We start from the raw sequence: 324,022 nt of genomic DNA on the forward strand, positions 1-324,022 counted from the left end.
CGCTGCGCGGTTTGTTTTGCGTCTTGCAGGTGTTTTTCAACGGCGTTCTGCGCTGCGGCTTCATTGCCTGATAGGATGGCGTTGCAGATGTTGTGCATATGTGCGGTGCCGGGTTTTTGCCGGTTTTTGGTTGACAGTGTGACGGCGCGCAGGCGGCTGATGCGGGCGTTGAGGCGCTGGGTGATTTCCCAGGCGACGTTCTGGGCGGCGCCGTCGAAGATGCTGCGGTAGAATTCGGTTGTGGCGCGCAGCAGGGGGGCGGGGGCGCCTTCGGCGGCAGCGGCCTGCAGGTCCTGCAGGGCGGCCTGCAGGTCTGCTGCCAGCTGCGGCGTCATGTTGCGGGCGCATTGGGCGGCGGCGGCGGTCTCCAGCATCCGGCGGATATCGTAGATCTGGCGGGCGTCGTCCCAGCTGAGCCGGGCCACGATCGGGCCTTTGCCGGGCAGGATCTCGACCAGGCCCTCGGCCTCGAGATAGCGGATGGTCTCGCGCACCACGGTGCGGCTGACGCCGAGCTGGTCGCACAGGGGGCGCTCGACCAGCCGTTCGCCGGGGGCGAACTGGCCTGCGATGATCGCTTCGCGCATGCGCTCCTGGACGATGTCGCGCAGGGTCTGCGGCAGCTGCTCGATCTTGCGCATCACAGGCTGGCTTTGGGGGCGTGTCATGGGATTCGGGATAGCAGCCGGGGCGGGGGGGAACAAGGGATCATTGACATATGGTCGTATGGTATACCATATGATGATCAACGATGGAATCACAAGAAAGACCCGGCCATGCCCGCTGAAATCCGCAAGACGCTGCTGCATGTTGAAGAGACCCTGATCGAGGGCGGCAAGGCGGCGGCGCAGCCGCTCACGATGATTGCCGCGGTGGCGGTGATCAAGAACCCCTGGGCGGGGCAGGGGTTTGTCGAGGATCTGCGGCCTGCGATCCATGATTGCGCGCCGGGGCTGGGCGAGAAGCTGACGGCGATGGTGCTGGAGGCCGCAGGCGGCGGCGAGCGGGTCGAGGGCTACGGCAAATCGGCCATTGTCGGCGTCAACGGCGAGGTGGAGCATGCCTCGGCGCTGATTCACACGCTGCGCTTTGGCAACCATTTCCGCGAGGCGGTGGGGGCGAAATCCTATCTTGCCTTCACCAATACCCGCGGGCCCGCCAATGCCTCGCTGCAGATCCCGCTGATGGACAAGAACGACGGCGGCAAGCGCAGCCACTACCTGACCATCCAGCTGTCGGTCGCAGATGCGCCGGGCCCGGATGAGATCGTGATTGCACTTGGCGCCTCGATCGGCGGCCGCCCGCACCACCGCATCGGCGACCGCTATCAGGACCTGAAGGACCTGGGCCATGACCTCGACAACCCTGCAGCTGTCTGAGGCCTCCGGCCTGGTGGCTGGCCCGGTCACCGGCCTGCGGGCAGGGTCCGGCGCGCCCTTGGTGCTGCTGCACGGGGTCGGCATGCAGGCGGCGGCCTGGGGGCCGCAGATTGAGGCTTTTGCCGCCGCCCATGAGGTGGTTGCGCTGGATATGCCGGGCCATGGCGGCAGCGCTGCGCTGCCGGGCACGCCGGAGCTGGCGGACTATGTGGCCTGGCTGCATGGGGTTTTGCAGGCACTGGGGCTGGGGCCGGTCTATCTGGCGGGCCATTCGATGGGGGCGCTGATTGCCGGCGGCTACGCGGTCAGCCATCCTGAAAACGTGGCCCGGGTGGCGCTCTTGAACGGGGTGTTCCGGCGCGGCGCGGCGGCGCGGGCGGCGGTTGAGGCGCGCGCGGATGAGATCCGCGCGGGCAGCTTTGATCTGGAAACACCTTTGACGCGCTGGTTTGGCGATAGTGCTGCGGACAGGGCGGCGCGGGCGCAGGTGGCGGCGTGGCTCTCGGATGTGAATCTGGACGGTTACGCGGCGGCCTATAGCGCCTTTGCCCGCGGCGACAGCACTTATGCGGATGGGTTTGGCGGCATTGCCTGCCCGCTTTTGGCGCTGACCGGCGACGGCGATCCGAACTCGACGCCGCAGATGGCCGCGGCAATGGCGGCGGCGGCGCCGCGGGGCCAGGCCATTGTCATCGAAGGCCACCGGCATATGGTCAATCTGACCGCCCCTGAGGCGGTCAACGCAGCGCTGCAGGACTGGCTGGCAGCGCCAGTGGAAGGGGAGACGTCATGAGCGAACTGGACCCGCGCGCCCTGCGCAACGCCTTTGGCACCTTCATGACCGGCGTCACCGTGGTGACGGCGCAGAATGCGGACGGCAACCCGATCGGCTTTACTGCCAATTCCTTCACTTCGGTGTCGCTGGACCCGCCCTTGGTGCTGGTGTGCCTGGCCAATTCCTCCAGCAATTACCAGGCCTTCAGCCAGGCGGCAGGCTTTGCCGTCAATGTGCTGGCGGAGGACCAGAAGGATGTCTCCAACACCTTTGCCCGGCCCGTCGAGGACCGCTTTGCCGCGGTCGGCTGGCGGCAGGGCCCGGCAGGCAGCCCGGTGCTGGACGGGGTCTCGGCCTGGTTCGACTGCGCCATGCACAACCGGGTGGAGGCGGGCGACCACCTGATCCTGATCGGCCGCGTTGAGGGTTTTGAGACCTCGCCCGCGCCGGGGCTGGGCTACGTGCGCGGCGCCTATGTGACGCCTGCAGCCGAGGCCGAAGCGCTGCGCCAGGGGGCCAAGCTGATTGTCTCGGCGCTGATTGAGCATGAGGGCAAGGTGCTCTTGCTGGGCAATGAACAGGGCAAGCTGACGCTGCCGGAAGTGCGGGTCGGCAAGGAGGGCGCCTCGGCGGCGCTGGCCAGGCTGATTGCGGAGAGCGGCGTCGAGGCTGAGGCGGGGTTCATTTACTCCGTCTATGAAGATGAAGCGCGCGAACATCAGCACATCTCGTTTTTGTGCCAATCCGCCGGGGGCACGCCGGCGCAGGGGGCCTTCACCGAGCTGACCGAAACCACATTGATGGACATTGCCGACGCGGCGATGTGCACCATGCTGGAGCGGTTCGCCAGTGAGGCCCGGATCGGCAACTTCGGGGTGTATTATGGAAACCAGACCCGCGGAGAGGTGCGCCCTGTTGGCGCCGGGGGCGGGGCAGGGAGCGAGACCTGATGAAATTTTCCCTTTTTGCGCATATGGAGCGGATCTCCGCGGAGGACGACCAGAAGCGGCTGTATGATGAGTTCATCGAGCTGTGCAAAATCGCCGATGCGGGCGGCATGCATGCCATCTGGACCGGCGAGCACCACGGCATAAACTTCACCATTGCGCCGAACCCGCTGCTGAACCTGATCGACGTGGCGCGCCACACCAAGAATGTGCGCCTGGGCACCGGCACGGTGATTGCGCCGTTCTGGCATCCGATCCGGCTGGCGGGCGAGGCGGCGATGGCCGATATCATCACCGAGGGCCGCCTGGATCTGGGCATTGCCCGCGGCGCCTATTCCTTTGAATACGAGCGGATGATGCCGGGCATGGATGCCTGGGAGGCGGGCCAGCGCATGCGCGAGCTGATCCCGGCGGTGAAGGGCCTGTGGCAGGGCGATTATGCCCAGGAGGGCGAATTCCACGCCTTCCCCAAGACCACCTCGTCGCCGAAACCGCTGCAGCAGGACGGCCCGCCGATCTGGGTGGCGGCGCGCGATCCCAACAGCCATGAATTTGCGGTGGCGCAGGGCTGCAACGTGCAGGTGACGCCGCTGTGGCAGGGCGACGGCGAGATCGAAGAGCTGATGGGCAAGTTCAACGCGGCCTGCGCAAAGCACCCGGAGGTGCCGCGGCCCAGGATCATGCTGCTGCAGCACACCTATGTGGCGGACAGCGCGGCGGATGTGCAGCAGGCGGCAGAGGAGCTGAACCGCTTCTACTGCTACTTCGGCGCCTGGTTCATGAACAAGCGCGAGGTCACGCAAGGCCTGATCGCGCCGCTCTCGGACGAGGAAATCGCCGCGCATCCGTTCTACAGCCCCGAGGCCATGGCGCGCGACCTGGTGATCGGCGAGCCTGCGGCGGTGATCGAACGGCTGCGGAAATACCAGGCCCTGGGCTATGACGAATATGCCTTCTGGATCAACTCGAGCATGCCGTTTGAGCGCAAGAAGGCCTCGCTTGAGCGCTTCATCACCGATGTGATGCCCGCCTTCCAGTAACAGGAGCCAGCAGATGCAGTCTTTCCAGCAGTATATCGGCGGCGCCTTTGAGGACGCAGGCGCCAGCTTCGAGAGCCTTGATCCGGCCACCGGCGCACCCTGGGCGCGGATGCCGTCGGCCACGCCTGCGGATGTGGACCGGGCCGTCTGCGCGGCGGAGGCTGCATTCTTCTCGCCCGAATGGGCCGGGATGAGTGCGACCCAGCGCGGCAAGCTCCTCATGCGGCTGGCGGATCTGGTGGCGGAACATGCTCCCAGGCTGGCCGGGCTGGAGACCCGCGACACCGGCAAGATCATCCGCGAGACCTCGGCGCAGATCGCCTATGTGGCGGAATACTACCGCTATTACGCAGGGCTCGCCGACAAGATCGAGGGCGCGCATCTGCCGATCGACAAGCCGGACATGGAGGTCTGGCTGCGCCGCGAGCCGATCGGCGTGGTGGCCGCCGTGGTGCCCTGGAACTCGCAGCTGTTCCTGTCGGCGGTGAAAATCGGCCCGGCGCTGGCGGCGGGCTGCACCGTGGTGCTGAAAGCCTCCGAGGAGGCCCCGGCGCCGATGCTGGAATTTGCCCGGATCTTTGATCAGGCGGGCTTTCCGGCAGGCGTTTTGAACGTGATCACCGGCGGCCCGGAAGCAGGTGCGGCGCTGACCAGCCACCAGGGTGTGGCTCACGTGGCCTTCACCGGCGGGCCGGAGACAGCGCGCCACATCGTGCGCAACTCGGCCGAAAACCTCGCCTCCACCTCGCTGGAGCTGGGCGGCAAGTCGCCCTTCATCGTCTTTGACGACGCCGATCTGGACAGCGCCGTGAACGCGCAGGTCTCCGGCATCTTCGCCGCCACCGGCCAGAGCTGCGTCGCAGGCTCCCGCCTGGTCATTCAGAAGGGCCTCAAAGACGCCTTCCTCGCCCGGCTGAAGGACAAGGCGGAAAGCGTGGTGATCGGCGCCCCGGGTGACATGGCCACCGAAGTCGGCCCGCTCTGCACCCTGAAACAGCGCGATCACGCAGAGGCTTTGATCGAAGCCTCGCTCAAGGCGGGCGCCAGGCTGATCACCGGCGGCACGGCGCCGGCGCGCGGCGGCTTCTACTTCCCGCCCACGGTTCTGGACTGCTCGGATGCCCCGGAGGCCCCCTGCCTGACAACCGAGTTCTTCGGCCCCGTCTTGTCGGTGGTCGGCTTCGAAACCGAAGCGGAAGCGGTAGAGATTGCCAACAGCACCGCCTTTGGCCTGGCCTCCGGCCTGTTCACCCGCGACCTCACCCGCGCCCACCGGATGATCCGCGCCCTGCGCGCGGGCATCGTCTGGGTCAACACCTACCGCGCCGTCAGCCCGATCGCCCCCTTCGGCGGCCACGGCCTCTCCGGACACGGCCGCGAAGGCGGCCTCCAGGCCGCCCTCGACTACACAAAAACAAAAGCCGTCTGGCTGCGCACAACAGACGAACAAATCCCGGACCCCTTCGTTATGCGGTAGAGCGGAACCGTTCCCTGCGGAAGAAATTTGCATCCCGGCTGCGCACTCAGCGCCGCCGGATACCCCGGTCATTGCCTAAGGGAGGAGAAACCATGGCGAGAGACTACAAGCCCGGAGGCGGGGACCATCTGGTTGCCGGCACAGGGCTGTTCAAAGGGCTTCACAACGGTATGAGCATCGCCTCCAAGGCGATGGTCGCGGCCTTTGTGGTGTTCACAATCCTGAACGTGGAATACGCAGGCGAGATCTATGGCGGCATCCGCTCCTGGGTCGAAGGCGCGCTGAGCTGGTACTACATCAGCTCGGTGATCATCATCCTGTTTGCCTGCCTGTTCCTGATGTTCAGCCGGTTCGGCTCGATCCGGCTGGGCGATGACAATGCCAAGCCGGAATTCAGCCGGTTTTCCTGGTTTGCGATGCTGTTTTCGGCCTCGGTGTCGATCGGCATCATGTTCTTTGGCGTTGCTGAACCGCTGTTCTACTTCGACAATTCGGCGGGCTGGGGTTATCCCAACAACCCGTTTGCCGATGCGGCGGGGCACACGGAAATGGACGTGCAGCGCGCGGTTGATGCGGTGCGGGTAACCAATTTCCATTGGGGATTGCATGGTTGGGCGATCTACACGCTGACCGGCCTGGCGCTTGGCTATTTTGCTTTCCGCAAGAAGCTGCCGCTGACCTTCCGTTCGGCGCTCTACCCGATCCTGGGCGAGCGGATCTATGGCCCGGCAGGCCATGCGGTGGATCTGTTGGCGGTATTCGGCACCGTCTTCGGCATTGCCACCTCGATGGGGCTGGGGGTCAATCAGATGGCGCATGGCATGAATGTGCTGTTCGGCATCGATCCGGGCACCGGCACCCAGGTGGCGCTGGTCATCATCATCTCGATCATCGCGACCCTGTCGGCAGTGTCCGGCGTCGGCCGCGGCATCAAGATCCTGTCGGAATGGAACATCGTTCTGACCATCGCGCTGATCCTGTTTTTTGTGATTACAGGGCCGACCCAGTGGCTGGCGGGCTTCTTCCTGAATGCCACCGGCGATTATGTGACCCAGTTCCTGTCGATGGGCTTCTGGACTGCTTCGGCACCGGGCGATGTGGCCTGGCAGGGCGGCTGGACCATTTTCTACTGGGGCTGGTGGCTGAGCTGGGCACCGTTTGTGGGCATGTTTATCGCCCGTATTTCCAAAGGGCGCACCATCCGAGAGTTCATGTTCGGCGCCATGCTGGTGCCCACCACCATGGCCTTCATCTGGATCTCGGTCTTTGGCGGCAACGCGCTGTTCTTTGAGCTGAACGCCGAGGGCGGCGTGGGCACCGCGGGCCTGATCGACATGGTCAACAGCTGGAACCTGGGCGGCACCCTGTTCGGCACCATTGACCGGCTGGCCGACGGCGGAACCCTGGCCTGGGTGATCTCGGCGCTGACCACCTTCCTGCTGGCCACCTGGTTCATCACCAGCTCTGACTCCGGCACCCTGGTGGTGACGACGATCCTGTCGATGGGCAATGCCCATCCGCCGAAAATGCACCGGGTGATCTGGGGCGCGGCGCAGGGCCTGGTGGCAGCGGTGCTGCTGATGGCCGGCGGGTTGTCGGCTCTGCAGACTGCGGCGATTGCGGCCGCGCTGCCGATCTCGGTTCTGGTGGTGATGATGGCCTGGGGCGTGATCAAGTCGCTGATGGAGGACCCGGCTGCGGTCTCCAGCGCGGCTGACAGCGCGCCGGACGGCACCGCGCTGGACGGCGACCTGCACGCCTGAACCGGACCCTCAAAAAATCCGAAACCGGGCGGGGGAGACCCCGCCCTTTTCCTTACTGAATTGGAGTTTTGCACATGCTCTCTCTCTCCCGCCCTGACCTGCTGCTGAGCGACGCTTATCTGAACGGCGAATGGCAGGCCCGCGACGCCCGCTTTGCGGTCAAGAACCCGTCCACCGGCGAGGTGCTGGCTGAAGTAGCCGACTGCACCGTTGATGACGCCAAGGGCGCCATCTCTGCCGCTCAGATTGCGCAAAAAGACTGGGCGCAGCGTACCGGCAAGGAACGCGCGGCGGTGCTGCGCACGTGGTTCGACCTGATGGTCGCCCATGCCGATGACCTGGCGGCGATCCTGACCGCCGAAATGGGCAAGCCGCTGGCTGAGGCCAAAGGCGAGATCATGTATGGTGCCAGCTTTATCGAGTGGTTCGCGGAAGAGGCCAAGCGGATCTATGGCGACACCATCCCCGGCCATCAGCGCGACAAGCGCATTCTGGTGATGAAGCAACCGGTGGGCGTGGTGGGGGCGATCACGCCGTGGAATTTCCCCAACGCGATGATCACCCGCAAGGCCGGCCCGGCACTGGCCGCAGGCTGCGCCATGGTGGTGCGCCCGGCCAGCGAAACCCCGCTGTCGGCGCTGGCGATTGCCAAGCTGGGTGAAGAGGCGGGCATCCCCGCGGGCGTGTTCTCGGTGCTGCCGTCGACCGACAGCCGCGGCGTTGGCCTCGAGTTCTGCGAGAACCCGGCGATGCGCAAGATCAGCTTCACCGGCTCCACCGGAGTGGGCAGCATCCTGATGCGCCAGGGGGCGGACCAGATCAAGAAACTGTCGCTGGAGCTGGGCGGCAATGCGCCCTTCATCGTGTTTGACGATGCCGACCTGGATGCCGCGGTCGAGGGTGCGATGATCTCGAAGTTCCGCAACGCCGGCCAGACCTGTGTCTGCACCAACCGGATCTATGTGCAGGATGCGGTGTACGACGCCTTTGTCGAAAAACTGTCGGCGGCGGTTGCGGCGCTGCCGGTGGGCGACGGGTTTGCCGATGGCACCGCGATCGGGCCGCTGATCAGCGAGGCTGCGGTGGAGAAGGTGCGCGAGCACATCGCCGATGCAGTGGCCAAGGGCGGCCAGATCGCCACCGGCGGCGGGAATCATGAACGCGGCGGCACCTTCTTTCAGCCGACGGTGATTGCCGGCGCCACCCAGGACATGGTGGTGGCGCGGGAAGAGACCTTTGGCCCGCTGGCGCCGGTGTTCCGGTTTTCCGAGGTGGAAGAGGTGCTGGCGGCGGCCAATGACACCGAGTTCGGCCTGGCCTCCTATTTCTACAGCCGCGACCTGAGCCGGATCTATCAGGTGATGGAAGGGCTGGAGTACGGAATGGTCGGAGTCAACACCGGACTGATTTCCACCGAAGTAGCCCCCTTTGGCGGCATCAAGCAGTCCGGTCTGGGCCGCGAAGGTTCCAAATACGGGATCGAGGATTACCTCGAGCTGAAATACTGCTGCCTCAGCGTATGAATTGAAGGTGCAAAAGTTTTGCGGCCAGCCATTTAGGCTGGCCGCAACTTGAGGAATGCCGTCACGGGGGCAACGTCGCAAAGGGCTTCCTGCACCAGAGCCGTCACCGATGGGGGGGCGGCGGGGACCATGTATTGCCTGTTTGCGGTGAACCGCCGCGTGCAAGCCCGCACGGGCTGAAGCCGCGTACTTTGGCTAAGAACGGCAACAGCGCTTGGGCGGGCCTGGCTCAAACTAGTACGAGAGCCAGGTTGCAACGTGTTCATGAAAAAAGAGCGGCCTTACGCAGGCCGCGCAGATTGGTCGTGGCCGAGGTCTTTCATGTCCTGAAAGCGGTCGCCGATCCGGTGGTGCGGCCGCCCGCCGGTAGCGACGCCGATGGCAATCAGCACCTCATCCGGGCCGGGCGCGTCGGGGATGTTGAATTCCACCGTCAGGAAATGCGAGCGGGCGCCGCCTTCGGTGATGTGTTTCAGTGGCATCGTGATCGAATTGCCCGGGCCGCCGCGCTTGTTCGAGAACGGGATGAACTCGCTGCTCTGCACCGCATCGCGCAGGAAGTTGCCAAAGCGCAGGGTGTGGATCAGGGCTGAGGCATGCTCGACCTCGCCGTTGACGCCGACGATGGCGGATTTGCCGAAGGCCTGCACCTTGCAGCCGCCGCCGACCAGCGGCATCAGCCGGTTCACCATCTCCTCGCCCAGCACCGGGGCAAAGGCGTGGATTTCCGGGGTCAGGTCCTCGACGAACCGCCCCGACCAGGGGTTTTTCAGCACCGCCGCCACCGCTGCCATACGCAGGGGCGGGCTGGCGGGCTTGTGGCCCTCGATCAGGATGTCTTCGATCCAGGCAACGTATTTGCGGACTTCTGGGGTCATGTCTTGGTCTTTTCTGCTGGGCCGCCATGGGCGGCAAGGAAAGGGTCAATAAGGGCCGCGACCTGATCCGGCGCTTCCAGCAGCACCGAGTGTTTCAGCCGCGGCAGGATGTGGAGGCGGGCGTCGGGGATCTGCGCCGCCATGAATTCCGACATCCGCGGCGAGGAGCCGATGTCATTTTCGCCGGTCATCACCAGGGCAGGGGCGGTGACTTTGTGCAGCTCGGCACCCAGGTCATTACCCGCGAGCACCCGGTAGGCGGCGACATAACAGTCGGGATCATTCTTCAGCGATTTCTGCCGCCGGGCCTCCAGTACCTCCGGGTGGGCGGTGACAAACTCCGGCGTGAACCAGCGGTCGACGGCGTTGGCCAGATGAGTGAGGGCGCCTTCGCGGGCCAGGGTTTCGGCGCGCTCGTCAACGCGGGCCTGTTCTTCTGGCGTGCGGCCGCCGACGGAAGACACCAGCGTCACGCAGCGCACCCGCTCCGGGCAGCTCAGCGCGATCTGCTGGGCAATCAGCCCGCCGAGGGAAAACCCGATCACTGAGGCAGTTCCGATGCGCAAATGATCCAGTAGCGCCACGGCGTCCTCGGCCAGGCCTGGCAGCGTGTATGGCCCCGGCGTGCGCTGGGATTGCCCGTGCCCGCGCAGATCAAAGCGAATGTAGCGGCGGGAAGACAGATGCGGCAGCACCCCGTCCCAGCTTTCCAGGTCGGAGCCGACGCCGTGGATCAGCAGCACCGGGTCGCCGCTGCCCTCGTCGCGGTAGTTCAGGGCCACATCGGGGGCGCGTTCAAACATCGGCCAGGATCCTTGCGTCCTCGGCCCGGAAACTGAGGGTGGCCTGGCTGCCCATCTCCAGTGCGGTGGCCTCGGCCTGAGCGGCCTGTTCCAGTGCCGCCACTTCGGTGCCGTCCTCCAGCGCTATGATCGCCTTGCGGGACTGACCGAGATAGATCAGTTCCTTCACAGTGCCGGTGAGAGTGTTCGTTCCGCCAGCACCCGCGCCGTTCACCACACGCAGCCGCTCGGGCCGGACCGCCAGCACTGCAGCCGCACCCTCCGCCAGCGGTGCGCCCAGCTGGCCGGTCAGCCCCCGCACAGAGGCCCCTGCCCCGCTGCAGCCCTGGGCCGCTCCGGCAATGAAATTGGTTTCGCCGATGAAATCCGCCACAAATTTGGTCTGCGGCGCCTCATAGAGCTGCCGCGGAGAACCCACCTGCTCGATCCGCCCATTGCTGAAGACGGCAATCCGGTCGGACATCACCAGCGCCTCTTCCTGGTCATGGGTCACATAGAGCACTGTGGTGCCCATGTTCTTGTGCAGATGCATGATCTCCAGTTGCATATGCTCGCGCAGCTTCTTGTCAAGCGCGCCCAGCGGTTCATCCATCAGCAAGAGCCGCGGCTTGAACACCATGGCGCGAGCCAGGGCTACGCGCTGCTGCTGGCCGCCCGACAGCTCCTTGGGCAAGCGGCTGCCGAAACCGGCGAGGCCGACCAACTCCATGGCCTCCTCTGCCCGCTTGCGGCGGTCGCCTTTCGCCACCCCGCGCATTTCCAGTGGAAAGGCGATGTTCTGCGCCACCGTCATATGTGGGAACAGCGCGTAATGCTGGAACACCATGCCGATGTCGCGCTTCCACACCGGTATCGGGTCCAGCGGCTGGCCATTGAGGCTGATGCCGCCGGCAGTGGGCTCAGTAAACCCGGCAACCATCATCAGCGTGGTGGTCTTGCCCGAGCCCGATGGCCCCAGGAAGGTGACGAACTCGCCGTCTGCCACATCCAGGTTGATGTCCTTGGCGGCGTCAATCGGGCCATAGGCTTTGCCGAGACCGGCCAGTTTCAAAAGAGGTTCAGTCATGTCGAAGTATCCTCGGGGGTCTACAGGCCCGGCTCGCGGCCCGAGCGGCGGCGGGCTATGCCGTCCGCCAGCAGCGCAAGCAGGGAGAACAGGAACAGCACGGTGGCAATGGCGGCGATGGTGGGGTCGGTGTCGCCCTTGATGTTGGACCACATCTGCACCGTCACCGGGCGCACCCGCGGGGTGGACAGGAACAGCGACACCACCAGCTCGTCAAAGGAGATCACCATGGCAAACAGCATGCCGGACATCACCGAGGGCGAGATCAGCGGCAGCGTCACCCGGCGGAAGGCGATCCAGGGCGGCGCGCCGCAATTAGCCGCGGCATCCTCCAGCCGCTTGTCGAACACCGCCAGGTTGGCGCTGACTGTCGACAGCACATAAGGAAGGGTCAGGATCACATGGGCCAGGATCAGCCCCCACAGCGAGCCGTAAAGCCCCCAGATCCGGAACACGCCAAAGATTGCGGCGGCAGTGATGATAACCGGCACCACCAGCGGCGCCATCAGCACAGCCCTGACTGCCAGCGCCCATTTGCTCTCTATCCGGCTCAAGGCCAGCGCAGCGGCAGTGCCCAGTATGGTGGCGGCGATGGCGGCCGGCACCATGATTTTCAGCGAGGTCACCAGCGTCCGCGTCCAGGTCGGATTGCTGAACATCTTCTCGTACCACTGCAGCGACAGGCCGGGCGGCGGGAAGGTGAGGTACAGCGCCGAACTGAAGGAGATCACAAAGATGATCACCAGGGGCGCCAGCATATAGACCACCAGCATCACATTGATGACGCCGCGCAGGCCGCCCCAGAATTTTGCAGAATAGAACATCAGATCCGCCCCCGGCGCAGTTTCGACACGCCCTTGATGATTGCGAACAGAAGCCCAGTGCCGATCAGCAGCACGATCGCCAGGGCCGAGGCCAGCGGCCAGTCGCCAAACTCGTCGATGCGCTCAAAGATCAGCTGCGCGATCATGATGTCGCCGCGGCCGCCCAGCAGGGCCGGGGTGATGAAGTACCCAAGCGCGATGATGAAGACGAGCATCGCCCCGGTGCCCAAGCCCGGCAGGCAGAGCGGCAGGTAGACCCGGAAGAATGCTCTGATCGGTGTTGCGCCCAGATTGGTGGCAGCCCGGAAGAAGGAGCCGTCAATCCGCGCCATCACCGAATAAAGCGGGAACACCATGAACGGCAGCAGCACCTGCACCATTCCCAACAGCACGCCAAAGCGGTTGTAAACAATGTCCAAGGGCTCGGCGATCATGCCGATGCCAACCAGGATGTCATTGATGATGCCGCCGCGCTGCAGGATCACCAGCCAGGCAAAGCTGCGCACCAGGATCGAGGTCCAGAACGGGATCAGCACCACAAAGATCAGCAGCTTGCGGATCCAAGGCCGAGCATGGACCATCGAATAGGCCACCGGGAAGCCGATCAGCGCACAAAGGATCGTGGTCGCCCCGGCAATCGCAATCGTGTTCCAAAGCACACCCAGATAGATGCTCTTGGAGAAAATGGTGATGTAGTTCTGCAGCCCCCAGACAGGTTCGGAGACGCTGCGCTGCAACAGCCAGCTGACCGGGTAAAGGAAACAGACCCCGATCAGCAGAACTGCCGGTATCAAGAGCCAGAGAGTACGGTTTCCCGCCGTCATTGCACTGCATCTCCTGTTGTTATTGCCGTTTCAAGATTAGGACTGAATTGCCCGGCGGCACGCCGGGCAGCGCCTGACCTTCCCCCTGGGAAGGCGCTACTCGCCTCCCCAAGGTCAGGCGCTGCCCTCAGTAAATCAAACCGAGAGCCCGCCCAGTGCAGCGCCAAATGGTTTGAAACCAGCGGATCAGCTCAGCTTCCACTCGTTCCAGCGCTCGGTCAGCGGGCCGAGGTTGTCGCGCCAGTAGGCCGCGTCGATCAGGAAGCCCTTTTCGGCGTTCTCCGGCGTGGTGGCGAGCCAGGGCACAACACTGTCTTCCACCTTGTCAAAGGCGGCCGGGTTCACCGGCGCATAGGCCAGCGTATTGGCCATCAGCGCCTGATTGTCCGCATCCACGGTGGCGTTCATGAAATGCTGCGCGACTTCGGCATTCGGCGCGCCCTTGGGGATCACCAGATAGTCGATTGAGCGGATGTTCTGGTTCCAGGTCAGATCAACCGGCGCGCCCTTCTTGTTGACATCAAACGTCCGGCCGTTCAGCAGCACGCCGACGCCGACCTCGCCATCCACAAACAGCTGCTGCGCGGCTGAGTTCGACTTGTACCAGATCACGTGGTCCTTGATGGTATCCAGCTTGCGGTAGGCGCGCTCAATATCCAGCGGATACAGGTCCTCGGGCGCCACACCGTCAGCCATCAGGGCGATTTCCATCATCGGATAGGCCCGGTCGCGCAAGGCCCGCTTGCCGGGGAACTTCTCGACATCAAACACATCGGCCCAGCTCTGCGGGGTGTTCTCGCCCACCACATCGGTGTTGAAGGCGATGTTGTAGGACCAGACGATGCAGCCGATGCCTTTCTGATGCACATAAGCCTGATCCAGCGCGCTGGCATCGACGATACCAAAGTCGAGATCCTCGAACAGTTCCTCATTAGCGAACAAGAAGGTGTCGGTCACATCGACCACATCCCAGATCGGCTGGCCGCCTTCGACCATGGTGCGCAGTTTCGAGCCGCTCATCGGGCCGTCCTGGATCACCACAGCACCGCTCGACGCCATGAACGGGTTGCAATAGGCGGCTTCCTGCGCCGCCTGATAGCTGCCGCCCCAGCTGGCAAAGACCATTTCGCGGCCCTTGAGGTCCGCCGCTGCCATTGCCCGGCCGGTGCCAGCGGCCAATGCGGCAGCGGAAACACCCGCTGCCAGGGATGTTGTCAGGAATGTGCGGCGGCTGAAGCCCGCCGTGGGTTTGCGTTCAGTCATGATTTCCTCCCTAAGGTAGACTGTAGTGTGAGTGACGCGCCGGAACCGTCTTTAAGCGGCTTTCTTGGCGCGGAAATGCGGGATGACGCGGTCGGCGAACAGCTCGACCGTGCGTTGCGCCACCTCATGCGGCAGCCCGAAGGTGGGGCCGATCATGATGTGGTCGATGCCGATCGCTTGATAGCGTTCCAGCTTGGCGATGATCTCGTCCGGCGTGCCGAACAGCAGGTTTTCCTTGAGGTTTTCCGGCTGGTACTCGCCGCGGGCGGCAACGGTGTCAAAGTCCACCGGCTCCGGGAAGCCGTTTTCCACGGTGCCCGCGTTCTTGAACAGGTTCTCGAAGTTGCGGCCGAAGTTCACCACCGAGGAGACGGCGGTATCCAGCACTGAGGGGTCGTCATAAACGCAGCACACCCGCATGGTGGCGTGCGTCAGGCCCGCCGGGTTTCCGGCCACCTTTTTGGCCGCTCGGAACTTGGTCTCCAGATCCTCAACCTCGGCGAAGTCCTTGCGCAGTGCGGTGGACATCACGTTGCAATTGTTCTTCAGCGCGAATTCAAAGGTGTTCTGGTCGCGTGCCGCCACCCACATGCTAGGTGCTTTGCCCAGGGGTTTGGGCACACAGGCCACCGAGGGGAAATTCCAGATCTCGCCCTCATGGGCATAATCGCCCTCCCACAGCCGCTGCACCGCCGGGATGATTTCGCGCAGGTAACGGCCGCCTTCGCCCTGCGGCATGCCGCCGGCCATGCGGTCGAACTCATACTGATAGGCGCCGCGGCCCAGCCCCAGCTCCAGCCGCCCGCCGGTGAGGATGTCGCAAAGTGCCGCCTCGCCCGCCAGCCGGATCGGGTTCCAATAGGGCGCCGCGACGACGCCGGTACCCAGCCGCACGTTCTTGGTGTGGTTGCCCCAGTGGGACAACAGCTGGAACGGGTTCGGCGAGATCGTCAGCTCAATCGTGTGATGCTCGGCGGTCCAGACGATATCAAACCCGCCCTGATCGGCGATCTTGACCAGATCCAGCGCCTCAGAGGCGACCTGATCCATGGCTTTGGAGGTGTCGAACCGCGCCATGTTGACGACAATGGAAAACTTCATGGGAACAATCCTATTTTGTAACGCGCATCACAAAGGCGTCCTGCTGGGCGCCCGAATAGTCGATCACGACTGTCTTGATGCGGCTGAACTCTTCGATGGCGGCAAAGCCGTTGTGTTTGCCGTAGCCGGATGCCTTGTGCCCGCCGGAAGGGGACATGACAGAGGGGCTGCGGTAGGTGTTGATCCAGACCATGCCGGCCTCGATCCTGCGCATGAAGCGCAGCGCGCGTTGGAGATCTCGCGTCCAGATGCCTGAGGCCAGCGCAAAGTCGCTGTCGTTGGCTTGGCTCATTAGGTCATCGTCGTCGCGGAATTTCAGGATGGCGAGCACCGGGCCGAAGATTTCTTCCCGGGCAATGCGCATATCGTTGGTGACATTGGTGAAAATCGTGGGCGCTACATACCAGCCGTCGCCCAGCCCCTCAGGCCGGCTGCCGCCAAAGGCCAGCGTGGCGCCTTCCGACAGGGCGCTTTGGGTGAATTCCTCGACCTTCTCCACCTGGCTCCACAGTGCCAGCGGCCCCAGTTGCACATCATCCCGGCGCGGGTCGCCAATGTTGATGGCGCGGGCCTTGGCCACGATCTTGGCAACCACTTCGTCATAGACGTTTTCCTGGATGAAACAGCGCGAGCCCGCCACGCAGGTCTGCCCGGCGGCGGCAAAGATCCCCGCCACCACACCATTGGCAGCCGCGTCCAGATCAGCGTCGTCGCAGACCACATGGGGCGACTTGCCGCCCAGTTCCAGCGCCGCAGGTGTCAGCTGCTCCGCCGCGCCCTTGGCGATGACCTTGCCGGTGGCAGGCCCGCCGGTGAAGTCGATCTTGTTGACGCCGGGATGGGTGATCAGCGCATTGCCCGCGGTGTGTCCCAACCCGGTCACCACATTGAACACCCCGTCGGGGAAGCCCGCTTCCTTCATCAGCCCGGCAAAGGCAATTGCGCCGGCCGAGGCGTGTTCCGAGGGTTTCACCACCACCGCGTTGCCGCAGGCGAGGCAGGGCGCCAGCGCCCGCATCATCATGAACAACGGCGAGTTCCAGGGGATGATCACCGCCACCACACCCAGCGGTTCGCGCACGGTGAAATTCAGCATGTCGGGCTTGTTGACCGGGATCGTGGTGCCCTCGATCTTGTCGGCCATGCCTGCGAAATAGCGCAGCGCTACTGGCAGTGCCTGACTTAGCGCCCGCATCTCGCGCAAAAGCTTGCCGTTGTCCCTGGTCTCGATTTCCGCCAGCCGCTCCACATGCGCGTCCAGCAGCTCTGCCAGCTTCAGCATCAGCAATCCGCGCTGGCTTTGCGTCATGTCGCGCCACACCGGGTTGTTCATCGCCGCATTGGCGGCTTTGACAGCAGCGTCGACTTCGGCATCAGTGCAATCGGGCACCTGGCACCAAACCCTGCCGGTGGCCGGATCATAGCTGTCTATCGGCGTCCCAGCCGAGGCCATGTATTCGCCGCCGATGTAAACCGGCAGGCAAGTGTCGCTAAGGGTGTCTACGGTGAAAGCTGTCACTTGGCGCTCTCCTGATCGGTGATGAATTTGGTCCAGGGGGTGGCGCTGCGCTCAATCGGGTTGATCTGCCCGGCGCTGGAGGAGCCATCGACATAGAGCCCAAACCGCGCCTGGGCGTACTCACTTTGGAACCGGCGCAGGATTGACCGCACCTGCGGCACCGCGACCTCCTGCAGGGGCAGGCCGTCCACCGGGAAAAGGCGCAGATCGCCCTCCGCGGCGCCGAACTCCAAATCGCCCTGGAAGATCAGCCAGGTGGCATTGCCCGACGGCGCATCAAAGACCGAGTAGAGAAAGCCCAGCTCCGCCGCGATGCCTTGCCCCGCCAGCGATTTCTCCAGCGCCGCCCGCCCCTCCCGGAAACCCGCGCAGACATTGCCCATCGGCAGCGACCAGCCGTCCTGCGTTTTGCGCAGCAGCACCTCGCCACCGCAATCCAGCACACAGCCGACCCGCACACCGCCATGATGCGAGACGGAGTCGGCGGCCTCCTCGGCCAGCCCCAGATCCAGGTAATGTCCGCGCAAGTAGGCCAGCGGCCGCCCGTCGGTCTGGCCGAAATCTGTGATTTGGCCGATCAGGATCACGTGATCACCAGCATCCACCAAGTTGTCAGTGGTGCAGTCGAACCAGGCCACAGCCTCCTCGATCAGCGGTGTGCTTTCAGCACTTTCGCGCCAGGCAGTGTCCGCAAACCGATCCTCTACTTTGGAAGCGAACCGGTTCGACACATCCTTCTGTGCCTCGCCAAGAATATTGACCGCAAAGCGGCTGGCCCGGGAGAAATGGCCGATGTTGGAAGAGGTCTTGGCGAGGCACACCAGGAGCAGGGGGGGCTCCAGGGAAACTGAGGTGAAGGAATTGGCGGTGAAGCCGATTGGATTGCCGTCTGCATCCCGCGCCGTCACCACGGTGACGCCGGTGGCAAAACTGCCAAACGCCTGCCGCAGCTGCCGCCGCCGGTCTTCGCTGTCTGTGGCCTGATTGCTCACGAGTCCGGTCCATTCCTGGTTCTGTTGCACACAGGTTAGGAGTGGAAAGCGCCTGCAGTCCTCCGGTGGTTTGATCTAGGTCAAGAAAAGTTTTTCCTACGGTTCGTAGGAATCTCGAAGTCTTCGCAGCCGGATTGCCAGATCCAGCTCGAAACACTTGTCAGAATCGTCGAAATCCAGCCCATGCTGGTCGCTCAGCTGCTCCAGCCGGTAGCGCAGGGTGGAGACATGGATACCCATGGCATCCGCCGCCTCCTGATAGCGCCGCCCGGTCTTCAGGAAGGTTTCGATGGTCTCTGCCGCCACTTGCGCCTTGCGTCCGGTTTCGCTGAGCACCCTCGGCAGAACGCTGTCCAGGTAGGCCTCCACCTTGGCCATCTCGGCCGAGGCCATCAGCGCCGGGAACTCTCCGACTTTTACTGGCGTCACCCAGCCCGAGGCCTGCATCGACTGCGCCACTTCCAGCGTATTGGCACAGGTCTCCCGCGCCTTCGGCAGGTCTTCGAAACACTCAACCAGTTCCGACATCACCAGCACGGTGCCCTCCGGCATCAGCGAGCGGATGCGGGACAGGAACAGCCCTTGCTGCCGCACCGCCTCGCCCGCGCGGTCGTCTAGCAGCAGTATCAGGTCGCCATCCAGCAGGCAGGAGACCGAGGCACCGAACACCGATTGCGCGCAGCGCAGGATGAAACTGTGGGTGCCGTCGTCGAGGCAGCCGCCAGGCAGCCGCAGCACCACCAGCCGCAGCGGCGCCTGCAGGTCGAAATCAAGCCGGTGCGCCTCGTCCAGCATTTCGTCGCGGTCGCGCCAGTCGCCGCTGAACAGCCGCGACAGCAGCCGCCGCGCGGTCACCCGGCGCGATTTGAACTCGATGAAACTGCGCAGGATGAAGGACGACAGCGCCAGCCGCCCGGCCTGCGCCGCAATGCGCTCGTGATCGCTCAGCGCCTGATTGCGGAAAAAGAATAGCGCCCCCACATGGCTGCCGTCGATCTGCAGGGGGCTCACCTCAGCGCGGATGGTGGAGCCCGCCACCGTTAGATCCATTACGGTGCCGCTGGCCAGCCCGCGTGCTGCCATCGCGGCGGAGATTAGATCCTCCGGCACCCGCCGCGCTGTGGCCAGGGCGACCGGCGGCGGCACCTCTGGGTTGAACAGCCCGCGTCCAGAGGTCAGGTCCACAGCCAGCCAGCCAGCCGGAAACAGGCTGCTGAGACCTGCTGCCAGAGTGCCCGCTGCTTCGGTATCCAGAGTTTTGGTCAGCGATGCGGTCATGTTCTCAAGGATCAGCCGCATCCGCTGAGCTTGCTGGCGTTCTTCCTCCAGCTTTCGCATTTTGCGAATGGCAATAGTCACCAGTTCGGCAACGCATTGCAGAAAGCTGAGATCGGTTTCATCCACATTGGCAAGGGCGCGCGAGGCTACTGAGTATACCATCTGCCGCCGCTCGGCGTCGCGTACCTCCAGCGGGATCATCACCGTAGTGCGGTAGCCGCGCCGCAGTGCATCCTCGCGGAACCCCGGGAACTCTTCCTGCGCGGTTGCGTCTTCTAGGATCAATGGCTTGCCTTCTTCCAGCACCTTGCCCACCGGGCTGAGCCGGGCGTCCCAGCCTGGGAAATTGCTAAGATCGCTTTGATTGAAGGGATCGTGGCGCACAATCGGGATCGCCAGCCCAGCTGCCGGGTCCAGCACCTGAATACTGCTCATGTCCCATTGCGAATGCTGGCAAACCCCGCGAGTCAGCAGCAGATAGGTTTCCTCAGCGTCCTGGCTTTCATCAATGAACCGGGCAAGTTCAGAGATATTGCGGAAGTGATTGGCGCGGCTCAGCTTTTCAGGTTGCGGCATGGCAAGTTCCGGCCCGGCAGCAGGGCGCTTTGTTGAAACTGAGGGCGCCCTGAACAGACCGCCAATCAGAATTTGCAGGTTTCCGGAGCCTATTTTGAATTGCCGGGGCAGTACAATAAGCGGAGTGAGCGTGGCATGCGTTTGCTGAGTTGGATAGCGCTTTCGTTTCGTTGCCTGTATCGAAGGGCTGGTTCTTGTCCGGGCATCAAGGGCGGGCAGGCTGCTGACACAATCCTGCTCCTGCAGGTTGCTGCCGCATTGGCTGGCAGGTTTCAACTGACCACGATCAGGTCGGTATCCGAAGCCTTCAGCATGTCCCTGATCGCCTGCGATGGCTGGGCGTCAGTATAAAAGACGTCAAACTTGGTATCTTTGCCGATCGACACCGGCGCGCGTTTGTTGAATTTGTCGCGGTCGGCGACGACAATCCGCACCTGGGCATTGGCGGCGGCAACACGCGCCAGGTTTGCCTCCTCAAGATCGTGCAGCATGAATCCAAGCTCGGCATTGATCGCCCCGGCCGAGAAAATGGCGAATTGCACATTCAGCCTCTGTACAAGGTCAAGGGCTTCGGCTCCGAATGCGCCGCCATCGTGCGGCCGAAGCTCTCCTCCAGCCAGAAAAACGCGGTTGTTGTTGCGCGAGGCCAGCGCATGGGCCACTAGCACGGAGTTGGTGACCACAAACAGGTTCGACCGCTCCCGCAGCTCCTGCGCCACATAGGCGGTGGTCGAACCCACATCCAGAAATACCGAATCCCCGTCGCTGATGGTCTTGGCGACCTCCCGGGCCAGGCGTTGCTTCTCAGCGGCATGGGTGCCCATCCGGCTTTGCAGCGGCAGTTCGACCACATCCTCCACCAGATGCACTCCGCCATGCACCTTGCGCACCACCTGCGCATCTTCCAGCGTGCGGATATTGCGCCGGATGGTCTCATTGGTCACGCCCAGCCTGCCCGCCAGATAGCTGACCCGGCAGGACCCGCCGGCCTGCTGCAGTTCCCGCAGGATTTCCTCTTCGCGCTGATTGGTGGTTTTGCGGGTTTTGGTCATAGGGCCTCCTGTTGCGTTGCTACGCGAGAAAGCCACAAAAAACAACATTGCCACCCAAAATACTGAAAGCCACCCCGGATACACTTGCGAAAGATCACATTTAATGTGGTTTATTGTGGTTTTTCATTGACTGAAAGCCGCAAGCACCGCAACATCTCAGCACGCGACGCCAAGAATCGCACAAAATGCCACATAACAGGGAATTCCTTATGCTGAGAAACTTCAATGCTTTGGGAGCCGTGGCGCTGACAGCCGCCGTTTCCGCATCCTCCGCCTGGTCCGCAGAATCTGCCGACCCGATCAAACTGACGCTGCACGACTGGTCCGGCCAGTTGATCAACACAAAGATCATGGGCAGCATCCTGCAGGAAGCAGGGTATAACGTTGAATACGTCCAGGCCGATTACATCGCGCAATTTGCGGGGCTTAAGACCGGCGACCTGCATCTGGCCATGGAAATCTGGGAAACCACCGGCCGCGAAGCACTGGATGACGCCACCGCCACCGGCAAGGTGATCAACGCAGGCGAAACCGGCCTGATGGCGATCGAGGAATGGTGGTACCCCTCCTATATGAAGGAAAGCTGCCCCGGCCTGCCCGACTGGCAGGCGCTGAAGGACTGCGCCGAAGAATTTGCCACCGCCGAAACCTCTCCCTATGGCCGCTATGTCGGCGGCCCGGTCACCTGGGGCGGCTTTGACGAAGAACGCGTCGAAGCGTTGGAGATGGATTTTGAAGTGGTCCACGCGGGCACCGATGCAGCGCTGTTTGCGGAACTTGAATCTGCCTACCAGAGGCAGGATCCGATTGTCCTGTGGGTCTATGTACCCCATTGGGCGCCGGCCAAATACGACGGCGAATTTGTCGAGTTCCCGCCCTATTCCGCGGAATGCTATTCCGATCCCTCCGTGGGGGTGAACCCGGACCTGGCCTACGACTGCGGCAAGCCGCGCGGCCCGATCTGGAAAGCTGCCTGGGCGGGGCTGCCGGAGAAATGGCCGGGCGCCTACGAGATCGTGCAGGCCTACAATATCTCCAACGAAGAGATGAGCGCCATGGTCGGCAAGGCAGATCTGGACGGCGTCGGCATCGACACTGTGGTGTCTGATTGGATGGCAGCCAACAAGGACCGCTGGTCCGGCTGGATCGGCAACTGATTTCACTCCCCGGGGCTGCTGCTTGCTCTCAAGGCAGCCCCGGCTTTTTCCCCACCCGATCAGTTTCGCCGGCCGCCCGTGCGGACCGGCTCCGGAGCCGCCTTGATGACCCCCAAGACCAAACTCTCCTGCCGCAATGTCTGGAAACTTTATGGCGCCAATGCGGATACCTTTCTGACCGCCAACCCCTCCCCCAGCGGCGGGGACATCCGCAAGGCAGGCATCATCGGCGCCGTGCGCAACGCCCAAATCGACATCGCCGAAGGCGAGATCTTTATCATCATGGGGCTGTCCGGCTCTGGCAAATCCACCCTGGTGCGCTGCCTGTCGCGGCTGATTGAGCCGACCGGCGGCCAGGTGCTGTTCGACGGTGTCGACCTGCTGACCGCCAGCGAGCAGGAGCTGATCGAAATCCGCCGCCACAAGATGGGCATGGTGTTCCAGCATTTCGCCCTGCTGCCGCATCTGACCGTGCTGCAGAACGTGATGTTCCCGCTGACCGTGCAGGCCGCCCCAAGGGCAGAAGCCGAAGCAAAGGCGCGCGAGGTGGTGGAGCTTGTCGGTCTCAAGGGCCGCGAGGATTATTACCCGCGCGAGCTGTCGGGCGGCCAGCAGCAGCGGGTCGGCATCGCGCGTTCGCTGGTGACGGAACCCGACCTGTGGTTCCTGGATGAGCCGTTTTCGGCGCTGGACCCGCTGATCCGCCGCGAGATGCAGGATGAATTCCTGCGCCTGCAGGCAAGGCTGCACAAGACCATCGTCTTTATTACCCACGATTTTGAGGAGGCCGTGCGCCTGGCCGACCGCATCGCCATCATGAAGGACGGCGAGATCATCCAGGTCGCCACGCCAGAGGAACTGGTACTGAACCCGGCCACCGATTATGTCGCTGAATTCACCCGCCATATCCCCCGCTCCAAAGTTCTGACCGTCGGCGGCATCATGTCCCCTGGCGCGGACGGCGAAGGCACGCCGGTACCGCAAAGCGCGCGGGTGTCGGAAGTCGCCGAACAGATCATCGCCGCCGACGCCCCGCGCCCGGTCTGCGACGGCAGCGGCCAAATCATCGGCTGCATCACCCGCCAGGCGGTTGCCAGGGTCCTGTTCGGCACCGGAGAGCGGGCATGAGCGCCCGCCTCTTTGCCCGCCTGACCGGGCCCGCCGCCGCGGCCTGGGGCCTGGTGCTGGCCACGGTTCTGCTGGGCTGGTTCGGCCGCGACCTGGCCAAGGCGCTGGATGCGCGCTGGCTGGTCAAAGTACCCTCCGGCTGGGTGATCCCGTTCAAGACCCATATCTCCTCCGCCATGACCTGGCTGGTGGAGGATGCGGCCATCGGCCCGCTGCGGTTTACCGATATGACCCGCGCCATCGCCTGGCTGATCGAACAGCCCTATCAGCTGATGCTGAGCCTGCTGGCAGACGGTTTCCTTGTCTCTTCCGCCCCCGGCGCGCAGGCGCTGCTGCCCGCCGCCAGCTGGATCGCCGTGACCGCAGGGGTCATCGCCCTGGGCCACTATTGCCGCAACTGGGGCCTGGCGGTGATGGCCGGCGCCTGCTTTGCCTACCTCGCGGTCTTCGGCCAATGGGACAGCGCCATGGTCACGCTGGCCTCTGTCCTGATCGCGGTGCCGATCGGCGCGGGCGGCGGGCTGCTGGCGGGGATCTGGGCCTACCGCCATCCGCTGGGCGAGCGTATCCTGTCGCCCATTCTGGACTTGATGCAGACCATCCCGATCTTCGCCTATCTGGTGCCGATCCTGTTCATGTTCGGCTTCGGCCCGGTTTCGGCCTTGGTCGCCACCATCATCTATGCCACCCCGCCGATGATCCGCATCACCATCATGGCGCTCAAGTCGGTGGACCCGGAGATCCTCGACTTCGGCAGAATGGCCGGCACCACCCCGCGGCAGCTGATGTGGCGGGTGCTAGTGCCCTCCGCCAGCCAAAGCCTGATGGTCGGTGTGAACCAGGTGATCATGCTGACGCTGAATATGGTGATCATCGCCTCGATGATCGGTGCGGGCGGGCTGGGCTTCGACGTGCTGGCCGCGCTGCGCCGCCTGGACATCGGCGCAGGCTTTGAGGCCGGTATCGCCATCGTTGTGCTGGCCATCGCCGTCGACCGGCTGAGCCAGGCGCTGGCGGAACGCATGGGCCAGGTGCATCACGCGGCACCGGGATCCTGGGCTGCCCGCCACAAGCGCACGGTGCTGGTGCTGACGCTGCTGGCCGTCACCTGGGTGCTGGGGCATTTCTCGCCGCTGCTGCTGGACTATCCGGCCAGCCAGACCATCACCACCGGTGCCTTCTGGAACGATGCCGTCAAATACCTGAACGTGAATTACTTCGATGCGTTTGAGGCGGTTAAGGTCTTCTTTCTCAATTGGTTCATGCTGCCGATCAAGAAAACCCTGCTGGGCATTCCCTGGCCCTGGGCCATCGCCATGCTGACCCTGCTGGGCTGGCGGGCCGGCGGCTGGCAGCTGGCGCTGCTGTGCGGCGGCATGTCCGCGCTGATCGCCTTCAGCGGGCTCTGGGCCAAGGCGATGGTCACCGTCTACCTCTGCGGCGCCTCGGTGATCCTGGCCACCCTGATCGGCGTGCCGCTGGGTGTGCTGGCCGCACTCAGCAAGCGCGCAGGCGTTGCCATCGGCCTGCTGATCGACACGCTGCAGACCCTGCCCAGCTTTGTCTACCTGATCCCGGTGGTGATGCTGTTCCGGGTCGGCGACTTTACCGCGATGATCGCCATCGTGCTTTATGCGCTGGCCCCGGCGGTACGCTATGCGGCCCATGGCGTGCGCAGCGTCAGCGGCGAGCTGATCGAGGCCGGCCAGGTCTCCGGCTGCACCCGCTGGCAGCTGCTGCGGCTGGTACGGCTGCCGATGGCGCTGCCGGAAATCCTGCTGGGCATCAATCAGACCATCATGCTGGCCCTGTCGATGCTCGTGATCACCGCGCTGGTCGGCACCCGCGACCTTGGCCAGGAAGTGTATATTGCCCTGACCAAGGCCGACACCGGCCGCGGCCTGGTTGCCGGGCTTGCCATCGCCTTTATCGCCATCATCGCCGACCGGCTGGTCAACGCCGGAGCCCGCGGCGCCCGTATCCGCTTTGGACTGGAGAGCTGAGCATGAGCCAATCCGATCTGCTTGACCAAATCCGCGCCCTGCCCATCTGGCAGGGGGAGATCACCGCCGAACCGCTGAACGGCGGCATCACCAACGTCAACTATCTGGTCCAGGACAGCGCCGCCAAATACGTGGTGCGGGCCGGCGATGACATCCCGCTGCATCAGGTGATGCGCTTCAACGAACTGGCCGCCAGCCGCGCCGCCCATGCGGCGGGCCTTTCGCCCGCGGTGGTGCATACCCAGGGCGGGCTGACGGTGCTGGAGTTCATCGAAAGCCGCACCCTGACCGAGGAGGACGTGCGCGACCCGGCGATGCTGCCGCGGGTGCTGGAGCTGGTCAAATCCTGCCACCAGGAGGTGCCGCGCCACCTGCGCGGCCCGGCGCTGGTGTTCTGGGTCTTCCACGTGATCCGCGACTATGCCGCGACCCTGCAGGACCAGAACAGCCCCCACGCGGCACTGGCTGCCGAACTGGCCGCCACCGGCAACAGGCTGGAACAGGCCGCCGGCCCCTTTGACATCGTCTTTGGCCACAACGACCTTCTGTGCGGCAACTTCCTGGACGACGGCCACCGGCTCTGGCTGATCGACTATGACTACGCCGGCTTCAACTCGCCGCTGTTCGACCTTGGCGGGCTGGCGTCAAACAACGGGCTGTCGCAGCAGCAGGAGCAATGGCTGCTGGAAACCTACTTCGAGGCGCCGGCCAGCGATGATCTGCTGCACCGCTACAGCGCAATGAAATGCGCCTCGCTCCTGCGTGAGACCATGTGGAGCATGATCTCCGAGATCACCTCCGAAATCGACTTTGACTACGCGGCCTACACCGCCAGCAACCTCGCCCGCTTCCGCGCGGCGCTCGACGACTTTCAAAACACCTGAGGACTGACATGACCGAACTCCCCTCAACTGCCAAGGCAGTCATCATCGGCGGCGGCATCATCGGCTGCTCGACAGCCTACCACCTGGCTAAGCTGGGCTGGACCGACACCGTGCTGCTGGAACGCAAGAAACTGACCTCAGGCACCACCTTCCACGCCGCCGGCCTGGTCGGCCAGCTGCGATCCAATGCTAATATCACCCAGCTCTTGGGCTATTCCGTCGACCTTTATAACAAGATCGAAGAGGAAACCGGCCTGGGAACCGGCTGGAAGATGAACGGCGGGCTGCGCCTGGCCTGCAATGAGGAACGCTGGACCGAGGTCAAACGCCAGGCCACCACCGCCCATTCCTTTGGCCTGGAGATGGAGCTGCTGACCCCCAAGGAGGCCCAGGACCTGTGGCCGCTGATGGATATCTCCGACGTGATCGGCGCCGCCTACATGCCGACCGACGGTCAGGCCAACCCCTCCGACATCACCCAGGCGCTGGCCAAGGGTGCGCGTATGGCCGGGGCGAAGATATTCGAGGACACCAAGGTCACAGATATCGAGATCGAGAACGGCAAGATCCGCGCGGTGATCACCGAACAGGGCCGTATCGAATGCGAAAAGGTGATCTGCTGCGCCGGCCAGTGGACCCGCACCTTTGCCGCCAAGTTCGGCGTCAACGTGCCGCTGGTGCCGATGGAGCACCAGTATATGGTGACCGAACCGTTTGAGGGCGTGCCCCCGGGCCTGCCGACCCTGCGCGACCCGGACCGGCTGACCTACTATAAGGAAGAGGTCGGCGGGCTGGTGATGGGCGGCTATGAGCCGAACCCGATCCCCTGGGCCAAGGACGGCATCCCCCAGGGCTTCCACTACACGCTGCTGGGCAGCAACTTTGACCATTTCGAGCAGCTGATGGAGCTGGCGCTCGGCCGGGTGCCCGCGCTGGAACACGCAGGCATCAAGACCCTGACCAACGGCCCTGAAAGCTTTACCCCCGATGGTAATTTCATCATCGGCGAGGCGCCGGAGCTGCGGAATTTCTACGTCGGTGCAGGCTTTAATGCCTTTGGCATCGCCTCGGGCGGCGGTGCAGGCATGGCGCTGGCGGAATGGGTGAAAAATGGCGAGCCGCCGTTTGACCTCTGGTCCGCTGACATCCGCCGCTTTGGCCGCCCGCATTTCGACACCGACTGGGTCCGCACCCGCACGATCGAGGCCTACGGCAAGCATTACACCATGGCCTGGCCGCATGAGGAGCACTCCTCCGGCCGACCCTGCCGCAAGTCGCCGCTCTATGACACCCTGAAAAGCCAAGGCGCCTGCTTCGGCGAGAAACTCGGCTGGGAGCGCCCGAACTGGTTTGCCGATGCCGCCAAGGGCGAGACTCCCAAGGATGTCTACAGCTTCGGCCGCCAGAACTGGTTTCAGGCAGTGGGCCGCGAACACAAGGCCGCGCGCGAGGCCGCAGTGCTGTTCGATCAGACCTCATTCGCCAAATTCGCCCTGAAAGGGCCGGACGCGCTGGCGGCCATGAATTGGATCTGCGCCAATGACGTGGACAAACCTGTGGGATCGCTGGTCTATACCCAGATGCTGAACCGCAAGGGCGGCATTGAATGCGACCTGACCGTGGGCCGGGTGGCGCATGACGAGTTCTACATCGTGACCGGCACCGGCTATGCCACCCATGATTTCGACTGGATCCGCCGAAACATCCCCGAAGGCATGAACTGCCAGCTGTTCGACATCACCTCCTCCAACGCGGTGCTGTCGCTGATGGGCCCCAAGGCGCGGGAGATCCTCTCTGCCGTCACCCGCGACGATGTCTCCAACGCGGGCTTCAAGTTCGGCACGATCCGCACCATCGGCATCGCCGGCTGCCCGGTGCAGGCGCTGCGGGTGACCTATGTGGGCGAACTGGGCTGGGAGCTGCATCTGCCGGTCGAATATGCCCAGACTGTCTATGCCGCGCTGATGGAGGCTGGCCAGCCGCACGGGCTGACCAACGCGGGCTACCGCGCCATTGAATCCCTGCGCCTGGAAAAGGGCTACCGCGCCTGGGGCTCGGACATCGGCCCGGACCACACCCCGTTCGAATCCGGCCTGGGCTGGGCGGTGAAACTGAAGAGGGACATCCCCTTCAATGGCCGCGAAGCCGCCGAGGCCCAGAAGGCCGGGGGCGTCAAAAAGATGCTCGCCTGCTTCACCACCGATCCCGGCGTGGTGCTGATGGGCCGCGAAACCATCTACCGCAACGGCGAGCGCGCGGGCTGGCTCACCTCCGGCGGCTATGGCTACAGCGTGGAGCAATCCATCGGCTACGGCTACATTCGAAACCCCGAAGGCGTTGATGCCGATTACGTGCTGAGCGGCGAATACGAGCTGGAAGTCGCCACGGAACGGGTGCCCTGCAAGGTGCAGCTCACCCCGCTTTACGACCCGTCGATGAGCCGCGTGAAGATCTGAAACATCCCCTCCCGTGGCGGCGCAATGGTCAAGTCAAAGCGGTTTCATTGATTGTGCGGCTGGCCGGAGGGGCTTAGCCCGCTGATGCACTGCGCCCTCGCACCGTCAGAGCGGGAAAATCAACCCTTTGGTGTGTTTTTGGTTCTTTGAACTGATGCCGCGGGCGCATGGCCTGCGGCATTCTTATTCAAGAGAATTTCTGGGAGCAGACGTTCATGAGACGGAAAACGCCCGTTGCACAAGGGTTTGCGGCCAAAACCAAAACGCAACTGTTGGCCTTCGCGCAGGAGACTTCCGGTGCGGTTCTGGTGGAGTTTGCCTTGGTCCTGCCTATCCTGTTGTTTCTGATCTTTGGTGCAATCACCTGGGGGTACACCCTATCGGTGTCTGATGCGATGTTCGACGCAGCCCGGAAAGGGGCACGGGAGCTGGCTGTGGGCACTTCGAATGCTGTTCAAACCGAAGCGTCGGTGCAGTCGGTGCTGTCGATCTGGCCCACCAGCTTTTCGGTTACGGCTGAGGACAGCGCGGCGACAGGAACGGATGACGTCCGGGTGACCGTGACAACTGCCAATGTCTTTGCCAGCCTGGTGCCCTTTGTACCGCTGCCTGGCCAGATGCGGGCCGAAGTCACCATGCGGAAGGAGTAAGCCATGCGCCGGTTACTCCTCCGGAGCGGGGAATTCCGCCGTGATGAGCGCGGCAGCGTACTTGTTTTCTTTGCCATTTCGCTGCCGGTTCTGCTTTTGACGCTGGCGCTGTCGGTTGATTGGGGGCTGGTGCGGCTAACCGGCAACCGGCTGCAGATTTCCGCAGACGCGGCTGCGCTGGCAGGGGCCAGTCAATTGCCTGAAGACGCCGATGCTGTGACCGAGGCACTGGCCTATGCCGCCAAGAACTTTCCGGAATCAGGCGGGGCGCCGGTTTTGAAGGCGGGCGATGTTTTGACGGGCCATTGGGATGGCGCAGTGTTTGCGGCAGGCGGTACGCCCAAGAATGCGGTTCAAGTAACGACCCGGCGCAGTGACGCCAGCGGCAACCCGCTGGGATCGTTCTTTGCGCGGCTTGCCGGGATTACCCAGTTCGAAATTACCCGCACCGCCGTTGCCCAGGCGGGCGACGCACTGGGGAACTGTCGCAATGGCGGCTTTTTCAGCGATGAGGAGATCCTCTCGGGCAGCAACAACAGCTATGTCTCGGATTTCTGCCTCTACGGCAGGGACGGAGTGAAGATCAGTTCCGACAACTCCTTTGGGCCTGGCACCGTGATCGGGATGAACGACCTGAACGACTTTGAACAGGGCGGCAACAACCAAGGCGCCGAGGAGGCGCTGCAGGAAATGGATGTGGAGCTGCTGATTGCCGGGCTTGCACCGGAAGTGATTTCCAGCATGGAAAGCGGTCTCTTGTCAGAGCTGCCGGATTTCATCACAAGTGGACCGGTATTCCTGGATGAGATCACCGATTTAACCCCGCTGACGGCAGGCACGCTTTATGTGGTGGACGAGGTGGCGGACTTTGGATCGGATGCGGCGCTGGCCAATATCGCCGTTGTGGCAGGCAAGGAAATCAAGGTCGGATCTGACTCGACGGTTGAGAACGTGGTGTTTGCCAGCCCGGACAAGATCCTGTTGGGCTCCAACAATGAGGTGGGCGGCCAGGGCGCTTGCGGCACCGGCTCGTACAATGTCTATCTTTTTTCCGAAAGCAACATCGAGTTTGGCTCCAACAACGATCTGCGCGGCGTGCAGATGGGGGCAGGGGAAGAGTTGAAACTGGGCTCTGATGTAGCTGCGCTGATGAACGTTTACGGCGAAGCCTATGGCAAGATCGACTATGGCAGCGCCGAGGAAATGGGCTCTTGCGCGAATGGGCTTGCAAGTCACTTCGGCAGCCTCAGCCTGACCGAAAGCCCGGCACAGCTGGCCTTGGTCCAATAGCTGGCCGGGCACTGAAGCCACGTATTAATCCACTGAATTACTGATGTTTTGCGCCCTGGGCCTACGGATCTTTCCAAGATGCGGAGGCGTGGGGCAGCGTGAAGCTGTGAAGGTTGCAGACGGTTCTTCAGCAGGGAGCAGGAGGTCTCCGGCGGCCAGAGAAAAATACAATTCAAGGATGAGTTTTTGGTACTTGGCGCCGATGCGCCGGCTGTTGGGCTCCCGGTAAACTGAACCTGTGCTGGCGCTTGCCGGCGTTCAATTGATGGGAGACACGACATGACTGCTTATCTGATGATGATGCTGTCGCGCCTGCGCCGCGACGAACGCGGGGTGACACTGGTGGAATACGGTATTGCCATTGCTCTGGCGGTTGGCTTGGGCACTGCGGGGCTGAACGCTCTTGGTGTGGAGATCGGCGGCGCGCTGACCGCGGCCGGCAACGAGATGCCGGATCCCTAAGATCTGCCTTTTGCCATGGCCTGCAGCGCAGTGCCTGCGGGCGGGCGTCCAAAGATTGCCGCGGCTGCACTGCGGCTGCGGCATCTTTCTTTTCACAACTTCCATGGGCCGGCGAAGCCCGGCAACCGGGCCTTGCCAAGAGTTGAACCGCGGTGCGGAAAGGATGCATGACATGAATATTTCGTCACTCTTGAGCATGATCTCCGGTCTGGCGCTGGCCGGCGGCTCGGCCTATGTCGCCAAGGACTACATTGATGGCCAGAACGTCGCCCGCGTGACCGAAGGGCCGGAGCTGGTCGAGGTCGTGGTGGCCTCGCAGGACATTGCCTTCGGCGCTGCGATCACCGCACAGACGCTGACCACCATCGCCTGGCCTGCCGAAGCGCGGCCGGGGGGCACCTTCACCGCTTATGACACGCTGCTGCCGGAAGCTGGCAAGCCGCCGCGCCGGGCCCGCCGCCCGATTGCACAGGGCGAGCTGATCCGCGCATCGCGGGTTTCCAAGTTCGGCGAGAAGGTGACGATTGTGCAGAACCTGAGCCCGAACCACCGGGCAATGGCGATCAAAGTGAGTGCCGAAACGGCGGTGGGCGGCTTTGTGACACCGGGCGACCGGGTCGACATCCTGCTGACCCAGGGCCGCGGCAATGACCTGAAGACCGTGACCATCCTGCAGAACTCCCGCGTGGTGGGGGTGGACCAGGATGCCAATGAAGAATCCGAAACCCCGGGCGTGGCCCGGACCGTGACTGTCGAGGTGACACCCGAGCAGGGGCAGCGGCTGGCGCTGGCCCAACGGGCCGGCACGCTCAGCCTGACCTTACGGACGCTGGATGCGCCGGAGGAAGAAGTGCCGTTGGAATCCATCGGGCTCGGCGATGTGCTGCGCAATTTGCCGCTGGCGGCGGAAGCGGCGCCGGCTCGCAGAACCGTGCTGATCCGGCGCGGCACCGAGGTCACTGAAACCGAGATCCGCTGATCTTCGGCGCTGTCCGGTGTGGGGCAAGGGGGTGGCCCCGGACTCCCGGAACAGGCAGCGCTGCAGAGGCGGAGCCAAACCCGGCCCGTTGAACCGGGCCGGGTTTGGTCAGCGATGCAGAAAGGACGGGCCGATGCAGGCTGAAACGCAATCCATCGTAGTGATTTCCAAGGACCCGGATGTCAGTACCCTGGTGGCCAGCGTGGCGCAGTTCCGCCCCGGCACCGGGGTGCAGAAATGCGCAGCAGCACTCTCAGAAATCAACGGCACTGCGCTGCAGCTGGCGGACGACAATGATCTGATGATCTTCCGGGTCGAAGGGGATGCGGAACGGGATGCGGCAGCGGTGCGCGCAATCCTGCAGAATACAGGTGGCACCAAACAGATCCTGGCGCTGGCGGATGCAGCCATGCCCTTTGCTGCTCTGCGGCGCCTCACCGAAGCCGGAGTGGCCGATGTACTGCCCGATACAGTTTCGGCGGATGAGTTGTCGGAGGCGATCCGCAGGTGCTTGGAGCCTTCGGAACCTCCTGGCGGGCTTGCAGCGGAGCGCAGCCGGGAGGGAATGGTGATCCCGGTTGCGCAATCCTGCGGTGGCGTCGGGGCCACCACGCTGGCGGTCAATCTGGCCGACTGCCTGACGCAGCGCCGCGGCCTGCGGCGGCAGGATCCGGAGTTCAAGGTGGCTCTGGTGGATCTGGATCTGCAATTCGGCGCGGTAGGCAGCTTTCTCGACCTGCCGCCGAACCGTTGCCTGTATGAGCTGGCCAGCGAAGACCTGGTACCGGATCACGTCTTTGCCCGGCAGTCGCTGACCGAGGCTGCGCCTGGCTTGTGGGTGCTGGCTGCGCCTGCTGAAATCGCACCGCTGCACGCGCTGAAACCTGAACAGCTGCAGGCGCTGATTGCGCATCTGCGCTTGCAATTCGATTTCGTCGTCATCGACTTGCCGCGGGCGCTGGCGGAGTGGCTGGTGCCAATTCTGGAGGCGGCGGCACGGCTGCTGATGGTCACCGGCAGCTCTGTGCCGGCGGTCTGCCAGGCCCGGCGGCTGCTGGATTTCTATAGCGAAACCAGCCCCGCCTTGCAGTCGGATATCGTGATTAGCCGCGAGCGCAAGCCGCTGATCGCGCCGGGCCATCATAAGGAGGCTGCCAAGCTGCTGCAAAGGCCATTCAAGTACTGGCTGCCCAACGATTCCACGGCGGCGGCAGCGGCAGTGGATCATGGGGTGCCGTTGTCTGCGGCGGCCAGGCGGTCGGGCTTGGCCAAGGCCGTCAGGCGGATTGCTCAGGATTTGGCCAGGGCAGGGAATGCCTGCGCTGCGGCTGTGCAGCCCGCGCAGGGAAAGGCGGTTTGAGATGTTCAGGAATTTTGGCAAACGGACTGAAAAGACGGCAACTGCGGATACGGTTGTGCCGCTCTGGCCGCAGAACGGCAACGCGGCGGAGACAGAGCCTCCGGCAGAAGACCGGAAGCTGATCGCGTTCCTCGAATTGAAGAGCCGGATGCATGAAGCGCTGATCGAGCGGCTGAACCTGGCGGTGATCGACAAGGTGGAGCCGGAGGAGCTGCGCCGCGAAGTCGCATCGCTGGTTGGCGACGTTCTGGCGGAAGAGAACAACCCGCTGCGCGCGGATGAATTCCGCCGCCTGGTGGATGAGCTGATCGACGAGGTGCTGGGGCTGGGGCCGCTGGAGCCTTTGCTGGCGGATCCGGGAGTGAACGATATTCTGGTCAACGGCCACAAAACGGTGTTTGTCGAACGCGGAGGGGTGCTGGAGCAGACCGGGGTGCGGTTCCGCGATGAAAAGCACTTGTTGCGGATCATCGACAAGGTGGTGTCGCGTGTCGGCCGCCGGGTTGATGAGAGCAACCCTTGGGTTGATGCGCGGCTGGAGGACGGCAGCCGGGTCAATGCGATCATACGGCCCTGCGCCATTGATGGGCCGTCGCTGTCGATCCGCAAGTTTTCCCGTGATCCATTGACGCTGGAGAAGCTGGTGGCGGGCAATGCGCTGAATGCCCAGGCCGCGGCCTTTCTGCAGGCCCTTGTCGAGGCACGGGTTAATATCCTGATTTCCGGCGGCACCGGCTCGGGCAAGACCACGATACTGAATGCGATTTCGGCCAGCATTGATCCGCGTTCGCGGATTGTCACCATTGAGGATGCCGCGGAGCTGCAATTGCAGCAGGCGCATGTGGTACGGTTGGAGACCCGGCCGCCGAATCCCTCTGGCGGCGGGAGCGTCAGCCAGCGTGACCTGGTGCGCAATGCGCTGCGGATGCGCCCTGACCGGATCATCGTCGGCGAAGTGCGCGGTGCCGAAAGCTTTGACATGCTGCAGGCGATGAACACCGGCCACGACGGCTCGATGACCACGGTGCATGCCAATTCCGCCCGCGACGCGCTTGGGCGGATTGAACAGATGGTCTCGATGATCGGGATGGAGCTGCCCTTGCCCGCAATCCGGGCGCAGATCGCCTCGGGACTGCAGATTATCGTGCAGCTGGCGCGGCTGGCGGATGGTCAGCGCCGGGTGGTGAGCATCTCAGAGCTGACCGGGCTGGAGGGGGAAGTGATCACCATGCAGGACATCTTCGTCTACCGGCGTCTGGGAAAGGCCGCGGATGGCAGCATCGCCGGGGAGTTCATCCCCACGGGCATCCGCCCCCAATGCACCGCGCTGCTGGAGGCCGCGGGGGCCAGGTTCGACCGGGCCATGTTTTTGCCGGAGGAGGCGTGAATGGCACAGGAATTTCTGAATGCACTGCATGGCTGGACGGGTCAGCTGCGCGGATATGCGGTCTATTGCGGGCTCGCCCTGGGGGTGCTTTTGATGGTATCGGGTCTGCGGCAGCTGTTGAGCCGCAAAAGCTTGGCAGCGGCTGCGCGCAGCCGCCGGATGCGGATGGTTGCCCAAGGCCGTTCCGGGACAGAGCGGCTGGCGCTGCTGAAGCCGCCGGCGCGCCGGACGGGCTGGCAGCGGCTGCCGCTGGTGGGCGTGCTGCCGAAGACCCTGCGCCAAGCCGGAGTGCCCCTGAGCGCCGGCGCTTTTTGGTTAGGATGCACGGCTCTGTCGGCACTTCTGTTCATTGCGGCTTCGTCGGTCACAGCCGTGCTGAACGCAGCTGTCCTGGGGGTGGTCTTTGGCTTTGGCGTTCCGTTTGCGCTGCTGCAAGCGCGGCATCGCAAGCAAATGGACAGGCTGATGCACCAGTTGCCGGATGCGCTGGAGATGATGGCGCGGGGCCTGCGGGCGGGGCATCCGCTGAACAATGCGATTGGCATCACTGCGCGCGAAATGGCGGATCCGGCGGGCACCGAACTGGGCATTATTTTTGACCAGGTGACCTATGGCGAGGACCTGCCCGCGGCGGTGCAGGAGTTTGCCGAACGCACCCGGCTGGAGGATGTGCAGTATCTGACAGCGAGCATTGGCATCCAGCACGGCACCGGCAGTGATTTGTCGGGAATGCTGGACACGCTGGCACGGGTGATCCGCGGCAGGATCGCCTTGCGCCGTAAAGTGCGTGCGCTGGCCTCGGAAGGGCGGCTGACCGCCTGGCTGCTGTCGTCGCTGCCACTGGTGATCTTCGGTTCGGTTTCCGTGCTGACGCCCAGCTACTTTTCCGGCGTCGCGGACGACCCGCTGTTCATGCCGATGATCGCGGGTATCGCTGTGCTGACGGTGCTGAACGCCATCGTGCTGAAGAAGCTGGTCAGTTTCCGGATTTGAAAGAGAGGTTTGCGATGGAACAGCTGCTTGCAGAATTCACCAGCTGGACCGGCCTGTCCGCTGCGGCCTTGGCAGCAGCCGGAGCGGCAGCGGCGGTGCTGCTGCTTTATCTCGGGCTGGCTAACATCCTGGCGGGTAAATCCCCGGCCGCAGCGCGGCTGTCGTCGCTGCATGAAACCCGCCGCCGCCAGCGCCGTGACATGACCTTGCTGAAGGCGCCGGCCGGGCAGGCAGGCGGGCTGATGAAAGCCTTTGTGCCCGCAGACCAGCAGCAGCGCTCGGAGCTGGAAAATAAGCTGGCCCAAGCCGGGTTTTCCCAGGCAGGCGCATTGCGCAAGTTTACCCTTATCCGGGTGTTGCTGGGACTGCTGCTGCCGGGGCTTTTGCTGCTTGTCATCGCGGCGGCGCGGCTGCCGGGTCTGCTGCCGCCGAACCCGGTGACCGGCTTTGCCGCGGGCTGGACCAACCTTCAGGTGTTTCAGGCTCTCTGCGGTCTGGTGGGGGCCGGGTTCTTTGGCCCGGTTTATGTTCTGAACGGCCGCGCTGCCGCCCGCCGCCGCCGGATCAAGGAGGCCTTTCCCAACGCATTGGACCTGATGCGAATCTCGGTGGATTCCGGACTGGGGTTCGATGCGGCGATGACCCGGGTGGGCAATGAACTGGCGGAGGTTTCACCCGACTTGGCATTTGAGCTTTTGAGTGTGCAGCGGCAAATCCAGGCAGGCCGCCAGCGCGAGGATGCACTGCTGGACATGGCGCAGCGGACGGGAGTGGAATTTGCCCGCTCCTTTGCCAATGTTGCGCTGCAGTCGATGCAATTCGGCACCAGCATGGCTTCGGCCCTGGCTACATATTCCGAGGATTTGCGTGACCAGCGGGAAATGCGGGCTCAAGAAATGGCCAACAAGCTGCCGGTGAAAATGTCAGCTGTTCTGGCCTCGCTGATGCTGCCTGCACTGATTGCAATCACGATCGGCCCTGTGGTGATCCGTTACATCCGCATGCTGGGCGGTTGATTTGCAAGTGGTTGAACAATCGGCCGAAAACTTTGGAATTGATCCCTTGGCTTTCACCCGGGCAGGGCAATTTTTCGCCTCATGATTGAAAATTTGAACGTAGGAGATCAATTAATGCCAAATTATTGACGCATTTGCGAAATGCCGCCAGCATGAGGAGAGGCAATAGGGGATTATTGTTTTTTGCGCTTGCTACGGCACTAAGAGCGCTAAGTTAATGAGTATACTTTGCTGTGGGGGACGCGCGTTATGGGGACCAATGCGCTTTTTGACACCCGCACCATCCAGGCCGCTGAGGCCGGTATGATTGCGCCTATTGCGCGATGGTGTGAGTGCCTTCATGGCTGCGCGCCATTCCGGGACGCTTTGCGCGCCCTGGCGGCAGCCATTAATGGAGAAGCTGCTGCAGTTTGCAGGGTTTCGACCGGCAAGGGCCGGGCTTCAGGATCAGTGTTTTTCGATGCGGCCGCAGGCGGGGGCAATGGCCCGGCGCTTGACCGTTCCTTCGCGCGGGCGGTGCTGGGGGGCTATCTGGACAAGGCCAAGCCGGGGCTGATCTGGTACAAATCGATGAGCGACCAGGATAGCGATCCGGCACTGGACCGGTTCCATGCGTCGCGCAGGCTGGCAGAGCTGGCGGTCATTCCGCTGTCTTCGGGCCGCCACTACACCGATTTTCTGGAACTGCATTTTTCCTCCCGTCCGGGGGCGGTGCAGCAGGCGCTTTTGAACATCATTTCGGACACGCTGGTGCGGACTTGGACCAACCGGTCGCCAGGGCTGTACACCGAGGCCTGCTTGAACGAGCGGCGGCTGCGCTGCAGGGCAGAGGTGGAAGCGCATCTCTTGAGCATGGAGAACCCGGCGCAGCTGAGCCGCGCCGAATACCGGGTCTGCGTGCTGCTGAGCAAGGGCCAGCCGGCCAAGCGGGTGCAGTCGGATCTGGGGATCTCGAAATCGACCCTCCGCACGCATCTGCGCAACATTTATGCCAAGACCCGCACCCGGAACCTGACCGAGCTGGTCTATCATCTTGTTTCGGTGGATACGTTTGCCGGGCAATCGCCACGGCGGGGAACAGCGGCATGAGCACGCTGACCGGGTTTTTGCCGCTGACGGTGGCAATGCCGTTGCTGGTCTGGGCCGCCATTGGCGACTTTCGGCATTTGCGGATACCGAATTGGCTGGTCTTGAGCATAATTGCCGTGTTTGTGCTGGCCGCTCCGCTGCTGCCGCTGCAGGAGATTGCTCTGAGACTGTTGTCGGCAGCGCTTGTGTTTCTGCTTTGCGCTGCCTTGTTCCACTTGCGGATTTTAGCAGGCGGAGACGTCAAAATGATGGGGGCGGCGATGCTGTTTGTGCCGTCTTGGGCGCTGGTCGGCTTCGGCTGGTGTTTCAGTGCAGCGATGATTGCGGTGGTGATCGCCGTTGCAGCCCTGCGGGTACAGCAGCCTGCCGCGGTTTCGGGCTGGGCCGTTGTCCGCGCCCCGGGCAGCTTGCCGATGGGAGCTGCGATCTCTCTGGCACTGCTGCTTTTGCCGGCAGTTTGGATATGTGCAGGTTGAGTGCCAGATTCATTCAGGCATTGGAAACACTGCAGTGCGTTTCACAGTGCTGTAGACAAAGCTGGTGTCGATCGAGGCGATGCCGCCGATCGGGTGGATACGGTTACGGATGAAATCCTCGTAAGCCTCAAGATCCGGCACCAGCACCCGCAGCTGGTAATCCATGGCGCCGGTCAGCACGTGGCATTCCAGCACTTCCTCGATCATTTGCATCCGGCGCTCGAATTGCTGCACGTCGGTCTCGTTGTGCCGCTCCAGCTTGACGCGGACAAAGACGGTGATCGCAATCCCGTAAGCCTTGGCGTCCACCTCGGCGCTGTAGCCGCGGATCACGCCGTTGGCCTCGAGGTTGCGGACCCGGCGCAGGCAGGGGGAGGGCGACAGGTTCACCGCCTCGGCCAGCTCCTGGTTGGTCATCCGGCCATCGCGCTGCAGGGCGCGGATGATTTGCCTGTCCTTGTCGTCCATTTGAGCTCTCATCTTGGCATAATATGCCAATCAGCATATAGTTTGAGGCAGAATACGCAATCAATAGCCCAGTCATGAGGCGTAATATGGCTGTAAAGAGATTGAGGAGACAGCCATGACCCGCTCAAAAGGCTTTGCCACCCGCGCCATCCACCACGCGTATGATCCGCAGCAGAACGAGGGCGCGCTGACGCCGCCTTTGCATTTGACTTCGACCTTTGCATTCCAGACGGCTGAGGCCGGCGGCGAGATGTTTGCGGGCGAGCGGCGGGGCCATATCTACAGCCGGATTTCCAACCCGACCTGCGATCTGCTGGAGCAGCGGATTGCCACGCTGGAAGGCGCCGAGGCCGGGCTGGCGCTGTCCAGCGGCATGGGCGCGGTGACGGCGGTTCTGTGGACGCTGCTGTCGCCCGGCGATGAGGTGATTGTCGACAAGACGCTTTACGGCTGCACCTTTGCCTTCATGCGCCACGGGCTGTCGAAATGGGGTGTGACCATCACCCATGTGGACATGACCCATATGGAAAATCTGCGCGCAGCGGTGTCGGACAAGACCCGGGTGGTCTATTTCGAGACCCCGGCCAATCCGAACATGCGGCTGGTGGATATTGCCGGTGCGGCGGAGATTGCTCATGCCGCAGGGGCGCAGGTGGTGGTGGATAACACCTATTCCACGCCTTACCTGACCCGGCCGATTGAGCTGGGCGCTGATATCGTGCTGCATTCGGCCACCAAATACCTAGGCGGCCACGGCGATGTGGTGGCAGGCCTTGTCGCCGGCCGCGCCGAACAGATTGCCGAAATCCGCCTGGTCGGCATGAAGGACATGACCGGCGCAGTGATGGCGCCGTTCAATGCAATGCTGATCCTGCGGGGGCTGAAGACGCTGAACCTGCGGATGGACCGCCATTGCGCCTCGGCGCGGGTGGTGGCGGATTTCCTGGCGGCGCATCCGGCGGTGCGGGCGGTGCATTTCCCGGGGCTGGAGAGCTTTGCCCAGCACGCGGTGGCGGAACGCCAGATGGATCAGCCCGGCGCGATGATCGCTTTTGAGGTCGAGGGCGGGCTGCAGGGCGGCATTGCCCTGATGAACGGTTTGCAGATGATCCAGCGGGCAGTGTCGCTGGGCGATGCGGAGACCCTGATCCAGCACCCTGCCTCGATGACCCATTCGACCTATACTCCGGAAGAGCGGGCCGAGCATGGCATCAGTGACGGGCTGATCCGCCTGTCGGTGGGGCTGGAAGAGGTGGAGGACATCCTGGCCGATCTGGAGCAGGCCTTGCCCGCGCCGCTGCAGCACGCCGCCGAATAAGGAGAGAGCCATGCGCCCGGACCTGACCCATCTGAAAACCGTTGAGCAGCGGCTGCTGTGGCTGTCGCACTGGATGATCCACAACGCCAACCACATCCGCCCCAACCCGGACGGGATCAAGGTGGGCGGGCATCAGGCATCCTCGGCCTCGATGGTGTCGATCATGACGGCGCTCTATTTCTCGGCGCTGCGGCCTGAGGACCGGGTGGCGGTGAAACCCCATGCCTCGCCGGTGTTCCATGCGATGCAGTATCTGATGGGCAACCTGAGCCGGGAGAAGATGCAGAACTTCCGCGGCTTTGGCGGGGTGCAGAGCTATCCGAGCCGGACCAAGGATGTGGACGATGTGGATTTCTCCACCGGCTCGGTGGGGCTGGGTGTGGGCATCACCGCTCTGGCTTCGATGGTGCAGGATTTCATTGCCGCCAAGGACTGGGGCGCGGAGACCCGGCTGGGCCGCATGGTGGCGCTGGTGGGCGATGCCGAGCTGGACGAGGGCAATATCTACGAGGTTCTGCAGGAGGGCTGGAAGAACGGCCTGCGCAACACCTGGTGGATCATTGACTATAACCGCCAGTCGCTGGACGGGATCGTGCGCGAAGGCCTGTTTGAGCGGGTCGAGAAAGTGTTCGACGCCTTTGGCTGGGATGTGGTGCGGGTGAAATACGGTGCACTGCAGCGGGCTGCGTTCGAGGAACCGGGCGGGGAGGCTTTGCGCGGCTGGATTGATGCCTGCCCGAACCAGGAGTATTCGGCGCTGACCTTCATGGGCGGCGCGGTCTGGCGGCAGCGGCTGCTGGATGATCTGGGAGATCAGGGCGAGGTCTCGGCGCTGATCGAACGGCGCAGCGATGCGGAACTGGCAGAGCTGATGGAAAACCTTGGCGGCAACTGTGTTGAGACCATGGCAGAGAGTTTTGCCGCCATTGATCATGACCGCCCGGTCTGCTTCCTGGCCTATACGGTCAAGGGCTGGGGCACGCCGATTGCGGGCCACAAGGACAACCACGGCGGCTTGATGACCAAGGCGCAGATGGCGGAGTGGCAGGCCCATATGGGGGTGCCGGAAGGGCAGGAGTGGGAGCCTTTTGCCACCGTCGGCGATGTATCTGCGCTGCAGGCCTTCCTGGGGCAGGTGCCGTTTTTTGCCGAAGGCCCGCGGCGTTACTCCGAAGCGCCCTTGGCGGTGCCTGCGGTGGCGGTGGACACGTCCCGCGAAACCTCGACCCAGATGGCCTTTGGCAAGATCATGGACGCGCTGGCGCGCGGGGACAGCGAATTTGCGGCGCGGATCATGACCACTTCACCCGATGTGACCGGCACCACCGGGCTGGGGCCCTGGGTCAACCGGCGCAAGCTGTTTGCGCGCGAAGCGCAGAAGGATGCGTTTATCGAGCACCGTATCCCCTCGACCGCGAAATGGAACTTTGCCCCCGAGGGCCAGCATCTTGAGCTGGGTATTGCCGAGATGAACCTGTTCCTGCTGCTGGGTGCTGCCGGGCTGGCGCACAGCCTCTGGGGCAAGCGGGTGATTCCGGTGGGCACGGTCTATGACCCGTTTGTCTGCCGCGGCCTCGATGCGCTGAACTATGCCTGCTACCAGGACGCGCGCTTTATGATTGCGGGCACGCCGTCAGGGGTGACGCTGGCGCCGGAGGGCGGCGCGCATCAGTCGATCGGCACGCCTTTGATTGGCATGAGCCAGGACGGGCTGGCGGCTTTTGAGCCTGCCTTTGCCGATGAGCTGGCGGTGATCATGGAATGGGCCTTTGGCTATCTGCAACGCGATGGCGAGGGCGACCCGGATGAGCGCACCTGGCTGCGCGATGAGACCGGCGGATCAGTTTATTTGCGCCTTTCCACCAAGCCGCTGGAGCAGCCGGGCGAACGCGTTGATGATGCGTTCCGGCAAGGCGCGATTGATGGCGCCTACTGGCTGCGCAAGCCCGGGCCCAACTGCTCGGTTGTGATTGCCTATCAGGGTGCGGTTGCCGATGAGGCGATTGCCGCGGCCGGCATGATCGGCGAGGTGCGCCGCGATGTGGGGGTTTTGGCCGTCACCTCAGCCGACCGGCTGAACGCGGGCTGGACCGCTGCCCAGCGGGAGCGCGCCCGCGGCAATCCGGCGGCGCTGTCGCATATCGAGCGGCTGCTGGGGGACCTGCCTGACCACTGCACGCTGGTCACCGTGATCGACGGCCATCCGGCGACACTGGCCTGGCTGGGCGCGGTTGCCGGCCACAAGACGGTCCCGCATGGGGTGGAGCATTTCGGCCAGACCGGCACCATTGGCGACCTGTCGCGGCATTTCCGGATCGACCGGGAGGCGATTGTGAAATCCGTGGGCGGTCTGACTGCAGGGCGCACGGCGGCGCTGATGCCGGTGAGCCACGGCTGATGAGTTTGGCCGGAGCGGAGAGCTGCGCTCCGGCCTTGCCACGGTCAGCCTTGGGTGCGGGTCTTTTGCGGGTCGTAGACGGGGCTGTTCACAACGGTGGCGGTGGTTTCCAGCGCCTCGCTTTTGACCTGCAGGACAGCTCCGGCTGCGATCCCCGGGCGGACATGGGCCAATGCCAGGGATTTGCCCATCCGGTGCGAATAGCAGGGGCTGTTGACCACCCCGATTTCCTCACCGTCCAGCAGCAGGGTCTCGCCGCCCTCAACCATGTCCGAGTGGTTGATGTCGAGGCAGACATTGCTGATCTTCTCCCGGCCTTTCGCCGCCATCACCGCGTCCTTGCCGCGGAAATCTCCCTTGGAGGAGCTGACGGTAAAGCCGAGGCCGACCTCCCAGGGCGTGTGCTCCTCGGTCATGTCGTAGCCGTAGAACAAGAGCCCGGCCTCGATCCGCACCTTGTCGAGGGCAGTGAAAGAGCAGGGCATGACGCCAGCCTCAGCCAGCTTGTCCCAGATATCCGTGATCACTGCGGCGCTGGCAAAGATCTCGTAGCCGCGCTCGCCGGAGTAGCCAGTGCGTGAGATCCGGCAGGTATGGCCGAACAGGGCAGCAGGCGCGTGTTCGAAGTAGCCGAGGGTGGCCAGGTCGGTATCGCAATGGGCGTTCAGGATCTCCAGCGCGGCGGGGCCCTGGACCGAAACGTCGTGCAGGTCGTCGGTGAATTCCAGCCAGACGTCGCGGCCTTGGGCAGAGGCTGCGAGCAGCGCCATGGTGCCGCCGGAGCCATGCACGATCATCCACTCATCGCCGCCGTTGTTTGAGACAATGGCGTCATCGGCAATGCCGCCCGCATCGGTCAGCACGCAGAGGTAGGCGGCTTTGCCCGGCGCAAGTTTGGACAGGTCGCGGGTGGTCAGGTGATCCAGCACGGCCTGTGCATCCTTGCCGCGGACAAAGACCTTTTTCAGCGGCGACATGTCGAACATGCCGGCCTGCTCGCGCACCGCGTCGTGTTCGTCATTCGGGTCGGTACTGTAGGTCCAGGCGGTGCCCATGCCGTTCCAGTCTTCCAGCCCCGATCCCAGGGCAATGTGGCGGGAGGCAAGCGCGGAGGTGCGGCTCAGTTCTTCGGTCATGTCTAGAGGTCCTTTCTCAATACCATTCGTCGGGCATGGCGGCTTTGCGCTCCGCCACGAAATCGTTCAGGGCTGTGCGAGTGCGTTCCGGCATCTCTGGCGGCTGATACTCCGCCAGCATCTGCCGCCATCGGGCCGCGGCACGCTGATCTGCGGTCTGGCGGCCGCTCTCGTCCCAGGTCTCATAAGGGCCTGCCTCAGGCACCTGCGGTTCGAAGTTGGCGGTGGTGTAGTGGCGCAGGGTGTGGCCGGTTGAGAGGAAGTTCTCGCCCGGCCCCGCCTCGCCGTAGGCATCGCGGCCAAAGGCCTCGTCATCGGTGGTGAACCCCTGCAGCATCTTCAGCATGGCGCCGCAGTGGTCGAGGTCCATCACGAATTTTTCGTAAGACATCACCAACCCGCCTTCGAGCCAGCCGGCCGCGTGCCAGACCTGATGGCTGCCAGACAAAAGCGTTGCCCACATGGCGCCGGTGCTGTCCTGCATCGCCTGCCCGTCGGCGGCGTTGGAGGCGGTGACCTGACCGCCGCCCGAGCGCACTGGCACCCCCAGCCTGCGGCCCAATTGCGACATCGCCATGGTGGTGAGGTTTGCCTCGGGCGAGCCAAAGGTCAGCGCGCCGCTGCGCAGGTTCATCGAAGAATGGAAGCTGCCGAAGACCACCGGGCAGCCAGGGCGCACCAGCTGGGTGAGGGCAATGCCCGCCATCGCCTCGGCCAGGGTCTGGGCGGCGGTGGCGGCAGGAGAGAGCGGCCCCATGGCGCCGGCGAATATCGCGGGGGAGATGCAGACGCATTGGTTCGCCGCTGCGTAAAGGCGCAGGGAGCCTGACATAACCGCGTCATAGACCAGCGGCGAATTGACGTTGATATTGGCCTGCATCACCGCGTTCCGGTCGAGAAACTCTGCGCCAAAGGCCAGCCGGGCCATGCTGATACTGTCTTCTGCAGCCTGCGCCGAGGTGACGCCGCCCATGAAGGGTTTGTCCGACAAGGTGAGATGGCCCAGCATCATGTCCAGATGCCGCTTGTTCACTGGTACATCGGTCGGCTCCACTATGGTGCCGCCGGAGTGGTGCAGGGCGGGTGACATATGGGCAAGCTTTGCGAAGCTTTCAAAGTCCTGCAGCGTGGCGTAGCGTCGGCCCTGCTCCACGTCGGTGACAAAGGGCGAGCCGTAGCCGGGCATCAGCACCACATTGTTGCCGCCGAGCGTCACGGTGCGGCCAGGGCCGCGGCCGTGGAGCTGGAATTCGGCAGGCGCGGTCTGGCAGAGCTGCCGCACATGGCCCGGCGCAAAGCGGGCACGGGTGCCTTCAATGCGGGCTCCGGCGCCGGCGAACAGCGTAAGCGCCGTGCTGTCGCCGCAGAACTCGACGCCGATGTGTTCAAGTATCCAATCCGCCTGGGCTTCGATGCGGGTGAGGGCGGTTTCATCCAGCAGGCCATAGGCCGGGATCGAGCGGCGCCGGTACACGGGTGTGGTCTGCGGCGCATTGTGCCGGGTCAGCCGCCCGCGGCGGGATTTGCCGCGTTGAGTGATATGGGTATCAACGTTCACATTTTTCAACGTTTGGCCTCCCGAAATACAGTGCAACGTCCATAATCGTGGGAACAATGCGGCTAGCAATCGAATTTATTTGCTCAATGTGTTCAGGAAATTTATACGCATGAACCATGCCCGTAGAGTTCCGCCACCACGACAGCCTGCGCCTGTTTGCGGAGATTGCCCGCTACCGCAGCTTTTCCGATGCGGCAGCGGCGCTGAACATGACTAAGGGTGCGGTGAGTTATCAGGTTAAAACGCTGGAGACGGATCTTGGGTTTGCGCTGTTCCAGCGCAACGTGCGCGGGGTGGAGCTGACGGCGGGCGGGCAGAAGCTGCTGACAGCCTGCCAGAGCCATTACGAGGCGATCGAGGCAGATATACTGGCGCTGAAGGGGAGTTCCTCCAGCACGCTGACAGTGGGTGTTTCCACTTATTTCGCCGCCCGCTGGCTGTCACCGCGGCTGATGTCTTTTATGCAGGAGCATCCGGAAATCCAACTGAGGTTGCAGCCGATGATCCGGTTGTTCGATCTGGAGGCACAGGGTGTGGATATCGCGATCCGCTGGGGCAACGGGCAGTGGGACGACGAGGACGTAGCCTCCTTTTTGCCGTGCCCGGCCTTTCCCGTCGGTAATGCCGATGCATTGCAGCGTGTGCAGGCTGCGGGCTGGGAGCAGGCGGTCTCCGGTTTCACCTTGCTGCGTGATCATGACGACAGCAACGCCTGGACCGACTGGCTGATTGCCGCAGGTCTGCCGCACCAGACGCGGCGCGATACGCTGATCATCCCTGATCCTAATGTGCGGGTGCAGGCGGTGATCGACGGGCAGGGGGTTGCCTTGATGGATTCGCTGATCGAGCGCGAGATGGACGAAGGCAAGCTGTTTCGCCTGTCGCCCTATGCGCTGCAGGACTATGGTTATTTCCTGGCCCGGCCGCGCCGCGGCGGCGCGCAAAAGAGCGTGCAGGCGTTTGCCGACTGGCTGCAGGGGCAGCAGGCCCCGGGCTGAGGCCTAGCGGGGCAGAACTGCTGCAGAGACGAAATCCTGCAGCCCTTTCAGAACTTTGCGCATGGAAACATTGCTCAGCACACAGCGGTAGGCGCTGCCTTCAGCGAGTTCGATGATCAGCTGTGCCGTTTCATTCGGGTCGGGCAGGGTGCGCAGGCTGCCCTCGGCAATGCCGCGTTTCAGAACCGCGGTGACGGCGTTCGCCAGTTGGGCGCGGTTGGCCATGAACATGGCGGCGATGTCGGGCTTGCGGATGGCCTCGCCGGAGATTTCCAGAGTCAGAATCACAGTGTCCGGGTCGGCAAGATACTTGGCATAAGACGCGAGGAAAGTCTCAAGGACCTTCGGCGCGGGCGAAGATCTGCCGAGGATCCTGAGGAATGGCGCCAGCTCGAGGTGCTCCAGTGCCGCAATTTCCGCCAGCACGTCGTGCTTGCCCGGGAAGTGGTTGTAGAGATTGCCCAGGCTCATCCCGGCCTTCTTTGCAATATCCCGCACCCCGGTCTGGTGATAGCCGTTCTCCAGAAAGCACTCCAGGGCGGCGTCCAGGATCTGTGCACGGCGCTGCGCAATTGCCTTTTCGCGCTTCGATGCGGTCTTGTCTTCTGCGGTGGGCATTCTTTGCTTCGCCTCTTGAGCGAACGATCGTTCATCACATATGCCAGATAAGCGCGGCCTGCAAGGGCTGGATGGTTCTGATGACGAAGGAAAGTGTTGCCCATGATGGATGCAAGGACTAAGGTTCCGGCCCCCCGCGGGCGGCAATGGCTGTGGCTGATATTGTCGGTAGCTGTGCTGGCTGTGGTGGTACTGCTGCTGTTTGAAACCGAAGACACCGCGGATGTAGAGCGCGCGGCAACTCAGCCGCCGGCACCCTTGGTCTCGGTGGTTGCAGCCGTGCCTGGCCCGGCGCGGGCGGTTGTCTCGGTTTACGCTGAGTTGCGTCCGCGCTGGGAGGCGGAGTTGCGTTCCGCCGTGTCGGGGCGGATTCTGGCGGTGCATGAAGAGGCGCTTGCCGGGGCGCGGGTGGCCAAGGGCACACCGTTGTTTTCCATCGAAAAGACACAGTATGAAACCGCAGTGGCCGCGGCGGAGCTTTCGCTGGCGCAAGCCAGGCTCAATCTGCTGCAGGCCCAGAACAAAGTGACCGTTGCCGAGCGTCAGTTTGCCCGCGACGGGTCCAGCCCACCCAACGACCTGGCGCTGCACCTGCCGCAATTGCGGATCGCCGGGCGCAACGTTGCATCGGCCGAGGCCCAGTTGCAGGCCGCGTTGCGCGAGCTGGAGGATACCGCGGTCACCGCGCCGTTCGCGGGCTTTGTCACCCGGCGGCTGGCCAGCCTGGGCCAGACGGTCAGCGCGGGCGATCCGCTGCTGCAGCTATCCGGCGATAGGCAGTTTGAGCTCACGGCCGAGTTGAGCCAGGAGAACTGGAACCTGCTGGAGCAGCCCCTTAGCGGACAGATAGCGGATCTCTACCACCGGAACGGTCGGCTGCTGGGGCAGGCCCGGATCCGTCAGGGCGGGGGTTTTCTCGACCCGAAGACCCGCCAGGTGCGGATTTTTCTGGAAGTGACGGACCCGCATGACGGTGTTCTGGCGGGCGACTTCTTGCGGGTGGACTTTCGCGGGCGGGAGCTTGCGGACACTCTGACCTTGCCCGAAGGCACATTGACCCGGGCCGGGCATATCTGGCTGGTCGGCAGCACTGGTCTCCTGCAGCGCATCACTCCCAGGGTACTGTTCCGGCACGGCGGGAATATCACCATCGCCGCGCCCGACGGCACCGGTCCCTGGCAGGTGGCCAGAACGCCGCTTGCATCATTCCTGCCTGGCCAGCGCGTCAGCCCCAAGCCGGCGGAGGGCTGATCCATGCGTGCTCTGACCGCATGGTTCATCCGCAACCCCGTTGCTGCCAATCTGATGATGGCACTGATCCTGTTCCTCGGCGTGCAGACACTGATGTCGATCCGCATCGAGGGTTTCCCGCGTATCCCGCCGGAAAGCGTCGAGGTTTCCATCGAATACCCCGGTGCCACCGCGGGCCAGGTGAATGAGCTGGTGACGCAAAAGGTTGAGCAGGCGCTCGAAGGCCTTGAGGGCGTGCGCAGCATCACTTCGCTGTCGGTCAACGGCCTCAGCACCATCTCGGTCCGCCGCGCGGGCGGCGAGAAACTGCAGGCGGTGCTGGACCGGGTCCGCATCCGCATCGACGGGCTGGCCGATCTGCCGGACAAGGCCCGCCGCCCGGTGATCGAGGCGTCCGGCTTCGACTTCCCGGCGCTGTACGTGAACCTGCACGGCCAAGCCGACCCCGCCACCCTGCAAACCCTGGCCCAACGGCTGAAGGAGGAGCTGCTGGGCCAGCCGGAGCTGTCGCGGCTCAAGATCTGGGGCCTGATCCCGCGCGAGCTGCGGATCGAGGCGGACCCGGAACGGCTGCGCCAGTACGGGCTCACCGCAGGCGATGTGGCTGCCGCGATCCAGTCAAACTCGCTGACCTACCAGGCGGGCCAGCTGCGCACCCAGGATGGCACCATCCACCTGCGCGCCGACAACCGTGCCCGCTACGCGCCGGAATACGGCGCCCTGCCGGTGATCGAACGCGAAGACGGCTCGCATGTGCCGCTGCGCGACATCGCCACAATCGAGGACGGCCACCTGGAGGGCGACTTCCTGTTCCGCCTCAACGGCAGCCCCACTGTCGGCATGGAGGTGCTGGTCGGGCAAAAAGAAAACCTGCTGGAAATCAGCCGTGTTGTCCGCAGCGTGGCGGCGGACTTCGAACGCCAGCTGCCGCCCTCGGTCCAAATTGAGGTCTGGGGCGACAGTGCCGGCTACATCGCCGACCGGCTGGCCCTGCTCAAATCCAACGGGGTGCAGGGGCTGATCCTGGTGGCGCTGATGCTGTCGGTGTTCCTGAACGTGCGGCTGGCGTTCTGGGTGGCCATGGGCATTCCCATCTCGGTCATGGGCGCCATTGCAGTGGCCGGGTCCAAATGGGTGGACTACTCGCTGAACGACGTGACCACCTTCGGCCTGATCCTCGCCCTTGGGATCCTGGTCGATGACGCGGTGGTGGTCGGCGAAAGCGTGTTCAAGGAACGCCGGAAGGTGAACGACCCGGTAGAAGGCACCGAAAAAGGCGTGCACAAGGTCGCCGTGGCAACTGTCTTTGGCGTGCTGACCACCATCGCCGCCTTCTTCCCGATGCTGCTGATCGACAACCCGCTGGGTAAGGCGCTGGCCGGTTTCTCCGGCATCGTGATCCTGGCCCTGATCTTCTCCCTGATCGAAAGCAAGTTCATCCTGCCCGCGCATCTGGCCCGTGTGCCGCTGCAGCCGCGCCGCCGCTATCTGCGGAGCCGCCTGTGGGGCCGCGTCCAGGACGGCGCGCGGGGCGGGCTCTGCTGGGTCCGCGACATGGTTTACCAACCGGTTCTAGTGGTCTCCGTGGCCTACCGTTACGCCGTGCTCGTGCTGTTCATCGCCGCGGCCTGTCTGGGGCTGGGGCTGATGGTCAAGGGCAAGGTCCGCACCGTTTTCTTCCCTGAGGTCCCGGGCCAAGTGATCACCGTGAACCTGGAAATGGACGCCCGCGCGCCCTTTGCTCTCACCCGCGCCAATGCCGACCGGATTGAGGCCGCAGGCCATGCTCTGAATCAGGAGCTGGCCGAACAGGCCGGCATGGAGACCCCGCCGGTCAAAACCTTCTTCACCATCATCAACAGCGCGGGCAGTGCCCAGATCTATGCCGAGATGCTGCCGGTGGCGGACCGCCCGGATGTGCCAATCCTGGACGTGGTCCGGCTGTGGCGGGAGCGTACCGGCGCGGTGGAGGGCGCAACTGAGCTGGAGTTCACCGGCTCTGAGGAGCTGGCGGGCGGGTTCCGCATCCGGCTGATGTCCAAAGATGAGGACCTGCTGCGCCAGGCCAGCAACGAGATGCGCGGCTTCCTTGAGGGCATCGAAGGGGTTGCCAACATCCGCGACGGGATGGCCGGCGGGCAGCCGGAGCTGAAGCTGCGCCTGCGCCCCGACGCCCGCAGCCTGGGTTTCACAGCCGAAACCCTGGCGAGCCAGATCGGCAACGGATATGGCGGTGCCGAAGTTGCCCGGATCCGCCGCGACGGCGCTGAGGTCCGGGTGCTGGTGCAAAACACCCGCGCGGCGCGCGACACCATCAGTGATCTGATGCAGCTGCGCTTGCGCAGCAATACCGGCGCCTGGGTGCCGCTGGGCATCGTGGCGGATATCGAGGGCAGCTATGTCTCCGGCGTGATCCACCGCCGCGACGGGCGGCGGGTCAATACCGTGGCGGCCTCCATCGACCGTTCGGTGGTGGCGCCCGGGGAAGTCGGCCAGGCTGTGTTCGAACAGCTGGTGCCGCAGCTGGCGGCCAAATACCCCAGCGTCAAAGTGGCCGCCGGGGGCGAGCTGGAGGAGATGGGCGAGATCCGCGGCGGCCTGCTCCGCGCGCTGCTGCTGGCGGCAGTGCTGATCTACGTGCTGATGGCGGTGCCGCTCAAAAGCTACTGGCAGCCCATCGTGATCCTGGCCATCGTGCCCTTTGGCTTTGTTGCCGCCGCCGTAGGCCATTTGATTATGGATGTGCCGCTGTCGCTGCTGTCCTTCTTCGGCATGCTGGCCCTCACCGGCGTCATTGTGAATGACAGCCTGGTGATGATCACCCGCTACAATCAGGCGCGGGAGGAGGAGGAACCTGTTGCCGGCGCCTTGCACCAGGCTGGTACCGCCCGCTTCCAGGCGATCTTTCTGACCACTGCCACCACGGTGACCGGCCTGCTGCCGCTCTTGTCGGAAACCTCGGAGCAGGCGCAGTACCTGATCCCCGCCGCGGTCTCGCTGGCCTTTGGCGAGTTGTTCGGCACCGCACTGATGCTGATTTTGGTGCCGGTGCTGATCGCCATTGCCGAGGATGTGATTGGCCTGTTCCGCGTTGCCCCCAGGCAGGAAGATGCGGTGTGAACTGGCGTGCCGGACCAGGCCGGCAGCTTCAGACCGGGCGGGCCTGCGGCAGCAGGAACGGCATGCCGGTCGGCGGTGCGGTGTTGACCGGCACCGGGCAGCCGTAGACATGCTGCAGTGTCTTGTTGGTCAGCACATTCTGAGGCGTGCCCGCTGCCGCAACATGTCCTGCATGGATCAGGGTGATCCGGTCAGCAAACATCGCCGTCAGGTTCAGATCATGCATCACTGCCACCACGCCGCCGCCGCGAGCCGCAAAACTGCGCGCCAGGTCCATGACGGTGAATTGGTGGCCGATGTCGAGACTGGCGACCGGCTCATCCAGAATCAGCCAGCGCGGGGTGCCGTCCGCGACCGGTTCCCAGACTTGGGTTATCACCCGTGCGAGCTGGACACGCTGCTGCTCGCCGCCGGACAGGTCCTGATAGCAGCGGTTTGCAAAGCCGTCCAGATCGACCTGTTCCAGCGCCTTCAGCGGCAGATCGGTATCGGCGGCTGCCAGCCCGGCGGACAGTCCCAGCCGCACGATTTCGATCACTGTGAACGGAAAGGCGATCACGGCGGACTGCGGCTGCACCGCGCGGATGGCGGCCAACTGCCAGGGTTTCATGGCGGCGGTGTCCTGTCCGTTCAGCAGCACCCGGCCGGTAAAGGGCACCTCGCCGGTCATTGCCCGCAACAGCGTCGTCTTGCCGGAACCGTTGGGGCCCGCGATGGCGGTGACCTGGCCCGGCCTGGCCTCGAAATCCACGCTCTTCAGGATGGTGCGGCGGCCGAGGGTTACGGTGATATCAAAAGCTTGCATGATGTTTCCTCAAATCCCCATGTGACCGAAGCGGCGTAGCAGGATCCACAGAAAGAAAGGCGCGCCAAGTACCGCGGTGATGATGCCGATAGGCAGTTCGGCCGGCGCCACGATCACCCGGGAAATCATGTCGGCACCGATCAGCAGGGCGGCGCCTAGCAGCGCGGCATTGGGCAACAGGCTGTGGTGGTCGGGGCCGGTGGCCAGGCGCAAAAGATGCGGCACCACGATTCCGATGAATCCAATCCCGCCCGAGACGGCAACGGCGGCGCCGGTGGCGGCGGCAACCGTCAGGACGGCAATGTTCTTGACCCGCTGCACCGGGATGCCGATGTGGCCTGCCGCGGCTTCTCCCAGGGCCAGGCCGTTTAGGCCCCGGGCCAGGAAAGGGGCAGCCAGCAGCGCCGCGCAGATCACCGGCCCGGCAGCCAGGACTTTGGTCCAGGTGGCGCCGGCCAGCGAGCCCATGTTCCAGAACGTTAAGTCGCGCAGCTGCGCGTCATCGGCCAAATAGGTGATCATGCCGGTGCCGGCATTGGCCAGCGCGCTGATGGCGATGCCCGCCAGAAGCATGGTGGCGACCGAAGTTTGGCCGCCGCGGGTGGAGATCCGGTAGAGGACCATGATTGCAGCCCAGCTGCCGCAGAAGGCGGCGATGGACACCAGGTAACTGCCGGCCGCCTGCTGCACCGCCATTGGCAGCGCCGTGCCCAGCACGATTGCGGCCACTGCCGCCAGGCTGGCGCCGGCGCTGATGCCGACGATTGCGGGGTCGGCCAGCGGGTTTCGGAACAGCCCCTGCAACAGCGCGCCTGACACCGCCAGCGCCGCCCCCACCAAGAGCCCCATGAACAGGCGCGGCAGCCGGATATCAAACAGAATGATCCGGTCCAGCCGACTGAGCTCGTGGCCTGCCACCAGATCCGACAGCGCGCTCCAGAGCGAGGTCCCTGAGGCCCCCCAGCCGAGCGAGAAGACCGACATGACAGACAGCAGCGCCGCCAGCACCAGGGTCAGCCGCCGGGCTTGGACCCGGCGGTCCGCCACGCCGCCTGCGGCGGGCGCGTCAATGGCCAGCGTCATCTTGGCTGCCTCCGCCGTAGAATTTCTGGCTCAGCTCCACGATGGCCGAGGCGGTGCGCGGGCCGAAACCGATCAGATGCAGCCCGTTCATCCGAACAATGGCACCATTCTGTGCCGCCGGGGTTGGCTGGATCGCCGGGATCGCCAGCAGCTCTTCGGTGCTGACACCATGGTCGCCGCCCCGGGCCATCACCAGGATCACGTCGGGGGCGGCTTGAGCGATGGCCTCGTCGGTCATCGGCTTGTAGCCCTCGAAGCCGGCGGCGGCGTTGATGCCGCCGGCCAGCCGGATGATGCTGCCGGCAGCGGAATTGGCGCCGCCGGCCATCACCCGCCCGCCGCGGGTGGAGAGCACAAACAGTACCTTTTTGGGGGAGCCGTTTGCTGCTTGCGCCGCCTGGGCTTGCGCCGCAGTGACCTCGGTGAACACCTCTTGTGCCAAGGCCTCCGCTGCTGCGTCCTGGCCTAGAGCCGCGCCGACGATGCGGATTTTCTCGGCGATCCCGTCTGCAGTGTAGATCTCAGGCACGCTGACAAACGCAACCTGTGCTTCTTTCAGCACGTCCAGGGTTTCTGGCGGGCCGGCCCCTTCGGTGGCCAGAATGAGGTCCGGTGTCACCGACAAGACCCCCTCGGGCGCCAGTGCGCGCTGATAGCCGATATCGGGCAGTCCAGCTGCGGCTGCGGGGTAGGTGGAGGTGGTGTCGCGGGCGATCAGCCGGTGCTGCTGGCCCAGGGCATAGACGATTTCGGTCACCGCGCCGCCGACAGAGACGATACGGCCGGGCGTCTCCGCCAGGGCCATATGGCCGGCAAAGACCGCGGCGATGAGCAGGTTCAGGCCCAGATACAGACGGGAAAACAGGGACATCACACGGCCTCCTTTACGGGCAGGGAGGCCAGGCTTTCGACGATGGCGTTCCATTCGGGGCGGTGGTCCTTCGCTTCGGTGCGGCGGCCGAAGACCTGGAAGATGGTGCCGCCATCAGCGTCAAAGGCCTCAACCGAGACCGCATCGCCGCGCTGGGTGGGTTTGCTGACCGCCCAGACCTCGGCAATATGATCGAGCCGCAGGTGCATGTGACAGCCCGGGTCCATGATGTTCTGCCAAGGCCCCATCCTGCGCAGGGTCTTCACGGGGCCGCCGTGGATTTCAATGCAGCCCATGTTGCCGACAAAGATCATCACCTCGACACCTTGGTCGCGCACTGCAAACAGCATCTTGTTGACCTCGCCGGGGTCCAGTTCCCACGCCAACGGCGCGCCGGCAATTCGGTAAGCGCCCAGCCGGTTCATCTTCAGCTTGGAAGTGAGCCGCAGGAACTGATGGGTGTCGGTCATCTTGGCCCATTCGCGGCGCAGGGCCTCGGCCTTGTCCGGATTGGCCTTGGGTGCCTCGGCGGGTTTGCGCGGTTCCACCGTCAGGTCCCGGCTTTGGTCCGGCAGTTTCAGCTCGTCAATCAGCTTTGCCCAGGCCTGCAGATCCGAGGCCTCGCGCAGATGCACCTTGTGGACCGCATCACCCGCCGCGTCAAAGATCTGGATCGAGCTTTTGGTGCCCTTGTCCGTCTGCCGCTCCACCGCAAAGGCCGAGACGAAATGCTTGGGGAACAGCCGCAGGTCGATGGCCTCGTTCAGGATCATCGAAGCGTGCTGGCCGGAGTGGTAGTTTTCGTAGACCCCCACCTTCTCAAGCACGCAAGAGGCGTTGCGGGTTAGTGCCATGACCTCGCCCAAGGCGGCCAGCCGCGGCATGATATCGTCCGGATGCGCGGAGATGCGGGTTACGCCTTCGCTGGTGTAGGCCGCCACCAGCTGGCCTTCGGAGATGCCGAACTTGTCCGCAAAGTCGCGGTCGCGCAGGTTGGAGTGCTCAGCACGGGCCGCGCGGATCGCCGCCGGCGCCATCGGAGAATCTGTCATGTCAGCCCTTTCAGCTGTGATCTCGGGGAAAGGGCTGGCAGCGGCAGAAAGAGCGCAGCGGCTGGCCACCGTGGTTAACGGTGTGTTAATTTATGTTGACTGTTTTTATCACCTTTATTAACAGGCTCAAGCGGAATTTGTGATTCCGCGGAAATCAACAGACAAACGACCACGCCAGCCCCGACGCAAGCATCCGGTTCGAAGAACGAATGAGATGCGAAGGGACGCGAGATGGGGACTTACCAAAAGGGGTGGCGGCTGCTGAGCACCGTGTCAGTGCTGGGCCTGATGGCCAGCGCAGGCAGCCTGGCAGCGCAGGATATTGTTGCAGACGAGGACTTCCTGGGCACGGTTGAGCTGGGGGCAGGCAAACGCGAGGTGCAGACCGGCACCGCAGTGCCGCTGACGGTGATCAACCAGGAGGAAATCGACGACCGGCAGGCCGGCACGATTGGCGAGCTGATTGACTCGGTGCCGGGGGTGAATCTGGTCAACGGCAACACGCCGCGCGGCGCCGGCATCAACATCCGCGGCTTCGGCGCTACCAGCAGCTTTGGCACCGACCAGAAGGTTCAAGTGATCATTGACGGCGCTACTACCGGCTCCGAGGAGCTGTACCGGATCGGCACTCAGCTGTTCACCGACCCGGAGCTGTACAAGGAAGTCTCGGTCATCCGGGGCACCGTCGGCAGTTTCGAATACGGTTCCGGCATCATTGGCGGCCTTGTCAAACTGGACACCAAAGACGCCTCCGATTTCACCGGCGGCGAAATCGGCATGCGGTTCCGCCAGACCTTGCAGGCCACCAGCAATGGAGAAGGCTTTGCCACATCCTCGATCCTGGCCTGGCAGCCTACCGAAAACTTTGAGCTGCTGCTGAACTACACGCTGCGCGATACCGCAGAGTATGACGATGGCGACGGCAATTTCACGGCCAACACCCAGTCGCGCACGCCGTCCTACCTGATCAAGGGCAAATACACCTTTGGCGACGCGGGTGAACACTCGATCACCGCTTCGCTGAATGACAGCGTGAATGATGAGAAAGACGTGCCCTATGACGGGTTCGGCACCACCGACACCAGTTTTGGCAATGTCGACCGGCGGATTGATAACCGTGTCGCGGGTATCCGCTATCAGTGGAACCCGGCCGGCAATGATCTGGTCAATCTGGATGTGAACCTGACCTATTCGGATCAGAAAATCGACCAGACCTATATCGCGGGCAGCGCGTTCTGCGATGATGGCGGCGTGATACGCGCAGACCCGGCCTGTGCCCGCAGCGGCACCGCGGGTGATCCGTTCAGCAGCGCGACCCAGGACGCCGACCACCGCTATGAAACGACCAAGCTGACGGTGAAGAACGGCAGCTATTTCACCACTGGTGCCCTGACCCATGATCTGCGCACCGGGGTTGAGTTCAGCCGGCGTGAACGTCTTGATGCCTCCGCGGCACCGGGCGGCACGGCTAAGCGCTATGCGGTCTTTGCAGTCGACGAAATCTCCATCGGCCGTTGGAGCGCCACCCCTGCGCTGCGCTATGAAAGCCAGGAGATCGAGGCCCACGACGGCTCGCAGAACCACGATGCTTCGGCGCTGATGGGCGGGCTGTCGCTGCGCTATGAATTCGACTCGGGCTTTGCCCTGTTCGGCAGCGCTGCCTACACTGAAAACCTGCCGATCATCGACGATCTGGACAACGCGGCCCGGATCGGCGTGTCGGAGCGCTCAGACACTTATGAAATCGGCGCGGCCTATGCGGCGGCGGATGTGTTCACCGCAAACGACAGCCTTGCGGTCAAGGTGAACTATTACGACAGCCGCCTGCGCGACATCACCTCTTATGTGGACACCGTTACCCTCACCACGCCTCCGTTCTTTGCCTTTGTGCCGCTGGACAAGGTGGAGACCAGCGGCATTGAGCTCGAAGCGAGCTATGCACTGGACTCGGGCTTCTATGCCGATCTGAACGCCAACCTGCCGGAGGGCGAGGAGCTCCTGAACGGCACCGCGTCGCGCTGGCGCAACCTGGCGGCCGACGACCTGCGTCTGACTCTGGGCAAGCGGTTTGGCGAGACGCTGGACCTGAGCTGGGAGCTGGTGGCTGCAAAATCCGGCTTTGATGCCGCGGGTGATGCGGTTGCCGGCTACGGGGTGCATAACCTGCGCGCCACCTACAAGCCGCAGTCGGGCGTTCTGGAAGGGGCAGAGGTCCGCTTTGGCATCGAGAACGCCTTTGACCGTGACTACCGGCCCAGCCTGTATTCGCGCGATGCGGCGGGCCGGAACTTCAAGCTGACCCTGGCCAAAACCTTCTGATCCCAATGGTAAAACCCGAGAGGTGTGACATGGCACTTGGACTGAAATACGTGAACCCCCTGCTGCTGGCCGCTGTGCTGGCAGCAACAAACACTGCGGCAGCCGGCGAGGCCGCCAATCCCGGGGTTTCCATCGAACTGAGTGCCGCCGAACCGGCAGGCGAGGCCTGCAAGCTGTCCTTTGTGGTGCAGAACGCCCACGCGGCGGACATTGGCAAGGCGGTCTATGAAACCGTCCTGTTTGATGCTCAGGGGCAGGTGGCGCGGCTCACGCTCCTCGACTTTCAGGATCTTCCTGCCGGGCGCCTGCGCGTGCGGCAGTTCCAGTTCCCGCAAGCCTGTGAAGGCATAAGCCGGGTTTTGATCAACGGGGCAGCTACCTGCGTGGGCGAGGGCCTGCCGGACGGCGCCTGCAGCCGCGGCCTCTTCCTCAGCAGCAAGGTGATGGAGCTGGCAGGATGACATTTGTGCAAGATGCCTTGGCGCGGGTGCTGGAGCTGGGCGGCCCGGTGGTTCTGCTGCTGCTGGTGGTCTCGGTGCTGACGGCGGCTTTGGTACTTTACAAAATCTGGCAGTATCAGGCGGCGCGGGTCGGGCGGCACAAGGCGCTGGCCGGGGCGGTTGAGGCCTGGGACCGCGGCGACGGCGAAGGCGCGAAGGCGATGCTGGCACAGAGCAAATCCTACCTCGTGCCGGTGATGCAGCTGGCGCTGAAAGGCCCGGGTGATCAGATGCTGGCGGAACGGGCGGATGCCGAGGCGGAAGAGCGGTTTTCGAAACTGGAGCGTGGTCTGGGCGCGCTCGACATGGTTGCGCAACTGGCGCCGCTGCTGGGGCTGTTCGGCACCGTGCTCGGCATGATCGAGGCTTTCCAGAAATTGCAGTCGGCGGGGTCTTCGGTGGATCCCTCGCTGCTGGCGGGCGGAATCTGGGTGGCGCTCCTGACCACAGCAGCGGGGCTGGCGGTGGCGATGCCGACCTCGCTGGTGCTCAGCTGGCTGACCGCGCGGATGCAGCGCGAGCGGGTCTTTGCCAACCGGGCTTTGCGGATTGTCTTTGCGCCTTCCGCCGGGCACGCGGAGCAGCAGACACTGCAGGTGGCGCATGGCGGTTAAGCTGCAGGGGGTCAAGCGCGGGCGGCTGTCTATGACCTCGCTGATCGACGTGATTTTCCTGCTACTGCTGTTCTTCATGCTGACTTCGACGTTTTCGAAATTCGGCGAGGTGGAGCTGATGGCGGCGGGGCAGGGCGGCAGCGCCGGCGAGCGGCAGATGCTGTTTGTTACCTTAGGCGAGGACCGGCTGACCCTGAACGGCCAGCCTGCCGACTTGGAGCGGCTTGCCGATCTGATCCGGCTGCAGCCCAAGACAAGCGCGGGCCATCTGGTGCTGGTCAGTCCGGGTGAGGACGCGTCCTCGCAGCGGCTGGTGGATCTGCTGACGGCACTGCGCAGCGTCGATGGGCTGCAAACCATGGTGCTGGGCTGATGCGTGTCAAACCGCTGGCGGCAGCGCCGAATGAGCCAACGATCGCGCTGATCAATATCGTATTCCTGATGCTGATCTTCTTCATGATCGCAGGCACCCTCGCGGTGCCGCTCGACAAGGATGTGACCCTGATCGAGGCCAAGGGCCTGGAAGGCCGCGAGCCGCCGGATGCGCTGGTGGTGCATGCGGACGGGCGGTTGACCCTGCGCGGTGAGGAACTGGCGGAAGCTGCGGCCTATGCCGCGATGCTGTCTGACGAGGAACGCGAAACGGTGCGGATCGTTCCGGACCGGGACCTGCTGGCGCGTGAGCTGGTGAAACTGGGCAACGCGCTGCGCGCGGCGGGCGCCAAACGGGTGCTGCTGGTCTCGGAAAGGGCGCTGCAATGAGGGTGCCGCAATCCCGTCTGATGGGCTTGGCCGCGGTTTTCATTGCCGCCGCCGGACACGCTGGTTTTGCCTATATGGCCAGCGGGGAGCAGGCAGAGCACGCGGGCGGCAATACGGGGCTGGCTGCCGAAGGGTTTGCTTTTGCGGATTTGGTACAGGGGGCCGATGTGCCCCAGACAACCGACGAGCTTCTGGAAGCGGAAACGGCAGAAGTTGCGGAGAAGCCCGCTCTTCAAGCGCAGCCGCCGGTGGCCGAAGCAGTGCGAACGGAGGCCGTGGCCGTTCAGGCCCCGGTGGCCAATGCGGAACCGGTTCTGCCCTTTGCACAAACCGGGCCGGTGGAGGTGCAGCAGGCTGCTGCACCGGTGCAGCCTCAGGCCCAGGCGGAACCTGTCGAGCAGCAACAGCCTGAAGAGGCTGAGACCGCGCCGGAGCCGGACGTTGTGGAACCTTTGCCGGAGCCTAAACCCGAAACCAAGCCTGAGCCGAAACCGGAGCCCAAGCCCCGCCAAGCGCAAAGGCGCGGCAACAATACCGAGCAGGATGCCGCCGCGGGCACGGCTTCTGGTACCGCTGCACAGTCTACGGGGCAAGCGGTATCTGTTCCGGGCACCGCCAAGCAGCAGGGCAATGCGGCGGCGGATAACTACCGCGGGCAGGTGCTGCGGCGGGTAATGCGGGCGAAGCGGCAGAAGGTAAACATCCGCGGCGCGGCGCTGGTGCGGTTCACAATCACCGGCAGCGGGGCATTGGGGGCGGCACGGATCGCCAAAAGCTCGGGCTCGGCCAAGCTGGACAGTATCGCGCTGGCGCAGGTGCGGCGGGCGGCGCCGTTTCCGCCGCCGCCCGCCGGTGCCAAGACCACCTATTCGGTGCGGATCAAGGGCAAGTGATCCGCACCGGCTTTCAGGGCTGAGGCAGGGTCTAGAAGTGGTGCTCCAGCGAGACCGACAGGAAGTCATCCTCGCGCAGCGCGTCCAGCGGGTTGGCGGCATCGGTGTGGCCAAAGCTCTGGCCGGTGACCTTGAGCAGCAAGCCGTTTTCCAGCCGCCGCTCGAACTCGGCGCGGAAGCTGGTGGAGCCGTCTTCAAGGTCATAGAAACCGCCCGCCAGCAGGCTGGTGTCATTGCTGTCATTGGCGGTCCAGCGAGCGCCCAGGAACACATCGTCCTGAAAGGCGGTGACCGGCGTATTGGCGCCGCGGCCGTCATAGAGGTATTCGGCAATCAGTCCCAGGTCGCCGTCGCCGCCGCCGATCTGGTAGACGGTGTATTCGATGCCGCCGACGGCTGCTTCGAAGGTCTCGAACTCCTCGCTGCCGCGGCGGATCGCTTCCAGCTTCCACAGGGCATTGTCGCCGGTCCATTGCACGTCGATCCCCGCCTGCCAGATGCGGGCGTAATGGGGCCGCAGCGCCGTGCCGCCTGCGGCGGGCAGCAGCAGCGCCTCGCGCGAGGTGCCCTGGAAGGCGGAGAGGCCCAGGTCGACGCTGCCGAAAGTGTTGGAGTAGCGCAGCGCGGTGTCCGGTGCCCATTCCTCGGAGCTATGGCCATAGGTGGCGGCGCTTTCATCGACCACCAAGGGCGTCCGCAGGCGGCCGTCCACACCCGGGAATTCCTGCTCGCGGAAACCGGTCATGAAGAAGGCCGAGACGGTGCCCCAGTTCTTGCTCAGCGACAGCTCCAGCATCGGCTGGCCCAGGCGGGCGTCGTCGTCGGTGTATTCCAGCAGGTCGAGCTGGTTGATCACATCCACCAGATGGCGGCTTTCGGTGACGCCCCAGAATACCTTGTTGGCGCCAAAGAGCACCGAGAAATCACCCATCTGGCGGCGGATGTAGGCCTCGCGCACGTCCCAATGGGTGCGGTTGCTATCCTCGCTGTCCCAGCGGGCAAAGCCGCTGAACCGGATCTGGGTGTCTCGGTCCTCCGAGCGCCAGCGCAGCTCAGGCGCAAAGACAAAGCTGCCCTGGAAGTCCTCCAGCTGGCCCGGATAGAGACCTTCGCTGGTGAAATAGGTGGCCTCAGCTCCGATATAGCCCGAAAATCGTGGCGCCTCAGCCTGCGCCGCTGATCCAATCAGCAGCGCAGAGAGTGCGGTAAATGCAATCCGCATGGCTTAGTCCAGGCTTTCCAGCGCGTTGGAGCGGAAGTCGCCGTCGCGCAGACCGGTGGCAAAGCGCCAGTTGGCAAAGCTCAGCGTGGTGGATTTGCCGTTGCGGTGGTTCACCATGTGCAGTTTGGCCTGGCGCCAGAAGCCGCCGCGCTTCTTGATGCCGGTGGCGGTCATGGTCTTGGCGTGGTTGCCTGCGCGGTCGTAGTATTCGATCTTTTCCGCCTGCCAGTGCTTGGTGCTGAACCAGACCACCTGTTTGGAGTAACCTGAGTTCTTGTAGGCCGGCGCCCGCTCAACCACCTCGCATTTGCCGCCGCCGGGGCAGTTCTCGGTGCCGATCCATTTGTAGGTGAACTTGCCCAGCTCCTGCGCGGTGATGTCCTCATAGGCAAATTCCGACCCGACAAAGGGGCCGGATTTGTTGGACGAGGAAATCCGCTTCACCCGCTGCGCCGCGGGCAGGTAGATCCATTGGTCGTCATTGGCGGTGAGTTTGGCGTGGCTCAGCACAGCGGTGCCGTCGATGTCGGCAGGGGTCGAGAAGATCGAGATCGACTTGTCGCCCACCTTGGCGCTGGCGCGCTCCAGGGTCAGGATGCGCAGCTGGCGGCTGCTGGACTGGCCTGCGGCGTTTTTCAGCTCCATGGTCACGTCGACCGCGCTGTCGCGGAAGCCGTTATCGCTGACATCAGAGCGGGCGGCGATCTCATAACCCTTTTGGGCGGCGTCCTGGGCCAGCAGCGGCAGCGGCGACAGGGCCAGTGCGGCGCCGGCGATCAGGGCCAGGGCGGAACGTTTACTGAGCAGGGGTTGCAGCGGCATCAAAGCCTCCATTGTTGGATTGAACGTCGGATTTGCGGCGGCCTGCCAGCAGGATTGCCGGCAGCACCAGGAAGTCGAACACCATGGCCACGGCAACGGTGATTGCGGTCAGAAGGCCCAGCTGGGCGTTCACTTGGAAGGTGGAGAAGGCGATCAGCGCAAAGCCCGCGCCCACGATGATCGAGGTGAAGACAATTGCGTCGCCCACCTCGGCAAAGGCATAGCGGATCGCATCTTCGCGGTTCAGCGCCTTTTCACGGCGGCCGCGCAGGTACTTGGTCAGGAAGTGGACGCTGTCATCCACCACGATGCCCAGCGACGCTGCACCGATCACCGCAGCTGCCATGCCGATATGGCCGACAAACACCGCCCAGAGGCCAAAGGTGATCATCGCAGGCACCGCGTTGGTGATGATCGAGACCAGACCAATGCCAAAGCTGCGCAGGGTGACCATCATCATCAGGCTGATGGTGACCACGGCGATCACGTTGCCGGTAATCATCTCGACGATATTGCGCAGGGTGAGCGAGGCAAAGATCAGCGAGATGCCTGTGGGCGGCTCGATCATGCCTTCGGGGGAGTTTGTGTCCACCCAATCAGCGACCCTTGCGTGAAAGGCGTTCTGGCCTTCCAGGTTGATATCGGTGATCACCACGGACAGGCGGGTGGCCGATTTGTCGATATTGATCTGGTTGTTCAGGTCCAGGCCAAAGGGCAGCGACAGTTCATACAGCAGCAGATACTGCGCCGCCAGCTTGGCGTCCTGCGGCACCGCATAGAAGCCCTGGTCGCCACCGTTCATGTCCCGGTTCAGCCGCTTGATCACGTCGGTGAAGGCAGTGACCTGGTCAACCTCAGGCTGGTCCCGCAGCCACAAGGCAAAATTGTCCAAAATCGCAAGATACTGCGGGTCGCTGATGCCGCCCGGGCCCTCGGCGCGGATCTCGTATTCAAAGATGTCCTGGCCGCGCAGGTTTTCGGCGGCAAAGTCGATGTCCTGGCGCACGGTCAGGCTCTCGTCGAAATAGCGCGAGAACCGGTCGTCCAGGCTGTTGGTCAGCGCGAGGCCGATCAGCGCAGCCGCACCGACGGTGCCCGCAACCAGGATGGCGCGCGAGCGGCGGATGGTGAAATCCGCCAGCGCAGCCATCGCCTGCTGCATCCGGCTTTCGCGCGGTGCGGCGGCCGGTTTCAGCGGCATGTAGGACAGGAAGGCCGGCACAAAGGTGATCGCCAGGATCCAGGCGGCCAGCACGCCAAATGCAGTGATATTGCCCAGCCACTGGAACGGCGGCGCGTCGGAGTAGTTCAGCGCCAGGAAGCCCGCCGCGGTGGTGGCCGAGGTGACAAAGACCGCGGTGAAGTTCTTGCGCAGCGCTTCCTTGATCGCAGCCTGTTTCTCCATCCCTGCGCGCAGATGCTTCTGCACCGAGCTGATGATATGGATACAGTCGGCAACCGCCAGGGTCAGGATGATGTTCGGCGCGATGATGGTGACCGGCGCCAGCCGCATCCCCAGAAGGCCCGCAATCCCCAGTGCCACAGTGGTCGACAGGATGATGGTGATCAGCGTGGCAATCATGCCGGAAACCGAGCGCAGCATCACCAGCGTCAGCACCAGCATCAGCCCGTACATGCCGGGGATCAGGCTGGTGGCATCGGCTTCGCCCGATTGCACAAAGCCGTAGTTCATGATCATCGAGCCGGTCAGCGCGATCTTCAAGTCCGGATACTTGCTGCGCATCTCATCAGCCATGGCGTGGGCTTCAACCGCGGTGCGGCGGCCCTCGGCGTCAGCATCGCCCTGCAGCTCGATCGAGACGTTGATGCCATTGGTGCGCAGGTCCTCGGACAGCAGCGCGCGGTAAAGTGCCGGCTCACCCACGGCAAAATCGGAACGCTCGCGCAGGTCCTCTGCACTGAGGTCCCCGGCGCCCAGCACCAGATCCTCGACCTCCAGGAAGTCGCCATCCACCCAGGTGCGCTGGAAGTTGCTGAGCGAATCCACCCGGGTGGCATTGGGCAGCGCCCAGGCCCGTTCGGTCAGATCCTCAATCACTACCGCCATCTGGCGGTCAAAGGCCTCGCCCTCCGGGTATTGCAGGATGAAGAACACGTTGTCGTTTTTCGAGAATGTTGCCTGGAAATTGTCCCAGCGCTTCAGGTCCGGGTTATCGGCCCCGAAAAACACCCGGTAGTCGCTGGCCATCGTCAGCCGCGACATGCCGGCCGACGCTGCAAAGCTGACGGCCAGAATGCCGATCAGCACCCATAAGCGCCACGCCAGCACAAAGTCGATGTACCGCAATAGGAGTTCTCGTCATGTTGCACCGCCCTCTTGTTTGATTGCCGCTTGTGCGCGCGGCGGAATCGCTTCACTTTTTGAAGCGATATGAACTTCACTTCTCAAAGTAAAGCTAAATATCGAAGCGTCTGTGATCCGGATCACATTGCGGTGAGGCCATGCCGACGGGCTGCTAGCCGCCGCGCGGCAATTGCCTTGGCCGCGGATTCATGGCATCACTGCCAGGCTGCCGGGTGTGGTTCCGGCCTGTGACATCTATGCAAATGACTGACCCGCAACCAGAAATCTGCCGCTCCGAATGCCTGCTGAATGGCGCGCTGGAGTTTTTCGGCGACTGCTGGTCGCTGCTGATCGTGCGTGACCTGCTGCAAGGGCCGAAAAAATTCAGCCAGATTCTGCGGATGGAGGAAGGTATTTCCACCGGCACCCTGACCAACCGGCTGACCCGGCTGGTGTCGCTGGGGGTGCTGGACCGGCATGTCTGCGAAAACGACCGCCGCGCTGTCAGCTATGAGCTGACGGACAAGGGGCGGGCGCTGGAGCCGGTGCTTCTGGAGATGGCGCTGTGGATGGCCGAGCACACCGACACGCCGTTTCCGCCTGAAGACCTGGAGATGCTGCACAACCGCGCCCGCGAGATCTGTCAGACCCGGGGTGGCGGCTGATCCTGGCAGCAGTTGCTATGGTGTTTCAGGCGCCGGATGAATGGCTCATTCCAGGCCTTCGATCAATGCAATATCCGCCTCGCATGCACCCGCGCGTTCAGCCCGGGCCGCTTGATAGGCCTTGGACTCATAGCAGGCACGCGCCTGTTCCAGGCTGTCGAACTCAATGACCACCCGGCGCTGCCAGGCCCGGCCTTCCAGGGTTTCCGCCTCGCCGCGGGCCAGAAAGCGCGCGCCGAATTCCGCAAAGGCCGCTGGGGCCACCGCCTGATATCCTTGATAGCGGCCGGGGTCGGTGACGGTCACATTGGCGATCCAATAGCCTTTAGGCATTGTCTTTGTGCTTCTCTTCATCTGCGAGCCGCCGCTGCGCGGTTTGTTTTGCGTCTTGCAGGTGTTTTTCAACGGCGTTCTGCGCTGCGGCTTCATTGCCTGATAGGATGGCGTTGCAGATGTCGTGCATATGTGCGGTGCCGGGTTTTTGCCGGTTTTTGGTTGACAGTGTGACGGCGCGCAGGCGGCTGATGCGGGCGTTGAGGCGCTGGGTGATTTCCCAGGCGACGTTCTGGGCGGCGCCGTCGAAGATGCTGCGGTAGAATTCGGTTGTGGCGCGCAGCAGGGGGGCGGGGGCGCCTTCGGCGGCAGCGGCCTGCAGGTCCTGCAGGGCGGCCTGCAGGTCTGCTGCCAGCTGCGGCGTCATGTTGCGGGCGCATTGGGCGGCGGCGGCGGTCTCCAGCATCCGGCGGATATCGTAGATCTGGCGGGCGTCGTCCCAGCTGAGCCGGGCCACGATCGGGCCTTTGCCGGGCAGGATCTCGACCAGGCCCTCGGCCTCGAGATAGCGGATGGTCTCGCGCACCACGGTGCGGCTGACGCCGAGCTGGTCGCACAGGGGGCGCTCGACCAGCCGTTCGCCGGGGGCGAACTGGCCTGCGATGATCGCTTCGCGCATGCGCTCCTGGACGATGTCGCGCAGGGTCTGCGGCAGCTGCTCGATCTTGCGCATCACAGGCTGGCTTTGGGGGCGTGTCATGGGATTCGGGATAGCAGCCGGGGCGGGGGGGAACAAGGGATCATTGACATATGGTCGTATGGTATACCATATGATGATCAACGATGGAATCACAAGAAAGACCCGGCCATGCCCGCTGAAATCCGCAAGACGCTGCTGCATGTTGAAGAGACCCTGATCGAGGGCGGCAAGGCGGCGGCGCAGCCGCTCACGATGATTGCCGCGGTGGCGGTGATCAAGAACCCCTGGGCGGGGCAGGGGTTTGTCGAGGATCTGCGGCCTGCGATCCATGATTGCGCGCCGGGGCTGGGCGAGAAGCTGACGGCGATGGTGCTGGAGGCCGCAGGCGGCGGCGAGCGGGTCGAGGGCTACGGCAAATCGGCCATTGTCGGCGTCAACGGCGAGGTGGAGCATGCCTCGGCGCTGATTCACACGCTGCGCTTTGGCAACCATTTCCGCGAGGCGGTGGGGGCGAAATCCTATCTTGCCTTCACCAATACCCGCGGGCCCGCCAATGCCTCGCTGCAGATCCCGCTGATGGACAAGAACGACGGCGGCAAGCGCAGCCACTACCTGACCATCCAGCTGTCGGTCGCAGATGCGCCGGGCCCGGATGAGATCGTGATTGCACTTGGCGCCTCGATCGGCGGCCGCCCGCACCACCGCATCGGCGACCGCTATCAGGACCTGAAGGACCTGGGCCATGACCTCGACAACCCTGCAGCTGTCTGAGGCCTCCGGCCTGGTGGCTGGCCCGGTCACCGGCCTGCGGGCAGGGTCCGGCGCGCCCTTGGTGCTGCTGCACGGGGTCGGCATGCAGGCGGCGGCCTGGGGGCCGCAGATTGAGGCTTTTGCCGCCGCCCATGAGGTGGTTGCGCTGGATATGCCGGGCCATGGCGGCAGCGCTGCGCTGCCGGGCACGCCGGAGCTGGCGGACTATGTGGCCTGGCTGCATGGGGTTTTGCAGGCACTGGGGCTGGGGCCGGTCTATCTGGCGGGCCATTCGATGGGGGCGCTGATTGCCGGCGGCTACGCGGTCAGCCATCCTGAAAACGTGGCCCGGGTGGCGCTCTTGAACGGGGTGTTCCGGCGCGGCGCGGCGGCGCGGGCGGCGGTTGAGGCGCGCGCGGATGAGATCCGCGCGGGCAGCTTTGATCTGGAAACACCTTTGACGCGCTGGTTTGGCGATAGTGCTGCGGACAGGGCGGCGCGGGCGCAGGTGGCGGCGTGGCTCTCGGATGTGAATCTGGACGGTTACGCGGCGGCCTATAGCGCCTTTGCCCGCGGCGACAGCACTTATGCGGATGGGTTTGGCGGCATTGCCTGCCCGCTTTTGGCGCTGACCGGCGACGGCGATCCGAACTCGACGCCGCAGATGGCCGCGGCAATGGCGGCGGCGGCGCCGCGGGGCCAGGCCATTGTCATCGAAGGCCACCGGCATATGGTCAATCTGACCGCCCCTGAGGCGGTCAACGCAGCGCTGCAGGACTGGCTGGCAGCGCCAGTGGAAGGGGAGACGTCATGAGCGAACTGGACCCGCGCGCCCTGCGCAACGCCTTTGGCACCTTCATGACCGGCGTCACCGTGGTGACGGCGCAGAATGCGGACGGCAACCCGATCGGCTTTACTGCCAATTCCTTCACTTCGGTGTCGCTGGACCCGCCCTTGGTGCTGGTGTGCCTGGCCAATTCCTCCAGCAATTACCAGGCCTTCAGCCAGGCGGCAGGCTTTGCCGTCAATGTGCTGGCGGAGGACCAGAAGGATGTCTCCAACACCTTTGCCCGGCCCGTCGAGGACCGCTTTGCCGCGGTCGGCTGGCGGCAGGGCCCGGCAGGCAGCCCGGTGCTGGACGGGGTCTCGGCCTGGTTCGACTGCGCCATGCACAACCGGGTGGAGGCGGGCGACCACCTGATCCTGATCGGCCGCGTTGAGGGTTTTGAGACCTCGCCCGCGCCGGGGCTGGGCTACGTGCGCGGCGCCTATGTGACGCCTGCAGCCGAGGCCGAAGCGCTGCGCCAGGGGGCCAAGCTGATTGTCTCGGCGCTGATTGAGCATGAGGGCAAGGTGCTCTTGCTGGGCAATGAACAGGGCAAGCTGACGCTGCCGGAAGTGCGGGTCGGCAAGGAGGGCGCCTCGGCGGCGCTGGCCAGGCTGATTGCGGAGAGCGGCGTCGAGGCTGAGGCGGGGTTCATTTACTCCGTCTATGAAGATGAAGCGCGCGAACATCAGCACATCTCGTTTTTGTGCCAATCCGCCGGGGGCACGCCGGCGCAGGGGGCCTTCACCGAGCTGACCGAAACCACATTGATGGACATTGCCGACGCGGCGATGTGCACCATGCTGGAGCGGTTCGCCAGTGAGGCCCGGATCGGCAACTTCGGGGTGTATTATGGAAACCAGACCCGCGGAGAGGTGCGCCCTGTTGGCGCCGGGGGCGGGGCAGGGAGCGAGACCTGATGAAATTTTCCCTTTTTGCGCATATGGAGCGGATCTCCGCGGAGGACGACCAGAAGCGGCTGTATGATGAGTTCATCGAGCTGTGCAAAATCGCCGATGCGGGCGGCATGCATGCCATCTGGACCGGCGAGCACCACGGCATAAACTTCACCATTGCGCCGAACCCGCTGCTGAACCTGATCGACGTGGCGCGCCACACCAAGAATGTGCGCCTGGGCACCGGCACGGTGATTGCGCCGTTCTGGCATCCGATCCGGCTGGCGGGCGAGGCGGCGATGGCCGATATCATCACCGAGGGCCGCCTGGATCTGGGCATTGCCCGCGGCGCCTATTCCTTTGAATACGAGCGGATGATGCCGGGCATGGATGCCTGGGAGGCGGGCCAGCGCATGCGCGAGCTGATCCCGGCGGTGAAGGGCCTGTGGCAGGGCGATTATGCCCAGGAGGGCGAATTCCACGCCTTCCCCAAGACCACCTCGTCGCCGAAACCGCTGCAGCAGGACGGCCCGCCGATCTGGGTGGCGGCGCGCGATCCCAACAGCCATGAATTTGCGGTGGCGCAGGGCTGCAACGTGCAGGTGACGCCGCTGTGGCAGGGCGACGGCGAGATCGAAGAGCTGATGGGCAAGTTCAACGCGGCCTGCGCAAAGCACCCGGAGGTGCCGCGGCCCAGGATCATGCTGCTGCAGCACACCTATGTGGCGGACAGCGCGGCGGATGTGCAGCAGGCGGCAGAGGAGCTGAACCGCTTCTACTGCTACTTCGGCGCCTGGTTCATGAACAAGCGCGAGGTCACGCAAGGCCTGATCGCGCCGCTCTCGGACGAGGAAATCGCCGCGCATCCGTTCTACAGCCCCGAGGCCATGGCGCGCGACCTGGTGATCGGCGAGCCTGCGGCGGTGATCGAACGGCTGCGGAAATACCAGGCCCTGGGCTATGACGAATATGCCTTCTGGATCAACTCGAGCATGCCGTTTGAGCGCAAGAAGGCCTCGCTTGAGCGCTTCATCACCGATGTGATGCCCGCCTTCCAGTAACAGGAGCCAGCAGATGCAGTCTTTCCAGCAGTATATCGGCGGCGCCTTTGAGGACGCAGGCGCCAGCTTCGAGAGCCTTGATCCGGCCACCGGCGCACCCTGGGCGCGGATGCCGTCGGCCACGCCTGCGGATGTGGACCGGGCCGTCTGCGCGGCGGAGGCTGCATTCTTCTCGCCCGAATGGGCCGGGATGAGTGCGACCCAGCGCGGCAAGCTCCTCATGCGGCTGGCGGATCTGGTGGCGGAACATGCTCCCAGGCTGGCCGGGCTGGAGACCCGCGACACCGGCAAGATCATCCGCGAGACCTCGGCGCAGATCGCCTATGTGGCGGAATACTACCGCTATTACGCAGGGCTCGCCGACAAGATCGAGGGCGCGCATCTGCCGATCGACAAGCCGGACATGGAGGTCTGGCTGCGCCGCGAGCCGATCGGCGTGGTGGCCGCCGTGGTGCCCTGGAACTCGCAGCTGTTCCTGTCGGCGGTGAAAATCGGCCCGGCGCTGGCGGCGGGCTGCACCGTGGTGCTGAAAGCCTCCGAGGAGGCCCCGGCGCCGATGCTGGAATTTGCCCGGATCTTTGATCAGGCGGGCTTTCCGGCAGGCGTTTTGAACGTGATCACCGGCGGCCCGGAAGCAGGTGCGGCGCTGACCAGCCACCAGGGTGTGGCTCACGTGGCCTTCACCGGCGGGCCGGAGACAGCGCGCCACATCGTGCGCAACTCGGCCGAAAACCTCGCCTCCACCTCGCTGGAGCTGGGCGGCAAGTCGCCCTTCATCGTCTTTGACGACGCCGATCTGGACAGCGCCGTGAACGCGCAGGTCTCCGGCATCTTCGCCGCCACCGGCCAGAGCTGCGTCGCAGGCTCCCGCCTGGTCATTCAGAAGGGCCTCAAAGACGCCTTCCTCGCCCGGCTGAAGGACAAGGCGGAAAGCGTGGTGATCGGCGCCCCGGGTGACATGGCCACCGAAGTCGGCCCGCTCTGCACCCTGAAACAGCGCGATCACGCAGAGGCTTTGATCGAAGCCTCGCTCAAGGCGGGCGCCAGGCTGATCACCGGCGGCACGGCGCCGGCGCGCGGCGGCTTCTACTTCCCGCCCACGGTTCTGGACTGCTCGGATGCCCCGGAGGCCCCCTGCCTGACAACCGAGTTCTTCGGCCCCGTCTTGTCGGTGGTCGGCTTCGAAACCGAAGCGGAAGCGGTAGAGATTGCCAACAGCACCGCCTTTGGCCTGGCCTCCGGCCTGTTCACCCGCGACCTCACCCGCGCCCACCGGATGATCCGCGCCCTGCGCGCGGGCATCGTCTGGGTCAACACCTACCGCGCCGTCAGCCCGATCGCCCCCTTCGGCGGCCACGGCCTCTCCGGACACGGCCGCGAAGGCGGCCTCCAGGCCGCCCTCGACTACACAAAAACAAAAGCCGTCTGGCTGCGCACAACAGACGAAACAATCCCGGACCCCTTCGTTATGCGCTGATCTGCCGCCTCGCCAGCGGCAAACACCGGATCCGTTCTTCATCTGGCTGAAAATATCCTCGGGGGCGCTCGAGGGGGCAGACGGCCCCCTCGTTTAACCATTGCATAACTTCCGGAACCGCCCTGCTTAGTTCCACGCGAACCAGAGGTAAGCCATAGATTTCTTTTTCATGCTCCGGCGATGTGGAATTCCTGATTAGGAAGACCGGCGCGGTGCAGCCCGCGCCGAAGTGTCAGGAGAGGGTTTGGAAATGGCGATTGAAAAGGTAGACACGCTGGTTGTTGGTGCGGGCCAGGCTGGCGTGGCCATGAGCGAGCATCTGACCAGCCATGGTGTGCCGCATCTGGTGCTGGAGAAGAACCGGATTGCCGAAGCCTGGCGCACCGGACGGTGGGATTCGCTGGTGGCAAACGGACCAGCCTGGCATGACCGGTTTCCGAACCTGGAGTTCACCGGCACCGACCCTGAATCTTTTCCGGCCAAGGAGCGGGTTGCCGACTACATGGTCGAATATGCCGGGCGCTTCAATGCGCCGATCCGCACCGGTGTCGAGGTGAAGAAGGCCGAGCGCATCAACGGCACCGGCGGTTTCCGGGTCGAGACCTCGGACGGGGTGATCGAGGCGCAGCGGATCGTGGCCGCCACCGGCGCCTTCCAGCATCCGGTGATCCCGCCTGTGGTGCCGGAAGGGGCGGCAGTGAACCAGCTGCATTCCTTCCACTACCGCAATCCCGAACAGCTGCCGGAGGGCGCAGTGCTGGTTGTGGGCGCAGGTTCTTCGGGTGCGCAAATTGCCGATGAGCTGAACCGGGCGGGCCGCAAGGTGTACCTGTCGGTCGGCCCGCATGACCGGCCGCCGCGCATGTACCGCGGCCGTGATTTCGTTTGGTGGCTGGGCGTTTTGGGCCTGTGGGACCAGGCGGCGCTGGAGCCGGGCAAGGAGCATGTGACGATCTCGGTCAGCGGCGCCTACGGCGGCCAGACCATGGATTTCCGCCGCTTGGCCGGTGAGGGCGTGACCCTGCTGGGCCTGACGGAAAGCTATGACAGCGGCACCATCACGTTTGCAGGCGACTTGCAGGAAAACATTGCCAACGGCGACGCAGATTACCTGAAAATGCTGGATCTGGCAGACGAGTATGTGGCACGCACCGGCATCAATCTGCCGGAAGAGCCGCAGGCGCGGGAGGCCTTTGCCGACCCGGACAGCCTGACCAATCCGATCCGCGAACTGGATCTGGCAGCGGAAGGAATTACCACCATCCTCTGGGCCACCGGCTTCCGCCAGGACTTTGGCTGGATGAATGTCGATGCCTTTGACGGCAAGGGCCGTCCGCAGCATCAGCGCGGTGTGTCGGTGGAGCCGGGGATCTATTTCCTGGGCCTGCCCTGGCAGTCGCGCCGCGGTTCGACCTTTATCTGGGGAGTCTGGCACGACGCCAAACATGTGGCTGACCAGATTGCAATCCAGCGCCATTATGAGACCTACCGCGGTCCCGGCGAAAGCCGGGCGGACGAGGCCTGAGCGCTTCCGTCCCCGCGCAGCCTGCACTGCCCCGTCCCCCGGGGTGGGTGCAGACCTTGTTAGCCAGAACCGAAGCAAGGCGTAGCCAGAAGGTAATTTGGCCCGCCCGCGGTTCATGAAATCTTTGGCGGTAAACGCGCCCTTTGGCCGGATTGCCGCACCGGCATGCCAGGAGGACATCATGGCCCATACCCGTATCCGCAAGTTCAACACCGGCGTCACCTATCCGGAGCAGAACCTGGACAATGACCTGTGCCAGGCGGTTGTGACCCAGGGCGGCAAAACTGTCTACCTGCGCGGCCAGTGCCCGCAGAACCTGGACGACGCAGTCAATATCGACAGCCATGACCCGGTGGAGCAGACCCACAAGGTGATGCAGAACATCAAGCAGCTGATCGAAGAGGCCGGCGGCTCGATGGAGCACCTGGTGAAAGTCGTTGTCTACATCACTGACGTGCGCCACCGCGAGGCGGTCTACCGCACCATGGGCGAATACATCAAAGGCGTGCATCCGGTCTCGACCGGGCTGGTTGTGCAGGCACTTGCGCGGCCGGAGTGGCTGGTGGAGATCGACGGCACCGCCGTCATTCCGGACTGAGCCCGGGATTGAGTGCGGGAACGAGGGGGCTGTCTGCCCCCTCGTGCTCCCCCGAGGATATTTTAAGCCAGATGAAGAGCGGATCTGGTCTGGCGGCAGCTGAGGAGACAGGGCAATGACCTTTTCGCTTGTGGCGCGATGCGCGGAGACGGGCATGTTCGGGGTGGCGATTTCCTCGTCCTCGCCGGCGGTGGCGGCGCGCTGTTCTTTTGCCCGTGCAGGTGTTGGTGCGGTGGCAAGCCAGAATGTGACCGATCCGAGCCTGGGGCCGCTGGCTTTGGATCTGATGGAGCAGGGCATGACCGCTGCCGCGGCCGTCGCGAAGGTTCGTGAGATCGGCCGTTTCATCGAATACCGCCAGGTGCTGGCGGTGGACAGCATTGGCGGCACCGCCATTCATTCGGGTCCGAATTCCTTGGGCATCTGGACCCAGGCGGAAGGCAAGGATGTGGCCTCGGGCGGCAACCTCCTGGCCAATGACGGTGTGTGCCAGGCTATCGTGGACGGGTTTTCAACGTCTTCGGGCCATCTGGGCGACCGGCTGATTGCTGCGATGCGGGCTGGTCTGGCGGTGGGCGGCGAGGCCGGGCCGGTGCATTCGGCGGGCATGAAGATCGTCGACAAGGTGAGCTGGCCGGTGGCGGATTTGCGCTGCGACTGGACCAGGGACTGCCCGATCGAAAACATCGCAACCGCCTGGGAGATCTACAAGCCGCAGCTGGACGCCTATGTCCAGCGCGCGCTCGACCCGCGCGAGGCGCCGTCTTACGGCGTGCCGGGTGACGAATAATCGGGAGAGAGACTATGCTGGACTATACATACGACGATTGGAAGACACGTGCGGCGGCTCTCTCGTTCCGGGGGCAGGCCTTCATTGACGGCAAGTTCACGGATGCAGCCTCGGGCAAGACTTTTGCAAGCGTGAACCCGGCGACGGGTGCAGAGCTGGCGCAGGTTGCCGAATGCGATGAAGAAGACGTGAACCGCGCCGTGGCGGCGGGCCGCCGGGCGTTTGAGGACGGGCGCTGGTCGCGGATGGCGCCGGGGGACCGCAAGGCGGTGATGCTGAAGCTGGCGGATCTGATCCGGGACAATTTGGAAGAGATGGCTCTGCTGGACAGCCTGGACATGGGCAAGCTGGTCACCGATGCGGTGACTGTTGACGCGCCTGGTTCAGCGCATTTCTTCCAGTGGTATGCGGAAGCCATTGACAAGGTCTACGACGAGGTGGCGCCGACCGGGCCGGGTGACCTGGCGCTGGTGTCCCGTGTCCCGTTGGGCGTGGTCGGGGCGGTGACGCCCTGGAACTTCCCGCTGGACATGGCGACCTGGAAAGCGGCGGCAGCGTTGGCGGCCGGCAACTCGGTTGTCCTGAAGCCGGCCGAGCAGTCTCCTTTGTCGGCCCTGCGGCTGGCCGAGCTGGCTGCCGAAGCCGGGGTGCCCAATGGAGTTTTCAACGTGGTGCCCGGCTATGGTGTCACTGCGGGCAAGGCGTTGGGGCTGCATATGGATGTGGATTGCCTCGCCTTCACCGGCTCCACCGGCATCGGCAAGATGTTCATGCAGTACTCGGGGCAGTCGAACTTGAAACAGGTCTGGCCTGAAACCGGCGGCAAGAGCCCCAATCTGGTGTTTGCAGACTGCGAGGATCTGGATGCGGCTGCGGACATGGCGGCCTTCGGGATTTTCTTCAATCAGGGCGAAGTTTGCTCGGCCAATTCGCGGCTGTATGTGGAGCGCTCGGTCAAGGATGCCTTTGTCGAGAAGCTGATTGCGCGTGCGCAAGCCACCCAGCCGGGTGATCCGCTGGATCCGGCCTCGAAAATGGGTGCCATTGTCGACGAGAAGCAGACCGAAGGCATCATGCGCTTTGTCGAGGCAGGCAAGGGCACGGCCAATCTGGTGGCGGGCGGTGAGCGGGTGACCGTTGATGGCAAAGGATGCTTTGTGCAGCCGACGATCTTTGATGACGTGAGCCACGACAACCCGCTGGCGCGGGATGAGATCTTTGGCCCCGTCCTGTCGGTGATCCCCTTCGACAGCGAGGATGAAGCCGTCGCGATGGCCAATGACTCGATTTACGGGCTGGCGGCTTCGGTCTGGACTGACAACCTGTCCCGCGCGTGCCGGGTGTCGGACAAACTGCAGGTGGGTACTGTTTCGGTCAACACTGTGGACGCGCTGTCAGCGCAGACCCCGTTCGGTGGCATGAAACAGTCCGGTTTCGGGCGTGATTTGTCTTTGCACTCGCTTGAGAAGTACACTGCGTTGAAAACAACCTGGATCAAGTACAAGGCTTGATCTGCTAAACCCCGGGAGAGCCTGCCGTTGCCAGTCAGATACACGCTGCGCCAGCTTGAGTATTTTGTGGCAGTCGGGGAGGCGGGCTCAATCGCACTGGCCTCGGAAAAGGTGAATGTGTCGTCGCCGTCGATCTCGGCGGCGATTGCACAGCTCGAACAGGAGTTCGGGCTGCCGTTGTTTGTGCGCCAGCATGCGCAAGGGCTGGCGCTGACCCAGGCCGGGCGTGTGATGCTGGAGCAGGCCCGCACCGTCTTGCGCGAAGCCGACCGGATGATGGATATTGCGGGCGACATCTCCGGCCAGGTGCGCGGGCCATTGGCGGTGGGATGCCTCTTGACCTTTGCCCAGGTGGTGCTGCCCTCGGTGCGCCGCGGGTTCGAGGACCGGTATCCGGATGTGAACGTGCGCCAGATCGAGCTGGACCAGGCGGCAATCTTCAGCGGTATCCGGCGGGCCGAGATCGATATCGCGCTGACCTATAACCTGGATATTCCGGCAGATTTGAGGTTCATCACCCTGGCCGAGCTGCCGCCTTATGCGCTGGTTGGCGAGGACCACCCGCTGGCGGACCGTAAGGACGTGACGGTCAAGGAATTGCGCGAGCATCCGATGGTGCTGCTGGACCTGCCGTTCAGCGCCGAATATTTCCTGTCGTTCTTTCACGAGGCCGGCATCAAACCCAATGTTGCAGAACGCACCCGCGACATGGCGGTGATGCGCAGCCTGGTGGCCAATGGCTATGGCTATTCCATTGCCAATATCCGCCCGATCAATGACCAGTCGCCGGACGGCAAGCCGTTGAAGTTCATCCCGATCCAGGGCGATCTCAGGCCGATGCGGATGGGGCTGTTGATGGCGCCGGATTCCAAGAACTCGATCACCATCCGCTCCTTTGTCGAGCATTGCTCGGAACTGGTGGAAGAAGCCGCGCTGCCGGGTTTGAAGACAGCGCCGGAAGCGGGCTGAGCCGCGGCTTAGCTGCAGGCTAACCAACGCTTCCGCAAGCTGAACTTTAGCAACGCGCCCAGTCCTGTACCCTTTTGGCACTCTTGCACGAAGGAGATGGAAATTGCGCGATCCCCGCTATGATATTCTGTTCGAGCCGATGACCATTGGCCCGCTGACAGCCAAGAATTGCTTTTATCAAGTGCCCCACTGCAACGGCGGCGGCTATCGCGACCCGTCGGCAGCCGCGGCGATGCGCGGCATCAAGGCCGAAGGCGGCTGGGGCGTGATTTTCACCGAACAGTGCGAGATGCATCACACCAGCGAGATCACGCCGTTCATCGAGCTGCGCCTGTGGGAAGACAAGGATATCCCGCAGCTGCGCAAAATGTCGGAGCGGATGAAAACCCACGGCGCGCTGGCCGGCATCCAGCTGGCCTATTCCGGGATCAATGGCCCGAACCTCTATACCAAGGAGGTGCCGCTGGCGCCCTCGGCGCTGCCAATCCGTACCTTCACCAACGACCCCGTGCAGGCCCGCGCGCTGGACAAGCAGGACATCAAGGATCTGCGCCGCTGGTTTGTGAATGCGGCGAAACGGTCCAAGGATGCGGGCTTTGACCTGATCTGCCTTTATGGCGCGCATGGGTTCGGCATCTTCCAGCACTTCCTGAGCCGCGCCACCAACCAGCGCTCGGACGAATACGGCGGCTCCTTGGAGAACCGCGCGCGGTTCAGTCAGGAGGTGATCGCGGATATGCGCGATGCGGTGGGTGACACTATGGCAATCACACTGCGTGTCAGCCTGGACGAAACTATCGGCGAACTGGGTTTCTCCAACGCAGAGGTGCGCGACTATATCGAGATGAACAAGGACCTGCCGGACCTTTGGGACCTGGCGCAGGGGACGTGGGAGGACTGCTCCGGCCCGTCCCGGTTCAAGGAGGAAGCCGCCCAGGAACAGCTCGTGCGCGGCATTCATGAGCTGACGGAGAAGCCCATCGTCGGCGTCGGCCGCTTCACCAGCCCGGATGTGATGGCCAAGATGGTGAAATCCGGCACCCTCGATTTCATCGGCTGTGCGCGTCCGTCGATTGCCGATCCCTTTCTGCCCAAGAAGATCGAGGAAGGCCGCATCGAGGACATCCGCGAATGCATCGGCTGCAACATCTGCATCACCGGCGACATGACCATGTCGATCAGCCGCTGCACCCAGAACCCGACCTTTATGGAGGAATGGCGCAAGGGCTGGCATCCGGAGAAGATGAACACCAAGGGCAAAAGCTCCAACGTGCTTGTGGTGGGTTCCGGCCCTGCGGGCCTGGAAGCCGCTTGGGCGCTCTGCCGCCGCGGCTATGAAGTGGCGGTGGCCGAGGCCAAGGATGTGATCGGCGGCCGGGTGACCCGCGAGCGCACTCTGCCGGGGCTCAATGCCTGGGGCCGTGTGGTCGACTACCGCGACTACCAGCTGAGCCAGCGCCCGAACGTGGAGATCTACCGCGAAAGCCCTCTGGATGCGGACAGCATCCTTGAGTTCGGGTTTGAAAACGTCTGCATCGCCACCGGCTCCACCTGGCGCCGCGACGGGGTCTCGCGCCAGCACGTAGTGCCAATGCCGATTGCAGAAGGCGCCAAGGTCTACACCCCCGACGATCTGATGGATGGCACCATTCCCGAAGGCCGTGTGGTGGTCTATGACGACGACCACTATTACATGGGCGGGGTTCTAGCCGAACTGCTGGCCTCCAAAGGCGCGCAGGTAACACTGGTCGCACCGTCGGCCTTTGTCAGCGACTGGACCAACAACACGCTGGAGCAGGTTGCCATTCACCCGCGCCTGGTTGAGGCCGGGGTGGAGATCGTGCTGAACCGCGGGGTGACGGAAATCCATGCGGGCCATGTGGTCAGCAACTGCACCTACACCGACCGCACCTGGAACATCGAGGCGGACGCGGTGGTCATGGTGGCCTCGCGCATTGGCAACGACAGTATCTATGAGGACCTGCGCGCACGCACGGCGGATTGGGGAGATGCCGGTATCAAGTCGGTCAAGATCATCGGCGACGCCAGCGCGCCGGGGCCGATTGCCTGGGCGACCTACGCGGGCCACCGCTATGCCCGGGAACTGGACGGCGCGGACATCGGCGACGCGCTGCCCTTCCGCCGCGAGATCACCGAACTGGCCGTGGACTGACGATGACAGCAACGCTGGACATACTGGAGCAGCTGATTGCGTTTGATACGGTCAGCTGCAATTCCAATCTGGAGCTGGCCGCCTATGTGGAGGGCTTCCTGACCGAACGCGGTTTTGCCGTGACCCGGCTGCTGTCGCCGGATGGCTCCAAGACCGGGCTCTACGCCGAGAAAGGCCCGGCGGGGCAGGGGATACTATTGTCCGCCCACACCGATGTGGTGCCGGTGGATGGGCAGGGCTGGGCCAGAGACCCATTCCGGCTGACCCGGGACGGAGACCGCATCTTTGGCCGCGGCACCACCGACATGAAGGGCTATGTTGCCAGTGCGCTGGCGCTGGCAGACCGGGCGGCGAAGGCGGATCTGAAGGAGCCGGTGAAAATCGCGCTGTCCTATGACGAGGAGGTCGGCTGCGTCGGCATTCAGGAGATGCTCGAGCGCCTGGCGCCGCTGATCGGCCAGCCGCGCGCTTGTTTTGTCGGTGAGCCGACCGAAATGGAAGTCGCCATTGGCCACAAAGGCAAGGCGGCCCTGCGCGCCGTGTGCCACGGTCAAAGCGGCCATTCGGCGCTGGCGCCGAATTTCACCAACGCGTTGCACTTGGCCGGGGATTTCCTGGCGGAGCTGCGCGCGCTGCAGGACGATTTCGCCGCCAACGGCGCCCGGGATGCGGCGTATGCGGTGCCCTATTCCACGGTGCATGTGGGCAAGATGAGCGGCGGCACCGCGCTCAACATCGTGCCGGACCGCGCCGAGCTGACCTTTGAGTACCGCCACCTGGCCGCCGACCGCGGCGCGGACATTCTGGCCCGCATTCAGGCCGCCGCCGAGCGGGTCGGCAGCCGCTATCCGGCCGAAGCCCGTATCGAGGTGGAGCAGTACAATGCCTATCCCGGCCTTGACGTAGCCGCTGACAGTGCGGTTGTCCCCTTTGCCCAGAAGCTCGCCCAAAGCAACAGCACCACCAAAGTCGCCTTTGGCACCGAGGCCGGGTTCTTTGACCAGCTGGGCGTGCCCACCGTGGTTTGCGGCCCGGGCTCGATGGAAGGGCAGGGGCACAAGCCCGACGAATATCTGGAACTGAGCCAGCTCGCCGCTTGCGACGCGATGATGGACCGGATCCTGAACGATCTGACAAATTGAGGAACACGGCATGACAATGACAGCCTATCTGCAAACGATGGAGCGCGAAGAGCTGGACGCCTGGGGCACACCCGAGGATATCGGCTCTGAAACCGTGGAAGGCGCGCCCAAATGCGCGGGCAGCTTTGACCTGGGCAGCCCGGATGATCCGGTGTTCGGCGGTTTGTATGCGGTCACCAAGGGCAAGTACCGGGTCACCTATGGTTTCCACGAGCACGCAACCCTGCTGGACGGCGAGGTGGCGCTGACCAATGAGGCTACCGGCGACACCGTCGTCTATGGCCCCGGCGACAGCTGGATCATTGCCAAGGGCACTCCGGTGTTGTGGGACGTCCGCAGCGATGCAGCGCGCAAGTCGTACCTGGCGGTGGCCACGGACCTGCCTGCGTGATTGCAGAGCTCGCTTGGTATGATGCGGTTGGGCTGACCGGATCGGTGATCATTGTGGCGGCCTATTACCTGGCCACGCGCGGGTTGCTTCCTGCGGACAAGATTCCGTTCAATGCGGCAAACATCGCGGGCGGGAGCCTGGTGATGCTGTCGCTGGCCTACCGCCCCAACCCCGGCGCCATCGTGATCGAGGTGATGTTCCTGCTGATCGCGCTGCTTGCCATCTGGCGGAATCTGCGGGCCGGAGCTTAACGCTCCGGTCCGTTCAGCATGGCAGCATTACTTAGAATTTTATCGGATTTGTCAGCTGACAAACTTCCGGTTTCCGCCAGCACCGTGCGGATGCTGCGGCCGGTGGCCAGCGCTTCTTTGGCGATCCTGGCGGCGGCGTCATAACCCAGATGCGGGGCAAGGGCTGTGGCCAGCACCAGGCTGTTATCCAGGAGCGCTGCGCAGCGGTCCGCGTTGGCGGTGATGCCGGCCACGCATTTTTCGGTCAACACCTCAATGGCGTTTTTCAGAATGCGGATCGATTCCAGCAGGTTATAGGCGACCACCGGCTCCATCGCATTGAGTTGCAGCTGCCCGGCCTCGGCGGCCATTGTGATGGTAAGGTCATTGCCGATCACCTGGAAGCAGACCTGGTTGACCACCTCGGGGATCACCGGGTTGACCTTGCCTGGCATGATCGAGGATCCCGCCTGCACTGCGGGCAGGGTGATCTCGCCAAAGCCGGCCCGCGGGCCGGAGGACAGCAGCCGCAGGTCGTTGCAGATTTTCGAGAGCTTCACAGCCACCCTCTTCAGAATACCGGAATAGGCGACAAGGGCGCCGAGGTCTGAGGAGGCTTCGATCAGGTTGCCGGCCTGTTTCAGGTCAAAGCCTGACAGCTCGGACAAGTATTGCAGCGCCAGCGGCGCATAGCCGGACCCGGCATTCACCCCGGTGCCGATGGCTGTGCCGCCGAGGTTCACCTCGGTCAAAAGCTGGCTGATGTCGCGCAGCCGGTCGATGTCCTCGCCCACCGTGACCGCAAAGGAGGTGAACTCCATCCCCAGCGACATCGGCACCGCGTCCTGCAGCTGGGTGCGGCCAACCTTGGCAATACCGTCAAAGGCCTGGGCGCGCTCCTCAAAGGCCTGCTGCAGCCCGTGCAGCGCCTCGCACAGCGGTGCGGTGCTGGCCAGCACCGCCAGCCGGATTGCGGTCGGGTAGACGTCATTGGTGGATTGGCCGTGGTTCACATCGTCATTGGGGTGCAGATGCGCGTACTCTCCAGGCGCGCGCTCCATCCACAGGAGGGCGAGATTGGCGATCACCTCGTTGGCGTTCATGTTGGTGGAGGTGCCGGCCCCGCCCTGGATCATATCGACGCTGAAATGGTCATGGTACTGGCCCGCGATGATGCTGGCGCAGGCGGTTGTGATCGCGGCGGCCTTGCCCGACTCCAGCCTGCCGGTTTCCGCATTGGCGCGGGCGGCGGAGGATTTCACCATTGCCAAGCCGCGCACCAGCGCCGGGAAATGCGAGAGCGGCACGCCGGTGATCGGAAAGTTCTGCCGGGCGCGCTCGGTCTGGATGCCGTGCAGGCAATCTGCCGGCAGTTCGACCGGGCCGATCAAGTCCTGTTCTTGGCGGGTGGTGTGCATGTCTCTAATCCTGGCCGCTGTGAATTTGCGCCCTTGCCTAAGCGGCGTCCGCCCAGCCGGTAAAGACGCAGTTTCCTTGCCGGCGGTTAGGATTCCGCAAAGCCGCGCCGGGGCATTTTCAGAACCCTGCGCAGCGCGGACGGCGGGTTGCTCAATCCCGGGTAAGGCGCTGAAAAGAATTGATATTCAAAGGTTAGGCAGAGACTAACATTTGCTGAGGGAGTCAATTCTTAATGCGGGCCCCCGCGCTTCCTATGCTGGGTCAAACGTCAAGCGGCAGATGGGAGGCGCAAGTGTCGGAGAGGATGTCAAACGCGATTGATGTGCGCAATGCGGTCAAGCGCTACGGGGACTTCACGGCCCTCAAGCGGATATCGCTGACCATCAAGGATAATGAATTCTTTACCCTGCTGGGGCCCTCGGGCTGCGGCAAGACAACCCTGCTGCGGATGATCGCCGGGTTCGAGGATGTGACCGAGGGTGAGATCCTCCTTTACGGGGATGAGATTGAGAGACTGCCCCCGCATCAGCGGCCGGTGAACACCGTGTTCCAGAATTATGCGCTGTTCCCGCATATGAGCATTCTGGAAAACGTTGCCTTTGGCCTGGAGATGCGCGGCAAATCGAAATCCGAAGCCCGCGCCAAGGCCGGCGAAATGCTGGAGCTGGTGCAACTGTCGCAATTCGCTGCACGCAAACCGTCCCAGCTCTCAGGCGGCCAGCAGCAGCGTGTGGCGCTGGCGCGTGCGCTGGCGCCACAGCCTAAAGTCCTGCTGCTGGACGAGCCGCTGTCGGCGCTCGACCTGAAGCTTCGCAAGGCGATGCAGCTGGAGCTGAAGCACCTGCAGCGGGAAACCGGGATCACCTTCATTTTTGTGACCCATGACCAGGAAGAGGCGCTGACCATGTCTGACCGCATCGCGGTGATGTCGGCAGGCGAGATGCAGCAGCTGGGCAGCCCGACCGAGATCTATGAACAGCCGCGCAATATGTTCGTGGCGGATTTCATCGGTGAGACAAACCTCTTGGAGGTGTCGGTTGATCAGGTGATGAACGGCCGGGCGGTTTGCCATCTGGGCGGCGGCCACGCGCTGACCTGCAACTCGGTGGAAGGCATCGATGCTGGCGCCAAAGTGCATATGTCGGTGCGGCCTGAGCGGCTGTTCACCACCGATGTGCCGGTGGAAGGCGAAGCGCTGAGGGGCCGGGTGGTCGAGAACATCTTTGTCGGCACCGACATCAGCACAATTGTCGATCTGGCCGAGGGGCCGCAGTTCATCGTGCGCACCTCGAACTCCGAGCGCGGCAACAAGCGCATCTTTGAGCCGGGCAGCGAAATCTTTGTCAATATGGAGCTGGGGGCCGGGCGCCTCCTGGTGGACTGATGGCAGCAGGTGCAGCAAGCGGCGGCAGCGCAACAACAGACACATACAAGGAAGCGCGCAACTGGCTGCTGCTTCCGTCCTGGGCGGTTCTGGGGATCTTTGTCCTCGCCCCCGTATGCATGATGCTGATCTACTCCTTCCTTACCAAGGAGTTCCGCGGCGGGGTGATCTGGGAGCCTTCACTGGCGGCCTATGACCAATTCTTCTTTGACCGCGGGCTGTTCGGTGATGAGCCGCCGAAGATCGAATGGACCTATGTCACCATCTTCTGGCGTTCGATCTGGCAGGCCGGTGCGGCCACGCTGCTCAGCCTGGTGATCGGTTTCCCGACGGCCTACTTCATTGCCACGCGGGCTGAAAGCGTACGCCCCTTCTGGGTGTTCCTGATCACCATCCCCTATTGGGTGAACCTGCTGATCCGCACTGTTTCGATGAAATTCCTGTTGCGCGATCAGGGCCCGCTGAATGACTTCCTGATCGGCACCGGCCTGATCGACAGCCCCATTCATATCGTCAACACCAACTTTGCGGTGCAGCTGGGGCTGTTCTACTCCTACCTGCCGTTCATGGTGCTGCCGATCTATGCGGCGGTGGAGCGTTACAACTTCTCGCTCAGCGAAGCGGCGGCGGATCTCTATGCGCCGAAATGGGTCACCCTGCGCCGCATCGTGCTGCCCGCGATCAAGCCGGGCGTCATTGCGGGCTGCATTCTGGTGTTTGTGCCCTCGATGGGCTCCTTCCTGGCCCCCGACCTTCTGGGCGGCGCCAAGAACTTCATGATCGGCTCGCTGATCGAGGAGCAGTTCAAGGGCAACGCGGGCAACTGGCCCTTTGGGGCGGCGGCGTCGATGATCCTGCTGACCATGGTGCTGATCATCCTGCTGATCTTTGCCCGCCAGCAATCCAAAGCCGAAAACGGAGGGGGCTGAGCCATGGCAACCGTCAATAACGACATCAAGACCTACAAGGGCTTTCGTGCCATCACCCTCCTGTGCCTGGTGGTTCTTTATGCGCCGTTGGTGATCGTCACGGTCTACAGCTTCAATGCTTCGGCTTCGATCACCGTATGGGAAGGGCTGTCGTTCCGCTGGTACGCCGATGTCTTCACCGGCCCGGAGAGCGGCAAGTTCAAGGTGGCAGCCTTCAACAGCTTCACCATCGCGATCATGGCGGCCACGGCTTCGACCACGATAGCCACCCTGGCGGCCACCGCCATGGTGCGCGGCGGCAAGTTCAAACTGCGCACCGTGTCCTTCGGCCTGATCTCGCTGCCCTTGATGGTGCCTGAGATCGTGACCGCGGTGGCAACGCTGATCTTCTTCAACTCGATCGGCTTCACCCGAGGTTACCTGACCATCCTGGTGGCCCATATCGCCTTCTGCATCCCCTTTGCCTACCTGCCGATTTCGGCCCGGATGCAGGGTATCGAGGACAGCTTTGAGCAGGCGGCGATGGACCTTTACGCCACCAAGCGGCAAGCCTTCACCAAGGTGCTGATGCCGCTGATGGCGCCGGGGATTATCTCAGGCTTTCTCTTGGCCTTCATCGTCAGCCTGGACGACTTCATCATCACCAATTTCGTCAAAGGGGCCGGCGTCGAGACCCTGCCCACGGCGATTTTCGGCTCCGTCAAACAAGGCATCAAACCCAACATCATGGCGATCTCTACCATGCTGCTGAGCTTTTCCATCGTGATGGTCACCATCAGCTATTTCGTCAGCAAATCAGACAACACAAAATAAATCTCAACACGGAGGAAACGTAAATGAAAACCATGCTAAAAACCACCGCAGCCGCTCTGGCGCTGACGGTTGGCGCAAGCGCCGCAGCCGCGGAAGAGAAGCTGGTTCTCTATCACTGGTTCGAATACATGCCGCAGGAAGTACTGAACAAGTTCAGCACTGAAACCGGGATCAAGGTCACCATGGATACCTATGATTTAAACGAGGCGATGCTGGCATCGCTGAAAGCCGGTGGCATGGGCACTTATGATTTGGCGGTGCCGGGTGATTATATGGTCAGCATCATGGCCGGCGAAGGTTTGCTGGACACCATTTCGGACGGCGAACTGGCAAACAAGGGCAACATTGCCTCGGAATGGGCTGATCCCAGTTTTGACCCGGGCCGGGCCTCTTCCATTCCGTATCAGTGGGGATCCACCTCCTTTGCAGTGAACCGCGACACTTACGCCGGCGACATTCAAACGACCGACATCCTGTTCAACCCGCCGCCGGAGCTGTCGGGCAAGATCAACATGCTGGACAGCCAGGGCGAAGTAATCGCAATGGCCTCGCTGCATCTGGGCATCCCTCAGTGCTCCACCGACCGGGAGCAGCTGAAGGCGCTGAATGCGCTGCTGCAGGAGGCCAAGCAGCATTGGGCGTCCTTCAATTCGGACACCGCCAAAGAGGTGCTGGTGTCGGGTGACGCGGCTGTCGGGCAGATTTATGACGGGTTTGCCGCCAAGGCGCGCGAGGAAGGCGCCAATGTTGAATACGCTTATCCGACCCAGGGATACGTTGCCTGGATGGACAATGTCGTCCTGCTGAAAGACGCACCGAACCGTTCCAATGCTCTGAAGTTCATGGACTTCCTGCTGGAGCCGGAAAACATCGCCCTGGTCACCAACTATGCGCAGTATAATGCGGGGGTAAGCGGGGTTGCAGAGTATCTGGATCCGGTGCTGGCTGCACAGCCGGAAAAGAACCCCCATGCCGGCGCTGGCGAAGGTGTGTTCATCGAGGTTTGCGACCAGCAAACGCAAGCGGTCTATGACCAGATCTGGACCAACCTCAAGAAGTGAAGACAGAAACGAGGGGGCTGTCTGCCCCCTCGCGCTCCCCCGAGGATATTTTTGGCCAGATGAAGACCGGATCCTGTGCTTGCGGAGAGGTCAGAGGCTGGCAAAGGCGCGGTCGAGGCCGTCGTGGACATGATCCACATCCGCCAGCGACAGGCACATCGGCGGCACCATGCGCAGGCAGGACTGGTAGGCGCCTGATTTTGACAGGATAATGCCGCTTTCCCGCGTGGCCTCGAATACGGCGGCGGTGGTTTGCGGGTCCGGCTCCTTGGTCTTGCGGTCCTTGACCATCTCGATTGCCAGCATCAGCCCGCGGCCGCGGACGTCGCCGATCGCCGGGTATTTTTTCTTGAGCGCGTGCAAGCGTTCCAAAAGTGCGGCGCCGACGGTGCGGGCGTTTTCCTGCACCTTGTCTTCTTTCAGCACCTGCAGCACCGCGCGGCCCGCTGCGCAGGAGGTCGGGTTGGCGCCATAGGTGTGGAACATGAACTTTTCCGCCATGGGGGCTGCGATTTCCTTGCGGGCGACTACCGCGCCCAAGGGGAAGCCGTTGCCGATGCCCTTGGCCATCACCACGATGTCGGGGATGACGCCGTCGGCCTCGAACCCCCACATGTGATCGCCGGTGCGCCCGAAACCGGCCTGCACCTCATCGGCGATCAGCAAACCGCCCGCCGCGCGCACCCGCTCGGCGGCGCCGGTCATGTAGCCCTTGGGCATCTCGACAATGCCGCCATAGCCCTGCACGCTTTCGATGAACATGCCGGCCACCCGGCCGGAGGTGGCGGTGTGGATGGTGCGCTCGATCTCGTCGAGATAGGGCTGAGCGCCGGCGTTTTCGCCAAAGATGCCGCGGTACTGGTGCGGCTCTGCAACAAAGGCGACGTTGCCGGGCATGCCGGGATGGCGCCAGCCGGAGATGCCGGTGATCGATTGCGCCGCCGCCGTGGGCCCGTGATAGGCCGAACGCAGCGCCAGCAGGTCCAGATTGCCAGTGTAGCTGCGGGCCATGGTCATGGCGAGGTCCACTGCCTCGGAGCCGGAGTTGGTGAAATGCACCACCCATTCGATATCCCCATTGGGGTTCGGCATGGTGGCGGCCAGTTCCTCGGCAAAATGTGCAGGGACAGGATGGTAGAACATCGTCGTGCAATGGGTCAGCTCCTGCGCCTGTTCCATCGCGGCGGCGACCACCTTGGGGTGGCTGTGGCCGACCGAGATGCAGACGTTCATGCCCAAAAGGTCAGTGTATTTGCGCCCTTCAACGTCCCACAGGTATTGCATCGAACCCTTCTTGAAGACCATCGGGTCCTTGAAGGGGATGAATTTGCGCTGGCTTGCGGCGTAGTAATTGTCGCGCCGTTCGGCGGTCTCATTCAGGGTCCAATCCGTGTGCAGGGTCATGTCTTTCCTCCCTCGATCTCCTTGGTGCGGCGGGCGACAAAATCGTCCAGCGCCGCGCGTGTTCCGCTGTCCATTGATGGTTGTTCGTAGTCGGTGAGCAGCTGCTTCACCCGAGCGCTGGCACGCTCGTGCTGCCATTCGGCGCCTTCGGCGGCCCATTGCTCGTAAGTGCCGTTGTCGGACATGTCACCCATCCAGAAGGCGGTCTGATAGTTGTCCTGGGTGTGCTGGGCGCCGAGGAAATGGCCGCCCGGCTCCACCTCGAAAAACGCATCCATCGCCTGTGCGGCTTCGGAGAAATCAACACCCTTGATAAAGCGCTGCATGGCCGAGCAGCGGTCGGCGTCCATCACGATTTTCTCGTAGCCGGTTGTCAACAGCCCCTCCAGGCAGCCGGTGGCGTGGATGATGAAGTTGACGCCGGCCAGCGCCGCGCCCATCAGCTGGGCTTGGCTTTCGTAGCCGGCCTGCGCGTCCGGCACCTTGGCTGCGGTCAGCCCGCCGACCGAGTGGAAGGGCAGGCCGAGCCGGTCGGCCAGTGTCTTGGCGCACATCTGGAACTGGGTGCCTTCGGGGGTGCCGAATGTGGGTGCGCCGGTTTTCAGGCTGATGGGGGAAAAGAAGGTGCCAAAGGCCGCAGGCGCGCCGGGGCGGATCAGCTGAATCAAGGCGACGGAGGCCATCACTTCGGCCAGTACCTGCGCCAGGGTGGCGGCGACCGAGACAGGCGACATCGCGCCGCCCAGCACGAAAGGCGAGACGACAGTGCATTGCCCGGCCTGCGCGTATTCCTTCAGCGCCCACAGCATGGTTTCATCCATCACCAAGGGCGCGTTGGTGTTGACCACCGAATAAAGCACGCAGTTGTTGTCCACAAACTCCCGCCCCATGGCGATGCGGCACATCTCGACGGTGTCGCGGGCGCGTTCCGGGGCGGTGACGGCGCCCATGAAGGGCTTGTCGTTCATGGTGAGATGCGTATGCGCCATATGCAGGTGGCGCAGTTCAACGGCCACGTCCACCGGCTCTGCCACCACTCCGCCGGAGTGGTTTACCGCGCCCAATTGGTGGTGCAGCTTGGTGATGTTCTTGAAGTCGTCCAGCGTGGCGTAACGGCGGCCCTGCTCCATGTCGTGCACAAAGGGAGGGCCGAAACTGGGGGCATAGACCTGGGCATCACCGCCGATCTGCACCGAGCGGGCCGGATTGCGGGCGTGCTGGGTAAAGACGCGCGGTGCGGTCTTGATCTTGCTGCGGCACCAGCCTGGGTCGAACCGGACCCGCTCGCCGTCGACCCTGGCGCCATGTTTTTTGAACAATTCCAGCGTTTCCGGGTCGCCGCGGAAATCCATGCCGATCTCATCCAGGATGCGGTCGGCGTTGCGTTCGATGATCGCCACCGCCTCGCCGCTGATCAGGCTGACCAGGCCGGTTTTGCGGATCGTATAGGGCGCCGCCAGCGTGTTTTGCGCGGAGCGGGCGGCCATGCGCTCTTGCCGTCCGGCGCGGCGGGTGGGTGTGCGGGCCATGCGAGGGGCCTCCGTTGCGGTCATGTCTGGCACTAGACATGGCAAGGAAGCCGTGGCCTGCACAGCAAAACCACGCAGCATTAGTTTCATTAATGATGCGGATTAGGCGGGGTAGATAACATGGTCCGCTGCGGCGGGCAGCAGCCGTTTGATGCTGTGCTGCAGCAGGCGGCGGCTTTCCTGAGCGACCTGGGTTGGGATAGCGCCCAGCTCGCCGGTGCGGTGGATCGCCACGATAGAGCGTTTGAAGCCGGCAAAGGGCAGGGGTTCGATCCGCAGTGCCATGCCCTCTGCGATTGCGTCGATCAGCAGCGAGGGCGTCAGGATGGCAAAGCATTTGCCGGTGATGACGCCGGCCACCACCATCGAGGCGCGGTCCGCCTCCATTGAGCGCGGCAGGTCCAGGCGGCAGCGCTGCAAATGCTGGTCGGTGCGTCGGCCAACCGGGGCATCGGCGCTGAAACGGACCAGGGACAGACGTTCGGACAGTGCGTGAATGTCATCCGTAGGGCCGTCATAATCCGTTGGCAAAACGAGGAAAAATGGTTCATCAAGAACAGGCGTGCAGGTGTAGTCCGTCAGGTCGAACTGCGGGTCGGAGGTGATGGCAATGTCGATGCTGCGGGCGTTCAGCGCGGCCTGGTGATCGGTGGCCAGCCCCGCCGACAGGCTAAGCTCCGGAATGCCCAGCCCGCCCCGCACCATGTCCAGCAGGCCGGGTGTCAGCGTGGTGGCAACCGAAGCCAGCAAGGCCACCCGCAGGATCGGGATCGAGCTGGACTGCACATGGCGCAGCTCGGAGCGCAGGTCCTCCACCTCGCTTAAGATTCGGAAAGCGCGGCGGCGCAGGATGTCGCCTGCGTGGGTCAGTTCCAGCGGGCGGCGGGCGCGGTTGAACAGCGGCGCATCCAATGCCCATTCCAGCTTTTTCAGTTGCTGGGACACCGCAGACTGGGTCATCCCCAGGGCCGCCGCCGCCGCTGTCACATGGCGGGAATTGGCGACAGCCATAAAGACCTCCAGCGCGCGCAGCAGGTTAACGTCCAATTCCGCCTGCGTTTTCTTCATTTTTTCTGACTTTCATTAGTCTTTCTAATTGTCGGAGCAAATTCTTGTGCTGCGCCTGCGCCCAAGTCAATCCTGCGTCAAACATCGGAGGGTGCCGGTTATGGCGCGGGTTATCATCATTGGCGGCGGCGCGATCGGGCTGGGGCTGGCCTATCACCTGGCCGGGCGGGCTGAGGTCACGGTGCTGGAGCGCAACCAGCTGACCAGCGGCACCAGCTGGCACGCCGCGGGCATCGTCGGGCCGTTGCGGGCGACACCGAACATGACCAGGCTGGCGATGTATGCGGGTGAATTGTTCCCCAGGCTGGAGGAGGAAGCGGGGCTCTCCACCGGTTACCGCCAGACCGGCGGTTACTGGATTGCCCGCGAAGAGGCGCGGATGGATGAGCTGCACCGGATTGCGGCCTTGGGGCGGCATTTCGGGCTGACGCCGTCTATTGTCGGGGCGGAGCGGATTGATGTGCCGGGGCTTGATTTGCAGGGGGTCGTTGGCGCCTTGCGGGTTGAGGAAGACGCCAATGTGAACCCGGTGGACCTGTGCATGGCCTACGCCAAGGCAGCGCGCGCCAAGGGCGCGGTGATCCGCGAGGGCGTGCAGGTGGAGGCGCTGCTGGTGGAGAACGGCACCTGCAAAGGTGTGCGTCTGGCCGATGGCTCGGAACTGCTGGCGGATCAGGTGGCTCTCTGCGCCGGGGCCTGGTCGAAACGGCTGGCCGATGCGGCCGGGGTGGCGCTGCCCTTGCAGGCGGTCGAGCACATGTATGTGGTGACGGAGCCGATGCCGGGTCTGCCCAATCCCTATCCGGTGCTGCGCGATCTGGACCGCGGGATTTACGTGAAGGGTGACGCGGGCAAGTTGGTCTTTGGCGGCTTTGAGCCGCGGGCCAAGGTTTGGGATGCCTTCGGGCCGGAGGGCGACCGCCCGTTCCTGGAGATGCCTGAGGATTGGGATCAGTTCATGCCTTTCATGGAGGCGGCTTTGGCCTTGGTGCCGGTGCTGGAGAGCGCTGGCATACAGCATTTCATGAACGGGCCTGAGAGCTTCACTGCCGACACCAGGCCCTTGATCGGCCAGACGCCTGAGGTGGACGGGCTCTATGTGGCGGCCGGGATGAACTCGGTCGGCGTCATGTCCTCAGCCGGGGTCGGCCGGGTGCTGGCGGATTGGATGCTGGCGGATGAGCCGCCGATGGACCTGTGGGAAGTGGACATCGCCCGGGTGGATCCTCTGGCCGCCGGGCAGCAGCATATTGAAATCCGGATGGAAGAGGCGGTCAGCGATGCTTTTGCGCTGCATTGGCCCTTCAAGCAGCCAAAGGCGGGCAGGGGCCTGCGCAAGTCCGCTCTGCATGACCGCTGGGCAGCGGCGGGGGCGCATTTCGGTCTGACTGCGGGCTGGGAACGCGGGCTGTGGTACGCGCAAGACGAGGCTGAACGCAACCTGCCCTACTCGGCAGGCGATCAGCCTTGGTATCCGATTGCAGCCCGCGAGGCGGCGGTGATGGAGGAGGGCGCGGTGATGCTGGACCTCTCCCCATTCGGCAAGTTCGACGTGCAGGGGCCGGAGGCGCTGGCGCTGATGCAGTACTTGGCAGCGGGTGATCTGGATGTGGAACCAGACCGCGCGGTCTATACGCCGATGCTGAATGCAAAGGGCGGGATCGAGGCTGATGTCACCGTCACCCGCCTTGCGGCGGATCATTTCCGGGTGACGTCCGGCGCGGCCACCCGGCGCAAGGATCTGGCCTGGCTGCGCCGCCACGCCAAGGGCCGGGATGTGCAGGTCGCGGATGTGACCGAACAGGAAACTGTGATCGGCGTCATGGGCGCCGGCGCGCGGGCGGTGCTGGAGGGCTTGGGCCGTGATGATTGGTGGGCCTTTCCCTTCTCCACCGCCCGCGATGTGACTGTGGCGGGGCAGCGGGTACGGGCGACCCGTGTGAGCTTCGTTGGCGAGCTGGGCTGGGAGCTTTCAATACCGGTTGCTGTTGCAGGGCAAGTCTTTAACGCGCTCAAAACCTCTGGAGTGCAGCCCATGGGCCATTTCGCGCTGGAGGCTTGCCGGATCGAGAAAGGCTTCCGCGCCTGGGGCCATGATCTGGGTCCGGAGATCACGCCGCTGGAGGCCGGACTGGGCTTTACGCTCGACTGGTCCAAGGATTTTCTCGGCAAACCTGTTCTGGCTGCGCAGCGGGAAACGGGCCTCAGCCGCCGTATGGTTCTGTTCAGTCTGCCCGGCCACCCGCTGGTGCTGCATGACGAGCCGGTTCTGGAAAATGGCCGCACCGTGGGTTTCACCACCTCCGGCGGACGCGGTGCGCGCACCGGGCTGACGCTGGCGCTGGCACTGGTCGAGGTGCAACCAGGCGAGACCCTGGCCCAGACCTGCGCGCGGGCCTTTGAAATCGAAATCGCGGGGCAGCGCTACACCGCCGAGGCGCTGCGGCGCCCGCCCTTTGACTCCTCAGGCGAACGGATGAAAGCATGACCACCACAAACGCAAATGTCCTGATCATCGGCGGCGGCGCCATGGGGGTGTCGCTGATGTACCACCTGGCCAAGGCAGGCTGGCGCGATGTGGTGCTGACCGAGAAGAACGATCTCACCCACGGCTCAACCTGGCATGCGGCCGGCCTCTGCACCCATTTCGCCCATAACCCTACTATTCAGGAGCTGCGCGCGACCTCTGTCAGGCTCTACCGGGATGTCCTGCCTGAGGAGACCGGCGACACCTGCGGCTTCCACCGTTCCGGCGCGATGCGGATCACCTCGAACCCGGATCGGATGGATGAGTTTGCTCACGTCGCGGGCCTCAGCCGCTTTACCGGTTATGACCTGCAGATGCTGACGCCGGAGGACGTCGAACGGCTGCACCCGCTGGCCCGGACCGAGGGGATCCTGGGCGGCATTTATGAGCCGGACGACGGCCATGTGGACCCCTCGCTGGCGACCAATGCGATGGCCAAGGCGGCACGGGCCAATGGCGCCACCATCCTACGCTACAACCCGGTGTCCTCGATCCGGCGCGAAGACGGCGTTTGGGTGGTGGAGACAGAGAAAACCACCATCCGCGCCAAGCACTTGGTCAATGCGGCCGGGACCTGGGGCTGGGAAGTGGGGCATATGATGGGGCTCAACATCCCCTCTGTCCCGGTGCTGCATCAGTACCTGGTGACCGACACGGTGCCTGCCGTGGCCGAACGCATTGCCAAGGGCCTGCCCGAACTGCCGATGATCCGCGATCCGGAGGAAAGCTGGTATGTGCGCCAGGAGCGCGACGGGCTGATCCTTGGGCCATACGAGAAAGACGCCCAGCCCTGGGCTATCGACGGCTGCCCGCCGGACTTTGGCGCCGACCTGATGCCGCCGGACCTGGACCGGGTGGAGCATATCATCATGGCCGCGATGGAACGCATTCCGGCGCTGGAGACCGGCGGGGTGAAATCGGTGGTCAACGGCCCGATCACCTTTACCCCTGATGCCAATCCGTTGATCGGCCCGGCGCACGGGCTGGAAAACGCCTGGCTGCTCACCGGCTCCTCGATGGGGGTGATGGAGGGCGGCGGTGCAGGCTGGTTCCTGGCCCATTGGATGACCCATGGAGCGCCGCCGATGGATGCGCTGGCGGTGGACAGCCGCCGGTTCGGGTCGTGGGCCGACCGCGACTACCGGGTGGAAAAAGCCATTGAATGCTTCGGCTTGCAGTTCGGCGTGCACTACCCGCATGAGGAACGCCCTGCCGCCCGCGGCAAACGCCTGTCTCCGGTCCATGACGTGATGGTGGAACGCGGCGCGGTGATGGGGGCGGCCTATGGCTGGGAGCGCCCCAACTGGTTCTCGGATAAGGCTGGAGATGAAACAGTGCCCAGTTTCCGCCGCTCCAATTGGTTTGCGCCTGTTGCGGAGGAATGCCGGACAGTGACGGAGGCCGTAGGCCTGGCGGATATGTCGGTGTTTTCCAAGTTCGACATAACAGGCCCGGATGCCCGCGCCTTTGTCGACACGATCGGTGCCAACCGCACTCCCAAGTCAGGGCGCATCGGCCTGACCCATGCGCTGACACCCGCAGGCGGGACCCAGTCCGAATTCACCGTCTCGGTGCTGGCCGAGGATCACATCTACCTGACGTGTGCGGCTGCGGCCGAGGAGATGGATGAGGATCTGCTGCGGGCGCGGTCCGGCGGGTTTGATGTCACCATCACGCAGGTGACGGATCAATTCGGTGTCTTGGGTCTGATGGGGCCGAAATCCCGCGATGTGCTGACCGCGCTGACAGATGCGGACCTTGGCGAAGGTTTCCCCTGGCTCTCGGTGCGGGAGATCACCGTGGCCGGCATCCCGGTGCGCGCTTTGCGGGTGTCCTATGTTGGTGAACTGGGCTGGGAGCTGCATGTGGCGGCGGGCCGGATGCGGGAATTGTTCTTGGCGCTGGAGGCCGCGGGAAAGCCGCATGGGCTGGGCTTCTTCGGCGCCTATGCGATGAATGCGATGCGGCTGGAGAAGGGCTACTGCGCCTGGGGAGCCGACTTCTCGACGGAACGCACCCCGGCGGAAACCGGCGCGGGCTTCATGATCAAAATGGACCACACCTTCACCGGCAGGGAAGCGCTGGCGCAGCGGATGGAGGCGGAGGACCGCTGGGACATGGTGCTGCTGGAAGTCGAGACCAAGGACGTGGATCCATTCTATGCCCACGGCGTGGTGCAAGGGGAGCGGGTCGTGGGCATCGTCACCTCCGCTGCCCATGGCCATCGCACCGGCAAGACGCTGGCGCTGGCCTATCTGCGTGACCGCAGCGCGCGCGACGGGCTGACGGTGCAGCTGCTGGGGGAACGCCTGCCCGCGCGGGTGCTCGAGAAACCGCCATTCGACCCGGAAAACAGCCGGTTGAAAGGATAATGCCGGGCATGCTCTGGCGGAAGGGGCTTGGGCGGGGTAAAGATGGAGCTGGCTGATATATGAACTGATCGGAGCCCCGTTTGACCGACACGGAAAAGGCCTATGAGGCGCTGGAAGCCATGGTTGTCATTGGACAGTTGGCGCCCGGCAGCCTGCATACAGAACGCGAACTGGGAGAGATGCTGCAGCTTGGGCGCACACCGGTGCGCGAGGCTTTGCAGAAGCTGGCGCATGAAGGGCTGGTGGAGATCCAGTCGCGCCGTGGCATCTTTGTGCCGCCGGTCAGCGCCGGGGACCAGCAAAAACTGTTGCGGGTGCGCCGGGCGGTCGAGGCGCTGTGTGTCGAGGCGGCCTGCGAGAATGCATCGGGGGCTCAAAGACAGGCAATGGCAACTCTGGCGGCGGCCCTGCCCGAGGCCGCGCAGAACGTCGGCAACCGCACCGATTTCCTGGCCAGCTTGCGCGCCGCCCATGTGGCTCTGACCGAAGCGGCGGAAAACCCCTTTCTGGTGCGTGCTATGCGCCCGGTTCAGGGGCTTTCGCGGCGGTTCTGGTTCTTTCACGCCACTTTTGAGGACTACCAGAAGGCGGCGGCCCTCCATGCCGCGGTGCTGGAGGCAGTTAGCCACGGAGACAAGGCCGCAGCGGGTGCGGCCTCGCATGCGCTGATCGACTATCTTGAGGATTTCACCCTAGCCACCCGGGACCTTCGCCCGGCGGCAGGCTAGGGGTCAGGGCCGGAAGGCTTCGATCCGCTCCCAATCTATCCGAATGCCCAGGCCGGGCGCTTCGGGCACCGGCAGGCAGCCGTCCGCGTCGAATTGGATGTCCTCGCGGGTGACCGCCCACCGCAGCGGCGAATTAGAAGTGGAGAATTCGGCCATCTCCAACGGATCGCGGTTGGCTAGAACGTGCAAGTTGGCCGCCAGCGTCAGGTTGGAATTCCAACCATGCGGTGCAATGCGGGTACAGCCGTGGCGCGCGGCCATCACCTGCAATTTGACCAGCCCGGTCAGCCCGCCGATATGCGACAGGTCGGGCTGGGCGATATCGACGATGCCTGCCTCGAAGAAAGGGCGCCATTCCAGCGGCGCGGTGAGGCCTAGGTCGCCCACCCCAACCGGCAGACCGCAGCCTTTGAGCAGCGCGTGGCCGTCGATGTCGTCCAGCGGCAAGGGCGCCTCCAGCCAGTGAATACCGCAGTCATGCAGTACCGGCAGCATCCGGTTCACGTCCTCCACCGTGTCAAAGGCGGTGATGGCGTCGACCATCAGCGGGAAATCCTTGCCCAGATGCTCCCGCGTGCTGCGGATCAGCATCTCGGCCAGAGCTGGGTCCTCATGCCAGAACCGGTCGGCGGCGATCTTGATCCCCACCGGGTTATAGGCAGCGATTGCGCGGTCCAGCTTGCGCCGGGCCTCGTCCGGGCAGCGGCCCAGTGGATAGATGGTGACATAGCCCGGCACACGATCATGTTTGCGCCCGCCCAGCAGTTCGGAGACGGATTTGCCCTCGGCCTTGCCCTTCAAGTCCCACAGCGCAATGTCGATGCCCGAGATGGCATGCATCACCAGCCCGCGGCGGCCGATGAAACTGGTCTGTTCCAGCATGTCCTGCCAGCGGGCCTCGATATCCGAGGCATCCTTGCCGATCAGGATCTCGCGCAGCCCCCGCTGCAGCGGCGAGCGGGTCGGGGCCGAGATGATGGCATTGGCGATCGAAGGGATCGTGTCGATCTCGGCAATTCCCATCAGCCCGTCATCGGTGCTGATCCGGATCAGGCAGGTGGAATAGGCCGTGTCATGCGCGTCCTGGCCGGCGGGCTTGGGCGCGTAAAGTTCGATGACGCCAATATCGGTGATGCGCATTGGGGTTACTTTCTAAAAGGGTCGCGGGCGGCCCGAAGGCCGCCCGGTTATCTGAGCTCATTCGGCCGGCTGGACGGCTTTCTGGCTTGCGGGCTGACCCTCAGGTGCCGAGCCCCTAAGGTCGCGGATGAAGCTCAACACCATCACCAAGAGCAGCACAATCATCGGCAGCGCGGTGATGACGGACGCGCTTTGCACCGATTTCAGCCCGCCGACGAACATCAGCGCCATCGGCAAGAGCGCCACCGCAAAGGCCCAGAACAGGCGGTTCCAGCGCGCCGGGTGCTGATCCTCTTCCAGGTTTTCGCTGGTTACCGCAGCCAGGGTATAGGATGCCGAGTCAAAGGTGGTGGCCAGGTAGACCAGCGCCACGATGCAGAAGACTGCAACCATCAGCCCGGACATCGGCAGGGTTGCGATCACGTTGATGATGGTCGCCGGGCCGCCGTTGTCGCTGAGCGATTTGGTGACGTCATAGGCGCCGGTCAGCTCCAGATCCATGGCGTAGTTGCCAAGGATGGCAAAATAAACCGCGCAGCCCGCGGTGCCGAAGAACAGCATGCCGCCGATCAGCCCGCGGATCGTGCGCCCGCGCGAGATTTTGGCTACGAACAGCCCCATGAACGGCGCATAGACGATCCACCAGGCCCAGTAGAAGATGGTCCAGCCTTCAGGGAAGCCCGACTGGGTGACCGGGTCGGTCCAGGTGTTGAGGCGGACAAAGTTCTGCAGCATCAGGCCGATGGCATTGGTGCCGGTCTTGATCATGAAGGCGGTGGGGCCGGCGATCAGGACGAAAGCCAGCAGTGCCAGCGCCAGGCCGGTGTTGACGTTGGACAGAAGCTTGATGCCCTTCTCCAGGCCGGACCAGACGCTGACCGCAAAGATCGCGGTGCAGGCCAGAAGCACTGCCAGTTTCAGGCCGAAACTGTCCTCGATGCCGGTCAGATGGGTGACGCCGGCCGCGATTAGCGGGGTGCCGAGGCCCAGCGAGGTGCCCGCCGCGCCCAAGAGGCCGAACATGAAGATGATGTCGATCAGCTTGCCCAGCGGGCCGTCGACCAATCCGCCCAGGAAGCCGCGGCACACCTCGGAAATCTTCAGCACATGGATGCCGCGCACATAATAGCTGTAGGCGATGATCACGGTAGGCACCGCATAGAAGGCCCAGGCGGTCACACCCCAGTGGAAAATGCCGTACATCGCCGCCCATTCGGCGGCCCGCTCGCTGCGGGCCTCAATGCCCAAGGGGGGCGAGTTGTAGTAGTAGTTCCACTCGATCACCGACCAGTAGAGGATGCCAGAGGCGATGCCTGCGCAGAACAGCATCGCTGCCCAGCTGAAGGTCGAGAAATCTGGAGCGTGCTCGCCCAGCCGGGTGCGGCCATGCTGGCCGAACGCCAGCCAGCTGAGGAAGACCAGCGAACCAAGGCCTGCCCACAGGTAGGTCACACCAAAGGTCTTGGTCATGAAGTTGAACAGATCGCCCAGCACGGCGCTGCTGGCGTCCGGCCACAGGATCAGCGGAACGCAGATTGCGAACAGGGCTATGAAAGTCGCCGCAAATGTAGTGCGGTCGAGCTTGGGGGTCGGCATAAGGTTTCTCCTCCCTAATGCGCGTTTCGGGGATGGGTTGGAAGGCGCCGTTACAGGCGCGCGCCCTCCTGGTTCAGCAGGGTGCGGATGTCGGCGCCCTGAATGTCGCGGATGGCAAGGCCTTCGCTGATCGACAGATCCGCCGCTAGCGCTGCGGCATGGCCGTAGCCAAAGCACTGCGCTGTGACCCGGGCCGAGGCCAGCGCCTCATGCTCCGCCGACAGGCAGCGGCCCGCCACGATGATGTTCTCGCCCTTGACCGGCACTAGGGTGCCAAAGGGGATCTCATAGGTGTCATCGAACAGCCATTCGACCTTGGGCTTGGTGCCCGCGTGCAACTCGATCGGCCAGGGCGAGCGGGCGATGGCATCGGGGGACTTGGCCCGGCCCAGCACGTCGTCATTGGTCAGCGTCGCAATGCCAGTGACGGTGCGGGTCTGGCGGATGCCGATCTCGACGCCGGTGTCGTTCACGTATCCCTCTTCGCATCCGGGGATATGGCGGCGCAGGAAATCGGCGTATTCGCGCACCTGCAGGCGTGCCACCAGCTCACCCTCGGAATGATCCACCGGATTGGTCACATCCAGGTCGCGGCCGTCAAAGCCCAGAATGCGGGTGGCGTTCACCATCAGCTCGCCAGGCCGGGTGGTCGGGAAGATCCAGATCTTCTTGCGCGGCAGCCTGCCGCCCTCGGGATCCGCCGCGATCAGCTGGTCGATCACCTTCTGCGGGCTGATGGTGTCCTCGCCCCAGTAATCACAAAAGCGCTCCACATCGATGCCGCCCATGCGGAAGATCATCGTCGGGTTCTGGATCGCGCCATCGTTGCCCTTGGCGGTCTTGAAGCCCGCGCGGTGGATCACATCGCCGTCGCCCGAGGCATCAATGATCCGCTTGGCGCGCACCTGCGCCAGGCCGGACTTCGAGTTGACGATGACGCCGCCAAAGGCATCGCCCTCCATCAGCACGCCCACAACTTGAGAATGGTAGAGGATCTGCACCCCCGCTTCGCGCAGGAAGCCGTCGGCCACTTCGCGCCAGACCAGCGGGTCATGGGTCACGGTGAAGGTCTTGCCATAACGCTGCGGGCCGCTGACGCCATTGCGGCTTTCCAAAGCGGCGCGGAACTTCTCGGCCCAGCCAAATATCACCTGCTCGGGCGCGGCCCTTTCGTTTTCTGTCGACAGGAACATGCCGCAGATGGTGCCCGAGAGACCCGCCACCGCGCCGCCGCCGCAGAAGCCGTAGCGCTCGATCAGCAGCACCGAGCGGTCCTTGCGGCCGAGGGTTTCCGCCGCCGCCACACCGGCCGCGCCGCCGCCGACCACCACAACGTCGACATCGGCAAACAGCGGCAGGCCGCTTTCCGCGCCTTCCACATAGGTGCGCTGCCACTGGCTCTCAAACTCACTCATCGGGCTCTCCCTGGCTTGCATCCGGGGACCGCTGGGCCGCGCCGGACAGGTTGGATTGTTTGGCGCATTAACTGATATATCTATTGATGGGCAAGATGTTTTGTCATAATTGGAAAGCGCGCCCCAGCGGCGCATCAGGTTCACCATGCCGCATGTGAGGGCGCGTAAATGACTGAAATGACGGAAGATCGTTTTGGCAGGATCGAGAGAATCCAGGTTTATGTCGTGAAGACCGGGATCCCGAAATTCTCCTGGTCGCCGACCATGCCGGCACTGCTGACCACCAATACCATCGCCCAAATCACCACCTCTGACGGCTACGAGGGGGCGGGCGGCGTGTTCTCCTGCACCGAGCATGATTTCGACCGCGCCGTGGCCGAAGGGATGCGGCCGCTGCTGAAGGGACTGCTGGGTCGCCAGGCACTGCGCCGCGAGGACATCTGGAAGTGGATGCAGCTGCGCCGCCTGTCGATCCCGAACACCTCGATCGCCGGGCTGGATATTGCAATGTGGGATCTGGCCGCCAAACGCGCCGACATGCCGCTCTACATGTTCCTTGGCGGCGCCCGTGACCGGATCAAGGCCTATGCATCAACCCAGGTGTTCGAGGGGCCGGAGCCCTATGTCGGCCTCATCGGCGAGCTGCGCGAACAGGGTTTTGCCGCCTTCAAATTCCACTACAAATGTGAACCGGGTGCGGACATCGACATGATGAGCACCGTCCACAAGGCGCATGGCGGCAAGGGGCTCGACTTCATGTTCGACGCCGACGCCTACTACAGCCATAAGGGGGCGCTGAAAGTGGCCCGGGCAATGAGCGAGATGGACTATGTCTGGCTCGAGGCGCCGTTCCCGGACCACGATCTGGACGGCTACCGTGAGCTGCGCCGCCGCACCGAGCTGCCGATCCTGCCGGGCGGCAACACCATTGTCGACTTGCCCAATATCGCTCATGCCATGCGGCACAACTGCTGGGACGGGGTGCGCATCGACGCCACCACCGCAGGCGGCATCACGCCTTCGCGCAAGGTGATGGCACTGGCGGAGGCCAACAACTTCAATGTCGAGTTCCAAAGCTGGGGCTGTGCTTTGTCGATGGCAGCCAACCTGCATCTGATGCTGGCGCATGATAACTGCGACTACTTCGAGATGCCGGTGCCATATGCCGACTTCCAGGTCGACGCTTTGGGGCGGATCGAAGTAGACAGCGAGGGCTACGTGAACGCCTCGTCACTGCCCGGGCTGGGATTGGAAATTGACTGGGACGAGGTCGAGGAAATGTCGATCTTCAAGATCGACGTGCACAGCTGACCAGCGCGGAATCTGGGAAGGCAGAACGGCCGCTGCTGATTGCTTTCCCTCTATCGCCTGCGCAAGGGGCTGGCCTACGGCACCCAGGTTCTGCTGACAGTGGAAATAAAGGGCGGCAGCACTACCTGACCGGGGCGATGGGCCGGGAATGTTCCGGAACGCTACCTGGACCGTCAGGGGGTGGCGTTAAAGGAGCATTACGGCGTACTTTTTGGTGGTTCGGCCGGAGCTGACAGGACCCATGCATGATCCCGGCATGGCGGGCCGCGTCCGCGCGCAGATGCAATGCGCGCCTGCCAGCGTTTAGCCGCCGGTCCGGGGACGGCTCCTGTTGGGCTTGATGAGGAGCAGGGCTTCATGAAGAGCAATGCCCGCAATGTAATTGTGCTAGGCGGCACTGGTTTCCTTGGGCGGCGGCTGGTGCAAAGGCTGGTGGAGCGGGGCTGCCGTGTCAGCGCCGGAACCCGGTCGCCTGAAGCAGCGGCAGCCTGCAGCCGCCGCTGGGGCGGCAGCGTGCGCTTGGTGCGGACCGATCTGAAGGACAGCCGCGCGCTGGCGCGGGTTCTGGCCGGGGGCAGCGCGGTGGTCAATTGCATCGGCTATTACAGCGAAAAGGGAGGTGAAACCTTTCAGGACGTGCATGCCGCTGCTGCCCGCAGGATTGCCCGGCTGGTGCGCGAGAACGGTGACCAGCGCCTCATTCATATCTCCGGCATTGGTGCCAGCCTGAATTCGCCCTCGGCCTATGTGAGGGCGCGGGCAGAAGGCGAGGCCGCAGTGCGCAGCGCTTGCCCCGGCGCCGTCATCCTGCGGCCCAGCGTCATGTTCAGCCGCAGCGGTGCCTTCTTTGGCGACTTGCACAGGATTGCGGTGCGGCTGCCGGTCATCCCGCTGTTCGGTACCGGCCGGACCCGGTTGCAGCCGGTCTGGGCCGGAGATGTCGCCGAAGCGGTTTGCCGTGTTCTGGATGGGGGCAGGGCGGGGCGCAAGGTGATCGAATTGGGCGGCCCCGATGTCTTTACCTACCGCGAAATCCTGCAGCGGCTGATTGCCCGCAGTGGCCGCCGCCGCCTGCTGCTGCCCGTGCCCTTCACGCTGTGGCGGATCGGCGCGGCGCTGCTGTCTCCTTTGCCGCGGCCGCCGCTGACCCAGGCGCAAATTGCCCTGATGCAGAAGGACAATACCGCAAGCCTGGGCATTGCGGGATTTGACGGCCTCGGGATCAAACCGAAGTCCGCCATCGATATGGGGCTCGTCTGACGGGGCCGGTCTGGCGGGGCAGGTTCCGCGGTGCGGGCCCGCCGCGCAGCGCCCGCACCAGGTGTCAGCCCCGGTGCGGGCGGAAGGTCAGGCGAAGCTGACCCCGCTGTTGATCATCGGCAGTTCGGTCACCCGCGGGCCATTGACGGCAATCGCGTTGGCCAGCGCCGGCGCAGAGGGCGGCGTGCCGGGCTCACCAACGCCAGAGGGCGCCTCGGCGGAGGGCACGATATGCACCTCAATTGCGTTGATGTCGCCAATCCGCAGCGGTTCGTAGTCCGGGAAGTTAAACTGGTCCACCACGCCTTCGGTCAGGGTGATCTCGTCCCGCATCACATGGCCGATGCCATAGCCGATGCCGCCCTCCATCTGTGCCTTGACCACATCCGGGTTGACGGCAAGACCGCAGTCCACGGCGCAGGTGACCTGCTCGACCTGCACCCCGTCGTCCGCGTTGCCCGAAATCTCAACGACTTCGGCCACATAGCTGCCAAAGCTCTTGTGGACGGCAATGCCCTGGCTGCGGCCTTCAGGCGCGTTGCCCCAGCTGCCTTTTTCGGCAGCCAGTTTCAGCACGCCCGCCAGACGCTGCTGGTCCTTGCCGCCGCCTTCCAGCAGCGCCAGGCGGAACTCAACCGGGTCGCGTCCGGCAGCGCGGGCAGCCTCGTCCATCATGCTCTCCATCACATAGGCCGTATGGGTATGGCCGACAGAACGCCACCACAGAACGGTGGTCGCCTTGGCCACATCGCTGAGGCCGATGAACTGGCCAGGGATCTGATAGGGGTTCTGGGTCACGCCCTCGACTGAGCTGTGATCGACGCCATTGTGAACCAACATGCTTTCAAAGGCGGTGCCCTTCATGATCGACTGCGCCGCGATGCGGTGATCCCATCCGGTGATATTGCCATCCGCGTCCAGACCCACGCGCACCTTATGCGCCACTGCCGGGCGGTAGTAGCCGCCGGTGATGTCATCCTCTCGCGACCAGACCAGTTTCACGGGGCGGCTGCGGTCGGTCAGGGCAAAGGCCAGTGCCGCCTCCACCTGGTAATCCGCGGTTGGCGTGGCGCGGCGGCCAAAGGAGCCGCCGGCCAGCATCGTGTTGATGCGGATCTTTTCCATCGGCAGCTGAAAGATCTCGGCCATTGCGAAATGCGGGCCGGTTGGCATTTGGGCGCCGTCATGCAGAGTGATGCCACCATCCTCATCGGCCTCGATGGTGCAGGTGAGCGGCTCCATCGGCGCATGGGCCAGCAGCGGGAAATAGAAGGCCTGCTCGACCACCTTCTCCGCCTCGTCGATCAGGGCGGCGGTAGCGGCGGGGTCGGCGCCATTGACATTGTATTCCGGGTCTGCGTTCACCGCGGCCAGCAGTTGCTCGCGGATCTGGTCCGAGCTGCGATTTTCGGCGGCAGAGAAATCCCAGTCCACGCTGATCGCCTCGCGCGCCTGGAACGCGGCCCATGTGTTTTCGGCATAGACCGCAACGCCCGCCTTGTTGGGCAGCACGGCGGCGCGGATGTAGCCTTTGACCTCCTTGGCGTCCGTATCGTCGAACCCAGTAGCCAGCCCGCCCATGCGCGGGCTGCGAGCAATGACTGCCACCATCTGATCCGGCAGATGCAGGTCCATGGCGTATTGCGCAGTGCCGTTGGTTTTGGGCAGGGAATCCTTGCGCCTGACCTTGGCGTTGCCGATCAGCCGGAATGCGCTGGGATCTTTCAGCCGCGGCTCTGCCGGGGCCTCCATCTGCGCGGCGGCCCCTACGAAGTCCGCAATTGGCGCCTGCTGGCCCGCACCCTTGATGATGCCGTCCTCGATGCTGAGTGCGCCGGTGTCTGCGCCCCAGGTCTCAGCCGCGGCCTTGATCAGCATCTCACGGGCGGCAGCGCCGGCCTGGCGGTACTGCAGATAGGAGTTGGCCATCGCGGTGGAGCCGCCGGTGCCCTGGAACTGGCCAAACGCCAGGTTGGCATAGCGCGAGGGGTCGGAGGGCGCGAATTCGTATCGGATGTCCTCCATCGAAATTCCCAGCTCCTCAGCGATCAGGGTGGTGAGGCCGGTGGCCGGGCCCTGGCCCTTCTCGAAGTGCTTGATGATAGCAGTGACGGTGCCGTCGGCATCGATTTTCACAAAGGGATTCAGCTGAGCCGGTGCAGAACCGGCCGCCAAAGCGCCATCCGGGCGGGCACCAACGTAGAGAACGGCAGCGGCAGCAGCGGCGGACTTCAGAAACCCGCGGCGGGAGGTGTTCAGGGTCATATCAGGCCTCCATCATGTCGGATGCGCGCAGGATCGCGGCGCGGATGCGCTGGTAGGTGGCGCAGCGGCAGGCGTTGCCGTTCATGTAATCGTCAATTTCCTCGACAGTCGGTTTGGGGTTCTCGCTGAGCAGCCCTACCGCGGACATGATCTGCCCCGACTGGCAGTAGCCGCATTGCACCACATCCAGCTCAACCCAGGCGGCCTGCACTGCCTCGGACACTTTGGAGTTCAGCCCTTCGATGGTGGTGATCTCGGATCCTTCCGCGTCCTCGACATAAGTCTGGCAGGAGCGCACCGGCTCGCCGTCCAGATGCACGGTGCAGGCGCCGCAAGCGGCGACGCCGCAGCCGAACTTGGTGCCGGTGAGTTTCAGTTCATCCCGGATCACCCACAACAGCGGGGTTCCGGGTTCGGCTTCGACCTCATGCGTCTGGCCGTTGAGTTTCAGTGAGATTGCCATGGCTGTGGGGCCTCCCCTTGGCTGGAAGTTCTGGTTCAGGATTGTTCGAATTTGGCGAAGGCACCGGCGTGATCGGGATGCCAGCGCGACAGGGCCGGGCGGTTTTCCAGAACGTCGCCCAGGGCCCAGGCCACCCGGCGCCTGTCGCGTTCGGGTGTCACGTCGTTGTCCGGGCAGAGAATGTAGAAATCACCCGCCTCCATGCGGGTTATCAGATGCTCCACGGTCTGATCCGAGGTCCAGGCCGCAGCAGGTTTTTCGGTCAGGTGGCGGGCCACCATGCCGGTATAGGTAAAGCCCGGCACAAACAGATGCGCAGAGATTGGCGCCTCTGCCTGCCGTAGGTCATGGGCCAGCATCTCGGTCAGAACCTTCACGCCGGCCTTGGAGACATTGTAGCCGGGGTTGCCCGGCGGCGTGGTGATGCCCTGTTTGGATCCGGTGTTGATCACAACGGCGGGCCGCGCCGCAGCGATCATCCGCGGCACAAAGGCCTGCACGCCGTTCAGCACGCCAAAGAGATTCACCTCGATCATGGCGCGCCAGGCACTGGGGTCTTCCCAGCTGCCGGAGGGGCAGGCAATGCCTGCATTGTTCATCAGCACCGCCACCTCGCCCGCGTCAAATGCCGTATCGGCCAATGCCTGAACCGCCTCTGCGTTGCTGACATCGGTGGGGACGGCCAGCACCGGGGCGCCAGGCTGTACCAGAGTGCGCAAGTTCTCTGCGGCCTGCTCAAAGGCCTCGCCCGGAAGATCGGCCAGCACGATACCCAGGCCAGCTTGTGCAAACCGTTCTGCGGCAGCATAGCCGACACCGCTGGCACCGCCGGTCACAATCGCCAGCCCGCCTGCTGCAAGTGCTTGTCCATACATGGCTTTTCCTCCCGGGTTTGAAAGGTGAACAGGGACCTTACAGTCCCATGCCCGCCTTGATGCCGCCGATGAACGTCTCGTCATCCTGCGCCTTGCGGGCAGACAGCAGCGCCTCGGCATCCGCCCCCGCGCGGTAGCGCAGCTGCGATGTGCCATCCGTCACCGCGGTGCGGATCACCTCTGCCACCAGCTCCGGCTCCGAGGCCTGCGCGCCGAATGCACCCATGGCGGCCTGCATGCCCGCCACCACCGGCATGTATTCGGGCATGCCCTCATCCACCGCAAAGTCGAATGACCGGCCGCCGAAATCGGTGTTGATCATGCCCGGCTCGACGATCTTGACCTGAATACCGCAGGCCTCCAGCTCAAAGTGCAGGGCTTCGGACAGGCCTTCGACAGCAAACTTGGTGCCATGATACAGCGTGCCCAGCGGAAAAGTCATCTGCCCGCCGATTGAGGAGATATTGACGATCATCCCGGACTTCTGCGCCCGCATATGCGGCAGCACCGCCTTGGTCACCGCCAGAAGGCCGATCACATTGGTGTCGAACTGGCGCGTGACCCGCTCCATCGGGAAGGCCTCCAGCGGGCCATAGGCGCCGTAGCCTGCGTTGTTCAGCAGCACGTCAATCTGGCCATAAGCGCTGAGCGCCTGATCCACAGCCTTTGCGATGGTTTCGGGCTTGGTCACATCCAGCGCCGTGACCAGAACATTTGCCCGCTCCGCCAGATCGCCGGCATCCGCAGGGTTGCGCATGGTGGCAACAACATTCCAGCCGTCATCGGCAAACAGGCGGGCGGTGGCCCTGCCGATCCCTGACGAGGCCCCGGTGATGAGAATGGTCTGCGGCATTTTCTGGCTCCAGCAATTCGGTTGCCACCAAAGTAGAGCGCAGGCCACCGATCCCCGTGCCCGATCCTCCGGATGATCTGCCTGATCCTCCGAAGCTACGGGATTTGAGGTTCAGTGCCGCCGCCGCAGCGCTTATAAATCAAGGGCAACAGGAGGAATGCCCATGGTACCCCAGGACCTGATTTCCGAAGTCGCTGAGTTTGTCCGCGCCAGCGGCGGGCTGGACACCGGCTGCGAAACCGCGATCGACGGGCTGTTTGCCTTTTGCAGCGAAAAGCGGAGCGAGTTTCAGGCGATGTTCTATGAACCGGTCATGTGCCTGGTTCTGCAAGGCGCCAAGGAGGCGCATCTGGAAGACCGGGTGGTCCGCTACGGCGCCGGCAAGTCGCTGATCGTCAGCCATGCCCTGCCTGTGACGGCCGGGGTGATTGATGCCTCACCGGAAACCCCTTATGTTTCGCTGGCGCTGCAACTGGACCTCGCCACCGTGCGCAGCCTCTATGACGAGATCGGTGCGGCGGAGGGGCTGGAACCGGCTTCGCATTCGATGAGCGTGGCGGATGGTGATGCGGAACTGTTTGATGCGGTAGCGCGGCTGTTCCGCTTGGCCAAAGATCCGGTGGAGGTGCAGGCGCTGGCGCCGCTGGTGCTGAAGGAGATCCATTTCCGTCTGCTGCGCGCCCAGCACGGCGGCATGCTGCGCCAGCTCTTGCTGCACGAAAGCCCGGCCAGCCGGATTTCCAAGGCGATTGCGCTGATCCGCACCGGTTACAAGGCGCCGATTGCGGTGGCAGAACTGGCCGCTGCAGCGGGGATGAGCCAATCGACCTTCCATGAGCATTTCAAGGCGCTCACTTCCACCACACCGCTGCAGTACCAGAAGGAGCTGCGCTTGCTGGAGGCGCGGCGTTTGCTGATGAGCGGTGGCAAATCCGTGGCCTCGGCGGCTTATGACGTGGGCTATGAAAGTCCGACCCAGTTCAGCCGGGAATACGCCCGCAAGTTTGGCATCCCGCCGCGGGACGAGAAGCCGGCCCCGGCAGCGGCGTCTTAGGCGCGGGATGAATGGGTCCTGACCCTATCCCTTGCCGGCATCGCGGCTGGTCTTCATCCAGGGTTTTTCCTGCACCCGGGCCTCGCGGATCGTCCGGCCATAATGCCCGGTAAATGACCGCCCCAGCGAAGACGCTGAGGAAAACCCGCAGCGCATCGCAATCTGCTCCAGGCTCAAATGGGTTTCCTCCGACAAGTAACGGGCGTGCTGAAGCCGCAGCATCTTGTAGTATTTTCCCGGCGTCATCCCCAGTTCGCGCTGAAACGCCCGCGTCAGGGTGCGTTCGGACAGCGACACCCGCTTGGCCAGTGCGGCAGTGGTCATCGGGGTTTCGATGGTCTCTGCCATCAGGTTCGCTGCTTTCAGAACCTTGGGGGAGCCCTTCTGCTCTAGCCGCGCGGCCCCGCGGTTAAGCTCCGATTGCCGCGACGGGTCATAGACAAACATCGTCGAGGCGCCGAAAGCAGCCGCCGAGCCGTAAAGATCCTGTATCAGGCCCAGCATCATATCGAGGGCGGTGCTGGCGCCGCCGCAAGTCAGAAACGCGCCGGAGCGCACATATCGCGCGGTGGAGACTTCGGTCTTGGGGAAAGCCTCGGCAAAGGCGTCCAGCTCCTGCCAGTGGATCGTCGCAGTATGGCCGTCCAGCACCCCGGCGGCGGCCAGCAGCCAGGCAGCGGTGTCCAGCGCCAGAACCAGCCGGGCAGCCCGTGTGGCGGTCCTGAGTTTTGCCAGCAAATCCGGGCTCAGCTGTTCGCGCACGCGGTAGCCTGCAACCAGCACCAGGGTACGGTTGCCCGCGCCTGCGTCAAAGGCACCGTCCGGGGTGATCTGCAGCCCGCTGGAGCTGCTGACCGGCTCCCCGTCCAGGGTGCTGACCCGCCAGCCCGCCGTTGTCTGGCCTGCATTCATGCGCACATCGCGCAAGGGTTCCATGGCGCTGGCCAGCACCATGTTCGAAAACCCTTGGAACAGTAGAAATTCAAAGATTGGCGGCGTATTTGACGGCATCTGTATGTTATTTGACCAAAACTGTATAAGTACTGCGTCATTTCCTGCGCTAATGACGCGGGAAGTCAAGTCTCTTGACGATCCGCCGCCGCTGAACCGACGCCCGCTCTCTAATCACTGATAGTCCCATGACAACTGCTCCTCTTCTTTGGCAGCCGGATCTTTCGGCGCGCCGCAAACCTCTGCTGTGCGATTTCATGGCGCAGGCCTCTGCCGCGACCGGAACCGCTCTGGACAGCTTTGCCGGTCTGCACATCTGGTCAGTCGCACAGCCGCAGGACTTTTGGCCGCTGGCCTGGGAGTTTTGCGGGTTGGAAGGGGAACAGGGCGCGGTGCCGTTGCTGGCGGATACCGACCCGATGCAAGTGCGGTTCTTCCCCGAGGCGCAGCTGAACATCGTGGACACCTTCCTGAAGAACGCCGACGGGCGCCAAGCCATTGTCTTCATTGGCGAAGACGGCCGCCGCATGGCCTGGACCCGGGCAGAGCTGAAGCGCGAGGTGGAACAGCTGGCCGCCGCCCTGCGTGCCGCCGGGATCAAGCCAGGCGATCACATTGCGGGCTACGTGCCAAACATGCCGCAGACCGTGGCGGCGATGCTGGCGACCGCCTCGCTGGGGGCGGTCTGGTCCTCCTGCGCGCCGGAAAGCGGGCCGGATGTGGTGGTGGACCGGTTCGGCCAGATCGAACCCAAGCTGATGTTCGCGGCGGACGGCTATTTCTACAACGGGAAGACCTTTGAGACCCGTGCCGCCATTGCCGAGGTCGCCGCCCGGGTGCCGTCAATCCAGCAGATCGTGGTCTGGCCCTATGCGCGCGATACTGCGGACCTGCCGGCGGGCATGACCGCCTATGATGCCTTCAAGCAGGCGGATGCCCCGGCGCTGGACTGCCGTCCCATGGGCTTCCGCGACCCGCTCTATGTGATGTTCTCTTCCGGCACCACCGGCAAGCCGAAATGCATTGAGCATTCCGGCGGCGGCACCCTCTTGCGGATGCTGGTGGAGCAGCAGTTGCACTGCGATCTGCATCCGGGCGACCGGATGTTCTATTACACCACCTGCAACTGGATGATGTGGAACTGGCAGGTGGCGGCGCTGGCGTCGGAGGCCGCGATTGTGCTGTTCGACGGCAACCCGATGTATCCCGGCATCCGCCGCCTGTTCGATCTTGTTGAGGCCGAGAAAGTCACTCATTTTGGTATTTCCGCCAAATACATAGATGCCTCGCAAAAGCGCCGCAACCGGCCTGCGGACAGTTATGACCTGGCTGCGTTGCGGGTGGTTCTGTCCACCGGATCGCCGCTGTCGCCCGAGGGGTTCGCCCATGTCTATGCCGACTGGAAGGCGGATGTGCAGCTGGCCTCGATCTGCGGCGGCACCGATATTCTGGGCTGTTTCATCGGCGGCTGCCCGCTGCTGCCGGTGCATCAGGGTGAAATCCAGGCGCCGATGCTGGGACTGGATGTGGCAACCCTGAACGATCAAGGCGAAGCGGTCGAAGGTGCCGCGGGCGAACTGGTCTGCCGCAACGCGCATCCGTCAATGCCAACCCGGTTCCTGAACGATCCGGGCAATGCCCGCTACCGGGCCAGTTATTATGAGACCTATCCCAATATCTGGCGGCAGGGTGATTTCACCATCCGCACGGAGCATGGCGGCTACGTGGTGCTGGGGCGTTCGGACGCGACGCTGAACCCCGGCGGCGTGCGGATCGGCACCGCGGAGATCTACCGGCAGCTCGACAAAATTGATGAGGTCTCCGACGCGGTGGTCGTCGGCCAGAGTTTCGACAACGACGTGCGGGTGGTTCTGTTTGTGGTTCCAGAGGAGGGCGCCGTGCTGGACGATGCGCTAACTGACCGTGTCAAAACGGAAATCCGCAAGAACGCATCGCCGCGCCATGTGCCCGCCAAGATCATCTCTGTCGCTGACATCCCGCGCACCAAGTCCGGCAAGACCGCCGAGCTGGCGGTGCGGGATGTGGTGAACAAACAACCCGTCCGCAACCTATCCGGCCTCGCGAACCCGCAGGCGCTGGCGCTGTTTGCGGATCACCCTGAATTGCAAGTTTAACCCCAAAGGAGCGAGACCATGCCCCTGACCATGAACCGAGACGTCTTCATCACTGCCGCCGTGACCGGCTCTGGCGGCACCCAGGACAAATCCCCCCATGTGCCGCGTTCGCCCAAAGAGATTGCCGAGTCGGCGATTGAGGCCGCCAAGGCCGGCGCCGCCGTCGTTCACTGCCACGTGCGCGATCCCGAGACCGGCGCGCCGTCCCGGAAACTTGAGTATTACCGGGAGCTTACCGACCGCATCCGCGATTCCGAGGTGGATGTTGTGCTGAACCTGACCGCCGGCATGGGCGGTGACATCGTGTTCGGCGGCGTTGAGAGTCCGTTCCCGGTGAACGAAGCCGCCACCGACATGATCGGTGCCACCGAGCGGATGGCCCATATCGCGGAATGCCTGCCGGAAATCTGCACCCTGGACTGCGGCACCATGAACTTTGCCGAGGCCGATTACGTCATGACCAACTTCCCGGGCATGCTGCGGGCGATGGGGCAGATGATGACCGATCTGGGCGTCAAACCGGAGATCGAGGCGTTCGATACCGGGCACCTGTGGTTTGCCAAGCAATTGGTAAAAGAGGGAATTTTGGAGCCGAACGCGCTGGTGCAACTGTGCATGGGGGTGCCGTGGGGCGCGCCGAACGATCTCAACACATTCATGGCGATGGTCAACAATGTGCCGTCGGATTGGACCTGGTCGGCGTTCAGCCTAGGCCGTGACCAGATGCCCTATGCGGCGCAGTCGGTGCTGGCGGGCGGCAATGTGCGGGTCGGCCTTGAGGACAACCTGTTCCTGGAGAAAGGCGTTCTGGCCACCAACGCCCAGCTGGTGGAGCGCGCGGTCGGTGTGATCGAGGGCATGGGCGCCAGGATCATCGGCCCCGATGCGGTGCGCGAGAAGCTGGGTCTGACCAAGCGCGCGCCGGTTGCGAAGTAAGCGGCGGTATTGGGGGTGCCATGCGTGCACCCCCTGTGCACCGCTTGTGCACCGCCGCGCTGCGGCAGGAGGGCGGATTGGGGGCTTGCCCCCAAACCCCCAGGATATTTTCGGCCAGAAGAAGAGCCGGGCGTTTTTGAAAAGGAAGTCTCATGAAAACAGCAGCAATCATCGGCGGCGGGGTGATCGGCGGCGGCTGGGCCGCGCGGTTCCTTTTGAATGGCTGGAACGTGCGGGTGTTCGACCCGGACCCGGAAGCGGAGCGCAAGATCGGCGAAGTGCTGGCCAACGCCCGCCGCGCGTTGCCGTCGCTGTATGACAAGGCGCTGCCTGCCGAGGGGGTGCTGACCTTCCACGCGGATATGGCCGAGGCCGTGGCGGAGGCATCCTGGATCCAGGAAAGCGTGCCGGAGCGGCTGGAGCTGAAACACAAGATTCATGCGCAGATCCAGGAGCACGCGCCCGCAAGCGCGGTGATAGGCTCCTCCACCTCGGGCTTCAAGCCTTCGGAGCTGAACGAGCAGGGCGCCCGTGCGGTAGTGGCGCATCCGTTCAACCCGGTTTACCTGCTGCCCCTGGTGGAGCTGGTGGGGGATGCGGACACTTGTGTGCAGGCCTCGGACCTGCTGCGCGAGGTGGGGATGTACCCGCTGACCGTGCGCAAGGAAATCGACGCCCATATTGCCGACCGGCTGCTGGAAGCGGTCTGGCGCGAGGGGCTGTGGCTGATCAAGGACGGGATCTGCACCACCGAGGAGCTGGATGAATCGATCCGCATGGGCTTTGGCCTGCGGTGGGCGCAGATGGGCCTGTTTGAGACCTACCGGATTGCCGGCGGCGAAGCGGGCATGAAGCATTTCATGGCGCAGTTCGGCCCGGCGCTGGAATGGCCCTGGACCAAGCTGATGGATGTGCCGGAGTTCACAGAGGAGCTGGTTGACCTGATTGCGGGCCAGTCGGATGCCCAGTCCGGGCATCAGTCGATCCGCGATTTGGAGCGTCTGCGGGATGACAATCTGGTTGGCATGATGCGGGCGCTGAAGAAATCCGGCAGCGGTGCTGGCGGGGTCATCAACACCCATGAGGCAACGCTGCCCGTACCGGAGGCGGTGGATCTGCCGGTCACCGTCAGCCGTCCGGTGCCGCAGAGCTGGACCGACTACAATGGCCACATGAACGAGGCGCATTACACCGAGGCCTCGGCCCAGGCGACCGACCGGTTCATGGAGATGATCGGCTGCGACGCGGACTACATCGCGGCGGGCGGCAGCTATTTCACCGTCGAGAACCATGTGCGCTTCCTGGATGAGCTGCACGAGGGCGATGCGTTGACCGTCACCACTCAGGTGCTGCAGGGCGAAGGCAAGAAGATGCATCTGTTCCACCGCCTGATTGGCCCCGAAGGGCAACTGGCGGCGACCGTGGAAACGCTGCTCTTGCATATGGACCTCAATGCGCGCGGCACCTCGCTGCCCTCGCCGGAGGTTGCGGACAGGCTGGCAGGCTATGCCGCCGCCCATGCAGGACTGCCGCTGCCGGAAGGTGCCGGGCGCCACGTCGGCCAGCGCGGCTGACTTGGGGGCGGCAGTTTGCGGCTGTCGAAAAACCCCCATTGCGGGCCGGATTTCCTCCCCGATTCCGGCCCGCAGATTGCTAAGCGATGCGGGGAGCGCCGGGGCGTTAAAGAGGAGAGCCTTCGGCCAGACACAAAACCCGCCTGAAAAATTCGGCCTGCATTGCCAGGCGCAACACGCCGGGTGTTCAGCCCGGGAGCACTTGTTCACGGTCATGGGAGGACCAAATGTCAGAAAGCAATTCCAACAGCCACCTGGTGGCGAAGTCCGGTTTCTTTACCGGTCTTCACCCTGGCATGGGCATCGCAGCCAAGGCGATGATCGCCGCATTCGTGATTTTCACAGTTTTGAACGTCGAGTTTGCCGGCGGGTTGTACAAATCGGTTCGCAGCTGGATCGAGGGGGGCCTCAGCTGGTATTACATCTCGGTGCTGGCCGGGATCATGTTCTTTTGCTTCTTCCTGATGTTCTCGAAGTTCGGCAGCCTGAGGCTGGGGGATGATGATGCACGGCCCGAGTTCAGCAACTTCAGCTGGTTTGCGATGCTGTTCTCGGCCGGTATCGGCATCGGCATCCTGTTCTTTGGCGTGGCTGAGCCGATCTTCTATTTCGATAACTCCGCCGTTTGGGGCTATCCGAACAATCCGCACGCAGAGCTGGCGGGCCATTCGGAGATGGACATGCAGCGCGCGATTGACGCGATGCGGGTGACCTATTTCCACTGGGGGTTCCATGGCTGGGCGCTCTATGTGATTGTGGGCCTGTGCCTGGCCTATTTCGGTTTCCGCAAGAAACTGCCGCTGACCATGCGGTCGGCGCTCTATCCGCTGATCGGCGAGAAGATTTATGGCCCCTGGGGGCATTGCGTTGACCTGCTGGCGGTGTTCGGCTCGGTCTTTGGGATTGCGACCTCGCTGGGGCTGGGCACCAGCCAGATGGCCACCGGCCTGAATGTGCTGTTCGGGCTGGAGCCGACCGATACGCTGAAGATTGCGCTGATTGTGATCGTGACGATCATTGCCACCGTTTCGACCGTGTCGGGCGTGGGCAAGGGCATCCGGATCATTTCCGAATGGAACATCTGGCTGTCGATGTTCCTGCTGGCGGCCTTTGTGGTGATCGGGCCGCTGAAATGGCTGCTGGGCTTCTATGTGACCACCCTGGGCGACTACATCTGGAACTTCATCCCGATGGGTTTCTGGACCGCAAGCTCCGAGGAAAACATCGCCTGGCAGGGCGGCTGGACCATCTTTTACTGGGGCTGGTGGATTGCCTGGGCGCCGATGGTGGGCATGTTCATCGCCCGCATTTCGCGCGGCCGCACCATCCGGGAATTCATGGTGGGCGTGCTGTTTGTGCCGACCGCGATTGCGTTTTTCTGGCTGTGCATGTTCGGCGGCAATGCGATCTGGCAGGAGCTGAACATGGCTGGCGGCCCGGCAGCCGAAGGCGGTGCGGGGGTAATCCAGACCGTGCGTGACTGGGATCTGCCTGCGGCGCTTTACGGCACCATCGGCAATCTGGGTGCGACCTCCTGGCTGGGCGACCTCAGCTGGACCGCCTGGCCGCTGTCGGCGCTGGCGACCTTGCTGCTGTTTTCGTGGTTCGTGACCTCGGCGGATTCCGGCACGCTGGTGATCACCACCATGCTGTCGATGGGGGACGACAACCCGCCGAAGAAGTTCCGCATCATCTGGGGCGCGGGCATCGGTGCCACTGCGATCGTGCTGCTGATGGCCGGCGGCCTTGGCGCCTTGCAGACGGCGTCGATTGCGGCGGCCTTCCCGATTTCCTTTGTGATCATCGCGATGACGCTGGGGCTGTACCGGTCGCTGAAGACCGATCCCTCGGCGGCACCGATTGGCGAGGCTGCGTCTGCGCCGGATGGCACCCGGATATCGCAGGATCTGCACGCCTGAGGCAAGTTTGAGGCCTGAAAGAATTGCGCCGGGCTGCTGAGGCCCGGCGCTGTTTGTTTTCTGATCAGGACAAGATCAGTCGCAGGCGGCGGTGACGATGATCTCGACCTTCAGGATTTCGCGCGCCAGCTTGGCCTCGCCGCAGGCGCGGGCGGGGGCGTGGCCTTCGGGAACCCAGGCGTTCCAGACCTCATTGAGCTCAGCAAAATAGGACATGTCCGACAGCCAGATTACGGTCTGCAGCAGGCGGGTCTTGTCGCTGCCGGCTTCGGCCAGCAGGGCGTCGACCTTGGCCAGGATCTCGCGGGTTTGGCCGGCCGCGGTTTCGGCCTCCGACACCTGGCCGCTGAGGTAAACAACGCCGTTGTGCTTGACGATTTTGCTGGCGCGGGCGGTGGTGCCGATACGGGTGATGGTCATGGGTTTGCCTCATGTTATCAGGGATGAGGCGGTCATAGCGGCATGCGCCGGATGCTGAAAGGCGCAAATGCGCGTGCCGGGCCGGAACCCGGCACGGCAGGGGCTAGAGTTTGATCACCGCCATCTTGTCCTGGGTCATGTCATGCATGGTGTAGCCGATGCCGCCGGTGTTGTAGCCGGACTGGCGGCGGCCGGCGAAGGGCATCCAGTCGACGCGGAAGGCGGTGTGGTCGTTGACCATCACGGCGGTGGCGTCGAGCTGGCGGACGGCCTGCATGGCGGTGCCGAGGCTTTGCGTGAAGACCGCGGCCTGGAAGGCAACGGGCAGGCTGTTCGCCGTTGCAATGGCGTCTTCGAAGCCGGCGGTGCTGTAGACGCAGATCACCGGGCCGAAGATTTCCAGCTGCGAAACCCGCGCGTCTGCGGGCGGGTCCAGCAGCACGGTGGGGGCGTAGGTGGTTTCGCCCAGGCGCCTGCCTCCTGTTAGCAGTTTGGCGCCGCCGTCGATGGCTTCCTGCACCCATGCCTCCACCCGGTCCACCTCGCCGGGGCGGATCAGCGGCCCGCAATCTGTCGCCGGGTCGGTGGCATCGCCGACCTTCAGCGCCTGTGCGGCCTCGGCCAGCCTTTGCGCGATCTGTTCCGCCATGGCGGCGGGGGCGAAGACCCGCTGGACCGAAACGCAGACCTGGCCGGAGTGGTAGAAACCGCCCTTGGCCAAGGCCGGGATCACCGCATCTATGTCCGCATCTTCGCCCACGATCGCCGGGGCCGCGCCGCCGTGCTCCAGTGCGCAGCGGGTGCCGGGGGCGAGCTTGGAGCGCAGCATCCAGCCAACGCGCGCAGAGCCGATGAAGGAGAAGAAGCCGACGCGGGCGTCGGTGATCATCTGCTCGGCAACCTCGTTGCTGCAGACCACCGTGCGGCACCAGTCCGGCGGCAACCCGGCCTCATGCAGCATGGCGACGAAGGTCTCGCAGGACAGCGGCGTGTCCATCGCGGGCTTAACGATTACCGGGCAGCCGGTGGCGACGGCGGGCGCCACCTGATGCACGATCAGGTTCAGCGGGTGGTTGAAGGCGCTGGCCGCGACAACCACGCCAATCGGCTCGCGCTGGGTAAAGGCGATGCGGCCCGACCCGGCGGCAGTGAGGTCCATCGGGACTTCCTTGCCCGCCATCTGGCCGATTTCATGCACGCACAGCTCCACCCCGTCGATGGCGCGTTTGACCTCGACGCGGGCATCGACCAAGGGCTTGCCGCCTTCGCTGGCGATCAGCAGGGCGAGTTCGTCAAAGCGGGATTCCATCAGGCGCGCGGTTTTCTTCAAGATTTCAATACGCTGATAGGCGGGCAGCCAGGCGCCGCGCTGGCGGAAAAGCCCGTGCGCGGTGTCCAGCATTGTGTTGATCTGTTCCCAATCGCTGGTCTGGACCGTGCCGATGCGCTCCAGGCTGTAGGGGTTCACGACTTCGACGGATTTGGTCATATCAGGCATACCTTTGCGGCCAGTTCATCAATCAGGACGCGCTGGTTTTCGCTGTAGTCGACCGGCACGTCGATCAGATGCACGCCGCCTGCGGCAAAGGCGGCCTCGAACGTGGGGGCCAGGTCTTCGGTGCGGCTGATCCGGTGCCCGGTGGCGCCGTAGCTGTTTGCGTATTGCACGAAATCGGGGTTGTTGAACTCCAGCCCCCAGTCGTCGAAACCGGCGTGCGATTGCTTCCAGCGGATCATGCCGTAGGAGGAGTCGTTCAGCACCGTGACCACCAGGTTGAGGCCGAGGCGGACGGCGGTTTCCAGCTCCTGGCTGTTCATCATAAAGCCGCCGTCGCCGCAGATCGCCATCACCCGGCGGCCGGGGTTCAGCTGTGCCGCCATCATTGCCGAGGGCAGGCCTGCGCCCATGGTGGCCAGCGCGTTGTCCAAAAGCACGGTGTTGGGCTGATAGGCCTTATAGTTGCGGGCGTACCAAATCTTGTAGATGCCATTGTCGAGCGCGATGATGTCGCAGTCATTCATCACCTTACGGGTGTCGGCGACCAGCCGCTGCGGGATGATCGGGAAGCGGGGGTCTTCGGCACCTTCAGAGGTGTGCGCGTCGGTCTCAGCCTTGATGCGCTGGAAATAGCCCCGGTCGAAATCCAGCGGGCCGTCCAGGATTTCGCCGAGGCGGGTGATGGATTGGGCGAGGTCGCCGACCACCTCCACCTGCGGGTAATAGACCTGATCGACCTGCGCCGCCTTGTAGTTGACATGGATGACCTTGGTGCCGCCGTCCTCCATGAAGAAGGGGGGTTTTTCGACCACGTCGTGGCCCACGTTGATGATCAGGTCGGCGCGGTCGATGGCGCAATGCAGATAGTCGCCGTCTGACAGAGCGGCGGTGCCCAGAAACAGGTCCGAGCGTTCATCGATCACGCCCTTGCCCATCTGGGTATTGAAGAAGGGGATCTGTGTCGCTTCGGCAAAATCGCTGAGCGCGGCGCGGGCCTTGCGCCGGTTGGCGCCGGCACCCAAGAGCAGCAGCGGCATTTTGGCGGCGCGGATCATCTCTGCCGCTTCGTTCAGCACCGTATCGCCCGCGACCGCGTAATGGCGCGGGTGGGGCTGCAGCACGGCGGCGTCGGTGTCCTCGGCGGCGATGTCTTCGGGCAGTTCCAACAGGACGGCGCCAGGGCGTTCCTCTTCGGCCACGCGGAAGGCTTCGCGGATCAGGGCAGGGATGGTGTTGCCGTGCACGATCTGCTTGGACATCTTGCAGATCGGGTCGAACAGGCCAACCACGTCGATGATCTGGAACTGGCCCTGTTTCGATTTCTTGATCGGCTTCTGGCCGGTGATCATGATCAAGGGCATGCCGCCCAGATGGGCATAGGCCGCAGGCGTGGCAAAGTTGGTGGCACCGGGGCCGAGGGTGGCCATGCAGACGCCGGCCTTGCCGGTGAGGCGGCCATAGGTGGCGGCCATGAAGGCGGCGCCTTGTTCGTGGCGGGTCAGCACCAGTTCGATTTTCGAGGTGCGCAGGGATTCCAGCACGTCGAGGTTTTCCTCGCCAGGGACGGCAAAGATATAGTCGACGCCTTCGGCCTCCAGCGCGGCAACGAGGAGGTCGGAGGCTTTGACGGCAGCGGAACTTGGGTCAGGCATGGGGGCTCCTGTTCAGTAAATTCTGGAATTATAAGAATGGGTTATTCGGCGGCTTGTTTCAGTTCAGGCGCGGGATACAGCTCATCCATCGAGACCGAACGGCCGTTGTCCAGCACGATCCGCGCGTGATAGCGTTTCAAGAGGCGCGGCTCGGCCACGCCGCAGCTGTGGGCGATGATGCCGACCTCCTTTTTCATGTTTTTTGCGTAATAGGCGACGCGTTCGGATTTGCTGGCGGGGTCGAGGCCGAACTGCAGCTTGGGGTCGTGGGTGGTGATGCCGGTGGGGCAGGTGTTCTTGTTGCACTGCAGGGCCTGGATGCAGCCCAGGGCAAACATGAAGCCGCGGGCGGAGTTGACGAAGTCGGCGCCGGCGCAGAAGGCCCAGGCGACCTCGGACGGGTTGACCAGCTTGCCGCTGGCACAGACCTTCACGCGCTCGCGCAGGCCGTATTGGGTAAGGATGTCGACCGCCAGGGGCAGGCTTTCGCGCAGGGGCATGCCCATGTTGTCGATCAGGCTCATCGGGGCGGCGCCGGTGCCGCCGTCGGCGCTGTCGATGGTGATGAAATCCGGGGCGCTTTCGATACCGCGCTTCAGGACCTCCCGGCAGAGGGTTTCAAAGAACCCATAGGCGCCGATCACCGCCTTGAAGCCTACCGGCTTCCCGGTGACATCCCGCACATAGGCGATCATGTCCAAGAGGTCGCCGACGCTGTTGATCTCCGGGTGGCGGTTGGGGCTGATCGCGTCCTCGCCGGGGGTGAGGCCGCGGATCTCGGCGATTTCCCCGGTTACCTTGGCGCCGGGGAGGATGCCGCCTTTGCCGGGTTTGGCGCCCTGACTGAGTTTGAGTTCGAACATGCGGACGCTTTCATGTGCTGCGACCTTGCGCAGCTTATCCTCGTCAAATCCGCCCTCGGGCTTGCGCACGCCGAATTTGCCGGTGCCGATCTGAAACACGATGTCGGCGCCGCTTTCCAGGTGATAGGGGGAGAGCCCCCCCTCGCCGGTGTTGATCCAAATGCCGGCCTTCTTGGCGCCTTGCGACAGCGCCCGCACGGCGGGGACCGAAATGGCGCCATAGCTCATGCCGGAGATGTTGAAGACCGAATCCGTCGTGTAGGGGTGGCGGGCGTAGGGGCCGATGGTGACGGCAGAGGGGTCCTTGGCGTCCTGTTCCAGCGTCGGGAAGGGGCAGTTCACGAAATAGACGGTGCCGGTCGGGCGCAGGTCGCGGGTGGAGCCGAAGGCGACGGTGGAATCCACGTTCTTGGCAGCCCGGTACACCCAGGAGCGTTCGGCCCGGTTGAACGGCATTTCCTCGCGGTCGAGGGCAAAGAAATACTGCCGGAAAAACTCGCCCATATGTTCGAAAAAATAGCGGAAACGGGCCACCACCGGGTAGTTGCGGCGCAGGGTGCTGTCGGTCTGGGTCTTGTCGCGGACATAGATCACCACCAGCCAGAGAACGCCGGCACCAACTGCAAAGATGAAGGAATAGGCAAGGAATTCAAGCAGCGCGAGAACGGTGCTGGATATCTGGGACATGGGGGGTGTCGCTCCTTTATGGGCTTGGTCCAGCGGGGTGCCCCGCCGTTTTGGCTGTGGTCGTTACAGAATGCGCATGGCGGGCGCCCATTGCATTCACGGGCCGATCACATCCTGCGGAGCACCGCGTGTTTGCGGTACGGAAATCAGTGGCTTGCACGGCGTCTCTGGTTGAGCGGCCAGGTCAGGCCAGCCCCAACGACACCCGGCACATATTTGACGAACAGGCGTTTGTGCACGAACTGAACGCCGGCGACAGGAACCAGCCTGCCAATGGGAATGCCGGAAACCTCATCTGCGTTCCGGTAGTATGCAACCCCGCCGAACAATGTCCAGTTTGCGGTCAGCCGTCTGCCGGCGGTGGCAGAGACGGACAGGTCGCCATAGCTGTTGCGGAAAGCGCCGAGAGTGAGGTCGCGTTTCGGTGTCAGCCAGGACAGGAAGAGGCCAGGGTTGAACTCCTCGAAGTCATTGCCGGAGGCGTGCTGCGAACCGAGCAGCAGCGAAATCCGGTCCGGCCCGGCTGCTGCCGCAAGGCAGGGCAAGATAGTTGCGGCGAGTGCGGCCGCGGCCGCCAGGATGCGGTTGCGCATCAGGGAGCGGCTGCACGGGCATGGGTTTCAGGCAGGTGCGCTTGTGCGGCACGCGCAGCAAGACTGCTGGTGTGTGGCATAAAATTTCCCCCTTTTCCGGTCAGCAACGGCGCACCGCGTGAAGGGGTGCGCCTTGCCGGCCAGTCTGCGAATGTGCGGGGTAGCTACGGGAATTCCCTGTGGCGAAGGGTTATGGAATATATAACCGGGTCCTGACCCTAGCGGATGATTTCGGCTTGCAGCGGCTGCAGGCCCTGGCAGTCCGCCCGCAGGTTGTCGCCCGGGACGACGGGGCCGACGCCCTCGGGGGTGCCGGTAAAAATGAGATCGCCGGCCCGCAGGGTCAGATAGCGGGACAGCTCGGCGATGGTTTCACCGGTTTTCCAGATCATTTCCGACAAGTCGCCGGACTGACGCAGCGCGCCGTTCACCTGCAGGGTGATGGCACCGGACTGCGGCAGGGAGGCGGGGGTGAAGCGGGTCATTTCGCCAATCACTGCCGAGCCGTCAAATCCCTTGCCCATATCCCAGGGGCGGCCCGCTTTCTTGGCCTGGCCCTGAAGGTCGCGGCGGGTGAATTCGATGCCGAGGGCGGCGCCAAAGAGATGCTCCAGCGCCTGGTCCGCCGGAATGTCGCGGCCGCCGGATTTCAGCCCGACGACCAATTCGACCTCGTGGTGCAGGTCCGCGGTCAGCGGCGGGTAGGGCAGTTGCACGCTGCTGCCGGCCAGAATGGCGTCCGCGGGCTTGGCAAAGAAGAACGGCGGTTCGCGGCTGGGATCGGCGCCCATCTCCCGTGCGTGGGCGGCGTAGTTGCGGCCGACGCAGAAGATCCGGTTGACGGGGAACACCTTGTCCGAGCCCGCAACCGGAACCACGGAGCGGTCTGCGATGGGGAAAGCATAGTTTTGCATGACGGCCTGCCGTTTCAAGAAACCTGTGGGACGCTCTGTGCAACCAAGGGGGCTGCAGAGCTTGCCAAGTCATTCACTGCAACTCTCCGTTGGTCAAGTGCGGCAAGGACCCCGGGGGGGTCATCCCTTGCCCTGCGCGTGCATCTGGCGCTTGCGGTCGCGGGTGCGGCGGGTCGCGTCCGCGGAGCCGTCGTGATAGGTGCCGAACCACTTGTCCCAGGGCATTTCCGCGTTGCCGTAGTTGCACTCGTAATAGCGGTGGTGCAGCTGGTGGAAAAAGGCGCCGATCAGCAGGGCCTGGCGGTCGCGGGCCCAGATCGCCTCGTATCCGGAGTGCGAGGAGGCGGCGCCCAGCATCAGCCAGTAGCCGAGGAAGATCATGTGGACCGGATGGCTGGGCAGCAGCAGCACGATCAGGATGGCGCTGAGGTAGCCGAAGGCCTCGACGGGGTGCATGGACATGCCGGACCAGGGGCCGGTGTTGACGTTGCGGTGATGCACGGCGTGGACATGGCGGTAGATGAATGGCTGATGCAGGAACAGATGCACCACGTAGAAGTGGAAGCTTTGCCAGATCGCCAGCACCGGGAACAGGGCGATGAACCAGATGGGGTGCGCCGCAAAGCTGAGGGTGCCAATGAAGCCGTTGGCGTAGGTCCAGCGCAGGGCGCATTCGAGCAGCGACAGGAAGGTAGCGCCGTAGACCATGGAGTAATAGATGTTGTCCCAGGTCTGGTAACCGAATTTGTATAATGCGTTCTTGCGCTTGGCATAGGGGCGGGGGTCGTATTTCAACAGCTTGCCCTGGCCGTCAATGCCGTAGAACCACAGGTGCAGGCCGCCGGCCACGACTAGCAGCAGCAGCCAGTTGCGCAGGAAGACCATTGCGGTCCAGCCAAGGGCGAAATCCGCCTGGGCCCCGGTGACCGGTTGCATCCAATAAGCCACGGCAAAGGCCAGCGCCAGATAGATCGAGCGGTCGGAGACCTGCAGCCAGTTCTGCCACAGCCATTTCGCCAGCGTGCCGGGCTTGGGCGGCCAGTGCCAGTAGGGGGCGTGTTTGACCGGCAGCTCGGGATGCCAATGCCATTCGCGGCTCATCGGCCCTGGGTCCTGCCGTTCGGCTTGCGGGGCGGCGTTTACGTCGGTTGTGGTCATGGCGCGGCGGCCTCTCTGATGCAGCAATCCTTTAAGGAAAGAGATAAGAACGTGGCGTGGGCAAAGTAAAACGAGTAAAACGAAGCATAATCACAAAGAAATTTTGGTGATAAATGCGGAAACTGCCCAACCTTGCCTGGCTGCGCTCCTTTGAAAGCGCTGCGCAGCATCTGAGTTTTACCGGGGCCGCGCAGGAGCTGGGGATGACCCAGACCGCGGTCAGCCTGCATGTGCGCTCGTTGGAGGCGGAGCTGGGCTGCAAACTGTTCACCCGCGCGGCGCGGCGGCTGACGCTGACCGAGACGGGCAAGGCCTATGCCTATTCGCTGCGCCAGGCCTTGGGGGATATGGCGATCTCCACCGCAAGCCTGTTTGGAACCGGGACGGAGCAGGCGCTGACCGTGCGGGTGCCGATGTCGACCGCCGGTCTGTGGCTGGCGCACCGGCTGCCCGAGTTTGCTCAGCGGCATCCGGGCATCCCGGTCCGGATGGTGTCCAATATCTGGGCAGGAGCTGAGGCGCCGGAGAATGTCGATGTTGAGCTGCGCTTTGGCTCAGGCGGCTGGGACGGGGGCGGGGTGCGGCGGATCTCGCAAGAGCGGCTGGTGCCGGTACGCGCGGCGGGCAGCGGGTTCCTGAGCCCCGAAGCCTTGCGGCAGGGGCCTTTGGTTCAGATCCTCGGGTTTGAGGACATGCTGCTGCGGTATCTGAACGCGCATGGCTGCACACCGCTGCAGGAGGCGGCCCGGTTTGCCGTGGATACAACGGTGGCCGCGCTCGACATTGTGGCCGCTGGCGGCGGTTATGCCGTGGTTGTGGAACGCTTTGCCTATATGGCGATTGATACGGGCAAGGCGATTTCTATTGCCGGCGATCCGGTGCCGGTTGATCAGGCGCATTATCTGGTCAGCGTGCCTGCCCGGGCCTCCAATGAGGCGGCCAAGCAGCTGTTCGAGGCCTGGCTTGAGGAGGTGTTTGCCTGAGGCTGGAACTAGTCTTCGAGCAGTGCGCGGATATTGGCATCCAGCTGTGCAGTGAAGCCTGGGTCATTTCCCGGATTGGCGGCGCAATGGCCCCAGGGCGAGTCATAGGGACGGAAGACGGCGTTGGACATGTGGCGGGCCTCGATCTCGTTGTCTTCGGGCGGGAAGTAAAGGTCCTGGGTGCAGGGCATCAGAATGGCGCGGGCCTTGATGGCTTGGAGGGCGGCCTGGAAGTCGCCGTTGTAGAGCGGCCCGGCAGAAATGTCGCCGGCCTGCCAGGTGGCGAGTTTGGCCAGGAGGTTGTTGGCGTCCCAGCCCTGAACGTGGTCCTGCTCCCAGTCCTGCAGCAGGTCTTCGATGGTCTCGAAGCCGAGCTGGCGATAGAGATGCGTGCGGTAGAAGGTCTGGGAGAAGGCCCAGCCTGCGTAAACCCGGCCAAAGGCTTTGAGGCCTGCCTCGGGCAGGGCAGTGTAATTGCCGCCGTCCCAGCTCTGGTCAGCGCAGAGGGCGGATTTGACACCTTCGAGGAAGACGAAGTTATGCGGGGAGGTTTTGGCCGAGGCGCAAAACGGCAGGATCGCCTGCACCATGTCCGGGTATTGCGCCGCCCATTGGTAGGATTGGCAGCCGGCCATGGACCATCCCGCCACCAGGGCGATTTGTTCGATGCCCAGGTGGTCATGGATCAGGCGGTGCTGGGCGGCGATATTGTCCCACATCTGCACCAGCGGGAAGCGCGGGCCGTCTTGCGGGGCCGGGGTGTTCGAGGGCGAGGAGGAGCGGCCGTTGCCGAACAGGTTGGGGCTGACAATGAAATGGCGGGCCGGGTCGATGGCGCGGCCGGGGCCGAAGAAGCCTTCGTTGCGGGAATTGGTGCCGGTGTAGAAGGTGGGCAGCACGATGACGTTGTCGCGCGCGGGCGAGAGGGTGCCATAGGTCTGATAGGCGAGCTTGGCGTTTTTCAGGACACCGCCCGACAGCAGCGGCAAATCACCTAGGTCAAGGATTTCATAGTCCGGCATTTTGAGGCTCTTCTTTCATGAAAATAGGATGCGCCCCGGCCTGTTTCCAAGCCGGGGCAGGGATTTATTCGGCGGGGCTGCTTGCGTCCCCGCCGTGGCGCGCCCGCATGCCGTCGCGGATCACTGCCTTGAACAGGGCGATGCTCATCAGCGCCATCACCACTGAAAACGGCAGCGCGCCGATGATCATCGCGGTGTTAATCGCGCCGAGGCCGCCGGCCACCAGGAGCGTGCCGATCACCAGCGTCAGGGCGGCGCCCCAGACGATGATGTGGATTTTCGGCTTCTGCTGGGCGTCGCCGCCGGCTGCGATGGTGTTGATGATCAGCACCGCCGAGTTTGCCGAGGTCACCAGATAGGTGAGCAGCAGCACCACGATGACGGCGGTCATCAAGAGCGCCAGGCCGGAGGGCAGCATGTGGTTGATCATTGCAAACAGCTGCGAGGAGATGCCGGCACTGGTGATCGTGTCGCCTGCATCGCCGTTCAGGGTGAGATCGATGGCGGTGCCGCCGACAAAGGTGAACCAGACAAAGCACATCAGCGACGGCACGATCATCGCGCCCAGAACGTACTCGCGGAAGGTCCGCCCGCGGGAGATGCGGGCCAGGAACAGGCCGACGAAGGGCGCGAAGGCGATCCACCAGGCCCAATAGAAGATGGTCCAGCCGCCCTGCCAGCCGGCCAGCTGGGTAGCGGTGCTGTCCGCGACTCCGTCGCCTTTCCAGACGGTGACCGCCATGGCCGGGAAGGCGGTTACATAGTCCCAGAGGCCGATGAACAGGCTTTGCAGCGCAAAGACGGTCGAGCCGAAGACCAGGAAGAAGGCAAGCAGGAAAAAGCTGAGCCCCATGTTGATATTGGAGAGCCACTTGATGCCTTTGCCGACGCCGGAGAGCGCGGAGAGGGTGGAGGCCAGCATCACGATCCCCAGCGCGACGATCATGGCGGTGATTGTGGGGGTGCCCTCGGCGTCCATCATCCAGCTGGCGCCGGTGATGTTGAAGATGCCGGATGCAAATTGCGACACGCCATAACCCAGCGTCACCGAGACGCCGAGGATAGTGGCAATCACCGAAACGATGTCGATCGCATGGCCCAGCGGGCCGGAGAGCGCATTGCCGAACAGCGGCGTCAGGCCGGAGCGGATGGTCAGCGGCAGCCCGCGCGAGTAGCTGAAGAAGCCAAGGGTCAGGCCGACAATCGCGTAGCAGCCCCAGGCGGAGAAGCCCCAGTGCATGAAGGACCATTTGTAGGCGGAGCGCACGCTGCCGGCGCTGGAGCCTTCGGCCTGGCCCTGGATCACATCCGGGTTGGTGGCAAAGTGGTAGATCGGCTCAGCGGTGGCATAGGTCAGCATGCCGATCCCGATCCCGGCGCCGAACATCATGGAAAACCAGGAGAAATTGGAGAACTCCGGCTTTTCATCGGCAGCGCCCAGTTTCAGCCTTCCGGTTGCGGGCCAAACCGCCAGCGCGACGCAGACCACGATGTAGAACGCCATCACATACATGTACCAGCTGCCGGTATTGGCATCTATGGCGCCGCGGATGCTTTTGAGCACCGCGCCCGCCTGATCCGGCCAGACCGCGGCCCAGAGGATCAAGAGGCCGATGGCGATCTTGGAGCCGAGGGCGACCATCCTGTTGAACCCGCGGTAGAACCCCTCGTCATGTGTGTCGATGTGCAGATCCGTCATCGGTGGCTTTATGGGCATTTAATGTGTCCTTCCTGCCGGTATTGAAGTGCCCCGCAAGTGCGGTTTCGCGGCCTTTTGGGGCCTGCGGGTTTCGTGAAGTCCCTGATTTACGGGTGAGGGTTCAGGCGTCCTCTTCCAGCTTGGCCTCGCCGCGCATCAGCTGCATGATTTCGCGTTCGCACTCAGGGTAGCCGCCCAGTGCGACCAGATCCTCCTTGCTGCGGATTTCCTTGCCCTTCTTGAAATCGAGTTCGAGGATGGTTTTCAGCCGCCCAGGATGGGCAGAAAGAAAGACGATGCGGTCGGCGAGGAAGATCGCTTCCTGAATGTCGTGGGTGACCAGCAGGATGGTGGTCTGGGTGGTGCGCATGATGTCCAGCAGCATTTCCTGCATGTGCCAGCGGGTTTCGGCATCGAGCGCGCCGTAGGGTTCATCCATCAGCAGGATTTCCGGTGCGTTGGCCAGGGTGCGGGCGATGGCGACCCGCTGTTTCATGCCGCCGGAGAGGGTTTTCGGGTAGGCACCGCGGAACTTGGTGAGGTGCACCAGGTCGATGAAATGCAGCGCACGTTCGCGGCGTTCCGCCTTTGGGATGCCGTTCAGCTTCATCCCGTATTCGACGTTTTCCAGAACCGTCAACCAGGGAAACGACGTGTAGCTTTGAAACACCATGCCGCGTTCGCGGGCGGGGCCGTGGATCGGCCGGCCCTCCAGGCTGAGGCTGCCACTGGTAGGGGTATGGAGGCCCGCGACGATGTTCAGAAGCGTGGACTTGCCGCAGCCCGAAGGGCCCAGCAGCACGCAGAGCTCGTTGCGGGCCACCGAGAAGGACACATCGCGCAAGGCCTCGACCCCGCCGCCGCGTGTGGGGAATGTCTTGCAGACATTCTGGACGGATAGAATGGTGCTGGATTGCATGATGCGCCCCTCTTTACTGGTTTCAGTGGGTCAGCCGCGGTAGCCGCCGTCGTAAAGCTCCTTGTGCAGAGTGCATTCGACGCCGGTTTCGGGCGCCTTGACCTCCTGGATCAGGCCGAACTTGACCCACCATTCGCTGACCAGGTTCCAGTGGTCCGACATCTGGCCATTGGTCTGCTCAAACGGCGGGTTGCCCGGGGCGGCACCGCAGAATTGCGCCGCTTCGATGAAGTCATAGACATAGAGGCCGCCGTCCAGGGAGCTGCCGTCCTTGCCCAGCACCAGTTCGACGTCGGCGATGCTCATCCCCATGCCCTTGGCGATGATCTCGTTGCCCTCGGTTGGGTTCTGCTTCCACCAGGCGATGGCGTCATACATGGCCTGCATGGTCTTCAGCGCCACGTCGCGGCGGTCGTTGATCAGCGCGTTGCTCATGTAGTGGCCGTCGGCGACCACAGCGTTTTTCAGCCAGAAGGGTTCGTCCGACTGGGTCAGGATGCTGGCGCCTTCCAAAGCCTTCAGCGTGTTAGTGCCATAGGGTTCCCAGAACTCAGAGGCCGCCACGCCGCCGCCGATCATGGCGGCAAAGGCATCGTCGGCGATGATGTTGCGGTAGATAACGGAGTCATAGGCGGCGCCGTTCTGCTCCAGCCACATGGCGACATAGATCTGCGCCAGGCCGCCTTCGAGCACGGCGACTTCCTTGCCAGCCAGGTCGGCAGCGTTTTCAATGCCGGGGCCTGCAACGACCTTGTCAGTACCGTTGGACAGATTGCCGAATGCGACCAGCTTGACCGGCAGGCCGCGTTCGACGCCAACAGGGGTGAATTCGGCGGTGGAGGAGACCACATCAAGCTGACCGGCAGCAACGAGGTTGAAGCTTTCATAGGGGTCTTCAATGGTCTGGTACTGGATGTCCAGATCCGGGGCGAGACCCTTTTCTGAAGCGATATGCCAGAAGCCGTAGCCTGGCCAGGTGAAGCCCGCGATCTTGACGCTTTCTGCGGCCCATACCGGGGCGGCGGCGCTTGCCAGTGCGAGGGCTGCAATGCAGCCACTGGCGGATTTCAGCAGTTTCTTGGTCATCGTCACGATACCTCCCTTGCGACGTCGTTTTGTTATTTGGCTTGTTGTTTTCTGGTTCTGCTCCGGCTCCTCAGGAATAGTCGTCGAGATACTGGAACGCCCGAGCATGTAGCGCCCGCAGCAGGTAGTCGAAGATCAGCCCCAGCAGGCCGATCACCAGGATGCCGGCCATGATCTGATCCACATGCAGGAAGCGTTTGGCGCGCATCATCATGGCGCCGATGCCGGCATCCGCGGCGGTGATCTCGGCGATCACCAGATAGGTCCAGCTGACCGCCAGCATCTGGCGCATGGCGATCACGATGTTGGGGAGTGCAGCCGGGACCACAACCGTGCGCAGCACCTGCCAGCGGGTACCGCCCAGGGTCACGGATGTGTTGATCAGATCCTTCGGCACCGCCTTGGTGTGGTCGGCAATCAGGGTGATCAGGAACCAGATCACACCGATGAACAGAAGTGCCAGTTTCTGCGCATCGCCCGCCCCGAACCACATCAGCAACAGGGGAATGAAGGAAGGGGCGGGCAGGTAGCGCCATGCCGAGACGAAGGGGGAGAAAAACGCTTCGACCGATTTGAACGCGCCCATCAGGATGCCAAGCGGCACCGCCACGGCGCAGGCCAGGGCAAAGCTGAACATCACCCGCCAGACACTGACCAGCACATCGCCGAGAAAGCCGTTCTCGGCAAACAGCGTGTAAAGCGCTGTCAGGACCTTGCCAGGCCCTGGCAGCAGGATTGCGGGCATCACACCGGACCAGGCGGCGATCTGCCAGATGGCAAAGAAGATGACCCAGACCGCCACCCCGAGGGTGAGGCGCCAGGATGCGGGGATGTCCGATTTGAACTCGAAAATCCGCAGTTTCGGGCGCGTGTCCTTGGCCCGGGTTGCTGGTATCGTCCGAAGGGCCTGGGTCATGGGTCTGTCCTTTGCTGGGAGGGCTTAGTAGAGGCGCAGGTATTCCTGCACTTCCCAGTCGGTGACCGACTGGTGATACCGCTCCCATTCGTCGTTCTTGTATTCCAGGAACGATTTGCGCATCACCGGGCCCATCACATGTTCGGCCATCTCGTCATGGCGCAGCGCCTCGATGGCGTTGAACAGGGTGCGCGGCAGGCGGCGGATGCCGAGTTCCTGCAGTTCGGCCTCGGTCTTGGAGTAGAGGTCGAAATCGGTGGGCTTGCCCGGGTCGATCTTGTGTTTGATGCCCTTCAGCGCGCAGCTGAGGTGCATCGCCATCGCCAGGTAGACATTCATCGTCATGTCGCAGGCGCGGTTCTCAATACAGTGGCGGCTTTGCGGCAGCCGGAACTGGGCCGAGCGGTTGTTGAAGCCGTAGGTGATGTTGGTCGGCGCCCAGGTGACGGTACCGCCCTCGAAACCGCCCACCCGCGGCACCAGGCCGTTGTAGGAGTTCACCGTCGGGCAGGTGATCGCGGTGATCGCCTCGGCGTGTTGCATCAGCCCGCCCACGGCCCAGCGGCTCTCATCCGACCAGTCGCTGCCATCGGCGGTTTCAAAGATGTTCTCGCCCGGGCGGCTGTCATGCTGCATCGACATGTTGATATGCGCGCCGGAGCGCCAGTCGCCCACCGTCGGCTTCGGCATGAAGGTCACGAACATGCCGTGCTTCTTGGCCACCTCTTTCAGGGTGATGCGCAGGAAGGCCAGCCGGTCGGACATTTCCAGCATGTTGGTATAGTGGAAATCCAGCTCGAACTGGGAATAGGCGCCCTCGGCCACCACGTCGTGCAGGTTCCAGCCCAGGCCCTCGATGATGTCGATCATGTCCTTGAGGAAGGGCATGGAGTTGATGGAGTATTCCACGTCATAGCCGAACGCTTGGCGGCGCGGGCTGATCGCCTTGCCCAGATCGTCGTCAAAGGCTTTCACCGGCAGGCCGTTTTCATCGTATTTCATGACGATGAATTCAGGCTCAACCCCGGCATAGCCGGTATAGCCTTCCAGCTTGGCCTCATGCATGGCGCGCTTCAATGCCTGGCGCGAGCAGACGTTGTAAGGTGCGTCTTCCCAGTAGAGATCGGAGAAGATGATCGCCATCGAATTGTCCCAGGGGCAGACATAGACGGCGTCGAGATCCGGCACCACCACCTGGTCGCTGTCGGCGGGGCTGAGTTCCGGCACGAAGGAGATCGAATGCACCGCGAACTGCGGGCCTTTGCCCAGGCAGAGCGGTTCGAAATCACTCATCGGCACCGGTTTGGTTTTGGGGATGCCGTGCAGGTCGATCCAAGCGGCCATCACGTATTTGACGCCGGCCGCTTCCAGGCGTTCGCGCACTTCGGGGATGCGCGGGCGGTTGCGCTCCACCGCGTTGTGGAAGCTTTCGTAATAGATCTTCTCTTCGGGATTGGCTTTCAGCATCTGTCGTCCTCCCTTGAATGGCAATATGCTGCTGGCCGCTGACCGGGGCCGGTCAGCGCTGTTTTCGGTTTCTTGCTGTGCAGTTACCTGGCGAAAAAGGCGGGCAACCCGTCACCCGGGGCTCGGACTAGGGTGCCCAGTCGCCAGGAGCGGCGTTTGTCAGCCGGGGACAAAGTCCGCCGGATCGATGCCCGGAACCTCGGTGATCCCGGCCAATTGTTTCCAGTTGTGCGGATAGGCGGCGTAGAAGATCACGCATTTGCCATCGGCCTCGTAAGAGATGTGGTTGTCCTTGGGCACAAACAGCACGTCGCCGCGGTTGCAGATGTATTCCTTGTCGCCGCAGACCAGGCGGAAGGTGCCCTCCAGGCAGTAGATGATCTCGTCGCAGGTCAGGTCCCACGGCACCTTGATGTTGTTCAGAACATTGATGCCGCCGCACATGGACTTGCTGAATTCGCTGGTGACCATCGGCTTGATGTAGGTGTCGCTGTCGCCCATGGAGTCATAGCGCTCCTGAACCAGGTCGAATTTGAAGAGTTGAGGTGCGTCGCCCATGGGTTAGTTCCCCTCGCTGGTCAGGTGTTTCAGGATGCTTTCGTTCAGTTCGACCTTGTAGCCGTCCGGGTCCTCGCAAAAGGCGATGACCCGGGTGCCGTTCTTCATCGGCCCCGGCGGGCGGGTGATCTTGACGCCCGCCGCGGCCAGCTGCTCGCAGGCGGCATAGACGTCCGGGGTCTCAATGCAGATGTGGCCCCAGCCGTTGCCCTTGTCGTAAGGCGCTTCCTGATCCCAGTTTGCGGTCAGCTCCAGGGTGGGGGATTCCGCCTCCGGGCCGTAGCCGATGAAGGTGTTGGTGAATTTGCCCTCGGGGTAGTCAGTGCGGCGCAGCACCTCCATGCCCAGAATTCCGCAGTAGAATTCCAGCGATTTCTCCATGTCCAGCACCCGCATCATGGTGTGGGCGAGGCGGAAACCCTTGGAAATGGGTTCACTCATTGGTCTTGTTCCTTGTTCTTCACTGTTGCGCCGGCGCGCTGGCCAAATCGCGTTCGATCAGGTCCTGGAAGGCACGCACGCTGTCCTCCCAGGCAGGCGACAGCAGGCCGCCGCCGGCTGCAACCGGGGATTTGCGGCCCTCGTACATGCGTTCGACCATTTCGTGGTCTTCCTTGTGGACATCCCACCAGAGGTCCTTGAGACCTTGGATTTCATCTTCGCTCAGCTGCTGGCCTTCGGTGGTGTAAAGCGCGCGGTACTGGCGCATCTTGCCGGGGCCGATGGGAACGTTCAGATAGACGCCCAGCTGGTCCGGGAAATAGCGGCCCAGGATGAAGTTGGGATAGAGCGTCAGGTAGCGCGAGCTGACGGCAAGGCTGCCGGAGGTTCCGACCTCTTCCTTCAGATCCACGGCGCTGCCGATGCAATTGCCGTCGGTGATGGTGTAGTGGTCCTCCAGCGGCTGATCGGTGGTCGAGGCATGCACGAACTGGACATGGTAGGGCTCGATGAAGTTCTCCATGATCAGTTTCCAGTTGGTGTCGATCTCGCCGAAGTCGAGCAGGCCAATCGGTTCCAGCTTGCCGTAGTCGATGCCCTCCAGCCGGCTGATCAGCGGTGCGGCGTAGTCTTCGAACTCCGGCGCATCGCCGTCCAGGTTGACGAAGATCCAGTCATGCCAGACATGGGTGCGGACCGGTTTCAGGCGGTGCTCCTTCAGGTCGAAGCCATCGAACTCCTGTTTGCCGGTGCCGGCAAAGTGCGGCGCTGCGCGCAGCCGGCCTTCCAGGTCATAGGCCCAGGCGTGGTAGGGGCAGCGGATCAGCTTGCCGACGTTCTTGGGCTTGTCGACCAGAGTCATGCAGCGGTGCAGGCAGACATTGTGGAACACCTGGATGCTGCCGTCCTGGCCGCGCACTGTCAGCAGCGGCAGGCCTGCGCAATTGACCGGATTGGCGTCGCCGGGATTGGCGATCTGATGAGCAAATCCGATGAACACCCAGTTCTTGGACAAGACTGTCCGGCATTCCTGCTGCCAGATGTCCTCGCTGCGGTAGGCGTCCGCGGACAGGCCATGCTGCGGCCCGCCGGCGACCTGCGTTCTTTCTTCGGCAATTGTCATTCGTCCTCCCTTCGACACTGCCACATGCGGCGGCCTTTTCTAGGCTTCCGCATGGATTGCGCTCCTGCGCCGGGCTGGCCTGTTTGCAGATCCTTGGCCGGTTTCGCAGGGCTTGGGCCGATGTTTGCGAAAATCGTATGATTTTGCAACAGTTTTTTACGATATTCGTTATGGAGGGCAATTTTCCGATTTGAATCAGGAGAAAGCTGGTCGGAAAGCGGCGTGGAGGTGCGAAATTCGCATATGTCTTGCCGAAAATTTGGGAGAATCACAAAGACTGCCCTGGTTTGCAGAGGATTTCGCGGCCGTCAGACCGCAGGAATGGCGGAGGCCGGTGGCTGCCAAGCAGTTTTCGCGGGATTTTTGCACAGGAAATTTGCGGATTCCGGTGTGTTCTCCTAATCTGAGTTGCGAATACAGCAATCGGGCAGCAGGCATATGGCAGCAAAGCAGCAATCCACTTCGCGCACAAAACGCGCCAGTCAGAGCATCCGGTCCCCGGGCGATGACCTGAACCAGCAGATCATCCGGATGCTGCAGCAGGACGGGCGGATGGCGTTTTCCGAAATCGCGCAGAAGCTGGATGTCTCGGAGGGCACGATCCGCAACCGGGTGAGCGGCCTGCGAGAGAACAACATGCTGCGGATTGTGGCGATGTCGGATCCGGTTGCGACGGAGTACACGACAGATGCGATGATCGGCGTCAATGTGGCCTCGGGTGTCACTCCGCGGCAGGTGGCGGAGCGGCTGAAGAAGGACCCGCGGGTGGTCTTCATCCTGTGGGTGGCGGGCCGCTATGACTTGGTTGTCGAACTGGTGAGCGACGACAGCGATGCGCTGAAAGGGTTTCTGGAAAGCGAGATCCACGGCAGCGATGACATTGCCGACGCCGATGTCATGCTCGGGCTGCAGAATTTCAAGAACCAGTTCCTGCTGAAACGGGATATGGCTGGCGAAATGGCGGGCGGAGTGACGGGCGGCAATGGCGAGGCGGAAGGTTGAGCCGAGGGGCGGGCCTCCCGCCTGTTCCGGCACATTTGAAAAATGCGCCTTGCAGTTGGGCGTGGCGCCGGGCTGGCGCCCGGCGCGGCTGCGTCAGCTCGCTGCGGTTTTGCCGGGCCTTGGATGGCAGCAGTCCTTCACGTCCTGAACGAACAGCTCTACCGCGCGGCGGTGCACCTGGATGCGCCGCGTGGCAAGGCAGAACGGGGAGTGCCAGCGCAGTTGCGGGTGGCTGAGCTCGCGCAGCTTGCCGGCTGACACCCAGGACTGCGCATAGTGTGCGGGCAGCGGTCCGAGGTATTGGCCAGTTCCGATCAGCATTGCCATGGCTTCCATATTGGCAACCACCGCCCTGGGCTCAGGGCTGCCGAGATCCGGCGAGACCAGCATGTCGTAAGAGCGCTGGCAGAGCGGATAGGGCGACACCTGCTGCGGTGTCACCTCGTGGCCGGGCAGGGCAAACAGCGGATGGGTCGGGCCGCAATAGAGGCGGTGCTCTTCGGTGCAAAGCTCTTCATAACTCAGATCGGCGATCTGGTTGCGGAAGGGGGCGATGGCCGCGTGCAGCTCGCCGGTGATCAGCTGCTGGGTGAGGTCGGCGGGGGAGGCGACGACGATCTCCAGCCGCACCTCGTTGGGGCGGCTGAGAAACCGGTGCAGTGCCTGGGAAAGGTTGAGGCCGGGCAGGCTGTTCACCGCATCCACCATGCCGATGCGCAGGTCGCCGGTGACCGCGTCGCGCAGCTCCAAAAGTTCTGCGTCGAAGTCGCGGGCGCTGCGCAGGATGTCGCGGGCTTTCTGAAAGGCGATCTCGCCGCGTTCGGTCAGGCGGAAGCCGCCGCGGCCGCGTTCACAGACCCGGTAGCCCAATGAAGTTTCCAGGTCGCGGATGCGGATGCTGATGGCGGACTGAGTGATCCCAAGCGCGTATTGCGCATCGGAAAACCCGCCGCATTCCACCACGGTGACAAAGGTTTCCAACAGCGTGTTGCGCAGCAGTTTCATGGCGCGCTTCCCTCCGGGGTTCTGTGGCAGTTACATAAATTTTCTTCATGTGAAGATAATCAATGTAATATTTTTTCATGCATGTGCTTGTGCTGATCTGTTCTCCGACCTTTGTCAACCATGCCAACTGGGAGGAGACCCGCATGGCCTTTACTTTGAAAACCCTGAAGACCACTGCTGCCGCGGCGCTGCTGAGCCTGGCGCCGGCGGCGGTGTTTGCCGAAGACTGGAAGTTCGCCATTGAGGAGATTCCGGGCTCGATCATGGACGCCTATGCGCAGGAGTTCAAAAAGCGCATCGAGGCGGCAACCGATGGCGATGTGACCGTGACCGTCTATCCGATGGGCACCCTGGGCACCCCGACCGAGACCGTTGAGCAGGCTGCCGATGGCATCATCCAGCTGACCAACGTCTCGATCGGCAATCTGGGCACCATCGTGCCGGAAAGCCAGGTGTTCCTGCTGCCCTATCTGCTGCCCTCCGACCCGGCGGCGATTTCGAAGATCCTCAGCAGCTCCGAGACCATCTATGGTTCGCTGAACGAGGACTTCCAGAAGCGCGGCCTGGAAGTGATGACCATGTATTCCGAAGGCCCGCAGGTCTGGACCACCAACCGCGAGATCCGCACACCCGAGGATTTCGACAACTTCAAGATGCGTGTGATGGTGTCGCCGATCCTGCTGGAAACCTACAAGAACATGGGCGCCAGCCCGACCCCGCTGCCGTTTGGCGAAGTGTTCGGTGCGCTGCAGCTGGGCGCGGTGGACGGCCAGGTGAACCCGATCCCGACCATCGAGGAAATGAAGTTCTATGAGGTCACCAGCCATCTGATCTGGGCCGGTGAGCAGGAACTGGTGACCACCGTTGTCGCAGGCTCCGACTGGTTTGCCACCCTGACCCCGGACCGCCAGCAGCTGGTGCGCGACACCATGGCGGATATGACCGGTTTTATCGACGGCGTGGTCACCGATTTCAACCAGGCCCGCCTGGACGTGATCAAGGAAGCCAAGCCCGACATCGGCCTGGTGGTTCTGACCGAAGAAGAGCGTGACGTCTTCCGCGCCCGCTCGGGCGGCACTGCCGCGGCTTATGTCGAGACCGCAGGTGCGCGCGGCCAAGAACTGCTGGACGCGCTGCAGGCAGAGCTGGCGGGCAACTGATCCCGCCTTCAGGCCCCGCGCATCTGTGCGGGGCCGCACCAAGGGAGGATATCATGCAAGACGGCAAATCCGCTCCCTTCGGCTTACTGGGAAAGATTGACGGTGCCATCGGGCGTATCGAGGTCTGGATCCTGGGCTGGGGGATCATCCTGATGGCTGGCAACACGATCGCCAATGTTTTTGGCCGCTACGTGTTCAACCAGTCGATCTATTTCTCTGAAGAACTCAATGAGTTCCTGATTGTCATCGTCACTTTCATGGGGCTGGGCTATGCCACCCGCAAGGGCATCCACATCCGCATGTCGGCGATCTATGACGCGCTGCCGGTGAAGATGCGCAAGGGCCTGATGGTTGTGATCGCCGCCACTACCGCGGTGATGATGGCGCTGCTGGCGTGGTACGCGCTGGAATATGTGCAGAAGGTCGCGAGCCGCGGCCGTATCACCCCGGCGCTGCAGGTGCCCCTGTACCTGACGTATGTCTGGGTGGTGATCGGGCTGGCGCTGACCTCGTTCCAATATCTGCTGACTGCGCTGCGCAACCTGAATTTCACCGAGGAGGAGATCTATGTCTCCTACCTGGAGGTGGACAGCTACGAAGACCCGGAAACCGCCGCAGCCATTCAGCGCTATGAAGACGCCGGTGAAGAAATGCGGGGCGGGGAGGAAAAGCAATGACTGAACTGATGCTTGCCGTGATGATCCTGCTCTTGCTGGCAGGGTTCCCGATGAAGATGCCGCTGATCTCGGCCGCGGTGCTGGGCTTCCTTGTCTACTTCCCATCCATGAACATGCAGATCCTGATCCAGCAGATGATCGGCGGGGTGAAGCCTGCCGCGCTGATTGCGGTGCCGATGTTCATCCTGGCCGCCGATATCATCACCCGCGGCCATTCCGCCAACCGGCTGATTGACGTGGTGATGAGTTTCATGGGCCATATCAAGGGCGGGCTGGCGATCTCGGTGACCTCGGCTTGCGCGCTGTTCGGCGCGGTCTGCGGCTCGACCCAGGCAACTGTGGTGGCCATCGGCGGCGCAATGCGGCCTCGGATGCTGAAATCCGGCTACAAGGACAGCTTTGCCATCGGCCTGATCGTCAACGCCGCGGACCTTGCTTATCTGATCCCGCCGTCCATCGGCATGATCATCTATGGCGTGGTCTCCGGCACCTCGATCTCGCAGCTGTTCATTGCGGGCATCGTGCCGGGGCTGCTGATCGTGGTGCTGTTCTCGGCCTATTGCATGGTCTATGCCTACCGCCACAACATCCCCGTGCTGCCGCGCGAGGGCTGGGGCCAGCGGTTCACCGCCATGCGCCGCGCGTTGTGGCCGATGGGCTTCCCGGCGATCATTGTCGGCGGCATCTACGGCGGGGTGTTCTCGCCCACCGAGGCGGCCGCGATCTGCGTGCTTTATGCCGCGGTGCTGGAGGTACTGATCTTCCGCTCGGTCAAGCTGCGCGACCTCTGGGACATTGCGCTGTCGACCGGCGCCATCACCTCGGTGGTGTTCATCCTGATCGCGGCGGGTGCGGCCTTCAGCTGGACCTTGAGCTTTGCCCAGGTGCCGCAGCAGATCATCGCCTCGCTGGGGCTGGATGAGGCGGGGCCGCTGATGGTTCTGCTGGCCGTGAACATCGCCTTCTTCGTGGGCTGCATGTTCGTCGACTCGATTGTGGTAATCCTGATCCTGGTGCCGATCTTTGCGCCGATGATCAAAGCCGCGGGCCTCGACCCGGTGCTGGTTGGCGTGCTGATCACCCTGCAGGTGGCCATTGGCGCCGCAACCCCGCCATTCGGTTGCAACCTGTTCACCGCCATCGCAGTCTTCCGCAGACCGTTTGTCGAAGTGGTGCGCGGTGTGCCACCCTTCCTCATCATCCTTCTGATCGTGACCGGGCTGCTGGTCGCCTTCCCGCAAATCGCCCTGTTCCTGCCGGAACTGGCTTACCGCTAAAACAAGAAACTGGAGAGAAACATGTCTGGACACGGTTACGAATCCGGCCGCCTGAACCTGCCCTTTGTCGGCATCGCCACCTTCGGCAAGAAACCCTATGTCGAGGACTGGGACAACATCAACGCCGACGTCGCCATCCTGGGCGCGCCGTTTGATTTCGGCTGCCAGTTCCGCTCCGGTGCGCGCTTCGGCCCGCGGGCGGTGCGTGAGGCCTCGACACTGTTCAGCTTCGGCCACGCCGGCGCCTATGATCACGAGGATGACGCCACCTATCTGGGCGAGGAGGTGCGGATTGTTGACTTGGGCGACGCCGACATCATCCACACCAAGACCGAGGAAAGTCACGCAAATATCGAATACGGCGTGAAGAAGATCCTGGATGCAGGCGCCATTCCGGTGACCATCGGCGGCGACCACTCGGTCAATATTCCCTGCATCAATGCCTATAAGGAAGACTGCGCCAAGAACGGCCCGATCCATGTAATCCAGATCGACGCGCATCTGGACTTTGTCGACGAGCGCAAGGGCGTCACTGACGGCCACGGCAACCCGATGCGCCGCGCGATCGAGAAAGACTACGTCTCCGGCATGACCCAGCTGGGCATCCGCAACGTGTCCTCGACCGCCAAGGAAGGCTACATCGACGCCCGCGAGCGCGGCTCCGACATCCTGTCGGTGCGGCAGGTGCGCAAGCTGGGCACGGAGGCGGTGCTGGACCGCATCCCCGAGGGCGCGCGCTACTACGTGACCATCGACATCGACGCCTTCTGCCCCTCGATCGCGCCCGGCACCGGCACCCCCAGCCACGGCGGCTTCCAGTATTACGACGTGCTGGAAATCCTGCAGGGTCTCAGCAAACGCGGTGATGTGGTTGGCATCGATCTAGTGGAAGTAGCCCCGGCCTATGACCCGGCTGAAAGCACCCAGATTCTGGCGGCGCAGCTGCTCTTGAACTTTATCGGCTTCATCTTCCACAACAAAAAATAAGCCTCCTCCCGCTTGCCCTTGCATCTGCAAGGCAGCGGAAAACCTGGCACGCCCCTCTCCCATTGGCGTGCCAGGCCTTTGTCTTTCCAGGGACTGACTCTATGCTTCTTTCTGGTTGGAAATACTCCGGGGAGCGCGAGGGGCAGGCCCCTCGCTTCCGCCCTCTCAAGGCTCGTCCGAGCCAATGTCTTCCTTGCGCTTGGCCACATAGGCCGCCAGCTCTTCTTTTATGGCCTGATCCATTGCGGGCTCCTCGTAATCCTGCAGCGCCTGCTGCCAGAGGCCGGTGGCCCGCTGCAGCGCATCCTTGGCGCCTGCCGCTTCCCAGTTCTCGTAGTTCTGCCAGTCCGACAGCATCGGCCTGTAAAACGCGGTCTCGTAACGTGCCATCGTGTGCTCGGCGCCAAAGAAATGGCCGCCGGTGGGCACCGATTGGATCGCATCAAAGCCCAGCTCATCCTCGTTAAACTTCATCGGTTTCAGAAACTCGATCATGTTCTGGATGATTTCCACATCCATGATGAATTTCTCATAAGACGCGGTCAGCCCGCCCTCCAGCCAGCCGGCCGCGTGGTAGACGATATTGGCACCGCCCAGCACCGCGCCCCAGCTTGCCATCATGGTCTCGTACGCCGCCTGCAGGTCGACTGCATTGGAGGCATTGGCGTTGGAGGTCCGGTAGGGGATGCCATAGCGCCGCGCCAGCTGGCCGCCAACGATATTGGCCTTGGCGTTTTCCGGCGTGCCAAAGGCCGGTGCGCCGGAGCGCATGTCCACATTTGAGGTGAACGAGCCGTACATCACCGGCGTGCCCGGGCTGACCAGCTGGGTCAGCACCACGCCGAACAGCGCCTCGGCGTTTTGCTGCGCCAGGGCGGCGGGCAGGGTCACCGGCGTCATCGCCCCCATCAGGGTAAACGGCGTTACCGTCACCGGCTGGCCGTATTCGGCCATCGCTATCAGCCCGTCGCTCATCGCATCGTCGAACAGCCGCGGCGAGTTCACCGAGATGATGGTGATCACGCCCGGATCCCCCTTCATTTCTTCCGGGGTCTGGCCGCGGGTGATCGCCATCATGTTGATGCCGTCCAGCGCCCGGCCGCGGCCGATGGCGGAGCAGTGGAACGACAGGTCCGAATAGGTGAGGTTGGCCTGGTAGGTGTCCAGATGGCGGTTGTTGGCGGGCAGCTCCAGCGGTGCGGTCACCTGGTTGCCGATCAGGTGGATGGCATTGAAGTGATGCGCCAGCTTGATGAAGTTCTGATAGTCGGTGAGGTTGCCCTGGCGGCGGCCATTGATGCAGTCGTGCACATTCGGCGGGCCGGCCACCAGGCCGAAGTTCACGTGGTTGCCGCCCATGGTGATCTGCTTGGCCCGGTTGCGCGCGGTCAGGGTGAAAGTGCGCGGCACCGTCTTCAGCGCCTCCATGACGAGGCTTTCATCCATCCGGATGGTCTTGGTGTCCCGGTCGACGATGGCGCCTGCGGCCTCGAAGATGTCCATGACATTGCCGCCCATCACCCGGATCCCGGCCTCCGACAGGATCCGCATCGAGGTGGCGTGCAGCTGGTCCATCTGCTCGGGGTTCAGCAGCTCATACGCCGGGTAGGTGTTTTTCACCTGGGTCCAAGGCAGCTGGTCGATGCTGCCGCCGGAACGGGTGGATTTTCCGCGGCGTCCGCCGCTGCGCCGTTCACGTGCCATGGGTTCAGTATCCCCTTTCAGGATTGACGATATTGCTCAGCGCTTCGCCTTTGCGGTAGCGCATCAGGTTTTCTGAGAACATCTCCACCGATTTCAGGTCCCAGCCCTGGTAGACCGAGGAGCAATGCGGGGTGATGATGACGTTTTCATAGGCCCAGAGGGGGTGTTCCGCGGGCAGCGGCTCGACAGTAAAGACATCCAGCGCCGCGCCGCGGATGCGGTCTGCGTCCAGGGCTGCGAGCAGCGCCGCCTCGTCGATCACGCCGCCGCGGGAGACGTCGATGATCACTGCGGTCTCTTTCATCGCGGCAAGGGCCTCAGCGCCGACGATGCCGCGGGTGCTGTCCAGGAGCGGCACGCAGGTGACGATGAAATCGGCGCGGCCCCAGAGGCCGGGCAGGGCCTCCATGCCGTGCACTTCGTCGACGTTGGGCGTGTTCTTGGGCCGGGCGCGCACGCCGATGGTGCTGAGACCCAGCGCCTTGGACCGGGCCGCTACCGCCTCGCCGGTCTTGCCGAGGCCGATGATCAGCACGGTCTTGCCGTCGATGGGTTCGACCTGCGCCGACAGCCACTCGCGCCGGGTTTGCGCGGTACGGAAGGCGGGCAGGCCGAGGGTGAAATGGAACATCGCCCCAAGCGCGTATTGCGCCATCATGTCCGCCGCCACACCGGCCGAATTGGTGACGGTGAGTGCCGCCGGGTCCCAGGGGTTCATGTGGTCGGTGCCGGAGCCGCCGATTGAAACCCATTTCACCGTCTCCGCGTCCAGCAAAGCCTGGCGCGGAAAAGTAGGTGTGCCGTTGAAGCGCACGGAATAGACCACCTCAGCGCCGGTTTCCGCGACCATCAGGGGCAGGCCTTCGTAGCTGTCGCAGGTGTGGATCTGCAGGTCCGGGTGGCCCTTGGCTAGCACCGCGCGCGCCGGGCCGGGGTTGTCGGTGTGGAGGATGACAACAGGGGATTTCATCATGCGGTCTCCCTTTGAAACTCATCCGCCGCAGTGGCCACGGCATTGGCAAAGAAGGCGGTGGCGGCGATGTCGAACAGCACCGAAAAGCCGGGGGTGCCGCGGTCGTCGCGCCAGGTGATCGCCTCGGTATAGCCGACCCGGGTCTGGGCGATTTCGCCTTGGCCGAATGCGCCTTCGGCAAGGTTCACCGGGCAGATCTTGGCCATCAGGTCAAAGAGATGCGGGCCCGAGAGGTGCATCATCGCCCAGGTTTCCTCGCGCCAGGAATAATAGCCCTTTGGCGCTTCGGCTGCATCCCAGCGGGCGCGCAGGTCTTCCGGGTGGTTCAGAACCACCGCCTCCTCACGGCCCAGGCGCAGCACGCCGCCTGATATGCGGTTCACTTCCGGCACCTCAAAGCCCTGCGCTTGCAGGAAGCTGACCGTGCCGCGGCCTTTGAGGCCAAAACGGGGCGTGCGGCTGTCGTCGCGCAAGCTGACAGGGCCGGTTGTCAGGGGCGTGCCTTCGGCGGCGCCTTGCGGGTCCAGCGGGTAGATACGCATGGTCAAAGCTCCTGCCGTTTGTTGCCGGGGTCAAAGAAGGCATGGCCGCGCACCGGTGTTGTCACCCGGGTGCCATTGCGGCATTTCACCGTGATCGGCGTGCCCTCGGCAGCGTCATCGCCGTGGACGTAGGCCAGCGCGATATGGGTCTTGAGGGTCGGCGACCAGAGGACCGAGGTGACGTGGCCGACGGGGATGTCATCCTTCAGCACCAGGCAGCTTTCGCCCGGCACATCCGCACCGTCGAAGGTCAGCCCTACCAGCTTGCGCGGCAGCCCCTTGTTGCGGCGCATCTCAATGGCGCGCTTGCCGGTAAAGAACGGTTTGGTCTTGGACACCGCCCAGCCAAAGCCCAGCTCATCCGGGGAAGTCAGCGCGTCGGTGTCCTGGCCGATCAGGATGTGGCCTTTTTCCAGACGCAGGATCCGGCTGGCCTCCAGCCCGTAGGGCCGCAGCCCGTGGGCTTCGCCGGCTTGCATCACCGCGTCCCAGAGGGGCTTGGCATAGGTCGAGGGGCAGTGCAGTTCATAGCTCAGTTCGCCGGTGAAACCGATCCGCATGACGCGGACCGGGACACCCGCCACAGTGCCCTTGCGCCCGTCGAGATAGGCAAAGCCGTCGCGGGAGAAGTCGATATCGCTCTCCAGCGCTTCCACCACAGCGCGGGCCTTGGGGCCGGTGATGTTGAGGCCGCTGAAGGCGGAAGTCACGTTCAGCACATCCACATCCAGCCGCCACTGGGCGTTCCAGAACAGCATGTCGGAATAGACCCGCGCCACAGCGCCGGTGGTGGCGGTGACGTAATAGAGGTCCTCGGCCAGCCGGTAGGCAACCCCGTCGTCGATCACCGTGCCCATCTCGTTGGTCATCAGGCAATAGCGGCAGCGGCCCACAGGCTGTTTCTTGTAGGCCATTGTGTAGATGCGGTTGAGGAACTCGCCTGCGTCGGGGCCGCGCACTTCCAGCCCGCCCAATGTGGAGACATCCAGTACGCCAACGCCATTGCGGACGGCGTGGACTTCCTCTTCGATCAGCCATTTGGCGTCTGCCTTCGGCCCATAGAAATAGGGGCGGCGCCAGGCGCCGACCGGGCGCATGTCGGCGCCAAGGCGGATGTGCTCCTGATGCAGGGCAGAACGGCGCTCGGCCGGGTGGTGGTGGCCCGACAGCACGCCCAGCGTTTCCGGCGCAAACGGAGGCCGGGCAGTGGTGACGCCGACCTCGGCCACCTTGCGGTTGGTTGCCTTGGCCACGGTGCGGGCGGTTGCCAGCACCGAGTGGCGGCCCTGCGAGGGACCCATGCCGACGGTGGAGAAACGCTTGACCAGCTCCAGCTCGCTGTAGCCTTCCTTGACCGCGTTCTGCAGATCTTTGACCTGCAAGTCCTCGTCGCGATCAATGAAGTCCTTGCCCTTGGGATGGGCGTTGATGGGGAGTTCGAAGTTGGCGAGCGCCGCTTCGCTGTCCGGGATGGGGGCGATTTCGCGGTTGTCCTTGCCGAGGCGGGCCAGCGCTGTTTGGGCTGCGGCCTGGGCGCTGGCGGTTACCGCGCCGGCGCCGAACAGGCCGGTGACGCCGCCAGCTGCACCGATTGGGGCATCGGGCAGGGTCAGTGAGAACTGCGCGGTGTCCTCGTTATAGCCGAGCTTGGCGCCGGCGTGGCAGGGCAGCTGCCACATCGGAGCATAGCCTACGGAGACGACGGCGAGGTCGCACGCTGTCCATTCGCCGGCCACTTTGACCGCAGAGACATGGGATTTGCCGCGGGCCTCTTCGAAAGCGCCTTGGACAATGCGGACGCCTTTGGCGCGGAGTTCGCCGACCAGCTTTCCGCCGCTGCCGCCGGGGCGCGGATCGGCGAGCACGGCGATGTCTACGCCGGCGTCCAGCAGGTCCAGTGCCACGCGGTAGCCGTCGGGATTGGCGGCCATCACTGCGGCGCGGCTGCCGGGATTGACCGCATAGTGCCGCATCAGCCGCTGCACGGCAGAGCCGAGCATCACGCCGGGCAGGTCATTGTTGCGGAAGATCGCGGGCTGTTCGATGCAGCCGGTGGCCAGGATCACCTCGCGCGCGCGGGTCTTGAACAGCTTGCGCCCCTGGATCAGCGGCAGCCAGTTGTCCTCAAACCAGCCATTGACGGTGGTTCCGGTCATCAGGCGTAGGTTGGGGAGATGGCCCGCCTGATCCAGCAGATCCTGCAGCAGCGCACCATCGCCACGCCGGTAGGTCAGGGCGCCGCCGAGTTCAGGCTCCATCTCGGCCAGGATCACGTCGGCGCCGCCTTCAGCGGCCTCGATCGCGGCGGTCAGGCCGGCATGGCCGCCGCCCGCCACCAGCACGTCGCAGTAGAGGTTGGCCTTCTCGTAGTCCTGATGCGGCGCGTTCAGGTCGATGACGCCGAGGCCCGCCTTCTTGCGGATCAGCGGCTCCCACAGTTTCAGCCAGCTGGAGCGGGAAGGCCCCATGAAGGTGCGGTAGTAGAAGCCGACCGGCATGAAGCGGCCGAGCTTGTCCATGAAGGCGTCGCGGTCGTTCTCCAGCGAGCCGTTGACGTTCTGGGCGGTGACCTGCAGGCCGTCTGAGATCGGGGTGAGGTCGGCCTGGGCGTTGGGGTCGGAGGGCAGCTGCACCAGCGTGTCGGCCTCGGCGCCTGCCATCGACATCAGCCCGCGCGGGCGGTGGTACTTGAACGAGCGCGACAGCATCCACTGGCCGCCTGCTGCCAGGGCGGAGGCGATGACGTCGCCTTCGAAACCTTCGAAAGGCTTGTTCTCAAAGGAGAACCGCAGGGTTTTGGCGCGGTTGATCCGGGAGCCGTAAGGGGCGGGGAGGCGGGTCATTGGGCGGCCTCCAGCTCAGCCGGGTCGAAAGTGCGGATCACTTCGTTGGTGGTGGCGTTGCGTTCGGCCAGGAAGAAGTAGTTGGACGGCACATGGCGCCACCATTCGACGATCACACCACGTGTGTTGTCGGCGCGGAACAAGTGGCGGGCCCAGTCCTGGTCGGAGGTGGTCTCCGGATCGGGGTTTGCCTTCAGCGGCCCGAAGCTTTGAAATTCGTTGATGTTGCGGGGCCCGTTCATCGGGCAGGTCAGGATCTTCATATCAGTGACTCGCAGCCGTGGCGCCCATTTCGTTGAGCAGATCGAAACTGGCAAAGCGTTCCATGGTGAAGGGTTCGAGGATCGGCGCGACCTTCTGATTGGCGATGGTCTGGGCCATGTATTTGCCGGCCACCGGCGTGGCCTTGAACCCCCAGGTGCCCCAGCCGCAGTCGAGCCAGAGATTTTTGAGCGGGCTCGCCCCCATGATTGGCGAATAGTCCGGCGTCATGTCGGTGATGCCGGCCCATTGGCGCAGCAGCCGCACCCCGTGCAGGAATGGGAACAGATGGGTGGCGCCCTCGGCCAGATGTTCCTTCATGTCGAGCGTCGAACGGGTGGAATAGAGCTGGTATGGATCCGAGCCGCCGCCGATCACGATCTCGCCGCGCGAGGACTGCACCAGATAGGTGTGCAGGGAGACGGAGCTGACCAGCGTGTGCAGCCAGGGTTTCAGCGGCTGGGTGACCATCGCCTGCAGCGGGAAGCAGCGGATCGGCAGCTCGACACCGGCTTTCAGGGCCATGTCATAGTTCATACCGCCAACAGCGATCATCACCTGACCTGCGCTGATGGTGCCGCGGTTGGTGCGCACCTTAGTGATGTTTCCGGCCTCAACGTCGAAACCCTCGACCTCAGTGCGCTGGTGGATCTCGACGCCCCGGCGCGCGGCCTGTGCGGCATAGCCCCAGGCCACCGCATCGTGGCGCGCGGTGCCGCCATCGGAGTGCCAGAGGCCGCCGATGATCTCCAGCGGGCCGCCCTCGTCCATGTTCAGATGCGGCGACAGCTCTTTGACCGTCTGGGCGTCGACCACCTCGATGTTGGTGCCTGCATGCTTGCCCATCTCGGCGCGCAAATGGAACGAGCGCAAAGTGGCCTCGGTATGCGCCAGCGTCAACTGGCCGCGCTGGCTGAACATCACGTTGAAGTCCAGCTCCTCGCTCATCTCCTCGTAAAGCCGCACGCCTTCCTTGTAGAAGGCGATACCCTCCTTGGTGATGTAGTTGGAGCGGATGGTGGTGGTGTTGCGGGCGGTGTTGCCGCCGGCCAGGTAACCCTTTTCCAGCACCGCCACATTGGTGATGCCGTGGTATTTCGACAGGTAATGGGCGCAGGCGAGGCCATGGCCGCCGCCGCCGACGATGACCACATCGTAAGAGGGTTTCAGATCGGGGGTCGCCGGAATATCGCCGGTGACCGGGTAGTCCTTGGACAACCCGTATTTCAATAGCCGGAGGGGCATGGCCGGTCCTTCAAATGCCGCGGGTTTGCCCGGGCTTAGTTGGTGTTAGTTGGCAGGCGCGTCGTAGATCAGGCGGCCAAGGTCGGAGAACTTGCTGCCCTCGCGGGTCATGCCCAGCACCGCGTCGCGGATTTCGCCGGCGCGCGATTCACCCAGGGACGGCGAGGCGAACTCCATGAATTTCTGGACCACCTGATCGCGGCTCAGCGGCGCCTCGGGGCCGCCGCGGGCATGGACGTCGCCGCTCTCAATTACGCGGCCATCGGTCAGGGTGACCACCACATCGGCCACCCGGCACATCGGGAAGCGCACCGAGTGGCGCGCGGCCTCGGACACCGAAATCCGCTCGTGGATCGAGGCGACCAGCGGATCGGCGAGGCCCTCGCCCGAAATATGCTCAACCCCGATCCGGCCGTATGCCGCCTGGGTCGCCACCGCGAAAGGCAGCGAATACTGCGCCTGGCTGGTGGTGGCGGGGATACCCGGGTAGAGGCAGGCGCTTTCGTGGAAGGTGTTGATGTGGATCTTGGCGATCTGTTCGTGGTTCAGGTTGTTGTCCAGCATCACCTGGCGCACCGCGTCGATCGGGGCATGGGCCCAGCGGCAAATCGGGTAGGGCTTCACATACTGATGCTCCATCTGCCAAAAGTTGCCCAGGTCCTCCCAGTATTCCGCCACACGATCTTCCTCGATGGTGATCGCCGGTGCGCCGGTAAAGCCTTTCTCGGCCAGGATTGCCGCGGACATGCCAACCATCGCGCCCCAGCCGGAGCCGTCGTGCAGCATCGAGGGGTTGGCGATCTCGCGCATCATCTGGCTGCGGGGGCCGTGGTATTCGGCAATCCCCAGCGCCTGGCGCAGCTGATCGCGGCTGAGGCCGCGCATCCGGGCCGCCATGGCGGCGACACCCAGCGCGTTCCAGGCGCCGGAGGTGTGGTAGTCGCTGACGGTGTTGTGCAGCGACAGGGCCGCGCGGCCTGCCAGCTCATACCCCAGCGTGGTGATGGCCAGCGCTTCCGGCCCCGAAAAATCCGGCACGGTTTCCGCCAATGCCGCAATCGCCGGGATCACCACCACGCCGATGTGGCCCTTGGTCGGGTAATAGCCGTCGTGGCCGTCCAGATTGTCGGTGGCGGTGGCCGAGGCATAGGCGGCGCCGGCGACGCTGACCTTGCGGCCGTCGAACATCATCCGCGCAGCCAGGCCTTCCTCGCCGCAGCCGTAAAGCGCCACCGCGGTTTCGCGGGCGATGCGGCCGGCCTCCATCGGGCCTGCACCGATGGTGATGCCGATGGTATCGAGGAACATCAGCGCCGCGGCCTCGCGGGTGGTTTCCGGCAGGTCGCCTGGGGCGAGGTCAAAGGTGAAATCGGCGGCGCGGTCGAAGGTGGCGGTCATGGCGGCTCTCTCGCTGAGGCGTTCGGGGGCAGTTTTCACGCGTCAGGGTAGGGGGAGAGGCCGCAAGTGACACACAAATTAAAGCGGGTCATAGCCTTGGATTATTTCGTGAAAGCGGTGATAGACGTCGTTTTCTGACAATTGCGGGCCGCTAACCATTGGGAATTGCGGGCCAATCCAAAGCATGGGAACATGGCCCCCGAAACCGCTGCCGGATCCATGATGAAGAATCTCCCCCATTTGACCTTTCTCCGTTCGTTTGAGGCCGCCGCGCGGTATCTGAGCTTTACCTCAGCGGCGGATGAGCTGAATTGCACCCAGTCGGCGGTCTCCAACCATGTGCGCAGCCTGGAGGAATTCATCGGCCGGCCGCTGTTTGTGCGCCACCCGCGGTCACTGTCGCTGACCGATGTGGGGGAGGCCTATCTGCCGTCCGTGCGCCATGCGCTGCAGGAGATTGATTCAGCTACGCAGCTGCTGATCTCGCAAAGCCACAAGCGGGAGGTGGTGATCTCCTGCCCGGTCAGCCTGGCGGAGAAATGGCTGATCAATGTGGTTGAAGACTTCACCAAGACCCACCCGGATATCGATCTGACGATTCACAGCACCATCTGGGTGGATGTGGAGACCAATGTTTCGGACATTTCGATCACCATCAACCACGTGGATGACGTGATGGGACCGGCGGTGAAGCTGTGGGACGAGAAGCTGGCGCTGGTGTGCGCGCCGGATTACCAGGTCAGCGGTGAGCCAATGATCCGGCCTGAACAGCTGGCTGATGCCAAGCTGATCCACATCCTGGGGCGCCCGATCTATTGGGAAAAAATCGCCAAACATTATGGACTTACGGGGATTGAGCATAAGGGCGGGCTGCAGACCAACTCCTCTAACATGGGGCTGGAATTTGCGGTGCAATCGCTTGGCTGCGTGGTGCTGCCGAAATCGTTGGTGCGGGCACACGTGGCGGACGGGCGGCTGGTGGAGCCGTTTGATTTCGACCTCGACTGCCCCTGGACCTATTTCGCCACCTTCAAGGACAAGGCCGCCACGCCTTCGGTCAAGCATTTCAAGGCTTGGCTGCTGAAGGCTGCCGCGGAGATGGAACTGTAGCCTTGACGCCGTCAGCAGGGCGGCATTGAAATTTGGCAACTTTGCCCGTATATACGCATATATATACACACGAGGCCTGCCATGATTGAGACCAAGATCAGGAAAGTCGGAAACTCTGCCGTCCTCACGCTGACGACGGAGATGTTGACGATGCTGGACGCAAAGGAAGGCGACACGTTGTTTGTGGTGCGCGGCGATGACGGCAGCCTCAAGGTGATGGCGCATGACCCCTCGGTGGCCGAGGCGCTGGCCGCGGCCGAAATTGTGATGGATGAGAACCGGGATCTGCTGCAGGCGCTGGCGTGAGCCGTTACACATGGGTGCCGCTGGCAGCTGTTACTGTCATACATGACCGCCAGATTGCCCGCCACGGCGGCGCGGCGGGGATGCGTGACAAGGCTTTGCTGGAGATGGGCTGTGCCCGAGCAATGAATTTGGCGGCTTATTCGGATGCCGGGGTTGCCGAGGTGGCCGCGGCCTATGCCTTTGGCATCGCCAAGGCGCATGCCTTTGTCGACGGCAACAAGCGCACCGCCTTTGTGACCGCCGTCACCTTTCTGCGCCTGAACGGCTTCCAGTTCCGTCCAGACCCGGTGGAGGGTGTGCGGATGATGGAAGACCTCGCCACCGGGGATGTGGATGAGGCCAGTTTTGCAGAGTGGCTGACGGCCGGGATGCAGCCGGTCTGATTTCCCACCAGTTCTGCAATAGAGAAAGCCGCCCCGAAGGGCGGCTTTCTTGTCCCGGATCAAGCCCGCAGACGTGCGCCCGAAGGGTCAAAGGCAGCGGTTTCCAGAATGCGCGCCTTGTGCGGCTTGCCCAGGATGTAGACCTCAACGTCATCGCCCGGCTTGGCATTTTCGGGGTTGGCGTATCCCAGCGCCAACGACTTGCCGACCGAATAGCCATAGGCGCCCGAGGTGACCCGGCCCACCGGCTTGCCGTCCGGGGTGAAGACCGGCTCGCCGCCCGACGCATCGGCGTTGTTCACCGCGTCGATCTCGAATCCGACCAGCACTTCGCGCGGGGCGTTGTCTTTGACCTTCAGATAGGCGTCTTTGTTGAGGAAGTCCTTGTCCAACTTGACCAGCCCGGCCAGGCCCACTTCCTGCGGCCAGTATTCCTGGCTGTACTCGCGGCCCCAGGAGCCATAGCCCTTTTCGATCCGCAGCGAGCCAAGTGCACGGCCGCCAACCGGGCCGCCGTCGAACTCTGCCGCAGCTGCCAGCAGCGCGGAATACAGCTTGACCTGGTCTTCTTCGGCGCAGTGCAGCTCCCAGCCCAGGTCGCCGGTGAAGGAGACGCGGATCGCCAAGCATTCCACGCCTGCCACCTCGATGGTGCGCGAGCGCATGAAGCGGAAGGCCTCGTTCGACAGATCCGCATTGGTCATCCGCTGCAGCATGTCGCGCGATTTCGGACCGGCCACGTTGAAGCCTGCGATGCGGTTGGTGGCGACCTCAAAGGTGGTACCTTCGGGCAGTTCCACCATATTGAAGAAACGCTGGTGATAGCGCTCCGCCATGCCGGAGCCGACCATCATGTACTCATCATCTGCGACCTTGGTGATGGTAAAGTCACCAGCCACACCGCCGCGCACGGAAATCAGCGGGGTCAGGCAGCTGCGGCCCACCTCGGTCGGCACCTTGTTCGCCACCAGCTGGTCCAGCCAGTTATAGGCGCCCGGGCCTTTGATGACGTAATTGGCAAAGTTCGAGATGTCGATGACGCCGACGTTTTCGCGCAGTATGTTCACTTCGCGGCCAACCGGCTCCCACCAGTTCTGGCGGGTGAAGCTGTTGGTGTCGGTGGTGCCGGGCACGCCGGAGAACCACAGGGGATGCTCCCAGCCGCAGTTGAGGCCAAAGACGCAGCCCATTTCCTTTTGCATTTCGTACGCGGGGCGCACACGGGCAGGGCGGCCGGCGCTGCGTTCCTCGTTCGGGAAATGGATGGCAAAGCGGTGCGCGTACTGGTCCTCGACCCGGGCCTTGGTGAACTTCTTGTCGGCCCAGTCGCCAAAGCGTGCCAGATCCCAGGCGAACATGTCGTATTGCGGCTCGCCCTCGATCATCCACTGCGCGGCCAGCAGGCCCAACCCGCCGGACTGCGAGAAGCCGGGGATGATGCCGGTGCAGCAGAAGTAGTTTTTCAGCTCCGGCACCGGGCCCCAGATGGCGTTCGAATCCGGCGACCAGATCATCGGGCCGTTGATGACGCGCTTGACGCCTGCGGTCTCTGCGCAAGGAACCCGCTCGGTGGCACGGATCACGTTTTCCATGATCCGGTCCAGATCGTCGGGGAACAGCTCATGCGCGAAGTCCAGCGGAGTGCCCTCTTCGGCCCAGAACCGCATGTCCTTCTCATAGGCGCCGATCAGGAAGCCATTGCCCTCCTGGCGGAAGTAGTATTCGCCGTCGCGGTCGGCGATCGAGGGCAGGCGGCGGCCCAAGTTGGCGACTTCGTCGATGGTTTCAGTCACGAAATACTGGTGCTCGGTCGGCTGCAGCGGCAGGGTGAGGCCCGCCATGGCCGCCACTTCGCGGCCCCAGAGACCGCCTGCGTTCACCACCCATTGCGTATGGATGTCGCCTTTTTCGGTCTTCACGATCCAGGAGCCGTCGGGCTGCTGCTCGGTGCCGATTACCGGGCAGAACCGTTCGACCTGGGCACCCATGGCGCGGGCGCCCGCGGCATAGGCCATGGTCACGCCCGAGGGGTCGACGTTGCCGCCGTCGGGTTCATACATGATGCAGCGGATGTCGTCGAACTGCGCCAGCGGGTGCAGTTCCTTGGCCTGTTCGCGGCTCACCTCGTGGAAGTTCAGGCCATAGTATTTCGCCTTGGCCTCCTGCAGGCGCAGCTGGTGCTCGCGCTCTTCGGTTTTGGCAAGATACAGGGAGCCGGGCTGGAACACGCCGCAGCCTTGGCCGGTTTCCTTCTCCAGCTCCTTATAGAGGTTCATCGTGTAGTGCTGGATGCGGGTCACGTTGTTGTTGTCGTGCAGCCCGTGGATGTTGGCCGCCGCGTGCCAGGTGGAGCCGGCTGTCAGCTCGTCGCGCTCCAGCAGAACCACGTCGGTCCAGCCAAGCTTGGCCAGGTGGTAGAGGATCGAACAGCCAACCAGTCCGCCGCCGATAACAACTGCCTGTGCATGGGTTTTCATGCGTCATGTTCCCTTGCCTGCGTGCCAGAAACGGCACCCCCTGCAGGCTAGGGAGGGCCGTCAATTCCTTCTTGGCGACCCTAGCGGCGGCAACCTCAGATGACCCGTGAAGAATTCAAACCCATTGCCCCCGGATTTTCTTGGTCATCGAACAGATGCAATTGAAGAAGACCGCCAGCCCCTGATCAGTTGTTGTCGGACCTATGAAATAACTGCCATTTATGGGGGTTTTCTGCCAGTCCGACACTAGGTTATTTGCCACCGGCCGGTCTTCGATCGGTGGTTTTGTTTTAATTCAATGGCTTAAGCGAAATTCGCCAATTACCTGTTGCGGGGGCACGTGTCCCCCTTGAAGATCAGCTCCAACTGTTGACTGAAATGGTCGTATTGAGCAGGTCTGAATCTCAAACCTGGCCAGGTTCTTTCCTTCATTTTCCTGAACGAAAGATGTGCAATCGGGATCCAGACGGCGCGGCGCGCCGGGAAAGGGCCAGCTATGTCCAAGATCAAGTTCATCGAAGCAGAGTTCCACAATGCCGACAAGGACCGGCGGGCAATACGGCAGCGCTTGCAACGGTTCTTGACGGTGCGCCGCGCTCTCGAACGCGGCATTGTGCCTCCGGACCCTGAGGATCGTGACGACCGCCTTCGGTGGGAAAACGAACTGATGCAGGTTGGTCTCGGACGCGAAGATCAGGACCGCGTGGACCGCGGGGTAAGCCGGCTGGCGGAACGGCGGGCTGCGGCCGTCGGCTTCTCCCATCTTAATCACGATAAGAGGAGGGCGCTGGCGGTGCTGCGCGACGGCGTAAACCTGATCTGAATACGGACCGAACATCAAGCGGATGAAATCGCAGCGGGGATACATGCAGATATGCCCTGGATGGCCCCTGCAACAGATCTTCTTTGGAAGCCGATGCGGCGTTCGATCCGAAATGGGGACGCAGCCTTCCGCCTGCCTCCTGTGCTGCTGGACGGTCCTCCGGGGATCGGAAAAAGCATGTGGGCCCGCCAGTTGAGCACAGCGCTTGGAGTGCCGCGTTGCGGTGTCGAGGCGATGACGGAGCAGGCATCGTTCGGAATTGTGGGTTCTCAGCGCGGCCGGCCCGGCATAATTTCCTGCTGTGCTTTCATGATACTGGGTATTGGGGAAGCTGCGGGAAAGTGTCTGATTGCGGAAAGGACCGGCGAAGCTGTTCTGGAAACGGTTTCCGTGCCGGGTGAGGCCAAGCAGTGGATCACGCCCGAAGCCATGGGCTGCTTCCGCAGCAAGTACGTGATCTTCAAGGATCTTCTGATCGTGGCGAAATGCAAGGAAAGGCAGTTGAAACGATTGCCGGCTGTTCAGGAAGGGAAGCCGGCTTTCGACCCAAGGACTCTGGGTGCGTTTCTTTACCGAAGGGCTGACTTGCCGGACTCCTTGGAAATCTGACCGCCCAACGAATGCACTATCCAGATTGCCGCCTTCGGGTGGCACTTTTTTGGAACATTCGATGGCAGGTAATCCCGTGGAAAATGGCAAAAAGGCCGCCCCGGTTGGTTTTGCGCAGATGCGGGGCGTTTGAAAACACCGGCTTACACGGCGGGCACTGGCCTCAATGGCATTATCCCAGTGGCCACGGCCTCAGTTGAACCGGCCGTCCATAAATGAAGTTAAGAAAAACTACCTGCAATCAAAGGTTGCCAAACTTCTGACAGATTCCCACAGTAGCTCGGCGTGATAAAACATTGATAAACAGGAAATTTCGCCGTGGCAGATACAGGTATTTCCAAAAAAGACACTTCTCTTCTGGCCGGGCCGGACAGTTCCGGCTCGCTCAGGGCGGGAGAGGCTGCACCAGTCATCTCGCAGGTTCAGAAAGAATTTGGTGTTCATCCGCTGCGCCAGATGCGGGACATCATCACCGGCCGCATGAGCGCGCGCAGAATTGGTTCAAACGAATACTATAACTTGCGCCTGTTCAACCCTGAGCTTTCCCCGGCAGAGAAGGCCGGATTTCTGGGGCAGGGGGCAACCAATGCCATGAATGCGGGGATGAATCCGCTGGAGCTGGTGCCGGCAGCCTATTTCATCAAGAACAAGCTGCTTTATTCGGCCTTGCTGTCCAAACTGGAAATCCCAACAACCGCGACGCAGGCAGTGTTCAGCAAATCTATCTATGCCGGCAACCTGCCAACGCTGCGCAGCAGGGCAGAGCTGGAAGCGTTCCTGCAGGACCCGTCCAGGTATCCGCTCTTCGGCAAGCCGTTCAACGGATCCCTGTCCGTCGGGTCCGTGCGCATCGAATCTCTGGAAGACGGCCATTTGAAGCTCTCCAACGGGCGGCGCCTCAAAATTGAAGACTTCGCAAAGGAAGTTGCGGAGAAGTATCCGAATGGCTTTTTGCTGCAAAGTGCGCTCATGCCGCACCCGGAGGTTGCTGCCATTGCGGGGCTTGCCACGGCATGTGTCCGGGTCGTCAGCGTGAATGACGGCAGCGCGATCCGCCCGGTTTATGCGGTATGGAAACTGCCGGCGCCAAACGCCATGTCCGACAATTTCTGGCAAAAAGGCAGCCTGATCGCCTCGCTGGACCTGGAGAGCGGTACCGTGCGCGCCTGCCGCCGGGGAACCGGGATGGCAACCGAGTGGCTGACGCATCACCCCGAAACACAAGCTGAAATAGTTGGGAAGACCTTGCCCATGTGGCCGGAAACACTGGAGCTTGCCCGCAATGCGCATCTAGTCTTTCCAGAGTTCGGCGTCTGCGGGTTTGACATCGCGCTTACACCGGAAGGCCCGGTCATTGTCGAATGCAACGATAATCCGGCGCATATGCTGTATCAGCTGGCGTCGCAAACCGGGATCCGGTCGGATGAGCTGGCCCCGGTCTGGGACAAAGTGGCCGCGCGCCAGCGGGCAAGGCTTGAGCAGCACAAGGCCGCGCGCAAGAAATCGGCAAAGAAGCGCGGTGTGCGCGCCTGAAAGCTTCAATAATTTTTAGCGGAGAAACAGCCTATGTCACGTGGCATCGTTAAACTCATCGTCGCTCTGGTTTTCGGAGTGCTCGGGTTCCTTCCGGTGATTGGAATTGTGTTCTATGGCCTTGCGGCGCTCTGGACGGTCTGGGGTGTCTGCCTGATAGGTTCCAGCATTGCCTCGGCGTTTTCGCGGGACGGCGGGAAGGCCGTCTGACAACCAGGTCACAGCCGGTGCCAGCGGCAGCTTTCGCCGCGGGCAAGGGCAAGAACGCTCTGTTCGCGAAGTGAAGCGGGCATTTGTACCAGGCCGCTTACGGACCAGATTGCCGCCCGGGGGCGGCAATCCTTTGCAACGGCCGTTGGCCTTGGCCCGCGCTTTCCGGCGCGGCCGGATATTGCCGCGTCAGCCGGTGATTTCTTTCATCACGCCCAGGAACTTCGCCACTTCGCCGATGCTGTTGTAGTGGCACATGGAGACACGGACGCAGCTGTCCATGCCCAGGGGCGTCAGGATATTGCCGGAGTAGTGATCCGCCTTGCGCAGATGGGTGCGGATGCCCTGTTCGTTCAGGCGTTTCACCACATCCACCGAGGGCACCCCTTCGACTGTCAGTGACACCAGGCCCTCGCGCGCGGGGTTGTCCGCGCCGCCCAGGATGGTGACACCCTCCATTTCCGAGAGGCCGGGCAGGTTGCCGGTGCCGTGGATCATCGCATCGGTCAGGGCCTTTTCATGCGCGTGGATCGCCTCGCCCGCCGCCACGAATTTTTCACGCCGGTCCGTGGCACCGCTGACCTCGCCGCCGAGCCACTCCAGGTAATCGGCCACATCCGACAGGGTGGCATAGCTGCCGGTGTCGCGGGTGCCCATTTCCCAGTTGTCCTCCGGCCCGTCGATCAGTGCGTTATGCGGCACATGAGTCAGCCGGTCCGAGATCCAGGCCAGCCCGTAGCCATGGCGCGAAAACATCTTGTAGGGGGAGATCACATAGCCGTCGACGCCGTATGCGGTCAGGTCGATGCGGCCATGGGCGGCGTGCTGGATGCCGTCGACGATGATCAGGCAGTCCGGCGCCACTTCGCGGATGGCGGCGGCGCAGGCGGCCAGATCGACGCCCATGCCGGTCACCGGCGAGGTGTGGACGATGGTGGCTACCACTGTGTCAGGGGTGACTGCCTTGGCATAGGCGTCAGCGGTGAGAGTGCCGCTGGCGTCGTCATGTTCGATCAGCACATGCTTCTGCCGCGCCACGCCGGCCCAGCGGGCGCAAGCGGAGCGGGTGGCCGGATGCTCCAGCGTCGAGCCCAGCACGGTGCCGCCTTCGCCCCTGCCGAGGCAAGCGTTCATGATCAGGCGGAACAACAGCTCGGTGCCGCTTTCGCCGGCAAAAAACTGTCCGCCCGGCGCATTCATGAAGACGCGCATGTCGTCCTTGGCCTTGGTGATCACCCGCACCAGTTCGTGGCTGCCCGGGTTGTCGCGGCCCTGGTTGTCGGCGATGGCAGCGTATTGCGCTGATGTCTCCACCACCGATTTCAGCGTCAGCGCGCCGCCGGCGTTTTCAAAGAAGATGCGGCTGCCTTGCTGCGGGCAAGTGTCGACCTGGGCAAAACGGTCCCGGATTTGGTCTAGCAGAGTGTCGGTGATCTGGCTCATGATGGTCCTATCAGGCGGAATTAGCGTTTCCGCGCCAGATTAAGGGCCAGAGCCGCGCATCACATGCAAAAGATTTGGGGGCTCAGAGCCGGAAATCTCTGTGGCAGTCAGCACCGCCCGGAAAGACTTCCATAAAGAGACGGCCCGCCCGGCTGCAGGCCGGGCGCTGCTCTCAGCGTTTCAGGTGATGAAGCCGCCAAACGGCGCGCGCAAAGCCGCCCTGTGCACCATCTCCGACAGGGTGACGATGTCAAACACCGGCCGGTTCAGCTCCGCCTGCAGCGCATGGGCATAAGGCGGCAGGTCGGTGCATTCCAGCACGATCGGGCCGATCTCCGGGTTGCGGGCGATCATGCCCTTGGCCGCGGCCAGCAGCTCCGCCTCGACCTTGGCCAGATCCATCGCGGTGCGCTCATTGCGCAGGATCACGGTGGAAAACTCCTCCGCATCGTCCAGCCCCTGCACCACAATCGGGGTGTGTTCGGCGCCGACACCCTTCAAATGCGCCTCGGTCAGGCTGCCGGCGGAGGCGGTGATCACCCCCACCGTCCGCCCGGTCATCTGATGCGCCAGCGGCACCTGGATCAGCGAGGAGACAAACACGGGCACATTCACCGCCGCTGCGATCTCCCGTTGGAAAATCGCCAGAAACCCGCAGGATCCGGTGATCGCCCGCACCCCCTTGGCCTCCAGCCGCCTGGCGGCGTCGATCAGCCGCTCCTTCATCTCGCCGGTCGGGTTGGCCAGCAGTTTCGGCACGGTGATCCCGTCCAGCATTTCATAAAGCGTGGTGAACGCCAGGCTGGAGGGGTTCTTGATATGGCCGGGGGGTTTGGGGAAATAGCTTTCCAGCGCCAGCACGCCGATGGAGACGCCGCAGATATTCTGCCCGCCGGGATGGATGGTCATGTCTTGATCCTTTCATACCGCCGCGCGCGGAATGGCGCGAGGTCTTCGTTCATCGGGGTTTGGCTCACGATATCCGCCACCAGCCGCCCGGTTTTCGGCGCCATCATCAGCCCGTAGTGGCTGTGGCCAAAGGCGGCGATCAGGTCGGGGAAGCCCTCGACCTCGCCAATGCAGGGCAGGCTGTCGGGCAGGCTGGGGCGCTGGCCGGACCAGGTGTCCATGTCGGCAGCCTGCAGGTCCGGCAGCAGCGCCTTGGCCAGCTCCACCAGCCCGTCGAGGCGTTTCTGATTGAGCGGCTGATCAAGGCCCGCGAATTCCGCGGTACCGGCCACCCGCAAGCCTTCCTCCATTGAGGAGGCCACGAATTTCATGTCCATATCCATGATCGAGTTGTTCAGCGCGACGCCAGGGGAACGGAACGATACATGGTAGCCGCGCTCCAATTCCATCGGGATTTTGATGCCCAGCGGCTTCAGCAATTCACCTGACCACACACCCATCGCCAACACCAGCTTGGGCGTCCAGTCCTGGCCTGCTTCGGTGGTATAGGACCAGCCGCCGGTCTCAGACGGCAGGATGCCCCGCACGGTCTGGGCCAGGATCTCGCCGCCCATGGATTGGAACTTCTCCGCCAGCACGGTGCAGATACGGCCCGGAGAAGTTGCCCGCGCCTGGCCCTTGATCAGGATTGCGGCCTGGAACTCCTGCGTCAGCGCCGGTTCCAGATCGCGCAGCTCGGCCGCGCCGACCCGCTCCAGCTCAGCACCGCGCTCACGGCGCATCCGGTAGTCGACGGAACCCAGGTCGGCGGCGTCCGCATTGCGGAAGGCATGGACGTAATAGCTGTCTTGCACCAGATCCTCGTGGCCAGTGCCCGCCAAATGCAGCCGGTACATTTCCACGCAGTTGCGGTTCAGCGTGTCCATCGCGTCAGAGATCTGCTGGATCCGCCCCTCGCGCCCTTCGGACAGGAACCGCAGCCCCCAGGGCGCGACCTTGGGCAGGTAGCCGGGCTTCACCGAGACCGGCCCCAGCGGGTCCAGCAGCCAGCCCGGCACTTTCTTCCACAGCCCCGGCATCGACTGCGGCACCACCGACCAGGGGGAGATGATGCCCGCGTTGCCGTAAGAGGTCGCCTGTCCCGGTGCATCCCGGTCAATCAGCCGGACCCGCAGCCCCCGCTCGGCCAATGACAAGGCCGAGCAGATGCCGACGATCCCGGCCCCCAGGACCGTTACGTCAGGGGTGGAGTGCCTATCGGCGGAGGCCGGGCCGCTCATTGAGCGGCCTCAGCCTGAAGTTTGCGCTGCTGGCCCAGCTGTTGCACCAGCGCAGGCGCCATGATCACCAGTGCCGCGATGTCAGAGCCGCCCGACGGTGCCACCAGCAGGAGCCCGCCAATGGCCATCAGCAGCCGCCAGATGCCGCTGAGCGGTGCCAGGAAATAGGCCGACACAGCCGTGGCAATCGCAAACACACCCAAGGCGCAGGTGCCAGTCACCTGGATGAAGCCGGCCCAGGTGAAATACTCCGGCAGCACGATCAGCATCACCGGCGCATAGACAAACACCATCGGCACCATCAGCTTGCCCAGACCCAGGGTGAAGGCATTGAGGCCGGTGCGGAACGGGTTGGAGCCCGCAATCCCCGCCGCCGCATAGGCCGAGGCGCAAACCGGGGGGGTGATTTCGGAAATCACACCGTAGTAGAGCACGAACATATGCGTCGCCAGCGGCGGCACGCCCAGCTGGCTGAGGGCCGGCGTCGCAACCGCCACCAGCATGATGTAAAGCGCGGTGGTCGGCAGGCCGGCCCCCATCAGGATACAGGCCATGGCGATCAGCACCAGCGACAGGAACTGCTGGATCGACGGCTGGCTGAAGGCCTCGATCGAGGTCCAGTCCAGAAACGGTGCCAGAGCAGCCGCCATATCCGCAGCACCTCCGGTGACCATGAAGCCGAGGCGGAAGCCGACGCCGGTGGTGTTGATGACACCCACCACGATGCCGACCGCAGCCGATGCCGCGCCCACGGCCAGCGCATACTGCACGCCGACGTGGAAGCTGTCGAACAGGTCGCGGAACTTCTGCCGCTCGTTGCGGTGCAGACAGGCGAGGATGGTCAGCGCTGCCAGCATCCCGGCCATGACGGGGCTGTAGCCTTCACCGGAATAGGGCGAAGCCTTCCACAATATGAACCCGAGCAAAGCAAAGGGGATCAGCATGGTCGCGGGCTTGTTGAAGGCGCAGAAACCGGTGACCACACACAGGCTGAGGCCGATAAACGCTGCCATATTCGGCGAATAGCCTGAGAACAGCACCAAGAGGAGCGCAATCAGCGGAATGATCGTGTACCAGCCATCCTTCCAGACCTGCAGGAACTTGGGCAGCTGGTCCTTGGGGTAGGCGGTCAGGCCCAGCTTTTTGGCGGTGAAATGCACAATCGAGATCACCCCGATGTAGTGCATCATCGCCGGCACAATCGCCGCAATCACGATGGTGGTGTAGGGCACCTCCAGATACTCGGCCATCAGGAAGGACGCGGCGCCCATGATCGGCGGCGTGATCTGGCCGCCTGCCGAGGCCGCTGCCTCAACCCCGCCTGCGAAATGGCCGGGGTAGCCGAGTTTTTTCATGTTGGGGATGGTCAGCGAACCGGTCGAGACCGTGTTGGCAATCGACGAGCCGGAAATGGTGCCGAAAAAGGCCGAGGACACAACCGACACTTTCGCGGGCCCGCCGGTGTAACGGCCGGCCAGCAGCATGGCGTTATCGACAAAGAACTGCCCCAGCCCCATCCGCTGCGCCACCACGCCGAACAGCACAAAGTGGAACACCACGGTGGAGACCACCCACAGCGTCACGCCGAAAATGCCTTCGGAGGGGAAGTACATGTTGTTGACGAACTGCTGCCAATTCACACCCGGATGCTTCAGGATCTGCGCGGGCATATAAGGCCCAAACAGCGCATAGATCATGAACACCAGGATGATCAGCGGCAGCACAAATCCGATGGTGCGCCGGGCGATTTCCAGCACCGTCAGGATCAGCACCGAGCCGAAAAACACGTCGAGGCCGGACGGGTTGCCCTGTCGCAGCGCCTGCTCGGCGATGTCAAAACCGAACATGTCAAAGCCGCGCCAGCTGACCCAGAGGAACAGCGCCGCCGCCATGCTGAGCCCGGTGAGCGCCCAGTCATAGAGCGGCACATTGCCCGGGCGCAGCGGGTTCGGCCCGCGCCATTCCAGGCTGCGCGCCGACTTGATCAGCGGAAAGCCCACAAAGATGAACAGGAACAGCCCTGCAAGGTGAATGCCCATATGCACATGGTCCACCGGCGTGCCGAAACCGGCCGTCCACAGATGGTAAAGGGCAAAAGCGATGGAGGCCCAATAGATGACGCCGGTCAGCTTGGGTCCGTTGTCGCGCGTGTTCAGAGCGGAGTCGTACTGCTTCTCCAGCTCCTCAAGCGCCTTGTTGTCGAGATGCGTGTCCAGGGACATCGGGGTCTCCAGTTCCAGGAGTTTCGCCGGTGCAAGCGCCGTGCATCCGCCGCAGCAACCAAAGGCCAGCAGACAGGGGCACCGGGAGAAAAAAACGGCAGCAAGGCGCACCCTGCTGCCGCAGTTCAGGGGAGGAATTACTTCAGCAGGCCGACTTCGCGGTAAAAGCGCTCCGCACCCGGGTGCAGCGGCACACCGATGCCCTCGATACCGTCCAGTGCGGTCTCCAGGGTGATCGCCTTGCCTTTCGGGTGGCCGTTGTCCAGCAGCTTGCGCGCGGTGTCGGACCACATCGCCTTGGTGATCTCATAGATCAGCTCTTCGGACATATTGGCATTGGTGACCAGCATGCCGGAAACCGCCACTGTGTTCACGTCATAGTCCACACCCGGATAGGTGCCCGCCGGAATGGTCGAGGGGATGTAGTAAGGCACGGTGGTGTTGGCCTGCTTGATCTCGTCCTCGGACCAGTTGTGCAGCTCCATCCCCTTGGTGTTGTCGAGTTGGATCATCGCCGCGACGGGCGTGCCTGCTGCATAGAAATAGGCGTCCAGCTGACCGTCGGCGATACGCTCGGCGGACTGGGCGTTGTTCAGTTCGGCCTCATCCATGTTGTCGCGGTTGACGCCATGGTCGCCCAGGATCAGTTCAACCGCGATCTGGGTGCCGGAGCCCGCCTGGGCGATACCCACGCGCTTGCCCTTGAGGCTGGCCAGACCGTCCAGCTTGTGGCCCTCGGGCAGCACCAGGTGCAGGTCTTCCGGGTACAGATTGGCAATCACCCGCAGGTCGGGCTTGGCGTTGCCTTCGAACTTGCCCTTGCCGTGATAGGCAAAATGCAGGGTGGCGGCGCCCGACAGGCCCGCTTCCATCTGGCCGTTCTGGATCGCGTTCACATTGTGCGCGGATGCGTTGGTCGACTGTGCCATCGCCACCAGGCCGGGCACGCCGCAGTTGCCGCCCTCACCGCACTCGCGTGAGCCGGGCGGGTTGGAAATCGCGTTGGCGATGATGCCGCCGATCGGGAAATAGGTACCGCCCGCACCGCCGGTGCCGATGCGGAAAAAGGTCATGTCTTGCGCCGCCGCGGCACCGGTCAGCATGGTGCAGGCCAGGGCCGCCCCGGTCAGTTTCGTGAAAAATCCCATTGTCTCTTCCCTTGTCATTGAGGCCGCAGCTTGCCTGCCGCAGCTCACTCCTCCGATCCTTGCATCATGGGAAAGGAAAAGCATAAGTACAAATTTAAAATTATACTGTATGTATAGATTGAATTTATGTTTGTTTTACGCCGGAAAGGGCAACCCTATGAACTCTCATCAGCTTGCGGTGTTTCATGAGGTGATGAAGACCGGCTCGGTCAGCCAGGCGGCACGCAACCTGCACCGCACCCAGCCCGCGATCAGCGCGGCGATAAAGACGCTGGAAGAGGAGCTGGGCCTCACCCTGTTCCTGCGCGAGGGCCGCCGCCTGGTGCCGGTGCCGGAGGCGCAGTACCTGATGGAGGAGGCGACCGAGATCCTGTCGCGGATGGAAACCGCGCAGCAGAACCTGGCCAATATGCGCGACCGGGTGCAGGGCTCGATCCGCATCGTGGCGATGCCGGGGCCCTCGACCTATCTGCTGCCGGAATTCATCAGCCGCTTTGTGGCGGGGAAATCCGAGGTGCGGGTGACGCTGGCGACGCGCTCGTCGCCGCAGGTGCGCAGCCTGGTGGCGGCCAGCAGTTTCGACATCGGCTTCTGCGACATGACCCGGTTCCGCGGCGACCGCAAGCTGTACGCGGCAGAGGAGCTGCCCAGCAACTGCCTGTGCGCGGTGCCCGCCAGCCATCCGCTGGCAGCGCGCGAGATGATCACGGCGGCCGATCTGAACGGCATGCCGATGGGCGCGCTGCAACCCGATCACAACACTTATCAGGCCACCTCGCAGGCGTTCCTGGCTGCAGGCGCCGAGTTCAACCTGCGCTATGACGCGCAGTATTTCCTGCCGCTGTTCCACTTTATCGCCGCAGGCCAGGCCTGCGCCGTGGTGGATGTGCTGAGCGCCGAAAGCTACCGGCGCAGCAACGCGGGCGAAGACCGGATCCGCTTTCTGCCGTTTGAGCCGCAGATCCCCTTTGGCTATTCGATCCTGACCCCCAGCGAGCGCCCGCTGTCGCAGCTGGCCGCCAGTTTTGCCGAGGCCTGGCGGGAGTATGTGCAGGACATCCTGCTGGAGGCCGCCGTGTAGCCGGATTTTGAGAAAATCCGGGGTGCCGCTGCAATCAGGCTTATGGTGCCTGCGGCCGGCCCGCGCCCGCCCGGTCCATCCTTCACCGGCTTGCCCCGGGGATATGCCAGGCAAGTCTTTCCTCTGGCGGGGCGGGCACTTGGCGCCTGATCCGCCCGTTTCCGCAAAGCTTCAAATTTGGTCTTCACATCTATCTACAGAATTGTATACAGTTTGGAGCGCGAATCCCGGGCATCTCCCGGGGCAGGTTTCAAAGAGGCTGGAGGCGGCTCCCATGAACAACAACATGACCAATACGCTGAACGGGGCAGAGGCGATGGTGCGCTCCTTGGAGGCGCATGGCGTCACCCATATCTTTGGCCTCTGCGGCGACACCACGCTGCCGTTTTATGACGCGATGAACCGGCTGGAGCACGGCATCACCCATGTCCTGACCCGCGACGAGCGCAGTGCCGCCTATATGGCCGACGGCTTCTCCCGCGTGACCGGCCGTGTTGGCGTTTGCGAAGGCCCCTCGGGCGGCGGCGCCACCTACATCCTGCCGGGGCTCATTGAGGCCAACGAAAGCTCCTATGCGGTGCTGGCAATCACCACCGACATTTCGGTCGGTTCTTACGGCAAGTACCCGCTGACCGAGGTGAACCAGGAGGTCATGATGGACCCGCTGACCAAGTTCAACACGGTGATCAAACGCGCCGATCACATCCCGCGCATGGTGCGCCAGGCGTTCCGGGCAATGACCACCGGCCGCTCCGGCTCGGCGCATCTGGGCCTGCCCTATGACATCCAGTATGACGCTGTGCCCGCCGATGACATCTGGGGCGATCCCAAGCATCAAAGCTACCCCTCCTACCGCGCCGCCCCCGAACCGGGCGCCGCCGAGGCCGCCGCCGAGGCCATCCTCACCGCCAAATCGCCGCTGATCGTCTGCGGCGGCGGTGTGGTGATTTCCGGCGCCATGGAAGAACTGAGCACGCTTGCGTCGCGCCTCGACATCGCCGTCGGCACCTCGATTTCCGGAAAGGGATCGCTGGCCGACACCCATCCGCAATCGCTGGGCGTGGTCGGCTCCAACGGCGGCACCAATGAGACCTGGGAGATGATGGAGGGTGCCGATCTGGTGGTCTTCATGGGCTGCCGGGCCGGCTCCACCACCACTTCGCGCTGGGAGGCGCCGAAGCCTGGCCAGCGCATCGTGCATTTCGACAATGACCCGATGACCATCGGCGCCAATTACCCGACCGAGGTTGGCGTGGTGGCGGACCTGAAACTGGCCCTGCAGGCGGTGAACGCCTATCTGGACAGCCGCGAGGGCGATGCGCCCACATTCGGCGGAGCTGCTAAAATTGCCGACATCAAGCAGCGCAAGTTCGCCAAATTCGAGGAACTGGCAAACAGCAAGACCGGCCAGGTGCTGCCCGAGCAGATCATCCACGCGCTGAACCAGAACCTGCCGGAGGACGCCATCGTGGTCTCCGACCCCGGCACCAGCTGCCCCTACTACAATGCTTACTCGCAGCAAAAGCACCCTGGCCGCCAGTATATTACCAACCGCGCCCATGGGGCGTTGGGGTATTCGCTGGCGGCGTCGCTGGGCGCCTGGTTCGGGCGCCCCTCCAGCAAAGTTGTGGGGATGATGGGCGACGGCTCCTTCAACTTCACTTGCGGCGAGCTGGAAACCGTGGTGCGCTGCAACGCACCCATCACCTATGTGGTGTTCTCCAACGCCAACTTCGGCTGGATCAAGGCCAGCCAGCGCGACGACTGCGGCAAGCGCTATTACAACGTCGACTTCAACCGCACCAACCACGCCGCGGTGGCCGAGGCCTTTGGCGTCAAGACTTGGCGGGTGGAGAAGCCGGAGGATCTTGATCAGGCGATCAAGGAAGCCTTTGCCCATGACGGTCCGACCCTGATCGATGTGGTCTGCCAGGCACTGGAGGAGGCCGCTGCCCCAGTGCGCCGCTGGATGGGGTGATCTACTAGCTGTTAGCAAGGTACCGCGAAGGGCCGCATAGACCCGCGGGGTGGCGCAATCGCGCCGCCCCATGGGGGCGGGTTGGCGCGGCCCGGCCTGCAGCCGGGCGGTTCATTTTTCTGAACATGGCAGATTTTCATTTTGATCCGTGACGTTTAACAATCCTGAAACCCCGAATTCAGGAAAGGCGCCCCCGATGGATAGACCCACCGCCCCCAAAGCCGGAGCCATGCTGCACCTGCGCGGCAACACGCTGTCCGAAGGCGAACCCGTCGCGCTGCCGCTGACGCAAAGCTCGATGTATCACCTGCCGGGCGACTGGACCGGCGGCCCCAGCTATGGCCGGGTGGACAATGCGACCTGGGAGCAGCTGGAGCATGTGCTGGCCTATCTGGAAGACGCGCCCACGCTGGCTTTCCCTTCTGGCATGGCGGCAATCTCGGCGTCGCTGTTTGCCACGGTCAAGGCGGGCTCCAAGATCCTGATTCCATCGGACGGCTACTATGTCACCCGGCGCCTCAGCGAGCGGTTCCTGCAGAACCTTGGGGTGGAAGTAGAGCAGCGCCCGACCAATAGCTTCGCCGAAGGCGGGTTTGAGGGCTTTGACGTTGTTTTTGCGGAGACGCCCTCAAACCCGGGGCTGGACCTTTGCGACTTGCGGATGATTGCCGATGCCGTGCATGCGGCGGGCGGCGTCCTGATTGTCGACAACACCACCATGACCCCGCTGGGCCAGCGCCCGCTGGAGCTGGGTGCGGATGTGGTGGTCGCCTCGGACACCAAGGCGCCGGGCGGGCATTCGGATGTGCTGATGGGGCATCTCGCCACCCGCAACCAGGAGATTCTGCAAGCCGCGCGCGAGTGGCGCCAGTTCGGCGGCGGCATTCCCGGCCCGCAAGAGGCCTGGCTGGCGCACCGGGGCTTGGAGACTTTGGACGTGCGGTTTGACCGGATGTGCTGCACCGCCGAGGTGCTGGCCGCACGGCTGGCCGCGCACCCGCTGGTGCAGCAGGTCCGCTTTCCGGGGCTGGAAACCGATCCCTCGCATGCGCTGGCCAAGCAGCAGATGTCCCGGTTCGGCTTCCTGATCTCGATCACTCTGGACAGTGCCGGGCAAGCAGATGCCTTCATCAACGGCTGCCCGCTGATCCGGGCGGCGACCTCCTTTGGCGGCGTGCATACCTCTGCCGAGCGCCGCGCCCGCTGGGGCGATGCGGTGGCGCCGGGGTTCATCCGCATTTCGGTCGGAACCGAGCCGGCGGAGGAACTGTGGAACGCCATGGCAGCCTCGCTGGACGCACTCGCTGGCTGACCCCCGGTGCTGAATTCTACGGCTGTCCCCGCGGGGACAGTCTAGGATTTTGCCGCCAGCGCCCGTTCATAGGCGCCGCGTTTCTGGCGTTCGTTCTCTTCGGGGGCATTCATCGCATGCAGCTCCTCCAGCCGCAGGCCGATGGTGTCTGGCGCCAGCGAGCCCGCCTTGCGCATGCCCTCGTACCGCGCCTGAACCGCGCGTTTCTTGGTGACCTGATGCGGCTGGGTTGCATCCATATAAGGGATCTCAACCTCCTCCCCCAGTTCCAAAAAGCCGTCCCGCACCGCGGCGCTGATCAGTTCCATCCCGCGCGCGGTGCGGATGATCATCGAATTGGTGCCAGGGTCGGTTTCAGATGCCACCCGGTCCGGCGAGGCTTTCGGCCAGGTGTCGGCCGCGGCAATGTCAGCGCCCTCGCCTATGCCGTCGGGGCAGATCTTACAGCGGAAGGGCAGCGACCAGCTGCTTTCGTCTTCACCCCAGAAGTCCAGGTAGTGGTAGTCGCGCCGCTGCCCGCCGCGGGTTTCGATGGTGGTCGGGCCGGGGCAGCCGCGGCCGCGGTAGCGCAGGGCGGTGACCTCCTGCCGGTCAAAGCCGTTTTCCGACAGGAACCGTCCCATCGCCGCATCCGGCATGAAGCCGCCGCAGACCGGGGTGAGCATATAGCGGATCAGCGCGTTCACCCGGCTGTCCTTATGCGCCAGGTTGCGGATCGCGTTCAGATCGCAGGGCTTGGCTATCACCGCAAAGGGGTCGCCGCGATCCAGCGCCTCGGCCAGACCGGTCAGCGGCGCGGCGGGGCCGTAGCGCGAACCTGCCCCGCTCAGAACTTCGGCCGGCGTGGTGGAGACGGTTGCCTGGCCAAAGGTCGGCTCTTCCTTGGGCGTGTTCACATGCAGGATGAAATTCACCCGCTTCGAGTGCAGCAGATACTGGCCAAGCGCGGTCAGTACCCCGCCGGTGGAGCCTTCGAAGCGCACCTCAGGATCCGCGGCCCAGCCCAGCACCAGGCTGTGGTAGGGCCCCCAGACCAGATCATGATGCGGAGCGGCGCCGGTTTCGGCCGGAGGGAGGCCTTCGCAGCGGGTGCCGGGGCAGGTGGCGTAGACCAGGTCCACGTCCTGCTCTGACAGTTCCCCGCGGATTTGCGGTTGCAGATCGCCCGAGGCGCCCCGGGCCATCTGCAGCTTGTCTGTGCCCAGCAGGGACTGGCAAAGGCCGCAGCCAATGCAAAGCCCGTCCTGCAGGATCCGGTTGAATTGGCTGGCTTGTGTCATGGCTTACCTTTCCTTGCTGGGCGGGAGGATCAGGCCATCTGCGGCACCCGGATGCGGTGCTGATGCATCTTCTCATAGTGCGGCAGCATCCGGCGGTGGACCCGGCGAACGCGCTCCGGGGTGTTCTCGATCTCCACATATTTGCGCACCTGCCGGGTGAGGCCGGTGGACTTCGCCAGGTTGGCATGGAACGAACCGCCGTCCCACCAGCTGTGCGCCGAGGGGTCGCCGCCGGGCTCCCATGTCAGCGCCTCAGGCAAATAGGGGATGCCAACCGCCTCGCAGAAGGCTTCGGTCATCTCTTCGGGGTTCTCCAGCAGGTCGTCGCTGTCCACCACCGGCGGCGGGGTGCCATTGAGGGCGGTCAGCAAGTCAAACAGGGCGCGCTGCTCGGGGAAGCCGACCTCCAGCTCATCGAAGTCCGGCCATTTGTTGTACATCGAGGTGATGGTCTTGGCCGGGTCGCGGATCAGGAAGGCGTGGGTGAAGTGGCTGAGGAACTCAGGATCCCACATGTGGTTGATGTAATGGGGGAAATCCTTGAGGAACACCGGGCCTTTTTCGGCCCGCGCCTTGATGTCCTCCCAGACGCTTTCCAGGGTCAGGCCGGGGGTGGTTTTCTCGCCCTCGGTGTAACGCGGCCACAGCGGGTCCTCGCCCTGATACCAGGCCTCGCCGAAGGGTTCGTGCAGGCAGTCGAGGTCGCCGCGCTGGCGCATCATCCATTCAAAGGCGGTGGAGGTGGAGCGGGGCACAGCCCACAATGCGACAATCTTATGCATCAAGGGATTCCTTATCAGAGAGAAGAGAGCAGGGAGCCCTGCGGGGTTTCGGGCGCCAAGCCCAACGTCTTGAAAATCCGCCAGTACAGCGCGGTGTCATGGCCGATGACCGGCTTGCCGAGGCGCTCCTCCAGCTCTGCCGTGTAATGCACCGGGCGCTGCGCGATGCCGTCAGAGGCGCGGCGGTAGTTGCTCATGCCGTTGATCAGATAGGCGTCGGCCTTGGGGGCCTGTTCGGCGGTGTAGTCGAAGGACTTCCAGATCAGATCCTCATCAAAGCACCAGATGCAATTGTCGACCTCTTCCTGGGTTTCAAACCATCCCTGGTCATAGAAATTGCCGGCCCAGACCACGTCAAACCCGGCCTCTTTCAGGAAGCCGACGGTGCCCTGATACCAGCTGTCCGGGTGGTAGCAGGCGTTCAGGGCGACTTTCTCGACATTCTGGTCGCGCAGGGCCTCGACCATGGCGTAGCCGGCCATGTGAAAGGGGGTTTCATACTTGTCGCTGAGCATTTCGCAGTGCTGGCGGATGCCCTCGACGCCTTTGCCCGAGGCATGCACCCAATTGGAGCCGACCTGGCCGCAGACGTCGGCGCCGTTGTTGGCCATGCATTCGACGAATTCCTCCAACAGGCCGAAATTCTTCTGCCGCTGGTCCAGCTGGTGGGCGTAGTCCGGCACATGCAGCATCCGGCCGTGCACACCGACCGAGCGCGGCGCCATCCGCAGAAAGTCCGAAGGTGCGGCGTCAAAGTCATGCGGCGGGCCGGTGAAACCGACCTGATGCGGGAACAGCTTGTTCTTTGGATTGGCCCAATGGGCGGGCTTTTTATAGTCGGGCATTCCACCTCTCCCTGTTTGCGCTTGGGGGACACGCTGCGGCAGAGGTGTGAGTTTGTCTATTGCTTTCGCGTGCATCCCGGCATAACCATTTTGATATGGCAGTGCGGAGATACAACCTGCCCTCGGTGAATGCGCTGGCGGCCTTTGAGGCGGTGGCGCGGCTGCAGGGGTTTGCGCGGGCGGCAGAGGAGCTGAACACCTCTCAGCCCGCAATCAGCCGCCATATCCGCAATCTGGAGCTGCGGCTGGGGGCGCCCCTGTTCGACCGCAGCGGCGCGCAGATCCGGCTGACGCGGAAAGGCGAGGGGTTCTATGCCTCTGTGGTGCAGTCTCTGGACGGGTTGCAGCGGGCAGCGGGGGAGTTTGCCAAGCCCGAGACCGGGGTGACGATTACCTGCTCTTACTCGGTGTCGCATCTGCTGCTGCTGCCGCGGCACAGCGCGTTGCGTTCGAGCCTGGGGGCGGAGACAGAGCTGCGGTTTGTGACGGCTGAGTACAATCTGACCGGGGCCGCTGTTGATACCGGTGCGGATATTGTCTTTGAGTATTCCCAAGTGCCGCCCGAGCGGGCGCATGTGGTGGTTTGCCCGGAAGAGGTGAAGCCGGTCGGGACGCCAGAGGTGATTGCCCAGGCGGTTGCAGCGCTGGCGGGGCATGGTGCGCCTCCGGGGGTGCTGGGGTTGCGGCAGGAAAACTTTGGCTGGCTGCGCTGGGAGGATTGGCAGGCTGCAAATGCCGGTGCTGCGGGCTGGCCGCAGGCGGAGAGTTTCGACAATTACGTGTTTCTGCTGGAGGCCGCTGCGCAGGGGCGCGGACTGGCGCTGGGGTGGCGCGGTTTTGCCGATCCGTATCTGGAGCGCGGCCAGTTGCAGGAGCTGCCGGGGGAATGGTTCAGCCGGGATACCTGCCTTTATGCGCGGCTGACGCGGTTTGGCGAGCAAAACCCGGCGGCCCGCAAGTGTTTGGCGCTGCTAGAGGATATCCGGCGGCTGGGCGAGTTCAGGTCAGCGCCTGGTAAAGCGAGGTGATCCAGTTGCTGACCGCCTTCACCTCGTCCCGCTGGCCCGCGCGGTCGTTGATCACCATGTAGTGCGAGCGGCGTTTGGGCAGTTTGTATTCTGTCGGAACGATGACCAGCCCCTGTTCGATGTATTGCCGGGCAAAGCTTTCCAGCACCATGGTCACGCCATGGCCGGCCGCCACCGTCTGCAAGGCCAGCAGGGATGAGTTGGCCTTGAGCCAGTCGGTGGTGACCTGCAGGGTCAGCCCGTGCAGGTCAGCAAGGCGGCCCCAGTCGGTTTCCGAACCGATGATTTGCACCACATCGGCGCGGGCCAGGTCCTCAATCGACGGGCTGCCGCCCAGGGCCGAAGCATAGGCCGGGCTGCAAACGGGGATGGCGCTTTCGTGGCCTAGGTGCTGGATCTGTGCCTCCTGCCAGTCGCCGGAGCCGTAGCGGATGTCGATGTCCAGCGCCTCCTCGTCGAATCGGCTGGACCAGACGGTGGAGGAGAGCTGTACGAAGATATTCGGGTGTTCGGCCTGGAAGCGGGGCAATTGCGGTGCAATCACCAGTGCGGCGCAGGAGATGGTGGCGCGCAGGTTTACCACCCGCTTGCGCTTTTTGCTGAACAGCCCGGTAGTGGCGCGCTGCATGTCGTCAAAGGATTTGCGGATCGGCTGGGCATAGGCCTGGCCGGTATCGGTCAGCGCCACGCCGCGGGGCAGGCGTTTGAACAACTGGGTGTTCAGATGCTTTTCCAAGAGCCGGATCTGCTGGCTGATTGCGGCAGGCGTGAGGCTCAGTTCCTCCGCTGCGGCAGAGAAACTGTTGAGCCGCGCGGCGGCTTCAAAGGCCTTGAGCCAGGTGACATGGGGCAGGTCGGTCATGCTTAGATTTAAGCACAGTTTAGCCTTAGGGGTAAAACGCATTGTTTGAGTTGGGCCAAAGGTGCTGTGCATGGTTGGCGGATAGCAAGGAGCGGCTGGGGCATGGCGCAGACATTTGACTTCATTATTGTCGGGGCCGGATCGGCGGGCTGTGTGCTGGCGGACAAGCTGACAGCAAACGGCCGCCACAAGGTGCTGCTGATTGAGGCAGGCGGCACCGACCGGCGGTTTTGGGTCAGGATTCCGGTGGGTTACGGGTTCACTTTCTCGGATCCGGCGGTGAATTGGCGGTATTCCGCGGCGCCGGATCCGGGGCTGAACGGGCGCGAGGCCTATTGGCCGCGGGGCAAGGTTCTGGGCGGCTCAAGCTCGATCAACGCGATGGCCTATGTGCGCGGGCTGCCGCATGATTTTGACGATTGGGAGGCGGCGGGCGCCACCGGCTGGGGCTGGGAGGCCGTGCGGCAGACCTATGAGGCGATGGAGAGCCATGATGAGTGGCAGGGCTCCAGCCGCCGGGTTCGTGGCAGCGGGCCGGTGCGGGTTACCGACCTCAGCGAGCGGATGCACCCCTTTGCGCAGAACTTTCTGGCGGGAGCGCAGGAGATGGGCTGGCCGTTCCTGCAGGACATGAATGCGCCTGCGGATGCAGGTGCCAATACGTTGCCAGGCGAGGGCATGGGGTATGTGCGCAGCACCGTGAAGGACGGGCGGCGCTGGTCCTCTGCGGATGCGTTTTTGCGGCCTGCATTGAGGCGGGGCAACTTGACCGTGGTGAGCGGGGCCTTGGTCGAGAAAGTGCTGACGTCCGGCAAGCGCGCCACCGGCGTCGCCTATAGGGTGAAGGGCCGGCCGCAGCAGGCGATGGCGGCGCGGGAGGTGATCCTGAGCGCAGGCGCCGTGAACTCGCCGCAGTTGCTGCAACTGTCCGGCATCGGGCCGGCGGCGCTGCTGCAGCGGCATGGGATCGAAGTTGCGCATGACTTGCCGCAGGTCGGGCAGGGGCTGCAGGACCATCTGGCGATCTCGCATTTCTTCTGGGCCAATACCGCGACCCTGAACGCGCGGCTGGGCAGCTATGCCGGACAGATGAAGGCGGGGCTGCAATATGTGCTGACCCGCAGGGGGCCGCTGAGCGTGCCGGTGAATCAATGCAGCGGTTTTGTCCGCACCAAGGGCGCGGCGCTGCCGGATGTTCAGGTCTATTGCAACCCGGCGTCTTATTCGACGCAGGCCAGCGGCAAACCGCAGATCGACAAGGATAATGGTTTCCTGCTGTGCGTGCAGCCGAGCCGGCCGACCAGCCGCGGGCAGATCAATATCCAGTCTGCCGATCCTGCCCAGGCGCCGCTGATCGAGCCGAACTCGCTGTCGTCTGAGGCGGACAAGGCGACGGCGGTGCGGGCCAGCCGCCTGCTGCAAGCGCTGGCGCAGACCCCGGCGATCAAGGCCGTCACGCGGGAGCGGCGGGCGCCGGATATCCTGGACATGGACGATGCGGCATTACTGGAGAACTTCCGCGCGCGGGCTGGCACCGTATTCCACCCGACCTGCACCTGCCGGATGGGCAATGACGCGCAGGACTCGGTACTGGATGCGCGGCTGCGGGTGCATGGCATGGGTGGTTTGCGGGTGATTGATGCCTCGGCGTTTCCCAATGTGACCTCGGGCAACACCAACGCGCCCACCATGATGCTGGCACACCGCGCGGCGGATCTGGTGCTGGAAGACAATGAAAACAAGCCCTTGGCGGCGGAATGACAGGGAACGTCAGATGAAACTCGACCGGATTGAAACCTTTGTGTTCGGCAACCCGCCGCCGCGTCATGGCGGCCGGTATTTTATCTTTGTGCGCCTCACCACCGCCTGCGGCGTCACCGGGGTAGGGGAGGTATACAACGCCACTTTCGGCCCGGACCTGTGTTGTGCCATGGCCGAGGAAATGTTTGCCCGCCAGTTCGAAGGCTGCGATCCGCATCATATTGAGAAGCTGTGGCGCAAGTCTTATGGCGCAGGCTATACGCTGCGGCCCGACGTGACGGTGATGGGGGTCCTCAGCGGTCTGGAAATGGCCTGCTGGGACATTATCGGCAAGGCGGCGGGCAAACCGGTTTATGAGCTGATGGGCGGCAAGGTGCATGAGCGGCTGCGGAGCTATACCTATCTGTACCCGCCGGAGGAGGATGTGTATCCGGACCCCGAGACGCCCAATGTCTACAATGATCCGGATATTGCCGCCGAGGTGGCCTTGCAACGGGTGAACGAAGGCTTCACGGCGGTGAAATTCGATCCCGCCGGCCCTTATACGATCTATGACGGGCACCAGCCGCGGATGGAGGATCTGGAGCGCAGCGAAATGTTTGTGAAGCGCATCCGCGAGGCGGTTGGCACCCGAGCGGACCTGTTGTTCGGCACCCATGGGCAGTTCACTGTCTCTGGCGCCAAGCGGATGGCGCGGCGGCTGGAACCCTATGAGCCTTTGTGGTTTGAGGAGCCGACAACACCGGAGAACCCCGCCGATATGGCCGAGGTGGCGCGGTTTACCTCGGTGCCGATCTCGACCGGCGAGCGGCTCTGCACCAAGCATGAGTTTGCCCGGGTGCTGGAGGCCGGCGCGGCCTCGATCCTGCAGATGGACCTGGGGCGGGTCGGCGGTTTGCTGGAAGCCAAGAAGATTGCCAGCATGGCCGAAACACGGCAGGCGCAGATCGCGCCGCATCTCTATTGCGGGCCGGTTGTGGCGGCGGCGAACATCCAGATTTCCGCCTGCAGCCCGAATTTTCTGATCCTGGAGTTGATCGGGACGTTTGAGGGGCCTTACATGTCCTGCCTCAAGTCCTCGATCACCTGGGAGGAAGGGTACGTGATCCCGTCCTGTGAGCCGGGACTGGGCGTGGAGCTGGACGACGCAGCGATTGCCGCCAGCCCCTATTCCGGCAGCAAGCTGCACTTGGATCTGGCGCATGAGGCAGTGGTGCAGTGAGGCCCAGGCGCGTCTGTCACGACGGGGGCGCCGTTGATTTCCGCAGAACCAGCGAGGATTCCAGCAGTGTGGGCTGCGGCACGGTCTGCGTTTCGACCCACTGGGCTATCGCATCCGCCGCGGCCAGTCCCATGCGGGCGACGGGCAGGTGGACGGTGGTCAGCGCCGGATAGATATGGGCAGAGCCGGGCAGATCGTCGAGACCCATGACCGAGATGTCCGAGGGTACGGACAGGCCTCGGCGGTGCAGTTCAGCAAGCACACCTGAGGCCAGCACATCCGAGAGGCAGAGAATGGCAGTCGGGTGTTCCGGCGCCTGCAGGATGGCGCGGGCGGCAGTGCAGCCGCCACTCAGGGAGATGTCAGTTTCGAACAATTGCAGGGCGGCGTTTGATCCGGTCAGCCCGCTGAGACGGGCCTGGGTGCGGTCGTTGTTGAGACAGGGTCCATGCACCACGGCGATCCGGCGGTGGCCGAGGCTGGTTAGATGCGCCAAGGCCAGCGCGGCCGCGGCGGCATTGTCATATCCAATGGTCGGCAGTGCATAGCCTGCATCAAAGTAAGAGGTGGCAATCGCCGGGCGCTGGCTGCGTTCGAGCAGGTCGTAGAGCGCCTGGCCGTGGGTGATGCCGGAGACCACCAGCCCCTCGGCGCCGATGTCGATCAGGGTTTTGGCCTTTTCCGCCTCGATCCGGGGATCGCCTTCGGTGGTGGCGACGACCAGCGACAGGCGGTGGGTGTTCAGCTGGTGCTCCAGCTTGGACAGGAAGCGGGCAAAGATCGCGTTGTCCAGGGTTGGCACCAGGGCGCCGACAAACCGGGTGCGGCCGGTGTTGATGGCGCGCGCCGCGGCGCTTGGCACCCAGCGCAGGCTGGTCATTGCCTCTTCGACCCGCTTGCGGGTCTTTTCCGCCACCGTGTCCGGTGCGTTCATCACCCGGGAGACGGTCGCCACCGACACCCCCGCAGCGCTGGCAACATCCCGTAAATTCGCGCGTTTCTGGCCTGCTGTCCTGCTCATGTCATCCTTGCCTTTCCGGCCGCTCCAGACGGGGCGATAGGAAAGTCTTGACACATGTAACCGGTTTCATCAACTTATGTAACCAGTTACATTTTCAGAATTGGCAAAAGAGATGACCCGTTACACAGTCCTGCGCGGACTAGACAACATCGGATTTGACAGCCCCGGCCGGGCCTTCCCGGGCTTTACCAAGACAGCCCGGGGGACCTCACGGGTGATCGCCCTGCGCGACGGTGCCCGCCAGGAGATGCAGCCGGGCGACCTGCTGTCGGTGGAGATCGCGGACGGGGCAGATGGCGTGCAGATCGCAAGTTTTGATGTCAGCGGTCGGCCGGCACTGGCGGCGCTGGGTCTGCAGGCGGATGCGCGGCTGAAGGTGGCGGGTTGCGACAGTGCGGAGCTGCTGGGCTGGATTGCTGCAAATGGCGGAGCCGCCGGGGATATTCCTGCGGCAAACCTGGCAGCCAACGGCGTGCCGCTGATCCTGAAGGCGGGCAGCGCGGTGTCGGTCTGGGTGTTTCATACCGCCAGCAGCGCGGCCTTGGTGCAAGGCAGCGCACCGGCCAATACCAGGATCACCTGGCAGCCCGCCGAGCGTGCGGCGCCACTGCTGCCCCCGCTCTTGGGCGATACGCGGGATGAGTTCACCGTCAGCCGCGGCACCGGGTTTGCCTATGAGGTGAAACAGGGCGAGATCATCCAGATAATCGACGTGGAGGGTCAGCAGTGCTCCGACTTCACTGCCTTCCGCGCCGAGGGGCTGGACCGGGGCGAGGAGCTGATGATCGACAGCACCGCCACCCGCTCGATGGTGCGGCGGTCCTATCCGGGGCCGGGCTTGCTGGATAAATTCTTTGACCGCGATATGCGCCCCTTGCTGAACGTGGTCCAGGATACCTGCGGGCGGCATGATACCTTTGGCCTTGCTTGCACTGCGCGCGGCTATGAGGAGCGCGGCTTTCCGGGCCATGTGAACTGCTCCGACAACATGTCCCATGCGCTGGCGCCTTACGGCGTGGCGCGGCGGTCGGCCTGGCCGGCGATCAACTTTTTCTGGAACACCTGGGTCGATCCGCATTCGCATCACATCATGACAGAGGAGTCGCATTCGCGCCCCGGCGATTACGTGGCAATGCGGGCGCTGGAGGACCTGGTCTGCGTCTCCACCGCCTGCCCGGACGACATCGACCCGATCAACGGCTGGAACCCGACGGATGTGCATGTGCGCATCTATCGCCCCGAAACACCCCTGCGCCGTGCTGTTGCCTACCGCGAAAAGGAAGACGCTCCGATGTCGATCAGCCAGAACTCCGCCTTTCACGACCGGCTAGAGCCGCTGACCCAGCATTTCGCCCCGGCGCGCGACCTGTGGGCGCCGGTGAGTTTCCCGTCGCATGGCACCACCGGTGAATACTGGGCCTGCCGCAATGCGGTGACGGTGCAGGATATGAGTGGCTTGCGCAAATACGACATTGCCGGCCCCGACGCCGAGGTGCTGCTGCAGCGGGCCACCACCCGCAATGTGGCGAAACTGGCGGTCTGGCGCGGGTCGTACACGCTGATGTGTGATGAGGGTGGCTCGGTGATTGATGACGGCACCCTGTTCCGGCTGGCGCCCGACCTGTTCCGCTGGTGCTGCGGCTCGGAGGAGAGCGGGAGGGTGCTGGAGACGCTGGCGCAGCAGATGGGGCTGCAGGTGCGCATCCACGACATGCGCGGGGCGATGCCAAACCTGGCGATCCAAGGCCCCAAGTCGCGGGACTTGCTGCGCAAAATCGCCTTTACCCAGCCGCATGTGCCGCAGCTGGATCAGCTGAAATGGTTCGGCGTCACTGTGGCGCGGCTGAACGACCGGGAGGGAGCGCCGTTTATGCTGTCGCGCTCCGGCTACACCGGCGAGCTGGGCTATGAGATCTTCTGTTCCAAGGCCGACGCGCTGGCGATCTGGGATGCGGTGATGGAGGCGGGCGAAGAGTTCGGGATCACCCCGATGGGCTCTGCCGCACTGGAGACCATCCGGATCGAGGCCGGGCTGGCCGCCGCCAATGCGGAATTTGCACCGGGCGTAGATGCGTTTGAGGCGGGGCTGGGTTTTGCGGTTGATCTGACCAAAACGGATTTCACCGGCAAAGCGGCGCTGGAGCGCAATGCGCGCGAGCCGCGCCGGGTGCTGAAGGGGCTGCTTTTGGGCTGTAATGACGTGCCGCTGCATGGCAGCCCGGTCTATGACGGCGAACGGCAGGTGGGGGTGGTGACCTCGGCCACCCGCTCGCCTTCGCTGGAGCATGCCATCGCCATTGCCCGGATTGGCGTCGAGCACGCTGAAAACGGCACCCGGCTGGAGATCGGCCAGCTGGACGGGCGGATGAAGCGCCTGGGCGCCACGGTTACGGACATTCCATTCATAGACCCGCAGCGAAAGCGGGCCCGCGCCTGAAGCGCGCACAACCTCATACCAACAGGAGAGAGAAAACGATGAAACATCTTGCCTTTGCCACTGCAATTGCCGCCTTGGGCACCGGTGCCACAGGTGCCATGGCGCAGGAGAAGGTCATGGTGGGCGAGCCCAGCTGGCCCGGCGCCAAAATCATGAGCCGGATCATCGGCCAGGTGATCGAAACCCGCCTGGGCGGCGAGGCGGGCTATGCCCCCGGTGCCAATGCGGTGATCTTTGCCGCGATGGACGGCGGCCGCGGCGATATCGACGTGCATCCTGATGTCTGGCTGCCGAACCAGTCGTCATTCACCGACGAATATGTCGGCCAGAAAGGCACCGTGGCGCTGTCCTCGGGCAGCTACGAGGGACGCTCGGGCTTTTGCACGCCCACTTATATGGCCGAAGAACACGGCATGAAGTCGGTCTTCGACCTTGCCACCCCGGCAGCGCAGGAAGCCTATGACACCAATGGCGACGGCAAGGGCGAGATCTGGGTGGGCGCTTCGGGCTGGGCCTCGACCAATGTGCATAAGGTGAAGGTGCGCGACTACGGGATTGAGACCTTCCTTGAGCCGTCGACCGAGGACGAAACCGTGTTCTATTCGCGGCTGAAGGATGCGGTGGACCAGAAAGAGGGCGTCGTCTTCTACTGCTACAAGCCGCACTATGTGCATGCGCTTTATGACGTGACGATGATCGAAGAGCCGGTGCATGATCCGGACGCCTATAAGATCGTCCAGCCGGATCAGGACGCGGACTGGTACGCCAACTCTTCGATCACAACCGGCGACCAGGTGAAGACGGTGACCGTGGCTTACTCCAAGTCGCTGGAGCAGCGAAACCCGGCTGCGGCCTCCTTCCTGAGCCAGATCGACATGGACGCGGGCGAGCTGTCCAAGCTTACCTACGCTGTTGTGATCCAGGGCCAGGAGATCGACACGGCGGTAGCTGACTGGCTGGCGGCAAACGGCGCGATCGTTGACGGCTGGCTTGGCCTCAACTGATCGCGACCTTTGGCCCTGCCGCCCCGTGCGGCGGCGGGGCTTTGCAAGACTTTTGAAGACAGGGGGAGGCCATGGCGGGTGACATCGCAATTGACGCACGCGGCGTCTGGAAGATTTTCGGGGCGCGCTCGGCTGAGGCGCTGAAGGCCATTCATGCGGATGGGCTGAGCAAGCCGGACGTGCTGGAGCGGTTCAACTGCGTGGTCGGGGTGGCGGATGCCAGTTTCCAGATCGAACGGGGCGAGCTGTTCTGCGTGATGGGGCTGTCGGGCTCGGGTAAATCGACGCTGGTGCGCCATGTGAACCGGCTGCTGGAGCCGACGGCCGGCCATATCCACATCAACGGCGAGGACGTGATGGGGTTGAAGGACGACGGCCTGCGCGACCTGCGCAACCGCCGCGTTGCCATGGTGTTTCAGAACTTCGGCCTGATGCCGCACCGCACCGTGCGCGACAATGTGGCGATGCCGCTGGAGATCCGCGGCACCGGCAAGGCCCGCCGCTGGGAAGAGGCCGACCGGGTGCTGGATCTGGTGGAGCTGTCGGGCTGGGAGGACAAATACGCCCATGAGCTGTCGGGCGGCATGCAGCAGCGGGTGGGGCTGGCGAGGGCCATTGCCTCGGACCCCGAAATCCTGTTGATGGACGAGCCCTTCTCGGCGCTGGACCCGCTGATCCGCAAGCAACTGCAGGACCAGTTCATGGAGCTCTCCCGCAAGCTGGGCAAGACCACTATGTTCATCACTCATGACCTGGATGAGGCGATCCGCATCGGCCACCGCATTGCCATCATGAAGGACGGGCGCATCGTGCAGATCGGCACGCCGGAGGAGATCATCCTCAACCCCGCGGATGACTATGTGGCGGACTTTGTGGCCGGGATCTCCAAGCTCAACATGATCTTTGCCCACTCAGTAATGAAGCCGGTGGCGGAATTCGAAGCCACCCATGGCGCCCTGCCGGCCGATGCCAAGGTGGCGCGTCCCGACATGGATCTGAGCGACCTGATGGATCTTGCCGTTGACGGCCACGGCATCGTCAAGGTGGCGGAGGCTGGCAGCACTGTCGGGGTGATCAACCGCGCGGGGCTGATCCGCGCCATTCAGGACAGCCAGGCGTAAGGAGGCGGTGATGAAACACATCGACCAATCACAGATCAAACCGGAGACCGCCGGGCGGCTGAATGCGCTGGTGGGCGAGTTCACCGGCCAGTCGCAGGCCTATTACCAGCAGGTCTTCAGCTACATGATGGAGGCGCCGGGCTACCGCTTTACCCTGAACTGGGCAGCGGGTGCTCTGGGGCCGGTCTGGTTCGGGGCGCGGGGGTTGTGGTCCTGGTTCCTGGGCTTTCTGGTGCTGGAAACATTGGCCTTCATCCAGATCGGTCTAGGACTGTTCGGCGACCTGGGCCGCGATTTCCGCATACGAGCCGAGCAGATCGCCCAGACGCTGGAGCTGCGGCATCAGCAGATCGCGGCGGCAGAGGCCTCGGGTGCGGCCTCGCTGGATTCGCTGAAACGTGCGGCGAATGCGCTGGAGGGCGCGCTGGCCGGTGCGCAGGAGGCCGCCGCGGCCGCCAATGCCAGCGGTGTTGTCTATCTGGCCGTGGGCATTGCCCTGCTGCTGGCGGTGAAGTTCCTGGCCGCGTCACTGGCGAACTGGACGCTGGAGGGGCAGTTCGCCCGCTGGCGCTCGGACCGCAGCGTGGCCAGCGGCTGGTCGCTGCCGCGGCTGGCGGTCTCAGCGGTGCTGGCAGCGGCGGTTGTGGTGCTGTCGGCGGTGAAGTTTGCGATGCCGGATGCGTTCTCGATTCTGAACGCCTTTCCGACCAACCGGGACTGGCGGCTGAATGTGGGTGACGGGGTGCAGGCGGCGTTTGACTGGACCAAGACTTCAGGCCGGGGCTTCTTTGACGGGCTGACGGCGGGGATGCGCACGCTGCTCGATTGGATCGAGGTGGTACTGGTCGATACCCCCTGGCCGGTGGTGGCACTGGTGATCGTGATGCTGGCCTATCTGTCGGCAGGTGCGCGAGTGGCGATCTTCACCGGGGCGGCGCTGGCCTATCTGGGGCTGCTGGATTTCTGGGAAAAGGCGATGACGACCATCGCGCTGCTGGGTGCGGCGGCACTGATCTCGATCACTCTCGGCATTCCGCTGGGCATCTACTGTGCCCGCCGGCCCAAGGTGTTTGCGGTGGTAAGGCCGGTGCTGGACTTCATGCAGTCGATGCCGTCGTTTGTCTATCTGATCCCGGTGGTCGCCTTCATCGGCTCGGGCAAGCCGGCCGGCGTGGTGGCCACGATGATCTTTGGCAGCCCGCCGGTGATCCGCTTTACCGTGCTGGGCCTGCAGCAGGTGCCGGAAACCGTGCGCGAAGCGGCGCTCGCCTTTGGTGCCACGCCGCGATACCTCTTGTGGCGGGTCGACCTGCCGCTGGCGCATAAGACGATCATGGCCGGCGTCAACCAGACCATCCTGCTGTCGCTGGCAATGGTGGTTGTGGCCTCGCTGATCGGTGCCAAGGGGCTGGGCGAGGACGTGCTGGAGGCGCTGCAATATGCGGCGGCGGGGCAGGGGATCCTGGCTGGGCTTGCAATCCTGTTCTGCGCGCTGATCCTTGACCGGATTGTAGCCGGCCGGAAGTGAGATGAGCACAACAGCGGGCCGCAATAGGATGGCCCGCAGCCGGAATCTCCCCGTCAGGCTTTGACATAGGCCTGACCACTCAGCACCCGGCCAGGGGATCCTGGCCGGGTGTTTTTAGCTGTCTTTCAGGATGTCGGGACCAGCCGTCAGATCATGCTGAAGTAGCTCTTGTAGAAGCCGGAGAGGCCCCATTCCATTTCCGACAGGGGGCCGGGCATGAAACGGTGCGAGTTCACCCCTTCCTGATTGTGCCGGATGATCCGCTCGTCATCGAGCGAGGTCACATGCCACAGCCAGGTGAGCGCCTCTTTGTCATAGTCGCGCCCTTCTTCGGCGTCGCCGCGTACATACCAGGCGATCTGGATGTCGGTCTCCTGCAGGCCGCGGGGCACAAAGCGGTAGCCCACCAGGTGGTCGGCATAGATCAGGAAATAGTTGAGCGGGCCGACCGACAGATCGGTGGCGCCGCCGTCGAGACCGGAGAGGTCTCCCAGGGGCGGCGCCAGCGGTTCACCGTCGCGGCTGCCGGTCTGGTAGCCGGGGAACAGCGGGTAGCGGCGCCAGTAAAGGTCGGCGCCCGGCGCCGGGGCGTTGGGGCCGGTCTGGTCGAATTCTTCCGTCGGCAGGCCGATGGCGGCGGAACGCGCGCGCAAATCACCTGCGTATTTCTCCACATCCGCCGGGTCCTTCAGCGAGTGGCTGCGGGAGTATTCCTGATGCGACGGCGCGCAGTGGTAGCACTCCAGGTAGTTCTCCAATGCCAGCTTCCAGTTGGCCGGCACCGGGTAGGAGGCCTCATGCGCGAGTTTCAGGTTCTCCAGTTGCAATGGGGCCGACAGCGGTGCCAGCTTGGCAAAGCCATCTTTCAGCGGCGGCGGGTTGTCGTCGGCGCAGATAAAGATCAGGCCTTGGAAGATTTGCACCTGCACCGGGAACAGCCCGTATTCCGACGGGTCGAAATCCGGCCCCATGGCGCGGCCGCCGCGCAATTTTCCGTCCAGCCCGAATGTCCAGGCGTGGTAGGGGCAGGAGAACACCCGGGCGGTGCCCTGTTTTTCCAGGCAGACGCGGGAGCCGCGGTGGCGGCAGACGTTCATATGGGCGCGCACTTCGCATTCGCGGCCGCGCACCACGATCACCGATTCCGGGCCGTAGTCGAACAGGAAGTAGTCGCCGGGCCCGGGGATCTGGCTGACATGGCCGGCCCAGATCCAGTTGCGGTTCCAGAACATCTTGATGTCGTGGTCATAGACCGCTTGGGAGGTATAGAAATGGCGGTCCAGGGCAAAGCCTTCGCGGTAGTTTTTCATCAGCTCGCGCATCGCAAGCAGGTCATATTGGGGCATTCAGGTGCCTCCCATGTCTTGGAGAGAGATCAATTCGCGGCGGAACCATTCGGCATCGGCCGCCGCCGGGTCGCGTTCGAAGTTGCGGGCCGCCAGGTGGCCCGCGAAGACCGCATCGGCAATCAGGCCGGGGGCGGCAGCATCGCCGATCAGCTCCAGCGTAGTGAAACTGCCTGCGTGGTTTGCTTGCAGGTCATCATAGAGCGCGGTGTTGCGCTGGCGGGATGTGACTATCAGCAGGCTGGCGCAGTCCACGCGGCGGGTGCGGTCCGTATAGACGCAGGCCAGGTCCGCTCCCTTGCCATCTGCTGACTGCAGGCTGTGCAGCGGGATGATTTCGACGCCGGCCTGCAGCAGCTCGGCCTGCACCCGGTGCTGTTCCAGAGTGAGCTCGGTAAAGGCGGAGGCAATGGCGCCGGGGGTTGCAAGGATCACCTGGCGGCCCGCAGCGGCCAGCTGGCCGGCCAGCACTCCGCCGATGTAACCCTGGTCATCGTCATAGAGAAGCACCGGGCCGCTGTCCGGCAGCAGCTCGCCTGCCATGATATCGTCCGGGGTGAAGACGGGAATGTCCTGGATGTTTAGCGGCAGGGGAGAGGTCCGGCCTCGCCCGTCGCGGTGCCAAGTGCTGCCAGTGGCGAGGAAGACATTGGGGATGCCCAGCTCCACCACCTCGGCGGCGCTGAGGCGGCTGCCGGTGAACATCTGCACATTGGCGCGCTGCTGCAGGTCCCACAGGCGGTTGTCGGCGACCCGTTTCCAGGCCGAGAGGCCTTTGAGGCGGCTTTCGTTCAGGACCCGGCCGCCGAACTCTTCGGCAGCTTCGGCCAGGGTCACCTGATAGCCGCGCCTGGCGAGCTGCATGGCGCATTCCAGGCCTGCGGGACCGGAGCCGACCACCAGGGCCGCGTCTTCCTGCTGTTTCGGGGCAATCAACTCGGGGTGCCATTTGCGCCGCCATTCCTCGCCCATTGTGGGGTTTTGGGTGCAGCGGATGGAAACACCGAGATTGTCAGCTGACACGCAGATATTGCAGCCGATGCATTCGCGGATTTCCTCGATGCGGCCTTCCTCGATCTTCTTCGGCAGGAAGGGATCGGCGATCGAGGGGCGGGCGGCGCCAATCAGGTCCAGCACGCCTTTGGAGACCAGCGAGGCCATCAGGTCGGGCGAGGTGAAGCGGCCAACGCCGACCACCGGCTTGCTGGTCACCTGCTTCACGAAATCCGTATAGGGGATCTGATAGCCGTCTTCGGGCTGGAAACGGGTGGTCTGGCTGTCGTTGCTCCAGTCGGCCACGTTCACGTCCCAGAGGTCTGGCAGATCGGCCAGCATCTCGACCACGGCGCGGCCCTCTTCGCTGGCTTGCATGCCGTCTGCGCCCATCATCTGGTCGACGGCAAAGCGGAAGGCGACGGCGCAGTGGCCGTCCAGCACTTCGCGGGTGTCTTCCAGCAATTCCCGGGTCAGGCGGACGCGGTTTTCCAAGCTGCCGCCGTATTCGTCGGAACGGGTGTTGTACTGGGGCAGCAGGAAGTGATGCGCCAGGGTCATCTGGTGGCCCGCGTAGACATAGACGATGTCGAACCCGGCCTCCTTCGCGCGCAAAGCGGCATCCCGGTGCCAGCGGCGCAGGTTGCGGATGTCCTGCTTGTCCATGGCGCGGGCCTGTTTGGGGAAGACCGCATCAATGGGGCGGTCGCTGACCCCCAGCGCCGGGGCGCGGGTCAGATGGTTGGTGGCATGGTGGCCGTTGTGGGCCAGCTGGATCGCCGCCAGCGATCCCTTGGCATGGACCTGCTCGGTCATCAGCTGCAGCGCCGGGATATCGTGTTTATCCCACAGCCGGTGCTCGGCATAAGGCCCCAGGTCGGAGGTCGGGTGGATTTCGGTCTCTTGTGTCGAGACCACCGACCATCCGCCCTCAGCCTTCATCGCACGCACCGCGGCCTCGGCCTGCGGGCGGACATGGCCAAGGCCGGTGCAATGGGGCACCTGAAAGAAGCGGTTGCGGGCGGTGACGGGGCCGATTTTCACCGGCTCGAACAAAACGGAATACCCATTTGCGCCTGGCATGCTGGCACATCCTTATAAGTCAGAGATTGTCACGGCGGCGGCAGGCGCTGCGGCCTGCCGCCGGGGGGGATCAGAATCCGGCCTTGATGCGCTCGAATTCTTTCAGCATCCGGCCTTCGAGTTCGGGTTTGACCGCGTCGAAGAACAGGCTGCCTTCGAAGAAGCTGTTCACGTCGGCAAAGCCATAGGTCTTGACCAGATCCTGGTCGGCGGCGGCAAAGGCGGCGGCGTTGGCATGGGCGTAGCCCCAGCTTTCGATGATGTATTTGCCGCTGGCCTCGGCGCTGAGGGCGTTGAGCATGTCATAGACCTGCTCGTCGCTTTGAGTTGAGGAATTCAGATGCACATAGCCGCAGACCCAGGTGGCGATGCCCTTGTCCACGTCCCGCATCATCTTGGCAGGTGTTTCGTTCCAGATCAGGTTCAGCTCGGACTGGTTCCAGCCCCAGCCCATGGTGACCTCGCCCGAAGCCAGCGCCTGGTCCAGCTGGCCCGCGTCGGACCAATAAAACCGTACGTTCTGATGGATCGAGCGCAGGAAGTCCGAGGCCTTCTGGAACTCCGCATCCGACATATCCGTATAGCTGGAGGCGCCGGTGGCGAGCGCCGCCATCGCATAGGCCGAGGAAGCGGCATCGGGGATGGCGATCTTGCCCTGGTAACCCGGATCTGCCAGCAGCTGAAGCGAGATCTTATCATCGGCAATCTGGTCGGTGCGGTAGATCAGCCCGGTGTTGCCCCATTCAAACGGCACCATATAGGTGTTGCCGTCGATGGTGACGCCGTCCACGTCCTTGATCTGCGGCAGGAGCTTGTCCCAGTTGCTGATCTTGGAGGTATCGATGGGTTTCAAGAGCCCCGCCGCCACCCACTTGCGCAAGCCGTCGGTGCAGGGATGCGCAAGGTCGGCGGCAAAGCCGGATTGCAGCTTGGTGAAGGCCTCTTCCTGGCTACCGAAATAGGTATAGCTGGGGGCGCCGCCGTATTTTGCGACGTAATCGCCGTAAAACCCCTGATCCTCGTAGCCGGACCAGTCAAAGACTGACAGGCTGGCGGCATCAGCGGATGCGATGGTGGCCGTGGCGGTTAAGGCGGTGGCCGCGGCCAGGGCCGTCTTGAAGTGTTGCATTGTCTTCCTCCCTATTTTTCCTTTTGCCTGTTTGCTCAGGCGTCGCGCGCGCCCAGGTCGATGACAGAGGCGTTCTGAACCCCCAGCCAGACCGGATCGCCGCGTTTGTGATCAACCGTATGGAAGTAATTTGGGACAGCAGCGGAAATCGGCTGCTCCACCCCTTCCGCGCGGACGTAGTAGTGGACGCTTTCACCGTAGAAGGCGATGTCGCTGACGGTGCCTTGCAGGCAGGCGTCATAGCCTTCGGGGCGGGTGGCGCCGATCTCCAGCTGTTCCGGCCGGATGCCCGCCAGCAGGTCAGGGCTGCGGGCCGGGGCGTTGGGGTTCACATCGATGGTGAGCGGGCCGAAGCCCTGCAGGTTCACGTCCACCGTTGCGCCGTTGTCGCCGGTGACGCGCGCGTCCAGGAAATTCATGCCGCCGATAAAGGACGCCACCCGGCGGTTGCAGGGCCGGGCATAGAGAACCTCGGGGCGGTCGACCTGCTCCAGCTTGCCGGCAAACATCACGCCGATGCGGTCGGACATGGTCATCGCCTCATACTGGTTGTGGGTGACCATCACAAAGGTGATCCCCAGTTTCTGCTGAAGGCGGCGCATTTCCAGCTGCATCGCCTCGCGCAGGTTCTTGTCGAGCGCCGACAGCGGTTCGTCCAGCAGCAGCACCTTGGGGCGCATCACCAGGGCGCGCGCCAAGGCTACGCGCTGGCGCTGGCCGCCGGACAGCTCATCCGCCTTACGCGCCTGCAGGCCGCCGAGTTCGACCATCTCCAGCGCCTCGGCGACGCGGTCTTTCATCTCGGCTTTGCTGAGGCCCAGCTTGCGCAGGCCAAAGGCTACATTGTCGCCGACATTCAAATGCGGAAAGATCGCGTAGGACTGGAACACCATATTGGCGGGCCGCTTGTTGGCGGGGATTTCGGCCATGTCCTGGCCTGCGATGCGGATGGTGCCCGCGTCATGATCCTGGAAGCCCGCGATCATCCTGAGCGCGGTGGTCTTGCCGCAGCCAGAGGGGCCGAGGAGGGAGAAGAACTCGCCCTCTTTCAGGTCCAGGTTCAGGTCGCGCACCGCGGTGAAGGTGCCAAAGCGCTTTTCCACCCCGGAGATTTCGATGATGTTCTGATCGGTCATCTGATAGTCCTCTTTCAGGTGGATTTGCCGGCGGGCTTGGTGGAGCGGCGGCGGAAGTATTCGGCGGTCAGCAGCAGGAGCACCGAGGCAAGCAGCAAGAGCGACCCGAGTGCCAGAGTGTTCGGCAGCTTGGCCGGGAAGCGAATCTGGCTCCAGATATAGACCGGCAGGGTGGGCTGGTTGCCGGACAGGAAGAAGGCCAGCACAAATTCGTCGAAGGACACGGTGAAGGTGACCAGCAGGCTGGCGACAATGCCCGGCGCCACGATCGGCAGGGTCACCCGGCGGAAGGTGCCGATGACAGTTTCGCCGAGGTCGAAGGCGGCTTCCTCCAGCGACTGGTCGAAGTCGTCAAAGGCGGATTTCATGATCGAAACCGCAAAGGGCAGTGCAACAAAGACATGGCCCAGGATGACCGTGGTCAGAGACGGGCGAAGCCCCAGCGAGATAAACAGCACCAGCATCGAGGAGGCGACGATAATGCCGGGAATGACCAGCGGCAGCATCACCAGCCCTTCCGAAATCTCGCGCCCCTTGAAGCGGTAGCGGACATAAGCCCGGGCGGCAAAGAGCCCCAAGGACGTGGCCACCAATGCGGTGACGGCGCCGACGATCAGCGAGTTGGCCATCGCCTGCAAGAGCGTGTCCTGCTCGCCGAGCTGGGCGTACCATTTCAGCGTGAAGCCCTTCATTGGGAAGGCCACGATGGTGCCGTCGTTGAAGGAAAACAACGGCAGCAGCAGCACCGGGAGATACAGGAAGATCAGGTAGCCGATGGCATAGGCCAGCAGCCAGGGAAACCGGAAGTGTTTGCGCCGCGGCTTGCTGACAGCAGTGCTCAGCGGTTTGTTCAGAGGTTCGCTCATTGGAGTGCTCAACGGATCCTCCTCCCCAATGCGGTGGCCAGGATGACAAACAGGATGGCGACAAAACCGACCGAGGCCATAGCGACCAGCGACAGGGTAGCGCCCAGCGGCCAGTTGTTGGCGGGGCCGAACTGCACCTGGATCAGGTTGGCGACCATCTTGCCCTGCGAGCCGCCAACCAGCGAGGGAGTCACGTAGTCACCGACGGTGGGGATGAAGATGATCAGGCTGGCGGCAATGATGCCGGGCACGGTCAGGGGCAGGGTGACGCGGAGGAAGCGTTCAAGTTTCGAGCAGCCGAGATCGGTGGCGGCTTCCAGCAGCGAGCGGTCGATCTTCTGCAGCGAGACATAGATCGGCAGGATTGCAAAGGGTGCCCAGGCATGCGCCAGGGTCAGCACCACCGCGAACTCATTGTAAAGCAGGAAGGTCAGCGGCTCGTCGATCAGCCCCAGCGAAATAAGCGCCGAGTTCATCACCCCGTTGAAGCCGAGGATCAGTTTCCAGCTGAACACCCGCAGCAGATAGCTGGACCAGAACGGGATGGTGATCAGCAGCAGCCACAGGGTTTTCTTATGGGTGCGGAAGGCGATGAAATAGGCAATCGGATAGGCCAGCGCCACCGTTGCGGCAGTCACCGCGCCGGCAATCAGGATGGAGCGCAGCATCAGGTGGCGCACCAGCGGATCGGTGGCGGCCTCCAGGTAGTTGGCCCAGGTCGGCGTCTTGTCGATCTCGACATAGGTCTGGGTCCAGAAGCTGTAGGCCACCAGGATGCCCAAAGGCGCAGCCACCAAAAGTCCGACGTAAAGCGACGCCGGGGCGCTGAGCGCCAGGCCTTTGCCAGCCTCGGTTCTAAGTAGTCCGGCCATGTCAGTCCCTTGCTTGCGAATGGTCTGCGGGCGGGGTGGCCCATTAAAAAAATGGACAATCGTCCATCAAAATCTGACGGCTGGCAGGGGCTTCTGTCAACAGGATTCTCAAAAAAATGTACAAGCGTCCATTTTACTTGGAGAAATTTCCTTTATGTGCCTAGACTGCAGGAACAGGGCTGCTTGATGCAGCCGGGCAAAGCGCGTATCCGCATTGCCCAACCGCAGAAGCGATGGACGGATCGGAGGCCGGATGCCCGGCAAAAGGGAACAGAACCGCGAGCAGAACCGCCTTGCCCTGATCGAGGCGGTGCTGGACTCGGTGGCGGAGAAGGGGATCTCGGAAACTTCGGTCAGCGAGATCATCCAACGGGCGGGCCTGTCGCGCGGCATGATCCACCTGCATTTCGGCGGCAAGGACAACCTGGTGCATGCCGCCGCGCGCTATTCTTCGGAAGAGTATTACGACGGTATCGACGCACTGCTGCAAACTGCGGGCGACAGCCCGCAGGAGCGGGTCGAAATGATCGTGCGCGGCGACCTTAGCGAGCGGGTGCTGAACCGGCGCAATGTCAGCATCTGGTATGCCTTCCGCGGCGAGGCCCGCAACAGGACGGTGATTGCCGAATATTCGGACACCCGCGACGGGCGGCTTCGCAACATGGTTCACAACGCCTTTGTGCGGATCGTGAAGGAAGCAGGCTGCGAGGACGCGGCGGGCCTCGCACGGGACGCCACCCATGGCACGCTGGCCATGCTGGAAGGCATGTGGACCGACTATCTGCTGCATCCGGACCGTTTTGACCGGCAAGAGGCGGTGCGGATCATCTTCCGCTTTCTGGCCGCGATGTTCCCGGCGCATTTTTCGCTGGCAGGCGCCACGTGCACGGTGGCGGCAGAAGGGGCCGCGGCACGGCCCCTTTAGTCTCAGATCCCGGACTTCACCTTGGTCCAGGCGCGGGTGCGCTGGCGCAGGGCCTTGGCGCCCAAACTCTTATCCGGGAAAAGGCGGGCGAGGGTGGCTTCATCCGGATATATGCCGGGATCAGCCAGCACCTCCGGCAGCACATGGGCATCCGCCGCCGCATTTGCATTGGCAAAGAATACAGTGTTGGAAACCTCCGCGATCACCTCAGGCTGCAGCATGTAGTCGATGAAGGCATAAGCTTCGTCCACATTTGGCGCGTCTTCCGGGATCGCCATCAGGTCGATCCACATCAGCGTGCCCTCCTTGGGGATCGCATAGAGGATCTCGACCCCGTTGTCCGCGTCGATTGCCCGGGCCTGGGCGATGCCCGCGTCGCCGGAATACATCACCGCCAGGCAGACATTGCCAGCGGGCAAGTCAGTGGAAGGTTTCTGGTTGTTGAAGTAGGCGATGTTCTGAGCCGCCGCAGCCAGCAAGTCCTGCGCCCTGGCGATCTCTCCCTTGTCCTCGGAATAGGGGTCAGCGCCGAGGTAATTCAGAGCGACCGAAAGCATCTCGACCGGCGAGTCCAGAACGCCGATGCCGCAGTCTTTGAGTTTGACTGCTAAATCCGGATTGAACAGCAGGTCCCAGCTGTCGACGGGGATGTTTCCAAGCCGCTCCGCAACCAGCGCAGGGTTGTAGGCAATGCCGATGGTGCCCCAGGTGTAGGGCACCCCCAACTTGCGCCCGCCCGGCACCTTGTCGAGTGAAGCTAGGATCTCGGGGCGCAGGTTGCCGTAATTTTGCAGCCGCGACGTGTCGATCGGGTGCAGGGCACCGGCCTGCAGCTGGCGTTCAGCGTTGGAGGCGGCCGGGAAGACCACATCATAGCCGGAACCGCCGGCCAGCATCTTGGTTTCCAGCACCTCGTTGCTGTCGAAGTAGTCGAGCGTCACCTGTGTGCCGGTGGCCTCCTCGAAGCCGGAGACTGAAGTTTCACCGAAGTAGTCCGCCCAATTGTAGATGGCGAGGTCTCCGGCAGAGGCCGGCGCCGTCAGCGCGGCGCTCAGCAATGCTGCTGTCATGAAGCTGTTTTTGAGCACGTTTTCCTCCCTTTCGGTATTGCCTCAGCGCTGACCGGACTTGCCGGCGGCGTAGAGGCAGAGCAGGTCGTTGGCGATGGTGGCGCCGGCGATTGCGGTGATTTCCGAGATGTCATAGGCGGGCGCGACCTCGACCACGTCCATGCCGACCACGTCGATACCCGCCAGGCCGCGAATGATCTCCTGGGCCTGGTAGGGCGACAGGCCGCCAATCACGGGGGTGCCGGTGCCGGGAGCGGAGGCCGGCTCAAGCGCGTCGATGTCAAAGGTCACGTAGGTCTTGTGATCGCCGACGATGGAGCTGACTTTTTCCGCTACTGCTTCGGGGCCGGATTTATGCACCTCGATGGCGTCGATGATGTTCATGCCCATCGGGTCGGGGTTGTGGGTGCGGATGCCGACCTGGACAGAGCGGCTGGGGTCTACCAGCCCTTCGCGGATGGCGTGCCACAGCATGGTGCCGTGGTCGATGCGGCCTTCCTCGTCAGCCCAGGTGTCGGAATGGGCGTCGAACTGGATCAGGCTCAATGGCCCGTGTTTTTCCACATGCACCTTCAGCAGAGGGTAGGTTATGAAGTGGTCACCGCCGATGGACAAGAGCGCGGTATCTGTGGCCAGCACGTTGCGGGCGGCCTGGGCGATCTCTTCCGGTACCTTATTTGGGTAGCCATAGTCGAACTCGCAATCGCCGTAATCGACCACGCGCAGTGCTTCATAAGGATCCGCTTCCCAGGGCCAGGGTTTTGACCAGGCGATATGGCTGGACCCGGAGCGCACTGCGCGGGGGCCGAGGCGGGTGCCGGAGCGGCTGGAGACCGACAGGTCAAAGGGCACGCCCATTACCGCCACATCCGCTGCGCTCAGGTCGCGTGTGTAGCGGCGGCGCATGAAGCTGAGCGCGCCGGCATAGCTTGCCTCGGCCACCACACCGCGGTCGCTGCCGCGGGTGAAGGCCAGATCGCCCTGCACGGGGTTTACGCTGGAATTGGATGTCATCTGAGGCTCCGTGTGGCTTGGGAATTGCTTGGAACCCAGTTTGAAATCCGCGCTTATGCCGGTAAACTTGGCCAAAGATATATATCTATAGGTATAGAATGAGCGACAACACCGCCTTTCCCGCGCTTGCCCCCGACTGGGCCGCTGCCATGGCCGCACTAGCAGAGTTGATCGGCACCGAGCGCTTTGCGCAGGCGCTGCGGCAGATCCTGTCGCTGAGCTGCAGCTTCGATTCCATGATCGTGTCGCGCTACGAGGGCGCGATGCCGCCGGTGTCGCTTTATCAGGACTTGGACGAGTTGCAGGCGGCGATCACAGTGGAGTTCTACGCCAGCGGCCCCTATCTGCTGGACCCGCTCTATCAAGCCTGCCGCAATGGCTGTGCGCCAGGGGCTTACCGGCTGATGGATCTGGCGCCTGAGGCGTTCTACCGCTCGGAATACTACCGTGCCTTCTACCGCAAGATCAGCATCAGCGACGAAATCGGCGTGCTGGTGCCGGACGGCGCGGACAGCTGGTTCATCGTGTCCTTGGCGCGCTTTGCCCGGGCGCAGCGGTTTGAGCCAGCGGACACCGTGCGGCTGAATGCGGTGCTTGCGGTGATCTCTGCCGCAATCCGGCGGCAATGGGGGCAGGCCAAGGAACCTGCGGAGAATTTCCAGTTGGAAGGTTGGGAGGACAGGATGCAGACCTTTGGCACCGGTGTGCTCAGCCCTCGGGAGCGGGAGGTGGTGCAGCTGATCCTGCAGGGCCATTCAACGCCGTCGGCTGCGGCCTATCTGGGGATTGCCGAGGGCACGGTGAAAGTGCACCGGCACCACGCCTATTCCAAGCTGGGGATCTCCTCCCAGGCAGAACTGTTCTCGATGGCCACCCGGCATCTGGCCGGACCGGGTTAGCGGGGCAGCCGGCCCCGGGCGCAGGCGTTGATCAGCCAGCGGCGCACCCGGGCCATATCCGGCTCATCCCGGACCGCCTTGCGGCAGGTCAGGAAATAACCGCTTTCGGTGCGCAGGCCGGTGCCGGGCAGCTCCACCAGTTCGCCGCTGTCCAGGGCGCCGTCATCAAGCCCCCGCCAGATGATACCGATGCCGCGCCCTTCGATTGCAGCATAAACCACATGCGGGTAGCTGTTAAAGAACAGGGTGGCGGGGTCCGGTTCGTATGGAATGCCGAAGCGTTCGAAGAAGGAACCGAACCACAGGATACCGTATTCACCCCGGTCCAGATGCAACAGCGGCAAGCGGGTGAGCTCCGCCAGGCCCGGGGCGGCCAGCCCGTGTTTTTCCAGCAGCGCCGGCGCGGCGGCCAGACAGATGTCCTCGGGGATCAGAAGGTCGGAGTGCCAATCAGGGTCCGGATGCGGGCCAAGGCGCACATCGAGGTCCGGCACCCCGTCTTCTGGGCGTACACCCAAAGGGCCAACCGACAGGTTGATCTGCAACTGCGGAAAAGAGCGCTGCAGGCGCGGGTAATGCTGCAGCATCCAGAAGTGCGCAAAGCCATGGCCGCAGCGGATGCGGATCTCCCCCGGGCCCTGCTGGCGCTGCAGCTCCTGCGCCTTTTGCGAAATCGCACCAAGCCCCGCATCCACGGTGGCAAACAGCTGTTGGCCCGCCGTGGTCAGCACCATGCGCCGGCTCTGGCGCAGGAACAGCGGGCAGTTCAGATGCTCCTCCAGGTTCTGCACGTGCCGCGACAAGCTGGATTGCGAGGTGCCAAGCGCCTGCGCCGCGGCGCTGACCGAGCCGAGCGCGGCCACCGCGCGGAAGGCGGCCAACGCGTTCATCACCGGCTTAAGGAAGGAATTGGTTTCTGGCGGCATGGGCGTTGATCCGGTTGGGACAGTATCTGGAAACTACACATATATAGATGCAGAAAAAGCATGGCTTGACGTGCGACGGGTCAAATTTTGTGTGCGATGGATATGCGTGCGCCCATCTAACTTAGCAATAGCAATAGCTTACGTTCATTCGACGGAGGGAGCACCTGTTCTGGCGTTCGGTTTCCGGCATCCTTAACCCAGAAACAGACAGAGGGTGCCATGCCTGAACAGCGCAATATTGTCATTATCGGCGGCGGGGTGATCGGCCTCAGCCTTGCCTATCATCTGGCGAAGAAGGGGGCGGAGGACATTCTGCTTTTGGAACGCAATCTGATGACTTCGGGCACCACCTGGCATGCGGCCGGAATCGTGGGGCCGCTGCGTTCGACCTTCAATATGACCAAGCTGGCCTCGAAGGCGCTGCAAACCTTTCCGGAGCTGGAGCGGGAAACCGGGCTGGCAACCGGGTATCAGCAGACTACCGGCTATTGGATCGCGCGGCGGCCGGAGCGGATGGACGAGTTGCACCGGATCCACGCGATGGCGGGGTACGCCGGCATGACGCCGGAGATGATCTCGGGCGAGGAGGTGGCGGCGCGGGCGCCTGGCATCAGTGCCGAGGGGATCCATGGTGCGTTGACGCTGAAGGAGGACGGTCAGGTCAACCCGGTTGATCTGACGATGGCCTATGCCAAAGGCGCCCGCAACCGCGGAGTTGAGATCCGCGAAGGGGTCAGCGTGGCGCGCCTGCTGCAGGAGGAGAGCCGGGTAACCGGGGTGGAACTGGCGGATGGGACCCAAATCCTTGCCAATCAGGTGGCGCTTTGCGCCGGCGCCTGGTCCAAGAGGCTGGCCGATGAGGCCGGCGTGGTGCTGCCGCAGCACGCGGTCAAGCACATGTATGTGGTGACCGAGCCGATCGCAGGCTTCCCCAAGCCTTTCCCTGTGTTCCGCGACATGGAAACCCACGTCTATATGAAAGGCGACGCGGGCAAGCTGCTGGTTGGCTGGTTCGAAATGGACGCCAAACCCTGGGACCCGCAAGGCGCCGAAGGCGACCGGCCATTTCTGGAGATGGAAGACGACTGGGAGCAGGCGGAGCCTTTCATTGAAGCCGCGCTCAGCATGTATCCGGGGCTGGAGAGCGCCGGCATCCAGCATTTCCTGAACGGGCCGGAGAGCTTTACCGCCGACAGCCGCCCGCTGGTGGGGGAGACGCCGGAGCTGCGGAACCTGTTTGTGGCAACGGGCTTGAACTCGGTCGGGATCATGTCCTCGGCCGGGGTGGGTGATGCGCTGGCCGATTGGATGATCGGCGGCGAGGCGCCCAGCGACTTGTGGGACATCGACATCCTGCGCTGCGACCCGCTGCAGGCGGGCGAGGCCTACATGGAAGACAAGATGCGCGAGGCGGTGGGCAACAACTTTGCCATGCACTGGCCGTTCAAACAGCCCATTTCAGGCCGCAACCTGCGCCGGTCGCCATTGCATGAACAACTGGACCAGGCCAGAGCGGTCTGGGGCGTGGGCGGTGCTTGGGAGCGCGCCCGCTGGTTTGCGCAGGATGAGGCAGAAAAGGCGCTGCCCTATTCCGTGGGTCCGCAAAGCTGGCAGTATGTGGCGGACCGCGAGGCGCAAGAAATGGCAGCGGATGTGTCGCTGATTGATCTTTCGATGTTCACCAAGATTGATGTGACGGGGCCGGACGCGCTGGCCTTGCTGCAATGGGTCAGCACTGCGGACATGGATGTGGCAGAGGGCCGCGCGGTCTATACTGCTTGGCTGAACCGGCGCGGCGGTGTGGAGGCAGATCTGACCGTGACCCGCTTGGGCGCCGCCCGCTTCCGGGTGACCTCTGGCGCGGCGACCCGGCGCAAGGATCTGTACTGGCTGCGGAAACAAGCCCGGTTCAAAGGGTTTGACGTGACGCTGACGGATGTGACCGAGGCAGAAGCGGTGATCGGGGTGATGGGTCCGCGGTCGCGTGCGCTGCTGCAGAAGCTGTCCAACGATGACTGGCAGGCTTTTCCTTTTTCCACGGCCCGCCCGGTCACCGTAGCAGGTCTCAAGAGCAGCGCCACCCGGATCAGCTTTGTTGGCGAATTGGGCTGGGAAGTCTCGGTGCCGGCCGCGCAGGCACCTGCGCTGTTTGATGCGCTGCGGGCCGAGGGCGCCGGACTCTTGGGTATTCACGCCTTTGACGGCTGCCGTATCGAGAAGGGGTTCAAGCATTGGGGCCACGACCTGGGGCCGGATATCTCGCCGCTGGAGGCGGGGATCGGCTTTGCCGTCAATTGGAACAAGGGCGATTTCCTGGGCCGGGATGCGCTGGCCAGGCAAAAAGAGAACGGTCTGGCCCGCCGCCAGATCCTGCTGGAGGTCGAGGGCGATGCGCTGCTGTTGCATGACGAGGTGGTCTGGGAGGGCGGCAGCCGGACCGGGCTGACTTCATCCGGCGCCAAGGGGCCGCGCACGGGCAAGAACCTCTGCTTTGCCAATGTAGCCATTGCCCCGGGGGAGACCCTGGCCGAAACCCGCGCCCGCAGCTTTGAAATCGAAGTGGCGGACCGGCAGTTCAGGGCCGTGCCGCTGGCACGCGTACCTTATGATCCCGAGGGCCGCAAAATGAAGGGCTAGGTGTTCAGCCCCGGCATCTGGTGGATCGGGTCGACAATAAATCTGTCTGGCACTGAAGTCCAGAATTTGCAGATGCATTCGTATGGCGTGAGACCGCTGAGAGTCTTCAGGCGGCGACCATAATTGCAGGCATCGAGGAAACCGGCCAGGTGCGTGCGAAGCTGGTCGTGGCTCTCGCGGCGGTATCGCTTTACGGTGGCGTCTTTGATTGTGCGGTTCATGCGTTCGACCTGGCCATTGGTCCACGGATGGTTTGGCTTTGCAAGCCGATGCCCGATCCCATTGGCTTCGCAGATCAGATCGAAACCCATTGGCCTTGAGCAGGCTGTGTTCCTATTCCGAGGCTGGTCTGCGAACTGAATACCGTTATCGGTTAGGATGGTGTGAATACGGTGAGGCACCACCTTGAGGAGGTGCTCCAAGAACTCCCAGGCGGTCTTTCTGTTTGCGTTCTCTACCAGCTGCGCCACGGCGAACTTGCTGGTTCGGTCAATGGCAGCAAAGAGGCAGAGCTTGCCTTCAGCCGTCCGGAGTTCGGCAATGCCGATGTGAAAGAAGCCAATCGGATAGCGTTTGAACCGCGGCCGCTTTGGCTTGCCGCTGTTCATGCCGGGCAGTCGTGAGATACCGTGCCGCTGCAAACAGCGATGCAATGAAGGCCGCGTCAGATAAGGAATGGAGGGCTGCAAGGCATAGAGACAATCGTCAAGCGGAAGCAAGGTATGGCGTCGAAAGGCAACGGCCATCGCCTCTTCATCTTTGCTTGGAACAGTCGAGCCGGGCTCCTTTGGCCCCGTCTTTCTATCCTCGGCAGTTTGGCGCTTCCGCCATTTGGCAACGGTCTTGACATTTATACCAAGCTCGCGGCTCAGAGCCGCGTTCGAAGCTTGCGGTCGCTGTATTGCTGCTCGGATAGCGTGCGTGGCCGCGGCGCATCCATGGCGTATCTGTCCCATAGGGCATCCTTCCATTCCATCGAATGGACCGCACCATCAAACCTTGGGATCAAACACCTAGGGTCAGGATCCAAAGAAAAGGCCCTCCGGGAACTGGTCCCGGAGGGCTGACGGCAGTTCGGGGCACCTGCGAGAGGAGAGGCCGGCCGGCCCGCAGGCCAGACGTCAGGAGAGGAAGGTGCTCCGGGGTCCTGCCTCAGGCGGCTTTGGACGCACGGAATGTGACCGGGGTGGCGCCAAAACTGTTGCGGAACAGCTTGATGAAGGAGGAGAGCGATTTGAACCCGCAGGCCAAGGCGATCTCGGTAACCGGCATATTGGTGTCCTCGACCAGGCTGCGGCCAAGCTCCAGCCGCTGCATTCTGTAAAAGCGCACCGGTGAGGTGCCCAGGTAGCGCAGGAACATCCGTTCGATCTGGCGCACCGAAAGGCCGATGGCCGTGGCAATTTCATTCACCGTCAGCGGCTCTTCCATATTCTGCAGCATCAGGTCGATGGCCTTTTGCAATTTGACCGGCGTGCCGCGGTAGCGGTCCGCGGCGCTGCAGGTCTGGGCCCGGTCGGCACTGCGGGCAGATTGCACCAGCAGGTAATTGCGGATCCGGGCGGCGGTCTCTGCCGAGATATTGCCTTCCACCCAGTTCAGGGCAAAGTCCATCGCCCCCATCTCGCCGGAGCAGCTGAACAGATTGCCGTCGCGGACAAAGATTAAATCCTCGAACTCGACATGCGGCAGGGTCTCCCGGCTGGCAGGAATGCGCGACCAGTGATCGGTGCCCCGGGAAATATGGCCCGACTGGGCAACAAGACGGATCGCCCCGCCCATGACGCAGACCGGAGTCGCGGTTGCGCGGCACTTGCGCACCAGCTCCAGCACCGCGGCGGCTTCGCTGTCCGAAAGCCGGTTTCCGGAGCAGATGACATAGACATCCGGCCTTGGCTGCATGCCGTCCCGCTGCGGACTGTCCGGCCATGCCATGTCCGGTGCAACCTTCACCTTGGAGCGAGAGCGCACCGGAGTGCCGTCCAGCGTTATCAGCGACACCGCGGCGCAATCCGGCGAGGAGGCCGCCTGCACCGCATCCAGCACATCGGTCAGCGACGTCAAGCTGAGCAACGAGAAGCCTTCGGTCAGCAGGATGGCTGCACTGAAATAACGCCGGTGCCGCCGCTGCAGCAGGGCTTGGCTGGTCGGGAAAGCATGAAATTCGGTCATCCGGCTGCGTCCTGGTCTGATGGTTTCCCATTCGGAAATGCACATTGGCCTGACACTCCGAAGCCGACGCAGCAGCGCCAGGGGTTTCAGCCTCTATGATGCGGCATATTGGATTTCCATGAAGACCCATTATTGATCAAACGGTAGGCCCAATTGGATTTCCAACAATTTCCGGGGCCTGCCCGTGTGGATTTGTTCGGAGCAACCGTGAATTTCGGGCAGTTTCGGGCATTATCCATTTTTTTTGTTGACTAAATCCACATTTTGCCGAAATTTGACCGTCAAATTGGGATTCTCCAGGGCGCCATGTGGAAACGGTCAAATCCCGGCGATCAAGTCAGCCCGGGCATTCCGGGTACCTTCAGGGCTGCAGCGGATCAGGCCCCGTTCCGCTGCAGTCCTGGCTCAAACCAAAGGGACGGACCCCGAACCGATGCTGATGACACAGAACTATGCGGACCACGCAGTACGGATTGCGGAGATTGCGGCAGAAGCTGCCCGCGGTTATTTCCGCGGCCGGCTTGGGGTCGAATTCAAGGAAGATGAAAGCCCGGTCACCCAAGCTGACAAGGGTGTCGAGGACCAGGTGCGCGCCTATCTGGAACACAATTTCCCGGATCACGGGGTCTTTGGCGAAGAGCACGGTTTTGAAGGCTCGGACAAGGAGGATGTGTGGATCATCGACCCGATCGACGGCACCCGTTCGTTCCTGTCGGGACATCCGTTGTTCGGGTTCCTGCTGGGGTATCTGAAAGGCGGTGTGCCGCAGGTCGGCGTGATTGGCATGCCGGCCCTGGGTGAGACCTTTCTGGGGGTTCGCGGACAGGGGGCAACGCTGAATGGGACGCCCATCCGGGTATCCGGGCAAACCCGGGTGGATCAGTCAGTGCTCTACGTCAACGAAGGCGACAAGATTCACCGCGACTATCCGCAACTGTTCGAGCGGCTGATGCACTCGGGCCAGACCCGCCGGTTCGCTTATGACTGCTATCCGCATGCGCTGCTCGCAGCGGGCCACGTGGACGCTGTGATCGACTATGATCTGCAGCCTTATGATTTCCTGCCGGTCTCGGCTGTGATCGAAATCGGCGGGCGGTGTCATCACCGATTGGGACGGCCTGCCGCTGGGACTGCACTCTGACGGCCGGGTGGTCTCTGCCGCCACCCCGGAACTGCACGCCGCTATGCTGGCGCTGATCAAGGGCTGACCCGGTGGCAGCTCCGGCAATTCCCATCCGCCCTTTTGCTGCAGGCGTTCTGTTGTGTGCCCTGAACAAAAGCCGTCGGCACCCGGGGCAGCGGGCGAAGCGGCTGGTCAAGGAGACGTCCGAAATGACAAAGACCAACCTGACGGAGGCAACAACATGATCGCGAGCTCCGGAACTCCGCCGGTTGAAGTCTTCAACGAACAGGGCCTGGGCCGGGTCGCTTTGCTGTGCGAGCACGCCAGCGCCCGCATACCCGCCGGATACAATGGCCTGGGTCTGGCAGAGGTTGAGCGCCTCAGCCATGCCGCCTGGGATCCCGGTGCGCGGGAGCTGACCCTGGCACTGGCCGAAGCCCTGGACGCTCCGGCGGTGATGTCCACCGTGTCGCGGCTGGTTTACGACTGCAACCGCCCGCCCGAGGCCGCCAGCGCCATGCCGGAGAAATCCGAGCTGATCCAGGTGCCCGGCAATCAGAGCTTGAGCCAGGCAGAGCGCGAAGCGCGTGCGGAAAGCGTGTACAGACCGTTCTGTGAGGCGGTATCGCGGGTTTTGGACGCCCGTGGGCCGGACACGGTGCTGGTGACAATTCACAGTTTCACACCGGTTTACTTCGGCAAGCCGCGGGCAGTGGAAATTGGCCTTCTGCACGACGAAGACAGCCGTCTTGCCGACGCGATGCTGGACCACACCGGCCGCCTTGCGGGTCGCCGGGTGGAGCGCAACGAGCCTTACGGGCCAGGCGATGGCGTGACCCATTCCTTGCGTCTGCATGCGCAGCGGCGCGGTCTGGCCAATGTGATGATTGAAGTGCGCAACGATTTGATGCGCACGCCGGAGAGCATTGCCGCCCGGGCGCAGGAACTGCTGCGCCTGCTGGAGCCGGCACTGAGGGACATCACGATCAAGGAGGATGTATCGTGAGCAAACAGCTGACATTTGAGGCTTTGAAAGATCAAGTTGCTGCAGGCGCTGTCGACACGGTTCTGGTTTGCCTTGTTGACATGCAGGGCCGCCTGATGGGGAAGCGGTTTCATGCCGGTCATTTTGTTGCGGGGGCCTGGGAGGAGACGCATTGCTGCAATTACCTGCTGGCGACCGACCTGGAGATGGCGACGCCGGACGGCTATGCCTCCACCAGCTGGGAGCGAGGCTACGGCGATTATGTGATGAAGCCGGATCTGGCGACGCTCCGGCCGGTGCCCTGGCTGGAGGGCACGGTGATGGTCTTGTGCGATGTGCTGGATCACCACACGCATGAGGAGGTTCCGCATTCCCCCCGCGCCATTCTGAAACGGCAGGTGCAGCGGCTTCAGGCGATGGGCTATGAGGCGATGTGCGCCACCGAGCTGGAGTTTTTCCTGTTTGAGAAAAGCTTTGACGAGATCCGCCGCTCAGGCTTCCGCGACCTGGCGCCGATCTCCGGCTACAACGAGGATTACTCCATCCTGCAGACCAGCCGCGAGGAGCATGTGATGCGGCCCATCCGCAACCATCTGTGGGATGCGGGGCTGCCGGTCGAGAACTCCAAGGGCGAGGCGGAAACCGGCCAGGAGGAGCTGAACATCAAATATGCCGCGGCGATGGAAACAGCGGAGTTCCACACCATTGCCAAACACGCAATCAAGGAAATCGCGGAGCAGCAGAGGCATGCAGTGACTTTCCTGCCGAAGTGGAGCCATGACAAAGTGGGTTCCTCGTCCCATGTGCACCAGTCGCTGTGGCAGGACGGCAAGCCTGCGTTCTTTGACGAAAGCGACCCGCTTGGCATGTCGGCGCTGATGAAGAACTACATGGCGGGTCTCTTGAAATACGCCCCCGACTACACCGCCTTCATGGCGCCCTACATCAACAGCTACAAACGCTTCATGAAGGGCACTTTTGCGCCCACGCGGATCATCTGGTCGGTGGACAACCGCACCGCGGGCTACCGGCTGTGCGGTGACGGAACCAAGGCGATCCGGGTGGAGTGCCGGATCCCGGGCTCGGATATGAACCCCTATCTGGCGATGGCGGGCATGCTGGCGGCGGGCATCGCCGGCATCGAGGAAGGGCTGGAGCTGCAGCCGCCGGCCAAGGGCGATGTCTATCAGGGCGACAGCGGCATGATCCCCGGCACCTTGCGCGATGCGGCGGCGGCGCTGAAGGGCTCGGCGATGCTGCGCGCGGCGCTGGGAGACGATGTGGTGGACCACTATGTGCGGGCCGCCGAGGTCGAGATCGAGGATTTCGACCGGGTGGTCACCGATTACGAGATTGCGCGTGGATTTGAGCGGGCGTGAGCCCGCATCTGGCGGATTGGGGCGCTGCCCCAAACCCCGGAGTATTTTTGACCAGAAAGAAGCAGGGGCGGCGTGCCCCGAGGACTGGAGTGAATGGCGATGGGCCAGGTATTGAAATGCATCTCACCGGTTGACGGATCGGTCTTTGCAGAACGCGAAGTGCTGCCGCGCGAGGACGCCTTTGCGGCGGCGGAACGGGCACGGGCGGCGCAAGGCGCCTGGGCAGCGCGGCCGTTGCAGGAGCGCATTGATCTGGTGATGGCAGGCGTGGCCGCCGTTGGTGCCATGAACGGCGAGATCGTGCCGGAACTGGCGCATATGATGGGCCGCCCGGTGCGCTATGGCGGCGAGTTCGGCGGCTTCAACGAGCGCGCCAGCCACATGGCGCAGATCGCAGAGGAAGCGCTCGCAGACATTGAGGCCGGCGAGGACGAGACCTTCAAACGCTACATCAAGCGGCTGCCGCATGGGGTGGTGTTTGTGGTGGCGCCCTGGAACTACCCCTATATGACTGCGATCAACACCGTGGCGCCGGCACTGATTGCCGGCAATGCGGTGGTGCTGAAACACGCGACCCAGACGCTTCTCGCGGGCGAGCGGATGGCACAGGCCTTCCACGGCGCAGGCGTGCCGCAGGATGTGTTCCAGAATGTTTTCCTGGATCACGGCACCACCTCGGAGCTGATCGCAGCACGCGCGTTCAACTTCGTGAACTTCACCGGCTCGGTGGGCGGCGGCCAGGCGATGGAGCGCGCCGCGGCGGGCACCTTCACCGGCGTCGGCACCGAACTGGGCGGCAAGGATCCGGGCTATGTGATGGAGGACGCGGACCTGGACGCAGCCGTGGACACGCTGATTGACGGCGCCATGTTCAACTCCGGCCAGTGCTGCTGCGGCATCGAGCGGATCTATGTGCACGAGAGCCTCTATGACGCCTTTCTGGAGAAGGCCATTGCCATCGTGCAAGGCTACAAGCTGGGCAACCCGCTGGAGGCGGAGACCACCATCGGCCCGATGGCCAATGTGCGCTTTGCCGAAGAGGTGCGCGGCCAGATTGCCGAGGCGGTGGCCGCAGGTGCCGTGGCCCATATCGCACCCTTCGCCGAGGACGACGGCGGCGCTTACCTCACGCCGCAGATCCTGACCGGTGTCACCCACGATATGCGGGTGATGCGCGAGGAAAGCTTTGGCCCGGTGGCGGGCATCATGAAGGTGTCGTCGGACGAAGAAGCCATCCGGCTGATGAACGACAGCGACTTCGGCCTCACCGCCTCGCTCTGGACCCGCGATGTGGAGCGGGCCCAGGCCGTGGGCGACCGGATCGAGACCGGCACCGTGTTCATGAACCGCGCCGACTATCTGGATCCCGGCCTGTGCTGGACCGGCTGCAAGGACACCGGCCGCGGCGGCGGCCTGTCGGTGATCGGCTACCACAACCTGACCCGCCCGAAGAGCTATCACCTGAAGAAACGCACCGGCTGACCGGCTTTCATCTTTCCGGAAATACTCCGGGGGGCTTGCCGCCAGGCAAGCGGGGGCAGCGCCCCCTCCCCGGCATCAACACAGGAACACCCTCATGTCTCTCGTTGGAAACTGGTCCTACCCGACCGCAATCAAATTCGGCGCCGGCCGCATCAAGGAACTGGCTGAGGCCTGCGCCGCCGCGGGCATCAAACGCCCGCTGCTGGTCACCGACAAGGGGCTGGCCGATCTGCCGGTCACCCAATCGACGCTCGACATCCTGGAGGCCGCGGGCCTGGGCCGGGCGATGTTCTCGGAGGTCGACCCGAACCCGAATGAGAAGAACCTGGACGCAGGCGTCGCCGCCTACAAGGCCGGCGGCCATGACGGGGTGATTGCCTTTGGCGGCGGCTCCGGCCTGGATCTCGGCAAGATGGTTGCCTTCATGGCAGGCCAGACCCGGCCCGTGTGGGATTTTGAGGATATCGGCGACTGGTGGACCCGCGCCGATGCTGATGCCATCGCGCCGATCATCGCGGTGCCGACCACTGCCGGAACCGGCTCCGAAGTGGGCCGCGCCAGCGTGATCACCGACAGTGTCAGCCACGCCAAAAAGATCATCTTCCACCCGAAAGTTCTGCCCGCGGTGGTGATCTGCGATCCCGAACTGACCGTCGGCATGCCCAAGTTCATCACCGCGGGCACTGGCTTGGACGCCTTTGCCCATTGCGTCGAGGCGTTCAGCAGCCCGCATTACCACCCGATGTCCCAGGGCATCGCGCTGGAGGGCATGCGGCTGGTCAAGGACTACCTGCCGCGCGCCTATGCGGATGGGACGGACATCGAGGCCCGCGCCCAGATGATGAGCGCCGCGGCCATGGGCGCCACCGCCTTCATGAAGGGGCTTGGCGCGATCCACGCGATGAGCCATCCCATCGGCGCCCAGTTCAACACCCACCACGGCACCACCAACGCGGTCTGCATGCCCAGCGTCCTGGAGTTCAACGCGCCGGCGATTGCGGACCGCTTCAATATGGCGGCGGCATACTTGGGCATCGCAGGCGGCTTCGACGGCTTCCGCGCCTTTGTGCAGGAGCTCAACGACAGCCTCGCCATCCCCCGCCGCCTGTCCGGTCTCGGCGTCACCGAAGACGCCATCCCCGCCCTCGCAAAAGACGCCGCAACAGACCCCTCATGCGGCGGAAACCCCATCAATCTCAACGAAAAAAACCTAACAAAACTCTTCGAAAGGGCCTTGTAAGGTCCCTTGAATTTCCTGGGCCCGGTCCTTGGAGACCGGTGCCGGGCGCAGGCCAAAAGCAAATCAGAAGTCCATAAAGGGAGAAGACCAAAGATGACTGAAAAATCCACCCTCACCCGCCGCACGGTACTGAAGAGCGCAGGCGCCGCCGCCTTGGCCGCACCGCTTTATACCAAAAGCGCGCTGGCTTCCTCCGGTGAGATCAACATCATGATGTGGTCGGGCTATATGTCCGAGGATTTTGTCAGCGGTTTCGAGAGTGAAACCGGCATCAAGATCAACTACACCTCGACCGGTTCCAACGAGGAAATGATCAACAAGATGAAGGCCACCAAAGGCCAGGGTTTTGACCTGATCACCCCGACCAACAACCGCTCGCTGCAGTGGGAGCCGCTGGACGTGCTGCAGCCCTTCGACCTTGCCCGTGTGAACACCGAAGCGGTGAACCCGGCGATGCTGAAGGTGGGCGAAACTGCCTGGAACTTTGGCGGCAAGGGCGCGCATTGGCTGCCGCATATGTGGGGCACCGAGGGCATTGCCTACCGCACCGACAAGTGGCTGCCGGAAGGCGACGCACCCTCATATGGCGATGTCTGGTCCGAGGAAAACGCGGGCAAGACCATGGGCCGGGCACATTCGATGATGCTGGGCGCGGGCCTTTACATGGAGCGGATCGGCGAGATGGAAGCCGGTTCCGTCTGGGCAGCTTACGAGGATGAGGCCACCATGCGGCAGGTCTGGGGCCAGATCACCGATTGGTGCATCGCCCGAAAGTCCCGCATCAAGCTGATCTGGAATGACGCGGATACCCAGAAGAACGGTCTGCTCAATGACGGTGTCGTCGTTGGCCAGACCTGGGACGGCCCGCCGCTGGCGCTGAAGACCGCAGGCGAGCCGGTGCATTATCAGGCGCCCATCGAAGGAGCCATGGCCTGGGTCGATGGCCTTGTGCTGCCTGCGGGCGCCAAGAATGTGGATCAGGTTTACGCCTTCATCGAGTACGCCTACCGCAAGGAAATTGCCGGCAAGGAGATCGACTTCCATGGCTACAATTCGCCGGTGCTGGGGGCGGATGCATTTGCAGGGGACTCCTACAAGAAGAACTTTGCCGAGGCCTATCCGGGCAATGCGCTGGCCAACCTGAATGCCTGGCCGGCAGAGGCGCCCTGGTATGCAGACGTGCGCACCGAATTCGTCAATAAGTTCAAGAGCGCCTGACGCCTTAGCACTTGGGCACACCCCCCGGGGTCATACCCGGGGGCCTTTCCGCACCGCGGGAGACGGTGCAATCCACTTGAAGACAAGGGAAGAGCAAATCCTCCAAGCATCGGCCCTGGACGCCGGACAGACGGATAGCATCCCGGGGAGAATTCAAATGAGTGCAGGGGTCGGGGTTGATCTCGAGAATTTGTGGATCCGCTTTGGCGATTTTGTCGCCGTGCGCGATGCCAATGTGAATATCAACGGAGGGGACTTCTTCTCCTTCCTGGGGCCGTCGGGCTGCGGCAAGACCACCATCCTGCGCGCCGTCTCCGGCTTTCTGGAGCCGAGCGGCGGCAAGGTGCTGATCGGCGGCAACGACATGAAAGGCATCGGGCCGAACAAGCGCCCGACGGCGCTGATCTTCCAGAACCTGGCGCTGTTTCCGCTGATGAAGATCTGGGAAAACATCACCTTCTCGATGGAGATCAAGGGCGCCAGCGCCAAGGAACGCCGCAAGCGCGCCGATGAGCTGTTGGACATGATCGCGCTGCCCGGCCAGGGCGACAAGCTGCCGAGCGAGCTGTCGGGCGGCCAGCGCCAGCGGGTGGCCATCGCGCGGGCGCTTTGCGCCGAGCCGGATGTGCTGCTCTTGGATGAGCCGCTGTCGGCGCTGGATCTGAAGCTGCGCCAGCACATGCGCACCGAGCTCAGGGAGATCCAGCAGCGGGTCGGCATCACCTTCATCTACATCACCCACGACCAGGGCGAGGCGCTGACCATGTCCGACAATATCGCGGTGATGAAGGCGGGCGTGATTGACCAGATCGCCGATGGCAAGACCATCTACAACGATCCCTCCACCGCCTTTGCCGCCTCTTTTGTCGGCGAAAACAATGTCTTCCGCGGCCGTGTCAAGCGCGTCATGGGCAATGAGGCGCTGATCGCCACCAACCGCTCAGGGGAGCTGGTGGCGCGGATCTCCTCCGCCAACCAGGGCCGCATGAAAGAAGGCGACGAGGCGATGATGTTCATCCGGCCCGAGGCTTTTGCGCTGGCGCCCCAGGGGGCCTCCGGCGATCATTTCGTGACCGCACGCGTCAACCACGAGGAGTTCGAGGGCAATGTCTTCAACATCTTCATGGAAGGCGAGGGCGGCAAGGAGCTGAAGGTTTCCATCCCCAATCTGGGCCAGTCGTTCGAGGACCACACCGGCCAGACCATCACCCTGGAATATGCGGCGGACAATGCCGTCATCGTGCCGGCCGGTGAGCTGGCCGCGGAATGAGGGAGGCCACGCCATGCCAAGCTTCCTGAGGGAGTTCTTCAAACGCAACGGCACCGGCATGGGCAGCCTGATGCTGGGGCTGGTCCTCTTTTGGACCATCGGCCTCATCATCCTGCCGCAGCTGTCGATGCTCGACTTTTCCTTCCGTCCCAACCTGCCGCCGCCGGAGATCGGCGGCCCCAAGGACGTCTATACGCTGGAGAATTACAAATACCTGATCTACGGCCCCGAAGGCGGCAGCCAGGACTATAACGCGGTCGACCTCAAGGTGTTCTTCCGCACCCTGGTGGCGGCGGTCTGCGTCACCCTCTTCAACCTGATCCTGTGCTATCCGATCGCCTATTACCTGGCCCAGACCAAGGGCAATCACATCCGCATCTTCGCGCTGATGCTGATCATCCCCTACTGGATCAACGAGATCCTGCGCGCCTTCGCCTTGCGGATCATCTTCGGCGAGACCGGGGTGCTCAATAACATGTTTGTCGGCCTTGGCATCTTCGACACGCCCTTTGACTTCATCCGCAATGACATCGCGCTGTATGCGGGCCTGGGCTATGCCTACATCCTCTTGATGATCTTCCCGATCTACAATGTGATCGAGAGCCTGGACCGCAACCAGATCGAGGCGGCGCGCGACATGGGCGCGAGCTGGGCCAAGATCCACCAGCGGGTGGTCATTCCCTACGCCAAGCCGGGGATCTCCTCGGGCTGCACCATGGTGTTCATGCTGTCGGCAGGCGCGCTGGCGGCGCCGCAGATCCTCGGCGGTCCGTCCTCCCTGTGGTTCACCCAGCTGATCTATCAGCAGTTCAATGACAACTCCGACTGGCCGCAGGGCGCAGCCTATGCGGTGGTGCTGCTGGTCACCTGTATCCTCTTGGTTCTGGCGGTGATGCGCCTGTTCAAAGTGAACATGGGGGATATCGGCAAATGAAGAACTTCTCCTTTATGCGCGTAAGCCTCTGGGTCTACCTGGCAATCTTCTTTGCCTACCTCCTGGGGCCGCTGGTGATCATGTCGGCGACCGCCTTCAACTCGCCGTCGTTCCCGCGGATGACCCCCTGGGAGTGCCTGACGTTCGAGTGGTTCTCGGCCCTGTTCCGGGACGAGCGGATCCTGAACGGCATCTGGAACTCGATCCTGGTGGGGGCGGGCACGGTGGTGCTGTCGGTGGCGATGGGCCTCGCGGGCGCCTTGATGCTGACCCAGATCTGGCCCAGGCTGCGCGCCACCTATTACACCATCATCATCGCGCCGATCCTCATTCCCGGCGTGGTGCTGGGGATCTCGACCCTGGTGTTCTGGGACCGGATCAACCGGCTGCTGGGGCTGGGGGCGGACAGCTGGCTGTCCAATGGTTTGTTCCTGACCATCATCGGCCAGTCCACCTTCATCGCCAGCTATTGCATGCTGGTGCTGGTGGCCCGCCTGCAGCGCTATGACATTGCGCTGACCGAGGCGGCGCTGGATCTGGGCGCCACCCATGCCCAGGCCTTCCGCAAGGTGCTGCTGCCGTTCATGCGGCCTGCCATTGCCTCCGCCGCGGTGCTGGCGTTTCTCGCAAGCTTTGAGAACTACAACACCACCACCTTCACCTTCGGCGAATACCCGACGCTGACCATCGAGCTGGCGCAGAAGGTGCGCTACGGCATCACCCCTGCGATCTCGGCCCTGGCCTTCATCATCGTGGTGCTGACGGTGTTTGCCGCCCTTGCCAACGAGGCCTCGATCCGCCGCAAGGAGCTGGTTGCGGCGGCGCGCAAGAAGGCGACGGTGGAAGAGCTGGAAAGCGGCAAGCTGCGGCTGCCCGGTTTCCTCAGCTCCAACGCCGCGGCGGTGGCGCTGGTGGTGGTGGCCTGCGCCACGGTTGCGGTGGTCGGCACCGCCTCGGTCTACAGCCCGCAGCAGTGCATTGCGGATGTCCAGGAGCAGAAGCGCCTGGAGACCGAGGAGCGCATCCAGGAGCTGCGCCGCCAGCGCGAAGAGCGCCGCCTGCAGCAGCAAGAGCAGCAGGGCGAGGCCACACCGCAGGCCACCCAGCCCGCAGGCAACAACTCCGGCTTCGGCGGCGTCTTCAACCCCGGCAACCTCTCAGGCGAAGAGGATGATGGCGCTGAGGCGGAGCAACAGCCTCAGGACAGCAGTCAGGGCAGCAGCTCCGGCTTCGGCAACGTTTTCGATCCCGGCACCCTGTCAGGAGACGGGGAGGAAGGGTCAGGAAACTGATATCCAAGCAAAAAACAGCAAAGGCGGCCAAACGGCCGCCTTGTTCTTTCCAGCAACAACTTTAGAAAAGGACACTGCCTGGCGTGTCCGGCAGATCCTCCTTGTCCGGGGCTTCCAGGTATTTGCGGATGGCCGGGTCGATCCGGGGGCTGCGGACCGGGTAAACGCCGCAGGCGGCGATGGCCTCGCGGGCAGTGACCCGTTCGTCGAGCCGTTTCCAGATTGCCCGGGCCGCATAGGGGCGCGGGAAAGGGCGCCAGGCCACGCCCATGGTCATGCCCCGCAGGTATTTCAGCTGCTGGCGGTGCGCCGAGAACAGGATGGTCTGTGCCACGCTGCCCTCGCGGGCGCGTTCGTGCTCGGTGATGAACAGCCGGTTGCCGCGCAGGGTGACCATGCCGTGATAGCGCGAGATCTGCCGGATGCTTTGCTCCGGGTCATGGGCGATTTCCATGTTGCGGGAGACGATGTAGCCGTCTTCCTCGGAAAAGCGTGTGAGCGAGCAGAAGATGCCTTCGCCCCAGGACGGCGTGCGGAAATAGGCGTGATAGAAGCCGAGGTAGCGTTTCAGGTTGCGCTGCTGGCCGCGGAACGGCGCCATGAATTTCTCGCCCGCACCGTGCTGCACCGCGCCTGCCGAATCTGCCAACGTGGTCTCAAAATCAGTGTTTTCCGTGAACAGCTGCGATTCAGGAATCGCAAAATAGCGGGCAATGCGGCGCAGGTTGTGGGCCGCTGGCATGCTGCTGCCATTGAGGTAGCGGTTGAACTGCTGGCGGTTGATGCCGATCTCACGGCATATCTGGGCGATGCTGCCGTGCTCGGCGCAAAGCGAGCGCAGATTTTCTGAAAAATTCCCGGACAAGGGCGGATTTCCTTCGCGAAGTGACGCTAGTTTGATACAGGTCGCGTCACTTCGCGCATGTTTGCACAGTTCCGTCAATGGCAAATCCGGGGTCTCTGGAGGGCATCACCCTGCCTGGAGACCCCAATGCCCGTTACCTGCATCGAAAACCAATGGCTCCCCCTGCCGGACGGGCGGCGGCTGGCGGTGCGGATGTGGATGCCGGAAGGCACCGGGCCGTTTCCCGCCATTCTCGAATACCTGCCGTACCGCAAACGCGACGGCACCGCGGCGCGGGATGAGACCGCCCACCGGGTGTTTGCCGCCGAAGGCTATGCCTGTGTGCGGGTGGATCTTGCTGGAACCGGCGACAGTGAGGGCGTCTTTGACGACGAATATTCCGAACAGGAGCTGAGCGACGGCGAGGCAGTGCTGGAGTGGATCGCGGCGCAGCCCTGGTGCGCAGGCCGGGTGGGGATGATCGGCATTTCCTGGGGCGGCTTCAACGGGTTGCAATTGGCCTTCCGCCAGCCGGAGGCACTGAAGGCCGTGGTAACAGTGGCCTCCGCCGTGGACCGCTATGAGGACGACGTTCATTACATGGGCGGCTGCCTGGTTGGCGACAATGTCAACTGGGGCGCACAGATGTTCGCCTATCTGACCCGTCCCGCCGACCCGGAACTGCGTGCTGATTGGCGCGAGGACTGGATTGCCCGGATGGAGAACGTCCCGTTCTGCGCGGCAGACTGGATGCGCCATCCGCTGCGCGACGGCTATTGGAAGCACGGCTCGGTCTGCGAGGACTGGTCAGCGATCCAGGTGCCGGTTCTGGCCATCACCGGTTGGGCCGATCCTTACGTGAACACACCTCCAGCCCTGGCGGCCAGCTTGCAAGCACATTCCAAGGCTCTGATAGGCCCGTGGGAGCACCGCTACCCCCATATCTCCAAGCTGGAGGCCTCGGACTTCCATTCCGAGGTGCTGGGCTGGTTTGACCGCTGGCTGAAGCAGGAGGAAAACGGCGCTGAAGACTTGCCGGCCTACCGCGCCTATATGCAGGAGCATTTCAATCCCGTAGCGCAGAATACTCCGCGGCGGGGGCGCTGGGTGGCTGAGGCGGACTGGCCATCACCCAATGTGTCAGAAACTGTTTGGCACCTGGTTCCGGGCGGGTTCTCAAAAACCGCAGGGCAGGGGGCACTGACGATTGCTTCGCCCGCACACCTCGGCCAGGCCGGCGGCTACTTCTGCCCGGGCATGCGGATCGACAACGAACTTGCGGGGGATCAGACAGAAGATGATGCCTTGTCGGTCTGCTTTGACGGCGCAGTGCTGGAAGACCCGCTGGAATTGCTGGGCCGCGCCCGGCTGCGGCTGCGGTTCTCGGTGGACAAGCCGGTTGCCCAAGTTACCGCGCGGCTCTGCGATGTCACGCCCGGGGGCGTCTCGCAGCGGATCAGCTTCCGGCCCTTGAACCTGACCCATCACAGCAGCCACGAGACACCGGAGGCACTGGTTCCCGGGCAGGAGTATGAGGCAGAGATTGCGCTCAATGAATGCGCCCACCATCTGCGCGCCGGGCACAAACTGCGGCTGGCGCTGTCGACCTCTTATTGGCCGATGATCTGGCCCGCGCCGCAGGCTGCGGAGGTTACCCTTCACTTGGAGGGCTGTTCCCTGCATTTGCCGGTGCGGGAGGCGGCTGTAGAAGCTGATCCTGCAAATCCCGGCCCGGCGCAGGACTTCCCAACCCTGCAGGCCAAGGAGTTGCGCGCGCCCTCGGGAACATCCGGACGCAGGGTGCTGGAGGACGGCACCGTGGTTCTGGAAACCTTCGACGATTTCGGTGAGACGCGCGATCCTTACCACGGGCTGGCCACCGGCAGCCATGTGGCAATGCGCTATGCCATTCACCCCGACGATCCGGCCTCGGCACGGTTCGAGACGCAGTGGCGTTTCACCTTTCAGCGCGATGGCTGGCAGGTCGCCATCAGCACTGAAAGCACCATGCATTGCGACGGGCAGAACTTTTACCTGACCCGGAAATTGCGCGCCACGGAGGGCGCGGATGAAACGGAAGTTCTGGCAAAGGAATGGGCTGAGACCCTTCCACGCGGGCTTCTGTGAACTGATCTTAAGGGAGGACACCATGAAGATCGAATGGACCAAGGCGCCGGTGGGGCGCCGCAAGTTTCTGAAAGGCGCCACCGCTCTGGGCGCCGCTGCCGTGCTGCCGGGCAGCCTGGCCAGCCGCGCCTTTGCCGCCGATGACGGCGTGCTGCGGGTGCGTGCCTATGGCGACGCTCAGAACATGGATCCGGCGCACAGCGTTGGCGTGGTCGAAGAAGAAGTGCATGCCTCGATCTATAACAAGCTGATCCAGTACAAGCCGGGCCGCGAATGGGACTGGCAACTGGACGCCGCCGCGATGATCGAGCAGGCGGATCCGACCCATGTGAAATTCGCCCTGCGTGACGACATCGGCTTTACCAACGGTTTTGGCGCGATGACCGCCGAAGACGTGAAGTTCTCCTTCGAACGCATCATCGCAGATGCCACCGAAAGCCCAAACAAGCCCGACATGGGCCCGCTGAGCCACGTCGAAGTGACCGGCGAGCGCGAAGGCACTATTGTTCTGAACGAACCCTTTGCGCCGCTGTGGAGCATCGCGCTGCCCTATATCACCGGCAACATCGTCTCCAAAGCGGCGGTTGAGGCCGCAGGCGGCCGCATTGGCTCGGACCCGGTGGCGGAATCCGGCCCCTATCTGCGCGCCAGCTGGGAGCCAAAGGCCAAGACCACGCTGAAACGCAACCCCGACTGGAAAGGCGAAGCGCCGGCCTGGGATACCATCGAGATCCTGCCGATCGACGATGAAAACACAGCTGAAATCGCGTTTGAAGCCGGCGAACTGGACTTCACCCGCGTCTCTCTGGGTTCAGTGCAGCGCTACCGCGATGGTGTGCCGAACGGCGGCACGCTGCTGGAATACCCGTCGCTGTACTATGCATGGCTGGGCATGAACCTGGATCACCCGAAACTGCAGAACAAGAAACTGCGCCAGGCGATCCAGCATGCGATTGACGTTCCCACGGTTCTCGAAGCGGCCTATTTCGGCGCCGTGGAGCCCTCCACCGGCATTATTGCGCCGGGCCTCGCTGGCAACCGTGCCAACTCGCTGATCCCGCCGCAAGCGGACTTCGAGAAGGCAGCAGCGCTGCTGGCGGAGTTGGGTGAAACCAATGTCACCCTTAAGCTCGACACGCTGAACAAGACCACCTTCACCACCGCAGCACAGGTGATCCAGGCAACGCTGGCGCAGATCGGCATCACCGTTGAAGTCAACGTTCTGGAATCCGGCGCCTTCTGGGCCAGCGCGGACAACGAAGACCTGCAGCTGGTGCTGAACCGCTACTCGATGACCCCGGATCCGTACTATGCCACTTCCTGGTTCACCACCGAGCAGGTCGGCCACTGGAACTGGGAACGTTTCAGCAATGAAGAGTTCGACAAGATCCACGCCGCCGCCTACCAGGAGACCGACCTGGCCAAGCGCGGTGAGATGTACCAGCGCGCCCAGGATCTGATGGAGGAAAGCGGCGCCTACCGCTTCCTGACCCATGAGGCGACGCCGGTGATCCATTCGGCGAAGGTTGCACCGGCGCTGCGCCCCGACGGGCTGGCCCTGCTGCGCTACTTCGGTAAGGCCTGACCCTCCCCTCGGGCCTGACCGCCTGGCACGGCTGCAATTGCGGAGCAGCCGTGCCGATTTCCTACCGCACAGCGAGACTAAGGGAGCCATGCGGCCATGTTACTTTATGCAACCCGGCGGTTCGGGCTGGCATTGCTGATCCTGATCGTGGCGGTCACCGCCATGTTCCTGATGATCCGTGCCGTGCCCGGCGATCCGGTCCAGATCATGCTGGGCCCGCGCGCCACGCCCGAGCTGCAGGCGCGGCTGACGGCAGAGCTGGCGCTGGACCAGCCGATCTGGAAACAGCTTCTCATCTTTTACGGCAACCTGATGCAGGGAGACCTGGGCATCGACGTGTTCTCGGGCCGCTCGGTGACCGAGATCGTGTTCCAGCAGCTGCCGCATACCCTGTGGCTGATCCTGGGCTCGATCACCTGGTCGGCAACGCTGGGCATCGCGCTGGGTGCCTATGCCGCCGCGCATCCCAATACGGTGATCGACCGGATCACCGCTGCAATTTCCGTCAGCTTCGTGGCTGCACCTGCCTTTGTGGTTGCGTTGCTGTCCCTGCTGATCTTTGCCGTTAACCTGCAGTGGTTCCCGGCCATTGGCGCCGGAGAAGGCTTTTGGGGCCGCCTCAACCACCTGGTGCTGCCCGCCTTTGCCATCGGCCTTAGCTGGGTTGGCTACATCGCCCGCCTGGTACGCGCCTCGATGCTGGAAGTGATGGGTGAAAGCCATATCCGCACCGCCCGCGCCTTTGGTATCAACGAGCGCCGGGTAGTGATGGTCTATGCCTTGCGCATTGCCATCCTGCCGGTGGTGACGGTGATCGGCGTCGGCATGGGTTTCCTCTTGTCCTCCGCCGTCTTTGCCGAAATCGTCTTTGCCCGCCCCGGCCTCGGCAAGCTGGTGATCGACAGCATCACCACCCGCAACTACCCGATCGTGATGGGATCGGTGCTGATTTCGACCGGCCTGTTTGTGGTCTCCACCGCGCTGGCCGATCTGATCAACGCCTGGCTCGATCCCCGTGCCCGCACGGCGAAATAAGGAGAGCGTGAGATATGGCTAAATCCCGTTCCGAACTGGGCCAGATCCTCACCGGTGTCGCCCGCGACCCGCTAGGACTGATGGGGCTGATCATCGTCGGCACCATCGTGTTCTGCGCCATCTTTGCCTATTGGATCGTGCCCTTCGATCCGGTTGGCATGAACATCAAGGATCGCCTGCAAGGCCCCTCCGCCACGCATCTTCTGGGCACTGACCAGCTGGGCCGCGATACGTTTTCCCGCGTGATTGCAGGCGGCCAGGTGGCGTTGCAGGTTGCCCTGCCGGCTGTCTTCGGCGCCATGGCCATTGGCCTGACGCTGGGCATGATCGCCGGCTACGGGCCGAAATGGCTCGACAACCTCTTGATGCTGTTCTTTGACACCATCCGTTCCTTTCCGACGGTGATGTTTGCGCTGGCCGTGGTGGCGCTGGTTGGCCCCAGCCTGCAGACGGTGGTGTTTGTGGTGATGGCAACGTCGATCCCAACCTATGGCCGGGTGGCGCGGACCCAGACGCTCACCTTACGCAACTCGGAATTCATCCTGGCGGAACGCTCGATGGGGGCCAGCATGACCCGTATCCTGGGCGTGCATATGCTGCCCAACATCGTTGGCGTTCTGGCGGTGCTGGCCGCAATGGACATTCCCACCGTGATCGCGCTGGAGGCGGGCCTGTCTTTCCTGGGGCTCGGAGTGAAACCGCCGACGCCCAGCTGGGGCGCGCTGCTGAAAGATGGCTATTCGCTGATCCGGCAGACCCCCTGGCTGGTGGTGGGCGGCGGTCTGCCGATCATCCTGGCAACCCTTGGCTTCACCTTCCTGGGCGAGTCCTTGCGCGACGTGGTTGACCCGAAACTGAGGAAACAGCGATGATCGATACACTTCTGGAAATCGACCGTCTCAGCGTCGACTATGAAACCGCCCGCGGCGACCTGAAGGCCTTGCGCGATATATCCTTTGACATCCGCAAGGGTGAGATTGTCGGCATCGTCGGCGAGTCGGGATGCGGCAAGTCCACCCTGATCTCCTCGATCCTGCGCCTGACCGCGCCGAACACGCGCTTCCGCCAGGGCGAGGTGCGGTTCAAGGGCGAGGACCTGCTGCAACTGCCCGAACGCAAGATGCGGGATTTGCGCGGTGCTGACATCTCCATTGTGTTCCAGGACCCGATGCAAACCCACAACCCGGTGTTGTCTATCGGCCAGCAGATGCTGGACATCCAGCACCGCTCCAAAGCGTCCAAGGCCGAGAAACGCATGCGTGCGGCGCAGATGCTGGGCGCTGTCGGCATCCCCGATCCGGAGGCGCGGCTGGACCAGTTCCCGCATGAGTTCTCCGGAGGCATGCGGCAGCGCATTGCCATCGCCATGGCGCTGATGTCGGAGCCGGATCTGCTGATCGCGGATGAGCCAACTACGGCGCTGGACGCGACACTGGAGGTGCAGATCATCGAGCGCCTGCAGGAGCTGCAGCAGGAGTTCAATTGCGCCATCCTGTTCATCTCGCACCACCTGGGCGTCATTGCCGAGCTCTGCGACCGGGTGGTGGTGATGTATGCGGGTGCCGTGGTCGAAAGCGGTGAGGTGCGGGAGATCTTCCACGATCCCAAGCACCCCTACACCCGCCGCCTGATCGACTGCGACCCCGGCCATATCAAGGAGCGCGCCCGCGTGCTGCCGACCATCCCGGGCGAGGTGCCGGACCTCGCCAACCTGCCCGGCGGCTGCATCTTCCGCGACCGCTGCGATTTGGCCATGCCGCGCTGCGCATCGCAGGTGCCACCGCTTGCGAAGTTGAAAGAGGGCCACCACGCCGCCTGCTGGCTGAACCATGAGGAGGCTGCCGAATGACCTTGCTGGATGTGAAGAACCTCAAGACCAGCTATGGGCCGGTCAATGTGCTGGCCGGTGTCAGCTTTGCGGTGGAGCCCGGCGAAACCTATGCGCTGGTCGGCGAAAGCGGCTCGGGCAAGACCACGGTGATCCGCGCCATTGCCGGGCTGGCGCCGGCGCAGGAGGGTTCGGTCAAGTTCGACGGGCAGGAGATCCGCAGTGCCTCCGAGCGCACCCTGCGGCCGCTGCGCAAGGACATCGCGATGATGTTCCAGGACCCGGTGGGCAGCCTGTCGCCGCGTCTGACCATCCGCAGCCTGATCACCGAACCCTACCGCATCCAGGGCATGAAGGACCGCGATCTGGATGCTGAGGCCAAGCGCCTGCTTGAAATGGTGAACCTGCCTGCGCATTTTGCCGACCGCTATCCGTACCAGCTCTCCGGCGGGCAGGCGCGCCGCGTCGGCGTCGCCCGCGCCCTGGCGCTGGAGCCGAAGCTGATCCTGGCGGATGAACCCACCGCGGGCCTCGACGTGTCGGTGCAGGGGGAACTGCTGAACCTGCTCAACGACCTGCGCGAGCGGCTGGGGTTGGCGATGGTGATCATCACCCACAACCTCAACGTCGTGCGCCATGTGGCCGACCGAATGGGCATCATGTACCTGGGCAGGCTGGTCGAGGAAGGCAACACCGAGGCGGTCTTCCACGACCCCCGCCACCCCTATACCCGCTGCCTGTTGTCAGCGAACCCGGAACCCGACCCCGACGCCCGGCTGGAGCGCATCGCCCTGAAAGGCGAGCCGCCCAGCCTGCTCAAACGTCCCTCCGGCTGCGAATTCCGCGAGCGCTGCCCCTTTGCGCAGGAGATCTGCACCCAGACCCCGCAATGGGAAGTGGATAACGGCCACGGTCTCCGCTGCCTGGCCCCACTGCATCAAGGGCGGGCGGCATGACCCGCTTTGCAGGCAAAACCGTCCTGATCACCGGCGGGCACACGGGCATAGGTTTCGGCATCGCCGAGCGCTTTGCCCGCGAAGGCGCCAATCTGATCCTCGCGGGGCGGAACCAGGCAAAGGGCGATGCTGCGGCGGAGAGGCTTGCGGCGCAAGGTGCAAATGCCCGGTTCCTGTCCGTGGACCTGTCGCGCGAGGAGAACGTTTGCGATATGGCCGCCGGGCTGGAGCGGCTCGACGTGCTGGTCAACAATGCGGGCCTTGGCGGGCGGCGCATCGAACACGCCCCCAAGGACAGCCCCGGCACCCGCTGGGACCGTATCCGCGGCGCCAATCAGGACAGCACCTATCTGGTGACGGCCCATTGCCTGCCGTTGCTGAAGGCCTCAAACGGGGCGGTGGTGAATATCTCCTCGACCGCGACCTGGCACGGCAACTGGGGGCTTTACGGCGTGGCCAAGGCCGGGGTCGAGGCGCTGACCCGCGCCTTCGCCGCCGAGGCCGCGCCGGTGCGGGTCAATGCCGTCAGCCCGGGCTGGATCACCAATGATCTGACCGCCTTTGCCTCGGGCCATGCGGATGGAAGCTGGGACCTCCCGCCCTCGCTGCTGGACCGGATGGGCACGCCGTCTGAAATCGCGGGCGCGGTGGCCTTTCTGGCCTCCGAAGACGCTTCCTTTATCACCGGTCAGACACTGATCGTGGATGGCGGGCTGACGCTGATCGACTACCCGTCCCGGCCGCTGCTGGCGCAGCGCGGGCAGGTTCTGAAATCCCAAAACTGAACACCGGAAAGCCAAGCCATGACATCCGTGCTGTATTTCAATGGCCCGATCCTGACGATGGATACGGGGAACTCCACGCCTGAGGCGGTGCTGACCGAAGGCCAGACCATCCGCGCGGTTGGCAGCGAAGCAGAGCTGCGCGCGCAGATGCCCGCAGGCACTGAAGAAATGGACCTGCAAGGCCAGACCCTGATCCCCGCCTTCATCGACCCGCACGGGCATTTCCCCGACCCAGGCTTCATCCGGCTGTTCCGGGTCGATCTGGCCTCGCCGCCACGGGGCGGTTGCCCGGACATCCCTACGGCGCTGGAACGGCTGCGGGCCAAGGCCGCGGAAACACCAGCGGGCGAATGGGTGATGGGCGTGCTGTTCGACAATACCGCCATTGCCGAAGGCCGGATGCCAACGCGCAGCGAGCTGGACAGTGTTTCCACCGAGCACCCTATCTGGGTGATCCATGCCTCGGGCCACAATGGTTCGGCCAACTCCCTGGCGCTGCAAAAGCACGGGGTGAACCGGGATACGCCCGACCCTCTGGGCGGCCGTTTCGGTCGCGATCCGGTGACCGGTGCGCTAACCGGGCTGATCGAAGGTCTCTCGGCTATGCGCGAGATGGGGGATACCGATTTCCTGATCGACCGCGAACGGTTCTGGGCCGGATTCAACAGCTGCCGGGACGAATACCTGGCGCATGGCGTCACCTACGCGCAAAACGCCTGGGCCACGCGCGAGATGCTGGAGCACTTTGCCTCGCTGCCTGCGGATCAGGATCCGGGCTATGACCTGATGCTGCTGCCCATCGGCGAGCTGGAGCCGGCCCTGACCGAGGGTCCGGATCCGCTGCACTGGCCCGGCAACCCGCATTTCACCCTGGGCCCGCGCAAGCTGTTCACCGACGGGGCGTTCCAGTTGCAGACGGCGTTTCTCAGCGCGCCCTACCACAAACCGGTCGACCCGGAGCATCCTTGCGGCATGTCTTATGAAAGCGGGGAGGAGCACCGCTTTCAGGTCAGGAAACTGCATGATCTGGGTTATCAAATCCATTGCCATTGCAACGGCGACGCCGGGGCGCAGATGTTCATTGATGCGGTTGCCGCCGCGCTGGAGGCTACCCCGCGCACCGATCACCGCCATACCATCATCCATGGCCAAGCCCTGCGCGATGACCAGCTGCAGCAGATGGCAGAGCTCGGCATCACCGTCAGCTTCTTCCCGGCGCATGTGCATTTCTGGGGCGACCGCCACTATGACACCTTTCTGGGGCCGGAACGGGCAGAGCGGATCTCACCCTGTGCCTCGGCCGAGCGGTACGGCGTGCGCTACACCATCCATAACGACGCCTCGGTAACGCCGACGCGTCCGATCCACCTGGCGCATTGCGCGGTGAACCGGGTCACGGCGGGTGGCCGCCGTCTCGGCGAGGCGCAGCGGATTTCTGCGCTGTCGGCCCTGCGGGCGCAGACCATCGACGCCGCTTGGCAAGTCTTCCAGGAAGACACCCGCGGCTCCATCGAGTCTGGCAAACTGGCAGATCTGGCGGTGCTGAACCGCAACCCGCTGGAAGATCCTGACAACATCGAGACCACCAAGGTCACCCGGACCATCCGCCGCGGGCAGGTTGTCTGGGAACGGGAGAAGTGACGGCCATGCAGTCCAAACCACGGATCGCAATTGCCGGTTTCCAGCATGAAACCAATTGTTTCGGCACCACCAAGGCCGGGCTGGCGGAGTTCGAAATGGCCAATTCCTGGCCCGCCATGCTGCACGGGAGCGAAGTGATCGCTGAGACCTGCGGCATGAACCTGCCGATCGCGGGTTTTGCCAAGGCGGCAGATCAAGCCGGAATGGAGCTGCTGCCGATCCTGTGGTGCGCGGCAGAGCCCTCGGCGCATGTGACCGATGACGCCTTTGAGACCATCTGCGCCAAGATCCTGGACGGCATACGTGCTGCCGGTCCGCTGGACGGGATCTATCTGGATCTGCACGGGGCGATGGTCACCGAAAGCCATGCGGACGGCGAGGGTGAGATCCTGCGGCGGCTGCGGGCTTTGGCCGGGCCCGAGCTGCCCATCGTGGTCAGCCTGGACCTGCACGCCAATGTGTCGGCTGCCTCGGTGGAGCTGGCGTCATATATGGCAATCTTCCGCACCTATCCGCACCTGGACATGGGCGCCACCGGTGCGCGCTGCCTGCCGGTGCTGCAGCGGCTGCTGGCGGGCGAGACGCTGCACAAGGCATTCCGGCAGATGGATTTCCTGATTCCTCTGCATGCCCAATACACCGGGGCCACGCCGGGCGAAGAACTCTATGCCGCGCTGCCGCCACTGGAACAGGAGGGTGTTTTGGCAGACATCGCGCTGGGGTTCACTGCGGCGGATTTCCCCGATACCCGGCCGTCCTGCGTGGCCTATGGCGCAACAGCCGGAGCCGCGGAGTGCGCTGCAGATCAAATCGCTGCATTGTTCACAGAATTGGAGGCAGACTCAGCCCATCCAATGCTGTCGCCTCAGGAGGCCGCAGCCATTGCCAATGGGCCAAGGACCGGCAAACCTGTGGTGCTTGCTGACGTGCAGGACAACCCCGGCGCCGGCGGCACCTCGGACACCACCGGGCTGTTGACGGCGCTGGCGGAGGCGGGCGCGCAAGATGTGCTGATGGGGCTGTTTCATGATCCAGAAGCCGCGGCCATGGCCCATGCTCTGGGACGCGGCGGGGTGTTCCGTGCAGCGCTTGGCGGACGGTCCGGAGTGGCAGGCGATGCGCCGTTTGAAGCGGAATTCGAAGTGGTTGCCCTCAGCGACGGCGCCTGCCGCTATACTGGTGAAATGTATGGCGGCGGGGTGGCGACCCTGGGCCTGACGGCCGCTTTGCGGCTGGCAAACTCAGATGCGGATATCACGCTTGTAGCCACCAGCATCCGCAACCAGTGCCTGGACCTGGCGCATTTCACCCATCTGGGGCTGGAGCCGGAGAAATTTCACACGGTTTGCGTCAAAAGCACCGCTCATTTCCGGGCCGATTTTGAACCGGTCGCCAGTGCCGTCTATCCGGTTGCCGCACCGGGCGTGTTTCCCTGCGATTTGCAGAGCGTTCCCTATAAAAACCTGCACCCGGACGTCAGAACCGCTCCTGCACAGGTCTGAGCCCTGAAGCAGAAGCGGTCTTCGCAAGCGGACTAGGCCTGCCGCTTGCGGGGAGGATCACTCCTCGTCTTCACCGTTCTGGTAAGGAACCACCAAGGTCGGGATCTGCGAACGCCGCAGAACCCGCTTGGCGACAGTGCCCAGGAACGTGTGCGAGAACCCGTGGTCATGGGCGCCCAGCACAATCAGATCGCAGCCCAGCTCTGCCGAGCGGCGCAGAATCACCTCCGCTGGGTGGCCGTCGGTGACCTCGATCGAGGTCACCTGGTCACGGATCTTGGCGTCATCGCCTTCGAAGGCGGCCCAGAACCGGGCCTGACGCTCAGCCAGGACCTGCTTGACCATTTCATGCCGCCGCTTGGCCGCCGCCTTGCGGGTCTCGTCGTTCAGCACGAACATCTCGAAAGTGATCTTGGCATCCTCGGAGATCGGCTCATTCACATGCAGCACATGGATCTCTGCCCCAGTCGCCTGCGCCAAGCTGGCCGCATGGCGCAATGCAAGGGTCGAGTTGTGCGACAGGTCGGTGGCAAACAGGATGTTTGTGATCAGTGGTTTCATGTCAGTCCCCTTTCAGATCAGTAGCCAAACAGCCGTGGCAGCCACAGCGAGATTTCCGGGAAGAACGCGATGATGAAGATCGCAATCGTGTTCACCGCAGCAAAGGGCAAGGCGCGCAGCGAGATCGTCTCGATTGAGATGTTCGAGATGCCCGAGGCAATGAACAGGTTTTCCCCCAACGGCGGCGTCTGGAAGCCGATGCCCAAGGTACAGACCATCACCACGCCAAAGTGGATCGGGTCGATGCCGACTGAATAGGCCACCGGCAGCATCACCGGCACCAGGATCAGGATGGTTGCCAGCGTCTCCATGAACATGCCGACAAACAACAGGAAGAAGATGATAAGCGCCCAGATCACATAGAGGTTGTCGGTGAAACTGAGCATCGAGTTGGCAATCACAGCGGGGATCTGGTTCTCCACCAGCAGACGCCCGAACACGGTTGCGGTGAACAGGATCAGCAGCACGCGGCCGGTCAGCCAGGTTGTGGCCTCCAGCGACTGGAACAGCGACGACCAGGTCAGTTCGCGGTAGATGAAGACACCAACCACCAGGGTGTAGAAGATCGCAACAATCGCGGCCTCGGTCGGGGTGAAGAAGCCGGTGTAGATACCGCCCAGGATCACCACCGGCGCCATCAGTGCCCAGAACCCGCGGTACATTTCACAGCCGACATTGCGGATCGACCAGCCATCAGCAGATCCTTTGTAGCCACGCTTTTTTGACATGAAGAAGTTCAGGATCAAAAGGCTGGTGGCGATCAGGAAGGCGGGCACAAAGCCCGCGATGAACAATTTCGAGATCGAGACCGATTGGAAGGTGCCGAATTTCTCGACCGCTTCCGGCGGCGGGGCCATGCCCAGGGCGGCGATGCCAAAGATCACCATCGGGATCGACGGCGGGATGATGATGCCCAATCCGCCCGAAGACGCCGTGATCGCAGACGCATAGCCCTTTTCATAGCCCCGGTTGATCATCGCCGGGATCATCAGCATGCCGACAGCAGCCGTGGTTGCCGGGCCGGAGCCGGAGATGGCGCCAAAGAACAGACAGGCCATGACCGTCGCGGCCGAGATGCCGCCAGTGAACGGCCCGGCAAAACTTTCGGCTACGTTGATCAGCCGTTTCGAGATCCCCGCGGCCTCCATCAGCGCGCCTGCCAGAATAAAGGCCGGCAGCGCCATCAGCGGGAAGGAGCCGACCGAGGTAAAGGCGATCTGCACGAATTTGATCGGGTTTTCGTCCAGGTAAAGGAACGACAGCAGCGACGACACCCCCAGCGCAACCGTGATCGGCGCGCCCAGGAACAAAAGCAGCAGGAATGATCCGAACAGGATCGTGACGATTTCAGTTTCCATTATTCTCTCCCTCCCTCAATCACGCGCGATTGTCCGCGCCAGTGGCGGCCTTGATTTCGTCAAGGTCGATCTGGTCGGGATCGTGGATTTCTTCGCCACGGATAAGCTTGCGGTAGTTCACCTGCAGGATGCGGATCGTCATCAAGGTGAAGGCGATTGGCAGCACCATGTAGATGTATTTCATCTCGATGCCCAAGGTCTGTGATTTCCAGAACTTGTTCATCTTGTTGAAGACGAAATCGGTGGCCAGCCACAGGAAGTAGCAGTTGAAGAACAGCCAGAAGAGGTCGGCAAAAGCCTCAATGTACTTAATCCAGCCTGAGGGCAGGAACTTGAACTGAAAAGTGACCCGGTTATGCGCGCCTTTCAGCGCAGCATAGCTGGCCCCGAAATAGACAAACCAGACGAACATATAGACCGAGAGCTCCTCGATCCACGAGAATGAATGCCCAAAGACTTCGCGTGAGACGATCTGCACGAACAGCAGAATGACAAAACCGGACAGCAATAGGCGGCAGATATAGCTTTCTATATTGTCCAGGACTTTCCAGAACATGATGAACTCCTCCCCTGTGCAAAGCAGCGCACGAGGCGCTGCTTTGTTATTTTTTATAGGTTTGCCAGAGGCTTACTGAACCGGATCGCGGCCGATGGCGGTCAGCACCGCGTTCATCTTCTCAACGCCGCCGATCGAGTTGTAAAACTTCGGCCACACGGCTTCGGTTGCCAGCTTGATGAACTCGGCTTCGTCGTTTTCCGGATCCACGATGGCCATGCCCTTGGCGGTCAGCTCTTCCTTGATCGCAGCTTCGGAGTCGCGCAGGAACTGGGCCGACTTCAAGGTGGCTTCCTTGCCCGCTTCCAGGATGATTTGCTGATCTTCTTCCGACAGGCCCTGGAACACGGCCTCGGAAACGATCAGCGGTTCGATCGAGAAGATGTAGCGCAGGTTGGTAACATGGTTCTGCACTTCATAGAACTTCATCGCATTGATGGTCATGTAGGGGTTGTCCTGACCGTCAACCACCTTGGTCTGCAGACCGGTGAAGGTCTCGGACCAGGCCATCGGGGTCGGGTTGATGCCCCAGGACTTGTAGGTCTCGATCATGATCTCGTTCTTTGGAACGCGGATGACCAGGTCCTGCAGGTCGGCAACCGTAGTGACCGGCTTCTTGGAGTTGGTCAGGCGGCGGAAGCCAGTGTAGGTCCAAGCAATGATCCGCACGCCTGCATCCCGCAGGGTGTTCTCGGTCAGCTCCTGGCCGATCGGGCCTTGCGTCAGGGTTTCCGCGTCCTCCAGCGACAGGATCACATACGGCAGGGTGAACACGCCCACAGTCGGGGAGAACGGAGTCACGTTGTTGATCGCCAGCAGCGACATATCCAGGGTGCCGATTGCAGCTTCGTTCACGGTGTCCTGCTCGGAGCCCAGCTGGCCGTTCAGGAACAGGGTGGCCGTGTGCTCGCCGCCGGATTTTGCTTCCAATGCCTCAACAAAGAACTTGCCGGTCGCTTCCTGCGGGCTGCCGGCGCTGTCGCCCACGGCAATCTTGAAGTTCTTTGCGGAAACGGCACCGGTGGTCAGCATCGCCGCGGCAGAAACGGCAGCGGTCAGCGTGCAGACCTTTTTGAGAAATGACATAACTTCCTCCCGTATTGTCATCTTGAAGCCAAGGCGCGCGCCGGCATGCCCTCCATAAGCATAAATGCCGGTCCGATCCGTCCTTGGTGGGCCGGAAGCTACATTGCGTTTCATGTTTCTAGAATGTAAACTTTTGAAAGCAAAGTTTCACAAATCGCGAACCTGGAAGATGAACCGCCATTCCCGTGTAAAACACATTGCCGACGCTGACCTGAAATTGCTCCGAGTCTTCAAGTCGGTGGCCGAAAGCGGCGGGCTGGCGGCGGCGGAGACCGAGCTGAACATCGGCAAATCGACGATCTCGAAATATATTGCCGACCTTGAGTTAAGGCTGGATCTGAAACTTTGCAACCGCGGCCCGGCCGGTTTTTCCCTGACAGACGACGGCGAAAAGGTGCTGCGCTCCGCCGAAGGGCTGCTGGCCTCGGTCACCGATTTCCGGGCGCAGGTGAACGAGATCAAGCAGCAGCTGGCCGGCACCATCCGGATCGCTTTGTTCGATCAATGCGCCTCCAACCCCGAAGCCTTTGTCCCCGGCACCATCCGTGAATTCAACAAGGCGGCCCCGGCAGTGGAAATCGAACTTTCGCTGGAGCCGCCAAACGTGATCGAGACCAAGGTGATCGGCGGCGAGCTGGACATCGGCATCCTGGCACTGCACCGGCCCTCTCCCAGCCTCGACTACATGCCGCTCTACGGCGAGAACATGTTTCTCTACTGCGGCAAGGGGCATCCGTTCTTTGACTGCGACCAGACCAGCCTGGGGCTTACGGATGTGCAAGCAATGAACTACGCCGGCATCCGGGTGAACTCACCGAACCTGCATGTCGGCCAGAAACTGGGCTTTCGCCGCGCTGCCAAAGTGCAGAACGAACAGGCGCTGGCAATCCTGATCATGTCCGGCAGCTATCTGGGGTTTCTACCGGATCACCTGGGTGACGCATTTGTCGGTCATAGGCTGATGAAGAAAGTATTGCCCGAGGAGATTTTCTACCGTAGCCAGTTTGCCGCCGTCACCCGCAAACGGCCAGCCGTGAACCGGATCACCAAGCTTTTCCTCGACACATTGGTTGCGGCCCACACTGAACATGAGGCTGGGGAGTAACCCGTTCCTAGGTGCAGCTTCCGCTTGGGTGATAAGCCCTCAAGGTTTCCACAGTGCGGACCTGCAGCCATTGCTTGAACGCCTCTGCGGCAGCGGCGGTTTTACCTGCGCCGCCCGCTGAGCGCACCCAATAGCTCTGCCCGGAGGCGCAGGCGGAGCCTGCCACGGCAGCTAGTGCCCCCGCGCGAAGCGCCCTGCCGGCATTGACCAGGCTCGCAAGGGCCAGGCTGTCGCTGGCCTGCACCGCGTCAATGGCCGCATGTTCGGCGGTGACTTGCAGCCCCGCGGAAAACAACACCGGTGTGTTCAGCATTTTCCGGCCCCAGACCTGCCAGGAAAACTCACCCCGGCGGCTGCCCTGTTCATGGCTGATCTGCACCAGCGGGAAAGCAGACAGGGTTTCCGGCAGAATGCCTTGCGACAGCACAGGGTGGCCGGGAGCACAAACCACAGCGCAGATGTCTTCGAACAGCCGCTCCCAGCCGCTGCCATCCGGGCGGTCTGCGGAATGCACGATCACGAGACCGGTGCTCGGGCGGGCCTGCCGCACCGGAGTATGGCTGGGTTCAATGGTGATCTTCAGGTCCGCAAACCTGGCCTGGAATTCCGGCAAGTTCGGGATCAGCCAGGAGACCGCAAAGGAATAGGAGGCGACAATTTCCAGCACCGGTGCGGCGGCGCATTCCTCGATCATGCGGCTGGCATTGCGGATCCGTTCAAAGGCATCGCCCAGCTGATCCAGCACCGCGCGCCCCTGCGGCGTCGGGTGAAACTGCCCGTCCTCGCGGTAGCACAGCTTGGCGTCGGCCTTTGCTTCCAGGTCCTTCAGCCGGTGGCTGATGGCAGCGGGGGTCACAAAAAGCTCCTGCGCAGCGCCGGTCAGGGAGCCGTGGCGGATCACTGCCTCAAAGGCGCGCAGGCCGGTCAGGGACGGGGCATTCAGCACGGGGCACCCATTTTACGTTTTGTAAAAACCCTGCGCTGGATTCGTCATTTTGTAAACCGGGCCTTAACGGGCACTCTCTGTGGCATGGGAAACCCGGGACCGCAGGTATGACTGAAACCGACACGCCCCTTTCTGTTGAACTGACGGAAAACAGATACGCGCTGTACCAGGCGCGGCTGGCGCACACCCGCGAGGGGATGCGAAGGCACGGCATTCCGGTGATGGCGATCATCGATCCCAATCAGATCTTCTATTCCACAGGTGCAATGAACATGCAGCTATGGTCGTCGCGCACGCCGGCCCGCTATTTGCTAGTGTTCCTGGACGGTCCGGTAATCCTTTATGATTTTGCCGGGTCGCAGCATTTGGCCGAAGACCTGCCGACAATCAGCGACATCCGCATGGCCGAAGGGCTGGATTACGTCAGCTCCGGCGGTGATATGCAGGGGGCCTGCGCGCGGTTTGCCGCGGAGATTTTCCAAGCGGTACAGGATCACGACCCATCCATCGATTGCATCGCCATCGACCGCTTTCCGTTCCAGGCAGTGGACGCCCTGCGCCGCCAAGGTCTGCACGTCAGTGATGCAGGCCAGGCGCTGGCCCTGACGCGGATGATAAAGCTGCCGATTGAACTGCCTTACATCCGTGAAGCAATGCGGCGGGTCGAACTTGGCGTCGACCGGCTGGAGACCCGCGCCGAACCCGGCAAGAGTGAAACCGAAACCTGGGCCGAGTTCCACTATGCGCTGATGGCCAAGCACGGCCACTATGTCTCGACCCGGCTGTTCCAGAGCGGCCCGAACACCTTCCCCTATTTCCAGGAAGCGGGCAGCCGTCTGCTGCAGAAAGGAGACCTGTTGTGCCTCGACACGGACGCCTTGGCCTTTGAGAACTACGCCGTTGATTTCTCGCGCACGTTTCTGTGCGGAGACCAGAAGGCGGCACCGGATCAGCAACTGCTCTATGCCCGCGCGCGGGAACAGCTGGAGTGGAATGCGGATCTCTTGAAATCAGGTGCCGAATACCGGGAGCTGGCTGAGAAAGCCTGGAAAGTCCCATCCGAGCATCAGGCCAGCCGCTATTACTGCATCGGCCATGGGCTGGGGATGGCGGGGGAATTCCCCAACATCCCGCATATGGACGGCACCGGCGCCGCTTATCCGCTGCAGGGCGCCTTGGAACCCGGTATGATTATCTGCCTCGAAAGCTACATCGGCTGGGACCGGTCCAGCGAAGGCGTGAAGCTGGAGGACCAGTTCCTGATACTCGAAAACGGGGTCGAGCGGATGTCGAATTATCACTTCGATCACCGGCTGAGCGGCCGGATGATCTGATCGTGGCGTCAAAACAGGGAGGGAAGAATGGAAAATCAAACGGAAACAAGGATCCGTCAATGGGCCGAAGAGGCCAGAACCGGACGCCTGGACCGGCGCGAGTTCATGACCTTGGCCAGTATCTTTGGCATGAGCTCGGCGGCAGCCTCTGGCATGCTGGGACTGGCGGCACCCGCTGCAGCGGCGGCAGAAGAGCCCAAACGCGGCGGGGTCCTGCGCATCGGCCAACAGGTCCTCGATATCAACGACCCGCGCACCTATGACTGGCCGCAAAAGGCCAACGTCGCCCGCCAGTTCTGCGAACCGCTGGTGCGGTGGGAGCCGGATGGCAGCTTCTCGCCCTCGCTGCTGGAAGCCTGGGAGGTGAGCAGCGACGCCAGAACCTATACGCTGAAAGTGCGGCGCGACGCTATTTGGACCAACGGCGACCCCTTCACCGCCGATGACGTTGTCTTCAACATCCGCCGCATGGCCGACAGCACCGCCGAAGGCAATTCCATGGCGGCCCGTCTGGCTGCCTTGCGGGCAGAGGGAGAGGACCAGGCCGCCGAGAGTGCGGTGGAAAAGGTGGATGACCACACCGTCCGGCTGAACCTCTTCACCCCGGATATCTCGCTGATCCCGTCCTTCGGCGACTATCCGGCCCTATGCGTGCATCCCTCCTTTACCGGCCAGCTTCAGGACGCGCCGATCGGCACCGGCGGCTTTGAACTTGTCTCCTTCGAAGTCGGCGGCAAGGCGGTGCTGAAACGGCGCGGAGATGGAAAATGGTGGGGCGGCGACGTCTACCTCGACGGTATCGAGTTCCTGGACCTCGGCAACAACGATGCAACCTTTGCCGCGTCTTTCGATGCTGGCGACATCGACATGAACGACGAAACCTCCAGCAACGCCGAAGAACTGTTCAATGCCATGGGCCTGGAACGGGCGGCGGCGCTGACCGCAACCACCGCTGTGGCCAGGATGAACGTGAACGCGCCGCCCTTCACCAGCCAGCAACTGCGCAACGCCGTGCAGCTGGCAGTCGACAATGCCCTGTGCGTCGAGCTGGCAATCTCCGGTCTGGGCAGCGAGGCCGACAACCACCACGTGGCGCCGGTGCACCCGGAATACGCCGACGTGCCGCGCCCGCCCGCCGACCCGGCCAAGGCAAAGGCGCTGCTGGACGCCTCAGGCGAAAGCGGGGAGATTGAGCTGATCTCCACCGACGAGGGCGAGCTGAAGGATTTTGCCGACAGTGTCGCGGCGCAGCTGCGCGATGCGGGATTCGACGTGGCGCGCAAGACGCTGCCGGGCGCAACCTTCTGGAACGATTGGACGAAATACCCGTTCTCGACCACTTCCTGGGGCGGCCTGCCGCTGGGGGTGCAGGTCTATGCGCTGGCCTATAAATCCGGCGAGGCCTGGAATGAAAGCGGCCATTCCAATCCGGAATTCGATGCCAAGCTGACGCAAGCCTTGGGGATCTTCGACCCCGGCCAGCGCCGCCCGCTGATGGCCGAGCTGGAAAAAATGCTGCAGGACAGCGGCGTGATCGTGCAGGCCTATTGGCGCTATCTGGCGATGCATCACACCGCACAGGTAAAGGGCTACAAACGCCATCCGCTGCGGGAAATGCATCTGGAGCGCGTCTGGCTGGACAGCTGAACACCGCCGCTGCCCCGTTACCGGGGCGGCAGCCTTCGGGCAGCAAGGAAACTCACATGAAAATCAAATCACTCAAGGCGACACCGATCCTGGTGCCGCTGGAGGCGCCTTATGTTTGGTCCTACGGCGTGCTGGATGGCTTCACCAAATGCGTGGTGGAGGTGGAAACCACCGATGGGGTGCTGGGCATCGGCGAGGCCCCTTCGCACGCCGCGGCACCCATTATCAACGCCTGGGCAGAGCATGGCACCGGCTGCGATCCCATCGATATTGCGACGCTGGAACGGATGCTGCTGCCCTCGCAGCCGTTCTGCCATTCAGTGACCGACACCACCACCCGCGGTGCCTGGGGCGGTGTGGAAATCGCGCTTTGGGACCTGCGCGGCAAACTCTGGGGGCAACCGGTGGCCAATCTGCTGGGCGGTATCCAGCGGCGGCGGATCCCGTTCACCGACTATTTCTCTTACCGCCTGCCTCACGGCAAGGTACGGGGAGAAGCCAGCATTGCCGAAGTTGTGAACTATTGCCTGGACCTTCGCGAGCGCTTTGGCACCACCTGGTTCGAGGGTAAGATTTCGGACCCTGACTTGCCGCAGAATATCAAGCTCCTGCAAGCACTCCGCGATGCGCTGGGGCCGCAGGCAATGCTTAGGGCCGACAGCAACCAGGCCTTCAGCCTGCCCTCGGCGCTGTATCTGGCGCCTGCTTTCCAGGAGATCGGGCTGCGCAACTGGGAAGACCCGACACCGGAATGGCGGCAGATGCGCAAGCTGCGCGCACATACCTCCATCCCGTTCTCCGGCCACAACCTCGATATAGGCAAGGCCGTGGCCTACGGCGTGCCGGATGCACTGGTCTCGGACGTGGCCGGGCTGGGCGGGTTTTCGGCAATGATGCGCTTTGTCTCCGCCTGCGAGGGCGCGGGGATCGATTTCTGGTGCTACTCCGGTGACAGCGGCCTGGGCACTGCGGTCTATTTGCACGCCTGCGCCGCGCATCCCCATATCCGCGAGCCGAACCAGTCGCTGCTGCGCCAGCAGCCGTATGATGTGATCGCCGAAGGCCCGTTCAGCCCAAGGGACAACCATCTGCCACTGCCCGAAGGGCCGGGGCTTGGCGTCACGCTGGACCGCGACCGGCTGGCCTATTGCGCCAATCTGCTGCGCGAGCGGGGATTGCCGAACAAGTACCGCGACCCCGAGGCCCCCGGCACCATGCGGCGGATGCCGCTGGTTTGACAGCAAGCCCGCAAGGAGCACAAAATGACAATCACTCTATCCCTAGAGCAAGTTGAGAGTTTTGCCCGCGCCGCGCTGTGCACCGCCGGAGCCAGCACCGCACAGGCTGTCCCGGTCGCCAGGTCAATCCGGGCCGCCGAGGCTGAAGGCACCCGCGGTATCGGGCTTGGGTATTTGCCTTCCTACTGCAACCACCTGCGGGTGGGGAAAATCCAAGGCGATGCAGCGCCCGTTATCAGCCAGCCTTTGCCCGGGACCCTGGCCGCAGATGCGGCAGACGGGTTTGCCCACCCGGCCTATGAGGCGGCCGAGGACCTTCTGGCGGAGGCGGCGCGGAAGCAAGGCATCGCGGTGCTTGGGATTTCCAACGCTTACGCTTGCGGGGGGCTGGGATACTTCACGGACCGGCTGGCGCGGCGGGGGCTGGTCAGCCTGATGACGGCCAATGCCTCTTCGACCATGGCGCCCTGGGGCGGCAAGACGCCCTTCTTCGGCACCAACCCCTGGGCCTTCGGCGCGCCGCGGCCGGGCGATCCGCTGGTTATCGACAGCTCCTCCTCCGCCACCGCCTTTGTCAACCTGTCCAATGCCGCCGCCGGCGGCGAGGACATCCCGCCGCATTGGGCGCTGGATGCCGGAGGCCGGCCGACAACCGATCCAGAGGCGGCCATGGCAGGTTCCATCGCCCCAGCCGGCGGCCACAAAGGCGCCGCGCTGGCACTGATGGTCGAGGTTTTGGCCGCCGGCCTGAGCGGTGCCCAGTGGTCCTATCAAGCTTCCTCGCTGGGCAATGACACCGGCGGCCCGCCGCGGCTTGGGCAGACCATCATTGCCATCCGGCCGGACGGGCTGGGGCGCAACGGGTTTCCCGCCGCCTTGGAGGAAATGCTGACCGCGATGACACGGGATGAGGGCACGCGGGTGCCAGGCGGCCGGCGCCACCAGAACCGGGAGCAGGCTGAAGTCGCCGGGATTCTATTGAGTGCCCAGGAAGCCAGAGCTTTGAGAGAATTGGCTGATCTGCCCGTCTGAACCGTTCAGCCGCCGCCAAGCTCGACCCAATAAGGCAGGTGGTCGGATCCCTTAGCCTCCCGGTCCACCCAGGCGCGCGCAACAGAATCCGCCAGCCCGGCGCTCAGCAAGCAGTAGTCCAGCCGCAAGGGCTTGGCCGGGGCCCGGTCTGGCGGATCGGGCAGCCAGGTGTGGCCATCGCCGCCCGCGCAATTCCGGGCGTGGGTCCAGCTGTCGGCAAAGCTGTCCCAATGCAGATTATGGCCGGTGGCCAGATCCGGCTCTCCGGTCAACGCGATGTATTCAGGGCTGCCCGGCACCATGTTGAAATCACCCATCAGGATTGTGTGGCGGGGCAGGGCGGGCTGCTCCTCTCCCTGGGCCCAATCCATCGCAAGGAAATTGGCCAGTTCGCCGGGGTCGTGTTCAGGCGCCTTGCCGGTCCAGGCGCCGCCGCGGGCGTAGGCTCCCTGATGCAAGGAAACCAGGTGTTGGACCTGCAGCAGCTTTTCCCGCTGCGAGGCAGAGGACAAATGCAGGGAATAGACCCGCAAGGGGCCATCCGGCGCGTCCAGTACGCATTCCAGCGCACCGGTTTCCATGCCAAGGCTGCGTGCGGTGGCGATCTTGGGGAGCGGGTGGCGGCGCACCTCTAGGATCCGGCGTTTCGACAGCAGCATCGGGCCGAACTGGCGGCGGCGGTTCACGACCCGGCCATCCGCACCGGTGCTGCTGGCATCCATGTCGAAGGCCGGGAAAAACGCCCAGTGATACTCCGGCAGCAGTTCTGCCAGCAGCGCAGGCTGGTCCGCCATGCCGCTGCGGCGCCAGTGGCGTTCCACCTCCTGCAGCGCAATGACATCGGCGCCGCACACCGCGTCAGCAATCCGGCCGTAATCATAGACCCCGTCCGGGCCAAGCGCGTAGCGGATGTTGTAGGTGACCAGCTTCATGGGCGCGCCTTCACAAAAAACGGCGGACAGCCGGGGGCCGCCCGCCGCAGTCTTCGGGAAAAACCGTTACAGCAGCCAGGTTTTCACCAGCGCACCGTCATACATCATGCCGCCGCCGGAATCATTCTCCCAGCCGCCGACCTGTTCGCTGACCCCATCGATAAAGTCGTTGAACATCGGAATAATTGCGCCGCCCTCATTGCCGACCATGACGCTCATTTCACGGTAGAACGCGGTGCGCTTGACGGTGTCCAGCTCGCCCTTGGCCTGCAGCAGCAGCGCGTCGAAATCATCGCGCTTGAACCGGGTGTCGTTCCAGTCGGCATCCGATTTATAGGCGGTCGAGAACATCTGGTCCTGCACCGGGCGGCCGCCCCAGTAGGAGGCGCAGAAGGGCTCCTTGTTCCAGACCTCGGACCAGTAGCCATCGCTGGGGACCCGCTCGATCTGCAGCGGGATGCCCGCCTTGGATGCACTCTGCTGGAACAGCTGCGCTGCATCCACCGCACCCGGGAAGGCCGTGTCGGAGACTTTCATCACAATCGGGCCGTCATGGCCGGATTTCTGGTAATAGTGGCGGGCCTGGTCCGGATCGTAGACCCGCTGTTCGATGTCCTCTGAGAACAGCGGATAGGCCGCGTTGATCGGGGAGTCGTTGCCGACGCTGCCAAAACCGCGCAGCACCTTGTCGACCATCTCCTGCCGGTCGACGGCCAGCTTCAGCGCCATCCGCAGGTCATTGCTGGCAAAGGGCGCGGTGTCGCAATGCATCAGGAAACAGTAATGGCCGCGCCCGGCAATGCTCTCGATCCGCAGCCCGGGCGCACGCCCCAGCAGCTTGGCGATCTTCGGCGCCACCCGGTTGATGAAATGCGCCTGGCCGCTTTGCAGCGCGGCGGTGCGGGCGGTGTCATCGTTCAGCACCAGGATTTCGATCTCATCTGCGTGGCCGCGGCCTTCGTCCCAGTAGTTCGCGAACTTCTTGAAGCCGTGACGCGCGCCAGGCTCATTGACTTCAAGCGTGTAGGGGCCGCAGCCGATGCCGGACGCCGGGGCATCCATGCCGCCATCCGGCTGCACCACCAGGTGGTAGTCGGCCATCAAATAGGGCAGGTCGGCGTTCGGCGAGTCCAGCGTCACGCTGAAATAATCGCCATCCGCATTCATCGACTCGATGCCGCGCATGATGCCGAGTGCGCCGGACTGGCTGTCCTCGTTGGAGTGGCGCTGCATGGTTTTCAGCACGTCCTCCGGGGTCATGGTCTTGCCGTTGTGGAACTCCACGCCTTTGCGGATCTTGAAGGTCCAGGTCTTGGCATCAGCGCTGGCCTCAACCGATTCCGCCAGACGCGGCACGATCTGACCGTGGGTGTCGACTTCCACCAGCAGATCGCCATAGGCGGTCAGCACGTTGTTGGGAACCGAACTGGCCGCCAGCGCCGGGTCCAGACTGTCGGTGCTGGCACCGCCCTGCAGGCCTGCGCGCAGCAGGCCGCCCTTCTTCGGGCCTTCTGCCCGCACCGCCGACGCCAGCAGGCTGTTGGCGGAAGCCGCAGCAACCCCCAGTGCACCAAGGCGGCCGATGAATTCGCGGCGGTTCATGAAACCCTTCGCCGCCTGTTGGACATAGTGGTTGATGACGTCAGACATGTTCTTCCCCTGCCGGCTGCACGAGACCCGTCTGGCAGGCAAGGGCAGCCTTCTTTGCTGTTCATGTGCCCAAGTGCGGGCTGACAGAGATGTGTTGACAGAAAATGGTTTTGCCCTCAACGGCCAATTCGATTAAATGTTGCAAACCATTTTGGAGCTGACCCCTGCCGGAGCAAACCAAGCATACCGCGCCGCTGCCCTTCCTGCAGCTGGACCGCAAAAGCGGCACGCCGCTGTATCTGCAGCTGATCCAGCAGCTGCGCCGGATGATCCGGAACGGCGGTATCAAGCCAGGCCAGAAGCTGCCGTCGACCCGCTGGATGAAAGAACATCACGGCATCGCCCGCAGCACCCTGGTGGCTGCTTTCGAGCAGCTGGCCAGCGAGGGATACTTGCAAAGCCGGACGGGCGCCGGCACCTTTGTCAACCCGGAGTTCCCCGGGCTGCATCCCGTCACCAGCAACATCGCCCGGAACTGCCGCCCTCCGAAATTATCACAGCGCGGCAAGGCTGCCGCGGACGGGTTGGACCCCTCCTATTTCGACCCGCAGCGTGTGCGCCCCTTCATTGCCAATATCCCAGCCATCGACCTGTTCCCGCACAAGATCTGGGGCCGGATCGAAAACCGCATCCGCAACCGGCTGGACAGTGCCATGATGGCCTATGGCCAGCCGGGCGGCTATCCGCCCTTGCGCGCCGCCATTGCCGACCACGTGCTGAACCGGCGCGGACTGAAATGCAGCCCGGAGCAGGTGATCGTTACCAATGGCTCGCAGCAATCGCTGAACCTGATTGCCGCGCTGCTGGTTGATCCGGGAGAGAAAGTGCTGATGGAGGACCCCTCAAGCCCGGTGGTGCGGTTGAGCTTTCAGGCCCAGGGCGGCTCCGTTGTGCCGGTCCCGGTGGCAGAGACTGGCGCATCGGTTCCAACGCAAGGCCGGCAGCATCCGGACGCGCGGCTCGCTTATCTCACCCCCTCCTGCCAGTATCCGCTGGGAGCGGTAATGCCGATTGCGCAGCGGCTGGAGTGGATGAACTGGGCCGCCCGCAATGATGCCTGGCTGATCGAGGATGACCTGGACAATGAGTTCGTGTTCGGAGGCCGCCCGGATCCAGCAATCTACTGCGACGACCACCAGGCCCGCACCATCTATGTTTCCAGTTTCAACAATGCTCTGTTTCCCTCGCTGCGGCTGGGTTTCATCATCGCGCCGCCGCCGCTGGCCAAGCCGCTGATGGCGCTCAGCGCAATCACCGACCGCGGCCCCAACACCTGGCTGCAGGCGGTGCTGGCCGAGTTCATCGAACAGGGCCACCTCAGCACCCATATCCGCCGCATGCACAGCGCCTATGCCCGCCGCCGCAAGGCGATGCTCAGCAGTTTTGCCCGCATATCCAGCCCGTTTGTGGACCTGCGCCAGACCACCAGCGGGCTGCGGGTCATCGCCGATCTTCCCACGGAACTCCGTGACATGGATATTCTGGACACCTTGGATGCCCGCGGCCTGTCAGCCTACGCGCTGTCCTACTACTGCATGCAGCGGCAGGACCTGAACGGCCTGCTTTTGGGCTACGGCTGCACCCACGAGGATGACATCCCCGCGGCCGTGGAGGCGCTCTGCGCCTGTTTGCCCGGCGCCTGACCCTCAGAAGATATCCAGCGACACTTTCACCCGGTCCATCACCACCGAGGAGGTGAAACGGCTGACGTTGGATTCATCAAAGAAGTATTCCTGCGTGAAAGCCTCGTATTCCTTGATGTCCTTGACGATGACCACCAGGATAAAATCCGCCTCGCCGGTGGTGTAGTAGCATTGCTGCACCTCCCGCGCCTGGCGCATTTTGCGTTTGAAAGCGTCCAGATGCATGCGGCTTTCACGCTCCAGCACCACCTGCACGATCACTGTCATTTCCCGCCCCAGCTTGGACGGCGACAACAGTGCAATCTCCTTTTCGATCACACCTGTATCGCGCAGTTTCTTCAACCGTTTCTGAACCGCAGGCGGTGACAGGCCGACCTCATGGCTGATCGCCTCAGCCGTCAGCTGAGCGTTGGACTGGATCAGCCTCAGAATATCGTGGTCTTTTTCATCCATAGTTATTTTTCATCCGTTCCGGACAGTTTGACAATGTATTTCGTACTTTGCTCAAGGGTTTCAGCGCCTCATGCTTCGGGGTCCCGCTCTGCCAGCCAGGCGAAAATGTCCTGCCGGCCATTGCGCCATGAAAGAAAAACACGCTGGCTGAAACCGGCAGATCCCTCAACTTCGAACAAACGCCCCTCTGCGATCAAACCAGCAGCCATGCGGCGGGGCAGGTATGCTGATCCGCCATGCGCCAGCAGGTGCCGAAGGGCCCAGTCCGGACTGCTGAAGGCAACAGAGGCGGTTTCCCCTGTCGGCCAGGTCTCGGCATGCTGGGCCCGTACCGCGGGGCCGTAATCCACATAGACATAATCAGGGGCCCATTTCACAGCCTTGCGGAGACGGGTTGAAACCTGGATCAGATCATCCGCTGCCAGCTCGCGGCTTTCAAAGCCGGCCCCTGTCAGAGGTTCCGTCAGCAGAGCCGCATCACTCATCCCGCTTTGCAGCCAAGATTGCGCATCTCCGGCAGTTCCGGACCAGATTTCAACCGCGATCTCCGGATGGCTGCTGCGGACCTGCGCGATCCACGCCTCGCCCAGCCCGGTCCACAAGCCCGGATCGCAGACAAAGCTGAACAGCCGTGTAACACCGCTCGGCAAGCTAATACGGGCACGGGCGTTTTCCCAGCTGCGCGTGATCACCTCGGCCTGCTCCAGAAAGGCGAACCCCTCCTTGGTCAGGGCCGCCCCCTTGCGGGAGCGGATCAAGAGCTTGGCGCCCAGGGCCTGTTCGAGCGTGTCGAGCCGGGCCGTGACAGCGGATTGAGTGACATTGAGCTCCTCTGCGGCGCGATTGAGGTTCCGGGTGCGGACGACGCAAAGAAAGGTCTGGATGGCGGCGATGTTCATGCATCAATTAATGCAAAAAATCTGCACTAACCGATAGATTAAATCCGTTTTCCTGCTTTATCTTTTTCTGCCAACCTGCCTGCACATGACAGGGAGGTGAGCCATGGAATTCTGTATTCAGCTGTCCGCGGATTATCCGGACAAATCCTACGGCGGCGACCGGGTCTATGCTGACATGCTCGATCAGGCGGTGCTGGCCGACCGGCTGGGATTTGGCGCCGTTTCGGTGACCGAGCATCACCTGATCAACTGCCTGATGATGCCGGCACCGCTGCAATTTGCGGTCAAGATCGCCGCCATGACCCGGCGCGTCAAAATTATGACCTCGATCGTGGTCCTGCCGCTGCACGATATGCGCACCTATGCGGGCGAAGTAGTGGCCACCGACATCTTTACCGAAGGCCGTTTGATGCTGGGCGTAGGCCGCGGCGCTTTCAAATATGAGATGGAGCGCCTGGGCGTGCCGATGGAGGAGACCCAGGCCCGGTTCAATGAATCGCTGGCCGTGCTGCAGGCGCTTTTGTCCGAGGAAGAAGTGAGCTGGGACGGCGATTTTTACAAATTCGACCCGATCACCATCATGCCGCGGCCGGTGCGCCCCGGCGGGCCGCAGATGATGATGGCGGTTTTGAACCCCGAAGGCATCTATCATTGCACCAGGCGCGGGTTCCACATCCAGACCACGCCGCTGGCGGGAAATCATCAGCTGCTGCTGGACCAGGTTGACGGCTTCAGCCGCGCCAAGGCGGAAATGGGTGCAGCGGGGCAGGGGCTGACCCTGTCGCTGTCGCGGGTGGGCTTCGTGACACAAAGCCAGGCGGACCGGCAGAAAAAGATCGAAGCCGCGCACCGTTACTACAGCCGGTTTGACAATGTGTTCACCGGCCCGGGTATCGTAGACAACGGCATGATCCGCGAGCTGCCGCGCCAGCAGAGCGCAGAAGAACTGGCGGAAAGCCTGCTGATCGGCACCCCGCAGGAGATGCTGGACAAGCTGTCGCCCTACGCCGAATTGGGCATCGACCGGGTGATCCTGAACCCCAATTTCGGCTGCGGCGCACAGGAGACACTGGACGCGATCCAATGCTTCGCGGAAGAGGTCATGCCCCACTTCACCTCCCGCCCGGCGGCCGAGGCCGCGGAATGACCGCAGCAGACCGCGGTGCCTTCCTTGCGGCCATGCGGCAGGTGGCCAGCTCTGTTACCGTGGTGACAACAGACGGTCCTGCTGGCGCCGCGGGGGCAACCGTCAGCGCCTTTTCCTCGCTGTCGGCAGATCCGCCTTCGGTGCTGGTCTGCCTGCTCAGCGGCAGCCGGATCTCCCGGGCGGTGACGGCCAACCAAACCTTTTGCGTCAACGTCCTGCCAGAGGGGGCCAGCGACATGGCCCAAACCTTTGCCGGCCGTCTTGATCACCTGCACGATGACCGGTTCCAGGGGGTTGCACTGACCGCTTCCCCCTCAGGGCCGGTTCTTGCCGGCGCAACGGCCTTCGTCTGCACGGTGGAAAACACTCTGGTTCACGCCACCCACACAATTGTCGTCGGCAATGCCACGGCCATTCAAAACGCGGGCCTGCGCCCGCTCGCTTACCTGGACGGCGCCTTCCATACCGTCCGCCCTCAACCACTTTCATCAGGAGAGCAGCAATGCCGATAATCCGCGTCGAAATGTTCACAGGCCGCAGCGAAGATCAGAAGCGGGCCATTGTCCGCGATCTGACTGATGCCTTTGTAAAAGCCGCAGGCGGCAATCCCGAAAGCGTGCATGTGGTGATCACCGATGTGGACAAGAGCAACTGGGGCTCCGGCGGCCAGCTGTGCTCGGACAAGTTCCCGGATTAAAGGAGACCGCCATGACAGATGTGATCGACTGCGCATACAGCGTTCAGGGCAAAGGCCCGCCGCTGTTCCTGATCCACGGGATCGGCGCTGCGCGCAACACCTGGGCCAAGGCACTGCCGCTTCTGACCCGCCAGTTCACCGTTGTCACCTATGACCTGCGCGGCCATGGCGCCTCTCCCCTGCCGCGGGGGCCGTTCGGGCTGGAAGAACTGGTGGCCGATCTGGAACGGGTCCGTCAGCAGACCGGTTTTGAGAGCGCGCATTTCGCTGGCCATTCGCTGGGCGGCATGATCGGCCCGGCCTATGCGCTGAAGCACCCGGAGCGCGTACGCACGCTGGGGCTCTTGTCCACTGCCGCTTTCCGCACCGAAGACGACAGCGCCAAGGTCTGGGGCGTGGTGCAGGCGATGGAGGAGAAAGGCATCCCGCAGGTGCTGGAAACACTGACCGCGCGCTGGTTTACTGACGGCTTCATTGAGGCAAACCCGGATGTGGTCCGCAACCGGCTGCAGCAGGTGGTGGACACTGACCCGGACGTCTTCCTGAACGTCTTCCGCATCTATGCGGGCACCGAAATGGCCCCTTGGCTGCATCAAGTAGGCGCGCCATCACTCGTCTTGACCGGAGAGAACGACGGCGGCTGCAATCCGCAGCTGAACCGGCAGATCGCTCAGGCGCTGCCGCACTCGGAACTGGTGATCCTGCCGGATCTGAAGCACTCGCTGCTGCTCGAGGCCGGTGAAAGGGTGGCAGATCACCTTGTGCGTTTCATTACTGCCACCGGGTAATTTTATTACCGCGGCGCCTGGATAACAGGCAGGGCCGACCACACTGGGGCCGCGCATAATCTGCGGAAACACAAAATGTGAAACCGCCCGCGCCGGACGGTTTGCGACACCTGAATAGAGAGGCAGAGCGAAAGATACATAGGTTTCTTATATTACAGGCGGGTTTTTCCGAGAACTCCAGCAGCCGGTACCGAAACCTCCAATTTGCGGCAACAGGAAATCGGATTTTCCAGAAAACTTCATTTGCGATACTCTTGCGATACACGTTTTCTCAGGACTTTCCTGATTAACACTCCTCAATGCCCCGGACTTTTACCGGGGGCACGCCGATTGCAGGAGACCTTCGCCAATGCCCCGGATCACAAATCTGCCGCTGAAATTGAAACTGCCGCTGATCATGGTGGCGCTGACCGGAAGCTTTCTGGTCAGCGTATCGCTGCTGATCTACTCGATGGCAGAGCGCAGCATCCGGGAAAATGCCTTTGCCGCTCAGGAAATCGAAGCCAAATCCGGCGCCCAGGCCCTGGCCTTCCGGCTGCAGGCGGCCCGCTCGGATGTCTCCAGCCTGGCCGGCCAGCCCGCGGTGTTCCGGGCTATCAGCAATTTCGAACGGGTGATCGGCATGGTCGAGGAAGACGATCCGGTGTCTTACCTGAAGCAGACCTATGCCGCCGCAAACCCGCATCCCGCAAACCAGCGCGAAGAGCTGACCGATGCCGGCGACGGCTCCTATTACAACCAGTCGCATGTGACCTACCATCCGACATTCCTGCAAAGCCTGCGTCTGAACGGCTACCAGGACCTGTACCTGATCAGCGCCAAGGGGCAGGTCGTCTATTCGGTAAAGAAACAGGCTGACTTTCTGAGCAACATCCAAACCGGCGCAAACAACGGGCTGGCCCAGGTGTTCGCGGCCGCCCTGCAGGCGGACGCAGGCACGGTGGTGACCGCGGATTTCGCCGCATACGGCCACAGCGCCGAAGGGGTTGCGGCCTTCATGGCCGCGCCGGTGTTCACAAAACGCGGGGACATCGCCGGGGTGATCGCCGTTCAACTGGGCAGCGCCGCCATTGTCGAAGCCCTGACCAGCAACCTGTCTGGCGGCGCGCACCAGAACATCTTTGTCGTCAGCCGCGACGGCCTTGCCCGCAGCCCTGCGTCGGTTGACGGGCTGTTCCCGGTGCTGCAGCCGATGCCGGACACTCCGCAGATCCGCGCAGCCGCAAGGCGCGAGCCAGGCCAGTTTGCAACACAAACCTCCTCACTCGGCGAGGCCGCAATTGCGCTGGTCATGCCGCTGGATCTGCCCGGGTTCGACTGGTCGCTGGTGCTGGAGACCGACGAACACACGGCCTTTGCCACAGTGAAGAAGATCCGTCTTGCCGCCTCTGGACTGATCGCGGCAGCACTGCTGATTGCGGTTGCGGTTTCCTGGATTGCCGCCCGCAGTGTCACCCGCCCGGTCCACGCGCTGCGGCAGGCCACCAATGCGCTGGCGGACAGCGACTATGACACGGACATTCCCGGCCACAGCCGCGGTGACGAACTGGGCGACCTCGCCCGCAGCCTGGACGGCTTCCGCGGCAAGCTGAAGGCCGCAGATGCCGCCGCCGCCCGGGAAGTGGAGCTGGCACGCCACACGGCGGCCGTGGTCGACAGCATGAGCGCTGCACTGTCTGAACTTCAGCGCGGCAACCTGGCTTGTGACATTCAGGCCCCCTTTGACGGCCAGTACGAAGCCCTGCGGCAGAACTTCAACCGCAGCCTCGACAGGCTGCGCAGCTCGATGAGCGAGGTTGTCGGCACCGCCGGCAATGTGGGGCGTTTCTCCGAGGAACAGGGCAGCGCCGCCACCGAAATGGCTCACCGCACCGAAGGTCAAGCGGCAACATTGGAAGAAACCGCAAGCGCAATCCGCGAGTTGACCGGCGGCATCCGGGCCACCGCCGACCGGGCCGGCCGGATGGATGAGGCCATGCGCGGCACCCGCAGCGAAGCCGAGCAGAGCACCCAGGTGGTGACATCAGCGGTGCAGGCGATGGACCAGATCCAGGAAGCCTCAGCAGAGATTTCAAAGATCATCAACCTGATCGACGACATCGCCTTCCAGACCAACCTTCTGGCCCTCAATGCCGGCGTCGAGGCGGCCCGGGCAGGGCAGGCGGGCGCTGGCTTTGCCGTGGTGGCCTCCGAGGTGCGGGCGCTGGCACAGCGGGCCTCCAACGCTGCCGGGCAGATCAAGGCACTGACCAGCGCCAGCGAAGAACATGTTGCCAACGGGGTCTCGATGGTGGGCCGTGCCGGCGATGCGCTGACCAGCATCATTGCGCAGGTCTCGGAGGTCTCCGGCCTGGTGAGCGAAATTGCCGATGGGGTGCGCTCGCAGTCCCGCGGCTTGGAAAAAATAGACAGCGCCATGCATCAGCTCGACAGCATGACCCAGCAGAATGCTGCTATGGCGGAACAGGCGGCGGCCGCCAGCCAGCTGCTCCAGAATGAATCACACAGCCTGTCAGGGATTGTCGGCCGGTTTGACCTTGGCCGGCCCCGTGCCAATGCAGCAGCCACAGGCCGTTTGATAGAAGAGCGTCTGCGCGCCTGACAGACCAGCCGCACACGGCAGAGACTGCAGCGCGGTTCTGGAGGACCTGCCGTCGGCCTTGCCATTTGCCTAGACAAAACGGCTGACCGGTGAAAACCCGTCAGCGGCCCGGAAACTGGCCTCAGCTGAACTTCTCCCGAAGCAAGTTAGATTTATTTTAACATAACCTCTATTACAGGCTGTTCATATATCACTCGGGTGAGCTCACAAACAAAGTGCAAATTCTGTATCAAAACAGAACGTTGCACGGAGGATGATGCATGGGCTCAGGTACCCTCACCTGAGTTTGGAAGAACGCCGGAGGATTGCCAAGTGGCGCGAAGCCAAAATGCCGGTGCCACAGGTTGCGGATCGGCTGGGCCGCGCTCCATCGACGGTCTATCGCGAATTGAAACGCAATTTCTTCAGGGACAAGAAATTGCCAGAGCTGAATGGGTATCACGCGGTAGCAGCGCAAAACATATATGAACGCCGCCGGGCCATCCATCGGAAGATGATCGTGCATCCAGACTTGAAGGCCGCCAATGAGGATCGCCTGAAAGCTGGCTGTCCGGGGGAACAGATCGCAGGCCGTATGCGCCTGGAGCCTCACCCGATCCGCGTGAGCCATGAGACGATTTACCGTTTCGCCTATTCCAGGGATGGCCGCGCCGAAGCGTTCTATCGGCACCTGTCCGAGCATCGCAAACGCCGCCGGCCGCGCGGATACCGGCGGCATCATCGCACCCGGATCTTCGATCGCCAAAGCCTGTCACGCAGGCCTGAGCGTGTCTCGGAGCGCACTGAATTCGGCCATTCGCTGCCCGCCTGGCGATTGCAAAGCAATCTGCCGCAAGGGGGAATGCGACCTGATGATGTTCCGCAAGGACCATGAAAAGATCAACGGGCTGGCTCCCCTGCCCGCTGACGCACGCCAGTCAATCACTTTTGACCGCGGCACCGAGTTCTCAGCTTGGCAGCGCCTGAAGGATGGCATCGGAGCCGAAAGCTGGTTCTGCGATCCCCAGGCTCCCTGGCAGAAAGGCACGGTCGAACACACCAACAACAGGCTGCGAAAATACCTCCCAAGAACAACCGAACCGACGGCGCTGACAAATCGGTATGTGCGGCCGATTTGCCACCGCCTCAATTCCACGCCCCGCAAATATTTCGGCTATCGGACACCCGCCGAGGTCCTCGAATGCAAGCTTGTAGAAATTCAAAACCGATTGGAATAAAACGACATATCTGAAATTGCGCTTCAGCGTGAGTTCACATAGTGACATTCCTGCTTTGCACAGCCAGTGACACTTCGACTTGGTTGCAACACCTCACACACCCAGGTAGCGGTCGGCGGTTTCCCCCTGCAACTCGGCAATCGGACCGCCCCAGGCATTGCTTCCCTTGTTGAGGATCACTGCACGGTCGGCGAAAGCGGACAGTTCCTTCAACGATTTGTCGACTACCAGAATGGCCAGGCCGGTATTGGTCTTGAGCTGCCCGATCGCCGCCCAGATCTCCTGACGCACAACCGGAGCCAGCCCTTCGGTCGCCTCATCCAGGATCAGCAGCCGCGGGTTGGTCATCAGCGCCCGCCCGATCGTCAGCATCTGCTGCTCGCCGCCCGACAGCGACCCCGCCCTTTGGCCCCGCCGCTCTTGCAGGCGCGGAAACAGCTCCGCCACCCGGGCAAAGTCCCAAGGCCCCCGCCGCGCCGCCGCGATCAGGTTTTCCTCCACCGTCAGCGGCGCAAAGCAGCGGCGGCCTTCGGGCACCAGCCCGATCCCCAGCCGGGCTATCTTGTGCGACGCCAGCCGCCGCAGGTTGTGGCCGTCAAAACGCAATTCACCGGACGAGGCCGCCAGCATCCCGCAGATTGTCTTGATGGTGGTGGATTTGCCCATGCCGTTGCGGCCCATCAACGCCACCACCTCACCCTCGCCGATCTCCAGGTCGACGCCGAACAGCGCCTGTGCCGGACCATAGGAGGCCTCGACCCCTTGCAAACGCAACAGGCTCATGCGGCGTCCTCCTCTCCCAGATAGGCCCGGCGCACCTCAGCGTTGGCGCGGATCTCATCCGCGGTGCCAGTAGCAATGACCTGTCCGTAGACCAGCACGCTGATCCGGTCGGCCAGAGCAAAAACCGCATCCATATCATGCTCCACCAGCAGGATCGGCGCCTCCTGCCGCAAACCGTCAAGGAACCCGGTCAGCGCCTTGGAACCTGCAGCGCCAAGCCCCGCCATCGGCTCATCCATCAGAAACAGCCTGGGGTTCAGTGTCAGCGCCACCGCCACCTCCAACTGGCGCCGCTGGCCGTGCGAGAGATCGGCGGTGCGCCGGTTGGCCTCGTCCGTCAGACCGACCCGCCCCAGCGCCTCGCGCGCCTGCTCCAGCAGCTCCGGGTCCTTCATCACGTTGCGGAACAATCGGAACGGGCGCCCCTGGCCGCCAAGCGCCCCCAGCACCGCGTTCTGCAAGACGGTGTACTCCATCGCCAGCGCCGAGATCTGAAACGTCCGCCCCAGCCCCATCCGCGCCCGCGCCACGGTATCCAGCGCTGTGACGTCACGGCCCAGCAGCTCTACCCTGCCACTGTCAGGCGCCAGATTGCCCGCGATCTGCTTGATCAGGGTCGATTTGCCTGCCCCATTGGGCCCGATCAGCGCGTGGATTTCACCCGCCCGCAGATCCAGCGAGACGTCGCTGCTCGCCTTCAGCGCGCCAAAGCTCTTGTTGAGTTTATCGGTTTTCAGCACCACATCAGCCATGCGCCTTCTCCCGCCCTGCGATGGCCCCGATCAGCCCGCCGCGGGCAAACAGCACGATCAGGAGCAGCAGCACGCCCAGGAAGATCTGCCAGTAGTCGCTAACGCCGCCCAGCAGATGCTCCAGCAAGATATAAAGCGCCGCGCCGGCCACCGGACCATAGAGCCGCCCCACTCCGCCCAGGATCACAAAGATCATGATCTCACCGCTGGTGTGCCAGCTGAGCATAGTGGGGCTGACGAAGCGGTTCAGATCGGCAAACAGCGCCCCCGCCAGCCCGGTGATAGCACCGGAAATCACAAAGGCCGTCAACCGCAGGGTAAAAGGCGTCAGCCCCACCGCCTGCACCCGCTCCTCATTCTGCCGCGCCGCCGCCAGCGCCAGCCCAAAGGGCGAGCACGCCAGCCGCGCCGCGAACACCAGCGCCAGGCAGAGGATGACATAAGCAATGGCAAAGAACTGGATCGGATCGAGCGTATTCAGACCCGGAAATTCATTCCGAACCCAGATCGACAGCCCGTCCTCGCCGCCATAGGCGCTCCAGCTGATTGCAAAGTAGTAAAGCATCTGGCCGAAGGCCAAGGTGATCATGATGAAGTAGACACCGGACGTGCGCAAAGACAGCGCGCCGATCACCAGCGCGGCCAGCGCGCTGAGCACAACCGCTGCCAGCCAGATCAGCGGCATCTGATTGCTGCCCTCAAACAGGAACGGCCAGTTAAACAACGGCTCATAATTCTGGGCGTGGGCGGCCAGGATGCCCATCGCATAGCCGCCAATGCCAAAGAATGCCGCATGGCCCAGGCTGATCAGCCCGCCAAGGCCAAGCGCGATGTTCAAGCCGACACCGGCCAGCGCCAGGATCGCCGCTTTGGTGGCGAGCGTAATGATGAATGGCTCATCCAGCGACCACGCCGCCAGCGGCACGATCAGCAGCGCCGCAATCATCGCCCAATTGAGCAGGCTCTCGCGCGTCACCATCATGCGCTCCCTCCATAAAGGCCCGAGGGGCGCACCAGCAGAACTGCCGCCATCAGGATATAGATCAGCATCGAGGCCAGCGACGCCCCGGCCGAGGCGGCGCTGGCCGGATCCATGAAGACCGCAAACAGCTGCGGCAGGAACACGCCGCCCAGCGTGTCGGTCATCCCGACCAGCAGCGCGCCTGCCAGGGCGCCCTTGATCGAGCCGATGCCGCCGATGACGATCACCACAAAGGCCAGGATCAGCACCGGCTCGCCCATACCGACCTGCACCGACTGGATGGCGCCCACCAGCGCGCCTGCGAGCCCCGCCAGCGCCGCGCCAAGGGCAAAGACCAGCGTGTAGAGCCTAGAAATATCAACACCAAGCGCGGCAATCATTTCCCGGTCGGCCTCGCCCGCCCGTATCTGAATGCCGATCCGCGTGCGCGCAATCAGCAGGAACAGCCCGGCGGCGATTGCCAAACCGACCAGGATGATTGTCAGCCGGTACAGCGGGTACTCAATGCCCCCCGGCAGGCTGACCGGCCCGGACAGGTAGGACGGCACATCCAGAAACAGCGGGAAAGAGCCGAACAGCCAGCGGGTGCCTTCGGAAAAGATCAGGATCAGCGCAAAGGTCGCCAGCACCTGGTCCAGATGATCGCGCCGGTACAGCCGCCGGATCACCACCAGCTCCATCAGCGCCCCGGCAGCTGCGGCTGCGGCCAGGCTTGCAATCAGCGCCAGCAGGAACGATCCGGTCCAGCCAGCCACCGCCGCGGCGGCAAAGGCGCCCACCATATAGAGCGAGCCATGGGCCAGGTTGATCAGCCCCATCACCCCGAACACCAGCGTCAGCCCGGCAGCCATCAGGAACAGCATCACCCCGAGCTGGAGCCCATTCAGGATCTGCTCCAGAACTAGAATATAGGTCATTTGATTTTCCGAAGGGGACGTCTTGCCAAGTACGGAGGCGCCTCAGACGCCTCCGCAGTCGGGCTGGGCCTTACATCTTGCACTCGCCTGCATAGGCGTCGGCGTGATCGCTCAGCCCGGTGGCGATAATCTTGTTGGTAAAGACGTCGCCTTCCTTGATCACTTCGCGCACATAGATGTCCTGCACCGGATGATGATTGTCGCCGAACTTGAAATCACCGCGGACCGATGCGAACTCCGCCGCCTTCAGCGCCGCGCGGAAGGCGTCCTGGTCAGACACTTCCGCCTTGTCCAGCGCGCTCAGGATCAGGTTGGCGGTGTCATAGCCCTGGCTGGCATAAAGCGAAGGCAGGCGGCCGTATTTCTCCTGGAAAGAGGCGACAAATGCTGCGTTGGCCGCATTATCGATATCCTTGTTCCACTGCGAGGTGTTCTTGACACCCAAGGCGGCCTCTCCCACCGCCTGCAGGATGCCCTGATCGAACGAGAACGCCGGGCCGACGACGGGAAGGTCTACACCGCTGCCTGCATATTGCTTAAGGAAGGAAATCCCCATGCCGCCGGGCAGGAAGAAGTAAACCGAGTCGGCGCCCGAGGCGCGGATCTGGGCGATCTCGGCGGCATAGTCGGTCTGGCCGAGCTTGGTGTAGATCTCACCGGCCAGCGTGCCGCCATACATGCGTTTGTAGCCAGTCAGCGCGTCTTTGCCCGCCGGGTAATTCGGCGCCAGGATGAAGCTGTTCTTCAGCTCTGCCTCATTGGCATAGGCGCCTGCGGCCTCATGCAGGTTGTCGTTCTGCCAGGCCACGTTGAAGTAATTCGGATGGCAGCGCTTGCCCGCCAGCGCCGAGGGGCCGGCGTTGGGCGACAGGTAGAAAACGCCCTGCGCTGTGGCGGCCGGCACCACGGCCATTGCCAGGTTCGACCAGATGATGCCGGTCAGGATGTCGACTTTCTCGGACTGGATCATCCGGTCGGCGATCTGCACCGCGGCATCGGGTTTGCGCTGATCGTCCTCGATCACCACTTCGACGCCGTCGCGGCCGTCCTGTTCGATCGCCAGCATGAAGCCGTCCCGCACATCCACGCCCAGCCCCGCGCCGCCGCCGGACAGGGTGGTGATCATGCCGATCCTGGTGTCGGCCTGGGCTGCGGCGGCCAGCGCCGGAACCGCGGCCGCCATGGCGAGCATTCGAATGGTTTTCATAACATGTGTCCTCCCGGAATCTGCCCCGGCCCACAGCCAGGGTTCTTGATCAAATGCTTGCGACAATACCGCGGCGGCAGCAGAAGCCAAGCCCGGCGGCAGTCCGCATCTCCCCGGCCAGTCTTGCGCTGGCCTTGCATTGAGCCTACGCAGGCTTGGGAAGATATTTCAAGATTAAAATATATACGGCAGAAGTGCTGCACTTATTGCCGCATTGCCTCCGGTCGATGCGTAGGGGGCTGCGGCAGAAGCGAGGGGCCGGCCCCTCGCGCTCCCCGGAGTATTGTTGACCAGAAAGAAGCGGAAGACGGGTCAACCAATTGAAGAAAATCGCTTTTCCACTGCTCTTCCTACCGCTGCTGCTTGGTCATCCCAGGCTGAAAAAACTCGCCAGATGGTCGATCAGGGCTCTGATCCGCGCCGTCAAATGGCGGCTGGGCGGATAGACAGCATAAAGCGAGATCGGGCCGGTTTCCTGCTCTTCAAACAGCACTTGCAGCCGCCCGTCCGCCAGGAACGGGCGCGCGGTATAATGCGGGCAGCGGGCAACCCCCAGGCCTTGGGCTGCCATATGCGCCACAGCGCGCGGCGAATTGGCCCGGAAGCTGCCGCCGACGCTGACAGTCCGTTTTCCGCCCTGCCCGAACGTCCAGATATCCGGCTGCGGCGAGGTCATCTGCAGCAGGCAATTGTGGATGGCCAGGGCCTCAGGCTCTGAGGGCGCGCCATGCACCGCCAGATAGCCGGGCGCGGCCACAACCACAAGCCGCATGTCGCAGAGCTTGCGCGCCACCAGCGTCGAATCCTTGAGGGCACCAAAACGGACTGCCAAATCCACTCCCTCTTCGAGAATCGGCAGATGGCGGTCAGAAAGAACCAGCTCCACCGCCACCTTGGGATGGGCTTCCTGGAACGGCTGCAGCGCCTCGACAAGCTCACGGCTGCCGAAGCCGGTCGGTGCAGTGATCCGGATCGAACCCGCCAGCTCCTTCTGGCGCAATTGCACCACGTCCTCCAGCTCATCAAACTGATCCAGCAGCGGCAGGCAGCGCTCCAGGTAGGCCCGCCCCGTATCGGTCAGCGTCACCTTGCGGGTGGTGCGGTTCAACAGCTGCGCCCCCAGCCGCTCCTCCAACCGGGCGACGTATTTGCTGGCCAGTTTGGTGCTGATCCCCAACTGCCGGGCGCCACCGGTAAAGGAGCTTTGCGCCGCTACGGCGGCAAAGGCGCGCATACAGTCCAGCTTGTCCATCCCGGCTCCTCTTGCCCACCATTTATGAACAATGCGTACACAATCATTCTCCATATTGGAATATTATCGCCAAGTCTCTGGGCGCGTATTTTCCGGGTGTCTTCAACAACCGCGGCAAATGCCGAGCAAAAGGACCCAGACATGACCCAGCCCATCCGCATCCACAGCTTCCCCCTTTCCGGCCACGCCCACCGGGTAGAGCTGTTTGCCAGCCTCGCAGGCATTGCCCATGAGGTGGTCAATGTCGACCTCGCCGGCGGCGCGCACAAACAACCCGCTTTCCTGACGCTGAATCCGGCAGGCCAGGTGCCGGTGATCGAGGACGGCAGCACTGTTATCTCCGACTCAAACGCCATCCTGGTCTACCTGGCCCGCAAATACGCACCGTCTTGGCTGCCCTCCGATCCGGTCCTGGAGGCCGAAGTGCAGAAGTTCCTGACCCTGGCAGCTGGGGAAATCGCCTTCGGCCCGGCGGCGGCGCGGCTGATCACCGTGTTCAACGCCCCGCTGGATGCGGAGTTCTGCGCAACGGTCGCGGCCCGGGTGCTGGGCAAGATCGACACCCACATGGAGGGCCGCAGCTTCCTGGTCGGCAACACGCCCACCATCGCCGATGTGGCGGTCTATTCCTATGTTGCCCACGCGCCGGAGGGCGGTATCTCGCTGGAGCCCTATCCCAACGTCCGTGCCCTCCTTGCCAATATCAAAGGCCTGAAAGGGTTCAAGCCGATGCCCGCCACCAAGGCAGGCCTGGTCGCCTGATGCCCGCGGCGGCGGGCCGGCCGGGTCCGCCGCAATTCCCCTACGGAAAACAGGAGGTTCTCATGCCCCCCACCGTCGCAGAACAGCCCTCCCCCTTTCACGAAGGCGAACGGGAAATGCAGCGCCGTGCAGGCAAGCGCGAGATGGCTGAGACTGTTGGCCGCCGGATGATCCGCCCCTTCATGCCGGACCAGCACAGGGAATTCTTTGCCCAGCTGCCGTTTCTGGCAGCGGGCGCCGCAGACAGCAATGGCTGGCCCTGGGCAAGCCTTATGTGCGGCCCGCCGGGCTTTGCCGCGTCGCCGGACCCGGAGCATCTGCGCGTTGCCTTGCAGGGCCAGGCACAGGACCCGGTCCACGCGGCCATCCGCAAGGATGCTGCGCTGGGGCTGTTGGGGATCGAACTGCACAGCCGCCGCCGCAACCGGCTGAACGGGCGGGTGACGGCATCCGGGCCTGACGGGTTCACACTGAAGGTGGACCAATCCTTCGGCAATTGCCCGCAATACATCCAGCTCCGCGATTTGGAGCCGGCTGATGCCGCCGTCCCGGCAGAGCCGCAACCTTTCACCGCTCTTGGCGCCAGCCGCACAGAGCTGATCACGCAGGCCGATATGTTCTTTGTTGCCAGCCATGTGCCTGCCGCCGGTCACCCGGAACGCGAAGGCGTCGACGTCTCCCACCGCGGCGGCCGGCCCGGCTTTGTCCATGTGGAGGGCAACACCCTGACCATTCCGGACTTTCGCGGCAACAACCACTTCAACACGCTGGGAAATTTCCTGCTGAACCCGCGCGCAGGCCTGGCTTTCCCTGACTTTGCAACCGGCAGCCTGCTGATGATGACTGGCACCGCCGAGGTGCTGGACGAAGGCCACCCGGACATGCGCGGTTTCCAGGGTGCCTTGCGTGGCTGGCGGTTCACCCTGCACCGCGGCCTGTGGCTGGAGGGCGCCCTGCCCTGGCGTGCCGGACCCGGCGGGTTTGCCCCGCAAACCCTGCAGACCGGCACCTGGCAGGAAACCCAGGCATAGACGTCCTTGCCGGGCGGGCAGCCCGGCAAACGGCACCCTGCCAGATTTATCTGGACAAAGCTGTCCAGAATCGCCGATGTATTGGACAACATTGTCCAAAGGGTGGATTCGGGGGACGCACCCCGCCCGCCTGCGGCCTCAGACAGGGAGCAAGCTCATGAAGTCGCACTATCGTGCCGTTGTCATCGGGGGCGGCGTTGTCGGCACCTCGGTTCTGTATCACCTGGCGAAATTCGGCTGGGCCGATGTCTGCCTGATCGAACGCTCGGTGCTGACCGCGGGGTCCAGTTGGCACGCGGCGGGCGGCTTTCACGCGCTGAACGCCGACCCCAACATCGCCAGCTTGCAGGCCTACACCATCGACCTCCTGTCCGAGATCGAACAGGAATCCGGTCAGTCCGTCGGCATGCATATGACCGGCGGCATGACGCTGGCGGGTACCCCCGACCGCTGGGAATGGCTGCAGTCGGCCTATCGCACCTTTCAGTCGATCGGCATCGAGGACTGCCGCCTGATCACCCCGCAGGAGGCGGGCGAACTGTGCCCGATCATGTCCACCGAGGGCATCATCGGCGGCATGTGGGCCGACCGCGAAGGCTATGTCGACACCACCGGCACTGTGCACGCCTATGCCGGGGCGGCCAAGAAACGCGGTGCAGAAGTGATTGAAAACAACCGGGTGCTGGAGCTGCATCAGGTCGCTGATGGCTGGCAGATCGTCACCGAGAAAGGCACCATTCATGCCGAGCATGTGGTCAACGCCGCGGGCCTCTGGGCCAAGCAGGTGGGCCGCCTGGCCGGCGTGGAACTGCCGGTCTCGCCGCTCAATCACCACTACCTGATCTCCGACACCATCCCCGTGCTGGAGAAGCTCGACTTCGAAGTGCCGATGACAGTCGACCTCGAAGGTTTCACCTACATGCGCCAGGACCAGAAGGGCATCCTTCTGGGCATCTACGAGATCGACCACCAGCACTGGATGATGGACGGAGCGCCGTGGGAGTACGGGTTTGAGCTGCAGCAGGAAGACCCGGACCGGATCGAGAAGGAACTCACCCTCGGCTTTGAACGCTACCCGGCCCTGCAAACCACCGGTGTGAAAACCTGGGTCAACGGCGCCTTCACCTTTGCCCCGGACGGCAACCCGCTGGTCGGCCCGGTGCGCGGCAAGCCCGGCTACTGGTGCGCCTGCGGCGTAATGGCGGGCTTCCTGCAGGGCGGCGGCGTTGGCAAATCGCTGGCCGAATGGATGATCCACGGCGAGCCGGAGGCCGATGTGTTCGGCATGGATGTGGCCCGTTTCGGCGACTACGCCCAGAACAAGCGCTTCATCAAGGAAACCACCGGCCAGTTCTACACCCGCCGCTTCGTGATGACCTACCCGAACGAGCAGCTTCCCGCAGGCCGCCCTCTGAAAAAGGCCCCCGCCTATGACGGCATGACAGCCGCAGGCTGCCGCTGGGGCGCCAGCTACGGGCTTGAAATCCCTCTCTATTTCGCACCTTCGGAAGACTTCACCGAAACCCCGACCCTGAAACGCTCCAACGCCTTCGAAATCGTCGCGGAGGAGTGCAAAGCAGTACGCGAGGCCGTGGGACTCCTCGACATTTCTGCTTTCTCCCGGTTCGAGGTCTCGGGCGCCGGGGCCGAGGCCTGGCTCAACCGCATCATGGCCTCAAAACTGCCGAAACCGGGCCGCGCCAGACTGGCGCCGATGCTGTCGTCTGAGGGCCGCCTCAAAGGCGATCTCACCGTCTTCAACTGGGGCGATGGCACCTGGTGGATCATGGGCAGCTACTACCTGCGCGAATGGCACATGCGCTGGTTCCAGGACCACATAGGCGAAGGGGTTGAGGTCCGCGATGCGACCGACGCCATCACCGGCTTCAGCCTCTCCGGCCCCAACAGCCGCAAGGTCCTGGAAAAGCTGACAGACGGCCCCATCGCAGACCTGCCGTTTATGGGCTGCGGCACCTTCGACATCGGCATGCTGCGCCTCAAGGTGGGCCGTCTCTCGGTCGCCGGCGAACTGGGGTACGAACTCCATTGCTCCGCCGCCGAACACATCACCCTGCGCGAAACCCTGCTGGAGGCCGGCGCAGACCTTGGCATCCGCGAAACAGGCTTCGACGCGCTGCTGAGCCTGCGGCTGGAGAAAAGCTTCGGCATCTGGAGCGCCGAATTCACCCAAGGGTATACAGCGGCGCAAACCGGCATGGACCGCTGGATCGACTGGGATAAGGACTTCATCGGCCGCGCCGCCGCATTGAAGGAACGCGATGCGGGCGGCCCCGCGCAGGTTGTTGTAACCTTGGAAGTGGACGCAACAGACGCCGATGCCAGCGGCTATGAACCGGTCTGGCAGGGCGAAACCCGCGTCGGCTTTGTCACCTCCGGCGGCTATGGCCACACCACGGGCAAATCCCTGGCGCTGGCGATGGTGGACCGGGCGGCAGCTGTGGAAGGCACGGACCTGAGCCTGCATATCGTGGGTCAGAAACGCCCCGCCCGCGTCATTGCCCCCTCACCCTATGATCCCTCCGGCAAAGCGATGAGAGGTTAAGGCCATGACCATCGAAAATGACAGCGCCGCCCGCGGACGCCGCCGCCGGGGTCGCGGGGCCGAGGCCGCCCCCGCCCCGCAGCGCAACACAAACTACCGCCAGCTCAAAAACCCCTTTCCACTGATGGAGGTCTTCCCGGCGCATCAGATCGCGGACATGCATGAAACCGCGCTGAAGATGCTGGAAGAGCTGGGCATGAAAGTGCTGCTGCCCGAGGCGCGCAGGATCTACGCCCAGGGCGGCGCCCGTGTCGATGAAGACAGCGAAATGGTCTACATCGGCCGCGACATCATCGAGGCCGCACTGGCCACCGCGCCCCGCTCGATCACTTGCCGGGCAGGTGCCCGGCACCGCGATATCACCCTGGAGCTGGGCAGCCTTGTCTTTCAGGCCGGCGCCGGCGCACCCAACGCCACCGATCTGGAACGCGGCCGCCGTCCGGGCTCGGCCCAGGATTACCTGGAATACCTCAAGCTCACCCATCATTTTGACGTCTTCCACATGATCTCCCCCCAGGTGGAACCGCAGGACGTCCCCACCCATCTGCGCCATTACTTCACGACTGAGGCCCAGATGACCCAAACGGACAAGTTCCCCTTCATCTTCTCGCGCGGGACGCCGCAGGTGATGGACTGCTTTGAGATGATCCGCGATTTCCGCGGGGTATCCGACGCAGAGTTCCGGGCCGCGCCGCATTGCTACACGATCATCAACACCAACAGCCCGCGCACCCTGGACATCCCGATGGCGCAAGGGCTGATCGATTTTGCCCGCCACGGCCAGGCCTCGATCATCACTCCCTTCACCCTGATGGGCGCAATGGCACCGATCACCGTTGCGGGGGCCATCACCCTCAGCCATGCCGAGGTGCTGGCCGCGCTGACCCTCACCCAGCTGGCAAACCCCGGCGCGCCAGTTTGCTATGGCACTTTCACTTCCAACGTCGACATGAAGTCCGGCGCCCCCGCCTTTGGCACGCCCGCGCATTTCCAGGCCTCCCTGGCGGCAGGCCAGCTGGCGCGTTTCCTCGGCCTGCCGTGGCGGTCTGCTGCGGGATCGGCGTCCAACAGCAACGACGTGCAAGCCGCCAATGAAAACCAGATGGGGCTCTGGGGCTGCCTGATGGCTGGCGCCACCGTGGTGATCCACTCGGCCGGCTGGCTGGAGGGCGGGCTGTCGGTCTCTTATGAAAAACTGATCACCGACGCCGAAGTGCTGAACATGATTGCCGAGCTGTGCGCAGGCGCCCATGCCGGGACAGATGAAATCGGCTATGACACCGCGCTGAAAGAAGTCGAGCCCAGCGGCCATTTCTTTGCCTCCAGCCAGACCATGGCGCGCTATAACACCGAATTCTACGAGCCGGTGGTGCATGACTACGCCAACTTCGGCACTTGGACCGAACGCGGCGGCCTGGATGCCAATCAGCGCGCCACCCGGGTCTGGAAGGAGATCCTGTCCCATGATAACCGGCCCGCAACTAACGACACCTGCGTTGAAGGCTTAAAAGCCTTCATTGCCAAGCGCACCGCAGAAGGCGGCGCCCCGCCGGAGAGCTGACATGGCCAAACGCGCCGCCCCGGTGCTGCACCGGGACAACCCGGACAAGGAACCCCTCAGCGGCCATGTTAAGGTCACGCCGGAGGACTGGCTGAACGTCGCCCGCGACCTTCTGGTCAGCGAGGGGGTGGCAGGGGTCAAGGTGCTGGCTATCGGCGAGCGGCTGGGGGTCTCGCGCTCCAGCTTCTACTGGTACTTCAAAAGCCGCAAACACCTGCTGGAGGCGCTGCTGGACGATTGGGAGGCCCGTAACACTGATCCGATCCTCACACATTGCAGATTGCCCGCCGCCAATGTTTCCTGGGCGGTTTGTAATTTCTTCCGCTGTTTCGTCGACCCGGAGCTTTTTGACGCAAACCTCGACTTTGCGGTGCGGGAATGGTCGCGCCGCGATGGCAAGGTGCGCAACCGCATTGATGCCGCCGATGCGCTGCGGCTGCAGGCGGTGACCGCCATGTTCGAGCGCCACGGCTATTCCGCCTATGAGGCAGAGGCCCGTGCCCGGATCCTCTATTTCATGCAATGCGGCTATCACGCGCTGGAAGTGCGCGAACCGATGCAGGCCCGCACCGCCCGGCTGGAGGGCTATCTTCTGGGCTTCACTGGCGTGGAGCCGGATCCAGAGGCCGTGGCGGCTGCCCGGGCGTTTGCGGAACAGAACATGGACCGCTGAAAAGGGATGGCAAGAGCGAGGGGCCGGCCCCTCGCGCTCCCCGGAGTATTTGCGACCAGAAAGAAGCATAGCCCGGCGCCCAGCCAGATGCCGGGTTTTCCGTTGGCCGCCCTTACTTACAGCAAATCGAACAGCCGGCCCGGCACATTGCCCTGGCGCGGCAGCCCAAGCGCCCGCATCACCGCAAACATCATCGCCTGATTGGAGGTCACCACCGGCTTGCCAAGCGCGGCCTCGATCCGGTCAACCGCCTCGACCGAGCGCATGTCGGTGCAGCTGAGCACAATGGCCTGCGCCTCCGGGTGGTCCGCCTGGCAGGCCAGGTCAAAGACCTCGTCCGGGGTCAGCTCTCCCTGACCATAGTTGCCCAGCTCCCGGCCCACATCGGCGCATTTCACCGTGGCTATCTGGTTCTGCGCCAGGAAGTGCATGGCCTGTGTGTTGATCTCTCCCAGATAGGGCGAAGAGAACCCCACTTTGGTTGCGCCCAGAGCCTTGACCGCGGCAACCAATGCGCCTGCGGCGGTGAAGGACAGCGCACCGGAGCCCGCCTTGATGTCCCGGGCCAGCTGCGCGTCAAAGCCCGGCCCATGGGTCAAGGTGGCCGAGGTGCAGCCGTAAAGCACCACATCGGGGCGCACGCCGGAGATCATCCTGAGGTCATTGCTGATGTCAGACGCCCCCAGCCCCGCCATCTGGTCGGAGCCGGGGATCTCATCCACGTCATAGCCGCCCATGCGCTGGAAATGCACCGTGGTGTCCGGGCACCGCATCAGCATCATGTCCGGTTCCAAATTGGTGTTGGTGAAGGGCACCAGCACGCCGATCTTGGCGCGGGTGCGGGTTTCATAGGTCATTTCAGCACTCCTTTCAGCACCGCCAGCGCGCGGTCCATGATCTCCTGGCTGCAGATGGTGGCGCGCAAACAATCGCTGAGGCCGTAGCCGCCCATGCCGCGCATCAGGAGCTTCTCTGCCCGCAGCGCCGCATCCGCCGCCTGCGCCTGTTCCGGCGAGGCAAAACGCATCAGCACAAAGTTGGTATGGCTCTGCGGCACGTCCAGCCCCAGCGCACGGCAGCCCTCGGCAAAGCTGTCGCGGATGGCGGCGGTTCTGGCCACCACGTCCTGCATATGCGCCTGATCGCGCATCGCCGCGGCTGCCATGGCCTGCGACGGGATGGAGATGTTGTTGGGGTTCAGGAGCTTACGCACTTCAGCGGCGATCTGAAGCGGGAAATAGCCCCAGCCGGCCCGCGCACCCGCCAGCCCATAGGCTTTGGAGAGCGTGCGCATTACCACGGTGTCACCGCGCTCCACCAGCGCGAAGATCCCGGCGGGATCGTTTTGCGCATCGGCGAATTCGGCATAGGCCTGATCCACCACCAGCAGCACATCCGCAGGCAGCCCCTGGCGCAGGCGCATCACCTCCGCATTGGGGATCAGCGTTCCCGTCGGGTTGCCCGGATTGCAGACAAAGACAATGCGGGTCTCAGGCGTCACCGCCGCCAGGACATCATCCACCGAGACGGTCAGATCCCGCTCCCGCGCCTTCACGTAATCCGCCTGCACCTGGGCCGCGGCCGAAGACACGAAGGCATAGCCATAGTCCGTCCCCAGAACCCGGTCGCCCGGCCCGGCAAAGGCGCGGATCAGGCAGCCGATCAGCTCCATCGAGCCTGCTCCGCACAGCACCTTGGCCGGGTCCAGCCCGTGTGCCTCCGCCACCGCCGCGCGCAACTCCGGCCACTCCGGGTCCGGATAGAGCGGCATCTGCTCCAGCACCGTCTTGCCCGCCGCAATCGCCGCCGGGCTGGCGGCAAAGGCGCTTTCGTTCTGGGCGAGAGAAATGACCCCCTCGCCGCCAAGGTCCGCCAGCGCATAAGGCGCCATGGCGGCAACATGGGGAACCGCGCGGATCATTTGCCACCTCCATAGGCGCTTGCGCCCTCTTGCGTCACCAGCCCGCGTTTCAGGTCCAGCGCCAGGGCATCCGGGTCGCGTTCCTCCGGGTTGCCAAAGCCGCCGCCGCCGGGGGTTTCAAAGATCAGGTAGTCGCCTGCCTCCACCCGCAATTCGCCCTTGCCGGGGATGTCCTGCGCGCCGTCGCGGAAGCGGATGCGGCCCGGCGCGCCGGGCTGCCCCCCCATGCGGCCCAAGGCCGGGAACTTCAGACGCTCTACCGACAGGAACACGATGAAGGGCGCATCATTTGACGCGGTCATCTCGATCCGCTGGCCAAGGCCGCCGCGGTATTTGCCGGCACCACCCAAGTCAGCCCGCAGCTCGCGCCGCCACATGACAACCGGGGCCACCGCCTCGGTGATTTCCACCTGCGAGCCGTAAACACCCGAGGGATAAGCCGTCGCCGACAGCCCGTCCGCATGGGGCCGCGCGCCTGTGCCGCCGTTGTGGACCGGCTCGATAGCAAACTCGCGGCCACCGTCGCGGGCCACCTCGGGCGCGTGGCGCATCGGCAGGTCGAACATGCAGGACGCACCTTCGGCCGGCACCTGATCCGGCAGCGCCTGATGCAGGCAACCCAGCACCAGATCCGGCGTGACCTGGCCCAGCGTGTGGCGCATCGCCACCGGCACCGGGCGCTGCGCGTTCAGGATGCAGCCCTTGGGGCCATCCACAGTGAACAGCTCCAGCGAGCCGGCATTGTTGGGAATATCCGGACCCACAATGCAGCGCAGCGCAAACACCGTATAGGCGGTGGCATAGTTCAAGGGCACGTTGATGCCCTTCCTGGAACAGCCTGAAGTGCCGGCGAAGTCCACATGCATTCCGTCCTTTGTGACGGTCAGCGTGGCGTGCAGCTCCAGCTCATTCTCATAACCGTCCATCTTGAGGACGTTCTTGTAGACCCCCTCCGGCACCTCGGCGATCGCCTCCAGCGTGCCGCGGCGGGAGGTGTCGATGATGTAGGACCCCAGCGCATCCAGATCATCGATGCGGAACTCCTCCATCATATCCACCAGCCGCGTCACCCCCGCTTCGCAACAGGCAATCAGCGCATAGATATCGCCCTCATTGGCAATCGGCTCGCGGCTGTTGGCGCGGATGATATCCATCAGCAGCGCATTCGGCTCGCCCTCTTCAACCAGCTTGCAAGGCGGGATCAGCAGGCCCTCGTCATAGATATCCGACCCTTCCGGCCCCATGCCAAGGCCGCCCAGGTCCACCAGATGCGAAGTGCAGGAGGTGAAACCCACCACCTTGCCGTCCTTGAATGCGGGCATCATCAAGAGGAAGTCGTTCAGATGCCCCGAAGCCAGCCAGGGATCGTTGGTCATGTAGATGTCGCCGGGTTTCATGTTCTGCACCGGGAAACGCTCGCGCAGGTGCATCACCGCTTCGGCCATGGTGTTGATATGGCCGGGCGTGCCGGTGACGGCCTGGGCCAGCATCCGCCCCTGCACGTCGAAGATGCCGGCCGAGATGTCACCGCATTCGCGCACGATGGGGCTGAACGCTGCACGGATCAGGGTCTGCCCCTGTTCCTCGACCACCGCCAGCAGGCGGTTCCACATGACTTGAAGGCGGGCGGGAGAGAGGTCGGCCATTATGCGCCTCCTTTCTGGTCGTCTTTCTGATCCTGGATCAGGACGAGGTTACCAATTGCATCCACATGGGCGGAGAAATCCGCCGAGACCAGCGTGGTGGTTTGCGGTTCGGTGATCAGCGCCGGACCGCAAACCCGATCACCGGGTTTCAGGCTGTCGCGCGGCACAAAGGCCGCCTGTTTCACCGTACCATCCACGTCGCAAGTGACCGGACGGAAGGCTTCGGCCCAGATGTTCTTCAACTCCGGCGTCTCCGGCACTGCAGTCACAGCGGCATCCGGTGTAGCCACCCGCACCGCCCAGTTCAGGATCTCGATCTTCATGCCTGGCACGGGACGCGAGAACTGCTTGGCGTACTCGGTCTCAAAGGCCGCGGTCAGGGGACCGAGGTCCTCCGCCGTCAGATCACGGTCCGGCAGGGTGATCTCGATCTCATGCCCCTGCCCGTTATAGCGCATGAAAGCGGTGCGCTGCACTTCGGTCGGAGCGTCGCCCGCGCCCTGCGCCACCACCGATTTCGCCTCGTCAATCATCTGGGTGAACAGGCTGTTGATGCTGCCCATATCCATGGTTTCCAGCAGCGAATAGCGGGAGCGCACAATCTCGAAACTGACTGGCGCAAACAGGAAGCCCACTGCCGAGCCAACCCCCGGATTCGGCGGGATCACGATGCGCGACACCCCGGCGGAACGCGCCACCCGGCTTGCATGCAGCGGGCCGTTGCCGCCAAAGGCGATCATGGTGCGCGGCCCCAGGTCCTTGCCCGATTCCACCGCATGCATGCGGCCGGCGCTGGCCATGCTCTCATCCACGATGCGGCTGACACCGTCTGCGGAACCCACACCGTCCAGCTCCAGCTTGCTGCCGATCACCCGGGCCAAAGCCTCTTTCGAAGCCTCCGGGTCGATCTTGATGTGCCCCTCGGCAAAGGTGTCCGGCACGATGTAGCCCAGCGTGATGTCGCTGTCGGTCACCGTCGGCTCGGTGCCGCCGCGGCCAAAGGCCACCGGGCCGGGCTCGGACCCTGCCGATTTCGGCCCCACGGTCAGCCGCCCCAGCCGGTCCACCCCGGCGATGGAGCCGCCGCCGGCGCCAATCTCGATCATCTCGATCACCGGTATGCGCACCGGCATGCCCGACCCCTTGATGAACCGCGCCGCCCGGGCGATCTCGAACTGGCGCGAGGTCTGCGGACGGGCGTTATCAATCAGGCACAGCTTGGCGGTGGTACCGCCCACGTCAAAGGACAGCACCTCGTCCAGCCCGGCCTGCGCCGCAATGCGCGCAGCCAGGATGGCGCCGCCGGCCGGTCCGCTTTCCACCAGCCGGATCGGAAACCGTGCCGCGGTCTGGATGGTGCACATGCCCCCGCCGGCGGTCATCATCAGGATCGGGCAGGTCACGCCCTCCGCCGCAAACCGCTCGGCAAAGCGGGCCAGATAGGTCTCCATCAGCGGCTGGATATAGGCGTTCGCCACCGTGGTGCACAGCCGGTCAAACTCCCGCGCCTCGGGGCTGACTTCCGAGGAGATCGACACCGTCAGGCCCGGACGCCGCGCCGCCAAGGTATCGCGCAGCCAGCGCTCGTGATCCGGGTTGGCATAAGAATGCATCAGGCAGATGGCCACAGCATCGGCGCCGCAGGCGTCCAGCTCCGCAATCAGCGCCTCAACCGCGCTGTCCTCCATGCCGATCAGCACTTCGCCTTCCGCCGACATGCGTTCGCGGATGGTCAGCGACCGCTCGCGCGGCACCAGCAGATCCGGCTTTTCCAGGTTGATGTCATACTGCGAATAGCGCCGCTCATAGGCGATTTCCAGAATGTCGCGGAACCCCTCGGTCGTCACCGTCGCCACCGTCGCCCCGCGCCGCTCGATCAGCGCGTTGGTGGCCAGCGTGGTGCCGTGGATGAAGCCGGTGACCTCGCCCAATGACCGCCCTGATTGCGCCATCACCCGCGCGGCACCCTCCATCGCGCCGTCTGCTGGGTTCTGATGGGTGGTCAGGGTCTTGGTCGAAGCCAGAATTATGTCTTCACCCGCCACCAGCACGGTGTCGGTAAAGGTGCCGCCAATATCAATGGCAAGGCGCAGCGCTGTTGATGCTGTCATCTATCATTCCAAAGTCTGTCATTGAGGATCTGCCAAAAGCCCGCAAACGGGCGGCAGTCTCAGACAGTGACCAGGTTGCACCCTGTGGCGCGGCGGTCCATGCGTTTGGGAATGAAGGAGTGTTTCATGACCGCATCCTGCGGCGCCTTCGGCGGGGCAGCTTTGCGGATAGCGACATGAAACTTGCCTGATAACGGCATCAATGCGGCGCCCTGCAACTCCGCCAAGGCCCCCGGCCAGGCAGCACCCCCGACCGGAAGCCTTTGTTTCCTACCCGAAATGCAGGGTTTTCACTTCCTGGTAATCCTCCAGCCCCAGCATGCCGCCCTCGCGCCCGTTGCCGGACTGCTTGTAGCCGCCAAAGGGCGAGCCGTAGTTGAAGCCGCCGCCGTTAATATGCACGGCGCCTGCTCGCAGCCGGGCGGCCACCCGCTCGGCCCGCTCCGGATCGCCGGTCTGCAGATAGGCGGCGAGGCCATAAGGCGTGTCATTAGCGATGCGGATGGCGTCTTCCTCGTCCTCGAACGGAATGATCACCAAGACCGGGCCAAAAATCTCCTGCTGCGCAATGGCCATCTCATTGGTCACATCAGCAAAGACAGTCGGGCGCACATACCAGCCCTTGTCCAGCCCCTCTGGCCGGCCCAGCCCGCCGGCCAGAACCCTGGCGCCTTCGTCGATCCCTTTCTGGATCATGGTCTGCACCCGGTCAAACTGAATGCGGTCGAACATCGGGCCGATGTGATCGCCCTCCTGACCCGGGTCGCCCACCGCCTGACCCTCGGCTGCCGCCCTGGCAATCTCCAGCACCTGGTCATAACAGCTGCGCTCGACCAGCATCCGGGTCGGCGCGTCGCAGCTCTGGCCGGTGTTATACATGCACTCCAGCACCGAGGCGGTGACCTTCTCCTCCAGATCGGCATCGGCAAACACCAGGTTCGGGGATTTGCCGCCCAGTTCCAGCGTCACCCGCTTCACGGTGTCGGCAGCGTCCTTGGAGACCGCGATGCCCGCCCGGGTCGAACCGGTGAAGGACATCATGTCCACATCCGGATGCCGCGACAGCCCCGCACCCACCGTCGGCCCGTCGCCATGGATCAGGTTGAACACGCCCGCCGGGTAACCCGCGTCATGGATCATCTGCGCGTAAACGGCGGCGGACATCGGCGTGTGCTCCGAGGGTTTCAGCACGCAGGTGGAACCGGTCGCCAGCGCCGGCAGCACCTTCAGCGCAATCTGGTTCACCGGCCAGTTCCAAGGGGTGATCAGCCCGCAAACGCCGATCGGCTCGCGCACCAGGATGTCGCCATTGGGCAGCGTCTCGCGCAATTCCTGCGACTTCAGCGCCTCCAGAATCCCCTCCAGATGGCCAATGCCCGAATCGGCCTGGGCATCGCGCGCCATGGAAATCGGCGCGCCCATTTCGCCGCTCAGCGCCTGCGCCATCTCCTCGCGCCGCGCCTTGCTGATCTCCAGCAGCTTTTCCAACAGCGCAATCCGTTCGTCCCGGCTGGTGCGCGAAAAGCTTTCGAACGCGCCTTTGGCCGCGGCCACCGCGTTGTTCACATCCACTTCATCACCCAGGATGATGCTGCCGGTCTGCTCTTCCGTTGCCGGGTTCAGAACCGGAAACGCGCGGGTGGAATGCGGCGTCACCCAGGCGCCGCCAATATAGAATTTCTGCAGGTCCATCAGGTTGTTCTCACTTTTGCCGTGATTGCGGTGTCAGATGTTCAGAGAGGCAGAAACGGCCGCAGCATTGCCCGGGCCGCCGTTTGCAAAACAGTGAACGGAGGGGCCGCCTCCGTCAAGCATCCGCACAGCCGTCCGGCACCCTCCCTGTGCCTTTCCGCACTGCGCGGCTGACACCGGAGGATGACCGGCTTGCCGCCGCCCCGATGCAGCAAATGCGGCAAGTTTGCCGTAAAATTCGACCCTCCGCGCCTGTGGGTTCGGCGCATCAGTGCCCGGTAAAAACTCCCTTAACTGCAGGAAGTTGTTCGCCGCCCCTGCCGGCGCTGGCTATGGTTTTGAAAAGCCCGCCAACAATGGGCGCCTAGAGGCAAGTCATGAGCAGATCCAATTGGACAGCCCGTTCCGTGCTGCTGGCCGGAACCTTCCTGTGCAGCTGCACAATCGTCGGGGTGGAATACCAGCGCCCGGACTTTGCGGTGCCGCCCGCCTATTACCAGTCGCGCACCTATGCCACGGTGCAGGGCGCGACCGAGACCTGGTGGCAAGGGCTGAACGACGCCACCCTGAACCAGCTGGTCGACGCCGGGCTGGCGCAGAACCTGACCCTCAAGGCCGCCCGCCAGCGGCTGGTTGCCGCCGAGGCGCTGCGCCGAGGCTCCGGCCGCGCCGAACAGGTCAGCGGCAATCTGGAAGGCAGCTCGATCTTCTCGCGCCGTGAATCGCAGAACGGCTCCAGCAACACCGATACCGCTGAAATCGGCGCCACTTACGTGTTTGACCTGTTCGGCGAATTCCAGCGCCGCTCGGAACGCGCGGTCGCCGACCGCGATGCCCAGTTCTACCAGATGGCCACCACCCGGCTGGCCATCATCGACGCCATCACCCGCACATATATCCAGGCCCGTTTCTTCCAGCGCGGCGCCGCCGTCACCCGCAAGACGATCCGGCTGCGCGAACAGATCCTGCAGACCGTGGAAGAGCTGAAAGAGGCACGCGCCGTGCTGGCGCTGGATGTCGAACGCACCAAGCTGCAAGTGGCCAGCGCCAAGGCCGACCTGCCCAGTTTTGTCTCCAGCTATGAATCTTCGGTGTTCGCCCTGGCGACGCTGCTGGACCGCGACGCCTCCGAGGTGTTTGCGATGATGCAGGGCCGCTATGGCCAGCCCTACCCCGCGACCCGGCCCGAGTTGGGCGTGCCCGCCACCCTGCTGCGCAACCGCCCGGACATCCTGCTGGCCGAAGCCCAGCTGCGCAGCGCCACCGCCGATATCGGCGTCACTGAGGCCGAACTTTACCCCTCGCTCTCGATTGAGGGCACGGTCCAGGCCATCCGCGGTGTCGACGATCTGTATCAGATCGGCCCGACTCTGACCCTGCCATTGTTCAACCGCAAGATCCTGCGCGCCTTCCACGAAAGCGCCATCGCCGAGGCCAAGGCCACCGAATACGACTACCGTGCCGCCGTACGCAGCGCAGTGGAAGAGGTGCAGTCGCAGCAAAGCGCCCTGAGAGCCGCCCGTCAGCGCACCTCTGCCCAGGTCCGCGCGGTCAACCTGGGCACCAAGTTGGCCGATCTGGCACGGGAGACGTTCAAGGCCAATGAAATCACCCTGTTCGACCTCCTCAACACCGAGGAAGCGCTGCGCGACAACGAGCTGAACCTGATCACCGCCCGCCGCGATCTGGCACTGGCCTGGGCCAACCTGCAGATTTCTCTGGGCAAGGGCTGGGCACCGGGCCAAAGCCCGGCCAATGCAGCCGCCGCCGCAGCTGCGGCAGAATAAAGGAAAGCCGTTTCCCGGCACGGGAAACGGCCATGAAAAATCGATTTTTCATGGCTGAAATCCGCGCCGGATTTCAGCCCCCGTCACGCCCCGGCCCAGCCTCAGGCCTTCTGCTCTTCCTGCATCCGCTCGACCATCTGCCGCGCCCGCTTGCACTGCAGCTTGTCGCGCAGCGGGCTGTCAGGGTCGATATCCTTGGCGCAGACCACGCATTTGTCGGCACCGGAAATCGCATTCAGCCCGCCGCAGCTGCCCTTGATCTTCTTGCCCATCAGGATGACGCCCAGCGACATGCCCAGGGTCACGATCAGCAGCAGAAAGAAGGCCAGAAGAAAGGTGCTCATGTGTCGTCCCCCGCAGATAGGCTTGGCGGCTCAGTTTCCGGTCAGCGCCGCAAAACCCGCGCTCTGCGACGTCATATAGGCATTCTCCCCGGCTTGCACGTCCCGATCGATGAAAAACACGGCAAGTTTATGCTGCTCGGCCAGCTTCAGCCCCTCTTCGCTGCCCAGAACCAGCATCGCCGTCGCCCAGGCATCCGCCAGCATCGCGTTTTCCGCAATCACCGTGACCGAGGTGGTGGCATGGGTCACCGGCCGCCCCGCCACCGGGTCCAGAATGTGGGAATAGCGCACGCCCTCATGCTCAAAGTAGTTCCGGTAATCGCCCGAGGTTGCCAGCCCGCGGTTGCTCACCGGCACAATCAGCTGCACGGTCTGCGCCGCCGCATCGGGTTTTTCGATCCCGATCCGCCAGACCTCGCCCTTGGCGTTCTTGCCCTTGGCCGCCAGGTCGCCGCCGATCTCGACCATATAGTTCTCAACCCCGAAGCCCTGCACAATGCCGGCCACCGCATCCACACCATAGCCCTTGGCAATGGCCGACAGGTTGATGCCGGTCTCCGGCACCGATTTCCGCAATGTTCCGGCTTCTGCATCCAGCCTCAGCAGCCGCGCCTGGCCGACGCCCTCCAGCGCCCTGGCAATGTCTGCCTCGGCCGGCACCGGGTCCTCCGGCTGGCGCGGGCCAAAGCCCCACAGCTCGATCAGCGGCCCCAGCGTCACGTCGAACTTGCCGCCGGTCTTGGCGTGGACATCGTTGGCCGCCGCCAGCACATGGGCAAATTCCGGCGACACCCGCACCGGCGCGGTGCTGCGCGCCGCCGAAAAGGTGGAGACTTCCGATGCCGGATCCCAATTCGACATCCTGGCATTGACGGCAGCCAGGGCGGCCTCTACCTCCGCGGCCAACGCCGCCTGGTCCAGATCCTTGCCGATGGCAATGACGGTATAGGTGGTGCCCATGGTCCGGCCGGACAGCCGCACCTCTTCCGGTCCGTTGCCAAACCAGCAGCCCGCCAGCAGCAATACGGGCAGCATCACGGGCAGGAGCAGCGTCAACAGCAGGCGTTTGGGCATCGGGCAACCTCCGGCAGAAAAGCTTGCGCTGCTATGCCCCCGCCCCGGCCCAGAGTCAAACCGGTGTCAAACCGCGCTTCGAACCGGACGCGTCAGCAGGCGTCAGAACTTCAGCGGCAGAAACGCCAGCGCCAGAAGGCCTAGCGCGGCAGGCACCCCGAACAGCCAGGCGCGGAACCGGGCATTGGGTGCTTCCGTCTTCCAGTTCTGCCGGTACAGATGGCCGCAGACCACCACCATGAACACGGTCAGCGCGCCCGTGGCGGGGGTCAGGTAAAGGGTCTCGAACATGTTGTTTTCCCGCCTATGTTAGCGCTCGCGTCATTTCGCCCCTTCCCGGATCGTATTCCCGCGTTAAGATGAACCTGTCACCTGGTTCAGGATAGGAGGAGACCCGTACATGGCACCGACCTCATACCAAGCTCCGATGCGGGGCGACAAGGAGGACAAGCACACTTACAGCCAGTCCGCCGATTCAAACCTGTCGCACGCGCAGACCACAGTGGCCAAGCTGCTGGAGGGCAAGGGGGACGCCATCTTTGCGGTACGGCCCAATGACACCATCGGCCATGTGGTGGATGTGCTGAAGGAAAAACACATCGGCGCCCTGGTGGTGACCGATCAGAACGGCGACTTGCAGGGCATCCTGTCGGAACGCGACATCGTGCGCCGCATGGCCGAGACGCCGGGCCACACCCTGCCGCAGGAGGCCGGCGCGCTGATGACCGCCAATGTGAAAACCTGCACCCCGGACGACTACCTGCATGACGTGCTGAAAGTGATGAGCGAAGGCCGCTTCCGCCACATGCCGGTGATCAAGGACGGCAAGCTGGCGGGCATGATCACCGTCGGCGACGTGGTGAATTTCCGCCTGCAGGAGCTGGAATACGAGACCCTGCGCATGAAGCAGATGATCGTCGGCTGACCCTGGCCCGGGCCGGCGGCTCAGGGAAACGGACCTGGCACGCCGTGCCTGCTGCCGCCAAGCCGGCCGTGGCCGCAGCCCCCGGTACAGCCAGAGGAACAAGGAGGATCACAACCGCAGCGGCAGCTGCTGCGGTGAACCCGGTCTGCCATCACGGCAGCCGGCGCTGCGGTTGCAGCAGCAACGCCATGGCTTACGGCTTTCTTGAACAGGCCACTGCGCCAACCGGACCCCATGCCTTATCCGGGCTGTCCTCAGGAAAAACTCCCGCCCGTCGCCGGGCGCATCCAAGATGCGCCGCTCCCGTTGGGCCGGGCGCCGCGCTGACGCGCGGCGCGGCTGACATTGCAAAGCTGCGGACCTGCGGCGTGCGTCAGCACGGCGCCCGGCCCAAGGCTGTAATTTGGCCCCGCAAGGGGGCAACTTCAGGCGCGGGAGCTCCCTTGCAAGACACTGCTGAAGAGACGTTGCGCGGGCTGCAAGACCTGCGCGCGCACCAAGACAGGTTTGCAGGGCTTTTGATGAGCGCCCCAGCAGGCCTCAACCGGCGTTGACCGGCCGGCCTCACCGCCCGCGGGCCCGGGGTGGGAGAAACCCCGGACGGCAACGCCAAAGATCTCCGCTTCCAGCGCCAGGGCGGCAATTCCGGCACCGGACTCTGCGGCCCTCGGAAACTGCCGGCCTGAAACGGAAACCAGCCCGGTTTCCGGCGGCTCAGGGAAACGGCCCGCCGCCCGTCTCCTGCAAGATCTCCAGAAACTCCGGCAAGGCCTCTGTTTCGGCCAGCGCCTCCATGTTGCGCTGGATGGCCGGGCCGTAAATCTCCCACATCTTCAGCCGCAGCGCCGCGCCCTCCGGCGTGATATGCAGCACCTTGCCGCGCCGGTCGCGCGCGCAGATTGTTTCGCGGATCAGCCCCTGTTTCGTCATCTGTGCCAGGATCCGCGACAGGTTGGACTGCTCAAACAGCAGGTTCCTGGTCAGCTCAAACGCACGCACCCCGCCCGCCCCGGACATTTCGACCCCCCACAGCACGTCATACCAGCGCAAGCTTGGCAGCCCGGCCTCGCGCAGCGCCGCCTCCATCTCGCGGTGGGTCTGGCGGTAGGCGCGGTTCAAAAGAACCCAGATCCTGGTCTCGCGCTGGTTTGGTGTCATGTGCGTTCACATATGAGTGAGTGTGCAGGCGTGCTGAAGAGTTTCCGGTGGATACACAAAAATACATGCCATAGCATCTATCCCGGGATCAATACGTCCAGCGATCCCCGAAAATCACATTTGCACCAAGACTGAAATCAGACAGGGATACCGTCATGATGATCAAGATTGCCTCGCTCGCAACCGCAGCCCTGCTTGCAGCGCCCGCCGCCTTTGCCGCCACCTACAAAACCGACCAGGGCCACACCGAGGTCCAATTCAGCTGGAGCCACGCCGGCGTCTCGGTCCAGAGCGGCGAATTCACCGAAGCCTCGGGCACCCTGGACATTGATCCGGAAAACCCCGAAACGGCCTCGCTGAACGTGACCATCAACGCTAAAAGCCTGGCCACCGGCTTCGGCCCGCTGGACGACCACCTGTCCAGCGCCGACTTCCTGGAAGTGGAGACCTATCCGGAAATCACCTTTGTCAGCACCGGGATTGAGAAGACCGGCGACAAGACCGCCAAGGTGACCGGCGACCTGACCATCCACGGCACCACCCACCCGGTTGTGCTGGATACCACCATGACCCACCTCGGCCCGCACCCGCTGGGCGGCGCGATCGAATACTACCAGGGCGACTGGGCCGCGTTCGAGGCGTCCACCACCATCGACCACCGGGCGTTTGGCGTCGGCGGTTTTTCCACCGGCCCGATCACCATCCGCATCAGCACCGAGATGAAAGCGGAATAACCGCTGCGTCAGCGGTTTACGGGGGTGACTTGCGTGCACCGCCTGTGCACCACCTGTGCACCCCCCTCCCCCGCAACCATGCTGGACAAACGCAAAAGCCCCGGATGTTTCCATCCGGGGCTTTTGATTTTCCGCTCTGCGCTCCGGCTCAGCCGCCGAAGTCGTCCAGCATGATGTCCTCGCGGTCCACGCCCAGATCCAAGAGCATGTTGATCACCGACTGGTTCATGATCGGAGGGCCGCACATGTAGAACTCGCAGTCTTCCGGCGCCGGGTGGTTCTTGAGGTATTCCTCGAACAGAACGTTATGGATAAAGCCGGTGTAGCCTTTCCAGTCGTCCTCCGGCTGGGCATCGGACAGGGCCACGTGCCATTCGAAGTTGTCGAACTCTTCCGCCAGCTGGTCGAAGTCCTCGACAAAGAACATCTCTTTCTTCGAGCGCGCACCGTACCAGAAGCTGATCTTGCGGTCGCGGTTCTGCAGCCGCTTCAACTGGTCAAAGATGTGCGAACGCATCGGCGCCATGCCGGCACCGCCGCCGATGAACACCATTTCCTTCTGGGTCTCACGGGCAAAGAACTCGCCGAACGGGCCGGAGATGGTCACTTCGTCACCCGGCTTCAGATTGAAGATGTAGGACGACATCTTGCCCGCCGGAATATCGCTGCTGCCCGGCGGCGGCGAGGCGACGCGGACGTTCAGCATGATGATGCCCTTCTCGTCCGGGTAGTTTGCCATCGAATAGGCGCGCTCCACCGGCTCATCGACCACGGATTTGTACTGCCACAGGTTAAAGCGGTCCCAGTCCTCGCGGTATTCTTCCTGCACGTCGAAATCAGTGTAGGACAGCTGGTGCGCGGGTGCTTCGATCTGGATGTAGCCGCCGGCGCGGAAGTTCACATCTTCGCCTTCGGGCAGCTCCAGAACCAGCGCCTTGATGAAGGTCGCGACGTTGTCGTTCGACCGCACCTTGCAGCGCCACTTCTTGACGCCGAAGACTTCTTCCGGAACTTCAACCTCCATATCCTGCTTGACCGCAACCTGACAGGACAGGCGGTCGCCGCAGCCCGCTTCGCGCTTGGTGATGTGGCTTTCCTCGGTCGGCAGGATAGAGCCGCCGCCCGAATGCACCCGCACCCGGCACTGGGCACAGGTGCCGCCGCCGCCGCAGGCGGAGGGGACGAACAGTTTCTCTGCCGCCAGCGTTTGCAGCAGCTTGCCGCCCGCGGGCACCGAGATGGTTTTTTCACCGTTGATGGTGATGTTGACATTGCCGGTCGAGACCAGGCGGGAGCGGGCGGCCAGAATGATGGCCACCAGCGCCAGCACGATCAACGTGAACAGGACAACGCCGAGCGAGAAAGTTTCCATAACTTCGTAACGCTCCCTTACAGTTTGACGCCGCTGAAGGACATGAAGGCCATCGCCATCAGACCCGCGGTGATAAAGGTGATGCCCAGGCCCTGCAGGCCGTCCGGCACGTCGGAATACTTCAGCTTCTCGCGCACCCCCGCCATCGCGGTGATTGCCAGCGCCCAGCCGAAGCCGGAGGAGAGGCCGTAAGTGGTTGCTTCCGCAAAGTTATAGTCGCGCTCCACCATGAACAGCGAACCGCCCAGGATCGCACAGTTCACCGTGATCAGCGGCAGGAAGACCCCCAGCGCGTTGTAGAGCGGCGGGAAATACTTATCCAGGATCATCTCCAGGATCTGCACCATCGCTGCAATCACCCCGATATAGGAGATCAGGCCAAGGAAGGTCAGATCCACATCCGGGAAGCCCGCCCAGGCCAGCGCACCGGGTTTGAGCAGGTAGGTCAGCAGCAGGTTGTTGGTTGGCACTGTGATGGCCTGCACCAGCATCACCGAAATCCCCAGACCCAGCGCAGTGGAGATCTTCTTGGACACGGCGATGAAGGTACACATGCCCAGGAAGAAGGAGAGCGCAAGGTTCTCGACAAAGATGGCCTTAACGGCGAGTGAAATCAGCCCTTCCATCAGTGCGCCTCCACGGATTGGATTTTGTATTCACGCTCTTCCACCTGGTTCGGCTTCCAAGTGCGGAAGGCCCAGATCAGCAGGCCGATCACGAAGAACGCAGAGGGCGGCAGCAGCAGCATGCCGTTCGGGACATACCAGCCGCCGTTGTTCACGGTTTCCAGGATGGTGATGCCGAACAGGGAACCGGAGCCGAACAGTTCGCGGATCACGCCGACCAGCATCAGGATCAACCCATAGCCCAGACCGTTGCCGATACCGTCGATGAAAGACGCGACCGGCGGGTTGCTCATGGCAAAGGCCTCGGCACGGCCCATCACGATACAGTTGGTGATGATCAGGCCGACGAAAACCGACAGGGTTTTCGAGATCTCAAAGGCGTAGGCCTTCAGCACCTGGTCCACCAGGATCACCAGCGAGGCGATGATCACCATCTGCACGATGATCCGGATCGACGACGGAATTTGGTTCCGCAGGATCGAGATGAACATCGACGAGAATGCGGTCACAAAGGTCACCGCCAGGGTCATCACAAAGGCCACTTGCAGCGAAGAGGTCACCGCCAGCGCCGAGCAGATGCCCAGGACCTGCAGCGTGATCGGGTTGTTGTCGACCAATGGGTCGACCAGCATTTCTTTCTTGGTCTGCGCCATTAGAACTCTCCCGCTTGCAGGGCTGCGATGAAGGGTGCGTAGCCTTCTTCGCCCATCCAGAATTTCACCAGGTTATCGACACCCACCGAGGTCAGCGTGGCACCGGCCAGCGCATCGATGTGGTGGTCGGGTCCGGCCGGACCTTGCGCCTTGGCAACGGTTATCTGCAGGGTGCCGCTGGCATCGTGCAGTTTCTTGCCGCTCCACAAGGACTTCCAGCGCGGGTTGTCGACCTCGGCGCCCAGGCCCGGGGTCTCGCCGTGCTGATAGAACTGCAAGCCAAAGATGTCGTTGCCGTTTTCCTCAACCGCGATGAAGCCGTAAAGGGTGGACCACAGGCCGTAGCCGTGAACCGGCAGGATCACCTTGTCCAGTTCGCCCGCTTCGTCACGCAGCAGGTAGACGGTCTTGTAACGCGACTGGCGGCCAATGCCCGCGGGATCCACGTCCAGCGCGCGGCTCAGCTCCGGGTCCTGCGCGGCGGCGCGGTCGTCAAAGCTGGCGGCGTCGAACTGGTCGGTAAACTGGCCGGTCTCAAGATCCAGCACCTGCGGCTCAAACGCCTTGAAGGCTTCGGCCACATCCTGGCCGGGCTGGTAAAGACCGGCCACCTGCAGAACGTTCAGCTGCTTGTCGAGCTTCTTGTTGACCTCCTGCACCGGGCGCAGGGACACGGCGGCGGTGGACACGATCATCGAGGCCAGCAGGCAGACGCCAACCGCGATCACCAGGGTCTTGCCGACCGAGTCCGGGGACGCGGCGAGGAAGCGGCCGATCAGGCCTTTGCTTTGGGTTTCAGCCATGGCGGCGCGCCCTCCGTTTGATGTTTGCCTGCACGACGAAATAATCGATCAGCGGTGCAAAGACGTTGCCGAACAGGATGGCCAGCATCATGCCTTCGGGGAAGGCCGGGTTCAGCACCCGGATCAGCACAACCATCACACCGATCAGCGCGCCATAGATGTAGCGGCCCGCGTTGGTGTGCGAGGCGGAAACCGGCTCGGTCACCATGAACACCAGACCAAAGGCATAACCGCCCAGCACCAGATGCCAGTACCATGGCATCGCAAACATCGGGTTAGTGTCAGAGCCGATGACGTTCAGCAGCAGCGAGAAGGCAATCATGCCGCCCAGGCAGCCCACGATCAGGCGCCAGTTGGCAATCTTGGTCGCCAGCAGGAACACCAGGCCGATGGCGCAGGCCAGGGTCGAGGTCTCACCAAAGCTGCCCTGGATGGTGCCATAGAAAGCATCGGACCATTCGATGCCCTTGGCCGCCAGCGCCTGCACGCCTTCGGCAGCGGAGACACCCAGCGCAGTTGCGCCGGAGAAGCCGTCAACCGGGGTCCAGACACTATCGCCCGACATATTGGCGGGATAAGCGAAGTACAGGAACGCACGGCCGGTGAGGGCCGGGTTCAGGAAGTTCTTGCCGGTGCCGCCAAAGACTTCCTTGCCGATCACCACGCCAAAGATGATGCCAAGCGCCACCTGCCACAGCGGCGTCGAGGCCGGCATGATCAGGGTGTAAAGCATCGAGGTCACCAGGAAGCCTTCGTTGACTTCATGGCCGCGCACGGTGGCAAAGATGACCTCGAAAATACCGCCCGCAACCAGCGTCACGATGTAGATCGGCAGGAAATACAGGAAGCCGTGGGCAATGTTCGCCAGCGGGTTGGCCGCATCCAGCGACACGCCGAGCGTGTTCAGGATGGCAATCCGCCAGCCGGTGGCGGCATCAGCGCCAAGCGCTGCAATCGCCGAGTTCGCCTGGTAGCCGGTGTTCCACATGCCCCACAGGATGCAGGGGATGGTGGCGATCACCACATAGGTCATGATCCGCTTCATATCCACATAGGAGCGGGCATGCGGCGCCACGGTGGTGACGGTTTTCGGGGTATACAGGAAGGACTCGACCATTTCGTAGACGGGGAAGTACTTCTCGTACTTGCCGCCCTTCTCGAAATGGGGCTCGATCCTGTCAAAGAAGCTGCGCAATCCCATCCGGCTCAGCCCTCCTTTTCAATCTTGGCCAGGCAGTCGCGCAGCGCCAGCCCGTATTCATACTTGGCCGGGCAGGCAAAGCCGACAAGGCCCATGTCCTCTTCGTCCAGCTCCAGCGCACCCAGTGCCTGTGCGGTGTCGGTGTCCATGACCAGCAGCGCGCGCAGCAGTTGCGTCGGCAGGTAGTCCTGCGGCATCAGCTGCTCGAACGTGCCGGTGGGCACCATTGCGCGGCGGCCGCCGTTCAGGTTGCTTGTCAGGCCGAACAGTTTGCGGGTCAGGGCCGAGCCCAGCACCGGCTGCACCGCATATTTGCTGGCCATCGGACGGATCCAGCCCAGCGGGATCTGCTCGCGGTCTTCCTTGATCAGCGCAACCTGGCGCGCAAAGCGGCCCAGGAAGGCCAGCGGACCCGCTGCCTGGCGGCCCGACAGGATCGACCCGGAGATCACCCGCACCGGACCATCCGCGGCAATCTCGCCGCGGGTCAGCTCATCGGTGGAGGCGCCCATCACGGTACGCACCAGCCGCGGCGACCGCGCAGCGGGACCAGCCAGCGCAACCACGACGGAAGGGTCCAGATGGCCGGTCTGCAACAGACGGCCAATGGCGATCACATCCTGATAGGAAATCGTCCAGACCTGATCCTCGGCGCGCACCGGGTTCAGGAAGTGGATGTGGGTGCCGGCCAGGCCGGAGGGGTGCGGGCCGGAGAAACCAGCCGCCTCAACCCCGGCAAGGTTCGCGCCCGGAATGCTGTCGCCGGTTTTCTGGCACAGGTAGGTGGTGCCCTCGGTCAGCAGGGTCAGCGCCTTCAGGCCGGCCTCGAACGCCTCAGCAGCGTCGTTGATGATCAGCGCGGCATCGGCGGCCAGCGGCTCGCTGTCCATCGCGGTGACAAAGATCGCGCCCGGCTTGGAGCCCGGCACCGGCATCTTGGAATAGGGACGGGTGCGGAAAGAGGTCCACAGACCAGCGGCGCAAAGCTTCTCGGTCAGCCCTTCGGCGGTATCGGCGTTGCCGGTGGCGGAGAAGCCGATGCCCTTGTCCTCGGCGTCCGAAATCTCGATCACCACACTTTGCAGCACCCGGCGGGCGCCGCGGTTGATCGCCACGACCTTGCCGGTCATCGGCGCCACCATCATCGCGGCCTCGGCATCCTTGTGGCAGAACAGCGGAGTGCCGCGTTTGACCTCCTCGCCTTCCTGCACCAGCATACGGGGTTTCAGGCCCAGATAGTCGGGGCCCAGCACCGCCACCGAAGTGATGGCCGGGCCAGGGTGAATGACCTGTTCCGGTGCGCCTGTCACCGGCAGATCCAGCCCCTTCCTCAAGTTAAATGTTTTCATGTTTGCGCTACGTCCTTCCGAGGCCGATTCCCGTGGCGGTTCTTATCTGTTTCCGGCGGCGGAGACAAAGAAAACGCGGGTCAGCGGTCGCTTTTGACTCTTTACCAGCCGGGTCCGGCCCTGTTTGATCGGGCGCACTCGAATCAAATTTGCCGCCGAATGGCAAGGGCACCGCCCCGCCTCCCGGGTAAATTCCTCCGTGATCGCAGCTTCTAAGCCAGAATGCCGCATCCGGGGGCTGTTAATACGTCAGATCCGGCCCGCGGAACCGGCAACAGGAGCCCCGGCCTGTGGACAAAACACCCCGGCAAACCTGGGTCTGCCGGGGCGGGTCAGTTTGATGGCGCTAACGTTTGCGACGCTGGGAATATAATTCGCGGCAGCTGCCGCATTTTACGGTGCTGTCACGCTTCCCAAACCGCTTGCGGCGCGCCCATCAGATCGAGGTCGACAGTGATGCCCAGCCCCGGCGCATCCGGCACCAGCACGCCGCCGTCCTTTACGGCTGCATCGAATTCCGCCGTTTTCAGCGTCACCATATCGCGGCAGTCCAGAATGCAGCGCAACGACCGCTCCGGCACCGTGGCGCCCAGATGCGCGATGGCCGAGAACGCAACCACAGACCCCACCGTGTCCTGCACGCTGACCGTCGCGCCTGCGGCCAGGCACATATCCCGGTGCCGCCGCCCGTGGGTCAGCCCGCCCGCCTTGGAAATCTTGAGGCCGATACCGTCCGCGACATCCTCGGCCAGCATCAGCGCGATGTCCTCATCCTGCTGCACCAGCTCATCCAGAATGATCGGCACAGTGCAGCGCTTGCGCAGCGACATGGTCTCGCGCCAGGTCTTGCAGGGCGCCTCCAACACAAAGTCCAGCCCCTCGGGCAGCATCCGCAGCATCCGCAGCGCGGTTTCCGGCGTCAGCCCGCCATTTGCGTCGACCAGAAAGAACTCGCCCGGCTGCCGGTCCGCCAGCGACGCGCGGATACGCTCGGCATCCAGCGCCGGCCCGCCTTCGCTGTCCAGCGCGCCGATCTTCACCGAATGGCCCAGATAGCCCATCTCGCGGTGCTGGGCGACGCGGGCGCGCATGTCTTCCGGACTGCCCGCATAGATCGAGGAGATCACCGGCAGGCGTTTGCCGGTGGAACCGCCCAGCAGTTCGCAGACCGGCATGTCCACCGATTTTCCGAACAGGTCCCAGCAGGCCAGATCAATCGCCGACTTGGCGTGGTTGTGGCCCACCAGCGCCTCGTCCATCGCCTCGTTGATGCGGTCCATCTGCCGCGGGTCGCGGCCCAGAAGATAGGGCGCGATCTCGGCAATACCCGCCCGCGTGCCCAAAGCATGGCTGGCAATGTAGGTGGAGCCGAACGGCGTGCTCTCCCCCCAGCCCTCAAGGCCGGTATCGGTGGTGATGCGCACAAAGGACGCATCAAAGCTGCGGTACTCGCGCCCGCCCGACAGCATGTAGACGCCGCCCGAATAGGGCAGATCCAGTTGATACAGCTCGATCTTCTTGATCTTCACGATTGAATCTCCGGGATCATCAGCACCAGCTTGCCGGTGTGCTTCTTGCTCAGGAAGTCTTCCTGCGCGGTCGCAATCTCGGCCAGCGGATAGGTCTTGGCCACCAGCGGCCGGATTTCCCCTGCTTCGATATAAGAGACCAGATTGGCAAACACCTCATCCTCCTGGAAGGTGCAGCCCATCAGGGTCAGGTCCTTGAGGTAGAGCGTGCGCACGTCGATTTCAGAGATCGGCCCGGCGATGGCGCCGGCGGTGGTGTAACGCCCGCCTCGGCGCAACACGTCCAGAAAAGACGGCCACTGCGGACCCGCCACCAGATCGACCACCACGTCGATGGAGCCTTCGCCCAGTTCCTTCTTGAGATCGGCGTTGCGGTCGACAACCCGGTCAGCGCCAAGCGCCAGGACCTCATCCGCCTTGGCGGCAGAGGACAGCGCGATCACGGTTGCGCCGCGGCGTTTGGCCAATTGCACAGCGGCAGATCCCACACCGCCGGAGGCGCCGGAGATCAGTACGGTTTCTGCGCCCAGGCCAACCCGGTGCAGCATGTTCTCCGCAGTGGAATAGGCGCAGGGGATCGAGGCAAGTTCTGCGTCGGACCAGTCGCAGTTCACTGCGTGGGTTTCTTGTGCGGGCGCCACTGCGAACTGGGCAAAGCCGCCGTCGCATTCGCTGCCGAAGGTCCAGCACTCATAAGGGCGGTAGTCCACGTAAGTGCGCAGCATGTTGCGCACCAAGACCCGCTCGCCGATACGGGCGGGGTCGACGCCCTCCCCCACTGCTGCGATATGGCCGCAAGCGTCAGCGCCTTGGATGCGGGGAAACTCCAGCGGTTTGCCGGACCAGCTGGCGTCATCGTCATTGACGCTGTCAAACCCGGTGGCGCCGCCCGCATTGGTATCGGCATCCACCGCCTTGGAGTACCAGCCGATACGGGTGTTGATGTCGGTGTTGTTGATGCCGGCCGCCGCGACGCGGATCAGCACCTCGCCCGGCCCCGGCTGCGGAACGTCAACATCGGTGCGATAGTCCAGTTTCTCGATACCGCCGTGGCCGGTCAGCAGGACCGCCGCCATTTTGCTGGGGATCATGAGTATCTCTCCCTTTGGAAATTAGATTGGCCGGCCCTCCCCTGCCGGCCAAAACAGGCTGCTGTCCCCGCGGGGACACCACCCTGAAACTTGTATCAGAGCTCCAGCGGGTGCGCCCTGCCCCGCTCCGCCAGACGGCGGTTCAGCTCTTTGGCTTCCGGCAGCCCGGCCTCCAGCGCAAAGACAAAGGCATGGGTCAGGAAGAAACAGGCGGCGTCGATGTCGCCTGCTTCTTCCGCCGTATCACCGGCCAGCGTGTAGAGCCGGACCAGCTCAGCGTGGTCGTTGTCCTCATGCGCCTTCAGCAGCGCGCGGTCGAGGTCGTCGCGGTCCATGGCTCAGCCCTTCAGCGAGATCGCGATGTTTTTGGTGCGCACATAGTTATAGAGCGCCTCCAACCCCTTTTCACGGCCGAAACCCGATTTTCCGACCCCGCCGAAGGGGGTGGAGATGCCGCCCGCGAACCATTCGTTCACAAACACCTGCCCTGCGCGCAAGCGGTTGGCGACGCGATGCGCCCGCGCCAGATCGCGGGTGAAGACGCCGGCCACCAGCCCGAACTCGGTGCCGTTGGCCATGGCGATGGCCTCGGCTTCGGTGTCGAAGGAGGTGAAGCAGGTAACCGGGCCGAAGATCTCTTCCTGTGCGACGCGGGACGCCGGGTCCACATCGGCCAGGATGGTCGGTGCCATGAAATAACCCTCCCGCTCCAGCCGGGCGCCGCCCGAAGCCGCGCGGGCGCCGCTTTGGCGGGCGGTGGCGGTGAGAGTTTCGATGCCGTCGAGCTGACGTGCCGAGATCACTGGGGTGAGGCCCGGGTTTTCCAAGCCATGGCCGACGCTGAGGCCGTTGGCCAGAGCGGCGGCGCGTTCGACGGCCTCGTCGTAGATCGAGCGGTGCACCAGCACCCGCGACATGGCGGAGCAGACCTGGCCCGCGTTGTAGAAAATGCCGCTTTGCAGGGAGGACATCAGCGTGTCGAGATTGGTGTCCTCAAACGCCACCGCGGCGGATTTGCCGCCCAGTTCCATCAGCGCGGGCGTGACCGGGTTGGCAGCCGCGCGCAGGATCGCCTGGCCGGTCGGCACCGAGCCGGTGAAGACGATCTGATCGACAGCAGCGCTTTCCACCAGCCGCGCGCCAAGGTCTGCGCCGATGCCGTTCAAAATGGAGACTGTCCCCGCGGGGACATCCGCGCGTTCCAGCGCCACACCCAGCATCGCCAGCGCAATCGGGTCAAGCTCGGGCGATTTGATGATCACCGAGTTTCCGGCCGCCATCGCAGGCGCCAAAGAGCGCGCGGCGATCGAGACCGGGAAGTTCCACGGCACGATCTGGGCGGAGACGCCGTAAGGTTCATAGACCGTAAAATCAGCGTAATCCGGGCCAAGCGGGATCGACTTGCCTTCGATCTTGTCGGCCATGCCGCCGTAATATTCGAAATACTGCGCGGCCTCTTCGAATTCGTCATGCGCGGCGCTGAGGCTCTTGCCGCTTTCGCGGCACAGGAGTTCGGCACCTTCGCCAGCGATGCCGCGGATTTCAGCGGCGATGCGCTGCATCAGCTGGCCGCGCTTGGCGGGCTGCATGGCGGCCAGGTCGCCGCGCTCGAAACTGGCGCGGGCGGCGTCCAGCGCGCGGGCGAGGGTTTCCTCGCCTGCCAGCGCGCAGTCGGCCACGTGCTCACCGTTGCCGGGGTCTTCGACGGCCATGCGCTGGCCGCCGTCGCCTTCGACCCATTCGCCGGCCAGGAAATTCCTGGCCAGCCCGTCGTTCAGAAAGACGCTCATGCCGCGCGGCCTTTGGTTACCTGATCGGCCACCCAGGCGTGGAAGTTGTGGGTCGGCCCGTCCATTGCGGGCGAGAAGCGGCCGCCGTCGAACAGCTCGCCGTGGCGGCCCTTCTGCATGCCTTCGACCACAAAGACATCTTCCTCGAACACGGTTTTCCACAGCTTGGCGTTCTCATCGCGCAGGGTGTCCAGCTCCGGCGTGTCCTCGGAGGATTTGGAATAATAGAGCTCGATGTGCTCGACAGTGTTCTCGGTATCGACCGGCTCCAGGATAATCGCAAAGGCATGGTCGCGCTGCACGCCCAGCAGGACGTTCGGGTAGACGGCCACATATTCGCCGCCTTCATCCCACTTGCTGCTGAGGCCTTCGAAGTCCGGGAACAACTCGCCGTTTTCGCCTTTCAGCTGGCGGTAAACCAGGGTGCCCTGGCCGGAATAGTGGCCCGGCACTTCGATGTTGTAGTGGTCTTCCAGGCGGGAATAGCTGTTCAGGCCGGGGTGCACCCACGGCAGGTGGTAGCTTTCGCAGTAGTTCTCGACCGCCAGTTTCCAGTTTGTTTTGACTTCCAGCTTGAAGCCGGAGCCTTCGCCGCCGTGATGCACCGGGGTTTCAAACTCTTTCCAGCGCTCCAGCAGAGTGGCGTGGGCGTCTTCGAATTCGGGTGCGGTGCCGTCGACATTCACAAAGATCACATCGCGCCAGACGTAGGAGCGGATGCGCACCAGGCCCAGCTCATCCAGCTTGATGTCTTCATGCTTGTTGTTGCCGGGGCCGCCCACATGCGGGGTCGAGACCAGGCGGCCGTTCAGGCCGTAGCACCAGCTGTGATAGGGGCAGCGGATGGCGCCGCGGATCTTGCCGGGTTTTTCGACCAGGATCATGCCGCGGTGGCGGCAGGTGTTCTGAAAGACACCAACGGCACCGTCGGTGTCGCGCACGATCAAGAGCGGCATGCCCAGGAAATCCACAGGCTTGGCGTAGCCCGGCTCCGGCACATCCTTGCCAAAGCCGATGCCGGACCAGTTCTTGAACAGAACCGAGCGTTTCTCTTCGGCAAAGACGGCGGGGTCGATGTAATGGGCGTTCGGCAGGCCATTTGCGACGTTGACCGGAGCCATCACCGGGGCAAGCGTGTCATGCTTGTTCATCTGGGTCTCTCCAAACCTGGGTAAAAGATGCAGGGGTTTTGCGCCATTGAAAGGAGAGAGCAGATTCACTCAATATCAGGAATTTTCGCGCTGGACTTAGCTGAGCTCACCTGAGCTTCTATTGACCTCGTCAATCACCCAATTGCGAAGCAATTTTGCAGATTCCGACAGGTCCGCGTCCGGGCGGCCCACCAGGTGAAAGCCATGCGGCGCGGCCAGAACATGCGGGCCGATCGGCACCAGCTGGCCAGCGGTCAAGAGCGGGTTCAGCAGCCGCTGCCATCCAAGCGCCAGCCCCACCCCGTCCTGCGCCGCCTGCAGCGCAACCGAATAGTTGTTGACCCGCACGCCGGGCGCGATGGGGCCGCCGTAGCCCAGCTGCTGGAACCAGTCGGTCCAGGTGGTCCAGCTCTTGTCGTCGGATTCCAGATGCAGCAGCCGCTGCTGCGCCAGTTCCTCCAGCGGGCAGCCGGTGAGTTTCTCTGCCATCTCCGCATTGCCGACGGGCACCAGGTGGTCGCGGTACAGCTCGGTCTGCTGCAGGCGGGTGTCGCGGTCGCGCCCGTAGCGGATGTAGAAATCCACGTCCGGCATGCTGCGGAACAGCCGGTCCTGGACGATCTGGTTGACGTTCACGTCCGGGTGCTGGCGCCAGAAGCGCACCACCGACGGCGACAGCCACAGCGAGGCGACAGCAGAGGTGGAGCCGATGGTCACGGTGTCGCCGGTGTGGCGGTCCCGGATGGTCTTGAGGCTGAGCGAGATTTTCGAGAACGAGGTTGCCAGGGATTTAAACAGCGCCTCGCCCTCTTCGGTCAGTTCGACCCCACGGTGCTTGCGCTGGAACAGCGGCACTTGCAGTTCGGCCTCCAGCGCCTTCACTTGATGGCTGACGGCGCCGGGGGTGACCGAGAGCTCCTGGGCGGCATTCTTGAAGCTGAGATGCCGGGCCGCGGCCTCGAAGGCGGCGAGCGTCGTGAGCGGCGGCAGGTTGTAGTGGCGGCGGGACATCTGCGGCTCCTGGCATAAGGCTCGGATGAAAGGGCTTCATTTCAATATGGGAAATGCAGCTTTGAAGGCCAGTCCGGAATTTGCAAGCGCGCACCGTTTTCATGCAATGAAAACGGCCATGAAAAATCGATTTTTCATGGCCGGAAACCGCGCCGGTTTCCGGCGCCCTAGCCGATCCGGCCGCGTTGCAGCATTGGCGTCACGTTGAAGGCGGCCTTGTAGACCCGTGAAAAATGGCCCGGGCTGTCAAAACCGCAGGCCAGCGCCACCTCGGTCACCGAGGATTTGGTCTGGATCAGCAGGTTGCGGGCGCGCTCCAGCCGCATTTCCATGAAATACTTCTTGGGCGAGGTGTTCAGGTATTTGCCGAACAGCCGCTCCAACTGGCGGGTGGAAATACCGATGTCGTCGGCAATCACCGTGGGAGAGACCGGATCGCTGATGTGGTCGTGCATCATCTGGATGGCACGGGCCAGATGGGTGTTGCGCATGCCGTTGCGCGATTGCAGCGAGACCTTCTGTTCGGCGGTTGCATTGCGCACGGCGTTATAGACCATCTGATCGGCCACCGCGACGGCCAGGTCATAGCCGTGCTCCCGCTCGATCAGGTGCAGCATCAGGTCGGCTGTGGCGGTGCCGCCGGAGGCGGTCATGTGTTTTTCATCGGCCACAAAGACGCTGCGCACCAGGTTCACCTCCGGAAAGGCCTCCATGAAGCTGTCGTGGTATTCCCAGTGGATCGCGGCCTGCATGCCGTCGAGGAAGCCGGCCTCGGCCAATACCCAGGCGCCGGAGCAGAGTGCGCCAACCGAAATGCCGCGCGCCTTTTCGCGGCGCAGGGCGGCCAGCAGAGGTTTGGTCACATGGTTGCGCATGTGGATGCCCGACAGGGCAAACAGCTGGTCGCATTTCGGGATCGCGTCAAAGCCGTAATGCACCAGGGTCACCGAGCCGTTGGAACAGGTAACGGTCTCGCCGTTTTCCGATCCGAAGGACCAATCATAGAGATCCTTGCCGCTGACCAGATTGGCGATGCGCAAGGGCTCCACCGCGCAGGAGAAGGCGAGATGGGAGAATTCCTCGACGAGGAGAAAGGCAAAATGCTGTGTCTTGGCCATGGCGTGCCCCCGGAAATGAAGCGGACTGCGCGAGGAGAGCCCCGCGCAGTCCTGTGAGTCGGGTCTATCCCCTATTACTTGGCTGCAGCGCGGGCCGCGTCCAGCCATCCGTCATAGGCGGCGCGGTTGGCGTCGATCCATTCGGCCACATGGCGGTCGATGTCGTCCGAGCTGTCCTCGCCATCCGCCACCTTCTTGTTCTGGATGGAGATGTCGTTGATGTTGATCTGCGCCACTTCGAACAGTTTTGCAGCTGCCGGGTTGGCTGCCAGGAACTCATCGGTGGCGACAATGCGGATGCTGTCCACCGCAAAGCCCAGGTCCTTGCCGTTGAAAGTGGTCTCGGCAGTCGCGCCATCGGGCAGCGAGGAATAGGGCACCGCCAGGAATTCCACGTCTTCACCCGGCACCAGCGCGCCGGAGACCCAGTAAGGCGTCCAGGTGTAGTACAGAACGTTTTCGCCGCCTGCGTTGCGGGCGATGGTGTCGGCGATGATGGCGTTATATTCACCCTGGTTGTGGTTCACGGTCTCGCGCAGGCCGAACTCGTCCAGCTGATGCTCGATCACGCGCTCGCAGCCCCAGCCGGGCACGCAGCCGGCCAGATCGGCCTTGCCGTCGCCGTCAGCGTCGAACATCGCTGCCTTTGCCGGGTCCTTGAGATCCCCCAGGTTCTGCACGCCGGCGTCATAGGCTGCCTTGTTCACCAGATAGCCCTGCAGCGCGCCGTCGATCAGGTGGCCCACCTTCTCCAGCACCTCGTCGCCGCCGGATTCCTGAAAGAAGTTGTCATGCAGCTTGTTCCAGGAGGCGGTAGTGAAATCCGCGTCGCCGGTGCCCAGGGCCAGGTGCATGGTCTGGGCCAGCACTTCTTCCGGCTCTGCCACGTCATAGCCGAGGTCGCGGAGCGCCTGGAACACGATGCGGGCCTGGAAAAATTCCTCGACGGTCGGCTGGATCACCGGGCGCACGGTGACGCCTTCGCCGGGATTGTCCGCCGCCAGGGCAGCGCCTGCCAGCATGGTGGAAGCTGCCAGCGCAGCCAGAGCGGTTTTTCTGAACATATATGTGTCCTCCCTTAGGTGTTCAGATGAAAGAGAAAGTCAGTTTTGGCCGTCAGGCCTTGCCCGTCAGGCGCAGCACCGCGCCGACCGGACCGCCCTGCCACCAGTGGCGGTGGCCGCGTTCGCGGCCCGACTGGCCCATGCCTTGGGTGATGCGGTCCAGCACGATGGCCAGGATCACGATGCCAAGGCCGCCGACCAGCGCCTTGCCTGCATCCAGCCGGCCCATGGCGCGCAGCACCTCGTTGCCCAGCCCCTTGACCGAGATCATCGAGGCAATCACCACCATCGACAGCGACAGCATGATAGTCTGGTTGACGCCGGCCAGGATGGTGGGGGTGGCCAGCGGGAGCTCAACCTTGAACAGGATCTGGCGGGGGTTGGCGCCAAAGGCGCGGGCGGCCTCGACGACTGAGGGGTTCACGCCGCGGATGCCCAAGCTGGTCAGGCGGATCAGCGGCGGCAGCGCGAAGATGATCGTCACAATCACGCCGGAGACGTTGCCAATGCCAATGAGCATCACCACCGGCACAAGGTAAACAAAGGCCGGGATGGTCTGCATGGTGTCGAGCACCGGCCGCATGGCGGTCTCGAACCTATCGTTCTTGCCCGCCAGGATCCCCAGCGGCAGACCGATGATGAAACAGAGGATCACCGCCGAGACCACAATCGCCAGCGTGGTCATCGCCAGCCCCCAGGCGTTGGGCGACAGGAAGCCAAGCGCAAACATCGCCACGCCGACCAGGATCGCCACCCGGCGGCCCGCGGCCTGCCAGGCGATCAGGATCAGGATCGCCAGCATGATCATCGGCGGCACTGCATTGAGCGCGGTGTCGATGCCGACAATCATCTCGTTAAAGAACTTCTTGATCGGCTGGATGATGCCGCGGTTGGCAATCGCCCATTGCTTCACGCCGTCCGCCAATTCCGCCAGCCCCAGATCAATCGAGGAAAACGGGTCCAGGATGCTGAATTCTGTGTCTGCCATGGGTCCCGCTCCTTAGTGCTTGAGGCTGGCTGCGTCTTCGACATCGCCCTGGATGCCGCGCAGCAAGGCGTTCTTGGTGACAATGCCGATGGGTTTGCCGTCAGCCTTGACCACCACCGGGTGCTGGGTGGCGATGGAGAGGTTCACGAGATCGTCCAGCGAATGATCCGGGTGCGCCTCGGGCCAGCTGTCCACATTTGCCGGGCCGTTGCTCTGCTCATACTGCTCGACAGGTGTCATGATTTTGGCGGCCGAGATCAGCTCCAGCTTGGAAATGCCGGCGACAAAGTCGGCGACATAATCATCGGCCGGGTTGGTGACGATGTCCTCCGGCGTGCCGACCTGCACCAGGGCGCCGTCCTTCATGATGGCGATGCGGTCGCCGATGCGGATCGCCTCGTCCAGGTCATGGGTGATGAACAGGGTGGTCTTCTTCATCTCTGCCGACAGCGACATGAACTTGTCCTGCAACTGGCGGCGGATCAGCGGGTCGAGGGCTGAGAAGGGTTCGTCCATCAGCAGGATCGAGGGATCGGCAGCGATGGCGCGGGCCAGGCCGACGCGCTGCTGCATGCCGCCCGACAGTTCGTCGGGGTATTTCTGGTCCCAGCCGTTCAGGTCCACGGCGTCGATGGCACGCATCGCATTTTCACGGCGTTCCTTGGGATCGTGGCCGCGCACTTCCTGGCTGAAGGAGACGTTATCCAGCACGGTGCGGTGCGGCATCAGCGCCATGTTCTGGAACACCATGCCGATTTTCTCGGCCCGTACTTCGCGCAGGTCCTTTGCAGACAGCTGGTTGACGTCTTGTCCTTCGATGAACAACTGGCCGGAGGTCGGTTCAATCAGCCGGTTCACGTGGCGAATCAAGGTCGATTTGCCGGAGCCGGACAGGCCCATGATGCAGAAGATCTCGCCGCGGCCGACGGTGAAACTCGCGTCCTGCACCCCAACGACGCAGTCGAAGCGGTCGCGCACTTCCAGCTTGCCAAGCCCCTGTTCCTTAACGGCTTTCATCGCCTCATCTGCGCGGCGGCCAAAGATCTTCCACAAATTGCGGCAGTCGATCACGGCCTCTTCCGTTTGCGTTGTCACCGGTCTCTCCCCTCCGAAAACATTTCGTGCATACTGCATATTTTTTCTCTGTACACAAATTGTATTTTCTCCTAACACAAAATGAGCAATGTGGTTGCCGTGGCTGACCAGCCGGGCCATCCTGCCCGGACAGGTTCAAACGCAACGATGGAGACTGGAATGAAGGACGCGTCCAAACGCAGAAAGGCAGAGCTTTATGGCCATTTGAAAACGGCCATCATGACGCTTGCCCTGCGGCCGGGCGCCGATCTCGACGAATCGAAGCTGTCGGAAGAATTCGAGCTGTCGCGCACACCCTTGCGCGAAGTGCTGCGGCAATTGGCGGGCGAGGGCTATGTCGACCTGCGGGAAAACCGCGGGGCGCGGGTCAGCGAGATGTCGCATATGACCCTGCGGGATTTCTTCCTGGCCGCGCCAATGATGTACGGCGCGGTGCTGCAATTGGCAGCCAAGAACGCAACCGAGGCGCAGATTGCCGGGCTGAAGGAGGCGCAGGAGGCCTTCAAGGCGGCGCTGCGCAGCGGCTCGGGCGCGGACCGGGCAATGGCCAACAACCGCTTTCACGAGATCACCGGCGAGATGGCCGACAACATCTATCTCGCCCCGTCCTTTCAGCGCCTGCTGATTGATCATGCCCGCATCGGCATGACCTTCTACCGCCCCCAGGACCGTCAGATGGCGGAAAACCTGGGCGAGGCCAGCTCCCAGCATGACGCCATCATCGCCGCCATCGAGGCCGGCGACGAGGCGGCGGCGGGGCAGCTGGCGATCGACCATTGGAACCTGTCGCGCGACCAGATCGAGCTGTTCGTCATGCCCGCCGGGCTTGACCTGCCGCTGGGGACGGTGGCGCGAAAAACCCCTGCATGAGGACGCAGATGACCCCTATTTTCAAGTTTGAAGGGATCTACACCCCTGTGGTGACGCCCTATCACGAGGACGGCAGCGTCAACTGGGACGCCCTGGCCGAAGTGATCCAGTATCTGATCGACAGCGGCGTGCACGGCCTGATCTCCGGCGGCTCGACCGGCGAGAACTATGCCCAGACCGTCGAGGAACGGCTGGAGCTGGCCCGGTTCACCCGCGAGCACAGCAAGCTGCCGCTGGTGGTGGGCACCGGCGCCATGCGCACGCCGGATTCCATCGCGCTGGCCGAAGGCGCCGCCAAGCTGGGCGCAGAAAGCATCCTGCTGGCCAGCCCCGCCTATTCGGTCCCGACCGACCGCGAAAACGCGCTGAATGCGCTGGCCATCGACAAGGCCGCCGATCTGCCGGTGATGCTGTACAACTATCCGCACCGCACCGGCACCATGATGGGCGAGGAGTTCCTGGACCGCGTCTGCCGCTCGCGCAACTTCTGCGGCATCAAGGAAAGCTCCGGCGATATCAACCGGGTGCATCTGCTGGCCCGCGACTATCCGCACATCCAGCTGGGCTGCGGCATGGATGATCAGGCGCTGGAATTCTTTGCCTGGGGCGCGCCCTTCTGGGTCTGCGGCGGCTCCAACTTCCTGCCGGAAGAACATGTGGCGCTGTACAACGCCTGCGTGGTCGAGGGCAACTTCTCCAAGGGCCGCCGGATCATGTCGGCAATGCTGCCCTTGATGCGGGTCTTGGAACAGGGCGGCAAATTCATCCAGACCATCAAGCATGGCGTCACCATGAACGGCTTTGACGCAGGCGCCATGCGGGCGCCGCTGACCGGGCTGAACAAGGACGACAAACGCGCCCTGGAACAGGTGGTGCGGGTGCTGAAACAGAAAATCGCAGATATCCAGGCGGAGGGCTGATCCATGTCGCTGCTCACTCACGACGAATACAAATCCATCGCGGCCGGCCTGGATCTGCCGACGGCGGCTTTCATCGATGGCAAGTTCTGCCCCGCGGCCTCGGGCAAGACGTTTGAGACCCTGAACCCTGCCACCGGCGAAAAGCTGGCGGATATTGCGGCCTGTGGCGCTGAAGACGTCGATTTTGCAGTGGAGAAGGCGCGCGAGTCCTTTGACGACGGCCGCTGGTCGAAACTGCACCCGTCCGAGCGCAAGGACGTGCTGATCCGCCTCTGCAAGCTGATGACCCGCAACGCCCGCGAGTTGGCGGTGATGGAGAGCCTCGACAGCGGCAAGACCATCTATGACTGCGAAACCGTCGATGTGCCGGAGACCATCCACTGCCTGAAATGGCACGCAGAGGCCATCGACAAGATCTATGATCAGGTGGCGCCGGCGTCGGACGATCACATCGCCATGGTGGTGCGCGAGCCCATCGGCGTGGTTGGCCTGGTGCTGCCCTGGAACTTCCCGCTGCTGATGCTGGCCTGGAAAATCGGCCCGGCGCTGGCGGCGGGCTGTTCGCTGGTGGTGAAACCCGCCAAGGAAACCACCCTGACCGCGCTGCGGGTAGCGGAACTGGCGGCTGAGGCAGGCGTCCCGGCAGGCGTGCTGAACATCGTGCCCGGCGGCGGCGGGGCCGTGGGTGAGCCGATCGGCCGCCACATGGACATCGATATGGTCTCCTTCACCGGATCGACCGTGACCGGCAAGAAGTTCCTGACCTACTCGGCGGAAAGCAACGCCAAGGAAGTGGTGCTGGAAATGGGCGGCAAAAACCCCGCCATTGTTATGGACGACGCCGAAAACCTGGACCGCGTGGCCCAGCATCTGGTCAACGGCGCCTTTTGGAATATGGGCGAGAACTGCTCGGCTTCGTCCCGCCTGATCGTGCACAAGGACGTCAAAGCGGAACTGCTGGAGCGCATCGCCCATCACGCCAAACAGTGGAACATCGGCGACCCGCTGCACCCGGAAACCCGCATGGGCGCGCTGGTCAGCGAGGGGCATTACACCAAGGTGTGCTCTTACCTGGAGCAGGCGGAAAATGTGGTGATCGGCGGCAAGGCCGAAGCTGGGTTTGTCGAGGCCACCGTGGTCGAAGTCGAGGACAACAACGCCCTTTTGGCGCGCGAAGAGATCTTTGGCCCGGTTCTGTCGGTGATCGAGGTTTCCGGCTTTGACGAGGCAATCGAGGTCGGCAACGACACCGAATATGGCCTCTGCGCGTCGATCTTCACCGCCAACGCCAAACGCGCCATCCGCGGCGCCCGCCAATTGCGCGCGGGCACGGTGACGGTGAACAGCTTTGGCGAGGGCGATATCTCCACCCCGTTCGGCGGCTACAAGCAGTCGGGATTTGGCGGCCGTGACAATTCGGTCCATGCCCACGACCAGTACACCCAGCTGAAAACCATCTGGATCGACCTGGCCGATGACGCTGACGAGGCCGTGGATTGAACCGCTACGACGCCAAAAGACTGCCCCGGCAGACCGGCGCGGCGGGATGGAATGCCATCCTGCCGCCGCAGGCGCCTTTGCCGGTGCTGGACCACGATCTGACCGCCGATGTCACCATCATCGGCGGCGGCTTTGCGGGGCTGTCTGCAGCCCGCCGCCTGCATCAGCTGGACCCATCGCTGAAGGTGGCGGTGCTGGAAGCCGGGCCCTTTGCCGAAAGCTCTGCCGGGCGTAACTCCGGCTTTATGATCGACCTGCCGCATGATCTGGCCTCGGACAATTACGCAGGCGACGCGCTGGAGGCGGACCGGGCCGCGATTGCAATGAACCGCAAGGCCATCGCCTTTGCCAGGAGCGTGGCCGAAGACTGCGCCCTGCCGCAGGAGATGTTCGACCCCGCAGGCAAGATCAACGCCGCCGCCACCCGCGCAGGCGACCGGCACAACCGCGATTTCGCCGCCCATCTGGAGCGGCTGGGAGAGCCGCATACGCTCTATTCGCAGGCTGAGATGCAGGAGCTCACTAGCAGTCCGCACTACACTTCCGGCCTGTATGCGCCCGGCACGGTGATGATCCAGCCCGCAGCATATGTCCGCGCCTTGTCCGCGCATCTGGCAGGCCGGATCAGTGTGTTCGAGAACTCCCCCGTCACGGGCTTTGAAAAACAGGGCAACAGCTGGGTGGTGAAGAGCCTGAAGGGGCGGGTGACAACCGGCTCCATCATCCTGGCCAACAACGGCCATCTGGAAAGCTTCGGTTTTTACCAGCGCCGTCTGATGCATATCTGCCTTTATGCCTCAATGACCGAACGGCTGACGCCGGAACAGATTCAGCAATTGGGCGGCGCGGCGCGCTGGTCGGTGACGCCGGCCGATCCGATGGGCACCTCTGTGCGGCGGATTTCCGGCTCGTACGGCGACCGGATCCTGGTGCGCACCTGTTCCAGCTTCCACCCCACCATCGAGACCAGCACCATGCGCCTGCGCAACGCGGGCTGGGTGCATGACCGCAAGTTCAAGGAGCGGTTTCCGCATCTGGAGGGCGTGCAGATGGAACACCGCTGGGCTGGCATGCTCTGCCTCAGCCGCAACGGCTCAGCAGCTTTCGGTGAGCTGGACCAGGGCGTTTATTCCGCCTGCTGCCAGAACGGCCTCGGCATCGCCCGCGGCACTTTGCAGGGCATGGGGGCGGCGGAACTGGTGGTTCAGGGCGGATCTGAGATCGCCAGCCATTTCCTGGCCCAGCCGGAACCGCCCAGGCTGCCGCCGGAACCCTTTGCCTCGCTCGGCGCCAACACCTATCTGGCGTGGAAGGAATGGCGGTCCGGCAAGGAATAATGGCTGGAGGGGGCGCTGCCCCCGCCGCCTGCGGCGGCTCCCCCGGGATATTTTCAGCCAGAAGAAGCGGATCCGGTGCTGATTTTGCCGGCAATGTTGCTGCGCGCGCAGGGGCGCTGTAGGCTCCAGCTGATTTTCGACCGCTGGTTAGCCGGAGCCTTTGTTTGCGCAGCATTTTTTTCCTTGCGATGAGCCTGAGCGGAGCCGCTGCAGCCTTTGCTTCGGAGGAGGTGCCCGTCAAATCACTGGACGAACGCAGCTATGAAATCACGGCACTCCCCTCGCCGGAACTGGATGCCTTGATCGCGCGGGAGTTTTTTCCGTTGCGGAAGGAGGATTTGATCTATTCCTGTGCTGAGGACGGGCCGGAAGCAACCGAAGATGCAACGGTGCTGTGTTCAGCGGATCAGCTGTACCGCGCCCGCATTGCGGCGGGTCTGGTTCTGGCGGTTCATGCAGATGGAACGCGCATCAGTTTCATCAGCGACCTGCCGCGGTGGGTATATGTGAGGCTGAGCCTTGGTGCTGAAGAAACCCGTGCCGGGTACGGCGTAGAAGTACTTTACCGGCGGACGGTCAGGGCTTCTCCGCAGTACTTTGAAGCAGCGGTTTTCGAAACCCTGACATTGCGGCATTCCGGAACCGAACAGGTTTTCGAAGAAAACAGCAGCTATGGTGAGTTTGGAACAGGCCATGGGCCCGGTTTGGTTAGCATCCAGTTTCGCGAAGGCCGAGGGTACTATTCCAAATTCTGCCACACTTGCGAGCTGGTTGAGCCGCCTTTGAAAGACTAGACGGCTCAAACCCTTGGCGTGTCACTAAGGCAGGCTCAGCTTGGCCATGCGGCCGCCGTCGACGGTGTAGACCTGGCCGGTGATGAAGCCTGCATCCCCGGAGGCCAGAAAGGCTGCCAGTGCCGCCACTTCCTCCGGCTTGCCGGTGCGGGCAACCGGGTGGATGCCGGCAATATCGCGGCGGAAGGCCTCCGGGTCGGGCATCGACTCGATGAAATCCAGGTTCAGTTCGGTGTCGATCCAGCCCGGCGCCACCGCGTTGCAGCGGATGCCCTCATGGCCGTGGTCCACCGCCACCGCCCTGGTGAGGCCATGCAGGCCGGCCTTGGAGGCGCAATAGGCGGCGTGGCCTGGGTTGCTGCCCAAGCCTTCGATCGAGCCGGTGTTGACGATGCTGCCCTTGGTTTTGCGCAGGTGCGGCAGGGCGGCCTGGATCATCAGGAAGGGCGCCGTCAGGTTCACCGTCAGATTGCGCTGCCAGTCGGCGAGGGACATGTCTTCAACACGGGCCTCCTGCATCATGCCGGCGTTGTTGACCAGCACATCAAGGCGCCCTGCCCGGCTGGCCGCCTCCGCCACCACCTGCGCCGGGCTGTCCGGATCGGTGAAATCAGCGGCGATCGCGTCAAACTCGGTGTCCGCCCCCCGCTGCGCGGTGAAGACGCGGGCGCCTTCGTCCGCCAGACGGCGGGTGATGGCCTGGCCGATGCCGCTGCGGCCGCCGGTGACCAGTGCTACCTTGCCCTCAAACCGGCTCATGACACCGGTTTCCCGCCGTTCACCTCCACCAGCGCGCCGCACATGTAGCGGGCGGCGTCGGAGGCCAGGAACAGGACCACATCGGCGATGTCCTCGGGTTCGGCGATGCGGCCGAGGGGTACCGATTTGCCCAGCTCGGCCACTGCCGAGTCCGGGTCAAAGCCGCGCTTGGCAAAGCCTGAGCGCAGCATCGGCGTGTTCACCTCATTGGGGCAAACCGCGTTGATGCGGATGCCCTGGTGGGCGTGATCCATCCCCATGCATTGGGTCAGCGAGGCAATCGCCGCCTTGGTCATGCAATAAAGCGCGTGGTTCGGGCCCGGCGCCTTGCCGCCCCAGCAGGAGGCAGTGTTGACGATGGCACCGCCGCCGGTTTCGGCCATCAGCGGGATCGCGGCGCGGCAAATGCGGAAGGGGGCCTCGACATTCACGCCCATCGACAGATCCCAATCCGCGTCCGTGGTCTCAGTTACCGGGCCGCGGGTGATGACGCCCGCGTTGTTGATGACGATGTCCAACCCGCCAAGCGCCTCGGCTGCTGCTTGCGGCAGCATATTGGCATAGTCCGCGTCCAGCAGGTCGCCCGGCAGATGCGCCTCGGCCTCAAGTGCGCCGGTGTCGCGGTCAGCAACGGCCACCTTGGCGCCCGCCGCGCGCAGGCGCTGAACGATGGAGGCGCCGATGCCGCCCGCCGCGCCTGTGACCAGCGCGCGTTTTCCTTGGAATTCCATGTATCTCTTCTCCCTCAGAAGGATGCAACCGGCGCGCCGAACAGGCTCTCGTCCGGGGTGATGCCGAGGCCCGGGCCCTGCGGCAGGTTGATGTGGCCGCCTTCGATGCGAATACCGTTTTTGGCGTCGTAGTTGCCCTCGATGTAAGGGGCGGCCAGCCAGACGCCCTCCAGATTGCCAGGCTTCACGGTTGCGCCGATATGGGTGCAAGCGGCTGCGATGATGTCACCGCCCCAGCTATCGTCGCAGGTATGCGGCAGGTTGCGGGCCTCGCAGATGTCGCGGAAAGCGCGCATGGGCTGCAGCCCGCCGATGCGGGTGACCTTCATGCCAAAGCCATCGACCAGCCCGGTGCCCGCCGCGGTGATCACCGTGTTCAGGCTGGTGCTGTTTTCATCCATATAGAGGCCATGGGAAATCTGCGGGCGAATTTTCTGCAGGTCTTCCAGTGTGTTGCAGGGCTGCTCCATAATAAAGGGAATGTCCGGGCATTCGCGGCTGACGCGCAGCGCATCCCGCGTGGTCCAGCCGCGGTTGCCGTCCACCGCCAGACGCATGCCGGAGCCGCGGACCTTTTCCCAGACCTTGCGGATGGTCTCGATATCCAGCTCCACCGGGCGGCCGCCGACCTTGACTTGCAGGCGGGGATAGCCCTCGGCCTGTTTCTCGGCGGCGAGGCGCGCAATGTCATCGGGGGCGCCGACGCCGGTCGCGTAGTAGGAGGGCACCCGGTCCGCAGCCGCGCCGCCCAGCAGGGTTGAGACGCTGACGCCCAGGTGCTTGCCCAAAAGGTCATGCGCGGCGATGTCGATGGCGGCCTTGGCGTAGTTGTGGCCGGTCAGCAGCCCATCCATGCGGCGGTGCAGTGTCATGGGCGTTACGTCGGCGCCGATCAGGCCTTCCGCCATTGCGATCAATGCGGCACGGGCGCCTCCGGCATGGGACTCGGCGTAAGTGGGGCCAACCGGGCAGGTTTCGCCCCAGCCGGTCTGGCCGTTGTCCGCCACCAGCTTCACCAGCGTGGTGTCAAGCGCCCAAACCTCGGCATTGGCCATGGTGTAGGGGCCGTTTTTGACCGGCAGGTCATGCTGATAGATGTGGATTTCTGCGATTTTCATAGGTGTTTCCCGTGTTGGAAGTGGGGCTGGCCGGGTCAGGTGATACCGGCGGCCAGAAGAAGGGTGCGGCCGCTGTTCAGGGCGGTTTTGGTGGCAGCTTCGGGTCCGCTCAGCCGGGCTGTGTCAGTCAGGCCCTCGTGAAGGAGCAGCAACGCGCCGGCGAGAGCATCAGCCTCGCAACCGGGGGCTACATTCAGAAGCCGGCCACGGAACTCTGCGCGCAGGCGGGATTTGTGGGCCTCGACGGCCTGCCGGATCGCTTCGCTGTCCGGGTAGGCCGAAAGCGCGTTCATAAACAGGCAGCCGGTATTGGCGACCTGCTTCAGCCAGTCGCCAAGGCGCTTGAGCGGGTACAGCACATGCTCAGCCCCCTGCCCCGGCCCGCCGGCAATCCAGTCGCCATAGGCCTGGTCGCGGTAGTCCAGTGCGCCGACCACCATCGCCTCGCGGCTGGGAAAGTACTTGTAGAGCGTCCTGAGCGAGACATCGGCGCCCGCGCGCAGGGCTTCGACACCCTGAGTGGCAAACCCCATCTCGGCAAACTGGCGGTCCAGGCTCTCGGCAATTCTGTGCTGTGTCTCTGTCATGAGGACACGGTAGAGCGATCGCTCTACACCGGACTTGCAGAATTCCGACCCCTGCCCCGGCCTCAACCGACAAAAAAACCCGCCCCTTTCAGGGCGGGTCAGTCAGGGGAGGAGGGTGGGATCAGTACTCCTGGTTCAGCTCGTCCGCGGCGGGGATTTCACGCTCGCGGCGGGCGATATAGTCCAGCAGCTCTTCGTTCTTGGCCTCGTCCAGCTTCGGCTCCTGGTACTCGGCCAGCAATTTCTTGGCGTGGGTCAGCGCGCGCTCAGTGATTTCGACGCTGCCTTCGGCCTGCCACTGCTCGATCGAGTTGTTGTCGAACATGTCAGGCATGAAGAACGCCTGCTGGAAGTTCTCCTGGGTGTGCGGGTGGCCCAGGTAGTGGCCACCAGGGCCAACATCCGGCACCGCGGCAATGGCCTGGTCGAAATCGTCCCATTTCGGGCCTTCAGCCATCCGGTAGGCCATGGCGCATTGCTCGGCGTCGACGATGAATTTGGCGACCGAGCAGTGCATGCCGGCCTTGTTCCAGCCCGCCGAATGCCAGATGTAGTTGGCGCCGGCATGGATGACGGCCGACAGTGTGGTAGCGGATTCGTAACCGGCCTGCGCGTCGAACGTCTTGGCGCCGCCCAGGGTGTTGGAGGTCCGCCACGGCACATCGTAATAGCGCGCCATCTGACCGATCATGAAGTTCATCAGGCTGATCTCAGGCGTGCCCGCCATCGGCGCGCCGGACTTCATGCTGACGGTGGACAGGTAGTGGCCGTAAATCGCCGGGGTGCCCGGGTTGCAGACCTGGGTATAGGCCAGCGCCGACAGCGCCTCTGCGTTCAGCTGCGCCACCGAGGCCGCGACAGAGGCCGGGGTGTTGGCGCCGCCCAGAACAAAGGGCGAGCACAGCACCGGCTGGCGGCGCTTGCCAAAGGCGCGCATGGCGCCCAGCATGGTTTCATCCCAGACCAGCGGCGAGTTGCCGTTGCAGTTGCCGGTGGTGACGGGGTTGTTCATGATGAACTCTTCACCAAACAGGATGGCACACATGTCCATCACGTCCTCGGCGTTCTTGGGGCTGGTGGTCATGCCCATGAACGTCTTGTCGGAGTATTTCATCGACGAATAGGTGATGCGCAGGTGGCGCTGGCTGATCGGGTGATCATAGGGTTCGACGATGTGGTGTGCCGAGGAATGTAAGCTGGGCATCATATGCGCCAGCTTGTGGAACATCGCCAGGTCTTCCAGCAGCGGGTTGCGGCGCACGTCGTCCAGATCGCGCAGGAAGGGCGCGCCGGTCATCGGCACAAAGATCGAGTTCTTTCCGCCCAGGCGCACGTTCTTCTTAGGGTCGCGCGCGTGGTAGGTGAAATCGCTGGGGATGGTCTTGATCAGCTCGCGCACCAGCCCGCGGTCGAGGTAGACAAGCTCGCCGTCAACCTTGGCTCCGGCGCGTTTCCAGTCTTCCAGTGCGATGGGATCGCGGAACTGGACCCCCACATTCTCCAGAATGTCCATCGACGCATTGTCGATCTTCTCAACCTGGCTGGCGTCCATCACCTCGCAGAGCGGGATGTTGCGGGTGAGGCCGGGCAGCATGTCGAATTTCGGCGCGGTGCGCAGGGCGCGGCGGGCGTGGCGGCCGCCGGAACGCGAGCGGGTCGCGGTGGCTTGCTCAGTCATGGCAGTGTACTCCTTTGGCGGAGAGTTTGGCTGAGACGGCGCAGGCTGGCCTGCAGGATTCCGAAATCCGCTTGCAAAAACCGACACTCCGTTTGCTGGAACCGGCCTGCCGCAGATTCAGCCTTTGCACGCACGGCAGCCAAAGACGAAGGCCGAACGGCACAGCGCGCACCGAAACTGCTCTATTAGAGCCTAAACAGGGCAGATTCCGGCGCCATGCGACTCGCTGAGACCCGGCCGGCTGCGCATCATGCACACTGGAGCGAAAATTTATCCACAGCCCTGCCTAGCCTGTGCAACTCAGATGTTAATCATTAATTTCAATTGGTTACAAGAAAATTTTCGGTCGTTCTGGCCGCCTGGTGCCAAACCGGATGGCCTGCTTGCAACCTGTAACTGAAGGAATCTATTGCACAACTGCGTTCGCATTGCGTATAGAAACGATAAATAAAGCGCTGACGCAAAACAGCGTTACTATCGAGAGGGCAGCAGTTGGCAGTAGCACTCCACATCAATCAGCGAATCCGCGAGAATGCGGAGAACCTCAGTGCGGCCCTTGAAAGCCACATGCTGGCGAGTTTTGCGCCGGACGCAAGGAAAGAATTGCGCCTGTTCAGCGCCGGCGAGGCGGCAGAGATGCTGGGGATTTCCCCGAGCTTCCTGCGCAAGCTGCATTTTGACGGAAAATTCCCCGAGGTGCATACCACACCGGGCGGCCGGCGCCACTATTCCGCGGCTGATCTGTTGGAGATGCGCAAGATCCTGGATGCCTCGGCCAAGACGCCGGGCACCTATTTGCGCGGCCGCCGGGAAGGCGACAAGGTGCAGGTGCTGTCCTTCCTGAACTTCAAGGGCGGATCGGGCAAGACCACCTCGTCCATTCACACCGCGCAGCGGCTGGCGCTGAAAGGCTACCGGGTCCTGGCGGTGGATATTGACCCGCAGGCGTCCTTGACGACGCTTTTCGGCTATCGGCCAGAGGTCGATTTCCTTGAAACAGGGACGATATATGACGCAATCCGCTATGACGACCCCCTGCCCCTGCGCCAGATCATCCAGCAGACCTATTTCAGCGGCTTGGACCTGGCGCCTGGCGGGCTGATCCTGCAGGAATTCGAGCATGAGACGCCGCAGGCGCTGTTGAACAACGTGCAGCCCGCGTTCTTCTCGCGCATGGCCGCGGCGCTGGAGGAGGTCGAGCAGGATTACGACGTGATCATCTTCGACTGCCCGCCGCAGCTGGGCTATCTGACGATGTCGGCGCTGTGTGCCTCCACCGGCGTGGTGATCACCGTTGTGCCCAACATGCTGGACATCGCCTCAATGTCGCAGTTCCTGCAGATGTCTGCCGAATTGCTTGATGTCGTGTCCAATGCGGGCGCGTCGCTGGAGTTTGATTTCCTGCGCTTCCTGATCAACCGCTACGAGCCGAACGACGGCCCGCAACAGCAAGTGGTTGCATTCATGCGGCAATTGTTCGGCGAGGAAGTCATGGTGGCGCCAATGCTGAAATCCACCGCGATTTCCGACGCGGGCCTGACCCAGCAGACCGTTTACGAGGTCGAAAGATCCCAGTTTCACAGGTCAACCTACGACCGTGCGGTGGATTCACTGAATCAAGTGAACGATGAAATAAAGTCGCTCCTTCAACAAGCATGGAGGCGTTGATGGCACGCAAAGGCATCCTGAGCACAGCCCTGAACAATCAAACCCCGGCAGCCCCGGCGGCAAAACCCAAGATGATGCCGCGCGGCGCGGTGGGGGCGCTGCAATCCTCGCTCAGCAAGCTGCAGGAAAGCGCGGTTCAGGAGATTGATACCGCGCTGATCGACGATGCGGGCTATGAGGACCGCCTGGGCATGGACGGGACGGCCTTCAACCAGTTGAAGGAAAGCCTGCGGACCTATGGCCAGCAGGTTCCGGTGCTGTTGCGCCCGCACCCCAAGGTGCCGGGGCGCTATGAGATCGTCTATGGCCGCCGCCGCATGCGGGCCTTGCGGGAGCTGGGCCTGGCCGTGAAGGCGATGGTGCGGCAGCTGGACGACCACGCGCTGGTGATGGCGCAGGGGCAGGAAAACACCTCGCGCCAGGATCTGAGCTTCATCGAGAAGGCGTCCTTTGCGGCGCAGTTGCAGGCCGACGGCTATGACCGGCAGACAATTGCCGCGGCGCTGTCGATCGACCTGCCGATGGTGTCGCGGATGCTGAAGGTCGGCACCGCGTTTGAGCTGCCGTTCCTGCGCGCGATCGGCTCTGCCCCCGGCATCGGCCGCGACCGCTGGATGCTGCTGGTCAAACTGTTTGACGATCCCGCGGCGCGGTCCCGGGCGGTCACCAGGACAAACCGGCCCGACTTTACCACATTTGATTCCGACGGGCGGTTCGAGGTGGTTCTGACACATGCCCAGAACCTGCCCCAGGAGGTGAAACCAGCCCCTGCCCCGCCGAAAACCCGCGCCTTGCCCGGCAGCAACGGGGCAAAGGTCGCAGGCATCAAGACAACCGCCAAGGGCGTGTCCCTGACGATCTCCGGCAAGGACACGCCCGGCTTTGACGCCTGGTTCGATGCCCACGCGGAAGAGATCATGGCAGAGCTTCACGGCCGCTGGCAGCAAGACCAGCCTGAGCAGCCGGAAGACTAAGGAAGAGCAGAGAAAACAGGACAGGAGGCACGAAGCCCGGACAAAAGAAAAGCCCCCCAGGACATTACATCCCAGAAGGCCGTTCTCAGATTTAGCACCTTTGGAATAGCCTCTCAGACTCGTCACTGTCAACTCCATGCGCCGCATGGGGGCGGGTATTTTTTGTCTTTCGTGAAAAAAAGATGGAACATGCGTCCCAAATCGCATTTGGGCGGATGGATCAGTGCGGCCAGCTGGCGGGTACCCATGACAAATGGGACCTTCTGGCTGCGCTCACCCATGCCGCCGAGGAATTCGGACTGAGCCACCGCACCCTTGGTGTGCTGAAGGCCTTGCTGACCTTTTTCCCCGAACGCGGCATCCCGGCCGAGCCGGACAGCGCTGTTGTGTTCCCCTCGAACCGCAAGCTGGCGGAGCGGCTGAACGGGATGCCCGAAAGCACCCTGCGCCGCCATCTGGCCAGCCTTACGGGGATCGGGATTGTCAGCCGCAGGAACAGCCCCAACCGCAAACGCTATGCCCGCCGCACTGGCAGCGATTGCCAGCTGGCCTTCGGCTTCGACCTTTCTCCCCTCGCCCGCCATGCCGGTCAGATCTTTGACGCCGCGCTGGCTGCGAAATCCCGTGCCGAACATCTTGCCGTGCTGCGGGACAAGGTTGCCGTGCTGCGCCAGGAGCTGGTCGAGGCAGCCCCCGGTCAGGCTGCGGGCCTTGTAGACGCTGTCCGCAAACTTCTGCGCCGCAAACCCTGCGAGGCGGACCTGACCCAGGCAGCCGATGCCTTGCGCCAGGAAATCGCCGCGCTGCCAGACCCTGTAGAGCCCCCCTGCCCTGCCCTTGCTGCAACCGGTATGAGCGGCAGCAGCGGCCAAAATGAGCGGCACATACAGGATTCAGATAAATCTGTTTCTGACTCTGAAAGGCAGCCGGCGGCTGACAAAAAAAACAATGGCCCGGCAACCCAATGCGAAACCGGTCAGGCTGAGAATGACCTCAAGCAGGTGCAAAGGGCCTGCCAGGAATTCCGCAGCTTCTACCCAGGCCAGCTGCGCAGCTGGCAGGAGGCTGACCATGTTGCCGAAAAACTGTCGCCAATGATGGGTATCGACATGCCGGTGCTGAGCGACGCACGGGCCGCCATGGGGCGCAAACAGGCCGCGACGGTGGTTCTGTGCATGCTGGAGAAGATCGGCTCTATCCGCAGCCCTGGCGCCTACCTGCGGCGTCTGGCGCAGAAGGCACGGGCCGGGCAGTTCTCAACCGCCCCGATGCTGAACGCCTTGCTGCAGGGAAGTGAACCGCACCCGGCGTCTTGCTGAAACCCCGGTTTGCATCCGGTCGTGGAGATCCAGCCCTCACGCAGGTTTGGCGGCGTTTCGAAGGCAGGGAGTCATTGCCTGCATCCCGGAAATTGTCAGCTGACAATTTTTCCGCACGGCGGGGCTGAGGCAGCCTGAAACCCGGCCAGCGCGAGACGGATTTGGCCTCTCAGAGGCGTGGATTGTCAGCTGACAATTTTCTCAATCCCGCCCCGGCCGCCGGAACAGCCAGGCCTTGGGCTGCATGGCACCGCCGTTTGACTCATCCCCTAGGGGGGGATAGCTGAATGGCATGACACATACCCATGAATGCCACCCGAAAATCGCCGCCCGGCTGAAACGCGCCAACGGCCACCTGGCAAAAGTGATCACGATGATCGAGCAGGAGAAACCCTGCCTGGATATAGCGCAGCAGCTGCAAGCGGTCGAAAGCGCCATCACCAATGCCAAGCGCGCGTTGATCCATGACCACATCGATCATTGCCTTATCCCGGAGGACAGCTCCGCGGACAGCCAGACCATGCTGGCCGACCTGAAATCCATCAGCAGGTATCTATAGACCCATGTTAGCAATTCTACGGAACCGGACCTACCGGCATCTTTTCCTGGCCCAGATTGTTGCCCTGAGCGGCACCGGCCTGGCCACCGTTGCGCTTGGCCTTCTGGCCTATGACCTGGCCGGGGACCGCGCCGGGCTGGTGCTGGGGACCGCGCTGACCATCAAGATGGTAGCTTATGTCGTTGTGGCGCCCATCGCGGCCGCCTTTGCCGAAAGGGTCAACCGGCGGCGCATGCTGATCAGGCTGGACCTGGTGCGGATGGGCGTGGCCCTTTGCCTGCCGTTCGTCTCGGAGGTCTGGCAGGTCTATGTGCTGATCTTTGTGCTGCAGTCAGCCTCGGCAGGTTTCACCCCGGCGTTTCAGGCCTCGATCCCGGACGTGCTGCCCGATCAGAAGGAATACACCCGGGCGCTGTCGCTGTCGCGGCTGGCCTTTGACCTGGAAAGCCTGGTCAGCCCGATGCTGGCCGCCGCCTTGCTGACGCTGATGACGTTTGACAACCTGTTCTGGGGCACTGCCCTGGGCTTTGCCGCCTCGGCGCTGCTGCTGCTGTCGATCCGCCTGCCGTCCCCGGCGCCCAAGGAGCCGCGGCCAATCTATGAGCGCACCACGCGCGGCATCCGCAACTACCTGCGCACCCCGCGGCTGCGCGGGCTGCTGTCGCTGAGCTGGATCGTGGCGGCGATCAGCGCAATGGTCATCGTCAACACCGTGGTGATTGTGCGCGCCGATCTGGGGCTGTCAGAGAGCGCGGTTGCGGTGGCCCTGGGTGCCTTTGGCGGCGGCTCGATGGTGGCGGCCTTTCTGCTGCCGCGGTTGCTGGAGCGGGTCTCCGACCGGCGTCTGATGATGGCCGGCGGGGGGCTGGGCATCACCGTGTTTGCCGCCCTTGGCATCGCGGGTTTGGCCGGGGGATTGTCGCTGCCGGTGCTGCTGGCCGGGTGGGCCCTGACCGGGTTTGCCTACAGCGTCATTCAAACCCCGGCGGGACGGCTGCTGACCCGTTCTGCCCATCCTGAGGACCGGCCCGCCATCTTTGCCGCGCAGTTCACCCTGTCGCACGCCTGCTGGCTGCTGTTCTACCCGTTGTCAGCCGCCCTGGCTGCCGCCTTTGGGGCAGGGGCAGCGATGCTGATTCTGGCGCTGATGTCGGCGGGCGGGCTTGCCGCTGCCACACGGTTCTGGCCGCTGAACAGCTCCGGTCCGGTTGAACATACCCATGATGATCTGCCGCCGGATCACCCGCATCTGCAAGACGGGCATCCGCACGCGCATCCGATCATCATCGACGATCTGCACCCGAGCGTTCCCAAGACCCGCTTGGGATAAGCAAATATCTCCGGCCGGGGTGGAACGGCTTGGCCGGAGCGCATTTCGGCTTCACTTTATGACTAGACATAATATCCAAATCCCGTAGTTTAATGCCAAAGAGGCAATCAAGGGACTCGGGGAATCCGTGACAGGGAATTATGTTCTGACCGACGCGCGGCTGGCCACCATGGCCGCAACGGACGCGCCTTATGGCCTGATTGAGGACGGCGCAGTTGCGGTTTCAGGCGGAAAAATTGCCTGGGCCGGTGCGCGCGCAGAATTGCCAGCTGACAATTCCGCCTGGGAGCAGCGGGACCTGGGCGGCCGTCTGGTGACACCGGGTTTCATCGACTGCCACACCCATATCGTCTTTGGCGGCAACCGCGCGATGGAGTTCGAGATGCGCCTGAACGGGGCCTCATATGAAGAGGTCGCCAGGGCAGGGGGCGGCATTGTCTCGACCATGTCGGCCACCCGCGCAGCCTCGCTGGAGGCGCTGGTGCAGGGCGCGCTGCCGCGGCTGGATGCGCTGATCGCCGAAGGCGTGACCGTCGTAGAGGTGAAATCCGGTTATGGGCTGGACCGTGAAACCGAACTGAACATGCTGCGCGCCGCCCGCCGTTTGGGCGCGCTGCGTCCGGTGACAGTGAAAACCACTTTCCTTGGCGCCCACGCGACTCCGGCCGAGTACAAGGGGCGCGATGACGCCTATATCGACGAGGTCTGCATTCCCGCCCTGCGCGCCGCCCATGCGGAGGGGCTGGTGGATGCGGTCGACGGGTTCTGCGAGAACATCGCCTTTTCCCCCGCCCAGATCGAACGTGTCTTCAAAGTTGCTCAGGAGCTGGGCCTGCCGGTGAAGCTGCACGCCGAACAACTGAGCCATCAGGGCGGCACGGCTTTGGCCGCGCAATATGGCGCGTTGTCAGTCGATCACGTGGAATATGCCACCGAGGATGACGCCCGGGCGATGGCGGCCTCTGGCTCTGTCGCGGTGATCCTGCCGGGTGCTTTCTACACCATCCGCGAAACCCAGGCGCCGCCGATTGAGCATTTCCGTCAGCATGGCGTGCCGATGGCGCTGGCGACCGACTGCAACCCTGGCTCTTCGCCGCTGACGTCTTTGCTCTTGACCATGAACATGGGCTGCACCCTGTTCCGGATGACGCCGGAGGAGGCGCTGGCAGGCGTCACCCGCAACGCCGCCCGCGCGCTGGGGTTGGCGGACCGCGGAGAGATTTCCACCGGTATGCGCGCTGATCTGGCGGTCTGGGACGTGGAAACCCCCGGCGAGCTGGCTTACCGCATCGGCTTCAACCCCCTTCACACCCGTATCTATGAGGGCACCCAATGACCGAGATGATTCAGATGGTTCCGGGCACAGTAACCCTGGCCACGCTGGAAGATATCTACCGCAACCTGACCCCGGCCAAACTGGACGCCTCGGCGCGTGAGCCGGTGGAAGCTGCGGCCCGGATGGTGGCAGAGGCCGCTGCGGGTGAGGACGCCGTCTATGGCATCAACACCGGTTTCGGCAAGCTGGCCTCGACCAAGATCGCGCCGGAAGACACCGCCACCCTGCAGCGCAACCTGATCCTGTCGCACTGCTGCGGCGTGGGCGAAGCACTGCCGGAAGACAAGACCCGGCTGATGATGACGCTGAAGCTGTTGTCGATGGGCCGGGGGGCTTCGGGCGTGCGCTGGCTGGTGATCGACCAGATCGAGAAGATGCTGGCGCATGGGGTGATCCCGGTGATCCCGTCGCAGGGCTCGGTTGGTGCCTCCGGCGACCTGGCGCCGCTGGCGCATATGGCGGCGGCGATGATCGGGGCAGGGGAGGCCACATTTGAGGGCACCCGCATGTCCAGTGCCCAAGCGCTGAAAAAGGCCGGGTTAGAGCCTATTGTGCTGGGTCCCAAGGAGGGCCTGGGGCTGATCAACGGCACTCAGTTTTCGACCGCCTGCGCTCTGGCCGGGCTGTTTGACGCCTGGCGCATGGCTGAGGCCTCGATGACCATTGCAGCGCTGACCACCGACGCCATCATGGGCTCCACCGCGCCGCTGGTTGCCGACATTCACAGCTTGCGCGGCCATGCCGGACAGATCGACGTGGCGCAGCAGATGCGCGCCATCATGGACGGCTCCGAGATCCGCGAAAGCCACCGCGAGGGCGACACCCGGGTGCAGGATCCCTATTGCATCCGTTGCCAGCCGCAGGTGGTGGGTGCCGCGCTGGACGTTCTGCGGATGGCTGCCAAGACACTGGAGATCGAAGCCAATGCCGTCACCGACAACCCGCTGGTGCTGGTGAATGAAGGGCGCATCGTCTCGGGCGGCAACTTCCATGCCGAATACGTGGGCTTCGCGGCTGATCAGATCGCCCTGGCCGTGGCCGAAATCGGCGCCATTGCGCAGCGCCGGGTGGCCTTGATGGTGGATCCGACGCTGAGCCACGATCTGCCGCCCTTCCTGACACCCGATCCGGGCCTGAACTCCGGTTTCATGATCGCCGAGGTCACCACCGCGGCGCTGATGAGCGAGAACAAGCATCTGGCCAACCCCTGCGTGACCAACTCGACGCCGACGTCGGCCAACCAGGAGGACCATGTGTCGATGGCGGCCCATGGTGCGCTGCGGCTGACCAAGATGAACGCCAACCTGTCGGTGATCCTCGGCGTCGAGATGCTTTGTGCCGCGCAAGGGGTGGAGGCGCGCGCGCCGCTGCAAACTTCGGCCCGGCTGCAGGACGTGCTGGCCATGCTGCGCGAATATATCCCCTCGCTGGCAGAGGACCGCTATCTGGCGCCCGACATCGAGGCTGCCAGCGCCATGGTCCGCGCGGGCCGTGTGGCGGCGGCGGCAGGCGTGGAGGTCACCGCATGATCGAAGTCACCCAAGGCGCCTCGCCGCTGGTGCTGGGGCTGCCCCATACCGGCACCGATGTGCCGCCAGAGGTATGGGAGTGCTTGAACGAGACCGGACGGGCACTAGCCGATACAGACTGGCATATCCATGACCTGTATTCCGGGCTGGCAGAGGAGATCACAACCGTCCGCACGCCGATCCATCGCTATGTGATCGACGTGAACCGCGACCCTAGCGGAATCAGTCTCTATCCTGGACAAAACACGACTACGCTGGTGCCGCTGACCGACTTTGACGGGCAGGGGATCTGGCAGGACGGCAAGGAGCCGGATGAGGCGGAAATCACCCGCCGCCGCGACGCCTACCACGCGCCGTATCACGCGGCGCTGGCGGCGGAACTGGAGCGGGTGAAGGCGATCCATGGCTTTGCCATTCTGTATGATTGCCACTCGATCCGCGGTGATATCCCATTCCTTTTCGAGGGCCGCCTGCCGGATTTCAATACCGGCACCAATCTGGGCACAACTTGCGACCCCGCAATCGAGGCGCTGACCGTGGCCCATTGCGAGGCGGCGGAGGGCTATACCTCCACCCTCAACGGGCGCTTCAAGGGCGGCTGGACCACCCGCCACTACGGGCGCCCTGCGGACGGCTATCACGCGATCCAGATGGAGCTGGCGCAGGCGACCTACTGCCAGGAAAGCCCGCCCTGGACCTATCTGCCGGAGCGCGCGGACACACTGCGCACCCATCTCACCAACATTCTGACTGATCTCAAAAACTGGAGGCCCTCGGCATGAGCGATCCCCGCAAGAACACCCGCGACATCTTTCCGCCCACCGGCCCGGAAATCACCGCCAAGCATTGGGTCACCGAGGCGCCGATGCGGATGATGATGAACAACCTGCATCCCGACGTCGCCGAAAACCCGCATGAGCTGGTGGTTTACGGCGGCATCGGCCGGGCGGCGCGGACCTGGAAGGACTTCGACCTGATCGTCGAAAATCTGAAGAACCTGGACGACGACCAGACTTTGATGGTGCAGTCGGGCAAGCCGGTCGGCGTGTTCCAGACCCACAAGGACGCGCCCCGCGTGCTGATCGCCAACTCCAACCTGGTGCCCCATTGGGCCAATTGGGACCACTTCAACGAGCTCGATAAGAAGGGCTTGATGATGTACGGCCAGATGACGGCCGGTTCGTGGATCTATATCGGCACCCAAGGCATCGTGCAGGGCACCTATGAGACCTTTGCCGAGGCCGGCCGCCAGCATTACGGCGGCAGCCTCAAGGGCAAATGGATCCTGACCGGCGGCCTCGGCGGCATGGGCGGCGCCCAGCCCTTGGCGGCTGTCTTTGCCGGGGCCTGCTGCCTGGCGGTGGAGTGCAATCCGGACTCGATCGACTTCCGCCTGCGCACCAAATACCTGGATGAAAAGGCCGAAACCCTGGACGAAGCGCTGGAGATGATCGAGCGCTGGACCGCTGCGGGCGAGGCGAAATCTGTGGGCCTTCTGGGCAATGCGGCGGATGTATTCGCGGAACTGGTGGAGCGCGCCAAGGCGGGCGGCGTGAAGCCGGATATCGTCACCGACCAGACCTCGGCGCATGACCCGGTCAACGGTTACCTGCCACAGGGCTGGACCATGGCGCAGTGGAAAGAGAAACGCGAAACAGACCCTAAATCGGTGGAAAAAGCCGCCCGCGCCTCAATGAAGGTGCAGGTCGATGCGATGTGCCAGTTCCACGCGATGGGCATTCCGACCGTCGATTACGGCAACAACATCCGCCAGATGGCGCTGGAGGAGGGGCTGGAGAACGCTTTTGACTTCCCCGGCTTTGTGCCGGCTTATATCCGCCCGCTGTTCTGCAAGGGCATCGGCCCGTTCCGCTGGTGTGCGCTGTCGGGCGACCCAGAAGATATCCGCAAGACCGACGCCAAGATGAAGGAGCTGTTCCCGGAGAATGAGCACCTGCACCGCTGGCTGGACATGGCGCAGGAACGCATCGCCTTCCAGGGCCTGCCCGCGCGGATCTGCTGGATCGGGCTGGGCGACCGCCACAAGGCCGGCCTCGCGTTCAACGAGATGGTGCGCAATGGCGAATTGTCGGCGCCGGTGGTGATTGGCCGCGACCATCTGGACTCGGGCTCGGTGGCGTCCCCGAACCGTGAAACCGAGGCGATGCAGGACGGTTCCGATGCCGTGTCTGACTGGCCGCTCTTGAACGCGCTGCTGAACACTGCCTCCGGCGCGACCTGGGTGTCGCTGCACCACGGCGGCGGCGTTGGCATGGGCTTCTCGCAGCATTCCGGCGTGGTGATCTGCTGCGACGGCACCGAAGACGCCGACCGCCGCATTGGCCGCGTGCTGTGGAACGACCCGGCAACCGGGGTCATGCGTCACGCCGATGCGGGCTATGATATCGCCAAGGACTGCGCGCGGGAACACGGGCTGAACCTGCCGGGTATCTTGGGCTGATGCGGAGGCGGCTGAAATCCGGCGCGGATTTCAGCCATGAAAAATCGATTTTTCATGGCCGGTTTCTTTGCAAGAAACCGGCGCCCCTTCAGATCCGTTCTAAACAATAGTCCGGATGGATGCCTGACGCTGTGATGAAGGCTTGCGGGTCCTGGCCCGCAAGCACGCCGTCGCGGGTGACCAGAACCGACTTCCATCCCCGCGCTGCGGCGCCCAGGATGTCGGTGTGCAGCGTGTCGCCGCACATCATGGTGCGACCCGGAGGGATGCCTTCCAGCGTCTGGGCCGCCAGAGCGAAGACATCCGCATAGGGCTTGCCGAAAAAGCGCACGTCCGGTTCGTCCCTGTCCGCCAATTGATGACCGAAGTAACCGGGCTCCAACGACAGGCCATCGCTGCGCGGCGCGGCCAGATCGGCATTGGCAATCACCACCCGGCGCGGCTCTTGGGCCAGGCTGGCGGCCAGCATCGCCTGTTTGCCCGCATCCCATTCGGCGCTCGAGAGGAACAGAAACCCCTCGGCACGGGCATAGGCGGCAGCATCCCGGTCCAGCCGCAGGGCAGGGGAGGGGATGTCCTCCAGCCCGTCGTCCGGGGCGGCGATCACCCCCCACAGGCGGTTGTCCAGTGCGCGCAGGGCGGCGTCGCGGCTGGTGATGATCTCTTCGGGCGCGACCTGCATGCCCAGGGCGCGGAATTTCTCCAGCGTTTGCTCCCTGCCGTTGCTGGCCGCGTTGGAGAGGATGCGGATCGCCTTGCCCGCGGCCCGCAACTGGTCCAGCCGCCTGGCGGCGCCGGGGATTGGCTCGGTGCCGACATTCAGCACCCCGAAGGCATCAAAGACAAAGGCGTCTGCGTGGTCCTGCAAGTCCAGCAGCGATGCGATGGGCCGGGTGCCCGGCCGGGTCCGGTTTTCCGGCAGGCGGGGGCGCAATTCCTCGTAGCGGGTAAAGACGCTGTGGACCGTCTGCATGTCAGCGCCCGGCTGCGGGCAGCCAGTGGAGGCCGTGTTTCAGCAGCAGGCGCTGCACCCGCCCGGGGTAGTCTGAGCAGATCACATCGACACCGAGGCTGATCATCCGTTCGATGTCCTCGGGCTCGTTGACTGTCCAGACCATGGTGATGAGGCCCAGATCGCGGGCCAATGCCAGTGCCTCGGCCGTGATGTCCAGGTAATAGGGGCACCAGAACTGGCCCTTGGCTGCTGCAACGCGGGCTGGCAGGTCGAGCACGCTGCAGCCCGCCACCGGGTTCACCTCCTTGGAGGAGTCCTCCCCCACATCCGCGGCGTTCTCTGGCAGTTGGGTGAGGAAGGAGGCGGGCATTTCCGGTGCGAGGCGCTGGCAGTCTGCGAGCAGCTCCCAGTCGAAACTGTGCAGCACGGTGCGCGGCTGCATGTCGGCCGCGCGGACCTGGGCCACGACGGCCTCGACCAGCGACTGGCGTGCGGCGGTGTCGGCCTGCAGGTCGGGGTCGGATTTGATCTCGAGGAACAGGTGGACGTCCCGGTGGGCGGGCTGCTGCAGCAGCGCCAGCAGCTCTGCCAGCCGCGGGATCCGCACGCCGCTGAGGAAGGCCTGATCGGGGAACCGCTGGCCGTAGGCGCTGGAGCTGTCCAGCCCGCCGGCATCGTATTGCTGCAGCTCGCCGTAGGTGAGGGCGGAGACCTTGGGTTCTTCGCCTTGCAGCCACATGCCGTCCGCATCGCGCACCATTGAGCGGGTCAGGTGGTGGTTGTGGGTGATCACCACCACGCCGTCCTGGGTGGCGGTGACATCCAGCTCCAGCAGTTTCACCCCGGCGTTCACGGTGAACTCGAACCCTTCCATCGTGTTTTCCGGCATCACGCCGCGGGCGCCGCGGTGGCCGGCCAGGCGGATGACGCCAGGTTCGCCTGCAAAGGCAGCTATCTGGGGGTAATGCATCAGTCTTCCAGACGTTTGCCGGACGCGGTGTCGAACAGGTGGGTCAGCTCTGCCGCCACCGAGAAGCGGCGGATGCTGCCGATGCCGTCATGGGCGTGGCCCGGGACGCTGGCGGTGATGCTGTGATCCGTGCCGTGCAGGCGGCCGTGGATCAGGGTGTTGGCACCCAGCTGTTCCAGCATGTCGGCCTCGATGGCGATGGGGCCGTTATCATCCGCGGTCAGGTGTTCCGGGCGCAGGCCCATGGTGGCTGTGCCCGCATGGGCCGAGGCAACCGGGACCGCAGCGCCGCCCGGCAGGGCGGCGCTGCCGCCGCTGACTTCCACCGGCAGGAAATTCGTCGCCGGGCTGCCGATGAAACCGGCCACAAACACCGAAGCGGGGCGGTCATACAGTTCGATCGGAGTGCCGAACTGCTCGACATAGCCGCCATTCAGCACCATCAGCCGGTCGCCCAGGGTCATCGCCTCGACCTGGTCGTGGGTCACGTAGATCGAGGTCACCCCCAGCCGCTGCTGCAGCTTGCGGATCTCCAGGCGCATCTGCACCCTGAGCTTGGCGTCGAGGTTGGAGAGCGGCTCGTCAAACAGAAACACCTGCGGATCACGCACGATGGCGCGGCCCATGGCGACGCGCTGGCGCTGGCCGCCCGACAGCTGGCGCGGTTTACGGTCGAGGTATTGTTTGATCTCCAGGATCTCGGCAGCCTCCTCGACGCGGCGGTTGATCTCGTCCTTGGGGAGTTTGCGGATCTTCAGGCCATAGGCCATGTTCTGGCGCACTGACATATGCGGATAGAGCGCGTAGTTCTGGAACACCATGGCAATGTCGCGCGCCGAGGGTTCCAGCTCATTCACCCGCCGCCCGCCGATGGCGATCTCGCCGGAGGTGACGCTTTCCAGCCCCGCCACCATGCGCAGGAGGGTGGACTTGCCGCAGCCGGAGGGGCCGACGATGACGATGAACTCGCCGTCCTTGATGTCGCCTTCGATATGGTGGAGCACCTCGGTTGGCCCGTAGGATTTCACCAGGTCTGTGAGTTGAATGTCTGCCATTTCGGGGCGCCTTACTTATCGGTTTCCGTCAAGCCCTGCACAAAGAGCTTTTGCATTGCGATGACCACAAACACCGGCGGGATCATCGCCAGAAGGGCCGTGGTCATGATGATGTTCCATTGCGGGCTTTGCTCGGCCGCCTCCAGCATCTGCTTGATCGACATCACGATGGTGGTCATCGAGGTGTCGGTGGTGATCAAGAGCGGCCAGAGATACTGGTTCCAGCCGAAGATAAACAGGATCACAAACAGCGCCGCGATATTGGTACGCGACAAGGGCAGCAGGATGTCAAAGAAGAACCTGAGCGGCCCGGCACCGTCGATGCGGGCACTTTCCAACAGCTCATCCGGCACCGTCAGGAACACCTGGCGGAACATGAAGGTCGCGGTGGCCGAGGCGATCAGCGGGATCGACAGGCCCCAGTAGCTGTTCAGCATTCCGAGATTGGCGACAACCTCGAACGTGGGCAGGATCCGCACTTCGACCGGCAGCATCAGGGTGATGAAGATCATCCAAAAGAAGCCCATGCGGAATGGGAACTTGAAATAGACGATGGCAAAGGCCGACAAGAGCGAAATGGCGATCTTGCCGGTGGAGATCATCAGCGCCATTGCCAGGGAATTCAGCAGCATCAGCCATACCGGCGCCTGCTCGGTGCCGCTGAGGCCGGAGCCGAACAGGGTCTGCTTCATGTTCGCCAGGAAATACTCGCCGGGCCAGAGCGGCAGCGGCGCCTGGTTCATACGCAGCTCGTCATGGGTGGAGGCGACAAAGGTGATCCAGACCGGCAGCGCAATGGCCAGAACGCCAAGCACCAGCACCAGATGGGTGAGGAAAGCGGTGAGGGGGCGGTGTTCGACCATCAGTATGCCACCTTTCTTTCAACAAAGCGGAACTGGACCACGGTCATGGCGATGACCAGCACCATCAGCACCACTGACTGCGCAGCAGAGCCGCCAAGGTCGAGGCCGACAAAGCCGTCGTTGAACACCTTGTAGACCAGAATGGTGGTAGAGGTGCCGGGACCGCCCTGGGTGACGGCATGGATGATGCCGAAGGTCTCGAAGAAGGCGTAGACCATGTTGATGATCAGCAGGAAAAACGTGGTGGGCGAGATCAGCGGGAAGATGATGGTCCAGAACCTGCGCGCCGGGCCTGCGCCGTCGATGGCGGCGGCCTCGATCACGGAATTGGGGATCGACTGCATGGCGGCAAGGTAGAACAGGAAGTTATAGGCCACCTGCTTCCACGCGGCGGCGAGGATCACCAGTGCCATCGCCTGGGTGCCGTTCAAGTAGTGGTTCCAGGTGATGCCTGCGAATTCCAGGAAATAGGGGAAGATGCCAAGGGTCGGGTTGAACATGAACACCCACAGCGCGCCGGCCAGCACCGGGGCCACCGCATAGGGCCAGATCAGCATGGTGCGGTAGAACATGGCGCCGCGCACCACCCGCTGGGCAAAGCCTGCGAGGATCAGGGCAAAACCCATCGACAGCGCCGCAACCAGCAGAGAGAACACCGCGGTGCGCTGGAAACTGGCGAGATAGTGGTGGTCACTGGCCAGCACCTCGAAATTCTCGAACCAGACAAATTCTGTGCCAAGGCCAAAGGCGTCTTCGATCAGGAAGGACTGATACATCGCCTGGCTGGCGGGCCAGATGAAAAACACCAGCGTGATGAGGATCTGCGGCGCGACCAGGAGGTATGGCAGCGCCGAGGTTGGGAAATGCACCCGTTTGAGCATGAAAGGCCCCAGTCAGAAAAGCGGCCCCGCCGCCCGGGGAAAGGGCGGCAGGGCCGGGTCGTCAGGATCGGTTAGGAGGGGTTGGCGGTGCGCTCGAACTTGCGCAGCAGGTCGTTGCCGCGTTCAACCGCAGCGTCCAGCGCCTCCTGTGCGGATTTCTCGCCGCCCCACAGGGCTTCCAGCTCTTCGTTGATCACGTCGCGGACCTGAACGAAGTTGCCATAGCGCAACCCGCGGCTGTTGGCGGTGGGCGTGTTCAGGCTCAGCTGCTTGATCGCGGTGTCGGTGCCCGGGTTGCTTTCATAGAAACCCTGCTCCTTGGACAGCTCATACGCAGCCGTGGTGATCGGCACATAACCGGTCTCCTGGTGCCACCAGGACTGAACCTCGGGCGAGGACAGATAGGTCAGGAACTTGGCGGTGCCTTTGTATTCCGCCTCGTCATGGCCTGCGAGCACCCACAGGGTGGCGCCGCCGATGATCGAGTTTTGCGGAGCGTCGGCGACCTTGGTGTCCAGGGGCAGCATGGACTGGCCGAATTCGAACTGGGCCTGCGAGGAGATCGAGCCGTAATAGGCCGAGGAGTTCATCCACATGCCGCATTCGCCGTTGGTGAACATCGGCAGGCTGTCGCCGCGGCGGCCGCCGTAGACGAACAACCCGTCCTTGCCCATGGAGGCAACGTCATCCAGGCGCGCTGCCACGCTGGCGTTGTTGAAGGTCAGCTCGGTGTCGAACCCGGCAAAGCCGTTTTCCTGGGTGCCGGTGGGCAGGTTGTGCCAGGCTGAGAAATTCTCGATCATCACCCAGGACTGCCAGCCAAAGGACACGCCGCATTTCATGCCGTTATCCACCAGCTTCTGCGAGGCGGTTTTGACTTCGTCCCAGGTAGTGGGAACCGCGGCGCCGGCCGCGTCCAGCGCGTCTTTGTTGTACCACAGCACCGGGGTGGAGCTGTTGAAGGGCATCGACAGAAGTTCGCCTTCGGGCGTCTCATAGTAGGACACCACCGCAGGCAGGAAGGCGTCGCCGTCAAACGGTTCGCCTGCGTCCTTCATCAGCTTCTCCACCGGGTAGATGGCGCCTTTGGCGGACATCATGGTGGCGGTGCCGACCTCGAACACCTGCACAATCTGCGGGTGTTCCTTGGCCCGGAAGGCGGCAATCGCCGCGGTCATGGTCTCGGTGTAGTTGCCCTTGTAGACGGGCACGATTTTATACTCGTCCTGGGTGGCGTTGAAGTCTTCGGCGATCTTGTTGACGCGTTCGCCGTTGGTGCCGCCCATGGCGTGCCACCACTGAATTTCGGTTTCTGCAAATGCGGTGCTGCCAGCAACGGCCAGAACAGCCGAGGCGCAGAGCAAGGATTTAACGGACATGAGCTTCTCTCCCAAAGTTGGCTCTGCCGATACCTTTTGTCCGGGCGAAAAGATAATTCAAGCAAAAGTTTTTTGACAAAATTCATAATATGATGTTATGCCGTACCGTGATTACAACCTTCCATGAACGGCTAACCCCTTGAAATTCAAACTCCGCCAGCTTGAGGCCTTTCAGGCTGTTGCCCGCACAGGTTCTGTCACCCGGGCCGCCGAAAGCCTGGGGATTTCCCAGCCCGCGGCCAGCCGGCTGTTGTCCGATTTTTCAAAAACGGTGGCGGTGGAGCTGTTTACCCGCAAGGACGGGCTGCTGATTCCCACCAGCGAGGCGCGGTATCTCTTGTCCGAAGTGGGGCGGGTGTTTGACAGTCTGAACCACCTGGAAGAGCTCAACCGGGACTTGACCGAACGCACCGCCGGCCATCTGCGCATCGCCTGTCTGCCGGGGTTTGCAACGGCGCTGCTGCCCAAACTGCTGGCCGGGTTTCTGGAGCACCGCCCCGGCGTGCGGCTGACGCTGGAGCCGGACCGGCCGGAGCGGATTTTGGAATGGATCATCGGCGAGCAGTATGACTGCGGCATCACCGACGGTTTCGCCTCGCATCCGGCGGTGGAGAATATCGACATCCCCGTCCGCAGTGTCTGCGTTCTGCCGCAGAATGACCCGCTGGCAGAACAGGATGTTATCACGCCGTACGATCTGCGGGACCGCAAGATCATCCACACCCGCCGCGACAGCCCGTTTTTTCGCAGGCTGCACAAGGCGTTTTCCGAATCCGGGGTGGAATTGAACAGCTGGATAGAGGTGCGGCAGTTCTCCACCGCCTGCATCATCATCAGCCAGGGGCAGGGGGCCTCGGTCGTCAGCGCCCTGGACGCAGAGCAGTTCCGCGGCCAGAACATTGCGATTGTGCCGTTTGAGCCCGGCTATCCACCACCGGCTGTCGATCCTGCGGCCGGTGTCAGGCAGCCGGTCGCTGCTGGCGCTGGATTTCCTGGATGCTTTTGTGGAGAGCCTGGCGCCGTTCCGCGCCGATCTGGAACCGGCGCGGCGCTAACGGTTATTCATCGCCCTTGTAGTAGCCGATCACGTCGTTCTCCGTCGTGGCGCCAAGGCCGTTCAGCAAGCGGTTGGAATAGTTGAAATAGGCGCAGACCTGGTTCACCTCCAGGATCTCGCCATCTTCGCAGCCGGCGATTTTCAGCGCCTCAAAGTCGGATTTCACCATCTTGCCCACATCGGTCGTCAGCTTGCCGGCATAGCGCAGCAGGGCCAGTTCCTTGCCCGCGAACTCATCCTCGGGCCGGTGGGCTTTCAGCGCGGTGAAGATCCGGTCGCTGCGGGGCTGGTCCTTCAGCAGGTTGCGCACGTTCATGAAATGATGGGTCAGCGAGTAGGTGCAGTCGTTCAGGATCGAGGTGTAGCTGGCGATCACCTCCAGGAACCAGAATGGCAGTTGATTGTCGTCCGAGTGCAGCACCGACCGGTAGAGGGTGACATGGCCATTCATGGTTTCGGGGCGCAGCGAATGCACCCGCATCACGGTGTCGACGGTGCCATGGGGCGTGCGCGCCTTGTCCAGCAGTTCCTTGAGCCGGCCCTCGGCCTTCTCGTCCGGGATCATCTCAATCCATGCGCTCATCATCTTCCTCCGCGGTTTCCGGTGGCAGGATAGGGGAAGGGGTGACCGGAATGACAGTAGAAAATTCTACTGCAGTGAAATTTGTCTGGATCGGGAGGGGCCGCTGCGGATAACATCCGCGTGAAGATCAGGAGAGAGGATTGCGGGATGCAGGATGCGGATTTGCGCGCAGGCGCGGAAAACCTGCTTGTGGCCTGCGCCGGGCTGGCGGCCGGCAATCAGCTGCTGATCCTGCGGGAGGATCCTGCAAACGGTTATTACGATGCCGCCATTGCGGAGGCGGTGCAGGACACGGCCCAGGCGCTGGGGATCGGGGTTGCGTCTGAGGTGCTGCCGTTTGATCCCATGGGGACGGCCCTGCCGGCTGAACTAGTGGCGCGGATGAAGGCCGCAGACAGGGTGCTGTTCCTGTCGCGCAGCGGTGATCAGATCCGGTTCAGCAAGGATATGCAGGGGATCCGCCCGATCATGTCTTATGCGCTGGATGCGGGAATGCTGGCCTCCGGCTTTGGCCGCGCGAACTACCAGGGGTTTGTGGCGCTGAAGGATGCGGTCAACGCGCTGATGGCTTCGGCGCAGCATATTCGGGTGACCTGTCCGCTGGGCACCGATTTCAGCGGGCCGGGGGCGGCTTATCCCAAATCCGGCGCCGCGGATGTCTCTGTAACCCGGTTTCCGATGTCCGTCTTTGCACCGGTGCCGGCGCAGGGGTTTTCCGGTGTGGTGATGCAGGACGGGTTTCTGGTGGGCACCGGGTCGAAGTTCTATGAGCCTTACGGGTGTGACTTGCGCGAACCGCTGACGGTGCATTTTCGCGGCGGCGTGCTGGAGAGGTTCGAGGGCCACGGGATGGATGTGCATTGCGCCCGGATGCATTACGCACGCGTGGGGCAGCTATTCGGGTTGGACCCGATGACCATGCATTCCTGGCACGCGGGCATTCATCCGGGCTGTGCTTATGGCACGGCAGCGGCAGAGAATTACGAACGCTGGAGCGGCGGTGCCTTTGGCAATCCGCGGCTGATGCATTTCCACACCTGCGGGAACTACGCGCCGGGGGAGATTTCGCTGAACGTGCTGGACCCGACGATTGAGGTGGATGGCGCAGCGGTCTGGAAAGACGGCGTGTTCGACCCGCATCTAGTGCCCGGCGGGGCGGAGATCCTGGCGCAGCACGATTGCATCCGGGCGGTGTTCGACAGCCCTGCACAGGCGGTGGGGCAGGGACCTGGCGGGCGGCTCGCCAGCTGAAATCCGGCGCGGATTTCAGCCATGAAAAATCGATTTTTCATGGCCGTTTCCCTTGCAGGGAAACGGCACCGCTGTCAGCTGGCCTCAGACTTTATCTGCCGGGCGACGCGGGTGCGGAAGCGCATCGCGCCTGCGTCCAGCCCGAGGTTGATATAGGGGCTCTTACGTTTCGCCATGCCGGTCTGGACGAATTCCAGCACATCCTTGTCCTCGGTAAAGGCCATGATGGCGCCTTCGAACATGCGCTGGGACATCGCCTCGTCGGCGGCATGCATGTTGCGGTGCTGGAACCAGAAATAGCGTGAATGCCCGGCGTCCACCGGGGTGATGAAATTGTAGGAGATGTTGACGAAGGCATCGGGCGACAGCGGCTTGTCCTTGCCGCCTTCGCCTTGGGGCGCATAGACCGACATGTTGATGGCGGTGGCGGGCAGGCGGCATTCGTAATGCTGTTTGCGGTCGCAATTGGGGCCGAAGGGCAGCATCGGTTTGTAATAGGGTGGCGGCGCCTCATCCAGCACCCAGCGGGAGACGATGACGCCGTCCTCTGTTTCTTCCAGGTCCAGTGGCCGGTTGTCGGTGCCGGCCCCGGCGAATGAGGTCAGATGCACCCAGGCCACGTGACTGGGGTCCAAGAGGTTGTCAGTGATGTAGAGATAGTGGCAGGCCATCTCCATCGCGCCCTTTTGCGTTTTGCCCCAGTCTGGATTGTCGAAATTGGGGATGTCGATGATCCGGCCGCGGTCGGCTGCTTCCGGCTCGCCCATCCACAGCCACAGGAAACCCCAGCGGTCCTCGGCCGGGTAGGAATGCACCGCAGCGCGGCGCGGCGGGTTGTCGAGCTGGGTGGGGGCAATCACGCATTCGCCGCTGCAGTCAAAGGTCAGGCCATGGTAGCCGCAGACCACGTGGTCGCCCTCGATGGTGCCGCGCGACAGGGGCAGCTTGCGGTGCGGGCAGGCGTCCTCCAGCGCAATCGCAGCACCTTTGGTGTCGCGGTAGATCACGATCTGCTCTTCCAGCATGGTGAGCGCGGTCAGCTCGCGCCCGAAGTCCTCGCTGCGGCCTGCCACATACCAGCAGTTCTGCACATAGCCTTCGGCGCCGGTCAGATCCGGTCTCATGGCTGCCCCTCTGAGAACACATCAAAGGCTTTCAGCGCCTTGGCGCTGTAGGCATAAGACGGCCCGCCGCCCATGTAGGTGGCCATCGCCAGTGCCTCGCACAGTTCCTCCCGCGTGGCCCCCAGCCGCACCAGCGCGCGCACGTGAAAGCCGATGCAACTGTCGCAGCGGGTGGCGATGGCGATGCCGAGCGCCATGAATTCCTTGGTCTTCTCGCTCAGCGCACCGTCCTTCTTGGCGGCCTGGCCCATGATGCCGAAGCCGCGCACGGTGTCGGGGACTTCTTTCGAGAAGGTGCCGATATTGGCCTCGGTCTCGGCCATGAAAGTTTTCCAGTCCATGTGTCTCTCCTCAGCCTCTTTCGTCCGATCCCATGCGGCGTTCCAGCCAGCGCACGCCGGCGCTGATGATCAGAACCAGCACCAGGTATTCCAGGATCAGCAGGGTGTAGATTTCCAGCGGGCGGTATTCGCTGACGACCAGCTCATTGGCGCGCCGGGTCAGCTCCTGCATGCCGATGACGGAGGCAAAGGCGCTCATCTTGACGATATAGATGAACTGGTTTGCCAGCGGCGGCAGGATGCGGCGGATCGCCTGCGGCAGGATCACGTAGCGCATCGTCTGCAGGTAGTTGAGGCCGATGGTCTGGGCGGCCTCGGTCTGGCCCTTGGCTATCGACTGGATACCGGCGCGGTAGATTTCAGCGGTGAAGGCACTGTCTGACAGGGCCAGGGTGATGATGGCGCCCCAGAACGGGTCGATCGGCACGTTCATCCCCATTTCGCGGAAGATGATCGGCAACCCGTAGAACACCCAGAACAGCATCGGCAGCAGCGGGATCGAGCGGATGAACTCCACATAGATGCGGTTCACCATTCGCCAGCCGCGGCTTTTGGCAAGGCCGGGCAGGGCGACGATCAGCCCAAGGCCGATGGAGATCGCGGCGGCGATCACCGAGATCAGGATGGTGTCGCCCATGCCGGAAATCAGGAATTTCACGTTCACCCAGCCGCTGGGGGTCATCGGATTAATGACATACCAGCCCCAGGTCGAGGAACTGGAGCAGCCTGCAAGCGCCAGCAGGGGCAGCAGAAGGATCAGGGTCTTTTTCATTTGGGGATCCTTCCGGTCAGTGCTGCAGGATCTGCGACAGGAATTTCTGGCAGCGCGGCGAGCGGGGGGAGCCGAAAAATTCCTCGGGCGGGCCCTGTTCGACAATCTCGCCGGCATCCATGAACACCATCTGGTCGGCCACCTTGCGGGCAAATCCCATCTCGTGGGTGACCACCATCATGGTCATGCCTTCCACCGCCAGTTCGGCCATCACATCCAAGACTTCGGAGATCATTTCCGGATCCAGCGCCGAGGTCGGCTCGTCAAACAGCAGAACCTTGGGCTCCATGCAAAGCGAGCGCGCAATCGCCACACGCTGCTGCTGGCCGCCCGACAGCTGGCTGGGGCGTTTATGCGCCTGGTCCGGGATGTGGACGCGTTCCAGATAATGCATCGCCTTTGCCTCGGCCTCCGCCTTGGACATGCCGCGGGCCTTGATGGGGCCCAGCGTCAGGTTCTCCAGCACGGTCAGATGCGGGAACAGGTTGAACTGCTGAAACACCATGCCAACTTCGGAGCGGATCGCGGCCACCGACTGCGGATCGTTGGTCAGCTCAATCCCGTCGACGCGGATCGTTCCCTTCTGATGCTCTTCCAGCCGGTTGATGCAGCGCACCACGGTGGATTTGCCGGAACCGGAGGGCCCGCAGATCACAACCTTTTCACCAGCCCGCACCGTCAGGCTGATGTCCTTCAGCACATGAAACGTGTCATACCACTTGTTGACACCGTCAAGTTCGATGGCAAATGCGGGGTCTGGCTGGAGGATCCCTGGCATATTTTTCTTCCCAAGAAAAATTTTTCTTGAGATTAGCTGCCGCTCTGCCGTTAAATCAAGCATCAAATCTGCTTCTTTTACAGGGCAGCCAAAGACGCACCAACGGGAGGTATTGATGAAACGTATTCTGAAGGCGGTGGCAGCCGCGGCGGTGACTGTGGCGCTGGCGGGGGCTGCGCAGGCGCAGTCAGCCCTGCACGAAATCCTGGATACCGGGGTTTTGAAGGTTGGCACCACGGGCGACTGGAACCCGATGACGCTGCGCGATCCGGCGACCAACAGCTACAAGGGATATGACATCGACATCATGGCGGAACTGGCCAAGGACCTGGGCGTCGAGGTGGAGTTTGTCCCGACCGATTGGAAAACCCTGGTCAACGGCGTGGTTGCGGGCAAGTATCATCTCACCGGCTCGGCCTCGATCTCGCCGCCGCGTATGAAGGTTGCAGGCTTCTCCGACAGCTATATCGCGGTGGAGATCTTTCCGTTCACCACCAAGGACAAGGCGGGGAATTTCTCTGGCTATGACACGATCAACCAGCCGGGGGTGAAGGTAGCGACGACTTTGGGCACCACGTTTGAGAAGCTGGCGCGCGAATGGTTCCCGGATGCCGACATCAAGGTGGTCGAAGCGCCCGCGCGCGGGTTTCAGGAAGTGCTGGCGGGCCGCGCCGATGTCTTCATCACCTCCAACATCGAAGGTTCCACTCTGGAGGAGAAATTCCCGGTGACCCGGGTTCCGGGCGCCGGCCCGCGTGCGCCCTCGCCGATTGCGATGCTGCTGCCGCAGGATGATCAGGTCTGGATCAACTACGTGAACAACTGGGTGAAGGTGAAGAAAGCCACCGGGTTCTTTGAGGCCAACCGCGAGAAATGGGGGCTGTAAGCCGCCTTGGCGCAGCCGATCCCGGCTGCGTCAGGCCTCGCTGGGGTCGGGTTTGGTGACCATGGTGATGAAACTCACCCGTTCGGTTTTCAGCTCCACCGGGCCATGGGCGTTGCTGGAATCAAAGCTGATGCTGTCGCCGGGCTTCATCTCATAGGTGGCATCGCCGCATTGGAACACCATCTCGCCGCTGGTGATATGCATGAACTCCAGCCCGCGGTGGCGGTACAGCGGACGCGGTTTCAGCGGCTGTTCCAGAGTGACGGCAAAGCTTTCGAAACTCACATGGTTGCCTTCGGCCCGGCCAATCATCTTGTAGGTATGGCCAAAGCCGCTGCCGAGCCGCTGCACGGTCATGCCTTCGCCCGCGGCAACAAAGGACACGTCGGAATGCTCTACAGTGCCGGCAAAGAAGTTGATCAGCGGCGCGCCGATGGCAGCGGCCAATGCCTCCAGCGTGGAAAGCGAGGCCGAAACCTGACCGCGTTCGATCTTGGAGATCATCGCGGTGGAGACACCGGCACGTTCCGACAACCCAGCCAGAGTCAGCCCGGCCAGCATCCTGTGGGTTTTGACCGCGGCGCCGACCAGTTGGTCGAGCGCGGGTTTTTCGATTTCAGCGGGTGATGAATCTTCCATTGCCACAGACTATGCCGCGCGCAGGCAAAGGAAAAGCGATGCGTGGCGAAATGACAGGAGAGAGTGATGCAGCTTGCCCATATGACCTGGCTTGAGGTGGAGAGGCGCCTGCAGACGGGCGCGGCGGTGATGGTGCCGGTGGGGTCGACCGAACAGCACGGGCCGATGGGCATGATCGGCACCGACACGATCTGCGCCGAGGCGGTGGCGCTGCGGGCGGCTAAGCAGTGCGGAGCGATTGTGGCGCCGGTGCTGGCCTATACGCCGGCGCCGTTCAACACGGCTTTCCCCGGCACCGTCTCAATGCCGGCGGATCTGTTTCAGGCCCATGCCGCCGCAGTATTCCGCGGTCTGCTGGCGCAGGGCTTCGCTGGCGTCTTTGTTGTGAACGGCCATGGGGCGAATGCGGCGCCCTTGCAGCGGGTGGCACAGGAATTGGCGCCGGGACGGGTGGCGATCCGCAGCTGGTGGGAGCCGGCGGAGGTCAACGCGATGCGCAGGGAACTCTATGGCGATTGGGAAGGGATGCACGCCACCCCGTCGGAGGTGGCCATTACCCAGGCGCTGCTGGGTGAACTGCCCGCAGGCGAGGCGGTAAAGCCGCCGCAGAAGCTGAGTCCGGCGTTCATCAAGGCTCATGCCGGAGACAAGCACGGCCCGCCCGAGGAACACAGGGCAGAGTTCCCGGACGGGCGTGTCGGCTCGCATTCCGCCCTGGCCAATCCGCAGGACGGCGCCCGCCTACTCGAGGCTGCGGCGCGGGGGATTTGCGCGGACTTCCAAGCGTTTTCCGCAGCGGTGGCCGGCGGCCAAAAGATCAGCTGAACGGTTTTTCTTCCAGCAGCAGG

At 63.4% G+C, this 324,022-nt stretch carries 283 protein-coding genes and 2 pseudogenes; 144 read left to right on the forward strand and 141 right to left on the reverse strand.

The genetic code is table 11. The features are described 5' to 3' along the window. Positions 1-668: GntR family transcriptional regulator (locus tag ACXAEH_RS20590; protein ID WP_475035682.1), on the reverse strand; the 668-nt coding region annotated here is incomplete at its 3' end. Between the two features lie 108 nt (positions 669-776). Between ACXAEH_RS20590 and ACXAEH_RS20595 the strand changes: the two genes are divergently transcribed. The 7 genes from ACXAEH_RS20595 to ACXAEH_RS20625 all read left to right on the forward strand — a co-directional run bounded on the left by ACXAEH_RS20595 (position 777) and on the right by ACXAEH_RS20625 (position 8,904). Next, on the forward strand, positions 777-1,379 hold the full coding sequence (locus ACXAEH_RS20595; RefSeq protein WP_475035683.1) for an amino acid synthesis family protein: 603 nt from the start codon (positions 777-779) through the stop codon (positions 1,377-1,379). Further along, a complete protein-coding gene (locus tag ACXAEH_RS20600; RefSeq protein ID WP_475035684.1) occupies positions 1,351-2,172 on the forward strand; it encodes an alpha/beta fold hydrolase in 822 nt (273 codons plus the stop codon). The genes ACXAEH_RS20595 and ACXAEH_RS20600 overlap by 29 nt, the downstream gene beginning before the upstream one ends. Next, positions 2,169-3,104, forward strand: a complete 936-nt coding sequence (locus ACXAEH_RS20605) for a flavin reductase (RefSeq protein WP_475035686.1) — start codon at positions 2,169-2,171, stop codon at positions 3,102-3,104. Before ACXAEH_RS20600 ends, ACXAEH_RS20605 begins: the two co-directional genes overlap by 4 nt. After that, a complete protein-coding gene (locus tag ACXAEH_RS20610) occupies positions 3,104-4,141 on the forward strand; it encodes an LLM class flavin-dependent oxidoreductase (protein ID WP_475035688.1) in 1,038 nt (345 codons plus the stop codon). Before ACXAEH_RS20605 ends, ACXAEH_RS20610 begins: the two co-directional genes overlap by 1 nt. Before the next feature lie 13 nt (positions 4,142-4,154). Beyond that, positions 4,155-5,618: an aldehyde dehydrogenase gene (locus tag ACXAEH_RS20615; RefSeq protein ID WP_475035689.1), complete on the forward strand. Its 1,464-nt coding sequence runs from the start codon at positions 4,155-4,157 to the stop codon at positions 5,616-5,618. A 92-nt stretch (positions 5,619-5,710) separates the two neighbouring features. Further along, positions 5,711-7,381, forward strand: a complete 1,671-nt coding sequence (locus ACXAEH_RS20620) for a BCCT family transporter (protein ID WP_475035691.1) — start codon at positions 5,711-5,713, stop codon at positions 7,379-7,381. Between the two features lie 74 nt (positions 7,382-7,455). Beyond that, positions 7,456-8,904, forward strand: coding sequence for an NAD-dependent succinate-semialdehyde dehydrogenase (locus ACXAEH_RS20625; RefSeq protein ID WP_475035692.1), 1,449 nt, complete (start codon positions 7,456-7,458; stop codon positions 8,902-8,904). 281 nt (positions 8,905-9,185) lie between these two features. Here ACXAEH_RS20625 and ACXAEH_RS20630 read toward each other — a convergent pair whose 3' ends face one another. The 11 genes from ACXAEH_RS20630 to ACXAEH_RS20680 all read right to left on the reverse strand — a co-directional run bounded on the left by ACXAEH_RS20630 (position 9,186) and on the right by ACXAEH_RS20680 (position 21,080). Next, the gene (locus tag ACXAEH_RS20630; protein ID WP_475035693.1) at positions 9,186-9,782 is read right to left on the reverse strand and encodes an amino acid synthesis family protein; all 597 of its coding nucleotides are present in this window, start codon (positions 9,780-9,782) and stop codon (positions 9,186-9,188) included. Next, positions 9,779-10,585 carry an alpha/beta fold hydrolase gene (locus ACXAEH_RS20635; RefSeq protein ID WP_475035695.1) on the reverse strand — a complete coding sequence of 269 codons (807 nt, stop codon included), beginning with the start codon at positions 10,583-10,585 and terminating at the stop codon, positions 9,779-9,781. The genes ACXAEH_RS20630 and ACXAEH_RS20635 overlap by 4 nt, the downstream gene beginning before the upstream one ends. Further along, a complete protein-coding gene (locus ACXAEH_RS20640; RefSeq protein ID WP_475035697.1) occupies positions 10,578-11,651 on the reverse strand; it encodes an ABC transporter ATP-binding protein in 1,074 nt (357 codons plus the stop codon). The genes ACXAEH_RS20635 and ACXAEH_RS20640 overlap by 8 nt, the downstream gene beginning before the upstream one ends. A 20-nt stretch (positions 11,652-11,671) precedes the next feature. Next, entirely contained in the window at positions 11,672-12,475 is an 804-nt protein-coding gene (locus ACXAEH_RS20645) for an ABC transporter permease (RefSeq protein WP_475035698.1), read from the reverse strand. Continuing rightward, positions 12,475-13,299, reverse strand: a complete 825-nt coding sequence (locus tag ACXAEH_RS20650) for an ABC transporter permease (protein ID WP_475035699.1) — start codon at positions 13,297-13,299, stop codon at positions 12,475-12,477. Before ACXAEH_RS20650 ends, ACXAEH_RS20645 begins: the two co-directional genes overlap by 1 nt. Positions 13,300-13,485: 186 nt before the next feature. Further along, complete coding sequence (locus tag ACXAEH_RS20655) at positions 13,486-14,562, reverse strand: ABC transporter substrate-binding protein (RefSeq protein ID WP_475035700.1); 1,077 nt, start codon at positions 14,560-14,562, stop codon at positions 13,486-13,488. Between the two features lie 51 nt (positions 14,563-14,613). Continuing rightward, on the reverse strand, positions 14,614-15,663 hold the full coding sequence (locus tag ACXAEH_RS20660; RefSeq protein WP_475035702.1) for an LLM class flavin-dependent oxidoreductase: 1,050 nt from the start codon (positions 15,661-15,663) through the stop codon (positions 14,614-14,616). A gap of 10 nt (positions 15,664-15,673) precedes the next feature. Continuing rightward, a complete protein-coding gene (locus ACXAEH_RS20665) occupies positions 15,674-17,182 on the reverse strand; it encodes an aldehyde dehydrogenase (RefSeq protein ID WP_475035703.1) in 1,509 nt (502 codons plus the stop codon). Then, positions 17,179-18,174, reverse strand: coding sequence for a flavin reductase (locus ACXAEH_RS20670; protein WP_475035705.1), 996 nt, complete (start codon positions 18,172-18,174; stop codon positions 17,179-17,181). Before ACXAEH_RS20670 ends, ACXAEH_RS20665 begins: the two co-directional genes overlap by 4 nt. 96 nt (positions 18,175-18,270) lie before the next feature. Continuing rightward, positions 18,271-20,028 carry a helix-turn-helix domain-containing protein gene (locus tag ACXAEH_RS20675; protein WP_475035706.1) on the reverse strand — a complete coding sequence of 586 codons (1,758 nt, stop codon included), beginning with the start codon at positions 20,026-20,028 and terminating at the stop codon, positions 18,271-18,273. A 272-nt stretch (positions 20,029-20,300) separates the two neighbouring features. Continuing rightward, positions 20,301-21,080, reverse strand: coding sequence for a DeoR/GlpR family DNA-binding transcription regulator (locus ACXAEH_RS20680; protein WP_475035707.1), 780 nt, complete (start codon positions 21,078-21,080; stop codon positions 20,301-20,303). A 209-nt stretch (positions 21,081-21,289) separates the two neighbouring features. Here ACXAEH_RS20680 and ACXAEH_RS20685 point away from each other — a divergent pair, with 209 nt between their 5' ends. From ACXAEH_RS20685 to ACXAEH_RS20755, 15 genes are all read left to right on the forward strand, one after another. Next, the gene (locus tag ACXAEH_RS20685; protein WP_475035709.1) at positions 21,290-22,237 is read left to right on the forward strand and encodes an ABC transporter substrate-binding protein; all 948 of its coding nucleotides are present in this window, start codon (positions 21,290-21,292) and stop codon (positions 22,235-22,237) included. 105 nt (positions 22,238-22,342) lie between these two features. Continuing rightward, complete coding sequence (locus tag ACXAEH_RS20690) at positions 22,343-23,365, forward strand: quaternary amine ABC transporter ATP-binding protein (protein ID WP_475035711.1); 1,023 nt, start codon at positions 22,343-22,345, stop codon at positions 23,363-23,365. Then, a complete protein-coding gene (locus ACXAEH_RS20695) occupies positions 23,362-25,368 on the forward strand; it encodes an ABC transporter permease (protein WP_475035713.1) in 2,007 nt (668 codons plus the stop codon). Before ACXAEH_RS20690 ends, ACXAEH_RS20695 begins: the two co-directional genes overlap by 4 nt. Positions 25,369-25,370: 2 nt before the next feature. Next, positions 25,371-26,252 carry a phosphotransferase gene (locus ACXAEH_RS20700; protein WP_475035715.1) on the forward strand — a complete coding sequence of 294 codons (882 nt, stop codon included), beginning with the start codon at positions 25,371-25,373 and terminating at the stop codon, positions 26,250-26,252. Positions 26,253-26,260: 8 nt separating this feature from the next. Continuing rightward, positions 26,261-28,708: a GcvT family protein gene (locus ACXAEH_RS20705; protein ID WP_475035716.1), complete on the forward strand. Its 2,448-nt coding sequence runs from the start codon at positions 26,261-26,263 to the stop codon at positions 28,706-28,708. A 215-nt stretch (positions 28,709-28,923) separates the two neighbouring features. Beyond that, positions 28,924-29,358 (forward strand): TadE/TadG family type IV pilus assembly protein, encoded by a 435-nt coding sequence (locus tag ACXAEH_RS20710; protein ID WP_475035717.1) that lies wholly within the window; start codon positions 28,924-28,926, stop codon positions 29,356-29,358. A 3-nt stretch (positions 29,359-29,361) separates the two neighbouring features. Then, a complete protein-coding gene (locus tag ACXAEH_RS20715; protein ID WP_475035719.1) occupies positions 29,362-30,648 on the forward strand; it encodes a pilus assembly protein TadG-related protein in 1,287 nt (428 codons plus the stop codon). Between the two features lie 279 nt (positions 30,649-30,927). Then, positions 30,928-31,110, forward strand: a complete 183-nt coding sequence (locus tag ACXAEH_RS20720; RefSeq protein ID WP_475035721.1) for a Flp family type IVb pilin — start codon at positions 30,928-30,930, stop codon at positions 31,108-31,110. 172 nt (positions 31,111-31,282) lie between these two features. Then, on the forward strand, positions 31,283-32,089 hold the full coding sequence (gene cpaB / locus ACXAEH_RS20725) for a Flp pilus assembly protein CpaB (protein WP_475035722.1): 807 nt from the start codon (positions 31,283-31,285) through the stop codon (positions 32,087-32,089). Between the two features lie 133 nt (positions 32,090-32,222). Next, positions 32,223-33,449: a CpaE/TadZ family protein gene (locus tag ACXAEH_RS20730; RefSeq protein ID WP_475035724.1), complete on the forward strand. Its 1,227-nt coding sequence runs from the start codon at positions 32,223-32,225 to the stop codon at positions 33,447-33,449. 1 nt (position 33,450) lies between these two features. Beyond that, on the forward strand, positions 33,451-34,836 hold the full coding sequence (locus ACXAEH_RS20735) for a CpaF family protein (RefSeq protein ID WP_475035726.1): 1,386 nt from the start codon (positions 33,451-33,453) through the stop codon (positions 34,834-34,836). After that, positions 34,837-35,829, forward strand: coding sequence for a type II secretion system F family protein (locus ACXAEH_RS20740; protein ID WP_475035728.1), 993 nt, complete (start codon positions 34,837-34,839; stop codon positions 35,827-35,829). 14 nt (positions 35,830-35,843) lie between these two features. Next, positions 35,844-36,845 (forward strand): type II secretion system F family protein, encoded by a 1,002-nt coding sequence (locus ACXAEH_RS20745; RefSeq protein ID WP_475035730.1) that lies wholly within the window; start codon positions 35,844-35,846, stop codon positions 36,843-36,845. A 450-nt stretch (positions 36,846-37,295) separates the two neighbouring features. Continuing rightward, on the forward strand, positions 37,296-37,934 hold the full coding sequence (locus ACXAEH_RS20750) for a helix-turn-helix transcriptional regulator (protein WP_475035731.1): 639 nt from the start codon (positions 37,296-37,298) through the stop codon (positions 37,932-37,934). After that, positions 37,931-38,410 carry a prepilin peptidase gene (locus tag ACXAEH_RS20755; RefSeq protein ID WP_475035732.1) on the forward strand — a complete coding sequence of 160 codons (480 nt, stop codon included), beginning with the start codon at positions 37,931-37,933 and terminating at the stop codon, positions 38,408-38,410. The genes ACXAEH_RS20750 and ACXAEH_RS20755 overlap by 4 nt, the downstream gene beginning before the upstream one ends. Before the next feature lie 9 nt (positions 38,411-38,419). Here the strand turns inward: ACXAEH_RS20755 and ACXAEH_RS20760 are convergent, their stop codons facing one another. Next, on the reverse strand, positions 38,420-38,878 hold the full coding sequence (locus ACXAEH_RS20760) for an Lrp/AsnC family transcriptional regulator (protein WP_475035734.1): 459 nt from the start codon (positions 38,876-38,878) through the stop codon (positions 38,420-38,422). Positions 38,879-38,993: 115 nt separating this feature from the next. On the opposite strand from ACXAEH_RS20760, the gene ACXAEH_RS20765 reads away from it, so the two are divergent. Further along, positions 38,994-40,196 (forward strand): methionine gamma-lyase, encoded by a 1,203-nt coding sequence (locus ACXAEH_RS20765; protein ID WP_475035736.1) that lies wholly within the window; start codon positions 38,994-38,996, stop codon positions 40,194-40,196. A gap of 10 nt (positions 40,197-40,206) precedes the next feature. Further along, positions 40,207-42,594 (forward strand): transketolase, encoded by a 2,388-nt coding sequence (locus tag ACXAEH_RS20770; protein WP_475035738.1) that lies wholly within the window; start codon positions 40,207-40,209, stop codon positions 42,592-42,594. A gap of 44 nt (positions 42,595-42,638) precedes the next feature. Here ACXAEH_RS20770 and ACXAEH_RS20775 read toward each other — a convergent pair whose 3' ends face one another. Both ACXAEH_RS20775 and ACXAEH_RS20780 read right to left on the reverse strand, forming a co-directional pair. Continuing rightward, complete coding sequence (locus ACXAEH_RS20775) at positions 42,639-43,730, reverse strand: aminomethyl transferase family protein (RefSeq protein WP_475035739.1); 1,092 nt, start codon at positions 43,728-43,730, stop codon at positions 42,639-42,641. Positions 43,731-43,746: 16 nt separating this feature from the next. Next, on the reverse strand, positions 43,747-45,288 hold the full coding sequence (locus tag ACXAEH_RS20780; protein WP_475036141.1) for a trimethylamine methyltransferase family protein: 1,542 nt from the start codon (positions 45,286-45,288) through the stop codon (positions 43,747-43,749). A gap of 116 nt (positions 45,289-45,404) precedes the next feature. Between ACXAEH_RS20780 and ACXAEH_RS20785 the strand changes: the two genes are divergently transcribed. Beyond that, the gene (locus ACXAEH_RS20785) at positions 45,405-46,286 is read left to right on the forward strand and encodes a LysR substrate-binding domain-containing protein (protein ID WP_475035741.1); all 882 of its coding nucleotides are present in this window, start codon (positions 45,405-45,407) and stop codon (positions 46,284-46,286) included. A gap of 3 nt (positions 46,287-46,289) precedes the next feature. Here ACXAEH_RS20785 and ACXAEH_RS20790 read toward each other — a convergent pair whose 3' ends face one another. Continuing rightward, the gene (locus tag ACXAEH_RS20790) at positions 46,290-46,904 is read right to left on the reverse strand and encodes a TetR/AcrR family transcriptional regulator (RefSeq protein ID WP_475035742.1); all 615 of its coding nucleotides are present in this window, start codon (positions 46,902-46,904) and stop codon (positions 46,290-46,292) included. Between the two features lie 102 nt (positions 46,905-47,006). Here ACXAEH_RS20790 and ACXAEH_RS20795 point away from each other — a divergent pair, with 102 nt between their 5' ends. Both ACXAEH_RS20795 and ACXAEH_RS20800 read left to right on the forward strand, forming a co-directional pair. Beyond that, on the forward strand, positions 47,007-48,155 hold the full coding sequence (locus ACXAEH_RS20795) for an efflux RND transporter periplasmic adaptor subunit (protein ID WP_475035744.1): 1,149 nt from the start codon (positions 47,007-47,009) through the stop codon (positions 48,153-48,155). A 3-nt stretch (positions 48,156-48,158) separates the two neighbouring features. Next, positions 48,159-51,275 carry an efflux RND transporter permease subunit gene (locus ACXAEH_RS20800; protein ID WP_475035745.1) on the forward strand — a complete coding sequence of 1,039 codons (3,117 nt, stop codon included), beginning with the start codon at positions 48,159-48,161 and terminating at the stop codon, positions 51,273-51,275. Positions 51,276-51,303: 28 nt separating this feature from the next. Here ACXAEH_RS20800 and ACXAEH_RS20805 read toward each other — a convergent pair whose 3' ends face one another. From ACXAEH_RS20805 to ACXAEH_RS20820, 4 genes are read right to left on the reverse strand one after another with little or no spacing between them, the layout of a single operon-like run. Then, positions 51,304-52,080, reverse strand: a complete 777-nt coding sequence (locus ACXAEH_RS20805) for a heme ABC transporter ATP-binding protein (protein WP_475035747.1) — start codon at positions 52,078-52,080, stop codon at positions 51,304-51,306. A gap of 9 nt (positions 52,081-52,089) precedes the next feature. Further along, positions 52,090-53,163 (reverse strand): FecCD family ABC transporter permease, encoded by a 1,074-nt coding sequence (locus tag ACXAEH_RS20810; protein ID WP_475035749.1) that lies wholly within the window; start codon positions 53,161-53,163, stop codon positions 52,090-52,092. Further along, complete coding sequence (locus ACXAEH_RS20815; RefSeq protein ID WP_475035751.1) at positions 53,147-54,034, reverse strand: heme/hemin ABC transporter substrate-binding protein; 888 nt, start codon at positions 54,032-54,034, stop codon at positions 53,147-53,149. The genes ACXAEH_RS20810 and ACXAEH_RS20815 overlap by 17 nt, the downstream gene beginning before the upstream one ends. Further along, on the reverse strand, positions 54,034-55,086 hold the full coding sequence (locus ACXAEH_RS20820; RefSeq protein ID WP_475035753.1) for a hemin-degrading factor: 1,053 nt from the start codon (positions 55,084-55,086) through the stop codon (positions 54,034-54,036). The genes ACXAEH_RS20815 and ACXAEH_RS20820 overlap by 1 nt, the downstream gene beginning before the upstream one ends. Positions 55,087-55,317: 231 nt before the next feature. Here ACXAEH_RS20820 and ACXAEH_RS20825 point away from each other — a divergent pair, with 231 nt between their 5' ends. From ACXAEH_RS20825 to ACXAEH_RS20850, 6 genes are read left to right on the forward strand one after another with little or no spacing between them, the layout of a single operon-like run. Further along, positions 55,318-57,405 carry a TonB-dependent receptor domain-containing protein gene (locus ACXAEH_RS20825; RefSeq protein WP_475035754.1) on the forward strand — a complete coding sequence of 696 codons (2,088 nt, stop codon included), beginning with the start codon at positions 55,318-55,320 and terminating at the stop codon, positions 57,403-57,405. Between the two features lie 29 nt (positions 57,406-57,434). Then, positions 57,435-57,866 (forward strand): hypothetical protein, encoded by a 432-nt coding sequence (locus ACXAEH_RS20830; protein ID WP_475035756.1) that lies wholly within the window; start codon positions 57,435-57,437, stop codon positions 57,864-57,866. Continuing rightward, positions 57,863-58,519, forward strand: a complete 657-nt coding sequence (locus tag ACXAEH_RS20835; protein ID WP_475035757.1) for a MotA/TolQ/ExbB proton channel family protein — start codon at positions 57,863-57,865, stop codon at positions 58,517-58,519. The genes ACXAEH_RS20830 and ACXAEH_RS20835 overlap by 4 nt, the downstream gene beginning before the upstream one ends. Further along, positions 58,509-58,892, forward strand: coding sequence for an ExbD/TolR family protein (locus ACXAEH_RS20840; protein ID WP_475035759.1), 384 nt, complete (start codon positions 58,509-58,511; stop codon positions 58,890-58,892). Before ACXAEH_RS20835 ends, ACXAEH_RS20840 begins: the two co-directional genes overlap by 11 nt. Beyond that, entirely contained in the window at positions 58,892-59,281 is a 390-nt protein-coding gene (locus ACXAEH_RS20845; protein WP_475035761.1) for an ExbD/TolR family protein, read from the forward strand. Before ACXAEH_RS20840 ends, ACXAEH_RS20845 begins: the two co-directional genes overlap by 1 nt. Continuing rightward, positions 59,278-60,174: an energy transducer TonB gene (locus ACXAEH_RS20850; protein ID WP_475035763.1), complete on the forward strand. Its 897-nt coding sequence runs from the start codon at positions 59,278-59,280 to the stop codon at positions 60,172-60,174. The genes ACXAEH_RS20845 and ACXAEH_RS20850 overlap by 4 nt, the downstream gene beginning before the upstream one ends. 31 nt (positions 60,175-60,205) lie before the next feature. On the opposite strand, the gene ACXAEH_RS20855 is transcribed toward ACXAEH_RS20850, so the two are convergent. Genes ACXAEH_RS20855 through ACXAEH_RS20865 form a run of 3 tightly spaced genes read right to left on the reverse strand, consistent with a single transcriptional unit; the run spans position 60,206 to position 64,526 of the window. Next, on the reverse strand, positions 60,206-61,396 hold the full coding sequence (locus tag ACXAEH_RS20855) for a hypothetical protein (protein ID WP_475035765.1): 1,191 nt from the start codon (positions 61,394-61,396) through the stop codon (positions 60,206-60,208). Positions 61,397-61,399: 3 nt separating this feature from the next. After that, positions 61,400-62,218 carry an outer membrane lipoprotein-sorting protein gene (locus ACXAEH_RS20860; protein WP_475035767.1) on the reverse strand — a complete coding sequence of 273 codons (819 nt, stop codon included), beginning with the start codon at positions 62,216-62,218 and terminating at the stop codon, positions 61,400-61,402. Beyond that, positions 62,193-64,526, reverse strand: a complete 2,334-nt coding sequence (locus ACXAEH_RS20865) for an efflux RND transporter permease subunit (protein ID WP_475035769.1) — start codon at positions 64,524-64,526, stop codon at positions 62,193-62,195. Before ACXAEH_RS20865 ends, ACXAEH_RS20860 begins: the two co-directional genes overlap by 26 nt. A gap of 260 nt (positions 64,527-64,786) precedes the next feature. Here ACXAEH_RS20865 and ACXAEH_RS20870 point away from each other — a divergent pair, with 260 nt between their 5' ends. Beyond that, entirely contained in the window at positions 64,787-65,188 is a 402-nt protein-coding gene (locus tag ACXAEH_RS20870; RefSeq protein WP_475035771.1) for a winged helix-turn-helix transcriptional regulator, read from the forward strand. A 45-nt stretch (positions 65,189-65,233) separates the two neighbouring features. On the opposite strand, the gene ACXAEH_RS20875 is transcribed toward ACXAEH_RS20870, so the two are convergent. Together ACXAEH_RS20875 and ACXAEH_RS20880 are read right to left on the reverse strand one after the other, a co-directional pair. Beyond that, positions 65,234-65,521, reverse strand: a complete 288-nt coding sequence (locus ACXAEH_RS20875) for a DUF1330 domain-containing protein (protein WP_475035773.1) — start codon at positions 65,519-65,521, stop codon at positions 65,234-65,236. Continuing rightward, the gene (locus tag ACXAEH_RS20880) at positions 65,514-66,221 is read right to left on the reverse strand and encodes a GntR family transcriptional regulator (RefSeq protein WP_475035774.1); all 708 of its coding nucleotides are present in this window, start codon (positions 66,219-66,221) and stop codon (positions 65,514-65,516) included. Before ACXAEH_RS20880 ends, ACXAEH_RS20875 begins: the two co-directional genes overlap by 8 nt. A 108-nt stretch (positions 66,222-66,329) precedes the next feature. On the opposite strand from ACXAEH_RS20880, the gene ACXAEH_RS20885 reads away from it, so the two are divergent. The 14 genes from ACXAEH_RS20885 (at position 66,330) to ACXAEH_RS20950 (ending at position 80,521) form a co-directional block, all read left to right on the forward strand. Then, on the forward strand, positions 66,330-66,932 hold the full coding sequence (locus tag ACXAEH_RS20885; protein ID WP_475035683.1) for an amino acid synthesis family protein: 603 nt from the start codon (positions 66,330-66,332) through the stop codon (positions 66,930-66,932). Next, positions 66,904-67,725 carry an alpha/beta fold hydrolase gene (locus ACXAEH_RS20890; protein WP_475035684.1) on the forward strand — a complete coding sequence of 274 codons (822 nt, stop codon included), beginning with the start codon at positions 66,904-66,906 and terminating at the stop codon, positions 67,723-67,725. The genes ACXAEH_RS20885 and ACXAEH_RS20890 overlap by 29 nt, the downstream gene beginning before the upstream one ends. After that, complete coding sequence (locus ACXAEH_RS20895) at positions 67,722-68,657, forward strand: flavin reductase (protein WP_475035686.1); 936 nt, start codon at positions 67,722-67,724, stop codon at positions 68,655-68,657. Before ACXAEH_RS20890 ends, ACXAEH_RS20895 begins: the two co-directional genes overlap by 4 nt. Further along, positions 68,657-69,694, forward strand: coding sequence for an LLM class flavin-dependent oxidoreductase (locus ACXAEH_RS20900; protein WP_475035688.1), 1,038 nt, complete (start codon positions 68,657-68,659; stop codon positions 69,692-69,694). Before ACXAEH_RS20895 ends, ACXAEH_RS20900 begins: the two co-directional genes overlap by 1 nt. Before the next feature lie 13 nt (positions 69,695-69,707). Beyond that, positions 69,708-71,171, forward strand: coding sequence for an aldehyde dehydrogenase (locus ACXAEH_RS20905; protein ID WP_475035775.1), 1,464 nt, complete (start codon positions 69,708-69,710; stop codon positions 71,169-71,171). 250 nt (positions 71,172-71,421) lie between these two features. Further along, positions 71,422-72,696, forward strand: a complete 1,275-nt coding sequence (locus ACXAEH_RS20910; RefSeq protein WP_475035776.1) for a flavin-containing monooxygenase — start codon at positions 71,422-71,424, stop codon at positions 72,694-72,696. Positions 72,697-72,877: 181 nt separating this feature from the next. Further along, entirely contained in the window at positions 72,878-73,294 is a 417-nt protein-coding gene (locus ACXAEH_RS20915) for a RidA family protein (protein WP_039135172.1), read from the forward strand. Between the two features lie 115 nt (positions 73,295-73,409). Continuing rightward, positions 73,410-74,084 (forward strand): DUF1028 domain-containing protein, encoded by a 675-nt coding sequence (locus tag ACXAEH_RS20920; RefSeq protein ID WP_475035778.1) that lies wholly within the window; start codon positions 73,410-73,412, stop codon positions 74,082-74,084. A 14-nt stretch (positions 74,085-74,098) separates the two neighbouring features. Beyond that, positions 74,099-75,595 carry an aldehyde dehydrogenase gene (locus ACXAEH_RS20925; RefSeq protein WP_475035779.1) on the forward strand — a complete coding sequence of 499 codons (1,497 nt, stop codon included), beginning with the start codon at positions 74,099-74,101 and terminating at the stop codon, positions 75,593-75,595. 27 nt (positions 75,596-75,622) lie between these two features. Continuing rightward, positions 75,623-76,564: a LysR substrate-binding domain-containing protein gene (locus ACXAEH_RS20930; RefSeq protein ID WP_475035780.1), complete on the forward strand. Its 942-nt coding sequence runs from the start codon at positions 75,623-75,625 to the stop codon at positions 76,562-76,564. Positions 76,565-76,667: 103 nt separating this feature from the next. After that, the gene (locus ACXAEH_RS20935; protein WP_475035781.1) at positions 76,668-78,737 is read left to right on the forward strand and encodes an oxidoreductase; all 2,070 of its coding nucleotides are present in this window, start codon (positions 76,668-76,670) and stop codon (positions 78,735-78,737) included. 2 nt (positions 78,738-78,739) lie between these two features. Next, positions 78,740-79,879 (forward strand): acetylornithine deacetylase, encoded by a 1,140-nt coding sequence (gene argE, locus ACXAEH_RS20940; protein ID WP_475035783.1) that lies wholly within the window; start codon positions 78,740-78,742, stop codon positions 79,877-79,879. A 16-nt stretch (positions 79,880-79,895) separates the two neighbouring features. After that, positions 79,896-80,270, forward strand: a complete 375-nt coding sequence (locus tag ACXAEH_RS20945) for a cupin domain-containing protein (RefSeq protein WP_475035785.1) — start codon at positions 79,896-79,898, stop codon at positions 80,268-80,270. Further along, complete coding sequence (locus ACXAEH_RS20950; RefSeq protein ID WP_475035787.1) at positions 80,267-80,521, forward strand: CBU_0592 family membrane protein; 255 nt, start codon at positions 80,267-80,269, stop codon at positions 80,519-80,521. The genes ACXAEH_RS20945 and ACXAEH_RS20950 overlap by 4 nt, the downstream gene beginning before the upstream one ends. Here ACXAEH_RS20950 and ACXAEH_RS20955 read toward each other — a convergent pair. Continuing rightward, positions 80,518-81,918, reverse strand: a complete 1,401-nt coding sequence (locus tag ACXAEH_RS20955) for an aspartate ammonia-lyase (protein WP_475035788.1) — start codon at positions 81,916-81,918, stop codon at positions 80,518-80,520. The two genes, ACXAEH_RS20950 and ACXAEH_RS20955, sit on opposite strands and share 4 nt — an antisense overlap. Positions 81,919-82,172: 254 nt before the next feature. On the opposite strand from ACXAEH_RS20955, the gene ACXAEH_RS20960 reads away from it, so the two are divergent. From ACXAEH_RS20960 to ACXAEH_RS20975, 4 genes are read left to right on the forward strand one after another with little or no spacing between them, the layout of a single operon-like run. Then, positions 82,173-83,303 carry an ABC transporter ATP-binding protein gene (locus ACXAEH_RS20960; protein WP_475035789.1) on the forward strand — a complete coding sequence of 377 codons (1,131 nt, stop codon included), beginning with the start codon at positions 82,173-82,175 and terminating at the stop codon, positions 83,301-83,303. Then, positions 83,303-84,232, forward strand: coding sequence for an ABC transporter permease (locus tag ACXAEH_RS20965; RefSeq protein WP_475035790.1), 930 nt, complete (start codon positions 83,303-83,305; stop codon positions 84,230-84,232). The genes ACXAEH_RS20960 and ACXAEH_RS20965 overlap by 1 nt, the downstream gene beginning before the upstream one ends. Before the next feature lie 3 nt (positions 84,233-84,235). Then, positions 84,236-85,045, forward strand: coding sequence for an ABC transporter permease (locus ACXAEH_RS20970; RefSeq protein ID WP_475035792.1), 810 nt, complete (start codon positions 84,236-84,238; stop codon positions 85,043-85,045). A gap of 23 nt (positions 85,046-85,068) precedes the next feature. After that, positions 85,069-86,106 (forward strand): extracellular solute-binding protein, encoded by a 1,038-nt coding sequence (locus tag ACXAEH_RS20975; RefSeq protein WP_475035794.1) that lies wholly within the window; start codon positions 85,069-85,071, stop codon positions 86,104-86,106. Between the two features lie 90 nt (positions 86,107-86,196). Here the strand turns inward: ACXAEH_RS20975 and ACXAEH_RS20980 are convergent, their stop codons facing one another. The 3 genes from ACXAEH_RS20980 to ACXAEH_RS20990 all read right to left on the reverse strand — a co-directional run bounded on the left by ACXAEH_RS20980 (position 86,197) and on the right by ACXAEH_RS20990 (position 90,107). Continuing rightward, positions 86,197-87,510 (reverse strand): aspartate aminotransferase family protein, encoded by a 1,314-nt coding sequence (locus tag ACXAEH_RS20980; RefSeq protein ID WP_475035796.1) that lies wholly within the window; start codon positions 87,508-87,510, stop codon positions 86,197-86,199. Further along, a complete protein-coding gene (locus ACXAEH_RS20985; RefSeq protein ID WP_475035798.1) occupies positions 87,507-89,039 on the reverse strand; it encodes a trimethylamine methyltransferase family protein in 1,533 nt (510 codons plus the stop codon). The genes ACXAEH_RS20980 and ACXAEH_RS20985 overlap by 4 nt, the downstream gene beginning before the upstream one ends. A gap of 102 nt (positions 89,040-89,141) precedes the next feature. Then, positions 89,142-90,107 (reverse strand): LysR family transcriptional regulator, encoded by a 966-nt coding sequence (locus tag ACXAEH_RS20990; protein WP_475035800.1) that lies wholly within the window; start codon positions 90,105-90,107, stop codon positions 89,142-89,144. Between the two features lie 100 nt (positions 90,108-90,207). Between ACXAEH_RS20990 and ACXAEH_RS20995 the strand changes: the two genes are divergently transcribed. The 3 genes from ACXAEH_RS20995 to ACXAEH_RS21005 all read left to right on the forward strand — a co-directional run bounded on the left by ACXAEH_RS20995 (position 90,208) and on the right by ACXAEH_RS21005 (position 95,734). Beyond that, positions 90,208-92,595: a GcvT family protein gene (locus tag ACXAEH_RS20995; protein ID WP_475035802.1), complete on the forward strand. Its 2,388-nt coding sequence runs from the start codon at positions 90,208-90,210 to the stop codon at positions 92,593-92,595. Beyond that, entirely contained in the window at positions 92,592-95,006 is a 2,415-nt protein-coding gene (locus tag ACXAEH_RS21000; RefSeq protein WP_475035804.1) for a GcvT family protein, read from the forward strand. Before ACXAEH_RS20995 ends, ACXAEH_RS21000 begins: the two co-directional genes overlap by 4 nt. 80 nt (positions 95,007-95,086) lie before the next feature. Further along, positions 95,087-95,734: a GntR family transcriptional regulator gene (locus ACXAEH_RS21005; protein WP_475035806.1), complete on the forward strand. Its 648-nt coding sequence runs from the start codon at positions 95,087-95,089 to the stop codon at positions 95,732-95,734. Positions 95,735-95,737: 3 nt separating this feature from the next. Here the strand turns inward: ACXAEH_RS21005 and ACXAEH_RS21010 are convergent, their stop codons facing one another. From ACXAEH_RS21010 to ACXAEH_RS21020, 3 genes are read right to left on the reverse strand one after another with little or no spacing between them, the layout of a single operon-like run. Beyond that, complete coding sequence (locus ACXAEH_RS21010) at positions 95,738-96,874, reverse strand: mandelate racemase/muconate lactonizing enzyme family protein (RefSeq protein WP_475035808.1); 1,137 nt, start codon at positions 96,872-96,874, stop codon at positions 95,738-95,740. A 57-nt stretch (positions 96,875-96,931) separates the two neighbouring features. Continuing rightward, the gene (locus ACXAEH_RS21015; protein WP_475035810.1) at positions 96,932-98,470 is read right to left on the reverse strand and encodes a BCCT family transporter; all 1,539 of its coding nucleotides are present in this window, start codon (positions 98,468-98,470) and stop codon (positions 96,932-96,934) included. A gap of 50 nt (positions 98,471-98,520) precedes the next feature. Further along, a complete protein-coding gene (locus ACXAEH_RS21020; RefSeq protein ID WP_475035812.1) occupies positions 98,521-99,885 on the reverse strand; it encodes an FAD-dependent oxidoreductase in 1,365 nt (454 codons plus the stop codon). Positions 99,886-100,053: 168 nt separating this feature from the next. Here ACXAEH_RS21020 and ACXAEH_RS21025 point away from each other — a divergent pair, with 168 nt between their 5' ends. After that, positions 100,054-101,196, forward strand: coding sequence for a mandelate racemase/muconate lactonizing enzyme family protein (locus ACXAEH_RS21025; RefSeq protein ID WP_475035814.1), 1,143 nt, complete (start codon positions 100,054-100,056; stop codon positions 101,194-101,196). A gap of 357 nt (positions 101,197-101,553) precedes the next feature. After that, positions 101,554-102,456: a complex I NDUFA9 subunit family protein gene (locus ACXAEH_RS21030; protein WP_475035816.1), complete on the forward strand. Its 903-nt coding sequence runs from the start codon at positions 101,554-101,556 to the stop codon at positions 102,454-102,456. An 87-nt stretch (positions 102,457-102,543) separates the two neighbouring features. Here ACXAEH_RS21030 and ACXAEH_RS21035 read toward each other — a convergent pair whose 3' ends face one another. From ACXAEH_RS21035 to ACXAEH_RS21050, 4 genes are read right to left on the reverse strand one after another with little or no spacing between them, the layout of a single operon-like run. Next, entirely contained in the window at positions 102,544-104,721 is a 2,178-nt protein-coding gene (locus ACXAEH_RS21035; protein WP_475035818.1) for a xanthine dehydrogenase family protein molybdopterin-binding subunit, read from the reverse strand. 1 nt (position 104,722) lies between these two features. Further along, positions 104,723-105,184: a (2Fe-2S)-binding protein gene (locus ACXAEH_RS21040; protein ID WP_475035820.1), complete on the reverse strand. Its 462-nt coding sequence runs from the start codon at positions 105,182-105,184 to the stop codon at positions 104,723-104,725. Between the two features lie 35 nt (positions 105,185-105,219). Continuing rightward, complete coding sequence (locus ACXAEH_RS21045; RefSeq protein ID WP_475035822.1) at positions 105,220-106,059, reverse strand: SDR family NAD(P)-dependent oxidoreductase; 840 nt, start codon at positions 106,057-106,059, stop codon at positions 105,220-105,222. 37 nt (positions 106,060-106,096) lie between these two features. Beyond that, positions 106,097-106,912, reverse strand: a complete 816-nt coding sequence (locus tag ACXAEH_RS21050; protein ID WP_475035824.1) for an SDR family oxidoreductase — start codon at positions 106,910-106,912, stop codon at positions 106,097-106,099. A 163-nt stretch (positions 106,913-107,075) separates the two neighbouring features. On the opposite strand from ACXAEH_RS21050, the gene ACXAEH_RS21055 reads away from it, so the two are divergent. After that, entirely contained in the window at positions 107,076-107,966 is an 891-nt protein-coding gene (locus ACXAEH_RS21055) for an AraC family transcriptional regulator N-terminal domain-containing protein (RefSeq protein WP_475035826.1), read from the forward strand. Positions 107,967-107,990: 24 nt separating this feature from the next. On the opposite strand, the gene ACXAEH_RS21060 is transcribed toward ACXAEH_RS21055, so the two are convergent. Further along, the gene (locus ACXAEH_RS21060; protein ID WP_475035828.1) at positions 107,991-108,977 is read right to left on the reverse strand and encodes a GlxA family transcriptional regulator; all 987 of its coding nucleotides are present in this window, start codon (positions 108,975-108,977) and stop codon (positions 107,991-107,993) included. Between the two features lie 128 nt (positions 108,978-109,105). On the opposite strand from ACXAEH_RS21060, the gene ACXAEH_RS21065 reads away from it, so the two are divergent. The 4 genes from ACXAEH_RS21065 (at position 109,106) to ACXAEH_RS21080 (ending at position 115,481) form a co-directional block, all read left to right on the forward strand. Beyond that, positions 109,106-111,052 carry an acetoacetate--CoA ligase gene (locus ACXAEH_RS21065; protein WP_475035830.1) on the forward strand — a complete coding sequence of 649 codons (1,947 nt, stop codon included), beginning with the start codon at positions 109,106-109,108 and terminating at the stop codon, positions 111,050-111,052. 18 nt (positions 111,053-111,070) lie between these two features. Then, positions 111,071-111,988 carry a 3-dehydrocarnitine:acetyl-CoA trimethylamine transferase BcoG gene (gene bcoG, locus ACXAEH_RS21070; RefSeq protein WP_475035832.1) on the forward strand — a complete coding sequence of 306 codons (918 nt, stop codon included), beginning with the start codon at positions 111,071-111,073 and terminating at the stop codon, positions 111,986-111,988. A gap of 152 nt (positions 111,989-112,140) precedes the next feature. Further along, positions 112,141-113,562 carry a carnitine 3-dehydrogenase gene (locus tag ACXAEH_RS21075; RefSeq protein ID WP_475035834.1) on the forward strand — a complete coding sequence of 474 codons (1,422 nt, stop codon included), beginning with the start codon at positions 112,141-112,143 and terminating at the stop codon, positions 113,560-113,562. Positions 113,563-113,789: 227 nt separating this feature from the next. Next, on the forward strand, positions 113,790-115,481 hold the full coding sequence (locus tag ACXAEH_RS21080) for a BCCT family transporter (protein WP_475035836.1): 1,692 nt from the start codon (positions 113,790-113,792) through the stop codon (positions 115,479-115,481). 75 nt (positions 115,482-115,556) lie between these two features. Here ACXAEH_RS21080 and ACXAEH_RS21085 read toward each other — a convergent pair whose 3' ends face one another. From ACXAEH_RS21085 to ACXAEH_RS21115, 7 genes are all read right to left on the reverse strand, one after another. Beyond that, positions 115,557-115,901, reverse strand: a complete 345-nt coding sequence (locus ACXAEH_RS21085) for a RidA family protein (protein ID WP_475035838.1) — start codon at positions 115,899-115,901, stop codon at positions 115,557-115,559. A gap of 103 nt (positions 115,902-116,004) precedes the next feature. Beyond that, positions 116,005-117,399 (reverse strand): aldehyde dehydrogenase family protein, encoded by a 1,395-nt coding sequence (locus tag ACXAEH_RS21090; protein WP_475035840.1) that lies wholly within the window; start codon positions 117,397-117,399, stop codon positions 116,005-116,007. Then, the gene (locus tag ACXAEH_RS21095) at positions 117,387-119,051 is read right to left on the reverse strand and encodes an acetolactate synthase large subunit (RefSeq protein ID WP_475035842.1); all 1,665 of its coding nucleotides are present in this window, start codon (positions 119,049-119,051) and stop codon (positions 117,387-117,389) included. Before ACXAEH_RS21095 ends, ACXAEH_RS21090 begins: the two co-directional genes overlap by 13 nt. Positions 119,052-119,092: 41 nt before the next feature. Further along, a complete protein-coding gene (locus tag ACXAEH_RS21100) occupies positions 119,093-120,601 on the reverse strand; it encodes an FMN-binding glutamate synthase family protein (RefSeq protein WP_475035844.1) in 1,509 nt (502 codons plus the stop codon). Between the two features lie 146 nt (positions 120,602-120,747). Continuing rightward, entirely contained in the window at positions 120,748-121,194 is a 447-nt protein-coding gene (locus ACXAEH_RS21105) for a hypothetical protein (RefSeq protein ID WP_475035846.1), read from the reverse strand. 218 nt (positions 121,195-121,412) lie between these two features. Further along, positions 121,413-122,108 (reverse strand): fumarylacetoacetate hydrolase family protein, encoded by a 696-nt coding sequence (locus ACXAEH_RS21110; protein WP_475035848.1) that lies wholly within the window; start codon positions 122,106-122,108, stop codon positions 121,413-121,415. Between the two features lie 120 nt (positions 122,109-122,228). Next, the gene (locus tag ACXAEH_RS21115) at positions 122,229-123,266 is read right to left on the reverse strand and encodes a sterol desaturase family protein (RefSeq protein WP_475035850.1); all 1,038 of its coding nucleotides are present in this window, start codon (positions 123,264-123,266) and stop codon (positions 122,229-122,231) included. Between the two features lie 113 nt (positions 123,267-123,379). On the opposite strand from ACXAEH_RS21115, the gene ACXAEH_RS21120 reads away from it, so the two are divergent. Beyond that, positions 123,380-124,249: a LysR family transcriptional regulator gene (locus tag ACXAEH_RS21120; RefSeq protein ID WP_475035852.1), complete on the forward strand. Its 870-nt coding sequence runs from the start codon at positions 123,380-123,382 to the stop codon at positions 124,247-124,249. An 8-nt stretch (positions 124,250-124,257) separates the two neighbouring features. Here ACXAEH_RS21120 and ACXAEH_RS21125 read toward each other — a convergent pair whose 3' ends face one another. The 9 genes from ACXAEH_RS21125 to ACXAEH_RS21165 form a co-directional block, all read right to left on the reverse strand. Continuing rightward, the gene (locus ACXAEH_RS21125; protein WP_475035854.1) at positions 124,258-125,271 is read right to left on the reverse strand and encodes an alpha/beta fold hydrolase; all 1,014 of its coding nucleotides are present in this window, start codon (positions 125,269-125,271) and stop codon (positions 124,258-124,260) included. A 64-nt stretch (positions 125,272-125,335) separates the two neighbouring features. Further along, positions 125,336-126,988, reverse strand: coding sequence for a BCCT family transporter (locus ACXAEH_RS21130; RefSeq protein WP_475035856.1), 1,653 nt, complete (start codon positions 126,986-126,988; stop codon positions 125,336-125,338). Between the two features lie 103 nt (positions 126,989-127,091). Beyond that, positions 127,092-127,889: an ABC transporter ATP-binding protein gene (locus tag ACXAEH_RS21135; protein WP_475035857.1), complete on the reverse strand. Its 798-nt coding sequence runs from the start codon at positions 127,887-127,889 to the stop codon at positions 127,092-127,094. A gap of 30 nt (positions 127,890-127,919) precedes the next feature. Beyond that, positions 127,920-128,975 carry an ABC transporter substrate-binding protein gene (locus ACXAEH_RS21140; RefSeq protein WP_475035859.1) on the reverse strand — a complete coding sequence of 352 codons (1,056 nt, stop codon included), beginning with the start codon at positions 128,973-128,975 and terminating at the stop codon, positions 127,920-127,922. Positions 128,976-129,045: 70 nt separating this feature from the next. Then, a complete protein-coding gene (locus ACXAEH_RS21145) occupies positions 129,046-129,891 on the reverse strand; it encodes an ABC transporter permease (RefSeq protein ID WP_475035861.1) in 846 nt (281 codons plus the stop codon). 24 nt (positions 129,892-129,915) lie between these two features. Beyond that, positions 129,916-131,358 (reverse strand): glutamine synthetase family protein, encoded by a 1,443-nt coding sequence (locus tag ACXAEH_RS21150; RefSeq protein WP_475035863.1) that lies wholly within the window; start codon positions 131,356-131,358, stop codon positions 129,916-129,918. A gap of 159 nt (positions 131,359-131,517) precedes the next feature. Beyond that, complete coding sequence (locus ACXAEH_RS21155; RefSeq protein ID WP_475035865.1) at positions 131,518-131,916, reverse strand: AraC family ligand binding domain-containing protein; 399 nt, start codon at positions 131,914-131,916, stop codon at positions 131,518-131,520. A 3-nt stretch (positions 131,917-131,919) separates the two neighbouring features. Continuing rightward, on the reverse strand, positions 131,920-132,357 hold the full coding sequence (gene gloA / locus ACXAEH_RS21160; RefSeq protein ID WP_475035867.1) for a lactoylglutathione lyase: 438 nt from the start codon (positions 132,355-132,357) through the stop codon (positions 131,920-131,922). Positions 132,358-132,376: 19 nt separating this feature from the next. Continuing rightward, the gene (locus ACXAEH_RS21165) at positions 132,377-133,480 is read right to left on the reverse strand and encodes an aromatic ring-hydroxylating oxygenase subunit alpha (RefSeq protein WP_475035869.1); all 1,104 of its coding nucleotides are present in this window, start codon (positions 133,478-133,480) and stop codon (positions 132,377-132,379) included. A gap of 438 nt (positions 133,481-133,918) precedes the next feature. On the opposite strand from ACXAEH_RS21165, the gene ACXAEH_RS21170 reads away from it, so the two are divergent. Continuing rightward, positions 133,919-134,482: an Lrp/AsnC family transcriptional regulator gene (locus ACXAEH_RS21170; RefSeq protein ID WP_475035871.1), complete on the forward strand. Its 564-nt coding sequence runs from the start codon at positions 133,919-133,921 to the stop codon at positions 134,480-134,482. A 93-nt stretch (positions 134,483-134,575) separates the two neighbouring features. Here ACXAEH_RS21170 and ACXAEH_RS21175 read toward each other — a convergent pair whose 3' ends face one another. After that, positions 134,576-135,487, reverse strand: coding sequence for a LysR family transcriptional regulator (locus ACXAEH_RS21175; RefSeq protein ID WP_475035873.1), 912 nt, complete (start codon positions 135,485-135,487; stop codon positions 134,576-134,578). A 143-nt stretch (positions 135,488-135,630) separates the two neighbouring features. Between ACXAEH_RS21175 and ACXAEH_RS21180 the strand changes: the two genes are divergently transcribed. From ACXAEH_RS21180 to speB (ACXAEH_RS21195), 4 genes are read left to right on the forward strand one after another with little or no spacing between them, the layout of a single operon-like run. Beyond that, positions 135,631-136,647, forward strand: a complete 1,017-nt coding sequence (locus tag ACXAEH_RS21180; protein ID WP_475035875.1) for a TRAP transporter substrate-binding protein — start codon at positions 135,631-135,633, stop codon at positions 136,645-136,647. A gap of 53 nt (positions 136,648-136,700) precedes the next feature. Then, positions 136,701-137,324, forward strand: a complete 624-nt coding sequence (locus ACXAEH_RS21185) for a TRAP transporter small permease (RefSeq protein WP_475035877.1) — start codon at positions 136,701-136,703, stop codon at positions 137,322-137,324. Beyond that, positions 137,321-138,601, forward strand: a complete 1,281-nt coding sequence (locus ACXAEH_RS21190) for a TRAP transporter large permease (RefSeq protein ID WP_475035879.1) — start codon at positions 137,321-137,323, stop codon at positions 138,599-138,601. The genes ACXAEH_RS21185 and ACXAEH_RS21190 overlap by 4 nt, the downstream gene beginning before the upstream one ends. Positions 138,602-138,622: 21 nt before the next feature. Beyond that, on the forward strand, positions 138,623-139,588 hold the full coding sequence (speB, locus tag ACXAEH_RS21195; protein WP_475035881.1) for an agmatinase: 966 nt from the start codon (positions 138,623-138,625) through the stop codon (positions 139,586-139,588). A gap of 165 nt (positions 139,589-139,753) precedes the next feature. Here speB (ACXAEH_RS21195) and ACXAEH_RS21200 read toward each other — a convergent pair whose 3' ends face one another. From ACXAEH_RS21200 to ACXAEH_RS21230, 7 genes are read right to left on the reverse strand one after another with little or no spacing between them, the layout of a single operon-like run. Beyond that, positions 139,754-141,292 (reverse strand): trimethylamine methyltransferase family protein, encoded by a 1,539-nt coding sequence (locus ACXAEH_RS21200; protein ID WP_475035883.1) that lies wholly within the window; start codon positions 141,290-141,292, stop codon positions 139,754-139,756. Between the two features lie 4 nt (positions 141,293-141,296). Beyond that, positions 141,297-142,262, reverse strand: a complete 966-nt coding sequence (locus ACXAEH_RS21205; protein ID WP_475035884.1) for a D-2-hydroxyacid dehydrogenase — start codon at positions 142,260-142,262, stop codon at positions 141,297-141,299. Next, positions 142,262-142,807 (reverse strand): hypothetical protein, encoded by a 546-nt coding sequence (locus ACXAEH_RS21210; protein WP_475035885.1) that lies wholly within the window; start codon positions 142,805-142,807, stop codon positions 142,262-142,264. The genes ACXAEH_RS21205 and ACXAEH_RS21210 overlap by 1 nt, the downstream gene beginning before the upstream one ends. Before the next feature lie 2 nt (positions 142,808-142,809). Next, a complete protein-coding gene (locus ACXAEH_RS21215) occupies positions 142,810-145,650 on the reverse strand; it encodes a 2Fe-2S iron-sulfur cluster-binding protein (RefSeq protein WP_475035887.1) in 2,841 nt (946 codons plus the stop codon). Continuing rightward, positions 145,647-145,913, reverse strand: a complete 267-nt coding sequence (locus tag ACXAEH_RS21220) for a sarcosine oxidase subunit delta (RefSeq protein WP_475035889.1) — start codon at positions 145,911-145,913, stop codon at positions 145,647-145,649. Before ACXAEH_RS21220 ends, ACXAEH_RS21215 begins: the two co-directional genes overlap by 4 nt. Before the next feature lies 1 nt (position 145,914). Next, positions 145,915-147,156 carry an FAD-dependent oxidoreductase gene (locus tag ACXAEH_RS21225; protein ID WP_475035890.1) on the reverse strand — a complete coding sequence of 414 codons (1,242 nt, stop codon included), beginning with the start codon at positions 147,154-147,156 and terminating at the stop codon, positions 145,915-145,917. Between the two features lie 45 nt (positions 147,157-147,201). Further along, positions 147,202-148,554, reverse strand: coding sequence for an MmgE/PrpD family protein (locus ACXAEH_RS21230; RefSeq protein ID WP_475036142.1), 1,353 nt, complete (start codon positions 148,552-148,554; stop codon positions 147,202-147,204). Positions 148,555-148,773: 219 nt separating this feature from the next. Here ACXAEH_RS21230 and ACXAEH_RS21235 point away from each other — a divergent pair, with 219 nt between their 5' ends. From ACXAEH_RS21235 to ACXAEH_RS21245, 3 genes are all read left to right on the forward strand, one after another. Next, positions 148,774-149,664: a LysR substrate-binding domain-containing protein gene (locus ACXAEH_RS21235; protein WP_475035892.1), complete on the forward strand. Its 891-nt coding sequence runs from the start codon at positions 148,774-148,776 to the stop codon at positions 149,662-149,664. An 81-nt stretch (positions 149,665-149,745) separates the two neighbouring features. Further along, a complete protein-coding gene (locus ACXAEH_RS21240) occupies positions 149,746-149,970 on the forward strand; it encodes an AbrB/MazE/SpoVT family DNA-binding domain-containing protein (protein ID WP_475035894.1) in 225 nt (74 codons plus the stop codon). Continuing rightward, positions 149,967-150,353 (forward strand): type II toxin-antitoxin system death-on-curing family toxin, encoded by a 387-nt coding sequence (locus tag ACXAEH_RS21245; protein WP_475035896.1) that lies wholly within the window; start codon positions 149,967-149,969, stop codon positions 150,351-150,353. The genes ACXAEH_RS21240 and ACXAEH_RS21245 overlap by 4 nt, the downstream gene beginning before the upstream one ends. Positions 150,354-150,412: 59 nt before the next feature. On the opposite strand, the gene ACXAEH_RS21250 is transcribed toward ACXAEH_RS21245, so the two are convergent. Continuing rightward, the gene (locus ACXAEH_RS21250; RefSeq protein WP_475035898.1) at positions 150,413-152,830 is read right to left on the reverse strand and encodes a GcvT family protein; all 2,418 of its coding nucleotides are present in this window, start codon (positions 152,828-152,830) and stop codon (positions 150,413-150,415) included. A gap of 496 nt (positions 152,831-153,326) precedes the next feature. Here ACXAEH_RS21250 and ACXAEH_RS21255 point away from each other — a divergent pair, with 496 nt between their 5' ends. From ACXAEH_RS21255 to ACXAEH_RS21270, 4 genes are all read left to right on the forward strand, one after another. Continuing rightward, positions 153,327-153,653, forward strand: coding sequence for a hypothetical protein (locus ACXAEH_RS21255; protein WP_475035900.1), 327 nt, complete (start codon positions 153,327-153,329; stop codon positions 153,651-153,653). Between the two features lie 93 nt (positions 153,654-153,746). Continuing rightward, complete coding sequence (locus ACXAEH_RS21260; protein ID WP_475035902.1) at positions 153,747-154,262, forward strand: hypothetical protein; 516 nt, start codon at positions 153,747-153,749, stop codon at positions 154,260-154,262. 318 nt (positions 154,263-154,580) lie between these two features. Then, positions 154,581-155,795 carry a sugar-transfer associated ATP-grasp domain-containing protein gene (locus tag ACXAEH_RS21265; RefSeq protein WP_475035904.1) on the forward strand — a complete coding sequence of 405 codons (1,215 nt, stop codon included), beginning with the start codon at positions 154,581-154,583 and terminating at the stop codon, positions 155,793-155,795. A gap of 33 nt (positions 155,796-155,828) precedes the next feature. Then, positions 155,829-156,005, forward strand: coding sequence for a hypothetical protein (locus ACXAEH_RS21270; RefSeq protein ID WP_475035906.1), 177 nt, complete (start codon positions 155,829-155,831; stop codon positions 156,003-156,005). Between the two features lie 189 nt (positions 156,006-156,194). Here the strand turns inward: ACXAEH_RS21270 and ACXAEH_RS21275 are convergent, their stop codons facing one another. The 5 genes from ACXAEH_RS21275 to ACXAEH_RS21295 form a co-directional block, all read right to left on the reverse strand. Further along, complete coding sequence (locus ACXAEH_RS21275; protein ID WP_475035907.1) at positions 156,195-157,448, reverse strand: aminotransferase class V-fold PLP-dependent enzyme; 1,254 nt, start codon at positions 157,446-157,448, stop codon at positions 156,195-156,197. Positions 157,449-157,628: 180 nt separating this feature from the next. Beyond that, positions 157,629-158,357, reverse strand: coding sequence for an aspartate/glutamate racemase family protein (locus ACXAEH_RS21280; RefSeq protein ID WP_475035908.1), 729 nt, complete (start codon positions 158,355-158,357; stop codon positions 157,629-157,631). Continuing rightward, positions 158,354-159,637 carry an NAD(P)/FAD-dependent oxidoreductase gene (locus ACXAEH_RS21285; RefSeq protein ID WP_475035910.1) on the reverse strand — a complete coding sequence of 428 codons (1,284 nt, stop codon included), beginning with the start codon at positions 159,635-159,637 and terminating at the stop codon, positions 158,354-158,356. The genes ACXAEH_RS21280 and ACXAEH_RS21285 overlap by 4 nt, the downstream gene beginning before the upstream one ends. After that, on the reverse strand, positions 159,634-161,859 hold the full coding sequence (locus tag ACXAEH_RS21290; RefSeq protein ID WP_475035912.1) for a TRAP transporter permease: 2,226 nt from the start codon (positions 161,857-161,859) through the stop codon (positions 159,634-159,636). Before ACXAEH_RS21290 ends, ACXAEH_RS21285 begins: the two co-directional genes overlap by 4 nt. Positions 161,860-161,996: 137 nt before the next feature. Continuing rightward, complete coding sequence (locus tag ACXAEH_RS21295) at positions 161,997-163,007, reverse strand: TAXI family TRAP transporter solute-binding subunit (protein WP_475035914.1); 1,011 nt, start codon at positions 163,005-163,007, stop codon at positions 161,997-161,999. Positions 163,008-163,164: 157 nt separating this feature from the next. Here ACXAEH_RS21295 and ACXAEH_RS21300 point away from each other — a divergent pair, with 157 nt between their 5' ends. The 3 genes from ACXAEH_RS21300 to ACXAEH_RS21310 all read left to right on the forward strand — a co-directional run bounded on the left by ACXAEH_RS21300 (position 163,165) and on the right by ACXAEH_RS21310 (position 167,378). Continuing rightward, on the forward strand, positions 163,165-164,088 hold the full coding sequence (locus ACXAEH_RS21300; protein ID WP_475035916.1) for a LysR family transcriptional regulator: 924 nt from the start codon (positions 163,165-163,167) through the stop codon (positions 164,086-164,088). Between the two features lie 286 nt (positions 164,089-164,374). Beyond that, positions 164,375-166,066 carry a thiamine pyrophosphate-binding protein gene (locus tag ACXAEH_RS21305; protein WP_475036144.1) on the forward strand — a complete coding sequence of 564 codons (1,692 nt, stop codon included), beginning with the start codon at positions 164,375-164,377 and terminating at the stop codon, positions 166,064-166,066. A 196-nt stretch (positions 166,067-166,262) separates the two neighbouring features. Then, positions 166,263-167,378, forward strand: a complete 1,116-nt coding sequence (locus tag ACXAEH_RS21310) for a cystathionine gamma-lyase (RefSeq protein ID WP_475035917.1) — start codon at positions 166,263-166,265, stop codon at positions 167,376-167,378. 41 nt (positions 167,379-167,419) lie between these two features. Here the strand turns inward: ACXAEH_RS21310 and ACXAEH_RS21315 are convergent, their stop codons facing one another. Genes ACXAEH_RS21315 through ACXAEH_RS21325 form a run of 3 tightly spaced genes read right to left on the reverse strand, consistent with a single transcriptional unit; the run spans position 167,420 to position 170,285 of the window. After that, a complete protein-coding gene (locus ACXAEH_RS21315) occupies positions 167,420-168,658 on the reverse strand; it encodes a Coenzyme F420 hydrogenase/dehydrogenase, beta subunit C-terminal domain (protein ID WP_475035918.1) in 1,239 nt (412 codons plus the stop codon). A gap of 29 nt (positions 168,659-168,687) precedes the next feature. Beyond that, positions 168,688-169,440 (reverse strand): sulfotransferase-like domain-containing protein, encoded by a 753-nt coding sequence (locus ACXAEH_RS21320; RefSeq protein WP_475035920.1) that lies wholly within the window; start codon positions 169,438-169,440, stop codon positions 168,688-168,690. A gap of 14 nt (positions 169,441-169,454) precedes the next feature. Next, positions 169,455-170,285: an aspartate racemase/maleate isomerase family protein gene (locus ACXAEH_RS21325; protein ID WP_475035922.1), complete on the reverse strand. Its 831-nt coding sequence runs from the start codon at positions 170,283-170,285 to the stop codon at positions 169,455-169,457. 95 nt (positions 170,286-170,380) lie between these two features. Here ACXAEH_RS21325 and ACXAEH_RS21330 point away from each other — a divergent pair, with 95 nt between their 5' ends. After that, positions 170,381-171,313 carry a LysR family transcriptional regulator gene (locus ACXAEH_RS21330; protein ID WP_475035924.1) on the forward strand — a complete coding sequence of 311 codons (933 nt, stop codon included), beginning with the start codon at positions 170,381-170,383 and terminating at the stop codon, positions 171,311-171,313. On the opposite strand, the gene ACXAEH_RS21335 is transcribed toward ACXAEH_RS21330, so the two are convergent. Then, the gene (locus ACXAEH_RS21335) at positions 171,285-172,175 is read right to left on the reverse strand and encodes a LysR substrate-binding domain-containing protein (RefSeq protein WP_475035925.1); all 891 of its coding nucleotides are present in this window, start codon (positions 172,173-172,175) and stop codon (positions 171,285-171,287) included. The genes ACXAEH_RS21330 and ACXAEH_RS21335 overlap by 29 nt on opposite strands. A gap of 102 nt (positions 172,176-172,277) precedes the next feature. Here ACXAEH_RS21335 and ACXAEH_RS21340 point away from each other — a divergent pair, with 102 nt between their 5' ends. After that, positions 172,278-173,936, forward strand: a complete 1,659-nt coding sequence (locus ACXAEH_RS21340; protein ID WP_475035926.1) for a GMC family oxidoreductase — start codon at positions 172,278-172,280, stop codon at positions 173,934-173,936. Positions 173,937-173,949: 13 nt separating this feature from the next. After that, complete coding sequence (locus ACXAEH_RS21345; protein ID WP_475035928.1) at positions 173,950-175,158, forward strand: mandelate racemase/muconate lactonizing enzyme family protein; 1,209 nt, start codon at positions 173,950-173,952, stop codon at positions 175,156-175,158. 16 nt (positions 175,159-175,174) lie between these two features. Here the strand turns inward: ACXAEH_RS21345 and ACXAEH_RS21350 are convergent, their stop codons facing one another. Then, on the reverse strand, positions 175,175-176,179 hold the full coding sequence (locus ACXAEH_RS21350; protein ID WP_475035930.1) for a LacI family DNA-binding transcriptional regulator: 1,005 nt from the start codon (positions 176,177-176,179) through the stop codon (positions 175,175-175,177). Between the two features lie 112 nt (positions 176,180-176,291). Between ACXAEH_RS21350 and ACXAEH_RS21355 the strand changes: the two genes are divergently transcribed. The 4 genes from ACXAEH_RS21355 (at position 176,292) to ACXAEH_RS21370 (ending at position 182,269) form a co-directional block, all read left to right on the forward strand. Then, the gene (locus ACXAEH_RS21355; RefSeq protein WP_475035932.1) at positions 176,292-178,616 is read left to right on the forward strand and encodes a DUF1989 domain-containing protein; all 2,325 of its coding nucleotides are present in this window, start codon (positions 176,292-176,294) and stop codon (positions 178,614-178,616) included. Between the two features lie 38 nt (positions 178,617-178,654). Further along, positions 178,655-179,620 (forward strand): ABC transporter substrate-binding protein, encoded by a 966-nt coding sequence (locus ACXAEH_RS21360; protein ID WP_475035934.1) that lies wholly within the window; start codon positions 178,655-178,657, stop codon positions 179,618-179,620. Between the two features lie 71 nt (positions 179,621-179,691). Beyond that, entirely contained in the window at positions 179,692-180,741 is a 1,050-nt protein-coding gene (locus ACXAEH_RS21365; protein ID WP_475035936.1) for a quaternary amine ABC transporter ATP-binding protein, read from the forward strand. A gap of 10 nt (positions 180,742-180,751) precedes the next feature. Next, a complete protein-coding gene (locus tag ACXAEH_RS21370) occupies positions 180,752-182,269 on the forward strand; it encodes an ABC transporter permease (RefSeq protein ID WP_475035937.1) in 1,518 nt (505 codons plus the stop codon). A gap of 146 nt (positions 182,270-182,415) precedes the next feature. Here the strand turns inward: ACXAEH_RS21370 and ACXAEH_RS21375 are convergent, their stop codons facing one another. The 6 genes from ACXAEH_RS21375 to ACXAEH_RS21400 all read right to left on the reverse strand — a co-directional run bounded on the left by ACXAEH_RS21375 (position 182,416) and on the right by ACXAEH_RS21400 (position 189,694). Then, positions 182,416-183,615 carry an aromatic ring-hydroxylating oxygenase subunit alpha gene (locus ACXAEH_RS21375; RefSeq protein ID WP_475035939.1) on the reverse strand — a complete coding sequence of 400 codons (1,200 nt, stop codon included), beginning with the start codon at positions 183,613-183,615 and terminating at the stop codon, positions 182,416-182,418. Then, positions 183,616-185,691 (reverse strand): oxidoreductase, encoded by a 2,076-nt coding sequence (locus tag ACXAEH_RS21380; protein WP_475035940.1) that lies wholly within the window; start codon positions 185,689-185,691, stop codon positions 183,616-183,618. A gap of 70 nt (positions 185,692-185,761) precedes the next feature. Continuing rightward, positions 185,762-186,820 carry an extracellular solute-binding protein gene (locus ACXAEH_RS21385; RefSeq protein ID WP_475035941.1) on the reverse strand — a complete coding sequence of 353 codons (1,059 nt, stop codon included), beginning with the start codon at positions 186,818-186,820 and terminating at the stop codon, positions 185,762-185,764. Positions 186,821-186,855: 35 nt separating this feature from the next. Further along, entirely contained in the window at positions 186,856-187,956 is a 1,101-nt protein-coding gene (locus ACXAEH_RS21390) for an ABC transporter ATP-binding protein (protein ID WP_475035943.1), read from the reverse strand. A 14-nt stretch (positions 187,957-187,970) separates the two neighbouring features. Next, a complete protein-coding gene (locus tag ACXAEH_RS21395; RefSeq protein WP_475035945.1) occupies positions 187,971-188,822 on the reverse strand; it encodes an ABC transporter permease in 852 nt (283 codons plus the stop codon). Between the two features lie 8 nt (positions 188,823-188,830). After that, entirely contained in the window at positions 188,831-189,694 is an 864-nt protein-coding gene (locus ACXAEH_RS21400; RefSeq protein ID WP_475035947.1) for an ABC transporter permease, read from the reverse strand. A 253-nt stretch (positions 189,695-189,947) separates the two neighbouring features. On the opposite strand from ACXAEH_RS21400, the gene ACXAEH_RS21405 reads away from it, so the two are divergent. Continuing rightward, positions 189,948-190,619: a TetR family transcriptional regulator C-terminal domain-containing protein gene (locus ACXAEH_RS21405; protein ID WP_475035949.1), complete on the forward strand. Its 672-nt coding sequence runs from the start codon at positions 189,948-189,950 to the stop codon at positions 190,617-190,619. A 2-nt stretch (positions 190,620-190,621) separates the two neighbouring features. Here the strand turns inward: ACXAEH_RS21405 and ACXAEH_RS21410 are convergent, their stop codons facing one another. Both ACXAEH_RS21410 and speB (ACXAEH_RS21415) read right to left on the reverse strand, forming a co-directional pair. Further along, complete coding sequence (locus tag ACXAEH_RS21410) at positions 190,622-191,689, reverse strand: extracellular solute-binding protein (protein ID WP_475035951.1); 1,068 nt, start codon at positions 191,687-191,689, stop codon at positions 190,622-190,624. Positions 191,690-191,731: 42 nt separating this feature from the next. Continuing rightward, positions 191,732-192,703, reverse strand: a complete 972-nt coding sequence (gene speB, locus ACXAEH_RS21415; protein ID WP_475035953.1) for an agmatinase — start codon at positions 192,701-192,703, stop codon at positions 191,732-191,734. A gap of 98 nt (positions 192,704-192,801) precedes the next feature. On the opposite strand from speB (ACXAEH_RS21415), the gene ACXAEH_RS21420 reads away from it, so the two are divergent. Beyond that, positions 192,802-193,602, forward strand: coding sequence for a helix-turn-helix transcriptional regulator (locus ACXAEH_RS21420; RefSeq protein WP_475035955.1), 801 nt, complete (start codon positions 192,802-192,804; stop codon positions 193,600-193,602). Here ACXAEH_RS21420 and ACXAEH_RS21425 read toward each other — a convergent pair. Continuing rightward, the gene (locus ACXAEH_RS21425; RefSeq protein WP_475035957.1) at positions 193,599-194,528 is read right to left on the reverse strand and encodes a LysR family transcriptional regulator; all 930 of its coding nucleotides are present in this window, start codon (positions 194,526-194,528) and stop codon (positions 193,599-193,601) included. The genes ACXAEH_RS21420 and ACXAEH_RS21425 overlap by 4 nt on opposite strands. 219 nt (positions 194,529-194,747) lie before the next feature. Between ACXAEH_RS21425 and ACXAEH_RS21430 the strand changes: the two genes are divergently transcribed. After that, entirely contained in the window at positions 194,748-197,165 is a 2,418-nt protein-coding gene (locus ACXAEH_RS21430; protein WP_475035959.1) for a GcvT family protein, read from the forward strand. Here ACXAEH_RS21430 and ACXAEH_RS21435 read toward each other — a convergent pair. Together ACXAEH_RS21435 and ACXAEH_RS21440 are read right to left on the reverse strand one after the other, a co-directional pair. Then, positions 197,162-198,121, reverse strand: a complete 960-nt coding sequence (locus ACXAEH_RS21435) for an IS481 family transposase (RefSeq protein WP_475035961.1) — start codon at positions 198,119-198,121, stop codon at positions 197,162-197,164. The genes ACXAEH_RS21430 and ACXAEH_RS21435 overlap by 4 nt on opposite strands. A 196-nt stretch (positions 198,122-198,317) precedes the next feature. Then, positions 198,318-199,337, reverse strand: coding sequence for a GlxA family transcriptional regulator (locus tag ACXAEH_RS21440; protein ID WP_475035962.1), 1,020 nt, complete (start codon positions 199,335-199,337; stop codon positions 198,318-198,320). Positions 199,338-199,776: 439 nt separating this feature from the next. On the opposite strand from ACXAEH_RS21440, the gene ACXAEH_RS21445 reads away from it, so the two are divergent. The 9 genes from ACXAEH_RS21445 to ACXAEH_RS21485 all read left to right on the forward strand — a co-directional run bounded on the left by ACXAEH_RS21445 (position 199,777) and on the right by ACXAEH_RS21485 (position 210,260). After that, a complete protein-coding gene (locus ACXAEH_RS21445; RefSeq protein WP_475035964.1) occupies positions 199,777-200,478 on the forward strand; it encodes an inositol monophosphatase family protein in 702 nt (233 codons plus the stop codon). A gap of 223 nt (positions 200,479-200,701) precedes the next feature. Then, positions 200,702-201,466 carry an N-formylglutamate amidohydrolase gene (locus ACXAEH_RS21450; protein ID WP_475035965.1) on the forward strand — a complete coding sequence of 255 codons (765 nt, stop codon included), beginning with the start codon at positions 200,702-200,704 and terminating at the stop codon, positions 201,464-201,466. After that, positions 201,463-202,824, forward strand: coding sequence for a glutamine synthetase family protein (locus ACXAEH_RS21455; protein ID WP_475035966.1), 1,362 nt, complete (start codon positions 201,463-201,465; stop codon positions 202,822-202,824). The genes ACXAEH_RS21450 and ACXAEH_RS21455 overlap by 4 nt, the downstream gene beginning before the upstream one ends. Before the next feature lie 99 nt (positions 202,825-202,923). Beyond that, positions 202,924-204,306 (forward strand): aldehyde dehydrogenase family protein, encoded by a 1,383-nt coding sequence (locus tag ACXAEH_RS21460; protein ID WP_475035635.1) that lies wholly within the window; start codon positions 202,924-202,926, stop codon positions 204,304-204,306. 94 nt (positions 204,307-204,400) lie between these two features. Further along, positions 204,401-205,546, forward strand: coding sequence for an iron-containing alcohol dehydrogenase (locus ACXAEH_RS21465; RefSeq protein WP_475035968.1), 1,146 nt, complete (start codon positions 204,401-204,403; stop codon positions 205,544-205,546). Positions 205,547-205,639: 93 nt separating this feature from the next. Next, positions 205,640-206,764, forward strand: a complete 1,125-nt coding sequence (locus tag ACXAEH_RS21470) for an extracellular solute-binding protein (protein ID WP_475035970.1) — start codon at positions 205,640-205,642, stop codon at positions 206,762-206,764. 157 nt (positions 206,765-206,921) lie between these two features. Then, positions 206,922-208,034 (forward strand): ABC transporter ATP-binding protein, encoded by a 1,113-nt coding sequence (locus tag ACXAEH_RS21475; RefSeq protein ID WP_475032790.1) that lies wholly within the window; start codon positions 206,922-206,924, stop codon positions 208,032-208,034. A 13-nt stretch (positions 208,035-208,047) separates the two neighbouring features. Then, entirely contained in the window at positions 208,048-208,968 is a 921-nt protein-coding gene (locus tag ACXAEH_RS21480) for an ABC transporter permease (RefSeq protein ID WP_475032788.1), read from the forward strand. Next, complete coding sequence (locus ACXAEH_RS21485) at positions 208,965-210,260, forward strand: ABC transporter permease (RefSeq protein WP_475032786.1); 1,296 nt, start codon at positions 208,965-208,967, stop codon at positions 210,258-210,260. The genes ACXAEH_RS21480 and ACXAEH_RS21485 overlap by 4 nt, the downstream gene beginning before the upstream one ends. Positions 210,261-210,321: 61 nt before the next feature. On the opposite strand, the gene ACXAEH_RS21490 is transcribed toward ACXAEH_RS21485, so the two are convergent. Next, complete coding sequence (locus tag ACXAEH_RS21490; RefSeq protein ID WP_475035972.1) at positions 210,322-211,125, reverse strand: helix-turn-helix transcriptional regulator; 804 nt, start codon at positions 211,123-211,125, stop codon at positions 210,322-210,324. 126 nt (positions 211,126-211,251) lie between these two features. On the opposite strand from ACXAEH_RS21490, the gene ACXAEH_RS21495 reads away from it, so the two are divergent. The 9 genes from ACXAEH_RS21495 (at position 211,252) to ACXAEH_RS21535 (ending at position 222,563) form a co-directional block, all read left to right on the forward strand. Then, positions 211,252-213,231: a CocE/NonD family hydrolase gene (locus ACXAEH_RS21495; RefSeq protein ID WP_475035974.1), complete on the forward strand. Its 1,980-nt coding sequence runs from the start codon at positions 211,252-211,254 to the stop codon at positions 213,229-213,231. Positions 213,232-213,253: 22 nt separating this feature from the next. Beyond that, positions 213,254-214,816 (forward strand): ABC transporter substrate-binding protein, encoded by a 1,563-nt coding sequence (locus ACXAEH_RS21500; protein WP_475035976.1) that lies wholly within the window; start codon positions 213,254-213,256, stop codon positions 214,814-214,816. A 96-nt stretch (positions 214,817-214,912) separates the two neighbouring features. Further along, on the forward strand, positions 214,913-215,851 hold the full coding sequence (locus tag ACXAEH_RS21505; RefSeq protein ID WP_475035977.1) for an ABC transporter permease: 939 nt from the start codon (positions 214,913-214,915) through the stop codon (positions 215,849-215,851). A gap of 14 nt (positions 215,852-215,865) precedes the next feature. Continuing rightward, positions 215,866-216,723 (forward strand): ABC transporter permease, encoded by an 858-nt coding sequence (locus ACXAEH_RS21510; protein WP_475035979.1) that lies wholly within the window; start codon positions 215,866-215,868, stop codon positions 216,721-216,723. Then, the gene (locus ACXAEH_RS21515) at positions 216,720-217,700 is read left to right on the forward strand and encodes an ABC transporter ATP-binding protein (RefSeq protein WP_475035981.1); all 981 of its coding nucleotides are present in this window, start codon (positions 216,720-216,722) and stop codon (positions 217,698-217,700) included. Before ACXAEH_RS21510 ends, ACXAEH_RS21515 begins: the two co-directional genes overlap by 4 nt. Next, positions 217,697-218,635, forward strand: a complete 939-nt coding sequence (locus ACXAEH_RS21520; protein WP_475035983.1) for an oligopeptide/dipeptide ABC transporter ATP-binding protein — start codon at positions 217,697-217,699, stop codon at positions 218,633-218,635. Before ACXAEH_RS21515 ends, ACXAEH_RS21520 begins: the two co-directional genes overlap by 4 nt. Further along, entirely contained in the window at positions 218,632-219,420 is a 789-nt protein-coding gene (locus ACXAEH_RS21525; protein ID WP_475035985.1) for an SDR family NAD(P)-dependent oxidoreductase, read from the forward strand. The genes ACXAEH_RS21520 and ACXAEH_RS21525 overlap by 4 nt, the downstream gene beginning before the upstream one ends. Before the next feature lie 18 nt (positions 219,421-219,438). Next, positions 219,439-221,061 (forward strand): amidohydrolase, encoded by a 1,623-nt coding sequence (locus ACXAEH_RS21530; protein ID WP_475035987.1) that lies wholly within the window; start codon positions 219,439-219,441, stop codon positions 221,059-221,061. Between the two features lie 5 nt (positions 221,062-221,066). Continuing rightward, the gene (locus tag ACXAEH_RS21535; protein WP_475035988.1) at positions 221,067-222,563 is read left to right on the forward strand and encodes a M81 family metallopeptidase; all 1,497 of its coding nucleotides are present in this window, start codon (positions 221,067-221,069) and stop codon (positions 222,561-222,563) included. 57 nt (positions 222,564-222,620) lie between these two features. On the opposite strand, the gene ACXAEH_RS21540 is transcribed toward ACXAEH_RS21535, so the two are convergent. From ACXAEH_RS21540 to ACXAEH_RS21555, 4 genes are all read right to left on the reverse strand, one after another. Continuing rightward, positions 222,621-223,124: a universal stress protein gene (locus ACXAEH_RS21540; protein WP_475035990.1), complete on the reverse strand. Its 504-nt coding sequence runs from the start codon at positions 223,122-223,124 to the stop codon at positions 222,621-222,623. A gap of 17 nt (positions 223,125-223,141) precedes the next feature. Continuing rightward, positions 223,142-224,482 (reverse strand): TRAP transporter large permease, encoded by a 1,341-nt coding sequence (locus ACXAEH_RS21545; RefSeq protein ID WP_475035991.1) that lies wholly within the window; start codon positions 224,480-224,482, stop codon positions 223,142-223,144. 19 nt (positions 224,483-224,501) lie between these two features. Next, positions 224,502-225,038 carry a TRAP transporter small permease gene (locus tag ACXAEH_RS21550; RefSeq protein ID WP_475035993.1) on the reverse strand — a complete coding sequence of 179 codons (537 nt, stop codon included), beginning with the start codon at positions 225,036-225,038 and terminating at the stop codon, positions 224,502-224,504. Between the two features lie 72 nt (positions 225,039-225,110). Then, the gene (locus ACXAEH_RS21555) at positions 225,111-226,124 is read right to left on the reverse strand and encodes a TRAP transporter substrate-binding protein (RefSeq protein WP_475035995.1); all 1,014 of its coding nucleotides are present in this window, start codon (positions 226,122-226,124) and stop codon (positions 225,111-225,113) included. A 169-nt stretch (positions 226,125-226,293) separates the two neighbouring features. Here ACXAEH_RS21555 and ACXAEH_RS21560 point away from each other — a divergent pair, with 169 nt between their 5' ends. Continuing rightward, positions 226,294-227,229, forward strand: coding sequence for a LysR family transcriptional regulator (locus ACXAEH_RS21560; RefSeq protein WP_475035997.1), 936 nt, complete (start codon positions 226,294-226,296; stop codon positions 227,227-227,229). Between the two features lie 7 nt (positions 227,230-227,236). Here ACXAEH_RS21560 and ACXAEH_RS21565 read toward each other — a convergent pair whose 3' ends face one another. Next, entirely contained in the window at positions 227,237-228,175 is a 939-nt protein-coding gene (locus tag ACXAEH_RS21565; RefSeq protein ID WP_475035999.1) for a LysR family transcriptional regulator, read from the reverse strand. 107 nt (positions 228,176-228,282) lie between these two features. Between ACXAEH_RS21565 and ACXAEH_RS21570 the strand changes: the two genes are divergently transcribed. From ACXAEH_RS21570 to ACXAEH_RS21585, 4 genes are read left to right on the forward strand one after another with little or no spacing between them, the layout of a single operon-like run. Further along, positions 228,283-229,509 (forward strand): M24 family metallopeptidase, encoded by a 1,227-nt coding sequence (locus tag ACXAEH_RS21570; RefSeq protein ID WP_475036002.1) that lies wholly within the window; start codon positions 228,283-228,285, stop codon positions 229,507-229,509. Positions 229,510-229,536: 27 nt separating this feature from the next. Beyond that, on the forward strand, positions 229,537-231,156 hold the full coding sequence (locus ACXAEH_RS21575) for an ABC transporter substrate-binding protein (RefSeq protein ID WP_475036004.1): 1,620 nt from the start codon (positions 229,537-229,539) through the stop codon (positions 231,154-231,156). Between the two features lie 56 nt (positions 231,157-231,212). After that, positions 231,213-232,394, forward strand: coding sequence for a mandelate racemase/muconate lactonizing enzyme family protein (locus tag ACXAEH_RS21580; protein WP_475036006.1), 1,182 nt, complete (start codon positions 231,213-231,215; stop codon positions 232,392-232,394). 24 nt (positions 232,395-232,418) lie between these two features. Continuing rightward, positions 232,419-233,426 carry an Ldh family oxidoreductase gene (locus ACXAEH_RS21585; RefSeq protein ID WP_475036008.1) on the forward strand — a complete coding sequence of 336 codons (1,008 nt, stop codon included), beginning with the start codon at positions 232,419-232,421 and terminating at the stop codon, positions 233,424-233,426. A gap of 5 nt (positions 233,427-233,431) precedes the next feature. On the opposite strand, the gene ACXAEH_RS21590 is transcribed toward ACXAEH_RS21585, so the two are convergent. Both ACXAEH_RS21590 and ACXAEH_RS21595 read right to left on the reverse strand, forming a co-directional pair. After that, on the reverse strand, positions 233,432-234,358 hold the full coding sequence (locus ACXAEH_RS21590; protein WP_475036010.1) for an endonuclease/exonuclease/phosphatase family protein: 927 nt from the start codon (positions 234,356-234,358) through the stop codon (positions 233,432-233,434). Between the two features lie 66 nt (positions 234,359-234,424). Next, positions 234,425-236,008, reverse strand: a complete 1,584-nt coding sequence (locus tag ACXAEH_RS21595; RefSeq protein WP_475036011.1) for an ABC transporter substrate-binding protein — start codon at positions 236,006-236,008, stop codon at positions 234,425-234,427. A 239-nt stretch (positions 236,009-236,247) separates the two neighbouring features. Between ACXAEH_RS21595 and pdxR the strand changes: the two genes are divergently transcribed. Then, positions 236,248-237,651, forward strand: a complete 1,404-nt coding sequence (pdxR, locus tag ACXAEH_RS21600; RefSeq protein WP_475036145.1) for a MocR-like pyridoxine biosynthesis transcription factor PdxR — start codon at positions 236,248-236,250, stop codon at positions 237,649-237,651. Positions 237,652-237,654: 3 nt separating this feature from the next. Here pdxR and ACXAEH_RS21605 read toward each other — a convergent pair whose 3' ends face one another. Beyond that, positions 237,655-238,104, reverse strand: coding sequence for an Lrp/AsnC family transcriptional regulator (locus ACXAEH_RS21605; RefSeq protein ID WP_475036013.1), 450 nt, complete (start codon positions 238,102-238,104; stop codon positions 237,655-237,657). 68 nt (positions 238,105-238,172) lie between these two features. Next, positions 238,173-239,003: a LysR family transcriptional regulator gene (locus ACXAEH_RS21610; RefSeq protein WP_475036015.1), complete on the reverse strand. Its 831-nt coding sequence runs from the start codon at positions 239,001-239,003 to the stop codon at positions 238,173-238,175. 103 nt (positions 239,004-239,106) lie between these two features. Here ACXAEH_RS21610 and ACXAEH_RS21615 point away from each other — a divergent pair, with 103 nt between their 5' ends. The 6 genes and pseudogenes from ACXAEH_RS21615 to ACXAEH_RS21640 all read left to right on the forward strand — a co-directional run bounded on the left by ACXAEH_RS21615 (position 239,107) and on the right by ACXAEH_RS21640 (position 245,454). After that, positions 239,107-240,150 (forward strand): LLM class flavin-dependent oxidoreductase, encoded by a 1,044-nt coding sequence (locus ACXAEH_RS21615; protein ID WP_475036017.1) that lies wholly within the window; start codon positions 239,107-239,109, stop codon positions 240,148-240,150. Between the two features lie 32 nt (positions 240,151-240,182). Continuing rightward, on the forward strand, positions 240,183-240,662 hold the full coding sequence (locus ACXAEH_RS21620) for a flavin reductase family protein (RefSeq protein WP_475036019.1): 480 nt from the start codon (positions 240,183-240,185) through the stop codon (positions 240,660-240,662). Beyond that, positions 240,653-240,847 carry a 2-hydroxymuconate tautomerase gene (locus tag ACXAEH_RS21625; RefSeq protein WP_039130722.1) on the forward strand — a complete coding sequence of 65 codons (195 nt, stop codon included), beginning with the start codon at positions 240,653-240,655 and terminating at the stop codon, positions 240,845-240,847. The genes ACXAEH_RS21620 and ACXAEH_RS21625 overlap by 10 nt, the downstream gene beginning before the upstream one ends. A gap of 11 nt (positions 240,848-240,858) precedes the next feature. Continuing rightward, the gene (locus ACXAEH_RS21630; protein ID WP_475036021.1) at positions 240,859-241,635 is read left to right on the forward strand and encodes an alpha/beta fold hydrolase; all 777 of its coding nucleotides are present in this window, start codon (positions 240,859-240,861) and stop codon (positions 241,633-241,635) included. A gap of 349 nt (positions 241,636-241,984) precedes the next feature. Continuing rightward, positions 241,985-244,237: a methyl-accepting chemotaxis protein gene (locus tag ACXAEH_RS21635; protein WP_475036022.1), complete on the forward strand. Its 2,253-nt coding sequence runs from the start codon at positions 241,985-241,987 to the stop codon at positions 244,235-244,237. A 256-nt stretch (positions 244,238-244,493) separates the two neighbouring features. Continuing rightward, positions 244,494-245,454: pseudogene (locus ACXAEH_RS21640) on the forward strand (IS30 family transposase). Between the two features lie 93 nt (positions 245,455-245,547). On the opposite strand, the gene ACXAEH_RS21645 reads toward ACXAEH_RS21640, so the two are convergent. The 6 genes from ACXAEH_RS21645 to ACXAEH_RS21670 all read right to left on the reverse strand — a co-directional run bounded on the left by ACXAEH_RS21645 (position 245,548) and on the right by ACXAEH_RS21670 (position 251,347). Beyond that, the gene (locus tag ACXAEH_RS21645; RefSeq protein WP_475036025.1) at positions 245,548-246,237 is read right to left on the reverse strand and encodes an ABC transporter ATP-binding protein; all 690 of its coding nucleotides are present in this window, start codon (positions 246,235-246,237) and stop codon (positions 245,548-245,550) included. After that, positions 246,234-246,989 carry an ABC transporter ATP-binding protein gene (locus ACXAEH_RS21650; protein WP_475036028.1) on the reverse strand — a complete coding sequence of 252 codons (756 nt, stop codon included), beginning with the start codon at positions 246,987-246,989 and terminating at the stop codon, positions 246,234-246,236. Before ACXAEH_RS21650 ends, ACXAEH_RS21645 begins: the two co-directional genes overlap by 4 nt. After that, entirely contained in the window at positions 246,982-247,971 is a 990-nt protein-coding gene (locus tag ACXAEH_RS21655; protein ID WP_475036030.1) for a branched-chain amino acid ABC transporter permease, read from the reverse strand. The genes ACXAEH_RS21650 and ACXAEH_RS21655 overlap by 8 nt, the downstream gene beginning before the upstream one ends. Then, positions 247,968-248,888 (reverse strand): branched-chain amino acid ABC transporter permease, encoded by a 921-nt coding sequence (locus ACXAEH_RS21660; RefSeq protein WP_475036031.1) that lies wholly within the window; start codon positions 248,886-248,888, stop codon positions 247,968-247,970. The genes ACXAEH_RS21655 and ACXAEH_RS21660 overlap by 4 nt, the downstream gene beginning before the upstream one ends. 70 nt (positions 248,889-248,958) lie before the next feature. Next, positions 248,959-250,095 carry an ABC transporter substrate-binding protein gene (locus ACXAEH_RS21665; protein ID WP_475036033.1) on the reverse strand — a complete coding sequence of 379 codons (1,137 nt, stop codon included), beginning with the start codon at positions 250,093-250,095 and terminating at the stop codon, positions 248,959-248,961. A gap of 367 nt (positions 250,096-250,462) precedes the next feature. Beyond that, on the reverse strand, positions 250,463-251,347 hold the full coding sequence (locus ACXAEH_RS21670; RefSeq protein ID WP_475036035.1) for a LysR family transcriptional regulator: 885 nt from the start codon (positions 251,345-251,347) through the stop codon (positions 250,463-250,465). 141 nt (positions 251,348-251,488) lie between these two features. Here ACXAEH_RS21670 and ACXAEH_RS21675 point away from each other — a divergent pair, with 141 nt between their 5' ends. The 5 genes from ACXAEH_RS21675 (at position 251,489) to ACXAEH_RS21695 (ending at position 257,937) form a co-directional block, all read left to right on the forward strand. Beyond that, on the forward strand, positions 251,489-252,109 hold the full coding sequence (locus tag ACXAEH_RS21675) for a glutathione S-transferase family protein (protein ID WP_475036037.1): 621 nt from the start codon (positions 251,489-251,491) through the stop codon (positions 252,107-252,109). Between the two features lie 62 nt (positions 252,110-252,171). Then, entirely contained in the window at positions 252,172-253,140 is a 969-nt protein-coding gene (locus ACXAEH_RS21680; protein ID WP_475036039.1) for a pyridoxamine 5'-phosphate oxidase family protein, read from the forward strand. Between the two features lie 157 nt (positions 253,141-253,297). Further along, positions 253,298-255,703 (forward strand): GcvT family protein, encoded by a 2,406-nt coding sequence (locus ACXAEH_RS21685; protein WP_475036041.1) that lies wholly within the window; start codon positions 253,298-253,300, stop codon positions 255,701-255,703. A gap of 4 nt (positions 255,704-255,707) precedes the next feature. Then, positions 255,708-257,264: a trimethylamine methyltransferase family protein gene (locus tag ACXAEH_RS21690; RefSeq protein WP_475036043.1), complete on the forward strand. Its 1,557-nt coding sequence runs from the start codon at positions 255,708-255,710 to the stop codon at positions 257,262-257,264. A 1-nt stretch (position 257,265) separates the two neighbouring features. After that, positions 257,266-257,937: a TetR/AcrR family transcriptional regulator gene (locus ACXAEH_RS21695; protein ID WP_475036045.1), complete on the forward strand. Its 672-nt coding sequence runs from the start codon at positions 257,266-257,268 to the stop codon at positions 257,935-257,937. Between the two features lie 116 nt (positions 257,938-258,053). Here ACXAEH_RS21695 and ACXAEH_RS21700 read toward each other — a convergent pair whose 3' ends face one another. From ACXAEH_RS21700 to ACXAEH_RS21720, 5 genes are all read right to left on the reverse strand, one after another. Further along, positions 258,054-258,794, reverse strand: coding sequence for a maleate cis-trans isomerase family protein (locus tag ACXAEH_RS21700; RefSeq protein ID WP_475036047.1), 741 nt, complete (start codon positions 258,792-258,794; stop codon positions 258,054-258,056). Further along, a complete protein-coding gene (locus ACXAEH_RS21705; RefSeq protein ID WP_475036049.1) occupies positions 258,791-259,858 on the reverse strand; it encodes a pyridoxal phosphate-dependent aminotransferase in 1,068 nt (355 codons plus the stop codon). The genes ACXAEH_RS21700 and ACXAEH_RS21705 overlap by 4 nt, the downstream gene beginning before the upstream one ends. Then, positions 259,855-261,504 (reverse strand): hydantoinase B/oxoprolinase family protein, encoded by a 1,650-nt coding sequence (locus tag ACXAEH_RS21710; protein ID WP_475036051.1) that lies wholly within the window; start codon positions 261,502-261,504, stop codon positions 259,855-259,857. Before ACXAEH_RS21710 ends, ACXAEH_RS21705 begins: the two co-directional genes overlap by 4 nt. Beyond that, positions 261,504-263,615: a hydantoinase/oxoprolinase family protein gene (locus tag ACXAEH_RS21715; protein ID WP_475036052.1), complete on the reverse strand. Its 2,112-nt coding sequence runs from the start codon at positions 263,613-263,615 to the stop codon at positions 261,504-261,506. The genes ACXAEH_RS21710 and ACXAEH_RS21715 overlap by 1 nt, the downstream gene beginning before the upstream one ends. Positions 263,616-263,885: 270 nt before the next feature. After that, positions 263,886-265,307, reverse strand: a complete 1,422-nt coding sequence (locus tag ACXAEH_RS21720; protein WP_475036053.1) for an aldehyde dehydrogenase family protein — start codon at positions 265,305-265,307, stop codon at positions 263,886-263,888. 377 nt (positions 265,308-265,684) lie between these two features. Between ACXAEH_RS21720 and ACXAEH_RS21725 the strand changes: the two genes are divergently transcribed. Beyond that, positions 265,685-267,094 (forward strand): efflux transporter outer membrane subunit, encoded by a 1,410-nt coding sequence (locus ACXAEH_RS21725; RefSeq protein ID WP_475036055.1) that lies wholly within the window; start codon positions 265,685-265,687, stop codon positions 267,092-267,094. Positions 267,095-267,195: 101 nt separating this feature from the next. On the opposite strand, the gene nqrM is transcribed toward ACXAEH_RS21725, so the two are convergent. The 3 genes from nqrM to ACXAEH_RS21740 form a co-directional block, all read right to left on the reverse strand. Beyond that, entirely contained in the window at positions 267,196-267,438 is a 243-nt protein-coding gene (gene nqrM / locus ACXAEH_RS21730) for a (Na+)-NQR maturation NqrM (RefSeq protein ID WP_475036056.1), read from the reverse strand. Positions 267,439-267,468: 30 nt separating this feature from the next. After that, the gene (locus ACXAEH_RS21735) at positions 267,469-268,512 is read right to left on the reverse strand and encodes an FAD:protein FMN transferase (RefSeq protein ID WP_475036058.1); all 1,044 of its coding nucleotides are present in this window, start codon (positions 268,510-268,512) and stop codon (positions 267,469-267,471) included. A 102-nt stretch (positions 268,513-268,614) separates the two neighbouring features. Next, positions 268,615-268,803, reverse strand: coding sequence for a hypothetical protein (locus tag ACXAEH_RS21740; RefSeq protein WP_475036059.1), 189 nt, complete (start codon positions 268,801-268,803; stop codon positions 268,615-268,617). A 109-nt stretch (positions 268,804-268,912) separates the two neighbouring features. Here ACXAEH_RS21740 and ACXAEH_RS21745 point away from each other — a divergent pair, with 109 nt between their 5' ends. Continuing rightward, positions 268,913-269,437 (forward strand): CBS domain-containing protein, encoded by a 525-nt coding sequence (locus tag ACXAEH_RS21745; RefSeq protein WP_475036060.1) that lies wholly within the window; start codon positions 268,913-268,915, stop codon positions 269,435-269,437. 714 nt (positions 269,438-270,151) lie between these two features. Here ACXAEH_RS21745 and ACXAEH_RS21750 read toward each other — a convergent pair. Continuing rightward, a complete protein-coding gene (locus ACXAEH_RS21750; RefSeq protein WP_475036061.1) occupies positions 270,152-270,595 on the reverse strand; it encodes a MarR family winged helix-turn-helix transcriptional regulator in 444 nt (147 codons plus the stop codon). Between the two features lie 155 nt (positions 270,596-270,750). On the opposite strand from ACXAEH_RS21750, the gene ACXAEH_RS21755 reads away from it, so the two are divergent. Beyond that, on the forward strand, positions 270,751-271,329 hold the full coding sequence (locus tag ACXAEH_RS21755) for a YceI family protein (protein WP_475036063.1): 579 nt from the start codon (positions 270,751-270,753) through the stop codon (positions 271,327-271,329). 148 nt (positions 271,330-271,477) lie between these two features. On the opposite strand, the gene nqrF is transcribed toward ACXAEH_RS21755, so the two are convergent. The 16 genes from nqrF to ACXAEH_RS21835 form a co-directional block, all read right to left on the reverse strand. Next, positions 271,478-272,701, reverse strand: a complete 1,224-nt coding sequence (gene nqrF, locus ACXAEH_RS21760; protein WP_475036064.1) for an NADH:ubiquinone reductase (Na(+)-transporting) subunit F — start codon at positions 272,699-272,701, stop codon at positions 271,478-271,480. A 17-nt stretch (positions 272,702-272,718) separates the two neighbouring features. Then, positions 272,719-273,327, reverse strand: coding sequence for an NADH:ubiquinone reductase (Na(+)-transporting) subunit E (gene nqrE / locus ACXAEH_RS21765; RefSeq protein WP_019296950.1), 609 nt, complete (start codon positions 273,325-273,327; stop codon positions 272,719-272,721). Beyond that, the gene (locus ACXAEH_RS21770; RefSeq protein ID WP_475036066.1) at positions 273,327-273,980 is read right to left on the reverse strand and encodes an NADH:ubiquinone reductase (Na(+)-transporting) subunit D; all 654 of its coding nucleotides are present in this window, start codon (positions 273,978-273,980) and stop codon (positions 273,327-273,329) included. The genes nqrE and ACXAEH_RS21770 overlap by 1 nt, the downstream gene beginning before the upstream one ends. After that, positions 273,980-274,783: a Na(+)-translocating NADH-quinone reductase subunit C gene (locus ACXAEH_RS21775; protein WP_475036068.1), complete on the reverse strand. Its 804-nt coding sequence runs from the start codon at positions 274,781-274,783 to the stop codon at positions 273,980-273,982. The genes ACXAEH_RS21770 and ACXAEH_RS21775 overlap by 1 nt, the downstream gene beginning before the upstream one ends. Next, the gene (locus tag ACXAEH_RS21780) at positions 274,776-275,984 is read right to left on the reverse strand and encodes an NADH:ubiquinone reductase (Na(+)-transporting) subunit B (RefSeq protein ID WP_475036070.1); all 1,209 of its coding nucleotides are present in this window, start codon (positions 275,982-275,984) and stop codon (positions 274,776-274,778) included. The genes ACXAEH_RS21775 and ACXAEH_RS21780 overlap by 8 nt, the downstream gene beginning before the upstream one ends. Before the next feature lie 5 nt (positions 275,985-275,989). Then, positions 275,990-277,333, reverse strand: a complete 1,344-nt coding sequence (locus tag ACXAEH_RS21785) for a Na(+)-translocating NADH-quinone reductase subunit A (RefSeq protein WP_475036072.1) — start codon at positions 277,331-277,333, stop codon at positions 275,990-275,992. A gap of 404 nt (positions 277,334-277,737) precedes the next feature. Then, positions 277,738-278,862 (reverse strand): mandelate racemase/muconate lactonizing enzyme family protein, encoded by a 1,125-nt coding sequence (locus ACXAEH_RS21790; RefSeq protein ID WP_475036074.1) that lies wholly within the window; start codon positions 278,860-278,862, stop codon positions 277,738-277,740. After that, positions 278,859-279,953 carry an alcohol dehydrogenase family protein gene (locus ACXAEH_RS21795; protein ID WP_475036076.1) on the reverse strand — a complete coding sequence of 365 codons (1,095 nt, stop codon included), beginning with the start codon at positions 279,951-279,953 and terminating at the stop codon, positions 278,859-278,861. Before ACXAEH_RS21795 ends, ACXAEH_RS21790 begins: the two co-directional genes overlap by 4 nt. A 95-nt stretch (positions 279,954-280,048) precedes the next feature. Continuing rightward, positions 280,049-280,288, reverse strand: coding sequence for a hypothetical protein (locus ACXAEH_RS21800; RefSeq protein WP_475036078.1), 240 nt, complete (start codon positions 280,286-280,288; stop codon positions 280,049-280,051). A gap of 3 nt (positions 280,289-280,291) precedes the next feature. Continuing rightward, complete coding sequence (locus tag ACXAEH_RS21805; protein ID WP_475036080.1) at positions 280,292-281,743, reverse strand: aldehyde dehydrogenase family protein; 1,452 nt, start codon at positions 281,741-281,743, stop codon at positions 280,292-280,294. After that, complete coding sequence (locus ACXAEH_RS21810) at positions 281,740-282,894, reverse strand: aromatic ring-hydroxylating oxygenase subunit alpha (protein ID WP_475036081.1); 1,155 nt, start codon at positions 282,892-282,894, stop codon at positions 281,740-281,742. The genes ACXAEH_RS21805 and ACXAEH_RS21810 overlap by 4 nt, the downstream gene beginning before the upstream one ends. Before the next feature lie 96 nt (positions 282,895-282,990). After that, the gene (locus tag ACXAEH_RS21815; protein ID WP_475036082.1) at positions 282,991-283,905 is read right to left on the reverse strand and encodes a LysR substrate-binding domain-containing protein; all 915 of its coding nucleotides are present in this window, start codon (positions 283,903-283,905) and stop codon (positions 282,991-282,993) included. 167 nt (positions 283,906-284,072) lie between these two features. Then, positions 284,073-285,023, reverse strand: a complete 951-nt coding sequence (locus ACXAEH_RS21820; RefSeq protein ID WP_475036084.1) for a GlxA family transcriptional regulator — start codon at positions 285,021-285,023, stop codon at positions 284,073-284,075. 74 nt (positions 285,024-285,097) lie between these two features. Further along, entirely contained in the window at positions 285,098-286,087 is a 990-nt protein-coding gene (gene proX / locus ACXAEH_RS21825; protein WP_475036085.1) for a glycine betaine/L-proline ABC transporter substrate-binding protein ProX, read from the reverse strand. A gap of 52 nt (positions 286,088-286,139) precedes the next feature. Further along, positions 286,140-287,075 (reverse strand): ABC transporter permease, encoded by a 936-nt coding sequence (locus tag ACXAEH_RS21830; RefSeq protein WP_475036087.1) that lies wholly within the window; start codon positions 287,073-287,075, stop codon positions 286,140-286,142. Positions 287,076-287,087: 12 nt separating this feature from the next. Continuing rightward, a complete protein-coding gene (locus ACXAEH_RS21835; protein WP_475036089.1) occupies positions 287,088-288,170 on the reverse strand; it encodes a quaternary amine ABC transporter ATP-binding protein in 1,083 nt (360 codons plus the stop codon). 159 nt (positions 288,171-288,329) lie between these two features. Here ACXAEH_RS21835 and ACXAEH_RS21840 point away from each other — a divergent pair, with 159 nt between their 5' ends. The 5 genes from ACXAEH_RS21840 (at position 288,330) to ACXAEH_RS21860 (ending at position 293,591) form a co-directional block, all read left to right on the forward strand. Then, positions 288,330-289,040 carry a GntR family transcriptional regulator gene (locus tag ACXAEH_RS21840; protein WP_475036090.1) on the forward strand — a complete coding sequence of 237 codons (711 nt, stop codon included), beginning with the start codon at positions 288,330-288,332 and terminating at the stop codon, positions 289,038-289,040. An 8-nt stretch (positions 289,041-289,048) separates the two neighbouring features. Continuing rightward, complete coding sequence (locus tag ACXAEH_RS21845) at positions 289,049-289,960, forward strand: dihydrodipicolinate synthase family protein (RefSeq protein ID WP_475036092.1); 912 nt, start codon at positions 289,049-289,051, stop codon at positions 289,958-289,960. Positions 289,961-289,963: 3 nt separating this feature from the next. Beyond that, positions 289,964-291,460, forward strand: coding sequence for an aldehyde dehydrogenase (locus ACXAEH_RS21850; RefSeq protein WP_475036094.1), 1,497 nt, complete (start codon positions 289,964-289,966; stop codon positions 291,458-291,460). Next, positions 291,457-292,797, forward strand: coding sequence for an NAD(P)/FAD-dependent oxidoreductase (locus ACXAEH_RS21855; protein ID WP_475036096.1), 1,341 nt, complete (start codon positions 291,457-291,459; stop codon positions 292,795-292,797). Before ACXAEH_RS21850 ends, ACXAEH_RS21855 begins: the two co-directional genes overlap by 4 nt. 188 nt (positions 292,798-292,985) lie before the next feature. After that, entirely contained in the window at positions 292,986-293,591 is a 606-nt protein-coding gene (locus ACXAEH_RS21860; RefSeq protein ID WP_475036098.1) for a hypothetical protein, read from the forward strand. A 24-nt stretch (positions 293,592-293,615) separates the two neighbouring features. Here the strand turns inward: ACXAEH_RS21860 and ACXAEH_RS21865 are convergent, their stop codons facing one another. The 5 genes from ACXAEH_RS21865 to ACXAEH_RS21885 form a co-directional block, all read right to left on the reverse strand. After that, a complete protein-coding gene (locus ACXAEH_RS21865; protein WP_475036100.1) occupies positions 293,616-294,350 on the reverse strand; it encodes an SDR family NAD(P)-dependent oxidoreductase in 735 nt (244 codons plus the stop codon). Beyond that, the gene (locus ACXAEH_RS21870) at positions 294,347-295,081 is read right to left on the reverse strand and encodes an SDR family NAD(P)-dependent oxidoreductase (RefSeq protein ID WP_475036102.1); all 735 of its coding nucleotides are present in this window, start codon (positions 295,079-295,081) and stop codon (positions 294,347-294,349) included. The genes ACXAEH_RS21865 and ACXAEH_RS21870 overlap by 4 nt, the downstream gene beginning before the upstream one ends. Before the next feature lie 14 nt (positions 295,082-295,095). Next, the gene (locus ACXAEH_RS21875; RefSeq protein ID WP_475036103.1) at positions 295,096-296,199 is read right to left on the reverse strand and encodes a mandelate racemase/muconate lactonizing enzyme family protein; all 1,104 of its coding nucleotides are present in this window, start codon (positions 296,197-296,199) and stop codon (positions 295,096-295,098) included. 35 nt (positions 296,200-296,234) lie between these two features. Further along, positions 296,235-296,786 (reverse strand): TetR/AcrR family transcriptional regulator, encoded by a 552-nt coding sequence (locus ACXAEH_RS21880; protein WP_475036105.1) that lies wholly within the window; start codon positions 296,784-296,786, stop codon positions 296,235-296,237. Between the two features lie 121 nt (positions 296,787-296,907). After that, the gene (locus tag ACXAEH_RS21885; protein WP_475036106.1) at positions 296,908-298,464 is read right to left on the reverse strand and encodes a trimethylamine methyltransferase family protein; all 1,557 of its coding nucleotides are present in this window, start codon (positions 298,462-298,464) and stop codon (positions 296,908-296,910) included. Between the two features lie 492 nt (positions 298,465-298,956). Between ACXAEH_RS21885 and repA the strand changes: the two genes are divergently transcribed. The 9 genes from repA to hutU all read left to right on the forward strand — a co-directional run bounded on the left by repA (position 298,957) and on the right by hutU (position 309,640). Beyond that, complete coding sequence (repA, locus tag ACXAEH_RS21890; RefSeq protein ID WP_475036108.1) at positions 298,957-300,132, forward strand: plasmid partitioning protein RepA; 1,176 nt, start codon at positions 298,957-298,959, stop codon at positions 300,130-300,132. Beyond that, a complete protein-coding gene (gene repB / locus ACXAEH_RS21895) occupies positions 300,132-301,106 on the forward strand; it encodes a plasmid partitioning protein RepB (protein WP_475036109.1) in 975 nt (324 codons plus the stop codon). The genes repA and repB overlap by 1 nt, the downstream gene beginning before the upstream one ends. A 182-nt stretch (positions 301,107-301,288) precedes the next feature. Beyond that, complete coding sequence (gene repC / locus ACXAEH_RS21900; protein WP_475036110.1) at positions 301,289-302,425, forward strand: plasmid replication protein RepC; 1,137 nt, start codon at positions 301,289-301,291, stop codon at positions 302,423-302,425. Positions 302,426-302,717: 292 nt separating this feature from the next. Continuing rightward, positions 302,718-302,984: a metal-sensing transcriptional repressor gene (locus tag ACXAEH_RS21905; RefSeq protein ID WP_475036112.1), complete on the forward strand. Its 267-nt coding sequence runs from the start codon at positions 302,718-302,720 to the stop codon at positions 302,982-302,984. 4 nt (positions 302,985-302,988) lie between these two features. After that, entirely contained in the window at positions 302,989-304,314 is a 1,326-nt protein-coding gene (locus ACXAEH_RS21910; RefSeq protein WP_475036113.1) for an MFS transporter, read from the forward strand. Between the two features lie 127 nt (positions 304,315-304,441). Further along, on the forward strand, positions 304,442-305,650 hold the full coding sequence (hutI, locus tag ACXAEH_RS21915; RefSeq protein WP_475036114.1) for an imidazolonepropionase: 1,209 nt from the start codon (positions 304,442-304,444) through the stop codon (positions 305,648-305,650). Between the two features lie 5 nt (positions 305,651-305,655). Continuing rightward, positions 305,656-307,179: a histidine ammonia-lyase gene (hutH, locus tag ACXAEH_RS21920; RefSeq protein ID WP_475036146.1), complete on the forward strand. Its 1,524-nt coding sequence runs from the start codon at positions 305,656-305,658 to the stop codon at positions 307,177-307,179. Next, entirely contained in the window at positions 307,176-307,961 is a 786-nt protein-coding gene (gene hutG, locus ACXAEH_RS21925) for an N-formylglutamate deformylase (protein ID WP_475036116.1), read from the forward strand. Before hutH ends, hutG begins: the two co-directional genes overlap by 4 nt. Further along, the gene (hutU, locus tag ACXAEH_RS21930) at positions 307,958-309,640 is read left to right on the forward strand and encodes a urocanate hydratase (protein ID WP_475036117.1); all 1,683 of its coding nucleotides are present in this window, start codon (positions 307,958-307,960) and stop codon (positions 309,638-309,640) included. The genes hutG and hutU overlap by 4 nt, the downstream gene beginning before the upstream one ends. Before the next feature lie 88 nt (positions 309,641-309,728). On the opposite strand, the gene ACXAEH_RS21935 is transcribed toward hutU, so the two are convergent. The 6 genes from ACXAEH_RS21935 to ugpB all read right to left on the reverse strand — a co-directional run bounded on the left by ACXAEH_RS21935 (position 309,729) and on the right by ugpB (position 315,743). Then, the gene (locus ACXAEH_RS21935) at positions 309,729-310,613 is read right to left on the reverse strand and encodes an HAD-IIA family hydrolase (protein ID WP_475036118.1); all 885 of its coding nucleotides are present in this window, start codon (positions 310,611-310,613) and stop codon (positions 309,729-309,731) included. A 1-nt stretch (position 310,614) separates the two neighbouring features. Then, positions 310,615-311,565, reverse strand: a complete 951-nt coding sequence (locus tag ACXAEH_RS21940; RefSeq protein WP_475036120.1) for a glycerophosphodiester phosphodiesterase family protein — start codon at positions 311,563-311,565, stop codon at positions 310,615-310,617. After that, positions 311,565-312,620, reverse strand: a complete 1,056-nt coding sequence (locus ACXAEH_RS21945) for a sn-glycerol-3-phosphate import ATP-binding protein UgpC (protein ID WP_475036122.1) — start codon at positions 312,618-312,620, stop codon at positions 311,565-311,567. The genes ACXAEH_RS21940 and ACXAEH_RS21945 overlap by 1 nt, the downstream gene beginning before the upstream one ends. An 11-nt stretch (positions 312,621-312,631) precedes the next feature. Further along, complete coding sequence (gene ugpE / locus ACXAEH_RS21950) at positions 312,632-313,483, reverse strand: sn-glycerol-3-phosphate ABC transporter permease UgpE (protein WP_475036123.1); 852 nt, start codon at positions 313,481-313,483, stop codon at positions 312,632-312,634. Beyond that, entirely contained in the window at positions 313,483-314,364 is an 882-nt protein-coding gene (ugpA, locus tag ACXAEH_RS21955; RefSeq protein WP_475036125.1) for a sn-glycerol-3-phosphate ABC transporter permease UgpA, read from the reverse strand. The genes ugpE and ugpA overlap by 1 nt, the downstream gene beginning before the upstream one ends. Before the next feature lie 71 nt (positions 314,365-314,435). Then, positions 314,436-315,743, reverse strand: a complete 1,308-nt coding sequence (ugpB, locus tag ACXAEH_RS21960; protein ID WP_475036127.1) for a sn-glycerol-3-phosphate ABC transporter substrate-binding protein UgpB — start codon at positions 315,741-315,743, stop codon at positions 314,436-314,438. A gap of 139 nt (positions 315,744-315,882) precedes the next feature. Between ugpB and ACXAEH_RS21965 the strand changes: the two are divergent. Then, positions 315,883-316,798 (forward strand): annotated as a pseudogene (locus ACXAEH_RS21965) (LysR substrate-binding domain-containing protein). Between the two features lie 3 nt (positions 316,799-316,801). Here ACXAEH_RS21965 and ACXAEH_RS21970 read toward each other — a convergent pair. Then, complete coding sequence (locus ACXAEH_RS21970) at positions 316,802-317,383, reverse strand: carboxymuconolactone decarboxylase family protein (protein ID WP_475036129.1); 582 nt, start codon at positions 317,381-317,383, stop codon at positions 316,802-316,804. A 147-nt stretch (positions 317,384-317,530) separates the two neighbouring features. Here ACXAEH_RS21970 and ACXAEH_RS21975 point away from each other — a divergent pair, with 147 nt between their 5' ends. Beyond that, the gene (locus ACXAEH_RS21975) at positions 317,531-318,634 is read left to right on the forward strand and encodes a hypothetical protein (protein WP_475036130.1); all 1,104 of its coding nucleotides are present in this window, start codon (positions 317,531-317,533) and stop codon (positions 318,632-318,634) included. A 74-nt stretch (positions 318,635-318,708) separates the two neighbouring features. Here the strand turns inward: ACXAEH_RS21975 and ACXAEH_RS21980 are convergent, their stop codons facing one another. From ACXAEH_RS21980 to ACXAEH_RS21995, 4 genes are read right to left on the reverse strand one after another with little or no spacing between them, the layout of a single operon-like run. After that, the gene (locus tag ACXAEH_RS21980; protein ID WP_475036131.1) at positions 318,709-319,758 is read right to left on the reverse strand and encodes an aromatic ring-hydroxylating dioxygenase subunit alpha; all 1,050 of its coding nucleotides are present in this window, start codon (positions 319,756-319,758) and stop codon (positions 318,709-318,711) included. Next, the gene (locus ACXAEH_RS21985; RefSeq protein ID WP_475036133.1) at positions 319,755-320,099 is read right to left on the reverse strand and encodes a carboxymuconolactone decarboxylase family protein; all 345 of its coding nucleotides are present in this window, start codon (positions 320,097-320,099) and stop codon (positions 319,755-319,757) included. Before ACXAEH_RS21985 ends, ACXAEH_RS21980 begins: the two co-directional genes overlap by 4 nt. 10 nt (positions 320,100-320,109) lie before the next feature. Continuing rightward, positions 320,110-320,871: an amino acid ABC transporter permease gene (locus ACXAEH_RS21990; RefSeq protein WP_475036135.1), complete on the reverse strand. Its 762-nt coding sequence runs from the start codon at positions 320,869-320,871 to the stop codon at positions 320,110-320,112. Positions 320,872-320,887: 16 nt separating this feature from the next. Further along, the gene (locus tag ACXAEH_RS21995; protein WP_475036136.1) at positions 320,888-321,649 is read right to left on the reverse strand and encodes an amino acid ABC transporter ATP-binding protein; all 762 of its coding nucleotides are present in this window, start codon (positions 321,647-321,649) and stop codon (positions 320,888-320,890) included. Between the two features lie 115 nt (positions 321,650-321,764). On the opposite strand from ACXAEH_RS21995, the gene ACXAEH_RS22000 reads away from it, so the two are divergent. Then, a complete protein-coding gene (locus ACXAEH_RS22000; RefSeq protein WP_475036137.1) occupies positions 321,765-322,535 on the forward strand; it encodes a transporter substrate-binding domain-containing protein in 771 nt (256 codons plus the stop codon). A 30-nt stretch (positions 322,536-322,565) separates the two neighbouring features. Here ACXAEH_RS22000 and ACXAEH_RS22005 read toward each other — a convergent pair whose 3' ends face one another. Continuing rightward, positions 322,566-323,174, reverse strand: coding sequence for a helix-turn-helix domain-containing protein (locus tag ACXAEH_RS22005; RefSeq protein WP_475036139.1), 609 nt, complete (start codon positions 323,172-323,174; stop codon positions 322,566-322,568). 66 nt (positions 323,175-323,240) lie between these two features. On the opposite strand from ACXAEH_RS22005, the gene ACXAEH_RS22010 reads away from it, so the two are divergent. Next, the gene (locus tag ACXAEH_RS22010) at positions 323,241-323,999 is read left to right on the forward strand and encodes a creatininase family protein (RefSeq protein ID WP_475036140.1); all 759 of its coding nucleotides are present in this window, start codon (positions 323,241-323,243) and stop codon (positions 323,997-323,999) included. Positions 324,000-324,022: the final 23 nt, after the last annotated feature.

Source organism: Leisingera sp. ABM4_060 (genome assembly GCF_056158765.1).

What these genes read in the sequence shown, in the direction of transcription:
- ACXAEH_RS20600 (WP_475035684.1), top strand. Translation starts at nt 1,351, where the DNA reads ATGACCTCGACAACCCTGCAGCTGTCTGAGGCCTCCGGCCTGGTGGCT.
- ACXAEH_RS21085 (WP_475035838.1), bottom strand. Translation starts at nt 115,901, where the DNA reads ATGACCATCACCCGTATCGGCACCACCGCCCGCGCCAGCAAAATCGTC.
- bcoG (WP_475035832.1), top strand. Translation starts at nt 111,071, where the DNA reads ATGCCCCTGACCATGAACCGAGACGTCTTCATCACTGCCGCCGTGACC.
- speB (WP_475035953.1), bottom strand. Translation starts at nt 192,703, where the DNA reads ATGACATCCAATTCCAGCGTAAACCCCGTGCAGGGCGATCTGGCCTTC.
- ACXAEH_RS20825 (WP_475035754.1), top strand. Translation starts at nt 55,318, where the DNA reads ATGGGGACTTACCAAAAGGGGTGGCGGCTGCTGAGCACCGTGTCAGTG.
- ACXAEH_RS21275 (WP_475035907.1), bottom strand. Translation starts at nt 157,448, where the DNA reads ATGAGCCAGATCACCGACACTCTGCTAGACCAAATCCGGGACCGTTTT.
- ACXAEH_RS21225 (WP_475035890.1), bottom strand. Translation starts at nt 147,156, where the DNA reads ATGCCCCTCCGGCTATTGAAATACGGGTTGTCCAAGGACTACCCGGTC.
- ACXAEH_RS21875 (WP_475036103.1), bottom strand. Translation starts at nt 296,199, where the DNA reads ATGAAAATCGCAGAAATCCACATCTATCAGCATGACCTGCCGGTCAAA.
- ugpA (WP_475036125.1), bottom strand. Translation starts at nt 314,364, where the DNA reads ATGCTCAAACGGGTGCATTTCCCAACCTCGGCGCTGCCATACCTCCTG.
- ACXAEH_RS21405 (WP_475035949.1), top strand. Translation starts at nt 189,948, where the DNA reads ATGCCCGGCAAAAGGGAACAGAACCGCGAGCAGAACCGCCTTGCCCTG.
- ACXAEH_RS21120 (WP_475035852.1), top strand. Translation starts at nt 123,380, where the DNA reads ATGCGGAAACTGCCCAACCTTGCCTGGCTGCGCTCCTTTGAAAGCGCT.
- ugpB (WP_475036127.1), bottom strand. Translation starts at nt 315,743, where the DNA reads ATGTCCGTTAAATCCTTGCTCTGCGCCTCGGCTGTTCTGGCCGTTGCT.
- ACXAEH_RS21785 (WP_475036072.1), bottom strand. Translation starts at nt 277,333, where the DNA reads ATGAAAACATTTAACTTGAGGAAGGGGCTGGATCTGCCGGTGACAGGC.
- ACXAEH_RS20610 (WP_475035688.1), top strand. Translation starts at nt 3,104, where the DNA reads ATGAAATTTTCCCTTTTTGCGCATATGGAGCGGATCTCCGCGGAGGAC.
- ACXAEH_RS20735 (WP_475035726.1), top strand. Translation starts at nt 33,451, where the DNA reads ATGTTCAGGAATTTTGGCAAACGGACTGAAAAGACGGCAACTGCGGAT.
- ACXAEH_RS20655 (WP_475035700.1), bottom strand. Translation starts at nt 14,562, where the DNA reads ATGACTGAACGCAAACCCACGGCGGGCTTCAGCCGCCGCACATTCCTG.
- nqrM (WP_475036056.1), bottom strand. Translation starts at nt 267,438, where the DNA reads ATGAGCACCTTTCTTCTGGCCTTCTTTCTGCTGCTGATCGTGACCCTG.
- ACXAEH_RS20850 (WP_475035763.1), top strand. Translation starts at nt 59,278, where the DNA reads ATGAGGGTGCCGCAATCCCGTCTGATGGGCTTGGCCGCGGTTTTCATT.
- nqrF (WP_475036064.1), bottom strand. Translation starts at nt 272,701, where the DNA reads ATGGAAACTTTCTCGCTCGGCGTTGTCCTGTTCACGTTGATCGTGCTG.
- ACXAEH_RS21780 (WP_475036070.1), bottom strand. Translation starts at nt 275,984, where the DNA reads ATGGGATTGCGCAGCTTCTTTGACAGGATCGAGCCCCATTTCGAGAAG.
- ACXAEH_RS21180 (WP_475035875.1), top strand. Translation starts at nt 135,631, where the DNA reads ATGGCCTTTACTTTGAAAACCCTGAAGACCACTGCTGCCGCGGCGCTG.
- ACXAEH_RS21905 (WP_475036112.1), top strand. Translation starts at nt 302,718, where the DNA reads ATGACACATACCCATGAATGCCACCCGAAAATCGCCGCCCGGCTGAAA.
- ACXAEH_RS21885 (WP_475036106.1), bottom strand. Translation starts at nt 298,464, where the DNA reads ATGACTGAGCAAGCCACCGCGACCCGCTCGCGTTCCGGCGGCCGCCAC.
- ACXAEH_RS20990 (WP_475035800.1), bottom strand. Translation starts at nt 90,107, where the DNA reads ATGAAGAAAACGCAGGCGGAATTGGACGTTAACCTGCTGCGCGCGCTG.
- ACXAEH_RS20905 (WP_475035775.1), top strand. Translation starts at nt 69,708, where the DNA reads ATGCAGTCTTTCCAGCAGTATATCGGCGGCGCCTTTGAGGACGCAGGC.
- ACXAEH_RS21425 (WP_475035957.1), bottom strand. Translation starts at nt 194,528, where the DNA reads ATGCCGCCAGAAACCAATTCCTTCCTTAAGCCGGTGATGAACGCGTTG.
- ACXAEH_RS22000 (WP_475036137.1), top strand. Translation starts at nt 321,765, where the DNA reads ATGAAACGTATTCTGAAGGCGGTGGCAGCCGCGGCGGTGACTGTGGCG.
- ACXAEH_RS21320 (WP_475035920.1), bottom strand. Translation starts at nt 169,440, where the DNA reads ATGCATAAGATTGTCGCATTGTGGGCTGTGCCCCGCTCCACCTCCACC.
- ACXAEH_RS21815 (WP_475036082.1), bottom strand. Translation starts at nt 283,905, where the DNA reads ATGTCCCGCCGCCACTACAACCTGCCGCCGCTCACGACGCTCGCCGCC.
- ACXAEH_RS21535 (WP_475035988.1), top strand. Translation starts at nt 221,067, where the DNA reads ATGCAGTCCAAACCACGGATCGCAATTGCCGGTTTCCAGCATGAAACC.
- ACXAEH_RS21010 (WP_475035808.1), bottom strand. Translation starts at nt 96,874, where the DNA reads ATGCGCATCACCGATATTGGCGTCATCGAACTTTACGCGCCCAAGCCC.
- ACXAEH_RS21865 (WP_475036100.1), bottom strand. Translation starts at nt 294,350, where the DNA reads ATGAGCCGGTTTGAGGGCAAGGTAGCACTGGTCACCGGCGGCCGCAGC.
- ACXAEH_RS22005 (WP_475036139.1), bottom strand. Translation starts at nt 323,174, where the DNA reads ATGGAAGATTCATCACCCGCTGAAATCGAAAAACCCGCGCTCGACCAA.
- ACXAEH_RS20650 (WP_475035699.1), bottom strand. Translation starts at nt 13,299, where the DNA reads ATGACGGCGGGAAACCGTACTCTCTGGCTCTTGATACCGGCAGTTCTG.
- ACXAEH_RS21580 (WP_475036006.1), top strand. Translation starts at nt 231,213, where the DNA reads ATGAAAATCAAATCACTCAAGGCGACACCGATCCTGGTGCCGCTGGAG.
- ACXAEH_RS21990 (WP_475036135.1), bottom strand. Translation starts at nt 320,871, where the DNA reads ATGAAAAAGACCCTGATCCTTCTGCTGCCCCTGCTGGCGCTTGCAGGC.
- ACXAEH_RS20640 (WP_475035697.1), bottom strand. Translation starts at nt 11,651, where the DNA reads ATGACTGAACCTCTTTTGAAACTGGCCGGTCTCGGCAAAGCCTATGGC.
- ACXAEH_RS21185 (WP_475035877.1), top strand. Translation starts at nt 136,701, where the DNA reads ATGCAAGACGGCAAATCCGCTCCCTTCGGCTTACTGGGAAAGATTGAC.
- ACXAEH_RS21175 (WP_475035873.1), bottom strand. Translation starts at nt 135,487, where the DNA reads ATGAAACTGCTGCGCAACACGCTGTTGGAAACCTTTGTCACCGTGGTG.
- ACXAEH_RS20700 (WP_475035715.1), top strand. Translation starts at nt 25,371, where the DNA reads ATGAGCCAATCCGATCTGCTTGACCAAATCCGCGCCCTGCCCATCTGG.
- ACXAEH_RS21430 (WP_475035959.1), top strand. Translation starts at nt 194,748, where the DNA reads ATGCCTGAACAGCGCAATATTGTCATTATCGGCGGCGGGGTGATCGGC.
- ACXAEH_RS21055 (WP_475035826.1), top strand. Translation starts at nt 107,076, where the DNA reads ATGGTACCCCAGGACCTGATTTCCGAAGTCGCTGAGTTTGTCCGCGCC.
- ACXAEH_RS20995 (WP_475035802.1), top strand. Translation starts at nt 90,208, where the DNA reads ATGGCGCGGGTTATCATCATTGGCGGCGGCGCGATCGGGCTGGGGCTG.
- ACXAEH_RS21810 (WP_475036081.1), bottom strand. Translation starts at nt 282,894, where the DNA reads ATGAACAAGCATGACACGCTTGCCCCGGTGATGGCTCCGGTCAACGTC.
- ACXAEH_RS21375 (WP_475035939.1), bottom strand. Translation starts at nt 183,615, where the DNA reads ATGCCCCAATATGACCTGCTTGCGATGCGCGAGCTGATGAAAAACTAC.
- ACXAEH_RS21095 (WP_475035842.1), bottom strand. Translation starts at nt 119,051, where the DNA reads ATGCCTGACCCAAGTTCCGCTGCCGTCAAAGCCTCCGACCTCCTCGTT.
- ACXAEH_RS21000 (WP_475035804.1), top strand. Translation starts at nt 92,592, where the DNA reads ATGACCACCACAAACGCAAATGTCCTGATCATCGGCGGCGGCGCCATG.
- ACXAEH_RS21060 (WP_475035828.1), bottom strand. Translation starts at nt 108,977, where the DNA reads ATGCCGTCAAATACGCCGCCAATCTTTGAATTTCTACTGTTCCAAGGG.
- ACXAEH_RS21210 (WP_475035885.1), bottom strand. Translation starts at nt 142,807, where the DNA reads ATGCGTATCTACCCGCTGGACCCGCAAGGCGCCGCCGAAGGCACGCCC.
- ACXAEH_RS21720 (WP_475036053.1), bottom strand. Translation starts at nt 265,307, where the DNA reads ATGGACCTGCAGAAATTCTATATTGGCGGCGCCTGGGTGACGCCGCAT.
- gloA (WP_475035867.1), bottom strand. Translation starts at nt 132,357, where the DNA reads ATGAGTGAACCCATTTCCAAGGGTTTCCGCCTCGCCCACACCATGATG.
- ACXAEH_RS20620 (WP_475035691.1), top strand. Translation starts at nt 5,711, where the DNA reads ATGGCGAGAGACTACAAGCCCGGAGGCGGGGACCATCTGGTTGCCGGC.
- ACXAEH_RS20985 (WP_475035798.1), bottom strand. Translation starts at nt 89,039, where the DNA reads ATGGCCCGCACACCCACCCGCCGCGCCGGACGGCAAGAGCGCATGGCC.
- ACXAEH_RS20980 (WP_475035796.1), bottom strand. Translation starts at nt 87,510, where the DNA reads ATGACCCTGCACACGGATTGGACCCTGAATGAGACCGCCGAACGGCGC.
- ACXAEH_RS21475 (WP_475032790.1), top strand. Translation starts at nt 206,922, where the DNA reads ATGAGTGCAGGGGTCGGGGTTGATCTCGAGAATTTGTGGATCCGCTTT.
- ACXAEH_RS21230 (WP_475036142.1), bottom strand. Translation starts at nt 148,554, where the DNA reads ATGACCGCCACCTTCGACCGCGCCGCCGATTTCACCTTTGACCTCGCC.
- ACXAEH_RS21770 (WP_475036066.1), bottom strand. Translation starts at nt 273,980, where the DNA reads ATGGCGCAGACCAAGAAAGAAATGCTGGTCGACCCATTGGTCGACAAC.
- ACXAEH_RS20730 (WP_475035724.1), top strand. Translation starts at nt 32,223, where the DNA reads ATGCAGGCTGAAACGCAATCCATCGTAGTGATTTCCAAGGACCCGGAT.
- ACXAEH_RS21100 (WP_475035844.1), bottom strand. Translation starts at nt 120,601, where the DNA reads ATGTCCCAGATATCCAGCACCGTTCTCGCGCTGCTTGAATTCCTTGCC.
- ACXAEH_RS20635 (WP_475035695.1), bottom strand. Translation starts at nt 10,585, where the DNA reads ATGTTTGAACGCGCCCCCGATGTGGCCCTGAACTACCGCGACGAGGGC.
- ACXAEH_RS21540 (WP_475035990.1), bottom strand. Translation starts at nt 223,124, where the DNA reads ATGAAACCACTGATCACAAACATCCTGTTTGCCACCGACCTGTCGCAC.
- ACXAEH_RS21380 (WP_475035940.1), bottom strand. Translation starts at nt 185,691, where the DNA reads ATGCCAGGCGCAAATGGGTATTCCGTTTTGTTCGAGCCGGTGAAAATC.
- ACXAEH_RS21290 (WP_475035912.1), bottom strand. Translation starts at nt 161,859, where the DNA reads ATGTCCCTGGACACGCATCTCGACAACAAGGCGCTTGAGGAGCTGGAG.
- ACXAEH_RS21680 (WP_475036039.1), top strand. Translation starts at nt 252,172, where the DNA reads ATGCCCCCCACCGTCGCAGAACAGCCCTCCCCCTTTCACGAAGGCGAA.
- ACXAEH_RS21385 (WP_475035941.1), bottom strand. Translation starts at nt 186,820, where the DNA reads ATGCAACACTTCAAGACGGCCCTGGCCGCGGCCACCGCCTTAACCGCC.
- ACXAEH_RS21605 (WP_475036013.1), bottom strand. Translation starts at nt 238,104, where the DNA reads ATGGATGAAAAAGACCACGATATTCTGAGGCTGATCCAGTCCAACGCT.
- ACXAEH_RS21260 (WP_475035902.1), top strand. Translation starts at nt 153,747, where the DNA reads ATGCGGCGTTCGATCCGAAATGGGGACGCAGCCTTCCGCCTGCCTCCT.
- ACXAEH_RS21280 (WP_475035908.1), bottom strand. Translation starts at nt 158,357, where the DNA reads ATGACCATCCATCCCGGCGGGCAGAATATCTGCGGCGTCTCCATCGGC.
- ACXAEH_RS21820 (WP_475036084.1), bottom strand. Translation starts at nt 285,023, where the DNA reads ATGGCCAAGACACAGCATTTTGCCTTTCTCCTCGTCGAGGAATTCTCC.
- ACXAEH_RS20945 (WP_475035785.1), top strand. Translation starts at nt 79,896, where the DNA reads ATGACAGCCTATCTGCAAACGATGGAGCGCGAAGAGCTGGACGCCTGG.
- ACXAEH_RS21470 (WP_475035970.1), top strand. Translation starts at nt 205,640, where the DNA reads ATGACTGAAAAATCCACCCTCACCCGCCGCACGGTACTGAAGAGCGCA.
- ACXAEH_RS21745 (WP_475036060.1), top strand. Translation starts at nt 268,913, where the DNA reads ATGGCACCGACCTCATACCAAGCTCCGATGCGGGGCGACAAGGAGGAC.
- ACXAEH_RS21140 (WP_475035859.1), bottom strand. Translation starts at nt 128,975, where the DNA reads ATGACCAAGAAACTGCTGAAATCCGCCAGTGGCTGCATTGCAGCCCTC.
- ACXAEH_RS22010 (WP_475036140.1), top strand. Translation starts at nt 323,241, where the DNA reads ATGCAGCTTGCCCATATGACCTGGCTTGAGGTGGAGAGGCGCCTGCAG.
- ACXAEH_RS21255 (WP_475035900.1), top strand. Translation starts at nt 153,327, where the DNA reads ATGTCCAAGATCAAGTTCATCGAAGCAGAGTTCCACAATGCCGACAAG.
- ACXAEH_RS21485 (WP_475032786.1), top strand. Translation starts at nt 208,965, where the DNA reads ATGAAGAACTTCTCCTTTATGCGCGTAAGCCTCTGGGTCTACCTGGCA.
- ACXAEH_RS20785 (WP_475035741.1), top strand. Translation starts at nt 45,405, where the DNA reads ATGCCCGTAGAGTTCCGCCACCACGACAGCCTGCGCCTGTTTGCGGAG.
- ACXAEH_RS21670 (WP_475036035.1), bottom strand. Translation starts at nt 251,347, where the DNA reads ATGGACAAGCTGGACTGTATGCGCGCCTTTGCCGCCGTAGCGGCGCAA.
- ACXAEH_RS20675 (WP_475035706.1), bottom strand. Translation starts at nt 20,028, where the DNA reads ATGCCGCAACCTGAAAAGCTGAGCCGCGCCAATCACTTCCGCAATATC.
- ACXAEH_RS21165 (WP_475035869.1), bottom strand. Translation starts at nt 133,480, where the DNA reads ATGACAATTGCCGAAGAAAGAACGCAGGTCGCCGGCGGGCCGCAGCAT.
- ACXAEH_RS21040 (WP_475035820.1), bottom strand. Translation starts at nt 105,184, where the DNA reads ATGGCAATCTCACTGAAACTCAACGGCCAGACGCATGAGGTCGAAGCC.
- ACXAEH_RS21525 (WP_475035985.1), top strand. Translation starts at nt 218,632, where the DNA reads ATGACCCGCTTTGCAGGCAAAACCGTCCTGATCACCGGCGGGCACACG.
- ACXAEH_RS21110 (WP_475035848.1), bottom strand. Translation starts at nt 122,108, where the DNA reads ATGCAAAACTATGCTTTCCCCATCGCAGACCGCTCCGTGGTTCCGGTT.
- ACXAEH_RS20915 (WP_039135172.1), top strand. Translation starts at nt 72,878, where the DNA reads ATGGCCCATACCCGTATCCGCAAGTTCAACACCGGCGTCACCTATCCG.
- ACXAEH_RS21135 (WP_475035857.1), bottom strand. Translation starts at nt 127,889, where the DNA reads ATGCAATCCAGCACCATTCTATCCGTCCAGAATGTCTGCAAGACATTC.
- ACXAEH_RS21250 (WP_475035898.1), bottom strand. Translation starts at nt 152,830, where the DNA reads ATGAAAACCCATGCACAGGCAGTTGTTATCGGCGGCGGACTGGTTGGC.
- ACXAEH_RS21105 (WP_475035846.1), bottom strand. Translation starts at nt 121,194, where the DNA reads ATGCGCAACCGCATCCTGGCGGCCGCGGCCGCACTCGCCGCAACTATC.
- ACXAEH_RS21700 (WP_475036047.1), bottom strand. Translation starts at nt 258,794, where the DNA reads ATGACCTATGAAACCCGCACCCGCGCCAAGATCGGCGTGCTGGTGCCC.
- ACXAEH_RS21090 (WP_475035840.1), bottom strand. Translation starts at nt 117,399, where the DNA reads ATGCCTGATATGACCAAATCCGTCGAAGTCGTGAACCCCTACAGCCTG.
- ACXAEH_RS21520 (WP_475035983.1), top strand. Translation starts at nt 217,697, where the DNA reads ATGACCTTGCTGGATGTGAAGAACCTCAAGACCAGCTATGGGCCGGTC.
- ACXAEH_RS21575 (WP_475036004.1), top strand. Translation starts at nt 229,537, where the DNA reads ATGGAAAATCAAACGGAAACAAGGATCCGTCAATGGGCCGAAGAGGCC.
- ACXAEH_RS20830 (WP_475035756.1), top strand. Translation starts at nt 57,435, where the DNA reads ATGGCACTTGGACTGAAATACGTGAACCCCCTGCTGCTGGCCGCTGTG.
- ACXAEH_RS20975 (WP_475035794.1), top strand. Translation starts at nt 85,069, where the DNA reads ATGAAAACCATGCTAAAAACCACCGCAGCCGCTCTGGCGCTGACGGTT.
- ACXAEH_RS20965 (WP_475035790.1), top strand. Translation starts at nt 83,303, where the DNA reads ATGGCAGCAGGTGCAGCAAGCGGCGGCAGCGCAACAACAGACACATAC.
- ACXAEH_RS21860 (WP_475036098.1), top strand. Translation starts at nt 292,986, where the DNA reads ATGAGCCTGAGCGGAGCCGCTGCAGCCTTTGCTTCGGAGGAGGTGCCC.
- ACXAEH_RS21330 (WP_475035924.1), top strand. Translation starts at nt 170,381, where the DNA reads ATGGCAGTGCGGAGATACAACCTGCCCTCGGTGAATGCGCTGGCGGCC.
- ACXAEH_RS21985 (WP_475036133.1), bottom strand. Translation starts at nt 320,099, where the DNA reads ATGGACTGGAAAACTTTCATGGCCGAGACCGAGGCCAATATCGGCACC.
- ACXAEH_RS20770 (WP_475035738.1), top strand. Translation starts at nt 40,207, where the DNA reads ATGCGCCCGGACCTGACCCATCTGAAAACCGTTGAGCAGCGGCTGCTG.
- ACXAEH_RS21705 (WP_475036049.1), bottom strand. Translation starts at nt 259,858, where the DNA reads ATGATCCGCGCGGTTCCCCATGTTGCCGCCATGGCGCCTTATGCGCTG.
- ACXAEH_RS21750 (WP_475036061.1), bottom strand. Translation starts at nt 270,595, where the DNA reads ATGACACCAAACCAGCGCGAGACCAGGATCTGGGTTCTTTTGAACCGC.
- ACXAEH_RS21940 (WP_475036120.1), bottom strand. Translation starts at nt 311,565, where the DNA reads ATGCATTACCCCCAGATAGCTGCCTTTGCAGGCGAACCTGGCGTCATC.
- ACXAEH_RS21665 (WP_475036033.1), bottom strand. Translation starts at nt 250,095, where the DNA reads ATGAAAACCATTCGAATGCTCGCCATGGCGGCCGCGGTTCCGGCGCTG.
- ACXAEH_RS20875 (WP_475035773.1), bottom strand. Translation starts at nt 65,521, where the DNA reads ATGCCTAAAGGCTATTGGATCGCCAATGTGACCGTCACCGACCCCGGC.
- ACXAEH_RS20835 (WP_475035757.1), top strand. Translation starts at nt 57,863, where the DNA reads ATGACATTTGTGCAAGATGCCTTGGCGCGGGTGCTGGAGCTGGGCGGC.
- ACXAEH_RS21995 (WP_475036136.1), bottom strand. Translation starts at nt 321,649, where the DNA reads ATGCCAGGGATCCTCCAGCCAGACCCCGCATTTGCCATCGAACTTGAC.
- ACXAEH_RS21880 (WP_475036105.1), bottom strand. Translation starts at nt 296,786, where the DNA reads ATGACAGAGACACAGCACAGAATTGCCGAGAGCCTGGACCGCCAGTTT.
- ACXAEH_RS21340 (WP_475035926.1), top strand. Translation starts at nt 172,278, where the DNA reads ATGGCGCAGACATTTGACTTCATTATTGTCGGGGCCGGATCGGCGGGC.
- nqrE (WP_019296950.1), bottom strand. Translation starts at nt 273,327, where the DNA reads ATGGAAGGGCTGATTTCACTCGCCGTTAAGGCCATCTTTGTCGAGAAC.
- ACXAEH_RS21585 (WP_475036008.1), top strand. Translation starts at nt 232,419, where the DNA reads ATGACAATCACTCTATCCCTAGAGCAAGTTGAGAGTTTTGCCCGCGCC.
- ACXAEH_RS21620 (WP_475036019.1), top strand. Translation starts at nt 240,183, where the DNA reads ATGCGGCAGGTGGCCAGCTCTGTTACCGTGGTGACAACAGACGGTCCT.
- ACXAEH_RS21390 (WP_475035943.1), bottom strand. Translation starts at nt 187,956, where the DNA reads ATGACCGATCAGAACATCATCGAAATCTCCGGGGTGGAAAAGCGCTTT.
- ACXAEH_RS20685 (WP_475035709.1), top strand. Translation starts at nt 21,290, where the DNA reads ATGCTGAGAAACTTCAATGCTTTGGGAGCCGTGGCGCTGACAGCCGCC.
- ACXAEH_RS21685 (WP_475036041.1), top strand. Translation starts at nt 253,298, where the DNA reads ATGAAGTCGCACTATCGTGCCGTTGTCATCGGGGGCGGCGTTGTCGGC.
- ACXAEH_RS21295 (WP_475035914.1), bottom strand. Translation starts at nt 163,007, where the DNA reads ATGGGATTTTTCACGAAACTGACCGGGGCGGCCCTGGCCTGCACCATG.
- ACXAEH_RS21325 (WP_475035922.1), bottom strand. Translation starts at nt 170,285, where the DNA reads ATGCCCGACTATAAAAAGCCCGCCCATTGGGCCAATCCAAAGAACAAG.
- ACXAEH_RS20745 (WP_475035730.1), top strand. Translation starts at nt 35,844, where the DNA reads ATGGAACAGCTGCTTGCAGAATTCACCAGCTGGACCGGCCTGTCCGCT.
- ACXAEH_RS20595 (WP_475035683.1), top strand. Translation starts at nt 777, where the DNA reads ATGCCCGCTGAAATCCGCAAGACGCTGCTGCATGTTGAAGAGACCCTG.
- ACXAEH_RS21870 (WP_475036102.1), bottom strand. Translation starts at nt 295,081, where the DNA reads ATGGAATTCCAAGGAAAACGCGCGCTGGTCACAGGCGCGGCGGGCGGC.
- ACXAEH_RS21725 (WP_475036055.1), top strand. Translation starts at nt 265,685, where the DNA reads ATGAGCAGATCCAATTGGACAGCCCGTTCCGTGCTGCTGGCCGGAACC.
- ACXAEH_RS21035 (WP_475035818.1), bottom strand. Translation starts at nt 104,721, where the DNA reads ATGACCCTGAACACCTCCCGCCGCGGGTTTCTGAAGTCCGCCGCTGCT.
- ACXAEH_RS20805 (WP_475035747.1), bottom strand. Translation starts at nt 52,080, where the DNA reads ATGCAAGCTTTTGATATCACCGTAACCCTCGGCCGCCGCACCATCCTG.
- ACXAEH_RS21335 (WP_475035925.1), bottom strand. Translation starts at nt 172,175, where the DNA reads ATGACCGACCTGCCCCATGTCACCTGGCTCAAGGCCTTTGAAGCCGCC.
- ACXAEH_RS20790 (WP_475035742.1), bottom strand. Translation starts at nt 46,904, where the DNA reads ATGCCCACCGCAGAAGACAAGACCGCATCGAAGCGCGAAAAGGCAATT.
- ACXAEH_RS21445 (WP_475035964.1), top strand. Translation starts at nt 199,777, where the DNA reads ATGACACAGAACTATGCGGACCACGCAGTACGGATTGCGGAGATTGCG.
- ACXAEH_RS21050 (WP_475035824.1), bottom strand. Translation starts at nt 106,912, where the DNA reads ATGCCGCAGACCATTCTCATCACCGGGGCCTCGTCAGGGATCGGCAGG.
- ACXAEH_RS21025 (WP_475035814.1), top strand. Translation starts at nt 100,054, where the DNA reads ATGACTGAAATGACGGAAGATCGTTTTGGCAGGATCGAGAGAATCCAG.
- ACXAEH_RS21440 (WP_475035962.1), bottom strand. Translation starts at nt 199,337, where the DNA reads ATGACCGAATTTCATGCTTTCCCGACCAGCCAAGCCCTGCTGCAGCGG.
- ACXAEH_RS21465 (WP_475035968.1), top strand. Translation starts at nt 204,401, where the DNA reads ATGTCTCTCGTTGGAAACTGGTCCTACCCGACCGCAATCAAATTCGGC.
- ACXAEH_RS20920 (WP_475035778.1), top strand. Translation starts at nt 73,410, where the DNA reads ATGACCTTTTCGCTTGTGGCGCGATGCGCGGAGACGGGCATGTTCGGG.
- ACXAEH_RS20740 (WP_475035728.1), top strand. Translation starts at nt 34,837, where the DNA reads ATGGCACAGGAATTTCTGAATGCACTGCATGGCTGGACGGGTCAGCTG.
- ACXAEH_RS20605 (WP_475035686.1), top strand. Translation starts at nt 2,169, where the DNA reads ATGAGCGAACTGGACCCGCGCGCCCTGCGCAACGCCTTTGGCACCTTC.
- ACXAEH_RS21065 (WP_475035830.1), top strand. Translation starts at nt 109,106, where the DNA reads ATGACAACTGCTCCTCTTCTTTGGCAGCCGGATCTTTCGGCGCGCCGC.
- ACXAEH_RS21080 (WP_475035836.1), top strand. Translation starts at nt 113,790, where the DNA reads ATGTCAGAAAGCAATTCCAACAGCCACCTGGTGGCGAAGTCCGGTTTC.
- ACXAEH_RS21625 (WP_039130722.1), top strand. Translation starts at nt 240,653, where the DNA reads ATGCCGATAATCCGCGTCGAAATGTTCACAGGCCGCAGCGAAGATCAG.
- ACXAEH_RS21200 (WP_475035883.1), bottom strand. Translation starts at nt 141,292, where the DNA reads ATGGCACGTGAACGGCGCAGCGGCGGACGCCGCGGAAAATCCACCCGT.
- ACXAEH_RS21460 (WP_475035635.1), top strand. Translation starts at nt 202,924, where the DNA reads ATGGGCCAGGTATTGAAATGCATCTCACCGGTTGACGGATCGGTCTTT.
- ACXAEH_RS21515 (WP_475035981.1), top strand. Translation starts at nt 216,720, where the DNA reads ATGATCGATACACTTCTGGAAATCGACCGTCTCAGCGTCGACTATGAA.
- ACXAEH_RS21530 (WP_475035987.1), top strand. Translation starts at nt 219,439, where the DNA reads ATGACATCCGTGCTGTATTTCAATGGCCCGATCCTGACGATGGATACG.
- ACXAEH_RS20630 (WP_475035693.1), bottom strand. Translation starts at nt 9,782, where the DNA reads ATGACCCCAGAAGTCCGCAAATACGTTGCCTGGATCGAAGACATCCTG.
- ACXAEH_RS20625 (WP_475035692.1), top strand. Translation starts at nt 7,456, where the DNA reads ATGCTCTCTCTCTCCCGCCCTGACCTGCTGCTGAGCGACGCTTATCTG.
- ACXAEH_RS21645 (WP_475036025.1), bottom strand. Translation starts at nt 246,237, where the DNA reads ATGAGCCTGTTGCGTTTGCAAGGGGTCGAGGCCTCCTATGGTCCGGCA.
- ACXAEH_RS21450 (WP_475035965.1), top strand. Translation starts at nt 200,702, where the DNA reads ATGATCGCGAGCTCCGGAACTCCGCCGGTTGAAGTCTTCAACGAACAG.
- ACXAEH_RS21710 (WP_475036051.1), bottom strand. Translation starts at nt 261,504, where the DNA reads ATGGCCGACCTCTCTCCCGCCCGCCTTCAAGTCATGTGGAACCGCCTG.
- ugpE (WP_475036123.1), bottom strand. Translation starts at nt 313,483, where the DNA reads ATGGTCGAACACCGCCCCCTCACCGCTTTCCTCACCCATCTGGTGCTG.
- ACXAEH_RS20810 (WP_475035749.1), bottom strand. Translation starts at nt 53,163, where the DNA reads ATGACGCTGGCCATTGACGCGCCCGCCGCAGGCGGCGTGGCGGACCGC.
- ACXAEH_RS21125 (WP_475035854.1), bottom strand. Translation starts at nt 125,271, where the DNA reads ATGCCGGACTATGAAATCCTTGACCTAGGTGATTTGCCGCTGCTGTCG.
- argE (WP_475035783.1), top strand. Translation starts at nt 78,740, where the DNA reads ATGACAGCAACGCTGGACATACTGGAGCAGCTGATTGCGTTTGATACG.
- ACXAEH_RS21695 (WP_475036045.1), top strand. Translation starts at nt 257,266, where the DNA reads ATGGCCAAACGCGCCGCCCCGGTGCTGCACCGGGACAACCCGGACAAG.
- ACXAEH_RS20720 (WP_475035721.1), top strand. Translation starts at nt 30,928, where the DNA reads ATGACTGCTTATCTGATGATGATGCTGTCGCGCCTGCGCCGCGACGAA.
- ACXAEH_RS21500 (WP_475035976.1), top strand. Translation starts at nt 213,254, where the DNA reads ATGAAGATCGAATGGACCAAGGCGCCGGTGGGGCGCCGCAAGTTTCTG.
- ACXAEH_RS21715 (WP_475036052.1), bottom strand. Translation starts at nt 263,615, where the DNA reads ATGACAGCATCAACAGCGCTGCGCCTTGCCATTGATATTGGCGGCACC.
- ACXAEH_RS21690 (WP_475036043.1), top strand. Translation starts at nt 255,708, where the DNA reads ATGACCATCGAAAATGACAGCGCCGCCCGCGGACGCCGCCGCCGGGGT.
- ACXAEH_RS20870 (WP_475035771.1), top strand. Translation starts at nt 64,787, where the DNA reads ATGACTGACCCGCAACCAGAAATCTGCCGCTCCGAATGCCTGCTGAAT.
- ACXAEH_RS21735 (WP_475036058.1), bottom strand. Translation starts at nt 268,512, where the DNA reads ATGCCCAAACGCCTGCTGTTGACGCTGCTCCTGCCCGTGATGCTGCCC.
- ACXAEH_RS20800 (WP_475035745.1), top strand. Translation starts at nt 48,159, where the DNA reads ATGCGTGCTCTGACCGCATGGTTCATCCGCAACCCCGTTGCTGCCAAT.
- ACXAEH_RS21980 (WP_475036131.1), bottom strand. Translation starts at nt 319,758, where the DNA reads ATGAGACCGGATCTGACCGGCGCCGAAGGCTATGTGCAGAACTGCTGG.
- ACXAEH_RS20680 (WP_475035707.1), bottom strand. Translation starts at nt 21,080, where the DNA reads ATGACCAAAACCCGCAAAACCACCAATCAGCGCGAAGAGGAAATCCTG.
- ACXAEH_RS21635 (WP_475036022.1), top strand. Translation starts at nt 241,985, where the DNA reads ATGCCCCGGATCACAAATCTGCCGCTGAAATTGAAACTGCCGCTGATC.
- ACXAEH_RS21755 (WP_475036063.1), top strand. Translation starts at nt 270,751, where the DNA reads ATGATGATCAAGATTGCCTCGCTCGCAACCGCAGCCCTGCTTGCAGCG.
- ACXAEH_RS20705 (WP_475035716.1), top strand. Translation starts at nt 26,261, where the DNA reads ATGACCGAACTCCCCTCAACTGCCAAGGCAGTCATCATCGGCGGCGGC.
- ACXAEH_RS21800 (WP_475036078.1), bottom strand. Translation starts at nt 280,288, where the DNA reads ATGGACCGCGACGACCTCGACCGCGCGCTGCTGAAGGCGCATGAGGAC.
- ACXAEH_RS21655 (WP_475036030.1), bottom strand. Translation starts at nt 247,971, where the DNA reads ATGATGGTGACGCGCGAGAGCCTGCTCAATTGGGCGATGATTGCGGCG.
- ACXAEH_RS21240 (WP_475035894.1), top strand. Translation starts at nt 149,746, where the DNA reads ATGATTGAGACCAAGATCAGGAAAGTCGGAAACTCTGCCGTCCTCACG.
- ACXAEH_RS21155 (WP_475035865.1), bottom strand. Translation starts at nt 131,916, where the DNA reads ATGGGCGACGCACCTCAACTCTTCAAATTCGACCTGGTTCAGGAGCGC.
- ACXAEH_RS21030 (WP_475035816.1), top strand. Translation starts at nt 101,554, where the DNA reads ATGAAGAGCAATGCCCGCAATGTAATTGTGCTAGGCGGCACTGGTTTC.
- ACXAEH_RS21805 (WP_475036080.1), bottom strand. Translation starts at nt 281,743, where the DNA reads ATGAGCGTCTTTCTGAACGACGGGCTGGCCAGGAATTTCCTGGCCGGC.
- ACXAEH_RS21350 (WP_475035930.1), bottom strand. Translation starts at nt 176,179, where the DNA reads ATGAGCAGGACAGCAGGCCAGAAACGCGCGAATTTACGGGATGTTGCC.
- ACXAEH_RS21300 (WP_475035916.1), top strand. Translation starts at nt 163,165, where the DNA reads ATGAACTCTCATCAGCTTGCGGTGTTTCATGAGGTGATGAAGACCGGC.
- ACXAEH_RS21190 (WP_475035879.1), top strand. Translation starts at nt 137,321, where the DNA reads ATGACTGAACTGATGCTTGCCGTGATGATCCTGCTCTTGCTGGCAGGG.
- ACXAEH_RS21945 (WP_475036122.1), bottom strand. Translation starts at nt 312,620, where the DNA reads ATGGCAGACATTCAACTCACAGACCTGGTGAAATCCTACGGGCCAACC.
- ACXAEH_RS21020 (WP_475035812.1), bottom strand. Translation starts at nt 99,885, where the DNA reads ATGAGTGAGTTTGAGAGCCAGTGGCAGCGCACCTATGTGGAAGGCGCG.
- ACXAEH_RS21435 (WP_475035961.1), bottom strand. Translation starts at nt 198,121, where the DNA reads ATGGGACAGATACGCCATGGATGCGCCGCGGCCACGCACGCTATCCGA.
- ACXAEH_RS21795 (WP_475036076.1), bottom strand. Translation starts at nt 279,953, where the DNA reads ATGATCCCCAGCAAAATGGCGGCGGTCCTGCTGACCGGCCACGGCGGT.
- ACXAEH_RS21505 (WP_475035977.1), top strand. Translation starts at nt 214,913, where the DNA reads ATGTTACTTTATGCAACCCGGCGGTTCGGGCTGGCATTGCTGATCCTG.
- ACXAEH_RS20860 (WP_475035767.1), bottom strand. Translation starts at nt 62,218, where the DNA reads ATGCCGCTGCAACCCCTGCTCAGTAAACGTTCCGCCCTGGCCCTGATC.
- ACXAEH_RS20960 (WP_475035789.1), top strand. Translation starts at nt 82,173, where the DNA reads ATGCTGGGTCAAACGTCAAGCGGCAGATGGGAGGCGCAAGTGTCGGAG.
- ACXAEH_RS21560 (WP_475035997.1), top strand. Translation starts at nt 226,294, where the DNA reads ATGAACCGCCATTCCCGTGTAAAACACATTGCCGACGCTGACCTGAAA.
- ACXAEH_RS21115 (WP_475035850.1), bottom strand. Translation starts at nt 123,266, where the DNA reads ATGACCACAACCGACGTAAACGCCGCCCCGCAAGCCGAACGGCAGGAC.
- ACXAEH_RS20895 (WP_475035686.1), top strand. Translation starts at nt 67,722, where the DNA reads ATGAGCGAACTGGACCCGCGCGCCCTGCGCAACGCCTTTGGCACCTTC.
- ACXAEH_RS21845 (WP_475036092.1), top strand. Translation starts at nt 289,049, where the DNA reads ATGACCCCTATTTTCAAGTTTGAAGGGATCTACACCCCTGTGGTGACG.
- ACXAEH_RS20755 (WP_475035732.1), top strand. Translation starts at nt 37,931, where the DNA reads ATGAGCACGCTGACCGGGTTTTTGCCGCTGACGGTGGCAATGCCGTTG.
- ACXAEH_RS20890 (WP_475035684.1), top strand. Translation starts at nt 66,904, where the DNA reads ATGACCTCGACAACCCTGCAGCTGTCTGAGGCCTCCGGCCTGGTGGCT.
- ACXAEH_RS21355 (WP_475035932.1), top strand. Translation starts at nt 176,292, where the DNA reads ATGACCCGTTACACAGTCCTGCGCGGACTAGACAACATCGGATTTGAC.
- ACXAEH_RS21975 (WP_475036130.1), top strand. Translation starts at nt 317,531, where the DNA reads ATGCAGGATGCGGATTTGCGCGCAGGCGCGGAAAACCTGCTTGTGGCC.
- ACXAEH_RS21310 (WP_475035917.1), top strand. Translation starts at nt 166,263, where the DNA reads ATGGATAGACCCACCGCCCCCAAAGCCGGAGCCATGCTGCACCTGCGC.
- ACXAEH_RS21410 (WP_475035951.1), bottom strand. Translation starts at nt 191,689, where the DNA reads ATGACAGCAGCATTGCTGAGCGCCGCGCTGACGGCGCCGGCCTCTGCC.
- ACXAEH_RS20695 (WP_475035713.1), top strand. Translation starts at nt 23,362, where the DNA reads ATGAGCGCCCGCCTCTTTGCCCGCCTGACCGGGCCCGCCGCCGCGGCC.
- ACXAEH_RS21550 (WP_475035993.1), bottom strand. Translation starts at nt 225,038, where the DNA reads ATGTTCTGGAAAGTCCTGGACAATATAGAAAGCTATATCTGCCGCCTA.
- ACXAEH_RS20710 (WP_475035717.1), top strand. Translation starts at nt 28,924, where the DNA reads ATGAGACGGAAAACGCCCGTTGCACAAGGGTTTGCGGCCAAAACCAAA.
- ACXAEH_RS20840 (WP_475035759.1), top strand. Translation starts at nt 58,509, where the DNA reads ATGGCGGTTAAGCTGCAGGGGGTCAAGCGCGGGCGGCTGTCTATGACC.
- ACXAEH_RS21660 (WP_475036031.1), bottom strand. Translation starts at nt 248,888, where the DNA reads ATGACCTATATTCTAGTTCTGGAGCAGATCCTGAATGGGCTCCAGCTC.
- ACXAEH_RS21360 (WP_475035934.1), top strand. Translation starts at nt 178,655, where the DNA reads ATGAAACATCTTGCCTTTGCCACTGCAATTGCCGCCTTGGGCACCGGT.
- ACXAEH_RS21220 (WP_475035889.1), bottom strand. Translation starts at nt 145,913, where the DNA reads ATGAAGATCCTGACCTGCCCGATGAACGGGCCCCGCAACATCAACGAA.
- ACXAEH_RS21015 (WP_475035810.1), bottom strand. Translation starts at nt 98,470, where the DNA reads ATGCCGACCCCCAAGCTCGACCGCACTACATTTGCGGCGACTTTCATA.
- ACXAEH_RS20880 (WP_475035774.1), bottom strand. Translation starts at nt 66,221, where the DNA reads ATGACACGCCCCCAAAGCCAGCCTGTGATGCGCAAGATCGAGCAGCTG.
- ACXAEH_RS21595 (WP_475036011.1), bottom strand. Translation starts at nt 236,008, where the DNA reads ATGTCTGACGTCATCAACCACTATGTCCAACAGGCGGCGAAGGGTTTC.
- proX (WP_475036085.1), bottom strand. Translation starts at nt 286,087, where the DNA reads ATGTTCAGAAAAACCGCTCTGGCTGCGCTGGCAGCTTCCACCATGCTG.
- ACXAEH_RS21570 (WP_475036002.1), top strand. Translation starts at nt 228,283, where the DNA reads ATGACTGAAACCGACACGCCCCTTTCTGTTGAACTGACGGAAAACAGA.
- ACXAEH_RS21045 (WP_475035822.1), bottom strand. Translation starts at nt 106,059, where the DNA reads ATGTATGGACAAGCACTTGCAGCAGGCGGGCTGGCGATTGTGACCGGC.
- ACXAEH_RS20970 (WP_475035792.1), top strand. Translation starts at nt 84,236, where the DNA reads ATGGCAACCGTCAATAACGACATCAAGACCTACAAGGGCTTTCGTGCC.
- ACXAEH_RS21935 (WP_475036118.1), bottom strand. Translation starts at nt 310,613, where the DNA reads ATGCAGACGGTCCACAGCGTCTTTACCCGCTACGAGGAATTGCGCCCC.
- ACXAEH_RS21850 (WP_475036094.1), top strand. Translation starts at nt 289,964, where the DNA reads ATGTCGCTGCTCACTCACGACGAATACAAATCCATCGCGGCCGGCCTG.
- ACXAEH_RS21775 (WP_475036068.1), bottom strand. Translation starts at nt 274,783, where the DNA reads ATGGCTGAAACCCAAAGCAAAGGCCTGATCGGCCGCTTCCTCGCCGCG.
- ACXAEH_RS21480 (WP_475032788.1), top strand. Translation starts at nt 208,048, where the DNA reads ATGCCAAGCTTCCTGAGGGAGTTCTTCAAACGCAACGGCACCGGCATG.
- ACXAEH_RS20815 (WP_475035751.1), bottom strand. Translation starts at nt 54,034, where the DNA reads ATGTCCCTGTTTTCCCGTCTGTATCTGGGCCTGAACCTGCTCATCGCC.
- speB (WP_475035881.1), top strand. Translation starts at nt 138,623, where the DNA reads ATGTCTGGACACGGTTACGAATCCGGCCGCCTGAACCTGCCCTTTGTC.
- ACXAEH_RS21740 (WP_475036059.1), bottom strand. Translation starts at nt 268,803, where the DNA reads ATGTTCGAGACCCTTTACCTGACCCCCGCCACGGGCGCGCTGACCGTG.
- ACXAEH_RS21610 (WP_475036015.1), bottom strand. Translation starts at nt 239,003, where the DNA reads ATGAACATCGCCGCCATCCAGACCTTTCTTTGCGTCGTCCGCACCCGG.
- ACXAEH_RS20715 (WP_475035719.1), top strand. Translation starts at nt 29,362, where the DNA reads ATGCGCCGGTTACTCCTCCGGAGCGGGGAATTCCGCCGTGATGAGCGC.
- ACXAEH_RS21170 (WP_475035871.1), top strand. Translation starts at nt 133,919, where the DNA reads ATGGCAGCAAAGCAGCAATCCACTTCGCGCACAAAACGCGCCAGTCAG.
- hutG (WP_475036116.1), top strand. Translation starts at nt 307,176, where the DNA reads ATGATCGAAGTCACCCAAGGCGCCTCGCCGCTGGTGCTGGGGCTGCCC.
- ACXAEH_RS20775 (WP_475035739.1), bottom strand. Translation starts at nt 43,730, where the DNA reads ATGACCGAAGAACTGAGCCGCACCTCCGCGCTTGCCTCCCGCCACATT.
- ACXAEH_RS21075 (WP_475035834.1), top strand. Translation starts at nt 112,141, where the DNA reads ATGAAAACAGCAGCAATCATCGGCGGCGGGGTGATCGGCGGCGGCTGG.
- ACXAEH_RS21615 (WP_475036017.1), top strand. Translation starts at nt 239,107, where the DNA reads ATGGAATTCTGTATTCAGCTGTCCGCGGATTATCCGGACAAATCCTAC.
- ACXAEH_RS20955 (WP_475035788.1), bottom strand. Translation starts at nt 81,918, where the DNA reads ATGCACACCACCCGCCAAGAACAGGACTTGATCGGCCCGGTCGAACTG.
- ACXAEH_RS21910 (WP_475036113.1), top strand. Translation starts at nt 302,989, where the DNA reads ATGTTAGCAATTCTACGGAACCGGACCTACCGGCATCTTTTCCTGGCC.
- cpaB (WP_475035722.1), top strand. Translation starts at nt 31,283, where the DNA reads ATGAATATTTCGTCACTCTTGAGCATGATCTCCGGTCTGGCGCTGGCC.
- ACXAEH_RS21400 (WP_475035947.1), bottom strand. Translation starts at nt 189,694, where the DNA reads ATGGCCGGACTACTTAGAACCGAGGCTGGCAAAGGCCTGGCGCTCAGC.
- ACXAEH_RS20855 (WP_475035765.1), bottom strand. Translation starts at nt 61,396, where the DNA reads ATGCGGATTGCATTTACCGCACTCTCTGCGCTGCTGATTGGATCAGCG.
- ACXAEH_RS20910 (WP_475035776.1), top strand. Translation starts at nt 71,422, where the DNA reads ATGGCGATTGAAAAGGTAGACACGCTGGTTGTTGGTGCGGGCCAGGCT.
- ACXAEH_RS21150 (WP_475035863.1), bottom strand. Translation starts at nt 131,358, where the DNA reads ATGCTGAAAGCCAATCCCGAAGAGAAGATCTATTACGAAAGCTTCCAC.
- ACXAEH_RS21420 (WP_475035955.1), top strand. Translation starts at nt 192,802, where the DNA reads ATGAGCGACAACACCGCCTTTCCCGCGCTTGCCCCCGACTGGGCCGCT.
- ACXAEH_RS21205 (WP_475035884.1), bottom strand. Translation starts at nt 142,262, where the DNA reads ATGAAATCCCCTGTTGTCATCCTCCACACCGACAACCCCGGCCCGGCG.
- ACXAEH_RS20900 (WP_475035688.1), top strand. Translation starts at nt 68,657, where the DNA reads ATGAAATTTTCCCTTTTTGCGCATATGGAGCGGATCTCCGCGGAGGAC.
- ACXAEH_RS21510 (WP_475035979.1), top strand. Translation starts at nt 215,866, where the DNA reads ATGGCTAAATCCCGTTCCGAACTGGGCCAGATCCTCACCGGTGTCGCC.
- ACXAEH_RS21395 (WP_475035945.1), bottom strand. Translation starts at nt 188,822, where the DNA reads ATGAGCGAACCTCTGAACAAACCGCTGAGCACTGCTGTCAGCAAGCCG.
- ACXAEH_RS21495 (WP_475035974.1), top strand. Translation starts at nt 211,252, where the DNA reads ATGCCCGTTACCTGCATCGAAAACCAATGGCTCCCCCTGCCGGACGGG.
- ACXAEH_RS21235 (WP_475035892.1), top strand. Translation starts at nt 148,774, where the DNA reads ATGATGAAGAATCTCCCCCATTTGACCTTTCTCCGTTCGTTTGAGGCC.
- ACXAEH_RS20820 (WP_475035753.1), bottom strand. Translation starts at nt 55,086, where the DNA reads ATGACAGATTCTCCGATGGCGCCGGCGGCGATCCGCGCGGCCCGTGCT.
- ACXAEH_RS20660 (WP_475035702.1), bottom strand. Translation starts at nt 15,663, where the DNA reads ATGAAGTTTTCCATTGTCGTCAACATGGCGCGGTTCGACACCTCCAAA.
- ACXAEH_RS21285 (WP_475035910.1), bottom strand. Translation starts at nt 159,637, where the DNA reads ATGAGCGGCCCGGCCTCCGCCGATAGGCACTCCACCCCTGACGTAACG.
- ACXAEH_RS21830 (WP_475036087.1), bottom strand. Translation starts at nt 287,075, where the DNA reads ATGGCAGACACAGAATTCAGCATCCTGGACCCGTTTTCCTCGATTGAT.
- ACXAEH_RS20615 (WP_475035689.1), top strand. Translation starts at nt 4,155, where the DNA reads ATGCAGTCTTTCCAGCAGTATATCGGCGGCGCCTTTGAGGACGCAGGC.
- ACXAEH_RS20795 (WP_475035744.1), top strand. Translation starts at nt 47,007, where the DNA reads ATGATGGATGCAAGGACTAAGGTTCCGGCCCCCCGCGGGCGGCAATGG.
- ACXAEH_RS21590 (WP_475036010.1), bottom strand. Translation starts at nt 234,358, where the DNA reads ATGAAGCTGGTCACCTACAACATCCGCTACGCGCTTGGCCCGGACGGG.
- ACXAEH_RS20885 (WP_475035683.1), top strand. Translation starts at nt 66,330, where the DNA reads ATGCCCGCTGAAATCCGCAAGACGCTGCTGCATGTTGAAGAGACCCTG.
- repC (WP_475036110.1), top strand. Translation starts at nt 301,289, where the DNA reads ATGGAACATGCGTCCCAAATCGCATTTGGGCGGATGGATCAGTGCGGC.
- ACXAEH_RS21370 (WP_475035937.1), top strand. Translation starts at nt 180,752, where the DNA reads ATGAAACACATCGACCAATCACAGATCAAACCGGAGACCGCCGGGCGG.
- ACXAEH_RS20845 (WP_475035761.1), top strand. Translation starts at nt 58,892, where the DNA reads ATGCGTGTCAAACCGCTGGCGGCAGCGCCGAATGAGCCAACGATCGCG.
- ACXAEH_RS20765 (WP_475035736.1), top strand. Translation starts at nt 38,994, where the DNA reads ATGACCCGCTCAAAAGGCTTTGCCACCCGCGCCATCCACCACGCGTAT.
- ACXAEH_RS20690 (WP_475035711.1), top strand. Translation starts at nt 22,343, where the DNA reads ATGACCCCCAAGACCAAACTCTCCTGCCGCAATGTCTGGAAACTTTAT.
- ACXAEH_RS21215 (WP_475035887.1), bottom strand. Translation starts at nt 145,650, where the DNA reads ATGACCCGCCTCCCCGCCCCTTACGGCTCCCGGATCAACCGCGCCAAA.
- ACXAEH_RS21650 (WP_475036028.1), bottom strand. Translation starts at nt 246,989, where the DNA reads ATGGCTGATGTGGTGCTGAAAACCGATAAACTCAACAAGAGCTTTGGC.
- ACXAEH_RS21345 (WP_475035928.1), top strand. Translation starts at nt 173,950, where the DNA reads ATGAAACTCGACCGGATTGAAACCTTTGTGTTCGGCAACCCGCCGCCG.
- repB (WP_475036109.1), top strand. Translation starts at nt 300,132, where the DNA reads ATGGCACGCAAAGGCATCCTGAGCACAGCCCTGAACAATCAAACCCCG.
- ACXAEH_RS21270 (WP_475035906.1), top strand. Translation starts at nt 155,829, where the DNA reads ATGTCACGTGGCATCGTTAAACTCATCGTCGCTCTGGTTTTCGGAGTG.
- hutH (WP_475036146.1), top strand. Translation starts at nt 305,656, where the DNA reads ATGATTCAGATGGTTCCGGGCACAGTAACCCTGGCCACGCTGGAAGAT.
- ACXAEH_RS21315 (WP_475035918.1), bottom strand. Translation starts at nt 168,658, where the DNA reads ATGACACAAGCCAGCCAATTCAACCGGATCCTGCAGGACGGGCTTTGC.
- ACXAEH_RS21545 (WP_475035991.1), bottom strand. Translation starts at nt 224,482, where the DNA reads ATGGAAACTGAAATCGTCACGATCCTGTTCGGATCATTCCTGCTGCTT.
- ACXAEH_RS20760 (WP_475035734.1), bottom strand. Translation starts at nt 38,878, where the DNA reads ATGGACGACAAGGACAGGCAAATCATCCGCGCCCTGCAGCGCGATGGC.
- hutU (WP_475036117.1), top strand. Translation starts at nt 307,958, where the DNA reads ATGAGCGATCCCCGCAAGAACACCCGCGACATCTTTCCGCCCACCGGC.
- ACXAEH_RS21630 (WP_475036021.1), top strand. Translation starts at nt 240,859, where the DNA reads ATGACAGATGTGATCGACTGCGCATACAGCGTTCAGGGCAAAGGCCCG.
- ACXAEH_RS20645 (WP_475035698.1), bottom strand. Translation starts at nt 12,475, where the DNA reads ATGTTCTATTCTGCAAAATTCTGGGGCGGCCTGCGCGGCGTCATCAAT.
- ACXAEH_RS21365 (WP_475035936.1), top strand. Translation starts at nt 179,692, where the DNA reads ATGGCGGGTGACATCGCAATTGACGCACGCGGCGTCTGGAAGATTTTC.
- ACXAEH_RS21305 (WP_475036144.1), top strand. Translation starts at nt 164,375, where the DNA reads ATGACCAATACGCTGAACGGGGCAGAGGCGATGGTGCGCTCCTTGGAG.
- ACXAEH_RS21555 (WP_475035995.1), bottom strand. Translation starts at nt 226,124, where the DNA reads ATGTCATTTCTCAAAAAGGTCTGCACGCTGACCGCTGCCGTTTCTGCC.
- ACXAEH_RS21675 (WP_475036037.1), top strand. Translation starts at nt 251,489, where the DNA reads ATGACCCAGCCCATCCGCATCCACAGCTTCCCCCTTTCCGGCCACGCC.
- ACXAEH_RS20925 (WP_475035779.1), top strand. Translation starts at nt 74,099, where the DNA reads ATGCTGGACTATACATACGACGATTGGAAGACACGTGCGGCGGCTCTC.
- ACXAEH_RS21130 (WP_475035856.1), bottom strand. Translation starts at nt 126,988, where the DNA reads ATGCCCATAAAGCCACCGATGACGGATCTGCACATCGACACACATGAC.
- ACXAEH_RS21840 (WP_475036090.1), top strand. Translation starts at nt 288,330, where the DNA reads ATGAAGGACGCGTCCAAACGCAGAAAGGCAGAGCTTTATGGCCATTTG.
- ACXAEH_RS21970 (WP_475036129.1), bottom strand. Translation starts at nt 317,383, where the DNA reads ATGAGCGCATGGATTGAGATGATCCCGGACGAGAAGGCCGAGGGCCGG.
- ACXAEH_RS21145 (WP_475035861.1), bottom strand. Translation starts at nt 129,891, where the DNA reads ATGACCCAGGCCCTTCGGACGATACCAGCAACCCGGGCCAAGGACACG.